The following is a 461,373-nucleotide window of genomic DNA, read 5'->3' on the forward strand; positions in this document are numbered from 1 at the left end:
AAAGTTCGGCCACGACGTGCCGCTCCTGGTCAACATGCAGCCGGCCGGCTTCTATCTCGGCGAGGAATTCCACCGCGCCGGCGGCGTGCCCGCCGTGGTGCGCGAGCTGATGAAGCACAAGCGCATCCATGAGGACGCGATCACGGTGAACGGCAAGGGCATCGGCGAGAACTGCAAGAATGCGCCTTCGCCCGACAACGACGTGATCTGGGCTTACGACAAGCCGCTGGTGAAGGATGCAGGCTTCCTGGTGCTGAGGGGCAATCTGTTCGAGTCCGCGATCATGAAGACCAGCGTGATCTCCAAGGAATTCCGCGACCGCTATCTGAACAATCCGAAGGACCTGAATGCCTTCGAGGGCCGTGCCATCGTATTCGAGGGTCCGGAGGACTATCACGCGCGGATCGACGATGCCTCGCTCGACATCGACGAGAATTGCGTGCTGTTCATCCGCGGCACCGGGCCGATCGGCTATCCCGGCGGCGCCGAGGTCGTGAACATGCAGCCGCCCGCCGCCCTGATCAAGCGCGGCATCCTGTCCCTGCCGTGCATCGGCGACGGCCGTCAGTCCGGCACCTCGGGCTCGCCGTCGATCCTGAACGCCTCGCCGGAAGCTGCCGCCAATGGTGGGCTCGCGGTCCTCAAGACCGGCGACAAGGTGCGCATCGACCTCAACAAGGGCAGCGCCAACATTCTGATCTCGGACGAGGAGCTGAAGAAGCGCCACGCCGAACTCAAGGCCGCCGGCGGCTTCAAGCATCCGCCGAACCAGACGCCTTGGCAGGAGATCTATCGCAACACCGTCGGCCAGCAGTCGACGGGCGGGTGCATAGAGCTTGCCACACGCTACCAGAACGTCGCTTCCGCGTTCGGCGTGCCGCGGGACAATCACTAGCACCGTCATTCCGGGGCGCGACGCAGTCGCGAGCCCGGAATCCATCAGGCCACCGACATCGCAGCACAATGGATTCCGGGCTCGCGCCAAGAGGCGCGCCCCGGAATGACCAATTCAAAAGGAGAACAAGAAAATGGCAGACCGCCTCAAGGGCAAGCGCGCCGTCATCACGGCTGCAGCGGCAGGCATCGGGCGCGCCTGCGCCCTCGCATTTGCGCGCGAAGGCGCGACCGTCATCGCGACCGACATCAACGAGACCGGCATCGCCGGGCTGACCAAGGAGGGCATTGCCGAGGTCGCAAAGCTCGACGTTCGCAACACCGCCGACGTCAATGCCTTTGCCAAGCGCATCGGCAAGATCGACATCCTGCTCAACGCGGCCGGCTTCGTGCATCACGGCACCATCCTGGAATGCTCGGAGGAGGATTTTGATTTCTCGTTCGACCTCAACGTGAAGTCGATGCACCGGACCATCAAGGCGTTCCTGCCCGACATGATCGCGGGCGGCGGCGGCAGCATCGTCAACATCTCGTCCTGTGCCGCGCTGCGGCCGCCGGCAAACCGCTACGTCTACAGCTCCTCGAAAGCTGCGGTGTCGCTGCTGAGCCGGGCCGTCGCCCTCGACTTCATCACCAAGGGCATCCGCTGCAACTCGATCTGCCCCGGCACCGTCGAGACTCCCTCGATGCTCGACCGCGCCGCCGCGCAGGGGCCGCAGGGCAAGGAGATGTTCATCTCCCGCCAGAAGATGGGCCGGCTCGGCACCGCGGACGAGATCGCGGCCATGGCGGTCTATCTCGGCAGCGACGAGAGTGCCTTCACCACCGGCGTCGACCTCGTCGTCGACGGCGGCTACATGCTCTGACGCCAAAGGCCACAGCATGAACCAGATCGATCTCAACGGCCGCGTTGCCGTCGTCACCGGCGGAGCGCAGGGCTTTGGCCGCGCCATCGCCGAGCGGTTCGTCGCCTCGGGCGCCAAGGTGGCGATCTTGGATTTCGACGCGGCGCTGGCCGAGAAGACCGTCAAGGAAATGGGCGACAACGCCAAGGTCTTCAAGGTCGACGTCACCGACAGCGCCGGCGTCGAGCAGGCGCGCGATGCGACCTTGGCCGCGTTCGGCAAGATCGACATCCTCGTCAACAATGCCGGCATCGCCGGCGTCAACAAGCCGGTCTGGGAAACCGATCTCGAGGAATGGCGTAAGGTGCTGCGCATCAACCTGGACGGCCCCTTCATCGTCTGCAAGGCGATCGTGCCTGTGATGCTCAAGCAGAAATACGGGCGCATCGTGAACATCGCCTCCATCGCCGGCAAGGAAGGCAATCCGAACGCCGCGCACTATTCGGCCTCCAAGGCCGGCCTGATCGCGCTGACGAAATCGCTCGGCAAGGAGCTCGCCGCGCACGACATTCTCGTCAATGCGGTGACCCCGGCAGCGGCAAGAACCGCGATCTTCGATCAGATGACACAGCAGCACATCGATTTCATGCTGTCGAAGATTCCCAAGGCGCGGTTCGTGCTGGTGGAAGAGCTCGCCGCGATGGTGGCGTGGCTCGCGTCCCAAGATTGTGCCTTCTCGACGGGCGCCGTGTTTGATATTTCTGGGGGACGGGCGACCTACTGAAGCATGGGCCGCCCCAAGGGGCGGGGCCATGCAGATCGGGCGACGAAATTTCGTGAAGCTCGCAGCGAGCGCGGGCGCGCTGCCGCTGCTTTCGCGACCATCTCGTGCTCAGCTCGCGCCCAATCCGTCGAGCGTCCGCCCGCCGTCCCCGGCCGAGCGCGCGGCCATGGCCCGGCTCGCGCAGGCCTTCATGGGCAAGTTCGACGTACCGGGGCTTTCCGTCGCGATCGGTTATGCCGGGGCGATCGTGCATCAGGCAGCCTACGGCCTCGCCGATCTCGAGCAGAATGAGGCCGCGACGCCGCACCATCTGTTTCGCATCGCCAGCATCAGCAAGATGATCACCTCGGTCACGCTGTTCCGGCTGATCGAGGAGAACCGCGTCAAGCTTACAGACCGCGTGTTCGGCCCCGGCGCGCTGCTCGGCACCGACTACGGCGGGCCACCGTACTCGCCCGGCATCGATCAGATCACGCTCGAGCATCTCCTGACGCACACGGGCGGAGGCTGGACCAACGACAACCGCGATCCCATGTTCTCGCATCCGCACATGGATCATGCGCAGCTGATCAGTTGGACGCTGGCCAACCGGCCGCTCGACCATCCGCCCGGCCAACACTACGCCTATTCCAATTTCGGCTATTGCGTCCTGGGCCGGGTGATCGAGAAGCTGACCGGACGCCGCTATGACGAGCACGTGCGCAGCGAGGTGCTCGCCCGGTGTGGCGTCACCGACATGACGATCGCCGGCAACACCCGCGAGCAGCGCCAGCCCGGCGAAGTCGCCTATTACAGCCGTGGCGAAAGCCCCTACGGCATAGACGTCCGCCGGATGGATTCGCATGGCGGCTGGATTGCGACGCCGACTGACCTCGTGCAGTTCCTGATGCATGTCGACGGTTATGCGCGGCCGACGAATATCCTACGGCCGCATACCATCCAGACGATGACCACGGCACCGAGCTACAGCCCGGACTATGCCAAGGGTTTCTGTATCAACAGATCAGATAATTGGTGGCACAATGGCAGTCTGCCCGGCACCAGCACCATTGCGGTCCGAACCCATGGAGGTTTCTGTTGGTCAGCCTTCACCAACACCAGACGACAGAATACCAGCATGGATAGTGAACTGGACCAACTCAACTGGACCATGGCGCGCCAGGTCGGCGAATGGCGAGTGGCCTGAGCCATGATCCGGGAAGGTGGATGCCTGTGCGGCGCGGTGCGGTTCAAGGCGGAAGGCGAGCCGCTGAACGTGCGGATCTGTCATTGCCGCATTTGTCAGAAGGCGATGGGCTCGCCCTACTTCGCCCGCGCCCAGTTCGACCAGAAGGCGCTGACCATCACGGGCGACACCGGCCGCTACGCGTCGTCAGAAAATATCGACCGCGTGTTCTGCAAGACCTGCGGCACGCGGCTGTTTGCCTGGCGGCGCAACGGCACCCTGGCCGGCGTGGCGCTCGCGACCTTCGACGACCGCAACGCCTTCGCGCCCACAGAGCACATCTGGGTCTCGGAAAAGCTCACCTGGGTGAAGCTCGACGACGGCTTGACGCAGTACGAGACGACGATTCCGGCGTGAGGTCACGGCCGGCTCGAAGCCGAGATGCCGGCAGCCCGAACGTGCTGTCCTGAGGTCGTGGCCAGCCAGATCCCGGCAAACACCGCGACGATGCCGGCCACCAGATTCCAGCGCAGCGGTTCGTGCAGCAGCCAGGCGCCGACCAGCGATGCCGTGATCGGATTGACCGTCACCGAGATCGCCACGCGCGTCGGCGTCGTTCGCTCCAGTGCGAAGGCCCAGAGATAGAAGGTCAGCGCCGCACCGAAGGCGCCCAGATAGAGTGCGGCCAGCCACTGCGGCGCGCCAAAGCCTGCGACGGGCGCAAAGCTGCCGCGGAAACATGAGAGCAGGATCAGGCAGACAGCTCCCGCCGCCATGCTCATGGTCGTGAAGGCGATCGGGCCGGAGCGCCGGATCAGCGGCTTCGACCAGATGCCATACAGCGCCATGCACAGCGCAGCCGCCATCATCAAGAGATCGCCGCGCCAGGCACCCGATGGCGCCGAGCTGAGATCGGTGCGCAACGCGACGGCAACGCCTGATGTGGCCACCACGACACCGATCGACATGCGCCAGGTCAGCGCTTCGCTGCCGAGCGCAGCGCCGATCACCAGCGTCAAGAGCGGCAGCGTCGATAGCGCGAGCGCACCGCGCGCCGCCGTCGTGAAGATCAGCGATGCGTTGAACAAGATCGGAAACAGCGCGAAAAAGAGGATGCCGAGCCCGATCGCGGCAGCCCAGTCGCCGCGCGCCGGCCAGCGGTCACCACGCAGCAACGCCAACGGCAGCAGCAGAAGAACGCCGATGCCGAACCGGAACGAGCCGATCGCCAGCGGATCGATGCTCGTCACGAGGTAGCGCGTGGCGCCGATCGAGGTGCCGCCCAGCGCGCTCGACAGCACCGCGGCCAGAACGCCAAGAACCTCGCCCACAATCCCTCCTCTCGAACGCCCGGACGAACAGCATACGGGCCGTGCCGAAACAGGGAATGGAATTTCCGTCATGCTGGGATAACGTTTGGTGATGACCACACCCGATCTCGATCCCGATCTGCTCAAGGCTTTTCTCGCCGTCGCCGAGCATCGCTCGTTCACGCGGGCGGCCAATCAGTTGAACCGGACCCAGTCGGCGGTGAGCGTGCAGGTCAGGCGGCTGGAGGAGCGGCTCGGCACAAGACTGTTTCAGCGCAATCGGGACGGCGTCGTGCCGACCGCCCCGGGCGATGAGCTGCGCACCTATGCCCAGCGAATCCTCGCCCTTCAAGCGGAAGCGGTCGGGGCGCTGCGCGCCCGCAAGCCGGAGACCGTCATCCGCCTCGGTGTGATGGACGATTACGGCACGATCGTCATTCCGCCACTGCTGGCGAGCTTCGCCGAAGATCATCCGGAGGTCCAAGTCGAGATCGAGACCGGCCTGACGGCAACCATGCCGGCCCAACTCGGCGAGGCCTATGATCTCGTCATCGCCATGCACCCGGAAGGACACGGCGACGGCGAACTGCTGCGGCATGAGCAGGCCGTCTGGGCGGCGGCGAAGTCATATACGGCCGGGTCGCAGGATACTTTGCCTGTCGCACTCTATCCGCCGGGATGCCTGTTTCGACAATGGGCCGCAGGCGCCCTCGATGCCGCGCGCCGGCCCTGGCGCCTCGCTTTTGTCAGCCGGACGCTTGCTGCGGTGGAGGCGATCGCGGCGCAGGGGCTTGCAGTCACGGTGGTCAAAGCCGGCACCTTGCCTGGCCGGCTCCGCCTCCTGTCGGATCGCGACGGCCTCCCGCCACTACCGGGAGCGGACATTCGCCTCCACCGCGCGCGCGATCTGTCGCGGCCGGCCGCGCTGCTCGCCGATCATTTGCAGCGTGGCATTTCGGAACCGGCCACCCTATGTTGACCTGAAGCGTTGCTGCACCGCCGGATTGGCCGGGTCGTCTGCAAGGCGACAGGCGAATCGGGACGGACACGACGTGAACATTTCCTTCTACGATCTTTCGGTCTGGGTGCTGCCGCTGGTGCTCGCCATCACTTTCCATGAGGCCGCACATGGCTTCGTCGCGCACCGGCTCGGCGACAACACCGCCTGGCAGCTCGGCCGCGTCAGCTTCAACCCCATCAGGCACATCGATCCGTTCGGCACCCTGATCCTGCCGGCGATGCTGCTGTTTGCGCATTCGCCGTTCCTGTTCGGCTACGCCAAGCCGGTGCCGGTGAATTTCCGCAACCTCAATCATCCGAAGCTGGACATGGTCTGGGTTGCCCTCGCGGGTCCAGTTACCAATATCATGCTGGCGCTGGTCGCGGGGCTCGCCCTCCACGCCTTGCCATGGGCGCCCGCCGGTTCGGCGCAATGGATCTTTGACAATCTCAAGAATGCGCTGCTGATCAATGCCGTGCTGGCTGTCTTCAACATGATGCCGATTCCGCCGCTTGACGGCGGGCGGGTCGCGGTCGGGCTGTTGCCGCGGCCTCTCGCCTTGCCCCTGGCGCGGCTCGAGCCGTTCGGCATGATGATCCTGATCGGCCTTCTGATCCTGCTACCGCTGGCGGGTTCCCAGTTCGGTCTAAATCTTGATGTTATTTCAGCAATACTGCGGACGTTGACCGGTTATGTGATTCAAGCTGTTCTCTTGGTAACCGGCAATGCGTAGTTGAAGGTACAGTCCCGACATCCGCTACTTTGAGATCCTGCACTTGAAGACAAAGCCGAAGGGCTAGAGGCCAACTTGGTCAAAGCTGCCGATATGCTGATCGCGCGACGCGCCGACACCCGTGCTCGCGCCGATTTCGCCACCTGGAAGATGATGGCCAAGCTGAATGGTTTGTCGGCGCTGCCTCCGGATGCCCAAGGCTTCCTCGACGGCTACAAAAAGCTGCTGGAGCGGATGAGCGAGGACGAGGCCTCCGAGGCCTCCATCGCCGAGGTCTACAAATCCTACTATCTGGAGATGGGCGGCGCCGGGAACCCGCCCGACGTCCGCAGCCGGCCGGCCGAACCGAAGACGGATAATGTTACCGCCTTCCGCCGCCCGGCGCCGAAGCCGAAGAAGACCGCCATGTTCGGCGCAACCCTGTTTGGTGGGACCCAGAAGCGTCCCCTGCCGGTGGCGCTGATCTTCGCCTGTCTGGTGGTCGTCTACGTCGGGATCAAATTCTACTGGCGCTGACGGGTGGGTGACTATTTCGGCTTCTTGAAATTCACCGGCAGGCTGAAGGCGAACTGATCGTCTGTCAGCTCGGCCGGCGGGACCGGCACCGGATCCGAGCGACGCACCATGGAGATCGCCTCATTGTCGAAGGCCGGATCCCCCGAGGTCTGCGCCACATCGACGGAAACGACATTGCCGCGTCGGTTGAGGACCAAGCTGAGCTTGACCGTCGTCGTCTTGCTCCTGTCCTTGGGATAGCGCTTGTGCAGCTCGAAATAGGCGCTGATGCGTTTGCCCCATTCAGCCGTCAGCTTGCGGACGTCCTTGCCGATGCCCTGATGCGGCGCAGCGGCCTTCTCGTCCTCGCGCGCGTTCTCGTCTAAGGCCTGCCGCGCCGATTCCTGCGCGTTCGGCATTTCCTCGACAGCCTGGGTTTCGACCTTGGCCACCTTCGTGGTGTCCTCGACCGGCTTCTTGGAGGCGTTCTCGGTGACGAGGCGGTCTGGGTCCTCGGCTTCCTGAGGTGTTTCCTTCGGCAGGTCGGTCTCTTTCACCTCAGCCTGCTGCTGCATCTGCTGCGGCTGGTACTGCGAGGCTTCGCTGTCCGGCCCGGGCGGCAGATCCGTTTCAGGCAGCTTTGGCGAGGTCATTTCCACGGCGTATTCGGCCCCGTTGGCGCCGAGGCCATCGTCTCCGTCATCGGCACGCAGGTTGGCGAGCGCCAGCGCAGCCCCGCCGAGATGCAGGCCGATTGCGGCAATAGCGGCCAAAATCCAGAGCCGCCGGGATGGTTTCGCGTCGATTACAGGGTCGGTCATCGCGCTGCCGTCAGGGTTGGACCGCTCCTTGCGCCGGGCCAGCCGCCGCAGGAGGTGCTTCGAGCGCCACCAGCTTGATATGAGAATAGCCGCCTGCGCGCAGAATTTCCATCACGCCCATCAACTCGCCGTAAGGGACCGCCTTGTCGGCGCGCAGGAACACGTATTTGTCCTTGCTCATGTCGGCGACGGCATCGAGCGAGCTGACAAGGTCGGTCCGCTTCACCGCGTTTTCGCCGATTGCCAGCGTCAAGTCGGGCTTGATGCTGACATAGGTCGGCTTGTCCGGCTTCTTCTGCGGCATCGCGCTCGACGTCGGCAAATCGATCGGAAGATCGACCGTCGACAATGGTGCTGCGACCATGAAGATGATCAGCAGCACCAGGATGACGTCGATGAACGGCGTGACGTTGATGTCATGCGTTTCCGAGAAATCGTCATCGTCATCATTGTCTGTGAGCGAGACGGCCATGGCCTACTCCGCCGCGCGCGAATGCGCGCTGCCATGGCTGCGATCGAGATCGCGCGACAACAATCGCGCCGCGGCGCCCGAAGCGCGGCTGACGAGCTCGAGATAGCCCTTCGTCACGCGCGAGAAGTGATTGTAGATGATGACGGCCGGGATCGCGGCGACGAGGCCGATCGCGGTGGCGAGCAGCGCCTCGGCGATGCCGGGCGCGACCACGGCAAGATTCGTCGTCTGCGACTTCGAGATGCCGATAAAACTGTTCATGATGCCCCACACGGTACCGAACAGGCCGACGAAGGGCGAAGTCGAGCCGATGGTCGCGAGGAAGCCCATGCCGATGCGGATGCGGCGCTGCTCGGCACGCACGATCTCGGCGAAGCTGGACGCCGCGCGCTCCTTGATACCGCTGTCGCTGGAGAGGCCAGCCGACATCCGCGCCTCGCGCAGCGCTGCGGTCAGGAAGGACGGCAGGATGCCCTCCTTGGTGCCGAGCGCCATCTGGGCTTCCGAGAGCGAGCGGACCTCCGCGATCTTCTTCAAGGCCGAGCGAAGCCTGGCGGACGCCAACGACAGCTCGATCGATTTCGCAATGAAGACCGTCCAGGTCACGAGCGAGGCGAAGGCAAGCCCGATCATCACCGCCTTTACGATGATGTCCGCCGACATGAACATCACCCAGGGCGACAATTCCTTCATGGCTGGTGCAATGCCGGCCTTCGGGGCAGTGCTGCCCGCCTCGACTACCGGGGCCACGGCAGCATCGGTCGCGGGTTTGCTGGGCGTCGCAGCCACGGGGACGGCCGCCGCAGGGGCCGCAGTCGCCGGCGCAGGTGCGGTCATCGCGCCCGGCTGGGTGGCGACGGCGGGGGCCGGCTGAGCCGGCACGGGCGCCGGTGCCGCAACAGGCCGAGCCGGCGGCGGCTGGGTTTGTGTCTGAGCCGAAACGGGACCCGCGAGCCAAGTGGCCGTGAGCAGCAGGGCGGCAGCGAGGCTTGCTTGGAAAGATGTCATCTTCATACTTCGGCCCAGGTGCGAATAAGGTTGTGATAGATACCCGTCAATTTGACCGTTTCGGGATCGTCACGCCCGAGACGTGCCGCCAGTGCCTGAATGGCGGTGTCGAGGTCGAAGATCATGCTGCGGGCTTGATCGTCACGTATCATGCTCTGGAGCCAGAAGAAAGAAGCAACCCGCGCCCCCCTCGTCACAGGGGTGACCAGATGCAGGCTGGTCGAGGGATAGAGCACGCAGTCCCCGGCTGGCAACTTGACTTCGTGCGAGCCGTAGGTGTCCTCGATCACAAGTTCGCCACCGTCGTAATCCTCGGGCTCACTGAGGAACAGCGTGACCGACAGGTCGGTGCGGATGCGAAGGCCGGTCAGCCGGTCGCCTCGGATCGCGTTGTCGACATGGAGGCCGAAATGATGCCCGGCGCTTGCGGCATATCGGTTGAACAGCGGCGGGAAGATCTGAAGCGGAATCGCCGCCGCCAGAAATCGCGGGTTCGCCGTCAGCGCCGAGATGATGCGGTTGCCGAGCTTGCGCGCGACCTCGCTGTCCGGCGGCAACTGCTCGTTGCGCTTGACCATTGCCGACTGCGCGCCTGCGGTGGAACGGCCGTCTTCCCATTCGGTGACGTCCATGATGCGGCGGAATTCCGCCACATCATCCTTGCTCAGGACGCCTTCTATGCATGTCAGCATGGCACCTCGTCACGTCTCCTTCAGTAGCGCGCGGACAGAACCAGATAGGCGGCACGACCTGGTGCTTCCAGCACGAAGGGGGCCGCGCTCTGGTACAGCGCGTCGTAGTAGCGCTTGTCGAAGATGTTGTTGACGAACAGCTTCAACTGCCAGTTCTTGTTGATCTTGGCTTCCGCGAATGCATCGAACCGCCAATAGCTCGGAATCGACGTGCCCTGGTTGGCCGCGAGCAAAGTGCCGCCGTAGATCTTCGAACGGTATACCGCCTGCCCGCCCAGCTCCCACGTGTCGTTGAGCTGGTATTTCGAAAGCAGGCTAAAGGACTGGTGCGCGATATTCGCCAGAGGCCGGCCCACGTTGGACGCGTAGAGCGTGCTGTTGGCCGGCGGCGCCAGCGACTTCGTCACCTCCGACTGCATCAGGACGAGGCCGCCGAAAACGCTCCACTTGTCCGTGATCTTGCCGCCGATGCCGAGATCGATGCCACGGACGCGGTAGGCTGCGCCAGCAGTAATACAAGAGACGGTCGTTGCCGGCGCCACGGGAGCATAGGTGCAGCCAAGCGCGGCAGCCGCAGCCGTACTGCCGACGTTCTGCGCCTCACGCGCGTTTTCCTTCGTCGTCTGGAACAGTGCTGCGGTCAGGAGCAGGTGACGATCGAACAACTCCCACTTGGTGCCGAGTTCGATTGCCTTGTTCTTCTCGGGACCGAATATCTGGTTGTTGCCGCCCGCAAGATTCGGGTTGATGCCGCCGTAGGCCGTGCTCGTGCCATCGAACTCCGAGCCAACCGGGTTCGCCGAGGTCGCGTAGGCGACATAAACGCTGCCGTTGGGCAGCGGCTTCAACGTCAGGCCGAGGTTGTAATCCGGAACCAGAAATTCCGCAGACTGCTGGCCGAAGGCGCCAGCCGCCGTGTAAGCCGACGTCTTGACGCTGTAATCGTCGTAGCGGAATCCGCCATTGAGGATGAGGACGTCGCGATAGTTCGCGCTGTCCATCACATAGCCACTGACGGTCTCAATTCCGATCCTCGTCGGCCTACCGGTCAGACCTGCCGGAATCGGGAAAGGATTGTCGGTGGCTTGCGGATAAAAGACGCTGACGCCGGACGTCGATCCAGATCCGGTGAAAGGCGTTGTCCCTGTCGTGATCTCCGAGCCAAGTCCTGTATAGCTGTCGATCGACGATCGCTCGTTGTCGTATTCAATACCAGCAAGCAGCGTGTGCTTGAAGCCGGCATAATCATCGAACTTGTAGGTCGCCTCCGTCTGATTGGCGAACACATCGGTGGCCTGATAGCGGCTCTGCGGGTTTGCGTTCACCGTATAAGCAGTGAACGGAGCGCCAGCGGCCAGCGTCGGCGATTCCGGCAGTGTGCCGATGTAGTTCTGCGTCGAGTGTGATTCCCTGATCTTGTTGGTGAGCAGCAGATCAGGCGTGACCTGAACCTCTGCATTGATCGTGCCGATGTCCTGTCCGGTCCTGTAGAAGTCGCGATTGACGAAGCCGTAGAAGTTGGTTCGGTTGACGCCGAAGTCCGGGAAAGGACCGCCTGACGTCGACGACGTGCTTGGCCGATAATACGGCACGCCGAAATCGGGAATACCCGTCAACTCGGTGTGGATATAATTCCCCGTGATCTTGATCGCATCGGTCGGCTTCCAGGTCGTGGCGACGAACGCGCCATCGCGATTGTCCTTGACCCGGGCTCGCCCTGCGACATCGGCATCCTGGAACAGACCGCCGGCCCGAACGGCGAGCGAAGGATTGATCACCTGGTTGACATCGAGCGTGACACGCTTGGTCTGGTCGGTGCCAAACGTCGTGTCCATGTTGTAGAAGCTCTTCTCCGTCGCTGCCTGCTTGGTGACAATATTGATGGCACCACCGGCCGTGCCGCGGCCCGCGAAAGATGATGCGGGACCGCGCAGGATCTCCACCTGCTCGGTGAAGAAGTTCTCGCGCACGCTGACGCCGGAATCGCGCACCCCGTCGATGAAGACGTCGTTGCGGGCGTCGAAACCGCGGATGAAGAAGCGGTCGCCGAAGGCGTTGCCCCCCTCGCCCGTGCCGAGCGTCACGCCGGCCGTGCTCAGGATCGCCTGCTTCAGCGTGGTGGCGTTCTTGTCCTCAAGCACTTCCTTGCTGAGCACCGTGATCGACTTCGGCGTGTCGACCAGCTTCTCAGGGAATTTGCCGCCGGCCTGGACGTGATCGACCTTGTAGGGCGCGGCCGGGTCCGCATAGGGATTGCGATCGGCCGCGGGCGCGCTGGCAGGCTCCACCGGCGTCTGCGCGGCCTGCTGACGTTGCTGCGCGGCCCGACGCAGCGCATTGCGGGCGCGGACCTGATCGGGCGTCGGTTTCGCAGCAGCGGAGCGCAGCCGCTCTTTCGGCGCGTCGACGTTCACGGCGGGCAGATTCGTTTGCTGGGCCTGTGCTCCGCTCGAAACGGACGCGACCGCGATCAAGCCCGCAACTGTGGAAACAGTCTTGCCCGTTGCGGCATCGAAACTGCCACCGACTGAAGTCCGTGCCGCGGTCGAACGCAACGACCGCGGAGCCCTCGCCATACCCATCCTACGCCCCATTCCGTTTCTGCAATGTGTCGCATTGTGACATTGCGACGCATTGGTCGTATCGAGCGCGGCAAAGAGGGTCAACGCAGTCACGGCATCTGCAATCTTGAATCGGTCCAGATCAAAACGATTCTAAGTACGAATTTGAAACGCTTCTAAACTCGAGTTTATAAGCGTTCTAATCTGGGGCCTTATTTGGTCCTTGCGATGCATTCTGTCCGCGCATCGTGAGCGGTCCTTGCAGATGGGACGCCTGCCATGGCAGGCATCCCGTTTTGAATCGACCCAATCAGAACTTGGCCGTGGTGGTCAGATAGAAGGCCCGCCCCGGCGCGACCGCAACGAACGGCACGGCGCTACGATAGAGCGTGTCGTAGTAGAGCTTGTTGGTGAGGTTCTGCGCGTAGAACTTCATGGTCCAGTTCTTGTCGATCTTCTTTTCGACGAACGCATCGAAGCGCCAGTAGCTCGGCAGCTCGTTGCCGGTGTTGGCCGCGAACGTGCCGCCGTAGACCTTGGAGCGGTACACCGCCTGCCCACCGACTTCCCAATCGCCGTCGAACTTGTACTTGGTCAACATGCTGAATGACTGGTGGACGACGTTGGCAAGCTGCAGACCGATATTGGAGGCGACGCCGCTCTGTGTGACCTTTGACTGCATCAGCACCAGGCCGCCGAAGATGCTCCAACGATCGGTGATCTTGCCCTCCGCCTCGATATCGATTCCCTGGATTCTGTAGGCCGCGCCCGAAGTCAGCACGTTGTTTACCGTCTCGCGCGCGTTGTCCTTGGTAGTCTGGAACAGCGCACCGCTGACCAGGAGGTGGCGATCCGCCAGCTCCCATTTGGTACCGAGTTCAACCGCCTTGTTGCGCTCCGGTCCGAGCAGGACCGCCGTGTTGGCGGGTACGCCGCCGTAATCGGTGCCGGTCGCGTCGAGCTCCGAGCCAAACGGATTGGCCGAGGTAGCATAGGCCGCGTAGAGGCTGCCGATCGAGATCGGCTTGTAGACCAGCCCGACATTGTAGTTGACCAGATCCGAATTCATTTTCAGATACGCGGAGTTGGTCGACGAGCTCATGTTGTAGCCGTCGTAACGGACGCCACCGTTCAGGATGATGGTGTCCTGCCAGTTCGCGGTGTCCATGACGTAGACGCTGCTGGTGTTGACGCCATAGCGGGTCGGATTGCCCGTCAGTGACGGCGTGCCGAAGCCACCAAGATAGGTATACTGGGGCGAGTAGAGATTGACGCCAGAGACCGCTCCACTGCTCGTGAAGGGCGAGCCGGCCAGCTCCGAAGTCAGGCCGGAGTAGCGGTCGATCGAAACGTTCTCGTTGGTGTACTCGACGCCGAACACCGCGGTGTGCTTGACCCCGCCCGTGTCCAGCTTGAACGTGGCCTCGTTCTGGTTGGCCCACACGTCCACGGTCTGGTAGCGGCTCTGCGCGCTCGCGGTCGTAGTCCAGAGCAGCGGATTGAGGCTGGTCGTTACCGGGTTCTGCGGCAGCGTACCGATATAGTTGAGGAGCGAATGCTCACCACGCACCTTGCTGCTCAACGTGATGGCCTCGTTGACCTTGTATTCCGCCGTGGCCGTGCCGAAATCCTGCCGCGCGGTCTGGAAATCGCGGTTGAGGAAGCCGTACCAGGTTCCACGCGGAATGCCGGCCGACGTCACCGGCACATTGCCCTGCTTGTAATAGGGCACGCCAAAATCCGGCAGGCCGCTGAGATCGGTGTGGACGTAGTTGGTCGTGATCTTGATGTCGTTGGTCGGGGTATACTTGGTCGACAGGAACGTGCCCCAGCGATCGTCGGTGACGTAGTTGCGGCCGGCGACATTGGCGTCCTGAAACAGGCCGCCGGTGCGCACCGAGAACGTGGGATCGATGACCTGGTTGACGTCGAGCGTCACGCGCTTGGTCCTGTCGGTGCCGAACTCGGTGTCCATTCGCTTGAAGTTGACGTCGCCGGCCTGCTTGGTGACGATGTTGATGGCGCCCCCGGCGGTGCCGCGTCCGGCATAGGATGATGCCGGCCCGCGCAGGATCTCGATCTGCTCTGTGAAGAAATTCTCACGTATCGACACGGCGGGATCGCGGATGCCGTCGATGAAGACGTCGTTGCGCGCATCGAAGCCGCGAATGAAGAAGCGGTCGCCGAAGGCGTTGCCGCCCTCGCCCGATCCCAGCGTCACGCCGGCGGTCGAGCGCCCGATCTCCTTCAGCGTCGTCGCGTTCTTGTCCTCGAGCACTTCCTTGCTGAGCACCGTGATCGTCTTCGGCGTGTTCAGCATCGGTTCGGGAAACTTGCCGGAGGCCTGGACGTGATCGACTTTGTAGGGCGCGGCCGGATCGGCATAGGGATTGCGGTCGACCGCGCCGGCCGGAGCCGGCGCGGCGGCGGCCTGCTGCTGCGCCTGCTGGCGCTGCGCAACGCGGCGAAGCGCGTTGCGTGCGCGGACCTGCTCCGGTGTCGGCTTCGAGGCAGATGGACGCGGGCGCTCGACCGGCGCATCGATATTCACCGGTGGCAGGGCCGACTGCTGCGCCTGCGCACCGCTCGACAGCGACGCCACCGCGATCAGGCCGGCAACGGCTGATACCGTCTTTCCGGAATTGCCGTCGAACTTGTCGTCAAATGAATTCCTTGCCGCGATCGTACGCAACGACCGCGGAGCCACCGCCAGCCCCATTCCGACACTCCCCATTCCAAATTCGCCGATGCGCAACATGCGCGACGAACGATGAGGCGGTGCTATCGAGCGTGAAAAATCCGGTCAATGCGAGGAGGCCCGCAAGCTCGCTTGAATCCATCTAGATCAAATCGATTCTAAGATTTCGAATCTGAAATTGCCGAAATGCTCCGCGACACATTGATGCAGTCAGACACAACAGCGCTTGCGCTCGCGCGTCATCTCGGACAGCTCAATCGCTGCTCGGCGGCTTCATCAGCGAGAACAATTCATCGACGGTGCGCTGCGCGGTCGCGCGCACGCGATCGGTGTTGTCCATACCGGCGATGTTGACGCCGCCAACGACGGCTTTGATCTCGTCGCGAAAGTCGGTGAGGAAGCGCAAGGGATCGCGTTGCTCATTGGCGACGCGCGCGATCAATCCCGTGATCAGAATCTGACACGCGATCAGCTTGCCGTTCAACTCGTCCATTCTGCACTCCTGATGTGGCGGCGCTGATATGGAGGAGGCTGATTTTGTTGACAACCGAAACGCCGCCCGGGCGGTTTAGAACCGTTCTGGCGACGGTGAATCTGCCCACTTCGGGTGCCGAGCCGCTCGTTCGCGCGCGGCCTCACCCACGTCGCCCGCGAGCGTTGCCCATCTTTTGCACGCTCCTCGCTCAGACCAGCAAAATGCAGTACTGCACACCGCCGCGTCACCCGCATGCCTACGGGGTGCAAAGCTTTCCAATTGTTTAGGATTCTCAACGGATAGTGCTGTTTACACTGGAACTTGGCGTGTATTATACAAGCCATGCTGGAACCCTTTGGTAGCCCCACAATTCGTTGTTTTGGGCATACAAGCCGATACGCTCGCATATGAAAAAGTCACGGCCGGTCCTCTGGATTGTCATCATCGCAGCCGTGGCCGGTGGCGGCTATTACGGCTGGCAGCGATTCCAGGCGTTCGAGGCCGCAAAAGCTCAAGCCGCACAGAAGGGTGCACCGCGCGTTGCCGCGGTGCCCGTCAGCATCTCGCCGGTCCAGAAGGCGGATTTTCCGGTCTACCTGACCGGCCTCGGCACGGTGCAGGGCTTCAACACCGTACAAGTCCGAACCCGGGTGGACGGCCAGATCGACAAGATTGCCTTCACCGAAGGCCAAATGGTCAAGCAGGGCGATCTCCTGGTCGAGATCGATCCGCGGCCGTTCCAGGCCGCGCTTGATCAAGCCAAGGCGAAGAAGGCGCAGGACGAGGCCAATCTCGCCAACGCCAATCTCGATCTTCAGCGCTACACCAAGCTTGGTGAATTCGCGACGCGTCAGCAGACCGACACGCAGCGCTCCACCGTTGCCCAGCTCACCGCGCAAATCGCCGCCGACGAAGCCGCGATCGCCAACGCCCAGACCCAGCTGGACTACACCCAAGTCAAATCGCCGATCACGGGTGTCGCCGGCCTGCGTCAGGTCGACATCGGCAACATCGTCAATGCGTCGAACCAAACCGGTATCGTCACGATTGCGCAGGTCGAGCCGATCACGGTGATCTTCACCGCGCCCGAGGATCAGTTGCCTTATATCAGCGAGGGTCAGAAGTCGGGCGAGCTCAAGGTGATCGCGTTCACCACCGACGGCAAGAAGACGCTGGCCGAAGGCAAGCTCGCCGTCATCAACAATCAGGTCGATACGACCAGCGGAACGATCCGGCTCAAGGCGGTGTTCGATAACCGGGAGCATACGCTTTGGCCCGGACAATCGGTGTCGACGCGCCTTCTGGTCCGGACGTTGAGGGACGCGACTATCGTTCCCGACGATGCGGTCCAGCATTCGACCGACGGCCTCTACGCTTATACCGTCAGTCAGGACAACAAGGCTGAGGTTCGGAAGATCAAGGTCAGCTACTCCATCGACGGCCGTTCGGTTGTCGACGAAGGATTGAGCCCCGGCCAGCAAGTCATCACCGGCGGCCAGTACAAGGTACAGCCCGGCAGTCTCGTTTCAACGACCGTCGCGAGTTCGGATCCGGCCCAGAAGAACAAGGTTCAGCAGGAATGACCGAAGGCGGGATTTCGGCACCTTTCATCCGTTATCCCATCGGCACATCGCTGCTGATGGCCGGCATTCTGTTTGTCGGCCTGGTCGCCTATCCCCTGCTGCCGGTCGCGCCGCTGCCGCAGGTGGACTTCCCGACCATCCAAGTCACGGCCAATCTGCCCGGCGGCAGCCCGGAGACCATGGCTTCGTCGGTGGCGCAGCCGCTGGAGCGGCAATTTGCGCAGATCCCCGGCATCGCGCAGATGACCTCGACGAGCTATCTCGGCACCGCGTCGGTCACCATCCAGTTCGACCTCAACCGCAGCATCGACGGCGCAGCGAACGACGTGCAGGGCGCGATCAACGCCGCCAGCGGCCAGTTGCCGAAAAACCTGCCCTCGCCGCCGACCTATCGCAAGGTCAATCCGGCGGACTCTCCGATCCTGCTTCTATCCGCCACCTCAGACACGCTGCCGCTGACCAGCGTCAGCGACGCGGTCGACGCGCAGCTTGCCCAGCAGATCAGTCAGATCTCCGGCGTCGCACAGGTCATCATTGGCGGTCAGCAGAAGCCGGCCATCCGCGTCCAGATCGATCCGGCCAAGCTCGTCGCCAAGGGCTTGTCACTGGAGGACGTGCGGAGCCAGATCGGGATCACGACGGTCGATAGCCCCAAGGGCAACATCGACGGCGAGAAGCGCGCTTATACGATCTACGCCAACGACCAGCTCACGCAGTCAAAGGACTGGAACGACGTCATCATCGCCTATCGCAACGGCGGTCCGCTGCGCATCCGCGACGTCGGCCAGGCCGTCACAGGCCCCGAGGACGCCAAACAGGCGGCCTGGGCGAATGGCAAACGCGGCGTCTTCCTGGTGGTGTTCAAGCAACCCGGCGCGAACGTCATCGAAACCGTCGACAAGATCAAGGCGACCCTGCCCCGCCTCGTGGCGGCGATCCCGCCGGCGATCAAGATCGAGCTGATGAGCGACCGAACCCAGACCATTCGGGCCGCGGTCGAGGACGTCCAGTTCACGCTGCTCCTGACCATCTTCCTGGTGGTCATGGTCATCTTCATCTTCCTGCGCAGCTTCTGGGCGACGGTCATTCCGACGATCACGGTGCCCCTGGCGCTGCTCGGCGCCTGCTCGCTGATGTGGGTGTTCGGCTACACCCTGGATAACCTCTCCCTGATGGCGCTGACGATCGCGGTCGGCTTCGTGGTCGACGACGCCATCGTCATGCTCGAGAACATCTCCCGCTACGTCGAGGAAGGTGAAGCGCCGATGGCCGCCGCCTTCAGAGGCGCCAAGGAAATCGGTTTCACCATCGTTTCGATCAGTATCTCGCTGGTCGCCGTGCTGATCCCGCTGCTGCTGATGGGCGGCATCATCGGCCGTCTGTTCCGCGAGTTCGCCGTCGTGCTGGCGATGACCATCTTCGTCTCGATGATCGTCTCGCTGACGCTGACTCCGATGATGGCGTCGCGATTCCTGCGCGCCCACGGAGAGGTCCAGCACGGCCGCTTCTATCAGTGGAGCGAGCGCGCCTTTGACGCGATGCTGCGCGGCTATGAGCACATCCTCGACATCGCCCTGAGCTGGAAGCGCACGACGCTCCTCATCTTCTTCGCGACCCTTGCGCTGTCGGTCTACCTCTTCGTCTTGATCCCCAAAGGCTTCTTCCCGCAGCAGGACAACGGCCTGATCACTGCGACCTCGGAAGCTTCGCAGGACATTTCCTTCGCGGCCATGAAGGAACGGCAGGAGGCGCTGGCCAAGATCATACAGGCAGATCCCGCCGTTGCGAGCGTCGCCATGGCCATCGGCGGCAGCGGAAGGGCCGGCAACAACGGCAATCTGTTCATCACGTTGAAGCCCCGCAATGACCGCGACGCTTCGGCGCAGCAGGTCATTGGACGCCTCCGTCCTCAACTCGAGAAGGTGCCCGGCGCCCGGCTTTACATGCAGGCGGCCCAGGACGTCCGGCTCGGCGGCCGGCCCACCCGCACGCAGTTCGAATTCACGCTGCAGGATGCCGATCTCTCCGAGCTCAATGAATGGGCGCCGAAGATTCTCGCCAAGATGCAGACGCTGCCGGAGCTGCGTGACGTCGCGACCGACCAGCAGACCCAGGGCACTACGGTCCAGCTCAAGATCAACCGCGACACCGCCTCGCGCTACGGCATCCAGCCGCAGCTGATCGACGACACGCTCTACGATGCCTTCGGCCAGCGGCAGGTGACGCAGTATTTTACTCAGCTCAACACCTACAAGGTGATCCTGGAAATCCTGCCGGAGATGCAAGGCAACCTGGATTCGCTGAACAAGCTCTATCTGAAATCGCCGCTGACCGGCGATCAGGTGCCGCTATCGACGTTTGCGACCTGGACCACCGATCCGGTCCGTCCGCTCTCGATCAGCCACCAGGGCCAGTTTCCGGCGATCACGATCAGCTTCAACCTTGCCCCGGACATCGCGCTCGGCCAAGCGACGCAGGCGGTGCAGAAGGCGATGGCTGATCTCGGCGCGCCGGCGACGCTGAACTCGAGCTTCCAGGGCACCGCGCAGGCGTTCCAGCAATCGCTCGGCACCGTGCCGCTCCTGATTCTCGCCGCGCTGGTCGTGGTGTATCTGATCCTCGGCATCCTCTACGAGAGCTACATCCATCCGATCACGATTCTGTCGACCTTGCCCTCGGCCGGCGTCGGCGCGCTCGCGATCCTGATGGCGGCCGGTTTCGATTTCAGCCTGATCGCGTTGATCGGCATCATCCTCTTGATCGGCATCGTGAAGAAGAACGGCATCATGATGGTCGACTTCGCCATCGCGGCCGAGCGCGACGAGCACAAGACGCCGGAGGAATCGATCCGTCAGGCTGCGCTGCTCCGCTTCCGCCCGATCATGATGACGACGATGGCGGCATTGCTCGGCGGCGTGCCACTGATGCTGGGCCACGGCACCGGCGCCGAGATCCGCCAGCCGCTGGGCTACGCCATGGTCGGCGGCCTGATCGTCAGCCAGGCGCTCACGCTGTTCACCACGCCGGTGGTCTATCTCTATCTCGACAAGTTCTCGAACCTGTTCAAAGGCAGCTCGACCGAGAACGAAGGGCACGACACAGCCGGGCACCGCACCGTCAAGGAGGCCGCCGAGTAAGCTTGCGTCGCCGCTTCCGCGACGCTACAGCGAGATTTCGGTTCACGCCAACGCGGTTTCGCCATGCCCATGCAATCCAGACTTGTCGCTCTTGCCGCCGCCGCTGTCCTGATGTCGACGGGTGCCGCCTCTGCCCAGCAGGGCGCCAAGAAAAATGCGACTCCTTCGGCCACGCAGCCCACGCCCGCACCGACCCAGCCACAAGCCGAGGGTGCTCCCGGGCAATCCGGCTGGATCGTCCGCTGCACCAGCGTCAGCCGCGACGCACCGCTCGAATGCGCGATGGAGCAGAACGCGGTGCTGACCAAAACCGGTCAGACCGTCGTCCTGATCAACATCCGCATCGCGCCCGACACCCGCACGCCGATCGCATTGCTGCAGCTGCCGCTCGGCCTCAACCTGCCGGTCGGCGCAAAGCTCCAGGTCGATGAGGGCAAGACGGTCGATCTCCAGATCCAGACCTGCGAGAACCGCGGCTGCTACGCCTCGACATCGCTCGCGCCGGACCTGCTTGCTGCCTTGCGCTCGGGCAAGCAGTTGAAGGTCTCGTTCCAGAATATGGCGAAGGAGACGATCGCGATCCCGATGCCGCTCGGCGATTTCGCGGCAGCTTACGACAAGATCAAGTAGCTCCGCAGACGCCGAAGGCTTGCACGAGCGGGTTTCCGAGCCGCGCGCGTCGGTCTATTCTGCAGCCGGCGGGACCAGACATCGGCGGTGAAGCATGACACGCGAGAAGTCAGGTCTGGATCGGCTCGGCCTCCTGGTCATCCTATTTGGGATGATGAGCGCCGCCGCGAGCGCGCAGACCCAGTTGCAGCCACCGACTGCACCTGTCGCCGAGCCCACGGTCCATGACGCGAGGGTACCTCGCAATGACCAGACCGACGGCAACTTTACGCGGACGCCCTCTGCCGGCCCGCCCTCGCCCATGCCGGACGTGAAACGCATTCGCACGACGGACGAACGCATCACGGATGACACCGCTCCTCCCGCGGTCGCGCCACTGCAGCCGCCTTCACCTAAGCCGTAGGTGCGCCACACGCCTACTGCCGCGCCATCTGGGCGTTGCCGACGGCCTCGCCGTCGAGCGACTGATCGTTGTGCATGGCGACGGTGACGCGGAGCAGTCGCCCCTCGAATTCGAACGGCGCCTCGTAATGCGACACCGGGCTGCCGCGGTCGCGGCCGATATCGAGGCCGGACCACGAGATCAGGGTGTGGAAGCCGAGCTGGGTCTGCAGCGAGCCGGCCGGCTCGCCGTCGATCAGCAGCGTGTATTCGGTGACGCCGGTGCGCGAGCCCTTGGCCGGCGGCTCCCTGCGGATCAGGCGCTCGACGTGAACGCCGAGCCGCCGCACGTCCGGTGGCACCTTGCGGTCGGAGCGCACGATGTGATGGCTGCCGCCGATGTTGAGGTCATGCACGAGGTGGCCGTCCCTGACGTAAAGGCTGTAGCCTGACGTCGCGTCCCCATGCGAGATCAGCACGCCGCTCGCACCCGCGTCGTCGATCTCGACATGCGCCTCGATCGTGTAGCTGCGGCTGCGAACGTCGGGCGCCACGTCGGTCGGAACGTGTCCCATGCCGGCGTGAAAGACGAAGTGGTGGCGAGCGCCGTGGAAGCGTGCCGCATTCTCGGCGAAGCGCGGCCCGAAGCGGTCGTCGAGCGGAAGCACATTGTGCTTCTCCGCCTCGTCCCACCATGTCGCGATCATCTGCGCGAGCCGCTCCGGCTCTTTCGCCGCGAGATCGTTGGTCTCGGAGAAATCCTTCTCGAGATGGAACAGCTCCCATTTGTCGTTGTCGAAGGGCGTGCCCGGCGGGTGATAGGCAACCGCCTTCCAGCCGCCCTGCCAGAGGCCGCGATGGCCGAACATCTCGAAATATTGCGGCGAGGCCTTTGAGGGCGCGGTCGCGTCCGTGATCGAGCGCGCAAAGCTCGCGCCTTCGAGCGGCATCTGCGGGCACCCGGCGATCGTGGTGGGCGCCTCGATGCCGATCAATTCCAGCAGGGTCGGCGTCAGATCGCTGGCGTGCACGAACTGGTGGCGCAGTTCGCCCTTGGCGGCAATGCGCTTCGGCCAGGTGATGACGAAGGGATCGCGAATGCCGCCGCCATGGGTGTTCTGCTTGTAGCGGCGCAGCGGCGTGTTGGAGGCCATGGCCCAGCCATGCGGGAAATTGCTGTGGGTGTCGGGCCCGCCGATGTCGTCGATGCGGGCGAGCTTCTCGGCGATCGGCTCCGGCTTGAAGTTGAATGGCCCCATCGCGTTGACGAAGCCGAGCGGTCCGCCCTCCTGGCTCGCACCATTGTCGGACATCACGATGATGACGGTGTCGTCGCGCATGCCAGCCGTCTCGAGGAATGAGACCAGACGCGCAAGGTGCCGGTCGGAATGTTCGAGCATGCCGGCAAAGGCCGCCTGCAACCGGGTGAATACCCGCCGCTCGTCGGCCGAATGATCGTCCCACGCCTTCACGCCGTCATTGCGCTCCGGCATTCGCGTCTCCTGCGGCACCAGCCCCAACGCCTTCTGACGCGCCAGCCGCCGTTCACGCTCGACATCCCAGCCGTGCGCGAATTGGGCATCGTAGCGTCGGATGATGTCGGCCGGCGCCTGGTGGGGCGCGTGGCAGGCGCCCAGCGCGATCCAGGTCAGCCAGGGAATATCGGGCCGATCGGCATGATGATCGCCGATGAAGCGGATGGCCTGATCGATCAGATCCTCGGTCAGATGATAGCCATCGGCGTAAGTGCCCGGAGGATCGATATGCGTGTTGTCGGAAACAAGCTCGGGCGCATATTGGTCGGTCTCGGCGTCGAGGAAGCCGTAAAAGCGATCGAAGCCGCGGCCGAGAGGCCAGCCGTCGAACGGGCCGGTGGCGCCGCTCTCGGTCAGCGGCGTGACGTGCCATTTGCCGACCATGTAGTTGCGATAGCCGTGGACCCGCAGCATTTCGGCGAGCGTCCCCGCCTCGCGAGCGATCTTGCCGCGATAGCCGGGGTAGCCGGAATCGAAATTGGCAAGGCACCCGACACCGACCGAATGGTGGTTGCGCCCGGTGAGCAATGCAGCGCGCGTCGTCGAGCACATCGCGGTGGTGTGGAAGCCGGAATAGCGCAAGCCTTCCGCGGCGAGCCGGTCGATGGTCGGCGTTTTGATCGAAGACCCATAGCAGCCGAAATCGGAGAAGCCGACGTCGTCGAACAGCACGATGAGAATGTTCGGCGCGCCCGCAGGCGGCTTCACGGCCTCGGGCCACCAGGGTTTTGACTCCGCAACCGTCCTGCCGACGGTCCCGCGGAACGGCGTGCCGCTGCCTGCGCTCATCTGTTGCTCCCTATGCCGGCCGTCACGGTTGACCCGCGGCTCGCCTTATTCTAAATTATAATCCGAATTATGATTATGTTTCTACGCTGATGCAAGCACGAACGCGGCCCTCGTCCGAGAAGCCCGGCTCTCGCGATTTCGACCTGCCGGGCGTGGCGCCGTCACGCCAGAAACGCAGCCGCGAGACGACGCTGGCGCTGCTGCGGGCCGGCGCCGACATGCTGCGGACACGAAGCCTTGGCGAGCTCTCGATCGAGGCGCTCTGCGCCGAAGTCGATGTCACCGTCGGCGCCTTCTACAGCCGCTTCGAGAGCAAGGAGGCCTATTTCAACGCGCTGATCGCCCTGGCCGCGCGCGACGGCGAGCAGCGGCTCGGCGAGATCAGGCGCCCCTCCGCCGACGCCGATCTCGACAAGCTCTGCGGCATCGTCGTCGACGGCATCATCGCCTGGATGCGCGAGCATGAAGGCGTGCTCCGCGCCGCCCTCCAGCATGATGACACCCGTCCGGACAAATGGACACCGTTCAAGGCGCTGGCCAAGACCACGACCGAACGTGCCACCCCTCTCCTGCTCCCGGCCATGGGCAAGGGCCGCACGGCCGCCAAGACCCGCGCGATCGCGTTCGGCCTGCAGGTCGTGCTCGGCACGCTGGTGAACGCGATCCTCAACGACCCCGGACCGCTGTCGCTCCGATCGAAAGAGATGGAGACGCGGCTCTCGGGCTGCCTGCTGCTGCTGCTTCAGGCGGAGCTCGGTCCAAGCGCTTGGCCGCCCCGATAAAGCGAGTGTTACAGTCCCGGTGATCTCGCCGCCCAGACCTTGGTGGCCGGGCAGTTCTCCATCGCTCGGGCATAGGCAGGGCGAGCCGTCGTGCGGACAAGATAGTCCCGCTCCGCAGGCCCGGGAACGTAGTTGCCGGTTCGCAGGCCGAGCAGCAGGGCATAGCTCACCGAGATATCGGCAGCGGTGAACCGGTCGCCGGCCAGATAGGGGCAATCCGCGAGGCGCCGGATCACCAAACCCAGCCGGCTCTGAAAGGTCTCGTCGGCCCAGCGGGTCACGCGGGCCTCTCGCTCGGCTTCAGGCGCGAATTGACGGCCGACCAAGACGGCGTTCATCGGCCCGGCGAGCCCGGCCTCGCCCAGATGGAGGAATTGCAAATAAGGGGCGAAGGCGGGATCATCAGGGGCGACGCTAAGCGAACACGAGCCGTAGCGGGCGAGCAGGTACTCGAGAATGGCGATGGATTCGACCATGATCGTCTCGCCATCCTGGAGCGCGGGAATGAATCCGGCGGGGTTGATCGCAAGGAAATCGCGATCTTCCTCGACGGCGAGCAGATCGATCGGGCGCAGCCGGTAAGCCAATCCCAACTCCTCCAGCAGCCAAACAACACGAAAGCCACGACCTTCGCCATAGACAGTCAGCATAGCGTTCCTCGATTGGGCTGGATGCAGCAACTCGGAGGTGAGCCAGTCGCGCAGGCGGACGAAGCGTGCACTCAGCGGACGATCTCATCCGCGCGCAGCAGCGCCGTGAAGCCGCCATAGATCATGCGCTTGCCGTCGAACGGCATGTCTGAGCCTTTGAGCCTCGCATCAGCCATCACCTTGGCATTGACGGCGTCGCGGCTCTGCCGGTCGCGATAGACGATCCAGGAGAACACCACGACCTCGTCCTCCGTGGCCATCACCGCGCGGGGAAAAGACGTGAGCTGGCCATAGGGAACGTCGTCGCCGATACACTCGACATAATCGAGCGCGCCATGCTCCATCCACACCGAACACGCCTTTCGTGCCAGCGCCTTGTAGGCCTCGATCTTGTCCTTCGGCACGGCGAGCACAAAACCATCGACATAGGGCATTGGGATCTCCTTGGGTTGAACGTCACAAGGACGATCGGATGCGGTCCGATCCGACTGATGATGGATGAGGCAAACCGTCGCGAGGAATGGCTGGTCAAATGCGCTGCAGGGGCGATGGCGCCCGGAAATGGCTGTAGCCGCTGGAGAGCGCCTGAAACTGGCTGGGGAACCTGGATTCGAACCAAGACAAACAGAGTCAGAGTCTGTTGTGCTACCGTTACACCATTCCCCAACGGAATAGCCGAACAAATTCAATATCTTACTGATCTGTCCGACTTTGGCCGGAAGCGCGGTCGGCGCAAATCACGGCTCAGGCGTGCAGCCTTCTACCTGCTCGTCCCCACGCTGGCAAGCACTGCCGTGGATGGATCACAGCCTGGTCCAACTCGTTATTGGCGGCCTCGAAGATCTTCTTCCACCGCTCCGTTTCGGAGGCGATGTGGGGCGAGAAGAGAGGCCACGCGGTCTCCGATGCCGGCCTGCGCACGCTGGCGACGCCGCCCCTCCGTGATCGCGGGACTGAGCGACACCGTGGATGCGATGCGCATGGACACGCCGACCTTTCGCGATCACGCGCTGCCCAGGCTGATGCGGCTGACAGGCACGGTGCAAGAGCTCGCGATCAAATCGGCCTAGTGAGCTGAGCGCGCCTTCCGCCGGCACGCTGCGTCTATTCCGGAACGAGCGTCGCAAGCCCGGCCTCGATGATGGTGATTTCCCCGTTGACCTGCGCGATGGCCTGCTGCGGGTCTACACCTGTCACGACCACGAGCTGCCGCAACAGGTCCTGCCGATGCGCCAGAATGTCTTCCAGCGCATCGCGATCGTTCAGCTTCACATAGCCTTGGACGATCAATTCAACGGAACGAGACATAGTACTCTCAATACAGGGCTGACTGCTGATGTTGCGAAAATATCGCGCCGATGCACGGCTGCGGGAATGAAGTCGCGTCAACCTTGACAGGTAAGATTAACGGCTGTGCAACGCGCTGCCTAAACATCGATACGATCGAAGTCGGCGGCGATCCTGACGTGCGGGAATATCTTTGCCGCCTCAGCCAGGATCTCGTCGTCCTCGTAGCGGCCCGACAGATGCGTCAGCACGAGTTGGCGGACGTTGTTCGCGGCCGCGAACCGGGCCGACTCAGCCGCGGTGAGATGGCCGTAATCGCGCGCGGTTGCGGCATCGCGATCCAGGAATGTCGCCTCGATCACCAGCAGATCGGAGTCCGCGACATGTTTGGAGAGACCGTCCGTCGTCTCTGTGTCGCCGATCACAACCAGCTTCTTGCCACCGCTCGGCGGACCCAGCACATCCTCCGGATTGATGGTCCGGCCGCCTTCAAGGGTAATGGTGCGCCCCCCGGCCAGCTCGCCGCGCATGGGTCCGTCAGGCACGCCAAGCGCGGACAGGCGATCAGACAAGAGATGGCGCCGCGCGGGACTCCGAAACGAGAATCCAAAACTGTCGGTGTCACGGTGGCGGACCGGAAAACAGTCGATGGTGAAGTCCCCGGTGTCGACCACCTGCCCCTCGGAGACCGGCGCGAACTGTACCGAGATCGGCGCCCTTCCCGGTCCCCACAGGCCTGCAAGGATGCGGATGACGATGTCGAGCGTGCCAGGACCACCATGGATGGTCATCGCGTCGGAAGTCTGCCGCAGCCCCAATGTCGAGAACAGGCCGGGGATGCCCAACACGTGATCGAGATGACCATGCGTCAGCAGGATGCGATCAAGCCGGCGAAAACCGGCGCCGCTCCGCAACAGCTGGCGCTGCGTGCCCTCGCCGCAATCGATCAGCATCCGCTGGCCGGCGACCTCCAGCAGCAACGCCGGATGGTTGCGCTCTGCGGAGGGGACGCTGGCCGAGGTTCCGAGAAATGTCAGGGCGAACATGGGTGTCACTTGTCCAGCGGGCAGGTCCGCCCCGAGCGCGTCTTACGCCCGCCTCGACTGCGCCTCGACCGCCTGCACGGCGACGCTCGCCACCTGCCGCAGCGCTTCACGATCCGCGCCGGACGATGCCATCACGCCCATGCCGACGGCGACCGCCGAGACGTAGCGCGCGAGCGCGGCGGGATCGGCGCTTGCCTTGAGATCACCTTCCGCCTTGGCGCGGACAAAACGGTCGCGGAGCTGGTCTTCGTTCTGGGCGCGGCGCGCGGCGAGCTCGAAGGGGACATTTTCGGAGCCGGTGCCGCAGGCGATGCCGCCCTGCACCAGCAGGCAGCCCGGTGGATTGGCGGGGTCGGTCTGCTTTTCGGCGATGCCCATCAGCATGCGGTCGGCGACATCACGGGCGGTCGGCGCCGCCACCACTTCGTCCATCCACACACCGCGCAGCTTGGTGTAGCGGTCGAGGGCAGCCTTGAGCAGGCCTTCCTTGTTGCCGAAGCACGCATAAAGGCTCGGCGGGTTGATGCCCATCGCCTCGGTGAGCTGGGCAATCGTGGCGCCCTCATAGCCATGGCGCCAAAACACTTCCATCGCCCGGTCCAACGCCGTCTCGGCGTCGAATTCGCGGGGGCGTCCAATGCCCATGTGCCTGTCTCCTCGGATTCACGTTCCGCCTCAGGCTTAACGTCGAATCCTATCTATTTGTTCTAGCTTTATATTTCCGGGCTCTTCCATTTCTTGCGGTATGCGGCTACAATTTTCTTAGTGAATGGTACATAAGTATCTTGCGCTGCGGTATCCAGCTCCACATCTGTAGTGAACACTACATATCTGGAGCGCGCAAATGCACCCCTCCCAAGAAACTTCCCCCGCCGGCCGTTTCCGCCGCCTGCTTGGCGGCGTCGCCATCATTGGCGCCCTCGCCGCGGCCGGCTCGATCGCGACCGGGCACTACTTCCATGCAGCCCAGGCGACCGCAACTGGCGCGGCAGCCGAGCAGGCCGTCCCCGTAACCGTCGCGCTGATCGAACCAAAGCAGACGGTGCTGTGGGACGATTTCTCCGGCCGGCTCGAGGCCATCCAACGCGTCGAGCTTCGCCCGCGCGTCGCTGGCGCGATCCTGTCCACCAACTTCACCGAAGGCGCGCTGGTGAAGGCCGGTGACGTCCTGTTCAAGATAGATCCCGCTCCTTATGAGGCCGAAGTCGACAAGGCAGCCGCGCAGCTCGAGGCCGCGAAGGCACGCGTGGTCTTCACCAAGAGTGAGCTCGATCGTGGCGCACAGCTGGTCGGCAACGCCGTGGTCACCCGCCGCGACTACGATCAGCGCGACAATGCCAATCGCGAAGCCATTGCCAACGTGAAGGCCGCCGAGGCGACGCTCCAAACCGCAAAGCTCAATCTCGACTACACCGAGGTGCGCGCGCCGGTGGACGGCCGCGTCGGCAAGATCGAGATCACCATCGGCAATCTCGTCGCCGCCGGCACCGCCTCCCCGGTGCTGACGTCGCTGGTCTCGGTCAATCCGATCTACGCTTCGTTCGACGCGGACGAAGAGGTCGTTCTGCGCGCGCTGAACTCGATCGCGGATAGCACCGGCAGACGCGGCAATCTCGACCAGATCCCGGTCGAGATGACGACATCGGGCGCCCTCTCGGCCAAGGGCCACATCCAGCTCATCGACAACCAGGTCAACGGCCAGAGTGGCACCATCCGTGTGCGAGCCGTATTCCCCAACGACGACGGACGTCTCATTCCCGGCCAGTTCGCCCGCGTGCGCATGGGCCAGCCGAAGCAGCAGACACTGGTGATGATCGACGAGCGTGCGATCGGCACCGACCAGGACAAGAAGTTCGTGATGGCGGTCGGCGACGACAGCCGCGCAGTCTATCGGCCGATCACGCTCGGCGGCGCCGTCGACGGCCTGCGGATCGTCACCGCAGGCCTGAAGCCCGGCGACCGCATCGTGGTCAACGGCCTTCAGCGCGTGCGTCCCGGCGCCCTCCTCAAGACCGAGGTCGCGGCGATGGGTGCGCGCGGCCAGCAGGCCTCCAACCACAGCAACCAGGACGTGGTGCAACGCTAGTTACCTCATTCCGGACGACGCGCGACACGCGTCCGGAATGATCCGGACATACCGACCAAGACATCGCATCTCGATTCCGGCCTTCGCAGGCACGACCTGCGTCCCGGAGTGCGGGAGAGCTGTCTCTCGCGCAGGGGCAAAGCCATGAATCTCTCAAAATTCTTCATTGACCGTCCGATCTTCGCCGGCGTGCTGTCGGTGCTGATTTTCCTCGCCGGCCTGATCTCGCTGTTCGCGATGCCGATCTCGGAATATCCCGATGTCGTGCCGCCCTCGGTGCTGGTGCGCGCGACCTATCCCGGCGCCAATCCCAAGGTGATCGCGGAGACGGTGGCGACCCCGATCGAGGAGCAGATCAACGGCGTCGAAGGCATGCTCTACATGTCGAGCCAGGCGACCACCGACGGCGCGATGACGCTGACGGTGACGTTCCGCCTCGGCACCGATCCCGACAAGGCGACGCAGCTGGTGCAGAACCGCGTGCAGCAGGCCGAGCCGCGCCTGCCCGCCGTGGTGCGCCAGCTCGGCATCATCACCAAGAAGTCCTCGCCCGACCTCACCATGGTCGTGCATCTGCTGTCGCCGAACGGCCGCTACGACATGACGTACTTGCGCAACTACGCAGTGCTCAACGTCAAGGACCGGCTGGCGCGGATCGATGGCGTCGGTGACGTCCAGCTCTATGGCGCGGGCGACTATTCCATGCGGGTCTGGGTCGATCCGCAGAAGGCGGCCGAGCACGGCCTGACCGCGAGCGACATCGTGAAGGCGATCCAGTCGCAGAACGTCGAGGCCGCCGCCGGCGTTGTCGGCTCGTCCCCGAACGTCAAGGGCATCGACCTGCAGCTCTCGGTCAATGCGGAAGGACGCCTCGCCAACGAGGAGCAGTTCGGCGATATCGTGGTCAAGACCGGCATGCGCGGCGAAGTGGTGCGGCTGCGCGACGTCGCGCGCATCGAGTTAGGGGCCTCCGAATACGGTCTGCGTTCGCTGCTCGACAACAAGCAGGCGGTGGCGATCCCGATCTTCCAGGCGCCCGGCTCCAATGCGCTCGAGATTTCCGATCACGTCCGCGCCACCATGGCCGAGATCAAGAAGAACATGCCGGACGGCGTGTCCTACCAGATCGTCTATGACCCCACCCAGTTCGTGCGCTCCTCGATCGAGGCCGTGATCCACACGCTGCTGGAGGCGATCGCCCTGGTGGTGCTGGTGGTGATCCTGTTCCTGCAGACCTGGCGCGCCTCGATCATCCCGCTCCTGGCCGTGCCGGTCTCCATCGTCGGCACGTTCGCGGTGATGCACGTGTTCGGCTTCTCCATCAACGCGCTCAGCCTGTTCGGTCTCGTGCTCGCCATCGGCATCGTCGTCGACGACGCCATCGTCGTGGTCGAGAATGTCGAGCGCAACATCGAAGGCGGCCTGTCGCCACGCGATGCCACCTACCAGGCGATGCGCGAGGTGTCGGGGCCGATCATCGCGATTGCGATGGTGCTGATCGCGGTGTTCGTGCCGCTCGCCTTCATCTCCGGCCTAACCGGACAGTTCTACAAGCAGTTCGCGCTGACCATCGCGATCTCGACCGTGATCTCGGCCGTCAACTCCCTGACGCTGTCGCCCGCTCTGTCGGCCCTGCTGCTCAAAGGGCATAACGAGCCAAAGGACCGGCTGACGCTTATCATGGAAAGCGGCTTCGGCTGGTTCTTCCGGCGTTTCAACCAGGCCTTCACTTTCTCCTCGAACAGCTACAGCGGCACTGTCACCAAGGTGATCTCGGGCAAGGCCTCCGTGATGGGCCTCTACGTGGTGCTGGTCGGCCTCACTGCCTTCTTGTTCCAGCAGGTGCCTGGTGGGTTCGTGCCGGGCCAGGACAAGCAATACCTGGTCGGCTTCGCCCGCCTGCCCGATGGGGCGACACTTGACCGCACCGAAGAGGTAATCCGCAAGATGAGCGACATCGCGCTGACCCAGCCCGGCGTCGAAAGCTCCGTGGCCTTTCCGGGCCTGTCGATCTCCGGCTTCACCAACTCCTCTAACGCCGGCATCGTATTCTCCACGTTGAAGCCATTCGACGAGCGCAAGGATCCATCGCTCAGCGGGAACGCCATCGCAGCCGAGCTGAACAAGAAATATGCCGGCATCCAGGAAGCCTTCATCGCCATGTTCCCGCCCCCGCCCGTCAACGGCCTCGGCACCATCGGCGGCTTCAAGCTGCAGATCGAGGACCGCGCGGGCCTCGGCTATGAGGCGCTGAACGAGGCCACCAAGGCATTCATGGCGGCGATGCAGAAGGCGCCGGAGATCGCCGGCGTGTTCTCGAGCTTCCAGGTCAACGTGCCCCAGCTGTTCACCGACATCGATCGCACCAAGGCGCTGCAGCTTGGCGTGCCGGTGACGGAGGTCTTCAACACGCTGCAGATCTACCTCGGCTCCTACTACGTCAACGACTTCAACAAGTTCGGCCGCACCTATTCAGTCTATGTCCAGGCGGATGCGCCGTTCCGCGCGCGTGCGGACGACATCAGGCAGTTGAAGGTACGCTCATCATCCGGCGACATGGTGCCCTTGTCGGCGCTGCTGAAGATTCGCCAGAGCGCAGGACCTGAGCGTGCGATCCGTTACAACGGCTTTCTGTCGTCCGACATCAACGCGGCCGCGGCGCCCGGCTTCTCGTCGGGCCAGGCACAGGAAGCGGCGACCCGAATCGCGGCGGAAGTGCTGCCGCCCGGCTTCGCCTTCGAATGGACCGACCTGACTTATCAGGAGTTCATCGCCGGCAATTCCGGCCTCTGGGTGTTCCCGCTGGCGATCCTGCTGGTGTTCCTCGTGCTGGCGGCGCTCTATGAGAGCCTCACCCTGCCGCTCTCGATCATCATGATCGTACCGATGGGCCTGTTGGCTGCGATGTTCGGCGTCTGGCTCTCGAAGGGTGACAACAACGTCTTTACGCAGATCGGCCTGATCGTGCTCGTTGGCCTCTCCGCCAAGAACGCGATCCTGATCGTCGAATTCGCGCGCGAGCTCGAATTCGCAGGCCGCACGCCGATCCGGGCCGCGATCGAGGCGAGCCGCCTGCGGCTGCGCCCGATCCTGATGACGTCGATGGCCTTCATCATGGGCGTGCTGCCGCTGGTGCTCTCCACCGGCGCGGGTTCGGAGATGCGGCGCGCGATGGGCGTCGCGGTGTTCTCCGGTATGATCGGCGTCACCGTGTTCGGCCTGTTCCTGACGCCCGTGTTCTATGTGCTGCTGCGGACCGTTACCGGCATGAAGCCGCTGGTGCATCATGGGAGCGACATCAGCGCGGCACCGGTTCAAGGCGCCGGGCACTAAAGCAGAGAGATTCCCGACACCAGCAAGAGAACGAGCACGGTCTTGCGAAAGACCGTCTCGTTTACCCGGTGAAAGGCGATAACGCCGAGCGCCGAGCCGGCAAACAAGGCCGGCAAGCTGACCGCGAGGTCGACGAAGACCTTTGACGACAGGTCCTGGTGCCCGACCAGTAGGACGATCGCAAACAGCTGCATCGCGGCGATGAACGGCTGCACCAAGCCGCGCTGCTCGCTCTTGGGCATGCCGCGCATGTCGCACCAGATCGTCGGGATCGCCCCGGGCATCGCGGTGAGCCCGCCGACAAGCCCTCCTCCGAAGCCGATCAGTGCGACCCAGGGGCGGCCGACGGCCTCGCCGGCGGTGACCAGCGTCGGCCTCAGCAGCATATAGCCGGCGTAGAGCGCAACGACGAGACCAAAGCCTCGCCGGAGCAGATGCGTGTCGGTGCTCTGCAACAACGAGACGGCAATCGGGACGCCGATGAGTCCGCCGATGATCAGGAGCAGACTTCCTTCCCAGCGGATATTGCGCCGGAGCGCCCACAGATTGGTCGCCTGCACGCCGATGCTGCACGCCATCATCAACGGCACCGCCTCGAGCGGCTGAAACACGCGCAGCAGGACGGCGCCGGCAACCGCGGAGAAAGCGAAGCCCGAGAGCCCCGAGACGAAGGCTCCGGCGAATACGGCGAGGCTGAGCAGCAGCAGTGTCGTGATGTCGGGCATAGTGACCCCCGCCTAGTCGTAGGGAATTGGTGATACCGATGCGGCGGCGCTGTCAGCGCAACTCGTCGCCTCGCGCGGAAACGACACCTGCATGGCATGCGCGTGCGACCGCTCCAGCATGACAAGACCAACGAGTTGAAGGGTAACGAGCGCTGCGGTGAGCGCCATGGCGACAATATTGAGGTTACGCGCGCTCGAGACTTGGACGCGGGGCCGAACGCTCGCGCGCAGCGGATTTGTGGGCATTTGCTGAAAATTCCTCTTCATTGCGGACGGAAATGCATTCGTTCAAAGGCGAGGATTCGCTCGGCGCGTGCAGCAAATGGTGGTAGCGCTGCAAGACGCGCCGCGCTTCGATTGCACGTTGTTGGTGCAGCGCTGCGACCATGTAATCGACAACGCCATGGAACTTCTCGGCAAAGCTACGGGACGCTGTTCGCATGACGGTCTCCTCATCAACCTGCAAGCGAGATTGATGAAATTGACTTCCGCTCGCTGTGAGTTGCTTCACAGAATGCCCGAACGCGACGAACAAGAAATCGTGTCTGCTCTCGTAGGAGAGAACGCACAAATCGCGTCAGCCAAACGAATGATGCGCGATAACATTCTGATGAAGAGATTGCGGATTTGGCGCTGACGTCCTCGTCAGCGCACGATGCGTCAGTGAACGAGCGGGTTGGAAAACCCTGCCGCGAGCTTGACGAGGTCGGCCTGGCGGCTCGTACCAGTCTTGGCAAACACGCGATGCAGATGCGTCTTCACGGTCGTCTCTGCGATTCCGAGCGCATCGGCCGTCTCCGGCACACCGCCGACCTCGACGATCGACTGCAGAACCCTGAGCTCCGCAGGCGTCAGTTCGAAAGTGCGGTCGATCGACCCGGCGCAGGCGCGAACATCGAGCTTCGCCATCCAGACGAACAGGGCGCCGATGGCGCCGCGGGTGCGCCCTGCATTCCCCTCTCGTAACAGCGAGGGCAGCGCGATCACTTGGGCGATGTAGTGGGATCCATCACGCGATGTCAGTTGAATCTTGCGGTCCGTTGCCACCGCAGCAGCCACCTCCGCCTCGCCGCGAAAGACGTCGCGCAGAGCTGCATTCGCTTCAGACGACCGCGCCAGCAGCCGGCCGTGAACGGATCGCAGGACATCTTCGGCATCCAGGATCGCATCGGCAGCCGGATTGCTGTGCACGATGTTGCAGGCGGAATCGAGCAGGATCACGCCGGCATTGAGACGATCGACGACATCGGCCAGCGCCATCGACTTCTGTCGCTTCTGCTCGATCGTCCGGTTGATCATGAAGGCGCGGCTTGCATGCGGGGCCACCAGCCGCATGCGCGCACGCATCTTCGCGTCCAGCATCTGCCTGCCCGGAATGACCGTCATCAGCATCGGACAGGACGAATTCGCCTGCTCCAGAACTACATTCGCGGCGTCGGCACATCCCTGGGGACGCAGCCATTCCTGATAAAAGCGACCGCGGCGGTATTCATCGAAGTTTACAAGATCAGGAATGTTGCGCTGGCGCCGCTAGCCAGCGCCGAGATCGTTCCGCGATTGTCGATCGAGGCGTTGCCATCAGCGGTGATGCCGACGCCATTTGCGCCGGTTGCCTTTACGCCTCCAGCGTTGGCCATGGCGGCGTCGGCCGTTACCGAAACGCCAAACCGGACACCGGCGATCGTGCCCGTGTTTGCCGTCACGTTCACCGTTGTTGCGTTAATTCCGATCGAGTTCGCACCAATGCCGATGATCGTTCCGGAACTGCTCACGGTGACGGCAGTCGCATCAATGGCGTGCCCTTGCAGGCCACTTGCGATCGCTCCGGCATTGTCGAGATTGAGCGTCGATGCCGTGATGCCGTTGAACCCGGAGATCGTGGCGCCACTGGCGTTAGACACCGTCACATCGCCTGCCGTGAGGCCGGCGCCGTTGGGTCCGTCGATAATGCCGAGATTTGTGAGAGTGCCACCGGAGCCGGTCCTGATGCCGAAGGAGGTCCCGTCGACCTGCGCCCCCGCTTCGACTCGATAGCTATTATTGTTGTCATTGAAAGTCCCATATCCCGTAACGCCGCCTTGCTGCGTGTCGACGTTTCCCGAGCAGACAATGGTTGCGTTGCTCACCGGCGCGACCGGCGTGCAGGCGGCCTCGGCCCGATTGGCGACCAGCAACGGCGCCAGCAGGACCGCCGACACCGGGACCCGCAGCAGACCGCGGTTGACGGTCGCAAGAAGCTTTCGTTTCATCTTCATTCCCCAAGCGATGCCTTCCGCCCGAGGGGCATGCAGGCTTGTTGCGTCAGCATCCTCCGATCGAAGGAGGCTGACGCTGCGAACTGTGAATCGCTAACGCTAAGGTAGAAGGAGGCCATCGTCCGACTTGGACAGAAGCGACCGGGTTTCCGCTCAGAACGAATTGCCGCCCTTTCAACTGCCAGTGGTGCAAAGTTGCGACACTGCCGCTTCAGACCTGGTCCCAACCCGCCTTCTCTGCACTCTCAGCCCAGACCGCGGCACGATAGATCTCCTGTCCGCCAGCGTCCCTGACGCGGATCCAGGCATTGCGGTCGCGCAGATCATCGCGCCAGACGAACAGATGCCGCGCCATCTCGTCGGCGACCACGAACGTCGCCTTGGCATGCTCGAAGACCATTCCGCCCGGATCGATCTTCACGACGTTATCGACCAGCAGATCGAAGAAGAAGCGGCGCATTCAAAACTCCAACGAGCGGCGCCGCATGCAACGCATCCGGCACAGCCAATGACTGCAGGATCAAACATCCCATGAAAAATTCCCCGCTCGACTGAACGGATGACCCGGCCGCTTCACGGGGACGCGATCAGTCCGCCGTGCCGCTCCTGACGTCTGTCGGCGTGGCACCATAGGCGCGCCGGAAACAGCGATTGAAATAAGAGAGATCGCCGAAGCCGACGTCATAGGCGATCGAAGAGACCGGACGTTCGACGAATTCCGGTTCCCGCAACATGCGATAGGCGCGCTTCAGGCGCTGCTCGATGAGGAAGGAGGAGAACGTCTTGCCGTCGGCTTCGAACAGGCGCTGGAGATAGCGCGGCGTGACGCCGAGTTCCTGCGCGACACCGCCGACCGACAAGTCCTGCCGCCAGCAATTGTCGGCGATCAGGAACTTTGCCCTACGCAGCCGAGCGGCTTTCGCACCGCGCCGGCCGGCAACTTCCTTGACGTCGTCGGTGGCGCCGAGCACGAGCGCGATGAGATCATGCAGGTGCTCGACGCCAAGCTGACGCAGAGCTGCCGTCGCAAGCGCATTCTCACGCACGAGCGACGTTGCGTAATCGACCAGCACTCTGATCTCGGTCTGGCGGTTCCCGATGAGGCGCATGACCGTATCGTCGACATCCATGAGCATCGGCACGAGAATGCGCCGGGGCACGCGCAGCGAAACGCACTCGCCGGTCGCAAAACGTTCGAAAGTCGACGCATCCTCGGCGCTGGCCAGCACAGCCTGTCCGGGGCCGACGAGCAGTTCGCGTCCCCGCGCCCTGATGCCGATGGTTCCGGATCGATTGCAGATCAGGGCAAGACTGTCGTCGCCGTCGACAACGAGCTGCTTGGTGCGGATGACCCGGGCGCCGAACAGCGTGCCCAGCATCAGCTGCACGTCTGGCAGCGAATGGGCCGTGAGGTTAGCCGCTAGGCGCTCACCGTCACGGATCTCGATCTCGGCCTTCACCCCGCGACAATAGAAATCGCGCAGCGTCGCCGCGCGCTCGCTTTCAAGAATATCGTTTGTGGAAACGTTCACAATGAACAATTCATCATTGCCGCTCACTGCAATCCTCCAATCGACGAGGAAGCTCGGCCACGTTCCGCTTCTTCTCCGGCCTCATATCCGGTCAAGCGTATTGTGGTGGCGTGCATCGCCCCTCTCATTTCAAAAAGACGCCTATACGAAAGTATCAAATGACAAGCGTCATGCGTTCGGAGGACGAACGCAGCCTGGTCTTCACAATGGATTGAGATGGCGCAATCTCACCGCGCACGATGTGAATTGGATCACACGGGCTTGTCGGGACCGCTCGGCAGCGCAAACGGCGCAGCAAAGCCCCCCGCGATCTTCACCAAATCAGCTTGTCTGCCGGCGCCGGTCTTCTCGAACAGGCGACCGAGATGCGTCTTCACCGTCGTCTCGGCAATTCCGAGCTTTGCCGCAATGTCGGAAACTCCACCGAGCTCGACGATCGCCATCAGTACCCGCAGTTCAGATGGCGTCAGCTTGAAAGCCGCGCTCATCGCCGCCGTTGCGAACTGCGGGGCCATCAATACTTTCTGCAGGAAAAGCGCCGTCGCTACGCCGTCGCGTTGCAGGTTGCGGGCGTGTGTGGTCGGAAAGGCGTGAGCCAGATAGTGCTGACCGCTTGTCGAAGTCATGAGGTCGATGTTGCGGCGGTCGGCCCAGCCGGTTCCGCCAGCCGCGACATCGAAGAGAGTGCGGAGTATTTTGTCAGCCTGGGTGTTACGCGCCACCACGCGATCGCCGACGGTGGCGAGCAGATCGCCGTCGGCGAACATTTGGCGGCAGGCCGCATTGGCATGAACGACTCGCCCGTCTGCGTCGAACAGGCAGATGGCCGTGCTCAGCCGGTCGAGCACTTCCGCGAGGTCAGCCACGGTGTACGAGCGGGCTCTGATCTGCCTGCTCATGGCGCGGGAGCGCTGGATGTGCGGCGCGATCAATCGCATGCGTTCGCGCATTGCGTCGTCTACGGTCCCGCGTGATCGGCTGCGCATGACCTGCATGACCGTCATGCGCGCGTTCGATCGTTCGAGCGCGGCGGTCGCGAGGTCGACGGCGCCCTGCGGTTCCACCCATTCCCGATAGAACCTGGTAGCCACGAAGTCCGGATAGGGCATCACATCGGCCACGCCGATGGTCTGTTCGACGGCAAGGTCGAGGTGGCGATCGAGCAACGGATCGAGTTCGACGTAGCGATCCCGGTAGAGATCGCGGAAGCGGGAGTCCATTCCATGATGCTGGTGGATTTCGATCGAGAGCCGGGCTGCGTCCCGCAAGAGAATGGTGACAGCCGAACCGCCGACGAAACCCGCAACCTGCTCGAGCACGGCGCTTCGCCGCGCGGGATCGACGGCCGCGTCGTAGATCTCGCCGACCAGCAAGGAGAATCTTTGCGCCTCGACGATCGTCATCGGGCGGGCAATGCAGTCTGCAGGCCGGCAACGAGGAAACGCCAACCACCTGTGATCGTCGACGAAAAGACGTCGGAGAGAGATGCTGGAATAGCGAACATCGTCCTTGCGTAACGTCTACCGCAGGGTGCGGCTTGGACGTTTTCGCCAAAGACTAGGATAAATGCGAACAGCGAGCGGGCTATGTGCCACGCATCACGCACCGTCTCGCGATCGCTATTGCCTCTTGCTCAAGTCCTGTCTGCCAATATCCGAGACATCGGCCGTTTATTTCAAAGCGCGAGCCGCTCTAGGCACGCCGCGGCACGATGGCGATCGGGGTGAAGGTGTAGACCTCCTCGCCGTTCTGATTGAACATCGTCCACTTCACCAGCGCGATGCCTTGCGGCTTCGACTTCGACGGGGTCAGGCTCATGACCTCGCCGACCAAATGCAGTCGGTCGTTCGGCCGCACCGGGATGGTCCAGCGCAGCCCGTCGACGCCGGCGCCGATCAGCGGGTGCGACCCGAACGGTCGGGTCTGGATCGCGAGGTTCATGGCAATCGCCGCTGTGTGCCAGCCCGAGGCAGCCAGGCCCTTGAACAGGGTCTGCTTGGCAGCCTCGTGGTCGAGATGCATCGGCTGTGGGTCGAACTCGGCGGCAAACCGCTTGATGTCGGCCTCTGTAATTTCGATCTCGGGGGATTTGAAACGCATGCCAACGGAGAGATCGTCGAACCAGGCGATCTGGGCCATGATTTTGCCTCGAAATGGAACGTGCCGCCGGCGCATTGCGCACGGCTGGAAGGGATGGGTCGGTGTCACGAGATGTAGCGGCTTCGCCGCCCGCAGACCAGCTCCGGTTCCCCGCGAAACCCCTTTCCGATCTCGACGAAACACGCCTGAAACAGAGGGCCGGTTAACTGGCCGTCAAAATCATACAGGGACGCGTGTCATGCAATTCATCCTCGACCTGATCTATGAATATGCCTGCTGCCAGCACCTCGTCGCCCAGCCTCTAGGGGAGGACGAACTATGATCGAGCTGGTGTCAGCCCTCCTCGCCCTTTGCAGCATCGGCGTTTTCGCGGCGCACGCGCTCGATGCCTATCGTGCGACGCACGACTAACCGGCGCCCGCGATCCTAGAACGGCCTCCGGTAAAAATGCTCCGAATGCGTTGCCGGCGGAAACCGGTTGGCGAGCGCCAAGGCCCCCTTTTCGTCCGTTTCGAGCGCGATCTTCTGCGCCAGCATCACGTCACCAGGCACGAGAAAGCCTGACGGCACGAAGCACCACCCCATCGTTGCGATTCCGGCCTCATCGATTTCGTGGACATTTGCGGCAGTGCCGTAATGAATGCGATAGCGCTTGCCGCTGTCACAACCGACGACGTCGAAATGCCGGTGCTGCTCGAACTGCGCGCGCTGCTCGGCCGATAGCCATTCAGACAATAACCGGCGTCCGCGCGCCTCGGGCGTATTCTCGCCGAAGAAGCGCCGATAGAGCTCGCGGAGCGCGTGCAGACGCGCTCGCGCGGGCGCGCGAAACCTGAAGACCGCGATCATCGGCCGTTCAGATCAGCCGCCGACCAGGCGGGGATAGAACAGCGTTTCCTGCGCGGTCGGATCGAACGATTTGATACGCGTGACTTCGCCGGGTCCGGTCCGGTACGCAGCGGTAAAGCCCGCGCCGGTCAATTCCCGAAAGCGCTGTTCGGCCTGCGCCAGCGCTTCGGCATTCTCGGGATCAAACTCGTGGCGCGTATCGCCCGTTTGGTCCATCACGATCTGGGTAGCCATGTTGAGTCTCCTCATGCCCAGCCCTGAACTCGATCAAAGCAAACGTCGTGCCGTCGGTTCCCGAAAGCAACAACTTTCTCGGCATGCGCGGTCACGCCTTGCGGAGCGCCTCAGCGCGCCGCCGCCCCGCCGCCCCCGTCGATCTGCCGACCCATCAGCGCGATGGCCTTCTGGTAGACACCTGCCGCATTCCACGCCTGGATGGCGGCGAAATTCGGCTCACCCGGCTGGTAACCGGCTCCCGCCCGCCAGCCATTGGCTTTCAGGAAGTTCGCCGTGGAGCTCAGCGCGTTGGCGGCGACATCGAGATTGCCGGTGCCGTAGGCCAGGATGTTCTTGGGCATGAACTGGGTCTGGCCGACCTCGCCATGCATGGAGCCGCGGGTCGAGCCCGACAGCACGCCCCGATCGACCAGCTTCAGCGCCGCATAGAGCTGCTCGGTGAAGAATTCGGGACGGCGGCAGTCATAGGCCAGTGTCGCGATCGACGAGAGCATGTTCTGATTGCCGCGCTGGCTGCCGAAACCGGTTTCCATGCCCCAGATTGCAATCAGCGGGCCCGGCGGCACGCCGTAGCGCTGCTCGATCGAGGCGAACATCGCCGCCTGCGACTGCTTCAGCGAGCGGCCGCGTGCCACGATGGTGGTGGCGCCGCGCTTGGCCAGGAACTGCTCGAGGGAGAGCGAAAAACTGTGCTGGCTGCGATCAGCATTGATGGTGGCACTGGCGTAATTGGTCTGCATCAGGGCCGCGATTGCGGTCTGACCGATGCCCTTGCCCTGCGCCTCCGCGCTGAACTCGCGTTTCCAGGCCTCAAAGCCGCCGGGCCCGTTGCCGCATTGCGCGGCATGGGCGGCGGGCATCAAGGCCAACAGGAACGCGGCCGCGCCGATCATCGCCGTCGCAACGGTCTTGCCCTCAGTCATTCCTGCGTTCCCTCCTCTTCATCGCGCGACAGGCGCGCGCCGGCATGATCCTACGTCAGCCCCGCGCACTCAAGCCAGTGCAATCAATGCAAGCAATGTGCTTGACATCAATCGAAGGCTTACCGCCCGCCGTCGGTCCCGAGCAGGAAATCCACCATTATGCTCTGGTGCTGCAGGTACATGTCGGTGCCGGTTGCGGTGATGCAACCGAGCTTACGGGCTTGTGCGATGAAAGGCGGAATTTCAGGCTTGGTGATGACGCAGCCGCAATAGGCCGCCGGCGTCAGCCGCGTGACGTCGACCGGCAGCGGATCGCCGTCCACCATCCCCGCGGGTGTGGCATTGGCGACAAAGTCGAAGCCTGCCGGATCGATCGTGCCGGCCCGCACCGGCACCTTGCCGAGACCGTTGAGGCGGTCGATCAGCGCGTCGCGGCGCTCGGACGCGCTGTCGTGAATCGCGAGTTCGCTCACACCGGCCTCGACCAAGGCAAGCGCGATGGCCGAGCCTGCCCCACCGGCGCCGACGAGAAGCGCCCGCCTGCCGCGGGGATCAATCCCCTTCGCCCGGGCCGCGCCCACGAAGCCGAGACCATCGACCATATCGCCATGCCACGATCCGTCAGAGCGTCGGCGCATCAAGTTGACCGTGCGCAGAAAGTGCGCGCGATCGGTCGCGCTGGTACATGCCTGGTAGCAGGCGAATTTGTGCGGGATGGTCACGACGATCCCGTCGAGATTCTTCAGCCGCACCGCTACGGAAAGAAAATTGGACAAATCGGCGGTCGCAACCTGCACCGGAACGAGAATGCCGTCATGACCCCGCGCAGCGAATTCCGCGGAAACGCCGGCGGGCGAACGCACTTGCGCGATGGGATCGCCGACGATGGCGTAGAGCCGCGTCGCCCCCGTGGGAGCCGGGATCATACCGCTCATGCCGGAACCGGGGAACCGCCGGCCTTCACGTCTGGTCCATAGGTCAATTCCAAACCATCCAGCCTGCCCTCCTTCCGCCACTTGGCAAGCAGTCGCAGGAACGCCATTGGTCCACGCCAATATTGGCTGTTTCGCGCTGCGACAGGATCGAACACGCCCTCATTGTTGTAGTAGCCGGGCGTGCACTCGGCGAGATAGGTCTGGCGGCCGACCGCGGCTTTGACGACCTCGTCGACCCAGGCGTTCTCGGCAGCGAGCGTCGGCTCCAAGGTCCTGGCGCCCCGCTTGCGCGCTTCTGCGATCACATAGGCGATGTGCTGCGACTGCTCGTCGATGATGTGCGGGAAGTTGGCACTCTGTCCGGCCTGCACCGTCACGATCAGGAAGCAGTTCGGAAAGCCGCGGCTGTAGAAGCCGTGCATTGTCTTGACACCATCGCGCCAGCGCTCGGACAGGCTGATGCCGTCACGGCCATAGACCTCAAATCCCATGCGGCGTGCATAGTCGGTTCCGACCTCGAAGCCGCTGGCGTAGATCAGGCAGTCAAGTTCGTAGTCCTTGCCGTCCACGACGACCGCACTCTCCGTGATGCGCTCGACGCCCCTGCCCTTGGTGTCGACGAGATGCACGTTGGACCGATTGAACGTGTCGAGATATTCGTCATGGAAGCACGGCCGCTTGCAGAACGCCTTGTACCAGGGCTTCAGTGCCGCTGCTGTCGCCGCATCCTTGACCACGGTGTCGACCCGCGCGCGGATCTCCTCCATCTTGCGATAGTCGGCCTGCTCAATCACCCTCAGTGCCTCGTCCATCGACGTCACCGGCTGCGGCTGACGGCGCGGCGCCAGCAGTATCTCGCCAAGCAGGCCGGTCCAGCCGTCCTGCACCAGATCCTGCTCGAACGGCTCGCCCGAAATCACCGCGGTGAAATTGTCCATCCGCTCGCGTTGCCAGCCGGGCTTCAGGCTTTCCGCCCAGGCATGGTCCGTCGGACGGTCGTCCCGCACGCCGATCGCCGACGGCGTACGCTGGAATACGTAGAGCTCTTTCGCTGACCGGCCGAGATGCGGCACGCATTGCACCGCGGTCGCGCCCGTGCCGATGATGCCGACGCGCTTGTCGGCCAGACCGTCGAGCCCCCCCTCCGCGCTGCCGCCGGTGTAGGCGTAGTCCCAGCGGCTGGTATGGAAGCTGTGGCCTTTGAAGGTCTCGATGCCGGGAATGCCCGGCAGCTTCGGCCGGCTGAGCGGTCCTCCAGCGAGGATGACGAAACGCGCGCGGATGCGATCTCCCCGATCGGTCTCGACCAGCCAGCGGCTCTCCTGCTCCTGCCAAGCCATGCGCGAGATGACGGTCTGAAACAGCGCGCACTCGTACAGGCCGAAGTGACGGCCAATGCGGCGCGAATGCTCATAGATCTCCGGCGCGCGCGCATATTTGCGCACCGGCATGTACCCGGTCTCTTCCAGCAGCGGCAGGTAGATGTAGCTCTCGGTATCGCAGGCAGCGCCCGGATAACGATTCCAGTACCAGGTGCCGCCGAAATCGGCCGCCCTTTCCACGATGCGGAAATCGGTAATGCCAGCCGTGCGCAGGCGTGCGCCACACAGCAAACCGCCGAAGCCACCGCCGACAATGACGACCTGCGTCTCTTCGCTGACGGGCTCGCGCGCAAATCCGGCATTGGCCCAGGGATCGTCGAGATAGCGAGCAAAACCGCCTGATACCTCGACATACTGCGCCTTGCCTTCCGCGCGCAGCCGCAAGTCGCGCTCGTCGCGATAGCGCGCACGCAAGGCGTCAACATCGATGCTAGGCGCGCCGGCTGCACCGATCTTGTGTCTTTCCGCTGACATCGATCTCCTCCACGGCGGTGCGCCGCTTCGGCGGCAGCCCGCGCCAGTTAGCCCTGAAAAAGCAACGCACGCAATCATATCGGGCGCTTTTTGCGTGGACGTGGCGCGGCTTTCCGCTACCTTCCACGCAAGCACGAACGCGGCATGCAACGACATGATAAGGCGCACGGCTTTTCGGAGGGGACGATGCAGGGATTGATGATGGACATGCCGCTCTTGATAAGCGGGCTGATCCAATATGCCGCCGACTATCACGGCGAAGCGCAGATCGTCGCGCGAGAGATTGAGGGCGACATCCATCGCTACACCTATGCCGAGGCCCATCAGCGCATCAAGCGCATGGCGCTGGCACTGAAGCGGCTCGGCATGACCCAGGGGGATCGCGTCGGTACGCTCGCCTGGAATACGCACCGCCATTTCGAGATGTTCTATGCAGCGCCAGGCATGGGTTATGTGCTGCACACCGTCAATCCACGGCTATTCCCCGAGCAACTCGTCTACATCATCAATCACGCCGAAGACCGCATCCTCTTCGTCGACCGCGCCACACTGCCGATCGTCGAGGCGATCGCGCCGCAGCTGACGACGGTCGAGGCTTACGTGATCATGTCATCGCGCGAACGCATGCCGGAGACGAAGCTTGCTAACGTGCATTGCTACGAGGAGCTGCTGGCTAGAGAGAGCGATGCGGGATTCGCTTGGCCGCAGTTCGACGAGAAATCCGCCTCCACCATCTGCTACACCTCGGGCACGACGGGCAATCCCAAGGGCGTGATCTATTCGCACCGCGCCGCGATCTTGCAGACCATGACCTGCTGCAGCGCCGACTTTATTCCCGGGCATCTCGAGGGGGTGCGCGAGGTGATGATGCCGATGGCGCCGCTGTTCCACGGCAACGGCTGGAATATGCCGTTCACCGCGCCATATACCGGCTCAAAGCTGGTGCTGCCCGGCCGCAATTACGAACCCGACAAGCTCTACGAACTGCTGGAGGGCGAGAAGGTGACGCTGTCGGCGGGCGTACCGAGCTTCTGGTTGATCCTACTCGACTGGCTCGGCCGCACCGGCAATAAGTTTTCACGGCTGCGTGCAACACTCTCGTCAGGTTCGGCACCGCCGCGCGCGATGGTCGAGAAGCTCAAGCGCGACTATGGCGTCGACTATATCCAGGCCTGGGGCATGACGGAGGCGCTGGGCTGCTCGATGCCAGGGCTGCGACCCGGCTCGGAGCATCTCAGCGAAACCGAGATCTTCGACCGCCGCCAGGTCTCGGGCCGTGCTTGCTTCGGCACGACGTTGCGCATCGTCGACGACAGCGGCAACGAGCTGCCGCGCGACGGCAAGACCGTCGGTCATTTGCGCGCCCGCGGGCCCTGGGTCGCCTCCGGCTACATGAAGCTCGACGAGGGACTCGACCGCGACGGTTGGCTGATCACCGGCGACATGGCCGTGATCGATCAGTACGGCCACGTGACGCTCACCGACCGCTCGAAGGACGTGATCAAATCGGGCGGTGAATGGATATCCTCGATCCAGCTCGAGGACATCGCGTTGTCCCATCCCGACGTACTGCAAGCCGCCGTGGTCGCGATTGCGCACGAGAAGTGGCAAGAGCGCCCTCTCCTCCTCGTTGTCCGCAAGAAGGGCGCGACCATCGACGGCAAGACCCTGCTCGACCATATGCGTCCGAAGATCGCAAGCTGGTGGATGCCGGACGCGGTCGAGTTCCTCGACGAATTCCCGATGACCGGTACCGGAAAGGTGCTCAAATCGGCGCTGCGCGAGAAGTTCAGGGAATATCGCGCCGGATAGGTTAGCCCATCTCATTGCGCGATGATCTTCACCTTTTGGTAGATTCGCCGGCGATATATCCGAGACATCGCTACTCCTTCTCGAGGATATCATGGCGTTTTCCGGATTGGGCCTGCATCTCGGCAATCTCTCGCGCCTGTCGAACGCGCAGACGCGTTCGATCAGCCCCGAGAACTTCACAGGCGAAAAGGGCAAGGGCGGCATGGCCGTCGACGGTCCCGCGGCACGGCAGGCCCGTGACCTCGGCCAAGGCTGGAAGGTGTCGCCCTATGTCGTGATCGAGCCCGGCGCGACGTTCACACTCGCCGACATCAAGGGCCAGGGCGCGATCCAGCAGATCTGGATGACGCTGGCGCGCGGCCGCCTGCGCCATTCGATCCTGCGCGTGTATTGGGACGATCAGGAGCATCCGAGCGTAGAATGTCCAGCCGGTGATTTCTTCGCCTGCGGATGGGAGGAGTTCGCGCAGGTGTCGTCGCTCGCGGTCTGCGTCAACCCGGGCCGCGCCTTCAACTGCTACTGGGAAATGCCGTTCCGCAAGCGCGCCCGCCTCACGATGGAGAACCGCAGCGAGGAAGCGCTCACGGTCTACTATCAGATCAACTACACCCTGACCGAGGTGCCCGAGGATTGCGCCTACTTCCATGCCCAATTCCGCCGCACCAATCCGCTTCCCTACAAGGAAGTCTACACCATCCTCGATGGCGTGAGCGGACGCGGCCACTATGTCGGCACCTACATGGCGTGGGGCGTCAACAACAACGGCTGGTGGGGCGAAGGCGAGATCAAGTTCTTCATCGACGGCGACGGCGAATTCCCGACCATCTGCGGCACCGGCACCGAGGATTATTTCTGCGGTGCCTACAATTTCGATCCCTGTGTCGCGCATGCGGGCCAGCTACAATCGCGCTATGTGGAGTTCACCACGCCCTACGCCGGTCTGCCGCAAGTGATCCGCCCTGACGGCGTCTACAAGTCGCAGCAACGCTTCGGCATGTATCGCTGGCACATCCCCGACCCCATCCGTTTCCAGAGCGACCTTCGCGTGACGATCCAGGCGCTGGGCTGGCTGCCCGGCGTCAAGGAAGCCAAATACCTGCCGCTGCAGGACGATATCGCCTCGGTCGCGTTCTGGTATCAGACGCTGCCGACCTCGTCGTTTCCAACGCTGCCTGGCCCGGACTATCTGGAAATTGGTTAGATCGCGGCCAGTCGTAACGGGACCTGAGACGCTCTACCCGATGTCGGCCCAAAATATTCGAATGCGTCAAACCGGCTAGTTCACGACCTCCACCGTCGCGGAACGCCCCGCGACCAGCGACATTCCTTCGGGCACCTTGTCCAGCGCGATGCGTACGGGCACGCGCTGGGCCAGCCGGACCCAGCTGAAGGTCGGGTTGACGTTCGCAAGCAGGCTTGCGCCCTCGGCGCGGTCGCGATCCTCGATGCCGGCGGCAATGCTTTCGACGTGGCCTGTGAGGGTACCCTTCTCACCCATCAGGCGAACCTGCGCCTTGTCGCCAATGCGGATGCGCGCGAGCTTCGTCTCCTCGAAATAACCCTCCACATGCAGCGTGTCGCTGTCGACCAGCGCCATCACGCCTTTCCCGGCGGTGACGTAAGCGCCGGGCCGCAGATCCATGTTGGTGATCACACCGTTCACGGAGGCCCGAACCTCGCTGCGATCGAGATTGAGCTGCGCGAGCGCGCGGTCGGCAACAGCCTGATCGAACGCAGCCTTGGCCTGAAGCTGGGTCGCGAGCACTTGCTCCTGCTTCTGCTGCGACACCGCATCCGTCGTCAGCGCGCTGTACCGCTTCAGATCGGCATTGGCCTGATCGAGCGTGGCCTGGTGCCCCGCGACCGACGCATCGGCCTGCCGCAGCGCCAGCGCGAACCGCTCGCGGTCGATCTTGAACAGCACCTCGCCGCGGCGGACGTTCTGATTGTCCCTGACCAGCACGTCGGTGACGAAGCCCGAGACATCGGGCGCAACCTGAACCACGTCGGCGCGGACACGGCCGTCGCGCGTCCAGGGCGATTCCATGTAGTAGACCCACAGCTCGCGGCCGACAGCGAGCGCCGCAACCACGGCAATAATCGTCACCGCAAGCCGGCCGAGCCGGGCAAAATTCCCTTTCATGAGAGATACTCCGAGAGATAGACGACGCCGCCGAGCAGGCAGACGAAGACAGCAAAATCGAACAGCGCGCGGTGCCAGACCAGGCGGTAGAGATCGAAGCGCTGCATGACCAGGCGGAGAAGCGCGCTCAGCGCATAGGCGACGATGATCCAGAGCAGCAGCGCCGGCACGAGCACGCCGTAGATGTCGATCACATATCTCATGCCGCCAGACTCTCGCCTGCGCGCGGCCGGTAGGCCGGCGCGTCCGGGAACAAGCCCCGCCTGATGCCGACAAGGCCGATCAGAGCGTCTTCGCGCGCGCGGTCATTGGGATCCTTCACGGCTTGGGCCAGGGCGCGATCGACGCTGGTCAGGAGGTCGTGGGGCATGCCACCGCCCGCATAGTTGCGGCACGCGGCGGCAAGCTGGTCGAGCATGTCGTCGATGACGGAGATGGTCGATACCGCAAGGCCGTAGCGCGCTCGGCGCAGATCAATGATGTTGATTCCGATGCGGAGCTGCACCAAGCTATCGGCGTCGCGCCGGTCGCTCTCCGAGAGAAAGGCGATGCGCTGAACCAGAAGCCCGAGTCGGTGCAGCATGAGGCCCGCGAACTCCGCGCGGTCGTGCTTGCCCCGCCTCTCGGCGGCGATTGCGATCGTGATCCAACCCGACAACACCAGACGGTTGGCGATCCACTCGGCCCCCACTCCGCGCGCGATCCGCGTCACCAGTTCGGCGATCACGACGCCGACGAAAAAGGCGACGGCGGAATTGGCGTAGGACGCGAAATCCGCGCTGTAGGTGGATTGCAGCGCCAGCAGCGTCGCCGTGTTGGCCGCGAGCGCCATGCCGGTGCCTGCCGTTGCCGGCCGCGCGATCAGGAATCCATAGAGCAGGAAAGCCGGCGCGAGCGCGAAGACGAGCACTTCCAGGTGCGAGATTGCAGGGACCAACGCGAACAGATAGATCGCGACCACCACGATGGAGACGAGGGACCACAGGCCGAAACTGCGGATGAAGCGCGCAGGCTCGTCCTGCGCGGCAAAAAAGGAACAGGCCACCGCCGCCATCATCGGCGCCGAGGCGCCGTCAGGCCAGCCTGTGCCGATCCAGAACCCGCAGCAGATCAGGATGGCCGTTGCCGCGCCGGCGGCCGACCACATCGCGAGTCCGCGGTCCCGATGGCGTACAGACGCGGCGCCAGCCTCGGAATGGAAGGTCAGGTCGAGGGTCGATACGCTTCGGCTCTCGGCAATCGCCTCGGTCAGTTCACGGCAATCGCCCGAGAGATCGACGAGCTCGCGCAACCGCAACAGCAGGCTCGTGATGATGATCCGCTCCCAGGACGTGCTGTCATCGAGCACGGCTTGCCGCTCGGCAATCATGTCGCGAATTCGTTCGGCCGGCTGCCGCGCGCCGACATCGCTGACGATCCACTGCGCCAGATCTTCCAGCAATCGCTTCAGTTCCGGTTGCCGACGCAGCGCCTGGTCGCCGAGGGCAGCGAGCCGGTCTTCGAGCGAGGCGATCACAGGCAGCAACATCAGCATCCGCAGCCGGATCTCGCCGAGACCGCTCACCACGTTACGATCGGTCAGGCGATCGTAGGCCAGATGGGTCGAGAGCGTGTCGATCTCGACGATGTCGGTCGCGAGCTTGATACGCCTGCCGCGGCGGCTTTCACTTGTGCCCTCATGCAGCAGAACGACCTGGCTGAGGTGGCGTGCATCGGAGAGCCAGCTATCGACTCGGGCCGCAACAGCAGGCGCCACGCTGCGCGGAAGCACGATGGTCGAGACCAGGCTGGCGCAGATGATGCCGAGCGAGATTTCCTCGAGCCTCGCGACCGCTGTATCGAAGATCGCGCCGGGCTCGGACACCGATGGAAAGCCGATCAGCGCCACCGTGTAACCGGCCAGCATGAAGACATAGCTGCGCGGCGTGCCGTCGAGCAGCGACAGATAAAGGCAGAACCCGACCCAGAGCGCGATGGCGAGGCACAGCAATTCCGGCGCGTCGATCAGGTTCGGCACCAGCGCCACCGTCATGATCGCCCCGACCAGCGTGCCCATGACGCGGAAAAGCGCCTTCGAGCTGGTGGCGCCGGCCAGCGGCTGCGAGGTGATGTAGACGGTCGCCATCGCCCAATAGGGCCGCGGCAGGTCCATGGCGAGCGCGATGACGAGCGCCAGCATCGACGCGGCAAACGTCTTCAAAGCAAAGATCAGGTCCGCATGGCGGACCAGAAACGGTTCATCTGTGCGCATCGCTACTTCGCCTCGGGGCCGGCCTTGGCGTCCTGCAGCCGGGCGGCTCGCTGTTCGATGCGCTGAAGAGTCCTGAAGGTGATGGCAAGTTCCTCGGATCGGATATCCTTCAGGAGGCTGGCCCGCACGCGGCGCAGCACCCGGTTGGTCTCCTCGACCTTGGTTTCGCCCGCTTTGGTCAGATGGAGCGTCTTGGCTCGGCGATCGGTCGGGTCTTCCCGCCGCTCCACCAGGCCTTCGGCCTGAAGCAGATCGACCAGCCGGACCAGCGACGGTCCCTCGATGCCGAGTTCGTCGGCGAGCACGCCCTGCCGCACGTTCTCGCCCTGGCGCGACAGCACCAGGAGTGGAATTGCAGTCGCGTAGGACAGGCCGTGGTCGGACAGCGCCTGATCCGACTCGCGCCGCCAAAGGCGGGCGAGGCGCGCGACGAGCCGGCCGATTTCGCTGTGGATATGAGGCTGGGAGGGAACCACGCCAAATAGATAGGAGACTAACTATTAGCTCGCAATCCTAAAGCCGATCACGAAATGGCGACCGGCTCGCGGCATCTCGCATGGGGTTCCCGAGCGCCGCGCACCGGCTGGGTTTACAGGCTGCGCCCCGGCTCACTTCACCAGGTATACGTCCGGATCAGCGCTAGAGCTCGGGTTCTTGAAGGCGTTGCGCAAAGCGGCCGACATCGGGACGTTGTAGTTGAGGCCGTTCGGCGGCGTCGGCGATTCCAGCCACTTCCTGTAGAGCACCTCGATCTCCGGGCTCGCATAGAGTTCGGCCGTGGCGCGATCGGCCAGCGCCTTGAACGGCGCATCGTCCCGACGCAGCATGATGCCGTAGGGTTCAGGCTTGGAGAAGGTCTCCTCGCTGATCATGAACTGGCCCGGCTCCTTGGAGCGCGCGATGGCAACCGCGAGCTGCACGTCATCGAGCGCATAGGCCTGCGCGCGGTCGGTCTCCAGCAACAGGAACGCTTCAGCCTGATCCACGGCCGGCATGATCTTGATGCCGAGGTTGCGCTCGGAATTGACCTTGGCCAGCTGGTTCAGGTTGACCGAACCTCCCACCGCCGTGACCGCCTTGCCCTTGAGGTCGTCGATAGTGTTGATCTTGGCGGCCTTCTTCGCTGCAAATCGCGTCGCGCTGAGGAAGTGCGTGTTGGTGAAGGCGACCTGCTTCTGGCGATCGGCGTTGTTGGTGGTCGCCGAGCAGTGCAGATCGAGCGTGCCGTTCACCATCAGCGGGATGCGGTTCGACGAGGTGACGGCGACATAGTCGACGGCGATGTCGGGCATGGCGAGCTGCTTCTTCACGGCATCGACGATCTTCAAACAGATGTCCATGGCAAAGCCGACCGGCTTCTGGTTGCCGTCGAGATAGCTGAAGGGCACGGAGGCTTCCTGATAGCCCAGGGTGATCTTCTTGGTCTCCTTGACCTTCTGAAGCGTCCCCGTGAGATCCTCGGCCGAGGCCGCGCCTGCAAGACATGTGACGGCCAGAACAACGGCGGGTAGACGCATCGGGGGGCTCCTGAATGGGCTGCGCCTCCATCTCGGGCGCAATCGAGATTCTGGTAGCCCAGGCGCGCGCCAATCACCAGATCAGCCCGCGTCTATCAGCTATCCCCGCCTTCGATAGGTGCGAGGACATCAGGGAGAACGCATATATTTTGATCAAATCCCGCGCTACATTGCTGCACGCCTGCCATCTCCCCGATTGCTATAAGTTCTCGATCAAGATTCCCTGCCATGATCACCCAGACAGCCTTCGACCTGATCTTCCGCAACGCTCGATTGCGCTCATCCCCGTTGCCCGTAGATATCGGCGTGAAAGTCGGGCGTATTGCCGCGATCGAACCCAGGCTGGCCTGCGAAGCCGTCGAAGTCGATCTCGAGGGCCGGCTGGCCCTGCCCGGCTTCGTCGACACCCACATCCATCTCGACAAGGCCTGCATCCTCGAGCGCTGCGGGCACATTCACGGCACGCTCGGCGATGCGATCCGTACCGTCTCGGCGATGAAGCGTGACTTCACCACCGACGACGTCTATGCGCGCGGCGCCAAAGTGCTCGAGCGCGCCATCGTGCACGGCACGACGCGGATGCGGACCCATGTCGAGATCGACCCGCGCATCGGCTTGCGGAGCTTCGAGGCAATCAAAGCGCTCAAGCGCGATTATGCCTGGGCGATAGATCTGTCGCTTTGCGTCTTCCCGCAGGAAGGCCTGACCAACGATCCCGGAGCCGACGAACTGCTGGTGGAGGCCTTGCGCGACGGCGCTGATGCGATCGGTGGTTGCCCGTATACGGACACCGACCCGAGCGCACATCTCGCACGCATTTTCGACCTCGCCCAGGAGTTCGACCTCGACGTCGACCTCCATCTCGATTTCGATCTCGATCCGTCCTGGTCGCATCTCGACGAGGTCATCAGGCAGACCGAGCGGCGCAACTACGGCGGCCGCGTCGCGATCGGGCATGCCACAAAACTATCCGCCATGCCGCCGGACCGGCTGAAGGCTACCACCGCGCAACTGGCGAAGGCCGGCGTTGCCGTCACGGTGCTGCCGGCGACCGATCTCTATTTGATGGGACGCGAGGCCACCCACAACGCGCCGCGCGGGCTGACGCTCGCGCACAAGCTCGCGGGCGACAGTGTCGTCTGCTCGGTCGCGACCAACAACGTGCTCAACCCGTTCACACCGTTCGGCGATGCCTCGCTGCTGCGGATGGCGAACTTTTACGCCAACACCGCCCACGCCTCCGTCAGCGATTTCGACACCTGCCTCGACCTTGTCACCGAGCTGCCGGCGCGGCTGATGAACCTCGGAGATTACGGGATCGCAGTCGGCAAGCTCGCCGATCTCGTCGTGCTCGACATCAAAGACAGCCGCTTCGCCGTGGCGGAGCTGCCGGATATCCTGATGGGCTTCAAGAATGGCCGACAGACCTTTGAGCGCGCGCCGGCCAAGCTGCTTCGTCCGCGAAACTGAGCGCGCGCGACATCAATCGATCAACGGAGCACCGGATGGCCTTCGACAAGATCTTCCTGAACGCCCGCTTCGACGACGGGACGCCGCATCACATCGCGGTCAAGGACGGTCGCATCGCCGCGCTCCTGCCGACTGATGCGCCCACAGACGGCGCCGCGACCATCGACCTCGGCAACGCGCTGGTCGCTCCAGGCTTCGTGGAAGGCCACATCCATCTCGACACCAGCTTCTATGGCGATGCCTGGCGTCCGCACAAGCCCTGCACCAACGGTTTCAACGTGCACGAACGCGTCGCCTTCCAGGCCCAGAACATGGCTGAGGCCGCACCGATGGACGTACGGGCGCGCAACCAGCTCGATCTCTGCATCGGTCACGGCACCACGCAAATGCGCAGCCACGTCATGGTCGACGGCTCGGTCGGCCTGAAGTCGCTGGAGACGATCTTGCGCGTGCGCGAGGACTATCGCGGCCTGATCGACATTCAGCTCGTCGCCTTTCCCCAGAGCGGCATCTTGACGAGCCCCGGCACACCGCAACTGCTCGACGAGGCCATCGGCCTCGGCGCAAACCTCGTCGGCGGGCTGGATCCCGCAAGCTTTGATCGCGATGTCGAGAAGCACCTCGACGTCGTGTTTGGCGTCGCCGACAAGCACGGCGTCGACGTCGACATTCACTTGCACGACATGGGTACGCTCGGCGCCTTCGAGATCGAGCAGATCGCGGCGCGGACGCGCGCGCTCGGCATGGAGGGCCACGTCGCCATCAGCCACGCTTATGGACTTGGCGACATCACGATGGACCAGCTCAAATCAGTCGCCGACACCCTCGCTCGTTCCGGCGTCGCGATCATGACGAATGCGCCCGGCACGCGGCCGTTCCCGCCAATTCTTGTCCTGCGCAATGCCGGCGTCACCGTATTCAGCGGCAATGACAACATCCGCGATTCCTGGTGGCCCTATGGCGACGGCGACATGCTGCGCCGGGCGACGACGCTCGGCTATCGCTCGGGCTTCAACACCGACGGGGAGTTGCGGGTCGCATTCGACCTGGTCACTGCGTCGGGCGCCAAGGCGCTGAGGCTCGAAGATTACGGCCTGCGGGTGGGTGCCAAAGCCGATTTCGTGACGTTGGACGCAGAGCATGTGCCGGAGGCCGTGGTCGCGGCGCCCCCGGGCCGCGCTGTCTACAAGGCAGGTATGCTTGTTGCGTCTAACGGTACGATTGTCGGGAGACAACGCTGATCATTGGGTCTTTTCGGCCCGATTTCTCGCGAATTCGCGGCCGAATCCCGAGTCCGGTAGAATCCCGGACCGTATCCCAACGCGTTGCGAGAAAGGTGGCACTAACCATAATACGACACGCGTCCTGACCGTCTGCGTTCTCTGAGGAAGTTATGGATCTGTTCAGCGCATTCAGCAGCATCGATTACCAATCTATTCGGGCCAACACGCCCGCCGAAATGGCCGTCAAGCGATTGAACGGCATCGGCGAAGCGCTCTCCAGCCTCGATATCTCGGCGATCCATTCGCGCGACGACATGGCCCGCGCGCTGTGGACGCTCGACACCGCCGACAAATGCATTCGCATGATCCTGACCGAATTCAGGAGCGTACGCACTAAGGACGTCGTCCGCCAAGCCAAGAGCCTGATCGACCTGATCGAGGCCGCCCGCGACGAAGTCTCGAGCTATCGTGGCATGGTCCTGAGCTGAACGTGGCGCTCGGCCTCAGCGTTTGATTTTCGCCAGGATCCGATCCGCCTCGGTGCGCCAGTCCGGACTGCGGGCAAACTCCTTCGTTCCCCTGGGTCCGAACAGACCCTCGTCGGCGAGATCGGCCACCCAGGCCTGACGTTCGGCCGTGCCCTGCGCCGACCACGGCGTCAGCCCCGCCTCGCGCACGGTCTCGGCGACCTCGCGCACCTCCTCGGCCCGGCGACGGCCGTGCTCGATGACGCGCTGGAAGAAATAGGCGCCCTGCTTCTCCCAATTGATCGCCGGAAAGGTCTCCGCGAGCGAGGCCAATACGGCATCTTCGACGCCATAGGCGCGCGCAGTGGTGAAGCTTTCGATCACCATGGCCTCGAGTCCCTTGATCATGATGCTGCGGCACATCTTCACGGCGGATGAGACGCCGAGCTTGTCGCTCGCGACCTTGGCCGCAAAGCCTATGGCGTTCAGCAGCGGTTCCAGCTCCTTCGCGCCGGGGCCACCCAGCAGGAGCGGCACCTTGATCCGGTAAGGCGGCACCGAGGTCATCACGGCACCTTCGACATAGCGGCCCGCGGCACCGTCGATCAGCGCCGCGGCCCTTTGCTTGGCGCCCGGAGAGGCCGAGTTGAAATCGAGGAACCAGGTGCCCTGGTTGATTGCGGCCGCGCAGGCTCTTGCCACCGGCACGGCCTGACTGGCCGTCACCGCCGAAACGATGAAATCCGACTTCGCCGTCAGTTCGGCGTGAGAGGCCGCGAGCGTCACGCCGAATTTCGCCGCATGCTCCGTGAGCGGCGCGCCCTGCTCGCCGCCGAGCTTGATGTCGTAGGCCGCGACCTTGATATCCTGCTGGCGCAGATCCTCGGCCAGGATCCGGCCGACCTCGCCATAACCGACAAGCCCGATCTGCCACCGCTTCGGATCCACCATCAGTTCAACCCTCGTGTCGTTTCGTCGAACAGCTCTTCAACCGCGTAGCGGCGCGGGATCAGCCCCTGCTGGAATGCGTAGTCGACGATCAGCTCCAACGGCTTTCTGTTGGCCTCGATCCCGAACGGAACGACGTCGGGCGTCGCCGCCGGTCCCGCCTGCTCCTTGTTCCGCTTGAGCAGATCATAGACGCCCGCGACCACGTCGGGACGCGCTTTCGCGAGCTGCTCAGTCACGACCACGAGATGATTGACCGGCACGACGCCGCGCCGGTCATACCATTTCGCGGCTTCCGCGGCCGGATCGGGAAACAGCGACTTCAGTTTGGGATTGTCAGTGGTCTCGCCTAGGACGGCATCGAGTTCGCCGTCGAGCAGCATCTGCAGAACCTTCTTGTCCTTCGGCGCGCGCTCGGTCGTGTCGACATATTCGGCGACATGCGGATCCTCGAAGGTCACCCATTTGATCTTCCCGAGATCGACGCCGTAATCGTTGGCCAAAATGCCCCTGATCCAGGCGCCGGTCGTCGTCGTGAAGGAGCGGATGCCGACGCGCCTGCCTTCGAGGTCGGATGGTCCGACCGTCCCGTGCGCCGGATTGTATAGCGCATAGGCATGCTGGAAGCGGCCGAGCACGGTGGCCGGCAGCAGCACCAGCGGCTTGCCGTGGGCTTTCGCCATCAGATAGGTGACGATCGCCATCTCGCAGACGTCGAAGGCCTGCTCGCGCACCATCGGCTTGAACGCGGTGTTGGTGGGCGTGTACTCGATAAAGTCGAGCTCGAACAGATCGGAGCGGAGCTCGCCGCTCTTCACCGCCTTGACGTGAGGGTGATTGCCGAGCACGGCCTTCAGCTTGAGACGATCCATCCACCCGCTCCGCTTTTCGCGAGCATGATCCGGAAAAGTGTGCAGCGGTTTTCCGAAGAGATCATGCTCAAAACAATCTTACACGTCCTCGGGATTATCGACATAGACGAGCCCGGCCTTCGCCAGCGCCTCGCGCATGCTGTACATGTCGAGGCCGAGTTCGCCCGAGGCCAGACGGGCGCGCTTGCCGCCCTCGTCGGCGTTGCGCTTCTTCGCCTTCCCGGCGACCTCAGCGACGTAACGCTTCGGCACCACGACGACGCCGTCATCATCGGCCACGATGATGTCTCCGGGATCGACGTTCACGCCGGCGCAGACCACGGGGATGTTGACCGAGCCGAGCGTTGCCTTGACCGTGCCCTTGGCCGAGACCGCGCGCGACCACACCGGAAACTTCATCTCGTGCAGCGCCTTGACGTCGCGGCAGCCCGCATCGATGATGAGGCCCTGCACGCCGCGCGCCTGCAGCGAGGTCGCCAGCAGTTCGCCGAACATCCCGTCGGTATTGTCGGTGGTGCAGCCGACGACGAGGATGTCGCCTTTCCTGCACTGCTCGACCGCGACATGAATCATCCAGTTGTCGCCGGGCTGCGCCAGCACGGTGACAGCGGGACCGGCGATCGATGCCCCGGCCCAGACCGGCCGCAAATACGGCTTCATCAAACCGAGGCGGCCATAGGCTTCGTGCACCGTCGAGACACCGTATTCGGCCATCCCGGCCGGATCGGCTCGCTTGATGTTACGGACGACGACCGGCTTCATGCCAATTCCTCCGCAACGGTCGGGAACAGGCGTTGATAGGCTTCGCCATAGGTCATGGGCACGCCGGTGTTGCGGCTGCCCTGGATGCCGCGGTTGAGCGCGACGCGCTCGTAATAGCCCCAGAGATGCTTTTGGGCGGCGAGGATCTGGAATGCCTCGTACTTCTCCTTCCAGACCTCGTCGATCTTGAGGATCATGTCCGGCTTGTAGTTGCACTGCTCGGGCTGGTGCGGCTCGAACAGGAACACCGGAGGCGCCGAATATTTGTACTGCGCACCGGGCTTGTGACCCATGGCTTGGGCGACCACACGGGTCTCCTGGGCGAAATGCGCCGCATTCGGATGATCGAAATTGTAGGGATCTTCCAGCGCGTGCGTCAGCACGAAGCTCGGGTTGAGCTCGCGGTAGATGTCGACCATGCGGTCGAAATGCGCTTCGGTCAGCTTGAGCGGATAATCGCCGCAGTCGAAGAACTCGATTTCGGCCCCGAGCAGCTTCGCCGCGCGCTCGGCCTCATCCTTGCGGCCGGCCTTGACCGATTCCAGCGTCGCGCCCTTCTCCTTCCAGGCGAACTGGCTCTCCCCGCGCTCGCCAAACGACAAGCAGACGATCTTCATGCGGTAGCCCTTCTTCGCATGCAGCGCGATCGCGCCGCCGGCGCGCCAGACGAAATCGCCGGGATGGGCGGTGATCACGAGACCTGCTTTCATGGGAGACCCCCCTCTTGCTTCGTCGACATTATAGGCTGCCTGCGTCTTGCCGGCAGCAATTCCACTAAATCGCGGCAGGCACGGGTTCCTCGCCGTCGAGCACGCGCTTCAGGCGCTCACCGTCGAGCGCGCCCTCCCATTTGGCGATCGCGATGGTCGCAACCGCGTTCCCGATCAGATTGGTCGGTGTCAATCCCTGCGACATCAGGCGATGAATGCCGAGCACCAGCGCCACGCTCGTCACCGGAATGGTGCCGGTAGCGGACAGCGTCGCCGCCAGCACGACAAAGGCAGCCCCCGCAATCCCCGCCGCGCCCTTTGACGTCACGAGCAGGATCAGCAGCAGCTCGATCTGTTCGGCGAGCCCCAACGGCGTGTTGGTCGCCTGCGCCAGGAATACCGAAGCGGCGGCAAGATAGAGACAGGTGCCGTCGAGATTGAAGGAATAGCCGGTCGGGATCACCAGCCCGACCACACTCTTTTCGCAGCCGGCCTTCTCCAGCTTGGTCAGCATCCGCGGCAGCACCGTCTCCGACGAGGTGGTGGCGATGCAGATCAGCAGCTCTTCCCAAATGTAGCGGATCAGCTTGAGCAGCGAAAAGCCGCAGAGCCGCGCGACAGGGCCGAGCGCCACGATGATGAAGACCAAGCAGGTCAGGTAGAACCCGCCCAGCAGCTTGCCGAGCGAGGCCAGCGAACCCACCCCGAATTTACCGACCGTGAAGGCGATCGCGCCGAACGCGCCGAGCGGCGCCGCCCACATCACCAAGCCCACGACGGCGAACACCATCTTCGCGGCAATGTCGATCAGATTGACCAGCGGCGCCGCGCGCTCGCCAAGCTGCACCAGCGCGAAGCCGCACAGCACGGCGATGAAGAGAACCTGGAGTATATTGCCCTCAGCAAAGGCGCCGATGAAGGTCACTGGGACGATGTTCATCAGGAACGGCACGAAGCCGATCACCGCGGTCTGCTTGACATAAGGCTCGACCGTGCTGGCATTGATGCTCGCCGGGTCGATGTTCATCCCGGCGCCTGGCCTGAGCAGGTTCACCGCGACCAGACCGATGACCAGCGCAATCGTGGTCATTACCTCGAAATAGATGATGGCTTTCACCGCGACGCGCCCGACGCGGGCCATATCGGCCATATGGGCGATGCCGTGGACGACGGTGCAGAAGATGATCGGCGCGATCAGCATCCGGATCGCCTTGATGAAGGCATCCCCGAGCGGCTGCATCTTGGCCCCAGCCTCAGGGTTGACGATGCCAAGCGCGATGCCGGCCGCCATGGCGATGAGCACCTGGATCCAGAGCTCCTTCCACCAGGCGCGCCCGCGCGGCTTGTCGATCGCCATCGCGGTCATCGGTCGAACTCGAACAGGCGTGCGGGATTGTCGACCAGGATCTTGTGCTGAAATTCCGGCTCCGGCGCGAACAATGGAATGAGGTCGACGAGATCGCCATCGTTCGGCATCACCTTGACGTTGGGATGCGGCCAGTCGGTGCCCCAGATGACGCGGTCCGGCGCCGTCTCGACGATCTTTCGCGCGAACGGCACCGCATCCGTGAATGGCGGGCCGGCCGAGGAGACGCGTTCGGAACCACAGATCTTGACCCAGCACTTCTCGTCGCGTTGCATCAGCTCGATCAAAATCCTGAACGGAAGCTGGTCGAGGCCCTCGTAGGCCTTCACCCGTCCCATATGGTCGATCGTGTAGCTCAGCGGCAGCTTTGTCAGCATATCGGCATATTCAGGCAGGTCGATGGCATCGAAATGCAGATCGATGTGCCAGCCGAGCGGCGCGACCATGGCGATGATACGGTTGAACACGCCCTTGTCAGGAACGCCGCCGAGATGACGGACGAAGTTGAAACGGCAGCCGCGGAAGCCACCCTCGTGCAGCACGCGAAGCTGGCGCTCGGTGATGGTGTCGTCGATATTGGCGACGGCGCGATAGGCGCCATTGCTTTGCGCGATCGCGTCGAGCGCGACCGTGTTGTCGGTGCCGTGCACGCTGGCATTGACGATGACCGCACGTTCCACGCCGAGCTTCGCATGCAGGACCTTGAAGTCCTTGAGCGGCGCGTCCGGCGGCGTGTAGGAACGGTCAGGCGCATAAGGGTACATCGCCCCGGGCCCGAAGATGTGGCAGTGCGCATCGCAGGACAGCGATGGCAGCTTGAACTTTGGCGTGCGCGTGTTCGGATCGGGCGGCGGAATGGTCGGCGTGTACATCATCGCTATCAGCTGAACTTGAACAGGCGCGCGGGATTGTCGACCAGCAGTTTCTGCTGAATCGCCTTGTCAGGTGCGTAGAGGGGAATCAAATCAACGATCTCACCGTCGTTCGGCATGATCTTGACATTCGGATGCGGCCAGTCGGTGCCCCAGATGACGCGGTCGGACGCATTGTCGATCAGCGCCTTCGCGAACGGCACGGCGTCGTGAAACGGCTTGCCAGCAGCAGAAGCCCGCTCCAGGCCGGTAATCTTGACCCAGCACTTCTCATCTCTTTTCTGCAGATCGAGAAGCGCGGTGAAACCGGGATCATCCAATCCCTTTCCCGCCTGCACGGTTCCCATGTGGTCGATCACGTAAGGCGTCGGCAGCGCGGTGAGAACCGGCGCGAACTCGGCAATCGTTCCGGGCTCGAAATAGACATCAATGTGCCAGCCGAGCTCGGCAACGCGGTGTACGATGCGCTGGAACTTGTTCATGTCGCCGACGCCACCGAGCCGCTTCAGAAACGCGAAGCGGCAGCCGCAGATACCGGCCTTGTCGAGCGCGGCGAGCTCCTTCTCGGTCATCTCGTCGCTGACATTGGCGATGCCCCTGTAGACGCCCTCGCTCTGCGCGATCGCGTCGGTGACGACACGGTTGTCGGTGCCGTGTACGGTGGCGTTCACGATCACGCAACGTTCGACCCCGATTCTCTCGTGGACGCTGCGGAACGTCTCCAGCGGCGCATCGGCGGTGTTGTACGGGCGCTTCTCCGAAAACGGATAGCGAGACGCCGGCCCAAAAATATGCGTGTGGCCGTCACAGGATTTTGGCGGCAGCTTGAACGATGGTGTCTTGGGATTGGGGTCGGGCGGTGCGATCGTCGGGATGGACCTCTCGGTTCCTTCCGCCCGCGCTTCACTCGCGAGCGTAGCGCCGGCCAGTCCGGTCAAGAGATGCAAGCACTCTCGCCTGTTCATGTCCTCATCACTCCGTCACATGTCCGCTTGCGAGCGGAAGCGCTGCTATGCGCTCCCCCGGGCGATTTCTTTCAGGTCTTATTACTTGCAGGGGCTCGCCGCCGGGCCGGTGCGGGCTGGTCCAGAGCGGGCGCCTGGAACGCGGCGACGGTGGCCTGCACCAATTGCTCGATGGCGCTCGCGGCATCACTGCCATCGGCCTGGCCGCGCGACAGGCGCGAGACGCGATCCGGCGTCACCAGCGAGTAATAGAGCGCGCCCAGCAGGAAGTGACTGCGCCAGACGATGTCGGTGCGGGGAATGTGCGGCAGGCTCTCGTGGATCGCGTCGATGAAGGCATGGCTGGTGTCGTCGAACGTCTGCGCGATGATCTTTCGCGCGACCTCGTTCCCTTCCGCGGACATCACCGCGCGCAGGCGCGTGAACCGCGCGCCACCACCGGCGAGATCGCTGCCCGAGGTGAAGGCCGGTACCACATAGGCCCGCACGATCGCCTCCAGCCGGTCCTGCAGATCACGCACGCGCCTGGCGGCGGCGAGCAGCTCTGAGCGCCGCAGGTTCATCGGCCCGCAATGGCGCCGGTAGATCTCCAGCAGCAAGCCGTCCTTGGTCTTGAAATGATAGGTCACGCTGCCGGGATTGGCCCCGGCGGCCTGCGCGATGTCGCGCACCGAGACGGCATTGAAGCCGTTGGTGGCGAACAGCTCCTCGGCCGCGGCGAGGATTGCCTCGCGCATGTTCGGCTTGCGGGCCGTTTCCTTGCTGGTGGGCTTGCGTACCATGGAATTTGTACTATCGTACAAAAGATCAGGTCTCGTCAACAAAAACGATGCAGCATGGGTAGCAGCTCGGACGGCGAGCCGCACGGACGCGAGTGCCCTCCGGGAGCGATGAATAATGCTGGGTTTGAACAAGACAATCGGCGGTCTGATGCTGAGCGCCGGCCTACTGCTGGGCGGTGCCGCGCAGGCCGGCGACACCTATCCGAGCAAGCCGGTCCACATCCTCGTGCCCTATGCGGCCGGCGGCGCGGTTGACGTCCTCGCGCGTACGCTCGGCCAGGCACTCGCAAAGACCTGGGGCCAGCAGCCCGTGATCGACAACCGCCCCGGCGCCGGCGGCATCGTCGCGTCGCAGGCGCTGACGCAGGCAGCCCCCGACGGCTACACGCTGATCCTGGTCGCGAGCGGCCATCCGCTCAATCAGTTCATCTATCCGAGCGTACCTTATGACACGTTCAAGGACTTTACCGCGATCACTGAAGTAGCCTCCTCCCCGCTGGCGATCGTCGTCGCCAAGGACAGCCCTTACAAAACGCTCGGCGATCTCCTGGCCGCCGCCAAGAAGGAGCCGGACAAGCTATCCTACGGCATGTCGGGCAACGGCACCTCGGCGCATCTCGCCGGAGAGCTGTTGAAGTACATGTCCGGCACCAAGATCGTCGCGATCCCCTATAAGGGCGGCGCCCCGGCGCTGACGGCCGTGATATCGGGCGAAATCCCGCTCAGCATCAATCCGCTCGCGGAAGCCATCGGCCAGCTCGACGGCGGTCCGGTGCGCGCGCTCGCGGTGACCTCGGCCGAGCGGTCCAAGGCGCTTCCCGATGTCCCGACCGTCGCCGAATCCGGCGTTCCCGGCTACGACGTCTCGGTGTGGTGGGGCGTGCTCGGCCCGGCAAAGATGCCGCCGGAGATCGTGGCGAAGCTCGAGGCCGATCTCAAGGCCGCCCTGCAGGATCCCAGCGTGCTGTCGACGCTCGGCAAGATCGGGGCAGCTCCGGTCGGCTCCTCTGCCAAGGATTTCGACGCCTACATGCACGCGGAGGCGACCAAATGGGAGCCCGTGTTGAGAGCCGCCGACATTCGCGCGCAGTAACTCTTCCGAAGCGGCCGACGCGCGAGGCTGCGAACGATTGGCGATCGCAGTTTCGCGGCGTGACTGGCTGCATTTGCTGCAGATCAACGTAACAACATGGATAAAGCGTCATTTGTCTTCGGGGGCGCGCTGGGCGAGCAAAGCTTGGCATCGCCGGAGACCGAGAATGAACAAGCCTTTCCTGTTGAAACTGCATCGCTGGATCACGCTGGTCTTTGCGCTTCCCCTGTTCGCGATCATCGCCACCGGGCTGATCCTGTCCTTCGAGCCTATGGTGCAAGTGAGCGGCATCGGCGGCGCGCCGATCGAAGCCGCGCATATCGTCGAGCTGGTGAAGCGATATGATCCAGATGGCAAGGCCCGCGGGCTCTCGATCAATGCCGGCGCACAGCGGATGACATTGCAGGGCACGGCAGGTCCAGCGATCGACCTCGCAACGGGCGAGCCCGCCGCCACCGGGTCAGGTCTTTCCGATCTTTTCCGTTTGGCGCGCATCACGCATGAACGACTGCTGGGCCAGGCTTGGCTCGTGACGAGTTCGACGATCGCCATGGTGTGTCTGATGTCGCTCGGCATCCTGATGGGGCTGCCGAGGCTGCGCAACACCATGTCCGGATGGCACAAGGGCACCGCCTGGTTCACCTTGCCGTTGATCCTCTTGAGCCCGCTCACAGGCCTGTTCATGGCCTTCGGCCTGACGTTGCAGAGCGGGTCTGCTCCCGCCTCCACAGGACGCCCAATCGCCCTGCCCGATGCGGTGCGATTGATCGCGGCCTCCCATGATCTCTCGCATGTGATCTCGATCGGCGCACGGGGCGGCCGCGTGATGGCGCGGATCTATGAGAGCGACGAATTGTGCGCCTATGCCGTGGATTCATCCGGTGTCACTCCGCTGCCGCGCAACTGGCCTCGCCTGATTCATGAGGGAAACTGGTCCGCCGGGATCGCCGCGCCGCTCAATGTGGTGACGTCGATCGCTCTGCTGACACTGCTGTCGACCGGCCTCCTGATCTGGGCACGGCGGAAATTGCGCAAGCCACGCGCTCGGCGTGACCGGCAAGCCGACGCCGCCGTGGTCAGCGCCCGCTGATCGCGATGATCAGTTATGCGCGCTCGCGCGCATCTTCTCCGGCGCGACGCGTTGCGGGAATTCGTCAGCATCGCCGCCCGAGGGGATCAGGATCGCGCGTTCGCGCGGCAGGGCTTCCGGCATTTCGTCGCGGATGAAAGCAATGAGCTTTTCCCTGATCTCGCAGCGCAGGTCCCAGGATTGCGGCGCATTGCGGGCGCTGACCAGCGCCCGCAGCTCGATGGTGCGGGAATCCGCGTCGATCACCTGGAGATTGACCACCGCGCCATCCCAGAGCTTGGACTCCTTCACCGCTCCCTCCAGCCAGCGCCGGATGCGCGGCACGTCGGCACGGTAGTCGACGTGCAGCGCGATCACGCCGATCAGGGACGCGGTGTCGCGGGTCCAGTTCTGGAATGGTTTTTCGATGAAATAGGACAGCGGCACCACCATGCGGCGCCAATCCCAGAGCCGGATCACCACATAAGTCGCGGCGATATCCTCGACCCATCCCCACTCGTTCTCGATGATGACGGCATCCTCGATCCGGATCGGTTGGGTGATCGCGATCTGCAAACCCGCGATCAAATTGCTGAGCAGCGGCCGCGCGGCAAGGCCGACGATGATACCGGCGGCGCCCGCCGAAGCGAACAGGCTGACGCCATATTGCCTGACAGAATCGAACGTCATCAACGCAGCGGATACCGTGATGATCACGATGATGGTGTCGGTGACGCGTTTGAACACGCGAATCTGCGTCACGTGCTTGCGCGCGACGAAGTTCTCGGTGACATCGCGGAAGTTCTGCAGATAGCGCGCGGCGCTCATGTCGACGATGCGAATCGAGATCCACCCGATCAGCGCGATGAAGGCGACCACGAACAGGCGCGTCAGGGGCGTGCGGAACGCATCGTCCAAGGGCGCGAGCGGGAGGACCAGCGCAACGGCAGCCAGACACAGCGCCAGCTGGGCCGGACCGGAGGTGCGCTCGATGAACACGCCTAGCAGTGGAAGCCGGGTTCCGAAGGCGCGATTGAGCAGCCATACGGCGAATCGGTAGAACGACAATGCGATCATCATCGCCCCGACGACCAGGCCGAGGCCGATGAACCATGATGGCACCCATCCGAACATCTTGTCGATGTCGGCCATGACAACCTGCCAATTCATTCACGTCCCCGGATTGCATTCGCTGCAGCGCCAACGCGTTCCAACGCGCTTCGCTCCCCCGCGCAGTGCAACGCAGCATTCCTCTGGTGCAACCGTGCCGAATTGCGCTAGTTTGGAGCGCACATGACCAGACGCACCGGCAGCGCCGATCTTCCTCTCCACACCGGACGGGTTCCGCCGTGGCTGGCAAGCCGCATGGCTTCGCTGGGCGCGATCGTCACGCAGGCGATCGTGCACCATTACGGCCGCGATGCGTTCATGCAACGGCTCTCGCACCCATTCTGGTTCCAGTCGTTCGGCGCCGTGATGGGAATGGACTGGCATTCCTCTGGTATCACGACCTCCGTGATCGGTGCGCTGAAGCGCGGGCTCGGACCGCTCCAGGACGAGCTTGGCATTTATGTCTGCGGCGGCCGCGGCCAGCATTCGCGCAAGACGCCGGATGAGCTGCTGCAGCTCGGGGAGCGCGTCGGCTTCGACAGCGCGAAACTCACGCGCGCGAGCCGCCTCGTGGCAAAGGTGGACAGTGCCGCCGTGCAGGACGGCTTCGATCTCTATCTGCACGGCTTCTTCGTTACCGCCGACGGCAAGTGGACTGTGGTGCAGCAGGGCATGAACGGCGACAAGCGCCAGGCGCGGCGCTATCACTGGCATTCGGAGGCACTGAAGAGCTTTGTCGATGCGCCGCACAGCGCGATCGACGGGCCGCAGCAGGGCGAGATCGTCAATCTGACCGACCATCGCGCCGGCGTCTCGCGCACCGCGCAGCTCGACCTGCTCAGCGATCTTGGTCCCGATCGCATCCTCGCCGAATTCGAGCGGCTTGCCGGCACCGCAGCCGAACCGGCGCAGGCCATGCTGCCGCATTTGATCATGCCTGATCATCACGATGTCAGGCCCAAGGATGTGTTCGCACGCCGCCTGCACGGCACACTCGCAGCCGCCGCCGAACGCGGGCCGGTCGACTTTCCAGACCTTTTGCTCACACCCGGTGTCGGCGCGCGCACCGTGCGCTCGCTCGCCATGGTCGCCGAAGTCGTGCACGGCGCGCCCTATCGTTTCAAGGACCCCGCCCGCTTCTCGCTCGCCCATGGCGGCAAGGATCGGCATCCTTATCCCGTTCCGATCAAGGTCTATGACGAGACCATCCGCGTGTTGAAGGGCGCGATCCAGGGCGCGAAGCTCGGGCGCGAGGAGGAGATGCAGGCGATCAAGCGCCTCGACGATCAGGCGCGGCGCCTTGAGCGCACGGTGAGTGGACCGTCGGTCGAGTCGTTCATTGCAGGTGAACGTACCGCATCACCGGACCTCGACGGCCGCTCCGTGTTCGGCTGGGAACGCGATCTGGCTTCCACAAAAAGGCGGACCGGCTGAACGCCAGTCCGCAAGTCAGGCGGGAGGACCGCCCTCTCAGGTCTCGTCGGTCTCATCGAGCCGGTTGGCCGAATGATCCTGATATTGCTCGGTCTGGATGGACTTGCCGTCCATGCCGCGAATGTCCGAGTGCTGCTTCTTGTCGCGGTTGGACAGCACCATGTTGTCGCCAATCATCTCCTTCGGTACGTCGGTCAATGCGCCGGTGCCGTCGCCCTTACCGTGCACGCCGGATCTGAAATGCGTCTTGCTGCCGTGACCACCTGGCATTGCTCTCTCCTCTTGCCGTGATCGCTTCTTGAAGGCTCAGTGCTTCTGTTGCGCCGGCACCTCTCGCTGTGCACGACGGCTGGTGTCGTCGGCATGGCGGTCCAAAGCCCAATCCAGCTCTCGCGCGTCCGGAACGTCCGGCTTGCGCTCGAGAATTCGTACCTGCTGCTCGTGAGTTTTTCTGCCTTGCATTGGGATCTCCGATCTTCACTTGCCTTTGCCTTTGCCGGCCGGATCGTGCGCGTGATGAGAGTCGTGCTCGCCTCCACCCCCCGAGACGCGGCTGTGGCTACGGCGTGAATCGTCCGCAGGCGGTTTGTTGACTTCAAGCCGCGCCCTCGCGTTCTCGTGCGAGGCGCCGGGTCCGCCCTGACGAATGCTGTTCGGAGTCTTGGTGGATGTCGACATGGATGTCGCCCTCCTCAGCGGTCTTGCTGATAGCCTTGATTGGTCGTGTTCTGCTTGATGTTGCCCTGCTGTCCCTGCTCGTTCGGGTTCTCCACCCGTTGCCGGCCGCGTGGTGCCTGGTTGGCCGACATCTGCTTGTCGTCACCAGTTCCCTTTCGGCTTTGATTGTCCGGAGGAACAGGTGGCATTTTGCTGGTCATGATGCTGCCTCCTGATGAATGTGAAGCCCTGCGGGCGGTTGGCGCGGAACTCGTAGGCCATCATCGCTGCAAGCTCTCGGTGACAACCGACGTCACCGAGCCTCGTTCCTGGCAGATCGCACACGGTGATAGTTTCGCAGAGGTGCGTCAGTTCACCTGAGCAAGGGAACGATCGATTGTCGCGAACGGCGCAGCCGCGTCAGATGTTCCGCCTGTCTCTGCCACCACGGGAAGTTTCGCGATCGCACGGATACCGGGCCTCTTGCGCCAGTGGATCTGCGACGGATCGACCGCAAGACCAAGCCGCGGCCAGCGCGTGAACAGCGCCTTGAGTGCGCACGCGCCTTCGATCCGCGCCAGCTGATGACCGAGGCAGAAATGGATTCCCGTGCCGAAAGAGATGTGGCGGTTCGGCTTGCGCTCGAGATCGAGCTGCCCGGGCCGGTCGTGCACCGACGGGTCCATGTTGGCGGCGGCGAGCATCACCATGACACGATCGCCCTTCTTCAGTTGCACCCCGTCGAGCTCGACATCCCGCCGCACATAGCGCGGTTTTGAAAATTGCACCGGCGAGACGAAACGCAGAAATTCCTCGACGGCGAGCCCGACGCGGTTCCAGTCTTCTTCCAGCCAGTCACGCAGACCCGGACTCCGGAGCAGTTCGTAAACCGACCCACTGATGAGATGCGTGGTGGTCTCCGAGCCCGCCGCAAGCAGCAGGAACACCATCGAGACCATTTCGTCCGGCCCGATTTCGCCGCCCTCGCGTTCGACCTGGACCAGTTCGGCAATCAGACCCTCGCCACCCCGCTCGCGCGCGATCTGCAGCTGCCCTGCCAGATAATTTCGCATCCTGCGGACCGCGAACAGCAGGCGGAAGAAGCTGACGACGTTCGTCAGCGAGGACATCGCATTGGCCCACGCGATGAAGCGCGGGCGATCGGCCATCGGCAGGCCGAGCAGCTCCGAAATCACCGACAGCGGCAGGATGCGCGCATAGCGCGCGACGAGATCGGCCGGGCTTCCGCTCGCGAACAACCCGGCGGCAAGATCGTCGGCAATGGCGTGGATGCGCGGCTCCATCGCGACGATGGCGCGGCGGCGGAAGGCTTCGTCGACGATGCTGCGCAGCCTGGTATGGTCAGGCTCGTCCATCGTCAGCATGTTGTTGGCGATGGTCCTGATCAGCCCCGGCATCCACCAGCGCAGGCCGGCCACGTCGCCATCTTCCTTGCGCAGCGTGAAGATCGTGCTGTCCTTCAGCACTTGCGCCGTCGCATCGTGGGTCGTGGTGATCCAGACATCGCCGACGAGCGGAAAGCGGGTCGCGACCACGGGTCCGGTCGCGCGCAGGGCCGCGATGGCCTTGGGCGGATCTCGAAAGAAGGTCTCGCTGGTGAAATCGAGGCGCGGTGCCATGGAATCACCGGGATGGTTGGTGGCGCCTCAACCAGATGGTGAGCGAGACCGCTGGCGCAAGGGCCGCAACCAGCCCTTCTCGCGCAGCGGAACTAACCGCGCCCCTGAGAGCGCGGACCGGCCTTGCGCTGCTGCTGATTGGTGTAGGCGTCCCAGTGACTCCAGCTGCCATTGCTCAGGCTTTGCAGATCTGTGCCGAGCGGCCGGCGCGTGCGCTTGTCGTGGTCGGCAATGGCGCGCTCGGACTGCGCGATCTTGCGCTTCAGTTCCGCGATCGCCTTCTGGGTTTGCCCGTCGCGCTTCGAGGACGCGATCTCGCCCATGGTGAAGCGCGCGGTCTCCAGCGCCTTCAACTCGGCGCGATTCTTCTTCAACTGAACCCGGTGCCAGGCGATGTTGCTGTCGCTGTCCGCAACCATGTGGGAACTCCGCTGATTCGGTCCCACAGTGTATCAAGCGCCGAATCGGCGGGGCAACGCCCGCCGGAAGGCGAAAATACGGTCTTCTTGGGCAGGAATTCTGGACTCAGCGCTCGGCGAAGGCCTTTTCGACCACGAACTGGGCCGGCTCGCCATGATTGCCCTCGGCGAAACCGCGCTCGCCCAAGAGCACGCGGGTGTCGGCGACCAGAGCCGGGCTGCCGCAGATCATGACGCGGTCGTGGGCAGCTTCCAGCACCGGAAGGCCGATGTCGGCGAACAGCTTGCCCGAGGTGATGAGATCGGTGATGCGGCCGCGGTTGCGGAATGGATCGCGTGTCACGGTGGGATAGTAGATCAACTGGTTCTGGATGTACTCGCCGAGCAGTTCGTCTTTCGGCAGGAGCTCGGTGATCATCTCGCCATAGGCGAGCTCCTTGACGTGACGGCAGCCGTGCAGCAGCACCACCTTCTCAAACCGCTCGTAGGTCTCGGGGTCCTTGATCACGCTCAGGAACGGGGCGAGGCCCGTGCCTGTGCCGATGAGGTAGAGGTTGCGCCCCTCCTCCAGATTGTCGATCACCAGCGTGCCGGTGGCCTTGCGGCTGACGATGATCTCGTCGCCTTCCTTCAAATGCTGGAGCCGCGAGGTCAGCGGTCCGTCCGGCACCTTGATCGAGAAGAATTCGAGGGTGTCCTCGTAATTGGCGCTGGCGACGCTGTAGGCGCGCAGCAGCGGCTTCTCGCCGACCTTGAGCCCGATCATGGTGAACTCGCCGTTGCGGAAGCGGAAGGTCGGGCTGCGGGTGGTCTTGAAGGAGAACAGCGTGTCGGTCCAGTGGTGGACGCTCAAAACGCTTTCCTGATTGAAATTGCTCATCTCACCTTCCCTGTCGCGTCATCTGCGGTCTTCGAGGCGGTCCAGCCATGCATCGTTTGTACACGATCATTCGTGTACTAATGAATAATCCTGCTTGATCCCGCGGTCAAGGCTGCCCAAGATCGCTAGCGTTGCAGTTAGGAATAAGGAGCCCCTTCCATGGCGCATGACGCACCCCAGGCCGCCGGACCCTCGAAGCTCGTGATCCGCAATATCGGCCTGATCCTCTCCGGCGCCCTGGAAAAGCCGATCCTGGACGGCGACACCATCGTCGCCGAGAACGGCAAGATCACCGCGATCGGCCGCTTCAAGGACTGCAACGTCGAAGGTGCCACGACCATCGTCGACGCCCACGGCACCACGGTCGCACCGGGCCTGATCGACAGTCACGTTCACCCCGTCGCCGGCGATTGGACGCCGCGGCAGAACCAGATCAACTGGATCGACAGCTACCTCCATGGCGGCGTCACCACCATGATCTCGGCGGGTGAAGTCCACATGCCCGGCCGCCCGCGCGACGTCGTCGGCCTCAAGGCGATGGCCGTGTTCGCCCAGCGCGCGTTCTGGACCTTGCGACCGGGCGGCGTGAAGGTTCACGCCGGCGCGCCCGTGATCGAATGCGAGATGGTCGAGGAAGACTTCAAGGAGATGGCCGCCAACGGCGTCAAGCTGCTCGGCGAAGTCGGCCTTGGCGGCGTCAAGGACGGTCCCACCGCACGCAAGATGGTCGGCTGGGCGCGCAAATACGGCATCCAGAGCACGATCCATACCGGCGGCCCCTCGATCCCCGGCTCCGGCCTGATCGACAAGGACGTGGTGCTGGAGGCCGATACCGACGTGGTCGGCCATATCAACGGCGGCCACACGGCGCTTCCCGACGATCAGATCCGTTGCATCTGCGAGGGCTGTAAACGCGGCCTCGAGCTGGTTCACAACGGCAACGAGCGCTCGGCCCTGTTCACGCTGCGCACCGCGCGCGAGATGGGCGACCTGCACCGCGTCATCCTCGGCACCGACGCGCCCGCCGGCTCAGGCGTGCAGCCGCTCGGCATCCTGCGCATGGTCTCGATGCTGTCCTCGCTCGGCGAGCTGCCGGCCGAGATCGCGTTCTGTCTGGCCACCGGCAATACCGCGCGGATGCGCGAGCTCGATTGCGGACTCATTGAAGTCGGCCGCTCCGCCGATTTCGTCATCATGGACAAGGCGCAGCACTCGCCCGGCAAGAACATTCTGGAGAGCGTCCAGCTCGGCGACCTCCCCGGCATCGGCATGACCATCATCGACGGCATCGTGCGGACTCAACGCAGCCGCAACACCCCGCCGGCCGGCAAGGTGCCGGAGGTGGTGGCGAAGTGAGCCAAAGCATAATGCGGTAGGGTGGGCAAAGCGAAGCGTGCCCACGTCTTTGCAAATGGACAAAGGAGGTGGGCACGGCGCGTTGCGCGTTTGCCCACCCTACAAGACCATCACCTTAGCTTATTCAGCAGCGCCATCAGCAACTCGCGCTCCTTGGCATCCAGCGGCGCCAGCGTCTCGCGGGTAATCGCAATGGCGTTCGGCGCCAGCTTTTCCGCAAGCTGCTGACCGGCGCGCGTCAGGCTCACCAGGAGCCGTCGCCCGTCCTCGGGATCCTGGCTGGTCTCGGTGAGACCGCGCGCCGTCAGGCGGTCGATGACGCCCTTGATGGTGGCGACATCCATCGCCGTCAGCCGGCCGAGCTGGTTCTGCGAGCACGGCCCGGTCTCGGCGAGCTTCGACAGCGCGGCCCACTGTGTCGGCGTCAGGTTGGTGCCGATATCGCGCGAGAAGATCGAGCTGTGGCGCTGCCAGACCTGGCGCAGGATGAAGCCGACCTGCTCGTCGAGCACGTAAGGCGGTTTTGCCGGTTTGACGTTCTTCTTCGCCGTGACGCTTCTCGCCATCCGTCCCCCGCCCTTACAACGACAGATGCGCGTCGCGGATATCCGGACGCGCGTCGAGCTCGGCCATGGTGCCGCCGAAGCAGATGCGGCCGCGCTCGATGATGTAGGCGCGATCGGAGATCAACCGCGCAAAGTGCAGATTCTGCTCGGAGACGACGATGCTGACGCCCTCCTTCTTCATGGTCAGGATGGCATCGACCATCTGCTCCACGATCTTTGGCGACAGGCCTTCCGACGGCTCATCCAACAGCACCAGCGACGGATTGCCCATCAGCGTGCGGGCGATGGTCAGCATCTGCTGCTCGCCGCCGCTCATCCGCCCGCCCGGGCGGTTCTTCATCTCGCCGAGATTGGGAAACAGCGTGAACAGCTTGTCGCGCGTCCAATAGGGAGCGTTCGGACGTTTCGGCTGGCGGCCGACTTCGAGGTTCTCTTCCACCGTGAGATCGGTGAAGATGCGGCGCTCTTCCGGCACATAGCCGAGCCCTTCGCGCACGATCTCGTGCGTCGGCTTTGCCGAGACGTCCTTGCCCTCGAAGGTGATCCGGCCGGTGCGCTGCGCGACGAGCCCGACGATCGAGCGGAACGTGGTCGACTTGCCGGCGCCGTTGCGGCCCAGCAACGCCACCACCTCGCCCTCGCCGACCTCGAATCCGATGTCGAACAGGATGTGCGCAGGGCCATAATGGCTGTTGAGGTCTTGCACCGAAAGCTTCATGCCGAGGCCCCCTCGCGATGCTGGGCATCGTAGAGAAGGCCCTCGCCGAGATAGATCGCCTGCACCTGCGGATTGCCGCGCACCTCGGAAGGCGAACCCTCGGCGATCAGCGTGCCGCGGTTGAGCACGATGATGCGATCGGCATGCTCGAACACCACGTCCATGTCGTGTTCGGTGAAGAGCACGCCGATCGACTTTTCCTTGGCAATTTGAGCCGTGAGCCGCATCAGCTCGACCCGCTCGCGCGGCGCCATACCGGCGGTGGGCTCGTCCATCAAGAGCAGCTTTGGATCGTTGGCGAGCGCGACCGCGAGCTCAAGCCGCTTGAGGTCACCATAGGCGAGCTCGCCGCAGGGGCGGTCCGCGTAGCCGCCCATGCCGACCAGTTCGAGCAGCCGGCCGGCCTCGGCGCGATCGATATCAGGCGCGGAGCCCCAGAGATTGTAGAGCTGTTTCCCATGCGAAATCAGCGCGACCTGAACGTTCTCGCGCACCGTCATGGTGGCGAAGGTCGCGGTGATCTGGAAGGTGCGGCCCACGCCCATGCGCCAGATGTCGCGCGGCTTCTTGCCGGTAGTCTCTTCGCCAAGCAGTCGGACGTGTCCGGAGTCAGGCTGGTTCTGGCCGTTGAGCATGTCGAAGCAGGTGCTCTTGCCCGCGCCATTCGGGCCGATCAGCGCCAGTATCTCGCCTGATTGAAGCGAGAACGAGACGCCGCGCACGGCATGAATGCCGCCATAGGATTTGGTCAGGCCTTCGACCGCGAGAAGTGGGGGTGCGACGCTCATTCGGCGGACTCGATCGGCTTGGCAAGCAGGGACGATCCCGGCGGCGATGACTTGCGACGTCGTTGCGCCAAAATCTCCAGCATGCCAACGATACCCTTGGGGAAGACGACGACGATCAGCACGATGAAGCCGCCGAGCACCAGTTTCGACAGATCGGTCTGGCTCACCAGCCAGATGTTCAGAGCCTTGTAGACGATCGCGCCGATCACTCCGCCCGACACCGTTTCGACGCCGCCGAGCAGCACCATGACCAGCGCATCGACCGAGAGCGAGATGCCGAGATTGTCGGGGAAGACGCTGCCTTTCAGATACGCGAACAGTGCACCACCGATGCCCGCGGTGGTGCCCGCGATCACGAAGGCCGTCCACTGGATGCGCTTGGCGTTGATCCCGACCGCCTCGCTGCGCAGCACCGAGTCCCGCGTGGCGCGCAGGGCGTAACCAAACGGTGAGAACACCGCGATCCGCAGCGCAATGGTGACCAACGCGGCTATCCCAAGCGCGAGCCAGTAGAAGTGCGACGGGCTTGCCGCCCAGCTCGCAGGCCAGACACTGAGAATGCCGTTGTCTCCGCCGGTGACACTCACCCACTGGAACGCGATCGACCACACGATCTGCGCGAAGGCCAACGTCAGCATCGCAAAGTAGACGCCGGAGAGCTGCACGGCGAAGAAGCCGAACACCGCCGCCCCCAGGCAGCCGAGCAGCGGCCCGAGCAACAGGCAGACGATCATCGGCAGCCCCGCCATCTTGGCAAGGAACGCCACGCCATAGGCGCCCAAACCGAAATAGGCGGCGTGACCGAACGAGGCGAGCCCGCCGACCGACATCAGGAAATGCAGGCTGACGGCGAAGATCACGAAGATCGCGATCTCCGAGCCGACGGTCAGCGCGTAATTGCCGGCGAACAGCGGCAGCATCGCCGCGACGACAAGTGCGGCAAGCGCCGCCAACCGCTCGTTCGACGTCAGCGGCCGCCACGGATTGACTGACAGCCCCGGCGTCTTGCGCGCGGCGGCCTCGGGCTTGCCGAACAGGCCCCAGGGACGGACGATCAGCACCACCGCCATCACCAGGAAGACCAGGATGATCGAGATTTTCGGGAAGATCAGGATTCCGAAGGCGTTGAGCTCCGACACCAGCACCGCCGCGACGAAGGCGCCGACAATGCTGCCGAGCCCGCCGATCACGACGACGACGAAGACTTCGACGATGATGCGCAGATCCATCGCATGATGCACGGCGTCGCGCGGGATCTGGAGCGCGCCGCCGAGGGCTGCGAGGAAAACACCGACGGCGAACACCGAGGTGAACAGCCATTTCTGGTTCACGCCGAGCGCCGCGACCATGTCGCGGTCCTGCGTCGCCGCGCGCACCAAGACGCCCCAGCGCGTGCGCTGGAACAGCAGCCAGAGAACACCGAGCACGACGGGGCCGAGCACGATCAGGAACAGATCGTAGCTCGGGATGTTCTGGCCGAAGAAATCGATCGCGCCCCTGAAGCCGGGCGCCCGGCGGCCGACGAGATCGTCGGGCCCCCAGATCAGCACGACGAGATCCTCGACCATCAGCGTGAGGCCGAAGGTGCCGAGCAGCTGGAACAGTTCGGGGGCGTGATAGATGCGCCGGAGCAGCACCATCTCGACGAAGACGCCGATCAACGCCACGGCCAGCGCCGCGACGACCACGCCGCCCCAGAAGCCGAAAGCGCCGGAGAAGCGCTCGGTCAGCGTGAAGGCGATATAGGCGCCGATCATGTAGAAGGCGCCATGCGCGAAATTCACGATCCGCGTCACGCCAAAAATGATCGACAGGCCCGAGGCCACCAGAAACAGCGACGCTGCGCTGGCGAGACCGGTCAGAAACTGTACGACGTAAAAGGCCATCGGCGGTCCGGGTTGGTCTGAATTTCACCTCTCCCCGCTCTTGCGGGGAGAGGTCGGATCGCCCTTGCGATCCGGGTGAGGGGCTCTCTCCACGAGCGCGGAGCGTGGAGAGAGACCCTCACCCCAACCCTCTCCTCGCAAGAGCGGGGCGAGGGAGAAGTGAGGAAGCATCAGTCCTTCGGCCGCAGCTTCTCGACTTCAGCGTCACCAGGCAGATAATCCGCGCCCTTCTTGTAGGACGCATCCACCATCACGCCCTTGCCGTCCTTCTGCGCGGTCTTGCCGACGAAGGCGCCGAGCGTGGACTGATGATCGATCTTGCGGAACGTGATCTCGCCGAACGGCGACGGCATGGAAATGCCCTCGGCCGCCGCGATCATCTTGTCGGTGTCGGTCGAGCCGGCCTTCGCGATGATCGCAGCGGCCGCCTTGATGGTCTGGTAGCCGACGATCGAGCCGAGGCGCGGATAGTCGTTGTACTTGGCCTGATACGCCTTCAGGAACGCATCGTGCTCGGGCGTCTTGATCGAGTACCAGGGATAGCCGGTGACGATCCAGCCCTCGGGCGTCTCGTCCTTGAGCGGATCGAGATATTCGGGCTCGCCGGTCAGGAACGACACGACCTCGCGTCCCTTGAACAGGCCGCGGGTATTGCCCTCACGGACGAGCTTGACGAGGTCGGGGCCGAAGGTGACGTTGAGGATGGCTTCCGGATTGGCCTGCGCCACGGCCTGCACCACCGGACCCGCGTCGATCTTGCCCTGCGGCGGCCACTGCTCGTCGACCCACTGGATGTCAGGACGCTTCTCCGACATCAGCTTCTTGAACACCGCGACGGCCGACTGGCCGTACTCATAGTTCGGCGCAATGGTCGCCCAGCGCTTGGCCGGCAGCTTGCTGGCAGCTTCCACCAGCATCGCAGCCTGCATGTAGTTCGAGGGACGCAGGCGGAAGGTGTACTTGTTGCCCTTGGCCCAGGTCACGGCGTCCGTCAGCGGCTCGGCCGCGAGGAAGAACACCTTCTTCTGGTTGGCGAAGTCGCTGACCGCGAGGCCAATGTTCGACAGGAACGTGCCCGTCAGCATCGCGACGCCCTCGCTGGAGACGAGCTCGTTGGCCGCGGTCTGCGCATCGGCCGGCTTGCCGCCGTCGTCCTTGGAGATCACGACGAGCTTCTTGCCGTTGATGCCGCCGGCTGCGTTGATCTCCTCGACCGCGAGCTGCCAGCCCTTGCGATAGGGCTCGGTGAAGGACGGCAACAGCGAATAGCTGTTGATCTCGCCGATCTTGATGTCCTCCGCCACAGCCGAATGGCCGATGCCCACAGCCAGAAGCGCGAAGGCCGCGCCGACAAAATAGTTTCGTGCTCGCATCCCTACCTCCAATTTTGAACTCTCTTGCGCCTTCTAACGCAAACCGTCTTCGCCCTTGATTTCGCCGATCGTCAATCCGCCGACGCGCGGCAGCGGACGGCCGCTGTCGGTGACGGCGACCGCGACCATGATCTCGTTGGCGCGCGGCGCGTCGTTGATCTGCACCTCCATGCCGTCGAAATGGCTGCGCACGAAAGCCGCATCCTTGTGGCCGAGCGGAATATCCAGCGTCGTGCCGGGGCCGCTGCGCTTCTTCGACGACGGGATCAGCGCCGCACCCTTGCTCAGCACCTTCCGCACCGGCGCGCCCATCTTGGGATGGAGGATCGCCGCGGCATGCTCCAGCTCGCCGTTCTCGCCGACGGCTGCGGCCTTGCCGTAGCTCTGGACCTTCGCGCCGTCGATGCCGAGCGCGGCTACCGCGCGCTTCGCCAGGAGCTCACCGAGCTCCTCGCCGATCGCGATCAACGGCGAAAGATCCTCGACGTATCTTCCGGCAAAGGGATTTTCGATCACGGCGATCGCAGCGGCGCGCCGGGTCGGTGGCGAGACCTGGCGGCCCATCTCCATCTGCGTCTCTTCGACGACGGTGACGATCTTGCGGATGATCGCGCTCATGCTTCGCTTCCCTGCTCAGGCATCGACCGCGTTCTCCAGCGCAAGCGGGCGCGATCGCTGCTCTCTTATATCCTTGGTTCCGACGACAAGCATATCACCACAAAGCCTGAGCACGGCACCCTCGATCAATCCGCGATCGAATAATTGCCGTGCACATTCCGCGCCAGATTCCAGCGCTGCGGCGATATCCCTCTGTGACAAATGACCGACGTTGCGGGTAACGAGACGCGCACCGAGATCGCTGTCGGGCTGGAGCTCGTTGGCGGGTTGCCTGATAATGCCGGGATGGCCCGGCAGGTCGACCGCGTTGGCGATGATCGTCGCCGCCGCATCGGCCTGCGATGCGGTGGCGGCCAGTACCGTCACCGCATCGGCAATGCCCAGGGAAAAGCTGCGGCCATGGCGTCCGCTGGTTGCGATGCCGCGCACGGGATCGTCCGCATCGACCCTCATCGTGCGGATCACGCCGTCACTGTCAGGGCGGTCCATCAGACCGACCGCAAAATGCTCGCCCCGCCCGAGATGCAGCGCGATGTCGCCGCCGTTGTTGACATAGACGCGGTCGAGCGACGCGGCGTCCAGCATCGCGCCGAGAATCTCCTCGGCCACGCTTCCCGCCACCGCGGCCATCGGCGTGATGAAGCAATCGGAGGCGTAAGGCGCAACAGCCGCATGCATTCGGCGCGCGACCATGCCCCTGAGCGACGTCCGCTCCCCTGCGGCCGCCCGCAACTCCGGCAGCTCCGCACAGAGCTCGTCGAGCAGCCCGGTCAATCGGCGCGCCGCGGCCTCATAGGCCGCCTGCACCTCGTGCGCGGGCCCCCTCGCCTCGATGATCAGATCAATCGGTCCATCCTGCAAATGCAGCCGCCGGCCATCGGACAGCATTGCGATTTGCGGGAGCCTTGTCATGGCCGCGGTCCCGGGATCGGATTCTGCCAGGGCAGCTGGCGGACATCGTCACCGTTCTGCACCTCGGACAGCGGCTTCACATAGTCCATGTGCCCGCCGAGCGCGGCGTAGTCCGACAGCTTCATCGTGAACTCGATCGGCGCCACCAGCGCCGGCGTCGGCACATAGCCGAACGCACCTGACGGCATCTGCGTCACGTCCACCATGTAGGTGATGCCGCCGCCCGGCCAGACATAGACGGGCGCGCCGCCGCTGGTGACGCGCGTCAGCGCATCCTTCACCGAACGCGTCAGCCTCACCGGATTATCGGTGACACCCGCTCGCAACGAGCCGCCGGCACCGGCCATGAACAGCACCGTGCACAGCGCCGGCTCGCAATTCTCCTGGATGCGCTCGACCGAGAACTTCAGATCATCAGGCATCTCGGTCTCGACCGGCTTCAAGGCGTCATCGAGCACATAGTAAGAAGAATGCTCGCCCGTCGTCGAGACCATCAGCATGGTGAGGCCCGGCCTGGCCTCCTTGGCATCGAATGGACCGAGGATCGACAGCGGATCGGAGATATTGGTGCCGCCCCAGCCGGTGCCAGGATCGGCGACCTGGAAATAGCGGCCGGGCGTCGAGCGCCGGCCCTTCATCTTGATGCCGGTGTCGGCGATGTCGAGGAGCTTGCCAGCCTGGTGCTCGCTCAGCACGCCGGTGATGTGGTCGTCGACCACCACCACCTCGTCGACCTTGCCTTGCCATTGCTTGGCGAACATGCCGATGGTCGCCGAGCCGCAGCCGACGCGCATGCGCTCTTCTTTCTCGCCGTTGACAACAGGAGGCTGGCCGGCCTGCACCACCACCGTAGCGCCGCCGTCGATGGTGAGCTCGACCGCCCTGCAATTGGCAAGATCCATCAGCGTGTCGCAGGTGACGCGCCCCTCCTTCTTGGAGCCGCCGGTGAGATGATGCACGCCGCCGAGCGACAGCATCTGCGAGCCGTATTCGCTGGTGGTGACGTGACCGACCGCCTCGCCCTGAGCGCGAACCGTTGCGGTCTCCGGCCCAAGGTAGCGGTCGGTGTCGATCTTCACCTTGACGCCGCAATAGGAGAAGATGCCCTCGGTGACCACCGTCACCATGTCGACGCCATCGACTTCCGCGGAGACGATGAACGGCGCCGGCTTGTAATCGGGATAGGTCGTGCCCGCGCCGATCGCCGTCACGAAGGTCGAAGGCTCGTGGACGATCTTGCCGTCCCAGTCTTCCGTGCGGCTGAACGGCACGAGCTTGCCGCCGTGCGAGACGGTGCGCTCCAGGATCACATGGGGATCGACGCGGACGAGCTTGCCGCCGTGGTTGGCATAGCGGTCGCAGGCGCCTGCTGCGCCCGGCTTGATGTAGCACATCACCGGACAGGCATCGCAGCGGATCTTGTCGGTGGCAGCGCTTGTTGTTTCCATCACCATGTGAGAGCCGGCAGACACTGCGGTTATCATTCGTATACGAACGATGTTGCGCGCGGTCCTGAAAGCTGTCAAGCGGCGCCGCGCGCGAAAAGATGCGCCTGCCGCATAAAACTGCATTTGCCTCCCGGCCTTGTCCACAAAGCGGGCAATTGCGCTGCACTGCGGCATGGCCGCTTGCACGTTTGTGTACAAACGGTATCGTCGCAACATCGACTTTTCGCGACTGCAGGTTTGGGAACGAGGATGACGCAGGCACCGATCCGCCTCACCGTGAACGGCAGCATCCACGACGTCACGGCAGAAAACCAGACGCCGCTGCTCTATGTGCTGCGCAATGATCTCGGCCTCAACGGCCCGAAATACGGTTGCGGCCTGGGTGAATGCGGCACCTGCACTGTCCTGATCGACGGCGTCGCCGCACGCTCCTGCGTGATTCCGATCAGCGGCTGCGCCGGACGCGACATCGTGACGCTCGAGGGGCTCGGCACGCGCGACAAGCCTGACGTGGTGCAGCAGGCCTTCATCGACGAGCAGGCCGCGCAATGCGGCTATTGCCTCAACGGCATGATCATGACCACCAAGGCGCTCCTCGCGATCAACCCGCAGCCATCAGAACAGGAGGTGCTGGCCGCGCTGCGCTACAATCTCTGCCGCTGCGGCACCCACGTCGAAATCCTGCGCGCCGTGATGCGCGCTTCTGGCCAGCTCGCAGAGGCGGCTGATTGATGGCCTCCCCTGTTTCGAACGGAGCCGGGCGGGGCTCGCTCGTCGTCGTCCGCACCGTGGACGAGGTCACGTCCGAGACCTTCGTGCGGATTACAGCCGACGGCTCGGTCACGGCCTATAACGGCCACGTCGATCTCGGCACTGGCATCCGCACCGCCCTCGGCCAGATCGTCGCCGAAGAACTCGACGTGTCCTTTGCGCGCGTTGTCGTCGTGCTCGGCGACACTGCCGTCGTGCCGAACCAGGGCGCGACGATTGCGAGCGAAACCATCCAGATCACTGCCGTGCCGCTGCGCAAGGCCGCGGCCCAGGCGCGACACTTCCTGATCGCGCGCGCGGCCGAGCGGTTGGAGCTGCCGGCCGAAGACCTGAAGATCGAGGACGGCCTCGTCCGAGGCCGTAATCGCAGCGTCAGCTATGGCGAGTTGATCGGCGGCGAGACCATCCGCCTCGAGCTTGCCAACGACGTTGCCGTCAAGGACGTCGGCAATTACGCCATCGTCGGCCAGTCGATGCCGCGGGTCGACCTTCCTGCCAAAGCCACGGGCGAGCTGACTTTCGTGCATGACGTTCGCCTGCCCGGCATGCTGCACGGCCGCGTGGTGCGTCCGCCCTATGCCGGCGTCGATGCCGGCCCGTTCGTCGGCACCAGCCTCATCGCGATCGACGAATCTTCCGTGCGCGACATCCCCGGGCTCGTCGCCGTCGTGCGCATCGGCGATTTCGTCGGCGTCGTCGCCGAGCGCGAAGAGAACGCGATCTGCGCGGCCGAGCAGCTCAAGGTGAGCTGGAAGCCCACGCCGGCGCTGACCGACCTCGCCGACGTCGAGACTGCGCTGCGTGCCAATCCGTCAACGCCCCGCACACTGATCGACAAGGGCGACGTCGATGCCGCGATATCAGGCGCGGCCAAGCCGATGCAGCGGACCTATGTCTGGCCGTATCAGATGCACGCCTCGATCGGCCCGTCCTGCGCCGTCGCCGACTTCCAGGACGGCAACGTCCGCGTCTGGTCCGGCACGCAGAATCCGCACGTGCTGCGCAGCGACCTCGCCCTGCTCATCGAGCGTCCCGAAAGCGAGGTTGACGTCATCCGTCTCGAGGCCGCCGGCTGCTACGGCCGCAATTGCGCCGATGACGTCAGCGCGGATGCGCTGCTGTTGTCGCGTGCGGTCGGCCGACCGGTGCGAGTGCAGTTGACGCGCGAGCAGGAGCACGCCTGGGAGCCTAAGGGCACCGCGCAGCTCATCGACGTCAATGGCGGCCTCGACGCCAATGGCGGCATCGCCGGTTACGATCTCGCCACCCGCTATCCCTCGAACGCCGCGCCGACGCTGGCGCTGCTGCTCACGGGCCGCATTTCACCCGAGCCCGCCGTGCTGCAGATGGGCGATCGCACCGCGATCCCGCCTTACGATTACGAGCACATGCGCGTCGTCGCCCACGACATGGCGCCGATCGTGCGCGCCTCCTGGTTTCGCGGCGTCTCGGCGCTGCCGAACACGTTTGCTCACGAATCCTATATCGACGAGGCAGCGACCGAGGCGGGCGTCGATCCGGTCGAATATCGCCTGCGCTATCTGAAGGACCAGCGCGCCGTCGATCTCGTCAATGCGGTGGCTGAACGCGCGGGCTGGACGCCGCGGCCGGTGCGTGAAGACAAGGACGGCGACATCGTGCACGGGCGCGGCTTTGCCTATGCGCTGTATGTCCACAGCAAGTTTCCAGGTTATGGCGCGGCGTGGTCGGCCTGGGTCGCCGACGTCTCCGTTAACAAGACCACCGGCGATGTCAGCGTCACGCGGGTGGTCGCCGGGCAAGATTCCGGCTTGATGATCAATCCCGACGGCGTGCGCCACCAGATCCAGGGCAATGTCATCCAGTCCACCAGCCGCGCGCTGATGGAGGAGGTTTCGTTCGAGCGCGGCGCGGTCGCAGCGCGCGAATGGGGCGCCTATCCCATCATCCCCTTTCCCGACGTGCCCAAGATCGACGTCCTGATGCTGCCGCGGCAAGATCACCCGCCGCTCGGCGTCGGCGAGTCCGCCTCGGTGCCGTCAGCGGCGGCCATCGCGAATGCGATCTTCGATGCCACCGGCGTGCGCTTTCGCGAGCCGCCGTTCACGCCCGAGCGCATTCTGAAGGGATTGCGCGGTGAAACATCCCCCGTGCCGCAGGCCCTGCCGGCGCCAACCGCCCCGCAGCCATCGCGGATCTGGGAAAATCCCTTTGCCAGACGCGCCGGCGTTTTCGCTGCGATTGCGGCCGTCTGCACCGCGGCGATCGGCATCGCCGCTGCGCTTCTGCCGGGCCGCGCGATCCTACCGATCGCCCGGCCCGATGCATCGGTCTATTCCGCCGCGACCATCGCGCGCGGCGCGCAGCTCGCAGCGCTCGGCAATTGCGCGGAGTGCCACACCACGATCGACGGCATGCTCAACGCCGGCGGCCGCGCGCTGGAAACGCCGTTCGGCACGATCTATTCGACCAACATCACACCTGACGTCGAGACCGGCATCGGCGCCTGGTCGTATCCCGCCTTCGAGCGCGCGATGCGCGACGGCCTGCATCGCGACGGACGGCAGCTCTATCCCGCCTTTCCCTACCCGCATTTTGCCAGGACCAGCGATGCCGACATGCAGGCGCTCTATGCCTACCTGATGGCGCAGCCCGCCGTGCGCGCAACGGCGCCCGCAAACTCGCTCACCTTCCCCTTCAATCTGCGCCCGCTCCTTGCGGGCTGGAACGCGTTCTTCCACCGGACCCAAGAGTTCAAGCCCGATCCCGCCAAATCCGAGCAATGGAATCGCGGTGCATATCTCGTCGAAGCGCTCGGCCATTGCAGCGGCTGCCACTCGCCGCGCAACGCGCTCGGCGCCGAACAGCGCCAGGCCTATCTCGCCGGCGGATTTGCCGAAGGCTGGGAAGCGCCGCCGCTGACATCGCACTCGCACGCGCCGATCCCGTGGAACGAGGACGAGCTGTTCGCCTATTTACGCACCGGCCATTCGCGTTATCACGGCGTCGCCGCCGGCCCGATGGCGCCTGTTGTCCACGACCTCAAGGCCTTGCCCGACGAGGACATCCGCGCAATGGCGGTCTATCTCGGCTCGTTTAACGACGCCGCAAAGGATGGACCCGCATTGGCCGCGAAACTCGAGAGCGCAACGCAAGTCACCGTCGCCTCGTCCACCGGCGCGCGGCTTTACGAGGGCGCCTGCGCCGTCTGTCACGAAGTCGGCGGCCTGCCGCTGTTCGGGAGCCGCCCCTCGCTCGCGCTCAACAGCAATCTGCACAGCGCAACAGCAGACAATCTCGTGCAGGTGATCCTGCACGGCATCACTGAGCCCGCATCGAGCGATCTCGGCTACATGCCCGCCTTTGGGAATAGCATGAGCGACGCGCACGTCGAGCAGCTCGCCAACTTCCTGCGCGGACAATTCGCGCCGGACAAGCCCGCCTGGACCGGCGTCCGCGAGACGATCGCGCGGGTGCGCGCCTCAGCACACTAAGCGTGCTTCTTCATCTCCACCGGCGGGGTGCCGTGGGTGTGGAATGACTCGATCGTCTTCAGGCCCCAGGCCTGGCCCTTCTTGCGCTCCTCTTCCGTCCACACGATCGGCTTCCAGTCCGGCGCGAGGATGAGACGCGCGCCGGCATTGGCGACTTCGACGCGGTTGCCGCCGGGCTCGTAGACATAGAGGAAGAAGGTCTGCTGGATCGCATGCTTGTGCGGGCCGGTCTCGATGTGCACGCCATTTTCCAGGAAGATATCGGCGGCGCGCAGGATCTCCTCGCGGCTGTCGAGCGCGTAGGTGACGTGATGGAAGCGGCCCGGTACGCCGGAATGATCGAGCGAGTAGGCGAAGTCGTAGCTCTTGTTCGACATGGTCAGCCACATCGCCGCTTCCCGCCCGTCGTTGAGCACGATCTGCTCGGTAAGACGGCAGCCGAGGTAATTCTCGAAGAACTCGCGGTTGGCCTTGATGTCGACGGCAAGGCAATTGAGATGATCGAGTCGGCGGACATTGACCCCGCGCGCGGGAAAGCGCTGCGCCTGGTTCTTCAGCGCCGGCTTCAGCTCCTGCGGCGCCTGATACCATTCGGTCTCGTAGTAGAGCTCGACGATGTGTCCGTCGGGGTCGCGGCAGCGAAACGTCGGCCCCTGCCCCATGTCGCCGTCGATCCAGCCGATGTCGAAGCCCGAGCCCTTCAGCGCAGCAACGCGGCGCTCCAGCGCCTGCTGGCTCCGCGCGCGCAGCGCCATATGCTCCATGCCCGATGTCTTCGACGCCGTCAGCTTGAGCGAATAGCGCTCGTAATCGTCCCAGCCGCGCAAATAGACCGACTCGCCCTTTTGGCCGCTCACCGTCATGCCCATGACATCGACGAAGAACTTCAGGCTCTCGTCCGGCTTCGGCGTCAGCAGCTCCATGTGGCCGAGATGGGCGAGATCGAGGATTGGTTCGGGCTGCATGGTCTTCTCCTGAAGCAACGATCGGGAAGGCGCGATCAGGCGTGGAGCGCATGGTTCCTGAACACGAGGCCTTAGATCTATTTGTACTAATGTACAAATGATTAGGTCCCGTCAACAAATCAACGCATGTCGGCCCGCCAAGAAGTCCGGGTCCGCAACACCAGCCTTCCCGCCGAATGCACCGCGGACTGCCCGGATGGTAAAATCTTCCTTAATGCGAATTTAGCGCCCGATGGCCTCAAGAATCGCATTTTCAAGCTGTTTCCGCACCCAAGTATGCATTGGGAACAAAGCTCATAACCGAATTGTCGCACATTTAACAAAGCGGCCGCCTCTGCGGTTTAACCGTTTGTGCAGCCACGGCCGCGCATAGTTGGAGAAACAGTCTGACTTTTCAGGTTCATCCATCGTGACATCTTTTGGACGCGTGATTTCGGTACGCGGATCGCTGGCTCGGGTCGGGCTTCTGGCGGAAAGCCGGATGCCGATCTCGGAAGTGCGGGCGACCGTCGGCCGTTTCGTCAGCATCCGCTGCGCCAGCTCGGTCATCGTCGCCATGATCACCGAGGTGTCTTGCGAGAATTTATCGAGCAGCGACAACTACATCGCGATCGCCTCGGTCGACCTGCTCGGTGAGATCCTCAATGCGGCCGACAAGGCCAAATTCCAGCGCGGCGTCACCAATTATCCGACCATCGGCGACGCCGTGGACCTGATCACCAGCCAGGAGCTGCGCACGATCTACGCACCGACCGGGTCGGATCAGATCAATGTCGGCTTCCTCCAGCAGGACCGCTCCGTCGTCGCCTATGTCGACGTCGAGGAGATGCTGTCCAAGCATTTTGCCGTGCTCGGATCGACCGGCGTCGGTAAATCGACCGGCGTCTCGCTGCTGCTCAACGAGATCCTGAAAGCGCGGCCGAACCTGCGCATCTTCCTGCTCGACGTGCACAACGAATACGGTCGCTGCTTCGGCGACCGCGCGCTGGTGCTCAACCCGCGAAACCTCAAGCTGCCGTTCTGGCTGTTCAATTTCGAGGAAATCGTCGACGTGCTGTTCGGCGGCCGCGCCGGCGTGCCCGAGGAGCTCGACATCCTTGCGGAAGTCATCCCGCTCGCCAAGGGCGTCTACACCCAGTACCAGAACGCCGACCGCCTCGGCCTGAAGCGCATCGATCCCAAGCAGATCGGTTTCACCGTAGACACGCCGGTTCCGTATCGTCTGGTCGACCTGATCTCGCTGATCGACGAGCGCATGGGCAAGCTGGAAAACCGCTCCTCGCGCATCATCTATCACAAGCTGATCTCGCGCATCGAGGCCGTGAAGAACGATCCTCGCTACGCCTTCATGTTCGACAACGCCAATGTCGGTGGCGACACCATGGCCGAGGTGATCAGCCATCTGTTCCGCCTGCCCGCCAACGGCAAGCCGATGACGGTGATGCAGCTCGCCGGCTTCCCGGCGGAAGTGATCGATTCCGTCGTCTCCGTGCTCTGCCGCATGGCCTTCGATTTCGGCCTGTGGAGCGACGGCGTCTCGCCGCTGCTGTTCGTCTGCGAAGAGGCGCACCGCTATGCCTCCGCCGACCGCAATATCGGCTTCGGTCCGACGCGCAAGGCGGTCTCGCGCATCGCCAAGGAGGGGCGCAAATACGGCGTCTATCTCGGCCTGATCACCCAGCGGCCGGCCGAGCTCGACGCCACCATCATCTCCCAGTGCAACACGCTGTTCACGATGCGTCTTGCCAACGACCGCGACCAGGCGCTGCTGCGCGCCGCGGTCTCGGATGCGGCCGCGAACTTGCTGTCCTTCGTGCCGTCGCTCGGCACCCGCGAGGTGCTGGCGTTCGGCGAAGGCGTCGCGCTGCCGACGCGCCTGCGCTTCAAGGAGGTGCCGCCACATCAATTGCCGCGCGGCGAAGCCACGATTTCGAGCGTGCCGTCAGTCAACGCCGGTCACGACATGCATTTCGTCAGCGCCGTGCTCGAGCGCTGGCGCGGCGCAACCTCGCAGCGCGACGTCCCTAACGACCCGGTGTTCTCCGCGCCTCCGGCGAAGACGCTTACCCCCGCCGAAACGCCGATGCTGCAGCCCTCGATGGGGCTCGATCCCGACCGTTTCTCGCTGCTGAAGAAGCCGCTGCGATAGCGGACGGAAGTTGCCTCCACAAATTCGCTGTCATGCCACGGCTTGACCGGGGCATCCAGTATGCTGCAGCGTCTCAATTCAATCACCTCGGCCTCTGGAATACTGGATCGCCCGATTAAATCGGGCGATGACACCGAGGGTGTGGCACACTCGCGAACTATCGCGGCACATTGAGACGCCTTGCCGCATCGACTATGGTTGCCGATCCCCGAAGCCGGAATCCATGCTCATGACAAAACCCGCGCAACGCTTTCAAGCCCCTTCAATCGACGCCCTCCCTGAGGACATCCGCACGCGCCTCCTCGCCGTGCAGGAGAAGAGCGGCTTCGTCCCCAACGTATTTCTGACGCTGGCCTACCGGCCCGACGAGTTCCGCGCCTTCTTCGCCTATCACGACGCGCTGATGGAGAAGGACAGCGGGCTGACCAAGGCCGAGCGCGAGATGATCGTGGTGGCGACCTCGGCGGCGAACCAGTGCCAGTATTGCGTGATCGCCCATGGCGCGATCCTGCGCATCCGCGCCAAGAACCCTTTGATCGCCGACCAGATCGCGGCCAACTATCGCAAGGCCGACATCACGCCGCGGCAGAAGGCGATGCTCGATTTCGCGATGAAGATCTCGTCGGATGCGCAGCGCAGCTCGGAGGAGGATTTCGCAGCCCTCGGCCCCCACGGCTTCAGCGACGACGACATCTGGGACATCGCCGCGATCTCGGCCTTCTTCGGACTCTCGAACCGGCTGGCGAATTTCACCGGCATGCGTCCGAATGACGAATTCTATCTGATGGGACGACTGCCAAAAGCATGATGGATATCGACTGGTCCGAAATCCTGCTGCGCCTTGGCGTTGCGATGCTTGCCGGAAGCGCGATCGGGCTGAACCGCGACCTGAACGGCAAGCCGATCGGGCTGAAGACGCTTGGCATTGTCGGCCTTTCCACCGCGACCGTGGTGCTGCTCGGCCTGCAACTCTCCGAGCCCGGCAAGGTCGTCGATGCCACCAGCCGGATCATTCAGGGCATCCTCACCGGCATCGGCTTTCTCGGTGCCGGCGTCATCGTTCACGAAAGCGAGCGATTCCGCGTCCGTGGTCTGACCAGCGCGGCGTGCACTTTCCTTGCTGCCTGCCTCGGGATCGTCTGCGGTGCGGGCCAATGGAAGATCGTCGTCGTCGCGCTGGCATTGGCCTTCGTGCTGCTCACGATCGGCCGCCGGCTCGAGCGACACGTGCACCGGATGCTCGGTGGCAAGGACGAGCCGCACCAGGAGAATAGGCCGACCTAGCGGCCTTTGCTCAAATCTTCCGCTCGATTATTGACCCGAAACACCAATAATTGCCGCTCGTCGGTTGCCGGCGAGCCGATGACCGTTCGGACCCGAAAGACATGATGAACAGCAGCGCTGATGAACCGGCCGACGTGACGTTCGATTTCCGCGAGATGTCGGCGCGCGACAAATACAAGCTGCTGATCGGTACGGTCGTGCCGCGGCCGATCGCGCTGGTGACGACGGTCGATCCCGCCGGGCGGATCAACGCCGCGCCGTTCAGCTTCTTCAATTGCCTCTCGGCTGATCCGCCGATCCTGGCGCTCGGCGTCGAAAATCATCCGGACATGCGGTTCAAGGACACCGGCCTCAACATCCGCCTGACCGAGGTCTTCACCGTCAACATCGTCTCGCATGCGATCGCCGAAGCCATGCATGTCTGCGCCGTGCCGTTCTCACCGGAGCACGACGAATTACGGGCTGCTGGCCTGACCGCGATGCCGGGCAAGACGGTGGCCTCGCCCTGGATCAAGGAGGCTCCCGCCGCGTTCGAATGCCGCCGTCACGTGACGCTCGAGCTCGGCAAGTCGCGCCAGATCATCATGGGCGAGATCCTGTTCGCGCACTACCACGCCGATGTCGTCGATGCCGAACGCCTGCACATCGACCCTGCCAGGCTCGATGCCATCGCAAGGCTTGGCGGCAGCACCTGCTCGACCATTCGCGACCGTTTCGACATGGAGACGCCGACGCTCGACGATTATTGGAGCCAGCGGCAATCGTAGACGCTGCTCCATCCTTCAGACACTCAGGACGTATGCCCGTCGAAATCGCCCTCGGCAGGCGTTTTCTTGGCACGCTGCGGCGTCATTCTGGGCGCATCCGGCTGACCGGGAACACCGCGTGGCCCGAGCTGCTCGCGCTGGAGGTCGTCTTCGGAAAACGCCGGCTCAACTCCATTGGGTTCGGTCCGCCGCGTGGTGTGAATATCGTCTCGTCTGCTCATTGCGACCTCCTGTCGTGGTTGGCGATGCCCGAGTGCGGGTGGAGCGACTTCAGCTCCGCTGCGGCGGCCTTGGCACGCGGACGATCCCGGCATTGACGCATAAGCGCCGGGACCGCCGCTGAAGCTGCGACCGGCAGCCGGGTGGTCGCCGGCCGCACAGGATCGACGCCGGCGCGATATCTACGTTCCAATATTCCGCCGGCGTTATCGACCGTCGTCGTTAGAAGGCGCGTGCAACCGGATGGACGGCTATTCGGCGGCAAGGCCGCGAACGTTCGGCGGAAATTCGATCGTCACGACCACCGGACTCGCGGGCGCATGCGCGAGCTCCAGCCATTTGATCGCTTCATCGACCCAATAGTCGTGATTGAGGGGATCGGCCACGGCCTGTTCGCGGCAGACGGCGGCCTGAACCAGGCACGCCGCTTTGCGATCCATGCTGTTTTCCCGGTTGTCCACCTCGCGCCACCTCAAATTGTCTTGCGTGGGTGCCGCCACGCTGCGCTCGGATGGCCCGCATGTCGCTAACTTACGTTATCAGCCATGCCGAAATAATTTCGCGATTCATAGGAACAATCGCGCATCGTCGCCCGCGGCTTACGCGGCGAAGTCGTTCTGATCATCCGCTGATCTTCTCGACCTCGAGCCTGATCGAGATCTTCAGGCAGGGCGCATGCTCGTCTTCGCGCACGTCGACCACGACATGACCGGCGCTGCCGGCCACGAACGCCTCGCGGGCGATGGAGGCACCGGTCAGCATGGCTTCCTTGCGGGCCCCCTCCACATCCGCAAAGTTCTGTCCGTCCTCGTCGGTGATGAGGCGGCTGTCCTCGTGGATATCGAAATGGAATCGTGGCATCGGGCGCCTCAAAGGGTTGGCGACTGATGCAGGTAACGGCCGTCGAAATCCGCTAGTTCCTGAAATTTCCGCTCGTCGAGCACCGTGACACGGCCGCGGTTGAACTCGACGATGCCTTCCTGCCGCACCTGCTTGATCACACGATTGGCGTGCACCGCGGTAATTCCCAGGGCTTCGCCGATCTGCTCCTGCGTCAGGGGCATCTCGAAGCTGTCGCCCTCCACGCGGCCGATGAGCCTGAGGCGTTCGCGCAGCTCGATCATGACGTGGGCGAGCCGCGCCGGCGCAGGACGCTGGCCGACATTGACGATCCATTCGCGGAACATCGCCGAGTCGATCAGCGTATCGCGCCAGAACATCTCGGCGACGCTGGGGCTGCGGCGGTGCAGCCTCCTCAGATTGTCGTGGCTGATGAAGCCCGCGTCGCGGGAGTCAGCGTGGTGAGGTCATGGTCCATCACGTGCAGGAACAGGCTCATCAAATCAGGAATTTCGCCGGGGATCTGGAGTGAAAGGATCTGCCGCCTGCCGCTCGCGATGGTCCTGGAGCGCACACAGAAACCATCCACGATCAGGCAACACTCGCTCGCGCGCTCGCCATCGCGCACCACCGCCGTCTCGGCGGGGTACTGCCGCACGGAGATCGGAAGGGCTTCGATCTCCTTGACGTCCTCGTCCGCGATCGCGGACGAGACGCGCAGCCGCCTGATGAGCGCCGCACGGATCGGATCGCTGGGCACCTCGATGAACTCCGATGGCGTGAAATGAACCTGATGGAATTTCCGGACGCCAAAGCGCCGTCACAATGAAACCCGCAATCGCCCTGCCCGGTTCCAACAAAAGTTAAGGACGGGGTTTGTCCGCACATGGTTGGCTTGGCGCCCGAAAGGCCACACCATGACCAAGAAGCGCAATCGCACGCGACCGGCCCTGTCCCTCCAGGAACGCCTGACCAGGTTCACGCAAGAGGCGCGCGCCGCCGCTCAAAACCTGCCGGCAGGCGCCGAGCGACACGCGCTGCTGCAAAGGGTCCGCGACGGCGAAGCCGCCGCGGACATGGAACGCTTGTTATCCGCGCCCGAGCCGCACGATCCAAAGTGATCTGCGCGCCCGGTTACGAGGTGCGAGATCGCTAGTGCCTGACCAGCAGCGGAAGCGCCGGGGCAAAGCGCTCGGCGAATGTCAGAGTCCTGGCCTTTTGAACCGCGGCAAACGAGGCCGAGATTCCGACCGAAGCGACCGCGAGCAAGGCAATGACGAAAACCAGACGGCGCATGTGAGCCTCCTGTGTGAGCTCGACGACCACGATTATGTGGGGTGGCTCTGTTTCAGGACGGTTTCGTCGGCGCAGAAAGTGATGTCGCTCAAGCGCCTGTGATCAGCTTGCGCGCGGGCGCGCCTCAATCGTCCGACGCCGGGCCGCACCAGCCGGGCAGATAGACCGCGTCCTTGCTCTTGGCCGCCGCCAAGGCCTTTTCCAGCGCCTTGTCGAAATTGGCGTCCACGGCCTTGCGCGTCAGCTTGCGGCGCAGAAAGTCGGCCCACAAAAATTCGGAGAACGGGGTGGTGTCCTTGGCGAAACCGCCCATGCGGCGAAGCTCGCCCGCGAGACTGCGGAAAGGATCGTCCTTGAGGTCGGCGACCGATTTCGGCAGGTCGCGGAACGGACGACGCTCGCCCTTGCTATCGTAAGGATAGACCCAGCGCTTGTTGTCCATCACGCCCCAGAACGCTTCGCGCTCGACCATCCGGAGATCGCCGACCACGGTGACCAGCACCTGCTTGATCCCCTCATCGTGCAGCGCACGGCCGAGATGGTGGTGGTCGATGACGTAATAGCGATCGTCCGGTCCGGCAACGACGGGGATCATATGGGTGCCGAGCAGGTCGGACTGCTTCTTCTTGCCATGCTCCCGCCAGCGCTTACGCTTCTCCTTGACCTCGCGCATGCCGACCGTCATTTGCGTCGGCCGGAGCGACAGGATCGACACCGGATGCACTCTCGGCTCGCGCGCGTTGGTGGTCATGATCGAACGGCCTTTCGTCAGGTGTTTGGGTCCGGGTTCCCGATTATGCCATGGACGTTGCGGCGGCAACATGGATGCGAGTTGGGAGTGCCTTGTCCGGCTGGTGTTGCAGCGCAACCCGCGCGCGCCCCGGCGTCGCAATCACAACCCGTTCCCAGAAGCATCCAGGGACGATGATGCGAACGCACAAGGAGAAGATTTTCTGCAACCGGTGTGTCGCTTATGCTATCTAAAAATCGCTGCTTCGGAGTAATCCCCGTCCCATGAAATCCCAGCGGCCCATAGCCTCTGATGACGAGCACCGGGTGCTCCAGTTCAGGCCGCGAACGACGCCCTCCCCCGTGATCCACCGGGGCGGCGGTATCGTACAGCCGCTGCGTGCCGCAGCGCCCGAGCCGCTCGATCTGTCGCGCTATGAACAGCCCCGCGATGAGCCGGACGACTTTCGCCATCGCATGCTCGCCAATATCGCCGCGCTCGCCTTCACCATCGCGCTGACCGCGATCGGGATCTGGCTCGCGGTCAGCATCGCCGATTTGCGCCGGACCCAGGATTGCGTGCTGATGGGCCGGCGGGACTGCGTCAAGATCACGACGCCGCACCTCTAGGCCAAGCGCGCCGCCGAGACCTCCTTGGGGGGCTGCTCTGCCCGGAGCCTTGGGCGGCATCCCCAACCCTGTCCCCGGGGCCCTGTCCGGCTCCATTGAACTCAGGGCGGCGCTCCGATATACGGGCTTCCGACCCGTCCAGAGGGGGGTTTGAGGGCGTCATCCGGGGCGCGACGCCCGCCCACCGTGCCACTCCTGGATATCTGACAAATACCTGCAATATATCAAAGGCTTAGTGATGTCCTCCACATTCGATCAGGTCGCTACGATCATCGCTGAAACCTGCGACATCCCGCGCGACACGATCACGCCGGATAGCCATGCCATCGATGACCTCGGCATCGACAGCCTCGATTTTCTGGACATCGCGTTTGCGATCGACAAGCAGTTCGGTATCAAGCTGCCGCTGGAAAAGTGGACTCAGGAAGTCAACGACGGCAAGGCGACCACCGAGCAGTATTTCGTCCTGAAGAACCTGTGCGCGCGTATCGACGAGCTGGTTGCCGCCAAGGGCGCGAGCGCCTAATCGGGCGGTCATGCAACTCGAATACTTCCACATGATCGATCGCATCGTCGACCTCAAGGTCGACGAGAAGACGATCGTTGTCGAGGCCCAGGTCCCCCAGGAGAGCACCGTCTTCGAGGGGCACTTCCCGGGCTATCCGCTGATGCCTGGCGTGCTCCTGATCGAATCGATGGCGCAGGCCTCGGGCTTTCTCCTGCTTGGCGTCTTGAAGTTCGAGCGCATGCCTATTCTCGCCGCCGTGAAGGAAGCCAAGGTGCGCGGCTCGGTGTTTCCGGGTGACCTGATGACCCTCGAGGCAAGCGTGGCCCATGAGGGCTCGGGCTATGCGATGACCGAGGCCAAGATCCGCGTCGGCGGCAAGCTGCGTGCGAACTCGCAGCTCACTTTCACGCTGATCCCCTTCCCCAATTCAGATATGCGCGGATACATGGACGCGGTCGCACAACGCGTCGGCTTTCCGCAACAGGCCGTATCGCCATGACTGACACCGCTTCGAAGCCCGGCCAGACGGAAGTCTGGATCACCGGCATTGGTCTTGCCACTTCGCTCGGCGAAGGTCTCGACGCCAACTGGGCCGCGCTTTCCGAGAAGCGCGTCAATGTCGACGAGAAAGGCTTTGCGCCTTACATCGTGCATCCGCTGCTGCCGGTGACTTTCGACAGCCAGATTCCGAAGAAGGGCGATCAGCGGCAGATGGAAGCCTGGCAGCGCATCGGCACCTATGCCGCGGGCCTTGCGCTCGACTCGGCCGGCATCAAGGGCAACAAGGACATCCTGTCGAAGATCGACATGGTCGTGGCCGCCGGTGGCGGCGAACGCGATCTCAACGTCGACACCGGCGTGCTCACCGCCGAAGCCAAGGGGGCCAACGCGCCCGGCTTCCTCAACGAGCGGCTGATGAGCGATCTGCGGCCCACCCTGTTCCTTGCCCAGCTCTCCAATCTGCTCGCCGGCAACATCGCCATCGTCCACGGCCTCGGCGGCACCTCGCGCACCTTCATGGGCGAAGAGGTCGCGGGCGCGGACGCGGCCCGCATTGCGCTTGCACGCATCGCTTCGGGCGAGAGCGATATTGCGCTGGTCGGCGGCTCGCATAATGGCGAGCGCAAGGACCTCATGGTCCTCTACGAATTCGGCGACTTCAACCTCAAGGACAAGTTCGCGCCCGTGTGGGCGCGCAAGGACCATTCCGGCTTCGCGCTCGGTTCGGCGGGCGCGTTCCTGGTGCTGGAATCGAAGGCGCATGCACAGGCGCGCGGCGCGAAGCCGTTTGCCAAGCTGTCGAGCGTGGTCGCCGACCTCGCCCGCCGCAAGCAGCCCGGCGACATGGCCGCGACGCTCGAGAAGCTCTGGGCCAAGCTCCCCAGGCGCGAAGGCAAGGGCGCGATCATCACGGGCGCGACCGGTGCCGAGCCCGCGACCAGCGAGGAGCGCGGCTTCCTGAAAAGCCATGCCGACTTCCCGGTGCGCGCGACCGGCACGATGTTCGGGCACACCATGGAAACGCAATTCCCGCTCGGCGTTGCGCTAGCCGCATTGGCAATCTCGCGCGGCGCGCTGTTCCCGCCGAACGATTCCACGGGGACCGAGATTGAAATGCAGGGCGCACCCACCCAGATTGTGGTGGTGGGCGCCGGACACTGGCGCGGCGAAGGCATGGCGCTGGTGGAAGCCGTAAGCTGAAGCGCGTCGCGCTCTGGCGAGTGATGCTCTAGCTCTATCGGGGGACACATGACTGCACCACGCGACAAACTCGGGCGTCCCGTTGTCGTCGTCACCGGCATGGGCATCATGACCTCGCTCGGTGCCGGCAAGGCTGACAATTGGGCGAAGCTCGTTGCCGGCGAATCCGGCATTCGCACCATCACGCGCTTTCCGGTCGACGGCCTGAAGACGACGATGGCTGGCACGGTCGATTTCGTCAGCGTCGATCCGTTCTCGTCCACCGGTCTGTCGGAGCGGATGGCCGAGCTGGTCACACAGGAAGCCCTGGAGCAGGCCGGCATCGGCGCCAAGGCCGATTTCCCGGGCCCGCTCTTCCTCGCGGTGGCGCCGGTCGAAGTCGAATGGCCGCAGCGCCGCGAGCTCGGCCGCGCCGTCGGCAAGCCCGACTTCACTTATGACGATCTCCTGCGCATCTCCGGCGGCGGCAAGTACAGCGCCTATCACCACCGCTTCATGTTCGGCTCGGTCGCAGCCCATCTTGCCGAGACCTTCGGCACCAAGGGCTCGCCGATCTCGCTGTCGACGGCCTGCGCGTCCGGCGCGACCTCGATCCAGCTCGGCGTCGAGGCAATCCGCCGCGGCGAGACCGATGCCGCTCTGTGCGTCGCGACCGACGGCACCGTGAATCCGGAAGCCCTGGTGCGCTTCTCGCTGCTGTCGGCGCTGTCGACCCAGAACGATCCGCCGCAGGCGGCCTCACGCCCCTTCTCCAAGAACCGCGACGGCTTCGTCATGGCCGAAGGCGCCGGCGCGCTGGTGCTGGAGAGCTATGAAGCCGCGACCGCGCGCGGCGCCAGGATCCTCGGCGTGATCGCCGGCTGCGGCGAGCTCACCGATTCCTTCCATCGCACCCGCTCCTCGCCCGACGGCAAGCCGATCATCGGCTGCATGAACAAGGCGCTGGCCGATGCCAGCATGACGCCGGACCAGATCGACCACATCAACGCGCACGGCACCTCGACGCCCGAAAACGACAAGATGGAGTACAATACGACATCGGCCGTGTTCGGCGATCTCGTCTCGAAGATCCCGGTCACCTCCAACAAGTCGATGGTCGGCCACACCATCTCGGCCGCCGGCGCGGTCGAGGCGATCTTCTCGTTGCTCACGCTCGAGCATCAGCGGATTCCGCCGACGATCAACTACGACATTCCGGACCCCACGATCCTGTTCAACGTCGTCGGCAACAAGGCGCGCGATGCCCGTGTCACTGCAGTGATGTCGAACTCGTTCGGCTTCGGCGGCCAGAATGCCTCGCTGATCCTGACGCGCGAACCGGCCTGACCGAACGCAGCATGGCGCTGATTCCCATCAGCACGAAGATTCGTGCGCGGAATGCAGCCAAGGAGGCTGCAAAGTCGATCAGCGGGGGCCTGATCGGTGCCGCCACTGTGGGCATGCTGCGCACCACGCGCTATTTCGATCCGGTCAAGACCTCGGATTTTTTTGCGCGCGTCACCAAGACGATCGGTCCGCGCCTGCGCGAGCATCGCATCGGCCGCGCCAATCTCACTGCCGCTTTTCCAGAGAAATCGCCGGCAGAGATCGAAGAGATCCTGATGGGCGTATGGGACAATCTCGGTCGCGTCGGCGCCGAGTTCGCCCACATGGATCACGTCTGGGATTACGACCGCGCGCATCCGGAACGCAGCCGGATCGAACTGCCGAGGCGCAGCATCGAGCTGTTCGATCAGATCAGGGACGACGGCAAGCCGGCACTGATCTTTGCGTCCCATCTCGCCAATTGGGAATTGCCGGCGCTCGCCGCCGTCGCGCACGGGCTCGACGCCGCGATCCTGTACCGCCGCCCGAACATCGCCTCCGCCGACCGCATCATCCAGGAGACGCGCCAGGTCAACATGGGCACGCTGATCCCTGCCGGCCGCGACGCGCCGTTGCGGCTTGCGCAGGCGCTGAAGGACGGCAAGCACGTCGCCATGCTGATCGACCAATATCTGACCGGCGGCGTCGAGGTCACCTTCTTCGGCCGCAAGACCCGCGCCAATCCGATGCTGGCGCGCCTGCTCCGTCAGGTCGAATGCCCGATCCACGGCGTCCGCATCATCCGCCTGCCCGGCTTCCGCTTCCGCGCCGAACTGACCGAAGAGATCCCGCCGGTGCGCAATGCCGACGGCAAGATCGACATCCAGGGCACCACGCAGGCGATCACCAACGTGGTCGAAGGCTGGGTGCGCGAGCATCCCGAGCAGTGGCTGTGGCTGCATCGGCGGTGGCGGTAGGGCTCACTGCTCCGGCAAGCCTGCCTCGATCTCGGCCTGAACGATGCGATCCCAGGCTGCGATACACACCGGGCTGGCATTCTTCATCGGCGGCGAGACAGTGAGCTTCGTCGTGCCGGGCCGCAGCCTCAGCCCTTCCTGCATCGCTACCCTCGCCTGCTCGGTGTGACCGAGTCTCTGGTAGGCGGCAGCGAGCAGCATCTGCGAGCGGCCGGTCGCCGGCGTGATGGCGATCGAACGCTGCAACCACGGCAGCGCCTCCTGGTCACGCCCCATCATAACATTCGCCAGGCCCGCGCCGAGCAGCCAGGTCCAGCGCGACGCCGCCGGCGTGTCGTAACGATCGGCTTGCCGGAATGTCGCGAGCGCATCGTCGAAGCGGCCGAGAAAAATCTGCCCGAGGCCGATCAGGTAGAGCGCAGACCCGTCCCACGGGTCGAAGCTCAAGGCCCTGGCGCAGGTGACGAGACTTTCCACGAAATGGTTGGTGGCGCTGAGGAAGCGGCAATGGGCCTCGAGCACCGGAATCGAATTGGGCTTCAGCCGCAGGGCCTGCTCGAGCGTCGCATTGGCGTTCGCTTCGACCGTCACAGCCTCCTCCGGGCTGAACCAGACCATCTGGATGCCGCGCAGCTGCAGCGAAGACAGCGCGACGGCGAGATCGACGTTGTCAGGGTCGTCGGTGATCGCCTTTTGAAGCATGGATTGCGCCACGCCGAAACGCTCGCGCGTCGTCTGGTTGATCGAGGCGAGCGCCTGCTCGACCGCTACCTTGTCGCCGCCAGCCGACGATTTGCGGCTGGGAACTGCCGAGGCGCTCGGCTCCAGGACTTCATTCAAGCGCCGCGCGAGCACATGGCCGACGCCGGCGGCGAGCCGGGACTGCGCAAGCTGCGCGTCTGCGTCGTCCGCGGCGAGGGACGCTGCGACGGACTGAACCTCGCCGGTGCCGGCCTTGATGAGGCGCGCCCGCAAGATCCAGGATTGATCGTTGAGCTGCAGCTCGCCGCGCAGTTCGTAATCGGATGCGGCAGCGGTCGCTGCGGCGCTCTCGTCGCCTGCGACCGTCAATCGTGGCGCAACCACGCTGACGTTCTGGATCTTGGCAAAGCCATCCAGGAGCCGGCCGGTGACCTCCGTCGCCATCGCCGCGCCGCGCGGATCATTGCTGGCGTCGACGATCGCCGCCACGGCGATGCGCGGCAGCGGTCGCCCGAACAGAAGGTCCGGCTTCAACGCCGGCGCGGCCACCGCAAGACCCACGACGATCACACCGAGCCCCGCGACAGCGGCGAGGATCGCACGCCGGCTGAAGCCAAACAGGGCGCGGTGCGGTCTTCCAGATACTGCGGCACGCTCGGCCAGCGACGGGGGTTCGGCCCTGCCGAGTGGCCCCGTCGCGTCTTGCATCCGGCTCGCGGTCGGCACGTCCACAACCTCCGCCGCCAACAGATAGCCGCCGCCGGAGGCGAGCTTGATCAGCTGCCGCCGCTCGTCGCCGAGCGCGGCGCGAAGCTCCCGGATGCACTGAAACAAGCTGTCCTCGCCGACATGGACGTTCGGCCAGACCGCCTCCATCAGCTCCTGCTTGCTCAGCACGCGGCCGCCGCTGGCGGCGAAAAGCCGGAGCATCTCGAAGGACTTGGGACGGAGCTTGATCGGCGTGCCATCGGCCCCGCGCAGCTCCGCGCGCGTCAGGTCCAGCTCGAAGCCGGCGAAACGAAGCAAGCTACCCCCCAACACGTCTCTCAAGGCGGCTCATATAGCCGAAGTCTGCCGGAAATGCCCGAAAATCGGGTCTGAAACGCAAATATCAGAAACTTTCAGAAACTCGCCAACCCCTTATCAGGACACCAATCCCGCCCGGTGCGAAGAATCCCCTCGAGGACTCGGGACCTGCGTGTTGGGGGAAGTGGTGAGGACGGGGAAACATTATTTCAGGGCGAACCGCCGCCTGCGGGCCGCGCTGCTGACGTCGTCGGCGCTGGCCCTGGCCTGGACCCTGCCGGCCGGGCCGGCGCGCGCCGCGTCGAACGGCACCTGGCTCACCTCTCCCGGCAGCAACGACTATGGCACCGGCTCCAACTGGGACGGTGGCTTCGTGCCGGTAGGCACCGCCTCGTTCGGCACCTCTTCGACCACCAGCCTGGTGATCTCGAGCGCCAGCGTCGGCGGCTGGACGTTCAACGCCGGCGCCTCGAACTACACGTTTGACGTCAGCAACCAGCTGGAGTTCACGGGTGCCGGAATCACCGTCAACGGCGGTAGCGCCACCATCAACAACTATAACATCCTGAGGTTCGACCAGGGCAGCACGGCCGGCAATGCCATCATCAACAATCACAATTTCTTATGGTTCTTCGATTCAAGCACCGCTGGCAGCGCCACCATCAACAACAATTCCGTCGTCCAATTCTTGCAAAACAGCACGGCCGGCAATGCCGCCATCAACAACAATAGCGGCGTGATCCAATTCTTGCAAAACAGCACAGCCGGCAATGCCGCCATCAACAACAACAACTATGGCGTGGTCGACTTCTCCTACACCACAGGATTAAACGGTGACAACAAGATCAGCGCCGGCTCGATCGCGGGCGCCGGCTCTTACAACCTCGGCGCCAATGAACTGACGGTCGGCTCTGACAATTCCTCGACCGAGGTGAGCGGCGTCATTTCGGGCGCCGGCGGCTCGCTGGTCAAGACCGGCACCGGCACGCTGACCCTGTCGGGCGCCAACACCTATACCGGCGGCACCACGATCAATGGCGGCACGTTACAGCTCGGCAGTGCCGGCGGCGTCGGCTCCATTGTGGGGACCGTCAACGTCGACAGCTCGGGCACATTCGATGTCTTCAACGCCGACACCAGCGGCATCACCACCATCACCAACGGCGGTCTTCTGAACTTCAGGAACAGCAGCACGGCCGGCAGCGCCACCATCACCAACAACTACTATCTGTACCTCTGGGACACCAGCACAGCCGGCAGCGCCATCATCACCAACAACCGGTACTTGGGGTTCCACAATCTCAGTTCGGCTGGCAGCGCCACCATCACCAACGGCAGCACGCTGAGTTTCTACGAAGCCAGCACGGCTGGCGGCGCAACCATCACCAACAACAGCGCCGGAGCCACTTCTTTTTACGACACCAGTACTGCTGGCAGCGCGACCATCGTCAACAACAGCGGCGGCTCCACGACGTTTTACGGCACCAGCACCGCCGGTAACGCGACGATCAACAACGATGGCTCAGTCAATTTCAACCAAACGAGCACAGCGGGAAGCGCCGGCATCACCAACAACGGCACCTTGAGCTTCGATCATGCGAGCACGGCCGCACGCGCAACCATCACCAACAACCTTTCGATGGCGTTCGCCGGCTTCAGCACGGCTGGCAGCGCGACAATCACCAATACCTATAATCTCATTTTCAGAGACAACAGCACCGCCGGCAGCGCGACGATTACCAACAATGCCGGCGGCACGACCTTTTTCCGGGACAATGCGACCGCCGGCAATGCGCAGCTGATCAACAACGCGGCCAATGCCGTCTTCGATTTCTCCGGCAGCTCCCGCCCGAACGGCGACCATAAGCTCAGCGCCGGCTCGATCGCCGGCAACGGCACCTTCTTACTCGGTGCCAACGAGCTCACGGTCGGCGGCAACAATCTGTCGACCGCCGTCAGCGGCGTGATCGCCGATGGCGGCTCCTTCGGCGGCACCGGCGGTTCGCTGGTCAAGACCGGTACCGGCACGCTGACGCTGTCGGGTGCCAACACCTACACCGGCGGCACCACCTTCGCCGACGGAACGGTCAGCGTCTCCTCGGACGCCAATCTCGGCGACCTCGCGGGCAGCCTGACCTTCAACGGCGGCACCTTGCAAGTTACTGGCACGGCATTTACCGCCACCGCGCGCACCATCAACTGGGGCGCAGCAGGCGGCACGTTCGACATTGCAGACGCCGCCAACGATTTCGTCGTCAGCCAGAGCATCAGCGGCAGTACGCTGACCAAGACCGGCGCCGGCACGCTGACCCTGACCGGCGCAGCAGGTTTTTCCGGCGCGACGGTGTCCGCCGGCACGCTGGCCTTCCTCAATAGCTCGGCCGGTAGCGCAGATATCACCAACAACGCGCAGTTGGCGTTCTACGGCCACTCTACGGCCGGCAGCGCGATCATCAATAACAGCGGCAACGTGCTGTTCGACGGCAGTTCCACGGCCGGCAACGCGCAGCTCATCCACACCACCTCCAGCGCCGTCATCGACTTCAACACCCCCGGCCCGGGTAGCGACGGCAAGATCAGCGCCGGCTCGATCGCCGGCGGAGGCCACTTCAACCTCAACGGCGAAGAGCTGACGGTCGGCGGCAACAATCTGTCGACCACCGTCACCGGCGTGCTCACCGGCAACGGAAGCATGACCGGGACCTCGCTGGTCAAGGTCGGCACCGGCACCCTGACGCTGGCAGGCATCAACACCTACACCGGCGCGACGATCGTGAACGACGGCACGCTGGCGGTGAACGGCTCGATCGCGTCCTCCAGCAGCCTCACCGTGAACAGCGGCGGCACGCTCGGCGGCACCGGCACCGTCGGCAACACGACGATCGCGAGCGGCGGCACGCTCGCGCCGGGCAATTCCGTGGGCACCCTCAGCGTCAGCGGCAACCTCGCCTTCAGTGCCGGCAGCTTCTACCGGATCGAGGTCTCCACCACCGCCGCCGACCGCACCAATGTCACGGGCGCCGCGACGCTCACCGGCGCCACCGTGCAGGCGGTGGCGATTCCCGGCAGCTTCCGCAGCCAGACCTACACCATCCTCAATGCGACCGGCGGCCTCGGCGGAACGCAGTTCGCCGGGCTGAGCGTGAGCGGCAGCTTCAGCCCCGCGCGCAATCCGCATCTCACCTACGACCTCAACAACGTCTACCTCGTGCTCGATCCCGGCACGATCGTGCTGCCGGCAGGCACCGGTGCCAACCAGAGCAACGTCGCCGGCGCCATCAACGGAGCCGTCGCAGGCGGCGGCACGCCGCCGGCCGGCTTCGATGCGCTGCTCAACATGGGCCAGCCTCAGCTCAACCACGGGCTCAGCCAGGTCTCGGGACAGCCAGGCGCCGCCGGCACGCAGGCTTCGTTCAACGCCATGCAGCAATTCGTCGGCATGCTTGATCCCTTCGGTGGCGGCTCGGACGGCGAGCGCGGCGGCACGGCCGGCGACGGCGGGACGCTGGGCTATGCGTCCACCGCACCAAACGACGCAAAAGTGCGCGGGGCTTACGCCGCGGTAACGCCGCGCGATGCCAGCGGCGAGGCCGTCGACCGCCGCTGGGGCGTGTGGGCCTCCGGCTATGGCGGCGCCAGCACGCTGAGCGGCAACGCCGCGGCAGGTTCGACCACCACAAGCAGCCGCATCTACGGCACCGTCGTGGGCGCCGACTATCGCGTCTCCCCGAACACGCTGATCGGGTTTGCGCTCGGCGGCGCCGGCTACAATTTTGCGCTGTGGGATGGCCTCGGCGGCGGCCGCGCCGATCTGTTCCAGGCCGGCTTCTACGGGCGCCACAATTTCGGGCCCGCCTATCTCTCGGCAGCGTTCGCCTATGGCTGGCAGGACGTCACCACGGATCGCACCGTGACCGTCGCGGGCACCGACCGGCTTACCGCGAACTTCAAGGCGAGCACCTATGCAGGCCGCCTCGAAAGCGGTTGGCGCTTCGTGCCGATCCTGGCCTCCAGCTTCGGCGTCACGCCTTACGCAGCGCTGCAGGCCACCATGGTGCATCTGCCAAGTTACGCCGAGACCGCACTGGTCGGCAGCAACCAGTTCGCGCTGTCCTACACCGCGCAGGACACCACCAATGTCCGCACCGAGCTCGGCGCCCGCACCGATCAACGCTTCCTGGTGAACGATGGCCTGCTCACTCTGCGCGGCCGCCTCGCCTGGGCGCACGACAGCAACACCAATCGTTTCGTCAACGCCGCCTTCCAGACCCTGCCCGGCGCCGCCTTCGCCGTCAGCGGCGCACAACCCGCGGCCGATTCCGCGCTGGTCGGTGGCCGCGCCGAAATGAAATGGCGTAACGGCGTCTCGCTCGCGGGCACGGTCGATGGCGAGTTCTCACGCAGCACGCAGACTTACACGGGCAAGGGCACGGTGCGCTATGAGTGGTAGGCGACAGATCTGGTTCGCCGCGATTGTCTTGATGGCGGGTCTGCTGGGCACCCCGGCACGCGCCCAAAACGGCGGCACCGGCGGCGAAGGTGACTATCAGTCGACCGGACAATCCGGCGGCGCAGGTGGCGTAACGGGTGTCAACAGCGGGGTTGGCGGCGATGGTGGCGCACCGAGCCGGGCGTGCCAATGCACCGGCGGCGGTGGCGGTGGCGGCGCTGTGGGGGCGGCCGGCGGGGCCGGTGGCCCCGGTGGCGAAAGCGGCCCACTTCCCAGCGGCGGCAGTGGTGCAAGCGTGGGACAGGATGGAACCGATGGAACGGCGAGTGTCTCTTCGGCCAGTGGAGGTGGTGGCGGTGGCGGCGCCGCTGCTGGGCCGAGTGGCGGGAGCCTGAATAATTCCACCACGGCTATTGGTGGAAACGGCGGCAAGGGCGGCAACGGCGGCTTCAATGGCGACGTCGCAGGCGGCGGTGGCGGTGCAGGTAGCAACGCCTATACCATCACCGGCGCCGGGATCGCTTCAAACAGCGGCAGCATCACCGGCGGCAATGGCGGCGCCGGCGGCGCCGGCGATGTGGGCGGCAGTGGTGGCGACGGCGGCAATGGCATCGCCGTGGCCGCGACGGGCGTCACGATCAACAATTCGGGCACCATCTCCGGTGGCGCCGGCGGCGCTGGAGGCGCGCAAATCTCCGACACCAGTGCGAACTACGGGGATCCGGCTTACGGCGGCACACGAGGACGGGCCGGAGCGACAGGCTATGGCGGCGCCGGCATCATCGGCGCCGGACTCACTGTCAACAACAGCGGTACGATCGCCGGCGGCACCGGATACGGCGCCGGGGGCAATGCCATCAACTTCACCGGCGGGGCCAACACGCTGACATCGGTCGACGGCACACTGACCGGCAATCTCGGCCTTGCCAACGGTGTCGGCGCCAGCCTGACCCTCGCGCAGACAAGTGCCGCCGGCGCCTCCGGCGACGTGACCATCTCCGGCATCACTGGTCTCACCGGAGCCGCCACCGACGCCTCGGTTGCCATCAGGCTTGACGGCGGCCGCTCGCTCAGCATCACCGGCGCCAGCACCTATAGCGGCGGTACCTCGGTGAGCGACGGATCGACGCTCATCATTGGCAACAGCAATGCGTTTGGCAGCGGCACGCTGACCCTGGGCGAGACGCTGGCGGGCGTCACCAAGCTGGTGTTGAACGGCGATGGCCTCACGCTCGCCAACACCATCGTCATCAACAGCGATCCCATCATCACCGTTGCAGCCGGCAACACCAACACGATGTCCGGGCCGATCAGCGGTGCCGGCGATATCGTACTCAATGGCGGCGGCACGCTGGCGCTGTCCGGCGCCAACACCTACACGGGCCGCACCACGATCTGCGGGACCGCCTGCGATGCGGCCGGCGGCAGCAGCGTATTGAGGGTCGGGATCGACACGGTCGGCACGCCGGGCGCAATCACCTCGTCGGCGATCGGCACGGGGCCGCTGACTTTCGACGGCGGCACGCTGCAGGCCGGCGGCAACTACACCATCGCCAATGCCGCGCAGGTCAAATCCACCGGCGCGACGATCGATTCCAACGGATACACCTTCACCTATTCCGGCACCATCGCCGACGCTGCAGGTCAAACGGGCAGCCTGCTGCTGAAAAACACCAACGGCACCGTGATCCTGTCCGGCACCAACACCTATTCCGGCGGCACCACGGTGGCCGGCGGCACGGTACGTGCAATGAACAACAGCGCGCTCGGCACCAGCACGGTCACCCTGCAAGACGCCCGGTTGCAGGCCGGCGGCACAAGCAATCTGACCCTCACGAACGACTTCAAGATCGATCAGTCGACCAACGGCAGCATCTTAGACGCCAATGGCAAGACGCTGACGATCGCCGGCAATATCACCGACGGCAGCGGCTCCGGCAAGCTGGCGACGTCAGACAGTTCGTACGGCCTCGGCAAGGTCGTGTTGCTCGGTACCAACACCTACACCGGCGGCACGACAATCGGCTCCGTTCTGATGCTTGGCGATGCCAACCACACCGCGTCCATCATAGGTAACGTCGTCAACAACAACCAGTTCTATATCCGGAATGCCGACACATCGGCGATAACGAATCTGACCAACAACAACACCACGACGTTCTCGGGAACGACGACTGCGGCTGCGATGACGATTACCAACAATCATGCCAACGTCTACTTTCTCGACGCGAGCAGCGCCGGCAACTCTACGATCAACAACGATTCCTACACCGCGCCAGGCTCCTACATCCCAGCCAACCTGCAGTTCGGCACGATGGGAGGTGCCGATACCAGCACCGCCGGTCATGCGACGATCAACAACAACGGGATCAGTTACTTTTACGCGGCGACCAATGCCGGGACCGCAACCATCATCAACCAAAGCCAGATAAACTTTCTGGATCAATCGTCGGCGGGCGGAGCGACGATTACGAACCGCAATGGTGGCACGACCTATTTCGGCGGGTCTGGCGCCAACGAGAACGTGACGGCCGGCAACGCCGTCATCACCAATAACGATCGCTCTGCTACCTATTTTTGGGGGACTGCGACCGCTGGCAGCGCCGTGATCACCACCAATTCCGGCGGCGTGACTGAATTAAGCGACAATTCAACCGGCGGCAACGCGCAATTCATCACCAACGGCACCGGCTACGTCGACTTCTCCTTCAGTCGCGGCACCAACGGCGACGGCCGCATTACGGCCGGCTCGATCGCCGGCTCAGGTTTCTACTCCATCGGCGGCGGCAACACGCTCGTGGTCGGCAGCAACAACCTCTCGACGACGGTCAGCGGCGTGATCTCCGATTTCAATACCGCCCCATGGTGCAGTTGCGGCACGACCGGTCCGGGCAATCTGGAGAAGGTCGGCACCGGCACGCTGGCCCTCTCGGGCACCAACACCTACACCGGCACCACCGTTGTCAACGGCGGCATGCTGCAAGTCGACGGCTCGATCGCATCCTCGAGCCTGACTACTGTGAATACGGGCGGCGCCCTTTCTGGCACCGGCACCGTCGGCAATACCATGATCGCCAGCGGCGGAATCCTGCTGGCCGGCAACGGCTCGCCGGGCTCGCCCTTGACCGTCGCAGGCAACCTCGCCTTCCAGTCGGGCGCGCTGTATCTGGTGTCGGTCAATGCGAGCGCGGCCTCATCGGTCAACGTCACCGGCACCGCCACACTCGGTGGCGGGATCGGCGTCAGCATCGCGCCCGGCAGCGCCGTCGCGAAGCAATACGCGCTGGTCTCCGCGGCCGGCGGCCGCAGCGGCACGTTCACCAGTTTCGCGATCACAGGCGTGCCGTCCGGCCTCGCTGCGAGCCTCGGCTATGATGCCAACCACGCCTACCTGAATTTCGCGCTCGATTACGGCACCCGAACCAACCTCAATACCAACCAGAAGACGGTCGCGGCCACGCTGCAGAACTTCTTCGACTCCAATGGCGGCATCAATGCCGGCTTTGTCGGGCGTTCCGGAAACGGCCTGACCCAGCTTTCGGGCGAGAGCGCGACCGGATCGCAACAGACGACGTTCGGCGCCATGAGCCAGTTCATGGGATTGCTGACCGATTCGTTCGCAGCCGGACGTGATGGCGCTACGGGCGGCGGCGCCAGCGCGATCCCGTTTGCCGAGGAAAGCGCTTCGCTCGCCGACATCGCGCGCAGCGGCGATGCACGCGACGCCCTGGCAAGCCTGCCGCGCAAGGCTCCGGAGCAGCTTGCCTTCGATCGGCGCTGGAACGTCTGGGCAGCGGCCTTTGGCGGCTCGCAGAGCACCGGTGGCAATGCAGTGCTGGGCTCGAACAACACGACGAGCAGCCTCTACGGCACCGCTGTCGGCGCCGACTACCGCATCTCGCCCAGCACGATCGCCGGCTTCGCGCTCGCCGGCGGCGGCACCAGCTTCAACGTGAGCGGGCTCGGCGGAGGACGCTCGGATCTGTTCCAGGCCGGCGCCTTCCTGCGCCATACCGTCGGCCCCGCCTACCTCACCGCGGCACTCGCCTACGGTTGGCAGGACGTCACCACCGATCGTACCGTGACGACCGCCGGCACCGATCGCCTGCGCGCCGAGTTCAACGCCAATGCGTGGAGCGGACGCATCGAAGGCGGCTATCGCGTCATTGCACCCTGGACCGGCGGCCTCGGGATTACGCCCTATGCTGCGGGCCAGTTCACGAGGTTCGACCTCCCCGCCTATGCGGAAACGGTCGTCTCCGGAAACAACACGTTCGCCCTCGCCTACACGGCCAAGAGCGTGACCGACACCCGCAGTGAGCTCGGCTTGCGCACTGACAGATCCTTCGCCATGGCGGACGGTGTCCTCACGCTGCGCGGCCGCGCCGCCTGGGCGCACGATTTCAATCCGGATCGCACCGTCGCCGCGACGTTCCAGACATTGCCCGGCGCCAGCTTCGTCGTCAGCGGTGCACGACAGGCTGCCGATTCCACCCTCACCACCGCCTCGGCCGAGATGAAGTGGCTGAACGGCTGGTCGGCGGCGGCCAGCTTCGAGGGCGAGGTCTCCAACGTGACCCGCTCATACGCCGGCAAAGGCGTGGTGCGCTACGCGTGGTAGGAAGCGCCTGCTCCCGCGACACAGGTCGCGGCCCTACTGTGCATGGGGTTGTTTTGCGGATTTGAAATGCCGGGTCGGTCTCGCAACCGACCGAGGCTCCTCACCGCCCCGTCTTCACCCTGGTCCAGAGCCGGTTGATGACCCGCTGGGTCGCCGGATCGCGCGCCGTGATCACGAACAGTTTTGAAAGCGTCGCCTCGTCCGGATAGATGTTCTTGTCGCCCAGGATTTTCGGATCGACCAGCTTCTGGCTGGCGAGGTTGCCATTGGCATAGGACAGGAAGTCCGAGTTCTTGGCGGCGACCTCAGGGCGGTAGAGATAGTTGATCAGCTCGTAGGCTTCGCTGACGTTCTTGGCATCCGCTGGGATCGCGAGATTGTCGAAGAACATCTGCGCGCCCTCCTTCGGGATGGCGTAGCCGATCTCGATGCCGCTCTTCGCCTCGGCCGCCCGCGCGCGCGCCTGCATGATGTCGCCGGACCAGCCGACCACGAAGCAGATCTCGCCGGTGGCGAGCGCGCTCAGATATTCGGACGAGTGGAACTTGCGCACGAAGGGACGGACCTTGGCGACAACGTCGGCGGCCTTCTCGAGGTCGGCCTGCTTGGTCGAGTTCGGATCGAGCCCGAGATAGTTCAGCGCCGCCGGGAAGATGTCGTCCGCGGAGTCCAGCATGTGCACGCCGCAGTCCTTGAACTTGGCGAGGTTCTCCGGCTTGAAGACGATGTCCCAGCTGTCGATCTTCGCGTCGGGTCCGAGGATCTGCTTCAGCTTGGCGACGTTGTAGCCGATGCCCGTCGTGCCCCACATGTAGTTCGCGGCATAGAGGTTGCCGGGATCGTAGGTGGCGAGATTCTTCGTTACCATCGGCCAGGCATTGGCGAGGTTCGGCAGCTTCGACTTGTCGAGCTTCTGGAAGATATTGGCCTTGATCTGGCGCTGCAGGAAATAGGCCGTGGGCACCACGACGTCGTAGCCGGACTTGCCGGCCATCAGCCGCGTCTCCAGCGTCTCGTTGGCATCGAACGTGTCGTAGACCACCTTGATGCCGGTTTCCTTGGTGAAGGCCTCCAGGACGTCGGGCGCCATGTAGTTCGACCAGTTGTAGAAGTTGACGACCCGCTCCTCGGCCGAGGCGGGAGCGATGAACAACGTCAGCGCGGCGGCGACGAGCTGGAGGCGGAACCCCGAGCGGCCGACGATCGTCATCCCTGTCTACCTCTTGCGTCCGCGTACCGCGTCCGACAACCGCTCCAGCGCGGTGTCGAGCGTCTCGTCCTTCTTGGCAAAGCAGAAGCGCACCACCGAGGTCACCGGGTCCTGCTCATAGAACGCCGACACCGGGATCGCCGCGACCTTGTAGTCTTTCACGATCCGCCAGCAGAACTCGGTGTCGCTCTCGTTGAGCCCGAGCGGCGACAGGTCCACGGTGAGGAAGTAGGTGCCCTGCGACTTCAGCACCGGGAAGCCGAGGCTCTCGAGGCCCCTGGTCAGGCGATCCCTGCTCCGCGTCAGATCCTTGCGCATCGACAGGAAGTAGTCGTCGGACTTGCCGAGGCCGTAAGCGACGGCGGCCTGCAGGTTCGGCGCGGTGGTGAAGGTCAGGAACTGGTGCACCTTGGCGGCGACACGGAGCAATGGCGGCGCGGCGCAGACGAAGCCGATCTTCCAACCGGTCAGGGAGAAGATCTTGCCGGCCGAGCCGACCTTGATGGTGCGCTCGCGCATGCCGGGGATGGTGATCAGCGGGATGTGCTTGTGCTCGTCGAAGGTGACGTGCTCCCAGACCTCGTCGCAGATCGCGATGACGTCGAACTCCTGGCAGTAGCGCGCCAGTAGCTCAAGGTCCTCGCGTGGATAGACCACCGCGCTGGGATTCAAGGGGTTGTTGAACAGCACCGCCTTGGTCTTTGAATTGAAGACGCTTTTCAGCATGTCCTCATTCAGTCGCCAGTGCGGCGGCTCGAGCCGGACGAGGCGCGGTATGCCGCCGGCCTGGCGGATGATTGGCAGGTAGGAATCATAGACCGGCTGGAAGCAGACCACCTCGTCGCCGGGCTGGACCACCGCGAGGATCGCCGAGGTCAGCGCCTCGGTGCCGCCCGAGGTCACCATCACCTCGCTCATCGGATCGAGCTTGAGGCCGTGCCAGTGGCCGTAATGGGTCGCAATCGCCTGGCGCAATTCCGGCAGGCCCATCATCGAGGGGTACTGGTTGTAGCCGTTCAGCGAGGCCTCGGCCGCGGCGCGGCGGATGTCCTCGGGGCCGGGATCGTCGGGAAAGCCCTGGCCGAGATTGATGGCGGCATTGTCGCGCGCGGCCTGCGACATCGCCTCGAAGATGGTGACGGGAAGGTCGGCGAAGACCTTGTTCAGGGACGAGCTTTTGGACATCGGGCCGATCAGCCGCCGACCTTGCTGGGAAGCCCCGCCGCCTTCCAACCGAGCATGCCGCCGGCCAGATGCTTGTCGTAAGGCAGGCCCGCGGCCTGGGCTGCGAGCGAGGCGGTCACCGAGCGCTTGCCGGAACGGCAGGCGAAAACGACTTCCTTGCCTTGGGGATCGGGGATCGCCTTGGGATCGAAGGTCGAGAGCGGCACGACGACGCCGTAAGGGTAAGCCTCGGCCTCGACCTCGTTCGGCTCACGGACGTCGACCAGCAGATAGCGCCCTTCCGCGACACCCTTGGAGACCTCGTCCGGGGTCAGATCCTGTACTTGATTTGCCACATCATCCTCCAACGTCGCGGGGCGCCTCCGGGCGATCCCGGCGGCCGGCAACCTCGCCTCTCAGCACGCGAAAATCAAGCGCGACAAAGGCTTGAGCTGCCGAGCGCAAGTTAAAGCTAAATCGCAGCGACTTGAAGTGCGGCTTTGGCTCGCCAGCCTAGATCGTGACTTGCGTGCCGACTTCGACCACGCGGCCGGAGGGGATCTGGAAATAGTCGGTGGCATCGTTGGCGGAGCGGCTGAGCGAGATGAACAGCCGGTCCTGCCAGCGCGGCATGCCGGAATGGGCGGCGGGCTTCAGCGCCCTGCGCGAGAGGAAGAACGAGGTCGACATGATGTCGAACTGCCAGCCGAGCTTGCGAGCGATGGCGAGCGCCTTCGGCACGTTGGGGGATTCCATGAAGCCGAACTTCAGCGTCACCTTGGAGAAGGTCGGGCTGACTTGTTCCAGCTTGACGCGCTCCGCCGGATCGATCCGCGGCGTCTGCGCGGTCTCGATGGTGAGAATAACATTCTTCTCGTGAAGCACTTTGTAGTGCTTCAGACTGTGCATCAGCGCGGTCGGCGCGCTGAGCGGATCCGAGGTCAGGAACACGGCCGTGCCGGGCACGCGCTGCGGCGGCCGCTTCTCCAGCATCGCCACGAGGTCGGCGAGCGGGAATTCGAGCTTGCGCGACTTCTCGAACAGGAGCCGGCTGCCGCGCCGCCACGTGTACATCATGATGATCATGAGCGAGCCGAGGGCAAGCGGCACCCAGCCACCCTCGAACACCTTGAGCAGATTTGCGGCCAGGAAGGTCAAGTCGAGGAACAGGAACGGCACGATCAGGGCTGCGGCGGCAATCGGCGACCACCGCCAGACCTTCCAGATCACGACAAAGCCCATCATCGCCGTGACCACCATGGTGCCGGTAACGGAGATGCCGTAAGCGGAGGCCAGCGCGCTGGAGGAGCGGAACAACAGCACCAGCAACACCACCGCGACCAGCAACAGCTGGTTGATGCGCGGGATGAAGATCTGGCCGGAATGGGCTTCCGACGTATGGCGAATTTCAAAGCGCGGCAGCAGCCCGAGTTGGATCGCCTGTCGCGTCAGCGAATAGGCGCCGGTAATGACGGCTTGGCTGGCGATTACGGTCGCCGCGGTCGCGAGCACGACCATGCCCCCGCGGAACCAGCCTTGCGGAAACAGCTGGAAGAACGGGCTCTCGATCGCGCCGGGATCGGCGAGCACGAGCGCTCCCTGCCCGAGATAGTTCAGCGCCAGCGACGGCAGCACGATGAACAGCCAGGCGGTCTGGATCGGCCGCTTGCCGAAATGGCCAAGGTCGGCATAGAGCGCCTCGGCCCCGGTGACCGCCAGGAACACCGCGCCCAAGGTCACGAAGCCGATAATGCCGTGGTGGAGCATGAACGACACGGCGTAGAGCGGGTTCAGCGCGAGCAGCACCTGCGGCTGCTGGATAATCGGATGGATCGCCGCCACTGCGAGGACGGCGAACCAGACGCACATGATCGGACCGAAGAAGGCCGCGACGCGGGCGGTGCCCCGCGACTGCACCGCGAACAGGCCGACCAGGATCACCACCGTCAGCGGCACGATGTAGGGCTCGAACGTCAGGGTGACGTCTTTCATGCCCTCGATGGCGGACAGCACGGAAAGCGCGGGGGTAATGACGGCGTCACCGTAGAACAGGGCTCCGGAAATGATGCCAAGAAGGACGATCGTCGCCCCTCTCGTACCGACGGCCCGCTGGGCCAGCGCCATCAGGGCGAGCGTGCCGCCTTCCCCGTTGTTGTCGGCGCGCAGCAGAATGACGACGTATTTCAGCGTCACCACGATGATGAGGGCCCACAGGATCAGGGAGAGCACGCCAAGAACGGCCGTCGGAGTCGCCACGCCCTCAACCCCCGAGGCCGCCATCACCGCCTCGCGGAACGCGTAGAGCGGACTGGTGCCGATGTCCCCATAGACCACGCCGATGCTGCCGAGCGTCAGCGCACCGAAACCGGCCGTGGTGTGGGCGTCGCCATGCCCATTGGCCGCCGCCGTTTCCGGGGCGGGAACTGCTACGTCGCTAGTCATGGGAGAGCCCAATGGCCTCTAAAAAAATGCTTCACTGCACAACGGCGGAAGAGCGCGGGCTTATAGTCCTGCGCTGGCGACATAGCCTAGCCCGATTCTGGGCCCTCACCATGCAAAATTCGCATAGGTTCGCCAATTGCGTTCAAATGGTGACTTGTGTGCCGACTTCAACTACCCGCCCGGTCGGAATCTGGAAATAGTCGGTGGCGTCGTTGGCCGAGCGGCTGAGCGCGATGAACAGATGGTCCTGCCAAAGCGGCATCCCCGACTGCGCCGATGCCTTCAGCGCGCGCCGGGACACGAAGAACGACGTCGACATGATGTCGAACTGCCAGCCCTGCTTGCGCGCGATCGCGAGCGCCTTGGGCACGTTCGGCTGCTCCATGAAGCCGAAGCGCAGGCGGACCTTGGAGAACTTGTCGCTGATCTTCTCCATTCGGAAGCGCTCGGACAGATCGACCCGCGGCGTGTGCGCGGTTTCGATGGTCAGGATCACGTTATGCTCGTGCAGCACCTTGTTGTGCTTGAGATTGTGCAGCAGCGCGGTGGGCACGAAGGCGGGATCGCTGGTCAAGAACACCGCTGTGCCCTTGACGACGTGCGGCGGCCGCTTCTCCAGGCTGCGGATCAGATCGTCCAGCGGCACCTCGATCCGGCGCGTCTTCTGGACCAGGATTCCCGAGCCGCGTCGCCAGGTCCAGATCGTCGCCGCCATGGTCGCGCCGAACAGCAGCGGCACCCAGGCGCCTTCCAGGAGCTTGAGCAGGTTGGCGCTGAAGAAGGTCATGTCGACCATGACGAAGGGCAGGATCACCACCGCCGCGGTCGCCGCGCGCCAATTCCACAATTTCCAGATCACCACGAAGCCCATGATGCCGTCGGCAACCATGGTTGTGGAGACCGCGATGCCATAGGCGGAAGCCAGGTTGCTGGGCGTATGGAACAGCAGCACCAGCAGCATCACGCCGATCAGGAGCAGCCGGTTGACGCGCGGCAGATAGATCTGGCCGGCGTGGGTCTCGGAGGTGTAGCGCACCTCGAAGCGCGGCAAGAGGCCGAGCTGCACGGCCTGATAGACCAGCGAATAGGCACCGGTGATGACGGCCTGGCTCGCGATCACGGTCGCGGCGGTCGCAAGCCCGACCAGCGGCAGCACCAGATGCTCGGGCACCATGCGATAGAACGAATGTTCGATCGCACCGGGATCGGACAGCACCAGCGCGCCTTGCCCGAAATAGTTGATCAGCAGCGAGGGCAGCACGAAGAACATCCAGGCCGACTGAATCGGCTTGCGGCCGAAATGGCCGAGATCGGCATAGAGCGCCTCGCCCCCCGTCACGGCCAGGAAGACGGCCCCTAACGTCACCAGGCCGATCGTGCCGTGCGACAGCAGGAATTGCAGCGCGTAATAGGGATTGATCGCAGCCAGCACCGAGGGGTCATCGGCGATGTGAATGACGCCCAACACGGCCAGACAGGTGAACCAGATCACCATCACCGGCCCGAAGGCCGAGGCCACCAGCGCGGTCCCCTTGCTCTGGACCGCAAACAGCAACACCAGGATCAGCACCGTGAGCGGCACGACATAGTGCTCGAACGCGGGCGTCGCCAGCTTGAGGCCGTCGACCGCCGACAGCACCGAGATCGCCGGCGTGATCATGGAATCGCCGATGAACATTGAGGCGCCGACCACGCCGAGCGCGAGCAGGAACCAGCTCCGGCGTCCCAGCGCGCGCTGGCCCAGCGCCATCAGAGAGAGCGTGCCTCCCTCCCCGTTGTTGTCGGCGCGCAAGAGCAGCAGGACGTACTTGGCAGTGACGACGATCAGCAGCGCCCACAGGATCAGCGACAGCACGCCGAGCACCATGATCCGCGTCACCGGCTCGCCGTGCGCTGCGCCTCTGACCGCCTCGTGGAATGCGTAAAGTGGCGAGGTGCCGATGTCGCCGAAGACGACGCCGATGCTCCCAAGCGTAAGGGACCAAAATCCCGAGGTGACCGGCCCTTCCTGGGTCTCGGCCTGTGTGATGCTCGCCGTCATGAGGGTGGAAAACGCTTCGTCCCTGGAATTGATCCGGCGCCTTGTGACGCTTCTGCCAAGCCTGTCAATCAGCCCGCCATCATAGCAGGCGCAGCGGCGGATGCTGTGACGGCCCGGCCACGTTCGTCGCCCTCGCGACTGATAGCCTCAGGTAAAATGGTAGCGCAAGAGATCTAGGGCTTCAAGTTCGGCGGCAGCGGCGGATCTTCCCGCATCAGGGTGATCGTGACGCGGCGGTTCGCGGCGAGCGAGGGATCATCCGGGAACAATGGCTGGGTGTCCGCCTTGCCGGAAATGGCAAAGATGTGCGACGGCGGAAGGCCCTCGCGCTCGAGGATCTGGCGGACTGCGTTGGCCCGGTCGGCCGAAAGATCGAAGGCGCCGTAATCACTGCGGGTCGGCACGAAACCAGCCGCAGTGTGGCCGGTGATGGAGACGCGCAAGGGGGTCGCCTTGAGCGGGACCGCAAGCTTCTCGATCAGCCGGCGGGTGCGGTCGTAAGGCACCTTGGAGCCATCCGCGAACATTGAACGGCCGTCCTGGTCGACGATCTCGAGGTTGAGGCCCTGCTTGGTCTCCTCGAACATGATGTGCTTGGACATCTCGGTCAGTTCCGGCATGTCCTGCAGCGCCTGACGCAGCGAGGCCGCAGCGAGCGCAAAATTCCGATCGATCTTCAGCTTCGCGCCCGAGGTACGGTCGCGATCTTCCTGGTCCGGCGTCGGCGTATTGGAGGCGTCCTCGGGGGCGATGTGATCGACGTTCTTCAGCCGCGGCCGGGTCGGCAGACCATCCGACTCGACGATGCCGGCATATCGCGCTTCGCTCTGGACGCCGAAGGCGTCGCGCATGGAGCCGGCGACGACCTTCAGCTTGTTGGCATCCTGGGTCGAGAACGCGACGAGCATCACGAAGAAGCTCATCATCAGTCCCATCAGGTCGGCGAAGGTCACGAACCAGCCGTGACCGCCTCCATGTGCATCGCCGCGTTTTTTCTTGGCCATGATCTAGCCCCGGCGCCCGGCTTCAGGCCGGCACCGGCTCGCCTTCAGCGTGACGATGCTTCTCCGGCAGATAGGCCAGCAGCATCTCACGCACGAGCGTCGGGCTCTTGGAGTCGCGGATCATCAGGATGCCGTCGATGATCAGGGTGCGGTTGGTCTCTTCATCGAGCAGCTTGCCGTGCAGCTTGTCGGCGATCGGCAGACAGAACAGGTTCGCGACGAGCGCGCCGTAGAGCGTGGCAAGCAGCGCGGTCGCCATGAACGGTCCGAGCTTGGAGGGGTCGGTCATATTGGCGAACATCTGCACCATGCCGATCAGGGTGCCGATCATGCCGAAGGCCGGGGCGCAGTCGCCGATGGCGCGGTAGATCTTGCTGCCCTCGTCGAGATGCATCAGGAAGTTGTCGCGGTCGCGCTCGAGATTGTCGCGGATGAAATCGAGGTCGTAGCCGTCGGCGACGTAGCGGATGCCCTTGGCGAGGAACGGCTCGTCCGTCTCGACCTTTTCGAGACCAACCGGACCCTGCTTGCGGGCGATCTCGGCGATCCGGGCGAGCTCGTCGACCAGATCGTGCGCCGACAGGCGGCTCATGGTGAACGCGAATTTGGCACCGAGCGGCAGGCCATGCAGCAGCGCGCTCAGGGGAAAGCGGATCATGGTGGCCGAGATCGAGCCGCCGAAGATGATGATCACAGCATGTTCGGAAACGAACATGTGCAGGTCGCCGCCCATGAGGACCATCGTCGTGATGACGATGATGCCCGCCGTGAGACCGACGCCCGTCATGATATCCATGGGAGACTCCAACGCGAACGCAACAACGGCCGTCCTGGCCGCTGGCGCGGCCCAACCCCGAACCGCATCGGAAACCCTAGAGCGCCGCCCTTAAAGCCGCGTAAAGGTTAAGTTCCGCCGGTGCGACGGAGCGGCGCGGTGCGTCGAAAGGAGGGCGGCCTTGCCGGCCCACGACACGAATCTCAACGCTTTGCTAACCATAAATGAGCTGTCAGGACGAAAGTCCTGTCAGCTCGAGGCTGAGCGCGCGCAGGCGCCTGCGCGCCTCGGGATCGTAGGCCTGCGGATTGGCGCGCGCCTCGTTCATGCCGTTGAAGAACAGGCCGCTTCGGCCCGCGACCTCCTCGCCCTCAACGAGATGCAGGATCGCCGCGCCACCCTGCTCCACGGTCGAGATCGGCGTGATGCCGCCGGCGCGGACCATCGTGGTGTTCATGTAGGTCGCCGGATGCAGCGCGTTCACGGTGACGCCGGCGCCCTTCAGTTGCTCCGCGAGATCGATGGTGAACATGATCTGCGACAGCTTGCTCTGCGCATAGGCGCGCGACCCGCTATAGCCTTTCGTGATCATGACATCGTCGAAGTCGATCGGATGCTGGCCGAGGGAAGCGACGTTGACGATGCGTGAGGGCGCGGCCGCCTTCAGTAGCGGCAGCAGCAGATGGGCAAGCAGGAAGCCCGAGAGGTAGTTCACGGCAAAGCGCAGCTCGTAACCGTCGCGGCTCTCCTGCCGTGCCGGCCCGTCGTTCTGCGAGCCGATGCCGGCATTGCTGACGAAGACATCGAGACGTTGATGATCGCGGATCACCGCGGCCGCAAGCTCGCGCGTACCCGCCATCGGCGACAGATCGGCTTGATAGAAGATCGGCGCTCGATGACCCGCCTCCACGATCTCGTCGATCAGCGCTTTCGCCCGCGCCGCGTCGCGGCCATGGATCAGGACGTGAGCGCCTTCGGCGGCAAGGCGGCCCGCGACATAGCGCCCGACGCCGTCGGTCGAGCCCGTGATCAGCACCGTCTTGCCGCGCATATCCATGGCTCTTACTCCACGTTCAATGAATCTCCGCCGAGCGCTTCAGCGCGGCCTTGAGCTTCTCCAGCGAGAAATCGGGGCTGCGCGCGATCTCGAGGATCGGCGTCTCGCGGCGGCCGCAGAGCTCGGCGGCCTCGGGGAGTTTTGCTGCGAGATCCAGCGGGATGACGATGGCGCCATGCCGGTCGGCGTGGATCAGATCGTCGGAATTCACCGTCATGCCGGCAACACGAACCTGACCGCCAAAGCTTTCCGCGTGCACCCAGGCATGCGACGGGCCGATCGAGCCGGCCAGCGCCTGGAAGCCGGGCGCCCATTGCGGGACGTCGCGGATCGAGCCATCGGTGACGACGCCGAGGCAGCCGAGCGCCTTGTGGACGTTGCTCTGCACCTCGCCCCAGAACGCGCCGTAGCCGATGTCAGGACCATCGACGTCCTGGATCACCGAAATGCGCGGGCCGTGACCGGTGCCGACATATTCGTAATATTCGATGCGGCGCTTGGCCTGCTCCGCGGCCGGTAGCGGAGACTTCTGCACTGCGCGGATCGTGACAGTGCGGGCATAGCCGACCATCGGCGGCAGCTCGGGGAACGGGCAAACCAGCTGCTTGGTGGTGAAGCCGATCAACCGCCGCTCCGGGGCGATGACTTCCATCGCGTTGCAAATCGTCGGCGTGTCGTAGCGGCCCAGCGCTTCGAGGACGGCAGCGGGCAGCGGCCCGGTCACGGTATCAGTCACGGCGTTCTCTCCCAGATTGGCGGCCGCTGTTGGCGCGGTGCCGCCGATACCGGGCGATATAGCCGAGATCGGGCCTCAGCCCAACTCGAGCGCTCTCATGGCAGATATCCGCGTGCGTTTCCTCAGTGCAGCCGTCCGGGCCGGTCGTCGTCGTCGTGAGGCGGCTCAGACAGGCTCGCCATTGTTGGCGCCGACGGCGGCGACGAGATCTCGCCACCCGCAGCCGCTGCGGCTTCCGCTGCACGCGCCTGATCGCGGTAGGATTTGTAGCCGAGCGGCAGGCCGAGCAGATACAGCACGGTCCCGATCGAGAGCACGTACCAGGGATAGCTGATCAGAAGCGCGATGAAGAAGATCACCGCGACGAACGCCGGCAACACCAACTCCGGAGGCACCCGCATCCGCATGCTCTTGCCGGAGAACACCGGCAAGCGCGACACCATCAAAAAGGCGATCAGCAGCGTGTAGCCGGCCGTCAGGGCCGCGGGCCAGCGTCCCAGGTCGAGGAACGCCGCATATATCGGCAACATCACGGTGATGGCACCGGCCGGCGCCGGCACACCGGTGAAGAAATTGGAGGCAAATGCCGGCTTGTTCGGATCATCAAGGGTGGCGTTGAAGCGCGCGAGCCGCAGGCACATGGAAATCGCAAACACCATGGCCGCGATCCACCCGGCGTTGCCGAGCTCGTGCAACTGCCAGAAATACAGCATCAAGCCTGGCGCCACACCGAAATTGACGAAGTCGGCGAGGCTGTCGAGCTCGGCGCCGAATTTGGACTGACCCTTGATCAGACGCGCAATGCGCCCGTCGATGCCGTCGAGCGCGGCTGCAAACACGATCGCGTAGACGGCGAGCGCCATCCGTCCCTCGATCGACAGCCGGATCGCCGTCAGCCCGGCGCAGATCGCCAGCAGCGTGATGACGTTCGGCACCAGCATGCGCACCGGAATCGGGCGGAACCGCCGGCGCCGGACGTCGGGATTTTTGAAGTCATAGGGCGTCATAGCTCGTCCTCACCTTCAGGCAGGATATAGCAAGCCATGCGTCCCTCCGCCATTGTGGCCGAAGGCCCCCCTCCCGACACCGGCTTCCTGGTTAACCGGTGCGATAAACGCGGCCGGGGTCGTCCCCGGTGAGGTCGGCTAGGATCGTCTCACCGGCGATTGCGGTCTGCCCTTCCGAGACCAGCGCCTTGGTGCCGACAGGCAGATAGACGTCGAGCCGCGAGCCGAAGCGGATCAGGCCGAACCGCTCGCCGGCGCCGACCGCCTGCCCCTCCCTGACGAAGCAGACGATGCGCTTGGCCACGAGGCCCGCGATCTGGATCACGCCGATGCGGCCCTGCGGCGTCGAGATGACAAGCGAATTGCGCTCATTGTCCTCGCTCGCCTTGTCGAGCTCGGCATTGATGAACAGTCCCGGCCGATAGGCGATGCGATCCACCCTGCCCGCGACCGGGCTCCGGTTCACATGGCAGTTGAACACGCTCATGAACACCGAGATGCGCGGCAGCGGCCGGTCGCCGAGCCCGAGCTCGGCCGGCGGCAGCGCCATGGTGATCATCGAGACGCGGCCGTCGGCGGGCGACACCACGAGGCCGTCGCGCACCGGCGTCACGCGCGCGGGATCGCGGAAGAACAGCGCGCACCAAACGGTCAGGATGGTGCCGATCCACCCGAGCGGCGACCAAAGCCAGAACAGGATCAGGCTTGCCAGCGCAAAGCCGCCGATGAAGGGATAGCCCTCCTTGTGGATCGGCGGGATCTGACGCTGGATCGAATCGAGAATGGACATCGCTCTCTGCCGCTGAAGGGGTTGATAGCGCGGGTCGTCCCGCGCACCGGGGTTGTTTAGGCCAGACTTGGGACCGGAGACAAGCTCACTCCGCGGCGGCCTGCGCCGTGAGAGCGTCCTGGACCGGCGGCGGCTCCCGATTGGGCGCCGCGCCCGAATCGGCCATCCGGGCCAGCTTCTCGCGTGCGGCCTCGGCCTCGCGCTGTCTGTTCCACATGCTGGCATAGAGACCGCCCTGCGCGAGCAAGCCGGCATGTGTGCCGCGTTCGGCGATGCGGCCTTGATCGAGCACGATGATCTCGTCGGCGCCGACGATGGTCGAGAGCCGGTGCGCGATCACCAGCGACGTGCGGTTTTTCGCGACACGGTCGAGCGCGCCCTGGATTTCGTGCTCGGTATGGGTGTCGAGCGCCGAGGTCGCCTCGTCCAGGACGAGGATCGGCGGCGCCTTCAACACCGTGCGCGCGATCGCGACGCGCTGCTTCTCGCCGCCCGACAGTTTCAGGCCGCGTTCGCCGACCTGAGTCTCGTAGCCGGCCGGCGCCATGCGAATGAAATGGTCGATCTGCGCCAGCCGCGCCGCTTCCTCGACCTCGGCATCGCTGGCGTCCCAGCGGCCGTAACGGATATTGTAACGGATGGTATCGTTGAACAGCACCGTGTCCTGCGGCACCATGCCGATCGAGGCGCGCAGACTCGCCTGCGTGACTTCGCGGATGTCCTGGCCGTCGATCAGAATCTTGCCGCCGGAGACGTCGTAGAGACGGAACAACAGCCTCGAGATGGTCGACTTGCCCGCGCCGGAGGGGCCGACGATCGCGACCGTCTTGCCGGCCGGCACCTCGAAGCTGATGCCCTTGAGGATCGGCCGCCTCGGTTCATAAGCGAAGCGAACGTCCTCGAACCGCACCGTGCCGGTGGAGACGGCCAGCGGCGCCGCGTTGGGGGCGTCCTTGATCTCGGCCTCACGGCCGATCACGGCAAACATCTTCTCGATGTCGATGATCGCCTGCTTGATCTCGCGATAGACCATGCCCATGAAATTCAGCGGCTGGTACAGCTGGATCATCATGGCGTTGACTAGCACGAAATCGCCGACCGTGTTGGTGCCGTTGCGCACCCCGATCGCGCACATCAGCATGGTCGCGGTCAGCCCGAGCGTGAAGATCACGGCCTGCCCGGTGTTGAGAACGGCAAGCGAGGTGTAAGTGTGGATGCTGGCTTCCTCGTAACGCGCGACCGATTTGTCGTAGCGTTGGGCTTCGCGGGCCTCGGCGCTAAAATATTTGACAGTCTCGTAATTGAGCAGCGAGTCGATGGCCTTCGTGTTCGCCTCGGTATCGGAATCGTTCATCTTGCGCCGGATGCCGATCCGCCACTCGGTCGCGATGTAGGTGTAGTACATGTAGAGCGTGACCGTGATCAGGGTCGCGACCACGTAGCGCCAGTCGAACTGCCAGAGCAGCACGGCCATCAGCAGCGAGACCTCGACGATGGTCGGGATCAGCTGCAGGATCACCATGCGCACGATGACCTCGATGCCCTCGCGGCCGCGCTCGAGAACGCGCGTCAGACCGCCGGTCTTGCGCTCCAGGTGAAAGCGCAGCGAGAGCTCGTGCATGTGAATGAACGTGATGGTGGCGAGCTTGCGCACCGCATGCATGGCGACGCGGGCGAAGATGCCGTCGCGCCATTGCGTCAGCACCGCCATGAGGATGCGCGTCACGCCATAACTGGCGGTCAGGAGCAGCGGCGAAGCCAGCACCCAGAGATGCCAATTGTCGGCGGCCACCGGTGCGGTGTGGGCGCCGGTCAGCGCATCGGTTGCCCATTTGAAGCTGAACGGCACCGTCAGCGTGATCAGCTTGGCGGCGAGCAGCAGCACCATCGACCAGACCACCCGCATCTTCAGGTCGAAGCGGTCGCTCGGCCAGATATAGGGCCATAGATGCGCCAGCGTACCCATCAGGGTGGCCCGCTCAGGCGGGCCGCCGGCGGAATTGGGAACGTCGGCGCCGTGAGGCGATTGAGGTTGGTCCATCAAGAAGCCTGAAGAGCCCGCCGGGTGCGGGCGTCACTGCGAATAAGGATTTTCGCTTGTCATATAGAGCCTTCACGACGTCGGCGCACCCCGCCAGATGGCGAATCTTCGATTGCTTGTCGCTATTTACCGGTAGATTTCCGGGAGTATCGAATCACCGTTTGGGCTTGACGCCTCTTCGCTGCAATGCATCATGGCACCAATGAGCACGATCAAAACCGTCTGTGTCTATTGCGGCTCCGGCCCAGGAACCAATCCCAACTTCATCGAAGCGGCGAAAGCGCTCGGCAAGGCGCTGGCGGACAATAAGATCCGCCTCGTTTATGGCGGCGGCTCGCTCGGCCTGATGGGAGCAGTCGCAACCTCGGTACTGGATCACGGCGGCACCGTCACCGGCATCATCCCCGACTTCCTGCGGATGCGCGAGAATGCGCTGACGCGCGTGCAGGAGATGGTCGTCACCCCCGACATGCACGAGCGCAAGCGGCTGATGTTCGAGCGCTCCGACGCTTTCGTCGCCTTGCCCGGAGGGCTCGGCACACTCGAGGAGCTGGTCGAGCAGCTGACCTGGCAGCAGCTCGGCCGTCACGCCAAGCCCGTGCTGCTCGCCAACATCGATAATTTCTGGGAGCCGCTGTTCTCCCTGGTGGCTCACATGCGGCAAACCGAGTTCATCCGCACGGGTCTTTCCGTCGACATCCTGAAGGCGGACAAGGTCGAGGAAATCGTGCCACGGCTGCGTGCCGCGGCTGCACAGATTCCCGACAGCCAGCGCGATCTCGCGCCGGACGTGGCGCGCAAGCTTTAGCTCGCAGGAAACGTCACCGCCTCGATGCGGTTGCCGTCGGGGTCGGTCACGAAAGCAGCGTAGTAGCGCACGCGATCGTGCGGGCGGATGCCCGGCGCGCCGTCGGATGCGCCGCCGGCGGACAAAGCAGCCGCATGAAACGCATCGACCTCGCCAGTCGTCTTCGCCCGCAGGCAGATGTGCACGCCGCTCTCCGGCGGGACAGACGGCATCGCCTCGCGCAGATTGATCCAGAACTCCGGATAAGCCTTGCCGAAGCCGATCGTACGCGGCCGCGTGACGAGGCGGGTGAGGCCGAGGGCAGCCAGCACAGCCTCGTAGAATCTTGCCGAGCGTTCGAGCTCACTGACGCCGACGGAGATGTGGTCGATCATGGCCTGCTCCCCCCTCACCCTCCGCTGTCATCGCCCGGCTTGACCGGGCGATCCAGTACTCCGAGGCGCCGCGGCGTTCCGGAGAAGCCCCGGCGTACTGGATACCCCGCTTCCGCGGGGTATGACAGCCGTCGTGGGGCTCACGCCGGCGCGCCTGATTTCACCAGCTTGTAGATCACCGAATCCATCAGCGCCTGGAACGAGGCGTCGATGATGTTCGGGGACACGCCGACCGTGGTCCAGCGGTCGCCGTTCTCGTCCTCGCTCTCGATCAGGACGCGCGTGACCGCGCCGGTGCCTCCATTGAGGATACGGACGCGGTAGTCGATCAGCGTCAGCCCCTCGATATATTTCTGGTATTTTCCGAGGTCCTTGCGCAAGGCAACGTCGAGTGCGTTGACGGGGCCGTTGCCTTCGGCGGCCGAGATCAGGTGCTCGCCGGCGACATCGACCTTGACCACGGCCAGCGCTACGGTGACCCGCTCGCCGAGCGCGTTGTAGCGCTGCTCGACATTGACGTCGAACTGCTCGACCTCGAAATAATGCGGCACCTTGCCGAGCGTGCGGCGCGCCAGCAGATCGAACGAGGCGTTGGCGGATTCATACGCGTAGCCTTGCGCCTCCCTCGCCTTCAGCTCCTCGACCAGCCGCGTCAGCTTGGGATCGCTCTTGTCGTAGGCGATGCCGGCGCGGTCGAGCTCGGCGATGACGTTGGAGCGGCCGGCCTGGTCGGACACCAGCACTTTGCGGTGATTGCCGACCAGCTCAGGCAGGATGTGCTCATAGGTTTGCGGATCCTTCATCACCGCGGAGGCGTGAATGCCCGTTTTGGTGACGAACGCGCTCTCGCCGACATAGGCCGCATGCCGGTTCGGCACGCGATTGAGCATGTCGTCCAGCGTGCGCGAGACCTTGACCAGCGTCGCCAGCCTCGAAGGCGTGACCGAGATCTCGAAAGCGTCCGAAAACTCCTTCTTCAATTTCAGCGTCGGGATCAGCGAGCAGAGATTGGCGTTGCCGCAGCGTTCGCCGAGGCCGTTGAGCGTGCCCTGGATCTGCCGCACACCGGCGCGCACCGCGGCGAGCGAATTCGCCACCGCCTGCTCGGTGTCGTTATGGGCGTGGATGCCGACGTGATCGCCGGGGATGTGTTTTGTCACCTCGGTGACGATGGTCTCGATCTCATCCGGCATGGTGCCGCCGTTGGTGTCGCACAACACCACCCAACGCGCGCCGGCGTCATAGGCGGCCTTGGCGCAGGCGAGCGCAAAATCCGCATCCTCCTTGTAGCCGTCGAAAAAATGTTCGCAATCGAGCATGACCTCGCGGCCGGCCACTTTTGCCGCCGCGACGCTGTCGCGGATCGAGGCGAGGTTCTCTTCCTTCGTCGTCTCGAGCGCCACGCGCACCTGATAGGCCGAGGATTTCGCCACGAAGCAGATCGCATCGGCCTTGGCTTCCAACAGCCCGGCGACACCAGGATCGTTGGAGACCGAGCGCCCTGCCCGCCGGGTCATGCCGAAGGCGGTGAAGCGCGCATGGTTGAGCTTTGGCTTGCTGCCGAAAAATTCGGTGTCGAGCGGGTTGGCGCCGGGATAGCCGCCCTCGACATAGTCGATGCCGAGATCGTCGAGCATGCCGGCGATGATCTGCTTGTCTGCAAGCGTGAAATCAACGCCATTGGTCTGCGCGCCGTCGCGCAGCGTGGTGTCGAACAGATAGAGGCGCTCCTTGCTCATTGCGCAGCTCCAAGCGTCTTCTTCATCGTGGTGTTGGCGAGCCATTCGTCATTCATGGTGACGCTGTTGCGCTGCTGGGCCGTATAGCCACGCCTGGCGAAGAAGCTCTGCGCGGTATCGCTGGCATCGACCGTGAGAGCCGTCGCACCGCGGCCGCCGGCGAGCTTCTCCAGCGCATCCACGAGCATGGTCGCGATGCCCTGCCGGCCGACGGCCGGATGCACATAGAGCATGCGGATGTGATCGGTGCCGCGCAGCGAGGCGAAGCCGACCGGCGAGCCGTCCAGCGTCGCGATCAGCGTCAGGTCGGACGCGAGCCGCTTGCCGAACTCCTCGGTCACGGCCGCCGCCATCCAGGCCTCCTGCTGTGCCTCGCTGTAATCGTCGCCGGTCAGTTCCTGGATGCTGGCGGCGAAGATCGCGGCGAGCATCGGAACGTCGACAGGCAGGAACGGCCGAAGTGCGGGCTTGGGGTGCGCTTGCGCCATCGCCTTCACCACATCCCGTAGAGTTTCAGCACAATCGCCACGGCAGCGCCGAGCAGCAGGATCTTCAGCGCGATGTAATAGAGCCAGTGCCGCGGAAACGGCGTGTCGGGCCGGGTCATCGCGCAACCTCCCATGTTGTCAATGGTTCGCCTTGCGTACCCTTACTGTCTTTTAGAACGAACCCCATCGCCAATGCTTCACCGCGCAGACGATCGGATTCTAGGAAATCCTTCCGAGAGCGCGCCGCCAAGCGCCTCTCGATTAGCTCGTTCAGCGTCCGAAAATCTTCCAGCGTTCGTTTGGTCGAAGAAAGATCGCCCAGCTTTACTCCAGGTCCGGCATACTTAGATCTCTCTTCATAATCGGCAGAGAGCTTTCTCATGTTTTCCGCATGCTTGCTTTGAAGGCTAGCGAACAAACCGATCGCCTTATCAAAGATTTCCGCCGATCGCGCAGGATCTGGGACAAGACCCATGAACACGAGATTGCCCAACAGTTCCGTACGCTTCACCTGAGAATCCGCACTCTTTGCAAGATGCGAGATCAATTGAATTGCTTCCGCCGAATTTAGATCGTCGGCTAAGGCTTCAATAAGTTGCGGTGAGGGAGGCGTGTGCAGGTCCGTTACCGGAAGGTCTGCAACCAATCGCATCCAGCTTGTTAGAAGGTCATCGGCGGCTTTCAGCCTAGCCACCGTCCAATCAATAGGTTGACGATAGTGCGTCATCAGCATCGCTAATCTAAGAACAGGACCGTCCCAAGAACGATTTCCAAATGAACGACCTTCGAGCAACTCGTGGATGGTGAAGAAATTGCCGAGGCTCTTCGACATCTTCTCGCCCTCGACCTGCAGGAAGCCATTGTGCATCCAGAAATTCGCCATGGCTCTAGTGCCATGCGCGCAGCGCGATTGCGCAATTTCGTTCTCATGATGCGGGAAGATGAGATCGAGTCCACCGCCGTGGATATCAAAAATCTCACCTAGGTAGGCCGCTGACATGGCCGAGCACTCAATATGCCAACCCGGCCTTCCATGAATGGCAACGACAGGTGAGTTTAGTTGAAGTCTGGCGGCGTTTTCGGGAGAGATCCTGAACTCAGTATAATAGCCACTCTTCGGGTTGGGCCTGAATTCGCCCTGCCAACCGGGATCTCTCGATCCAGACTCCTTCCAAAGGACAAAGTCCTCCGCATTCATTTTATGAGAATCTACGGCAACGCGAGCTCCAGGGATTTGCTCCTCCAGCTTACGCTTTGAAAGAGCGCCGTAGTCCGACATTGAGCTTACGTCGAACAGAATCTCCCTTCCTTCGTTGCCTAAAGTGAGATAGGCGTGGTCGCGGTCGAGAAGCTCTTGAACCAAGCTCTTCATGTCTGCCCGGCCATCGCTGCGCGGTAGCACGAACTCCGTTGCGCGGGGTTGATGAGTCGGGGCCAAGCAGCCAAGGGCCTCTGCATCGGCCTGAAACTGACTTGCGGTTGTCTCCGTTACCTTGCGTATCGCATCGTTGAGCGGCAGGTTCGGATAATCGTGCAACGCCCGCGCGTTGATCTTGTCATCCACGTCCGTGATGTTGCGAACATACGTGACGTGCTTCTCACCGTAGATGTGACGCAGCAGCCGAAACAGTACGTCGAATACGATCACCGGACGCGCGTTGCCGATATGCGCAAAATCGTAGACCGTAGGTCCGCAGACATACATGCGGACATTGGCTGGATCGATCGGCTCGAACCGCCGCTTCTCCCGGCTCAACGTATCGTAAAGGTGCAATTCCATGACAACCCATCCCTCTCGGCCGGGCGTCCAGTGCTCTCAATGTGTCTTGAGAAAAGACGGCTCCAGCCAGCGAATCGCTAGCTCGTAATCTCGCGGCAAATAATGCAGATGGCGAGGAGACCGTTCATGAGGCGACATATGGGCCATGAGGCTGGCTTCCGTCAAGGGAGCCGCGAAATCGCCGCTTTATGTCCGCAAAGCGCCGGCCGCCCGCGCAGATGGTTCATCATCGTTAACCATTTGAGCCCATTCTGGAACCGGCGGTTCCCGGTTTTTGCCCCAAGGTGTTTTCATGCGATCCTTGCTCGCGCTCATTTCCTGCGCCTCCATCCTCGCGGCCTCCAGCGCCTTCGCCGAGACCCGCGTCTTCATCATCGCCAACCAGGCCGAGGGCTACGGCGTCGACCAATGCCTGGCCAAAGGCGAGAAATGCGGCGCCCAGATCGCCCACACCTATTGCCAATCACGACAGTTTGCGCAGGCATCGAGCTACCGCCGGGTCGATCCCGACGAAATTACCGGCTCTGTCCCCAAATCCGGCGCAAACTGCTCCCATGGCCATTGCGACGAATATGTCGCAATCACCTGCCAGCGCTGAATTCGCTCGGAACTGGCGGACCTTAGGACCCACCTTCGGCCCCTGAAACGACGTGACGATGCCGCAGGAAGCGGCTAATGGAGGGCGCGCTTCGGCCCCCCAGATCACGCCCGGCCGTGACCTCGCTAGAATGGCGGATATGCCTGAATTTTTCTCTCTGTCCCGTCCACGCTCCCTGCTTGCCTGCACCGTGCTTCTCAGCGTCGTGCTCGCCGCCGACGCCTTGGCCCAGGCCGGCCCGCCCGGACCGCCTCCGCCCGTCCAGGGCGGGCTCGGGCCGAACCCGATGTGCGTGCGGCTGGAAGGACAGCTCGCCGCGCTCGACCGCGGCACGAACGGTGATCCCGCCCGCGAGGACCAGATCCGCCGCTACCAGGATTCCCAGAGCCGCCAGCAGGCCGAGCTCGACCGCGTCACCATGCAGGCCAAGCGCATGGGCTGCGATTCCACCGGCTTCTTCTCGCTGTTCAACGGCCAGTCGGCGCAATGCGGTCCGGTCAACACCCAGATCCAGCAGATGCGCGCCAATCTGGACCAGATCAACGGCAGCCTCGAACGCCTGCGCAGCGGCGGTCCCGGCGGCGGCAGCCCCGAACGCGACAGCCAGCGCCGCTCGGTGCTGATTGCGCTCGCGCAGAACAATTGCGGCCCGCAATACGCCAATGCCGTGCAGTCGCAGGGCGGCAACTTCCTGACCAACCTGTTCGGTGGCGGCAACAACCCGAACAACCCGCCGCCGGGCGCGCCACCTGCCGATTTCGGCGGCCCGCAATCCGGCACCTATCGCACCGTGTGCGTGCGCACCTGCGACGGCGCCTATTTCCCGATCTCGTTTGCGACCGTGCCGGCGCGCTTCCCTGATGACGAGAGAACCTGCAAGGCGCTGTGCCCGGCGGCCGAAGCCGTGCTCTACGCACACCGCAACCCCGGCGAGGACATGAACTCCGCGGTCTCCATCAGCGGCCAGCCCTATACGGCGCTGCCGACCGCGTTCAAATTCCGCAGCGAGTTCAACCCGTCCTGCTCCTGCAAGGCGGCGGGCCAGAGCTGGGCCGACGCGCTGAAATCGGCCGACGACAAGGCCGCCGTCGAGCAGCAGGGCGACATCATCGTCACCGAGGAGAGCGCCAAAAAAATGCAGCAGCGGCAGCTCACCAAGGGCGCGCCGGCGAATGGAAAGAAGGGTGCAGCTCCTGCGCCGGCCACCGCCGCAGCACCGACGGCGCCCCCTGCAGATGCCAGCCCCACCACCACATCCGAGAACAAGCCGATCCGCTCGGTCGGCCCGCAGTTCTTGCCGCAACAGAAGTAGCTCCGGCTGCACTGTGAGTTCGTGGTCCACCTCTCCCTTTGGGAGAGGTAAGCAACAACTCACCCCTCGAACGCGTCGATCGAGGCCTTGCTGCCGCGCGAGACCAGCGTCTCGTCGGGCGCGGGCAATGTCTCGCCGCGATCGCGGAAGCGGTTGGTGATGGGATAACGGCGATCGCGGCCGAAATTTTTCCGCGTCACCTTCACGCCGGGCGCGGCCTGGCGGCGCTTGTATTCGGCGACATTGAGGAGATGGTCGATGCGGGTCACGGTCTCGCGGTCGAAGCCGGCAGCAATGATCCGGTCGAGCGGCTCCTCGCGCTCGACCAGACGCGCCAGGATCGCATCCAGCACGTCGTAAGGCGGCAATGAATCCTGATCGGTCTGGTTGTCGCGTAATTCCGCCGACGGCGGACGCGTGATGATGTCGGGCGGGATCACCTCGCCCGCGGGTCCGAGCGCGCCGTCGGGCTTCCAGCTGTTGCGCAGCGCCGCCAGGCGGAACACCTGCGTCTTGTAGATGTCCTTGATCGGATTGAAGCCGCCGTTCATGTCGCCATAGAGCGTGGCATAGCCGACCGACATCTCCGACTTGTTGCCCGTCGTCACCACCATCAGCCCGATCTTGTTGGAGATCGCCATCAAGAGCGTGCCGCGGGTGCGCGCCTGGAGGTTCTCCTCGGTGATATCAGGCGGCAGGTTCTTGAAGAGGCCGGACAGGATGGTCTCGAAGCCGGTCACGGCTTCCGCGATCGGCAGCACCTCGTAGCGGATGCCGAGATGGCCGGCGAGCTCGCCGGCGTCGGCAATGGAATGCGCCGCGGTGTAGCGATACGGCAGCATCACGCCGTGCACCTGATCGGCGCCCAGCGCATCGACCGCGATCGCCGCGCACAGCGCCGAGTCGATGCCGCCGGAGATGCCGAGCAGCACGCCGGGAAAACCGTTCTTGCCGACATAGTCGCGCAAGCCCAGCACGCAAGCGGCGTAGTCGGCGCGGTCGCCTTCGGGCTGCTCCGCGATCGGACCGGTGCAGCGCCAATCGCCGCCGGTCCTCGTGAAGCGCAGCGTGGTGATGCTTTCCGCGAATGCCGGCAGTTGCGCCGCGAGCGAGAGATCGCCGTTGAGCGCGAACGAGGCACCGTCGAACACGAGTTCGTCCTGGCCGCAGACCTGGTTGAGATAGATCAGCGGCAGGCCGCTTTCGGTCACCCGCGCAACCGCCACCGACAGACGCACATCGTTCTTGTCGCGGGCATAGGGCGAGCCGTTCGGCACCAGAATGATCTCGGCGCCGGTCTCGGCCAGCGTCTCGACCACGTTCTCGTAGTCCTCGGACTCTTCCAGCCAGATGTCCTCGCAAATCGGCACGCCGATCCGCACGCCGCGCACGGTGACGGGACCCGCGGCAGGCCCGCGCGAGAACAGACGTTTCTCGTCGAACACGCCGTAGTTCGGCAGATTGCATTTGAAGCGAAGCGCGGCGATACGCCCGCCATCGAGCAGCGCGCAGGCATTGTAGAGCTTGCCGTCCTCGACCCAGGGCGTGCCGACCAGCATCGCCGGGCCGCCGTCGGCGGTCTCGCGCGCCAGCGCTTCGATGGCGGCGCGGCAGGCGGCCTGGAAGGCCGGCTTCTGCACCAGATCTTCGGGCGGATAGCCGGCGATGAACAATTCCGGAAATAGCACGAGATCGGCGCCATCGGCGATCGCACGCGCGCGCGCCGAGCGAACCTTGGCGGCATTGCCCTCGATGTCGCCCACGGTCGGATTGAGCTGGGCGAGCGTGACTGCAAATGCGTTGAGACGTTCGGTCATGGCGCTCTCGCTGTCACCTCTCCCGAAGGGAGAGGTCGGATTGCATCTGGCGATGCGAAGCATCGTCCAGAGCAATCCGGGTGAGGGGTTACGGTTTCGCGTGGGATCCACACCCCCTCACCCGCTTTGCGTTCGACGATGCTCCGCATCGCGAGACGCAAATCGACCTCTCCCCGTTGGGGAGAGGTGAAGGAACGTCGAACGCCCATGCGCAATGGATATTCTCCGCGCTTTAGAGAAATCCCAATCGCTCGGTGATGGCGATGATCCAGAACGCGCCGGCCATCAGCAGCGCAACGCCGACCGCGGCCGAGCCCATGTCCTTGACCCGGCCGATCTGCTTGTCGTGATCCATGGTGAGGCGGTCGGCGAGCTTCTCGATCGCGGTGTTGAGCAGCTCGACCACCAGCACGAAGGCGACCGCACAGACCAGCTCGACCGCGCGCATCGCGGTCGCCGCGACGAGCCACGCCACCGGCAGCGACAGGATCAGCGCAAATATCTCCTCGCGGACGGCCTGCTCCGAGCGGAACGCAAAGGCCAGACCGTTGCGGGAATTGATCGTGGCCTTCCAGATGCGCAGCAAGGTCTCAGAGCCCCGCTGCGGTCGGCATCGGCCGGACCTTGCCGGCGCGTTCCTGCTTCAGCAGTTCGGCGATCAGGAAGGCCATATCAATGGATTGCTCGGCGTTGAGGCGGGGATCGCAGACCGTGTGGTAGCGGTCGTTGAGATCCTCGTCCGTGATGGCGCGGGCGCCGCCGATGCATTCGGTGACGTCCTGGCCGGTCATCTCCAGATGCACGCCGCCGGCATGGGTGCCTTCCGCCGCATGGATCGTGAAGAACGACTTCACCTCCGACAGCACGCGGTCGAACGGCCGCGTCTTGTAGCCCGTGGTCGACGTAATGGTGTTGCCGTGCATCGGATCGCACGACCAGACCACCACCCTGCCCTCGCGCTTCACCGCGCGGATCAGGCCCGGCAGATGATCGGCAACCTTGTCGGAGCCGAAGCGGTTGATCAGCGTCAGCCGGCCCGGCTCATTGTCGGGATTGAGCACGTCGATCAGCTTCAACAGCTCGTCGGGTTTGAGCGACGGGCCGCACTTCAGGCCGATCGGGTTCTTGATGCCGCGGAAATATTCGACATGGCCGTGATCGAGCTGGCGGGTGCGGTCGCCGATCCAGATCATGTGGCCCGAGGTCGCGTACCAGTCGCCGGTAGTGGAATCGACGCGGGTCAGGGCCTGCTCGTAACCGAGCAGCAGCGCCTCATGGCTGGTGTAGAAATCGGTGGCGCGCAGCTCGGGATGGCTCTCCAGATCGAGGCCGCAGGCGCGCATGAAATTGAGCGCGTCCGAGATGCGATCGGCCAATTCCTTGTAGCGGCGGGACTGCGGACTATCATTCAGGAAGCCGAGCATCCACTGATGCACGCTGCCGAGATTGGCGAAACCGCCGGTCGCGAAGGCGCGGAGCAGGTTCAGCGTCGCAGCCGACTGGCGATAGGCCATCAGCTGGCGCTGCGGATCCGGCACGCGCGCTTCCTTGGTAAAGGCGATGTCGTTGACGATGTCGCCGCGATAGCTCGGCAGTTCGACGCCATTGACCTTCTCGGTCGGCGAGGACCGCGGCTTGGCGAACTGGCCGGCGATGCGGCCGACCTTCACCACCGGCACCGCGCCGGCATAGGTCAGCACCACCGCCATCTGCAGCAGCACGCGGAAGAAGTCGCGGATGTTGTTGGCGCCATGCTCGGCAAAGCTCTCGGCACAGTCGCCGCCCTGGAGCAGGAAGGCCTCGCCGGCCGCGACACGGGCCAGCGCCTTCTTCAGATTGCGCGCCTCGCCGGCAAACACCAGCGGCGGAAAGGTTGCCAGCTGCGCCTCGACGTCGGCCAAAGCCTTGGCGTCGGGATAGTCGGGCACCTGTAGCACCGGCTTGCTGCGCCAGGACTCGGGCGTCCACCGCTCGGACATCGCAATCTCTCCGTGAAGCAAAAAAGTGCAACCTGATCTGTGGGTTGCGAGGGCCGCCTTATACACAGGCTGGCACGACACCGCCAGTTGTAAATCCGTTTTGCATTGCAAACCCTTGCAGGAAAAGCTGAATTCGCATTTGCTAGAGGTCGCCTGAGGAAACCGGCAAGACAGCTTCCATCCATGGATGCGCCACTGGACGACGTTTTCATCGACGAGATCAGCTTGCCGGCGACCGACGGTTATGCGCTGGCCGGCACCCTGTTCCTGCCGCGCGGCACCAAGCGACATGCCGTGCTGATCAATTCGGCGACCGCCGTCCCACGAAAGATCTATCGCGGCTTCGCCTCCTACCTCGCCCATCGCGGCTGCGCGGTGCTCACTTACGATTATCGCGGCATCGGCGACTCCCGCTTGCCGGCCATGGTCGGCTACAACAGGCCGAAATCGCTGGTCGGCTTCAAGGCTTCGATGTCGGACTGGGCCGCGCAGGACGTCACCGCCGCGGTGCGCTGGATGCGCGAGCGCTACAGCACCCTGCCGCTGGCCTATGTCGGCCACTCCTATGGCGGCCAGGCGCTCGGGTTGATCGAAAACAACAGCGAGATCTCGCGCGCCGCGTTCGTCGCCTCGCAGGCCGCGACCTGGCGGCTGATGACGTCGCCGGAGAAATACCGCGTCTTCGCCTTCATGAACCTCATCGGCGTTCCGCTCACCCACGCGCTCGGTTACGCACCGGGCTGGGCCGGCATCGGCGAGGATCTGCCCAAGGGCGTGTTCCTGCAATGGGCGGATTGGGTCTCGAGCCCGCGCTATCTGTTCGATTCCAAACTGCCGGCGCTGGAGAATTTTGCAAAGTTCAAGGGCGAGCTGCGCGCGCTCTGCTTCTCCGACGATCCCTGGGCGACGCGGCCGGCTGTCGAGTTGCTGACATCAGGCTTCACGTCGATCAAGCCGGAGGTGCTCGACGTCAAACCGTCAGACGTCGGCGCCAAGGCGATCGGCCATTTCGGTTTCTTCCGCCCCGAGCACCGCGACACGCTGTGGCGCGGCGTGGCGGAATGGATCCAGGGGGAGTGAGCGTCACGCCTTGTTGAAGGAAGTCGCCTTCTTCACGTCACCGATCCCATGAAACTGATCTCAGCCGTTACCGTTTGCCAACTGCACACCGTCGGCAACGCGATTGATCGCGCGCGGCGAGGAGATCATGCAAGATTCCAGCGAGAGCGCCCTCTTCAGCGAAAGCAAGGTCCCCGAAGTCACGCTCGGCTTCTGGATCATCAAGATCGCCGGCACGACACTGGGCGAGACCGGCGGCGATACGGTCACGATGACGCTGAACTGGGGTTATCTCGCAGGCACATGCCTGTTCCTGGCGGCCATGGTCGTCCTTGTCGCCGCGCAAATCCGTGCGCGGAGATTCCACCCGGCGCTGTATTGGGCGACCATCGTGGCCTCGACCACCTTCGGCACGACGATGGCCGATTTCGCCGACCGCTCGCTCGGCATCGGCTATACCGGCGGATCCACGCTGCTCCTCACCTGCCTCGTGCTGGTGCTCGGCCTCTGGTATCGCACGGAAGGAACAATCTCGGTCAACAGCGTCAGCAGCCCGCGGGCCGAAGCGTTCTATTGGGGCGCGATCACGTTTTCACAGACGCTCGGCACCGCACTCGGCGACTGGATCGCTGACACCGGCGACCTGGGCTATCGTGGTGGCGCGCTGATCTTTGCAGCGGGGCTCGCCGTCGTCGCAGCGCTGTATGTCTGGACCCGCGTCTCACGCGTGACGCTGTTCTGGGCCGCGTTCATCCTGACGCGTCCGCTGGGCGCCACCGTCGGCGACTTCCTCGACAAGCCGCTCGACCAAGGCGGCCTGGCCTTGAGCCGGCCGCTGGCTTCCGCCGTGATCGCCGCGTTCATGGTGGCCTGCCTCTTGCTGATCCCGCAACGCGCGGGTCAACATCCCCGCGAACATGCGGCCGGGCGCGCTTAGCGGATGATCGTCGTCAGCGATGAATAGCGCTTGTTCGGCTTGGCCTCGGCCGCCGAGAACTGCGCGAAGGCGTCACTGACGCGCTTTGCGGGCGGCGTATCGCCAGCGAAGCGGAATTCCTGCGGCTTCGGTGCATAGAAGCTGGCGCTGTAATAGGAATCGTCGAAGCGCGCCTCGCCGACCCCGAACAATGCGTCGCAAACGAACAGGAGCGCGTAGACCCCCGCGACCGCTGCGATGACCTCCTTGAGAACTGACATGATGTTGCCCTGCCCTTTTGCGCGCAGGATGCAGGCCGGTTCCAAAGCTCTGGTTTAAGGGGCTCTCCTTCTTGTTTGCAGGGTTTGCCGCCGCTGAGCGAATTGCCGACAATTTTATCGATTGCAAAAAAAGAAGCCCGCCTGACCGGATCAGGCGGGCTCCAGGGTTGGCCGCTCGGGAGGTATCAGACGGCCAGATTCATCCAGACAGCCTTGGGCTCGGTGAAATTGTCGAGCGCGGCGGTGCCGTGCTCCCGGCCGAGGCCGGAATCGCGCTCGCCGCCCCAGGGCAGGCGCACGTCGGTATAGCCATAGGTGTTCATCCAGACTGTGCCGGCCCGCGCCCGCTTGGCGAAGCGCTGCAGCTTGCCGATGTCGCGGCTCCAGACCCCGGCAGCGAGGCTGTAGGCGGTGCCGTTGGCGATCCGTAAGGCATCAGCCTCATCCCTGAACTTGATGACGCTGACGACGGGACCGAATATCTCCTCCTGCGAGATGCGCATCTCGTGCGCGACATCTGCGAACACCGTCGGGCTGATGAAGTAGCCGCGCTCGCCGACGCGCTCACCGCCGGTGACGAGCCTCGCGCCTTCCTGCCGGCCGATGTCGACATAGTCGAGGATCGATTTCATCTGCTTCTCGGAGATGACAGGCCCGAGCGCCGTCTTGCGGTCGAGCGGATCGCCGATTCTGATCGACTTCGCGCGCGCCGCGAGGCGCTCCACGACCTCGTCATAGGCCCTCTCCTGCACCAGCACGCGGGAGCCGGCCGAGCAGACCTGTCCGGCGTTGAAGAAGATGCCTGAGGCCGCGGCCTTGCTCGCGGCTTCGAGATCGGCATCGTCGAAAATCACGTTGGCCGACTTGCCGCCGAGCTCGAGCGAGACGCGCTTGAAGTTGCTTGCGGCACCTTTCATGATTCCGCGGCCGACGCCCGGCGAGCCGGTGAAGGTGACCTTGTCCACATCAGGGTGATTGACCAGCGCATCGCCGACGATGCGACCAGGTCCGGTGACGACGTTGAAGACGCCCTTCGGCAGGCCGGCTTCGAGCGCGAGCTCGGCGATTCGCAGCGCCGACAGCGAGGTCAGCTCGGCCGGCTTCATCACGATGGTGCAGCCGCAGGCCAGCGCCGGCGCGAGCTTCCACATGCCGATCATCAGCGGGAAATTCCACGGCACGATGGCCGCGACCACGCCGACCGGCTCGCGCACCGTGTAGGTCAGGGCCTCGTCACGCACCGGCACGACATCGCCGCTGATCTTGTCGGCCCAGCCGGCGTAGTAGGTCAGCGTGTCCAGAGCGGCCGGAAAGTCCTGACGCGCGGTCGCTGCGATCGGCTTGCCGGCATCGATCGACTCCAGCTCGATGATCTCGTCGGCGTGCGCTCTCAGCAGGTCCGCCCAGCGCAGCAGGATCTGGCCGCGCTCGGAGGCGCGCATCGTACGCCACGGGCCTTCGAAGGCGCGGCGCGCGGCGGCGACCGCATGCGCGACATCGGCTTCGCCGCCTTCGGCGATGGTGGCAATGACCTGGCCGGTGGCGGGATTGAGGGATTTGAAGGTGCGGCCGGAGCTCGCCGGGACGCGGCGGCCGTCGATCAGGAGAGGCTGTGGCCGGGCCATGAACTCGGCGGCCGGCGAATGTGCAAAGTCATATGCAACAGACATCATATTTCCTCCAGATCTTCTGTACGAAGCTAGGCCAGATATCGTAGGAGTAAATATGATATGGCTTGCAATTGGACGGTCCACATATGAAGCGAATTTCATAAGGAAGGCCGATGCTTCAGATCGAAATCGAGGCCGTCTGGCGGTTTCGCCAGGAAGGCAGCCCGCGCACGGCCGTGGTCATGCTCGGTGTCCTCAATGAAATCCGGAAGACCGGAAAGATCACGAGCGCGGCGAGCGATGCGCACCTGTCGTACCGGCACGTCTGGAATCTGATCGAGCAATGGTCGGAGTTCTTCGGGACGCCGCTGGTCGAGACCCAGCGCGGCAAGGGCTCGAAACTGACCCCGTTCGGCGAGCGGCTGGTGTGGGCCGGCGAGCGCATGCAGGCGCGGCTCGGGCCGCAGCTGGAAAACCTCGCGCAGGAGCTCGCGAGCGAGATCAAGCCGTTTCTCGAACAGCGTCCCTCCGTGATCCGCGTCCATGCGAGCCACGGTTTTGCGGTGGCAAAGCTGCGCGAATTCCTCGACCGCGAGCCCGGCATCGGCGTCGATCTGCGCTACGTCAGCAACCAGCATTCGCTGGTTTCGCTGGCGCAGGGCGCCTGCGATCTCTCCGGCCTGCATCTGCCGCACGGCGCGTTGCGCGCGCAAGGCATCAAGGCGGCGCGCGAATGGCTCGATCCGCGCGAGGACCGCATCATCAGTTTCGTCACCCGCGAGATGGGCCTGATGGTCGCCCGCGGCAATCCGCGGCGCATTGCCTCGCTCGATGATCTCACCAGGCCAAACGTGCGCTTCGTCAACCGCGATCATGATTCCGGCACGCGGCTGTTGTTCGACCAATTGCTTGCCGCGCAGGGTGTCGACGAGAGCAAGATCAACGGTGCGCAGCAGATCGAGTTCACCCACGCCGCGGTCGCGGCCTATGTCGCCAGCGGCATGGCGGATGCGTGCTTCGGCGTCGAGGCGGCCGCCCGTCAGTTCGGCCTCGATTTCATCCGCCTCCTCACCGAGGATTATTTCTTCGTCTGCAAGCGCGCCTTCCTCGACACCGCGCCCATGCAGCGCATTCTCGAAATCATCCGCAGCGCCGATTTCCGTGCCGCCGTCGCGACGCTTCCCGGCTACGTACCGTCGGACACCGGCACCGTGACCGGCGTGAAGGCATTCCTGGAGATGCACGCTGTGCGATGACGCGGCGGCTCGCCTTCACTTGTCGTCGATGGGCAACAATGGCAATCTTGATCGAGAGCCATTCAAGAGAGCCCGTCATGTCGCGCGCGAGCGCCAAATCGCTGCCCCAGCTGAGCCTTCGCATCGACCTCGACGGCGAGGACCGGATCGGGCCCGGCAAGATCGAGCTTCTGGAGCAGATCCGCGAGCAAGGCTCGATCTCGGGCGCCGGGCGCGCCATGGACATGTCGTACAAGCGCGCCTGGGATCTCGTCGACGAGATCAACCGCATCTGCGGACAGGTGGCGGTCGAGCCGCAGGCCGGCGGCAAGAACGGCGGCGGCGCCATGCTGACGCCGTTCGGCGAAAAGCTCGTCGCGCGCTACCGCAAGATCGAGCGCGACGCCGCTCGCGCCGTGCAAAAGGAGCTGGAAGCGCTCAGGAGCGACATCGCCCGCTCGCGCAAATCGTGAGCGGAGGGACGCGCATGGACGAGGCGCTGGTCATTCGCTCCGCTTTACCCTCCGATCTGCCGCAGCTTCTCGCGCTCTACCGCCACCTCGATCCCCAGGATGAAACTCCGCCACTCGACCTAGCCGCACAGCGTCTCGACGAATTAGGGGCCTATCGCGGAAGCGCGGTCCTGATCGGGCTCAGGGCAAGTTCTGTTGTAGCATCCTGCACGCTCGTCGTGATCCCCAATCTGACGCGCGGCGGCCACTCCTACGGCCTGATCGAGAACGTCGTCACCGACGCCGCGTGCAGGGGCCGGGGCTATGGCAAGCAAATGCTGCAGGCAGCCGTCACCGCCGCATGGCAGGCCGACTGCTACAAGGTCATGTTGATGACCGGCTCCAGAAAGCCGTCGACCCTGGCCTTCTATGCCTCAGCCGGTTTCGAGCAGAGCAAGACCGGCTTCCAAATCCGGCGGCTGCAGGCGAGGATGGAGACTGCCGACTGATGCTGCATCAGTTCGGCCGCACCGTCATCCCGGGCATCGGCTGGGTCAACGCTTCGCCGAGCAGGCTCTGCTCGTCCTTGGGGATCGAGAAGCGGACCTTGAAACCCTCCTCGGTTTCCAGCGTGATGATGCGCTGGGTCGTGTCGGTGGATTGTTCCAGCATCCAGGATGCGAGCGGATAGGCGTAGCGCAGGCTCTGGTCGCCATAGCGAGCCTTCAGCGCCGCCTCGGGCAGGCCGGGCAGTGTCATGATCAGCGCGCCGATCTGACTGAGCGAGACGCTGACTGCGGCGGGATTGCCCGCCACATCCTCGAAGCCCAGCGAGATCGCGCCGCCATCGGCTGCCACCTCGCAGATCGTGAGCTGCCTCACCTTGATTTCCATCGCCAGTCTCGGGGATGCACTCGCTATATCCATTACGATATATCGATAAGTCGACCCTCGTCCAGCCCACTTTCTTTGGAATTCATCGAGCCGACCGCCATGGCCGCTCGAACCGATGCAATCTGAAACAGACCGGCCACTCGGGTCAGAACGCCGGTTCGTCCTTCAGCGCGGCGATCACCTGCTCGCCGGGCGCGGTGAGACGATAGGTCACCAGCGGACGGCTCGGCGGCGGCTTGCGGCCGATCTCGACGATGTAGCCACGCACCATCAGCGCTTCGAAGCTGCCATAATAGCCGTACATGCTGATTTCGTTCTGCTTGAGCAGCTTGAATTCGCGCAGCAGCCGGATCTCGTTGCCCGACAGCAGCGAACGGCGGACGCGTTGCACGAAGCTCGCGCGCTGCTCGAACCAGGCTGCATCGGGCAGCTCGCGCGAAGACGGCAGGGCGTCGCGATCACACGGGCGCATCTCGACATCGGCTCTCCGAGCCGACGGCGACGGCATGCTGCCACCGACTGCGTCCCTGGCCTCGTCGAGCAACGCGATCGGCCAGCGCCGCTTGTTGTCGACCATCACCGGCGGCGGCACGACATTGTCGCGCACCAGCTGCTCGAAACGGCCGGCCGTGACGCCGACATAGGCCGCCGCGCGGCGGCGGTCGACGAGACGGGCATCCCGCCCATGCTCCGGCTCGCATACGATCGTTTCGTTCACCCAAAATCCCCTGCCGCATCGTTGCGGGCGCGTCCTCGCGCGGGCCCGAGGGCCCGTCGGCCGTGACACTAGGGTGAAACGGGCGCTCTCAAAAGGCAGAGAAATTCGTACACATTGCTGCCGTTGCGGCAACGGCTATAGTGCGGTCCAGGGGTCCCATGCGCTTTCATTCACCTAGCATCCAATACTTCCATGCCGTCCGCCGCACCGGGTCGATCCGGGCCGCCGCGCGCCTCCTCAACGTCGCCTCGTCCGCCGTCAGCCGCCAAATTCTCAAGCTCGAACAAGAGGTTGGATCACCCTTATTCGAGCGCACCGCCCGCGGCCTGACGCTAACGACGGTCGGCGAGATGCTGGCCCGCCACGTCATGAACGTGCTCCAGGATCTCGACCGTTTCCGCTCGGACGTCGCGTCCCTCTCCGGCGCCTGGCACGGCACGATCAGCATCGCCTGCATCGAGTCCCTCACGGAATCGGTGTTGCCGGATTTGATCGCCGCGCACCGCAGCCGGGCCCGGCGCGTCAGCTTCACCACGATGGTAATGGGATCGTCCGACGTGCTTGAAGCGTTGCGGCGGGGCGAAGCCGATATCGGCATCGCCATGGCGCTCAGGCATCCACCTGACCTGCGGCAGGTCGCATTGAAGCGGTTTCGCCTCGGCGCACTGGTGGCGCGCGAGCATCCGTTGGCGCGCCGCAAGACGGTGACGCTGGAGCAATGCCTCGCCTTCCCGGTCATTCACGCGCTGCCGGAGCTGTCGATCTACCATTTGCTGCAGCCGCTGATCGCGCAGCTCTACGAGACGCCGGAGCCTGCGATCCAGGCCAACTCGATCGACCTCATGCGCGAGCTCGCCGCGCGCGGCGTCGGCGTCGCCTTCCAGACCCAGCTCGGCATCACTAGATTGTCGCGCGATGCGCAGCTCGTGTTCCTACCGCTCGACAATGCCGGCAGCCCGGTATGGTCGGATCTCGGCATCTACGTCCGCGCCGAGCGCACCCTGCCCGCCTTCACCGAGTCATTTCTGCAGGAGCTGGTCCGCGAACTGGGTGAGCGCGAGCGGCGAGAGAGTGCGGCGTATCCGCACATCCCGTGATCTGAACTGGCAGTATTTTCCCGGAATATAGCCGCTGGTCGGGCGTTGGTATCTTGTGGTTCCGCTCGCTGCCCCTCGCCTCTGGATCCCGAATGCCGCTCAACCGGTTGAAGCCATCGCGTGTCCTGACTATCGAGCGCTTCTCGGATTACGCCGAATTCCGCGCCAACGAGGTGCTCGGGCTCGGCACCAGCACCCCGCTTCGTCCGCGCGAGTTCTCGCTGACACGGGCCATCCTGCCGCTTCAGAGCGGGGTGTTCGTATTGCAGCGCGCCTTCGCCCGGCGCTTTGAAGCCGAGATGGGAACGGATACCGGCATCGGCCTCGTTGTCCCCCTCACCTTTCATTCCATCACCAATGGCGTCGAAATCGACAGTTCGACGATCGGCGTCGTGCGCGGCAAGGCGCCCGTCGTCTCGATCGAGCACCAGCCCAACACCTACTTCATGCTGCGCTTCAACTCGGACATGCGGCACCGCGGATGGACGGATTTCGATACCGGGCTCGCTACTGTCCGTCCGCAGCACGACCCGATGGCACGTCTCCGCGCCGCCTTTCTCGAAATGTTCTCGCTCGCTTCGGGATGCGACGATCCTCGGCAGTTCGAGGCGCTCCACCGCCCGATCCAGGAAACGCTGTTCGCTTGCCTCGATGCCGCACTGGTGCCTGCAGGGTCTCTCGCTACTCGCCCTGGGTCGTTCGACAGGCACCGCAAGCTGATTGCCCGGCTCGACGAGGTCGTCGAGCTGTTCGGCAGCCAGCCGCTCTACAGCGACGACCTCGCCACCGCGCTCGGCGTATCCGTGCGGACGCTCCAGACTGCGACGCAAGTGGTGCATGGCGTCAGCCTGCATCACTATCTGCGTCTCAAGCGGTTGTGGGCCGTTCGCGTCCTGCTCATGACCGGAGGCGGCGGATTGACCGTGAAGGCCGCGGCACTCGCCAACGGCTTCTGGCATCTCGGCGACTTCTCGGTCGGCTACAAGCGCGCCTTCGGCGAAATGCCGTCCGAGACATTGGCGCGCGGACGAGGTTCGTTTTATCGCAGCTGAGGAGCGGATTGCGCGCTCAGCCGTGGCCGTTCTCCTTGCGGTGCGCGGTGTCGCCGAGGCGGTCGACCCAGGCGATGCCGATCGCCGAGACGATGAAGGTCAGGTGGATCAGCACCTGCCACATCACGCCGCTCTCGGTGAAATTGCTGCGCGTGGTGCCGAGATTGCCGGCCTCGATGAAGGTCCTGAGCAGCGAGATCGACGAGATGCCGACGATCGCCATCGCAAGCTTGATCTTGAGCACGCTCGCATTGACGTGACTGAGCCATTCCGGCTCGTCGGGATGGCCGCGCAGGTTCAGGCGGGAGACGAAGGTCTCGTAGCCGCCGACGATCACCATCACGAGCAGGTTCGAGATCATCACGACGTCGATCAGGCCGAGCACGACCAGCATGATCTGCTGCTCGCTGGCGTCGAACGAGTGCGCGACCAGGTGCCACAGCTCCTTCAGGAACAGCAGCACATAGACCGCCTGCGCGACGATGAGGCCGACATAGAGCGGCAATTGCAGCCAGCGCGAGCCGAAGATCAGCCGCGGAAACAGGCCGATCGGCGGATTGGCCAAAGCTGCTTTGGGTTCGGACGACATCGATCACTCCAGGAAGACGAAGACGGGACTTAGAGACTTGCGATGACCGGAGCCAGCTCGAGCGAGCCGCGATAGATCATCTCGAAGGCGACGTAGACGATGATGGCGAGACCGACATAGCCGATCCAGCGCTGCTTCTGCAGCACGCGGCCGAGCAGATCTGCGGCAACTCCCATCAGTCCGATCGACAGCAGGAGCCCGAAGGCCAGGATGTAGGGATGCTCGCGCGCCGCGCCCGCGACCGCGAGCACGTTGTCGAGCGACATCGAGACGTCGGCGGCGACGATCTGCAACGCCGCCTGCCTGAAGGTCTTGCGCGGCGCCGGTGCGGCGCCTCCGCCGCCGCCATGGCTGAACGCGAGTTCGCTGGAATGCGCGGACTGCTCCCGCAGCTCGCGCCACATCTTCCAGCACACCCACAGCAGCAGCACGCCGCCCGCAAGCAGTAGCCCGATCACCTGCAGGAGCTGGGTCGCGACGCCGGCAAAGAGGATGCGCAAGCCGGTGGCCGCGATGATGCCGACGACGATGGCGCGGCGGCGCTGCCCCGCGGGAAGGCCCGCCGCGGCAAGACCGATGACGACGGCATTGTCGCCGGCGAGCACAAGATCGATCAGGACGACCTGGAGCAGCGCTGTCAGCGCCTCGGCCGTGATGAAGTCAGTCATGTCTCATCATTTTTCGAAACGGACGGATCCAGCCAGTGCGGCTTGCGGCGCTCGATCCAGTCGAACGCTTTTGAGCGCGAGGTCCGCAACGCCGGCACGTCCTCGGCGAGAAGCGCAAGGCCGAGCGGCAGCATCCAGATGCCGAGCACCGGCAGGAAGGACAGCACGCCACCGACGATGAGCAGCGCACCCGATGGAATTCGGACCCAGCGGCTGGACGGTTGCAGGAGATAGTCGACGGTGCCGGCGAGGCGCGGCGGCAGCCGGTGGACGAGCGCGTCGAGCCGCGCGTCGCCGCCGGCCGGCTGGCCGTGACCGGATCTCGTTGCCTGCTCGTCCGACGCTACGCTCATGCTCACTCCTTGGTCACCACGTTAACTGCGGCGGGCCCGACCGGTTTCGCGCGCGGCAGCACCAGCGTCAGCAGGCGCAACAGCTTGATCGCCTGCACCTCATGCGGATGCACGTCCTCGTCCGCGGCCGCAACGCGCTCCGACAGTTCGATGAGATGGGACGAGAGCGGCAGGTCGGAGACCGGGCGCAGCGTATTGGTCACCACATTGGCGAAATCGGGCTCCTCGAGCCGTTCGGCCAGTTCGTCGAACATCGCGAACAGGCGCTCATCGCCGATATGCGGCGCCAAGTCGCGCTCCCTGATGAATCGGATCACCTCGTCGCGCTCGACCGGGGACACGCGGCGGTCGGCCACGGCGACCAGCGCGCCTGCAATCACCAGCGCCGCGGCAGCCTGCTCGCTGATGCGACGCGGCTCGGTAATCTCGAGTTCGATCGGAGTGGAAGTGTTCACGTCAGACATCGATGCTCCCTTATTTGCGAAATGGCCGCGCGGAGCTGCGATCGAGACGATTGTGTCGGAGGGAACTTGAGAAGGCCCGACAATCGGCCGATCCATCGCATTCGCGCGGGGACAGGTTCATCCGACATCGCGAGGTTTGGCCGACTTCGTCGACGTCCTCGCCAGAGGGGCCCGGATTCTTGTTCGCACTGGAGATAAAGCCGCGCCATCCGGAATCAAGGCGACATGACTGCGACCAGCCGCCGCATCAATGGTCGGCCTGCGCGCGCTGCCGGTGGGCATATTCTGCGCCCCAGCCGAGGCCAAGCGTCACCGAGATGAGCGAGCCGAGCAGCACGCCGAATTTTGCGGCGTCCAGCAGCCGCTCATCGGTGAATGCGAGCATGGCGATGAAGATCGACATGGTGAAGCCGATTCCGGCCAACAATCCGATGAGGCAGACACCAGTCCACGTCACGTCCGGCGCCAGTCGGCATCGGCCGACACGCACGGCAAGCCAGGTCGCAGCGATCACGCCGATCGGCTTTCCCGCGCAAAGCGCAAGCCCGACGCCGAGCGTCACGAATTCAGCGCCGCCGCTGAGTTCGGCGCTCCGAAGATCGACGCCGGCATTGGCCAGCGCGAACAGCGGCATGATGGCGTAAGCGACCCAGGGATGCAGCGCCGCCTCGACGCGAATGACCGGCGGCACGATCTCCTCACGTGCGGAGCGCACCGGCGTGATCAAGCCGAGCACGACGCCTGCGAGCGTCGGATGGATTCCGGCCATGAGGAATCCCGCCCAAACGACGAGCGCCGGCAGGACATAGGCAAACGCGGAGTTCAGGCCGAGCCGCTGCAGCCCGAGCGCCAGCAGCACGCCGAGCGATCCGATGAGAAAGCCGTTGAGGTCGAGTCCGCTGCTGTAGAACAGCGCGATGATGAGAACGGCGATGATGTCGTCGATGATGGCGAGAGCCAGCAGAAAGACGCGGATATTCGCGGGGATCGATCGCCCAAGCAGAGCGAGCACGCCGACCGCGAAGGCGATATCGGTCGCGGTCGGTATCGCCCAGCCCTGACTGCGACCTGCGACGTTGTTGAAGCTCAGATAGATCAGCGCAGGCACGATCACGCCGCCGATGGCCGCCAGCACCGGCAGGATCGCCTGATCGAACCGGCTCAGCGCGCCCTCGTGGATTTCGCGACGGACCTCCATGCCGACGACGAGAAAGAAGACCGTCATCAATCCATCGTTGATCCAGAAATGCAGCGATCGCGTAAACGCGAATTCGCCTGACCGAAGCGGGACGGTCAGGTTCCAGAGATCGTGATAGGAATGGGCGAAGGGTGAGTTGGCCCACAGCAATGCCGCGGCTGCAGCCACGAGCAGCGCGCCACCGCTGACGGCCTCGATGTGCAGGAACTGCTGGAGCGCAACGAGCGCGCGTTCGACAAGAGGAAGGGATTTCGGCAATTGCCTGCCGGGCAGCTGATCGTTCATGGGCACACGCATCCTGCGTGGCGGCCCGACCATCGCTTGACCTGTCGCTGCCACGTGCAGCGAGCACCCGAGGCGCGTTCTACACTGCGAGGAAATTAACGCAACCCGATTCGAACTTAGGGAACTCAAGAGCGGGGCGGCCCGTTGGTGCACCTCACGATGCGCTCGCCGCGCGACAGGAAGCCGCATCTGCCGCTGGATCGCGACATCGAGGATTTCAGCAACGAGCGCGCGCGTCGCGCTGGAGCGCCCTCATAGCGCTCGCGCAAGCTTCACCAACGAAAAAATCATCCCTGAATTTGCTACGTCGTCGAGGAATGTATGACTGACATCACCTGCTGCGCCGGTTGCGGCCACAGCCTGATCCCGATCTTGTCCGAGAACGGGCGCGCACGGCCGAGCTGCTTCTGGTGCGAGAGCCTCGACGCACGAACCATGGAGATGGCCAAGTGGGCAGACAGCCCGGCCGGCAAGCCGGATCGGGCCGCGCCTCACGCCTTCGATTAAGGCGCCCCGCCTCAAACCCGCGCCACAAGCCGCGGACGGAACACGGACTCGGCGGTCGGCGCCGGTGTAGCAGCGAGCTTACGCGCGGACCGCCGCCGCGGGATGAAGAAGCTGCTCACGACGATCGGCTCGAAATCGCCGAGTGCGGCGCGCTCCTTCACAAGCAGGCTCATGACCGAGCGCATCTTGATGACTTCCTGCGCCACGAAGCTGCAGTCCTCGTCGCGATTGATCTGCTCATGCATGATCGCCTCAGCCTCGCGCATGCTGACGCGGAGCGCTCTGATGGTTCTTCTGATCTCGCTGATGCGGTTGTCCATGGCGGCCTCCATCTCGGTCACACGATAAGAACAAAACATGAACATATTGTCAATCGCCCTGCCCGGCCGCGCGGTCATCGCGCTAATCCCCAACGCGGCAGCGCGTCGGTCACCCGCGCCGCTGCACGCGCGCTGGCGATGCTTGCCGACAAATTAGACAAGTCGGTTCGTTGCTCAGGAAGCGCTGGCCCGCCGCTCAACATCGGAGGATGCAAGCCGGCGCGCGACCTAACGTCCCATGCAACCACCGGATTTTTCCCTGAACGGACTCGCCGCGTCGCAGCCCCCGGCTCGCCTGCCGCTTCGCAAACGAACTGGCCCGAAAATCGCAACGACACTTACCGAGCGAAGCAACGGCGCAGAGCGGAGAACGTCATGAACGTGCATGCTGCGGGCGATCTCAGGACGACTGGCCTCACCCGCCCGAACGGCGCGCCGCTCCGCCTCAATGCACAGGACTTCGTCGCGATCGACCGCGACAGGAATGCGAAGTTCGAAGCGACCTATCGCCCGCAAGCGCTCTACAACCGAGCGAACGAAGGCTTTCACGCGAATAACGAGACCTTCCTGCTCCACGAGGTCGCGACCAACCTGCCGATCTATCGCCCGGACACCGGCCCCACCGACTTCCATCTGCATCTGCCGCCGGGCGGCTTTCAGCTGGTGCTGGTCACCTCGGGCGCGTTCACGTTCGACTATGACGGGCGCTTCTACAATGTCGGCCCCGGCGCAGTGATGCTGCAAAGCGCGATCGTGCATCGCCAGCTATTCTACACCTGGTCGGGCCTCTCGACCGAAGAGAACCTGAAGACGCCGCAAACGGTGGTGCCGGATCCGATCTCGATGGGCTATTCCGGCAAATTCCTCGAAGCCTTCATCACCGACCCAACCACGTTTCCGAATCCGACGATCGTCGGACCTGACAAGATCGACGAAGCCGAGACGCCGCGCGTGGCCTGGAGCCACGAGCTGCATGATCGGCCTGCAAATGCCGGCTTCTGGCTTCAGGATCCCCTGGCGCTTGATGCGCTGTTCAAGCCGCTCAGTGACGGTTCGGTCAAATCGGCGCAGCCGGTTTACGTGCGCGATATCGGGATCGAAGCGCCGAGCGGCCAGCTCGTCACCGGACATATCATCGCGACCGATCCGCGGGGCCAGTCGCTGCTGCCGAAGAGCACATCGGCCTCGGCAGATGCCGCCTCCTTCGCCAAGGGCGAGGTCGTGATCTATCGCGTCATCCGTGGCACGGCCGAGTTCAAGAACAAGGCGGGCGAGATCTTCGAGCTCGCCGCCGGCGACGTCGTGACCGCAGGCAAGAATGCGATCAGCCTGATCGCCGTCGGCGAGAACACGCAGATGCTCCGGCTCGGCCTTCTCAAGGGGATCGACAACCTTCGCAGCTGGACACCGACCCAGCGCGACGAGATCGACGGTCTCGCCGGCCAGATCATCACGCGGAGGGACATCCGTCCCTTGCGCACCGAAGGCAAGCCGGTCGGATATCTGTACGCATAGGCGCGAGCGGGAACGCAGCTGCGGGTCTTGCTCGTTCCTGAAGGGTGCTGCTAGTCCATAGGCGATCGAGATGCGCCTGGAGCAGCGGTTTCGCCCGTGAGCGGCAACGTCACCAGAACCTGCGGAAGCTGCACGGCCTGCTGCGATGGCTGGCTGCAGATCGAAGTGCGCGGACACAAGGTGCGCAAAGGGCAAGCGTGCCCATTCAGCATTGCGCACCGATGCTCGATCTATCTCGAACGTCCGCAGCACCCCTGCCGCGAATTCGTCTGCGGCTGGCTGGTTGCTTCGAGCCCGCTGCCGGATTGGATGCGGCCCGATCAATCCAGCATGATCATGCTGGCCGCCAATTTCTTCTGGCAGGGTCTGCCCGTGGATGTCGTGGTGCCTGTCGGCGAGCAGCCGAAGAAGAAAGCGCTGGATTGGCTGACGCGATTTTGCGCCGAGAACAGGCGGCTGCTCGTCTACCAGATCAGAGATGAGTGGTTCGCGTTCGGGCCGCCGGCATTCCAGACCGACATCGCCGACCGCCTCGGACGCGGCGAGACGCCGTGGGGCGCTTAAGGCAAGTCACGGAAGTTACATTCTTTTCCGGACGGAACCAGTTCGACACACCGCAATGCGGCAGATCGCCGCGCGACACGCTTTGTCAGGAATAGTTGCACGTTAGACACATTCCGCTGGAAAGCGAAGTAGCAGCACACCAATCCATTTGTATATGGTATCTGGCATACATTACCTTCCTCTTTGTCCCGGGCCCATTGGAGAGCTCGCGGCGATAAAGGGGAAACGAGATGAGGAAGGCCTTTCTGCTCGGCACAGGCTTTGCGGCCCTTTGTGCAACCACAATGAGTCATCCCTTGCGAGCTGCAACCATCGACGACGTTGTTGCCCGCCTCGATGCACTCGAGCGCAGCAACGCCAAGCTCGCGAGGGAGAACGCGCAGCTTCGCGACCGCGTCAATCACATGGGTACACCCAGGGCCGCGGCGACGGCAGTCGTCCCGGCTTCGCCGAAGGGCAACCCGGTTCTCCACGCGGCGGTCGCACCGTCGCCGGCACCTGTGCCCGAGCACACCGTCGTCAGCATCGGCGGCGCTCCGCTCTACAGCAAGGCGCCGGGAAGCAATCCGTTCATCGACAACACCACCGTGACGCTCTACGGCCACGTCGACCTCTCCGGCGACATCTTCAATCCCGGCGTCTACGACCAGGGCACGAAGTTCGGCGTCTCCAGCAACCTCACCTATTTCGGCGTGCGCGCCCGGCACAATCTCGATCCCTATGGCTATCCCGGCTGGGCGGCCATCGCGCAATTCGAATCTCTCGTCGAAGTCGCAGCCGTTCCGACCGAACGCGCGGCCTTCGGCACGCGCGACAGCTTCCTCGGCATGGAAAGCCCGTGGGGCACGATCAAGGCCGGCAAGGCCGACACGCCCTACAAGAGAGCGACCTCGAAGTTCGATCCGTTCTCGGCCACGCTCGGCGACTACAACTCGATCATGGGCAACACCGGCGGCGATTTGCGCGCCGAGTTCGATTGGCGCGCGTCTCACGCGATCTGGTATGAATCGCCGATCTGGAACGGCTTCCAGGCCGCCGTCATGGTCTCGCCGGGACAGAATACGGCGCGGGACAACAGCGACTACGCGCTGGGCGACTTCAACTGCCCCGGCACTTCGTCGCGCGGCAGCGGTTCAGGCTTCCCGGCCACGTCGCCACCCCAAGGCTGCACCGACGGCTCGTACGGAAATCTCTACAGCGCGTCGCTGACCTACAACCAGGCAGGCTTCACGGGAATCGCCGCTTACGAGTTGCACGAAAGCACCAACCGGACCGGCGACGAAGGCGCAGTTCTGCTGACCAACGGCACGACATTCACCGTACCGGCTGGTGCAGTCGGGATTGCCAATGAATGGGCAGCCAAGGTGGGCGCGGGCTACAAGTTCAACGACATGATCGGCACGCTGCAGCTCTACGGCATCTACGAGGTGCTGCGCCGTGAGCATACGGTGGCCGCCTTCAACGAGCGTGCGCGCGACGGCTACTTCCTGAGTGCGACCCAGACCGTCGACAAGTGGGACGTGAGCGCGTCGTGGGCTCACGCCAATGCCTCGCCCGGCTCGCCCGGCACCGGCACCAACAACACCTACACGGTGGCGGCGCCCGCGCCCGCCGGCACCGCCGACTTCGCTCTCAACAGCGTGGACTCCAGTGCCGATCAATATGCGATCGGCGTGAAGTACCATTTCAGCCCGTTCGTGAGCTGGTACATGGTGGGCAGCTATCTGCGCAACGGACCGGGCGCGCATTACTGCCTCGGCGTCAGCGGACACGGCTACGGTGTGTGCGGACGCGACGCCAACAACAACGTCGTTGCGGGCAACAAGGCCGAAGCCGTCACGACCGGCATGACGTTCGACTTCTGACGCAGGAGGGAATGATGGGGAGCCTCACGGCTCCCCGTCGTTTGACGCCCTACTCCGCCGCCTGACGCACGTGGCGCGCGGTCGGCGTGCGCATCGTCACCAGCTCTTCGGCCGCCGTCGGATGCAGCGCGATGGTCGCGTCGAAATCGGCTTTCGTCGCCTTCATCTTCACCGCGACGGCGACGGCTTGCGTGATCTCGGCGGCGGCATCACCGACGATGTGGCAGCCGAGCACGCGGTCGGTCGCGCCGTCGACGACGAGCTTCATCAGCACGCGGGTGTCGCGGCCGGACATGGTCGCCTTGATGGGACGGAACGTGGTCTTGTAGATGTCGACGTGGCTGAACTGCGCGCGCGCCTCGGTTTCGGTCAGACCGACCGTGCCGACCTCCGGCTGCGAGAACACCGCGGTCGGGATGGTCGCATGATCGACCTGGACCACGCGTTTGCCGAACACGGTGTCGGCAAACGCGTGGCCTTCGCGGATCGCGACCGGCGTCAGGTTGAAGCGATGGGTGACGTCGCCGATCGCATAGATGCTGTCGACCGAGCTCCTGGAGAAATGATCGACCGCGATGCCGCCATTGTTCGGATTGATGGCGACGCCGGCCTTCTCCAGGCCGAGATTGGCAACGTTCGGGTGGCGGCCGATCGCAAACATCACCTGGTCGGAGGCGAGGCTCGAACCGTTCGACAGATGGGTGGTGAACTCCTCGCCGTGGCGATCGACCTTGGTCACCGTGCAGCCGGTGAGAACGGTGATGCCCTGCTTCTCCATCTCGGCCCGGACGTGGCTGCGCACATCCTCGTCGAAACCGCGCAGGATGTTGTCGCCGCGATAGATTACCGTGACGTCGGACCCGAAGCCGGCAAAGATCCCGGCGAACTCCAGCGCGATGTAGCCGCCGCCCTGGATCACGATCCGCTTCGGCAGCTTCTTCAGATGAAACGCCTCGTTGGAGGAAATCACGTGCTCGATGCCGGGGATCGCGGCGCCATGATTGGGCGCGCCACCGGTGGCGATCAGGATGTATTTGGCGGTGATCTTCCTGTCGTTCTCGAGCAGCCGGATTGTGTGCTTGTCCTCGATCACCGCGCGGCTCTTGACGACCTGCGCGCCTGACTTCTCGACATTGGTCGTGTAGGCCGCCTCCAGCCGCGCGATCTCCTTGTCCTTGTTGGCGATCAACGTCGCCCAGTCGAAGGTCGCGGGCGGAACGGTCCAGCCGAAGCCGGCAGCGTCCTCGAGCTCGTGGCGGACATGCGAGCCGATCACGAACAGCTTCTTCGGCACGCAGCCGCGGATCACGCAGGTGCCGCCCATGCGGTATTCTTCCGCGATCATCACGCGGGCGCCGTAACCGGCCGCGATGCGGGCGGCGCGCACGCCGCCCGAACCGCCACCGATGACAAAGAGGTCGACGTCGAATTCAGCCATTGTCCACTCCGACCTCGTTCAAGGATGATTTGGACAGATAGGTACTGTCAGATTTCCTTGCCACGCTTGCGCATCTCGGCGCGGAAGGCTCCCATCACGGTCTCGGAGAAGTTCTGGGCCCAGGAGTTCATGAAGGCCATGCTGAGACCGATCGCGCGCGGCTCCGCGGTGATCAGCTTCTGTCCGAGCGGCGACTTGTAGAAGACGACGAGATCCTTGAGCTCCTGCTCGGTGAACTCGCTGGCGTAGATCTGGGCCATGCCCTCGCCGATCTCGTTCTGCCGGCCCTCGAGCTGCTTGGCGACGATCGGGGCGACCTCGTTGAGATCCTTTTGATAGTTCAGGTTCTGCTGGATCAGCGCGACCTTGGTCTTCTCGACGAGGCCCGGCACGGCGCCCGCATACATCGCGCCGGCGTTCTTGATCTGGAGGATTTCCTTGGCGGCCGCAATCGCCGCCGGCGAAGCCTTCGGCGGGGCTGCCTGCTGCTGCGCCGCAGCCGGGACGGCGGAAAGGGCCAGTCCCACAGCGAGGGTCGCCGCCGGCAAGAATTTCAAAACGCTCTTCATTCCTAGTCTCCTTTCGGCTTTCGCCGTTCAATCACGCGAATTCCCTCGCCACCCGCCAAAACGGCCGAGCTGGCCAAGCCGATGAACAATCCATGCTCGACGACGCCGGGGATCGTGCTCAAAGCCCCGGCGAGGCCGGGCGGATCCGCGATACGTTCGAGCTGGGCATCGACGATCCAGTGGCCGCCATCGGTGACGAAAACGTGGCCGTCTTTGGCCTTGCGAACTGCCATTTGCCCGGAAACGCCGCATTGCGCAAATGCCTTCTCGATCGCCCGCCGTGTCGCGCCAAGCCCGAACGGAATGACCTCCACCGGCAGCGGAAAGCGGCCGAGCGTCTGCACCCATTTGCTCTCGTCGGCGATCACGATCATGCGATCCGAGGCCGCCGCCACGATCTTCTCGCGCAGCAATGCGCCGCCACCGCCCTTGATCAGATTGAGCTCGGGATCGATCTCGTCGGCACCGTCGACGGTGATGTCGAGATGGTCGATCTCATCCAGCGTGGTCAGCGGAACGCCGCAACGCGTCGCGTCGGCACGCGTCGCTTCGGAGGTCGGCACCCCGATCACCTTGAGGCCGGCGCGCACGCGCTCGCCCAGCAGCTCGACGAAATGCTTGGCGGTCGAACCGGTGCCGAGGCCGAGCTGCATGCCGTCACGCACCTCCTCCAGCGCGCGCGCCGCCGCCTGCCGCTTCAACTGGTCCATGTCCACGTTTGCGCCCGCTTTGGAGGTCAGGAATGCCGCCGGCCGTTTCGCTTGCGGCGGCCTATGTAGCCTCGTTTTCATCGGGAGAACAGGGTCTGGGAACAGGTCTATAAGGTGATCTTATGGGGCCGCCCCTTGCGCCGGCCCGGGCGGACCGATAGCGCTTTTTGGCATGAGCTCCCGCTACACCCTCGTTTTCGATCTCGACGGCACGCTTGTGGATACGGCGCCCGACCTGATCACCGCGCTGAATTACGTGCTCGACCGCGAAGGCCTGCCGCCGGTGCCGATGGCCTCGGCCCGCAACATGATCGGCGCCGGCGCCCGCAAGCTGATCGAGCGGGGCCTGGAGGCCGAAGGCCGTACGGTAACGCCCGCGGACATGGACCGGATGACGGCGGATTTCATCGCCTATTACGCCGATCATATCGCGGTCGAGTCGCGCCCGTTCGAGGGGCTGCTGGACGCGCTCGATCTGTTTGCGGCGCAGGGCCATCGGCTGGCGGTCTGCACCAACAAGCTGGAATGGCTGTCGAAGCGGCTCCTGGACCAGCTCGACCTCACCAGGCGATTCGGAGCGATCTGCGGCGCCGACACGTTCGGGGTCCAGAAGCCCGACCCGACCATTTTCCGCCAAACCGTGGCGCGGGCCGGCGGGGAGGTCAAAGCCAGCATCATGGTTGGCGACGCCGGAACCGATGTGGGCGTCGCCCGCCGCGCGGGGGTGCCCGTGATCGGGGTCAGCTTCGGCTACACGGATGTGCCGATTGCCGAGCTGAAACCGGACCGGCTGATCCATCATATGCGTGACCTGCCGGCTGCCGCGCACAGCCTGATGACGCCGTAGGCCGGACAAACCGCTGATTGAGCTGCATTATTCCGCGTAACCCTGCATTAACCATCTATTAACTATGCATGGCCCGCCGGTTGCGTGCCCGGAACGACGCTCCTAAGGTCCGGCCGGGGTCATGTGGCGGTTCGTCGCAGTAGAAGTGGATGGGTCATGCGTCGCGTCTTGGTAGTTGCCTTAATGGGGGCGAGCCTGGGTGGCTGCTCCTCGATGTCCTGGTTCAAATCGGCCCCGCCGCCCGTTCAGGTCAGGCTCGAATCCAACCCTCCGGGGGCTGACGCCACGACATCGCTCGGACCGGGCTGCAAGACCCCCTGCTCCGTCTCGGTTCCTGCCCCTGACGCCCCGTTCACGGTCGCTTTCGCGCTGCCCAAATACCAGCCGGCGAGCGTGCCGGTGAACGTGATCAAGACGCCCGGCGATTTCACCACCCCGGCCTCGGTCACAACAGATCCGAATCCGGTGTTCGCGGAGCTTGCGCCGGCGGTGCCTCCGAAGCCCGTGAAGAAGAAGCCGCACCGGCCGAGGAAGCCGAAACCGGCCGCAGCCGCACCTGAGGCCGCACCGGCGGATGCTGCACCGCCCGCAGCCGCCTCGCCGTTCCCCGATCCGAACGCAGGCAAGCGCTGACTTACGTATACCACCCGATTGTCTGAGCCGCGTCCGATGCTTAGATTGCGGGCAAGGCGCCGTTGAAGCAAAGGTGCCCCCGTCGCCGTAAGTGACAAGGCATTTTGTATGAACGGATCCACTGCGAGCCCCCGCACTGCGCTGTCGAGCGCGATGACCGATCCGTTCGGGCGGACGATCTCCTATTTGCGCGTCTCCGTCACCGACCGCTGCGATCTGCGCTGCTTCTACTGCATGTCGGAAGACATGACGTTCCTGCCGAAGGCCGACCTGCTGACCCTGGAGGAACTCGACCGGCTCTGCTCGGCGTTCATCGCCAAGGGCGTGAAGAAGCTGCGGCTCACCGGCGGCGAGCCGCTGGTCCGCCGCAACGTGATGACGCTGGTGCGCTCGCTGTCGCGGCATCTGTCGAGCGGCGCCTTGAACGAGCTGACGCTGACCACCAACGGCACCCAGCTCGCAAAGCATGCCAGGGAGCTGGCCGATTGCGGCGTCCGCCGCATCAATGTCTCGCTCGACACGCTCGACCCGAAGAAGTTTCGCGAGATCACCCGCTGGGGCGAGATCGACAAGGTGCTCGAAGGCATCGAGGCCGCGCGCGCCGCGGGGCTGGCCGTGAAGATCAACGCAGTGGCGCTGAAGAACCTCAACGAGGACGAGCTTCCCGACTTGATGCGCTGGGCCCACGGCAAGAACATGGGCCTCACCCTGATCGAGGTGATGCCGATGGGCGAGATCGGCGCGGGCCGCATTGATCAATATCTGCCGTTGTCCCTGGTGCGCGCGCGGCTCGCCCAGCAATTCACATTGACAGATCTCGCCGAGAGCACCGGGGGCCCGGCGCGCTATGTCAGCGTCGCCGAGACCGGCGGCAAGCTCGGCTTCATCACGCCGATGACCCACAATTTCTGCGAATCCTGCAACCGGGTGCGCATCACCTGCACCGGCACGCTGCACACCTGCCTCGGCCACGAGGATGCCTCGGACCTGCGCAAACCTCTGCGTGCATCCGATGACGATGTGCTGCTTGCGGATGCGATCGACCGCGCCATCGGCTTGAAGCCCAAGGGCCACGACTTCATCATCGACCGTCGTCACGACCGCCCGAGCGTCTCGAGGCATATGAGCGTCACCGGCGGCTGAGGAACGGCCGGCTGCGGCCCTATTCCCCTGAGATATCAACAAACTTCCGATTGACTGGCGGCACGCCCGCTGGTTTGGTGCGCCAGCCTCATGCCTGCGCGGCGAGACAAGCCACGCGCCTCGTCGGCGCAGTCAAGACGGCTGGGGCACCATCGGGGGAGGACCAATCTTTGCAAGCGCTCCTTAGGCTGAGCAGTGGGATCGACGCGTTCACGCGCTGGACGGGCAAGCGTCTGGCCTGGATGATCGTGTTGGCGGTCGTCGTCTCGGCGCTCAATGCGATCGTTCGGAAGGTGTTCGACACCTCCTCCAATTCCTGGCTCGAGCTGCAATGGGTGCTCTTCAGCATCGTGTTCCTGCTCTGCTCGCCGTGGACGTTGCTCGATAACGAACACATCCGCATCGACATCGTGAACAACACATTGCCGAAGAAGGTCCGCAGCATGATCGACGTGATCGGTCATGTGTTCTTCCTCATTCCGCTGTGCGTCGTCATGATCCTCACCGGCGTACCGTTCTTCGAGCGGTCGTTCCAGATCAACGAGCAGTCGGGCAATGCCGGCGGCCTGCCGCAATGGCCCGCCAAATCCCTGATCATGATCGGATTCGCGTTCCTGCTGGTTCAGGCCATCTCCGAATTGATCAAGCGGATCGCGGTGATGCGCGGATTGATTCCAGATCCTCACGAGTCCCAGGTCTCGGCGCTCGAGGCGGAAGTCGAGCATCTCGTCGAAGCGATCGAGAAGAAATAGCCGTTGGCGACGGTTCAGGGGGAATTATGACCGCATTCATCATCGCCAATCTGGCGCCCATCATGTTCGCGACGCTCGTCGTCGTGCTGCTGCTCGGCTATCCCGCGGCATTTTCGCTCGGCGCCGTCGGCCTCTTCTACGCCGTGATCGGCATCGAACTCGGCGAATTCCGCCCCGACTTCCTCAACGCGCTTCCCGAGCGCGTCTACGGCGTGATGAACAACGACACGCTGCTCGCCATCCCCTTCTTCACCTTCATGGGGCTGGTGCTGGAGCGGTCGGGCATGGCCGAGGACCTGCTCGACACCATCGGACAGCTGTTCGGCACCATCCGCGGCGGCCTCGCCTACGCGGTCGTGTTCGTCGGCGCCCTGCTTGCGGCAACGACCGGCGTGGTCGCCGCGTCCGTGATCTCGATGGGGCTGATCTCGCTGCCGATCATGCTGCGCTACGGTTACGACCGGCGCATGGCGACCGGCATCATCGCGGCGTCAGGCACGCTCGCGCAGATCATTCCGCCTTCGCTCGTCCTGATCGTGATGGCCGACCAGCTCGGCAAATCCGTCGGCGACATGTACGAGGGCGCCTTCATTCCGGGTCTGGTGCTCGCGGGCCTCTACGCGGGCTATGCCTTCCTCGTCAGCATCATCTTCCCGAAGGCCGCCCCCGGCCTGCCGAAGGAGGCCATCGGCTTCCGCGAAGACAATGGCAGCCGTGGCCTTATCTCCCTCGGCGTGCTCTTCATTGCGAGCTGCGTGTTCGGCTGGTTCATGATGCGCAACTCCGAGACGCACGGCGCCGACTTCGTCGTGCTCAGCATGTTCAACGGCATCATCTTCGCCTTCGCCGTCGCGGTGCTGAACTGGGTCATCGACAAGCTCACCGGCTTCCGCTTCCTGTCGAAGATGGCGCAGCAGACCACCTTCGTCATGGTGCCGCCGCTGTTCCTGATCTTCCTGGTGCTCGGCACCATCTTCATCGGCCTCGCGACGCCGACGGAAGGTGGCGCGATGGGCGCTGCCGGCGCCCTCATCCTCGGCGCGGCGAAACGGCGGCTGAGCTGGGACCTGATCCGGCAGGCGACGGAATCGACCGCCAAGCTGTCGGCGTTCGTGGTGTTCATCCTGGTCGGCGCCCGCGTGTTCTCGCTCACCTTCTACGGCGTCAGCGGACACGTCTGGGTCGAGCACCTGCTCACCTCGCTGCCCGGCGGCCAAGTCGGCTTCCTGATCTTCGTCAACGCCTTCGTGTTCGTGCTGGCCTTCTTCCTCGACTTCTTCGAGCTGGCCTTCATCGTGATCCCGCTGCTGGGGCCTGCCGCCGAGCACCTGGGCATCGATCTGATCTGGTTCGGCGTCATCCTCGGCGTCAACATGCAGACCTCGTTCATGCATCCGCCGTTCGGCTTCGCCCTGTTCTACCTCAGGTCGGTCGCGCCCAAGGAGCGATACACCGATCGCGTCACCGGCAAGAGGATGGACCCGGTCACCACGGGGCAGATCTATTGGGGCGCGGTGCCGTTCGTGGTGATCCAGATCATCATGGTCGGTCTGGTGATCGCGTTCCCGTCGATGGTCATGCACTACAAGGGCACCCAGTCGAACATCGACCCGAACTCCGTCAAGATCGAGGTGCCGCAGATCGAGCTGCCGCCGCTCGACTTCGGTCCGCCGCAGAAGTAGCTATCCTGCGCACGCCGTCATGTTCCGCTTTGGGGGCACGACGGCGTGACAGGCGCGCCGAACACGGGCATACCGGACGTTCCTTCAACTCTGGAATGCCCTGCATGCTCCGATCGTCCCCCGCTTCCTCGCTCGCCGGTTCGCTAATTGCCTGCCTGTGGCTCGCCTGTGCCGCAACCATCGTCCACGCCGAGCCAGTCGCCGACGTTCACGCGCTGGCGCAGAAAGAGCAGCAGCCGCTGCTCGACACGCTGCGCGATCTCGTCAGCATCGAATCCGGCAGCAAGGATATCGAAGGCCTGAACGTGATCGCCGGGCGCGTCGCCGACCAGCTCAAGCAGCTCGGCGGCACGGTGGAGATCCTGCAGCCTGCCGACATTGATCGTCTCGACGACACGCCCGAAAAGATCGGCCCGGCCGTGCACGCCACCTTCAAGGGCACCGGCACCAGGAAGATCATGCTGATCGCCCACATGGACACGGTGTACCTGAAGGGCATGCTGAAGGACCAGCCGTTCCGCATCGACGGCGACAGGGCCTACGGCCTCGGCATTGCCGACGACAAGCAGGGCGTCGCGCTCATTCTCCACACGGTGGCGATGCTGCAGAAGCTGAACTTCAGGGATTACGGCACCCTCACGGTGCTCACCAATGGCGACGAGGAGATCTCCTCGCCCGGCTGGCGCAGCACCATCACCAAATTCGCCTCTGATCAGGACGTGGTGTTCTCGTTCGAAGGCGGCGGTACCGATGGCACGCTGCGCCTCGCGACCAGCGGCATTGGCTCGGCCTATCTCAAGGTGATCGGCCGGTCCTCGCATGCCGGCGCAACGCCCGAGGGCGGCATCAATGCGCTCTACGAGCTCTCCCATCAGGTGCTGCAGATGAAGGATCTGTCCAAGCCCGAGCAGTGCCTGAAGCTGAACTGGACGGTGTCCAAGGCCGGCACCAACCGTAACGTGATTCCTGCCGAAGCCACGGCCCAGGCCGATGCGCGCGCCCTCAAGGTGTCCGATTTCGACGAGCTCGAGAAGGCGCTGCAGGAGAAGATCAAAAATCACCTGCTGCCGGAGTCCAAGGTCGAGCTGAAATTCGAGGTGCGCCGCCCTCCGCTCGAGGCCACCGACGCCTCGCGCCGCGTCGCCGCCTATGGCAAGACGATCTATCAGGAGCTCGGAATGTCCATGAACGTCGCCGAGAAGGCGACGGGCGGCGGCACCGACGCTGCCTTCGCCGCGCTCAAGACCAAGGGCGCCGTGGTCGAAGGCATGGGCCTGTCGGGCTTCGGCGCCCATTCCAACGATGCCGAATACGTCCAGATCAACAGCATCGTGCCGCGTCTTTACCTGACCACACGCATGATCATGGACCTGTCGACCGGCAAGCTGAAATAGCGATCAGCTCCGGCCAACGGCGGAGGCGCCCTCCTCCGCCAGCCTGAACCGCAGCGTGAACTCGGCGCCGCCGCCGGGGAGGTTGTCCACCGCGACCGTCGCGGCGTGGTCGTCGGCAACCCCGCGCACGATCGACAAGCCGAGGCCCGCGCCGTCGCTGCGCTGGCGATCCCTGCGCCAGAAGCGCTGGAAGATCAGCTCGCGTTCGGACTCCGCGACGCCGGGGCCGCAATCGCGCACGCGCACCGAGCCGTCGTCGCCGACCTCGATGTCGACCGAGGTCTCCTTCGCCGTGAACTTGATGGCGTTTTCGGCGAGGTTGAACACCGCGCGCTGAAGCATCTCGGAATTGCCGTGGATCATCACCGGGGCCTCGGCGCCCTTGAGTGCGATGTCCTTGTGCTGGGCGATCGCGAACGGCGCGATCGACCCGACCACTTCGGCGCAGACGGCGCGCAAGTCCGCGGTCTCGCCTGGATCGAGCACCAGCGTATCGAGCTCGGCGATCTCCAGCAGCTGGGCGACGATCCGGCTCATGGCTTCGATGTCGTCATGCAGCGCCTGCCGCGCGGCAGCATCGCCAAGCGTTTCGATCCGGGTCCGCAGGATCGCAAGTGGCGTGCGCAATTGATGGGCGGCGTCGGCCGTGAACTGGCGTTGCACGCGAAAGCCGTCCTCGAGCCGATCCAGCGCCTGGTTGACGGCCGTGACGAGCGGCACGATCTCGCGCGGAATCTGCTCCGTCGGCAGGCGAATGTCGGTGCGGGCAGGACCGATGGCGCTCGCCTTCTCCGAGGCCTTCCAGAGCGGTGCGATCGCGCGGCGGAAAATGATGATGTCGGTGGCGAGCAGGACCAGAAGAATCGGAATGGTGATCCACCCGACCCGGCGGAAGAAGTTCGATATGATGTCGTCGGTGATGACGTCGCGGTGGGAGAGGTCCTCCGCCACGTGAATGCGAACCATGGTGTCGCCGATCATCTGGGTCACGTCGGCACCGGAAATCGACTCTGACTCGACGTTCCCGGTCTTCTTGTGGGACGAGAACAGCAGGCGGCCACCGGCGTCACGGATGTCGTATTGATAGCGGCCATAGGCTTCCGAATAGAGACCGCGAAGGCTGTCGGGAAGATTGAACGTCACCTTGCCGTCCGGCCCAACGGCGATGCGCTCGGCCAGCGTCTCGGCCTGGGCTCGCATCGCGGCGCGATGCAGCTGGTCGATCTCGGAATTCAAAAGCCAGAACAGGACCAGCGGCAGGAAGATCGCAACCACCGCGACCGCGATGATGTGCAGGAACACGATGCGCGAGATCAGCGATTTGAACGATGGCGGCCTCACTCCTCGCCACCCCTGGGACCCGTTCTGGGATCCGGCCCCAGCCACGCTATTTCTCCTCGGCCATCATGTAGCCGACGCCGCGGATGGTGTGGATCACGACCTTGGCGCCATGTTCAGCGAGCTGCTTGCGCAAGCGCGAGACGTAGACCTCGACCGCATTGGAGGCGACCTCGCCCTCGAGCCCGAAGATGTGATCTTCGACGTTCTTTTTCGACACCACGCGGCCCTGCCGGCGCAGCAGGATTTCAAGCACCGAGGTCTCGCGCGAGGAGATGATCCGCGGCTTGTCGTCGACGAAGATCTGGCGGCTCTCGGTGTCGTAGACGAGATTGGCGAGGTGCAGCGAGCGGCCGAGCAACTGGCCCGGACGGCGCAGGATCGCCTCCAGGCGCGCCACCAGTTCCTCCATCGCGAAAGGCTTTGCGAGGTAGTCGTCAGCGCCGCTGCGCAAGCCGTTGACCCGGTCCTGCAGCCCGCCCCGCGCGGTCAGCACCAGCACCGGCAGCGGCTCCATCTGCCGCCGCAGCTCGCGCAGCACCGACAGCCCGTCGCCGTCGGGCAGACCGAGGTCGAGGATCATCGCGGCATAACCGACGCTGCTCACCGCCTGGCGCGCTTCGTCCGCCGTCCCGACGACATCGCTCTCGTAGCCCGCCCCCGCCAGTCCGCTGGCCACGAGCCGCGACAGTTCGGCATTGTCCTCGACGATCAGAAGGCGCATGGCATTCCCGGCCGGATGTTCCGGTGTCACCCTACGGCCTAGGCCGCATCTGCGCTTTCTTCCACCATTCGAAGCGTCCCGGCCAGCGAAAAAGCGCTTGGCCACGATCGCCCGCCGTTGTCAGGTTCATGTAAGTCAACCGGGCTGGGCCCGTCTCGCTTCCCTGCTGGCCGGTTCGCCTCCGAGGCATGGAGGCCGGAAAAGACGCAAACAGCCACGGTTCGTCGGCGTTGCGCGGAAGACCTCTCTAGCTCCGCCCCTCGAAGTAGGCGCAAAGCAAGGTCGTGTCCTTCGGGGTCAGGGACTTCCGAAACAACCGGCACTTGAAATGGCGGTCCTTCCCTTCTCCGCTCTCGACCAGGAACATGCATCTGCTGCAAACGTCGGCACGGTGACGGCGCTTGGCAACGTCGAGTCCCGTCAGGACGCGACCAAGCGTATCGTGCAGACGGGATCGCTCTCCGGCCTCGAGTGCCTCGACCTGGTCACGCAGCAGGTTGATCGGATCACGCTCGAGGAACTTCTCGCCCTCACCCGTGATACAGAGCACGATCGAGCGCTTGTCCTCCGCGGAGGGCTTGCGGACCACCAGCCCCTTGTTCTGGAGTGCGGCGGCAATCTGAGATGCGGCGCTGCGCGTCGCGCCCAGGAAGCTGGCGAGAGCGGTCGGCGTTCGCGAAAATCGGTTTGCACCGGCGAGAAAGCGCAACGCCATCCATTCCCGATCGCTCAGGCCGGAAAGGTTGCCTTCGAACAGCCAGGTGTCGGCCGATTGCACCAGCAGTTGTAAAATCTCGATCGCCATTCTCACGAGGAGTCCCCAAGGGAAACGCGCATTGGCGTCTCGATCGGGGATCGAGAATTGCCGTATTCGGTGAAAGCTGAATTCGCGTCGGGACTGGTTGAGTCCGGTATACCGTACCGTGAAGCCGGAGCGGCGGTGACGCCGCCGCGAACTTCAGCCCGATTGCCGAATCTCGATAGCCTGATCGTTCCGTAAAAGGAACACCGAAAAAATACGTACCTAATCGCGTTGAAATAGCGCGCATCTGCTTCCGCACGCAGAACAATATCGGCGCGTCCTCGAGCGGCAGGCTTGCGCCGGCTTTTGACTAGCCTGAGCTGGCTCGGAATCTTCCAAAGGCCATTCTGAGCGCAGCCCTTTGCGCACTCGTCACCCCCCGCTGCGCCTCGGCCCAGCTTGCAGGCAAGTCCGCGTAAGCGATCGGCTCATCGAATTGACTTGACGTGAAGTCGTATCGTCGCCCCTCGATCCGGTTGTAGAAATGATCGCCGGAGGGCAGCGGCGTCTTCAACAAATCGCCGCCGAAGAGTTCGTGAACGAGCAGCGCCGTGACGTTGCATTGTCCCTTCGCGGGATTGTCCACCGTCCATTGGCTGGCCGTCGACAACGACCATGCCTTGCGCAGTACGCTTTGAACCTCATCGGGATCGAAGCTCATCGTCACGTCCAGTCTTATGGGGTACCCACGACGAAGGCCCCGGAGCTCGCGTTCCGGGGCCAGCATCGAGACCGCAGCCCTCAGCCTTGCGAGCGCCGCGCCATGAAGACGTCGTAGCCGACCTCGGCGACCTGGAACCAGGCGTAGCCATCGCTCGAGAATTTCGCGAGGGACTCGTGGACCTTCTTGAAGTTGGCGTTGGTTGCGCCGACCTCGGCATGCAGCTCCTTGGCCGCCTTGAAGCAGGCCTCCATGATCGGCGGCGAGAAGGCGTGCAGCTTGGTGCCGCCCGCAAGCAGCTTCTTCAGCGCCAGCGGATTGGCCTGATCGTAGCGCGCCATCATGTAGTTGTTGGCGTAATGCCCGGCCTGCTCCAGCACGCTCTGGTAATATTTCGGCAGCGCATTCCATTTGTCGAGATTGACGAAGGCGAGCAGCATCGGCCCGCCTTCCCACCAGCCGGGATAGTAGTAGTGCGGCGCGATCTTGTAGAAGCCGAGCTTCTCGTCGTCATAGGGACCGACCCATTCGGCGGCGTCGATGGTGCCCTTCTCCAGCGCCGGATAGATGTCGCCGCCGGCGAGCTGCTGCGGCACCACGCCGAGCTTCTGCAGCACGCGGCCGGCGAAGCCGCCGATGCGGAATTTCACGCCGCCGAGATCCTCGGGCGTGTTGACCTCTTTCCTGAACCAGCCGCCCATCTGGCAGCCGGTGTTGCCCGCCAGCAGCGAGACGACGTTGTAGCTCTTGTAGAATTCGTTGAGGACCTCGCGCCCGCCGCCCTGCATGTACCAGGCCTGGTTGATGCGCATGTTGGGACCGAACGGCACCGACGAGCCGAAGGTGAAGGTCGGGTCCTTGCCGAAATAATAATACGAGGCGGTGTGGCCGATCTCGCAGGTGCCGTTCTGCACGGCGTCCAGCACCTGCAGGCCCGGCACGATCTCTCCGGCCGCGAAGGTCTGGATCTGGAATTTATTGTCGGTCGCCTCGGCAACCATCTTGCTCATCATCTCGGCGCCGCCGTAGAGGGTGTCGAGCGATTTCGGCCAGCTTGTCGGCATGCGCCATTTGATTTCCGGCATCGATTGCGCGATGGCCGGGGCCGCGAGCGTGGCGGCACCGGCCGCACCAAGTCCCGTGACCTTGATGAAGTCTCTTCTCTTCATGATGTCCTGCCCTGATGGATTGTGACTGTGAGCCTTCTTGCCGAGGCTTGGAGCGCAGCATGACCCAAGGTTCCAGCGATTTCCACCGTGATCGCACTGCGGCAAAGAAAAAGCCCGACCTCGCGAGAGCGGCCGGACCATTTCATCCTACGACTTAAGCCGCAGACGGTACGCGCCGAAGCTCATGGCTTCGTCAAATGCTCACACTCGCGTGGCAAAATTTCGGATTAATCGATTATTGATTTATGCCACTGTTTTGCCCGACGTGTCAACCGAGCTTGGGCTCGCCCTCTCCATCCCCACGTCGTTGCGAGCGCAGCGACGGTTGCCGCCTCTACTGTGCATGGGGTTGTTTTGCGGATTTTGAATGTGCCCGTCACAGCGCCAACGAAAAGGCCCGGCCTCGCGAACGGGGCCGGGCCTTTCAGCCTGACAGCGTGAGCTGCAGATCAGCCGCGGGTGCGCGAGCGGATCATGAAGCTGTCGTAGGTGTATTCGGCGACCTGCCACCACAGATATTCATCGGAGCGATAGGCCTGCATGGCGTCGATCGACTTCTTGAAGTCGGGGTTCTTGGCCGAGATCTCGCCCCACAGCTCGTTGGTCGCCTTGAGGCAGGCTTCCAGAACTTCGTTGGTGAAGGGACGAAGCTGGGTGCCGCCGGCGACCAGACGCTTCAGCGCCGCCGGGTTCTGCATGTCGTAGCGCGCGGCCATCCAGCTGTTGGCGTTGGCCATCGCGTTGGTGAGGATCGCCTGGTAGTTCTTCGGCAGCGAATTCCACTTCTCCAGATTGGTGAAGGCGTGAACGGTCGGACCGCCTTCCCAGAAGCCCGGATAGTAATAGTACTTCGCGACCTTGGCGAAGCCGAGCTTCTCGTCATCGTAGGGACCGACCCACTCGGCCGCATCGATGGTGCCCTTTTCCAGCGCCGGATAGATGTCGCCGCCGCCGAGCTGCTGCGGCACCACGCCGACCTTCTGAAGCACCTGGCCGGCGATGCCGCCGATGCGCATCTTGAGGCCCGAGAGGTCCGCGACGGTCTTGATCTCCTTGCGGAACCAGCCGCCCATCTGGGTGCCGGTATTGCCGCAAGGAAAGCCGATCACGTTCGACTTCTTGAAGAACTCGTTGCCGAGCTCCTGGCCGCCGCCCTGGTACCACCAGGAATTTTGCTGGCGCGCGTTGAGGCCGAACGGCACCGACGCGTAGATCGCGAAGGTCGGGTCCTTGCCGACGTAGTAGTAGGAGACGGTGTGGCACATCTCGACGGTGCCGTTCGAGGTCGCATCGAGCGCCTGCAGCGGCGGGACGATCTCGCCGCCGGCGAACACCTGGATCTGGAACTTGTTGTCGGTCATCTCGGCGACGTACTTCGCCACCTGCTCGCCACCACCGTAGATGGTGTCGAGCGACTTCGGGAAGCTCGACGTCATGCGCCACTTGATCTCGGGCGAGGACTGCGCAATCGCCGGCGAGGCCACCGCGGCTGATGCCGCCGCGCCCGCTGCCGACACTTTCAGGAAATCACGACGCTTCATCTTCAGGTCTCTCCTTGCTGGGGTGTTTCCCCTACTTCCTCTTCACGGCCGCTCGTTCCGGCGACGCGATCCTCATCGCGTCAAACCGAAGGGGCTTCGCTGCCGTGGGCGTTTAACACGGAAGCCACTCGCGCGGAACGCGACAATGGCATGACGGGGGTCGACGAAAGTCGCATGTCCCCAGACATTGGCTTCAGGCTGCCGCGATCACGCCCTTGAGCTGGTCGCGCACCTGCCCCGCTATGGCGCGATAGATCGCCGCATGGGGGCCATCAGGCTCGCTGTCCACGACGGGATTGCCGGCGTCCGAGGTGGCGCGAATCGCCATGTGCAGCGGGATTTCGCCCAGGAACGGTACTCCGAGCTTGTCGGCCTCATGGCGCGCGCCGCCATGGCCGAAGATGTCCGATTTCGTGCCGCAATGCGGGCACTGGAAATAGCTCATGTTCTCGACGATGCCGAGCACGGGCACGTTGACCTTCCTGAACATGGCGAGCCCCCGCCGGGCGTCGATCAGGGACAGGTCCTGCGGGGTCGAGACGATGACGGCGCCCTTCAGCGGCACGTTCTGCGCCAGCGTGAGCTGGGCATCGCCCGTGCCCGGCGGCATGTCGACGACGAGCACGTCGAGCGTGCCCCACGCGACATCGCGCAGCATCTGCGTCACCGCCGACATCACCATCGGGCCGCGCCAGATCATCGCGGTCTCTTCCTCGACCAGGAAGCCGATCGACATGATGGCGAGGCCGAAGCGCCGGAGCGGAATCATTTTTCGCTCGCCGTCCAGCTCCGGCTTCTCGTGCAGGCCGGTCAGCCGCGGCACCGAGGGGCCGTAGATGTCGGCGTCGAGCAGCCCGACCTTCAGACCGAGGTCCCGCAGACCCAATGCCAGATTGAGTGCGGTGGTCGACTTGCCGACCCCGCCCTTGCCCGAAGCCACCGCGATCACGGCGGCGACGCCAGGAATTTCAGACTGCCGCGCCATCGGCGACTGGGCGCCGCCCTGCGGCGGCGGCTTATGGGCATGGGCGGGCTGCACGCCGGGCGTGCCGCGACCAGATTGCGGGGGTGGCGGCGCGGAGCCCGGCTTGCGCTCGGCCGTCAGGGCCACCATCGCCGTGGTGACGCCAGGAATGGCGCGCACGGCGGCTTCAGCCTCGGCCCGAACGGATTCCCAAGCCCGCGCCTCGGCGGCATCGACATTGATCGAGAAGAAGACCTTGCCGTCGGCGGCGCTGATCGCGCTCAGCACATTGGCATTGGTGAGCGCAACCCCGCGGGGCGACTTGATTTTGGCGAGGCTGTCGAGAACCTGTTGCTGCGTCACGCTCAAAGCGCATCTCCTGGAGTAGAGCACGATCCGAAAAAAGCGTGGTGCGGTTTGCCGGTCAGATCATGCTCAAGGCTTGAGGATGCCCCATTAGAGCGGAAACGGCCAAAAGGCTACTGCCTGCCGATATCGCCAGCCATTTCCGCGGGCGCCGCCCCCTGCTCCTGGGCCGCCTCGTAATTGAGTTCGATCATGACCCCGTTGGGGTCGTGGACGAAGATCTGCCAGAGGTCGCCGCCAGGCACCTGGCGGGCGTCGAATGTCATGCCCTTGGACGCCAGCCTTTGCTTCATGCCTTCGAAGCCACGGCTGACGAAGGCGACGTGGTGGACAACGCCGGAATCCGGCTTTTGTGGCTCGGAGGTCGGCGAAATATCGACGAGATGCACCACGGGCTTGCCCTCGCTGTACATCCAGGCGCCCGGGAAGGCGAAATTCGGCCGGGCGCCTTTTTCCAGGCCCAGCACGTCTTCGTAGAAGCGGACCGTCTCGGCCAGTTTCCGGGTCCGGATGTTGAAATGATCGAGCACGCCGACGCTCACGCCGCCCATTGCCTTTGCTCCCTTGTTTTGAAGTCCTTGAGGTCGGCCATCCTAGCACAGGGGCCCGCCAAACGAAGCCGTTGCCCTCCGCTCTCAAGGGTTTATGGTGCGCCCGGTCCGCTCCCGGCGGAACCTTGTAGGATCCCGGCTGGGCGCCCCTCGCCCGGCTGCAACCGTAAAACTCAAGCTACGGACACACACATGGCTAAAGTCGCTTTCCTCGGTCTTGGCGTCATGGGCTTCCCCATGGCCGGGCACCTCGTGAAAAAAGGGGGCCATGAGGTCACCGTCTATAACCGCACCTCGGCCAAGGCGAAGGAATGGGCGGACAAGTTCGGCGGCAAGACAGCGGCGACCCCGAAAGCCGCCGCCGAAGGCCAGGATTTCGTGATGTGCTGCGTCGGCAATGACAACGATCTGCGCGCGGTCACGATCGGTCCCGACGGCGCCTTTGCCGGCATGAAGAAGGGCGCGACCTTCGTCGACCACACCACGGCTTCCGCCGAAGTCGCGCGCGAACTGGACGCGGCTGCCACGAAGGCCGGCTTCAAATTCGTCGACGCGCCCGTCTCCGGCGGCCAGGCCGGCGCCGAGAATGGCGTGCTGACGGTGATGTGCGGCGGCGCTCAGGACGCCTATGCCGGCGCCGAGCCGATCATCACGGGCGCCTATGCGCGGATGTGCAAATTGCTCGGGCCAGCCGGAAGCGGCCAGCTGACCAAGATGGTCAATCAGATCTGCATCGCCGGCCTCGTGCAGGGCCTCTCCGAGGGTATCCACTTCGCCCAGAAGAGCGGCCTCGACGTCGCCGCCGTGATCGAAACCATCTCCAAGGGCGCTGCGCAGTCCTGGCAGATGGAGAACCGCTACAAGACCATGAACGAGGGCAAGTACGATTTCGGCTTCGCCGTCGAATGGATGCGCAAGGACCTCTCGATCGCACTGGCCGAAGCCCGCCGCAACGGCGCCAACCTGCCGGTCACCGCGCTGGTCGATCAGTTCTATTCCGAGGTCGAGAAGATGGGCGGCAAGCGCTGGGATACGTCCAGCCTGCTCGCGCGCCTGTCGCGCTGACGCCTGACCAAGCCGCTGCCGCCGTGCTGATCGCGATCGCCGCAATCTTCGTCCTCGCCTACGCGGCGATCGCGCTCGAGCACCCCATCGGGGTCAACAAGAGCGCCTCTGCGCTGCTCGCTGCGGGCCTGCTCTGGACGGTCTATGCGGTCGCGACCGGCGACCACGCTCTCGTCGGGCGCCAGCTCGACGATTCCGTCGGCGCCACGGCGCAGATCGTGTTCTTCCTGATCGGCGCGATGACGATCGTCGAGGTGATCGACGCCCATGACGGCTTCGAGGTCATCACCTCGCTGATCCGCACGACGAGCCAGGTGGGGCTGATCTGGCTGATCGGCTTCGTGACGTTCTTCCTGAGCTCGATCCTGGACAATCTGACGACCACCATCGTCATGGTCGCACTGATCCAGAAGCTGATCGCCCGTCGCGAGGACCGGCTGCTGTTCGCCTCCCTCATCGTGATCGCCGCAAATGCGGGCGGCGCGTGGACGGTGATCGGCGACGTCACCACGACCATGCTCTGGATCGGCGGAAATATCTCCCCGGTGAAGATCATGGGCGCGGTGTTCCTGCCCTCGCTCCTCAATCTTCTCGTCCCGCTCGTCTTCGTCAGCTTCTCGCTCAAGGGCAAGACCATCGCAGCGCCGCCGAAGGACGATGGACTGCTGGCCGTCGACCGGTTCGAGCGCAATTTGATGTTCTATCTCGGCCTCGGCACGTTGATCGCGGTGCCCGCGTTCAAGGCGGTGACGCATCTGGCGCCCTTCATGGGGATCCTGTTCGGGCTCGGCGTGCTGTGGCTGGTCGGCGAGATCGTCCATCGCCACAAGGACGAGCACGTGCGCCAGCCGCTGACGCTGGTGCACGCGCTGACGCGGATCGACATGGGCTCGGTCGTATTCTTCGTCGGCATCCTGCTCGCGGTCGCCTGCCTCGAACATGCCGGCCTGCTCTCGATGCTGGCGCGCTGGCTGGATACCGTGATCGGCCGGCAGGACGTCATCGTCGTCGTGCTCGGCCTGCTCAGCGCCTTCATCGACAACGTGCCGCTGGTCGCCGCAACCATGGGCATGTACGACCTCGGGCATTATCCGCCGGACAGCTTCATCTGGGAATTCATTGCCTATTGCGCCGGCACCGGCGGTTCGATCCTGATCATCGGATCGGCCGCAGGCGTCGCCGCCATGGGGCTCGAGCGGATCGACTTCCTCTGGTACGCCCGCCGCATCGCGGTGCCGGCCCTCGCGGGGTATCTGGCGGGAGCCGTGGTCTACGTCGCGCAGCATGCGTGGCTGCACTGAGCACCCACCGGGCAGCTTCCGGATTAACGCCCGGTTAACGTAATTTTTTAGCTCCTTAAGTCACCTCTTAAGGATTTCTTGCCAGAGATAGACAATGCAGAAGGCCCGCGTCCGACGTGGGCAGGAATCGTTGTTGCTTGATGAGTAACCCCGCTGAAAAGCCTGAGGTAGTGCAGCTTCCGGCCGAGCCGGTCAGCGCTCCATCACCGAGCAGCCGACGGGCTGCCGCGCAGCGGGTGCGCGAGGCACGCGATAGGTTAACGTCGACCAGCGGAACCCGGCCGGCCTTCGACGCCGAGCTGCTGCGCCAATATGCCCAGACGCGGCTCTCCGCTTCCTATGTCGTGATGCTGCTGGTGGTCGCCACCGGTATGTTGTTCGGGTTGTGGATGCAGCCGATCCCGGCCGCGCTCTGGACCACCGGCATGCTCTGCATCCATGTCGCCATGACACGCAGCTGCCGCCGCTTCCTAGCCGAACCTGCTTCGCCCACCGCGACGCGCAGCTGGCGGACACGCTTCGTCGTGCTCGACCTGCTCTACGGGTTGTGCTGGATGGCGATTCTGATTCATCCCGTGCTCGATATGGTCACGGAAACGCTGATGATGTTCCTGATGCTGCTGGTGATCGCGGTGTCGAGCATGCTCGCGGCCAACCTGCCGATCGCAGCCCTCGCCGCGACGGCGCCCGTCGCTGTCGCGATGGCGCTGAGCTTTGCGATGACCGGTTCGCTCGACAATTACATCCTGGCAGCGCTCGCGCTCGCGGCCGAAGGCTATTTCGTGCTGCTGGCACATCGCCTGCATTCTTCGACCTTCGCGACGCTGGAGGCGCGCGCGGAGAAGGATGCGCTGATCGGCGAACTCGAACAGGCCAAGGCGATCTCCGACGAGGCGCGTCACCGCGCCGAATCCGCCAACGTGGCTAAATCGCGCTTCCTGGCCCAGATGAGCCATGAGCTGCGCACGCCGCTCAACGCCATCCTCGGCTTCTCGGAGGTGATGAAGAGCGAGATTTTCGGCGCGCATGCGGTGCCGGTCTACAAGGAATACTCGGCAGACATCCATAATTCGGGGGTGCACCTGCTCAACCTCATCAACGAGATCCTCGATCTGTCGCGGATCGAGGCCGGCCGCTACGAATTGAATGAGGAGGCGGTCTCGCTGGTCGGCATCGTCGCCGATTGCCATCATCTAATGAAGCTGCGCGCTTCGAGCCGCGGCATCACCATCCACGAAGTGTTCGAGCAATCGATGCCGCGGCTCTGGGCCGACGAGCGCGCGATCCGCCAGGTCGTGCTCAACCTGCTCTCCAACGCGATCAAGTTCACCCCGCAAGGCGGCGAGATCTGGCTCAAGGCCGGTTGGACCGCCTCGGGCGGACAGTACCTCTCGGTGAAGGATACCGGCTCAGGCATCCCCGAGGACGAGATCCCGGTCGTGCTCGCCTCCTTCGGGCAGGGCTCGAACTCGATCAAATCTGCTGAACAGGGGGCTGGCCTCGGCCTGCCCATCGCCAAGAACCTGATCGACCTGCATGGCGGCACGTTCACGCTGAAATCGAAGCTGCGCATCGGCACCGAGGTGATCGTCACCTTCCCGCCCGAGCGTGTGATGAGCGCGTTGGCGCCGCTGTCGGAGGATTCGCCGCCGCTGCAGCCGGATAGTTCCATGGTACCCGACGAGAAGCGCAGGCCGCGCCATAAGCCGATCATGAGCGCGGGTACCGGCTCTTAACGAGATGCTTGCAGATATGCCCGACGATCCCCCACTATGTCCGTATGAGCAAAGAAACGCCATGCGTCGCCGTCTGCATGATCGACCCCAAAACCAGGCTGTGCTTCGGCTGCGGCCGCACTTTGCCGGAGATCGCGCGCTGGCACGCCATGGAGAGCGCGGAACGGCTCTCCGTCATGGCGCAGCTCGCTGCGCGCATGGCGGACGCGGGCTTGCAGCCCATCGCTGGAACTCCGAAACGCCTCTGACCGCCCGGCGCACCATCGGAGGCGCGCAATGATGCGCTTCCTGCTCGTTCTCCTCATGCTCGCCGGCACGGCCGGCGCCGTGGTCGCCTATGGCGATCCCGACCAGATCGCGCGTGCCAGCCACAAGGTCTCGCACATGCTGCGTGGACCGGCTGCATCGCCTGCGCCGGCTCCCGCCGTGCAGATCCAGCGCGGCCAGGGTGGTGAGTTCGCGCTACGCGCCAAGATCAACGGCGTCACGGCGCCCATGGTGATCGACACCGGCGCCACCTCCGTCGTGCTGACGTGGGAAACCGCGAAGGCGATCGGGCTGCCGCTCGAGATGCTGGAATACGACGTCGACCTCGAAACCGCCGGCGGCCATACCAAGGCGGCGCGGCTCACACTCGATCGCCTCGCGGTCGGCCATCTCGTCGAGAAGTCGGTGCCGGCGCTCGTCGTCCAGCGTGGGCAGATGAAGACCAATCTGCTCGGCATGAGCTTCCTCGATCGCCTGGAGAGCTGGGGCGTCCGCTCGGACACCCTGATGCTCACCGGTTATCCCGAGCTCCAGAGCAGCCACCGCCGCTCGCGCACGGCGGTCGATTGAGGCGCGAGCGATTGGCGGTCCGCGCAAACAGCAGCATACCGCCAGTGCTATGAGTTTGCAGTGCCAGGCTCCGCCATCTTGCGGTGCTGCTTGGCCAGAATCTCGTTCGGCGTGACGTTGGCGACCGTGGTCTGGATCTTGTTCTTGAGGCCGGTGACGATATCAGCGTCCCCGCGCAGCATGGCATCGAAACCGGCTTTGGCGACGTCGTACGCGCCGTCCTTCTTCTCGGTACCGACCTTGGTATCCATCATCTCGGCGCGACGGAAGAACTCGGTCTCGGTGGCACCGGGCATCAGGCAGGTCACGGTAACGCCGCTGTCGCGCAGTTCCTCGCGGAGCGCGAAGGAGAACGAATCCAGGAACGCCTTGCTGGCGTTGTAGACCGCCTGAAAGCTGCCCGGTGTGAAGCCCGCGATCGAGCCCGTGATCAGGATGCGCCCGGAATTGCGGCGAAGCATCTCGTTGCCGGCGCGGTGGATCAGGTAGAGCGTGCCGGTGATGTTGGTGTCGATGATGCGCCTGACGCGCTGGAAGTCCTGATCGAGAAACGCCTTGCCGAGGCCGACGCCGGCGTTGGCCAGCAAGGCATCGATCGGCCGGTCCCCGACCCTGGCGCAGAGCTTGTCGACACCATCGATCGTGGCAAGATCGGCCTCGACCGGTTCGACGTTGACGCCGAGCCTGCGCAGATCGACGGCAACCCGCTCGATCGCGGGCTCGTCCGCCGCGATGACAAGGTTGTATCCGGCCTGGGCGCAGCATCTTGCGAGTTCCAGGCCGATCCCGGTGGAGGCGCCGGTGACGACGGCGAGTTGATTGGCGGGCATCGGACGTATCCTTGAGGTTGAGCTGATCACGCCTAATCGCTGCCCGACGCACTCGTTCCAATCTGCGCCATCCGGTGCAGTGCGAAGAATTTGCGCGCGGCGATAGCAACCATCGTTCATTCCTGGACTTAGATGCCAACTGGTTCAGCCCGGAGGATGGAAGATGAAGGCGCTGGTTTGGCACGGCAAGGAGGACATCAGGTGCGATACCGTCACCGACCCGGAGATCCAGGACCCGCGCGATGCCATCATCAAGGTCACGAGCTGCGCCATCTGCGGCTCCGACCTGCACCTGTTTCATAATTTCATCCCAGGCATGATGCCCGGCGACATCATGGGCCACGAGACCATGGGCGAAGTGGTCGAGGTCGGCTCCGGCGTCGACGGCAAGCTGAAGAAGGGCGACCGCATCGTCGTGCCCTTTACGATCATCTGCGGCGAATGCGACCAGTGCAAGCGCGGCAATTTCTCGGTCTGCGAGACCACCAACCGCAAACGCCACCTCGCCGACAAGGTGTTCGGACATACGACCGCGGGTCTGTTCGGCTATACCCACCTCACCGGCGGCTATCCCGGCGGCCAGGCCGAATATCTCCGCGTGCCCTTTGCCGACGCCACGCACATCAAGGTTCCCGCCGGCATCCCCGACGAGCAATTGCTGTTCCTCAGCGACATCTTCCCGACCGGCTGGCAGGCGGCCGTGCAATGCGACATCGAGCCGACCGACACGGTCGCGATCTGGGGCTGCGGTCCCGTCGGACAAATGGCAATCCGCAGCGCCATCCTGCTCGGCGCCAACCAGGTGATCGCGATCGACTGCCTGCCCGAGCGGCTCAGCATGGCGGAAGCCGGCGGCGCCACCACGATCAATTTCGAGACCGAGAGCGTGGTGGAGCGGCTGAACGAACTCACCGACGGCAAGGGCCCGGAGAAGTGCATCGATTGCGCCGGCATGGAAGCGCATGTGATGGCCTCGCAGCCGGACACACTGCTCGACCGCGCCAAGCAGATGGTGATGCTGGAAAGCGACCGGCCGCACGTACTGCGCGAGATGATCTATGTCTGCCGGCCCGGCGGCATCATCTCGGTTGCCGGTGTCTATAGCGGCTTCTCCGACAAGATCCCGATGGGCGCCTTCATGAACAAGGGCCTGACCATGCGGACCGGCCAGACCCACGTCAACCGCTGGACCGACGACCTGCTCCGCCGCATCGAGGAAGGCGAGATCGATCCGTCCTTCGTCATCACCCATACCGTCCCTCTCGAGCAGGGACCGGAGATGTATCAGGTGTTTCGCGACAAGCGCGAATCCTGCGTCAAAGTCGTGCTGAGGCCCTGAAGGAGCAAGCCATGTTTCATTTCTCCAACATCGTGCGCACCGAGGGTGACCCGAAGATCCTCGAGGGCGGGCCGAGCTTGAAGCAGCCGGCAGACCAGCTGGCCCGCGCGCTCGGCTGGTTCAGCATCGGTCTCGGTGTCGTCGAGCTGTTCGCCCCGCGGCGCGTCACGGAAACACTGGGCATGGAAGGTCGTGAGACGATGGTCCGTGCTTTCGGCCTGCGCGAGATCCTCGCTGGCATCATGTCGCTCTCTGTCGACAAGAACGCCGGCCTGTGGGCCCGTGTCGGTGGCGACGGCCTCGATGCCGCCGCGCTGCTGTCGGGCTTGACGGCTGACAATCCGAAGAAGGGCAACATCGCGCTGGCGCTGCTGATGGTCGGCGGCATCGCGATGCTCGACTATCGCGCCGCGCAGGACACCAAGCCGCGCCGTCCGCCGCGCGATGCGCGGCGCAAGCTCTATCCGAACCGCAGCGGTTTCCCGAAGGGGATCGAGAGCGCACGCACCGCGGCCAAACAGATCGCAGCCCACACCAAGGCCTAACGCAACAAACATGACGAGGTGAAGCAAGGCAATGAGCATCGAGTCCCGTGACGAGGCAGCGTGGTGGGAATCCGCCGTCATTTACGAGATCGCGCTGATCTCCTTCCAGGACTCCAACGGCGATGGCAAGGGTGATCTTGCCGGCCTTGTATCGCGCATCGACTACCTCAGATGGCTCGGCGTCGACGCCGTTTGGTTGACGCCGATCTACAAGAGCCCGTTCCGCGACCTCGGCTATGACATCTCCGACTATTGCGCGATCGACCCCGCATTCGGCAATCTTGAAGATTTCGATCGCCTCGTCAAAGCCCTGCACGCCGAAGGCATCCGGCTGATTCTCGACCTCGTTCCCAATCACACGGCCAATGACCATGAATGGTTCGTCGAGAGCTCCAGTTCGCGCAACAGCGCGAAAGCCGATTGGTACATCTGGGCCGATGCAGCCGAGAACGGCGGGCCCCCGAACAACTGGCTGAGCCGCTTCGGCGGCAGCGGCTGGGAATGGTGCGAAGCGCGCCGGCAATACTACTATCATTCTTTCCTGACCGAGCAGCCCGACCTCAACTGGCGCAACCCGCAGGTGCGCGGCGCCATCGCAGACGTCATGCGCTTCTGGCTCGATCGCGGCGTCGACGGCTTTCGCGTCGATGCCAGCGCGGTCCTGATCAAGGACGAGCTGTTGCGCGACAACCCGCCAAATCCAGAAGCGGAAGGCAAGCCGCCGCCGCAACGTCAGACGCCCGTCTTCACCGACGACCGGCCCGAGACGATGATCTGCATCGAGTTTATGCGAGAGGTGATCGACCACTATCCGGGGCGGCTGCTCTGCGGCGAAGTCCAGGGCAAGACCGACCGTATCGGGCACTTCTACGGCAACGACCGGCCGCGCCTGCATTTGCCGCTCAACTTCGCCCTGCTCGACTCGCGATGGGACGTCCTGTCGCTGCAAGCGACGATCGATGCCTACTTCAACGCCATTCCGGAGCATGCATGGCCCGTATGGGTCGTCGGCGGCCACGACAAGCAGCGGATCGCGAGCAAGATCGGCGAGCCACAGATGCGCGCGATGGCGATGCTGCTGATGACGCTGCGCGGAACACCGTTCCTCTATATGGGCGACGAGATCGGCCGCAAGCGCGTTCCCATTCCCGCCGACCGCGTCCGCGATCCCTTCGAAAAGCTCGTGCCGGGATACGATCTGTGCCGAGATCCCGAACGCGCGCCGATGCGGTGGGATGACAGTGCCCAGGGCGGCTTTACGACAGGCGAGCCCTGGCTGCCGCTGGAGCGCGCCGATGAAGCGGTCAATATCGCGGCACAGCAGCGCGACAAGCGTTCGCTGCTGGCGCTGTTCCGCGCGCTGATGGCGCTGCGGCGGGAGCATGCGTGCCTGCGTCAGGGCGACTACAAAGCGCTGCGATCTTGCAACGACGTTCTTGCATTCAGGCGCACCGACGGACGGAACGAAATTCTGGTCGCACTCAACATCGCAGCGGAGCCGCGCAAGTGGCACTGGCAGGGCCGCGGCCATCTGCTGATGTCAACGCATCTCGACCGCTCACCCGAACCGCTGCCGGATGCCTCTCTCCTGCTCCGCGGCAATGAAGGCGTGATCATCGCGGTGGAGGCTCGGTGAGACCAGCTGGAACCATCCGCGCATCAAGGAGTCTGATCAACGCCTCCGAGATCCCCCTGCCGGAGGCAGACCGGACGAAACCGCGGCCCCGGCGCGTGCCCCCTTAGGCGCCGGGGCGACGGCGTGGGATAGGAGGCAGGCCATGAGCAAGACGAAGGACCTCGCGCAACGCATCGTCGGCAGGACCAGGCAGGCTGTCGGCGAGATCATCGGCGACCAGACTCTGCACGACGATGGCAAGGCCCAAGCACAGCATGGCCGCGACGAACGGGAGAAGCCGAGCGAGCTCAATCCGTTGAAGAAGCTCAAACAGCTCACGTGAACGCGACCACGCATCCGGCCTTCCCCGCTCGACGCAGTAACGGGAGCCCGTCCACTCTCTCCACCGGCCGGCGCCCTTCACGTTGGATCGCCGCGGCCGAGCTTGGCCTGATCAGCAGCACCTTTTCGACCATCGTCAGCCAGCTGTTCGCAGCCCGCATCGGCCGCGATGCCGCGGTCGACTGGATGACGGTCGCCGCCATTCCAACGCGCGATTGGGCCATCAGCGCAGAACCGACGTGGAACGCGATCCTTGTCGGCATCGCCTTCCACCAATGGGCGGATTTTTCCTGGGCGCTGGTCTTCTTCGGCGTGCTCGGCCGCTGGACCGCCGACTTGCGTCCCCTGACGATCCTGCTGCTCGCGCTGCCCTGGGCCGTCTTCTCGTCAGGCATGGAATGGTTCGTGCTGGTGCCATTGCTTCCGTTCTGGCAGCCGCTTTTCACGCTGCAACAACCTTACTGGATCGGCCTGCTCGTCCACGCCTCCTCGGCCGTGATGTATCCGATGTTCGCCCGGCTGCGCTGGGCGCGCGGCCATGCCCCGGGGCGTGACGTACGTTTCACCAACATGTGGATGAGGGCCGCGCTGTCCACGATTGCCGTGCTTGGCACGATCGCGCTGTTCGGCAGCCATGGCTACGAGCTGCCGTGGACCGGCGACGACAGGGATGCAGACCAGGCTTATATCCGCCACATGTCGACGCATCACGCCCAGGGCATCGAGCTCGCGCGGCTCGCCGCGGAGCGCGCGCAGGATCCGCACCTGCGAAAGCTCGCTCAGCTGATGCTCGCGAGCCAGCTCGGCGAAATCCGTATCTTCGAGAACTGGTGGCTGAGCTGGTTCGACACCGAGATGCCCGATTGCAGCACGGAGGAACGAGCGGCCATGCCGGGATTCCTGACGCAAGCCGAGATGCTCCAGGTCAAGACCGCTCCATCGGAGCAGTTCGACACGGCCTTCGTGGAGGCGATGAGCAAGCACCACAGAGGCGCGGTCAAGATGGCCGATCAGATGTGGCACGGAAACGGCGATCTGCGCCTGCGCATCATGGCTCACGCCATCCGTCACGAGCAGCAGGGCGAGATCGCACTGATGCACGGCACGACCGGAGTCGCCGCCGTCACAATTGCTTTCCGCAACATGCTGCGGGACAACGTCAATTGAACGGGGGCCTGCTACTCTGCGTCAGGCGCGATCACGCCCTTGGAGAACAGGAAGCAGCCATAGAAGCGGCGCTCCCCGGTGGCGATCACGCAATAGGCCGTCCTGGCCCTTTCATAGAAAGCATGGCGCTCCACTCCGACAAGCGGCCAGGAGCGCCCCTCGGCGCGGTCGATCGCGGCCTGCACCTCGCGCTGCACCGGCGGCACCTCATGAGGCTGGCCGACGATCTCCATGCGGATCGCGGCATCCTCGACGAACGTGTCGAGCGGCATCACCGAGAGAATGGCTTCGATCGCCTGGGTCGTGCCGACATTGTCGATGCGCAGGAGCTCGCCGAATGCGGTCTGGCGCGCGATCGAGTCGGCCGGGAAATTGGTGTCGCAGACCACGAGGCGATCTCCGTGTCCCATTGCACGCAAGGCATAGAGCACATCGGCGTTGAGCAGTGGGTTGATGCCCTTGAGCATGTTGTGTCCTTCCCTGGTCTTCAAAATCGCTCGAACTTTGATGGTCCGGCACTCCATATCACAGGAAGTGACGCAGATCTGCGACAGGAAATTCGGCGCCCGCAGTTCTATCCCGACGGCAGCGCATCCAGATGGCAGGCCACCCATTGCCGCCCCTCGGTCGAGCGAAGCTCCGGCTCTTCCGATCGGCAGCGGTCGAAGACGAACGGGCAGCGGGTGTGGAAACGGCATCCGCTCGGCGGATTGATCGGGCTCGGCACGTCGCCCCCGAGAATGATGGGATTGCGCTTGGCTCCGGGCTCCGGCAGCGGGACGGCCGAGAGCAGCGCCTTGGTGTAGGGATGTCTTGGCGCGGCAAAGATCTCCCGGCGCGGCGCCACCTCGACGATCTTGCCGAGATACATCACCGCGACACGGTGAGTCATGTGCTCGACGATGGCGAGATCATGGCTGATGAACAGCAATGCCAGGCCGAACTCGCGCTGGAGATCCTGTAACAGGTTCACGATCTGCGCCTTGACCGAGACGTCGAGCGCCGAGACCGCCTCGTCGCAGACGATCAACTCGGGCTCGGCCGCGAGCGCCCGTGCGATGCCGATGCGCTGGCGCTGCCCGCCGGAGAATTCGTGTGGCCTGCGGTTCAGCGCCTCGCGCGGCAGGCGCACGGTGTCCATCAGCGCCGTCACCCGCGTCTCGAGCTCGATGGCGGATTTGGCGAGGCCGAAATTGCGGATCGGCTCGGCCAGGATGTCGCGCACGCGCATGCGCGGATTGAGGCTCGAGAACGGATCCTGGAACACCACCTGTACGCGGCGACGCACCTGACGCATCGTGCTCGGAGGCGCATCGTCGATACGCTGGCCATCGAGGATCACCTGGCCGGACGTCACGTCGAACAGCCGCAGGATCGCGCGGCCGACCGTCGACTTGCCGCAACCGGACTCGCCGACCAATGACAGCGTCTCGCCACGCGCGATCTCGAGCGACACGCCGTCGACGGCGTAGACCCATTCGGACTTGCCGCCGAACAAGCCGGTCTTGACCGGAAAATGCTTCTTGAGGTCGTTGACCTGCAGCAGCGGGGTGCTCATGCCGCGACGGCTCCCTTGGCGGCGTAGTGGCAGGCGGCGATGTGGCGCGGTCCCTTTTCTTCGAGACCGGGGGCATATTGCCGGCAGAGATCAGTCGCGATGGCGCAACGGCCCGCGAACACGCAACCGGCGATCGGCTTGCGCAAATCGGGCACCTGCCCTGGAATTTCGGCGAGCCGTGTCGCGGTGCCTGACAGCGATGAGCCCAGCTTCGGCACCGCACCGAGCAGCCCTTGCGTATAGGGGTGACGCGGCGAGCGGAACAGCTCGGCCACCGGCGCCTCCTCGACCTTGCGGCCGGCATACATCACCATGACGCGCTCGGCGATCTCGGCGACCACGCCGAGATCGTGCGTGATCAGGATGATCGCCGCCCCGACGCGGCGCTTGAGGTCGAGCATCAGCTTCAGGATCTGCGCCTGGATGGTGACGTCGAGCGCGGTGGTCGGCTCGTCCGCGATCAGGAGCTTTGGATTGCAGGCGAGCGCCATCGCGATCATGACGCGCTGGCGCATGCCGCCGGAGAGCTGGTGCGGATATTCTCGCACGCGCCGCTTCGGCTCGGGAATGCCAACCAATGTCAGCATCTCGATGGCGCGTGCCTCGGCGGCCTGCTTGTCGAGGCCCTGATGCAACATCAGCGTCTCGCGGATCTGCCGGCCGACGGTCAGGACCGGGTTGAGGCTCGTCATCGGCTCCTGAAAGATCATCGAGATGTCGTTGCCGCGGATCTCGCGCATCTCGCGGTCGGACAGCTGCAGGAGGTCCCTGCCGGCGAAGCGAATGGCGCCGGCGATTCGGCCTGGCGGCTCCGGGATCAGCCGCATCAGCGACATCGACGTCACCGATTTGCCGCAGCCGGATTCGCCGACAATGGCGAGCGTCTCGCCCTCGTTGACATGGAAGGACACCCCGTCCACCGCGCGATTGACACCGCTCGGCGTGCGGAAGTGGGTCTGGAGATTTTCGACTTCGAGCAACGCCATCGCGATCAGCCTCGGCTCGTCACAGGCGCTTTGCCATGCGCGGATCGAGCGCATCGCGAAGGCCGTCGCCGAGCAGGTTCACGGCAAGGACGGTGACGGAGAGGAATGCCGCCGGGAAGAACACGATATAGGGCTTGACCTGCCACAGCGCCCGGCCCTCGGCCATGATGTTGCCCCAGGACGGAATGGTCGGCGGCGTGCCGGCACCGATGAAGGACAGGATCGCCTCGGTGATCATGGCGCTGGCACAAATATAGGTCGCCTGCACCAGCATCGGCGCAATTGTGTTGGGCAGGATGTGCCGCAGGATGATCATCGGCGTGCGCGTGCCGCAGGCGACCGCCGCATCCACATAGGGCTGCTCGCGCAGCGATAGCACCACGCTGCGGACCAGGCGCGAGACGCGTGGGATTTCCGCGACGGTGATGGCAAGGATGACATTGCCGACGCTGCCGCGCGTCAGCGCCATCAGCGCAATCGCGAGCAGGATCGGCGGGATCGACATCAGTCCATCCATGAAACGCATCAAGATGCCGTCGGCCCAGCGGATGAAGCCGGAGACCATGCCGATGGCAAGACCTGCGGCGGATGCGAGGATGGCAACCGAGAGGCCGACCGTGAGCGAGACCCGCGCGCCGAACAGCACGCGGGAGTAGATGTCGCGGCCGAGCACGTCGGTGCCGAACCAGAACGCCGCCGACGGCGCCCTTGTACGCTTGGCAGGCGCCAGCGCGGTCGGGTCGACCGTCCAGAGATACGGCGCAAAGATCGCGATCAGGACCAGCGCCAGCAGCAACGCGCCGCCGATCGCAACGGTGGGATGGCCGCGCAAGAAACCGATGAAGCCGCGCCGGATCGTGACGGGCCGGAGGATTTCCGGCAGCTGCGGCGCCAGCACGAGGCCGGCGGGGAGCGCCTGCGGGTTGACGGTCGTGTCGGTCAATAGCGGATCCTCGGGTCAACGAGCGTATAGGTGACGTCGATCATCAGATTGACGAGGACGTAGACGAAGCTGAACAGCAGCACGATGCCCTGGATGACGGGATAATCGCGGCGCAGGATCGCATCGATCGTGAGACGGCCCAGACCGGGAATCGCGAACACGCTCTCCGTCACGACGGCACCGCCGATCAGAAGCGCGATGCCGATCCCGATCACGGTCACGATCGGCACCGCCGCGTTCTTCAGGGCATGAATGAACAGGATGCCGCCCTGCCCCAGGCCCTTGGCGCGCGCGGTGCGGATATAGTCCTGCTGCAATACTTCGAGCATGGCCGCGCGGGTGATGCGCGCGACCAGCGCGATGTAGACGCAGCCGAGCGCGATGGCCGGCAGGATCAGATTTTCCAGCCAGGGCCAGAAGCCCTGGGCAAGCGGCGTATAGCCCTGCACCGGAAGCCATTCGAGCTCGAGCGCGAAGATGTAGGCGAGCATGTAGCCGACGACGAAGACCGGCAGCGAGAAGCCGAACACAGCAAAGCCCATGATGGCCCGATCGATCAGGCTGCCGGCTTTCCACGCCGCCACGACGCCGAGCGGCACCGCGACCACGATCGTCAGCAGCAATGTGACCATCATCAGCGACAGCGTCGGCCCGAGCCGCTGGCCGATCAGCGTCGACACCGGCAGGTTGGTGAAGATCGAGGTGCCGAGATCGCCGTGCAGGATGCGCCAGACCCAGCTTCCGAACTGGATCAGGAACGGACGGTCGAGGCCAAGACTCTGGCGGATGCGCTCCACATCCTCCGGGCTTGCCTGATCGCCAGCGATCACCACGGCGGGATCCCCCGGCGCGATGTAGAGCAGGCTGAACACGAACAATGCAACAATCGCCATCACCGGCAAGGTGGCGACGATGCGCCGGAGGATATAGGAGAGCATCTGGCCTCAGCGCAGGATCATGCGGTCTTCGATACGCCCCAGAAGAACGGCAGCGGTCCCTTGGTGATGCCCGAAACGTTCTTGCGCCACGCGGTGTAGGTCAGGAAGAAGCCGGTCGGCGCGTAGACGACATCATCGAGCGCCGCCTTGTTGACCCGCCCGATCGCCGCCTTCTCTTCCTCGAGAGTCGTGGCGTCGAACCAGGCCGCGATCTCCTTCTCTGTGTTCGGGCTATTGGGCCAGCCGAACCAAGCCTTGTCGCCGTTGGCGCGGATGGCGGTGTAGGCGGCGGGCGTAATGCAGTCGGCACCGGCGTGCCAACTGTGGAACATGTTCCAGCCGCCCTGCCCCGGCGGCGTCTTTTGTGCGCGTCGCGAGCCGACCGTACCCCAATCGGTCGCGATGAAGTCGACATTCATCCCGAGCTTCTTGAGCAGATCGGCCGTGACGTCGCCCTGCGCCTTGGTGATCGGCTGATCCTGCGCCACGAGGCAGGTCACCGGCTGGCCGGAATAGCCGCTCTCGGCGAGCAGCTTCTTGGCTGCGTCGAGATCGCGCTTGCCCTTGAGGATCTCGCCGCCCATCTCGGTGTAGAGCGGCGTGTCGGGCGTGAAGAAGCCCGGCAGCGGTTTCCAAAGCGCATCGTCGTCGCCGACGATCGCGCGCATATAGTCCTCCTGGCTCAGCGCCATCAGCACCGCGCGTCGCGCCCGCACGTCGTTGAACGGCGCGAACAGATGGTTCATGCGGAACGAGCCGACATTGCCGAGGGGATCGCCGATGTCGACGCTGATGTTCTTGTTGCTCTTCAGCACGGGTACGAGATCGGCGATCGGATTCTCCCACCAGTCGACCTCGCCGTTCTGCAAGGCCGCGGCCGCCGTTGCCGGATCCGGCATCACCAGCCACTCGACGCGATCGACCAGGATCTGCTTGCCACCGGCAAGCCAGGACGCCTTTTCCTGCCGCGGCACGTAATCGGCAAATTTCTCGAATACCGATTTGGCGCCGGGGACCCATTCGCTCTTGACGAATTTCATCGGGCCGGAGCCGACGTAGTCGGTGATCTGCTTGAACGGATCGGTCTTGGCGATGCGCTCGGGCATGATAAAGGAGCACGGCGCGTTGTTCTTGGCCAGCGCATACAGCATTTTCGGGAAAGGCTGCTTCAGCACCCACTTGAAGGTGCGGTCGTCGACAGCGGTCAATTCCTGCTGGATCGCAAGGATCATCAGCCCCATCGGGTCGCGCGCGGCCCAGCGCGAAAGGCTCGCGACGACGTCCTTGCTCAGCACCGGCTCGCCATCGTGGAATTTAAGCCCCGAGCGCAGCTTGAACGTCCAGATCTTGCCGTCGTCCGACGTCTCCTCGGACTCGACCATCTGGCGCTGCGGCTGAAGCTTGGCATCGACGCCGTACAGCGTATCCCAGACCAGCGCCGCCGCGTTGCGCACGACATATTGGGTGCCCCAGATGGGATCGAAATTGGCAAGATTGGCCTGTGGCACGAAACGCAGGGTGCGCGCCGCTGCACCCTGCGCGATCGCCGGAGCCGATAGGCCGGTCAATGCCAGGCCGCCTGCACCAGCCAGTCCCTTCAATACGGTCCTGCGATCCATGAAATCCTCCCAGTAATGCCGTGATGCCGGCCGTTCATTGGCCAAGGGCAGGTGGAAACCGAGCCCATTAGCGTGCAAATGGTATGCCAGTAACCGACCCGTCGCCAGCGGGATCTCATCGACTTTTGGCGGTCATTGCGCGGCAACACGGACTTGACTGCGCCGCGGCACGCAATCCAGGGTCACAGCAATTTTGCCCCAAAATTCCGCTCCGGATCCATATCGGCCACGAGCCGCCCTGTCGGCTTCGCCGCCTCGCCGCCGCTGCGCGCCAGGAATTTTCCACTGCCGGGGCTGGCGAGGCATTTGTCGCCGTCGACGATCAGGCGGCCGCGCGACAGCACCGTCACCGGCCAGCCTTTCAGCCTGCGGCCGGCGAACGGCGTGTAGCCCGCGAGGTCATGCATCATCTCGTCCACGATCGTGGTCTCCCGATTGGGATCCCAGATCGCGATGTCGGCGTCGGCGCCGATCGCGATAGAGCCCTTGCGAGGATGCAGATTGTAGATCTTCGCGGGCGCCGTCGCGGTCAGCTCGACGAACTTTTGGAGACCCAGCTGCCCCTTCGACACCATCGCGTCGAACAGCAGGGGCAGCCGCAGCTCCAGTCCCGGCAGGCCGTTGGCGACCTGCTTGAAATTGGGATTGGCCCCGCCCTCAGCTTGCCGGTCTCGTCATAGCGATAGGGTGCGTGGTCCGACGAGATGGTCTGGAGATCGCCGAGCGACAGCGCCTGCCACAGCGCTTCCTGGTCGGCATGCGTACGCGGCGGCGGGCTGCACATCCACTTGGCGCCCTCGACGCCCGGCTTGTCGAGATCACGAGCCGTGAGGAACAGATATTGCGGGCAGGTCTCGGCGAAGACCTTGAGCCCCTGCCCGCGCGCATCGCGGATCACCTTGGCGCCCTCGGCCGTCGAGACGTGGAAGATCATGATCGGTTGGTCGATCAGCGCGGCCATGCCGATCAGCCGGGTGAAGGCTTCGGCCTCCGATACGCGGGCGTGACTGATGGCGTGGTATTTCGGCATGGTGTAACCGCGCGCGAGCAGCCGCTTCACCATCCAGGCGATGATGCCGTGATTTTCGGCATGGGCGCACAACATCGCGCCGGACTGGCGTGCGGCCAGGAGAATGTCGAGCAGCGGCTCGTCATCGACCTTGAGCCGGTCGTAGGTCATGAAGATCTTGATCGAGGCATGCCCCTGCTTCACGAGCGCCGGAATGTGCTCCTCGACCGTCTCTTTCGTCGCGTCCGCGATGATCATGTGAAAGGCGTAGTCGATCACCGCCCCCTTCCTGGCCAGCGCATGATAGTCTTCCACCACCTGCGGCAACTTCATACCGACATGCTGGGCCGCGAACGGAATGACCGTCGTGGTGCCGCCAAAAGCAGCGGACACCGTCGCGCTCTCGAACGTATCGGCGTTCATGATACCGGCGGCCGACAGCTGCTCGATATGCGCGTGACTGTCGACGCCGCCGGGCAGCACGAACTTGCCGCGCGCATCGATCTCACGCCTGGCCGACGGAAGCCCGCGACCGATGGCTGCAATGGTCTCGCCGGAGATCGCGACATCGGCTTCGAACACGTCGGTCGTGGTCGCGACGCGTCCGCCGCGGATGATCAGGTCGTAGTGAGGTTCAGTCATGAGGCACTCCGTGAAAGGCTTGAGCGAGATGATCGCCAATTTTCAGAAAGACCATCGGCATCACTTCTCCGGCGGCGGCACCGCGCCGGTGCGGCTGGTGATCAGGCCGTAATGCTCGATGCGGCGATGCGCTGCGAAATTGAAGATCGTGGTCTTGCCGAAGCGGGTGGCGTCGAGGTCGCAAGCGTGGACCAGCAGCTCGTCGTCCTCTGTGCGGGCTTCAGCCACGATCTCGCCGTTGGGATCGACGATCAGGCTGCCGCCGAACAGCGGATGGCCGTCCTCGACGCCGGCCTTGGCGACGGCCACGACCCAGGTCGCGTTTTGATAAGCGCCGGCCTGCACCGAGAGACGGTTGTGAAACACACGCCTCTCGAGGCCCTCCTCGCTTCGCTCCGCATTCACCGACGGCGTGTTGTAGCCGATCAACACCATCTCGACGCCTTGCAGGCCCATGACGCGATAGGTCTCCGGCCAGCGACGGTCGTTGCAGATGGCCATGCCGATGATGCCGCCGAGCTCACGCCAGACGTTGAAACCGAGATCACCGGGCTCGAAATAGCGCTTCTCCAGATGCTGGTGTGAGCGCTTGCGGTCGTACTCCACATGGCCCGGCAGATGGACCTTGCGATATTTGCCGACGATCTTCCCGGACTTGTCGGTCAGAACAGCGGTGTTGAAATGATGGCCGTCAGGCGTCAGCTCGGCATAGCCGAAATTCATCGCGATTCCGTGCTGTGCCGCCCGCTCGAACAGCGGCCTGGTCGCGGCGTTCGGCATTTCACGTTCGAACCAGACGTCGAATTCGGCGCGGTCCTCCACGTACCAGCGCGGAAAGAACGTCGTCAGCGTCAGCTCCGGATAGACGATGAGGTCGGCATCCTTTGCTTTCGCTTCGTCCATCAGCGCGATCATGCGCTTGACCACGGCCTCGCGGCTGTCGGCCTTCTGGATCGGCCCCATCTGGGCCGCGGCAACATTGACGATACGCATCAGCGAATTCCTGACGTTTTCCTGGCCAAGCTGGGATTGAAGCTTCAGGGCGTGTCGGCGCACGCAGCATAACTCAGCTTCGCGCCGTTTTTCCAGCCAAGCAGCTTTCATGCCGCGCATCGCCGCTCGACATCCTGTAAAAGCCGAACGGCTATGCAGGATCGTCAGACACGGGAGCAACGGGAAGACAGCATCGCTGTCCACTCCCAACGACAGCGCGAGGAACGACATCGTCATGATACAAATCGTCAACTCACTGCGACGCCGGAACTCTGGCCTTCGCTTCCGTTTGATGATCTAGATCCAACCCCTCGCCCACGATCGCGCGCATTCTCCTTCTGGAGTTTCATCGATGACCTCAGCCGACCGGCCGGCCACGCGGCTGGCCACGCGCCTCTCGTTCCTGGTCGCCGGCTTCGGAATCGCCTGCTGGGCGCCACTGGTGCCGTTCGCGAAGGAGCGGCTCGCGGTCGATGATGCCGTGCTCGGCCTGCTGCTGCTCAGCCTCGGCATCGGCTCGGTCGTTGCGATGCTCGCCACCGGCATCTTGAGCGCACGCCATGGCAGCAAGCCGATCATCATCGCGGGCGGCATCGGTCTTGCGCTGATTTTGCCCCTGCTCGTCATCGCCGGCACGCCGGTGACCTTGGCGCTGGCGCTTCTGGCATTCGGCGCCGCGCTCGGCTCCATCGACGTCGCCATGAACATCCACGCCGTCGAGGTCGAGCGCGCAGCAGGACAGCCGCTGATGTCGGGCTTTCATGCTCTCTTCAGCATCGGCGGATTCGCCGGATCTGCGGTGATGACGGCTCTGCTGTCGTTTCATCTCGGACCGCTCGCGAGCGCTTTGATCTGCTCCGTGCTGATGCTGACCGCGATGGGGCTCGCTTCGCCGCGCCTGCTGCGCAGGGCGCAAGTACAGGAGGGACCGTTGTTCGTGTTGCCGCACGGCATCGTGCTGCTGCTGGCGCTGCTCGCGGCCATCACCTTCCTGATCGAAGGCGCGATGCTCGACTGGGGCGCGCTGCTCGTCATCGGCAAGGGCCTTGTCAGCGAGGCGCGAGGCGGGTTCGGCTATATCGTGTTCTCGATTGCGATGACCGCCGGCCGGCTCGGCGGCGATGCCGTGGTGGCGCGTATCGGAGATCGCGCGACGCTGGTCGGGGGAAGCCTGCTGGCTATTGCGGGCCTTGCAGTGCTGTTGCTCGCGCCCAGCGCGACCGTCGCCATTGCCGGTTTCCTGCTGATCGGCCTCGGCGCTTCGAACCTCGTGCCGGTGCTGTTCCGCGGTGCCGCGAAACAGACTGCGATGCCCACCGGGCTTGCCGTGGCGTCGATCACCACTGCCGGCTATGCAGGCGTTCTGGTCGGTCCTGCCGGCATCGGTTTCGTCGCCCATGCAGTCGGGTTGCCGATGGCATTCTGGATGCTCGCTGCACTCATGGGTGTCGTCACGCTGTCAGCGCGTGCGGTGACCGCAAAATAAAGGCGCGCCACGGCTTCCCGTGACGCGCCCCGCAATGGACGTGATGCGTGCTTTACGCGCTCGCCTGGGTCACGAACTTGGTGTTGAGGTAACCCTCGATCGCCTCGAGGCCGCCTTCGGAACCGTAGCCGGACTCCTTGATTCCGCCGAACGGCACTTCCGGCAGCGCGAGGCCGTGATGGTTGATCGACACCATGCCGCTCTCGATGTCGGCGCCGATCGCCTGCATCGTCTTGGTCGAGGTGGTGTAGGCATAGGCCGCAAGGCCATAAGGCAGGCGGTTCGCCTCGGCCACGACCTCATCATAGCTGCGGAACGAGGTGATCGGCGCCAGCGGACCGAACGGCTCCTCGTTCATGATGCGGGCCTCGCGCGGCACGTCGGTGATGACGGTCGGCTCGAAGAAGAAGCCCTCGTTGCCGATGCGCTTGCCGCCGGCCTGGATCTTGGCGCCGCGCTGGACCGCGTCGGACACAAAGCCTTCCATGGCGTCGACCCGGCGCGGATTGGCCAGAGGGCCCATGCGGGTGTCCTTGTCCAGCCCATTGCCGACCTTGAGGCCCTTGGCGGCTGCGACGAACTTGTCGACGAAGGGCTGATACACGCTTTCATGCACCAGGAAGCGCGTCGGCGAGACGCAAACCTGGCCGGCATTGCGGAACTTGTTGGCCGAGAGAATCTTCGCGGCGTTGTCGAGGTCGGCATCCGCGAACACGATCGCCGGCGCATGGCCACCGAGCTCCATGGTGACGCGCTTCATGTGCAAGCCGGCGAGCGCGGCCAGATGCTTGCCGACCGCGGTCGAGCCCGTAAAACTGATCTTGCGGATGATCGGGTGCGGAATGAGATACTCCGACACTTCTGACGGAACGCCGAACACCAGCTGGACCACGCCAGGCGGGATGCCCGCGTCGGCATAAGCGCGCACCAGCTCCATGCAGCTCGCAGGCGTCTCTTCCGGACCCTTCACGATGATCGAGCAGCCGGCCGCGAGCGCGGCCGAGATTTTGCGCACCGCCTGGTTGATCGGAAAATTCCAGGGTGTGAACGCGGCAACCGGGCCCACCGGCTCCTTGGTCACGAGCTGGGAGACGTTGCCCATCCGCGGCGGCACGATGCGGCCATAGGCGCGGCGGGCCTCTTCCGAGAACCAGTCAATGAGGTCGCCGGCCAGCATGGTCTCGCCCTGGGCTTCCACGACCGGCTTGCCCTGCTCCATGGTCATCACGGGGGCGATCTCGGCGGCGCGCGAGCGGATGATATCGGCCGCTTTCCGCATCAGCTTGTAGCGGTCGAACGGCGAGGTCTTGCGCCAGACCTCGAAGCCGGCCCTGGCGGCCTCAAGCGCGCGGTCGAGGTCCGCCTTCGAGGCGTGCGGGGTCTTGCCGATGGGCTGGCCGGTTGCGGGATTGAGGATGTCCTCCGACTTGCCGGAAGTGCCGTCGGTCCACTCGCCGGCGATGAACATCTGAACTTTCGGATACATCCTGATTGCCTCCTCACATGATTTCGGCGGCCCGACTTTCGGCCGCCGCTTAGGTGGGTGCAGAGCTACACTGAAAGGCGGCCGGCGGAAAGGGACCAAAGCTGCCGCAGAAGCGCATCGCTGGTCTTCCCGCGGCTCAGATTGCAAACTTCGACTGCAGGCGCCGCCAGCCGATCACGATGCCCGTGATTGAGAACACCAGCCCGAGCGCGCAGAGCCCGACGATCAGGACATCGCGCAGGCGCGGATGCGCCGTCAGGGCGGGGAAGTCGAGCATATGCAGCGCGCTGTAGAACCACCGATAAGCACGACGGGAGGCATCAAGCCTTTGCAGGACGCTGCCGTCTGCGGCGTCAATGTCGTACCAGACGTCGTCGCAGCGGGAGCGGTAGACCGGCGCGCCGGGCACGCTGGAACGAGCGGGATAGTCATCGTTGTCGACGACAACGGATGCTGCGTTACAGCCGGCCCTCAGGCGCGCCGTCAGGCCGACGACGTCCTGCTCATCCAGGAACATCATCTGACGATCGCGTGCGGATTCGCCCGCCTTGGTCAAAGTCTGGCTGTCAACACCGGTACGGTCACGCCGGTAGACACTGCCACTGAAGGCAAGCCATTCAACTTCACGGGCTGCAATCGACAGCGACGGCTCGTTGAGCGGCGGAGCCCGGCGCCAGTCGGGCACAGCATTCGTCACGCCGGCCTCAGCTGGTGTCAGCTGCCCGCGCGAGAACAGTCGGCCGTGATCCATGGAGAGCCAGCCGCTGAAGATCCATGTCAGCACAAAGACAGTCGATCCGAGGCCAAGGATGTGATGAAGAGCATGCCAGCCACGATAGGGCGAGCCGATCAGCCCTCCTCTCTGCCTGATCCGCACAATCCCGAGCACGGCGCCCAGCACCGCTGCGATCAACGCCAGCAGCGAAACTGTCCAGACCACCCGGTCCCACAGTGCCCAGTCGCGTCTCAGGACCGTCGGATAGATCCAGTGCAGCACGCTGCCGGCGAGGTTCCAGCCTCGCTCAAACCGCGTCGTATCCAGCACGATTTCGCCGGTGCGCGACGACACATGGATTTCTGTCCGGACCGCATTGCCGAGAGCGATGCGGAACAGAGGCCGATGGCGATCAAAACTATTCGGCACGCTCCATTGATCATCGTCAGCACGTTCAAGGAACGCGGCGTGTGTTGCATCGAGCCCGCGTCGGCGGGCATGATCTTGCGCGATGGCGAGCGCAACTCCGGCCGATTGCACCGATGCGTCGGCGCCGTCCGACGCATGGATCGCCCGCATTCGCGACGGTCCCGACACGACATAGACCGGCCCGTCGCTGCGCTGGATCAAGCGAACGCGGGTGGCGTCGAGGATCCCGCTCGCGACCACGGCGTCGCCGACCGCGATGATCGCCTCTCCACGCTCCAAAGGCGCCAGCCCGGCAAAGCGCTCCGCTTCCGTCAGCGACGGAAACGGGACGAAATGCATCACCATTCCACTCGCGAACCACATCGCGAACAGGAGGCAGAACGCGATTCCGAGCCAGCGGTGCAGGAGGACGATCGCGCCCATCATGGCTTATGCCCTACCATTTGAACGCGGCCGAGATTTCGCAGGTCCGCGGCGAGCCCAAGAGGATCTGGTCGGGATAGAACGGATCGCCCCAGATCGCGTAGCGCTTGTCGGTAAAGTTGCGGATCCGAAGGGTCAGGCGGGCGTGATCGACCGTAGCGAACCCCGTCCTGGGGATGTCCACGAAGGCGTAGAGATCGCCCACCGTATAGGCGTTCATGGTCACGGTGTTGGCGTCACTGTTGTAGCGGTCGCCGACATGGCGGCCGGTGATGCCGATCTCGACCGGCCAGGGCGTGAAGAAACGCCAGGATGCGCCGCCATTGACGACGATACGCGGCACGTTCGGCGGCGTATTGCCCGAGAAGGAACCGCCGGCAAAATCAAAGTCAGCATAGCGCGCATCGACATAGACGATGTTGCCCCATAGCCGCAGCGGCCCGATCGGGCGGATCGATCCGGCGAGCTCGATGCCCTTCGATTCCTGCCGTCCCGCGATGTTGAGGGTCTGACCGCCGGCCGCGGCATAAACGTTTTTGCGCAGGATGTCGTAAGCAGAGAACGACCACTCCGCCCTGTTGTCCCACAACAGGTGCTTGACGCCGGTCTCGTAGGAGCGCGCGGTGGTCAGATCCAGGTTCTGCGCGGGGCCAAGCAGGAAGATGTTGTTGGCCGAGACGTCGGCGCCGGTGGCGTACTGGCTGAAGAAGGTCAAACCGGGCACGGCTTCCCAGGTGTAGCCGATCCGCCCAGTGACCGGCGCCCAGTCTTTCGTGAATGGGAAGTTCGCCTTCTCCAGACCGTTGACGTCGATCGAATTGCGGTCGAGCCCGATATGCTCGACGCGCAGCCCGCCGATCAGCGCAAAGGTACGCGTCAACTTCAACCGGTCCTCGAACGACAGCGCCTCGTTGTCGATGCGCGCGGTCTGCTGCTGCGTCGTCAACAGCCCGTAGTAGCCCCGGTTGGGATCGACCAGTGAAACGGAGTCGCCGGGAAAATTCGCAGCCCCCGGCCTGACGAAGTCGAGGTAGCTCGACGACAATGTCGTGACGAGACGATTTCCGAAGCCCGCGATATCGTCATCCCAAATCAGATCGGTGATGTTGCCGACCATGCGCTGGCTGTGCGCGACGTAGAAGCGGCTGCGATCAACCGTGTTCGTGGCCGTGTTGAACGCCTCGACCTCGTTGTTGAACCATGAGCGCTCCGCGCCGTAGCCATAAGCCTGGCTCTTCAGCATCAAATCAGGCGCCAACTTCAGCTCGAACCCGCCGCGCAGCCAGACTTCCTGCGCCACGTTCCTGTTATCGAGAACATTGTAGCTGGTGTTGAAGGTTCGATCGTCGATGGTCACACGCCCGAGATTGGCCCCGTTGAAGTTCGAGACGTGACTTCCGGAGACGATGCCCGCCGTCGCATGCGAGCCGCTGAACGCGACCGGAACCAGTGGTGCGCCCCAATAGGCCTTGCCGCGATCCTCGCGATATTCGACGGCGCCCCAGACCTTGAGGCTCTCGGAGACGCGGTAATTGAGCTGGCCGGAGACATCAAGCGTTTTGGTGTTGGTGTCATCGGCAAACCCGTTGAGGGTGGAACGGCTGACGTCGAGGCGGTAGTCCAGGCCCTGCACGTTGGTGCTGCCGCCCGAGCCGTAATGGACGCGAAACGAGCTCAGGGAGTCATACGATAAGTCCGCCTCGTTGCGGATCGCTCCGGTGTGCGGCTGCTTGGTGACGAAATTGATCGCGCCGCCGGCGGCGCCTTCGCCCGAGATCAGCGAGGCCGGGCCCTTCAGGATTTCCACGGCTTCGAGATTGGCGGTGTCCATGATCCGGGAAGTCATGTTCTGCGGGCCGATCTTGATGCCGTTGTAGAGCGTGTTGATCTGGCTGTTGGTGAAGCCGCGCATCGAGAACGCCGAGGGCTCGGCGGGATTGTCGCCGGCGGTGACGCCGACAGCGCCCTGGGCCACGTCGGAGACTGTGCGGTAGCCCTGCTCGCGCATGGTGTCGGCGGAGATCACCTCGACGGTCGCGGGTGTCTCGCGCACGGTCAGGCCGAGGCGCGAGGCGCTCTCGGCGACGGCGTTGCTGTTGAGAGGGGTCGGAGCATTCGGGATGACTGGCTTGGATGCGGCCGTCATCGCGGCCGGCCTGCGCGCTGCCGTACGTCGTGCGCTCGCCGCGTCCCGGCCGGCCGGCCTGTCCTGCTTGCGCGAGGGCGGCGCCGACACCTCCACCGGCGGCAGCGGCTCGCGAGCCTGCTGCGCCAACGCAGCCGGCATGTTGAGAACGACAAAAAATATGAGGGCGGAGGATACCAGCAGAAAGCGGCGTGATCGTACAATACGAGCGGAAGACAAGGTCTCGGACCTCGGCGTGACGTCAGTGGCACGTCACCGCGAACCAAGGTCCCATCTTCAGGCTGTCAGCCGTCCGATGAAGCCGAATGTCTGTACTCCCCGACCGACATCTTCGCGTGTGACCACGGCTGACGGCAGGTCTCCTGGCTCGCGGGTCGTGACCGCTTCGTCGCCTTCCCGGGACCGAGGACCCAGTGGCTCGTGACGAAGGATTCGCCGCTTACAGTTGCGGGGGCAGCTACGGCATTGGGGATAAATTCCCGGCACCGCATTCCCTTTTCATCCCCTCTCGGGGAAACCGTCACGAGCATCTAGGATTACGGCGAAGACGGAGTCAATGTGCCAGACGCGGCGATAAGCCACAGCGGCCAACTTCCCTGGGAGATCTGCATGGAAGGCGAGACCTTCCTCTGGCTGATACGTCATGCGCCGGTCGACGGTGCCGCTGGCACCATCCATGCGGCCGACGCGCCGGCCGATCTCGGCGATCACTCGCAACTAGAGGCGCTGCGCCGGTGCTTGCCGCGCGATGCAGCGAGTTATGCGAGCCCGGCGCGACGCACCGTCGAGACCGCACGCGCCCTGGGGCTCGAGCCTGAGCTGGTGCCCGCGTTCGGCGAGCAGGATTTTGGCGACTGGACCGGGCATCGCCATGACGAGCTCGCCGCAACCGGTGGCGCGGCTTACGCGCAATTCTGGAGCGATCCGGCGCGTGGACGACCGCCTGACGGAGAAAGTTTTGAAGATCAGGTCGCGCGCGTCCGGCAAGGCTTCGCGGAGATTGGCGCAGGCCCGGCAACGCTGGTCGTGCATTCCGGCACCATCCGCGCCGCGCTTTGCATCGCGCTTGACCTGACGCCGCAGGCGGCGTTGCGCTTCGTCGTCGATCCGTTGTCGTTGACCCGGATCGACCGCCTCGCAACCGGCTGGCGTGTCGTGTCGGTCAATCAGCAGGTCAGCTAGGTCTGTCAGGCACATTGGCCTGCGCAAACGTCGCCATCTCATTGTGAAGCGCGCAGGCCGCCCGCACCAGCGGCAGCGCGATTGCGGCGCCCGATCCCTCGCCCAGCCTGAGGTCGAGGCTGATCAGCGGCTGGACGTTCAGCGCGCGCAGCACCAGACGATGGCCCTGCTCCGCCGATTGATGCGACGGCAGCAGGAATGGCTGGCACGACGGATTCAGACGGACCGCCGCCAGCGCCGCAACCGACACGATGAACCCGTCGATCAGCACCGGAATGCGCGCCTGCGCAGCCGCGATGATCGCGCCTGAGATGGCTGCGATCTCGAGGCCGCCGACAGCGCCCAGGATCTTTTCGGGTGAAGCACCCGCCAAGCCGTGACGCCCAATCGCGGCGTCCACCACACGCGCTTTGTGTGCGCGGCCGGCCGCATCGACACCGGTGCCATGACCCGCAATTTCCTCCGCGCTGCTTCCCAGCAGGCTTGCGGCGATTGCCGCAGACGTCGTGGTGTTGCCGATGCCCATCTCGCCGAAGATCAAGAGATCGGGCTGGTTGGTCTTCGCCCGCGCCACCGCACGCTGTCCGGCTTCGAAGGCGAATGCCAGCTCTGCAGGCGTCAGGGCTGGCTCAATGCTAAAATCGCGCGTGCCGTGTCGCGGCTTGTCCGTGACGATGCCCGGCATCTCTTCCTGCGCCAGCGTTCCAGCGTCAACGACTTCGAGAGTCGAACCAAGCTGGCGCGCCAACACCGAGATCGCGGCACCGCCGGACGCAAAATTCGCCATCATGGCGATGGTCACCGCTTGCGGATACGCCGAAACGCCCTGCGCGACGATGCCGTGATCGCCGGCGAAGACGATGATCGGCACGCGGGCGGCGCGAGGTCGTTCGGTCGCCTGCAGGCCGGCAAGCTCGACCGCGAGCTGCTCGAGTCGGCCGAGCGCACCGGTCGGCTTCGTCAGTTGCGCCTGCCGCACGACTGCGGTTTCGCGATCAGCGGCGGAGATATCGGGGCATTTCTGAGTGATCCATTCAGGGAGCATGCTGCCTCGCCTCTGGCCTGCGCTTGAGAATGTAACTGTCCATGATCCAGCCGTGACGCTCGCGCGCGTCCTGCCGCGTAGCGACGATACGCGGGCCCATCTCGGCCAGAGCGCCGGAGATGATGATCTGGTCTGGCATGCCGAGATAGGCGCCCCACCAGATGTGAATTCCATCAGGATCGAGCGACTGGAACGCCGTGCCGCCATCGAGCATCACCACCACGGTATCGACACCTTCAGGCCAGCCGCCTTCGCGCAGGCGGCGTCCTGTGGTGACCAGGAAAGGCTCACCGATGTCGTTGAGCGGCAGCGCATGCGCCGCGCATAGCGCCTGGATCGAGGTGATGCCGGGCACGACCTCGATCTTTGGCAGCGGATTGAGCCGCCGCGCGATGCGCAGCGAGGAATCATAGAGCGAAGGATCACCCCAGATCAGCAACGCAACCCTGCCCTCAGTGCCGGTATGATCGGCGATCGTCTGCGACCAGGCCGCGGCCACGGCGTCATGCCAATCGTCCACGCCCTTGCGATAATCCGCTTCACCCGCGTCGCGCACGGGAAGATCGAATTCGGCGATGCGCGTCGTATCTTTGGTGAGCACATCGGCGCAGATCGTCCGCCTGAGATCGGCGAGATCGGATTTTGCCGTCCCCTTGCGCGGGATCAGGATGAGATCGGCCGCGTTGACTGCTTGAATCGCAGCACGCGTGAGCTGCCCGGGATCGCCGCAACCGATACCGATCAGGGAGAGCGTCATCATGACGGTCCGCCTTCCGCCAGCGCGCCGAACATGATGACAGCGGCCGTGGACGCAGCACCTCCTCGCGCAAGCTGCTCGGCGAGCTCGGCGAGCGTGGTGCGCACCAGCCGCTCGTCGTCGCGGCCAAGGGACTCCGCGAACAGCGCCGGCGTCGTGGGTGCAAGACCGTGCTCGACCAGTCTTGCAACCAGGGCCGGAAAGGTGCGCCGGCCCATATAGATCACCGTCGTCGCGTCAGGATCGGCCAGCGCCGCCCAGTTCAGATTCGGCGGCAGCTCGCCGGTGACATCGGCGCCGGTGACAAATTGCACCCGGCGCGAGGTGTGCCGGCGGGTCAGGGGAATGCCGGCCTGCGCGGCGGCGACGCAGGCCGAGGTCACGCCCGGAATGATCTCGTAGCCGATGCCGGCTTCACGCAAGGTCTCCAGCTCCTCCTCGAGCCGGCCGAAGATGCCGGCATCGCCCGACTTCAGCCGCACGACGCGCGCGCCGGTCGCGGCGTAGTCGATCAAGAGGCGGTTGACATGGTGCTGCTTTGTCGAGGGACGGCCTGCCCTTTTCCCGACCGCGACGAGATTGGCACCGGGCCGGGCCAGATCCAGGATGGCGCCTGAGGCCAGATCGTCATAGAGCACGACATCGGCTTCGCGCAGCCGCGCGGCACCCTTGAGCGTGAGCAGCTCGGGATCGCCGGGGCCGGCGGAGACGAAGGAGACAAATCCGCTCACCGGTCCTCCGCGATCAGATGGAAGAACGTGCCGCTGGCGCGGCCCCGCCGCGAGCCGGTCTCGGCGATGACCGCGCCGGTGGCGTCGTGCACGACGGCCAGCGGCGTATCGGGCTGCGCGGCGATCGTCGAATAGTGAAACTCGTGCCCGCGCAAGCGCGCGCCGATCTCATGTCCCGGCATCGGCGCAGCCAGCGTGGCGAGACGATAGCCCAGATGCATGCGGCGCTTGGCAAAGCTGGTCTCGAGCCCAAGCAAGCCCGTCATCTCGTGCCTGATACCGTCGGCATCGGTCAAAGCGGTGCCCAGCACCATGTATCCCCCGCATTCGCCGTGCACGGGCCGCGTCTCGGCGAAGGCCCGCAGGCCGCTGCGGAAGCGGGCGTTGGCGGCGATCCTGCCGGCATGAAGCTCGGGATAGCCGCCGGGCAGCCAGCAGACATCGGCACTCGCATCGGGCGTCTCGTCCGCAAGCGGCGAGAATGTGGAGATCTCCGCGCCTGCCGCACGCCAGGCTTCCAGCATATGTGGATAGACGAAGGAGAACGCGGCATCGCGGGCGAGCGCGATGCGCTGGCCGGGCGGCGTCACCTTGAGGCCGTTTGCCGCCGGTTGCGGCGACCATGTCGCGGCCGATCGCACCACCGCGTCGAGATCGACGTGCTCGGCGACGAAGCGCGCAGCCTCGTCGATCAGCTTGCCGATCTCGGCCTGCTCCTCGGCCTGCACCAGGCCGAGATGCCGCTTCGGCAGGCTGATCTCGGCATGGCGCGGCAGCGCGCCGAACACGGCAATGCCGGCATCGTTGACCGCGCGCCGCACAAGGTCCTCGTGGCGCGGGCTGGCGACGCGGTTGAGCACGATGCCCGCAAGGCGCACACCGTCGCGATAATCGCGCAGGCCCGCGGCAATCGCCGCCGCGGTCTGCGCCTGCCCGGAGGGATCGATCACCAGAACCACCGGCCAGCCCAGCATCTCGGCGATATCGGCGGTGGCACCGGTGCCGGAAACACCGCGCGCCGCGACACCGTCAAACAGGCCCATCGAGCCCTCCGCCAGCACGATGTCGGCATCAACGCCCCGGCTGACGAGATGCGAAATCATGGCGCGATCCATCGCCCAGCTATCGACATTGACCGAGGCGCGCCCCGTGGCCGCGGCATGGAAAGCAGGATCGATATAATCAGGGCCGCTCTTGAAACACTGCACGTTCAAGCCGCGAAGGCGCCAGGCACGCGCGAGCGCCAGCGTCAGCGTGGTCTTGCCGACGCCCGAAGCCGGCGCAGAAATCACAAAGCCTGCCGCCATCACGACACCTCCGGAAAGCGCGGCTCGGCACCAACAGGCCGATAGCGGCGATCGTAGTCGGCAGCGTAAAGGCGGCTCTCGTCGAAATCCGCGGCGCCAAGTGTCTTGCCGACCAGGATCAGCGCGGTGCGCTCCATCTCGGTGCCGACAGCCGCATCGACCGTTGCGAGCGTGGCACGAACGATGCGCTGGTCCGGCCAGCTCGCGCGCCAGACGATGGCAACCGGGCAATCCGCGCCGTAATGTGGCGTCAGCTCGGCGACGACTTGGTCGAGCATATGAATCGACAAATGGATGGCGAGCACCGCGCCGGTCGCGGCGAATGCGGCGAGCTTCTCGCCTTCAGGCATTGCACTGGCGCGGCCAGGCGTGCGCGTCAGCACGACAGTCTGGGCAAGTCCAGGCAACGTCAGCTCAGCCTCAAGCGCGGCCGCTGCGGCGGAGAACGAGGGAACGCCCGGGGTTACCGTGAAGGATATGCCGAGCGCGCCCAGGCGGCGAAGCTGCTCGCCCATCGCCGACCAGATCGAGACATCGCCGGAATGCAGTCGCGCGACATCTTTGCCCTCTGCGTGCGCGGCTGAGATCTCGGCGATGATTTCGTCGAGCGACAGCGGCGCGGTGTTGACGATGCGCGCGCCGGGCGGGCAATGCGCCAGCACGCCCTCGGGCACCAGCGATCCCGCATAGAGGCAGACCGGGCAGGCGGCGATCAAATCGCGCCCGCGCAGGGTCAGCAAGTCAGGTGCGCCCGGCCCGGCGCCGATGAAATGCACGGTCATGGGCCGTCTCCTTCGGCAATCGCGGCGGTCGCGGTGCGATCCTGCGAGACGACCCGCGTCGCGATAATCCGCGCGCGAGCGCCGGCTGCTGCGAGTGCCGCCGCCTCGGCAACGGAGCCGGTGCCGAACTTTTCGACGACGAGCTCCGACTGCGTAGGCGTGTCGATCCGCGCGAGTTCATCGGCCGGTACCGCCTTGATCGGCACGCCGCACTCGCGCGCGAGCTGCTTCAGGGCCTCTGCATCGGCCTTTTCGCTCACGGTCGCCACAGCCGTGAGGCCATTGGGACCGCCGGCTGCTGCTAGCGCTTCGCGCAACGAGGCGAGCGTCACGTCCTTTTTGAATCCGAGCCCGGCGACCTTCATCGCACCACACTCCACTGCGCCACCGGCCGCGCCGCCTCCCACGAGCGATAACGGCCGAGCGGAGCGGCATGCGCAAACTCGACACGCATCAACTCGCCGCCGTGTTGCTGATGCAGCTCCCCGAGCAGCGCCTCCGTCTCCAGCGTGACTGAATGGGCAACGACCCGTACGCCTGGCTTGAGCCGCGACCAGATGACATCGAACATGGCGCGGTCGAGACCACCGCCGATGAAGACGGCATCGGGTGCCTCGCACGCAGCCAGTGCTTCGGGAGCTTTTCCGGCGAGAATGGTGATGCGGTGCGCCAATCCGAACGCGGCCGCATTGTCGCGAATATTCGCGGCACGATCCTCGCGCAGTTCGATCGCTGTTGCCGTTCCACCGCACAGCGCCCACTCGACCGAGATCGAGCCCGAGCCGGCGCCGATGTCCCACAGCCGCTCGCGCGGACGCGGCGCCAGGGCCGAAAGCGCGAGCGCGCGCACCGGCCGCTTGGTGATCTGGCCGTCATGGGCGAACAGATCGTCCGACAATCCAGAGCTGCGGGGAAGACCCTGCCCTCCCCGCGCCTGGACCGCCACCGCCACCAGGTTTCCGGGAACATCTTCAGCAAACAGATCGGCGCGGTGCTGATCGATGGATTCTCGCGGACCGCCGAGTGCCCGGAGAGACCAGAGAAGCGAGGCGCCCCATCCGCGTCGGGTCAGCCATTTGGCGAGCTCACCGGCGGCCTTCCCGTCGCGCACGAGGCAAATGATGCGCGCATCTTGCGCCAGATGCGGAACAAGACGCTCGAAGGGTGCGGCGTGGAGACCCAGGCAGGCGGTTGCTTCGAGGCGCCAGCCCAGCCTCGCGGCAGCGAGCGAGAAGGTCGATGGCGCCGGATGCGCGATCCATTCGTCGTCCCGCAGCTTCTCGGCAAGACCTGCACCGGCGCCATGCCAGAACGGATCGCCGGAGGCGAGCACCGCCGTCGGTCGCCCGCGGCAGCTCAACACGATCTTCGCATCGAATGGCACCGACCACGCGCGGCCACGGCTTCCGGCATCTGCAAGTGCGAGGTGCCGCTCACCGCCAAACACAATTTCTGCGTCGGCGAGTGCCTTTCGACTTGCCTCGGACAGCCCGGCAAGGCCATCTTCGCCAATACCGATGATGGTCAGCCAGGGATCAGACATGACGCGCGCCCTTATTCTGGGCGGAATTGCCGATGCGAACGTGCTCGCCGCGGAGATCGCGCGCGCCGGCATCGATGCCGTCTATTCCTATGGCGGCCGCACCCGCGCCCCGGCGGATCAGCCCCTGCCGACGCGCATCGGCGGCTTCGGCGGCGCGAGCGGACTTGCCGATACCATCAAGCGCGAAGGCATCACGCATGTGATCGATGCGACTCATCCTTTTGCGGCCGAGATGAGTCGCAACGCCATCGAAGCCTGCGCGCAAACCGGCACGCCGCTCATCGCGCTGGAGCGCGCGCCCTGGAGCAAGGCGCCCGGCGATATCTGGATCGAGGTGGCTGATGTCGACGCAGCGGTCGCCGCGCTGCCCGAAGCGCCCTCGAACGTGTTCCTTGCCATCGGCCGCCAGCACATCGCGCCGTTCGCGCGCCGGCCGCAGCATGCCTACACGCTGCGCTTCGTCGATCCGCCCCAGGCGCCCCTGCCGTTGGCGGCCGAACTGATCGTGTCGCGCGGACCGTTCACAGTCGACCGCGAGCTGGAGATGCTGCGCGCGCGCAAGATCGCCTGGATCGTCGCCCGCAATTCCGGCGGCGACGGCGCGCGCGCCAAGGTCGACGCCGCGCGCCTGCTCGGCCTGCCCGTGATTATGATCTCCCGGCCGCAAGTGCCTGAAAGGCCTCGCGTGGAGAACGTCACTGAAGTGATGCGGTGGCTCGGTCATCGGACCTGCCTCGGCGCGTAGACCCAGCGGCCGACGCGGCGTGTCTGCGAACTGCCGACGATCACGAGCGTGCGCATGTCAGCCATCTCGGGCGTCGCCTCATCCAGCGTCACCGTCACGATTGTCTCATCGGGAGCGCTGATCGCGCGCGCGAAGATCATGAGGCGCTCGCCGCAGCCGGCTTCCTTGAGCACCGCGAGCGCGCTGCCAAATCCCCCCGGCCGGCTCGCCGAACGCGGATTGTACATCGCGATGGAAAAATCAGCTTCCGCAGCCAGGCGCAGGCGCTTCTCGATCACCGCCCAGGGCTTGAGATTGTCGGAGAGATTGATCGCGCAGAAATCATGACCGAGCGGTGCGCCGGCGCGCGCGGCGGCGGCTAGCATTGCGGTAATTCCCGGCAGCACGCGGATCGGCAGGTCCCGATATTGCGGCGCCTGTTCGAGTGCCTCAAACACGGCTGACGCCATCGCAAATACGCCGGGGTCACCCGAGGAGACGACCACCACCTGCCCGCCTTCGGCCGCAAGGCGCAACGCCTCACGCGCGCGCTGCAGCTCCTCGCGGTTGTCGGAGGGATGCAGCCTGAGCCCCGGCCGCGGTGGGACGCGTGCCACATAAGGCGCATAGCCCAGAATGTCGGTCGCGGCGGCCAGCGCAGCGGAGACCTCCGGCGTCACCAGCGCCTCGCTACCCGGGCCGAGGCCCGCGATGGTTAGCGTGCCCGTCATTCGGCAGCATCCGGGTGCCGGCCCGTGCCATGCACCAGCACGATCGCAAAATAGGGACAATCGGCGGCATCGATCTCGGCAAGCCGCACCACGCGCTCGCCCGGCATGGTGCCGCGCTCGACCAGCCAGGCATCGTCGAGCCGGCCTGCGGATGCGAGCGCGCGGCGCACTTTTGCGAGATTGCGGCCGGTCTTCATGACGACCAGCGCATCGGAATCGCGCATGCGGCGTTCGAGCTCGGCTTCGGGAAGCGTGCCCATCAGCACCGTCGTCACGTCGTCGCCGAGCGCGATCGGCTGGCCGACGCCGTTCCAGCAGCCGACCATGCCGGGAATGCCGGCGATCACTTCGATCTCGGAGCGGCCCAGCAGGCGCGTGTGCAGATGCATGAAGGAGCCGTAAAAATAGGGATCGCCCTCACAGAGCACGACGACGTCGACCGCGCGCGACAGCCGCGCCAGCCGCTCGGCCCATTCGTCGTAAAACCCCGCCAGCAGCTGGACGTATTCGGCACTGTCAAACGCGATCTCCGTGGTCACCGGATATTCCATCGGATACTCGGTGACGTCAGCCGCCAGCATGCCTTCGACGATGCGCCGCGCCTGGCCGGGCCGCCCCTTCTTGCGGAAATAGGCGACATGTTTCGCGGCACGCACGGTTCGATCGGCGCGCACGCTCATGAGATCGGGATCGCCGGGGCCGAGACCGCAGCAGATGATGCGTCCCATGACTATTCGCTCCGGCTCGCGAGCGCGTTCACGGCGGCCACCGTGATCGCGGAGCCACCGAGGCGGCCTTCGACCGTCAACGCGGGCACGGGCGGATCAGCCATCAGCGCGGCCTTGGATTCGGCCGCACCGACGAAGCCGACCGGGCAGCCGATGATCGCTGCCGGCCGCGGACAATTCTGGTCCTCCAGCATGTTGAGCAGGTGAAACAGTGCCGTCGGCGCATTGCCGATCGCAACGATCGCTCCATCGAGGTGCGGCCGCCACAGCTCCAGCGCTGCAGCCGATCGCGTATTGCGCATCGATTGCGCCAGCGCGGGCACGGTCTCGTCGCCGAGCGTGCAGATGACGGCATTGGCCGCGGGCAGTCTCGCGCGCGTGATTCCCTCCGACACCATGCGCGCATCGCACAGGATCGGCGCCCCCTTCTGCAAAGCGGCGCGTGCAGCGGCCACCATCCCAGGCGTGAACCGGATATGCGCCTCCAGGCCCACCATGCCGGCGGCATGGATCATCCGCACCACCACCTGCTCCTCGTCAGGTGTGAAGCGCGCAAGATCAGCCTCGGCGCGGATGGTCGCAAAGGATTGCCGATAGATCGCCGCGCCATCGGTCTCGTAAACGTGCGGCATCAGTTCCCTCCCATCAGGACGGAGGGATCGCTGATGATGTCGTCGCGATCGAGTCCGCGCAGGACGGGCTCGTCGCGCGTCGAGCCGCTACGCACGAGATCGAATCCTTGAGCGGTCGCGACCAGCGTGATCGCCGCCGTGCCGGAATGGGCACAACCCTTGACGCAGCCGGAGACGTGAAGCTGCGCAGCCGCGCCGATGTTGTGCGCCAGCGCCGCCGCCAGCGCGCGGGTATCGGCATGGGCCTCGCGACAGCGCGGCGCGCCGCTGCAGGCGATGACGCGCAGCGCCGGATCGTAGGGTTCGGTGATCAGGCCGGGCGCCGACGGCATCGTCCGCTTGCCCTCGCTCAAAACCATTCGCCACGGCGTCATCCGCAGCGCATGCCCGCAACCGGAGAGCTGATGAAGCGTCGCATGCGACAGCTGCCCGAAGGCGACGCCGACCATGGCGCCCTGCGGATAGAGACCGGGACGCGCGGCGGCCATGATCGGCGCAGGCTCCGTCTCGCCCCGCAGCGCCTCGGGCAATTTTGCGCCGGAGGCAAGATGCGTTGCCATCCGCCCTCGTCTGTTCTTGACGCCGGAGGCGACGAACCAGCGCGCAACGGCAAGCGCAGTCGCGACAGCTTCGCCGCGTGCGACGCTGCGGCCGAGTCTGGCGCCCTCCGCGCGCACGAGGAGACCGCCGGCAGCATCACGCTCGATCCGCACGTCGGCGGAATTACCGGCAAGCACGCGCGACTTGCCGTCATCGATGGCGAAGCCGAATTTCATAGGCAGCTCAAGCATGCTGTCCGCCAGCGCCTCCTCCAGCTCCGCTGCGAGCGCCTGGGTCTCGTCGCCGTCGCGCCAGAACGGCGTGACCAGGATATTGCGCCGGGATTCTGTGCCGACATCCGGATCGAGCAGGGTCAGTTGCGCAAGACCGTCGAGCAGCAGCCGGTGGCTGGTGTCACTGACGCCCCTGATCTGGAGATTGGCGCGGCTAGTCACGTCAATCAGCCCGTTGCCATGACGCTCGGCGAGGTCAGCAAGTCCGGCAGCCTGCGCCGCGTCGAGCCGCCCGCCGAACGGACGGACGCGGACCACGAGCCCGTCGCCCGATGGCATCGGCCTAATAGCGCCGGGGCACCAGCCCTTGACCGAAGCCGCGCTCACGACGCCTCCTTCAGCGCAGCCGCGATCGAATTACGGCGCGTTCGCCAGAGCGAGGCCTCGTGCAAGCGGGTGAAGCAGGTTTCCATCGCGGCGAGCGCCGCCTGATTTTCCCGGGCCATGAAGGCGCGAACATCATCATTGCCGAGCGTCGCGTCGTAATAGAGATCGAACAGATGCGGAGGCACGGCGCCGGCGAGATGCGCGAAGGCGGCCATGTGCTCGAGCGTGGCCGTGATCTCGGCGGCACCGCGAAAGCCGTGGCGCATCATGCCGGCGATCCAGGCCGGATTGGCCGCGCGCGCGCGCACGACGCGGGAGATTTCCTCGGTCAGCGTACGCGCGTGCGGCTCGTCGGGTCGCGTCGTGTCGAGATGATAGAGCGATGGCCCTGACACACCGAGATGGGCTGCCGCAGCCGCGACGCCGGCTTCGTGCGCAGCATAGTCGGCGGCGAGCAGCAGGTCTGTTTCCGGCAAATCCTGGGCGTGAACGAACGCAGCGGCCGATGCGAGCCGCTGTTCGATGCCGGCGCGATCCGGCTTGATTCCGCCATCAGCTGTGAATGCCCAGGACGAGGCCGACAGCCAGGCCTCGCCCGCCGCGTCGCGCGTCTCGGATGTGAAGGCATCCGGGATCGCCGAGAGGCCGACGCCATACTGTCCGGGCCGGGGTGCAAACACGCGGGAGACACGGTGGCGGTAGGGATTATCGTCGCCCTCCTCCTCGCGCGATGCGAGCGCTTCGGAAGCGGCTTCGAACAATTGCGCGAGGCCCGTGAAGACATCGCGGAACAGGCCCGACACGCGCAGTGTCACGTCGATGCGGGGACGGCCAAGCTCGGCCGGCGCAATGATGTCGTAGCCGGTGACGCGGCCGGAGGCATGGTCCCAGCGCGGCGCGAGACCTGCCAGATGCAGCGCCATCGCAAACTCCTCGCCCGCGGTGCGCATCGTCGCAGAGCCCCAGAGATCGACGACGAGGCCCTTCGGCCAGTCGCCGTGATCCTGAAGATGGCGGCGCAGCAGCTCTTCGGCGAGCTTGATGCCTTGCGCATGCGCCGAAGGCGACGGCACCGCGCGCGGATCGACGGCGAACAGATTGCGTCCCGTCGGCAGCACGTCGTGACGCCCGCGATAGGGCGAACCCGACGGGCCCGGTGCAACGCGCCGGCCTGCAAGCGCGGCCCGCAGAGCATCACGCTCGGCTTCGCCACAGGCGCCACGGCCGAACACATGGAGGCCGTCGCCGAATTGGCTTTCCTTGAGATCGCAGACGAAGCGATCGATGCGCGGAATGGCTTCGGCCGGCGCGGCCGATGCTTCGAGGCCGAGATCGTGTTCGAGACCGGCGGCCCGGGCCTCGTCGCGGATCGCGGCGATCAAGCGCTGGCGGCGGGCGGGATCGAGACCGTCGGCGGTCGAATATTCGTCGAGCAGCCGTTCGAGCCGGCGCAAGCCTTCCGGGACCGCAGCTGTTTCCAGCGGCGGCGGCAGATGGCCGATGGTGACGGCGCCGATACGCCGCTTGGCCTGCGCCGCTTCGCCGGGATCGTTGACAATGAAGGGATAGATCACGGGGAGATCGCCAATCAGCGCCTCAGGCCAGCAGCTTGAGGATAGCGCCACGGATTTTCCGGGCAGCCATTCCAGGGTGCCATGGGCGCCCATATGCACGACTGCATCGATCTCCTGCGCGCGGAGCCAGAGATAGAACGCGACATAGGCATGGCGCGGGGTGCGAGCGAGGTCGTGATAGTCGGTATCGCGCGTAGCCGCATCGCCGCGCTCGGGCTGAACGGCAATGATTGATCGGCCGCAAGAGATCGCAGCGAAGTGAAACGCACCGTCGCGGCAGCTCGGGTCACTCTCTGGCGCGCCCCAGGCCTGCGCGAGATCGTCCTGCAGTGATTGCAGGAGGCAGGAGAGTGCGGCACGGTATTCGGCGACACTCCACGTCAAAGCCCGCGTCTGCAATCTCTCGCCAAGACCTTGAACCGGCGCAATGCCGTAGCCTGTCTCAGCGAGATCGGAGACCAATGCTCCGACCGACGCCAGCGCATCGAGACCAACCGCATGCGCGATCTGATGCGGACGGCCCGGATAGCTGGAGAGCACGATGGCCAGCCGCTTTTCAAATGCCGGCTTCTGCGCGAGGCGATGCCACGCCGCCACGCGCGCGGCAACAGCCTTCACGCGCTCTTCATCCGGCCTGTGAGCCAGATGCGAAAATTGCAGATCGGGATCGCGCGTGTCCGCCGATTTGAAACTCACCACACCCGCGAACAGGCGGCCGTCGACCTCGGGCAGCACGACATGCATCGCGAGATCGCCGGGCGAAAGACCGCGCAGCGACTCCGCCCAGTCTTCGCGCCGCGCCGACGAGAGCGCGACCTGGAACACCGGACACGATGCCGCATCGAACGGCGTCGTGCCGTCGTCGCCCGCGGCCGAGAACGCCGTCGCGTTGACGATCGCCGCCGGAGGACGTTGGGCGAGATGGCCGCGCAGCCAATCCGCAACGCCCGCGGCTTTCAGCGAGGCCGCGAACACGCTGCAGGCATCGAACCCCTTCTCGCGCAGCGCCGCAATCAGCGCATCGACCGGACCGGTGTCCGCGGCAGTGAGATAGGAGCGATAGAACGTCACCAGCGCGCGTGGTTGACCCTCGCCTTCGGCCGGCGCGGCAATGACACCACGCGCCGGATCGTAAAAACCCATCTCGGGCACAGCCATCTCGCCGGTAACAGGACCGGCATAGAGGCCCGAGGCCAACGCGAGCTGCGCAATCGCCGCCTGCGCCGCGACCGGACCGCCGGTGTCGCAAAGCACCTTGAGCCGGCGCAGCGTCGAGACCGGCAAGGTCGAGTATGCATCGAGCCGCAAATCGTCGCGGCCGTCGGCCGGCAACACGGCCAGCACGATGTTGCGGTTCTTGGCGAGCTGCTGGAGCGCTGCGAGCCCGTACGCCCAATAGGACTCGCCCCCGATCAGACGCACCAAAATGCCGCGCGCCTGCGACAGCGTGCGCTCGATATAGGTGTCGACCGACAGCGGGTGACGCAGTTCCGCGAGATTCGCCAGCCGCAGCGATGGCAGGCTGTCGCGGCCGCGCCGCCAGCCGGCCGCGAACGCCGCGAGATCGGAATCCGAGAATGAGAGCACCACGAGATCGGCCGGATCCTGGCCGATATCCCTTGGCGTCGCGGTCTCTTCCAGACCACGGCTCTCGCGGAAGACGACGTGCATCAGACTCCCAATCCGGCTTTGATCGCGGCCTCGTCGATGTCACCGTGCTCGCCGATCACCACGAGCTTCGACTGCCTGGCGCCCGCCCCCCAGGGCTTGTCGAACTGATGGCGCACGCGCTCGCCGACGGCCTGCAGCAGCAGCCGCATCGGCTTGCCCGCAACCGCGATATAGCCCTTGGCGCGCAGCACATTCTGCTCGCGTGCCAGCTTCTGGACGGATGCGACCAGCGCGTCGACGTCGGCAACTTCAGGAAGATCGATCACGACGGAAGCGAAATCGTCGTGCTCGTGATCCTCCTCGCCGTCATGGTGCGAGGGACGCGCGGCAAGATCGTTCTCCGCGGCAGCACCGAGTCCGAGGATGACGCGCGCATCGATCGCACCATCCGTCACGGGCAGCATTGGCACGCGGCGTGGCATCTCGGCGGTGATCGCAGCCTTGGCGGCCTCGATACCCGCGGTGCCCGCAAGATCGGCCTTGGTCAACAGCACGATATCGGCGCAGGCGATCTGGTCCTCGAACACTTCGGACAGCGGCGTCTCGTGATCGAGATTCTCGTCCGCCGCGCGCTGCGCCTCCACTGCATCCGGATCCGGCGCGAAGCGGCCGGCGGCGACGGCCTCGGCGTCGGCCAGCGCGATCACGCCGTCAACCGTGATGCGCGAGCGGATCTCCGGCCAGTCGAATGCCTTGAGCAGCGGTTTCGGCAGCGCCAGCCCCGACGTCTCGATCAGGATGTGATCGGGGCGCACCGGGCGCGCCAGCAATTGCTCCATGGTCGGAATGAAATCGTCGGCAACGGTGCAGCAGATACAGCCATTCGCGAGCTCGACGATGTTCTCTTCCGGGCAATTGGCATCGGCGCAGGACTTCAGGATCTCGCCGTCGACGCCTTCGCTGCCGAACTCGTTGACGAGCACCGCGAGCTTCTTGCCGCCTGCATTGCTGAGCAAATGCTGGATCAGCGTGGTTTTGCCGGAGCCGAGAAAACCCGTGACAACAGTGACCGGGACTTTTGCGAGCGAGTTCATTCGGCGGCCTCCGGCAACGCGACAACGGGGGGAATGCGGGCAAGCGATTGCTTGCGGAAGATTTCCGGCCGGCTGCGCCAGGGCACCAGTCCATCGGGCGCCGCGGCATAGGCGGCGGCGCCAGCGACCACGTCCTGCGCATTCGCATCCGACAGCCGGCCATAGACATAGGACCAGCGGCCGGGTGCGCTGAGCGCGACCGAGCAGCCCTGGCTGCATGCAGAGAGGCATTCGACGGGAACCACGCTGACGCCCTCGGGCACGCCGGCTTCCAGGATTGCGCCATGCAGACGCTTGCCGGGCGTGAGCTCGCCCTCGCCCAGCGTCTGGCCGGCGCGGCAGGTGATGCAGACATGAAGTGTGACGGTCATCGCCTCTTCCAGAAAGTTCAGCGGGAGGCGAAGAGGCGCACGGACCCTGACTTGCGAGGCCGCTTCCCCGTCGCGGAACACCCCGTCCGCCGGTCCAAAACTCGTCCGCGCTGGCAGGTCTCCCGGCTTGCGGAGCAGGGTCTTTGCCCTTCGATCCCCGCCTTCCCGATCCCTGGGGGGATCAGTGGCTTCGGGCATCTCTCCGGTCACGGTCGCGGGGGCGGCTGCATTTTGGACCCAAATCCTGCCGATTCGGACCCTATCGCATTCCCTCTTCGCCTGTCATAGGACAGGAACCAACGCAGGGCCACCATTTGCCGGTGGCCGCCTCTTGTCAAGCCGAAGGACTGTCGTCCCATGACGCCTGAACCGGATACCCAGACCGCCGACGAAGTCGACGCCAAGACTGACGCAAAGCACGCCGCGAAAATGGCGAAGATCAAAGTCGCCCGCGACAAGATCATGGCGACCAAGAGCGGCGAAAAGGGCCTGATCATCGTCCACACCGGCGCCGGCAAGGGCAAATCCTCCTCGGCCTTCGGCATGATCGTGCGCTGCGTCGCCCATGGTTTCCCCTGCGCCGTCGTGCAGTTCATCAAGGGCGCCTGGGATACCGGCGAGCGGCGGCTGCTCACCGGCCATTTCGGCGAGCTCTGTCAGTTCCACGCCATGGGCGAAGGCTTTACCTGGGAGACCCAGGACCGCGCCCGCGATATCGCCGCCGCGCGCGCCGGCTGGGAGAAGGCCAAGGAGCTGATATCGGATTCCAATTTGCGCATGGTCGTGCTCGACGAGATCAACATCGCGCTGCGTTACGATTATCTCGATATCGCCGAGGTGGTCGATTTCCTGAGGACCTCGAAGCCGCCGATGACGCATGTCGTGCTCACCGGGCGCAACGCCAAGGACGAGCTGATCGAGATCGCCGATCTCGTCACCGAGATGACGCTGGTGAAACATCCGTTCCGCTCCGGCATCAAGGCGCAGGCCGGCGTCGAGTTCTGAAGACACGATGGCACGCGCGCTGATGATCCAGGGAGCCGGATCGGACGTGGGCAAATCGCTCATCGTCGCCGGCCTTGCGCGCGCCTTCACGCGGCGCGGCTTGCGCGTGCTCCCCTTCAAGCCGCAGAATATGTCGAACAATGCCGCCGTCACCGTCGATGGCGGCGAGATCGGCCGGGCGCAGGCGCTGCAGGCGCTCGCCGCCGGCGTCGAGCCGCACACCGACATGAACCCGGTGCTGCTCAAGCCCGAGACCGATGTCGGCGCGCAGATCATCGTGCAGGGCAAGCGCATCGCAACCGCGCGAGCGCGCGACTATGCGGCCATGAAGCCGTCGCTGATGGGCGCGGTGCTTGAGAGCTTCGGGCGGCTGAAGGCGCGCGCCGATCTGGTTCTGGTGGAAGGCGCCGGCAGCCCGGCCGAGGTGAATCTGCGCAAGGCCGACATCGCCAATATGGGCTTTGCGCGCAAGGCCGATGTGCCGGTCGTGCTGGTCGGCGACATCGATCGCGGCGGCGTCATCGCCCAGCTCGTCGGCATCAAGACGGTGATCGACCCTGACGATGCCGCGATGATCCAGGGCTTTGTCATCAACAAGTTCCGCGGCGATCCCACGTTGTTCGATGACGGCTACAAGCTCATCGAACAGAAGACGGAATGGCGCGGGTTCGGCGTGCTGCCCTGGTTTGCACGTGCTAGCGAGCTGCCGGCCGAGGACGCGCTGGGTCTGAGTGATGCGCGCAAGCCCGGCCGGACCAAGCTCGCCTGCCTCGCGCTGTCGCGGATCGCCAATTTCGACGATCTCGATCCGCTCAAGCTCGAGCCTTCAGTCGATCTCGTGATGGTGCGTCCGGGTGAAGCGATCCCGGGCGATGTCAGGCTCGTCATCATTCCCGGCTCAAAATCCACCTGCGGCGATCTTGCCTTCCTGCGCGCGCAGGGCTGGGACATCGACCTCTTGGCGCATCACCGCAGGGGCGGCCATGTACTCGGTCTCTGCGGCGGCTATCAGATGCTGGGCCGCAGCGTTGCCGACCCCGAGGGCATCGAAGGTCCCGCGGGCGAAACGCCGGGACTCGGCCTGCTGGATGTCACGACGCTGATGAGCCCGCAGAAGACGCTGACGCGCGTTGCGGCCGTGCATGCGGCGACGGATCAGCCGATCCAGGCTTATGAGATCCACATCGGCAGCACCGATGGTCCGGACCGCGCGCGCCCGTTCGCAAGACTGAACGGCGAACCGGAAGGCGCGATCTCGCCCGACGGCCGTGTGCAGGGCAGCTATCTGCACGGCCTGTTCACGTCGGATGATTTCCGCAAGGCGTATTTGGCCAAGCTCAACATTACCCCGGGCGAAGAGCCCTATCACGCCAGGGTCGAGAGCGCCCTCGACGCCCTCGCCGATCACATCGAACAGCATCTCGACGTGGAAGGCCTGCTCGCGCTAGCGCGCTAGGACGTCTGCGAGACGTGTCCATTCGGCCTCAGGACCCGGAAGCCCGAGGCGCAACCATGTTGGATGGTCGGCAAACACACGCGACCAGATATGGCCCCGAGCGAGCTTGTCCTGTGCGGCAAGCGGGTCCGGGGTTTCGTAAAGACGGAACAGCGGCGCGCCACCGACGAGCCGCCAGCCCTGCCCTTGCGCCATCTTATCGAGGCGGGCGCAATCCCGCACGAGCCGCGCTGACGTCGCCTTGGCCCAGACGTCATCGCACAACGCACGGCAGCCGATCGAGATCGCCGCCCCCGACACCGGCCATGGACCGGACATGGCTGCGAGCTTGCCCACGTCATCCGCATGGCCGATCGCGAAGCCGAGCCGCAGCCCGGCAAGACCATAGAACTTGCCGAACGAGCGCAGGATTGTCAGCCCCGATCGGTCCGCTTCTGCTGCGAGCGAGAGCTCGGGAACGGGATCGGCAAAACTCTCGTCGATGACGAGGCGACCGACGCGCGGCAACAGCGCGAGCAGATCTGCTGGGAGACAACGGCGGCCGTCCGGATTGTTGGGATTGACGACGATGGCAAGATTGGCCCCCGCCAGCGCATCGAGCTCCCTGACCTCTTCGACCTGCCATCCCGCGGCCGACAGAACCGGCGCATATTCATTATAGGTTGGCGCGAGGATACTCGCCTTTCCAGGCGGCGTGAGTTGTGGCAGCAACTGAATGACAGCCTGCGCTCCGCCCATCGCGACGATCGCAGCCTTCGTGCCATAAGCCTGCCGGGCGGCCTGGTGCAGCGCCTCGATCTCGGATCGCGACGGCAGCGCCCGCCAATGATGCGCGGCGATGTCGCCGATGGGATAAGGCAGCCGATTGATCCCGGTCGACAGATCGATCCAGTCTTCCGCGCGCCCGCCAAAACGCTGCTGGGCCAGATCGAGATTTCCACCGTGCTCACGCATGCCCCGTTCTTTCATGCGATGGCCAGGATCGCAAGGACACCTGCGAGTAGCAACATACCGCGTCGGTAGATCGCCAGCGCCTCGGAGATGTCTTCGGCATGCGGATCGCGCGCGCCTTCGTTGAGCCAGGGCTCGTCGGTCGCATTGCCGTGATAGATGCGCGGCCCGCTGAGCCGTACGCCGAGCGTGCCGGCCATCGCGGCTTCCGGCCAGCCGGCATTGGGCGAGCGATGGCGGCGCGCATCGCGCGTCATGCACGACAGCGCCTCCGTTCGCCGCGCTGCCAGCAGCACGAACAGGAATCCCGTCAGCCGCGCCGGGATGAAGTTTGCGACATCGTCGATGCGCGCAGCCGCCCAGCCAAACGCCTCGTGACGTTCGTTGCGATGGCCGATCATGGAATCCAGCGTGTTGATCGCCTTGTAGCCGAGGATGCCGGGCAAGCCGAACAGCGTGCCCCAGAACACTGGGGCGACGATTCCGTCCGAGGCATTCTCCGCGAGACTCTCGATCGCCGCACGCGCGATGCCGGACTCATCGAGCGCGGCGGGATCGCGGCCGACGATGCGCGAGACCGCTTCGCGCGCGCCGCCGATGTCGCCTGCCTGCAAAGGAGTTGCGACATCAGCGACATGATCGTGCAGCGAGCGCAGCGCGACCAGCGGCCACGCCAGGACGCTGACCAGCACGATCTGAATCCACCCCGAGGGAAGTAGGACCTGAAGCAGCCAACCGAGCCCAACCGCCAGCGCGATCACGGACAGCGCGCCAGCGACACCAGCCACTCGGCGAACCGCCGGCGGATCGGAGGCGCGATTCCAGCCGCGATCGATGACACCGATCAACCGGCCCAGCCAAGTCACGGGATGGCCGATCCGCGCGAACAGCGGTGACGGCCAGCCCGTGAAGGCATCCACCGCCATCGCCACCACCATCGCGCCCGCAAAACCCATGCCCGCCTCCTGCTCCGCCCCTGTTGCGCAAAGCAAGGGTTGAACGCAAGCCCCCGGATCCCTGATTTCGGCTTTGTCTTTGGCCGCGATTGGTGATTAGTCAGGCCCACAGGAGATTTTGATGGCCGTCATCTTGATCACGGGCGGAGCGCGATCGGGCAAGAGCGTCCGCGCGGAAGCGCTTGCGCGCAGCTTTCCGGACCAGCCGCCGATCTACATCGCTACGGCCGAGGCGCTCGATGTCGAGATGGAAGCACGCATAGCTGGGCATCGCGCGCGACGCGGAACCGGTTGGATCGAGCGCGAGGCGCCGCTCGACCTCGTGCCCGCGCTCGTCGCGAGCGATGGCGGCGGCGCAAGGCTGGTGGATTGTCTGACGCTGTGGCTCTCCAACCTCATGCATGCGGAGCGCGATTGGGAGCGCGAGGTGAGCGAGCTCGCCGCTGCCCTGCCCCGCCTCAAGAGCCCCGTCATCTTTGTCACCAACGAGGTCGGACTTGGCATCGTGCCGGACAACGCATTGGCGCGCAGCTATCGCGATGCCGCCGGCATCATGAACCAGACAATTGCTGATGTCGCCGATAAGGTCGAGTTCGTGGTCGCCGGCCTGCCGATGAAGCTGAAATGACGCCGCGCGCCGACATCCTGAAAGACGTCGTCGCTGATCTCAGGATCGCTGCGTCTTTCGTCACGATCATGCCGGTGGCCTCGTCGAAGCCATCAGGCGACGGCGCCATCGCACGCGCAACCTGGGCGCTGCCGGTTGCGGGACTGCTGGTGGGGCTTGCGGGCGCACTGGCCTACAAGATCGCGATCCGCCTTGGCCTCGCGCCCAATCTCGCCGCCTTGCTCACACTGGCAACGACAGCCCTCGTCACCGGCGCGCTGCATGAGGATGGGCTCGCCGACACCGCCGATGGTCTCGGCGGTGGATACACGCGCGAGCGCAAGCTGGAGATCATGCGCGACAGCCGGATCGGGACCTATGGCGTCTGCGCGCTGATCCTGTCGTTCGGCTTGCGCTGGAGCGCGCTGGTCGCGATCGCCAGTCCGTGGGGCGTGATGCTCGCATTGATCGCGGCACATGCCGCGTCACGCGCGGGCGTGCCGGCCTTCATGTCGCTGGTGCCCCCGGCGCGACGCGATGGACTTGCGGCCAGTGCTGGCACGCCGCCGGGCCGCAGTGTCGCCATCGCCTTCGCTGTTGGAACGCTCGCGCTTGCCCTTGCGCTCGGGCCTGCCAAGGCGCTGGTCGGCCTGGTCCTGCTGTCGATTGCGGGGTTGACGCTGGCGCGGCTCGCGATCCGTCAGATCGGCGGACAAACCGGCGATATCCTCGGCGCGTTCGAGCAGGCGTGCGAGATCCTGATTCTGCTGGTTGCCGCAGCCTTCCTTCATGCGGGAGGATGAGCCGTGGTCGAGTTCGACGATACCTTCCGCCGGCAATTGCGCGAGCTGTTCGTGTGGCGCCGCGACGTGCGCCACTTTCGTACCACAGCGCTGCCCGACGGCGCCGTGGAGCGGCTGATCGAGACGGCCTGCCTGTCGCCGTCGGTCGGCCTGAGTCAGCCGTGGCGCTTCGTCATGGTCGACGATGCCGCGCGGCGTCGGGCCGTGATCGACGATTTCAGGGCGTGCAACGCCGAGGCGCTGAATTGCTATTCCGGCGAGCGCGCCAGCCGCTATGCCGCGCTCAAGCTCTCAGGCCTCGAACAGGCTCCCTGCCACCTGGCCATCTTCGCCGACAAGGCGAGCGACATCGGCCATGGTCTCGGCCGCGCCACCATGCCGGAGACGACGGAATATTCCGTGGTCGCGGCCATCACCGCAATGTGGCTCGCCGCGCGCGCCGAAGGAATTGGGATTGGCTGGGTCTCGATCCTCAGTCCGGAACGCATCCATGCGGTGCTCGACGTGCCCGCCTCCTGGAAATTCATCGCCTATCTCTGCATCGGTTATCCCGAGGCGGAGTGCGACCAGCCCGAGCTCGAGCGGGCGAAGTGGGAAAGCCGCCGCAACCCGGACGAATTCACGCTAAAGCGGTAGTCGGTCGCCCGAGCTATCATCGTCATTGCGAGCGAAGCGAAGGAATCGAGTATCTTGCTGACGCAGCGCTTTGCGCGGCGTCGACGAGGGCGCTGGACAATATGCTCGCACCGGCCCAGGAACGTACGGCTACACACTGAAATCAGGAATCACAGGAGCCACCCGTGCGCGCAAGATGCCTCGCCATTCTCCTCATGCTGCTCGCGCCTGGCGCCCATGCCGAGGGGGCGTTCCCGTCAACCTTCCAGGTCAAGACCGTCCCGGCCAACGGCACGCAAATTCATGTGCGCGTCGGCGGCAAGGGACCCGCCGTGATCCTGATCCACGGATTTGGCGACACCGGCGACATGTGGGACAAGCTCGGCGCGGATCTTGTGCGCGACCACACCGTGGTCGTGCCGGACCTGCGCGGCATGGGCCTCTCGGCAAGGCCCGAGAGCGGCTATGACAAATGGACCCAGGCCGCCGACATGCGCGGCGTCTTGCAAGCGCTGGGCATCGAGAAGGCCGTCGTCATCGGACACGATATCGGGACCATGGTGGCCTATGCCTATGCGGCGCGATACCGCGACCTGACCGAAAAGCTGGTCGTCATGGATGCCCCGGTGCCCGGCGTGCCGCCGTGGGACGAGATCGTGCGCAGCCCGCAGCTCTGGCACTTCGATTTCGGCGGCCCCGACATGGAGCGGCTGGTCAGGGGGCGCGAGCGCATCTATCTCGACCGCTTCTGGAACGAGTTCGCAGGCACGGCGTCGAAAGTCACGGAAGCGACGCGCCGTCATTACGCGGAGCTCTATGCGCGGCCGGGCGCGATGCATGCCGCCTTCGCGCAATTCAGGGCGATCCGCACCGACGCCGAAGACAACAAGAAGGCGATCGCGACCAAGCTGACCATGCCCGTGCTCGCCATCGGCGGCGAGAAATCCTTCGGCAAGATGGAAGCTGTCGTGATGCGGAACGCGGCGACCGACGTCACCGAGGTGGTGATTCCCGGCGCCGGGCACTGGCTCATGGAGGAAGATCCGGCCGCGACCATCAAGGCGGTCCGCGCGTTCCTCGACGGCAAGAAATAAGCCGACAAGCCGGGCTGACGCACCTCAGCCCGGCTTTCCCCCTGGCGAGAACTCGCGTATCCACGGCGTGAAAGATTGCAGGGGGAGGAATTCACGTGACGATGGAGCTCAAGGGCGCGCGGGGCGAAGGCTTTGCGACGATTGCCGCGGACGGCCGCGTGCTGGATTCCTGGTTTCTTCAGCCGACCCTGGTTGCGGAGGACGGCAAGGCGGCAACGGTCCGGCTCACGAACGAGGAGATCGTCAAATCGTTGGGGTCGTCCGCCGACGGATATGCGCGCCACGACGACATCCGCAATGTCGACATCGTTGCCATCCGGACAGAGATTGGCTCCCTCGCATCCGCACCGACGGACGTGCACGACGCCTATTTGCGGCTTCATCTGCTGAGCCACCGGCTGGTCCAGCCGAATGGCCTGAACCTCGACGGCATATTCGGTCTGTTGCCCAACGTTGCCTGGACGACATCAGGTCCGTGTGACCCCGTCCGCGTCCCGGAAGCGCGCCTCCTGGCGCGAAAGCGTGCCCTCCCCTTCGAGGTGGCGGGAATCGATAAGTTTCCGCGCATGACCGATTATGTGACGCCTGCGGATGTGAGGATTGCTGATGCGGATCGGGTCAGGCTCGGCGCCCACCTGGCTGCGGGCACAACGGTCATGCATGAAGGCTTTTGCAATTTCAATGCGGGCACGCTCGGTCCCTGCATGGTCGAGGGGCGCATCAGCGCCGGCGTGGTGGTGGGAAGCGGCAGCGACATCGGCGGCGGCGCGTCGATCATGGGGACGCTTTCGGGAGGCGGGAAAGAGAAGATCACGGTCGGTGAGCGCTGCCTGATCGGAGCCAACGCCGGCATCGGCATTTCACTGGGCGACGATTGCATCGTCGAAGCCGGCTGTTACGTCACGGCAGGCGCGCGCATCCTGTTGGAAGATGGCCGGGTCGTGAAAGCCAAGGAGCTGTCCGGCGAAAGAGGCCTGCTCTTCCGTCGCAATTCGCAGAGCGGCGCTCTCGAGGCAACAAGACGCAAAGGCAATTGGGGCGGGCTCAACGCGCAGCTTCACGGCTAGCGTACAGCCCAAATGAACCTTGCTTGCGCTGTCCGCGTCAAATGAAAACCTCAGCCTCGGACCGCGCGAGGTATCACGCACCGGTGCCTTCCATGCGAGTAGGTCGTCGGAAAGCACCCATCGATGTTTCCGGCGGGACATTTTGCAACGACAGATCGCCATGCGCTGGCCTCTTCCTGCCCTCCAAATCGTCGTCGCGTTCGCGAGCGCGTTCAATGTCATCCGTTTCAGGTTGGACAACCTGCTCCTGGAGGGGGCCGCCGAGCTCGATCACCTGACGCTTGCTGCTCTCGTCACGATTGCCGTGCTCACGGCTGCCGTCCTCGCGCTCTGTTGGCGGGTTCCTGCCGCGACGACGCGGGGCACGACACTGGCGCTTGTCCTGGTCGCGTTGACGGCGCTGTCCGGATTTGTGCCGCAAACGGTTCAGAAGGAGCGCCGTACCGCCGAGCACGTTGCAAGCCAGGCGCAAGCAGAGCGCCGCGAGCAGACGTTTGCGCGCGAAATGCAGGGATGGGCCGATGATATCGACAAGCGCATCGCTGGACCGCATCCGCTTGAGCCAGACCAGGCCTGGGCCTTTCTCGATGCCGTCAGCAGTGCCGGCTACAGGGACGATGGCCCCAACCCTCTGAGCGCGCGAGCCCTGGAGCTGCTGCAAAAGGCGCTCGCCGCAGAACTCCTCGACGTCAATGCCGAAGTGCCCGGCCATCGGCTCAAGGATCCGACCGCCCGATCGCTGTTCCTGCAGTTCTATAAGGAACGCATCGAGCCGCTCCGATATTCGCTTGCGAAGCAGGATTGGGAGATCATGCGCCTGCTCGCGACCAGGGCCGAGCTTTTGCAGCCTGATGCTGCGCCCCTGGTCGCAGATCTCAAGAAAACAATGGTGCCGGGTCCATCGCGGTTCATCAGCCTGAAGTAGGGTTCGCCCGTCGGCGCGTAGGATTGTTTGCGAAAGCTACCGCAATTATTTCGCGTAGGTTCGTGCCATGACTGCGTATCGTCACGACGTTGGTCCCGCGCGGATGCTTCGCGCGACGTCTCCTGAAATGCATGGATACGACCGATGTCATCGACGAGCGGTGATCGAGAGAGAGGGTTTCGCAAGGGCTCGACTCGTCCCACGAGCTACGAGCTTATAGCCCAAGCAGTGCCTTGAAGCCGTATCCAAGCAGAACGCCCGAAGCAGTCACAGTCGCCGTGGCAGCATTTGCAACGATTCCATCCTTGACCTCAGTCAGATACTGAAAGACGATCGGCCTAATAAGCGCGGCAACCATCTCGGTGCGCACTTGGGGAGCCTTCAGGAACGTCGTGCGGCGGAAATTTCGGCCTCACGCTGGCCCCGTTCTCCACTGCTGTTTGGGATCCCGCGGACATCGACAGGGTGGCTGCACAACGATTCTACGCGGCAACTTCACCACCTCCGCACGCCCGCTTCATCCTCCCGCCCAAAGCGCTCGACCAGAAAATCGATGAACAGCCGCACCTTCACTGACAGATGCCGCGTCGGCGGATAGACCGCATAGAGCGCCAGCGGCGGCGCGGAATAATCGTCCAGAACGATCTGCAGTTCACCCTTCTTCAACGCATCCGCGGCGATGAACTCGGGCAGTAGCGCGAGGCCCCTGCCCTTGATCGCGGCATCGCGCAGCACCTCGGCATTGTTGACGCAGAGCGACCAGGACGGCTGGATCCAGTGATCGCCATCGCGGCCGGACAGCTTCCACTGATTGCCCGTCAGCAGGAAGCCGTAAGTGAGCGAGACATGCTCGCGCAGATCCTGCGGATGCCTTGGCGACCCGTGATACGCGAGATAACCGGGCGAGGCGCAGATCATGCGCGGCACCGGCATGATTTTTCGCGCGATCAAGCTCGACGATTCCAAATCCGCAATCCGCAGCGTCACATCAAAGCCGTCCTGTACGGGATCGAGCAAATCGTCGCTGAGCACGATCTGGAGCTGAAGCTCCGGATAGCGCGCCATGAAATCGGCGAGCACGGGCCCGAGCTGCATCGTGCCGAACGACATCGGCGCGTTGACGCGGAGCAGTCCACGCGGCGCCGACTGGGCCTGCGTCACCGCCTGGTCGGCGGCCTCGATCTCCGAGAGGATCACCACCGCGCGCTCGAAATAGCGCTGGCCGTTTTCGGTTGGGCTGGCGTGGCGGGTGGTCCGGTTCAGGAGCTGGACGCCCAGGCTCTCCTCGAGGTCGGCGATGTATTTGCTGATCGCCGAGCGCGACAGGCGCAGCTGCCGCCCGGCTTCGGCAAAGCTGCCGCTTTCGACCACCTTCACGAAGGCCCGGAGGCTGGCGACCTTATCCAAGGGCCCGCCCTGGCGATTGTTTCCAAATCGTAGACATAGCCGACATATTTGCACGGATTGTCTTCAATCCAAAGCGGAACAATATTTCCGCCAGAGCAAGACCGCTCCCCACGACCAGGAGGACGACAATGTCTGGACTGCACCATGTCACCGCGATTGCCGGCGACCCCATCCGCAATTTCGGCTTCTACACCAGGGATCTCGGCCTGCGCTTCGTCAAGAAGACGGTCAATTTCGACGATCCCGGCACCTATCACTTCTACTATGGCGACGAGACCGGCCGTCCCGGCACCATCCTGACCTTCTTCCCCTGGGCCGGCGTGTCCCCCGGGCGCCGCGGCGTCGGTGAGACCCATCAGACCGCCTTCCGCGTGCCGCAGCGCTCGCTCGGCTATTGGACCCAGCGCTTTACCGAGAAGGGCGTCGCCTACGAGGCGCTGGAAAAGCGCTTCGGCGAATCCGTGCTGCCGTTCACCGATCCTGACGGTATGGCGCTCGCGCTCGTCGGCATCCCCGGCGCCGAGAACGAGCCGGGCTGGAGCAATGGCGAGGTGCCGGCCGAGCACGCGATCCGAGGATTCCACGGCGTGACCCTGCTGCTCGACAGCGCCGCGAAGACGGCTTCCGTCCTCACCGACGTGCTCGGCTTCAAGGAGACCGGCCGCGAAGGCTCGGTGATCCGCTTCAAGGCGCCGGGCGATGCCGAAGGCAGCGTCGTCGACATCTACGAGGCCAAGGGCTTTCTGCGCGGCCATCAGGGCGGCGGCTCCGTCCATCACATCGCCTTTCGTGCGGCCGATGATGCCGAGCAGGGCAAGATGGCCGAGAGGCTCGTCAGCGATCACGGCCTGCACCCGACCGAGCAGCGGGATCGCAACTACTTCCGCTCGATCTACTTCCGCGAGCCCGGCGGCGTGCTGTTCGAGATCGCGACTGATATCCCCGGCTTCGCCGTCGACGAACCCGTCGCGACGCTCGGACGGGACCTGAAGCTGCCCAGCTTCCTCGAGCCGCATCGCAAGCAGATCGAGGGCGTTCTGCCGAGCCTCGAAGAGACCGCGTCATGACCGACTTCATCCATCGTTTCGAGCCCGCGCGCGACGCGGGCTCTCCTCCGCTATTGCTGCTCCACGGCACCGGCGGCGACGAGAACGACCTGCTCGGGCTCGGCAGGATGATCTCGCCAGGCTCGGCGCTGCTCTCGCCGCGCGGCCGCGTGCTCGAGCACGGCATGCCGCGCTTCTTCCGCCGACTCGCCGAAGGGGTATTCGACGAGGACGATGTCCGCCAGCGTGCGCTCGAGCTTGGCGAGTTCATCGCGGAGGCGCAGAAGCGCTACGGCATCGCTGCGCCCGTTGCGGTCGGCTTTTCCAACGGTGCCAACATCGCCGCCGCGCTGTTGCTGCTGAAGCCGGACATACTGTCAGGTGCGGTGCTGCTGCGTGCGATGGTGCCGCTGTCGGATCCGCCGAAAGCGGAGCTTGGCGGCAAGCACGTGCTGCTGCTGTCAGGGCAAGCCGATCCGATCGTGCCGGCAAGCAACTCGGCGCGTCTCGCAGCGCTGTTGTCGGAAGCAGGTGCGCATGTGGATCACAAGGTTCTGCCGGCAGGCCATCAGCTATCGCAGGCCGACGTGACGCTGGCGCGCAACTGGATCGGCGGCATCAACGCGAAGGCAGCCTGAACGAGCAAGCGGCGCATCGTTTTCGAACGGTGCGCCACCGCGCTCACGCCAGGCAGCCGCGCTGCCGGGCCATGGTTTCGGATTTACCGATCGTGCCATCATGCCAGTGTTTTGCCCGACGTGTCAAATCGAGCGCGAATTTGGGTGGGGACGCCGAGCTCTCCGGGCAAGTCTTGGAGGAACCAGGCTCGGCTACTGTGCATGGGGTTGTTTTGCAGATTTCGTTTGAATGGGCTCAAAACAAATGACCTCTCCGACGGGGAGAGGTCATAAGCACGACGTCCGATTGACTTGAGTGACGGGACCCTACTCCCAGGACCAAGCCGAGAAGTCGTTCTCGAACTGCGGGACTTCCTTCCAGACGCCCTTCAGCTTCTTGCTGATGACGGTCGGCCATTGCGGCTGGAACAGAAAGCCGGCCACCGCATCGGTCGCCAGCATCTTCTGGGCATCGCCGAGCAGTTTTGCACGGCCGGCCTCGTCGGGCGTCGCGACGATCTGCTTGTAGAGCGCGTTGAACGCTTCGTTGTTGTAGCCGAGATAGAAGTCCGGCTCGGTCAGCTTGACGAGGTCGAACGGCTCGACATGGGAGACGATGGTCAGGTCGTAATTGTGCGGCCCGTTGGGCGCGAACACCTGCGACAGCCACTGCGCCCACTCGACGTTCTCGATCTTGGCGACGATGCCGACCTTGGCGAGCTGGGCTGCGACGATCTCGCCGCCCTGCCGTGCGTAAGGCGGCGGCGGCAGCTTCAGGCTGAGCTCGAGGGGCGTGGTGATGCCGGCCTCAGCCAGCAGCTTCTTCGCCTTCTCGGGGTCGTAGGGATTGATGCCCGTGGTGTCGACATAGCCAAGCGAGCCCGGCGTGTAGAAGCTGCCGATCGGCGTGCCGAAACCTTCGGCTGCTCCGTCGATCAGTGCCTTCCGGTCGATGGCGGCGAGGATGGCGCGGCGTACCCTGACGTCGTCGAGCGGCTTCTTCTTTTCGTTGATGGCCACGATGGTCTTGGCCTTCGAACCGCCGATCAGCACGGTAAAGCGCGGGTCAGCCTTGAATTGAGCGACGACGCGGGTTGCGATGCGCGGAAACGCGTCCACGTCACCCGAGAGCAGCGCCGCGGCCTGCGCGGCTGGATCGGAGATGAAGCGGATCGTCACTTTCGACAGCTTGATCGCGGATGCGTTGCGATAGTCGGCCCATTTGTTCAGCGTGATCGACGAGCCCTTGGCCCAGGCCCCTAACTGATAGGGCCCGGTGCCGACCGGCTGCGTCACGTTGGTCGCCGCGCTTTTCGGCTCGACGATCGAGGCGCTCGCCTGCCCGAGCAGGAACGGCAGGTTCGGCTCGGAGTTCTTCAGGGTGATCACGACCGTGCCGGCGTCGGGCGCATCGACCTTCTCGAAAGCCTGGAACAGGCTCTTGTCCTTGTTGGTGCTGTTCGCGGCCGCGTTGCGCTCGTAGGAGAACTTCACGGCGGCGGAATCGAAGGCTTCGCCGTTCTGGAATTTGACGCCCTTGCGCAGCTTGAACGTATAGGTCTTCAGGTCGGGCGAGGCGGTCCAGCTCTCGGCCAGCAGCGGCGCGACCGAGCCGTCCTCGTTGATCTTGGTCAGGGTCTCGTAGATGTTGTAGAGCGTGACCTCAGCGATGGCGGCAGCCGCGGCGTTGGTGGGATCGAGCCCCGGCGGCTCCAGCGTCATGCCCACGACGACGCTATCCTTCTTGCCCTGCGCCAGCACCGGCAGCGGCGCCGCAGCCAATGCTGCGGCAAAAGCGACGATCGATAGCTTCTTCAACATGCCTGAACTCCCCGGCCTTCTTCTGTCTCTTAGGACTACGCCAATCCTGTCGCCGACATTAACCCTCCATGGCCGGCTGCGGCAATGCCATCACCGCCTCCGCCTTGTGGCAGGCGACAAGGTGTCCCTCGCCCACTCTGCGTAGCAGGGGCGGCACTTCCCGACAATGCTGGTCGGCGAGCGGACAGCGCGCCACATAGGGGCATCCGCTGGCTGCCGCCGATTGCGAAGCGATTACCTGGGCGCCGCGCCGGCGCCGGCCTCCACCGGCACGTGCCCGCGGCACGGCATCCAGCAGTGCCCGCGTATAGGGATGGGCGCAGCGCTCGAACAAATCCTCCGGCCGCCCCTGCTCCACGACCCGGCCGAGATACATCACCGCAACCTCGTCGCAGAGATAGTCGACCACGGCAAGGTCGTGGCTGATCAGGATGTAACTGAGGCCGAACTGCTCCTGGAGGTCCTGCATCAGGTTCAGGACCTGCGCCTGCACGGAGACGTCGAGCGCGGAGACCGGCTCGTCCGCGACGATCAGTTTTGGTTGGGTGATCAGCGCGCGCGCGATCGCGATGCGCTGGCGTTGGCCGCCGGAGAACTCATGCGGATACTTGTCCATGTCCGCGTCTCGCAGGCCGACCTGCTTCAACACCGCGGCGACCCGGGCGCGGAACGTCGTGCGGTCGGCATCGTCGAGCACGGTGAGCGGCTCGGCGACGATGCGCGCAATGGTCTGGCGCGGATCGAGCGATCCATAGGGATCCTGGAACACCATCTGGAAATCGCGCCGCGCGCGACGCAGTTCATCGGGCGAGATGCGGTTGAGATCGCGGCCGAGCAGCGTGACCTCTCCCGCCGTCGGCCGTTCCAGCGCCATCACGACGCGCGCAAAGGTCGACTTGCCCGAGCCGGATTCGCCGACGATGCCGAGGCTCTTGCCGGCCTGGACCTGCACACTGACGCCGTTGAGCGCGCGCACCTCGCCGGGCGGACGGAACAGGCTTTCGCGCGGCAACGTGTAGCGCTGCTCGAGATCTTTGACGTCAAGAAGAGGTGCTGCGCTCATGCGGATAACGCCCCGACATTCGCAGCCATGGAGACATCGGTCCTAATGCAACGCGCGCCGTGTCGGGGGCCGACCTCCACCATCGGCGGCAGCGCCGCCCGGCACGCATCGATCGCGAGCGGACATCGATCGGCGAAGGTGCACCCCACCGGCAGATCGGCGAGCTCCGGCACCGTGCCCGAGATCGTCCTCAGCCGCGTCCCCTTGCGCGCGCCGAGTTTCGGGCGGGCGCGAAACAGGCCTTGCGTATAGGGATGTCCCATGCGGCGGAACACTTCATCGGTAGGCCCGCTCTCGACCACGGTGCCGCCATACATCACCATCATGCGCTGCACGTTCTCGGCAATGACGCCGAGATCGTGCGAGATCAGGATCATCGACATGCCGCGCTCCTCGACGAGATCGGCGGTGAGATCGAGGATCTGGCCCTGGATGGTGACGTCGAGTGCGGTGGTCGGCTCGTCCGCGATCAACAGATCCGGCTCGCAGGCAAGCGCCATGGCAATGGTGACGCGCTGGCGCTGGCCGCCGGAGAACTGGTGCGGATAGGCGTCGACGCGCCTCGCCGGATCGGGCAGCCCGACGCGGTCGAGCAAGGCGATCGCTTCTTTTCGCGCCTGCGCGGCCGAATATCCCTTGTGCCGTCGCAGCGGCTCAGCGACCTGATGGCCGATCGTGTGCATCGGATTCAGCGCCGTCATCGGCTCCTGGAAGATCATGCTGATGCGGTTGCCGCGCAGCTTGCAGTAGTCGGCATCCGGAAGCCGCGCGAGCTCGCTGCCGTCAAGCTTGATGCTGCCGGTGATAACAGCGCTCTCAGGCAACAGCCCCATCAACGATAGCGCCGTGACCGACTTGCCGCAGCCGGATTCGCCGACGAGCCCGAGCGTCTCGCCACGCTTCAACGCAAAGCTGACGCCGCGCACGGCCTGCGCCGGGCCGCGGCTGGTGTTGAGACGGACGCCGAGATTGTCGACCTCGATCAGCGGCATGGTCGCGGGATCAGCCATCGTCACCGCTCCCGCGCCAACTTGGGATCCAGCAGATCACGCAAGCCGTCGCCGAGCAGATTGAGACCGAGCACCGCAATCGCAATCGCGGCACCGGGATAGACCGCAAGCATCGGCGACTGGAACAGCATGGTCTGCGCGTCGTTCAGCATGCGGCCCCAGGACGGCTGCGGCGGCTGGGTGCCGAGACCGAGATAGGACAGCGCGGCTTCAGCGAGGATCGCGAGCGCAAACTGGATCGTCGCCTGCACGATCAGGATCGACAGGATGTTCGGCAGCACATGCTCGATGGTGATGCGGAAGGCGCCCTTGCCCGAGGCGCGCGCCGCCAGCACGAATTCGCGCGCCCAGATCGCATTGGCCGAGCCGCGCGTCAGCCGGGTCAAGGTCGGGATCTGGAAAATGCCGATCGCAACGATCGAGGTAACCATGCCCGGCCCTGCGACCGCGGCGAGCATGATCGCCGAGAGCACGGCCGGAAAGGCGAAGGTGAAATCGGAAAAGCGCATGATGATCTCTTCGGTCCAGCCGCGCTTGGCCGAGGCGATCAGGCCGAGGCAGACGCCGAAGGTGAGACCGATGCTGACCGCGATGATGCCGACCAGGATGGTGGAACGCGCGCCGGCGAGCAGCAGCGAGACGATGTCGCGGCCAAAGGAATCGGTGCCGAGCCAGTGTGCCGCCGATGGCGGCCGCAGCTTCGAGGCGATGTCGATCTCGTAGGGCGACCAGGGCGTCCACACCAGCGAAAGCAGCGCCGAGGCAACCACCAGCAGGCTAAGCGCACCGCCCAGCACGAAGCTGCGATGGCGCAGGGCACGTCGCCAGAACGTTCGCGCCGGCAAGGGGCTTGTTGCGACCGGCGCGTCAACGGGCGTGGAAAGCTGCGCGCTCACAAGTCGTGCACCTTGATGCGGGGGTCGATGAAGGCATAGAGCACGTCGACCACGAAATTGACGATGACGACCATGGCTGCCAGCAACATGACGCAGTTGCGCACCACGATCAGGTCGCGGTTGGCAATCGACTGGAAGATCAGCCGGCCGAGACCGGGCAGATAGAACACGTTCTCGATCACGATGGTGCCGGCGAGCAGATTCGCGAATTGCAGGCCCATCACCGTCATCACGGGGATCATGGCGTTGCGCAGCACATGGCTCCACAACACCTCGCGCTTGCCGAGCCCTTTCGCGCGCGCGGTGCGGACGAAATCTTCGCGCAGAACGTCGAGCACGGCCGACCGCGTCACACGGGCGAGGATCGCGGCCTGCACCACCGCAAGCGAGATCGACGGCAGCAGCAGCGATTTGAGCCCTGGCCAGATGCCGTCATCCCAACCGGCAAAGCCCCCGGCGGAGAGCCATTGCAGCCGCACGGCGAACAGCAGGACCAGGAGAATGGCGAACCAGAAGTTCGGCAGCGCGATGCCGATTTGCGTCAGCGACATCACGCCGACGTCGGCGAGCTTGTTGTGGTTGGCGGCGGTGTAGATGCCGGCCGAGAGCGCCAGCACCACGGTGATCAGCATCGACATGATCGCGAGCGGAATGGTCAGCACCAGCCGCTCCGCGATCAGGCTAAAAACCGGCGTACCGTAGACGTAGGAATTGCCGAGATCGCCGACGAGGAGGCCCTTGATCCATTGCAGATAACGGACCGCCAGCGGCTGATCGAGCCCGAGCTTGACGGTGAGCGCACGCACTGCATCGGCAGAGGCATCGGCGCCCATCAGCATCTGCGCGGCATTGCCCGGCAGCGCATCCAGCACCAGGAAAATGATCACGGATGCGCCGACCAGCGTCGCCAGCAATGTCAGGACACGTCGAAGGACAAATACGCTCATGCGCGGTCGGGTTCAGAGCTCATCAGGGCACGATCTACATGTCCGGACGCCCGACGCAAGCCTTTTGCTGCCATCGCCGGCCCCCTAAGCCGGCCAGCGGGAGCGAAGGTCATTCGAGGCTTCGAACAGCGCACTGATGCGCAGCAATTCCGCGTCACGGCGAAAACGGCCGACGAGCTGGAGCCCGATCGGCAGGCCGTCGCGGCCAAACCCGCAGGGCAGACTGATCGCGGGATGGCCGGTCATGTTGAACGGCATGGTCCAGGGGAACCAGTGCGGCCGGACGCTGTCAAACTGCTGGCCATCGATCTCGATGCTGCCGAACAGGTCTTGGTCGATCGGGAGCGCGGTGCGGGTGATGGTCGGCATTGCCAGGAGGTGCCCGCGCGCCAGCAAGGATTGTACGCGACGGAACAACGCCGTGCGCGCGAACATCGCCTCCTGATAGTCGACGCCGCTGACATTGCTCGCCAGCGCGATCTGCTTGCAGAAGGCTTCGCTGAGGGCGTCGCCATGCTCGGCGACCAGCTTTGAAAAGCGCGAGCGCCAGACGGTGTGGTTGATGGCGCGCCAGATCGGCTCGACATCGTAACCCTCGCCGGAAAATTCCTCGAGCTCGGCGCCGAGATTCGCGAGCCGGTCGAGGCTCGCCTTGAAGGCAGTCGCGACATCCGACGACACAGGGCGCCCCGGAGGCGAGGCGCAGAACAGAATCTTATACCCACGCAGATCGCCGCGTGGCGCGGCGGTGCCGATGTAGTCAGGCACGGGCACGCCGATCGACCAGGGATCGCAGGCATCCTCGCCCGCCATAGCCTGCATCATTAAGGCGGTGTCGGCGACGGTGCGCGTGGTCGGCGTCACATAGGTCTGGTTGCCGAACGCGTCGAGCGCCTGGCTGTGCGCGATTACGCCGTTACTCTGCTTCAACCCCACGACGCCGTTGCAGGCGGCGGGGATGCGGGTCGAGCCGCCGCCATCGGTCGCGATCGCCAATGGCGCGATGCCGCTCGCCACCGCAACGGCCGCACCGCCGCTGGAGCCGCCGGAAGACCGCTCCGCACTCCAGGCGTTGCGGGTGCGGCCGAACAACGGTGAATCAGTCAAGCACTTGCTGCCGAATTCCGGCGTCGTCGTCTTGCCGATCAGGATCGCGCCTTCCGCGCGCAGCTTCGCCACCGCGACGGCGTCTTCAGTGGGCACATTGTCCTTGTAAGGAACGGCGCCGAAGGTGGTCCTCACACCCTTTGTATTGACGATGTCCTTGACCGTCACGGGAAGCCCATGCAGCAGGCCGAGCGGTTCGCCGGCCATCATTTTGCGCTCGGCCTCACGCGCCGCTGCCATCGCCTCGTCGCCGCAGAGCGTGATGAAGCAGTTCAGCTTCGGCTGGAGCGCCTCGGCGCGCGCGAGCACGGCGCCGGTGATTTCGACGGGAGAGATCTGCTTGTTCGCAATCAGGCCACGCAGTTCGGTTGCGGAGAGCAGGCAGGGATCGCCGTTCATCGTCAGATCATGCTCCGAAACGGGCCCTCGTCGGCCCAATGCATTGACAACGAGAATGACAGTTTTGTTAACTCGGCGTCCAATACGTTTTTGACGATTAGCCCATACGTTTTCGGTATGCCTATGGATCTTCGCCGTCTTCGCTATTTCGTCGCCGTGGCCGAGACGCGCAGCGTCGGCAAGGCGGCCGAACGGCTGCGGATGGCGCAGCCGCCACTCTCCGTCCAGATCCGCAAGCTCGAAGCCGAGGTCGGCGCGCCGCTGTTCCACCGCGGCACGCGCGGCATGGACCTGACGGACGCGGGCCAGGCCCTGCTGGCGCGTGCCGGCGAGGCGCTGGCGCTGGCTGCCGATGGCATCGAGGCAGCACGCGCGGTCGCGGCCGGTCGTCGCGGGCGGATCTCCGTCGGCTACATGTTCGTGCTGGCGAATGCCGTGCTGCCACGGCTGATCCCCGAGCTGCGGCGATCCATTCCCGGCGTCGACCTCGATTTCGTCGATCTCAGCGCATCGACACGCGAGGCGCGGCTGCTCGACCGCAGCGTCACGGTGGCGCTGTGCATGCCGGCAATCCACCATCCCGAGATTCAGGTCGCGCGGATCGGTGCGCAACGCTTGATGCTGGCGATGCCGAATCGCTCGCCGCTGGCGCGGCTCGGCGCCGTACCGATGGCGCGTTTGCAAGGCCGTCCGTTAATTGCGCTGCCGCCGCCGGAGCGGGACCCCGCGTCCTCCGCGGTGGCGGCCCTGCTGCGGCGGCATCAGATCGTGATGCCGATCGCAAGTAGGGTCGAGACAGCACATTCGGCGATGAGCCTTGTTCTCGCCGGCGAAGGCTTTGCGATCCTGCCGGCGTGCGCCAAGCTCGGCGCACCGCGCGGCATCGTATTCCGGCCGCTGCGCGATGCGACCGATTCCATCGACATCGCGGTGTGCTGGCGGCGGGACTCGGAGAGCCCGCTGATCCCCAGATTTGTAAAATGCGCCGAAAAAGTTGTGGCGCGGCTGTGACGAGACTACCAGCTCCAGCCGATCTCGTGGCTCCAGGGCGGATCGGCACCCGCGCGGGTGCAGGTCAGGCCGGCACAATTAGCGGCAAAGGACAGCGCGCGGCGGAGCTCCTCAGTACTGATGTCCTTCAGATGCTGCCGGGCAAGACGGCCCTGCTTGTGCAGGGCGAACAGCAGCGCGGCCTGAAAGCTGTCACCGGCGCCGATGGTGTCGGCCACTGTGACCTTCGGCGCCTCGACCGCGATCTGCCCGGCCTTCGCGTGCCAGGCGACGGCGCCATTGTTGCCGCGGGTAATGACGACGAGGCTCGGGCCGTGCCTCAGCAGTGCGTCCGCGCGCTGCTGATACGGCTCCTCGCCGAACAGATAGCCGAAGTCGACGTCCGACATCTTCATAAGATCGGCGTGGCCTGCGAATTCGGCCATGCGCGCGAGATAGGCCGGCTTGTCCTTGACGAGGTTGGGCCGGCAGTTCGGATCGAAGGAGATCGTCGACGACGCCCTCGCCTCCGCAATCAGGGCCCTCGTTTCGGCTGCCCCCTGGTCGTTGACCAGCGTGGTCGAGCCGACATGCACAGCTGCCACGGTATCGAAGGGAATGCTCCCGCGCCGAAAAGTCCAGTTCCGCGTCGCGGTGTCGGCGTCATAAAAGGCGTAATGCGACTCGCCGGCGACGATGCGGACGAAGGCGAGCGTGGTCTGGTGATCGCTGCGGGTGGCGAGATCAAGCGCGACGTTCGACGCAGCGGCGTGATCTGCGATCATGCGTCCGAACAGGTCGGTCGAGATGCCGCCGACGAAAGCGGTCGGCGCGCCGAGCCGCGCAATGCCGATCGCGACGTTGAGGCAGGAGCCGCCGACCGCCGGCATCACGGCTTCGCGGCCGTCGGCGCTCTTCGTCGGCACGAAATCGATCAACGCATCGCCGCAAGAAATCAGCATCTTGTTCAACTTATCCTTCTAACTCTTGGCGATGTCGCGCATCGCCGCGCGGCTGCCCCGATCCACTTCGCGCAACAGCTTGTACACCTCACGTTTCCTGGTGTGAAACGCGGCCATGTCGGGCGTGGTCGGCTCGCTCTTGCGTCCGAGCGCCGACATGTTTGCCATGGTCTCGCCGATCGAGGCATAGGCGCCGCCGGCGACGGCACCTAGCATCGCAGCGCCTAGCAACACGGGCTCTCTGGTTTGTGGCAGCGCGACCGTCAGCCCGGTCGTGTCAGCCATGATCTGCCGCACAAGGGGGCTGCGGCTCGCGCCGCCTCCCATGATCATGATGCCGGCATGCACGCCATGCGCTGCAAAGGCCTCGATCACCTCGGCGAGCCCGTAGGCGAGCCCGCAAAGACCTGCGACGAACAGCCGCTCCATCGAGCCGATGTCGGTGTCGAGATCGAGACCCGCGATCACCGCGCGGGTGTCAGGGTCGGCATAGGGCGAGCGATTGCCAATGAACTCAGGAAGCACGTGGACGTCGCGCGCGAGCAGCGCGGCGCGGCTGGCATCGCCGGCGCGCGCGATGATGCGGCGCTCGAGAAACTCGATGAGATCGACGCCCTCGCTGCGCGCAGCGGCGCCCGCATCGGTGTGGCCCGGATGCGACTTCAGGAGATGGTCGATCGCCGCGCCCGCGGCGGACTGGCCGCCCTCGTTGAGCCAGAAGTTCGGCACCATGCCGGAATAATAAGGTCCCCAGACGCCGGGCACGAAGCATGGCTCCTTCGTCGTCGCCATGATGCAGGCAGAAGTTCCCATGATGTAGGCGAGGCGATCGGTGACATCTGTCGTCCCGCGCGATCCGTCACGGCCGCCGATCGCACCGATGCCGCCGGCGTGGGCGTCGATCAAGGAGGCGCCGACCGGCGTACCGGCGGACAGGCCGAAATCAGCGGCGGCGGCGCGGATGAGACCGGCGCCGAGCCGCGTGCCCGGGGCAACGATTTCGGTGCCGATACGAGCATATTTTTCACTGACGAAATCAGACAGGCCGATGCGCTTGAAAAACGGCGCGCTCCAGCCACCGCCGTCATGGGCGAGATAGTTCCATTTGCAGGTGACGGTGCAGGTCGAGCGCTGCAGCGAGCCGGTGGCGCGCCAGGTCAGATAATCCGCCAGATCGAAGAAATGCCCGGCAGCGTCGAAGTTCGCGCGCAAGTGCCGCTTCAGCCACAACAGCTTCGGCATCTCCATCTCGGGCGAGATCGAACCGCCAACATAGCGCAGTACGTCGTCGGCGGTCTCGTTGATCAGCCGCGCTTCCGCAGTGGCACGATGATCCATCCAGACGATGACGTTGCGCTGTGCTTCGCCGGAGGTGCTGACCGTGAGCGGCTCGCCTTGCCTATCGAGGACAACCAGAGAACAGGTCGCATCGAAGCCGATGCCGGCGACCGTGTCGGGCGCAATCGCCGCTTCCGCTATCGCCGCGCGCACTGATCTGACACAGGCTTGCCAGATGTCCTCGGACGATTGTTCGACGATGTCGCCTGCCTCATGCCAGATCCGGATCGGATGCCTGGCGGTCGCAAGCAGCGTTCCCGCCTCGTCAAACACCCCTGCCCGCGTGCTCGTGGTCCCTACGTCGACGCCGATATACGCTCGCGGCATTGCCACTCCCGGTCACTTCCGTCAATTTTGACGGCAAGTCTACCAGCAAGTGTAGCCGCCATCCACCAGCACGATGCTGCCGGTCATCAGGCTCGCAGCCTCAGAGGCCAGGAACAGGACGACCGAGGCGATTTCCTCGACCTGCCCCATCCGCGCCATCGGAGTTCCACCGATCCAGGCGTCGTACATTTTCGGGTTGCTCTTCACGAAAGCGTTGAGCGGCGTCTCGATATAGGTCGGCGCCACCGCATTGACGCGGATGCCACGCGCGCCCCATTCGGCGGCCAGCGACTTGGTCAGATGATGCACGCCGGCCTTGGAGGCGTTGTAAAAGCACTGCTCCTGCGGCTTGTTGACGATGAAGCCCGACATCGAGCCGACATTGACGATGGCACCGCTACCAGCCTTGAGCATGTGCTTGCCGAACTCGCGGCAGCACCAGAAGGTGCCGTTGAGATTGACGTCGATGACGTTCAGCCAATGCTCGTCGGTCACGGTCTCCGCCGGCGTCTCGCTGCGGGCGATACCAGCGTTGTTGACCAGGATATCGACCTTGCCGTGACGGGCGACCAGATTGTTGGCAACCTCCGCGACGCGCTTGGTATCGGTGACGTCCATGATCGCGGTCTCGATGTCAAAACCCTTCGCCTTCATGCTGGTAGTGGCATCGCCGGCCACCTTGCTGTCGCGGTCGCCGATGATCACCTTTGCGCCGGCCTCCGCCAGAGCTTCGGCGCAGGCCAGCCCAATGCCCTGCCCGCCGCCGGTGACGAAGGCGGTCTTGCCGCTCAGCTTGAATTTTTCCAGGTACATGGTCGTGCTTCCGTTTCTTATCAGTTTCTGATCGCATTGCCGTTCGCGTCGAAGCGGTGAATGCGCGCGGGATCCGGCACCAGCGACACGCGGTCGCCGGCATGCAAGCTCAATTCGCCGATATAGCGTGCAGTCAACATCCCGAGCGGTCCGGCATCGACATAGAGGAAGGTGTCGCTGCCGAGATGCTCGGCCACCGAGATCGTGCCCTGCCAGCCGCCCGAGGCGTCGCGCTCGATCTTCAGGTGCTCTGGCCGAACGCCGATCGTCGCGGCGCCCTGCTGCGCGGCGCTATCGCCCGTCACGAAATTCATCTTGGGCGAACCGATGAAGCCGGCCACGAACAGGTTGTTGGGCCGCTCGTAGAGCTCCAGAGGCGAGCCGTATTGCTCAATCTTGCCCGCGTTGAGCACGACGATCTTGTCGGCCATAGTCATGGCCTCGACCTGATCGTGGGTGACGTAGATCGCGGTGGTGCCGAGCTGCTTCTGGAGCCGGGTCACCTCGATGCGCATCTGCACGCGCAGCGCGGCGTCGAGATTGGAGAGCGGCTCGTCAAACAGGAATGCCTTGGGCTCGCGCACGATGGCCCGCCCGATCGCGACGCGCTGGCGCTGGCCGCCGGAGAGTTCGCGCGGCTTGCGATCGAGATAGGGCGTGAGGTTCAGCGTCGCGGCGGCGGCCTCGACCTTGCGGTTGATCTCGTCCTTGGGCAATCCCGCCATCCTCAGGCCGAAGCCGATATTGCCGCGAACGCTCATATGCGGATAGAGCGCATAGGACTGGAACACCATCGACAGCCCGCGCTTTGCGGGCGACGTGTCGACCACGTTCTTGCCGTCGATCAGGATGGCGCCGCCGGTGACGTCCTCGAGCCCGGCGATCAACCGCAGCAGCGTGGTCTTGCCGCAGCCGGAGGGACCGACGAAGACGACAAAGGAGCCGTTGGCGATGTCGAGATCCGCGCCCTTGATGATGTGCACCGGGCCGAACGATTTCTGCACGCCTTGAAGTGTGATCTGACCCATGATCCCGCAGCCCCTTTACTTCACCGCGCCGAAGGTAAGCCCGCGCACGAGCTGCTTCTGGCTGAACCAACCGAGGACGAGAATGGGCGCGATCGCCAGCGTCGAAGCTGCCGACAGCTTGGCCCAGAACAGCCCTTCCGGGCTCGAATAGGAGGCGATGAACGTGGTGAGCGGCGCTGCGTTCGAGGTCGACAGGTTGAGCGTCCAGAACGCCTCGTTCCAGGCCAGGATCAGATTGAGCAGCAAGGTCGACGCCAGCCCGGGGATCGCCATCGGCGTCAGCACATAGACGAGCTCGCGGCCGATCGTAGCGCCGTCCATGCGCGCGGCTTCGAGGATGTCGCGCGGGATCTCCTTGAAATAGGTGAACAGCATCCAGATTACGATCGGCAAATTGCCGAGGCAGAGGATGAAGACGAGGCCGATACGGGAATCAAGCAGGCCGAAGCTCTTGTAGATCAGGTAGATCGGCACCAGCACGCCGACAGGCGGCATCATCTTGGTCGAGAGCATCCAGAGCAGGATGTCCTTGGTGCGCTTGGTCGGCGAGAACGCCATGGACCAGGCCGCCGGGATCGCGATCAGGAGCGCGATCAACGTCGAACCGCCCGCGATGATGATCGAGTTCATGGCATGGAGGAAATAGTCGCTGCGCTCCTGCACCGTGGCATAGTTCTCAGTGGTCCAGTGGAAGAACAGGAAGGACGGCGGAATGGCGAAAGCCTCGAGCTCGGTCTTGAAGCTCGCCAGCACCATCCATAGGATCGGGAAGAAGATCAGGAAGCCGAAGAACCAGGCCCCGATCGTCGAGATCACCACCCGCTGCGTCGTTGACTTGCGCGCCATGATGTCAGGCTTCCAGGTTGCGGCCGACGATGCGGACGAGGAAGAAAGCGACCACGTTGGCGATGACAACGGCGACGAGGCCGCCCGCCGAGGCGCTGCCGACGTCGAACTGGATCAGCGCCTGCGAATAGATCAGGAAAGCGATGTTGGTGGTTTGCAGGCCCGGCCCGCCGCCGGTGGTGACGAAGATCTCGGCGAACACCGTCAGCAGGAAGATCGTCTCAATCAGGATCACCACCGTGATCGGGCGAGCCAGATGCGGCAGCGTAATGTAGATGAAGGTCGAGACCGCGCTCGCTCCATCCATCTCGGCTGCCTCCTTCTGTTCCTCGTCGAGCGATTGCAGCGCGGTGAGCAGGATCAGCGTCGCGAACGGCAGCCATTGCCAGGCAACGATCAGGATCACCGAGAACAGCGGCACGTCGTTGAACCAGTCGACCGGCGTCAGCCCGACCAGCTTGGCGAGCCAGGCGAACAGGCCGGACACCGGGTGCATCAAGAGGTTCTTCCAGACCAGCGCGCTCACCGTCGGCATCACGAAAAACGGCGCGATCACCATCAGCCGCACGAAGTTGCGCCCTACCACGGGTTGATCCAGCAACAGCGCCAGGGGAATGCCGAGCAGGATCGTCAGCGCCAGCACCGAGCCGACCAGCACCAGCGTGTTCTGCAGCGAGGCAAGGAAAGCTGGGTCTGTCAGGAAGTAGCTGAAGTTTTCCAGCCCGACGAACGATTCCGAGCCGGGATCGAGCAGGCTGTAATGCAGCGTCGAGAAGTAGATCGTCAGTGCAAGCGGAACGATCATCCAGATGAACAGCAGGCCGACGGCCGGGGTCAGCAGCGACCGCGCAAGGAATTGCGTTTGCCGGGTTGCCATCCTCTCACTCTCCGCTTGGAGGAAGAAGGCGGCCATCCATCCAGATGAAAGGATGGCCGCAAGTTTGAGCTCAGGGAGAGCTCGGGTTCATTTGATGTAGCCGGCGCGCTTCATCTCGCGCTCCGTGGCGGATTGTGCCGCCGCGAGCGCCGCATCGACCGTCATCGATCCCGCAAGTGCGGCGGAGAATTGCTGCCCAACCTGGGTGCCAATGCCCTGGAACTCGGGGATGGCGGCATATTGCACGCCGACATAAGGCACCGGCTTCACCGTCGGCTTGTTCGGATCGGCGGCATCGATCGAGGCGAGAGTCATCTTGGCGAAGGGCGCGGCCTTCAGGTACTCAGGATTCGTGTAGAGCGACGTGCGCGTGCCCGGCGGCACGTTGGACCACCCCTCCTTCGAAGCGACAAGCTTGGTGTAGTCCTTGCTGGTCGCCCAGGCGATGAACTTCTCGGCGGCTTCGGTCTTCTTCGAGCCGGCGGGGATCGCGAGATTCCAGGCCCACAGCCAGTTGGCGTTCTTGCCGAGCCCGGTGTTCGGCGCAAGCGCAAAGCCGACCTTATCGGCGACCTTGGAATCCTTCGGGTTGGTGACGAAGGACGCCGCGACTGTCGCATCGATCCACATCGCGCATTTGCCGGCATTGAACAGCGCGAGGTTCTCGTTGAAGCCGTTCGAGCTCGCGCCCGGAGGGCCGGCCTCCTTCATCAAATTGACGTAGGTCGTGAGCGTCGTCTTCCATTCCGGCGTGTTGAACTGCGGCTCCCACTTCTCGTCGAACCAGCGTGCGCCGTAGGAATTGGACATGGCGGTGAGGAACGCCATGTTCTCGCCCCAGCCGGCCTTGCCGCGCAGGCAGATGCCGTAGACGCCGCCGTTCTTGTCGGTCAGCTTCTTGGCAGCGTCGACAACGAAATCCCAGGTGGGCTTTTCCGGCATCTTCAAGCCAGCCTTATCGAACAGGTCGGTGCGGTACATCACCATCGAGCTCTCGCCGTAGAACGGCGCGGCGTACAGCTTGCCGTCGACGGAGACGGCATCCCTGATCTTCGGCAGGAGGTCGGCGACGTCATAGTCGGCGCCGAGATTGGCGAGCGGCACCAGCCAGCCCTTCTTGGCCCAAATCGGCACTTCATAGGTGCCGATGGTCAGCACGTCGAACTGGCCGCCCTTGGTGGCGATGTCGGTGGTGACGCGCTGGCGCAGCACGTTCTCCTCCAGCGTAACCCATTTCACGGAAATGTCCGGGTTCGCCTTGGTGAATTCGCCGGTCAGCCCCTGCATGCGGATCATGTCGCCGTTGTTGACGGTCGCGATCGTCAGGGTCGTTTCGGCCATCGCGGGGACGGCAAGCAGTACGGACGCGCCGCAGACGGCGCCCAGAACGTGTTTCACGGTGACCTCCCTAGCTCGCGCTTTTGAGCATATGCCCACGCGTTGGGCGTATGTTCGGCCTGGCCACGCCAGAAGTCAAGCAGGCGCGCGGACGTTTCGGCAACTTATGAGTGCTGCGATGCGGGAGTGACGAGAGGTGCCCGTCAGGAGAAGTCATCACGCCCGGGCTTGTCCCGGGCATCCACGTTCTTCGCGCCGCTGGAAAGACGTGGATGGGTCAAGCCCGGCCACGACAATGGAGAAGCGGGCCAAACGCCACGTCTCGGGAGCACGAACTTGCCCTACCGCTCCAGGATCGCCCTTGCGGTGGCCTCGTCGGTGATCAGGCCGTTGATCAGCCGCCCGTTCAGTGCCGCCGCGATCGCCGGCACCTTGGCTGGACCGATTGCGGCGCCGATGGTCGTGGTCTTCGCCGGCACCTCGGGCGGAATGCTGGTGAGGCGCTTGTTGGCGCCGCCCTTGAGCAGGCGCCCCTTGGAATCATAGGCCCAGCCGGTGATCTCGCCGATGGCGCCCTGGCGCATCATCTCGAACAGTTCATCGCGCGTGACGAAGCCGTCGACATGGATCTGCGCTTTCTGGTCCATCTGTCCGATGCCGACGAGGCGCAGATCGGCCTTGGCCGCCACGGCCTTGACCCTGGCGATCGGCTCGATCCGTACCATCTTGTTGCGCTCGTCCTCCGACGACATCAAAAACGGCAGCGGCATCGGATAGTGCCGTGCGCCGGTGCGATCGGCGAGCCGGCCCACGGTGTCGTAAAAGCTCGCCGAGCCGTCGGCGGAAATGTTACCGACCAGCGAGACGATCTGATGGTTGGGGCGATCGATCGGCGTGACGCGCTCGACCGCGGCGCGCACCGCCCGCCCAGTGCCGAGCGCGACGATCACAGGCGTTTCCGAGCGCAGCGTCGCATCGAGCAGATTGGCGCAACGCTCGGCGATGCCGGCGGTGGCCTGCGGGGCCGCAGGATCTGTAGGCACCACCTCGCAATGGCGGAGATCAAACCTCTCTCTCAGCTGCGCCGCCAGTTCCATGCAGGCGGCGATCGGGTGCTCGAGCCGGAAAGTGATGAGACGCTCCGCAAGGCACAGCGACACCAGCCGCTGCGCCGAGGCGCGCGACACCTGGAGCATCTTGGCGATCTCGTCCTGGGTGTGGCCGGCAATAAAATAGAGCCAGCCGGCGCGGGCGGCATCGTCGAGCCTCGATTTTTCGTTCTCGACGGCCATGCCGGCTCACGCCTCCCAGAAATCGCTCATCCGCGCGAAGACCCGATCGGCTCCGGCGGCGGACAATATAGCGCGGCCGTCGCGGCTGAGATAATGGCCTCCGCCGACAAATCCCCAGACCATCATCCCTGCTGCCTTGGCAGCCTGCACGCCGCTGGCGCTGTCCTCGATCACCAGCGTGCGCGACGGTTGCACGTCCATCTTCTCAGCCGCGTAGAGAAAGAGATCCGGCGCCGGCTTGCCGTGCTGGACCATCTGCGCGGTGTAGAGCCGGTCGCCGAAATGCGAGGCAAGGCCGGTGACGTCGAGGGAGAGCAAGACACGGTCGAGGTCGCTCGACGATGCCACGCAGAATGGCATGGTTAACTCCGATACCACGGCAGCAACATCGGGAATTGGCCTGAGCGAGCTTGCGAACGTCGTCTGTACGCGAGCCTTCAGGCGCGGCAGAAAGCCGTCCGGCACAATCTGGCCGAGATCGCGGTAATGCTGCTCGATCGCCTTGGTGCTGCGTCCGAGGAACAGCTGAAGCGCCTGCTCCAGGCTCAGCGAGATGCCGAATTCCGTCAGCACTTCGGACAGGCAGCGACAACTGAGCAGCTCGCTGTCGACGAGCACACCGTCGCAATCGAAGATGATCAGATCGGGTTTTGGCCGGCTCAGGTCCATCCCGCCATTCGATCATATACCCAAATGCTGGGCAATAGCCCAGCAAAGAACACGACGTCGCGGCCGCCAGTTCAATGGGCCACCTGCCGGTAGATCGCCGGCAGCGCGGCCGGCAGCCGCTTGATGTTGCCGACGATGGCGTAGCCGCCGCGGCCGAACAGGGTCGGGAAGTAGGATTGCGCGGTGGCATCGACCGTCACGCCGAATGCGGCAATTCCGAGCCGACGCGCTTCCTGCACCGATTTGCGGGTGTCCTCGAGCGCAAAGCGCCCCTCGTAATGATCGACGTCATTCGGCTTGCCGTCGGTGAGGACGAGCAGCAGCTTCTTGCGCTGCGGCTGACGGGCGAGCTCGGCCGCGGCATGGCGCACCGCGGCGCCGATCCGGGTGTAATAGCCGGGCTTCAGCGCGCCGATGCGGCGCTCCACCGTCCCGCTCATCGGCTCGCCGAACGCCTTGACGGTCTCGAGCCGCACCCAGGAGCGCCGGCGCGAAGTGAAGGTCAGGATGCTGTGGTGATCCCCGCAGGCCGAAAGCCCGTGAGCAAGCACGAGCAGCGCCTCCTTCTCGACGTCGAGCACGCGATAGCCGTCCACCCAGGCATCCGTCGAGAGCGAGACGTCGACAAGCAGCATGACGGCAAGATCATGGCCTTGCGGCCGCATCGCCATGTGGATGCGATCCATCCCGCCATCGCTGCTGCCGGCGCGCAAGTCGCATCGCGCGCGCACGAGTGCGTCGAGGTCGAGATCATGTCCGTCGGCCTGGGCGCGCATCAATTCATGACGCGGCCGCAGCACCTCGAAGCGACGGCGCACATGGCGGATGTGTCGGCGCACGGCATCGTCGGACACCCAGCTCTCCCCCTGCTCGGAGGCCGCTCGCACGAGCACGCGGCAATGATCGGGTAGATAGGATCCGCTGCGATAATCCCATTCGGGATAGGTCAGATCCGCGTTCAATCGCGAGGCATCGAGCGCTTCCGGCGGCAGGTCGAGATCAAATTTGAAGCGGCTCGCCGGCTTGCCGCTGCGGCGGCTGAGCGTGATCTCCTCGAGATCATCTGCGGCCTTCTGCGCGTCCTCGTCGTCGCTGTCGTCGTCGGGGCGGTCGACGTTGACCATCTCCGCCATGGCCAGGATCTTTTCGAAGCGGTTGAGCACGAAAGGATCGCGGCGGCTGGCGCCGTCCTCGCGTTCGCGCACGGCAAAGCGCTTGCGATCGTCCTGGGCCGCAACGTCCGAATCCGCCGCACACTCATCGTCTCTGGAATGAACGGGCGAGAGTTCGCGCGTCCAGCAATCGCCCCAGAGCGGACATGGCAGGATCGAACAATAGCCCGGCGGCGCCTTCTCCGGTAGCGGGCTGGTTCCCATCATCGCCGACCACAGCGGCCCTGCGGGTGCCTTCCCAGCTCCGAGCAGGGCCAGGACGATCTGCTCGATCTCCTGCTCGACGCGCGGCAAGGGGCGTTTCGGTCTGGCCTCGGCGGTCGCCGCGGCCAGCTGCGCATAATCAGCGACGAGCCCGGGAAATTGCGTGAGCACCCAGACCGCCGTCTCGCTCGCCCGGCGCAGCAGCAGAAGATCCCGCCGCAGCGGATCGTGCTCCACGATCGCCTCGACAGGCGCGGCGGCGAACCATGCGGCGAGCCAGCGATAGAGCGCCGCATTCAGTACGCGGTTTGGGAAGATCGCGATGCGATCGGGCAGAAAGATGGTTGCGGCATCGCGGCCCGGCTGTTCAAGACGCTCGTCCCCGAGGCCGATGCGCTGCCGCCAACCCAGCCGGTGGCCCGACCTGCGTGCGCTGGCGCTCGCGATCTGCACGCCCGTCTCGCCGCCGAGCGCCCGGAACATCACCGCAATCCGCGCCTTCACATCGGTGAGCGAAACCGCATGATCATCGTGGACCGGATAGCTCGCGGTGCCACCGACCATCCGATGCCAGGCTCGGCCGACGGTTTCCTCCAGTTCGAGGAAGTCGAACATGGGTCACCCGATCACGGCGCCGGCGACATCCAGCAGCGCCGCCTTGACGTCGGCGTCATCGGTCAATGGCTCGATCATGCCGGCAAGCACCGCGTCGGCGAGCGGCGTGCCCGCGGCGATCAGGGTCGCGCAATAGACGACGAGACGGGTCGAGACCCCCTCCTCCAGATCGTGGCCCTTGAGCGCACGCAGCCGGCCGGCCAACATTACCAAGGGCCGCACGCGATCCAGCGGCAATCCGCTCTCGGCCGATACCACCGCAATCTCCTGCTCGGCCGGCAGGAAGCCGAACTCGACGGCGACGAAGCGCTGCCGCGTCGACGGCTTCAGCGCCTTGAGCAGGGTCTGGTAGCCGGGATTGTAGGAGACGACGAGCATGAAGCTCTTGGGTGCGGCGAGCTCCTCCCCGGTGCGCTCCAGCGGCAGGATGCGCCGGTCGTCGGTCAGCGGATGCAGCACAACCGTGACGTCCTTGCGCGCTTCGACGACTTCGTCGAGATAGCAGATGCCGCCCTCGCGCACCGCGCGCGTCAGCGGGCCGTCGGTCCACACCGTGTCACCGCCCCGCAAGAGATAGCGGCCAGTGAGATCGGCGGCGGTGAGATCGTCATGGCAGGCGACGGTGTGGAGCGGCAAGCCGAGCCGCGCTGCCATATGCGCGACGAAGCGCGTCTTGCCGCAGCCGGTCGGCCCCTTCAGCAGCACCGGAAGCCGATTCCGCCAGGCATGCTCGAACAGCGCGCATTCGTTACCGCTTGCGACATAGGCCGGGAGCGCGGGTGCCGAGGTCACGGTGTGGAGGGCGGGTTTCATGATGTCTCTCCGGACTTTCTAAAGCGCGATGAGATTTGGATGAATCGTCATCGCGCTTTGGCTTGTTGTTTGAGCATGATCTTTTCGGAAAACCGCTGCGCACTTTTCCGGATCATGCCCTAGGAAGCAGGCGGCCGCGGCGAACAGCGGCCGCCATTTCTCGTTTACTCAGCCAGCTGCAGCGCAGCCGGAATGATCGCCTGCTTCTCGCGGCCGGGCACCAGGACCGCCCAGACGAACATCAGCGCCGAGATGACGACGAACACACCGGAGCCGAGCCGAACCCAGTAGAACATCGCGAGCTGATCCTGCACGTCCATGTAGCTCTGGCCGAGCACGCGCTGCAAATGGACCTGGACCACGCCGGCGAAGGTGAGCGCAAAGGTCATCACCATCATGGCCGTGCACATGATCCAGAAGCTCGTCATGGACAGCCACTGGTTATACGGCGCACGTCCCTTGATCTGCGGGATCGCGTAGGCCATCACCGACAGATTCAGCATCACATAGGCGCCGAAGAAGGCGAGATGCCCGTGCGCGGCTGTCACCTGTGTGCCATGCGTGTAGTAATTCACCGACGACAGCGTGTGCAGGAAGCCCCAGACGCCGGCTCCCAGGAACGCCATCACCGAACAGCCGACCGACCATAGCAGCGCAGCACGGTTCGGATGCTTGCGGCCGGCCTTCCAGGTCATCTGCACGGTGAAGATCACCATGGTGAAGAACGGCGCGACCTCGAGCGTGGAGAACAGCGAGCCGATCCACTGCCAGTAGCCGGGGGCGCCGATCCAGTAGAAGTGGTGGCCGGTGCCGAGGATGCCGGAGAACAGCGCAAGGCCGATGATGACATAGAGCCACTTCTCCACGACCTCGCGATCGATGCCATTCAGCTTGATCATCAGATAGGCGAGCACGGAGGCCATGATCAGCTCCCAGACCCCTTCGACCCAGAGATGGACGACGTACCACCAGTACATCTTGTCGACCGCCAAATTCGCCGGGTTGTAGAACGCGAACAGGAAGAAGATCGCAACGCCCCACAGGCCGAACAGCAGGATGTTGGTGACCGTGGTCTTGCGTCCCTTCAATGCCGTCATGGTCACGTTGAACAGGAACATCAGGCAGACGACGACGATGCCGACCTTGATCGGGAACGGCTGCTCGAGGAATTCGCGACCCTCGTGGAAGTGGAAGAGATAGCCGACCACGGCTACGCCCGCGGCGCCGAAAAACATCCAGAACTGGATTTTCGCGAGCAGCGGGCTGTACAGCTCGGTCTCGGTCTCCTCCGGCAGCAGATAGTAAGTCGCGCCCATGAAGCCGATCAGCGACCACACGATCAGCGCGTTGGTATGGATCATCCTGACGATGTTGAACGGCAGCAGCACCGACAACGTGTTGGGCAGGACGTAGATGGTCCCGGCGAGCAGGCCGAACAGCACCTGGGCCATGAACAAGGTCAGCGCGCCGTAGAAATACAGCATCGCGACTTTCTGGGTCTGATATTTCATCTCGGGTTCTCTCTGTCTTGAAAGAAGAAAGCAGCGCACTCAGCCGGCCTGGTTCGGCGGCCAGTTCTGACGCTTGATTGTCGAGGTCCATTGCAGGAAGTCGGCGAGATCGTTGAGCTCCTGGTCGGTGAGGTTGAACTGCGGCATCTGCCGCCGGCCCGGCGCGCCCGAGGGCTGCGACTGCATCCAGGCCTTCAGCGTCTCGCGTGCAGCGGCCGGATCCTCCTTGCCGCCCCAACGATCCCAGACGTTGCCGACTTCCGGAGCGAAATAAGCTCCCTCACCCAGCAGCGTATGGCAATTGATGCAGGAATTGCGTTCCCAGACATGCTTGCCGCGCGCGACCGAGGCGGTCAGCGTCGCCGCGTCCGTGGAGGTCGTGGCCATGTAGTAATGGCTGTGCGCGGTCAGTCCGATGAAGATGGCGAAGAAGAAGGCCGAGCCGCCGTAGAAGATGTTTCGAGCGGCCGACTTGGTCAGGCGTTCAGCCATTGCCGATCCTTTCCGTTTGAGTCTTGAAGAAATGCGGTCGTGTGATTTGTTGCCGATCGGCGCGGGTCGCTCTTTGTCGAAGCGCAAGGATAGCGGCGATGCGGAGCGCTGCCGTCAGACCAGGGCGACGATCGCGGATGCGAGCCAGGCGAACAGCACGACGACGAGGACCCAGGCGCTGACGAAACCGCGCCACAGCGGCGGGGCTGCGCGAAGATCGAGGAAATCGAGCACGAGACGACGACCCTTGAGCCCGGCGAAGGCCAGTAGAAGAGCATTGCCGAGCAGCGGACGTGCGATGAGAGGTGGAATCAGAAGGCTCGCGAGCGCAAGACCGATCAGCATGATCCAGGTGATGTCGATGCGATCCGGAATCACTGCTGCACCAGATAGATGATCGGGAACATGACGATCCACAAGAGATCGACCATGTGCCAGAAGGCAGCCCCCGTCTCCACGCCGGTCACGCTGGCGCTCCGGGAAACCACGGCCAGAATCACGATGCCGAGGCCAACATGCAGGAGGTGAAAGCCGGTCAGGAGAAAATACAGCGTGAAAAACGGGCTGGTTTCCAGGCCGTTTCCCAGCGCGATCTCGCCGGCATATTCGAACAGCTTGATCCCGATGAAGAGGGTGCCGAGCGCCATGGCTCCGAACAGCCAGCCGCGCGCCGTCCACTTGTGGGAGCAGCGCGCCGCCGCCGTGCCGCGCGCCGCCGCCCAGCCGCTGCTCACCAGAACAAGGGTGTTGAGTCCGGCGAGATGCGAATCTAGGGTGGCCTGTCCCGCCGCAAACACCGCGGGATGGATGGCCCGGGCGACCATGAAGGCGCCGAGAAGCAGGCCGAAGGCGACGAGCTCGCTGAAGATCAGCACCCAGATCATGGGATCGCCGGGAAGATCTTCGAGAATTCCCCAGCCGGTTTCCTGTTGTTCGCAATCTGTCGCCGACATCTGATTTCCACATCAAAGCCGGCGCTGGGATACCTCACCGCTGCAGTTCCGACTTTGTCACCGCACAAATAGTGCAGCCAGCCGGAGCAGCGTTTGCGCTAACGCAACGTTCTGCGCGTCTCTCCACAATATCGTGGGCCGATATAATGGTTCCAGAGAGCGGCTGATGCTGATAGCGACATGAGTGAAGCACAACTCGGGCTAATGACCGCAACGCCGATCATCATCGTCTTCGCCATCGCGCTGCGGCGGATGGGGGTGCTGTCGACCGTTGCGACGGTCTCGGCGGTCAGCCTGTCCGTCGCGATCGCAGTGGTGTTGTTCACGACGCAGTAAAGCTGCAAAATGCTGGGCAACGCGAAGCTTGCCCACCACTTCTCTCGATCGGGGTGACGGTGGGCACGGTGCGATGCGCCTTTGCACAACCAGCGAGAGTTGTTAGCGGCGCTGGTTATAGACGTCGATGCACACTGCGCCCAGCAGCACCAGGCCCTTGATGACCTGCTGATAATCGATGCCGATGCCAAGAATGGACATGCCGTTGTTCATCACACCCATGATCATGGCGCCGACCACGGCGCCGCCGACGCGACCGACGCCGCCATAGGCCGAGGCGCCGCCGATGAAGCAGGCGGCGATGACGTCGAGCTCGAAGCCAAGGCCCGCCTTCGGCGTCGCGGTGTTGAGGCGCGCGGCGAAGACGAGACCCGCGAGCGCGGCGAGCACCCCCATGTTGACGAAGGTGAAGAAGGTCAGCCGCTCGGTCTTGATACCCGATAGGCCGGCCGCCTTGGCGTTGCCGCCGACGGCATAGATCTGCCGGCCAACGACCGTGCGGCGGGTAACGAAGCCATAGAGCGCAATCAGGGCGCTCATGATCACCAGCACGTTGGGCAGGCCGCGATAGGTCGCGATCAGATAGGTGAAATACAGCACGGCACAGGCGAGCACGACGCTCTTGCCGAGAAAGAACGCATACGGCTCCACCTCGATGCCGTGCGCCACCTCACGCGCGCGGCCCTTGGCGCTGGCGTAGACCAGCCCCAACGCCAGCAGCGCGCCGATCAGCATGGAGGTGGGATGCAGCGTACCGGATTCGGGCAACAGCTCCGGAATGAAGCCCGACGACAGCTTCTGGAACGTCGACGGGAATGGACCGAGCGACTGGCCCTGCAGCACCGCAAGTGCCAGGCCCTTGAACACCAGCATGCCGGCCAGCGTCACGATGAAGGACGGGATCTTGAAATAGGCGACCCAATAGCCCTGCGCGGCGCCGATGGCTGCGCCGACCACGAGGCAGGCGATGAAGGCGAGCGTGTAGTCGACCTTGTAGGTCACCATGAGAAGAGCCGCGACCGCGCCGACGAAGCCGGCGACCGAACCCACCGAAAGATCGATATGGCCGGTGACGATCACCAGCAGCATGCCCAGCGCCATGATGACGATGTAGCTGTTCTGGAGCACCAGGTTGGTCAGGTTGAGCGGCTGCAGCAGGGTGCCGCCGGTCATGACCTGGAAGAACAGCATGATCGCGATCAGCGACATCAGCATGCCGTAGTTGCGCAGATTGTTCTTGATGAAGCTGCCGTGACGGCGCTCCTCGGGCAGCGACACCGTCTTGTCGGTCATGGCTGCGATCCTCCCATCTCCGCGGCCTCGACCGCGCCGTTTCCATTGCTTCGTTCGTTGCGCATGATGGCGCGCATGATCTTTTCCTGTGTCGCCTCCGCGCCCGGGAACTCACCCACGAAGGCCCCGTCGTTCATGACGCAGATGCGGTCGCAGATGCCGAGCAGCTCGGGCATCTCCGAGGAGATCACCACGACGCCGCGCCCGGCTTCTGCCAGCTCGTTGATGATACAGTAAATCTCGTATTTGGCACCGACGTCGATGCCCCTGGTGGGCTCGTCCAGGATCAGGACCTTGGGATCCGTCATCAGCCATTTCGACAGCACGACCTTTTGCTGGTTCCCGCCGGAGAGCTGGCCGGCCTCCTGGTAGACGTCGGAGCAGCGGATGCGCATCCGGTTGCGGTAGTCGCTGGCGATCTTCAGCTCGGCGATGTCGTCGATCACCCGCCCCGGCGCGACCTGGTCGAGGCTTGCCAGCGTAATGTTCTTGCGAACGTCGTCGGCCAGGATCAGGCCAAGCTGCTTGCGGTCCTCGGTCACATAGGCAAGCCCGGTGTCGATGGCGGCAGCGACGCTTGGCAGAACGATGTCACGGCCCTCGAGGGCGATACGGCCGCTGATATTGGTACCCCAGGAGCGCCCGAACAGGCTCATGGCAAATTCGGTACGGCCGGCGCCCATCAGCCCCGCGATGCCGACGACCTCGCCGCGCCTGACGCCGAAATTGACGTTCTTGATCACCTGCCGCTCGGGATGGATGGGGTGATAGACCGACCAGTTCGAAACCTCCATCACCGGCTCGCCGATCTTCGCGCTGCGTTCCGGAAAACGATGGGCAAGATCACGGTTGACCATGCTGCGGATGATGCGGTCTTCCTGGATCGGCTCGGCGCGGCAGTCGATGCCGTCGACCGTCCGGCCATCGCGCAGCACCGTTATGTGATCGGCGACCTTCGCGACCTCGTTGAGCTTGTGCGAGATCAGGATCGAGCCGATGCCCTGCTCGCGGAATGCCATCAGGCGCTCCAGCAAGGCGGCGCTGTCGGCCTCGTTCAGGCTCGCGGTCGGCTCATCCAGGATCAGCATCCGCACCCGCTTGGACAGCGCCTTGGCGATCTCGACCAGCTGCTGCTTGCCGACCCCGAGGTCGGTGATCAGGGTGTCAGGCGATTCCTTCAGGCCGACCTGCCGGAGCAGCTCGCGGGTGCGGCGGTAAACCTCGTCGCGATCGATCACGCCGAACTTCGACGGCGGATGAGACAGGAAGATGTTTTCCGCGATCGACATCAGCGGGATCAGCGCCAGCTCCTGGTGGATGATGATGATGCCGAGCGCCTCGGAATCGTTGATGTCGCGGAAGCGGCGCTCCTCGCCCTCGAAGACGATGGTACCCTCATAGCTGCCTGCGGGGTAGACGCCGCTCAGCACCTTCATCAAGGTCGACTTGCCGGCACCGTTCTCGCCGACAAGGGCGTGAATCTGGCCGGCCTCGACCGAGAAGTTGACGTCGCGCAACGCCTGCACGCCAGCAAAGCTCTTGCTGACATTGCGCATCTCCAACATGGCCGTCATCGTCGTTACGTCCTTTAGTACTCGTGTGGCGAGCCCCCTCGCCCCGACCCTCTCCCCGCGAGAACGGGGAGAGGAGAGGATGGAGAGAGCCTTACTGGAACTGCGACTTCTTGTAGTAGCCGCTGTCGACAAGGACCTTCTCCCAATTGTCCTTGTACACCACGACCGGCTTCAGGAGGTAGGACGGCACGGTCTTGACTCCGTTCTCATAGGTCTTGGTATCGTTGACCGCGACCTGCTTGCCCGCGAGCGCCGCATCGACCATGTCGGCGGTCACCTTGGCAAGATCGCGGGTGTCCTTGAAGATGGTCGAGTATTGATCGCCGCGCAACATCGCCTTGATCGAGGGAACCTCGGCATCCTGGCCGGAGATGATCGGCATCGGCTGGTCGGCGCTGCCGTAACCGACGCCCTTCAGCGAAGAGATGATGCCGATCGAGATGCCGTCATAGGGCGACAGCACGGCATTGATCTTCTTGTTGCCGTAGTAGGCGCTGAGCAAGTTGTCCATGCGGGACTGCGCGGTGGCGCCGTCCCAGCGCAAGGTCGCGACCTTGTCCATGCCCATCTGGCCCGAAGCGACCACGAGCTTGCCGCTATCGATGTAGGGCTTCAGCACGCTCATCGCGCCGTTGTAGAAGAAGTAGGCGTTGTTGTCGTCGGGCGAGCCGCCGAACAGCTCGATGTTGAAGGGACCCTTGCCCTCCTTGAGCCCAAGGCCCTTTTCGATTGACTGCGCCTGTAGCACGCCGACCTGGAAATTGTCGAAGGTCGCGTAGTAGTCGACGTTCGGCGTGCCGCGGATCAGGCGGTCATAGGCGATCACGGTGGCGCCCTTCGACTTGGCCTGCTTGAGCACGTCGGACAACGTGGTGCCGTCGATCGCGGCGATCACCAGCACTTTGGCGCCCTTTGTCACCATGTTCTCGACCTGCGAGAGCTGGTTCGGAATGTCGTCCTCGGCATATTGCAGGTCGGTGTTGTAGCCGCGCTCCTTGAGCACCTTGACCATGTTATTGCCGTCGTCGATCCAGCGCGCCGAGGATTTCGTCGGCATCGCGATGCCCACGGTTGGTTTCTCCTGCGCCGAGACGCTGAGGCCCGAGGCCATCGTTGCGGCGCCGGCCAGCGCCATCGCAAGAAGTGTCGTCTTCAATTTCAACATGCTTCACTCCCTTTGGGTGTCAGACTGTTTCTTCGTTTCGTCGAGTACAGAGGTAGAGGTAGAGGTCGGCTTCGGATCTCCTATGCGAGCTTGACATCGGGCTCCGCACGCCCACGTGCGGATGCCTCCAACAGAAAGGTGCAGCCTCCTTGCGGATCGGCCGCGCGCGCCTCGGCGTCCATATCCTGCCAGGCAGAGGTGACGAGCAGGCGCGACAGATCCTGCCCGACGAAGGCCGGGCAACTCGCCTGCTTGGCCGGCACGCGCAGCGAGCGGAGGCGCTCGCCTTGCGGACTGTAGACATCGACCCGGCCGGCGCCCCAGCAGGCGTTCCATATCCGCCCGTCGGCATCGCACACCGAACCGTCGAGCCCGCCGATGCCGGTGTGGCGCAGCAACACCTCGGGCTCACCGCGCGGCAGCCCCGTGGCCGGATTGAGCGGGACCGCATAGAGCACGGCGCGGGCGGTGTCGGCGAAATAGCCTGTCGCGCCATCCGGTGAGAAGCAGATGGAGTTGGGAATGCTGATGCCGGGAAACAGCGTCGAGATCTTGCCGCGGTGGAGCGCGTAGATCGCCCCAAGCGCCCGCTCGGCGTTTCGTCCCATGGTGCCGATCCAGAACGTGCCGGACTGATGCACGCGGCAATCATTGGAGCGCGTGGCGGGATTATCGGCCTCGAGCGGGCAGAACAGCGTCATGGCGCCATCGGCGAGTGTGCGGATGTAACAGCCATCTTCCGCGACGACGAGCTGCCGCCCGGCATCGATCCGCCCGAGCGCGCTCGCCATCCGGCCAAGCGCATGAACGCGAACGCCGCCGCTGCCGAGATGCGCCTCGAACAGGCGCCCTTCACGAATGTCGAACCACCAGGCGGTGTCCGTGGTCGCGTCATAGGTCGGCCCCTCACCGAGGTGACAATGCTCGGCGGAGAGAACGGAGGTCGGCACCTCTTCCATCATGGCGCCCTCACTGCGAAGCGATAGACGGTGTGATGGCGATAGATTCCGCCCGGATCGAGGCGCGGACTCGGAAAGTCCGGCCGGTTCGGCGCGTCCGGCCAGATGTGCGGCTCCAGGCAGATGGCGTCCGACTGCCGGATCAGCTTGCCACCCTTGCCGGAGATCGTACCGTCGAGATAGTTGCCGGAATAGACCTGAACGCCGGGCTGGTCGGTGAACAGCTCCATGATGCGGCCCGAGCGCGGCGCCTCCAGCCGGGCGGCAAGCGCTAGCTTGCCGTCGCGCGCGAGACAGTACGTGTGGTCGTAGCCCCTGCCGTTGCGCAATTGCTGATCGCCCTCACGGATGCGCGCACCGACGGTGCGAGCCTCGCGAAAGTCGAATGGCGTGCCGGCCACGCTGCGCGGCGGCTCCGGCAGCGGAATGGCGGTCGGGTCGATGGCGAGGAAATGCTCAGCTCGAACCATCAGTTCGTGATCGAGCATCGATGCGCCCGACGTCGCACCTTCCAGATTGAAGAAGCTGTGGTTGGTGAGGTTGACGATGGTCGGCCGGTCGGTCCGCGCCTCCATCGTCAGCGACAGCTCAGCCGGGCCAGTGACGCGATAGGTCAGGCGTACGTCGAGTCTGCCAGGATAGTTCTCCTCGCCATGCGGGCTCGTGTAGGTCAGGGTGACCGCGGGGTCGGCGCCGTCATCGATCTCGGCAACGTCCCAGAGCTTGCGGTCAAAACCGTCGAGGCCGCCATGCAGCGCATTCGGCCCATTGTTGACGGCAAGCTGGAAGGTCTCGCCATCGAGCGAGAACCGCCCGTTGGCGATGCGGTTGGCGTAGCGGCCGACGGTCGCGCCAAAGAACTTTCGTTCGGCAAGATAGCCAGCAAAAGCGTCATGGCCGAGCACGACGTCATCGCAACGGCCGTTGGCATCCGGCGCAAGCAGCGCCTGGATCACCGCGCCATGGGTCATGATACGGACCTCAAAGCCGCCCTCCCCGCGCAGCACGATGCGCTCGACGTCGCGTCCGTCAGGCAGCGTTCCGAAGACGTCTTTTGTTATTGTTGCGCCAGCCATGCCTAATCCACGAACGGTTCGACGATGTTGCGCTTGCCGAGCAGGAAAGCATCGGCAACCAGACGAAGCGGCGCCAGGTCGACATCGCGCTCGCCGGTCGCGGCGAGCTTGACGAAGTGCCCGTACAGCTCGCGATATTCGTGATCGGGCGCCTCGGCAACAACCTTGCCGTCGATTTCCATGATCCTGCCGCCACGCGACAATGTCATCCGGCCTTGATCCGTTTCCGCAACGATATCCCAGCTCTGCGGTCCGGTCTGGCGGAAGTCGAACTCGGCCGTCACCGGCAGGCCGTCGATGTCGGTCAAGGTCAGGTTGGCGGCAATCGGCGACTGGCAATTGGCTGGAAAGGCGAGCTCAGCCGCGGTCACGAACACCGGCTTTGGCAGGATGCGCGTCAGGATCGAGAGCGCATTGATGCCGGGATCGAACACGCCGAGCCCGCCCGGTTCCCATATCCAGGCCTGGCCGGGATGCCAGACGCGGACGTCTTCCTGCCAGTTGATGTGCACCGCCTTGATCCGGCGCACAGCCAGCCACTCGCGGGCGGGCTCGACGGCGGGCGCATGGCGCGAATGCCAAGTCGCAAACAGGGTGCGCTTTGCTTCCGTCGCCATCGCGATCAGGGGATCGAGCTCGGCGACACCGATGCCGGGCGGCTTCTCCAGCATGACGTGCTTGCCCGCGGCAAGCGCTGCAGCAGCCTGTTCCCGCCGCACCTGCGGAGGCGTGCAGAGCGACACCGCATCGATCGGCGGCCCCCTCTCGAGCAGCTCCTCGATGGTTGCAAAATGCGGCAGGCCCGGCAGCGATGCGTTGCGGCTGGCAATTGCGGCGAGCATCGCACCCGAGGTGGCTGCGATCGCGCCGACATGCTGGTCGCGCGCGATCTTGCCGAAGCCGACGATGGCGATGCGTAATTCAGTCACGCTTTACTCTCCACTTTTCGCGGACGGCAGCGGCTCGGCGGGGACCGTCTCGATCACGCTGCCCTCGTGGCGGCTCATGCCGTTGTGAATGACGTAGACCATCGCCTCCGACGCCGCCCCGGCATCGCCGGCCGCGATCGCATCGACGATCTTCTGATGCCAGAGCAGCACGGTGTCGCGATCCTCCGGCTCGACCGGGGCGCTGAGCAGGAACGAGGCGCGCAAGGCGGCCTCGATCACATGCCCGATCGAGCGCATGAACAGATTACCTGATGCCCGCGCTACCGCAACATGGAGCGCGAGATCGGCATCGGCAAAGCCGACGGAATCGGAAGCTTCGAGCCGCATGCGTTCCATGCTGCGGCGAAGCTCGGCGACATCCTCCTCCGACCGCTGTGCCGCCGCGAGCGCCGCGGCTCGCGGCTCGACGGCGAGGCGGATCTCCGCGAGATCGTTGAGGAAGCGTTTGTCGATGCCGGCATCGAGATGCCAGGCCAGGACATCGGCGTCGAACATATTCCAGGCGGCGCGCTCCCGCACGACGGTGCCGACCCGCGCCTTGGTGGTGAGCAGCCCTTTGGCGACCAGCGTCTTCACGCTCTCACGCAAGACCGGCCGCGAGACGCCGAACATCGCGGTCAGCTCGGCATCGCCCGGCAGCCGCGCCCCCTCGGCATAGCGGCCCGCGATGATGTCGACGCCGATCGAACGGGCGACTTCCGCGTGGTTGGAATGGGCCCGGCGTGTCGGGATGACGACGATGCGCGAAGTCATGAGGCGGCTCCCGCACGCTTCGCCGCCGGCCGGCGCGCCAGCACGACGAGTCCTTGCTGCAAGGCGATGAAGGCGAACAGCAGGATTCCGGTCGCAATCTTGGTCCACCAGCTCGACAGCGTGCCATCGAAATTGATGTAGGTCTGGATCATGCCCTGGATCAGCACGCCGAGGAAGGTGCCGATCACAGAACCCTGCCCGCCCGTGAGCAGCGTTCCGCCGATCACAACGGCCGCGATACTGTCGAGCTCGACGCCGACGGCGGAGAGCGAATAGCCCGCGCTGGTGTAGAAGGAGAATACGATGCCCGCGAGCCCCGCGAGCAGGCTCGACAGCATGTAGATCTTCACGGTCATCCCGCCGACCGCGACCCCCATCAGGCTTGCGGTCGCCCGGCCGCCCCCAAGCGCATAGACATTGGCGCCGAACCGGGTGAGACGCAGCAGCAGGACGCCGCCGAGCACGATCGCGAGCATGATGATCGCGATCGCAGTCAGCCTTCCGCCACCAGGCATGTGTAACGCGAAGTCGGACACGGTCGAATAAACAGGCGCGGTGATCGGCACCGATTCCGTCGAGAGCAGGAAGCCCGCGCCGCGCGCGAGGAACATGCCAGCCAGCGTCACGATGAACGGTGGCAGATCGAAGATATGGATGATCGCGCCCATCGCAGCGCCAAAGGTTGCCGAGAGCACGAGAACGGCAACGAAGGCCACCAGCGGCGGCACGCCCCAACGCTCGATCGCGAGCGCGACGAACACCGTGGTGAAGCCGATTACCGAGCCGACCGACAGATCGATGCCGCCGGAGATGATGACAAAGGTCATGCCGGTCGCGACGATGCCGAGGAAAGCGTTGTCGGTGAGGAGGTTGCCCACCACGCGCGTGGAAGCGATGTTGGGAAACTGCACCGCGCATGCCGCAAAGCCCGCGACGAGGACGATGGCCGTGATCAGGACGGGCGGCAGGCCTTTCACGGTTTCGTCCTCCGCAGACGCGCCATGATGCCGGCAAAGCCGGATAGTTTCGGCGATTGCAGCAGCAACACGGCCAGCACAACGACAGCCTTGACCAGCAGGTTGAACTCCGGCGGATAGCCAGACAGCAAAATGCCGGTATTCATGGTCTGGATGATCAGCGCACCGAGCACGGCCAGGATAAGGCTGAAGCGACCACCAAAAAGCGAGGTGCCGCCGATCACCACCGCGAGGATGGCATCGAGCTCGAGCCAGAGGCCGGCATTGTTGGCATCCGCCCCCATGATATCGGCCGCGGCGATCACACCGGCGAGCGCAGCGCAGACGCCGCACCAGACATAGACTGCCAGGATCATCGCACGCGTGCCGACACCGGCCAGCTCGCTCGCCCGCGCATTGCCGCCGGTTGCCTCGATCAGGAGCCCGAGGGCCGAGCCGCGCACCACTGCGCCCGTCAGGAGCAGCATGCCGAGCGCAATCGCGACCGGCACCGGCACGCCGAGAATGGCGCCGTTGCCGAGCCAGACCAGATCGGGCGAGGTAAAGGTCACGATGCGCCCTTCGGTGATGAGCTGAGCGATGCCGCGCCCCGCCACCATCAGGATCAGCGTCGCCACGATCGGCTGCATGCCGAGCACGGCGACGAGAAAGCCGTTCCACAATCCGCAGACGAGGCCAGCGCCAAGCGCCGCCGCCAGCACCACCGGCAGGCCGTGGCTGTCGGCGAGGCTTGCGGCGATCGCGCCGCAGATCGCCATCACCGCGCCGACGGAGAGATCGATACCGCGTGTCGCGATCACCAGCACCATGCCAAGCGAGAGCAATGCCACCGGCGTGCCGCGGTTGAGCACGTCGATCATGCTGCCGAACAGCCGGCCGTCCTGCAGGCGCAGGTCGAAGAATTGCGGCGACACCAGGCGGTCGACCGCGAGGATAACGATCAAGGCCAGAATCTGGGCAAGGCCGCGGCGCGGCAACAGCGCTGTCATGCCCGGGCCTCTTGCATCGCGGCGCCATCGGCGGCGATGGCCGCGAGAATGTTGGTGACGTCGATCGCCTCGCCGGCGAGCTCCTCGACATGGGCGCGATCGCGCAGCACGATCACCCGATCGGAATAGGTCACGATCTCGTCCAGCTCGGAGGAGATCACGAGCAGCGCCAGCCCGTCGTCGCAGAGCTCGCGGATCAGGCGGATGATCTCGGAATGCGCGCCGACGTCGATGCCACGCGTGGGCTCATCCAGCACGAGGAGCCGCGGCGCAGTCGCAAGCCAGCGCGCCAGCAGCACCTTCTGCTGGTTACCGCCGGAGAGCAGGCCGACCGGGCGCTCGGGATCGGGCGGCCGGATATCGAGCATTTTGACATAACGGCCCGCAAGCTCGTCCTGCTCGCGGCGGGACAATGGCCTGTGCAGGCCGCGCTTGGCCTGAAGCGCGAGCACGATATTCTCGCGCACGGTGAGCTCGGCAACGATGCCGTCCGTCTTGCGCTCCTCGGGACAATAGCCAAAGCCGTGGCGCACGCCGTCGCGCGGCGACTGGAGCCGCACGGAAGCACCCTCCACCCTCGCCTGCCCTCCATCGGCACGCTCGGCGCCAAACACCAGCCGCGCCGTCTCGGTGCGGCCCGAGCCGAGCAGACCAGCGAGGCCAACGACCTCGCCATGACGGAGCTCGAGATTGAACGGGGCGACATAGCCGGCCTTGCCGTAATTCTCGAAACTGGCGCAGACCTCGCGCGACTTGGGCACGCTCGCCGCGGCTCGCGCGCTGGTGGTCTCGGCCAGCTCGCGGCCGAGCATCATCCGGATCAGTTCGAGCCGCGGCAGTGAAGCGGTCTCGCGCTCGCCGACCAGGCGGCCGTTGCGCAAGACGGTGATGCGGTCGGAGATTTCGTAGACCTGGTCGAGGAAATGGCTGACGAAGACGATGCCGATGCCGCGCTTGGCAAGCTGGCGCATGATGCCGAACAGAATCTCGACCTCGTGACGGTCGAGGCTCGCGGTCGGCTCGTCCAGGATCAGCACGCGTGCGGAGAGATCCACCGCGCGGGCGATCGCGGTGACGTGCTGAATCGCCACCGAATAATTGCCAAGCGGCGCGGCGACATCGATATCGAGACCGAACCCCGTGAGCAGCGCGTTGGCGCGGCGACGCATCTCGCCTTCGCGCACGATACCAAAGCGCATCGGCTGGCGATCGAGAAACAGGTTCTGTGCCACCGACAGGTTCGGCAGCAGATTGACCTCCTGGTAGACCGTTGCGATGCCGGCCTGGAGTGCCGCCTTGGCCGAACGAGGCGCGACCTCCTCGCCACCGAGCCTGACAACGCCGGCATCACGCGGGAACACGCCGGTGACGACCTTGATCAGCGTGGATTTGCCGGCCCCGTTCTCGCCGAGCAGCGCATGGATCTCGCCGGCGCGAAGCGTGAAGTCGACTTCCTGCAACGCGCGCACCGCACCGAAGCTCTTGCTGATCCCGCGCACCTCCAACAGGGAAGGAGCTGGATCAAGGCTGTTCTCCATGACGACGTCACTCCCACCGGGGTCCCATCATGCTGCGGACGCCCAGCCTATTCGTTCGCGCAACGGATTCGAAGGTGGATCGCCGGACCGCTGGAAGCGGTCCGGCGAGGCGCCCGCTTCAGTAACCGAGGCCTTTCTTGCTGTCGTAGATCTTCTGCGGATCGTCAGCGGCGGTGTAGAGCTTGGATTCGGTCTGGATCCACTTCGGCGGAACGGTGCCCTTCTCCTTGAACGCGGCAATGGCATCGAGCGCCGGGCCCGCCATGTTCGGTGTCAGTTCCACCGTGGCATTGGCTTCGCCCGCGGCCATCGCCTTGAAGATATCCGGAACCGCGTCGATCGAAACGGTGAGGATGTCCTTGCCCGGCTTGAGGCCGGCTTCCTTCATCGCCTGGATCGCACCGACCATCATGTCGTCGTTGTGGGCGTAGACCGCGCAGATCGTCTTGCCGCCGCCTTCGGCCTTGATGAAGCTCTCCATCACTTCCTTGCCCTTGGCGCGGGTGAAGTCGCCGGTCTGGCTGCGCACCACCTTCAAATTGGCGTGCTTGGCGATGGCCGTGTCAAAGCCCTTCTTGCGGTTGGCGGCGACGCTGGCGCCGACCGTGCCCTGCAATTCGACGATGTTGCAGGCCTTGTCGCCGACGGTCTTGGCCAGCCAGTCGCCGGCGACTTCGCCTTCATGCACGCTGTCCGACGTGACGGCGGTAAGATAGAGGTCCTTCCCCGACGGATCGATATCGCGATCGAGCAGCACGACCGGAATCTTGGCTTCCTTGGCTTCCTTCAGCACGGAATCCCAACCGGTCGAGACCACAGGCGCGAGGAAGATCGCGTCGACGTTCTGCGCGATGAAGGAGCGGATCGCCTTGATCTGGTTCTCCTGCTTCTGCTGCGCGTCGGCGATCTTGAGGTTGACCTTGCGCTTGGCGGCCTCCTGCTTGGAGACCGAGGTCTCGGCGGCGCGCCAGCCGGATTCCGATCCAATCTGCGAAAAGCCGATGGTGAGCTCGGCGGCACTGACCGGCAACGCAAACAGCAATGCGGCCGTGGCGCTGGCCGCAAAAAGGGCTTTAGGGGTCATCAGGCGTGTCTCCCAAGGTGTTATCCGGGGCACCTATCGGTAGCATGGCACCCTCAGACCGCCTCTTCGGCGGCGAATAGCACTATTTCACGGAAGAATGGTTCCGTATAGTCATATTATTTGACTATTTGGATGAATGATGGGGACCTGCACGCTAGGCGGCGAGACTACACGCCGTGCGCGATTTTGTTCCATAGATGCAACGCGAAGATGAAAGAGAATTTATCGGGTGGTCGCCGGCGCGAACGCGTGCATTCGTCGTGCCCGGCCTGTCCCGCCTGCGCGGCCGAAACCTTTTCGGTGAGGCGAAGTCCCGGCATCCACACTCTTGGTACTGGGGCAAAACGTGGATGGCCGGGACGAGTGTTTCGCCCCGCCATGAACACGAAGCGCGCGGAGAAGCCAAGAAGCTAAATCAGCTTCCGCTGGGCGAGGTTCTTCATCAGCGCACCGATCCCGAAGGTCCAGGGCTCGCACTCGTCGCTGCTGCGCATGCGGTTGACGAGCTTGCCGAGCTGAGGCGCGGCGATGGTGACGATGTCATCGCGCTTGTGAGTGAAGCCCTGCCCCGGCGCATCGCGATCCTTGACAGGTGCGAACATCGTGCCGAGGAACAGCACAAAGCCATCAGGATATTGATGGATCTTGCCGATGGTCTGCGCGACGAGATCGGTGGGATCACGGCTGATCTTGCTGATCGAGGAGTGGCCGTCGAGCACAAAGCCGTCCGTGCCCGTCACGTTAAGGCTGATGTCGAGCTTGCGCGCGTCGTCGAGCGTGAACGTGTCGTCGAACAGCCGCAGCAGCGGTCCGATCGCGCAGGAGGCGTTGTTGTCCTTGGCCTTCGACAGCAGCAGCGCCGAGCGGCCCTCGAAGTCGCGCAAATTGACGTCATTGCCGAGCGCGCCGCCGACGATCTTGCCGCGGCTCGAGACGAACAGCACCAGTTCCGGCTCGGGATTGTTCCAGGTTGACTTGGGGTGCAGCCCGGCATCCATGCCCGTGCCGACCGAAGACATGGTCGGCGCCTTGGTAAAGACTTCGGCGTCGGGCCCGATCCCGACCTCGAGATACTGGCTCCAGGCGTTCTGATCGATCAGCACTTGCTTCAGGTGCATCGCCTGGTCCGAGCCCGGCTTGAGCTTTGACAGATCGTCGCCGATCAGTCGCGTGACTTCTTTCCGGATCGCTTCGGCGGAGGCCGGATTGCCCTTGGCCCGCTCCTCGATGACGCGTTCCAGCATCGAGATCGCGAAAGTGACACCGGCGGCCTTCAGGGTCTGGAGATCGACGGGTGCGAGTAGCCAGGGCTTGTTCGGATCGCGCCCGTCGGGCGCCGTATTGGCGAGGATGGCTTCGAGATCGCCGATGCGTTCGCCTTTGACTGAACTAAGCGCCTTGGCCGGATTGTCCTCTTCGCAGAGCGCGCTGACGGTCGGAAACTGTGCAGTGACGTCGAACACGCCCTCGGCGCGTACGGCAACGACGGCGGGACCGTTCGCCTGCGGCAGCCAGACACGACCGACCAGCGTTCCCTTCGTTCCATCCTCGGGGAGAAGGTCTTTAACCATCAAAGTCGTCATGGCCGGCGTCCTCGCTGTTTCTCGGACCGGACGCTTTCGCAAGCCGCCGATCCCGTTGGCGAAGACCAATAAACGTCTGGCGGGGGAAGTCCAGAGCAGCAGGATGCGCTGGTGCTATGTCCCTGCCCGCGCCTTTCGCGCCGCGATCTGCTGCAACGCCCAGCGCGCGTTCTTGCGAACATCCGGATCGGCATCGTCGGCGATGACGGCCAGGAACGCCTCGCCGTCGGGATGGGCGATCTCGCCGAGGGCTGCGGCCGCCTCTTTTCTCAAATTGGCCTGGTCGTGATTGATGCAATTGCCGATCGGGCGCACCGCGCGCTCGACTTTCATCCGGCCGAGGCTACGGATCGCCTTCAGCCGCACCTGCCAGAATTCGTCGACAAGGCATGCGATGAGCTGGTCCGCCGCGATCATGCCGTTGACATTGAGGCTCAGCGTTTCCGCGGCCATCTCCCGCACCATCCAGTCGCTGTCCTTCAGCGCGCGTGTAATCGTCTCGGCTGCGGGCTTCATCTGCGAGAACGCCAGCGCGCTGACCGCGGCACGGCGCACATGGGCATCGGGATCGTTGATCAGTGCGGTCAGCGCGGGAATGGATTCCTCCAGCTTGAGGAAGCCGATGACGCCGATCGCCTGCACGCGCACGGCGGCATCCGGATCCTGCAGCGCTTCGAGCGCCGGCTTCAGCGTATCCTTGGACCGCAATTCCTTCAGCGCCCGCAGCGCCCCCATGCGGACGAAGGCGTGGGCATGCTTGACCAGCGGCAGGATGATTTCGGCGCAGGCGGGATCCTTGAACTCGGCCATGCTGTCGGCCGCGGCTGCAGCCACGATTCTCTCTGGGTCGACCAGCAGCTTCACCAGCGCGCTTGCGGCTTCCGCCCCGTCGAACTCGCCCAGCGCCATCGCGACCTGCTGGCGTACGCCGGCATGGGGGTCGGCGACCATGTTGGCGAGATGCGCGACCGCAGCAGGGTCGCCGGAATGGCCGAGCGCGATGATGGCGACGCGGCGCTCGGCGGGGTCGGCGGCCTGCAGCCGCTCGTCGGCGTCTTCGAGATCATCGTAGGATTCGAACGGACTCGACATTCTCACCTCAACAGATAGGGAATGTTGACGGTGACGGCGCCGGTCGGGCAATCGGCCTCGCAAGGCATGCAGTACCAGCACTCGTCATAGGCCATATAGGCCTTGCCGCTCATGTCGCTGATGCGGAGCACGTCGAGTGGGCAGACGTCGACGCAGACGGTGCAGCCTTTGTCGGCAATGCATTTGGCGTCGTCGACGACCACCGGAACCGATGTCTGATAGGACGCGAGAGGCATTTGATGTCTCCTGTTGCTGTGCTCTGGTGGATCAGGCGGTGGCGCGGATGCGCTGCTTGTCGTAGAGGTCCCTCTCGTCGTCTGCGATCGGCACGACGTAAGGCTCCACCGCGCGCTTCTCGCTGGTCATCTTGCCGTTCTGCTTGCTGAGCAGCGTGTGGCAGAACCAGTTCTCGTTGTCCTTCTCCGGGAAATCGGTACGCCAGTGATAGAGGCCCCAGCGGCTCTCCTCGCGATAGAGCGAGGCGTGCACCGCCATGTCGGCGCAGTCCATGATCGACTGCACCTCCAGAGCGCGGAGCAGCTCGTGGGCGTTGCGCGCGATCATGCGTTCCTGCATGTCCTCCCGTGCTTCGGCAAGACGCCGCATGCCGAGCTCGTACTTGCGCGTGACCTTCGGCGGCTGGAGATAGTCGTTCACGAGGCGGCGAGTCTTGTATTCGACCTGGTTCGGCGGGATGCCGTCCTCACGCTTGGTCGGCGCCATGACGCGATCACGCTCCATCGCGACGTCGGCGGCGTCGAACTCCGCAAAATCGTGGCTATCGGCGAATTCCATCGCGTCAATACCGGCGACTGAGCCGTTGGTGAAGGCTCCGAGCATATAATTGTGTGGCACGCTCGCCATGTCGCCGGCCGCGTAGAGGCCGGGCACGGTTGTGCGGGCATTGTCGTCGACGAACACGCCGGAAGCGCTGTGGCCGGAGCAGAAACCGATCTCGGAGATGTGCATCTCGATCGATTCGCTGCGATAGTCGACGCCGCGCCCCTGCTGGAACAGCCCGCGCGTGGGCCGCTCCACCTTATGCAGCGTAGATTCGATTTCGGAGATGGTGTCGGGATGGAGATGCTTGAGTTGCAGGAACACCGGACCTTTGCCTGACAGCAGCTCGTTGTAGAACTCCAGCATCATCTGGCCGGACCAGTAGTCGCATTCGATGAAGCGGGAGCCTTCGTTGTTGGCCGTGAAGGCGCCGAAGGGACCGGCGACATAGGCGCAGGCCGGACCGTTATAATCCTTGATCAGCGGATTGATTTGGTAGCATTCGAGGTTCGCGAGCGCCGCACCGGCGTGATAGGCCATCGCGTAGCCATCGCCGGAATTGGCCGCATTCTCGTAGGTGCCGAACATGTAGCCGGACGTCGGCAGACCCAGCCGGCCGGCGGCGCCCATGCAGAGGATCACGGCCTTGGCCTTGATCACCAGGATTTCGGCGGTGCGGGTGTTGACGGAGATGGCGCCGGCGATGCGGCCGTCCGACGATTTCAGCAGCCGCGTCGCCATGTAGCGGTTGGAGATCAGGATGCGGGCACGACGGAGCTGGCGATAGAGCGCCTTCTTCACGGTCTCGCCGTTCGGCATCGGCAGCACATAGGTGCCGATGTGGTGCACCTTCTTGACGGCGTAATCGCCGTTCTCGTTCTTCAGGAAGCGGATGCCGAAGCTGTCGAGCTCCTCGATGATTTTGTAGCAGTTCTGCGCGTATTTATAGACAGCCTTCTGATCGACGATGCCGTCATTGGCGATGGTAATTTCCTTGGTGTATTGCTCCGGCGTCGCATAGCCGGGAATGACGGCGTTGTTCAGCCCGTCCATGCCCATCGAGATCGCGCCGGAGCGCTTGACGTTGGCCTTTTCGAGCAGGACGACGTTGGCTTTGGGATTTTTCAGCTTCGCCTTCAGCGCCGCCATCGGGCCGGCCGTCCCGCCGCCGATCACAAGCACGTCGCAGGAAACCTCCGAAAGTCCGTCGACGATCTGATCTAGTGCCATCGCTTGCTCCTGGTTCGCCGAGTCTTCGGCGCCTTTGGGTCAGATTTGTTCAGGAGGCGAGCCGGCGATAGCAATTAGTTGTCGCCGGAACGCGATTTGCGGCTCAGCGCTCGACGAAAGCCTTCTCGATCACGAAATGGCCGGGCTGACTGTGACTGCCCTCGACGAAACCACGGGCCGAAAACATCGTGTGCAGTTCCTCGAGCATCGCCGGGCTGCCGCACAGCATGATGCGGTCGGTCTCGATATCGAGGCCGGATTGCCCGAGATCGTCGAACAGCTGGTTGGAGGCGATCAGGTCGGTGATGCGGCCGCGATTGCGGAACGGCTCGCGGGTGACGGTCGGGTAATAGACCAGCTTGTCGCGGATCAAGGGGCCAAAGAATTCGTGATTGCGCAGTCCCTCGACGACGTGCTCACCATAGGCAAGCTCGGAGACCTGGCGGCAGCCATGGGCGAGCACGATGGTTTCGTAGTTTTCATAGACGTCGGGATCCTTGATCAGGCTGGCGAAGGGCGCGAGGCCAGTGCCGGTCGAGAGCAGCAGCAGGCGTTTGCCCGGAGTGAGATTGCCGGTGATCAGCGTGCCCGTCGCCTTGCGGCCGACCAGGATGATGTCGCCTTCCCTGATCTTCTGCAGGCGCGAGGTCAGCGGGCCATCCTGCACCTTGATCGAGAAGAACTCGAGCGCCTCCTCGTGATTGGCGCTCGCCATGCTGTAGGCCCGCATCAACGGCTTGCCCTCCACTTCGAGGCCGATCATCGCGAACTGGCCGTTCTGGAAACGAAAGCCGGGATCACGCGTCGCGGTGAAGCTGAACAGGGACTGGGTCCAGTGCCGGACCGACAAAACCGTTTCCTTCTGAAATGCGCTCATCATCTCTCCTTCTCGATGACGTCAAGGTCACGGAGAGGGAAGAGTCCGGCAATTCGGAAGTGAAATTCCTGGTCGATTAGTTTCACATTTCGCCGGCAGCGATCGAAGTGAAGGCACGCCGTCATGCCCGCGCCGGCAATTAGTTGCTATTCGCGTACGTCCCGCCGCCATAGATAGAAGCCGGAGGTTCGTCATGACCATGACTGCATTGGTTGCACCGACCGTGGCCGACTACGAAGCGAGCGCCGATCTCGCCGCGCTCCTCGTCCGCACGACGCATGACGATGCGCTGAGCGTCCCCGCCGAGAGGCTTCGCCTCTCCTGCAAATGCGCCCACTGCACCCGCGCCCGCTTCGATGGCCGCTTCCCCGAAACGTTTCCCGGCATAGCCATCACCGAGATCGGCGATCTCGGCTACGGGCTGAACATCTCGTTTTCGGACGGACATAACCGGGGAATTTACCCAAAACCGTATCTGCTGAGCCTGGCGGGGCGGTAAGCACCCGTTTGCCCACGTATCTGGCACGGACATTGCTCCTCTTTAGAACGGTTTGAACGTTCCGGAGGCAGACGATGTTGCAGGCGGCGAGTGTGGTTCGCGGGACTCTCCCCCCGGTGGTCCGGCCTGCGGGCAGTTCCTCGCTGTTGCTCACCGAGAACCAGCAATGGATCGGCGGTCCACCGCCGCTGATGGACAAGCTTAACCCGCGCGAGCGGGAGCTCGTGCTCAAGCAGGGCCGGCGCAAGGTCCTCAACCGGGGCCAGACGCTGTTCAGCCAGGGCGGCAGGCACGACGGCATCTGGTTGATCGAAAGCGGCCGTATCCGCGTGTTCTACACTTCCCCGCAGGGACGCGAGATCACGCTCGCTTATTGGCATGTCGGCAACTTCGTCGGTGGGCCCGAAGTGTTCGAGGGCACCGTGCATCAATGGTCCGGCGTCGCATCCAGCAATTGCAGTGTCGTGCACCTGCCAGGAAAGGAGCTGCGGTCGCTTGCCGCGGAGATCCCGAATCTCGCGATCGGCCTGATTGAAGGCCTGACCTTCAAGGGCAAGTGCTATTCGGCACTGGCGCAAATGCTCGGAACGCGCTCGATCACGCAGCGCCTGGCGCATCTGCTCCTGCATCTCGTCGAGCTCTACGGCGTCCCGGACGCCGACGGCCGCGTCATCGCGGCGGCTTTCACTCATGCCGACATCGCCCACATGGTCGGCGCCACAAGGCAATGGGTCACGATCAGCCTGAAGCGCATGCAGGAAAAAGGAATCGTACTGACCAGGCGGTCGCAGATCGTGGTCTGCCGGACCGACGTGCTGGAGGAGATGCGCGGCCACGCATCCGACTGAGGAAGTTTGCGAGCAAGGTCGGTGCACAGGCAAGCGGCTTTATAGTGCAGGACTGCTCAAGGAGTATGCAATCAGCTTTTCCCGGCAACTAATCGACTACCGCGGTCATTCCGGATTTGCCCTGTCCGGGCCCTGCTCCAATCATGGCAACCACAGCACATCCAACCGAATGAGGATGAGAATGGCCCGCCATCTTCCCACGCTCTCGATCGCGATGTCGGTGACATCGCTGGCGCTAATCCTCGTGCAGCCGGCCTCGGCGGAAACCGTCACGCTCGGCATCGGGACGCAGGACACCACGACCAACACGGTGACCGCGGGCGTCGTCATCCGCCAGCTTCATCTGCTCGAGAAATATCTGCCGACGTCAGGCAAGTACGCCAACATCAAGTTCGAGCTCGAATGGCAGAACTTTACGTCGGGTCCGCCCGTCACCAACGCGATGATGGCGAACAAGCTGCAGATCGGCATGATGGGCGACTACCCGCTGATCGTGAACGGCTTCACCTTTGAGAGCAATCCCGAAAGCAAGAGCCGGCTGATCGGCATCGCTGCCTACAGCCTCGAAGGCTCCGGCAACGGCATCGTCGTTCACAAAGATTCGCCCTACTACGATCTTGCCGATCTCAAGGGCAAGCTCGTCAGCGTGCCGTTCGGCTCCGCCGCGCACGGCATGGTCCTCAAGGCCATGCAGGACCGCGGCTATGGGAGCGACTTCTTCCAGCTCGTCAGCCAGAGCCCTGAAGTCGGCTCGACCAATCTCCAGGAGAAGAAGATCGACGCACACGCCGACTTCGTGCCCTTCGCAGAGCTGCTGCCGTTCCGCGGTTTTGCGCGAAAGATCTTCGACGGCGTCGAGACCAATCTGCCGACCTTTCATGGCATCGTGGTCCGCACCGACTTCGCCGAGAAATACCCTGAAGTCGTCGTCGCCTACTTCAAGGCGCTGATCGCCGCCAACCAGTGGCTGCGCGAGGATCCCAAGCTCGCGGCCGAAAAGATCCAGGAATGGACCGGCATCAACAAGGAGGTCGTTTACATCTTCCTCGGGCCCGGTGGCAACATGACCACCGATCCGACCGTCAAGCCGGCGTTGGTCGATGCAGCGACCGCCGACGTCAAGGTGCTGCAGAATCTCGGCCGCATGAAGGAGTTCGATCCCAAGAAGTGGGTCGACGACAGCTATATCCGGAAGGCCTATTCCGAGATGAAGCTGGACTATGACGCGCAGCTTGGGAGCACCAAGAACTACGAAATCACAGGCCAAGACACCTTCTGCAAGAAGCCGATCACCGATCCGCGCAAGGCCGGCGAGGTCTGGATCGACGACACAGGCATCATGCCATTTTCCTCCGCCGCCTGCACGCTCGGCGCTTATGCCGACTACAAGGCCAAAGGCAAGAAGATCAACGTCGCCTATGTCTTCGACACTACGCGCGGCATTAAGCTGTTCGCCGACCAGGCCTTCTTCGCAGTCGGCAATGGCGACGTCGCGCCGTTCCTGCTCAAGAAGGACGCGGAGGCCTATGCCGCCAAGATCAGCGGCAAGGTGCTCGGCTTCGACGACGCGGTGAAGACGGCAGCCAGCGGAGGAAAGACGTGAGCAGCCCTGCCCTCGTCAGACATCCCGAGGACAACATGCCGGCCACAGCAGCACTTCCAGAGGCGGTCCCCCAGCCCGCGGTCACAGCGCCCGCAACACCCACTTCATTCGCCACGCTCGCGCTGCGCTGGTACCGGCTGAACCAGGGGCGGCTGCGCGCCACCGCGATCGGCGTGATCTCGCTGCTCGCTTTCCTCCTGGTCTGGCACCTGCTCACGACGTATCGTGTCGTGTTCTTCGTGCGCTTCACCAATGTGCCCTCGCCGCTCGCAGTCTACGCAAGCTTCACCAAGGCGATCCACGACCCGCACTTTCTGATGCACATCGTGCTGAGCTGCCGACGCATCTTCATCGGTTTCTCGCTTGCGGCGATCGTCGGCGTACCGCTCGGCCTGATCATGGGACGCTTCAAGCTGGTGCACGAGGTCGTCTTCCCGGTCGCTGAGGTGCTGCGGCCGATCCCGGCGATCGCCTGGGTGCCGATGGCGATCATGCTTTGGCCGACCAACGAGCAGAGCATCGTCTTCATTACCTTCCTCGGATCGTTCTTCCCGATCCTGGTCAACACGCTGCACGGCATGTCGCTGGTCGATCCCGTGCTGGTGCGCGCCGCGCAATGCCTTGGCGCGCGTGAGCGATCGATCTTCCGGGAGGTGTATTTTCCCGCCTCGCTGCCGCACATCTTCACCGGCCTCACCGTGGGCATGGGTGTCGCGTGGGTCTCGCTGATCGCCGCCGAGATGATCTCGGGCCAATACGGCATCGGCTACTTCACCTGGGAAGCCTATTCGCTGGTTCAATATGCCGACATCGCGCTCGGCATGATCGCGATCGGCGTGCTTGGCCTCGGATCGAGCCTGCTGATCCGAGGCGCGGGACATCTGGTGATGCCGTGGAGGTCGACGAGATGAGTGAGGTTCTGGCGAGCGAACCAAAGGGCCATATCCAGGTCAGGAACTTCTCCCTCAGCTATGACAGCATCGAGGGACCGGTGCAGGCCGTCACCGATACCCAGATCCACGTGAACCCCGGCGAGTTCGTCTCGATCGTCGGCCCTTCCGGCTGCGGGAAATCGACGCTGCTCAACGCAGTCGCGGGCTTCCTCGAGCCCACCACCGGCCTCGTCACCGTCGACGGCGAGCGTGTGAGCGGCCCCAGCGCCGAACGCGGCATGGTGTTCCAGCAATATTCGCTGTTTCCCTGGAAGACGGTGCGGGAGAACGTCGAGTTCGGCCTCAAGATGCGCGGAATGCCGCGCTCCCAGCGTGAGCGCGCCGCGCGCACATTGCTCGGACTCGCTGGGCTCGAAGCATTCGAGAAGCACTATCCGGAAAAGCTCTCAGGCGGCATGAAGCAGCGGGTCGGCATCGTCAGGGCGCTCGCCACTGGACCAAAGGTTCTGCTGCTCGACGAGCCATTCGGTGCGCTAGACGCGCAGACGCGGGTCATCATGCAGCAGATCCTCACCAACATGTGGCAGCGGCTGAAGATCTCGGTGCTGTTCGTCACCCATGATATCGATGAAGCGATCTTCCTCTCCGACCGCGTCTACTGCATGACCGCCCGCCCCGGCTCGATCAAGGCTGAGATTCCGATTCCCCTGGAGCGGCCACGGCAGCAATCGATGATGATGTCGTCGGAATTCCTGGCGCTGCGCCGCGGGCTGATGTCGCTGATCCGTGAGGAAAGCCTGAAGGCGATGGGCGGCGAGATCAACGACATGGGCATGCAGGGATTGAACATCGAGTTGCATGGCCATTCGCTGGCGGATGTGATCTGATCCTTACTTCCCTTCTCCCACAAGGGAAGAGGAAGAGGAGTCCGCATTTCTCACTTGAACCAGTGCACCAGCGCGATGCTGATGCCGAGCAGCAGCATCAGGGACAGCGTCACCGCCGCTGTCACCCTGCCCCCGACATTCGCAAGCACGCGCACGTCGACGCCGAGACCAAGCGCGGCCATCGACACCACCGTGAGGAAGGTCGTGATCTTCGTCACCGGCCCCACCACGGTCGCCGGCACAATCTCGAGGGAGCGCAGTGTCGCCAGCGCGAGAAAGCCGAGGATGAACCAGGGCACCAGGCGAAAGAAGCCAATATTGGTCTTCTTGGAATCGGCCTGCCAGCGTGCGGCGACAAGGGACAGGCCGACGACGACGGGCCCGAGCATCAAGACGCGCATCAGCTTCACGAGCGTGCCGATCTGCGTGGAAATCAGACCTGCCGGCACGGTCGCCGCCAGCACCTGAGGCACGGCATAAACGGTGAGGCCTGCGAGGATGCCGTATTGCGTCGCCGTCAGTTGCAGCAGCGGGATCAGCAGCGGCAGGCCCAGCACCATCATCACTCCGAGGATCGCAGTGAAGGAGATCGAGGAAGCGATCTCGTCGTTATTGGCGCCGATGATCGGCGCGACGGCCGCGATCGCCGAGTTGCCGCAGATCGAGTTGCCACAGGCAATCAGGATCGACAGCCGGGTCGAGAGCCCGAGCATCCGGCTGAGTCCGAAGGAGACGCAGAGCGCGATGACGACCACCGCCGCAATCGAAGCCAGCAGCGCGACGCCGGAGGCCGCGATGGCGGCAAAGCTGATCGAGGCGCCGAGCAGCATGACCGCAACTTCAAGGAGCTGCTTGGCGCTGAAGGCGATCCCGGCCTGCCAGCGCGGCGCCGGCCTCCAGAAACTACGCACGGCCATCCCAAGCAGGATCGCCATCACCAGCGCCTCGATATAAGGATGCTCAAAGACCCCGAGTTCGGCCCTTTCCAGCAGGGCCGAGACACCGGCGACCGCCATACAGAGGAGGATGCCGGGAATCAGCGCGACCACGCGGCTGACAGCGGTAGCGGGCTTGGCGTCGGCCGGGCTGGATGCTTGATTCTGCGACACAAATCTCTCCCTGAGGAGAAAGATTTATACGCAGCACTCTTCCATTGGGGAATAAGTTTTCGACATATCAGGGCCGAGGGAAGTTTGATCCTCGGCCTGGAATAATCCGGCTCAGACCGGCAGGTCGGTCTTAGAAGAGCAAGTTCTTGGCGAGCGAGGCCACGTGGCTGAAGCCGTCATAGACGCCCGGCTCAAAGAACGCGGCCCGCGCGAGCACGATGGCGGCGACGAGCGACCAGAACAGGCCGGTGCCGGCCCGCAGCAGGAGCTTGGACGCACGCGACCGCGGCTGGGTGTCCGTTGCGGACACCAACTGCTCGCCGAAAGGCTCAAATCCGGTGCGTTCCATAGCCGTCAATCCATCAAATCCTGACAGGAATGTCGTCGTTCCGCACCTAAACGGCAATGGAAACGATTGGCGTTTTTGCTCTTCGGAAGGGAAACTCCTTCCGTGAGACGATGCCGGGGCGATAGTTTTCTTCTTCGGCCCTATTGGAGCGCCGGAAACCCTGCATAGACGATCCGGGACTCCTCAACTACCTTGCCGAGCCGCACGTCCCTCGTTCGCCCACCTGGATCGAACGCTTGGGATCCCCGGAGATCAGAAGAAGACGATGAATATCGTATCTCCACACAAGCCCCTCGACCTCGCCTCGGCCATCGCAGAGGCCGACATCCGCTGCCTCCTCATGGTGCTGGTGCACATGACTGGCGAGGCGCGCTGGCTCGAGCCGCCCTATCTGCCCAAGCGCGACATCCGCCTCATCCCCGATCCCGAAGCCGGCGTGCCTCGCGAGATCCAGGACGAGATCCGCGCTGCGGTCGTCAGGCTGTTTGCCGACGGCACGCCGACGCCGGCGATCACTAATCCCGGCGAAGAGCTGCTCCTGAAGATGATGCGGGCCTGCCTCGGCGAAAACGTCGCGCCGGAATATGCGCCGCTGATGCGGGAGGAGATGGGCTTCGTGCCGCGCGAGGCGCGCTGGACCACGCGGCCGCCCGACGAGAAGCTCGCGGACCAACATGTTCTCATCGTCGGCGCCGGCGTATGCGCCATCGCGCTCGGTGTGGCGCTCGGCCATCTCGGCATCCCCTACACCATCGTCGAGAAGAACGCCGAGCTCGGCGGCACCTGGTGGATCAATCGCTATCCCGGTTGCGGCGTCGACACGCCGAACCATTCCTATTCCTACTCCTTTGGCTCGGGTCATGCATGGACGCGCTATTTCTGCCAGCGCGAGGAGCTGCTCGGCTATCTTCAGAAGGTCGCGGAGGAATACGGCATCCGCAAGCATCTGCGCGTGAATACCGAACTGACGTCCTCGCGCTGGGAAGAAGGCAAGCGGCGCTGGATATCGACGCTGAAGACGACGGACGGCGAAGAGACTTTCGAATCCACCGCGCTGGTCTCGGCCATCGGTCAACTCAACGATCCCTCACGCGCACGCTTCAAGGGTGAAGAGAACTTCCAAGGCACGATCCTGCACTCGGCGCTGTGGTCGGAGGACATCGAGCTCGACGGCAAACATGTCGCCGTGATCGGCACCGGCGCGACATCGATGCAGCTGGTGCCGTCGATTGCCGGCCGCGTCGCCTCGGTGACGGTCTATCAGCGCAGCGCGCAATGGGCGCGGCCGGTGAAAGGCTATGCCGATCCGATCAGCGACGGCGCGCGCTGGCTGCTCGCCCATCTGCCGTTCTATGTGCAGTGGTACCGTTTCAACATGTTCTGGCGTTACGGCGATGGTCTCTTGCCATTCCTCCGCAAGGATCCGGCCTGGCCGCATCCGGAGCGCGCGGTCAACAAGGGCAACGACCGGCACCGCCAGGAGCTGACCGACTTCATTCTGTCGGAGCTGCAGGGCCGGCCCGACCTGATCGAGAAATGCGTGCCGACCTATCCGCCCTATGGCAAGCGCATTCTGCTCGACAACGCCTGGTTCAAGACCTTGAGGCGGGACAATGTCGAACTGGTCACCGATGCGCTCGACCATGTCGACGAGAGCGGTATCGTCACAGCCGACGGCACGCACCGCCCCGCTGACATCATCGTGGTCGCCACCGGCTTCAAGGTCACCGAGATGGCGGCGCGCCTCAACATCAGCGGCTGCGATGGCAAGGATTTGCGCCAAGCCTGGGCCAACGACAATCCGACGGCGTTCCTCGGACTCACCGTGCCCGGTTTTCCGAACTTCTTCTGCATGCTCGGTCCGAACTCCGGGCCGGCGCACGGCGGCAGTGTCATCTTCCAGTCGGAATGCCAGAGCCGCTATATCTCGGCTTGCCTCGTCAGCATGATCGAGCAGGACATCGCTGCGATCGACGTTCGCCCTGATGTGCTCGACGACTACGTCCGCAGGGTCGATGCAGAGCACGAGGCCATGATCTGGACCCACAAGGGCATGAGCACCTATTACCGCAACCGCAGCGGCCGCGTGTTCTCGGCGATGCCGTGGCGGTTCGTGGACTATTGGCGCATGACGCACGACCCGGACATGCGGCAGTACAAGCTGACCAAGGCGTAAATCTCAGCGCATCCTCACTACGCCGCCAGCCCGCTCCCAACAGGCGCGAACTCCATACCGAGGCTCTCCGCCACCGCCTTGTTGGTGATGCGGCCGCGGTGGACGTTCAGACCGTTGCGCAGGTGCGGATTTTCCAGCACCGCGGAAAAACCCTTACCCGCGAGCATCAGGCCGAATGGCAGCGTCGCGTTGTTCAGCGCCTGGCTCGAGGTTACCGGCACCGCCCCCGGCATGTTGGCGACGCAATAATGCACGACGCCGTCGACCTCGTAGGTTGGCGCTGCATGCGTGGTCGCATGCGAGGTCTCGAAGCAGCCGCCCTGATCGATCGCGACGTCGACCAGCACCGCGCCCGGCCGGATCGATTTGAGCATCGCACGCGTGATCAGCTTCGGCGCACTGGCGCCCGGCACCAGTACGGCACCGATGACGACGTCGGCGGCGAACACCTCTTCCTCGACCGACTCGATCGTCGAGAAGCGCGTGCGCACGCGTCCGGTGAAAAGATCGTCCAGTTCGCGCAGGCGCGGAATCGAACGATCGATCACCGTGACCTCGGCGCCAAAGCCAGCGGCCATGCGTGCGGCCTGCGTTCCCACGACGCCACCGCCGAGAACGACGACGCGTGCCGGCTGCACGCCGGGTACGCCGCCGAGCAACAAGCCGCGACCGCCAGCCGATCGCTTGAGCGCGGCGCCGGCGGCCTCGATGGCGAGGCGGCCGGCGACTTCGCTCATCGGCGCTAGCAGGGGGAGGTGGCCGGCCGCGTCGGTGACGGTTTCATAGGCGATCGCAGTACAGCCTGACGCGAGCAGGCCCTTGGCCTGATCAGGGTCTGGCGCGAGATGGAGGTAGGTAAACAGAATCTGGCTTTCGCGGAGCTGCGCCCATTCACTCTGCTGCGGTTCCTTCACCTTCACGATCATGTCGGATTTAGCGAAGATGTCGCGCGCGCTAGCGGCGATGGAGGCTCCCGCCCGCTGGTACACCTCGTCGGAGGCGCCGATGCCATTGCCGGCGCCGGTCTCGACCGTCACCTGGTGCCCGGCTGCGACATATTCGCGAACAGCCCCCGGGGTGAGCCCGACGCGATATTCCTGGACCTTGATCTCCTTGGGCACACCGATGCGCATTCTTGGGCTCCTTTGATTCACCTGCGCGATGGTAGCGGTGCAGCCAGTTTGGTTTCGTGCAAATATCCGCTAGCTTTGGTCTTCCCGCGCCCGCTTCGGTCGCGGAATTGGCCTTTGACGCTGGAAACGAAACCTTGGCCCTCGACCGGAAAGATCTCGCGATTCTCGCGGAACTCACGACCAATGCGCGCGCCAGCCACACCGAGCTCGCCAACAAGGTCGGGCTATCAAGCACGGCACTGGCGCGGCGACAGAAGGCACTCGAGGATGACGGCTACATCGAGGCCTACCAAGCCGCGCTCTGCCTCGCGCAGTTCGGCCTCACCACCACCGTGCTGGTCCGCATCGCGCTGGAGAGCCAGAGCGACGAGGCGCTGAAGGCGTTCGAGGCCGAGGTGGTGAAGTGCCCCTCCGTCGTGCGCTGCTTCCTGATGTCCGGCACCGACGACTACATCCTGATCGTGCTCGCCCGCGACATCCAGGATTTCGAGCGCATCCATCGCACCGAGCTGTCACGCCTGCCGCGGGTGGCGCGGGTGCAATCGAGCTTTGCGTTGCGCGAGGTCGTCAACCGCGCGGTGCCGACCGTCGTGTTCGGCGAATCGAAGCGGTAGCTGGGTCGGCTCCGCCCCGAATCGTCAAGCGCATCGCCTCGCCGGCTGTGTCATTCCTTCATCAAAGAAATTTGAATTGTGGGTTCAACCATACGGTTGAGGCGCAACAGACCCGATCATCAGACCCAATTGATAGGGCGCGACGCGACCGCGTCCCACATCACGCAGCCATTTCATATCGGGGTCTTCCATGCTCAAATCCAGCCGCCGTCTTTTCATTCAATCCCTTGCATTCGGAGCCGGCGTTCTCGGCGCCGCCAAATCCGCGCTGGCAGCGCCCGATGGACATGCCGCCGGCTACGACGTTGCTCCCGCATCCGAATTCCTGAAGACGATCCCACGCAAATCGGGTGATCCCGTGGTGTTCACCGCATCGCTCGACAAGGGGCCGATCAAGGCCACCTCCGGCGGCTGGGCGCGCGAGGTCACGGCCCGCACCCTTCCGCTCGCGACCGGAATTGCCGGCGCGCACCTCTTCGTCAACGCCGGGGGTGCCCGCGAGATGCATTGGCATAATTCGGCCGAATGGGCCTATGTCGTCGACGGCCATTGCCAGGTGACGGTGGTCGATCCCGAGGGCCAGCTCGAAGTGGTCAATCTCGCTCCCGGTGATCTCTGGTTCTTTCCCAGAGGCCACAGCCATGCCATCCAGACGCTGGGATCCTCCCCCTGCCACGCCATCCTCGCCTTCGATGACGGCCTCTATTCCGAGCACGGCACGTTCGGCATCAGCGACTGGATGAGCCGTTACGACGCGCCGACCTTGTCACAGGCGCTTGGCGTATCCACGGAGACCTTCAGCCCGAACCCGAAAGCCGAGACCTACATCATGCAGGGCGAGGTGCTGGCACTCGACGGTCCGCAGGCAAAAGTCGCACGCGCGCTGGACCGCGACCGCACCCACCGTTTCCCGCTGATGGCGCAGAAGCCGCGCGTGAGCACCGCCGGCGGGCAGCTTTACGTCGCCTCCGCCAAGGAGTTTCCGGTTTCTAGCACCATGACCGGGACGGTGCTCAAGCTCAAACCCGGCGCGATGCACGAGCCGCATTGGCACACCAACGCCAATGAATGGCACTACGTGCTGAAGGGACGCACGCGCGTAACCCTGTTCGCATTCGACAAGAGGGTCGCGGTCGCGGAGCTCTCGGCGGGAGAATGCGCCTACATCCCCGCCAATTGCGGTCACTCGATCCAGAACATCGACAAGGACGACGCCGAGATGGTCGGCGTGCTCGACAGCGGCACCTACCACGAAAGCAGCCTCGGCGACTGGCTGGCGAAGGCGCCGCGGCACCTGCTCGCCAACAATTTCGGCGTCGCGGAGGCGGCGGTGGCGAATTTCGGCCGGAAACGGATGGTCATCGCCAGCGCGGCCTGAGCGCTCCGTCACGCCGGAGGCGCCGTCATCGAACTGTCACCGAATGTGCCGAGACGTGTCTGTCTCTGCACATTCGGGACCTGCCATGGATTATTTCAAGCGCTTCAACTTCCTGTTCGCCGCACCCGTGTTCGACGCCGACGACCTCGAGGGTCTCCGCTTCAACCAGATCATCGAGGAGATCCAGCGCTCCGGCTTCGAGGTGGTCCGGGCACGCAAGCTGGAGGACGCCGAGATCGCGGTGCAGACCGATGCCGCGATCGGCTGCATGGTGGTGGACTGGGGCAAGAAGGGGCTGGAGGGCAAGACCTCGGCCCTGATCAATCTGATGCGACGCCGCGGCCTCGATTTCCCGATCATCCTCCTGATCCGGCGCAAGCGCTTCGAGGATTTGCCGGTCGAGGTGCTCGACTTCATCGACGGCTATGTCTTCCTGTCCGAGGAGACGCCGACCTTCATCGCCAAGAATTTGATCAGCCGGCTCAAGCAATATGCCGAGACGCTGAAGACGCCGTTCTTCGGCGCGCTGGTCGACTACGCCGAGGAAGGCAACCAGCTCTGGACCTGCCCGGGTCACAATGGCGGCGTGTTCTACAACCGCAGCCCGATCGGCCGCGTCTTCGTCGAGCATCTCGGCGAATCCGTGTTCCGCGACGACCTCGACAATTCCGTGCTCGACCTCGGCGACCTCCTCACCCATGAAGGGCCGGCGCTGAAGGCGCAAAAGGAGGCGGCGGCGATTTTCGGCGCGGAAAAGACCTATTTCGTGCTCAACGGCACCTCGACCTCGAACAAGGTCGCGCTCGGTGCGCTGGTCACCGACGGCGATCTCGTGCTGTTCGACCGCAACAACCACAAGGCCGCCCATCACGGCGCGCTGATGATCGGCGGCGGCATCCCCGTCTACGTCCCGACCATCCGCAACGCCTGGGGCCTGATCGGCCCGATGCGCTGGGACGTGCTGGACGAGAACGCCTTGCGCGAGGCGATCCGCAATCATCCTCTGGTGACGGACAAGAATGCCTGGCGCAAGGAGCGGCCGTTCCGCGTCGCCGTGGTCGAGCAATGCACTTATGACGGCACGATCCACAATGCCGAAATGATCCTGAAACGGATCGGCCACCTCTGCGAATACATCCTGTTCGACGAAGCCTGGGCCGGCTTCATGAAATTCCACCTGCTCTATGCCGGCCGGTTCGCGATGGGCCTTGCCAACCTTCCGCCGGAGGCGCCAGGCATCATTGCAACCCAATCGACCCACAAGCAGCTCGCGAGCTTCTCGCAGGCATCGCAAATCCACATCAGGGACCGCCATATCCGCGGCCAGAAGCGGCGCGTCGAGCATCGCCGCTTCAACGAGAGCTTCATGCAGCACGCCTCGACCTCGCCGTTCTATCCGCTGTTCGCATCCCTCGACGTCGGCGCGCAGATGATGAAAGGGCGATCGGGCGAAGTGCTGTGGGACGACACGATCCGCCTCGGCATCGAGCTGCGCAAGAAGATCCGCGCGATGCGCCGGGAGTTCGAGGAGAAGGAGCAGAAGGAGGACCGCCGCTGGTTCTTCGAGCCCTTCGTCCCGGATCGTGTCGCCATTCCCGACGTCAGCCGCCCTGGCGCCGCGCACAATGTCGCCTGGGAGACGCTGTCAACCGACGAGCTCGCCACCAATCCGGCACTCTGGCAGCTCGCCCCCGACAGCAATTGGCACGGCTTCCCTGGCATGGCCGAGGGTTTCGCCATGACCGATCCCAACAAGCTGACGCTGCTCACCCCCGGCTTCGATCGCACCACCGGCGCCTATGCCGAGCACGGCATCCCCGCCCCTGTTGTCGCGCAGTATCTGCGCGAAAACCGCATCGTCCCCGAGAAGAACGACCTCAACTCCCTGCTCTTCCTGCTGACCCCCGGGGTCGAGGCGAGCAAGGCAGGCACGTTGATCTCCGGCCTCGTCGCCTTCAAGAAGCTGCACGACGACAATGCGCTGCTCGCCGATGCCATCCCGGAATTCTACCAGCGGCGGCAGACACGCTATGCCGGCGTGCGCTTACGCGATCTCTGCGGCGAGATGCACCGCTTCTTCCGCGCCGCCGATGTCAGCGGTCTCCAGGCGCGGCAATTCATGCCCGAGCACATGCCTGAGATCGCGATGTCGCCGCGCGATGCGGCGCGATACCTGGTCAAGAACGACGTCGACTATCTGCCGATCGAGGCGATCGCCGGCCGCATTGCCACCACGCCCTTCGTGGTCTATCCGCCCGGCATCGCTACCATCGTGCCCGGCGAACGGCTGACGCAACGGGCCAAGCCGATGATCGATTACCTCAAGATGTTCGAGACCTGCTTCAACACATTCCCGGGCTTCGATGTGGAAATCCAGGGCGTCTACAAGGAGATCGATGCGCGGGGTTGCATCGGGCTCTATACCTACGTCGTTTCCGAGTAGGTGCCGATGAACGAAACAGCTGTGCGCGCAAGCGATGAACCGGTGCTGGTCCGCACCTCACGCGAGAGCGATATCGAGGCGATGCTGGCGATCTACCGCCATCACGTCCGCAACGGCGTGCCACGTGATGTCGAGGGAACCGGCGCGCCGGAGCCCGATGATCTGCGCAACCGGCGCAAGAATCTGAAGCAGACCCGGCTGCCGCATCTGGTCGCGACATGGCGCGGCGAGGTCGTCGGCTACGCCTATGCGGTGCTGTTTCGCAAGCGACCGGCCTATCGCTACACGGCCAAACACTCGATCTATGTCCACCACGAGCATCTCGGCCGCGGTGTCGGGCGGCTGCTGCTCCAGGAGCTGATCGATGCCTGTGCAGCAGCCGGCTTCCGCCAGATGATCGGCTATATCGATGTCGACAACACGCCGTCGCTGGCGCTGCACGAGAAGTTTGGATTTGCGCGCGTCGGCCTGCTCAGCGGCGTAGCCTATCGGCATGGCCGCTGGTCGGATACCGCCATGGTGCAGCGTTCGCTCGGCGCCGGCGTCACCGCGCCGCCGCCTGTCACCGCACCGGGCCGATAAGTCTCACGAAGGAAAGTCAGCCGGTCTGACGTGGATGCGATCGGCATGCAGCGACCAGTGATGCAACGCCTGGTCCTCGCAGAATTTCGCTTTTGCCCGTTCCGTAGCCTCGTCCTCGTCGGCCGCGTCGATCTCAAGCGTGCCCTGGCAGACCTCGCACTGACGGCCGTACTCGCCAAGCACGTCCTTCATGAACCTGACGACATAAGTTGACATGGGACCTCCCTGCTGGACCGGCAGTACTCTAGTCCCATTTAGAGCGGCGAAGGGAGAGAGATTTTGACGCGGATCAAAGCCGGGCAAGGTTCCCGCAGCCCATTCAGGCGGCGGGCCCGCCTTCACGTGGTGATGTCGAGGAGCGACTTTTCGGTCTCGGAGTAGGCTTGAATGACCTTCGCATTGGCGATGAAGCTGTACTTTGCGGCCGTCAGCTGAACAAATTGGTCAGCGAGATCGACGTTCGGCGCCGCGATCAGGCCGTCCTGGTTTGCGAAGGGAGCGCTTGGGTCGGATTGTGCGGTATAGCTCGGCGAAACCGTCGACACGGTAGCGATCGTGCCGCCTGGCGTCGAGCTGCTCGATTGGTCGACCTGATCGACCCGTAATGGCACATAGGCCGGGGGAAACGTCGGAGCGATGCTCGGGCTGGCCGCACCAGCCGACGAGGCCGATCCGCCTGACGCGGGAAGCGGGCCGGTCGTGCTGACATTGGCGACGTTGCTCGCGGCCACGCTCACGCGCAAGCTCGCCGCAGAAAGTCCTGACGTCGCAATCGAATAGATGCTCATGCCCACTCGTCTACAGGACAAGTGATACGCGTTCACTCACGCCATCAGTCGAATTCGCCGCTTTCTGTTTTCATCCTCGTAACCAACGATCCGGGCGCGGTCGGAGTTCGCGCAGCCCTACCCGGGCGTGACGCCAAAGGCCTGCTTGAAGCGCTCGACGTAAACAGGCCAGACCTCGGGATTGATGATCCGCGGCGGCCGCTTGCCGTCGAGCGTCTCCAGCACCTGCTCGGCCGCGATGCGGCCCATGTTCTGGCGCGCCTCGATCGTCACGCCGGCGGTGTGCGGGCTCGCCAGCACGTTGTCGAACTGGAGCAGCGGATGCTCCGGCGGCGGCGGCTCCTTGGACCAGACGTCGAGGCCCGCGCCGGCAATGCGCTTGTCGCGCAAGGCCTGGAGCAGAGCGTCCTCGTCGTGGATGAAGCCGCGGGCGGTAGTGATGAAATAGGCATGCGGCTGCATCAGGCCGAATTCGCGCACGCTGATCATGTTGCGGCTGCCCTTGTTGAGCGGACAGGAAATCGAGACGAAATCGGCGCGGCGCAAGAGCTCATCGAGCTCGACCTTCTCGCCGCCCCGCTCGGCCATCACCTCGGCCGAGAGGTACGGGTCGTAAGCGAGCACCTTCATGCCGAGCAGGCCCTTGCACAGCGCGGCGATGCGGCGGCCGACATTGCCGAGACCGATGATGCCGACGGTCTTGTGCTCGACCTCGTTGCCGACCAGCTCGTTGCGATTGACGTTGGGTTCGCGGCGCAAGCGGCGATCGGACTGGATGATGCGCTTGGACAAGGTCAGCATCATCGCCAGCGCGTGCTCGGCGACGGAATGGGCATTGCCGCCGGACTGGTTCACGACCAGTACACCCGCATCGGTGCAGGCTTCGACGTCGACAGGATCGAAGCCTGCGCCGTTGCTGGAAACCAGCAGCAAGTTCGGCGTGCGCTTCAGGAAGGCGGCGTCGACATGGAAATGCGGCGCCAGCTCGTCGCGCGCGGCGCCGATCTGGTAGACATGCGCCGCGCTCAGGATGGGGGCGTAGAAATCCTCGGGGCTTTCGTTCTCGATGCGGTCGAGCCGGACGTCGGGCCGGGCTTTCAGGATGTCGATATAGACAGGGTTGGCCAGGTACTTGACGTAGAAGACGCGTTTGCTGTTGACCGACATCAGGACCCTTCCGACTCTCATGGAGAACCCGGTAGGTCAGCGCCACGCGCGCTCAACTCCTGGTGCCTCCCGATTTTTCATTATTTCGCTTATGACATGGCGGTGCCGGCCTCGGCAGGCCGTCTGGCGCAGATCACGGTGCCGGCCCGGACATGTTGACAATCCCGCCTGCTCCGTCAAGTTCTGCTGATAGCCGCGACGGACACAGAAGAAGCATGCGCGGCCGAAGGGAGAACGCAATGGCAATTGCGGAGCAGCAGCCTCCGGCGGGACAGGCCGCCGCCGACAGAAGCTGGCACAGCATCGTCCTGCAAACCCTGAAGCGGAACGAGGTCAGCCTGATCCCCTACGTGCCCGACCGCGTACTGACGCCGCTGATCAAGAACCTCCACGCCGATCCCTTCTTCACCACCTTTGCCACCGCGCGCGAGGAAGAGGCCGTCGGCATCGTCTCGGGCGCCTGGATGGGCGGGCGGCGCGGCGCGGTATTGATGCAGACTTCGGGTTTTGCCACGCTCGCCAACGTGCTCGCCTCGCTCGCCGTGCCCTACCAGATCCCGCTGATCATGTTCGTCTCCGAGCGCGGCACGCTCGGCGAATTCAACTATGGCCAGTCGCTGGTCTGCCGGACCATGCGTCCGGTGCTGGATTCGCTGGCGCTGGAGCACCACACCATCACCAGGCTCGACGAGCTCGAGTTCATCGCTGACCGCTCGATCAAGCAGGCCGTCACCACCCAGGCGCCGGTAGCGCTGATCCTCAATCCGCTGCTCACGGGCGGCAAGGTCTTCGACAAGTGAGCCGGCCATGACCACGCGCAACACCAAAGTGATGAACCGTTTCGATGTGACCTCGCGCCTGATCGCGAAGCTGAAGCACGAGGAAGCGGTGGTCGGTGGCATCGGCAACACCAATTTCGACCTCTGGGCCGCCGGCCACCGCCCGCAGAATTTCTACATGCTGGGCAGCATGGGGCTCGCCTTCCCGATCGCGCTAGGCGTCGCGCTGGCGCAGCCCGACCGCCGCGTCTTCGCGCTGGAGGGGGACGGCTCGCTGCTGATGCAGCTCGGCGCGCTCTCGACCATCGCGGCGTTGAAGCCAAAGAATCTGATCATGATCGTGATGGACAACGGCATCTACCAGATCACCGGCGCGCAGCCGACGCCGGCCGCCGGCGTCGCCGACCTCGTCGCGATCGCCTTGGGTTCGGGGCTCGCCAACAGTGCCTGGGCCGCGGACGAGGAGGATTTCGAACGACTGGTCGACGAAGCCATGTTGGCTGACGAACCCAGCCTGATCGCGCTGCGTATCGACGACAAGCCCGGCGTCGGCACCACCCGCCGCGATCCGGTGCAGATCCGCGAGCGCTTCATGCACGGCCTCGGCGTGCGCGAACCGCTCTGAGACCTTTTCATTGACGATAGAAGCCCCGCAGAGCGTCACTCCGCGGGGCCCTTATTCAATTCACCTTACGCGCCGATCAGTCGATGATCTTGATCACGCGGCGCGTGCGCGGCTCGACGATCACGCGGCGGTCGTTGACGACCGCATAGCGATATTCGGTATAGTTCGGCACCGGCCGCAGCACCACGGTCGGGGGCAGCGGCTCGCCGACGACGACGCGCTCGTGGACCACGACAGAATCATCACGCGGAATTCCGCCGAGTACCGCGTTCGGAATTTCGAGACCGGCGCCGACGGCCGCACCGACGGTCCCGCCAACCATGGCGCCGATCGGACCGCCGATATCACCGCCCGCGCGCGCGCCGTTCGCGGCGCCCTCGGCGGTCGTCGACTGGGCAAAGGCTGCGCTCGACGCCAGCAGCGACGCTGCGGCCAACGTAATCGCAAGACGGGTTTTCATGACCTGATGTCTCCAGTGATTGTTGTGGGTCATCAACAGCGGGGCCGGAGCATTGTTCCGGTTCCAGCGTGATGAAACACACGTCAAACTGGCGACTGTTACCGCGTAACAGTTCAGGCTGCAGCGATCTCGTGCCCCGCCATCAGTTCCAGCGCTCGCACCATCGCGGAATGATCCCAGCCCTTGCCGCCATGCGCGGTGCAGGAGGAGAACAATTGCTGCGCGACCGCGGTGCTTGGCAACGACAGACCGAGCGCACGCGCCCCCTCGAGCGCAAGGTTAAGATCCTTCTGGTGCAGCTCGATGCGGAAGCCGGGATCGAAATTGCGCTTCACCATGCGCTCGCCATGCACCTCGAGAATCCGCGACGAGGCAAAGCCGCCCATCAGCGCCTTGCGCACCAGCGCAGGGTTCGCACCCGCCTTGGATGCGAACAGCAACGCCTCGCTCACCGCCTCGATCGTCAGCGCGACGATGATCTGGTTGGCGACCTTCGTGGTCTGGCCATCGCCATTGGCACCGACATGCGTGACGTTCTTGCCCATCTTGTCGAAGACCGGCTTCATCGTGCCGAAGGCCCGCTCGGGACCGCCGACCATGATGGTGAGGCTCGCCGCCTTGGCGCCGAGTTCGCCGCCCGACACCGGTGCATCGAGATAATCCGCGCCCAGCGCCTCGATTTTCTTGGCAAACTCCTTGGTCGCGAGCGGTGAGATCGAACTCATGTCGATCACGATCTTGCCTTTGGAGATGCCTCCGGCGACCCCGTCCTTGCCGAACAGCACGGCTTCGACATGCGGCGTATCCGGCACCATGATGATGACCGCATCCGCGTTCTCGGCTACCTCCTTCGCGGATCTGCAGGCGATGCCACCAGCCGCAATCAGCTCCGGAGCGACCGGCGCAACGTCATGCAGGAGAACGCGATAGCCTGCGGCCAGGAGATGGCCGGCCATCGGCCGTCCCATGGTGCCAAGTCCGATGAAGCCGATGTCGATCATGTCATATGTCCTCAGGTGTCGAATGTCTGCGCGGCGTGCCAAGCCAGTCCTTCCAGCGTCGTGGTGCGCGGCTTGTATTCGCAGCCGATCCAGCCGCGATAACTGATCGCGTCGAGATGGCGGAACAGGAACGGATAGTTGATCTCGCCCGTATTCGGCTCATGCCGGCCGGGATTGTCGGCGAGCTGGATGTGCGCGATCTGCGGAAGATATTCCTGCATGGTGCGGGCGAGATCGCCCTCCATGATCTGCATGTGATAGATGTCGTATTGGACGAATAAATTGTTCGAACGGACTTCTGAGATCAGCTGGATCGCCTGCTCGGTGCCATTGAGGAAGAAACCGGGGATGTCGAGCGTGTTGATCGGCTCGACAAGCAGCTTGATGTTCTCACGCGCCAGCGTCGAGGCCGCGAAACGCAAGTTTCCAATCAGCGTTTCCTGAAGCTCACGCGGATCGGCATCCACGGGGGCGATGCCGACGAGGCAGTTGAGCTGCTCGCAATCGAGCGCCTTGGCGTAATCGATGGCGCGGAACACGCCGTCGCGGAATTCGGCGGTGCGATCGGGCATGATTGCGATGCCGCGCTCGCCGCCGGCCCAGTTGCCGGCAGGGAGATTGTGCAGCACCTGGGTCAATCCATGGGCATCGAGCTGCTCGCGGAGCTGCGCCTTGTCGAAATCGTAGGGGAAGAGATACTCGACCCCGGCAAAGCCGGCCGCTTTCGCCGCGGCAAAGCGCTCGATGAACGGCATCTCGGTGAAGAGCATGGTGAGGTTGGCGGCAAATTTCGGCATGATGCGGTCCCCTACTCTGCCGGCTGCAATACGCCGGGCCTGGTGGTCCCGACTTCGTCGAGCGGCAGGTCCAGCACCTCCTCGAACTCGACGATGTTGTCGATCTCCGTCCCCATCGCGATGTTGGTGACGCGTTCGAGGATGAACTCGACCACCACAGGCACGCGGTGCTTCTTCATCAGCTCGCGGGCAGTCACGAACGCGGCCTGCGTGTCCTTCGGGTCGGTGACGCGGATCGCCTTGCAGCCGAGGCCTTCCGCCACCGCGACATGGTCGACGCCGTAGGCGCCGATCTCGGGCGCGTTGATGTTCTCGAAGGAGAGCTGGACGTGATAGTCCATGTCGAAGCCGCGCTGGGCCTGGCGGATCAGCCCGAGATATGAATTGTTCACGACGACGTGGATGTAGGGCAGGTTGAACTGCGCGCCGACGGCGAGCTCCTCGATCAGGAACTGGAAGTCGTAGTCGCCCGATAGCGCGACGATGTCGCGATCCGGGCACGCCGCGCGCACGCCGAGCGCCGCCGGTAATGTCCAGCCGAGCGGGCCCGCCTGCCCCGCGTTGATCCAATTGCGTGGCTTGTAGACGCCGAGAAATTGCGCGCCGGCGATCTGCGACAGGCCGATCACGGTGACATAGGTGGTGTCGCGTCCGAAGGCTTTGTTCATCTCCTCGTAGACGCGTTGCGGCTTGATCGGGACGTTTTCGAAATGGCTCTTGCGCAGCATGGTCTTCTTGCGATCGCGGCAGGAAGCGGGCCAAGCCTGGCGCTCGCGGAGTCTGCCTGACCGCCGCCACTCCTTGGCGACGGAAACGAACAGCTCGAGCGCTGCCTTGGCGTCCGAGACGATGCCGAGATCGGGATTGAATACGCGGCCGATCTGGGTCGGCTCGATGTCGACATGCACGAAGGTGCGACCCTTGGTGTAGGTCTCGACCGAGCCGGTGTGACGGTTGGCCCAACGATTGCCGATGCCGAGCACGAAATCGGATTCCAGCATCGTGGCGTTGCCGTAGCGATGGCTGGTCTGGAGGCCAACCATGCCGGCCATCAGCACGTGATCGTCCGGGATCGCGCCCCACCCCATCAGCGTCGGCACCACGGGCACGTTGGCGATCTCGGCGAACTCGATCAGCAGGTCCGAGGCATCGGCATTGATGATGCCTCCGCCCGCAACGATCAGCGGCCGCTCGGCGGCGTTGAGCATCTCCAGCGCCTTCTCGATCTGCTTGCGCGTTGCGGCCGGCTTGTAGACCGGCAGCGGCTCATAGGTCTCGTCGTCGAATTCGATCTCGGCGAGCTGCACGTCGAGCGGCATGTCGATCAGCACCGGTCCGGGCCGGCCCGAGCGCATCACGTGAAAGGCCTGGCTGAACACGCGCGGCACCAGCGCCGGCTCGCGCACCGTCACGGCCCATTTGGTCACGGGCTTTGCGATCGACTCGATATCGACGGCCTGGAAGTCCTCTTTGTAAAGCCGTGCGCGCGGCGCTTGCCCGGTGATGCAGAGGATCGGAATGGAATCGGCTATCGCCGAATAGAGCCCGGTGATCATGTCGGTACCGGCCGGCCCCGAAGTGCCGATGCAGACACCGATATTGCCGGCCCTGGCCCGCGTGTAGCCTTCGGCCATGTGCGAGGCGCCCTCGACATGGCGCGCCAGGATGTGCCGGATCGAGCCACGCTTCTTCAGCGCCGAGTAAAGCGGATTGATCGCAGCCCCGGGAACACCGAAGGCCGTCGAGATGCCTTCCTTCTCCAGGATACGCACGGCTGCATCGACAGCTCGCATCTTCGCCATATCGGACCTCGCTCGGTTAAATCAGCGAGCGAGATCATCGGGTGCACCCGATGCGATCTCAACGAGATGGATTTTATTTTCCACGATGCGGCAACCGCGGAAAAACTTCGTTTGTCTCAAGCGGTTAAGTCGAGAAATACGTGAAAGCCGTTCACTCGAACAGCGGCGTCAGCTCCATCTGCGGCACCAGCACGAGGCCTTTGTCGGTGATACGAATTTCCGGAATGACCGATAGCGGAATCAGATTGAAGCCCATGTAGGGGATGGTGCAGCCGGCCTCGGCCCATTCCCTCTTCAAAGCCCTGACTTCTTCCGCCACCTCCGTGACGCGCTTGTCGGACAAGAGCCCCGCGATCGGCAGCGGCACCAGCGCCCTCACCTTGCCGTCGGCGACGACGCAGACGCCGCCCTGCTGCGTCTTGATCGCGGCGATCGCGATCTGCATGTCGTCCTCGTTGGTGCCGGCGACGATGATGTTGTGGCTGTCGTGGCCGACGCTCGAGGCCACCGCGCCGCGCTTCAGGCCGAAATCCTTGAGCAAGCCGTAGGCGACATTGCCAGCCGACTTGCCGTGGCGTTCGACCACCGTGACAAAGCATAGGCCATAACGCTGAAACAGCGAGGGCCAGTCCTTGGACGGTTCGATCGCGATCTTCTCATGGATCAGTGTGATGCCAGGCAGCGCGGTCTTGATGGCGTTGATAGTGCAGGCCTTCCCCGGCAGCTCCGGCGTCAGCTTCAGCTTCTCAGGCAGCTTGACAGTGGCATAAGCCGCTTTTGGATATTGGTACCGCTGCGACAGCGCTTGATCCAACCGAGGCGTGATTTTGCGGTTCTCCACCACCAGCTCGCCTCCATACCAGGTCGATTGCGGCTTGAGATTGTCGTCCATCAGCACGAGATCGGCGCGGCGACCGCCGCCGAGCCCACCGATATCGCCTTCCATATTGAACCGCGTGGCGCCATGTAGCGACCCCATCGACCAGGCCTGCTCCACCGACATTCCCGCCTTCACGGCTTCGCGCACCACCCAGTCGAGGCCGAAGAGAAGCAAATCATCAGCATCGCGATCGTCGGTGCAGACCGCCGTGCGCTTGTGCGAGGCCCCTAACTCGGTGATCGCCCGGATCGCCTGCGGCAGCGAATGCCAGGGCGTGGTCGGCGGACCGCCCCGCAAAAAGACCCAGACGCCCGCGTCGAGCAGATCGTCGGCGATGTCGCGGTCGATCGCTTCGTGCGTATCGGTGACGCCGCTCGCCGCATAGGCGGCGACGAATTCGCGGCCATAGACATGGCCTGACACCGGCCGCCCGCGCTTCAACGCCGCGGCGAGGATCGCGTGGCTGCGCTCGTCGCCCATGGTGACAGGCACGAAATCCATCTTCTCGCCGAGTGCAACGGCTTCGGGCCAGCGGTCGAACAGGCCTGCGATCTTGTCGGGCGTAAGGTCGCCGCCGGCGGTTTCCAGTTCCGCCGATGTGGCCGGCACGGTGCTCGGCACCGTCAAAAAGATCGACAGCGGCGCCTCCCGTGCGTCCTCCAGCATCGCTTCGACGCCGGCGACGTCCATGACGTTGCCGATCTCGTGGCTGTCGCAGAAGATCGTGGTGGTGCCGTTGAGCAGCGCGGCCTCGGCATAGGCGCACGCCGTCACCATCGAAGATTCGATGTGGATGTGCGGATCGACCAAGCCCGGCGCGATGATGCCGCCGGCGGCGTCATAAAGCGGAACGTCGCGCCACACCTTCTTCGCCGAACCTGCGGGCTTGATCGCGGCGATGCGGCCGCCGGTGATCCAGACCTCCCGTCCCGGATGGATGCGCTCGGAGTACGTCGAGAGCACGCGCGCGCCTGAAATGGCGAGATCGGGCGCGACACGCGCTGAGGCAACGTCGGCAAGGCGCCGCGTCATCTCATGCAGCGGCGCGACGGCGAAGCGGGTGAGTTTTCGCATTGGGGCTCTCGCTTGACGGGAGTTATCAGGCAATGGTTGCCGCCGTGAGCCAACAGGGCAACTCAAATAAAACGGCACTCATGCTTACGCATTGGGCAGCCGCGGAAGCATCGAACTCAGGCTTGGGGTGACGGCACGACACCGCCCAGCGCGGCCGTGAGTTCCGCGGCGACCTCACGCACGGTGCGGCCGATCTCCGGCAATCGCGTGTCGGTGACGCGGCTGGTCAAGCCGGAGACGGAAATCGCGGCCAGCGGCTCGCCGAGGCCGTTATAGACCACGGCGGCGACGCAGCGCAGGCCGATCTCGGCCTCCTCGTCGTCGATCGCATATCCCTGCCTACGGATGGCCGCGAGCTCCTTAAAGAGATCGCTGGGCCGCACGATGGATTTCTCCGTCAGCCGCGGCATGCCGTGATGACGAATGACGGCGCCGACATCCTCGTCGGAATAGGTCGCGAGCACGGCCTTGCCGACGCCCGACGTCACCATCGGGACTCGGCCCCCGACCTTGGTCAGCGAGCGCATGATCTCGCGACTCTCCATGCGGGTTAGCACGATGATGAATTCGTCGTCGACGACGGCGAGGTTGGCGGTCTCGCGAGTGAGATCGCGCAGCTTGCGGAGATACGGAATTGCTTGAGCGGTGAAATTGCGCCGCCGCGCAAAGCTCGCGCCGACGGTAAAGCTGCGCACACCGACATGCCATTTGGATTCGCCGCGGTCGAACTGCACGAAGCGGCGGCTTTCCAGCGTCGCCAGCAGACGGTGCACTGTTGAGGCTGAGAGACCGGTGCGGACGGCGAGATCGCTGAGGCGATAGCCCTCGTCGTCCTCGGCCAGCGTCTCGAGGATCGACAGCGCGCGGTCCACGGACTGCACGCCGCCGTCACGATCGGCCTCCGATGCCGACCGTGTTTCGAGCGATTTGCGCCGGATCACGTTCTTGCCCATCGCGACCTGACTCTTCTCCCTCGCCCCGCTTGCGGGGAGAGGGGAAGCCTCCGCAAGGATGGTGAAAGCAACACTCGTGGAGAGTCCCCCTCACCCGAATTCGAACTGCGATCGAATTCGGCCTCTCCCCGCAAGCGGGGAGAGGCGAACACAGTCTCAGAGCAGACCCGCGCCGCGGGCCCACTTGTACTTGGCACCGAGCACCTCGACCGGCAGCTCGGTCGAATAGGCATAGGCCGGGATGCCGTGCTGGTAGAGATATTCCGCGGCTTCCTCGACCTCGACGTCGCCGGCGAGCGAGGCGACCATCGGCTTCACGAAGCCCTTGGCCTCCATCTCCTTCTTCACCTCGACCATGTTGCGGGCGAACACCATCGGCGGCGTGACGATGGTGTGCCAATAGCCGAGGATCAGCGAATGGATGCGCTCATCCGACAGGCCGAGCTTCACGGTGTTGACGTAGGTGATCGGCGGCTCGCCGCCGGTGATATCCACAGGATTTCCGGCCGCGCCGAACGGCGGGATGAACTTTCGGAACGCCGCATCGAGGTCCGGCGGCATCGACATCAGCGACAGGCCGTTGTCGACGCAGGAGTCCGACAACAGCACCCCCGAGCCGCCCGCACCGGTGATGATCAGTACGTTCTCGCCCTTCGGCGTCGGCAGTACCGGCACGCCACGGGCAAACTCGAGCAACTGGCGCAAGCTGCGGGCACGGATCACGCCGGACTGTTTGAACACATCCTCATAGATGCGGTCGTTGCCGGCGAGCGCGCCGGTGTGCGACGAGGCCGCCTTGGCGCCGGCCGAGGTGCGGCCAGCCTTGAGCACGATGACCGGCTTCTTCTTGGAGACGCGCTTGGCGGCTTCCGCAAAGGCGCGGCCGTCCTTGAGGTCTTCGCAATGCTGCGCGATCAGGTTGGTATTCGGATCCTGCTCGAAGAAGGCGAGCAGATCGTCCTCGTCGATATCAGACTTGTTGCCGAGGCCGACAATGGCAGAGACGCCCATCTTTGCCGATCGCGAGAAGCCGATGATGGCCATGCCGATGCCCCCCGACTGCGACGACAGCGCTGCGTGGCCCTTGACATCATAAGCCGTGCAGAAGGTCGCACAGAGGTTCGCCGGCGTATAGTAGAAGCCGTAGATGTTCGGCCCCATCAGGCGAATGTCGTACTTCTTGCCGACCTCGACGATCTCGGCCTGGAGCTCCGGCGCGCCAGCTTCCGCGAAGCCAGACGGAATCAGCACCGCGCCCGGGATTTTCTTCTCGCCGCATTCGGTCAGCGCGCCCGCAACGAACTTCGCGGGGATCGCGAACACCGCAACGTCGATCACACCCGGCACGTCCTTGACGCTCTTGTAGGCCTTGTAGCCGAGGATCTCGGCGGCCTTGGGGTGGATCGGGATGATCTCGCCTTTGTAGCCGCCGTTGATGAGGTTCTTCATCACGGAGTTGCCGATCTTGCCGTCCTCCGCGGAGGCGCCGATTACGGCGACCGCCTTCGGCTGCATGATGCGGTTCATGGCAGCTACGATCTCTTCGGTCGGACGCGGCTTCGGCTTCGGCTTGTAGGCGAAGTCGACGACGATACGCACGTCGGCGGCAGTTGCGTCCTTCGGCGTCGCGAACACCGGGTTGAGGTCGAGCTCGACGATTTCGGGGAAATCGGTGACGAGCTGCGAGACCTTGACGATGACGTCGGCGAGCGCCGTGCGGTTGACCGGCTCGCTGCCGCGGACACCCTTCAAAATTTCGTGCGCCTGGATGCCGTCGAGCATCGAGAGCGCATCCTCCTTGGTCGCAGGCGCGAGGCGGAAGGTGATGTCCTTGAGCACCTCGACCAGCACGCCGCCGAGACCGAAGGCGACCAGCTTGCCGAACGAACCATCGGTGATCGAGCCGACGATGACTTCGGTGCCGCCGGCCAGCATCTGCTGCACCTGGATGCCCTCGATCTTGGCATCCGCCTTGTACTTCCTGGCGTTACCGAGAATGGTCTCGTAGGCCTTCTCGGCATCCTCAGCCGTCTTGACGCCGACGATGACGCCGCCGGCCTCAGTCTTGTGGAGAATGTCCGGCGAGACGATCTTCATCACGACAGGGAAGCCCATCGCGGAGGCCATCTTGCCGGCTTCGCCCGCCGACTTCGCCACACCCTCTTTCGGCACCGGAATGCCGTAGGCATCGCAGACCACCTTGCCTTCGGGGGCAGTCAAGCTGGTGCGGTTGTCGGCCTTGACCTGGTCAAGGACCTTGCGGACGACGTCTTTCGGATTGGACATAGGCTTCTCCCTTGACCTTCAGTTCTTGCTTTGCAAAGCGCGCGGAATGCGGCTGCCGTGACACTTGCCATCGCCGCGCTCTGTTCCACCCGGCGGAACGGAGCGGCGAAAGGCCTTGATTACTCCGCTAGCTTGGATCAAAAATGGCTAGCGATGGCATTTGGTATGCCAGAAGCCAACTTGTCAAGTCGGAGCACCACTTGGAACGCCGCAAAAAATAGCCAGCTTGACATTCTGGCATGTGGTATGCCAAAAACTTTCCGGTCAATATTCCTGTAAAAGACGACTCCCCACTGGAGGAGAATCGTCGTGTCACTGCGGAAACCAACCAAGGCGTTGCCGAACATGGCCGAGGCAGACATCGCAATCGTTCGTATTGCCCCGGAGAGCAGCTTCAAGAACAAGGCTTATGATGCCTTGAAGGAAGCCATCCTCAAGATGGACATCTATTCGACGCCCGAGCCGGTGATGCTGGACGAGCGTGCATTGTCAGAACGCCTGGGTGTCAGCCGCACGCCGATCCGCGAAGCCATCGCGATGCTCGAGCAGGACGGTTTCGTGAAGACCGTGCCGCGCCGCGGCATCATGGTGGTGCGCCGGACCAAGAGCGAAATCGTCGACATGATCCGCGCCTGGGCGGCGCTGGAGAGCATGGCGGCCCGGCTCATCACCACCACCGCGCGCAAGAAGGACATCTCGGCGCTGCGCGACTTCTTCAAGGATTTTGGCAAGGACCGCCTGCCCGAGGATCACGTCGAGGAATATTCGAAGGCCAACATCGCCTTCCACCAGGCGCTGATCTCGTTGTCGGAATCCCCCGTGCTGGTCGACCTCACCAACGACCTCTTGCTGCACGTGCGCGGCTATCGGCAGCTGACGATCGGACGCAAGGACCGCACCGCGACTTCCCTGCCCGAGCATCTCGCCATGATCGAGGCGCTCGAGGCGCGTGACACCGAGCTCGCCGAGAAGCGCGCTCGCGACCACACCCTTGGCCTTGCCGCTTACGTCGAAGCGCATGGCCAGGAGCTCTTTAGCTAGCAACCTTCACCAGAAGGGCGAACAATTCGCCCCACTACTTGAGACCAGGGAGACAAGGCCCATGCTGAACACCGCGACCAAGTCCGAGGCACCGGGCACCGAGCAGGAACTGACGGATGGTTTTCATCTCGTCATCGACGCGCTCAAGCTGAACGGCATCAATACGATCTATAATGTGCCGGGCATCCCGATCACGGATTTGGGCCGCATGGCGCAGGCCGCCGGTATTCGCGTGATCTCCTTCCGCCACGAGCAGAACGCCGGTTACGCCGCGGGCATCGCAGGCTATCTCACCAAGAAGCCCGGCGTGTGCCTCACGGTGTCCGCGCCCGGCTTTCTCAACGGTCTGACCGCGCTGGCGCACGCCACCACCAATTGCTACCCGATGATCCTGGTCTCGGGCTCCTCCGAGCGCGAGATCGTCGACCTGCAGCAGGGCGACTATGAGGAAATGGACCAACTCGCGATCGCAAAGCCGCTGTGCAAGGCGGCCTATCGCGTGCTGCACGCCCAGGACATCGGCATCGGCTTCGCCCGCGCCATCCGCGCCGCGGTGTCCGGCCGTCCGGGCGGCGTCTATCTCGACCTGCCGGCGAAGCTGTTCGGTCAGGTGATGAACGCCGAGTCCGGCCAGAAGTCGCTGGTCAAGGTGATCGACGCGGCGCCCGCGCAGATCCCCTCGCCCGCTTCGGTGAAACGCGCACTCGATGTGCTGAAGAGCGCAAAGCGCCCGCTCATCATCCTCGGCAAGGGCGCGGCCTACGCGCAGGCCGATGAGGAGATCAAGAGCTTCGTCGAGAAGAGCGGCGTTCCGTTCCTGCCGATGAGCATGGCCAAGGGCCTGCTCCCCGACACCCACCCGCAATGCGCCGGTGCGGCCCGCTCGACCGTGCTGAAAGAGTCCGACGTCGTCATGCTGATCGGCGCGCGTCTGAACTGGCTGCTCTCGCACGGCAAGGGCAAGAGCTGGGGCGATCAGCCGAAGAAGTTCATCCAGGTCGACATCGAGCCGAAGGAAATGGACTCCAACGTCGAGATCGTCGCCCCCGTCGTCGGCGACATCGGCTCCGTGGTCTCGGCCTTCAACCAGGCGATGGGAACGGGCTGGACCGCCCCGCCCGCGGAATGGACCAAGGCGATCTCGTCCAAGCGCGAAGAGAACGTCGCCAAGATGGCGCCGAAGCTCATGAACAACAAATCGCCGATGGATTATCACGGCGCGCTCGGCGTCTTGAAGAACGTCATCAAGGAGCACCCCGAGGCGATCCTCGTCAACGAGGGCGCCAACACGCTCGATCTCGCCCGCGGCGTCATCGACATGTACCGCCCCCGCAAGCGTCTCGACGTCGGCACCTGGGGCGTGATGGGTATCGGCATGGGCCAGGCGATCGCAGCCGCGCTCGAGACCGGTCACCCCGTGCTGGCGGTGGAAGGCGACTCGGCATTCGGCTTCTCCGGCATGGAGGTCGAGACGATCTGCCGCTACAATCTGCCGATCTGCGTCGTCATCTTCAACAATGACGGCATCTATCGCGGCACCGACGTCAACGGCGCAAACGCCGATCCCGCCACCACGGTGTTCGTCAAGGGCGCACGCTACGACAAGATGATGGAAGCCTTCGGCGGCGTCGGCGTGAATGCCACCTCGCCGGACGAGCTGAAGCGCGCGGTCAACGACGCCATGAAGTCGGGCAAGCCGACGCTCATCAACGCCGTGATCGATCCGGCTGCCGGCTCGGAGAGCGGCCGCATCGGCAACCTCAATCCGCAGAGCGTTCTGCAGAAGAAGAAGTAAGTCCACCCCTCAACCCTTTACTCCCTGTGGTTCGCAGGGGCAGACAGAGTACGGAGCAAGACCATGACTAAAGCGCTCGAGGGCGTTCGCATTCTCGACTTCACCCACGTCCAGTCAGGACCGACCTGCACGCAGCTGCTGGCCTGGTTCGGCGCCGACGTGATCAAGGTGGAACGCCCGGGCGTGGGTGACATCACCCGCGGCCAGCTGCAGGACATCCCGAACGTGGACAGCCTGTATTTCACCATGCTCAACCACAACAAGCGTTCGATCACGCTCGACACCAAGAACCCGAAGGGCAAGGAAGTCCTGACCGAGCTGATCAAGAAGTGCGACGTGCTGGTCGAGAATTTCGGCCCCGGCGTGCTCGACCGCATGGGCTTCCCCTGGGAGAAGATCCAGGCGATCAACCCGAAGATGATCGTCGCGTCGATCAAGGGCTTCGGCCCCGGACCGTACGAGGACTGCAAGGTCTATGAGAACGTCGCGCAGTGCACCGGCGGCGCCGCCTCCACCACCGGCTTCCGCGACGGCCTGCCGCTCGTCACCGGCGCGCAGATCGGCGATTCCGGCACCGGCCTGCACCTCGCGCTCGGCATCGTCACCGCGCTCTACCAGCGCACGCATTCGGGCAAGGGCCAGCGCGTCACCGCCGCGATGCAGGACGGCGTGCTCAACCTCTGCCGCGTCAAGCTGCGCGACCAGCAGCGCCTCGCCCACGGGCCGCTCAAGGAGTACAGCCAGTTCGGCGAAGGCGTGCCGTTCGGCGATGCCGTGCCGCGCGCCGGCAACGACTCGGGCGGCGGCCAGCCCGGTCGCATCCTGAAGTGCAAGGGCTGGGAGACCGATCCCAACGCCTACATCTACTTCATCACCCAGGCCCCGGTCTGGGAGAAGATCTGCGACGTGATCGGCGAGCCGACCTGGAAGACCGATCCGAACTACGCCAAGCCGGCGGCCCGCCTGCCGCGCCTCAACGAGATTTTTGCGCGCATCGAACAGTGGACGATGACCAAGACCAAGTTCGAGGCGATGGAGATCCTCAACAAGGACGACATCCCCTGCGGTCCGATCCTGTCGATGAAGGAGATCGCGGAAGACCAGTCACTGCGCGCGACCGGCACCGTGGTCGAAGTCGACCACCCCACCCGCGGCAAGTACGTCTCGGTCGGTAACCCGATCAAGCTCTCGGACTCGCCGGCCGAGGTCACCCGCTCGCCGCTGCTCGGCGAGCACACCGACGAGATCCTGCGCTCGGTGCTCGGCTTCAGCGATCACCAGGTCGCCGACATCCACAAGTCGGGCGCGCTCGACCCGCCGCAGAAGCAGGCGGCCGAGTAGGCCGAGCCACTTCGATCAAGACAAAGGGCCGCCCTCGGGGCGGCCCTTTTGCATGAGCGAGGCTATGCGGCTGCGGGCTCAAACCAAAAACTGAAAAACAACCCCATGCACAGTAGCCAACGCCTTGGCCGCCAAGCCAATTTCGTATTTTTCGAATTTTTGTTGACGCGTCGGGCAAAACAGGGGTAGGATGTCACGATCCGACAGAGCGAGCACCTGCACCCAACCATCCCGGATCGCGCAGCTCATCGCTCTCCGAGTTGCGCACGGAAACATGTCACGCTTCGTCGAACTCGCGGTGAAATCCCGGTGTCCGGAAGGTCTCACCCCGGATTCACCTGACGATTGCTGGCACGGCAATTTCGAATCAAGCCGGTACGGAGCGCGACGTTGCAGCACGCACGGGCGACTTGCCGGTTGACGATTGGCTGGCCGACCTGACGCGCATTGAAGACGCTGTCGCCAGAGCGAAGCCTACAAGCTGCGCGAACACATCGGCCTGGTACGCGACGCCGTCATTGCGCGGAACAAGACGTCTGCCGCTATGGAAGCAAAGAGCCGGCTCGGGTCGTGAGAATTGCTTATTGGAATACTGGCGGGCGGTCGGTGTCCGCTGGCTGCCCATGGCAGACAAACAGTGGTGCAGATGATCCCGCCGCCAGCGCCTGCCCCACTGCATAGAGCGAGCATTCCCTCCAGGCGGTCACGCATTGGCGCAATCGAAGACCTCTCAGTCAATGCCCCAAACCAATCCGGGTCGCGCGAAGAATATCATCCGACAGCTTGGGATCGTTCACGGCCCGGGCAAGCACGAGTGCCCCGACCAGCGAGGACAAAGTCGCGAGCGCCTGGTCTTCTCGCCGCTTCTGCTTCGAACCTTTTCCCACGCGGCTGCTCAACCACGCCACCACGCCTTTGACCCCGGCCGTGAAATGCTCGCGCGCGCCGTTGCTCTGGTATCGTATCTCGCAACACAAGGCCGCAAACGGACAGCCGCGTCCGGGATCATCACGGTGCTCTGCCGACAGGTATTGGGAAACATAGTCGCCCAGAGTAGTCCCCTCGCGCAGCTCCTGCACTTTGGACGCAATCGCGTCCGCCACGGCTTCCTCGACGAGCCGCTCCTTGGAGCCGAACTGGCTGTATAGGCTGCCGTGAGTCATGCCGGCGGCTTCGGTCAGGGCGTCCACGCCCACACCGGAAATGCCGCGTTCCCGCATCAGGCGGGATGCGGATTTGAGAATTCGGTCGCGGTTTTCGGCCGCTTTTTCCTTCGAAATGCGCATGCTGGAGAACCTTTGAGGAATCTTGGCCCGCGAAAACAGCAGGGCCTTGACATTTATAATTACGATCGTCATCTAATTCAATCATTGCGATCGTAATCTAAACGAAGGACCAGAACGAACCGATGCCGGCCCGTGTGCGATTCGATCGCCCTCCGCCGCCGACATCTTCAGGAGAAGCAGATGGCTCAGTCCCATGGGAAGATCGCACTCGTGACCGGCGCCTCGTCAGGCATCGGCGAAGCAACCGCCGAGCGGCTCGCGAAAGCCGGCTACAAGGTCTACGGCACCAGCCGTCGTGGGGCCGAGACCAGCAGACGATCGTTCGAGATGCTGTCGCTCGACGTGACCAGCGGGGAGTCCGTGGATGCTGCCGTCCGCGAGGTGATCGGGCGCTCAGGTCAAATCGATCTGCTCGTGAACAACGCGGGGTTCGGTGTCGCGCCGGCGGGCGCGGAGGAGAGCTCGCTCGACCAGGCAAGGTCGATCTTCGAAACCAATTTTTTCGGACTGGTGCGAATGACCCGCGCCGTCGTGCCCCACATGCGGCGCCAGAGACGCGGCCGCATCATCAACATCGGTTCCGTGCTGGGCTTCCTGCCGATGCCGTATGGCGCGCTCTACGCCGCGACCAAGCACGCCGTGGAGGGCTACTCGGAATCGCTCGACCACGAGCTTCGCATGTGGGGAATCCGCGTTTCGGTCATCGAGCCCGCCTACACAAAGACGCCGTTCGATGCGAATTTTGTCGAACCCGATGCCAAGCTCGATGAATATGGCGCCATTCGTGCCGAGGTCAGTAAGCGGGTGAACGAAGTGATGGCAACTGCCGAACCGCCGGGCGTCGTTGCCGACACCGTGCTGGAAGCGGCCAATGCGGCACGCCCGAAGGTCCGGTACACGGCCGGCCGCCTCGCAGGCCGCTTGCGCTTGCTTCGGCGCTTCGCACCAGCGGGCCTCGTGGATGCCGGAATTCGCAAGGACCTGCGGCTTGACGACGGTCGTGTCGCAGGCGCAGGCCGCGCACGCGCGTTCTGACGAAGGCGCCCGTGACAAGCGCGGACTGCCGTCGCCACACAATCAGGCGCCGAACAAACTCACGCGCAGGGGCACGTGAAGAGCGGGCTGGGATCAAGTCGCACTGGCCGAAATGCCTCGGCCGTCACTCGAGCCGAACGACATTCTGGTTGGGGTTCACGCCGCCGGCCTCAATCCCATGGACACCATGGTTCCGAAAGGGACAATAAACCCGCGGCGCCGCGTTGAGCGGCGTCGGCGCGGGAAGCGCCGCAGGTGGCGGCAGTTCCACCACCATTGACGTCGGCAGTTGCAATTGGCCCGGGAATTTCTCGGCCGCTCGGTGCTTACGGACCTCCGCCAGCGAGCTGCTCGCCAAAATACTTCACCACCGCCGCGTTGAACTCGCGGTGAAATCCCGCCCTGTCGAAGCCTGCCGGCGTGTCGGTGCAGATGCGCGGGACGGCCGCGGCAAGTTCGGCCGAGCACGGTGCGAGGAAGGCGAAGTGGCCGGCCGCTACAACATGGATGTCCGGCTTTCCGGGCAAGCCGTCCGCGACGCGCGCGGTGCCGGAGCCATCGCCGACCCCGGGGCCGCCGAACTGCGAGCGCCAGAACTGGAAAGGCACTTTGACCAAAGCGAGGTTCTCCCGCGTCAGGGTGCCCGGTGCGGGATCGACGATCACAGCCGCGCGGATACGCGCATCCTGGATCGGCTCCGGCGGGGTCGCGCCGCTGTGCAGTTCGGCGCAACTGCCGGTCGTCTCCTTGCAGAGGCCGGCAACCCTCGCGAAATCCGGCCTGGTCCCCATCAGCACGAAGCCGGTCGCCCCGCCGAGCGAGAACCCGAAGAAGCCGACCTTGGCAGGATCGATCACCGCCCTGTCCTTCCAGTCCTTCAGCATAAAATCGAGCAGTCGGACGATGTCCGCCGGACGCGATGCCCAGACCGAAAGCGTGTCGCGCCGCGAGGAATCGTTGGTGGTGTCACCGGGGTGATTGATGGCGGCGACGATGAAGCCGGCGTCGGCCAGCGCCTCCTCGGTGTCATGGTTCGCGCCGAACCACCCGCCCCTGCCATGCGAGAAGATCACGAGCGGCAGCCTTGCGCCCGTGACCGGACAATCCTTCACGCCCTTCAGGTCGAAATCGGCGCCGACCGCAAGATTGCCAAGCGCCACATGCGTCGGCTCCGCCGCGCACGGATACCAGATCGCGCCCGACAGCGCCGGATCGGCATCGAGAAGCTGAATGCCTGACGCCTTTGCAAATGAGCCAAGAGCAAATGAACCAAGACAGCAGAGTGCGACGGCGAAAGCCCGAATTGTCCTGCGCAAGGCAAGCCCCCCGATTTCGCGCCGGAGTTGAGCCGGCAACGGCAGCGGAATTGTGGCTTTGGAACTGGCTTTGCCGCGGGTGCAAGTTCGTTCGATCGTCGGGCCCTGAGGAGAGCGTTGCGGCAATCGACAGCTGCGCCCAGAACCAGATTCAGCAAAAAATGGGAATGCCGTGTCGGATCGACCCCACCTCCTTCGTCCTCGTGACGTGAATGGGCGAGATGCCGAATTCACGCCCAACAATGCAAGAGGAAGAACAATCATGCCCGGCACCGTACGCCTGCACCGCGTTCTCACGACCAGCCCGGACAAAGTCTATCGTGCCTTCGTCGAGGCGGACGCCTTGGCAAAATGGCTTCCGCCCAACGGTTTCACCTGCACCGTGCACCATCTGGAAGCCAAGGTCGGCGGCACCTTCAAGATGTCGTTCCGGAATTTCACGACGGGCAATGGCCATTCGTTCGGCGGCGAATATCTCGAGCTCGTTCCGGGTCAGCGCCTGCGCTACACGGACAAGTTCGACGATCCGAACCTGCCGGGCCTGATCGAGGTGACCGTGATCCTGAAGAAGGTCTCGGTCGGCACCGAAGTCGATATTACCCAGGCCGGACTTCCCGACGTCATTCCCGTGGAGGCCTGCTATCTCGGCTGGCAGGAATCGCTGCGCAATCTGGCAAAACTCGTCGAGCCGGAGATCAATCAATAGCGACGACGTTCGTCTCGCAGGGTGGGCAAAGGCGCACTTGCGCCGTGCCAGCCAACCTCTCGCGACGACGACGGACGCGTGGGCACGCTTCCGCCTTCGCTCTTCGAGCTACGGCGGACAAGCCGCTTTGCCCACCCTGCGGCACTGTTGGATCCGGTACGTAGCTCTCCCCACGTCATTGCGAGCGCAGCGAAGCAATCCAGAACTTTCCGGAGAAACAGCATGGATTGCTTCGCTGCGCTCGCAATTACGGAGAACGATCGTCACGGGCCCTTCTTCAGCCCGCCGTCCGCGGTCCAGCGGTCCGGCTCGGGACTGTGGCCGATCAGCGCGAGGCCGTAGGCGATCGACTCGAACTGGTCGCCCGACATCAGCCGCTCGTTGCCGAAGCGGTCGGCGAACAGTTTTCGCACCGCCGGCACGAACGAGGTGCCGCCGGTCAGGAACACCTTCTCCACCTCGCGCGCGGTGACGCCGGCTTCATTCAGCACTTTGTCGACGGTTGCTCCCAACCGCGCCACGTCATCGGTGATCCAGCGATCGAAGTTCTTCCTCGTGATGGCCGCGCCAATATCGACGCCGCCACCCTTGAAATGGAAGTCCACCTCGTCCCGCGACGACAGCGCGACCTTGGCGTCCGACACCGCGCGATAGAGCGAGAAGCCGAGGTCGAGGTCGACGATGGTGATGAAATCCTCGAGCAGTTCAGGCTTCAGCGCGGTGCGCGCGAGCTCACGCAGCTCGCGGAGATCGCCGTTGCTCTTCATCAGCGCGAGCTGATGCCAGCGCGCGAGGTTGGTGTAGTGGCTGTTGGGGATCGGGAGCACCTTGTCGAACGAACGGAAGCTCGAGCCCTTGCCGAGCCGCGGCGAGACGACGTGGTCGACGATGCGATAGTCGAACGTGTCGCCGGCAATCCCGATACCGGCGTGGCCGAGCGGCTCGGCGCGCAAATGCCCGCCGGCGCGCGAGAAACGCATCACCGAGAAGTCGCTGGTGCCGCCGCCGAAATCCGCAACGAGCACGGTGGCATCGCGTTCCAGCCTTCGGGCGAACGAGAACGCCGCGCCCACGGGCTCGTAGACGTAGCGGGCATGGCCGGCACCCAAGCGTTCGAACGCGGCGCGGTAGCGCTGCATGGCGAGGTCATCGTCGGGATTGCCGCCGGCAAAGCGCACCGGGCGACCGACGGTGATGTTCGCGGCCTCGAAGCCGAATTTCTCGCCGCCATGGCGCGCCAGCGTGCGCAGGAACGCGGCGAGGATGTCCTCGAACTTGAAGCGCTGCCGGAACACCTGGGTGGTGTTGAAGCTGGAGCTCGCCGCGAAGGTCTTGAACGACTGGAGGAAGCGGTAGACGTGGCGGCCTTCGAGGAACTGCTCGATCGCCCACGGGCCGCCCTCGGCCTGGGCTCCGGCGCCCGGCCGGTCCTCCCAGAAGCACAGCGCCGAGACATAGGTGCTGTGGCGCTGTCCACCGTGCTCGAACCTGACAGCCTCGACCCGGCGGTCGTCCGCCGCGAGCGCGACGACGGTATTGCTGGTCCCAAAATCGATGCCGATCGAGACGGCGGGCGAGGCGCTCGACATGAACCACTCAGATGGATTGATGGAAAGGGGGCGAACCACTATCCGTTTTGCAGTGCGGTGCCAAGAGCCCGGCTCCAGGGCGGATCCGTAGGTCCGGACCCCCAATTCAGCCTAAAACGGCAGTTTTTGAGCTCTACTGCGCTGCTTAGAGAACCGTTATGCTGCAATGCGGCAGATCGAATGCTGCTATGCAATGGCATGCATGGACATTGGCATCTGGTATACATAAAACAGCCTTCGAAATGAGACAGCAATACTGACTGTCCCACGAAAGGGAATTCCGATGTCCAAGACCGCTTCCGTCGCGCTCGCGCCCTCTGCCTCGCTGTTCGCCCGCTTCATGGCCGCCGTCGACCGCTTCCTGATGGCGAGCGCCGAGATCTCCAATCACAACGGCGATCTGCCGCGCTTCGGCCTGTAAGCTCAACGCCTGAAGCTGGCGCGTCCAATTGTCGCGCCGGTTGTAAAACCAGCGAACTCCTACTTTGGAAGAATGGCCCCGCGCGTCGGGGCCATTTCTATTTGAGATCAGGCACATTCGCGCAGCTTCGAACGAGGTTGCGTCATAAGCGCACAATGGGCCGGCGCGCGCTTGAAGCTTGGCATAATGAATACAAGAATGCCGCCAACGCGCGCTCAAAAAAACAGAAGCGCTATTGGAGGAAGCATGACGGACATGGTGCAAACATCTACGGCTCCTACGGCCGCACGCGTCAGCGACACGTATCGCTGGGCGCAATTGGCGATCGGCGTCGCGGCCATGGTGATGATCGCCAATTATCAATATGGCTGGACGTTCTTCGTCCCCGACATCCAGAAGACATTCGGTTGGGATCGCGCCTCGATCCAGTGGGCTTTTACTCTGTTCGTTTTGTTCGAGACCTGGCTGGTGCCGGTCGAAGGTTGGTTTGTCGATAAATACGGTCCGCGACTCGTCGTGCTCGTCGGCGGCGTGCTCTGCGCGATCGGCTGGGCGATCAACGCGCAGGCCACCACGCTCAACGGTTATTATCTCGGCATGATCATCGCGGGCATCGGCGCCGGCGGCGTCTACGGCACCTGCGTCGGCAATGCGCTGAAATGGTTTCCCGACAAGCGCGGTCTCGCCGCCGGCATCACCGCCGCCGGCTTCGGTGCGGGCTCGGCACTGACCGTCGCGCCGATCCAGGCCATGATCAAGGACAGCGGTTTCCAGACCACCTTCCTCTATTTCGGCCTCGGGCAAGGCATCGTCATCTGCGTTCTCGCCTTCTTCCTGCTGGCGCCGAAGGCAGGCCAGGTGCCGAACGTGGTGGCGAATGCGGCGCTGCTGCAGAGCCGGCGCAACTACCAGCCGACGGAAGTCTTGCGCCAGCCGATCTTCTGGCTGATGTACTTCATGTTCGTGATCGTCGGTGCCGGCGGCTTGATGGTGACGGCGAATCTGAAGCCGATCGCAGTCGACTGGAAAGTCGACGCCGTACCGGTCACGCTCATCGGCATGACCATGACCGCGGTGACGTTTGCTGCGACCATCGACCGCGTGCTCAACGGCCTGACGCGTCCGTTCTTCGGCTGGATCTCCGACATGATCGGCCGCGAGAACACGATGTTCATCGCCTTCGGCATGGAAGGCGTCGGCATCTGGATGCTCTATCTCTGGGGCCACGATCCGATCTGGTTCGTGATCCTGTCGGGCTTCGTGTTCTTCGCCTGGGGCGAGATCTACTCGCTATTCCCCTCGACCTGCACCGACACCTTCGGTGCGAAGTTCGCGACCACCAATGCCGGCCTGCTCTACACCGCCAAGGGCACCGCCGCGCTGCTGGTGCCGCTCGCCAACTACGTGCAGCAGACGTCAGGCCATTGGGACAACGTGTTCATCATGGCGGCCGGCGCCAACATCCTGGCCTCGCTGCTGGCGCTCATGGTGCTCAAGCCCTGGCGCAAGACGGTGGTGGCGCAATCGGCCATCTGACACGCCTCACCAGCACCACCTCGCTCACGACGCCCGGCCTCGCGCCGGGCGTTTTCGTTTTGCCGAAAACACCGCATCGGAAACCGGGAAGGAACCGATCATTTTGCTGCGTCGCGTCAGAAGATAGGACTTGCATTCTGGAATATGGTATACCAAGCTGCCCGGCACGCTTGCGACGATAAGCCACAATATTTGCGACACTCCGTCATATTGGCCGAGCCTGCCGCGACCAGACAAGCGCTTGGGAGGTTGTTGATGATTTCCAGCACGGATGGCGCCGTCACGGCCGCGCCTCTTCGCACAAGTTTCCGTTGGCTCCAGCTCGTGATGGGCATCGTCTGCATGGCGATGATCGCCAACCTGCAATACGGCTGGACGCTGTTCGTCGATCCGATCGATCACGCCCATCATTGGGGTCGCGCCGCGATCCAGCTCGCTTTCACCATCTTCGTCGTCACCGAAACGTGGCTGGTGCCGGTCGAGGCGTGGTTCGTCGACAAATACGGCCCGCGCATCGTCATCATGTTCGGCGCCGTGATGATCACGCTGTCCTGGGTGCTGAATTCCTACGCTGACTCGCTTCCCCTGCTCTACACGGCGGCCGTGCTGGGCGGCATGGGCGCGGGCGCGGTGTACGGCACCTGCGTCGGCAATGCGCTGAAATGGTTTCCCGATCGCCGCGGCCTCGCCGCCGGCGCGACGGCCGCGGGCTTCGGCGCGGGCGCAGCCCTCACCGTGGTGCCGATCGCGAAGATGATCGCGGCATCAGGCTATCAGAGCGCGTTCTTTTCGTTCGGCATCGGCCAGGGCCTGATCGTGCTCCTGCTCGCCTTCTTCATCCAGCCGCCGCGGATTTCCATCCCGCCGAAGAAGAAGCGGCTCAATCTGCCGCAGACCCACATCGACTTCACCCCGCCGCAAGTGCTGCGCGCCCCGATCTTCTGGGTGATGTACCTGGTGTTCGTCATGGTCGCCTCCGGCGGCCTGATGACCGCGGCGCAGATCGCCCCGATCGCGCACGACTTCAAGATCGCCGACACGCCGGTCTCTCTCGCCGGCTTCCAGATGGCGGCGCTGACGTTTGCGATCTCGCTCGACCGCATCTTCGACGGCTTCGGACGTCCGTTCTTCGGCTTCGTGTCCGACACGATCGGCCGTGAGAACACCATGTTCATCGCCTTCGGCACCGCGGCGCTCATGCTGTTGACGCTGTCGACCTATGGCCACGTCCCGCTCGTGTTCGTGCTGGCAACCGCGGTTTACTTCGGCGTGTTCGGCGAAATCTACTCGCTGTTCCCCGCGACCTGCGGCGACACCTTCGGCTCGAAGTTCGCGACCACCAACAACGGCATGCTCTACACCGCGAAGGGCACCGCCTCGCTGCTGGTCCCGCTCGCCAGCGTGATCTCGGCAGCCTATGGCTGGAAGGCCGTGTTCGTGGTGGCCGTGGCCCTGAACGCGACGGCCGCGCTGATGGCGCTGTTCGTGATCAAGCCGATGCGCCGCTCCTTCATCCTCGGCAACGAGGCCGAGAGCGCCAGCACCGCACCTGCACCTGCCGAGACCCGCGCCAAGACCGGGACAGCCTGAGCCGCCACAGACCGACAGAACGAACGAAAGGGGCGAGGGGCGCAGCGATGCGCCCCTTTTTCTTTGTCTGCTTCCCTTGCGCGCTTTCCGTGCTTCGCGATGACAAACGTCAGCACTACTGCCGCAAGATTTTTCGGATCAGCCAAATCCAGCGCTTGACGATTGGCATTATGTATACCACACTTGCCTCAACGTTCACCCAGGGAGGTTGCAATGCTGGTCGGAGACATTCTGCGCAAGAAGACGCCGCGCGTTGTCACGGTGCGTATGAACGAAACGGTAGGGATCGCCGCCAAGCTGATGCGGGCCAACAACATCAGCGCGCTGGTGGTCAAGGACGTGGTCCGCTCCGAAGGCAACACGGCCGTCGGCATGTTCACCGAGCGCGACGTGGTGCGCGCGGTCGCCGAGCACGGCGCGGGCGCCGTCAACGTCAAGGTCTCGCAGCTCGTCTCGGTGCAGCAGCTCGTCTCCTGCACCTCCGCCGATACGATCGAGCACGTCCGGCATCTGATGAACCGCAATCACATCCGGCACCTGCCCGTGATCGACGACTACAGCCTCGTCTCCGTCATCAGCATGCGCGACATCGCAGCTGCCGTCGACGAGGCGGCCAACTCGACGCCGCAAGCGGCCTGATCACCTAAAGCGGCAGCTCCTCTTCCCCCCGCGACGACCGGCCCCGGCTCGGACTTGATCCGAGCCGGACCGGATCATTCGTCCCAAATTCCGCTACCCCCCGCGAGGATTTCATGAAGATCTGCATCTACGGCGCCGGCGCGATCGGCGGATATCTCGGTGTGCAGCTGGCGCGCGCAGGCGCTGACGTCAGCCTGGTCGCGCGTGGCGCCCACCTCGCCGCGATGCGCGAGCGCGGCCTGACGCTGCTCGCAGGCGAGGAGACGCACACCGTCCATCCCCGCTGCACCGACGATGCGACCGAGCTCGGCGTGCAGGACTACGTCGTCGTCACGCTGAAGGCGCATTCGATCACCGGCGTGATCGAGAAGATGCAGCCGCTGCTCGGGCCTCATACCCGCATCGTCACCGCCGTCAACGGCATCCCCTATTGGTACTTCTACAAGCACGGCGGCGCGTACGAGAATTCGACGCTGGAGAGCATCGATCCCGGCGGAAGGCAATGGCGCGAGTTAGGCGCCGAACGCGCCATCGGCTGCATCGTCTATCCCGCCACCGCGATCGAGGCGCCCGGCGTGATCCGCCACGTCTACGGCAACAATTTCCCGCTCGGCGAGCCCTCCGGCGAGATCACCGCCGACGTGCAGCGTCTCGCCGACCTGTTCGTCGCGGCCGGGCTGAAGGCGCCCGTGCTCGACCGCATCCGCGACGAAATCTGGCTCAAGCTGTGGGGCAATGTCTGCTTCAACCCGATCAGCGCCCTCACCCATGCCACGCTCGACGTGATCTGCACCGATCCGTCGACGCGGGCGCTGTCGCGCGCGATCATGATGGAGACGCAGGCGATCGCCGAAAGCTTCGGCGTCAAATTCCGCGTCGACGTCGAGCGCCGCATCGAGGGCGCCCGCAAGGTCGGCGCGCACAAGACCTCGATGTTGCAGGATCTCGAGCGCGGCCGCCCGATGGAGATCGACCCGCTCGTCACCGTGGTGCAGGAGATGGGTCGCCTGACCAAGATCCCGACGCCGGCGCTCGACTCGGTGCTGGCGATGGTGACCCAGCGCGCCCGCGTCGCCGGCCTCTATGACGGCGTCTCCACGCCATCGGATCCTCGCGCGCTGGCGGTGGCGTGATGGCGAGCGAGATGAAACGGTGGCTCCGCTTCCGCCATGCCGGCACCACCGGCTTCGGCACGCTGGAATCTTCAGGCATCAGCGTGCACGAAGGCGAGATGTTCGGACGCAATGCGGCCAGCGGCAAGACACTGGCGCTGTCGGAGGTCGAGCTGCTCGCGCCCTGTGCGCCCAGCAAGATCGTCGCGCTCTGGAATAATTTTCACGCGCTGGCGGCCAAGCTCAACCAGCCCGAGCCGCCGGAGCCGCTTTATCTGCTCAAGGCCACCACCACAATCACGAGGCCGGGCGCCGTGATCCGTCGTCCGTCCTACTACGACGGCAAGACGACCTATGAAGGCGAGCTCGGTATCGTCATCGGCAAGACTTGCGCGCGCGTCTCGCCTGATGAGGCCGACGGCTTCATCTTCGGCTACACCTGCGTCAACGACATCACCGCCAACGACATCCTGACCAGCGATCCCACCTTCCCGCAATGGGCCCGCGCCAAGGGCATCGACGATTACGGCCCGTTCGGCCCCGTCATCGCGACCGGCCTCGACCCGGCCAAGCTCACCGTCCGCACCATTCTCAACGGCGCGGAGCGGCAGAACTATCCGATCTCCGACATGATTTTTTCCGCGCAAGCCCTGGTGAGCAAGATCTCCCACGACATGACGCTGCTCCCCGGCGACCTCATCGCCGTCGGCACCTCGGTCGGCGTCGGCGTCATGAAGGAGCCGGTGAACACCGTGACCGTGGCGATCGACGGTATCGGCGAGCTCACGAACGAGTTTCGACTGTAATTCCAGTCGTTCCAGGGCGCGCGGAGCGCGCCGCGCCGAAATGACGGCGAAGGTGTTGGCGCCACCGCCGGCCGAAGCGCCCAGCTGTGGATCACCAACCCGGCGCGACGCCCGCCGCTTGATCTGGGTTCCGCTCTCCAATAGCAATCATGGCGAAAATGTGCGCCGGCCGAGGACGTCACGATGTGGCTGTTTTTCCTGGTTGCCTGGTTTGTCCTGCTCGCCGCCATCGCGTTTCTCGCTCCGCAGGCGTTTGGTTACGACGTCGCCCATTTGCCCGCCCTGTTCGCGAGTCTGGCGATGCCGCAGCGCATCGCAACCGGCGCGATCCTGGTGCTCGCTCTGGCGCTGATCGGGGGCTCGGCCTGGCGGCTCTCGCGCCAGGACCGACGGCTCGACAGCTTGCGCGACCGCTTGAGGAAGACCCGCGAAGACGTCGTCGTCGCCCACGCCCTGCAAAACCACCTCGACACCACCGTCCAGCACCTGATCGAGAGCGATCCCCGCGAGGCCGTCTCGGCGCTGCACGACAAGCTGGGCGAGACCGAGCAGCGCGCACTCCTGCAGCAGAGCCGCAACCAGTCCACCGACATGCACGACCAGCTCGCCGAGATCCGCCGCCGCCAGCAGGCCTTGCGCGAGATGGTCGGCAAGGTCGCCGATCAGCGCCGCGCGGTCGAACCCGTCTTCACCGAGGTCCGCGACCGCCAGAACCAGCTCGAACGCGCGCTGCTCGACCTCGAGACCGACGACCGCAAGAACAATCTCGCCGACCGGTTGAAGGACATCGGGCGCGACGTATCGGCGCTGCTCGGCCGGGTGGGCGCGGTGCAGGCCACGTACGCGACGCTCAACCAATACAAGGACGATCTGGCGAAATCCCATGCCGAGCTGGCACCGCTGCGCTCATCCGATGCCGGCATCAACGCCCTGATCGGCGAGCTCAGCCTCAGCCATAACAGCCTCGCCAAGACCATCGACGAGCTCGAGACCGGCGGCGAAGCCCCGCTCAGCGCACGCGTGGAGACGCTGTCGAAGAACAGGAACGAGATCGAACAGCGCCTCGCCCGAATCGACGACAGCGCCAACATCCTCAAAAGCATCCGGCTCGATTTCGAGGAGCTCGCCCAGCGCCAGGCCCAGCTCGACCGCTCGCTCGCCGAGGTCGAGACCGATCCCGGCGGCAGGACGCTCACTGAGCGCCAGAACGCGCTGAACGATTTCATTCTCCAGTCGCGCCAGCGCCTCGGCGCCCTGCAGGAAACGCTGGCAACGCTGAACGTCTTCAAGGCGGAGCTGTCGAAATCGCAGGCCGACCTCGTTCCGCTGAAGGCACCGGTGTTCGGCATCGAGGCCATGATCGCCGATGTCAGCGCCACCCGCGATCTTCTCGCCAGGACCGTCGGCGAGATCGAGGCCAGTGGCGACGTCACGCTCGCCTCGCGCGTCGATGCATTGAGCAAGAGCAAGCGCGAGGTCGAAGACCGCCTCGCCCGCATCTTCGACAATTTCAACGCGCTCGACGCCTTGCGTAAGGACATCGGCGGCATCTTCTCGACCATCCGCAACAGCCTGAACCGGATCGGGTAGATTCGAACCGCCGGCCATCTACGCGCGACCAACAGCTCATGCGCCTCATCCTCGGCTTCCTCTCCGGTCTGCTCGGCGCGCTCGCCGGCTGGGCGGGCCTTGCCGCGCTGATCGTCCTGCTGGCTGGCCCGGACCGCGACGGCGGCATCGCGATGGGCGCCTTCTTCGACATCGGGCCGGTCGGCGGCGTGATCGGCCTGATCGCCGGCGTCTGGCTGTTCGTGCGCTTCGGCCTGGTCCGGGCCGAGCTGCCTGCGGAAACCTCCGATGCCGCGCCTCAACACGCTCCGCGGCTGTCCTTCCCTTTCGCCGCCACCGTTGCGCTCATCGTCGCCATCCTGGGCTGGTGGGGATGGTACGAATTCATCCGCTCGCCCAATCTCAGTCACGGCTTCATGACGCTCCAGGTCGAGTTTCGGCTTCCTGCCGGCATGAGCCTGCCGGACAAGGAAGAGGACGTGCGGATCGAGTTTGAGGAAGCGTCGGGCTATGCCAACGCGATGTTGCCTGCCAACTGGCGCGCGCATGACGGCGAGCGCCGGGCGATCATCGCCACGGCCTTGCTGATGTACAAGACACGCCATCGCGCCGTCAGCCTGACGCTGCCTGATGTGCCCACGCAGCGCTGGCTGATCGACCTTCCCTCCGATCCCGATCCCACGCCCGGCTTTTCCCCCTGGCGCGTCGCGAACGAGCCGTCGCAAGCAAAGATCGAGATGCATTTCCGGCTCAGCGCGGACCGCTGAACCGCGCCTGGCACACCCAAGACATTCCGACACAACATCACATCTGCGCGCGCCCATTCAATTGCCGCCAACATGTCCCGCGGGTGCCGCACTGTGGTCGCATTCCGTCGCCCTTTTGGAGGGCGTGTCTGGGGGCACGGCTCGGCCGTGTTTGGACCAAACCTGCTAGGGGTATGACTGTGAAGAAGATTGTATTTGTTCTGGGTGCGACGCTTGCTCTGGTGACGGCTGCGAACGCCGCGGACCTGCCGCGCCGCCAGCCCGTGCCGGTGTATCCGGCCGAACAGGCCCCCATCGGCAAGATGCCGATCGGCAAGAGCCCGGTTGGCAAGGCTCCGATCGGCAAGGCGCCCGGCCCGGTCGCCGCGCGCTACTGAGGCGCCGGCGGACGCCACGCAAGAATTTGCGTCAACGGCCGACAGTCGAGGGGCACACGTGACGAACAGACCTGATCGATCGGGATCCTGCATCCTTGCAGGGCTCGCGCTTGCGACCATGCTCGCATGCCTGATGTCCTCCGCCTCGGCCCAGGAGATCAGACACGAGTCGAACAAGCGCATGGCCGACGCCAGTGCGTCTGTCTCGACCGACGCAGCACCGCGCTCAGCGCCGCAAGTGATGCGGCGCGGATTAGCGCGGACGGAGAAAGGTCCCTATTACGTCGACTTCCGCGCCCGCACGGCGGCGAGCTGGGGCCATGCCTTCGTCTGGTACGGCAAGACCAGTGAAAAAGCCGTCGAGGTCGCCGGCCTCACGCCCGCCGGCGACACCTGGACCTACGTGCTCGGCTACTTCACCTGGGTGCCGTCCGAGACCGGTGCAAGCTATGGCGATCTCGATCCGGACTATCTGACCGCGAACTATCGCGTCTATCTCAACGAGGCCGACGCCAAGCGCGTGTTCGCCTACATCAAGAAGCTGCAGGCGAGCTCACCGGTCTGGAACGCCGAGACCACCAACTGCACGGGCTTCATCGGCGACATCGCCGAATACATGGGGCTGAAAGTCCCCAACCGCTGGCAGCGCCCGGAAAACTTCGTCAACAGTCTGAAAGAGATGAACGGCGGCCGCCAGGTGGTGCGGCTGTCGGCGGAGTAGCCGTTCCACACGCGGTGTCATTGCCCGCCTTGTGCGCGCTCGCGCACTGGATCGGGCAATTAGTATTCCAGAGGCAGCGAGGCTAGAACCGAGAAGGCGCGGGGTATGACGACCGAGTGCGAGGAACGAGCTTGCTCCAAAGAGCAACCGCTTAACTCAAATTATCCGTCTCACGGAATCACCTCCGCCGCCCGCATGACTCACCGCACGGCGGCGCAATAGACATTTCCCTAACCCGGCGGCATCCTCCTCCCCATCGACCGATAACAGGGCCTGCCACGCAGGCGGGGGAAACATCATGTTGCAGACACGCTTCACCAAACTCGTCGGTGTCGAGCACCCGATCGTCCAGGGCGGCATGCAATGGGTCGGACGGGCCGAGCTGGTCGCGGCCGTCGCCAACGCCGGCGCGCTCGGTTTCATCACGGCGCTGACCCAGCCGACGCCGGAGGACCTCACCAAGGAGATCGCGCGCTGCCGCGACCTCACCGACAAGCCGTTCGGCGTCAACCTCACCATCCTGCCGGCGATCAAGCCGCCGCCTTATGCCGAGTACCGCGCCGCCATCATCGAAGCCGGCATCAAGGTGGTCGAGACCGCCGGCAACAAGCCGCAGGAGCATGTCGACGAGTTCAAAAAGCACGGTGTCAAAGTCGTGCACAAATGCACCAGCGTCCGCCACGCGCTCTCCGCCGAGCGGATGGGCGTCGACGCCATCTCCATCGACGGCTTCGAATGCGCCGGCCATCCCGGCGAGGACGACACGCCCGGCCTGATCCTGATCCCAGCCGCCGCCAACAAGGTCAAGATCCCGATGATCGCCTCCGGCGGCTTTGCCGACGCCCGCGGCCTCGTCGCGGCGCTGGCGCTCGGAGCCGAGGGCATCAACATGGGCACCCGCTTCATGGCGACCAAGGAGAGCCCGATCCACCAGCTCATCAAGGAGAAGATCGTCGCCAATGACGAACGCGAGACCGAGCTGATCTTCCGCACCATGCGCAACACCTCCCGCGTCGCCAGGAACGCGGTCTCGACCAAGGTCGTCGCAATGGAGAAGGAAGGCGCCAAGTTCGAGGACATCCGCGAGCTCGTCGCGGGGGCGCGCGGCAAGATGGTCTACGCCACAGGCAACTCCGACGAGGGCATCTGGTCCGCCGGCCAGGTGCAGGGCCTGATCCAGGACATCCCGAGCTGCGGCGAGCTGATCTCGCGAATCGTACGTGAAGCCGAGGCGATCATTCGCAGCCGGCTCGAAGGCATGATCGTTCAACCAACCGCGCAAGCCGCGGAATAGTCACTGCAAGAAGCGAGAGCAATTCATGAAGGCTTACGTCTACGGCCCTGAAGGCGCTCGGATTTCCGACGTCGCTCAACCAAAGCCTAAAGGCACGCAAGTGCTGGTGCGCGTCCGCGCTTGCGGCCTCAATCGCGCCGACACCGGAATGCGCAAAGGCCACGCTCATGGCGCGGCCGGCGGCGTCGGCACCGTACTCGGGATGGAATGGGCCGGCGAAGTTGCCGAGCTTGGACCGGATGCGAAGGGGGTCAAAGTTGGCGATCGCATCATGGGCTCGGGCAGCGCGGCCTTCGCCGAGTACACGCTCGCCGACCACGGCCGGCTGTTCCGTGCGCCTTCGAACATGAACTTCGAGGAGGCAGCCACCCTCCCCGTCGCGCTTGCGACCATGCACAATGCCGTCGTTACCATTGGCGGCGTGCAGCCGGGGCAAGCCGTGCTGATCCAGGGCGCGAGCTCCGGCGTCGGCCTGATGGCGATGCAAATTGCAAGGCTCAAGGGCGCAAGGCTCGTGATCGGCTCCTCGACCGATGCCTATCGGCGCGGCCGGCTGAAGGAATATGGCGCGGACCTTGCGGTTGACTCCTCCGATCCCAAATGGGTCGACGAGGTGCTGAAGGCAACGAATGGCGAAGGCGTCGATCTCATCGTCGACCAGGTCTCCGGCAAGGTCGCCAACCAGAACCTCGCCGCCACCAAGGTTTTGGGCCGCATCGTCAATGTCGGCCGGCTCGGCGGCACCCATGCCGACTTCAACTTCGACCTGCATGCCGCCCGCCGCATCAGCTATATCGGCGTCACCTTCCGCACCCGCACGATCGAGGAGGTCCGCGCAATCTTCGAGGAGGTCAGGAAGGACATCTGGGGCGCCGTGGAATCGCGCAAGCTGCAACTGCCGATCGACAAGGTCTATCCGTTCGATCAGATCGACCAGGCGTTCGAGCACATGGAAGCGAACAAGCACCTGGGGAAGATCGTGGTGACGGTGCCGTAACCGCCGTTCCGATCCCGGTCTCGTTGGGTGGGCAAAGCGAAGCGTGCCCACGGTTCGTATCCATCTCGGAACAATGGTGGGCAAGGCGCCCTGCGCGTTTGCCCACCCTACGAAACCGAGCAAGACGTAGACTGCTCCTGCGACTCACTCGCGACTACGCCTGTGGATCGTCGCTTGATGTTCACCGCCGCCCTGCTAAATCCCCGGCCATGAGCGGACAACACGACAAGACATCGGTCGCGGCGATCTCGATCCTGGCCAGCGGCGGCATGGCGGCGGCCAAATTCGTGGTCGGCATCGCGATCGGCTCGCTGGCGCTGATCTCCGAAGCCCTGCACTCCTCGATCGACCTGGTCGCGACCATCATCACCTGGGCCGTGGTGCGGGTCTCGGACAAGCCGGCCGACGACGAGCATCATTACGGCCACGGCAAGCTGGAGAGCATCTCCGCGCTCGGCGTCACCGCGCTGCTTTATGTGCTGGCCGGCGGCATCCTGGTCGAATCCTACAGCCGGCTGCGCGAGGGAACCCCGCCCCCGACCATCTCGGCCGTGCCGTTCGTGGTGCTGGTGCTCGACATCGCCGTCAACCTCTGGCGTGCCCGTGCCCTGCACCGGGCCGCACGCGAGACCCACAGCCAGGCGCTCGCCGCCGACGCGCTGCATTTTGCATCCGACGTCATGGGCTCTTTCGCCGTCATCATCGGACTGATCCTGGCGGCCCTCGGCTTCTGGTGGGGCGACGCCGCGGCGGCCGCTGCGGTCGCCGTGATGATCGCGGCTCTCGGCCTGCGCATGGCGGGCTCGACGGTGCAGACGCTGGTCGACCGCGCCCCGGAAGGCGCACAGGAAAAGGCCAGCGCCGCGATCTGCAGCGTGCCCGGCGTGATCGACGTCGAGCGGCTGCGCGTGCGCATGGTCGGGGCGACCACGTTCATCGACAGCATCGTCAAGGTGCCCAGGACCTACCCGATCGATCGCGTCGAGAGCATCAAGCGGAACGCCGAGGCTGCCGTGATCAAGGCGTTCGGCGATGCCGACCTCTCGTTCACAGCCGTCCCCGTCGCCCGCGACAACGAGACCGTGCGCGACCGCATCATGGTGATCGCGCGCAATTCGGGCCTCGCCATCCACCATGTCACCGTGCATGACCTGGGCCCGGCGCAGAACTCAGGCACGCGGCTGATCGTCAGCATCGACCTCGAGGTCGACGCCCACATGCCGCTCGAGGCGGCTCATGACATCGCCAACACGCTGGAGCGGAACATCAAGGAAGAGTTCGGCGAGGACGTCGAGGTCGACGTCCATATCGAGCCGCTGGAACCGGAACTGCCGTTCGGCGTCGATGCGACACCGGAGCGGGTTCAAACCATCGCGGCGGCGCTGGCGGAATATGCCGACGGCAGCGAGATCCACGACATCCATAACGTGCGTGTCCGCAACACCGATGCAGGCGAGATCGTCAATTTCCATTGCCGCGCCACGCCATCCATGAGCGTGATCAAGGTGCACGATCATGTCGATGCGATCGAGCGGGCGCTGCGCCGCGCGTTCCCCAGCGTGAAGCGCGTCATCAGCCACGCCGAGCCGCCGCGCGCGTGACGCGGAATACGTCTGGAGTCCTGCGTTCTCGTTTCGGACTCATTGCACACGTGAGTTTGCGGGATCAGAGCGCGCGAACTCTCCCTTGGATAAGAATTATTTCACGTTAACGTTTCGTTGACTCTCGACAGCCTGCGCAAACTGGATTCAAATCGCTGTGATTCGAAAGCGATGTGGGGCTGCTTTCGAAACGAGTAGCAAGCAGGTTTTCAGGGGGCCGAAGGCATGGCGCGTGCAGACGCCGCGAACGCATGCGTCCAATCCGATTCGATCAAGGGATTGGCGCAATCGATCGCGAAACCTGCCTATCATCGGCTCCTGGTCGCGGAGCCCGCGCTTCGTCGCGCCGTACCGACGCTCATCATCGCCTTCCTCGTCACGATCTGCCTTGGCGCCTTCGTCCAGGTCGTCGACCAGACGCGCCAGAAGCGCCTGGTGATCCAGAACGACATCTCGATGCTGGCCGAACTGCTCGCCGAGCGCATCGACCGCGTCACCTCCGTGCGCGCGGAGCGGCTGAGGAACATCGAAAACCTGTCGACGCTGCTGCCCGACATGATCCCGACCAAGGCCAGGGTCTCGGGCCGCCACGTCGTCGTCACCTCGGCCGGCGTCGACCGCCGCATCCTCGCCCGCATTCCGATCGACAGCGATCCAGCCGGCAACGACCGCCTGCTCGATGCGATCACCACCGCACAGCTGCTTGCCGCGCCTCCGCGCGACAATGACGTCACCAGCATGACTCTTCCTGATGGTAACGCTGCGCTGGCGACGTCACGGCCGATCAAGTCGCTGCCCGGCCTCGTCACCGTGATCCAGGAGCGCAACGAGCCGATCTGGGGCTCGGACGCAGCGCTGTCGGTGACTCTGTCGGCGACCACGGGCTTCGTCGTCCTGATCCTCGGCTTCGCCTTCCACTGGCAGTCGACCCGCGCCCGCGAAGGCGACCTCATCAACGACGCCGTGCGCGGCCGGATCGACACCGCCCTTAACCGCGGCCGCTGTGGCCTGTGGGACTGGGACCTGTCGCGCGGCCGGATCTTCTGGTCGCAATCGATGTTCTCGATGCTGGGCCTCGACGGCCGCAACGAGCTCCTCACCTTCGGCGAGGTCAACGCGCTGGTGAAGTCCGACGACATCGACCTGTTCGCGATCGCCGACCAGCTCATCTCCGAGAAGATCGACCACATCGACCAGACCTTCCGCATGCAGCACGTCGACGGCCATTGGATCTGGCTGCGCGTGCGCTGCGAGCGGACCCGGGGCGCCAGCGATTCAGGCATGCACCTGATCGGGATCGCGGTCGACATCACCGAGCAGAAGAGCCTCGCCGAGCGCACCGTCGAAGCCGACCTTCGGCTGCGCGACGCGATCGAGACCATTCCTGAAGCCTTCGTGCTCTGGGACGCCAGTGACCGCCTGGTGCTCTGCAACTCGCACTTCCAGCGCCTGCACAAGCTGCCCGATACGGCGGTGATCCCCGGCACCTCCTACGAGACCGTGCTGGAAGTCGGCCGCATGCCGGAGGTGCGCACCCGCCACAACGAGACCGCGGCCCAAGGCCCGGGCGCCCGCACCTTCGAGGCCCAGCTCGACGACGGCAGCTGGCTGCACATCAGCGAGCGCCGCACCAAGGACGGCGGCTACGTCTCGGTCGGCACCGACATCACCCGGATCAAGGAACACGAGCAGAAGCTCGTCGACAACGATCTGCGCCTGCGCGCCACCGTCATCGACCTCAAGCGCTCGCAGGCGGCGCTGGAACGCCAGACCATCGAGCTCGCCGACCTCGCCGAGAAGTACCAGCGCGAGAAGACGCGGGCCGAGGAGGCCAACCAGACCAAGTCGAAATTCCTCGCCAATATGAGTCACGAGCTGCGCACGCCGCTCAACGCCATCATCGGCTTCTCCGAGATCATGGGCTCGGGCATGTTCGGCGAGCTCGGAAGCGAGAAGTACCAGGAATATTGCCACGACATCCTGACCAGCGGCCATTATCTGCTCGAGGTCATCAACGACATCCTCGACATGTCCAAGATCGAGGCCGGCCGCATGAAGCTCGACATGGAAGAGCTCGACCTGTCGCGGACGCTCGCCGAATCGCTGCGCGTCGTCTCAGGCCGGGCCCAGGACAAGCACCTGACGCTCGACGCCGACATCGAGAAATCGATCTCCGTCGTCGCCGACCGCCGCGCCACCAAGCAGATCGTCGTCAATTTGCTGTCCAACGCGGTGAAGTTCACGCCGGACGGCGGCCGCATCGTGGTGCGCAGCCGGCAGCTCGAGGACAGGATCGTGCTGATGATCGCCGACACCGGCATCGGCATCGCGCCGCACTCGCTGGCGCGGCTCGGGCGCCCCTTCGAGCAGGTCGAGAGCCAGCTCACCAAGACCTATCACGGCTCCGGCCTTGGGCTTGCGATCGCCCGCTCGCTGGCGCAGCTCCATGGCGGCTCGATGCGGCTGCGCTCCAGGCTCGAAGTCGGCACCGTCGTCCGCGTGACGCTGCCGCGCGACGCCATCAAGGCCGCGTCGGGGATTTCCGCGGCGGCCTAGAGCCGAATGAGCGTTTGCGAGCCGCAGGCGCACCTCTCCCCGATGGGGAGAGGTTATCCGAGCTCGTGGCTCGTACCGACTCAAACGAACAGCTTCGGATCTACGCTTGCAGCGTCGGCGCCACTTCGCGGGCGACATTGACCAGCGCCGCGATCAGCGGCGTCATCGGATCGCGCTGCGGGATCACGAGGCCAATGCTGTAATTGACTTCCGGCTCGACGATCGGAATCGAGCGGACCTTGTCGGACGACAGCCCGAGCGTCTCGGCGAGCTTGGCCGGCATCACACTGGCCCAGCGCCCGGTCTTGACGTGGGTGAACAGCACCAGCAGCGAGTTCGATGTGAGTGTCGGCGTCGCCTGGGCGCCGACCGAACGCAGCGCACGGTCGATGATCCGCCGGTTCTGCATGTCGGGAGTCAGCAGGCACAGCGGCACCTGCCCGACTTCCTTCCATGTCACCGTTTCGCGGTCTCCGAACATCCCGTCGGGCGCGGTCAGCAGACGATAGCTCTCGTTGTAGAGCGGAATGGTGCGCACCTTCCCGATCGGCTCGTTCTCGATATAGGTCAGGCCCGCATCGACTTCGAGATTTTCAAGCAAACCCAACACCTCCGACGAGGTCGTCGAGCGGATGCTGAAACGCACCTCGGGATGGCGGGCGCGAAACGGCGTCGTCAGCGAGGCGACCATGCCGAGCGCGGTCGGAATTGCCGCGATGCGAATCTCGCCGGAGAGCTGATGCTTTAGTCCGTTGATCTCGTCGCGCATCGCGCGGGCATCGCCGACGATGCGTCGCGCCCAATCGAGTGCCCGTTCGCCCTCGGGGGTAAAGCCCTGGAATCGCGACCCGCGCTGGACCAGCATCACGCCGAGGATCTCCTCGAGCTGCTTCAGCCCGGTCGACATGGTCGGCTGGGTGACGCCACATGCCTCTGCCGCCCGTCCAAAATGCCGCTCCTTGGCCAGCGCCAGCAATAATTCAAGTTTGTCGATCAACCGGTCGTCCCCTCAACTTCCATCGTGGCATGCAAGCTAGCATGCCGGGCCTGCACCAACACGCAAAAACCGGCAGCCGATACAACTTTCATTAGCGTTTCAGATCGATCGATTGCGGTTGCAAATCGATCCGAATTCGCAATCGCAGCACGGGACAGCTTTATTGATCTTCGAATGATTCCAACTAGTTTGCGCCAAGGAAACGCTCTGGTTGAGAATGAAGAATGACAGCGCATTTTGAGCCTTGTTACGAACCCTGGAACGAGATGCGCGGCGCCGAGATCATCGGCGAACATGCGGGCCAGGAGGGCGCGACGCTCGTCATCCTGCACGCGCTCCAGGAGGCGTTCGGCAACGTGCCGGAGGCCGCGATTCCCATGGTGGCGCAGGCGCTAAATCTGTCGCGCGCCGAGGTCCACGGCGTCTTCACCTTCTATCATGACTTCCGCCACAAGCCGGCCGGCCGCCATGTGCTGAAGCTGTGCCGCGCCGAGGCCTGCCAGGCCGCAGGCGGCGATGCGCTGGCGGCGCGCGCCGAAGCGAAGCTGGGCGTTTCGCTCGGCAACACCACGGCAGATGAGCGCGTCACGCTGGAGCCGATCTATTGCCTAGGGCTGTGCGCGACCGCGCCGTCCGCGATGCTCGACGGCCGTCTCATTGGCCGGCTCGACGAGAAGCGTATCGATGCGCTGGTTGCGGAGGCGCAGCGATGACCATGCGGATCTTCATTCCCCGCGATGCCGCCGCTGTCGCCGTTGGCGCCGATGTAGTTGCCACAGCGTTCGAGCAGGCCGCGGCCATCAGTGGCTTGCCCGTCGAGATCGTCAGGACCGGCTCGCGCGGACTGTGCTGGCTGGAGCCGATGGTCGAGGTCGCAACCGCCGCGGGCCGCCTTGCGTATGGGCCGGTCAGCGTGGAAGACGTGGCCTCCGTGCTCGAGTCGATGGCGAGCAATGGACCGCACGCCTTGCTCCTCGGCGTCGCCGACGAAATCCCCTGGCTGAGGCGCCAGACCCGCCTCACCTTCGCTCGCTGCGGCGTGATCGATCCGCGCTCGCTCGACGACTACCGCGCCCATGGCGGCTACAAGGGCCTGGAGCGCGCATTGCCGCTCGGCTCGGACGCGATCCTCAACGAAGTGACGGCCTCGGGCCTGCGCGGCCGCGGCGGCGCCGGCTTCCCGACCGGCATCAAGTGGAAGACCGTGGCGCAGGCCAAGGCCGACCGCAAATTCATCGTCTGCAACGCCGACGAAGGCGACAGCGGCACCTTCGCCGACCGCATGATCATGGAAGGCGACCCCTTCCTGGTGATCGAGGGCATGACCATCGCCGGCATCACCGTCGGCGCGACCAAGGGTTACATCTATATCCGCAGCGAATATCCGCATGCGGTCGAGGCGATGAACGCAGCCATCGAGGCGGCGAGGCGCGGCGGCTATCTGGGCGACAAGATCGGCGGCTCGACCTGCAGCTTCGACATGGAAGTCCGCGTCGGCGCCGGCGCTTACGTCTGCGGCGAGGAGACTTCGCTGCTGGAGAGCCTCGAAGGCCGCCGCGGCATCGTGCGCGCCAAGCCGCCGCTGCCGGCACATCATGGATTGTTCGGCAAGCCGACCGTCATCAATAACGTGCTGTCGTTTGCGGCCATCCCCTTCCTCCTCGCCGAAGGCGCCAAGGCCTATGCCGATTTCGGCATGGGACGCTCGCGCGGCACCATGCCGATCCAGCTTGCCGGCAATATCCGCCAGGGCGGACTGTTCGAGACGGCCTTCGGCGTCACGCTTGGCGAGCTCGTCGACGACATCGGCGGCGGCACATTCACGGGCCGTCCTGTCCGCGCGGTGCAGGTCGGCGGCCCGCTCGGCGCCTATTTCCCGCGCGCGCTGTTCGACACGCCGTTCGACTACGAGGCCTTCGCCGCCCGCGACGGCCTGATCGGCCATGGCGGCATCGTCGTGTTCGACGACAGCGTGGACATGCGCAAGCAGGCGCGTTTCGCCATGGAGTTCTGCGCCATCGAATCCTGCGGCAAGTGCACGCCGTGCCGCATCGGCTCGACCCGCGGGGTCGAAACCATCGAGAAGATCATGCGCGGCGAGCGGCTAACTGAAAACCTCACGCTGGTCGAAGACCTCTGCAACACCATGAAATTCGGCTCGCTCTGCGCGCTCGGCGGCTTCACGCCCTACCCCGTGCTCAGCGCATTGAAACATTTCCGCGAGGATTTCGCACCCGTGCCGACCACGCTTCAGGCCGCGGAATAGGAGAACGAGAATGTCTCTGATCAAAGAAATCGACTTCGGCACGCCGGCTTCCAAATCGACCACGATGGTCACGCTGACCATCGACGGCAACGAGGTCACGGTGCCCGAGGGCACCTCGATCATGCGGGCCGCGATGGACGCCGGCCACCAGATCCCGAAACTCTGCGCGACCGACATGGTCGACGCCTTCGGCTCCTGCCGGCTCTGCGTCGTCGAGATCGAGGGCCGCGCCGGCACGCCGGCCTCCTGTACCACGCCGGTCATGAACGGTCTCGTCGTGCACACCCAGAGCGAGCGGCTGAAGAAGCTGCGCAAGGGCGTGATGGAGCTGTACATCTCCGACCACCCGCTCGACTGCCTCACCTGCGGCGCCAACGGCGATTGCGAACTGCAGGACATGGCCGGCGCCGTGGGCCTGCGCGAGGTGCGCTACGGCTATGAGGGCGAGAACCACGTCTTCGCGAAGACCAGCGGCGAAATCAACGCCGCCTGGATGCCGAAGGACGAGTCCAACCCCTACTTCACCTACGATCCTTCCAAGTGCATCGTCTGCTCGCGCTGCGTCCGAGCCTGTGAGGAGGTGCAGGGCACCTTCGCGCTGACCATCTCCGGCCGCGGCTTCGACAGCCGTGTCTCGCCCGGCATGAGCGAGAGTTTTCTGGGCTCCGAATGCGTCTCCTGCGGCGCCTGCGTGCAGGCCTGCCCGACCGCGACGCTCACGGAAAAGTCCGTGATCGAGATCGGCCAGCCCGAACACTCCGTCGTCACCACCTGCGCCTATTGCGGCGTCGGCTGCGCCTTCAAGGCGGAGATGCGCGGCGAGGAAGTGGTGCGCATGGTGCCGTACAAGGACGGCAAGGCCAATCGCGGCCATTCCTGCGTCAAGGGCCGCTTCGCCTGGGGCTACACCAACCACAAGGAGCGTATCCTCAAGCCGATGATCCGCGAGCGGATCCAGGATCCCTGGCGCGAAGTGTCCTGGGACGAGGCGTTCTCGTTTGCCGCGGCGAAGATGCGCGGCATCCAGAAGAAATACGGGCGCGATGCCATCGGCGGCATCACCTCGTCCCGCTGCACCAACGAGGAAACCTATCTGGTGCAGAAGCTGATCCGCGCCGGCTTCGGCAACAACAATGTCGACACCTGCGCCCGAGTCTGCCATTCCCCGACCGGATACGGTCTCGCCACCACCTTCGGCACCTCCGCCGGCACGCAGGATTTCGACTCGGTGGAGGACACCGACGTCGTCGTCATCATCGGGGCAAATCCCGCTTCAGCGCATCCTGTGTTTGCTTCGCGCTTGAAGAAGCGGCTGCGCCAGGGTGCAAAACTGATCGTGATCGATCCTCGCCGGACCGAGATGGTGGATTCGCCGCACGTGAAGGCGCTGCATCTACCCCTGATGCCGGGCACCAACGTCGCTGTGATGACCGCGCTGGCGCATGTCATCGTCACCGAAGGTCTCGTCAACGAGGCCTTCGTGCGCGAACGCTGCGACTGGAGCGAGTTCGAGGAATGGGCGGCGTTCGTCGCCCGGCCGAACAACAGCCCCGAAGCGACCGCGATCCACACCGGGGTCGACCCGAAGGCGCTGCGCGAAGCCGCCCGCCTCTACGCCACCGGCGGCAACGGCGCGATCTACTACGGCCTCGGCGTCACCGAGCACAGCCAGGGTTCGACCACGGTGATCGCGATCGCCAACCTCGCGATGGCCACGGGCAATATCGGCCGTCCCGGCGTCGGCGTGAACCCGCTGCGCGGCCAGAACAACGTGCAGGGCTCCTGCGACATGGGCTCGTTCCCGCACGAGCTGCCCGGCTATCGCCACATCGCGGGCGATGCCGTGCGCGAGCAGTTCGAGGCGATGTGGGACGTCAAGCTCAACCCGGAGCCGGGCCTGCGCATTCCCAACATGTTCGACGCCGCGATCGAAGGCACGTTCATGGGGCTCTATGTGCAGGGCGAGGACATCCTGCAGTCGGACCCCAACACGACGCATGTGGTGGCGGCGCTGTCGGCGATGGAATGCGTCATCGTCCACGACCTTTTCCTGAACGAGACCGCGAACTATGCCCATGTCTTCCTGCCCGGCTCGAGCTTCCTCGAGAAGGACGGCACCTTCACCAATGCCGAGCGCCGCATTCAGCGCGTCCGCAAGGTGATGTCGCCGAAGAACGGCATGGCCGACTGGGAGGTCACCATCGCGCTCGCCAAGGCGATGGGCTTCGAGATGAACTACAGCCATCCCTCCGAGATCATGGACGAGATCGCTGCGCTGACGCCGACCTTCGCCGGCGTCTCCTATGCCAAGCTGGACGAGCTCGGCTCGGTGCAGTGGCCTTGCAACGACAAGGCGCCCGAGGGCACCCCGGTGATGCACATCGACGGCTTCGTCCGCGGCAAGGGCAAGTTCGTCGTCACCGAATATGTCGCGACCGACGAACGCACCGGCCCGCGCTTCCCGCTCCTGCTCACCACGGGCCGCATCCTCAGCCAGTACAATGTCGGCGCGCAAACACGGCGCACCGAGAACGTGGTCTGGCATGCCGAAGACCGCCTCGAGATTCATCCCCACGACGCCGAGCAGCGCGGCGTGCGCGATGGCGACTGGGTGCGGCTGACGAGCCGTGCCGGCGAAACCACCCTCCGCGCGGAGATCACCGACCGCGTATCGCCTGGTGTCGTCTACACCACCTTCCATCATCCGGACACGCAGGCCAACGTGATCACGACCGACTATTCGGACTGGGCGACCAACTGCCCCGAATACAAGGTCACGGCGGTGCAGATCTCGCCGTCGAACGGTCCGTCCGACTGGCAGAAGAGCTACGACGCACAGGCGCGGCAGTCCCGCCGGATCGTGCCGGCCGAGGCCGCGGAGTAACCGCATGCACGTGCCGGTTCAGGCCATCGACCGCGAAATCTGGCGCGACGGTGTCGCGTCGGAGGGAACGCGGTTGATCCCCGAGGAGACGCCGCTGGCGCTGACCTACAATGGCGGCACCTACGCCGTCATGATGGGAACGCCGCAGAACCTGGAGGATTTTGCCATCGGCTTCAGCCTCGACGAAGGCGTCATCAAATCGGTCGACGATATCAAGTCGCTCGATGTGGTTCGCCTCGATGAGGGCATCGAGCTGCGGATGTGGCTGGCGCCCGAGGACGCCGCCCGTATCAGCGGGCGCCGGCGCCACATTGCGGGTCCCACCGGCTGCGGGCTCTGCGGCGTCGATTCCATCGCCGAGGCGGTGCGGCCTGCTTCCATCGTGCCGCAGGGACAGAGCTTCACGCCGCAGCAGGTCATGGCGGCGATGCAGGCGATCGCGCCCCTGCAATCGATCAACATGCAGACCCGAGCGGTCCACGCCGCGGCCTTCTGGTCGCCCTCGAACGGCATCGTCGCCTTGCGCGAGGACGTCGGCCGCCATAACGCGCTCGACAAGCTCGCGGGCGCACTGGCCCGCAGCCGGACGAACGCAAGTGCCGGCATGGTGCTGCTGACGAGCCGCGTCTCGGTCGAGATGGTGCAGAAGACGGCCGCCATCGGCGCGCCCGTGCTGGTCGCGGTCTCCGCACCCACCGCGCTTGCAGTCCGCACCGCCAATGCGGCGGGCATCACGCTGATCGCGATTGCCCGCAGCGACGGGTTTGAAGTGTTCACGCACGAGGGCCGAATCTCGGCTCGTCGTGCTCAGGAGATCATCGATGTCGTCGCCTGACCGCCTCGTCTACATGGCCAACCAGATCGGTACGTTCTTTCGCAGCCAGGGCCACGACAAAGCCGTGCCTGGGATCGCCGACCACATCAAGAAGTTCTGGGATCCCCGGATGAAGCGCGCGATCTTCGCCCATCTGGAGGCCGGTGGCGCGGGGCTGGAGCCGAACGTGCTCGAAGCGCTCACCGCGCTCAAGCAGACGGCTTCCCTTCCAGAAGCGCACTGAACACCCGCCGCACCTCGCTCTGCGTCTCCTTGACCCGCGCCTCCAGCGAGGAAAAGTCCGGCGCATCGCCGGCGCGCGCCATCACGCGCTGAAGATCGGTGCCCGCCGTCTCCGGCTTGAAGCGGTCGCTGACGCAGAGCCTTAGGATCTGCGTGAGGTCGTGATAGAGCCGCGCCGCGGCCCGCAAGATCTCGGTCTCGGATTGGGCGAGCACGCCGAGCCGGCATGCATTTTCGAGCACCTGGATGGTGCCGACGTCGAGAATCTCCGGCTTGTCATGGGCATGCACGAGCTGGAGATATTGCGCGATGAAGTCGATGTCGACCATGCCGCCGGCGGCATATTTGAGATCCCAATAGTCGCTCTCGCCCTTCTCCTGCGCGATCGCGCGCCGCATGTCGGCGACATCGGTGGCGATGATCGCGGCATCGCGGCGTCGGGTCAGGACCTCGCGGATGACGCGCTGAATTCGCTCCCGGAATTGCGGCGACGCCGACACCACGCGCGCACGCGTCAGCGCCATGTGCTCCCAGGTCCAGGCCTCGTTGGCCTGGTAGTCCGCGAAGGAAACGAGGCTCGAAGCGACAGGACCGGCGCGCCCGGAGGGGCGCAGCCGCATGTCGATCTCATAAAGCACGCCATAATTGGTGCGGGTCGTGAAGGCGCTGATCAGGCGCTGGGTGAAGCGGGCGAAATAATGCGCGCCCTGAAGTGATTTCTCGCCGTCGGAATCCGGATGCTCGCTGTCGAAATCGTACAGCAGGATCAGATCGAGATCCGAGGATGCCGTCATCTCACGGCTGCCGAGCCGGCCCATCGCGATGATCGCGGTCTCCTGTTCCTTGATCCGGCCGTACTGGGCCGCAAAGCGATCGGCGACGAGGCCGTGCACGGTGTGAACGATGCCTTCGGCAACGTCGGCGAAGGCCGTGCTCGCCTGCTGCGCCGAGACGGTGCCGGAGAGGATGCGCGTGCCGATCAGGAACAGGCTTTCCTGCCCAAACAGCCGCAGGCGGTCCAGGAACTCCTCGTAGGAGCCGGCATCCTGCACCGTGGCCGCGAGCCGCGCCGACAATTCCTGACGATCGGGCATCGCACCGAAGAAGCGCGGGTCGATCAGGCCGTCCATCAGTTGCGGCTGCCGCGCCAGCATCTCGCCGAGCCGGGGCGCCGCGCCAAGCACGAGCGCCACGAGCGCGACGAGATCGCGGTTCTGGCCGAGCAACGTGATCAGCCGCCCACCGCGCTGGAGCGCCGCGAGGAACTGATCGAATGCCACGACGGCGCGGTCCGGCTCTTCGGCATGGGCGAGGCCGTCGATCAGGGCCGGCACGAACTCGACGAACGCGTTGCGCGTCGCCTCATTGCGGAACACGCGGTAGTCGCCGGTGATCCAGTCGCGAACCGTCTGCGCGACCGCAGCGGGCTTCTTGAAGCCGAGCGTAGCCAGATGCTGCAGCATGCGCGGATCTTCGGGACCTGTACTGTAGTCGAGGGCCGGCAGCTTTGCCGTCCCGGTCGGATCATCGCCCTCGAACAGCTTCTCGTAGTGTCCCTGGACGATCTCGAGCTGGCGCAACAGGTCACGCGCGAAAGTCTCGCGGTTGTCATAGCCGAAGAACCAGGCGAAGCGTTCGACCGCATCCTTATCTTCGGGCAGTGCGTGGGTCTGCTCGTCGCCGATCATCTGGAGACGATGCTCGACCCGGCGCAGGAACTCATAGGCCGCGGTCAGTTCGTCGCGCGCCGCCGACGTGATCCAATTGCTGGATGCCAGAATGTTCAGCGCAGCCAGCGTCGGCCGCACCCGCAATTCCGGGTGGCGGCCGCCGGCGATCAGCTGCTGGGTCTGGGCGAAGAATTCGATCTCGCGGATGCCGCCGCGGCCGACCTTGACGTTGTGACCTTCCACGGCGATCTCGCTCTGACCGCGATAGGTCTGCATCTGCCGCTTCATATCGTGCACGTCGGCCAGCGCTGCGAAATCGAGATGCTTGCGCCAGACGAAGGGCGCGATTTCGGCCAGCAGTGCCTCGCCCGCTTTGACATCGCCGGCGCAGGCGCGCGCCTTGATCATAGCGGCTCGCTCCCAGGTGCGCCCTTCCCGCTCGTAATAGTTCAGCGCGGCATCCCGCGAGATCGCGACCTGCGTCGAGGACGGATCGGGACGCAGCCGCAGATCGACGCGAAAGACGTAGCCGTCATAGGTGCGTTGCTGGAGGATACGCGCCAAGCCCTGCGTTACCCGGACGAAGAACGGCTGCGGCTCGATATCAGGGGCAAGCGTCGTCGCATCGGGATCGAAGAACACGATGAGATCGATGTCGCTGGAATAGTTCAGCTCACCCGCGCCCATCTTGCCCATGGCGAGCACGATCAGGCCGCAGCCGACTTCCGGTGCCTCGGGATCTTCAGGCACGAGCTTGCCGCGTGCGGCTTCCTGTCGCAGCAGATATTGAAGCGCCAGCTGCACCGAAGAGACGGCAAGGTCGGTCAGTGCCGCCGTCACCCGCATCACCGGCCAGACCCCGCCGATGTCACACAGCGCGATCAGCAGCGCCGCCTCGGCCTTCATGCGGCGAAGCAGCCGCATGACCTCAGCCTCGGCGGGGGCGGCGAGCACAGCGCCCCTCGCCTCCGCGATCAACGCAGCAAGATGTGTGTCCGGATCGCATTCGAGCAGCCGGATCAGGCGCGGCACATCGGCGCGCACAAGATCGAACAGATAGGGCGAGAATTCCGCGATGCCGGCCAGGATGTCCCGGGCGAAAGGATGGGCGAGCAGCGCTTCGAGACGGGCCTGATGTGCCGGCTCGATCTCGGCCAACCACGATTCAAGACGTCGTTCGAGGGTTGCGGAAGCGGCAATATGGGGAGCCTCCGCGAAGCGTACGGCCAGGCTCTTCCCAGTCTTGTCCGCGTTTCCCGGCGCGGAGTGGTTCATGCCACCTTCTGTGGCACATCCGGTATTGGCGGAGCAACCCTGTCGCCGGCGTCCGCGCGCGCCGGCAGCACCAGCGTGGCAACGAGGCCGGGCTGGGCGTCGCCCAGCCGCAATTCACCGCCATGGAGTGTCGCAACCGCGGAGGCAAGGCTGAGGCCGAGGCCCGAGCCCGGAAGCGTGCGGCTCGCCTCCAGCCGCACGAATCGTTCGACGGCGTGCTTGCGGTCCGCCTCCGGGATGCCGGGACCGTGATCGGTGACGCTGAGCAGCACCTGATCGCCTTCGCGCTTCGCCTCGATCGTGATCTGCCTGGAGTCCATGCTGACGACGGTTCCACCGGTCTGCGCGACCGGCTTGCCGTACTTGATCGCATTCTCGACGAGATTGGCCAGCGCCTGACTGATCAATTCGCGATTGGCGTGAACCGGCGCCGGCTCGGCTCTCACCTTCAAGGTCATACCGTCATCTTCGGCGAGCGGCTCGTAGAGTTCGTGGATGCCGCCCGCGACCTCGGCGGCGTCGAAATCATCCATGTTGCCGCGCGCCTGGCCGGACTCGGCGCGCGCGATCATCAGAAGTGCGTTGAAGGTGCGGATCAGGCCGTCGGATTCCTCGATGGTCCGCTCCAGCGCGGCGCGGTAATCCGCCTCGCAGCCTGATTTCGCCAGCGCCTCTTCGGCGCGGTTGCGCAGGCGGGTCAGCGGCGTCTTGAGGTCGTGGGCGATGTTGTCGGAGACCTCCTTCAGCCCCGCCATCAGCGCCTCGATCCGCTCCAACATGGCATTGAGGTTTTCGGCGAGACGATCGAGCTCGTCGCCACTGCGCCCCACAGGCAGGCGCTCGCTGAGATCGCCGGTCATGATGCGGTGGGCCGTGCCGCTCATGGCATCGATGCGCGTCAGCACCCTGCGGGCGACGAAGACGCCGCCGCCGAGGCCGAGCACGACCACGATCAGGATCGACCATTGCGCCGCCTTGGCGACGATGCCGAACAGGCGCCGCCGCTCGGCGAGGTCGCGGCCGATCAGGAGGCGGAAACCGTTCTCGAGCTCGGTGACGCGCACCAGCGCGCGATGGTCGCGGTCGTCTGCGTCCTCGAGCCGCCGATAGGCGGTCTCCGACCAGCCGCGCGTCGCCATCACGCCCGGCGCGAGCGAGCCGACATTGCCGGCAACCGCCTGCCCGGTCGGCGTGGTCACGAGGTAGAGGTTGGCGCCCGGCCGGAGCGCGCGGTATTCGATCGTTCGCACCAGGCCGACCAAGCCGCGGCGATCATAGATCACGTTGATCTCCGAGGTCTCGGCATTCACCGTCTGCGTGATTTCCTCGGTGATCAGCCGCCGCGTGTTCCAGGCGAAATAGCCGAGCAGCGAGGCCGCGAACATCGCGAACAGCAGCAGATAGACCAGCGTCAGCCGGAACGCCGTGGTGCGGACGAGTTTACCGAATGCCGTCACGGATCATGTACCCGGCGCCGCGGATCGTGTGCAGCAGCGGCCGCTCGAAGCCCTTGTCGATCTTGGAGCGCAGCCGCGAAATGTGCACGTCGATCACGTTGGTCTGGGGATCGAAATGATAGTCCCAGACGTTCTCCAGCAGCATGGTGCGCGTCACCACCTGGCCGGCATGCTTCATGAGATATTCGAGCAGGCGGAATTCGCGGGGCTGGAGCGTCAGCTCGTCCTTGCCGCGCGCGACGCGGTGAGAGAGCCGGTCGAGCTCGAGATCGCCGACGCGGTAGAGCGTATCCTCGGCAGGTCCCCCGCGGCGGCGCGACAGCACCTCGACGCGGGCGAGCAACTCGGCGAAGGAATAGGGCTTCGGTAGATAGTCGTCGCCACCGGCGCGCAGACCCTTGATGCGGTCGTCGACCTGACCGAGCGCGGAGAGAATCAGCACCGGCGTCGTGTCGCCCTTGTCGCGCAGCGCGCCGATCAGCGACAGGCCGTCCCGCTTGGGCAGCATGCGATCGATCACCAAGACGTCGTAATCGCCGTTCTCGGCCATGGCGAGGCCCTCCTCGCCGTCACCGGCGTGGTCGGCAATATGTCCGACTTCGCGAAACGCCTTCACGAGATAGTCGGCGGATTCGCGGTCGTCTTCGATGATGAGGAGGCGCATCGTGCGTTCGGCGGCGGTCAAGGAGGTCAACCTTCTCTAAACATGGCGCGAGCGGCAATCGCATGCAAGCCAGGTGAACGAGGCTTGGGTAAGCAAAAAGGCGGGCGGTGAAGCTGGGGGGACCTCACCGCCCTAGGCCTTCCGACGGAGGGGGGCGTGTTTCCACCGGAAGGTAGGCGTGGGGAGCGAGCGGGGCTCAACTCCCCGGAAGAGCGTCGGCGGCGGGGGCGACTGATGCCGGCGACACCCTTCATTTCGTAAGCCTCCTGAGGCTCAGCCCTTGATCAGCCCTTGATCAGCCCTTGGCGATGGGCACGGCCACGAAGCGCGACTGGCCGCCGCTCTTCACCCGCATCAGGACGCTGTTCTTGTTGTCGGAGCGCGCCGTGTTGATGGCGTCGCGGACATCGCCGGCGGTGCTCACGCTCTTGCCGCCGACTTCGAGAATCACGTCGCCTTCCTTGAAGCCGCGATCGGCCGCGGCGCTCTTCGGATCGACTTCGGTGACGACGACGCCTTCCTTGCCGGCGCCGGCCACCGAGTTCGCGGGGGCGACCGTCATGCCGAGCTTCGGCACGTCGGTGCCCTTGCTCGCGCCCTTGCCGCTGTCGTTATCGGTGTCGGCCTTGGCCTCCACCGTGTTCGGCAGCTGACCGAGGGTGAGGTTTACGGTCTTGTCCTGGCCCTTGTGCAGCACGTTGAGCTTCACGGAGGCGCCGGGCGCCATGCCGCCGATGGTGCGGGCCAGTTCGCGGGCGTCCTTGACGGATTCGCCGTTGACCGCGGTGATCACGTCGCCGGACTCAATGCCGGCCTTCGCCGCCGGACCGTTCGACTGCGGCTCCGCCACCAGCGCTCCTTCGGCCTTCTTCATGCCGAGACTGTCGGCGATGTCAGACGTCACGGGCTGGATCTGCACGCCGATCCAGCCGCGGCTGACCGAGCCCTTGTCCTTGAGCTGGGCGACCACGCTCTTGACGGTGCTGGCGGGAATCGAGAACGCGATGCCGACGCTGCCGCCCGACGGCGAATAGATCGCGGTGTTGACGCCCATCACCTCACCATCGGTGTTGAAGGCCGGACCACCGGAATTGCCCTTGTTCACGGGCGCGTCGATCTGGATGAAATCGTCATAGGGGCCGTTGCCGATGTCGCGGCCGCTGGCCGAGACGATGCCGGCGGTCACGGTGCCGCCGAGACCGAAGGGGTTGCCGACCGCGAGCACCCAGTCGCCGATCCGCGGCTTGCCGTCGGCAAGCTTGGCGAACGGGAAGTTGGAGCCGCCCTCGACCTTGATCAGGGCGAGGTCGGTACGCTGGTCGGTGCCGATCACCTTGGCGCTGTAGGTCTTGCCGTCATCGGTGGTCACCTCGACCTTGTCGGCGCCGTCGACCACGTGGTTGTTGGTCACGGCATAACCGTCAGCCGAGATGAAGAAGCCGGAGCCCTGGCCCTGCACGACGCGGCCACGGCCGCCCTTCAGACCCGGGATGCCGTCCGGACCGCCGAAGCGGCGGAAGAAGCGCTCCATCGGCGAGCCCGGCTGGAACGGCGAGGAATCATCACCGTCGTCGTTGCTGGCGGTCTTCTCCTTGATGTTGACCTTGACGGAGATCACCGAGGGCTTCACCCGCTCGACAATGTCGGCAAAGCCGATCGGACGCTCGACCTTCTTGACCTCGTTGTTGACCTGCGCGTGCGCCGGGCTGGAGAACAAATCGGCGGGCGACGTCGACGGGCTGAAGCCATGGACGGCGATGCCGAGACCGGCGACGACCGAGGCCATCAGCGCAATCCTGCGGACGGACAACACCGAGCGGCGGGGCTGCCGGTAGGACGGAAGGTTGGTGAGATCGGGACGGTCGGTCATGCAGAGGTCTCCAGGGCCTTGAAATCCTTTTGGTGCCCGATGGCGGCACCTTACGGACCTGAAGATGGGGACTTCCGCCTTACCGCGCGCTGGCTGCGGGGTTAAACTTTCGTAATGAAGCGGCCGCTCCGATGCGGCAGTTATCGCAACCCGAAAGTTACGCTTTTACAGGAACTTAATGGGGTTCCCCGGAACGGGCGGCGGCGCGCTCTTTCCGTCCCTCAGCTTGCCCTGACACTGACGATGAATTCGTCGACTTCGCGCTTCAGGGTCTCGGCCTGTTGCGACAGATCGACGGCCGAATCGCGGGCCTCGGCCGCCATCCGGCCGGTCTCTGCCGAGGTCGAGGTGATCTGGACGATGTGGTTGGAGACGTCGAGCGTGCCGCGCGCGGCGTCCTGGACGCTGCGGCTGATGTCCTGCGTGGCGTTGCGCTGCTGGGCGGTGTCGACCTCGATGCCGGACATGATCGACGAGATCTCCGACAGCGTCTTCGAGATCGCGTCGATCGCCCCGCGCGTCTCCGCGGTGATGCCCTGGATGCTGGCGACATGGGAGGTGATTTCCTCCGTCGCCTTGCTGGTTTGATGCGCCAGGCTCTTCACCTCGGAGGCGACCACGGCAAAGCCCTTGCCGGCCTCCCCCGCCCGCGCCGCCTCGATGGTGGCGTTGAGCGCCAGAAGATTGGTCTGCGATGCGATCGCCTGCACGAGCTGCACGACCTCGCCGATCTTGTCGGCGGCCTCCGAGAGCGTGTGGATGGTGTCGCGGCTCTTCTCGGCCTGCGTGGCCGCACCCTCGGCACGCTGGGTCGCGTCCGTGACACGGCGGCTGATCGTGCCGATCGAATTCGTCATCTCCTCGGCCGAGCCCGCGACCGTCTGCACGCTGGCGCTGGCCTGGCTCGCGGCGCTCGCCACGGCGTTGGCCTTGGTGCTGGTGTCGTTCGCGGTCTGCGACAGCGTCTCGGCGTTGCGCTTCAGATGCTCGGCCGACGACGCCACGCTGTCGACGACGCTGGCGACGAGATCGTTGAAGCTCTTGATCCGGGCATCGAGATATCTTGATCGCTCCGCCTGGTGCTGCACTTCGTGCAGCTGCTGCTCCGTCAGATGCCGCCGCTCGATGCCGCTGGTCTTGAAGACTTCCAGCGCGGCGGCGAGCAGGCCGATCTCGTTGGTGCCGCCGAGGCCCGGAACCGGCGTCTCGAACTTCTGATCGGCAACCTCGCGCATCGCATGCACGATCGCCGCCAGCGGACTGAGGATGCCGTTTCGTACTGCGAACCACGTGGTGAGGCAGATCGCTATGGCGACGATTGCGATCCCGCCGCAGGCGACCAGGAACCAGGAGAAGGCAGCCTGGGCCTGCTGGTAGATCTGCATCGCGTGGTCGCGTGCCGGACCGCTCAGTGCGGCGAAGTCGGACGACAGGCTGGTGATTTCGTTGTTGAGATAGAGCACGGCAATGAAGCCGGTGCCGCCGCCGATGCCCAGCAAGAACAATAATGCGGCGACGACCGCGCCGACCAGGAAGCGGATCGTCAGATTGCTGTTCGTGAACATGGGAGAACCCGGAGGCTGGAATCAAAGCTTGCGACAAGCTTCCAGACAAAGGTCAAAATAGCATGAAGTCGCCAGCAGGGCTGGCAATCCCGGTAACACTACGTAGACCGGAGCGACTTGGAAACGGCTAGGACTTCGCTTCGTCCGACATCAATGCGGCGAGCCGAGCCTCTTCGTCCGGCGTCAGCGGCGGCGCCGGTACATCTGCACCACTTCGCGAGCGGCGCCGATTCTGCCGCCAGAGTGCAAAGCCGCCACCGGCCAGCAGCAGCGGCGCGAGCAGCCACAACATGATGGTCTGCCGTTCGAAGCGAGGCTTCAGCAGCACGAACTCGCCGTAGCGTGCGACCAGGAAGTCGAGCACCTGCGAATTGCTGTCGCCGGCCGCGATCCGCTCGCGCACGAGGAGCCGCAGATCGCGCGCAAGCGGCGCGTCCGAATCGTCGATCGACTGGTTCTGACAGACCATGCAGCGCAGCTCGCGCGACAATTCCCGCGCGCGCGCCTCCTTCGCCGGGTCCGACATGATCTCGTCGGGCTGCACGGCGTGTACCGCAGGCACAGCCAGCAGCAGGAGCGCAACGATCGCGGCCATCATCCGACGCATCGGATCACTCCGCCGGCTGCAGGCGTTGCTTGGCTCGCGCCGGTTTGGGCGCGCCGACCCGCAGGCGCCGGTCGGACAGCGACAGCACGCCGCCGAACGCCATCAGCACCGGCCCCCACCAGATCAGGAGCACGAAGGGCTTGTGATAGATGCGCACGGCGATCGCACCTTCGGCGGTGACGTCGCCGAGCGAAATGTAGAGCTGGCTCGCGCCGCGGGTCAGAAGGGCGGCTTCCGTGGTCGAGGCGCCGCGCGTCGTGAAGCTGCGCTTTGACGGCGTCATGACGCTGAGCGCTTCGCCGCCCCGGCTGACCTGGAACTGGGCGACCATTTCGCGGTAGTTCGGCCCTTGGCGCTCAAGCAGGCCATTGAGCTTCAGATCATATCCGGCGACCTGCGCGACGTCGTTCGGCTTCATGGTCGCGATATATTCGCTGTTCCAGGTGGTCTCGCAGACGATCCCGATCAGCGCGATCCCGAGACCGGCATGGGCAAACGCGGTGCCCCAGGCCGAACGCGGCAGGCCGCGGGCGCGGTGCAGCGTGGTCGCGAACGGCAGGCGAAACAGGCCGGTTCGTTCAGCCACGTCCGTTACGGCACCCGCAATGACGAAGACGCCGAGCCCGATCGCCAACGGCGCCAGCGCGCTGCCGCCCCGCGTCCAGGCCCAGACGATGGCGATCACGACGAGGCCGGCGACGCCGGCGGCAAGCAGACGCTGGGTGACACCGAGCAGATCGCCCCTTTTCCAAGCCAGCATGGGCCCGAACGGCACCGCGAGCAGCAGCAACGTGAATAGAGGGACGAAGGTGAGGTTGTAGAAGGGAGCGCCGACCGACATCTTGAAGTCGGCCAGCACTTCCATGGCCAGCGGATAGAGCGTTCCGAACAGCACGACCGCACAGGCCACCGTGAGCAGCAGATTGTTCAGCACCAGCGCGCCCTCGCGCGAGATCGGCGCGAACAGGCCACCCTGCTTGAGCGAGGTCGCGCGTCCCGCGAACAGCGACAGGCTGCCGCCGATGAACAGGCAGAGGATCAAGAGGATGAACACGCCGCGGGTCGGATCGTTGGCGAAGGCGTGCACGGAGGTGATGACGCCCGAGCGAACCAGGAAGGTGCCGAGCAGCGACAGCGAGAAGGTCAGGATCGACAACAGAATGGTCCAGACCTTCAGCGCGTTGCGTTTCTCCATCACCAGCGCCGAATGCAACAGCGCGGTGCCCGCAAGCCACGGCATCAGCGAGGCATTCTCGACCGGATCCCAGAACCACCAGCCGCCCCAGCCAAGCTCGTAATAGGCCCAGTAGGAGCCCATCGCGATGCCCAGGGTCAGGAAGATCCAGGCGACCAGCGTCCACGGCCGCACCCAGCGCGCCCAGGCCGCGTCGATCCGTCCCTCGATCAGCGCCGCGATCGCAAAGGAGAACGAGATCGAGAAGCCGACATAGCCGAGATAGAGCATCGGCGGATGCACCGCGAGCCCGATGTCCTGCAGGACCGGATTGAGATCGCGCCCCTCGATCGGCGGGTTGGCGATGCGCAGGAACGGATTCGACGTAATCAGGATGAAGAGATAGAACGCACTCGCGATCCAGGCTTGCACGCTCAGCACATGCGCGCGCAGCGACAGTGGCAGATTGTTGCCGAAGGCAGCGACCAGCCCGCCGAACAGCGCCAGGATCGACACCCACAGCAGCATCGAGCCTTCATGGTTTCCCCACACGCCCGTGATCTTGTAGATCAGCGGCTTCATGGAGTGCGAATTTTCGTAGACGTTCGCGACGGAGAAGTCCGAGTTCACGTGCAGCGTCACCAGCGCAATGAAGGACGCGCCGACGAACAGCAGCTGCGCCAGCGCGGTGGAACGCGCCACGTTCATCAGCGCAGGGTCGCGCAGGCGCGCGCCGATGACAGGCACGAAGGACTGAATCAGCGCCAGCGCGAGCGCCAGCACCAGCGCGTAATGTCCGGCTTCCGCGATCACCGCACCGCTCCCTGCGAATTGCCCTGAGCCGTCGTGGCCGGCTTTGCATCCGCGGAAGGCTTTGCGCCACCAGACGCTTGAGCGCCGTAATCGTCCTTCCAATGCCCCTGCTTCTTGAGGGCGTCAGCAACGTCCTTGGGCATATAGGTCTCGTCATGCTTGGCAAGCACCGTGTCGGCCTTGAACACGCCGTTGGCATCGAGCGCGCCTTCGGCGACCACGCCCTGCCCTTCGCGGAACAGGTCTGGCAGAATGCCCTTGTATGCGACGGGCAGCTTGGCACTGCCGTCGGCAACTTCAAACGTCACGGCGAGATTGTCGCCGCGCTGGAGCGAGCCCGGCTGCACCAGGCCGCCAAGGCGAAAGCGCTTGCCGGGCTGAACGTGCTTCTCGGCCACCATGGACGGAGTGGAGAAGAACACGATGGAGTCGCGCAAGGCATTGAGCACAAGCGCGGCCGCGAGCGCGAGAACGGCGAGCGAGCCGCCGATGATGGTCATCCGTCGCTGCTTGCGCGTCATGGCGTATCCGTTCTCCGCTCGTCCCGTTCTGCGATTGTCATCCGTCGAGCCCGAGAGTCTTGAGGCCTTCGTTGAGCTGGCGCAGCCGCTCGGCGTTGTTCGCGACCGCCTGGCGTGCGTCGGTCGAGGCGCCAACCGCCTTGTCGCGATCGCCCATCACCAGATAGGCACGCACCAGGCGCAGCCAACCGTCGACGTCGTCGCCATTCTGCTTCAGCCGCGTGGCGAGTCGTTCGACCATGCCACGGATCATCGCGTTGCGATCGCCGTCGTTCATTTCCTTGGAGGCCGCGATCGTCTCGTCCGACAGGGCCGGCATCGTGCCGCCACCGCCAACCCGGGCGAGCGAGGTCTGCACCAGTGGCCGCCAAGGCGCGTCCGCCGGAGCCTTCGCCAGCAGCGCGCGCCAGATGTTGGCCGCCTCATCCTTGCGGCCGTCCTGCTCGGCGGCGAGCCCGAGGAAATAGTTCGCCTTGGGATCGTCGGCGTTGAGCGCGTGCGCGCGCTCGAACTCGGTCTTGGCGTCCGCCGTCACCACGCCGCCGGCAGCGGCCGCGATGGCCTCGCCGAGATCGGAGCGGCGCTCCGCGCTCTCGCCGTTGTAGGTGATCGAATTGCGGTAGGCGCGCACGGCCTCGTCGAAGCGGCCAAGCCGCTCCAACACCGGCGCAAGCACGTTCCAGCCGCGGCCATCGTTCGGATTTTTCTCCAGGTGCTGCTGAACCTGCGCGACGAGATTCTCGAGCGACTGCGCCATGCCGGGCCGCGCCGCCTCGCGTTCGCGCTGCGCCAGCGGAAAGTCGTGAAGTGCCGGCGAGCCGAGTGGAACATAGATCGCAGCCGCGACCAGCGGCAGGCCGACCAGCGCCAGCACGGCCGCCCCGCGGCGCCATTTCAGATTGGATGTCGGCACGAGCGCGGACTCGCTGCTATCAGCGGCGAGCAGCCTGCGGCTGATCTCGACGCGCGCCGCCTCGGCTTCAGGTCGCGCAATCAGTCCTGCCGCGAGATCATGCTCGATCTCGGCCAGCTGGTCCTTGTAGACCGTGACCTCGCTGCCTTGATTTTGGTCGCGCCCGCCACGGCCGAGCGGCCAGAGCACGGCGAATATCGCCGCGACCGTCATCAGCGCGAACACGAACCATAACGTCATCTGGCAAGCTTCCGGCGGCGCGTGAGCCGCGCCCATAGGTGCCTTTACACCACGGCCGGACGATGCGGCAATTGACAATTGTCAAATTGGCGCGAGCGCGCACAATCCCGAAACGGTGAAGATCCAACGGCTTAGCCGATCTCGAAGTCTACGCTTTGCGCGGCATCCTCGCCGCGCCCGTTGAGGGCCCTCAAGAAGTATGTTCCCGGCTCGATGGCCTCGGGCAATCTGATACGCAGGGCCCCGACGGGAACAGGCGATGCAACCCTGGTGACGGTCTCAGACAATTGGCGGCCGCTTGCCTTCTCAACCAGTACGACCTGCGCGCCCACCATCAGCCTTCGATATTTGGCAACAATGACGCGGTTTTCAATTTCAATGGAGTTGATGATGGGTTTCATGCGCCCACAAGTAGAAATTTCAAAAGCTTGCACGGGGACCGTAGAACCCACGACCGGCATGGTCAACTATAAATTGTGATCTCGAAAACTGCGCCCAATCAGCTCGCGCGCGTCGATTTGCGCTCGCCTGTCGCCGCGTTCTCCGCGGCGCGGCTCATCAGCGACGCATAATCGTCACCGAACAGCACCTGGCAGAAGCGGATCGCGGCCTGCACCTGCTGTTGCCGGTAGGTGCGCACCTTGTGATCGGCGGCCCGCAGCGACTGCACCAGCTGCTCGGTCGACCGTTCGACATATTGCTGCAGGTCGGAATAGGTGCGCAGCGTCACCTCGTTGATCGCGAGCTCGCTCGCGTAATTGCGGCAGGTTGCGACGAAGTCGATCAGCGCGACCGTTTCCTCGACCTCGGTGCTGTCGATCCGCGCTCCCGGCGGAATATCCTTTTCGGGTCGCTGACGCAGAATGCGGCGGACGCGGCCGGGAACACTATCGATCTCCGATTGCAGCGCGTTGGAGATGTCGGCCCGGATCGATGTCAGCTGCTTGCCCCAAGCGGAATCGTTGCGCAGGTCGAGTTCCGTGCGCAGGCCGCGAACACCGTCATGCAGCGCCTTGAGATTGTCGGCGAAGGTCTCGAAATGACCGCGCTTGATGTCCATTCGCAAAATGGCGGCAACGCGGGACAGATCGTGCAGGGCTATCGTGACGGCGACGCCGTAAGGTGTGGCTGCGACGCGGATCTCGTCGTCGGACGCGGCGATCTTGATGGCAAGCCGAATGATCTGCCACGGCGCGGTCATCCGCTGGACCACCACCGACAGTGCAAAGGGCAACATCTGCGGGGTCTGGAGTACCGGAATATTGAGCGCAGACGTCACGGAGGCGATCTGGGGATCGCCGAACGTGCGCAGGAAGCGCGGCAGCTTTTCATTGAGCGTGGCGAGGGCCTCGCGAACGGCGAGGACAGCGCCGATGGAATAGAGGTCCTCGATCACGTTGGGCGCACCGACGCGGGCGAGCGCGCGCGACTTGTCGCCGCCGCCAGGTCCCGTCAGCTCGGAGATCGCATCGGCGGCCACGGCCTGCAGCTTGAGCGCCAGCGCCTCGACCTGTCCTGTGCTGTCTGTTGCCGGCATGCGGGCCAGTGCGGCCTCGAATTCAGCGATCTTGTCCGGAGCACCATCGCGGCCGAGCCATTGCCAGATCGGATGCAGCGAAGAGCGACGGATCTGGCCGACCCGAATCGGGGCGCCCGCCTCGATCAGAAACGGTTCCACAACTTGGAACAGCAGCCGCGATAGATCGTCGGTGCGTGGCGGCGGGGCGTCGTCGGTCTCGCTCTTACGTACGATCTTGCGCAACTGCTCGAGCACGAGCGTTGCCACGGCCGTATCCTGGCCGCGCTCGAGCGCGCGCTCGAACTCCCGCATCAGCAGCGCCTGCGCCTGCGGCGGGAGCTGCGCGAGATATTCCCTCAGCCGCTCGATCGATGTCTGGCTCATGCGCCCGGGTAATGCATGGTAAAGTGGCGGACGTGGGATGCGTCCGTTCCGATCATAGGTGGGAGCGCCTTAAGAAGCCGTTGAGGACGTTGCGCCGAATTCCCCTGGTTTCACCCGGAAACCCAAATAATCGTGTTGGATCAGAGGATTATATTCCCGGCAACACCAGCTCGGCCCGCAGGCCCCCGATCGGCGCACGGCCAAGCGAGAGATTGCCGCCATAGAGAGCGGCGAGGTCGGTCACGATCGACAGGCCGAGGCCCGAGCCCGGCTTTGATTCGTCGAGCCGCTGGCCGCGCCGGGAAACCTGGGCGCGCTCGGCCTCCGAGAGGCCGCGCCCATCATCATCGACGATAAGCCGCAGCCGGGGGCCCGCGCCCGCCTGCTGCGGGGCCTCTACCAAGACTTCGATAAAGACCCGCGAAGCGGCCCATTTGCAGGCGTTGTCGACCAGATTGCCGACCATCTCCTCCAGATCCTGCCGCTCGCCCCGGAATTTCGCAGAGGGATCGGCCTTGGCTTCGACGGTAATGCCCCGGCCGCGGTGGATCTTCTCCATGGTCCGCCGCAGTCCTTCGATGGCGGGCGCAACCTCCGTCACCGTGCCGACGATCGAGACTCTTGCCGCAATGCGGGCGCGCTCCAGGTGGTGGGCGAGCTGATTGCGCATCACGTCGGCCTGCTCCATCACCTTGGCCGCGAACGGATCGTCGGCATGCGAGCCGGCCTCATTCACGATCACTGACAGCGGCGTCTTGATCGCATGGGCGAGGTTGCCGACATGGGTGCGGGCGCGCTCGACGATCTCCCTGTTGGCATCGATCAGCGCGTTGGTCTCACGCGCCAGCGGCGCGATTTCGACCGGAAACTCGCCCTCGAGCCGCTCCGCCCGCCCGGAGCGGATATCGGCGATGGATTCCGAGATGCGCTTGAGCGGCGCGAGACCGAAGCGGACCTGGAACACGGTCGTCAGCAGCAGCACGATGCCGAGCGCCGTGAACGTGCCGCCGAGATAATAGTCGAAGCTGCGGGTCTCATCGAAAATCTCGGTGTCGTCGCCAGCGACGCTGACCAGGTATTTGCCGTCGGCGCCGAGATCGACCGGACGCTCGACCATGCGCAGATTCTGCCCTTCCGGCCCATCGACATAGGCGAGGCGAATGCCGGCGGCGGTGAGCTCGGCGCCCTGGTCTTCCAGTTTCGGCAGCTTCTTGTCCCAGAGCGAGCGCGAGGAGCGCACCTCCGGCTTCTCGGTGTCGGTACGCGTGATCTGCCAATACCAGCCGGACAGCGGCAGCTCGAAGAGGGGCTCGCCGAGCGACTGGAATTGGCGGTCCGGCGGCTCGTCAGGGGTGGCCACCTCGGCGATCAGGGTGCGGAGATAGAGGTTGAGCCGGCGGTCGAAGGCGCGCTCGGTGGCGTTCTTGTAGACCGAGGACAGCACCACGCCCGTGATGGCCAGGATCACCACGAGCCAGGCGGTCGCCGATAGGAACAGGCGGTTCGCAAGCGAGCTGGCGGGCATCGGAATGATCCCGGGAGCGCGAGGGGGCGGCATGGCATCGGCAGTCATGACCCGACCAAGGCCCGTGTCGCGCCGTGCGTCAAGCCAAGATCCTTGGAGAGACCTCTCAGGCGCCGGCGGCCGGAGGGGTCAGGAGATAGCCGAGCCCGCGGACGGTCTGGATGATATCGACGTCGAGCTTCTTGCGGATGCGGCCGACGAAGACTTCAATCGTGTTGGAGTCGCGGTCAAAGTCCTGGTCGTAGAGATGCTCGACCAGCTCGGTGCGCGAGACGACGCGACCCGAATGGTGCATCAGGTAGGCCAGAAGCCGATATTCGTGCGAGGTCATCTTGACCGGGTTGCCCGAAACGCTGACCCGGCCGGTGCGGGTGTCGAGCGTGACAGGGCCACAGCTGAGTTCGCTCTGGGCATGACCGGTCGAGCGGCGCAGCAGCGCACGGATGCGCGCCAGCACCTCCTCCAGATGGAACGGCTTGGGCACGTAATCGTCGGCGCCGGCATCGAAACCCTGCACCTTGTCACTCCAGCGATCGCGGGCGGTGAGGATCAGCACAGGCATGGTGCGGCCGTTGCGGCGCCAGGCCTCCAGCACCGAGATGCCGTCCTTCTTCGGCAAGCCGATATCGAGCACCACGGCGTCGTAGGGCTCGTTGTCGCCGAGATAGTGTCCTTCTTCTCCGTCGAAGGCGCGGTCGACGACATAGCCTGCGTCGGTCAGCGCCTTGGTGAGCTGGCGATTGAGATCGGGGTCATCCTCAACAACGAGCAGGCGCACGCTTCTCTCCAGACATAGGCCGCATGAACACGGCACCAGATGAGCAATTCCGGCGTGAACTGAATATGAACACCGGGAACCGGGCGCGTTACTTTTTGGTCATATACGATGTGTTCGGGCCCGATGCGACTGCGCCCGCCACACCACCGGACCGGCCGGCAGCGTGACGGGCGCAATGTGCCGCGTTGTGCGGCGAAGAGGAAGGTCCGCCCTTCCCGTCGATTCGGCCGTCAGGTCCGGAAGAACACGAACCAGATGACGGCGAGGATCAAGATCGCAAGCCCGGTCGAGATGGCGAGCAGTGCGGCGACCGACGGTCCCGGTTCGCCCTGGCGCGCCTCGGTCGGAGTTTCGACGACCCGGTTCTGCTCTCGCGTGGTTGCCATAGTGTCCTCAATCTTTGGATGTCGTCTCCGGTGACTGCAACCTCCTTGCAGCCGTCTGTCCCGAGCCAACGCCCCATCCGATACGATGTTCCGGCCTTTTGCCGCGGGATCAGGCAGCGACCACAAGCCCAGCGACCGGTTAACGCAGTTGCCAGATTCAGCGTCCCGCCTCGCTATGATTCGCTGTTCCTCGATGGTATCCTTGTCTGCTGTCCCTGTTGCGTTTGGAGTAACCCATGGCCCCCCGTGCCAATTGGAAGGGTTTTTTGCGCCTCTCGCTCGTGACCTGTCCGGTCGCGCTGTATCCCGCCACATCGGATACCGAGAAGGTCTCGTTCAACCAGATCAACCGCAAGACCGGCCACCGGATCAAGTACCTCAAGGTCGACGCCGAGACCGGTGACGAGGTGACCTCCGAGGACATCGTCAAGGGCTACAAGGTCGACACCGACACCTACATCGAGGTCACCAAGGACGAGCTCGACGATATCGCGCTCGACTCCACCCATACGATCGAGATCGACGAGTTCGTGCCGAAGGCCGACATCGACAACCGCTATCTGATCCGCCCCTATTATCTCGTGCCCGACGGCAAGGTCGGCCACGACGCCTATGCGGTGATCCGCGAGACCATTCGCAGCATGGACAAGGTCGCGATCGGTCGCGTGGTGCTGACCAATCGCGAGCACATCATCGCGCTGGAGCCGCTCGAGAGCGGGCTGATGGGCACGCTGCTGCGCTATCCCTACGAAGTTCGCAGCGAGAAGGAATATTTCGACGACATCCAGGACGTGAAGCTGACGAAGGACATGCTCGACCTCGCCAAGCACATCGTCGAGAAGAAATCCGGCGCCTTCGAGCCCGAGCTGTTCGAGGACCATTACGAGACCGCGTTGATCGATCTCATCAACAAGAAGCGCGCGGGCACACCGATCGCGGCCAAGTCCACGCCGAAGACCGGCGGCAACGTCATCAACCTGATGGACGCGCTGAAGAAGAGCCTCGCGAGCGAGAAGGATGCAGCTCCTGCGGCGAAGGTCGCCAAGGAAGCCATCAAAACCAAGAAGTCCAAGAAGCGCGTCGAGGGCCAGCGCGAGATGCTGCTGCCGATCTCCGGCAAGGGCGGCAAGGAGGCCGCAGCCAAGGAGGCTGCGCCCAAGAAAGCCGACAAGCCGGTGCGCACCACAACGCGAGCCAAGAAAGCCGGCTGACGGCATCGCATCGCTGGTCGCACCGTGACGCCGCTCCTCACCGATCGGGCAGCCTGACATGCCCTGGTCGACGCCGTTCGACGATCCGATCGGCTTGCGCGGCGGGCGCAAGCTGCGCACGTTGCAAGAGGCGGCCGACTTCATCATGCAGCTGCCCGAGGCCGAGCAGCAGGAGGCTCGCTGGCAGACCGCGATCGAGATGCTGATCAACGCAGCGGAGACCGGCGGCGGCTGGCTGATGTTCGCCCGCATCGGCATGCTGCGCGCATTGAGCGCGAATACCCGGCGTCGATGAGCCGCGATCGGCATGCTTGCCGATCGATTGAGGAACAGCCTCAACAATCCCTTAAGCGGCATGGTCACTTTCGCCACCACGACTCCATCCTGCCGCCGCAGGCGCACACCACCACGCGGGGCGCGCTCGCTTCCGTTCATTTGAATTGGATAATGAAACCTTCGCTTAACGGCTGTTACCTTAAGACACATCAGGCCAGCTCGGCCGAGCACGCCCTTATTGATGGGCGCAAGTCTCGTCGATCACTTTACCACTTTGATAACGGCGCCCGCCTATACTGGACCGAATGAAGGAGTTGGCGATGATTTTGCTCAGGTCTTTTCTTGCCGACGAGAGTGCCGCCACCGCAATCGAGTATGGCCTGATCGCCGCCGGCATCGCACTCGCCATCGTGACCGTCGTCACCAACACGGGCAGCGTCCTGCTCAGCAACAAGTTCGTCTCGATCAGCGCGGCCGCGAAGTAACTCCCCCTGGCCCTTGCGAGGCACGCCACCGATCTCGCGCACCATGATCTGAGTCAAGCCTGTCGAACCGGCGGCGGCTAAGCATGACGGACCCAGCTCCTGCGGTCCGCGCCATGCTTCCAGATCCCTCACGCTCCCAGCTCAAGATACGCCGCGTCCATCTCGATACGGGCCGCGAGAACGTGGTCGTCGTCTCCAGGCGCTCGAAGGCGCTGCGTGCGGACATCTTTCGCGGCTTCAGCCGCGTCGAGCTGCGTCTCGACGACAAGACGCTGCTCGCGACGCTCCTGATCACCGACGACGACGCGTTGGCGGCCGAGGACGAGATCGGCCTTTCCGAGCCGGCATTCCACCGCTTCGCAAAGCCCGTCGGCACCCTGGTCACAGTCGCACCGGCCGCGCCTCCGGAAAGCCTCGAAGCGGTCCGCGCCAAGATTCGCGGCCAAACGCTCGACAAGGCCGAGATCGGCGCGATCATCAACGACCTCGCGCATTTTCGCTATTCCGACATGGAGATCGCCGCGTTCCTGATCGGCTCGGCGAGCTTCATCACCAGCGACGAGCTGCTGGCGCTTACCGGCGCCATGGCGCAGGCCGGTACGCAGCTGGTTTGGCCGGACCCGATCGTGGTCGACAAGCACTGCATCGGCGGCATTCCCGGCAACCGTACCTCGATGGTCGTGGTGCCGATCGTCGCCGCCCACGGCCTGCCGATCCCGAAGACCTCCTCCCGCGCCATCACCTCGCCGGCCGGAACGGCCGACACGATGGAGGTGCTGGCCCGGGTGAATGTCGGCGTCGAGGAGATGAAATCGATCGTCTCGTCCTGCAGCGGATGCCTGATCTGGGGCGGGCACGTGAACCTGTCGCCGGCCGACGACGTGCTGATCTCGGTCGAACGGCCGCTCAGCCTGGACACTCGCGAGCAGATGGTCGCCTCCATCATGTCCAAGAAGATCGCCGCGGGATCGACCCACCTGCTGATCGACATTCCGGTGGGGCCGACGGCGAAGGTCACCACCGCGACCGAGGCGATGCGCTTGCGAAAGCTGTTCGAATTCGTCGGCGACCGGTTCGGCCGAGCAGTCGAGGTGATCACGACCGACGGCCGCCAGCCGATCGGCAACGGCATTGGGCCGGTGCTCGAGGCCAACGACGTAATGGCGGTGCTCGGCAACGATAAGGATGCGCCGCGTGATTTGCGCGAGAAATCGCTGCGGCTCGCCGCTCACTTGCTGGAATATGATCCGAAGCTGCGCGGCGGTGCCGGCTATGCACGCGCGCGCGAGCTGCTCGAGAGCGGCGCCGCCCTGAAACAGATGCAGAAGATCATCGACGCTCAGGGGCCGTCGAAATGCAGCACCGAGCTCGGCCCCAGCAGCTTCGAGGTCAAAGCTGCCCATGACGGCGTGGTGTCCGGGATCGACTGCCTGCGCCTCAACCGCCTTGCCCGCACCGCCGGGGCGCCGCTCGACAAGGGCGCCGGCATCCGCCTCTTCAAGAAGATCGGCGATCGCGTCGAGCAAGGCGAGCCACTCTATCGGGTCTACACGTTCGACGGACCCGAACACGATCTCGCCGCCTCTGCCGCCCAGCAGGAGACCGGCTACATCCTCAACGGCCATGAGGCTCTCCAGGGCAGGACGCCGTCGTGAGAACGATCGCGCTTCAAACGCTGCCCTGCGCGACCGGCGCGGCGAAGCGCCTCGCGGGGCGGCTTGAACTTGGCTGCGACGAGATCGCCCTGCACCGCTTTCCCGACGGCGAGCTGCGCGTCACGGTCGCTCCTGCGGCAGAGACGACGATCCTCTATGCGCCGCTCGATCAACCCAACGACAAGCTGATCGCTCTGCTGTTCGCCGCGGAAGCGCTGCGGCGCGGTGGCGCCCGGCGGCTGGTGCTGGTGGCTCCCTATCTCTGCTACATGCGGCAGGACGCCGCGTTTCATCCGGGCGAAGCGATCAGCCAGCGCGCCATGGGCACACTGCTGGCAACGCTCGTGGATCGCATCGTCACGGTGGACGCCCACTTGCACCGCACCCCCAACATCAGGTCCGTCTTTCCAGGCATCGAGGCGCAGAATCTGTCCGCGATGCCGGCGATCGCGGATGCGCTTGGCGCCGATGGTCTCGATCCCGCCACCGTCGTGATCGGTCCCGACGCGGAGTCCGAGCCCTGGGTCAGGGATCTTGCGGCGCGCCTCGGCTTGCAGCACACCGTCGCGCGCAAGACGCGGCAGGGCGATCGCTCCGTGGATATCGATTTTGCCGATCCGGCGCTGCTTTGCGGGCGACCGGCGCTGATGGTCGACGACATCGTCTCGTCGGGAACGACGCTGATGGTCGCAGCGAGGGCACTGCGGGCGATCGGTGCAACGGCCGTCGATGCGGTTGTGACGCATGCGCTGTTTCCGGCCGCGCTGGTGGCCGCATTCGCCGACGCCGGCATCCGCTCGATCCGTTCGACTGACAGCGTGCCGCATCCGACCAACGCGATCACGCTCGATAAGACGCTCGCGGCTGCCCTGTCGTCCGAACTCGGCACGACACATTCCCTGGAGACGACAAGATGAGCATCACCGTTCGCTTCTGCGGGGCCGCCCGCACCGTGACCGGCTCCAGCTATCTGTTCCAGACCGCCGCCGGCACCTTCCTGGTCGATTGCGGCCTGTTCCAGGGGCCGAAAACGCTCAAAGAGCTCAATTACGGCGCCTTCCCTTTTCGTCCCGCGACCGTCCAAGCGGTCCTGCTCACGCACGCCCATATCGACCACAGCGGCTTGTTGCCCAAGCTCGTCCGTGAAGGATTTGCAGGACCGATCCTGGCGACGCGGGGCACGATCGACCTCTGCTCCTACATGCTGCCGGACGCCGGCAGCATCCAGGAGTCGGAGGTCGCGCAGCTCAACCGGCGCAACGCCTCGCGCGGGCGCAAGGAGGTGCAGCCGATCTACACGCAGGCCGACGCGATCGCATCGCTGCAATCGTTTCGCGCCGTCGACTATGAACACTGGACCGACGTGATCCCGGGCGTCCGCGCGCGCTATTGGAACGCCGGCCATCTGCTCGGCTCCGCCTCGATCGAGCTCGAGATCGCCGAACAGGGTTCGCAGCGTCCGTTGCGCGTGCTGCTCTCCGGCGACGTCGGCCCGGAGGCAAAGCTGCTCCAGCCCGATCCCGAAGCGCCAAGCGACCTCGACTATGTGATCTCCGAATCCACCTATGGCGATCGCGTACGCGCCGCCACGACGCCCGCGCTCCGCAGGCAGCACCTCGCCGCCGAGGTGCGCGAGGCGGCGGCGGCCGGAGGCGCGCTGCTGATACCGGCCTTCGCGGTCGAACGAACGCAGGAGCTGATCGTCGATCTCGTCGATCTGATGGAGCACGGCGCGATCCCGACCGCGCCGATCTTCCTCGACTCGCCGCTGGCGATCCGCGCCACCGAAGTGTTCCGCCGGCACGCCGCGAGCCTCGATCCGGCCGTCGACGCCGAACGCCTGCTCAACTCGCCGCACCTCAAATTCACCGAGACCGCCGATGAGAGCAAGGCGATCATGCGCCTCAGCGGATTTCACATCATCATCGCGGCCAGCGGCATGTGCGATGCCGGCCGCATCCGCCATCACCTGAAGCGCTGGCTCTGGAACGAGCGCGCGACCGTGCTGCTCGCCGGCTTCCAGGCCAACGGCACGCTCGGCCGCTTCCTGCAGAACGGCGCCAAGGCCGTGCGGATCCAGGGGGAGGAAATCCGGGTCGCGGCGCGGATCCGCATGATCGACGAATATTCCGGTCACGCCGACGGCGCCGGAATGGCGGGCTGGATCGCGGCGCGCCGTCCCATCGCCCGCGGACTGTTCCTGGTCCACGGCGAGGAAGGCGCCATCTCCGGGCTGGCGGACCGCGTCGCCGAACGCATCATTCCCGCCGCCAAGGTCTACCAGCCGATGCTGGACGACATCTATGAGCTTGCCGCTGCCGAACCGCGCGTGATGGATGCCGATCATCGCCGGCGCCTCGCGCCGGAGGCCGTGACCCATCTCGACTGGCACAACGAGATGTCGGAGCTGATGCTCGACATCAACGACAGGGTTGGGGCCGCTGCCGACGATCGTGCGCGCGGCGTGATCATCCGAAGACTGCGGCGGGCACTGCAGGACAACGGATAGAGCGACATTCGACGCGGTCGGAGCCACAAACTCCTGTTCGATCCGGTCGCGGGCCGCGTCTGAGAATGTTTTCCTCCGAGGCGAGACCCATCAATGCGACGTCCTGAGTTCCCTTGACCCAGGTCAATCCGGTGCCCCTCCTCCCGATGTAGTTTTTCCTGGTCTTCAATGGGCCAGCCGATGCGACGCAATTTCACGCTACCCGAGCTTGAGCAAGAGCTGTTCAATCTGCGTGAAGGCGCGGTCCACCGCATGCTGCGGTGCGACTACGAGCGGCTGTTCGGCGAGAATGATGCAGCTCTGGGGCGCTTGCGCAATTTTGCAAAAAGCCACGACTGCGTGGCAAACTTCGCCGACGACGCCATCTTGTTTCGCAGGCGTCTCCAGCATGACCAGAGCACGACCCCGCCCGGGTAGACGCTGTTTTTCGACGTCGCCCTTCAATTGTGGTAACATGCAGCTTCCTCCCGGGAGTAGCGGCATGAATCAGTTCGTCGCGCGCGCCAATATAGATCATTACCTTGGCCTGCTGGACGGCGGGCTTTTGCCGCAAAACCGTAGCACCATCACCAAATTGCTGATCGCCGAAGAGGACAAGCTCAGTCACGATCTCGAGCAACTCGAATTTGCCGAGAACAGGGCCGCAAACGGTCGCCTTCGCCTGAACCATGTCAGGACCCTTCTCGACTCGTTTGCCCTGGACACTCCGGAGCGCGAACAAGCGGGCCGTTTGCTGGTCAATCTCGAAAACCTGCAAACGCTCCTCGAGGATTTTTGTCATCGATTGAGGGCGCAAATCACCTCACGGGGTCCCTGAGGGGCGGCGCCAAACCACCTGACTCAAGCCGGCCCCGAGGTCCGCACCCTGCGGCGCAACGGGTATTTCGAGAGTTCCAGCAGCACCAGGGAGATCAACGCGACCACCGCCGTAGCGGCAAGATCATCCGCGTGCAGGGGACCAAAGCGGAACAGGCCCGCCGCGGCCGGCCACACCAGACTCAGGGCAAGCACCGACGTCACGAACACCACGATGATGGCCAGCGTCCGGTTCGGACGGGTAAAAGCTTCGACCAGCGACGTCGAGAACGACCGGTTGACGAAGATCAAGCTCACGATCACCAACATCAGCGAGAAGAATGTCAGTGCGCGCACCTCGCTCGCCGGCATGCCATATCGGTTTGCCGTCACCATTACCCCCCCGGTCAGGGCCAGCGCCAAGCCTCCCTGCAGCGCCGACCAGATCAGCAGAGGCCTCGGCAGCAAAGGCTCGTCCGGTGAACGCGGCGGCCGCTGCATCACGTCGCTCTCCTCGGTTTCCGCCTCGAAGACCAGAGAACAGACGGGATCGATGATCATCTCGAGAAACGCGATGTGAACCGGGCCGAACAGCAGCGGCATCCCTGTGAGCAGCGGCAACAGCGCAAGTCCGGCGATCGGAACGTGGACGGCAAGGATGAAGCTCATCGCCTTGCGTAGATTGTCGTAGATCCGGCGGCCGAGCCGGATGGCCTTCACGATCGAGCCGAAATCGTCGTCGAGCAGAACGATCGAGGACGCTTCGCGCGCCACGTCGGTGCCCCGCCCACCCATGGCGATGCCGATATGGGCGGACTTCAGCGACGGTGAATCATTGACGCCGTCGCCGGTCATGGCGACGATCTCGCCCGCGCGCTTGAGCGCATCGACGATGCGCAGTTTCTGGGCCGGCGCTATTCGCGCGAAGACGGCTCGTCCCCGTGCCGCGCCGGCGAGTTCGGCATCGGCCATGGCTTCGACATCCGTGCCGGTCAGGACGCGTTCGGGATCGAGGCCCGCCTGCAGCGCGATGGCCGACGCAGTCGCGGGATAGTCGCCCGTGATCATGACGACGTGGATGCCTGCGGAACGGCATTCGGCAATGGCATCCTCGACTTCAGGCCGCAGCGGATCGGCAAAACCGGTCAGGCCGCAAAAGTGAAAGGGAAAGCCGCGTTGAGTCTCGGGACAATCCGCCTCCGCCCAATTCGCCCGCGCCACACCGAGCACCCGGAGCCCTTCACGTGCGAGCGCGTCAACGCGCGCCCGCAATTCAGCCAACTCTTCCTCGCTCATTCCGCAAAGCATGCCAACTGTCTCGGGAGCGCCCTTCGCCGCCACAACGGACTCGTTATCGTTGCGGCGCCACACGTTCGACATGGCCAAGAGGCCGGGACGCAAGCCATAGCTCCGCACCAGCCGCAACTCGCCACCGGCATCCGGGCTGAGCGCGTGCAATGCCTTCTCCATCGGATCGAACGGCTCGCGGGCACAGGCCAGCACGCCGGTTTCGATCAACGGATTGAACGCGGGGGCAACGCGCGTTGCGGCGTCCGGCGTACATTGCGTCCCGTCGGGCAGCATCAGGCGCGCGACCGTCATGCGGTTTTCCGTCAGCGTGCCGGTCTTGTCTGTGCAGAGCACGGTCGCGGCGCCCAGCGATTCAATGGCCGAGGCGCGCCGCGTCAACACCCGCGCCTGCGAGATGCGCCAGGCGCCCATGGCGAGGAACACCGTCAGGACCACCGGAAACTCCTCCGGAAGCATCGACATGCCGAGCGCGATGCCGGCGAGCACGCCCTCCAGCCATCCGCCGCGATAGAGTCCGTACAGGAGAACGGCCAACGCGATTACGAAAGCGCTGACGACGGCGAATATCGCCACCAGCCGCGTCGTCTGCTGCTGCAGGCGGGGTGCTTCGGTCGCGAGCGAATGCAGGGACTGTCCGATCTTGCCGATCTCGCTCAAGACGCCGGTCGAGGTCACTTCGGCCAGACCGCTGCCGCGAACCACTAGCGTGCCGGAGAACACGAACGGCTGGTCGTCACCGCCGGCGCGCGGCGGGATCGATTGTTCGGACGCCGCTCGAGCTTGTTTTCGAACCGGAACCGATTCCCCCGTCAGCAGGGATTCATCCAGCAGGAGATCGACAGATCGCAGGACCACGGCGTCCGCGGCCACGCGATCCCCCTCGGAGAGGACGATCAGGTCGCCGCGAACGACCTCGCGACCGGGAATTCGGATGCGCTCGCCGCCACGGATCACCAGCGCGCGCGGGCTGGTCAGATCGCGTAAGGAATCGAGCACACGCTCGGTGCGCGCCTCCTGCACAATCGTGATGACGATAGAGAGCGTTGCGAACGCCAGAAGCAGCAGCGCCTCGCCGAGATCCCCCAGAACGAAATAGATCAGGCCGCCCGCCAGCAACAGCAGCAGCATGGGCTCGCGCAGCACCTCGATGACGAGGCGCATGATCGTCCGCCGGCCCGCGGGAGGCAGCTCGTTGAAGCCTTCGGCCTGCAGCCGGGCCTGTGCTTCGGATGCGGTCAGCCCCTGCATCGCCTGTGATTTCATGAAGTTTCCCAAGATTCCTTGGACGATGAGAGCGCGCCATCTCATCGTCGCCGTCATCATGCCATGCTGCAAGAGGCTGCCAGCTTGACCTGGGTCAAACGCCAACGCGACATGGCGCCATCCCGCTCGGCTCAATGCTATTTCCGTGGACTTCGACGGCCCTGTCAGTGATATCTTCCTGGCCGGGCTCGATGAGCCTTGCGGTCAACCAGCGAACCAAGGCTCCCGAAGTATGCCGATGAAACGCGCCACGCTGCTTGCGCTCGGCCTGCTGCTTGTCGGCGCATCGACCCAGGACAGCACGAGAGCACAGAATTCGGCCGCGCCGCCGGTTTCGCTCACTCCGCCCAACGCCTCTCCACCGCATACGGGCGCCAAAGCCGTCAAGCCCAGGAGGGAGCCGGCCTTGGTGACGAACGATCCTCGCGCCCCAGCGACGTCGGGCCGAGACCCGTCGCCGCCTGTGATCGGCGCGCCTCCGGCATCGCCGAACCCGGCGACCGATTACGACGGCTTCAGTGCCGGCACCGACGACAATGACGCACCCAGCCAGGTGACGCCGCCCGTGAGGTCACGCGCAGCGAAGGGCTCCGGTCGGAATGCAAACGGCCTCGACGCGCAGTCATCGATTGATCAGGAAGACGACGCGCTGAAGCGCAAGCTGACGATTTGCAGGAACTGCAAGTAGAGGCCGGCATCTCGCTGCATGGCTGACCTACCGCAGCGCGTGCCACCGCGGCTTTACCCTCCCCCAATTTCCTGATCCTCTCTCCCCAACAGCCGGATCAACCGGCTTTGCCAGGGAGAGAGAGACGCCATGAAGCTCGGCACCGCCATTGCGGAAATCATGCGGCGTGAGGGAATCGAGATCCTCTGCGGTTATCCCGTCAATCATCTGATCGAGCACGCGGCGAAGGCCGAGATCCGGCCCGTGATGGTGCGGCAGGAGCGCGTCGGCGTGCACATGGCGGATGCGATCTCGCGGGTGACGTCAGGGCGCACGATCGGCGCATTCTGTATGCAGCATGGGCCAGGCGCGGAGAACGCGATGGGCGGCGTCGCGCAATGCTTTGGCGAATCCGTTCCAGTGCTGGTGTTGCCGATGGGCTATCAGCGGCGGCTGGCGCATATCGGGCCGAACTTCAACTCCAGCGAGGCGATGAAGCCGTTTTCGAAATCCTCCGAACCGATCATCTTGGCGGCCGAGGTTACCAACATCTTCCGTCGCGCCTTCACCAAGCTGAAGAACGGACGCGGCGGGCCCGTGATCGTCGAAATCCCCGCCGACATGTGGAACGAGGAGGTGCCGGAACCGCTGAACTACACGCCGGTGCTGCGCACCCGCTACGGCGCCGATCCCGTGCATGTGAAGGAAGCAGCAAGCTTGCTTGTCAACGCCAAGCGCCCCGTGATCTATGCCGGCCAGGGCGTCCATTACGCGCAGGCATGGCCGCAGCTGAAACGGCTTGCGGAACGGCTGGCCATTCCTGTCACCACCAGCCTCGGCGGCAAATCGTCGTTTCCGGAGACGCATCCGCTCTCGCTCGGCTCCGGCGGCCTCGCCGTGCCGCGCGCGGTGCCGAAATTCCTCGGCGAAGCCGACGTCATCTTCGGCATCGGCTGCTCCTTCACCGAGACGAGTTTCGGCATTGCGATGCCGAAAGGCAAGGCCATCATCCACTCCACGCTCGATCCGAACCATCTCAATAAGGATGTCGAGGCAAAGATCGGCCTCGTCGGCGATGCCGGGCTCGTGCTTGATGCTCTGCTGGAGGAGGTCAATAAGACGGTCAGCACGGATCGAGATGCATCGGCCGTGGCGGCCGAGATCGCGGCCTCGCACGAGGAGTGGCTGGCGAAGTGGATGCCCAAGCTCACCAGCAACGATGCGCCGCTCAGCCCCTATCGCGTGCTGTGGGACCTGCAACACACCGTCGACATCGACAACACCATCATCACCCACGATGCCGGCAGCCCGCGCGATCAGCTCTCGCCGTTCTGGAAAGCTGTGACTCCCCTCTCCTATCTCGGCTGGGGCAAGACGACGCAGCTCGGCTACGGCCTTGGCCTTGCGATGGGCGCCAAGCTGGCAAAGCCCGACAAGCTCTGCATCAATGTCTGGGGCGATGCGGCGATCGGCTTTACCGGCATGGATTTCGAGACCGCAGTGCGCGAGCGCATCCCCATCATGTCGATCCTCTTGAATAATTTCTCGATGGCGATCGAGTTGAAGGTGATGCCGATCTCGACCGAGAAATATCGCTCGACCGACATTTCCGGCGACTACGCAGCGATGGCGCGCGCCTTCGGCGGCCATGGCGAGCGGGTGACGAGGCCAGAGGATATCATCCCGGCGATCAAACGCGGCATCCAGAAAACAAGGGAAGGCGTGCCGGTGCTGCTCGAGTTCATCACCACCAAGGAGACCGAGGTCTCGCGGCCGGGGACGTGAGGCGACCGCAGCGCCGAGGGCGCTGGCTCCAGCTGCAGGAGATGTGATAATCCGGCCCTCGTGCCGCGCGCGCCGCGGCACCAAGCCGGATTGCGAATGACAACCCCGTCCAAGGAACTCGAACAGCAATTGCGGATGGCGGCAGCCGAGACAGCGCGACTGCGCGATCGGCAAAGTGCCAGCGCCGAAATCCTGCGCACCATCGCGGCCTCCCCGTCTGATGCCCGGCCGGTCTTCGAGGCAATCGCATCGAGCTCAAAGCGTCTACTCGGCGGCTTCTCCGCGACCGTGCTGCAATTCATCGGCGACGAGCTGCATCTGGTAGCGTTTACGCCGACCAGTCCGGATGGCGACGAAGGGCTGAAGGCGTCGTTCCCGCGGCGGATCGAGGATTTTCCAACCTTCGCCCTGGTTCGCGGCGGGGAGACGATCCAGTTTCCGGATGCCGAGGCTGAGGACGTCCCGGAGCTGAACCGGGACCTTGCGCGGCTGCGCGGCTTTCGCAGCGTGCTGTTCATGCCGCTGATGAACCGCGGCACGGCGGTCGGCATGATCAGCGTCACGCGCATCGAACCCGGTGCGTTCACGCCCGACCTTGTGGAATTGCTTCAGACTTTTGCCGATCAGGCCGTGATCGCGATCGAGAACGCCCGGCTTTTCAACGAGACGCGCGAGACGCTGGAACGGCAGACTGCGACCGCCGACATTTTGAAGGTGATGGCGGCCTCGCCCTCCGACGTGCAGCCGGTGTTCGATGCCATCGCCACCAATGCCAACCGGCTGATCGGCGGCTTCTCCACTGCGGTGCTGCGCTATATCGATGGCGAAGCGCATCTGGCGGCCTTCACGCCGGGCGATCCCGAGGGCGACCGCGTGCTGCAAGCGTCGTTCCCGGTGCCGTTCGCGCAATTCCCGGCCTACCAGCTCACGGCCAATGGTCGTCAGGCGCAACTGCCCGATACCGAGCTCGAGCCGGCCGCACGCGACATCGCGCGCGCCCGTGGCTTTCGCAGCATGCTGTTCACGCCGCTGATGAGCGAAGGCGAGGCCAAAGGCGTCATCATCGCCACGCGGCGCACGGCCGGTGCGTTCGCCGAGCATCACGTGCGGCTGTTGCAAACCTTCGCCGACCAGGCGGTGATCGCGGTCAAGAATGTCAGCCTGTTCAACCAGGTTCAGGCCCGCACCATCGAGCTCGCCAGATCTCTCGACGACTTGCGAGCGGCGCAGGACCGGCTGATCCAGACCGAGAAGCTGGCCTCGCTCGGCCAGCTCACCGCCGGCATCGCACACGAGATCAAGAACCCGCTCAACTTCGTCAACAATTTCGCCGCGCTGTCGACTGAGCTGGCGGACGAACTGAACGAGGTGCTTGCGCCGGTTTCACTCGCCGCCGAGGTTCGCAGCGAGGTCGACGAACTGACGGGCATGCTGAAGGACAATCTGCAAAAGATCGTACAGCACGGCAAACGTGCCGATTCCATCGTCAAGAACATGCTGCTGCATTCCCGCGAGGGCGGCGGCGAGTATCGGTTGAGCGACATCAATGCGTTGGTCGAGGAGAGCCTCAACCTTGCCTATCACGGCGCGCGCGCCGAGCAGCCGCAGTTCGAAGTCACCTTGAAACGCGCGTTCGATCCGGCGGCAGGCTCCGCCGAACTGTTCCCGCAGGAGATCACGCGGGTGCTGCTGAACCTTGTCTCGAACGCGTTCTATGCGGCGGTAAAACGCAAGGTGGAAAGTGGCGCCGGCACGTTCGAGCCGACCATAACCGCCACGACGCGCGACCGGGGCGATGCCATCGAGATCCGCATCCGCGACAACGGCACCGGCATTCCGAACGATGTGAAAGCGAAGATATTCAACCCGTTCTTCACCACCAAGCCGGCCGGCGAAGGCACTGGCCTCGGGCTGTCGATGAGCCACGACATCGTCGTGAAGCAGCACGGCGGCACGATCGAGGTCGCGACGGAGCCCGGCAAGTTCACGGAATTTACGATTGTGCTGCCGCGAAAGAACAGCTTTGTGGACGGCAGCGGCTAACCGTCCCTACTCCGCCATCTCGACGGCCTGCGTGGTGGAGGGACCGGCCAGCGGCCGCTCCTCCATCATGATCAGGCAGAGCGAGGCGGTGGTCATCAGCGCGGTCGCGGCTGCGAAGACATAGCGGAAGGCATGCCGCATGTCCTCGACGGGGATCGCGGGGATGCCGCCGGCGGCATGATGTTCGCCCGCCAGCGGAATGTCGGCGCCCAGCGCGATCAGCAAGATGGCGGCGAACGCGGCGACTGTGAATGAGGACATCAGCGCGCGGAAGAAATTCATCGCGCCCGTGATGGTGCCGACTTGCGGACGGGCCACCGAGTTCTGCAGCGAGACCACACAGACTGGGAAGGTCGTGCCGAGCCCGAGCGCGAACGCGGCCATCAGCGTCAAGAGGCCCCAGAGCGGCAGCGTCGTGACGGTGAGCCCGAGGCCGCAGATCGCTGCCCACGAGGTGCCGATGATGGCGACCCGCTTGTAGTGCTTGGCACGTGCCATGGTGCGGCCGGCGATCGCGGCACCGCAGGTCGAGACCGCCGCGAGCGGAATCAACGCAAGCCCCGCCTCGCTGGCGCTGAGGTGGTAGACTGACTCGTAATAGAGCGGCAGCTGCACGGTGAGGCCGGTGATGGCGCCGAGGCCGCAGCCGCCGGCGGTGAGAGCAAAGGGCGCGACCGATCCGCCGAGCAGCGGCAACGGCAGGAACGGTTCATCAGCGCGGCGCGCGTGCCAGACGAACGTGAGCGCAAGCGCGACCGCGCCACCCACCATCGACAGCACGGTCGGCGAGAGCCAGGGATAGCGCGTGCCGCCCCAGGTCAGAACCAGCATGAAAACGACGGCGGAGGCCATCAGCAGCACGCCGCCGAGCCAGTCGACCTTGCGCTTGCGGTGGAACACCGGGATCTTCTTCATCTTCGGCAGCAGCAGCCCCAGCGCCGCTGCGGCGAGCGGCAGGTTGATCCAGAAGATCATCGACCAGTGCAGATGCTCGGCGAATACGCCACCGATGACGGGGCCGAGAATTCCGCCGACCATCCAGACGCTGGAGAAGTAGGCCTGATACTGGCCGCGCTCGCGCGGAGAGACGACGTCGGAGATCACGGTCTGCACGACCGGCATGATGCCGCCGCCGCCGAGACCCTGGAGGCCGCGCGCCAGGATCAGCATCGGCATGCTCGGCGCGATCGCGCACAGGATCGAGCCGGCAATGAAAAGGCTGAGCGAGGTGATGAGCATGGCCTTGCGGCCGTAGATGTCGCTCAGCGTCCCGAACACCGGCGCAACGGCGGTCGAGGCGAGCAGATAGGCGGTGATGACCCAGGACAGGTTTGAGACGTCCTGGAACTGGCGGCCGATCGTCGGCAGCGCGGTGGCGACGATGGTCTGGTCGAGGGCGGCCAGGAACATCGTGAGCATCAGGCTCATGACGATGGTGCGGACCTCGTCCTGTGACAGCGGCGCCGGCGGCGAGATTGACGGCGAGTCGCTGACGCTCATGACCTCGCCCGGAAGGCGGGTCAGTTCCTCGGCGATGTCGTCGGGCAATGTCTGGATGTCGGCAGACTGGCTGCTCTGCCGTGTGAACTGGTTCATCTCGGGCTGTCGGATCGAGCGTGTTGCGGTGCAAAGCCGCGAAGGATTCGTGCTATGAAGTCAATGTAGACAGCAAAGTCCTTCTCGGGCAGGCACCCCGGCGCATGGGTGCATCCCGCACTGCGGTCATCCCGAACAAGTGATCTGAAACGGCAGGCGGAGCAGGCCTTGATCAATCCTTGGGGCGTCGCTTCAGGCGTGCCCGTTTGGGGAGCTGCCCCGGCCATTGCACGAGGTTGTTCTCAAGTTCGTCGTCCGGGATCTCGTCTTCCGTACCGGCAACCCGGCCGCGCACGGAGACGCCGGCCTCATGCACCGTATTGGGATCGCCGGAGATCAGCGGGTGCCACCAATAGAGATCGCGCCCTTCCGCAACCAGCTTGTAGCCGCAGCTCGGCGGCAGCCATTTCAGGACGCGGACACTCTCGGGCGTCATGACAACGCAGTCCGGTACGTAGTCGAAGCGATTCGTGTAGTCCTTGCAGCCGGCCGTACAGGAATCGAGCATTTTGCAGCTGACATCGGTGAAATAGATCTCGCCGGTATCTTCATCTTCGAGCTTGCTCAGGCAGCAACGGCCGCAGCCGTCGCACAGGCTCTCCCATTCGGCCGTCGACATATCCTCCATCTTCTTGGTTTTCCAGAAGAATCCATCCTGGTCTGAAGGTCGTTTAGGAGCTGCGGTCATGCGTCTGATACTGATCCAAAGAGCTGCGGCCAGCGCCATCTAGGGGGCGCGGCGGCAAAGCTGCAAGCAACGGTCCCAAAAGACCCGTAATGAACCGGGGTTCAATTAGGCCTGTTGTTCAAAATTGCGAGCGTGACCATTGGTTTATAGGCCCTGCTCGGCTAGAAGAACAGCAAGTCCCCTGAGGTCCGCGACACGGGCGCCTTGGGTTTGCCGCAACAATCCCGCAAGACGTCTCGATGCCGCCCCGGCCGGGTGCTTGAACGCTTTCGAACCGAGCCTCAAGGGTTCTAGGTGGTCCAGAACACGCCATCCAACTGGAAGACCCGCGTCAGGAACTTCTTCCTGGACCTCGATGCACGCATCGACTCCTCATTGTTCTCCTCGGCCAAGGGCATCCGCGAGCTCTACGAGCGCTACTCGACCTTCATGGACCGTTTCTATGTCGGGCGGTGGAAGCGCTGGGTGTTCATCGAGCCGCTGTCGGAAGCCGCGACCATCGGCCTCGGCGGCATGGTCCTGATGCTGATCCTCGCCATCCCCGCCTTCCGCGAGACCGCGGACGAGGACTGGCTGAAGAAATCCGACCTCGCGGTGACGTTTCTCGACCGCTACGGCAATCCGATCGGAAGCCGTGGTATCAAGCACAACGACTCGATCCCGCTGGAAGATTTCCCCGATGTCCTGATCAAGGCGACGCTCGCGACCGAAGACCGCCGCTTCTACGACCATTTCGGCATCGACATCGCCGGCACCGCCCGCGCGCTCGTCACCAACGCCCAGGCCGGCGGCGTGCGCCAGGGCGGCTCCTCGATCACCCAGCAGCTCGCCAAGAACCTGTTCCTGAGCAACGAACGCACCATCGAGCGCAAGATCAACGAGGCCTTCCTCGCGGTCTGGCTGGAATGGCGCCTGACCAAGAACGAGATCCTCAAGCTCTATCTCGACCGCGCCTATATGGGCGGCGGCACCTTCGGCGTCGACGGCGCGGCGCATTTCTACTTCAACAAGTCGGCGCGCGACGTGAATCTCGCAGAAGCCGCGATGCTTGCCGGCCTGTTCAAGGCGCCGACGAAATACGCCCCGCACATCAACCTGCCCGCCGCGCGCGCCCGCGCCAACGTCGTGCTCGACAATCTCGTCGATGCCGGCTTCATGACCGAGGGCCAGGTGTTCGGCGCCCGTCGCAACCCGGCCTTCGCGGTCGACCGCCGCGACGAGGCCTCGCCGAACTATTATCTCGATTATGCCTTCGACGAGATGCGCAAGCTGGTCGACACCTTCCCGAAATCCTACACCGAGCGCGTCTTCGTCGTGCGCCTCGCGATCGACACCAATGTGCAGAAGGCGGCCGAAGACGCCATCGAGAACCAGCTGCGACAGTTCGGCCGCGACTATCACGCGACGCAGGCCGCAACCGTCGTCGCCGATCTCGACGGCGGCATCCGCGCCATGGTCGGCGGCCGCGATTACGGCGCGAGCCAGTTCAACCGCGCCACCGACGCCTATCGGCAGCCCGGCTCCTCGTTCAAGCCTTACGTCTACACCACGGCGCTCCTGAACGGCTTCACGCCGAACTCGGTCGTCGTCGACGGCCCGGTCTGCATCGGCAATTGGTGCCCGCAGAACTATGGCCATTCCTATTCCGGCGCGGTCACGCTGACGCAGGCGATCACGCGCTCGATCAACGTCGTGCCGGTGAAGCTGTCGATCGCGATCGGCCAGAAGGAGCAGCCGAAGGCGCCGAACCCGGCCAAGATCGGCCGCGCCAAGATCGTCGAGGTCGCGCGCCGCTTCGGCATCAAAGCCCCGCTGCCCGACACGCCATCGCTGCCGATCGGCTCGGATGAAGTCACCGTGCTCGAGCACGCGGTCGCCTATGCGACCTTCCCGAATCGCGGCAAGGCGGTGACGCCGCATGCGGTGCTCGAAGTGCGCACCGGCGCGGGCGATCTGGTCTGGCGCTGGGACCGCGACGGCGCGAAGCCGAGGCAGGCGATTCCGCCGAATATCGCCGCCGACATGGCCGGCATGATGAGCCACGTCGTCAGCGAGGGCACTGCTCGCCGCGCTGCGCTCGACGGCATTCCGACCGCGGGCAAGACCGGTACGACCAATGCATATCGCGACGCCTGGTTCGTCGGCTACACCGGCAATTTCACCTGCGCGGTCTGGTACGGCAACGACGACTACTCGCCGACCAACCGGATGACCGGTGGCTCGCTGCCGGCGCAGACCTGGCACGACATCATGGTCGCGGCGCATCAGGGCGTCGAGGTCCGGGAAATTCCCGGCGTCGGCATGGGCCAGAAGCTGCCGCGCGAGCAGATCGCGAACGCGCAGGCCAATGCGGCGCCTAAGGTGCTGGAGACCAAGCCCGGTCCGCCGCCGGTCCTGACCAAGCGCGGCGCCGACATCCTGGTCCGCGTCGAGAAGCTGCTCGACGACGCCGCCAAGACCGCGAACAAATCGGCTTCCGACGACAGCACGCCGGCCAAGCCCGCATCGTCGACGAGCGCGCTCGCCTTCCCGCAGAACTATGCGGAAGAGAATGCGAACGCATCCGCCCCGCGCAAGAACTGATCGAGACCCGTGCGGCTGATCCTGATCACATTGACGGCCCTCCTGCTCGCGACCGTGGTCGGCTTGGGCGCGACCTGGATGACGACGACGCGCGGCACCGAGATCGGCACGCTGACCATCGGCGCCTGGACCGCGCGCCCGCGCACCGGCACTGCCGACGTCGATCCCTATTCGCGCGCCACCATCGTACGCAACGGTGAGCTGCCGATCGGCACCGGCGACGGCGTCGCCTTCACCGCGACCACGGACGACAAGAAGAAGGCGCTCGACGGCCGCTGCGACGTCGTCGTGTCCGGCGTGACGCCGCCGGCGCGGTTCTGGACGCTGACGCTGTATGACCGCAAGGGCCATCTCGTCGCCAACTCGCTTGCCCGCTACGGCTTCACCAGCCAGGAGATCGTGCGCGCCTCCGACGGCTCGTTCGAGATCCACATCGCCGCGCGCTCGCGCGCCGGCAACTGGCTGCCGACCGGGGGCATCGAGCGCTATGCGCTGATGTTCCGCCTCTACGACACGCCGGTCGGGGTTGCGACGCGCACCAAGCGCGATGCGCCGATGCCCACCATCGCGACGGTGGGCTGCTCATGATCCGCCTCGCCTTCACCATCCTAGCCGGCGTGGTGCTGGGCCTCGTGGTCCATCTCGTCAGCGTCCTGGCGCTGCCGCGGATCGCGACCCAGGACGCCTATTCGCGGCTGACGCCGATGACCAAGCTCAACGCCGTGACGCAGCTGCCGCTGGCCGATCCGCAGACCTCGCCGATGCCGTTCATGGACCCGGCCTTCGCGCTGGCGATCTGCCGCTACGATCTCTCCGGCGGCCCGATCAAGCTCACCGTGCCGGTGAGCCAGGCCTACACCTCGGTGTCGTTCTACACCCGCAACGAGATCGCCTATTACGCCATCAACGACCGCTCGGCCGGCAAGAAGGTGATCGAGCTCGACCTAATGACCGAAGCGCAGCACAACGCGCTGCCCGAGGACGAAGAGGTCACCGCGGCCGACCGCCTGATCATCGACTCGCCCAGCACCACCGGCCTGATCGTGATGAAGGCGCTGGCCGCCGAGCCCGGCCTGATGCCGCAGGCGCAAGGCTCGCTTCAAGCCGCGACCTGCGCGCCGCAGACCGAAGCGCCGGCCAAGGCCGAGGCGCCGCGCGGGCGGCGCTGAAGCGCGGGCGTTGAGCCCCACGCGAAGCAAAAGCTGAAAACAACCCCATGCACAGTAGCGGGGTGTCGAAACTGCTGCTAATTCGAAAGGCCGATCAGCACCACCCCGATGCCGGAAGCGACACCGCTTCGGCCGCCTTTGACACGTCGGGCAAAACACTGGCAGAATGGCATCGTCAAAAGTTCGTCAGACCCGCGCGGAGCAATCCGGCGCGGGTTTTTCATGACGGAGCCGCGCCCTCACGATGGTTGCTTTTCCAAGCGAGCCTTCCGCGACCAGAGCAACGCCACCGGCCCCATCAAGATTCCAATCGCCAGAACGATGAACGCGAGCAGCCAGCCGCGCGCACTCTGCGGTCCGCCCGCGGCATCGAGCGCGACGCCCGTTCCCCAGGCGCCGAGGGCCGAGAGCCCGAAGCCGACGGTGGAATGCAGGGCCAGCGTTGCGCCACGATGCTCGGCGACGGCCGCAGTGGACATGCCTGAAGTCAACGCGCCGGAATCCGCCGGCACCGTCAGGCCATAGATCATCAGCAGCAACGCAAGCAGCCACGCCGGGGCGCTTGCGTTGAGACCGATGACGATCGCGACGCAGGCTGATGCCATCATCACGAACGTGATGGCGCGATGTCTTCCGAATTTCAATGCCGCCTCGTTGCCGAGGATGCTGGCCGGCATCGAGATCACCGCGAAGCAGAAGCTCATCAGCACCGGCGTCAACCAGGCGGGCGCGCCTTGATGCGCCACGACGAAAGTCCAGAATCCGACCAGCCAGGTCCTGACGCCATAGAGCTCGAAGCAATGCGCGCCATAACCAAAGATGTAACCGAGCGCTTCGCGGTTGGCGAAGACAGGCTTGAAGTTCAACAGCCGCCCGGCCTTCGGGGCCGGCCGGCGCCCTTCGATCAGAAGACATGCGATCACCATCGCGATCGGACCGATGCCGGTGACATAGAAAGCGGTCCGCCAGCCCCAGCGATCTGCGAGAACCTGCGCAACGAGGAACGAAAGCCCGACGCCCACCGAAAAGCTCGACGTGTACAGCGTGACCGCCCGCGACATGTCGCCGGCGGGCAATCGGTCCGTCAGAGCCTTGAGCCCGGGCATGTAGGCGCCGGCAAACCCCAAACCAGCAATCGACCAGATGATCGTTCCCGACCAGAAGCCTTCAGCCAAGACGCCAAATGCCACGGTCGCAAGGCCGCTGACGATCGAGCCGCACAGGAGCACGATCCGCGCATCGATGCGATCGGTCAATGTCGTCAGCACCGGCACGGCCAGCATGTAGCCGAACGCGTAGCCGCTCGCCATCAACCCGCCTTCGGCGGCGGAAAGTCCCCACGCGGGCATCAGATGCTGCGCCAGATTGGCCGACAGCGTCACGTGCGGCAGCAGATTGCCGACCTGTCCGATGCACATGATCGCGATCAGCGGCCAGCCGCTCGAGCTACGAATGTGCTCCTCCCGTCTCCAGTTCGGCTCGTGCGGGCTTGCTCATGAGCACCCACACCCCGCGCGGCCCGCCTTCTTGGCCGTTTCATCTGCGGCGCAGCAGGCTGACGGCTCCTGCTTCGCCGGCCCACCGCAACATCCCGCTGCAGCCGCGGGTTCGACCCCGCCGCGTGTGCAGACACCGGTCTCCGGCAGCACCAGCTCGACCCGCGCCGCGGCTTGCTTGTCGCCCGCGATGTCAGCGACGATCGAGCGGACTTGCTCGTAGCCAGTCATCATCAGGAAGGTCGGTGCGCGGCCGTAGGACTTCATGCCGGCAAGATAGAAGCCCGGTTCGTCATGGGCGAGTTCGCGCGCGCCGTGGGGACGGACCGTCCCGCAGCTATGCTCGTTGGGATCGATCAGCGGCGCGAGCGCTGCGGGTGCCTCGATCGCGGGATCGAGCCGAAGCCGCAGTTCGGAAAGGAAGGACAAATCGGGACGAAAACCGGTCGAAACGACCAGCTCATCCGCCATAACGCTCCGCGCTTCGCCTGCCGAAATGACGAGACGGCCCTCGGACTCCGACAGATGCGTGACGCCAAAGCCGGTCTCGACCCGGATCCTTCCGGCGGCCACCAGTGCGGCAAAAGCAGACCCGAGTTCGCCGCGCGCGGCCAGCTTGTCATTGCGGCCGCCGCCGAAAGTCTTTGCGGGGTCGGCGCCGCGCAGCAGCCAGATGGCTTGCGTGCCGGGCGCCTCGTCCGCGAGTCGCACCAGATCGATCAGTGTGCCCAGAGCGGAATGGCCGGCACCGACCACGGCAACCGTCTTGCCGGCGTATCGGGCGCGGTCGGCGCCGCGGACATCAGGCATGCCATAGGCGATGCGGTCGGCCCGTTCGCGCTCGCCGATCGCGGGCAAACCGTTGCTGCCGGCGGGATTGGGAGAGAACCACGTGCCCGACACGTCGATGACCGCATCGGCGCGCAGCACTTCGGGACCCCCGCCGTTCTGATAGCGGATTTCGAAAGGCGCCCGCTCCCGGCCCTTCGTCCTGGCCTTGTCGAAGCCGGCGCGGCTGATCGCCGTGACGCGACTGCAGGTGCGGATCGCCTCGCGAAGCGGCGTGCGCGTCGCGAGCGGCTCGAGGTATCGGTCGATCAATTCGCCGCCGGTCGGGTAGGACTGCGGGTCCGGCGAATTCCATCCCGTCGGCGCAAGCAGGCGCGCGGCCGCTTTGTCGACATTGTATTCCCATGGCGAGAACAGCTGGACGTGCTGCCACTGACGAATGGCGTGCGCGGCTTCCGGACCTGCTTCGAGCACGATCGGCGACATCCCGCGCTCGAGCACATGCGCTGCGGCGGCGAGGCCGACCGGCCCTGCTCCAATGATCGCTACCGTCTTGTCATGCACCGATCTTCTCCCATCATTCTAGAATCATCGAATTACTGAGGTCAAAAAAAATCACGCTGCGGTCTGTTTGTCCCTGCATCCGATTTCGTCCGCGCAGCACTCCGCCGCCAGGAAATCCACCAAGCCCCGCATCGCATCGAAATTGGCGTGGCAGATCAGGGTCGTGGATTCCCTGATCTGACTGACCAGCCCGACCGAGACCAGGGTCTTGATGTGATGAGACAGCGTCGAAGCCGGGATCTTGAGCTTCTCCTGCAAACGCCCGACCGGCATGCCCGGGCGCCCTGCCCGGACGAGCACCCGATAGATCTGGAGCCGTGTCCGGTTGCCCAGGGCTTCGAGGCGTGCTGCTGCGTCGTCGATCTTCATGCCGGGCAGAATGCGCGTCCCGGCTGCGGCTGTCAAACCATATTTCTAGAATATTCGAAATGTTAGGCACAGAGGATCGGATCCCGATTGACGCGCCTCCGTTAATTCCGTAAATCTGGATATATGGAAACCGAAGAAGCCGCTCTGGCACTCGCCGCCCTCTCCCAAACAACACGTCTGGAGGCATTCCGGACTTTGGTTCGGCACGAGCCTGACGGCCTTGCGGCCGGCGATCTCGCCCGCTTGCTGGAGGTGCCCCAGAACACGCTCTCGGCGCATCTTTCGGTTCTGAGCCGCTCGCGCCTGGTCTCCTCCGAACGGCAGAGCCGCTCGATCATCTACCGCGCCAACCTCGGCGCGTTTCGCGACGTCGCGGTTTTCCTGCTGCGCGATTGCTGCGGCGGACGTCCTGAAGTCTGCGATCCCGTCGTTCAAACCTTGCAGTCCTGCTGCGCGCCGAAGCGAAAGGAGCGAAGTCGTGCCTGATCGCGTTTATTGCGTCCTGTTCCTGTGTACGGGCAATTCGGCCCCATCGCTCACCGCCGAGTCGATTCTGCGCTCCGATGGCGCGGCGTCCGGCAGACATGATGTGGCGTGACGATGGGCATTTTCGAACGGTACCTCACCCTGTGGGTTGCGCTCTGCATCATCGTCGGCGTGGCGCTGGGGCACGTCATGCCGGGCTTCTTCGGCGCGGTCGCAGCCGCCGAGATCGCCAAGGTCAACCTGCCGGTCGCGGTGCTGATCTGGCTCATGATCGTGCCGATGTTGCTGAAGATCGACTTCGGTTCACTCAGTCAGGTCCGGGAGCATTGGCGCGGCGTCGGCGTGACCCTTTTCATCAACTGGGCGGTCAAGCCGTTCTCGATGGCGCTGTTGGGCTCCTTCTTCATTGGCCACCTCTTCGCTCCGCTGCTGCCGGCTGACCAGATCTCGTCCTATATCGCCGGGTTGATTCTGCTGGCTGCCGCGCCCTGCACCGCGATGGTGTTCGTGTGGTCCAATTTGTGCGAGGGAGAGCCGCATTACACCCTCAGTCAGGTCGCCCTGAACGACGTGATCATGGTGTTCCTGTTCGCGCCGCTGGTAGGGCTGCTGCTCGGTGTGGCCTCCATCAGCGTCCCCTGGGGCACGCTGCTGCTCTCCGTCCTGCTCTACATCGTCGTGCCGGTCCTCATCGCACAGCTGTGGCGCAAGGTGTTGCTGCAAAAAGGCGGCGACAGCTTCGGCCAAGTCATGCGAATGCTGCAGCCTTTGTCGCTGGTTGCACTGCTCGCAACCTTGGTGTTGCTGTTCGGCTTCCAGGGGGAGCAGATCGTCAGGCAGCCCGGCGTCATCGCCGTTCTTGCCGTTCCGATTCTCGTCCAAGTCTATCTCAATGCCGGTTTGGCGTACTGGCTGAGCCGACGATTCGGCGTGGCGTGGTGCGTTGCGGCTCCAGCCGCCCTCATTGGCGCGAGCAATTTCTTCGAGCTCGCGGTTGCCGCGGCGATCAGCCTGTTCGGCTTGGACTCCGGCGCGGCGCTCGCGACGGTCGTCGGCGTTCTCGTCGAAGTGCCTGTCATGCTGTCCGTCGTCCGCATCGTCAAGGCGACGCGGAACTGGTACGAAGCAGGTGCCGGCAAAGCTGCGACGGCCTTGGAAGCCCGGCAATGATGCCTGGAGACCCGGCCATGAACGTCACGATCTATCACAACCCCGACTGCGGCACCTCGCGCAACACGCTGGCGATGATCCGGCAAAGCGGTGTCGAGCCCGTCGTCATCGAATACCTCAAGACGCCGCCATCGCGCGAGACACTCAGGCAGTTGATCGCAGCGATGGGCATATCGGTCCGTGCCCTGCTGCGCGAGAAGGGGACGCCCTACAAGGATCTCGGCCTCGCCGATCCCAAATGGACGGACGAGGAGCTGATCGACCAGATGCTCGCGCATCCCATCCTGATCAACCGTCCGATCGTCGTGACGCCAAAGGGCACGCGACTGTGCCGGCCTTCGGAAGTCGTGCTCGACTTGCTGGAAAATCCCGTCGGCCGGTTCGTGAAGGAAGATGGCGAGGTGATCGAACCGCGTTAGCGCTGCCCAAGTCTAGCGCTCCTCGGTCGGATGCACCCATTTGTATGGCGTGATGCTGCGCGCTTCCGTCAGCTTGATCATGTGTACCGGCGGCGCGGAGCGCCCCTTGCGGCATGACCGGCACTTCAGCGAGGCCTCCAGCTTCCAGATCGGGGTGTCGCGCGGACGGCGGATCGCATCGAGCGGCAGGCTCGCGCGCGACTTGCACCTGGCGCACTCGACCTCGAGCCAGGCGAGGCCGCCGTTGAGACATTGCGCGATCGTCGGCGACGGCTGCGCGGGACCGCCGTAGCCTTCCATCCGCACCGACCATGCTTCGGCTTCCGCCCGGTCGGCCTCACGCACGGCCTTCTTCGCCTCTTCGCGGGCGTGCTTGGCGGAAATCTCCGCGCCCATGATGCGGCCGCTCCAGATGACCTCGCGCGATTTGGTGCCCATGCCGCCATCAAAGCGAGCCGGGATCACGTTGGCAAATTATCGATCGCTAGTAGGTCGGACCCGCCATCCGATACTGCGTGTCGTGGGTGTGGACAATCAGGGTTGCAGATCACACGGCAAAGCGACCGCGCTGGGGACCCGACGATTGACAGCCTCGGGCAAAAACACCGGCAGGCCGCACGATCGATAGTTGCAACATCCGCGCAGAGAAATCCGTCGCGGTTTTTTCATGTCCGGACGGAAGTTGCCGTGGCCAGGGAATCACTATTGTGTCCCACGACAGGAGACCCCTCCCGGCAAGCAAGTGACCTCGCAAATCTCACCACCAACACGGGTTATGCTACAATGTCAGGGGACCAGGCCGCTCGATCAACGCGCGCCTGAGCGCCAATTTCTGACCGGGCCAGATGCCACGCGGCGACGTATCCAACGACGCCGCGTGGCCTACCGGTCCCCCGCTGCCGCGGCAAACTCTATGAGGCCTTCCCCGCGTGATCGAACGGGCCGACTTCTCGGATAACCTTGCAGATCTGCAAAAAGCCGCTGACGTAGAATTCTGCGTGGCCTCGTTTCATCGTCCGGACATGTTCAGGATGGGTCCGCCAAGCCTCCAGCGCGCTCTCCGAGGAGAATCGGAAAATGGTCAATTCCTCCCCGTCTTCTGATTTGAACGATTTGACGGATATGAAGCCCGGCAACTGGCTCACAATGCCATACATGCGTTCTCCAAGCTCGTTATGCTCGTCGATGGACGCATCATGACGCAATTTCAGATCGCCGATAACGATCACGTCGTCGATCATGTTGTCCAAACCTCCTATGTTGCGTTGGTACCTGACCGGATCCCGGCCCGCGGCAGCGATGCGATGAGCAGCACGACGCATACGCCCAGCAGGACGATGTCCTTGAACAGGAACTCGCCCGCCAGATTCCAGGCCATCGGATCGGTCGAAAGGCTCCATCTCACGACTCCAGGGGTGGTGAAAAAGAACGACCAGGTGACGGCAAAGGTAACAACGCCCATGAACGATCCCAATGCCGACAGGATCGGACTGAAGGCACCGGCGGCCAGCAAGGCGGCGATCACGAATTCGGTGACACCGAGAAAGTAGGCCTCGCCCCTCAATCCGAAGATCGAAAGCCATGAAACAAACGGACTGTTGGTGATGAATTGGGCGATGCCCTGCGCCGACTGCAACGTGAATTTCTGCATGCCGAACGACACGAAGATCACAACCATGACCCAGCGCAGGATCGCGAGGGGCCGGTACGACCCTGTCCCACCTTCTGCAATGTTGAATGTACTTGCCAGCTCTTTCATATCGCCTTCCCCTTGCAATGGATGCCGGCTATACGGCCGCGCTTGTCGCTTCGTTACGCTGGCTTGCGGCGGCTCAATTCACGATTGTTTGCGCAAGTGCCAAGAAGAAAATGGGGGGCACGGGGAATAGTCTGCTTCTCGAAGGAAACGTCGAGGCTCGCCTCTATTTGCGAAGCTCACGGCAGAATGGTCATCATGTCGTAGACGGCAACCCCCGTTCCGAGGCAGCGCCGCCAGGGATTGACGCCCCGTACGATCTCATCGGCGGCCCAGACGAGAAGCCCGCCCTTGACGACAACCGTCAGTGCGACGCTGACTTGATCGGCGGTCGGCCAGCTCCACCGCAGAAGGGCTGCCACCATCACGACCCACAGAACGAGATTGGGCTTCTGAGCGATCGTGATGGCGCCTGTTTCACGATTGCGGAAAAACCAGTTCAGGAGCCTGCGCATGATGAAGGTCCGTCGGTCCCTCGCCATGACGAGCGCGACATGGTTATCTGGGGGTGAGATCGTTGGCGGCATTCGGGCCTCCGCGGATGAGGTCGGCCGTTGCGCGGTACGTCCGCCCGAAGGCACCCCCGTGCGCTCCCTCTTGCTGCGAGCTCACACAAAACCGCCCCCGGCATGAACCGAGGGCGGTTTCCAAATCAGACCGGATTAATGGCCGGTGCCCGGCTTGCTGGTTTTCGGCGGCTTGCCGTCTTCCATGCGGCCTTCGTTGCGAAGATCACGGCCCTCCTGGGCCTTGCGCTGGCTGGCGGCATCCTTGCCGTGCTCGTTCATCTCTTCCTTGATGTAGCCGGCGCCTTCCTTGATCTTGCCTTCAACGCTCATGATGTCCTCCTTGCATATGCGAGATAACGCACCGGCGCCCCGCTCGTTCCGGCGCCGGACATCGTGGCGCGTCAGGTGGAACCCACCGGCTGAACCCGCGTTACGGGACAAATGAGCCAAGTACGACCAAGGATCCGGCAGGAGAAAACGCTGAGCGAAAGGCTCGCTGAGGCCGCTCGTGAAGCGCGCGAACAGGCGCAGCTTCTGCCGGACGGACAATTGCGCAACGTTCTCCTGGAAAAGGCTCGCCAGTACGAAGCGCAAATCCCGCTCAATACTTTTTTGGGACAGCGATAGCCAATCCGAATTGCCGCCGGAAAAAGCAAAGAGGCCGCCAACCGGAGCGGCCTCTGATGTCGCGAACGAACTTGATGAGATCAGAGCGGCGGCACCCCGGGACCCGAGCCCGGACCGAACGGGCCGCGCAAATTGCCAGGGCCCTGCAAGCCGCCAAAGATCAGGCCGCCGACCCACTCGACGGCACCCTTGATGGCGCTGCCGATCGCGCGGAAGGCATCGCCGAGCCAGTTGCCGCCGACGATCATTTCAAGCTCCGCATCGGTCAGTTCGACGATATCAGACGTTCCATTTTTTGAGTTCAGCATGACGGTCGCTCCTGTTTCAGAATGTGTGTGTCAGACGTGTTGAGAGGTGTGGTGCTCAGCGGTGAAAGATGCCGCCGGGCAGCCAGGGGTTCGGGCCCATCGGCTGATGGGTGGTGATCTTTCCATTCACGATCCACGGGCCGATGCAGCCGCCGTCATCCATGAAGCCACCGCACACGGTCTCCAGTTCACGCTCATCCAGCTCTTTGCGCTTCCGATTGCTATGCTCAGTCATGTGTGTCTCCCGCTGTTCCCTAGGAGGGGCCGCCCCCTCTCATCTGGTGGTCGCAGGTGTATCGCAGGCGGTTTTTCCAGACTGTGAGACGCATCACGCAGGCAAACGAACGGCGCTCGGGCCCCCGTGCCAGCGAGGTCAGAGGGCAGTTCAGGCCGCCTCGGGAATGTCCGGCGAGGAGCGGCGCGCCACTGCACCGGCCTTCGCATCGCCGGCGGGAAGCCCCCACCCTTTCACCAGCCCGAAGATCGCCGGGATCACGATCAGCGTCAGCAGCGTCGACGAGATCATGCCGCCGATCATCGGCACGGCGATGCGCTGCATGATCTCCGAGCCTGTCCCGCTGCTCCACATGATCGGCAGCAGACCGGCCATGATGGCGACCACGGTCATCATCTTGGGCCGCACGCGCTCGACGGCGCCCACCATGATGGCCTCGTGCAGATCCCGGCGCGTGAGCGGCCTTGCCTCGGCACTGCGCCTGGCTTTCGCCTCTTCCAGCGCGTGCTCGAGATAAATCAGCATCACGACGCCGGTCTCGGCGGCGACGCCGGCGAGTGCGATGAAGCCCACGGCAACGGCAACGGACAGGTTGAAGCCGAGCCACCACATCATCCAGATGCCGCCGACCAGCGCGAACGGCAGCGACAACATCACGATCAAGGTCTCGGTCATCGCGCGAAAGTTCAGGTACAGCAGCAGGAAGATGATCGTGAGCGTCACCGGCACCACGATCTTCAGGCGCGCGGCGGCGCGCTGGAGATATTCATACTGGCCGCTCCAGACGACGTAGGTGCCCGCGGGAAACTGGATGTTTTCCGTGACCGCACGCTGCGCGTCGGCGACATAGCTGCCGATATCGCGATCCCTGATGTCGACATAGATGTAGGTCGCAAGCTGGCCGTTCTCGGTGCGGATCGAGGTCGGTCCGCGCGCCGGCTCGACCTTCGCCACCTCGCCGAGCGGCACCGCGCCGCCCGCAGGCATCGGCACCAGGATGTCGCTGGCGATCGCCTTGGGGTTGTCGCGGAGGTCACGTGGATAGCGCATGTTCACCGTGAAGCGCTGCCGGCCCTCCACGGTCGTCGTCACCGTCTGGCCGCCGAGTGCGGCCGCGATGGTGTCCTGAACGTCCTGGATCAGGATGCCGTAGCGGGCGAGCGCCTCGCGATCCGGCACTATCTCCAGATAGTAGCCGCCGATGCCGCGCTCGGCGTAGGCCGACGAGGTGCCGGGAACGGCCTTGAGGACGCGCTCGACCTGCTTGGCGAGGCGATCGATCTCGACCAGATCGGTGCCCATGACCTTGACGCCGACGGGGGTGCGGATTCCCGTCGAGAGCATGTCGATGCGCGCCTTGATCGGCATGGTCCAGGCGTTCGAGACGCCGGGAAACTGCAGCGCCTTGTCCATCTCGGCGATCAGGCCGTCGACGGTGAGCCCGGGGCGCCATTGCTCCTTTGGCTTGAGATTGACGATCGTCTCGAACATCTCGGTCGGCGCCGGGTCGGTCGCCGTGGCGGCCCTGCCCGCCTTGCCATAGACGGACGCGACTTCCGGAAACGACTTGATGATGCGGTCCTGCATCTGCATCAGCTCGGCGGCCTTGGTCACCGAAATGCCGGGCAGCGTGGTCGGCATGTAGAGCAAGGTGCCCTCGTTCAGCGCCGGCATGAACTCGGTGCCGAGCTGGCGCGCCGGCCAGATCGTCACGGCCAGGACGGCGATGGCCGCGACGATCACCAGCGTCTTGGCGCGCAGCACGCCCTTGATCACGGGCCGGTAAACCCAGATCAGGAAGCGATTGATGACGTTCCTGCTTTCCGGGACGATTTTGCCGCGGACGAAGATCACCATCAGCGCCGGCACCAGGGTGACGGACAGCAGGGCCGCAGCGGCCATCGAGAACGTCTTGGTGAAGGCGAGCGGGCTGAACAGCCGCCCCTCCTGCGACTCCAGCGTGAAGATCGGCATGAACGAGACGGTGATGATCAGCAGGCTGAAGAACAGCGCAGGGCCGACCTCGGATGCAGCATCGACCAGGATCTGCACGCGGGACTGGTCGGGCCTGGCGCGTTCGAGGTGCTTGTGGGCGTTCTCGATCATGACGATGGCAGCGTCGACCATGGCGCCGATGGCGATCGCGATCCCGCCAAGGCTCATGATGTTGGAGCCGAGCCCGAGCAGCTTCATGGCGCCGAACGCCATCAGCACGCCGACCGGCAGCATCAGGATCGCGACCAGCGCACTGCGGACATGCAGCAGGAACACGATGCACACGAAGGCGACGACGACGCTTTCCTCGAACAGCGTGTGCTTGAGCGTGTCGATCGCCGCGTAGATCAGGTTGGAGCGGTCGTAGACCGGGACGATCTCGACCGATTTCGGCAGGCTGCTCGCGATCTCCTTGAAGCGCCTCTTGACGTTCTCGATCACGTCGAGCGCGTTGACGCCGAAGCGCTGCAGCACGATGCCGCTGGCGACTTCGCCCTCGCCGTTCAGCTCGGCGATGCCTCGCCGCTCGTCCGGACCAAGCTCGACGCTGGCGACGTCGCGCAGCAGCACCGGCGTGCCGCCAGAGGTCTTCAGCACGATGTTGCCGAGATCGTTGATGCTCTTGAGGTAGCCCCTGCCGCGGATGACGTATTCGAACTCGGAGAGTTCGACGGTGCGCCCGCCGACATCGGCGTTGCTGGCACGGATCGCCTCGCGGATCTTTTGCATGCTGATGCCGCGGTCGCGCATCCGTTGCGGGTCGAGCACGACGTTGTACTGCTTGACGAAGCCGCCGATGCTGGCGACCTCGGCGACGCCTTCGGCCTTGGCCAGTGCGAACTTCAGGTTCCAGTCCTGGATCGTGCGGGTGTCCGCAAGATTCCACTCCCTGGACATGACGGCATATTGGTAGACCCAGCCGACGCCGGTCGCATCGGGCCCGATGGTCGGCGTGACGCCGGCCGGAAGCCTGGACGAGGCGCCGTTGAGAAATTCCAGTACGCGCGAGCGCGCCCAATAGATGTCGGTGCCGTCCTCGAAGATGACGTAGACGAACGACACGCCGAAGAAGGAGAAGCCGCGCACGACCTTCGATTTGGGAACCGTCAGCATCGCCGTCGTCAAGGGATAGGTGACCTGGTCTTCGATCACCTGCGGCGCCTGCCCGGGATATTCGGTGTAGACGATGACCTGCGTGTCCGAGAGATCCGGGATCGCGTCGAGCGGAAGGTGAATCAGCGCGTAGAGGCCGGCCGCGGCGGCAAAGCCGGTGCCGAACAACACCAGCAGCAGGTTGCGCGCCGACCAGGCGATGATGCGGGCGATCATTTGTGCTCTCCCATCGCGCCAGCGTCGGGCGCTCGCGGCGCGGCGTCGGCAAAGCCCTTGAGGGCCGCCTTCAAATTGCTTTCCGCATCGATCAGGAAGTTGGCGGAGGTGACCACCGCCTCGCCTTCCGCAAGTCCTTGCCGCACCTCGATATAGCCGCCGCCGCGGCGACCGAGCTGGACCTGGCGCGGCTCGAAACGCCCCTCCCCCTTGTCGACGAGGACGGCCTGCCGGGCGCCGGTGTCGAGCACGGAACTGTCGGGCACCGCCAGGACGGGCGCCGCGCCGGCCGTGTCGATGTCGGCATCGACATACATGTCGGGCAGCAGCATCGCGTCGGGATTGGCCAGCTCGATGCGGACACGAACGGTTCGGGTGTCGCGGTTCACCTGCGGATAGACGACTGCGATCTTGCCGGTGAAGCTCCGACCCGCAAAGCTGCGCGCGCGCACCGTCACGGGCTGTCCGACCGCGATATTGCCGAGATCGCGCTCGGCGACGTCGATCAGCGCCCAGACCATCGAAATGTCGGCGATGCGAAACAGCACATCGCCGGGATTGGCCCGCATGCCCTCGATCGCGTTGCGCTCCAGGACAATCCCGTCGCGCGGCGCCGACCAACTGATGGTGACGGGCGCAGCGCGCGTCTTCTCCATCTCCGCGATCACGGGCTCCGGCACGTCGAGATTGACCAGGCGCTGGCGCGAGCCGCGGCCGTACATCTCGACGCCGCCAACCACCTTGGAGGTGATCGTCGCCAGATATTCCGCCGCGGCGGATGCGACCGCCGAACTGTAGATCTCCATCAGCGGCTGGCCGGCCTTCACCCGCGTGCCGGTGGTGACGTCCGCGACCTTCTGCACGAAGCTCTCGGCGCGCATCGCGATGACGGAGACGCGGCGCTCATCGAGCTGGATCGTGCCCGGCGCCTTCACCGAAACGCGGATGGCGCGGCGCTCGACCGGCTCGGATTTCACGCCGGTGCGCTGGATCTTGCCCGGCGAAAGCTTCACCGTGCCGTCGTCGGTGTCCTCGCCTTCATAGACGGGGACATAGTCCATCCCCATCGAATCCTTCTTCGGCATGGGCGAGGTGTCGGGCAGCCCCATGGGATTGCGGTAGTACAATATCTTTCGAGAGGACTCCGCCTGCGGCTTCGGCTGCGGCGCGATCCCTTGATCCTCGTAGACCGGCAGGTAATCCCGCCCGCGCTCGTCCTGCTTCGGACCCGCCGACCAGAACGGCGCGCCGCTGGGATCACGGTAGTAGAGCGGCGGCCGGTCCGCCGCCGATGCCACCGAGCTGAACGCGGCGCCGGCAAGCAAGCGCGCACCGTTTGAAGACCAAGTGAAGCTCGCGACCAGGCTACCGCCCAGCGCAAGAACCGTCAGGAGACGCAGCGTTTTCATGGCGTGTATCCGCGCACCCTTCGTGCACGCGTCCGTGTGATTCAAAAAGGGAAATGTCGGGCGCCGCCAGGCAGCGCCCGAACGCTCACTTGGTCGCCGTGACGACCACCTTGCCGGTGACCGTCTCCGGTTCGCCCTGCACCTTTACAGACAGCGTCAGCTGGTAGCGGCCGGCCATCGGCAGGTCCGTCTTGAAGGCGTACACGCCCGGCTCCCTGGACGGTAGCGGCGCGACCGCCGATTCCATTTCGGCCATTCCGTCAGGGGCCATGTCGACGCGGGTCTTGAAGACGACCGCGTCCGCCACCGGCTTGCCGGTTTGCTTGTTGGTCAGGCGAACGGCGAGCGTGACGTCGTCGCCCTTCTTCATCTCCGCCTTGACCGGTTCGAAGGTGTAGTCGCCGGCGCCCGCCATGGCCGCGGTTGCGGCAAGCGAAAGGGTGGCGGCCAGAGCCGCAGTGCTGAATTTGGAAAACATAGTCCTGTCCTCATGATCTGATCTTCCGCCGTGGCGCATGGCTGCGCGCACGTCAGTCGTCGTCGCGAGCAGGCGTGCCGCTCGCGTCTTTAGGATTTGCGAGATCAGATTCGAGGAGGTCGGAAGGGAGGACTGCTGCCGTGCAAGGAGACGACCTGATCGGCCGGTATGGCGATCTTGCTCGCGGCAACGGTGAGATGCTGGAAAGCAATGGGCCTGACATCGCCCAGCGCGATCATCCCGCCGACGCAGCAGAAGCCCATCGCGCACTTGTAACCGGCGTGAGAGCCCGTCCCCTTCATGTCGAGACAACAATCGTCCATCGACATGTCGGCATCGCCGCCCATGTGCATGGTCGTCTGCATGTCGTCAGGCGACATGGCAAGCTGGGCTGCGGACGCGCCAACGGGAAGCATCGCCAAGGATATGGCGATTGCGAGAGCCAGAATGGTACGAACGAACCGCAAGAGCGACTTACCTTGTCAGGCCGGAACACGACCTCACTAACATATCCGCGCGCGGAAAACAGTCGTTGATCCCGGTCAACCATCCGTGACCGAAACCTATCCGACGCCGCCGACCAGTCGCGGACGGTTTACGCTTCGTTTCCCGGTCGCCTGGCTGCGCAGCCATTCGCGAAAACTGACGATCTCCGGGCAATCCGCGGTGCCCTCGGGCGCGATCAGCCAATCGCCCAGGCCGGATCCCTCACCAATGCGGTCGCAGCGATAGCCGGGATGACGGCCGAGGCCGCGGGCGATCAAGAGATCGACCTTGCCTTCGACCAGTTCATGCAAGCCGGCAGGCTGGAGCACGCGCAAGCCGATCTCGGCATGCGTCTCGCGAAACGCCGCCAGAGCGAGGCGGCGCAGATCGAGACTGGCATGGACGCCCAGTTGCAGCAGCACCGCGCCTGCCGGTCTCAACTGCGAGGTCGCATCAGCAATGCGGCGGAAGCCGTCGGAGACTCCAGGCAGATACGCCTGGCCGGCCGCGGTCAGGATGAGTTGCTTGTGCAGCCGCTCGAACAGCTGCACGCCGAGGCGCGCCTCGAGCGCTTTCACCTGCTGCCCGACAGCGGCGGGCGTCACGTGCAGTTCGTGCGCGGCCAGCTTGAAGCTGAGATGGCGCGCGGCGGCTTCGAAGGCGCGGAGTGCGTTGAGTGGCGGGAGGGTGTAGGTCATCGCGCCGCAGTTTGACACTGGCGGGCCGCGGTCTTGCAATAGATTTTCTAGTGCTGGAGCGAAGCAATGGTGCTTTGCACCGCGGGGATGCCGCCGGATACGGTCGGTTCGCAACATCCTGAAATCCCTGAGGTGCCCAGTGGCCGAGACCATCCATCCTTTCTACGAGCAGCATCGCGGCGCCATGGAGGCGGCGATGCGCCATCGCCTAGATCTCGCCGAGCCGATGTTGCGCGAACGCGCGCATCTGTCCGACATCGACGGCATCAAGCGGGAGGTCATGGACGAACTCGAGATCGTGCTGACCCAGATGCCCTATGTCGGCGGCGCGGCGAGCCGCATGAGCGAGGTCTTCATCCGTCTCACCGGCTTCATGGCGACGAGCCGCGTGCTGCGGCGCCACGGCGTGCCGCTGCCCGTGATCCGCGACATCGAGCAGCGGACTCACAAGGCGCAATTGCTCACCAAGCCCGAGGCCGAACGTCTCGCCGCGGGGCGTCAATTCATGTCGCCGGAAAACCAGGCCTTGCTGCGCGAGCAGGCGGCAAGAAGCACGACGGAGAGCCATCAGGCAGAATTCCCGGAAGATTTCGTCTACGATTTCGTCGCGCCTGGGCCGGACGATAGTTTTGAATTCGGCATCAACTACCGGGCCTGCGGCTTCTGCAAATTCGCAGGCCGCCATGGCGACAAGGACATCCTGCCGAACATTTGCGGGCTCGATTTCGACGCCTACGCGACGCGCGGCATTCTTCTGGAACGGACGCAGACGCTGGCGGGTGGCGCGAGCCATTGCAATTTCCGCTTCTCGCGGCTCCCATCGGAGCAGGGCGATTGACGCTCCGTGCCGGCCCGGCGGCAGCCCGGCGGGCAGGGAGATGCCGCGCAATATCTGTTTACATACGGAAACATTTCTTCTGCCGAAACGCCACGATCGACCGGCACCTGATCCGGGCCTCGCTTGCGCGCAGGCGGCCGGCTCGAGGGGACAAAGGCCCCCTTCCCCGGCCATATCCTTGGATTTTTGCCGATCTGATGTCGTTTCACTCGTTCGCCGTTGTCTGTGTGCCAGCCGCAAAAGAGACCGGTCCTCGCACGCCGCGATTGCGGCGCGAGCCGATGTCGGCACTCCGCTCCGTCGCTGCCGCGCTGATGCTGGGCGGCGCGCTGGCGGGCTGCGCGGTCGGTCCGGACTACGGCGGCCCGCCCAAACCCGAACTGCCGTCGCATTGGAGCAGCAAGACGACGTCGCGGCGCGAGAGCGGCACGCTCGATCGATGGTGGCTGCGCCTGCGCGATCCCCTGCTCAACCGGCTGATCGAACAAGCCGTCGCGGCCAATCCTGATGTCCTCAAAGCCAAGGCTGTGGTGCGCGAGGCGCGTGCAACGGTGCAGCAGACCGCCGCCGGCCTGTTTCCGTCCGTCAGCGGCACTGCCGAGGTGACCGACAACAAAACCAGCGCGGGCTCCGCCTCCACGCTAGTCGACACCGCGCCCTACGCGCTGCATCAGGCAAGCTTCGATTCGAGTTGGGAGCTCGATCTGTTCGGCGGCACGCAGCGGAGTATCGAGGCGGCGGTGCGCGGCGAGCAATCTGCCGGCGAAGATCTGCGCGACAGCCTCGTCACGCTGATCGGCGACGTCGCCTCCTACTATGTCGAGGCACGCGGCTACCAGGCGCGGATTGCGCTGGCAATTCGCACCTCGGTCTCGCAGCGCGACACCGAAAAGCTCACCCGCAGCAAATATGACGCCGGCAGCGGCAACGCCGTCGATCTTAGCAAAGCCACCGCACAGGCCGCGAGCACGGAGGCCAACGTTCCGACCTATCGGGCCGCGCTCGCCGCCGATGTCCACCGGCTCGGCATTTTGCTCGGCCGGCCGCCCGACGCCGTTGCCGGATTGATGGCCCGCTCGGCGCCCGTGCCGGCGCCGCGCATGCCGCTGCCGACGGGACTGCCCGCCGATCTCCTCACGACCCGTCCCGATGTTGCCAGCGCGGAGCGCAAGCTTGCGCAGGCAACCGCCAAGATCGGTGCGGCCGAGGCCGACCGCTATCCGGCGGTGTCGCTGACCGGCTCGGTCGGCACGTCGGCGTTGCGCGTCGGGGATCTCGCCAAATATTCCAGCGTGAGCTGGTCGGTCGGGCCCTCGGTGACGGTGCCGGTGTTCGATGCCGGCAAGCGCCTCGCCACCGTCAGGATTGCCGAAGCGCAACGCGACCAGGCCTTCGCGACCTTCCATTCGACCCTGCTCACCGCGCTGGAGGATGTCGAGAACGCGCTGGTCTCCCTGTCGCAGGAGCGCATCCGCGCGGTCAAGCTGACCGAAGCGGCGAACAACTACCGCGAGGCGGCAAAATTGTCGCGATCGCTGTTCGAGACCGGCAGCGCCAGCTTCATCGACGTCCTGGACGCCGAGCGCTCGCTCTATTCGGCCGAGGATTCCCTGATCCAGAGCAAGGTGTCGGCAGCCAAGGATTACATCGCGCTCGCCAAGGCGCTCGGCGGCGGCTGGGTCGAGCCGGTCGACACCTCGGCCCCGCTCATCGTCGATACCAATACCGGACCTCATTTGCGGGAGGCGCTGAAGTGACCGGGATCATCATCACACGGCGTGTGAAGATCGCCGCGGCCGTGGTCGCCGTCGTGGCGATGGGCGTGGTCGCGGCGACGCGCTTTCCGGGCAGCTCCAGCAAGACGCAGTCCTACATCACGGCGCCCGTCACCATCAGCGATCTGCGCGAGGAGGTGCTCGCCAGCGGCACGCTCAAGCCGGCGCGGCTGACCGCCGTCGGCGCGCAGGTGTCGGGCCGGATCACCGCGCTCAACGTTCGCGTCGGCGACACGGTCAAGTCCGGCGACGTGATCGCCCAGATCGATCCCGTCACCAAGCAGAACGATCTGCGCAACTCGGAAGCCTCGCTGAAGAACTATCGCGCGCAGAAGGCCGAGAAGGAGGCCGCGCTGGTGCTGGCCGAAGCCAACCTCGCGCGCCAGCAGGCCACGCTGGCCCAGCGCGCGACCTCGCGCAGCGACTTCGACAGCGCGGACTCGACCGTGCGACAGACCCGCGCCCAGATCGCGGCACTGGAGGCGCTGATCGTCGGCGCCGAGGCCAGCGTCGAAACAGCAAAGGTCAATCTCGACTACACCCGCATCACCGCGCCGATCGACGGCACGGTGCTTGCCACCGTGGTGCAGGAAGGTCAGACGGTCAACGCGGTGCAATCCGCGCCGACCATCGTCGTGCTCGGCCAGCTCGAGACGATGACGGTGCGGGCGGAGATTTCGGAGGCCGACATCGTCAAGGTCAAACCTGGGCAATCGCTCTACTTCACCATCCTCGGCGACCAGGACCATCGCTACGAGGCGCATCTGGAGCAGATCGAGCCGGCGCCGGAATCGATCAAGAACGATGCCAGCTTCTCCTCGACCACCACGTCGTCGTCCAGCTCCAGCACGAGCTCGTCGAGCTCGACTAGCACGGCCATCTACTACATCGGCGTCTTCACCGTCCCGAACAAGGATCTTGCGCTGCGGACCTACATGACCGCCGAGGTGCACATCATCACCGGCGAGGCGAGCCGCGTGAAAGTCATCCCGGCGCTGGCCGTGATGCGAAAATCCGACGGCCGCAGCACCGTGCGCACACTCGCCGCTTCCGGCGACGTCAGGGAGCGCGAGGTCAAGACCGGCCTCAACGATCGCACCATCGTGGAGATCAAGTCCGGACTCGACGAGGGCGAACGGGTCGTCACGGGCGAAGCGAACGAGCAGACCGCATCGCACGGCATGCCGGGCGGGCCGCCGGGAGGTCCCTGACATGACGGGCCCCATCATCGCGCTGGACAAGGTCCGCCGCGAGTTCACAGCCGGCGACACCAAGGTGGTCGCGCTCGATGATCTCTCATTGAGCATCGCGCCGGGCGAGATGGTCGCCATCATCGGCTCATCCGGCTCGGGCAAATCGACACTGCTCAACATCCTCGGCTGCCTCGACCGCCCGAGCTCCGGGAGCTATCGCGTCGCGGGCAAGAACGTCGCCGAGCTCGACGCCGACGCGCTGGCGGCGCTGCGTCGCGAGCATTTCGGCTTCATCTTCCAGCGCTACCATCTGCTCGGCGACCTCTCCGCCGCCGCGAATGTCGAGATCCCCGCCGTCTATGCCGGCATCGGCGCACGGGAGCGGCGGCTACGCGCAGAAGCGCTGCTGACCCGTCTCGGCGTCGGCGATCGAGGCGGCCATCGCCCGAACCAGCTCTCGGGCGGCCAGCAGCAGCGCGTCTCGATCGCCCGGGCCCTGATCAACGGCGCCGAGGTCTTCCTGGCCGACGAACCCACCGGCGCGCTCGACCGCCGCAGCGGTGAAGAGGTGCTGAAGATCCTCGAAGAGCTGCATCTCGAAGGGCGCACCATCATCATCGTGACCCACGACGACGATGTCGCCGCACGGGCCGGCCGCATCATCGAGCTCAGGGACGGCAGGATCGTCTCCGACCGTCGTGCGGAGACCGCGACGGTCTCGGAGCCGCCTCCGGTCACATCCCGCACGACGCAGCACGGCGACGCCGGCTGGGCGAGCGCATTGGGCCGGCTGCGGGAGGCCTCGCGCATGGCGCTGGTCGCGATGGCCGCGCACCGGCTGCGCGCTTTCCTGACCATGCTCGGAATCATCATCGGCATCGCCGCCGTGTCTTCCGTCGTTGCGCTCGGCAACGCCTCCCAGCGCAAGGTTCTGTCGGACATCTCGAGTCTCGGCACCAATACGATCGAGGTGTTTCCGGGCAAGGATTTCGGCGACGCGCGCGCCGGCAAGATCAAGACGCTCGTGCTCGGCGACGCCCGCGCGCTGGAGCGGCAGGCTTTCATTGCCGGCGTAACGCCGACGGTGTCGACCAGCACGACGGTGCGTTATCGCGGCAATGAATCCAACGTGCTGGTCAACGGCGTCGGCGAGAGCTATTTCCTGGTCAAGGGCGCAAAACTGGCAAAGGGCCGCCTGTTCGGCAGCGAGGCGGTCCACAACATCGAGCGCCAGGTCGTCATCGACGAGAACACGCGCAAGACCTTCTTCGCCGACGACCAGACCGCGGGGATCGGCCGCATCATCTGGCTCGGCAAGGTGCCGTGCCGGATCGTCGGCGTGATCGCTCAACAGCAGGGCGGGTTCGGCTCGAACCAGAACCTGTCGGTCTATCTCCCCTACACCACCGTGCAGGCGCAGTTCACCGGCGACTCGTCCTTGCGCAGCGTGCTGCTGCGGATCAGCGACGATGTCTCGACCAGCCTGGCGCAGGATGCGGTCACCACGCTGCTGACGCAACGCCACAGCACCAGGGATTTCGTCATCCTCAACACCGACGACATCCGCCGCACCATCACCAGCACGACCCAGACGCTGGCCTTCCTGGTGGCCGCCATCGCGGTGATCTCGCTGATCGTCGGCGGCATCGGCGTGATGAACATCATGCTGGTGTCGGTGTCCGAGCGGATCAGCGAGATCGGCGTCCGCATGGCGGTCGGCGCGAGGCGCAGCGACATCCTCCAGCAGTTTCTGGTGGAAGCGACGCTGATCTCCTCGATCGGCGGCATCGCCGGTATTCTGATCGCGGTGCTGCTCGGCACCGCCATCAACATCGCGATTCCCGGATTTGGCGTGAGCTATTCGCCGTTCTCGATCGGAGCGGCATTCCTGACCTCGACCGGGATCGGCATCGGCTTCGGCTTCTTTCCCGCCCGCCGCGCCGCCTTCCTCGATCCCGTGGTGGCGCTGAGCCGTGACTGACCCTAGGATTGCATCATGACCGTAGTTCTTCGGACGCGACAAGCGTCCGCAAATCGATCAACGATCGGGGCTCCCGATGCGATTTCAATCATGACCGGCGTCACTCAGAACATCCTGGTCGTCGAGGACGACCGGCCAACCCGCGAGCTCATCGCGCGCTATTTGCGCGAGCATGCGTTCGCCGTCGAGACCGTCACCAACGGCCGCGAGATGGACCGTTATCTTTCGCAGAACCGCGCCGACCTGATCGTGCTCGATCTGATGCTGCCGGGGGAGGACGGCCTCAGCCTGTGCCGGCGCCTGCGCATCGAGAGCCCGACGCCTGTGATCATCCTCACGGCGAAGGGCGAGGATGTCGATCGAATCCTCGGCCTCGAGATGGGCGCCGACGACTATCTGGCAAAACCGTTCAACCCGCGCGAACTGCTCGCCAGAATCAACGCGGTCCTGCGTCGCCGGAACAGCGCATCGTCTCCAGGGGCCGCGGTGACACGCCTGAAGTTTCAGAGCTGGACGATTGACCTCAGGCTCCGGGAGCTGCGCGATCCCGAGGGTGCACAGGTGCCGCTGACGAGCGCCGAGTTCGATCTGCTGCAGGCCTTCTGCGAACGGCCGGGCCGCATCCTGACCCGCGACAGCCTCCTCAACATCACGCGCGGACGTCCCGAAAACGGCTTTGGCCGCAGCATCGACGTGCTGGTCAGCCGGCTGCGCCGCAAGCTCGACCGGACGGAAGGCACCTCGGTCATCAGGACCGTCCGCATCGGCGGCTACATCTTCACGCCTGTCGTGGAGGAGGCATGATCCGCGCCGCCGACATCGTTTCGTTGTTCAGCTTCCGCCGCATCAGCGGCCAGATCGCGGCGCTGATCCTGGTCTCGCTGGTCTTCATCCATGTCTCGGTCGCAGCATATTTTCTGCTGGGCCGGCCCAAGCTGCTTTCGGACCGGCCGTTCGAGCAGTTCGAGTTGATCGCCCAGATCGTCGCCAACACGCCGCAGACCAGCCGCCCCGTCGTGCTCGACAGTATCAACCAAACCTTTCCGACCCTGAAAATCCAGTTACGCGACCGCGTATCCGCCAGTTCGGAGCCGTTGCCGAAGCTGACGCCCCTGAATGTCCCATCGGCGATCGAAGGTCGGGCCGATCTCATTCGCGGCGCGAGCCCGGACGGCGATCGCCTGTGGTTCTACCTGAGCAAGGACGAGGTGCTCGAGGCCACGATCGGATCATTCAAGATGCCGGCCTTCGTCAGCGGGCTCTGGACCAGCACGTTGCTGTTCCTGGTGGCGAGCGTGACGCTGCTCGGCGTCTGGGCCGGACGCGCCCTCTCCTCGCCGCTGTCGGCCTTTGCGCGCGAGGCGGAGAATTTCAGCCTGAACCGGTCGTCGGCGCCACTGCCCGAGAGCGGCCCGGAGGAGATCAGATCCGCCGCGCGCGCGCTCAACCGGATGCGCGAACGCATCACCACGCTGATGAACGACCGAACCCGCATGCTGGCGGCCATCAGCCACGATCTGCGCACCCCGATCACGCGCTTGCGGCTGCGCTCGGAATATATCGAGGATCAGACGCAGCGCGCGCAAACCGTGCGCGACCTGGACCAGATGCAATCGATGCTGGAATCCGTGCTGTCGCTGCTGCGCAGCGAAAGCCCGGCAAAGCCGACCCTGGTGGACGTTGCCGCCCTGCTCCAGACGGTCAGCGACCAGTTCTCCGATTGCGGTCATGCAGTGAGCTATCGCGGCCCCGCAAGGGCCACGCTGACCGTGCGTCCCGACGAGATCACCCGCGCGGTGACGAACCTGGTCGACAATGCGATCCGGCTTGCAGGCGACGTCAGCGTCGAACTGTCGATCACGAAAGGACAGATGCTGATCGATGTCGCCGATGACGGGCCCGGCATTCCCGACGAACGGAAAGCGGCGATGCTGGAGCCGTTCGTGCGCGGCGAGGATGCCCGCACCATGGACGAGACGGCCGGCTTCGGCCTGGGTCTTTCGATCGCGCAATCCATCGTCGCGGCCCATGGCGGGCGGCTCATCCTGCTCGACAACGCTCCCAGGGGCCTGCGTGTCCGCCTGCTGCTGCCCGATGCGAGCCTGGAGAGCCAGCCCTGAGCCGGGCAGATCGCGATCGGGTGGGTTACGGCGGCGACGATGGAAGGCGTACGCCCTCATGCGCCCCGCACCGGCAGTTCTCGTAGTCCACGGGATCATGGCTGTTGAAGATCGTCACGCGATCGCCGTGGCTGAGCTTCAGCTCACGCAGCCTTGCCTGGTTGGCGATGCGGGCGTTGCGATCCATGTCGGCACGACGCTGGAAATAACCGAGCACCAGCGGCGCGCGAGGTGATGCATCGAGCTGGGCGTGATGGAAATAGCTGTCCCCGGCATGCAGCAGCCACTTCTCGCCCGAGCGCACCGCGATGCCGCAATGGCCGAGCGTGTGCCCGGCGAGCGGGATCATCAGGATGTCGGCTTCCTTGTCGCCGAGCGCGCGCACGCCCTTGAAGCCGAACCAGTCCTCACCGGCCTCGCCATAGAATGCCCAATTCGGCCGGTGGCTCCATTGCCCCGTGACATAGCGCCCCTCGGGCGGCGCGGGCTTGCGCAGCACGGCCATGTCGTGTTCGGCGCGATGGACGTGGATCGCGGCGTGCGGAAAGTCGGGGACGCCACCGGCGTGGTCGCGGTCGAGATGCGTCAGCAGCACGTGGCGCACGTCGGCGGGCGAATAGCCGAGCGCCTTCACCTGTTGCACGGCCGTCTCGGCAGGATCGAGTTTTGGCGTGGTCTGGCGTAGCCATCGTTTTCCCAGCCTGTCCGGCGTGGCGATATCGCCGAGGCCGATGCCGGTATCGACCAGGGCGAGGCCGTCACGGGTCTCGATCAGCAGACAATGGCAGACCATGCGAGCCCGTTGGAACAGGCCGCCGGTGCCGTTCACGAGCCGTCGGCCCATCGGACACATCGTCCCGGTGTTGAGGTGGTGGATTTTCATGAGTGACGCTCGCCTGTTGTGAACAGGCCGTTCTTGTCATCCCCCTCTCCATAGGTACAATATTGAATATTGATAATATCTCTAGGTTTCTCCTATGGACATCCGCGAGCTTCGCTACTTCGCCGCCGTTTATCGAGAACGCAACCTCACGGCTGCGGCCCGCACCTGCTTCGTGTCGCAGCCGTCGATCTCGACCGCCATCACCAATCTGGAGGCCGAGCTCGGCACCACGCTGTTCATCCGCCACAAGAAGGGCGTCGCACCCACCGCCTCGGCCGAGCAGTTCCATGCGCTGGCCCGCCGCATCATCGACGAGGCCGACGCGGCGCGCAGCCTGTTCCGCAAGCCCAGCACGAAGATCACGCTGACCCTCGGCCTGATGCGCACGCTGGACGTGACCCGGACGATCGCCCTGCTGAAGCCGCTGACGGCACGCAGCGACATCGCGCTCCGGCTCGTCGGCAGCGAGGAGCGCGCGGATGCAAGGATCGTCTCGAAGAGCATGCTTGGGGATGACGAGCATTTCGTCCCGCTGTGGAGCGAGCGTTATGTCGCGGCGCTGCCGCCATCGCATCCGTTGACGCTGAAGGAGAAGCTTCGCGCCGCCGACCTCGCCGACGCAGCCATGATCGACCGCTGCCATTGCGAGCAGAGCGCGTTCTTCGGCCGCACGTCGGCGCGGCGTCCATCTGCGGCGATCGCGCAATCGGAGGATTGGGCGATGGCGCTGGTCGCGGCCGGCGTCGGCATCGCCATCGTCCCGGAGGGCGTGGCAAAGGGCTATCCTGACGTCGCCGTCAGGGAGATCGATGTGAGGGTCAAACGCGAGGTCGGGTTCGCCTACCGCGCGTCGATGCCTCTCGCGGATGCATTGAAGGACTTCGTCGGGAAGCTGCGGAAGCAGCGCCGCAAGCCCGAGCGGACCGGGCAGCGCCGCGTTGGCAAACGTCGTGATTGAGCATGATCGTGCCGGAAACCGGCTCGGACTTGTCCGGAGATCGTACTCAGCCCTTCGACACCACGGCGCGGCCATAGGCCGGAAGCGACTGGACCGGCGGATTGGCGGTCTGGGCCGCAAGCTCGCCGATCAGGCGGTCGGCATCGGCGGCCATGCCGTCGGGGGCCTGGATCACCAGCCGCTCCAATGCCCAGCGATACGACGAGACGCGCTGCTCGAGCGACAGCTGCACCCACTGGATGATCAGCGAGTTCTCGCGCATGCGTTCGACCGCATCGGTCCGCTCCTGCGGCGAGAGCGCGGAGACGCGCGCCATGCTGGCGTCGCGCTTCTTGTCGAGATCGATGACGCGGATCGCGCTGGCGAAGAACGGCTCGAAGCGGGTGATGTCGTTACGGACGTCCTCGATCAGCTGCGCATAGCGCGAGGCGTGCGAGCGGTGCGGCTCGTCGATCAGGGTGCGGCCGTACATGGTACGATCGAACACGATCTTCTGGTGCCACGGCGAGGGGATTGCCTTGTAGTCGCCGAACACGCTCTTCCAGGCCGGCCGCGACAGCGGCGGCTCGATCATGGGATAGGCGAGGTCGCGAAGCTGGCGCTCTTCGTCGGTGAGCTGGAATTGCGAGGGCTTCAGGCCGAGGCTGCCGGTCGCCTCGGCACCGAGCCAGCGATGCATGTCGTCGCTGCGCATGTCGGCGCGGGTGCGGCCGAAATCGCCGCCGCTGCAGCCGGCAAGCGACGCTCCGACCACTGCGAGCAGGATGGCCGATACGACACGGCGGATCTGGCGGATGACGTCCGGCATTGCAACAGCCGCAAAGCTAGCGGCGACGACGACGGCGCCCCGGCGCGGTGCCCTGCTCCGGTCCACGGTCGCCGCTGGTTTCGTCCGCGTCGCGCTCGATACGGATGACGGGAAGAATCAGGATCGTTCCCATGTCCGCGCGCGGTGTGACGTCCCCCGACGAGCCCACCCGGCGACCGGCCGGAAATTCGATGATGGTCCCCATGTCAGCTCTCTCAATTGCCGCGCGACCGAACGCGCCGCTGCAACATGGAGATCATTAGGATCAGTTTATGGTTAACGGGGTGTAAACACCGCCTTCCGACCGTAACCGCACGGGCCGATTGAAGCCGTCCCGCGGCGGGACGACGACGGTCGAAATGCGCGGGTTTGCTTCACACTTCGTTTTCCTTAAGGAGCCTTTAAAGGAACCCTTGATAGGCTTGCGGCAACAGTTCTTCCGAGTTGCGTACGCCTCCATGACCAAGTCGCTGTTTCCCGGATTCGATGGGCTGATGACGCTCTCCCGCCGCGAGGGCGTGGATGTTCGCCCCACCCTGCTGCGCGTGCTGACCGACCTCTATGTCCAGACCAGCACCCACAGCGAGGACGAGCAGCGGCAATTCATCGAGCTTGCGACGCGGCTGATCGACCAGGTCGACGACGGGACGCGCGCTTCCGTCAAGGCAAAGCTTGCGATCTATCCGCAGACGCCGGTTCCGGTGCTCCAGAAGCTCGGGCTGGTCGCGGCCCAGGAAGGCCGCAGGATTCCGCTCGCGCGCGAAATCCCGCGCCTTTCGCCCGCCCCCTCGCCTGCCCGTCCGCCGACCGAGGCCGAGCAGCGCATGGCCGCCAGCATGGCGATGCAGCCGAAGGAAGCGGCCGAGATCCACGACATGTTCTTCCGCGCCGATGCGAGCCAGCGCGCGCTGATCCTGCACAATCTGGCGCAGACGCCGCTGAAGGCCGCGCCGCGGATTCCGACCGTGCATGCCAAGCGCGCGATCCAGGTCCTGGAAATGGCGGCCATTGCGGGCGACGTCGAGAGCTTCACCTACGAGCTCGGCGACACCTTGATCCTGCCCGCCCGCGTCGCCACGCAGATCGTCGAGGACGCCGGCGGCGAGGCGCTTGCGGTCGCCGCACGCGCGCTCGACATGCCGAGCCCGAACTTCCAGCGCATCCTCTTGTTCTTCAAGCCCGCGATCGGCACGTCCGTGAACGAAGTCTACCGGCTGTCGCGGCTCTACGACCGCCTCAGCGACCGCTCCGCGCTGGTGATGCTCGCCGCCTGGCGCGGCTCGACCCTCGCCGTCACGCGCGCCAAGTATCAGCCCTCGCTGCATGACAACGACCGCCAGCGCGCCCGCGCGGGCGCCAGCCAGTCGCGGCCGAGCCTGCAGCCCGGCTCGAGCCCGGCGGTGCGCACCGGCAGCGGCGGATCAGAGCGCTAAAGCCAGCCTCTGCAGGCACCGACTTTGATACGTGCCGCGCTCTAGCCAGGTCATTGCGAGGAGCTCTCGCGACGAAGCAATCCAGAATCCCGCCGCGGAAAGATTCTGGATTGCTTCGCTCCGCTCGCAATGACGGCTACACCTTTGCCAGATCGAGAAAGTGCCTTCCCGCGCGGTCTTCGGTCTCGACGATCCAGGCATCCGGATCGAACCGAAGCTCCTTGGTCAGGCGCTCTTCCACCGCGGATTCCGGCATCGGCTGCGGCGCGGCCGGCACGAAGAAGCGATCGACGGGCCGACCGTCCTCGTAAGACGTCTGCGGCGCCGGCACGTAGAGCATCGCATTGCCGTCGAGCAGCGACACTTTGACGAACACCGCGCCCGCCTCCTCGGCGCCGCGATGGCGCACCGCGCCGAACACGCCCTCGGTCTGGCACCGGCGCAAATAGGCCGCGACCCATATGTTGGATTTCAAACGCATGAGTCGAACGATAAGCCAGCGCGACCTGCGCCGCCAGTGTCAGCTCGGGATTGTCATGCCTTGCTGACGCCTTGCCCGCCGCCGATCTGGCGCGCGACGAGGTATGACAGCGGCATTGCGAGGGCAAATCCCACGGCGACCGCGTACGGGATGTTCCTGATGGCATCGGCGGCAAAGCTCGGCACCATCAGCACCACGATCAGGCTGACGCCCGCCAGCACCGTGCCGAGCATGATCCACACGAGAATCGAGACCTTGAACATGACGACCTCTCTGCCTTGATGAGATGGACGATCATCTTCTCCGATGGTTCCAGCCGTCATTGATCCCAAGCAAATCATGCCGGCGCAATTGCGTACCAGCCGTGCCGGCGTGCGGGCCCGGGATTGACCGGTGTCAATGACGGGGCACGTTCGACTATTCGACGGGGTGGCCGATCGCGGCGGCAAGCTCGCGCAACAAACGGTCCGACACCTGGCCGGTGACGGGCATCTTGTGCTGGCGCTCGAAGGTCTGGATCGTCGACTGGGTCTCGCCGTTCATCGCGCCGGTGATCTTCAAATTGCCGTAGCCATATTCGGACAGCGCGCGCTGCACGCCGGCGATCCGGCGCGCCGCCGGGCTTAGCTGCGCCGGGATCAGCGCCGGCGGCCGAGCAACAGCCGCTGCCGACGGTGGCGGCGTCGGTGTGGTCGACTTGATGACCAGATTGGTCATGGGATCGCCCGAGCGCGGCGTAGAAGCGGTCGTCTCGGCGGGCTTCTCCGGCGGCTTCTCGGCCGGTTTGGGCTCGACGCGAAACTCGGTCGCCTTCGGCTCGAGCGGCGACGTATCGGCGCCGACCGGCCGCGGGCGCGGCATGGTATTCGTCAGCGACATGGAGGACGGCGCGGGAAGGTTGATCACGGTGCCGAACATCGGCGCCGGATGCCGGCCGGTCTGCAGGAACAGCGCGTTGGCAACGATGGCGCTGACGGCGGCGGCGGCGACGAGGCCGGCCACCGTATCCTTGGGGCTGTGCAGGAGCACGCGCATCACGAGATTGCGCTCGGTCTCGACATCCACGGCCGCGGCCTTAGCGCCACCCTTGGCACCATTCTTGGCGCCACGGCGGCGCGGAGCGGCTTCGTCGTTGGCGGACTTTCTAGGCACTTTTCTTCACCGGAGCAGGTTGGTCCTGAATTTCATGACGGGGCGCCTGCGTCAGCGTCGCGACCTTGCTCTCGGCCGGCTTGGCTTGCGGCGGCGTGTAGACGAGCGGCAGCTTGACGGTGACGGCGGTACCTTCGCCGAGCTTGCTTTGTACCGTCAATTCGCCGAGATGCAACGCCACGAGGCTCTTCACGATCGAAAGGCCAAGGCCGGTGCCTTCGTGCCGGCGTTCATAGGTCTTGCCGCACTGGAAGAACGGCGCGCCGATGCGCTTGAGATCCTCGGGCGCAATGCCGACGCCCGTGTCGCTGACACGCAGCGTCAGTCGCGAAGCGGATGCCGATGCAGACACGGTGACCTGCCCGCCGCGCTCGGTGAACTTGATCGCGTTGGCGACGAGATTGAGCACGATCTGCTTGAACGCCCTGGGATCGCCGGTCATCACGGGCAGGTCCTGCGGCGCGTCGGTGATGAGGTCGACGCCGTTCTCCCGCGCCTTCAGCGCCAACAGGTTGCAGCAATGCAGCAGTGAGGTGCGCGGCGCGAACGGCTCGGCCGAAATCTCGAAATTGCCCGATTCCATCTTCGACATGTCGAGGATGCCGTTGACGACCGACAGCAGATGCTGGCCGGAGGCGTTGATGAGCTCGGCATATTCCTTGCGCTGGCCGGCGGCCAGCATCAGGGTCTGCTCCTGCGCGATCATCTCCGAGAAGCCGATGATGGCGTTGAGCGGCGTGCGCAGCTCGTGGCTCATGGTGGCGAGGAAGCGCGTCTTGGCGGCGTCGGCGGCTTCCGCCGCGCTGCGCGCCTGGTCGAGCGCCTGCTCGGACAGCTTGCGATCGGTGACGTCGCGCATCACGGCGACGACTTCCGCCTCATGGGCGGGATCGCGGCCGAGCTCCTGATCGAGCGGCCGGCAGCGCATCTCCACCCAGATGAAGTCGACCTGACCGCGATCGGAACCGACGGGCTCGCGCCGCAGCCGGAATTCGACGCTGCGCACGTCGCCGCGCGCGGCGTCGGAGAGCGCGGTGAGATAGGCCGGACGATCGGCGACATGGACGCGATCGAACAGGCCGTGGCCGAGCAATTGAGCAACCGGCATGCCGAGCATGGCTTCGGCCGCCGGCGAGACGAACTGCACCGCGCCGTTGCGCTGATGGCGCGAGATCACGTCGCTCATGTTGCGCGCCAGGAGACGATAGCGCTCCTCCTCGCGCGACAGCAGCGTGACGCCGGTCCGCGCGAGCGACTCCGCGCCAAAGGCGAGACCCGCGGCATAGAGCGTCGCGGAGGCGACACCCAGGGCCATCATCGCGCCGCGCTCGGCAGCGCCGAGTCCGCCGCCCGGCAGCCAGCCGAACTGGCCGAGCAGGATCAGCAGGCCGATGCAGGACAGTGCGAGCAGCGACGCAAAGGCCGCGACGCGGCGCGAGGCCGAGAGAGCAGCTTCCAAGGGAACCACGACCAGCCAGATCGCGGCGAACGATTCAATGCCGCCGGTCGTGACCGCGATCGCCATGATCAGGCCGGCGAGCGCCAGCGAGGACAGCACATGGGCGCCTTCATAGCGGCCGGTGCGTGACAGGAACCAGGACAACAGGATCGGCGCGATCAGCCAGGCAAAGGCCGCGACCTCGATGGCGCTCGGCGCACCGCGCAGGACGAGATAGACCGGGAATGCGGCAAAGGCGGCCAGGCTTCCGAGAAGCCGGGGCGCCATGAAGGCCCGATGACGTGCACGCGTCAGCGCATCGTAACGCGCGGAGGGATGCAGCAGTGCATCGAGACAATCGCGGATGATACTCAAAACTGTCACGGGTCTCGCGCTTCGGCTCAATCGTCTCGAGAAGACGCGCCGGAACGCCTCCTTATCGTTGAGCCACCGTGTCAGAGCGACCTTAAACGAGTGCTAAGGCGGATCGGCCCGTCACCCGACACCGTGTCATCGCGGAGATTTTTAGGCGATTTGGCGATGTCATCATCGGATGATGGTGAACATAGGGTTTCGCCGCCCCGCTCATGGTTTCGAATTGGTGGATATGCAGGGCCGGACAACCACGGGCGCCGGCGTCAATCGAATATTTACGAGAACTCTATCCGCGAAGATTCTTGCGTAAATTTTCCGCGAATTAAGCTCAAGGCAATGACTTGCGATTTATCGAGAGTTGCTAGGTCGAAACGCACGCGGAAATCGCCGTCGCGGGATCTAACGTACAGGTCGATAAGATGCGCTTTCTGCTTCGCATCACATTCTGGCTCGGGCTGGTGCTGGTGCTCCTGCCGCGGGACAAGACGCCCGAATCGGAGAAGCTGCCGCAGATCGGCGCCGCCGATGCGGTGCAGGCTGCGACCGCGGCCGTCTCCGACATGACCCAGTTCTGCAAGCGCCAGCCGGCGGCCTGCGAAGTCGGCGGGCAGGCCGCGACTATCATCGGCCAGCGGGCCCAGGATGGTGCGCGCAAGATCTACCAGATCATCAACGAGAAAAAAGAGCAGCTCGGCAACGAGAAGGCTGAGAAAAACGAGAAGAAGGCGCCTGATCGCACCGGCTCGATCGCGGCCGCCGGCGAAGGCGATGCGGTTACGAGCGAGGCGCCGCGCGACACGCTCACGCAGGACGATCTCGCCCTGGAATGGCACGGGCCGGAGACGGCGAATTAGAGCGCGCGCTCATCGCCGCAAAGCTATTATCTCGATTGCCGCAAGCCGGTTGTATGACGTTTGTCGTATGGCGCTTCCGCAACTCCCGGACAGAAATGGAAAGCTACCCCCCCGCTGGCCTTGTTGAAGCGGCCAGGTCCCCGAATGATGCCGCGCGTCAGGACGTCACATCCTCCTCGAACGCAACCAGGCGGCTCTCGTGAAGAACTTCTCAACTGCTTTTTCGGCGTGGCAATGATTGCAGGCTGAAGCGCGGCCTCAGCCCAAGCAACATCCTCGTCCGAAGCGATTACTGATTTGAGGGAGCCCAAGTTTGGGCTCCAGGCCTATCGATTTCGTCCCGCCGCGCCCCTATATTGGCCCATAGAACGAACACGGGCCATCAATGACGACGATTGACGAGATCAGGGACAATTTCGAGCTTTTGGACGAGTGGGACGACCGCTACCGGTATGTCATCGAGCTTGGCCGCACCCTGGAACCGATGCCCGAGGACGAGCATTCGGCCGAGAACAAGGTGCAGGGCTGCGTCAGCCAGGTCTGGCTCCAGAAGCTGGTCGATCGCGACGGTGGCGCGGCGATCCTGAGATATCGCGGTGACAGCGACGCCCATATCGTGCGCGGCCTGGTCGCGATCGTGCTCGCGCTCTATTCCGGCCGCACGCCGCAAGAGATCCTCGATACCGACGCGATTGCCGTGTTCAACGAGTTCGGCTTCCGCGATCATCTGACGCCGCAGCGCTCCAACGGCCTGCGCTCGATGGTCGAGCGCATCAAGACGGATGCGAAAGAGGCGCTCGCCGAAGCGTCGTGAAGCTCCAAGCTGCACTGCCGTAGGGGGGCAAAGCGAAGCGTGACCACGGTCTGAGTGCGATCAATGAGAGATGGTGGGCACGGCGCAGGCGCGCCCTTGCCCACCCTACGAAATCGGCCTGCGCTTACTTCCCCTTCTTCCGCTGCTGCTGTCCCAGCCCCATCTTCTTGGCCAGCTGCGAGCGCGCCACCGCGTAGTTCGGCGCGACCATGGGATAGTCGGCGGGCAGGCCCCATTTCTCGCGGTATTGCTCCGGCGTCATGTTGTACTGGGTGCGCAGATGGCGCTTCAGCGACTTGAAGCGCTTGCCGTCTTCCAGGCACACCAGATAGTCGGGCGCGATCGACTTCTTCAGCGACACCGCCGGCTTTGCCGGCTCGAGCGGCGTCGTCTCGGTGCGGCCCAACGACACCCGCGTCAACGCGCCGTGCACCTGACTGATCAGGTTCGGAATCTCTGCGGCGGGCGTCGGGTTGTTGCCGACATAGGCCGACACGATGCTCGCCGTCAGCTCGATGAAATTCTTGGGCCCGGCATCCGACATGGGCGCGACCTCTCTCCAACCACGGTCCGTCGCGGCATTGGCGACGGCAAAGTAATTCGTGTCAACAATACGTTTGGCCGAAATAGGACAACTTGAGAATAGGGACCGATTACTGATCTCGCGAGAAGAATCGGGTTGTCTTACCTTGAACAGGCGAGGTCTTCAGCCACCGCGCTGGTCGAGATGGGCGCGCAGCTCGTCGATCGATGCAAAGCGCATCATGCCCTCCGGCATCTGCGCCTCGATCGAGCCGTCGGAATAGAGCGAATAGGCCATGCCGTCGACGATGCCGGATTTGAGCACCGTCACCGCCGGCTGCTCCGCCGCGGGCGGCTCGGGCGTCGGAGGTGGCGCGGCAGGCTGAGGCACAGCAGGTTCGAAGGTGGATGAGGCGCGCGGCGGCGGCCGACGCGCCGCGGGCGGCTCCGGCGGCCGCGCGCGGTCGGGCTTCGGCCAGGCATCCTCGAAACTCGCGTGCGGAGCAGCGGGCGGCGTGGGCTCTGCCTGCGCCTGCGGCGGCGCGCTTTCCGCCGTTTTGGTTTCGGCGCGCTCACGCTCCTTGCGGGAGCTCGAGGCGAACATCAGGTTGCGCCGGCGCGGCGCTTCCGGAGCTGCAGGCGGCGGCGGAGGTGCTTCCGCTTCCGCCGCTGCCTCGGCGCGCGGGCGCGCGGGTGTGGGCACCTCGGCCTGCCATGGCGGCGCGGCGGCTGGTGACGACGGCTCAGCCCGCATCGCGGGGAAGGGCTCCGGCGCCGGCGCACCCGATCCGGCAAGGCCCGGCAGCACCGGCCTGACGCGAACCTCCGGTGCCGCGGCGGTTGCGGCCAAACGGCGCGCGATGGCCTGCAACTCGAGCAGGACGACGTAGAGGCCGACCAGTAGCATTCCGGAGCAGACGCCAATCGTTCCGCTCGTTATGAGCGTGCTGCCGAGGCTGAAATCCCGGATCGAATAGCCGAACGCGACCGCAAGGAGGCCCGCCACGACGGCGAAAATCCCAGCGATCAACAAAGCCACGCTCATCGAACACACCCCCGGCCGCGCATCCACGCACGACACCCACTACGCCACGATACCGTCATCCTGCGTTCCACGCCAACGACCATTTGCCGCCACCGTTCCTAAGGGAAAGGATATCAGGGACTTATTCACATTCCCTTCAGCAACGATCCGCTAGCTGTCATGTACTCCCATGTTACCGGAAATTGCTGCGTCGCATCAGGAATTTAGCCATAATGCCCAATTACTTGGTAATGGAACTGCGCTATAGGGATTCCGGGGAACAGGCCCGCGAGCGCCAACAGGGCCAAGAGGGTATTCCGGGTCACCAATCGCCATGACATCCATCACGACCTCGGCGATCGACACGCCTCTCGGGCGCTCGGTTGAACGGACTTGCGACGATCTTGCCATGCTGGTGCTGGCTGCGGTCGCCGTCATCGCAGGCCTGACCTTTCGCGACTATGGGCTCGGCTGGGATGACTACACCCATGCCGAATATGCCGACCTTTTGCTGCGGATGTACGGCTCCGGCTTCAGGGACACGGGCGCCCTCTCCTTCGCCAACCTCTATATGTATGGCGGCGGCTTCGACATGGCCGCAGCGCTGCTGCACAAGGTCATTCCGCTCGAGCTGTTCGAGACGCGGCGCCTGGTCGGCGCGATCGTCGGCGTGATCGGACTTGCGGTGACATGGCGTCTCGGCCGCCGCGTCGGCGGGCCTCTTGCCGGACTTGGCGCGTTGTTGCTGCTCGCGCTCTGCCCGATCTTCTACGGCCACATGTTCATGAATCCAAAGGATGCGCCCTTCGCGGTGGCGATGGTCATCCTGATGCTCGGCCTGGTCCGCCTTGCCGAGGAATATCCAAATCCTTCGCCGCGCACGATCCTGATCGTCGGCCTGGGTGCCGGCCTGTCGATCGGCTCGCGCATCCTCGGCGGACTCGCGCTGGTCTATGCGATGATCGGCTTCGTCCCGCTGTTCCTGGAGGAACTGCGCACCGAGGGCGCGCGCGAAGCTGTCAGGCGTTTCGCCCATGTCGTTTACGTGCTGCTGCCCGGCCTCGTGCTCGGCTATCTCGTCATGGGTCTGATCTGGCCATGGTCGATCATGGAGCCCGGCAATCCCTTCGAGGCCTTGACCTATTTCTCGCACTTCTTCGAGAAACCCTGGAAGGAGATGTTCGACGGCGCGATCGTATCCGTCCCCGACATGCCCTGGTCCTATCTGCCGACGCTGTTCGCGCTGCAATTGCCCGAGGTGATGCTGGTGCTGATGGCAGGCAGCGTGGTCGGCACCTTCGCGTTATTGCCGCGCCGCGGGGTTCCAGCCCGCCGCAAGACCATCATGCTTATGCTGACGCTGGCGGCCACCCTGCCGCTCGTGATCGCGATGGTGAAGCGCCCGGCGCTCTACAACGGCATCCGCCATTTCGTCTTCGTGATCCCGCCGATGGCGGTGCTCGGCGGCGTTGCCCTCGCCTGGATCATGGAGCGCCTGCGCGCCAATCACCGCGCTTGGCAGCCGGCCGTGCTCGCCGTGTTCTGCTTCGGCCTCGCGCTCTCGCTCGCCGAGATGATCCGGCTGCATCCCTATCAGTACACCCACTTCAACCATATCGCCGGTACGGTGCGTGGCGCCGACGACCGCTTCATGCTGGATTATTGGGGCCTCGCGCTGAAGCAGGCCTCCGACGAGCTGCGCGAGCAGCTGGTCGAGCGCCAGGAGGTGCCGCCGCGCAATCGCAAATGGAAGGTCGCGGTGTGCGGTCCGCAGCGGCCGGCCCAGGTCGCGCTCGGCCCTGATTTCACCATCGGATGGGATTCCCACGCGGCCGATTTCGCGATGACGCTCGGCGAATTCTACTGCAAGGGCCTTACCGCGCCCGTGATGGTCGAGATCAAGCGCGACGACGTGGTGTTCGCCCGCGTTTACGACATCCGAGGCCGCAGCATTTCCAGTCTGCTGTCGATCCCGGCACCGTAAAGTTCGTCTCCCAGGTCGTACCGCTCTCCGCCTTCGCTCTTCGAGCTACGGCGGACAAGCATGCGGGCTACGCTGAACAGCCGCGCTTTAGGCGCCTTGCCGCCACTCCAGAGCACGACTAGGCTCGCTCCCCGCAACAACGAGGTTCGGAGAGAATTGCCATGTCGCCAGCGGAAGCGCGCCTGAAGGAAGTGCCGTCAAACATGACGGAGGCGGAGTGGCAGCAACGGGTCAATCTCGCCGCCTGCTATCGCCTCGTCGCGCTGTACGGCTGGGATGACCTGGTCGACACCCACATCTCCGCGCGCGTGCCCGGTCCCGACCATCATTTCCTCATCAATCCCTACGGGCTGATGTTCGACGAGATCACGGCCTCGAGCCTGGTCAAGGTCGATCTGCACGGCAACCAGCTCTCCGAGAGCGAGTACAGCATCAATCCGGCCGGCTTCACCATCCATTCGGCGATTCACGAGGTGCGCGAGGACGCGATCTGCGTGCTGCATCTCCACACGCTGGACGGCACTGCGGTGTCGAGCAGCGCCGAAGGCCTCTTGCCGCTGAACCAGACCGCGCAGCTCGTCACCCACGACCTCGCCTATCACGACTACGAAGGCATCGCGCTCGATCACGACGAGCGGCCGCGGCTGCAGAAGGATCTCGGTGACCACAATCACATGCTGCTGCGCAATCACGGCACGCTGACGGTCGGCCGCTCGGTCGCCTCGGCGTTCGAGCGCATGTACCACCTCGAGCGCGCCTGCTCGATGCAGGTGCGCACCCGCGCGCTGGGCACGCCGGTCTATCCGGTCGAGCCGATCGCGATCGAGAAGAACACCGAGTTGCTCGCCAACCGCGACCGCGCCGAGCTGCGCGCCACCAACCTCGTCTGGCCGCCGCTGCTGCGCAAGCTCGACCGCGAGCTGCCGGGCTATCGGTCTTGAGATTTTCGGGATTTCGTGTAGGATAGTTGCTACCTACCTCTACACATTCCGGAATGAAACGCCGTCCAATCCCGGGCGGCGTTTTTATTTTGCGTGATGCGCCCTCCACCGTCATTGCGAGGAGCTCGCGACGAAATTGCGAAGCAATTTTGCGCTGGTGCGACGAAGCAATCCAGACTGCTTCCGCGGCGAGATTCCTGGATTGCTTCGCGGAGCCTGTCATCGGGCCGCGCTTCGCGCGGACCCGGTGGCTCGCAATGACGTGGAGAGAGCTGCGCCCTATTTCACCTCCGCCAGCGCGGCGAGGATACGGGCCCAGGAGCGGATGCCCTTCTGGAAGCTGCGCAGATCGTATTTCTCGTTCGGCGAGTGGATGTTGTCGTCATCGAGGCCGAAGCCGACCAGCAGCGAGTCGAGCCCAAGCGTGCGCTTGAAATCGGCGACGATCGGAATCGAGGCGCCGGAGCCCATCAGCACGGTCTCCTTGCCCCATTCCTCGGTCAGCGCCTTTCTGGCGGCGGCAAGCGGCTTCATGTTCCAGTCGAGCGCGACAGCCGGCGCGGCGGAATGGTCGCCGAACTCGACCTTGCAGTCACCCGGGATGCGCGCAGTCACGTAATCGCGAAAGGCTAGGCGGATCTTCTGCGGATCCTGCCCCTGAACCAGGCGGAACGAGACCTTGGCCGAGGCATGCGACGGAATCACCGTCTTGGAGCCCTCGCCGATGTAGCCGCCCCAGATGCCGTTGACGTCGCAGGTCGGACGCGTGGAAGCCTGCTCGACCATCAGTCGTCCCTTCTCGCCGGCCGGGATCGACAGGCCAACCGGCTTGAGGAAGGAGTCCGGCGTGAATTCGAGCTTCTTCCACTGCTCCAGGATCTCAGGCGGCGTGTCCTTTACGCCGTCATAGAAGCCGGGAATGGTGATGCGGTTGTCATCGTCGAACAGTCCGCCGAGAACCCTGGTCAGCACCCGGATCGGGTTCATCGCCGTGCCGCCGAACACGCCGGAATGCAAATCGCGGCTCGCGGCAGTGATCTTCACCTCTTCATAGAGCAAGCCGCGCAGCGCCGTGGTGATCGCAGGCGTCTCCGGATCCCACATGCCGGTGTCGCAGACCAGCACGTAGTCTGCCTTGAACTCGTCCTTATTGGCCTCGACGAACGGCACGAAATTCTTCGAGCCGACCTCCTCCTCGCCCTCGATCAGGAAAGTGACGTCGATCGGCAGCGAGCCCGTCACCTTCTTCCAGGCGCGGCAGGCTTCGACGAAGGTCATCACCTGGCCTTTGTCATCCTCGGCGCCGCGCGCCACGATGATCTTGCGGCCGTCGGCGTGGTCGGCCACGACAGGCTCGAACGGCGGACGGTGCCAGAGGTCGAGCGGATCGACCGGCTGCACGTCGTAATGGCCGTAGAAGATCACATGCGGCCGTCCGCCGGCGCTGGTCTTGCCGACGACGGCGGGATGGCCGGCGGTCGGCCTCACTTCGGTCGCGACACCGATGCTGGCGATGTCCCTGGCCAGATGCTCGGCCGCGGCCCTGCAATCTCCGGCATAAGCCGGATCGGCGGAAATCGACTTGATCCGCAGCAGCGAGAACAGGCGCTCAAGGCTGTTGTCAAAGTCCTTGTCGATGTGGTCGAGCACGGATTGAAGCTGCGCGTTGGCCATAGTCGGATGTCCCACTTTTCGAGTCTCAAGATGGGTGTGGTTTTAGCCCTGCGGCGGCATCGGAGCTAGCCGCAACTGGCGGATGCCGCATATGCCAGGCGAGGCTGACGGCGAGGATCGCCGTGGCTGCGAGGTTGTTGCCCCAGGCCTGGAAGGCGTGGGGAAACGGCGGCAGCGACAGCAGCATGAGAATGCCGGCAGCGCCGAGCGAAAGCCAGGTTCCCAGCCGAACCTTCGGCCGCATGTCGAACGCGGCGCGATGCATCAGCACCGTGAACGGCAGGAACAACCACATGAAGTAATATTGTCGGGCCAGCGGCGAGGCCACCGTCATCAGGCAGAACAGGATGCCGAGCTCTTCGGCATCCGACCGCGGCGTTCGCCTGTTCGCCGATGGCATGACGGCGATGAAGCCGAGCCCGAGCAGCACCGATACCGCGAGCACGATCCAGTTCGCCGTCTTGTAGTCGACGTCGATGACATTCATCGTGCGCGGCGGCTTGCTGGGATCGTCGAGATTGTAGTTGATCGGCCGGACCAGCCGGTGCGTCACGGCGATGATGGACTGGTTGACCCATGACCAGTTCTGCTCGTCGCGCTGGCCGAAGCCCTTTTCCGAGCTCGAGCCGACCATGCCCTGGTACCAGGTGTCGAGCTCGGCGGCGTTGCGCTCGAAGCCGCGGATCGGTGCCGGCACCACGTAGAGCAGGATGCCGATGAAGGCGATCATGCTGACCATGGTCGCCCATTGCCTTCGCCAGGCGAGATAGGGCAGCACCGCGATCGGAAACACCTTGATGGCGGTGGCGAGCGCGAACATGAATCCTGCGAGCCAGAACCGCCGATATCGAAGGCTCCAGAAGCCGTAGAGCATCATCGCCAGCAGCACGAGGTTCGGCTGGCCGAGGTCGAACATGTCGAACACGAAGGTCACGGTGGCGAACGCCGGAAGCGCCTCGAGCCACGGACCCGGCCTGCGATCCGAGCCGGTCATGGCATTGGAGATGATGCCTGTGTACCACCAGGCGACCGCGTTCAACACCGACAGCACGAGGTAGAGCGGGATCTTGCCGAACCAGCTCGGAATCGCCAGCAGGATTGCCGGCAGCGGCGGATAGATGAACTCGAACTGCTGATGGATATCGCTGGGATAGAGCGGGCCGCCATGCAGCACCTGCTGCCCGGCCCAGTACCACAGCGCATAATCCTTGGTCTTGCCGTGGCCGAATATCTCGGGACCAAGGACGTCGATGGTGAGGATGACGCAGCAGGCCAGGAAAAGCAGATCGAGCGGCGCGCGCAGCGAGAGAAGCCGCAATGCACGAGGCTTATCGGATGCAATCGAGCGTGTCACATGATGTCCAATCGGAAACAAACTGCACGTAGCAGACCGATGGACTCTTGCAGAGTCCCCCCTCACCCGAATTTGTACCGCCGCACGCGACCTCCGTCCCGGCCTCGATGGTCCCGGCCCGGGGTTGGCGGACGAATCGCCTCAATTGCGGGCCAGCTGCCTACCTTCGCAGCAATCCGCCGAGCGCGCCGCGGACGAGCGCGCGGCCAACCGAGCCACCGAGCTGGCCGCCGACCGATTTGCCGAGATCGGCCACGACGCCACCGACCACCTTGTCGGTCACCGTACGCGTGACGTCGCGCGCGATACGCTGTCCCGTCGTCAGCCGGTTGCGTCCGGTATTGGTGCCGAAGATGGTGCCGACGATCGAGCCGATCTGGCCGATTATGCCGCCGCTTGCTCCCGCCTGGCCGTCGGCCGGCGCCGCGGTGCCGGCGATCCGCTTCTGGAGGATCTCATAGGCGGACTCGGCATCGACGGCCGTGTCGTATTTGCCCTTGACCGGGCTCGCATCCATGATCGCCTTGCGCTCCTCCGGCGTGATCGGACCGATGCGGGCTGACGGCGGGCGGATCATGACGCGCTCGACCATCGCTGGCGTGCCGTTGCCTTCCAGGAACGACACCAGCGCTTCACCCTTGCCGAGCTCCATGATCACTTTCGCGGTGTCGAGCTTCGGGTTGGGCCGGAAGGTCTGGGCGGCGGCGGCGACCGCCTTCTGGTCGCGCGGGGTGAAGGCGCGCAAGGCATGCTGCACCCGGTTGCCCATTTGCCCGAGAACGCGGTCGGGCACGTCGATCGGGTTCTGCGTGACGAAATAGACGCCGACGCCCTTGGAGCGGATCAGGCGAACCACCTGCTCGATCTTGTCCATCAACGCCTTCGGCGCGTCGTTGAACAGCAGATGCGCCTCGTCGAAGAAGAACACCAATTTGGGCTTGGGCAGGTCGCCGGCCTCGGGCAATTCCTCGAACAGCTCCGACAGCATCCACAGCAGGAATGTCGCGTAAAGCCGTGGGCTCTGCATCAGCTTATCGGCGACGAGGATGTTGACCATGCCGCGGCCATCGCGGTCGGTCTTCATGAAATCCTTCAAGCTCAGCGCCGGCTCACCGAAGAATTTGGTGCCTCCCTGGTTTTCCAGCACCAGGAGCTGGCGCTGGATGGTTCCGACGGTGGCCTTGGTGACGTTGCCGAAGCCCTGAGCTGCTTTGCGGATCGGCGCGAGCGGATCCTCCTCCGCGTCCGGCCCCTTCTTGCCGCTGTCGGGCACGATGGCGTCGAGCAACGCGCGCAGGTCCTTCATGTCGATCAGGGCAAGACCGTTCTCGTCCGCGACGCGGAACGCGACGTTGAGCACGCCCTCCTGCACGTCGTTGAGATCGAGCATGCGCGCCAGCAGCAGCGGGCCCATCTCGGTGATCGTGGCCCGCACCGGATGGCCCTGCTCGCCGAACACGTCCCAGAACACCGTCGAGAACTGGTCCGGCTGGAACGTCAGCCCCATCTCGCTCGCACGCTTGACGATGAAGTCTTTTGCCTCTCCGACCTCGGAAATACCGGATAGATCGCCCTTGATATCGGCAGCGAACACCGGAACACCGGCGCGAGCAAATCCTTCGGCCATCACCTGCAGCGTGACTGTCTTGCCCGTTCCAGTCGCGCCCGTGACGAGGCCGTGGCGATTGGCGAGCGCCAGCGTCAGCCAGGCCTGCTCGTCTCCCTTGCCGACGAAGATTTTGTCGTCGGTATCGCCGAGCTTGTTGTCCTGCGCCGTCATCACTCTCTCTATCGTTGATTTCGCGGATTGAAACTGAAGCCGCCAGTTCCGTAGTTTAACGCATGTCGCAAGCCGAATGAAACGGTTCAAGGCGCCGCCGACAGGCAACATCGTCAGAGAATGTGCGCGCCGCATCCGTCAAAAGTCGGAAGCGCGCATTCGCACCGCGGCAATTTTCTTCAATTTCCTCTCCGTTCTTGCATCACTGCAACACTTTCGCGTCTCGGAGAATGAATCGGAACGTTGCGTGCGTTCATCGCTTGAATTTCACATCACACCGGCTCAAGATCGTTTTTCGAAAGAATACTCCGGCGTGCAACCGGTTGAGGGGCGGGTCAATATGGACGAACTGATCGGAAGGCTGGCGACAAACGCCAGCATAGATAGTGCTGTCGCCGAAAAGACCGTCGGCATTATCCTGGGCTTTCTCCGCAGCGAAGGTCCGTCCGACAGCGTGCAGGCCCTGATCGACCACATCCCGGGTGCAGAAGGGGCGATCGAAGCGTCGAGGAGCGGCGGCGGCCTCTCGCGGCTGATGGGCGGCGGCCTGATGGCCGTCGGCACGCGCCTGATGGGCCTCGGGCTCGGCATGTCCGACATCCAGAACGTGGCCCGTGAACTTTTCCGCTACGGCCGAGACAAAATCGGAGCGGATCAGATGGGCAAGATCATCGCAGGGACACCGGGCCTCAGCCAGTTCGCCTGAAGCTGTTGCATTTCATACCGAGTATCATGACATATCCAATCTCCGAGATTGAGGGCTTGCCCGCCTTTGCCGCCAACAAGTTGAAGGCGCAGGGCATCCGCACCACCGACGCGCTGCTGGACGCCGCCAGCACCGCCAAGGGCCGCAAGGCTCTCTCGGCCAAGACCGGCATCAGCGAGCAGCAGCTCCTGGAGTGGGCCAACGTCTCCGACTACATGCGCATTCCCGGGATGGGCCGGGCCAAGGTCGGCCTCGTCCGTGCCGCCGGCGTCACCACGGTGCGCGAACTCGCCTATCGGAATCCGGCAAGACTGGCGCAGAGCATGCGCGAGGCCAACGACCGGAAGAAGCTCGTCCGCATCCTGCCTTCCGAGAAGTCGGTCGGCGACATCATCGCCAAGGCCAGGAAGCTGCCGCCGAAGATCACGTATTAGGGTGTCTCTCTCGCACGACCTTCAATCTTAGCCGTCGGCGTCATACCCCGCGACCCGGCCACGCCAAGGCTTCGCCGAGGTTTTAGTCTTGGCCGCGCCGAAGCCTTAACGCAGGCGGCAAGCGGGTATCCAGTACGCCGCGGCCCCTCCGCATCGCGGTACTGCCCGGAATACTGGATTGCCCGCGTTCGCGGGCAATGGCAGCGAGCGCGGTGGTCTTGACTCCCCCAGCCCGACCGCGCAAAGCGGGCCGCATGAACGCTTCGCCCTCCCCATCCGTCCCGCCGGCCGGCTCGGCCGGGCCAGATGCGCTACGAACCCTGCTGGAACGGGCTCTGCCGGCGGTGATGGGCGTCCTCAACGTGACGCCGGATTCCTTCTCTGACGGCGGCGATTTCATCGCGCCGGAACAGGCGCTGTCGCGAGCCCAGGCGATGATCGCTGATGGCGTCGACATCATCGATATCGGCGCCGAATCCACCCGGCCCTATAAGGGCGCGCAGCCGGTGACGGCGGCGGACGAGCTGGCCCGGCTGAAACCGGTGCTTGCCGAGATCGTCGCGCTCGGCGTGCCGGTCTCGATCGACAGCATGAAGGCGGAGGTCGTGGCCTTCGCGCTCGATCAGGGCGCGGCCATCGCAAACGACGTCTGGGGCCTGCAGCGCGACACCGGCATGGCGCCGCTGGTCGCAGCCAAAGGCGTTCCCGTCATCGTCATGCACAACCGCGACAGCGTCGATTCCGCCATCGACATCGTCGCGGACATGAAGGCGTTCTTCCTGCGCTCGCTCGACATCGCCGCCAAGGCCGGCATCGCGCGCGAGAAGATCGTGCTGGATCCCGGCATCGGCTTCGGCAAGACCGCCGAGCAGAGCATGATCGCACTGGCGCGCCTGCGCGAGCTCGACATGTTCGGCCTGCCGATCCTGGTCGGCGCCTCGCGCAAGCGTTTCATCGCCTCGGTGTCGCCATCGGAGCCCAAAGAGCGGCTCGCCGGCTCGATCGCCGCGCATCTGATCGCCGCGCAGAAGGGTGCCAGGATCATCCGGACCCATGACGTCGCAGAGACTGTGCAGGCCCTGCGGGTCGCCCACGCAATCGAGAGCAAGCAATGACCGATACGATTTTCGTCACCGGCCTATCGATCCACGCCCGCCACGGCGTGATGGATCACGAGACCGAAGTCGGCCAGCGCTTCGTGATCGATCTCGAACTCTACACCGATTTGTCGGAACCCTCGCGCAGCGACCGCCTCGCCGATACCGTCTCCTATGCCGACGTGGTGGCGACCACGACGGCGGCGTTCAAGAACACGAATTACAAGCTGCTGGAGCGTGCGGCCGGTGCGGTCGCGGATGCCATCCTTTCGCACTTCCCGCGCATCCGCGCCGTAAAGATCACCGTGCACAAGCCACACGCGCCGATCGCCGCCATCTTCGACGACGTCGGCATCATGCTGACGCGTTCGCGGCATCCCTGATGGCGAGCGTGCTGATCGCACTCGGCGGCAATGTCGGCGATGTCCGCGCGACATTCAAGAAGGCGATCGCCCATATCTGCGGCATGGCCCAGGCCGCAATGATCGCGCGCTCGTCGGATTATGCGACGCCGCCCTGGGGTGACGAGGACCAGGATCCCTTCATCAATGCCTGCATCGAGATCGAGACCGAGCTCGATCCGCACGCGCTGCTGTTCGTGCTGCAGAAGGTCGAGCAAAAATTCGGCCGCACGCGAAACAAGGAGCGGCGCTGGGGGCCGCGCACGCTCGATCTCGACATGATCGCCTATGACGACGTGTCGCTGCAAAAGCCCGATCTGACCTTGCCGCATCCGCGCCTGTTCGAGCGCGCTTTCGTGCTGGTGCCGTTGGCCGAAATCGCGCCGGACCGGGTGATCTCAGGCATTCGTGTGCGTGACGGGCTTGCCAGCGTCTCGACGCAAGGCATTGAGCGGCTTCCGGATACCGGTTAACCAAAAACAACCGTTTGCAGGGACGGTCCGCCGTGGCAATTTCGCCTGCGAATAACAAGCCGTTTGGGAGCCCTTGGCCGTATGACCTCCGTGACTGACGATCTGCCGCTGGCGGCCGATTTTCCCAAGGCGACCGTCGAGGACTGGCGCAAGCTGGTCGACGGCGTGCTGAAGGGCGCGCCGTTCGAGAAGCTGGTCGGCAAGACCTATGACGGCCTGAAGATCGAGCCGCTCTACCCGCGCGCCAAGGGCGTTGCGCCGGTGGCGGGACGGCCGGCCGCCGCACCATGGCAGATCATGCAGCGGATCGACCATCCCGATGCGGCTCTCGCGAACACGCAGGCATTGCAGGATCTGGAGAACGGGGCGACGGGACTCGCGCTGGTGTTCGCCGGCGCCAACGGCGCTCGCGGCTTCGGCCTGGAACCTTCGGCCGATGCGGTCGCAAAAGCATTGAAGGACATTCATCTCGATGCCGGCATCGGCATCGAGCTTGAGATCGGACCGCAATCACGGATGGCCGCGATCCATGTCGCGGAATATGTGAAGAGCAATGGTCTCGATCCCGCCGCCTGCAACATCCGCTTCGGCCTGGATCCGCTCGCGGCCGGCGCGGTGTGGGGTCATAGCCCCTACACTTGGGACGAGATCGTTCCTGCCGTCACCGGCGGTATCAAGGGCCTTGCCGCGCTCGGCTTCAAGGGGCCGTTCGCCTCCGCCGATGGACGGGTGATCCACGATGCCGGAGGTTCCGAGGTGCAGGAGCTTGCCTTCGTGCTCGCCTGCGGCGTTGCTTATCTCCGCGCGATCGAAGGCGCCGGCGTTCCGCTCGAGCAGGCGCAGGGCATGGTCTATGCGCGGCTTGCCGCGGATGCCGATCAATTCCTGACCATGGCAAAGTTCCGCGCACTGCGGCTGTTGTGGGCGCGCGTCGAGGCCGCATGCGGCCTGACGCCGAAGCAGTTGTTCATTGCCGCCGATACCGCCTGGCGCATGCTGACTCAGCGCGACCCCTACGTGAACATGCTGCGCGCGACCATTGCGACGTTCGCAGCCGGCCTTGCCGGCGCCAATGCGATCACGGTGTTGCCGCACACGCTGGCGCTCGGGCTGCCCGATCCGTTCGCGCGCCGCGTGGCACGCAACACGCAACTCGTGCTGCTCGAAGAGAGCAACCTCGCCAAGGTCAGCGATCCCGCAGCCGGCGCCGGCGGCATCGAAACCCTGACCGCACAGCTCTGCGAGGCGGCCTGGGCGCTGTTCCAGGAGAGCGAGAAAGCCGGCGGCGCGTTTGCCGCGCTTCAGCAGGGTGTGTTCCAGAGCAAGGTCGCCGCCACGCGCCAAGCACGTGAGACCAATATCGCCAAGCGCCGCGACGTCCTGACCGGCGCGAGCGAGTTTCCGAACCTGCATGAGAACGAGACGGCCGTACTGAAGGCGACGCCGATCGCACTCACCCCTTACGGCGAGCAGAAGTACAAGTTCGATCCGCTGCCGCCGATCCGGCTGGCGCAACCGTTCGAAGCATTGCGCAACAAATCCGATGCCGGGCTGAAGGCACGCGGCGCGCGTCCAAGCGTGTTCCTGGCCAATCTCGGTACGCCCGCCGATTTCACGGCGCGCGCGACCTTTGCCAAGAGCTTCTTCGAGGCCGGCGGCATCCAGGCGCTCGACAGTGATGGCTTTGCCGATCCCGCCGCGCTGGCTGCCGCTTTCAAGACCTCCGGTGCCGGCCTTGCCTGCCTTTGTTCCAGCGACAAGGTCTATGCGGAACACGCACAAGCCGCGGCAAAGGTCCTGCAAACGGCGGGCGCGCGACTTATCTATCTGGCAGGCCGCCCTGCGGAAGCCGAGGCGGCGCTGCGGGCCGCAGGTGTCACCGGCTTCGTCTTCGCCGGTGGCGATGCGCTTGCAACGCTGCAGGAAGCCTACCTTCGGATGGAGCAGGCATGACCGAGACGAGCAAACCCGTTCTCACCGGCGGCTGCCAATGCGGCGCGGTGCGCTTTGCGCTGACCGCGGCGCCAAACCGGGTTTCGATCTGCCATTGCCGGATGTGCCAAAAAGCGACCGGCGCGCCGTTCGCCTCTTTCGCCGACATCAACAAGACCGATTTCGCCTGGACCAAGGGCAAGCCCTCATTCTTTCGCTCCTCCACGATCGCCGACCGCGGCTATTGCGCCGCCTGCGGCACACCGCTGAGTTTTGGTCGCATTGACGGCGACCGGATCGAGATCATGACCGGGGCGTTCGACCGCCCCGACCGAGTTATCCCGACGCGACAATTCGGAACTGAATCCCGCCTCGGCTGGGTGGTCGGCATCTCCAATCTGCCGAGCCAGACCACGCAGCAGAATTACGGACCGGAGAAGATGGCGACGATCGTCAGCCATCAGCATCCGGATCACGATTGAGCGTTTATGATGGTTGAAGCCATGAGCCGCATTCCCAATTTCGCTGATGTTCCATTCGAGCGAACCGCAGGCGCCGCTCCGAGCGGCAGCGCCGAGCCGTGGCTGACACCCGAGGGCATTCTGGTGAAGCCCGTCTATGGCGAGGCTGATCTCGCCGGGCTGGATTTCCTCGAGACCTATCCGGGCATCGCACCGTTCATGCGCGGCCCCTACCCGACCATGTATGTCAACCAGCCCTGGACGGTCAGGCAATATGCCGGCTTCTCCACGGCCGAGGATTCCAACGCGTTCTACCGCCGCAACCTCGCGGCCGGACAAAAAGGTCTCTCGGTCGCGTTCGACCTCGCCACCCATCGCGGCTATGACAGCGACCATCCGCGCGTCGGCGGCGACGTCGGCATGGCCGGCGTCGCGATCGATTCAATTTATGACATGCGCACGCTGTTTGCGGGCATCCCGCTCGACCAGATGAGCGTGTCGATGACCATGAACGGCGCCGTGCTGCCGATCCTGGCGCTCTACGTCGCAGCAGCCGCGGAACAGGGCGTGCCGCCGGAGAAGCTGTCGGGCACCATTCAGAACGACATTCTGAAAGAGTTCATGGTGCGCAACACCTACATCTATCCGCCTGCGCCCTCGATGCGGATCATCTCGGATATCTTCGCCTACACCTCGCAAAAGATGCCGAAGTACAATTCGATCTCGATCTCCGGCTATCACATGCAGGAGGCCGGCGCGACGCAGGACCTCGAGCTCGCCTACACGCTCGCCGATGGCGTCGAATACTTACGTGCCGGCCTGGCCGCCGGGCTCGACGTCGACCGCTTCGCGCCGCGACTGTCGTTCTTCTGGGCGATCGGCATGAACTTCTTCATGGAAGTCGCCAAGCTGCGCGCCGCGCGCCTGCTCTGGGCGAAGCTGCTCAAGCCGTTCAATCCGAAAGACCCGCGCTCGCTCTCGCTGCGAACGCACAGCCAGACCTCGGGCTGGTCGCTGACCGCGCAGGACGTGTTCAACAACGTCATGCGCACGACCGTGGAAGCGATGGCGGCAACGCAAGGCCACACCCAGTCGCTGCACACCAACGCGCTCGACGAGGCGCTGGCGCTGCCGACCGATTTCTCCGCGCGCATCGCCCGCAACACCCAGCTGTTCCTGCAGCAGGAGAGCGGCACGACCCGCATCATCGATCCCTGGGGCGGCTCGTATTATGTCGAGCGGCTGACCCGCGATCTCGCCGCCAAGGCCTGGGGCCACATTCAGGAGGTCGAGGAGCTCGGCGGCATGGCCAAGGCGATCGAGGCCGGCGTGCCCAAGCTTCGCATCGAAGAGGCCTCGGCCAAGACCCAGGCCCGGATCGATGCCGGCAAGCAGGCCGTGATCGGTGTCAACAAGTACAGGCCGACGGATGAGGCGCCGATCGACATCCTGAAGGTCGACAATACCAATGTCCGCCGGCTTCAGATCGACAAGCTGAAGCGGCTGAAGGCGGAGCGTAACCAGAAGGACGTCGATGCCGCGCTCGCCGCGATCACGCGCTCGGCCGGCGAAGGTAATGGCAATTTGCTCGCGCTCGCGATCGATGCGGCGCGGGCCAAGGCCACCGTCGGCGAAATCTCGGACGCGATGGAGAAGGTGTTCGGCCGGCACCGCGCCGAGATCAAATCCATCACCGGCGTCTACAAGCGGGAAGCATCCAGCATGGGCAACCAGGTCGAGAAGGTTCAGGCGCTGATCGATGCCTTCGAGGAAGCCGAGGGAAGGCGCCCGCGTATCCTGGTTGCCAAGATCGGCCAGGACGGCCACGACCGCGGCCAAAAGGTGATCGCGTCGGCCTTTGCCGATATAGGCTTCGACGTCGACATCGGACCGCTGTTCGCCACCGCCGACGAAGCGGCGCGGCAGGCGGTCGAGAACGATGTGCACATTCTTGGCGTCTCCTCGCTCGCCGCGGCCCACCTCACCGCCGTGCCGGAGCTGAAGGCCGCGCTGAAGAAGCAGGGACGCGAGGACATCATGATCATCGTCGGTGGCGTGGTGCCGCCGCAGGATTACGATGCGCTCTACGCCGCCGGCGCCGAGGCCATCTTCCCGCCCGGCACCGTGATCGCGGACGCCGCCGAGGAGCTGATCCGCAAGCTGAATGCCCGGCTCGGACATAGCGAGGCGGCGGAGTAGATCCGCCGCCCCTCGGTCTGGCTGCATCAAACCGGTGGGCGGACAATCGCGACCAATCTTCACGACCGAGTTTTCGCACCGCGCGTTCTGCACTGGTTCATTTTGCGGTCGCTATGCTCATGCAGGCGTCCGAGCGCCGCGACGGCGGTCGGATACAAAATCAATGGATATTGAAGTGACATATCTTCGTGCAAATGTGCGGGCCGGCCTCCTCGCAATTCTTTCCGCTGTCGCGACGATCGCCCTCGCTTACCCTTCCCTCGCCGCCGACCCCAAGCCCGACGCCGTCATCAAGAACAGGAACATCGAAGCCCGTGTCTTCCTCGACGACAGGATCAAGGCAGATGCGCCGCTCGCCGCCGATTGCCTGGCCGAAGGCAAGAAGTGGCTCGACAAGAACGCCGCCGAAGCTGCCGCCGCGCGCAAGCAGGATCCGCAATTCTTCAAGGACGGCGGCTGGGATTTCGAGCGCAAATATTCGATCCGCTCGGTGGTTGCCGACCGCTATGTCAGCGTGTTGCGCGACGATTACATGGATACCCATGGCGCTCATCCCAATTCGGACGTGAACACGATCGTTTGGGACAAGTCCGAGACCAAACGGATCTCGATCCGCCCGTTCTTCACCGAAACCGCCGACAATGGTCCGACCATGAAGGCGATGGTGAAAGCCGTGATCGCCTCGTTGCAGATCGAGAAGAAGAAGCGCGACAGCAGCGAGACCGCGACCGAGGACTGGTTCAGGGATCTCGCACCCAGCCTGCTGAAGATCGGCGCCGTGACGCTCGCGCCATCGACGGAAACAGGCAAGAGTTCCGGCCTCACCTTTCACTACCCACCCTATGCGGTCGGCCCCTACGCCGAGGGCCAATATGTCGCCTTCGTCCCGTGGGAATCACTGAAGCCCTTTCTGACACCTGAGGGGGCACGCATTTTCGGCGGTGCGCGGCCGAAGGGCGACGCTGACGAACAACCATAGGCAGGGAACCCGTGCTTACGCCGCCCCGGAGCGGCCGCTTGCGACATCCGTGCAAGACCGCGTAACATGTCGCCTCGATACCAGCCCGATTCCTGCGGGCGCCGCCGGGATCATTGATGCCAGGAATCACCCGCCGCATTTTCGCGGCCTCGTCTGTGGCCGCCGCAACGTCTGCTCTCCTCGCACCTGCACGCGCGCAAGCCTATCCGGCGCGGCCGGTGAGTTTGATCGTGCCCTGGGGCGCGGGCGGCGGCACGGATGCAACGGCGCGCATCATCGCCACGCTGCTGGAGAAGGAGCTCGGCCAGCCGTTCAACGTCGTCAATCTCACCGGCGGGTCCGGCGTTGTTGGCCATGCCGAGATCGCAACCGCGCGACCGGACGGTTACACCATCGGCATGCTCACGGTCGAAATCGCCATGCTGCATTGGCAGGCCATGACGCATTTGACGCCGCGGAACTTTACCCCGCTGGCGCTGATGAACGAAGATCCGCCCGGCGTCCAGGTCTCCACCTCCTCGCCGTACAAGACCGCGAAAGAGCTGATGGATGCCATCAAGGCTTCGCCGCCGGGACGGTTCAGGGCGTCCGGCACGGGGCAAGGCGGTATCTGGCATCTCGCCCTGGTCGGCTGGATGCAGGCGATGGGATTGCCGGCAAACCAGGTCGCATGGTCGGCGTCGAACGGCGCAGCACCGGCCATGCAGGACCTCGCTGCGGGCAGCCTCGACCTCACCACCTGCTCGGTGCCGGAGGCACGCGCCACCATCGAGGCCGGTCAGGCGCGAAGCCTTGCGATCATGGCGCACGTGCGCAATCCGAGCTTCCCGGACGTCCCGACGCTGAAAGAGACGCTCGGCGTCGACTATTCCACCAGCTCGTGGCGCGGCATCGGCGCCCCCAGGGGCCTGCCCTCGGAGATCGCCACCAGGCTCACTGCAGCCTTGAAGAAGGTCTACGACTCCCCCGCATTCAAGGACTTCATGACCAGACGCGGTTTTGGCACCGTGTGGCGCGACGCCGGCCAGTTCGAGACCTTCATGGACCAGGCGGATCGCCAGATGGGCCAGGCCATGAAGGCCGCCGGTTTTGCCAAGGCTTGAACGACCAAGGGCCTGAGGGCCCCTCGCCTGCCTGCTCCCGCCGTTGTAAAGCAGGGCATGGTTGAGAAGAAGACTCCGCTTGATATCGCCACCCTCGCCCGCGACTTGCGCACCGGCCATCGCGCGGCGCTGGCGCGGGCCATCACGCTGGTCGAGAGCCGGCGCAGCGACCATCAGGCGCTGGCACGCGAGCTGCTGCAGATGCTGCTGCCCGACACCGGCAAGGCGGTTCGCGTCGGCATCACCGGTTCGCCCGGCGTCGGCAAATCCACCACCATCGACGCGCTGGGCACTTACCTGATCGCGCGAGGCAACAAGGTCGCCGTGCTCGCGGTCGATCCGTCCTCGGCACGCAGCGGCGGCTCGATTCTCGGCGACAAGACGCGGATGGCACGGTTGTCGGCGTCCGACGCGGCCTTCATTCGCCCCTCGCCGTCATCGGGCACGCTCGGCGGCGTCGCCGCCAAGACGCGCGAGGCGATGCTCTTGTGCGAGGCGGCCGGCTTCGACGTCGTTCTGGTGGAGACCGTCGGCATTGGCCAGTCGGAGACTGCGGTCTGCGACATGACCGATTTCTTCCTCGCTCTGATGCTGCCCGGCGGTGGCGACGAGCTGCAGGGCATCAAGAAGGGACTGGTCGAGCTCGCCGACATGATCGCGATCAATAAGGCCGACGGGGACAACCTCAAGCGTGCCAACATCACTGCTGCCGACTATCGCGGCGCGCTGCATATCCTCAGCCCCCGGTCCGAACATTGGCATCCGCCGGTCGTCACCTATTCGGCGCTGGCCGGCACCGGCATCGCCGAGCTCTGGCAGAAAGTCTTGGACCACCGCAAGGCGATGAACGCATGCGGCGAGTTCGCCGCGCGCCGGCGTTACCAGCAGGTCAAATGGATGTGGTCGATGCTGGAACAGCGCATGCTGGCGCGGCTGCGCAGCGAGGCCTCCGTCCGCGCCAGGGTGAAGAAGATCGAATCCGAGGTAGCCGACGGTCACCTCACGCCGGCTCTCGCCGCGGAGGCGATCATGAAGCTCCTGCATTGAGACCGCCTCACCTTTGCCCTTCGAAAGAGAGGTGAAGCGAAGCACGAGCCCCTACTGCTCAGCTGATCTGTCCGGCCAGCACCTTCGAGACGAAGCGGGCGGTCGCCTCGCCGACCTCCTGTGGCGCCTCCTCCTGCAGGAAGTGCGAGCCCTTCACAAGGACGGTCTGCTGATTGGGCCAGGCTCTGCAGAACTCGCGCTGTGCGCCGATCAGAAAACCTGCCGGCTCGGCATCGATGAACAGTTTCGGGATCCGGTTCTTCGACATCCAATCCGCATAGGCCTCGACGATCGCGACCACATCGGCGGGCTCGCCCTCGATCGGCAATTCGCGCGTCCAGGTCAGCATGGGCTGCCGGCTCGGACCGGGATTGCGGAAATAGCGGCGGTAGACGTCCATCGCCTCCGGCGCGATATGGCGCAGCGGCAGCAGGTACTCGATGAACAGGTTCTTCTGCAGGATCATGTCTTCGCCTTGCGGAGTCCGTTGCGCCTGGAAGAAGGCGCGCGTCGCCTCGGGCCATTCGGCCCAGGAACGGAACGGGCGCACGATGCCCTCCATGTAGACGATGGCTTTGACCCTCTCGGGATGACGATTGGCCCAGTGAAAACCAAGCGCCGAACCCCAGTCGTGCACGACAAGGATCACGTTCCTGCTCAGGCCCATCACGTCGAACCAGGCGTCGAGATAGCGCTGGTGATCGACGAAACGATATGACCCGTTCGGTGCAGGACCCGAATTGCCCATGCCGACATAGTCCGGCGCGAGGCAACGGCCGTACGGCAGCAGATGCGGGATGATGTTGCGCCAGAGATAAGACGGCGTCGGGTTGCCGTGCAGGAACACGATCGGGTCGCCGCATCCGACATCGACATAGGCCATCTGGGTATCCAGCACCTCGATGTACTTCCGGTAGGAGACTTCCTCGGTCGAGATTGGCGGATGATTGACGTGCAACATGATGAAACTCCGTTCTCTCGTTCGACACCAGTAAACTATTAATACCGGTGACTTGAGTCAACCGTCAAAAGTCATTAAGTGGTGTTCATGTCGAAGGAATCGCGCAAGTTCCAGGTGCCGGATGCATTGGCGAACATCTATGATTTCGCCAACACGCTGGATTTACGGCACTTCATCCATCACGGCGTGCAGCATCAGCAGGCGGAGGAACTGCCTGACGCCGCTGCGCTCGGCGATTGGATGCAACAGCGCCGGCTCGTCGATCGCGCAGTGCTGCCGTCTCAAAAAACCTTCGAAGCTGCTTTGCAATTGCGCGGCGCGCTGCGGGATTATCTCAAATGCGATCCTGCGGAACGTCATCGCAAGTCCGCCATCACCACGCGCCTCGACAAGGCGATGGAGCCGTTTGCGCTCCGGGTCGCCAGCATCGGCAAGGATGGATTTGGACTGATCCCGTTGCAGACGGACGCGCAGGCCGGCCTCTCCATGATCATCGCCGAATTGTACAATGCCGCTGCGGCCGGGACGCTCGACCGTTTGAAGATGTGCGCAGCGGACGAATGCCAACGCGTCTTTTTCGATCGCTCCAAGCCCGGCACGCGGCGGTGGTGCCAGTCCACGCTGTGCGGCAACCGGGAGAAGACCCGGACCTATCGCGAGCGGCACAGGCATGAAACCGGATCGGAGACCTAGCCGGCAGCTCGCCGGATCGGATATGCCGTGATAGACATGAGCGGGAGCCAATCCATTGTCCGACAAACTCCGCCTTCTCATCACCGGCTTCGGCCCATTTCCCGGAGCGCCGCATAATCCGACCCAGCCGCTGGTCACGCGACTGGCGCAACTGCGCCGTCCGGCGCTCGATGATGTCGCGATCTCGCGTCACATCTTTCCGGTGACCTACGCCGCGGTCGACCGGCAATTGCCGGAGCTGCTGGCAAAGGTGAAGCCGGATGCGCTGCTGATGTTCGGCCTCGCCGCGCGCACGCCTTACTTGCGCATCGAGAGCCGCGCGCGCAATGCCGTCACCATGCTCTGGCCCGATGCCGCCAATACCCGTTCGAGCAAGCGCGGCATCGCCGGTCATGCCGACGCGATGAATTTCGGCCCGCACACCGCAAGGCTGCTGCGCGCCGCCCGGCTGACCGGCATCGATGCGCGCCCCTCGCGCGATGCCGGCGCCTATCTCTGCAACTACTTGAGCTGGCGCGCGATCGAGAGCGTCAACGCTGGCGGGCCGCGGCTGGCGGCGTTCATTCACATTCCTCTCCTGACGCGCGACGGCGCCATGCGCCGCAAAGGCGCCCCTCGGATCACGCTGGATGAGCTGGTGGATGCCGGGGAAGCGATGCTGATGGAGATGGTGGGGTTGGCGCGGAAAGCGCGGAACACGCAGACCTTGCGGTAAACATTTAACCCTACCGCGAACAATCCCGGCGATCCCGCCCGCCCTGCGCTACCTAACCTTTCGCGGACTCTCCCGCGTCCGCCGGAGGACGCGTCATGGACCTCAATCGCCGTCATCTCATCGGAGCTTCGACCGCCGGCATCGCCGGCGCGCTCGCCATGCCTGTTGACGCTGCCCGCGGGGCGCCGCTGACGTCGCTGCTTGGCCGCGATGCGACCCAATATGGCGTACGGCCCGGCAGCAACGAGGATCAAACGCGAGCCCTCCAGCGTGCGATCGACGAGACGGCCCGCGCGCAGGTGCCGCTGGCACTTCCGCCTGGAGTCTACCGTACCGGACTATTACGATTGCCTGATGGTGCGCAGCTGATCGGCGTGCGCGGTGCGACGAAGCTTGTCTTCACTGGCGGAGCCTCCGCAATCCAGAGCGACGGCTCTGACTCGATCGGGCTGAGCGGCATCAGCTTCGACGGCGGAGGCATCCCGCTGCCGACCCGACGCGGGCTGATCCATGTGCTCGGCGGACGCGACATCCGCATCACCGATTGCGCGATCACCGCATCCGGCGGCAGCGGCATCTGGCTGGAGCAGGTCTCCGGCGATATCTCCGGCAACATCCTGACCAACATCGCCGTCACTGCTGTGGTCTCGTTCGATGCGAGGGGCCTCAGCGTGTCCCGCAACACCATTGTCGGCACCAGCGACAACGGCATCGAGATCCTGCGTACCGCCATAGGCGATGACGGCACGCTGGTCGCGGACAACCGCATCGAGGATATCAAGGCCGGTCCCGGCGGCTCCGGCCAGTACGGCAACGCCATCAACGCCTTTCGCGCCGGCAACGTCATCGTTCGCGGCAACCGCATCAAGAACTGCGACTATTCCGCCGTGCGCGGCAACTCGGCCTCCAACATCCACATATCGGGCAACAGCGTCAGCGACGTGCGCGAGGTCGCGCTCTATTCCGAGTTTGCGTTCGAGGCAGCGGTGATCGCCAACAACACCGTGGATGGCGCCGCCGTCGGCGTCTCCGTTTGCAATTTCAACGAAGGTGGCCGCATTGCGGTGGTCCAGGGCAACATCATCCGCAATTTGATCCCGAAGCGGCCGATCGGCACCGCTCCTGACGACGATGCAGGCGTCGGCATCTACATCGAGGCCGACACGTCGGTATCAGGCAATGTGATCGAGAATGCGCCGTCCTACGGCATCGTCGCCGGCTGGGGCAAATATCTGCGCGACGTGGCGATCACGGGCAATGTGATCCGCAAGGCGCTGGCCGGCGTTGGCGTTTCCATCGTACCCGGGGCCGGCACCGCGCTCGTCAACAACAACATGATCTCGGAAACCCCGCGCGGCGCCGTGGTCGGCCTCGACCACGCGCGTGCCGTGACGTCAGACCTGTCGGCGGACGGCGCGCAACGTTTTGCGCAGGTGGTGGTCGGCGGGAATGCTGTGCGGCAGTAGACAGGCGGCGATAGCTGGGCCGTTCATCCTTCGAGGCTCTCCATGGGACGCGTTGCGTCCCATGTCTCGCACTCAGGACGACGGGTTCGAGAAGCGTGAGTCATTCAGCAGCGTTTAGAACGTATTCCTCAGGAGCGGGTACTTCGCTTCGATGCCGTCGAGGCTGAAGGTGAATTCGACGACGCGCTCGGGGGCGGCGACGATTTCCTCGGCTGGCGGGGTGAATTGCGGCAGAAGCGTCGCCATTGCAGCCGGCGCTGGTCTCGCGGCGGCGGCCTTGAGCGGCGGCATCTCCGCGGGCGCGGTGAACGACGCCATCAGAGCGGCCACCTCGGCCGTTGGTGCGGCAAGCGGGGCGATCGGCGCCTCGACGATTTCGGCCAGCACGTCCGGCTTCGGCTCGAGCCTGACCGGAACGGCGCTCTCGGGCGCGATGTGCACGGCCTTCGGCTGCACCGTCTGAGCCTGCACTGTCTGGGCCTGCTCGCGCGGAAACACGCGCGGCATTGTCGCCGGCGACCAGCCGAATGCGGAGGACACGCTGGCGGCGGCCGCGGCGACATCCCCACCAGTCGCAAGGGCGCGCCAGGTCTCGACCGCGCGTTTGGCTTCCTGGATGTTTTCGAGGAATGCGAGCTCGGAGTGATAGCGGCGCCAGCGTCCGGTCTCGAACATTTCGGAGAGATGCTCCAGCCGCTGCTCGGCGAGAGCGCACCAGCGTGCAGCAATGTCGCGACCTGCAGCCGCGGCACGAACCGACTCTTGGCGATGTGTCATAAATCAGCCCGTTTGGAGAAAATACGGACGCGACGCAACGCACACGAATCAATTTAGAAGCGACATGAATATTTTGTGGAAAAGATTTGACTTGTCCAGCAACGACATGGCTCTCGTCACAAAACTCCGTAGTCGTGCGGAGTTTTCAGCGGTTTGCGAGTCAAGCTTCGCACAAGCATAGCGGGCTTGCTGCGCGCCGGCCCCGAGTCCCGGCGACGATCAACGCCCGGACTCAACCGCAAGCTGACCGCGCAAGACGCTTCAAGAAATCAGACGCTGAAAGGAAAAGACCCGTCCGGGGGGACAACCGGACGGGTCAAGCCATATGGGCGCTTGGGGTGGATGGGCGCTCGCGCCTGATATGACTGATGGGGAGGGATGACCGCTCCCACATAATTTGGTCGTGACAGCGGGCTGAACGTTCAAAAGCGGCGTTTGATTTTTTAACGTTTGGCCCGCGCGCAATGGTTTCGCAGGCGCTAGCGCGCCGCCGGTCTATCTGCCTGAGAAACCGTGGGTTTATCGTTTGCACTGGATAGCGAGGGCTGTTCGATCGCCCGGACGCCGGGATCCTCGCGACGCTTCTCGGCATCTTCACGTTTAGTTGTACCTGCTACAGATGCGACCGGTGTCGTGTTGTCGGCGGGAACGGCCGTCACCGCGGCAAACGCATCGACCTCGCCGTCGCCATAGAGATCGTCACGCCCGGGGGATCCGAGGTCACGCGCGCTCTTTGCCAGCGTCATGCGCAGCGCTTCGGGCTTCAGGGCGTAGTTGCGCTCGAGCAGCAGTGCTGCGACGCCGGAGACATAGGCCGCCGAGAACGAGGTGCCCGACGTCATCTGGTATTTGCCGTCGGGCGCCGGCAAGAAGATATCGACCCCGGGCGCAGCCAGGGCGATGTAGTTGCCGCGGTTTGAGGCGGTGAACAACCTGTCCTGCTGGTCGGTCGCGCTGACCGCGATCACGTTGGGATTGGCGGCGGGATAGAGCGGCGGCGATTTGGCGCCGGCATTGCCCGCGGCCGCGATCAGCACCAGTCCGCGCGCAGCGGTCTCGGCAATGGCGCGCTCGATCACCGCGTCCTTCGGACCGGCAAAGCTCATATTGACGATCTGGGCGCCGTGCTCGGCGGCATAGTTGAGCGAGCGCAGGATGATGTAGGACGAGCTCTCGGCGCTGCCGGTGGTGCCGCCGAAGGCCCTGATGGCGATGATGCGCGCCTCCGGCGCGCTGCCCATCAGCTTCGCATGCGCGACGATGGCGCCTGCAATGCCGGTCCCGTGAACATGGGCCCCCTCGCCACTGCCGAGGGCGTCGAAATTGTCGGCAATGGAATTGGCAAGTTCCGGGTGCCTGGCATCGATCCCGGAATCGATCACCGCAATGGTGACGTTGGTGCCGTGCGCCAGCGTGTGCGCCTGCGGCAGGCGCAGCTTCGACAGCGCGTATTGCGCCGGATCGCCTTCGGTCGGCACGGCCGGCTTCTGGTCCTGAAGCAGGTAGCGGAAGTTCGGCTGCAGCGAGCGAACGCTGCCATCGGCCGCGAATTCGCGCCGCACCGTCTCATAGGGCCGGCCGTCGACAATGCGGAACAGGCCCACCGTGGCCCCGATCAACGGGTAATTCTCCGACGAGACGCGGGTCAAGCCGTGACGTCGCGCGAGTTCGTCGGCTTCGGTCGGCGATAGCGCGCTGTCGATCTCGGCGACGAATTCGTTGGCGAAGCTTCGCGTGTCGACGGTGGCGGGCGTGTTGTTGCCTCGTCCCTTGCCGGCGCTCTTCTTGACCGATTTGCCGGAGCCACCCCCGCCCCCATTCGGCTGTCCGAGGCACTCGCCGTCGGCATCGCGATAGGGCGCGGAGCAGGCCGGATAGAGGTTCGGCGAGTAGTGCGCATAGGGCAGAACGGGGTTCGGCGCCATCCGCGCGGTGATATGAGGCACCGTCGTCACGCGCGGACCGCGATCGACGTTCATGGCGCGTGCTGCGACGTTCGGAGAGATCGTTGGCGTGCGCGAGGGAAGATTGATCGTAGGCGTACGCATGATCGCCTGGGCGTGCGCCACCTCGATGCCGAGGCAGGCGGCGAGCAGGAGCGCAGCTCCGACCGACGAAGCATGGGCCCCGGCTCGCAACTGACTCTCGGGCTTGCGCATCATGGGTGCGAAGGCGCCTTTAGGGCGCTGCCACGGCGAGGTTGACGAACTTCTCGCGCTGCATCCTGGCGAGCAGCGCGTTCAGCTCATCCTGGCTCATCGCCTTGTCGAACTGGAGGCGGAACATGCCGCCCTTGGCATCGCCGATGATCGAGGCCTGGTAGTTATCGAGCAGCGCGGTGATGTCGGCGACGCGCGCCTCGGGCGTGAAGCGCACCAGCGCCCGCGACGGCGCAGCCGCTCCGAGCTCGCGCGTGATCGGCGCGCCGGTCGAGAGCGATGCGGTCTGGAAGGTCGAGGTCTGGGTCTTCATCAGCACGGCGCCGATGATGCCGGCCTGCAGCACCAGCGCGATGGCGCCGAGGCTTGCCGACCACGCCAGCGTGCGCGGCGACAGGCTTGCAAAGAACGCGGCGACACGTGTCGACAGCGGCAGTGAACCCGTCGCCCGCGCCGGCTCGGCATCGATCGCGGCAAACAGCTTCTGCATCGCGCGGGCCGACGGAGCCCCCAGGCTCTCGTTCAGGTGGATGGTCTCTTCGTATTCGCCGCGGATCGCCGCATATTGTCTGGCAAGCTCCGGATCGCTGGCGAGCGCTTCCTCGACGCGGCGGGTATCACGTGTGTTCAGCGTGCCGGCGGCGTGCCAAGGCAGCAGCATCTCGATCTCACTGGGCTCTTGCTCCAGCATCTTCTTGCTCAATGCCATCATGGCCAGCCTCGCTCAATGCCGGCTGCCTTCAGCAGTTCGGCCAATTTCTTGCGCGCATAGAACAGGCGCGTCTTTACCGTGTTCTCCGGGATCCCGACGATTTCGGCCACCTCTTCTACTGACTTCTCGTGGTAGTAGACGAGGTCGACGATTTCCCGATGGTCCGGCGAGAGGCCCGTCAGACACTCCCGCAACGCTTCACTGGTATCCTTCTTCTGCACCACCGTTTCCGGATCGTCGGAGGAATCCTCGATCGCGTTGGCGGCTTCGTCGTCCAGCTCAAAATCCTTTCTACGCCTAAGCGCAGACAGGGCCTTGAATCGGGTGATGGCCAGGAGCCAGGTGGAAACAGCGGACCGACCCTCGAACTTGCCGGCCTGACGCCAGACGTCAAGAAACACCTCGCTGATGAGGTCTTCCGCCGTCTGCTCGTCCCGCACGAGCCTGAGCCCGAATCTGTAGACCCTGACATGGTGCCGCCCGTACAGCACCTGCATGGCGAGCCGGTCACCTTGGGCGATCCTGGCGATGAGGACCTCGTCCGTAGCCGCCTGTGTCACGCTCAAAGGCCGTCTCGCAAGGTTGGTCGGGTCGATGCGGAGGACGGTTCGACGGGAGGTGCAAAATTGTTCAACCTACCGCACTCATACGGGGACCTGTGTGATCTACCCCACATACGTGCGGTTTCCTTGTCCCACCTGCGGTCGTCCGCTTCTCTCTGGAACGGTAACATAATATGGAAACGCTCTCTTCGGACTTGCCGTGGGCCGGCACAGACGGCCCGATCGAGCCCGGTCCATAACACGCCCCATGCACCTTATGTCGCGCGGCGCCGGCTTTGGTCCGCGATATCGCCTGCGATGCCTAATTGGCTGCAAAATCCCGCACCGCCGAAGGCCCGTCACCGGCCAGTGGCCCGTTTGGATTCGGTTCGAAAAGGATACCAAACCTAAAGGCTTGCCACGTAGATTTTTTCGGCTGACATCCACCATTGGCGGGACCATGAGCACGGCCGCAACGTCCTTTCCGGAGCGGAATGCCGCTGAGGTTGCGGATCTCGTGCTTGCGTCCGATGCGACGTCCCCGGACGTGTGCGCGCGACGGATGCGGCAGCGCCGCCAGATGTATGTCGGCCAGGTCGCAAGCTATTCGCTCGGCGCCTCGGTGCTGCTGCTCTACGCCTTCGACGGCGCCGTCTCGACCAACGTTCCGACGCTGTTCTGGTTCGGGGGTCTGCTGATCATCGGCACCTTCACGGTGCTGTCGGAAGCCGGCGTCGGCGACAGGTTCGCCGACCACTATCTGACGGTCTTCCAGATCTCGGCGCATATGGCGCTGCAATTCGTGTTCCTGGTGTCGGTGCCGACCCTCGGGATCGCCTTTCTGGCGGTGCTGTTCCTGATCTTCGCATTCGGCACACTGCGCATGACCTCGCGGCAGGCGATGGTCACCTGGGGTCTTGCCACCTGCGGGCTCGCCTTCGTGTTCCTGGGCTCAGACCTGCCGATCGGGTTGCCGGTTGCGAGCCGCATCGAGCGCGCCGCTTCGATGCTGTGTTTCGCATTGGTGATCGGGCAGTGCGCCTTCCTCGGCCTGTTCGGCGCCACGTTGCGGAAGATCCTTTACCAGCGCAGCAACGAACTGAAGGCCGCCTATCGGCGCATCGAGGAGCTCGCCGAACTCGACGAACTGACCGGCTCCTATAACCGCCGCTGCATCATGCGGCTTCCCGACGCCGAGATAGAGAAATCGCGTCGGACCGGCAGCCCTTGCGCCATCGCGCTGATCGACCTCGACTGGTTCAAGCGCATCAACGATGCCTTTGGCCATCCCGTCGGCGACGAAGTACTGCGGACCTTCGCCCTCACCATCTTCGCCAACATCCGGCCCGAGGACCGTTTCGGCCGCTATGGCGGCGAGGAATTTCTGCTGCTGCTGCCCGGCGCCACGAGCGAGGCCGCCTCACGCATGCTCGATCGTCTGCGCCGCATCGTCGCCGAGCTCGACTGGAGCGCATTCTCGCCAGCCATGAGCGTGACGATTTCCGCCGGCGTCGTGACGCTGCGCGACGTTGATACTGCCGACACGTTCCTCGCGCGCGCGGACAGCGCGCTTTATTCTGCCAAGGCGCAAGGGCGCAACCGCATTGCCACGGGCTGACCACTTCAATTGCTGCCGGCGCGTGAGAAGACGCCGCCGGACTGAACGCTCCAGGACAGGGCTATGAGATCGAGATCCGTGAAGTCATCCGCAAATTTGCTCGAGGAATTGCAGACCGCGCTCGCGCACGGCACGGTCGCGCGCCGGGTCGAGACGCTGCGCCGCATCACCGATCTCTTTGTCGGCAACGCGGTGGATTACTCCGACGACCACATCCGCGTGTTCGACGACGTCTTCCAGTGCCTGATCGAGCAGATCGAAACATCGGCGAAGGTGCTGCTCGCCGACCGGCTCGCGCCGATCAACACCGCGCCGCCCCAGATCATCCGCACGCTCGCGCTCGACGACGTTATCGAAGTCGCCGGCCCCGTGCTTTCCAAGTCGGAGCGGTTGGACGAGACGACCCTGATCGAGATCGCGCGCAACAAAAGTCAGGCCCATCTCAAGGCGATCTCGCTACGGCGGGTGCTGTCGGAGGCGCTGACCGATGTGCTGGTGACTCGCGGCAATGAAGACGTGGTGCAGTCGACCGTCAGCAATCCGGGCGCGAGGCTCTCCGAGGACAGCCTCGCCGATCTCGTCACGCGCGCCGAGCGCGACGACGACCTTGCCGCCTGCATCGGCCTGCGGCCCGACCTGCCGCGCCATCATTATCTGAAGTTGGTCGCCAGGGCTTCCATGAGCGTGCGCAGGAAGCTGCAGGCCGCCCACCCCGAACTTGCCGACGAGGTGTCGAGCGTGGTCCGGGAGGCGGCGCTGCGGGTCCGTACCGCCGCCATGACCCGGCAGACCGAGATGGCACGTGCGCTCGTAAAGTCGCTCCATGACGACGGCCGTCTCAACGAGTTCCAGGTCACGACGTTCGCCGAGCAGGGCAAGTTCGACGAGACCAATGCAGGCCTCGCGGCGCTGGCCGGCGTCGCGGTCGAGACTGCCGAGACCATCATGATCGAGAGCCGCACCGAGGGCGTCATGATCCTCGCCAAGGTCGCCGGCATGCAATGGTCGAGCGTGCGCGCGATCATCGCCATGCGCGAAAAGCTCTCGGGCGGCTCGCAAACCGACATGCTGTCGCTGCGCGATACCTACGAGGCGCTGCGCAGCTCCACCGCCCAGCAGGTGCTGCGTTTCCATCGCATGCAGAACACGACGTCGGCGGCTTAATACCGCAACACCTTCGACCCGACCGCCGCGCCGATGGCCGTCACGACCGCGGTCGCGATCGTGTACCAGGTCGCGACGAACAACGGCGAGTCGTCGGTGCAGTGCGAAGCGTAGAGCGTGGCGGCAAGCCCGGCCGACAGCAGGCCGGCGAGTGCGCCGGCGAGCGCCGGCCGCGACGGCGCGCCGTGACGCAGGCCGAACAAGGCGCCGGCAAGAAGGGGCAGCGACATTGCGGGGATCGCCGACAGGCACGCCCGTGAGTTCTTGCCGACGAGCCGCATCGTCATCGGCATGGCCGGTGCCATCATCGCCTCGCTGCCGATGGCAACCGCAAGCAGTCCGACGGGCAGCAACAGGAGCCAACCCCAGCCGCGCATCAAGGCTTCGGGCCGCGACAGATGCAGGCTGATGATGATCGCGGGGATCGCGAGCGACAGCGTGACTGCGAACTTCATGTCGAAGAACGGATTGTGCATGGCGCTCATCACGTCCGAACGCACGCCCAGGAACGTCGCGAAGATCAGGATCGACAGCGGCGCCGCGACCAAAAGGCCCGTCGTCAGCAACGCACCGACGCGTGGAGCGCGGTGGGCGTTGTCGGCCGCGAGCGTGCGGATGAGTTGATCGGTGTCCATGATTAGTTGTCTCGTAATTTGGCCGTCAGGGCCGCAAGCCCGCGATGCAGCGCAACCCGCACCGCACCTTCGCTCATCGAGAATTTCGCCGCCGTATCCTTGATCGAGGCGCTATCGACTGCGATCGACTGCAACACGTCGCGCTGGCGCTGCGGCAGCGTGTCGAGCTGCGCGGCGACCTCGCCCGCCGAAGCCCTCTCCTGCGGCGCCTCGCCGGGCATCGTTTCGGCGAAATCGTCGATGTTGACGAAGACGCGCCGGCCGCGGCGCCTCAGCGCATCGATCAGCTTGTTGCGCGCGATCGCGAACAGCCAGGGGGCGAAGGGCGCTTCGCTGTCCCAGGTGTGCCGCTTCAGATGCACCGCCAACAAAATCTCCTGCACGATGTCCTCGGCCTGATCGGGAGGCTGCCCGGCCCTCGCCAGGCCGCGCCTCGCAGCAGCGCGCAGCACCGGCGTGACCGCTTTCAACAGCCGATGATACGCCGCATCATCGCCTGCCATGGCCGACCGCATCAGGCCGGTCCATTCGTCCTCACGTCCGCGCACGCGCGCCCCTCACCATTGCAATTCGGCCGCTCTTTCAATTTGTTACGCCGGAGCCCAACCGATCACGAAGTCGTGATCACTGGGCCTCGCCCCGAAGCAGCCGCAGATCGTCCGGTCAGGCTCATAACACCGATCGGCCCGTGCCGCACCCGGCCGGCCGGGGCGCCCAACCGCTTTGCCCCGGTTTTGCCCGGTGTGGCCCGAAGATTCCCACTTTTTGCCCCGCTGTCGTCATGCACCAGGGTCTCTGTTCGCCCCCGGGACGGGCGTATTGGGGAGATCGTCGACATGATGAAAGCCAGCGAATGCGCGGCATTGGTGGTTTTGGCCGGAGGATTGCTGCTGTCCGGCCTAACGGCGCAGGCCGCGCCGAGCTCTGCGGCCGGCACGAGCGCCAGCAAACAGGCCGATGAGAGCAAGCCAGCCAAGCCGCGAAGCCATTCGTCTCGCCGTCATACCGACAGCAAGACGGTGCAGAAATCCGACGACAAAGCCGACAAGCCCGACCAGACGGCTGCGACGGCGCAGGCCGACGGGGCCAAGACTGGGAACAAGGCTGGCACAGAGGCCAGCGCCGACGTGCTGGGCTCGAGCCAGATGCCGCCGGAAGTCGCCAATGCCAATGCGCAGCTGGCTCCTGCCGAAGCAACCCCGCCTGCGGCTGCGGCGACCGCAATGACAGGGCGCGCCAACGACAACGTTCAGGCGGCAGCGGATAACACCACGGCTCCCAATGCCGAGAGCCAGGTGGTCGCGTCCGACCAGCTCAACGACCTCGATCGCGCCCTGCAACAGGACAGCCCGCCCGCCCAGAAAGCAGTGATCGCCGCAACCGATGCGCAGCCGCGCCCGGCGCCGGTGATGGCGAGCAGCCAGCCCAACTCGGCCTGGGACCAGAGCTCCCTGATCGGCAAGATCTTCATCGGCGTCGGTACGCTGCTGACACTGGCCTCCGCCGCGCGCATGTTCATGGCCTGATCCGGGCTTAATTTTTGACCTGACGGATACTCCTCGGGGGCGCGCGGGTTGCGCGCGTCCCGGCGGCTCCTGGCCCCTTGAAGCCCACCCCGCCAGCGGGCACATTGCCGGCTCAATCAAAAGCGCGGGTGGAGCATGAGCACGTTCGAACACATCATCGTCGAAAGCAAAGGCGCGGTCGGCATCATCAAGCTGAACCGGCCGAAGATGCTCAACGCGCTCTCGTTCGGGGTTTTCCGCGAGATTGCAGCAGCCGTCGACGACCTCGAAGCCGACGACGCCATCGGCTGCATCGTCGTGACCGGCAGCGAAAAGGCTTTCGCAGCCGGAGCCGACATCAAGGAGATGCAGCCGAAGAGCTTCATCGACATGTTCTCCGAGGACTTTGCCGCGATCGGCGGTGACCGTATCGCACGCTGCCGCAAGCCGACCATCGCGGCGGTCGCCGGCTACGCGCTTGGCGGCGGCTGCGAGCTCGCCATGATGTGCGATTTCATCATCGCCGCCGACACCGCCAAATTCGGTCAGCCCGAGATCACGCTCGGGACCATCCCCGGCATCGGCGGCACCCAGCGCCTGACGCGTGCGATCGGCAAGTCCAAGGCCATGGATCTCTGCCTCACGGGGCGCATGATGGATGCGGTGGAAGCCGAGCGCAGTGGCCTCGTCAGCCGTATCGTACCGGCAGACAAGCTGATGGAAGAGACCATGGCAGCCGCGGAGAAGATCGCCGCAATGTCGCGGCCGGCGGTCGCGATGGCCAAAGAGGCGGTCAACCGCGCCTTCGAGACCACGCTCAGTGAAGGCATGAGCGTCGAGCGCAATCTGTTTCACGCGACCTTCGCGCTCGAAGACCGCTCCGAAGGCATGGCTGCCTTCATCGAGAAGCGCAAGCCGGTGAACAAGAACCGGTAAAGCCGACGGACGGTCAGGCTGGTGTAAGGCTGCGCCCCTTTCCGCAGAACCCCTGTGACGCGCCTGCAACAAGCACGGATTTCATGGGGGTTTCCTCCGCGGCAGTTTGCCTGCGCGACCGGCGCTGGGTAAACAGTTAAGAGAGCCGCCGTCGGCGGGGGCGGACAGCCGGGGTTTGCGGGATTACATGATTGGGCGTGCCGCCAGAATTGGTCGCGTGAGGACGCGGCGTCGATCGGGCGTGGGTCCTGTCCTGGCGACATGGACTACGCTGGCGCTCTGCTGCGCCCTGCCCGCTGCAGCCCACGCCGAGGCCCTGCCGGAAGCGCTGGTCAAGGCCTACCAGACCAATCCGCAACTCAATGCCGAGCGCGCAAGACAACGCGCCACTGACGAGAACGTGCCGCAGGCATTGGCCGGCTATCGGCCGCAGATCGTGGCGAGCCTCAGTGCCGGCTTGCAGGCGGTGCGCAACCTGCTTCCGGATAATACGATTCAGACCGCGTCGCTGAAGCCCTGGACCATCGGGGTCACGGTGTCGCAAACCTTGTTCAACGGCTTCCGCACTGCCAACAGCGTGCGGGTCGCCGAACTCCAGGTGCAGTCCGGCCGCGAGGCATTGCGCAATGTCGGTCAGGGCGTGCTGCTCGACGCGGTTACCGCCTACACCAACGTGCTGGCGAACCAGTCGCTGGTCGAAGCCCAGCGCTCCAACGTCGCCTTCCTGCGTGAGACGCTTTCCATCACCCAGCGCCGTCTCAACGCCGGCGACGTCACCCCGACCGATACCGCCCAGGCCGAGGCGCGGCTCAATCGCGGCCTTGCCGATCTCAATGCCGCCGAGGTCGCCCTCGCGGTAAGCCAGGCGACCTACGCCCAGGTGATCGGCAATGCGCCTACCGCGCTTCGCCCTGCCGAAGTGGTCGATCGCTATCTGCCGAAGAGCCGCGAGGATTCGATCGCGATGGCGATCCGCGAGCACCCGGCGGTCATGGCCGCGAGCTTCGACGTCGACGTCGCCTCGACCAATATCCGCGTCGCCGAGGGCGCGCTGCTGCCGAGCGCCAGCCTCCAGGGCAGCGTCAGCCGCAGCCGCGACAGCGACCAGACACTCGGCACCCGCGCCACCGACCAGGCCTCGATCGTCGCCAACGTCACCGCGCCGATCTATGACGGCGGCCAGGCCGCCTCGCAGACCCGGCAGGCCAAGGAAGTCACGGCGCAGAGCCGGCTGGTGCTCGACCAGGTGCGCAACCAGGCACGCACCGCCGCCGTCAGCGCCTGGGTCGCCAATGAAGGCGCCAAAATCGCGGTGTCGGCTTCGGAGTCCGAGGTGAAGGCCGCGACCGTGGCGCTCCAGGGCGTGCAGCGCGAGGCCGCCGGCGGACAACGCACCACGGTCGACGTGCTGAACTCGCAGGCCGATCTGATCCAGGCCAGGGCCCGCCTGATCGGCGCGCTGCGCGACCGCGTCATCGCCTCCTACACGCTGCTCAGCGCGGTCGGCCATCTCGACGTCAAGACGCTGAGCCTGAACACCCCGGACTATCTGCCCGAAGTGCACTACCATCAGGTCCGCGACGCCTGGCACGGCCTGCGCACGCCGTCGGGGCAGTAACTTTTCGGTCGACACCGATGAAGAGCCGCCGCATTCATCTGATGGGGGCTTCGGGCTCCGGCGTGACGACGCTCGGCCGCGCACTGGCGAGCCGGTTGGCGCTGCCGCATCACGACACCGACGATTATTTCTGGCTGCCGACCGCGCCGCCCTACCAGACGACGCGCCCTGCCGCCGATCGGCTGCGCCTGATGCGTGAGATGTTTCTGCCGCGTCTCGATTGGGTGCTCAGCGGCACCGTCACCGGCTGGGGCGACGAACTCGTCCGGTTCTTCGATCTCGTTGTCTTCGTGACCACACCGCGCGAGCTTCGTATGCAGCGTCTGCGCGCCCGGGAAGCGACGCACTTCGGTGCCGACGCTGTCGCGCCCGGGGGCTGGCGCGGCCAGGAGGTGGAGGCGTTCGTTGAATGGGCCTCGCACTACGACGCCGGTGATCGCAACGGACGCAGTCTCGTGAAAGACGAGGCATGGCTCGCCCGCCTGTCCTGCCCGGTCGTTCGCGTTGACGGGTCACGCCCCGTTGCCGAGCTGGTCGAGCTGCTATGCAGCGAAGCACAGCGACTACCCTGACCATGTGATATTGTTCTTCGCGACAAGGCATAAGGGAACGAAGCAGGAGTGAAGCCATGCTCAACCGACGCAGTGTCCTGCTTACCTCTCTCGCCGCCGGAGTAGCCATGAGCACCAGAGCCCACGCGCGTGCGTCGCAACCCGCAACGCCGGTCAATTTTGACGTCCCGCCGCACGCCTGCGACTGCCACACCCATATCCACGGTGATGTCGAGAAATTTCCGTTCTTCGCCGGCCGGGTCTACACGCCGGAGCCGGCCTCACCGGAAGAGATGGCCGCGTTGCACAAGGCGCTGCATATCGAGCGCGTCGTGATCGTCACCCCGAGCGTCTACGGCACCGACAATTCCTCCACCCTGTTCGGCATGAAGGCGCGCGGAGCGAATGCGCGCGGTGTCGCCGTGATCGACGACAAGACGACGGAGGGCCAGCTCGACACCATGCAGCAGGAGGGTTTTCGCGGCATCCGCATCAATCTCGCGACCGGCGGCATCAGCGATCCCGATGTCGGTCGCGCCCGCTTCACCGCCGCTGCCGAACGCATGAAGGCCCGCGCCTGGCACGTGCAGCTCTACACCACGCTGCCGATGATCTCCGCCATCAAGGATCTGGTGCTGGCTTCACCGGTCCCTGCCGTGTTCGACCATTTCGGCGGCCTCGAGGCCTCGCTCGGACTGGAGCAGCCCGGCTTTGCCGACCTCGTCGCGCTCGTCAAATCCGGCAAGGCCTATGTGAAGATCTCCGGCGCATACCGCTCGTCGAAGCTTGCACCCGATTACCAGGACATGGTGCCTTATGCCCGCGCGCTCATCACAGCGAATGCGGACCGCATCGTCTGGGGCACCGACTGGCCGCACCCCGATTCGAGTCACGTCGAGGGGCGGAAAGCCACCGACATCGCGCCGCTCTATCAGATCGACGATGGCCGCCTGCTCAACCAGCTTCCGGTGTGGGCGCCGGATGCGGATGTGCGCAGGAAGATCCTGGTCGATAATCCGGCGCGGCTGTACGGTTTCTGAGCCGCGGTGGCTGTCAGCGCGCGCGGCGCGAGAAGAAGGAGATCAGCACCGGCAACGTGACGAGGATCACCACCGGCGCCAGCATCATGCCGGTGACGACGACGACCGCGAGCGGCTTCTGCACTTGCGAACCGATGCCTTCCGACAATGCGGCCGGCAACAGGCCGACGCCTGCGACCACGCAGGTCATCAGCACGGGCCGGAGCTGCAACTCGCCGGTGCGGATTACCGCGCTCATGCGATCCATGCCCTCTTCGATCAACTGGTTGAATTGCGAGAGGATGATGATGCCGTCCATCACGGCGATGCCGAACAAGGCGATGAAGCCGATCGCCGCCGAGACGCTGAAGGCGGTGCCGGAGATCAAGAGGCCAAGCACGCCGCCGAAGATCGCCATCGGGATCACGCTCATGGCGAGCAGCGTGTCGGTCATCGAGCCGAAATTGAACCAGAGCAGGATGCCGATCAGAGCCAGCGAGATCGGCACCACGATCGACAACCGCCGAATCGCATCCTGGAGATTGCCGAACTCGCCGACCCATTCCATGTGCGAGCCGGGCGGCAGCTGGACCTGCTCGGCGATCTTCTGCTGCGCCTCGCGGATGGCGCTGCCGAGGTCGCGCTCGCGCACCGAGAACTTGATCGGCAGATAGCGTTCCTGCTGCTCGCGATAGATGTAGGCCGCACCGGAGACGAGGCTGATGGTGGCGACTTCGCTCAGGGGGATCTGGGTGATCGAGCCGTTCGGCCCGGGCGCACCGATCCGGATATTCTGGATCGCCTCGGCGCTGCGGCGATATTCCGGCGCAAGGCGAACGATGATCGGGAAGTGACGGTCGCTTCCCGGCTCGTAGAGGTCGCCCGCAGTGTCGCCGCCGATCGCGACCTTGATGGTGGCGTTGATGTCGCCGGGCGCGAGCCCGTAGCGCGCCGCCTTGGCGCGATCGATGTCGATCTGCACGGTCGGCTGCCCGAGCGAGGTGAAGACCGCGAGATCGGTAACACCCTGCACCGTCGACAGCACCTGTTTGATCTTGTTGGCGGTGTCGGTCAGTGCCTGCAGATCGCTGCCGAACAGCTTGATCGAGTTCTCGCCCTTCACACCGGAGACGGCTTCAGAGACGTTGTCCTGGAGATATTGCGAGAAGTTGAACTCGACGCCGGGGAAGCGGTCGTCGAGCTGCTTGAGCAGCTCCGCCGTCAGCACTTCCTTGTCGTGCGTGCCCGGCCACTCGCTCGCGGGCTTCAGCGGCGCGAAGAACTCGGCATTGAAGAAGCCGGCGGCGTCGGTACCGTCGTCAGGACGGCCATGTTGCGACACCACGGACTCGACCTCGGGCCGCGCACGGATCAACTTGCGCATCTCGTTGACGTAGGTGTTGCCTTCCTGGAGCGAGATGGTGGGCGGCAGCGTGGCGCGGATCCAGAGGTTGCCCTCTTCGAGCTTGGGCAGGAATTCGAGGCCGAGCAGCCGGCCGAACACGATCGTCATCACAACGAGGCCGGCTGCGCCGCCGAGCACGATGGTGCGGTTGGCGACGGCCCAGTTCAGCACCGGCATGTAGAGCCGGTGCAGAACCTGCATCACCCGCGTCTCGGTCTCCTCGACATGCGCCGGCAGGATGATCGCGGACAGCGCCGGCGTGACGGTGAAGGTCGCCAGCAGGCCGCCGGCGAGCGCATAGGCATAGGTGCGCGCCATCGGCCCGAAGATGTTGCCCTCGACGCCCGACAGCGTGAACAGCGGCAGGAAGGCCGCGATGATGATGGCGGCGGCAAAGAAGATCGAACGCGAAACGTCGGCCGCGGCACTGAGGATGGCGTGGCTCTTCATGCCGAACAGCGTCTCGGGAGACATCTGCTCGGATTCCGAGGTCGGCGTGGTCTGCGTCAGACGGCGGAAGATCGCCTCCACCATGATCACGGTAGCATCGACGATCAGGCCGAAATCGATCGCGCCGACCGAGAGCAAATTGGCCGATTCCCCGCGCAGCACCAGGATGATCACGGCGAAGAATAGCGCGAACGGAATGGTGGCACCGACGATCAGGGCACTGCGGAGGTCCCCGAGGAAGATCCACTGCAGCAGCACGATCAAGAGGATACCGACCACCATGTTGTGCAGCACGGTGTGGGTGGTGAGGTCGATCAGGTCCTTGCGGTCGTAGATGCGCTCGATGCGCACGCCCGGCGGCAGGATCGTCGAGCCGTTGATCTGCGCGACGAGCTGTTCGACGCGATTGATGGTCGGCGTGCTCTGCTCGCCGCGCCGCATCAGCACGATGCCCTGCACGATGTCGTCGGCATCGTCGAGGCCGGCGATACCGAGACGCGGCTTCTGGCCCACGGTGACGGTGGCGACGTCCTTCACCAGCACCGGGTTGCCGTTGGTCTGCGCCACCATGGTGTTGGCGAGGTCGTCGATCGACTTGATCAGGCCGACGCCGCGTACCACGGCGGATTGCTGGCCGATATTGACCGTGTTGCCGCCGACGTTGACGTTGGAATTGCTGACCGCCTGGAGCAGTTGCGGCAACGTCAGGCCGTTGGCGACCAGCTTGTTATTGTCGACTTGAAGCTCGTAGGTCTTGCTCTTGCCGCCCCAACCGGTGACATCGATCACGCCGGGCACGGCGCGGAAGCGGCGCTGGAGGATCCAGTCCTGGATGGTCTTGAGGTCGAGCACGCTGTAGTTCGGCGGACCGACCAGGCGATAGCGGAAGATTTCGCCGATCGGACTCAAGGGCGAGATCTGCGGCTGCACATTACCCGGCAGCGGCGCGAGTTGCGCCAGACGGTTCAAGACCTGCTGCAACGCCTCCTCATAGGTGTAGGCGAAGGAGAACTGCATTTTGACGTCGGAGAGACCGTACAGCGAGATGGTGCGGATGGTCGTGAGGTTCTTCAGGCCCGCGACCTGGGTCTCGATCGGGATGGTGATGTAGCGTTCGATTTCTTCCGCCGACAGGCCCGGGCTCTGGGTGACGATGTCGACCATCGGCGGGGTCGGGTCGGGATAGGCCTCGATGTTGAGCTGGTTGAATGCTATCAGGCCGCCGATGAATACGGCGACGAACATGCCGACCATCAGGAAGCGCCGGTTGACGGCAAGGGCGACGAGACGGTCCATTCAGGTTTTTCGCAGTTTCTTGGGGTCGTCGATTCAGCTACCGGACGCCGCGCGGTCGATGAACAGGCTGCCTTTGACGACGATCTGTTCGCCGGGCTTCAGGTTGCTGGTCACCTCGACGAGGTTGCCGTTGATGAGGCCGATCTTGATCTGGCGGAGCTCGACTGACTTGTCCTCACGCGCGACCCAGATGCGGACCTGGTTGCCTTCATAGATCAGCGCCTGCTTCGGCACCGCGGGCGCCCCGCGGTCGCCGGCTGAATAGATCGTGACATTGGCGAACATTTCCGGCTTGAGCAGGCCATCCTTGTTGTCGATGGTGGCCCGGACAAGCAGGCGGCGGGTGTTCGGATCGATCGCGGCAGCGACGTAGTTGATCTTCGCGGTCAAGGGACGGCCCGGCAGCGCCATCACGTTGACCAGGATGTCCTGCCCAACGCTGACCTGCGCAGCATCGCTCTCGCGCACGAAGGCGGTAAGCCAGACCGTGGAGAGGTCGCCGATCACGAACACCGGATCGCTGGCGCCGGCACTGACATATTGTCCGGGACCGATCTTGCGCTGCACGACCGTGCCGGAGAGCGGCGCGTAGATCGTGATTTCAGGATTGATGGTGCCCTTGTTCTGGAACGCCTTGATCGTTTCGTCCGTGAAACCGAGGATGCGCAGTTTGTTGTTTGCAGCCTCCAGCGCCGTCACCGCGGAGCGCATGTCATTCTGCGCCTGGACCTGGGTCGCTTCCGCCTGTTGATAATCCTTGAGGGGAATGGCGCGGCCCTCGTAGAGATCCTTGGCGCGTTTGTATTGGATGTCGGCGAGCTCAAGCGCCGACTTTGCCTTGTTCTGCGATGTCATCGCCGCGATGAAATCGTTCTGGGCCTGCACGGTATCGGCGGCCTCGATTGTAAACAGCGGTTGACCCTGCGTTACGCTCTCGCCGGGCTTGGCGAGCAGCCTGGTCACCCGGCCCGCATAAGGCGAGAACACCGGCGTCGAGTGGTCCTCGTCGACCGCGACCTTGCCTTCGGTGACATACTCGGCCCGAAACGTCTTGGCGTTGACCGGTTCGATCGTCAGCGTCGCCCATTCGGACGGAGTCGGCTTGAAATTCTGAGCGTTCTTGCGCGACTGGCTGGAGACTTCGGAGTGCTGCTTCTCTTTGGCACCCGCAAACATCAGGCCGTAAGCACCCGCCCCGGCAAGCGCCAGTAAAACTACGGATGTGATTACCCGTCGCTTTGTAAGCACCTGCAATCGTTTGGTATTTTCAGCTACCATGGGGCCCGGACATGTCTGCGACGATCTCGGCAGACGACTGCCTCATCGGTCGCGCTAATAGTGCCGAATTGAGATTTCAGACAACCTAAAAAACGCGGCTCGTCTTTCGGTTTGCGTTAAAATTTTGCGACACCGTCAGCTTCACGTCAGCTTCGGCGCGGCCATTGCGGCGGATGGCTGCCGAGCGGCATTGCCGGACGGCGCCATTGCGCCGGCGTCTTCGACAGCACGGCCGAATGGCGCACCGCCTTCAACGTGCCGAAGCCAGATGACACCGTTTCCATGAACGCAGCATGTACGGCCTCACCCGTAAGGTCGGGGGTGTTGAGGCCTCCATCGAGCCGGCCGAGATTCCACAGCCAGCGTCCGGTCTGCGCCAGCGACACGCGCACATGCCAGCTGCCGCCTTCGCTCGCCTGCCGCGCCTTGGCCATCATGGCGCCGAACGCCATCAGATAGCCGGTGGCGTGGTCGAGCATCTGCGCCGGCAATTCCTTCGGGCTATCGATGCCGGCGGCCTTCCCTTCCGCATCGTTGAAGCCGGTCGTGGTCTGTACCAGCGAATCGAAGCCACGCCGCTCGGCCCACGGGCCGGCATGGCCATAGGCCGACAACGTCACATACACGATGCCCGGATTGATCTCCGCGGCCTGCTCCGGCGAGAAGCCAAGAGCTGCGAGAGCGCGTGGGCGATAGCCTTGCGAAAAGACGTCAGCGTCTTTCAGCAGTTCGCGCATTTGCGCCCGACCTGTTTCGCTCTTCAACCCGATAAAGGTGGTGAGCTTGCCGCGGCCGGTATCGATGGTGAGCCAGGGAATGGCCGGCAGATCGGGCCCCGAGACGAGCAGCACATCCGCCCCATGCGCGGCGAGCGTGCGTCCGGCGACGGGCCCTGCGATGACGCGGGAGAGATCGAGCACGCGCAGACCCGCGAGCGGGCGTTCGCCTTCAGGCCAGGGCTTCGGCGGGGCATCGCCGATCTTCTCGATCGAGATCAGCGGCAGCTCGGCGAGTGCTTGTGCTTGCGGCAGCGCGGACCATTCGTCGTAAGAGCGCATCAGCGCAACGACGCCGCCGGCGGCATAGACCGCCGTTTCAAAATCCCCGCCCTTCCATTGCTTCAAGGCGGCCGCCACCTGCCCGCGCTCGGGCGCGCAGCCAAGCACCTTGCAGACGGCGTCGCGGTGGTGCGGGAAATTGGTGTGGCAGCGGACGAAACGGTCGTCGCCGGTCTTGTAGACGCCGGCAATGGCGTCCCAGGCCGGCGGTGGCGGCTTGTCGTCGAGGCGCAGATAACGCTCGGAACGGCATTCGGCAACGGCATGGCGCATGTCGACGGAGACATCCTGTGCCTCGCCGCTGCGCAGTCTCCAGATTTCGGCAGCGGCAAGGCCGGCGGCGGCGATCGTTGCCTGCCCTGCGACGGCAACACGGAAGGAGGATGGGATCTGGGGCTCCTCTCCGGTCAGGCGCACGCGTTCGAGCGCGGTCAGATCCCCGCCGGCGGAGGTCCAGATACCCTTGAGGATGTCAGCGGGGCTTTGCATGGCCTCTTTTCTCCCTTTAGCTTTGCCACGATCCCATGAGCACGGAAAGGATTGCAATGGCTGCCATCGATCCCCTCACCGCCGGCGCCGTGTTCGTCGCGACAGCGGCCACCGACGCGGTCTATGTGATGTTCACCTCAGCGGTCGTCGCGCGCAAGCGTGTGCCGGCGGCGAGCTGGAGCGCGATCTGGTATCTGCTCTCCTCCTACGCCGTGATCAGCTATACCGAAAATGCCGTCTATGTCGCTTTCGCGGCGGCCGGCTCCTGGGTCGGCGCCTATGCGTCGCTAACCTTCCTGCATCGCCCGCCCGGCGGTCCGCCGGTGGGGGCTGCGCCGGAGTGAGCCGGGGTCCTCCATCCGCGTCGTCATTGCGAGGAGCTCTTGCGACGAAGCAATCCTGGCTGTTTCCAGAGATGCATTTCTGGATTGCTTCGCGGCGCTCGCAATGACGAATTGGAGAGTTCTGGGGATCGATCGAAACAGCTACACTCTCTGCACCAACAACAAGGAAAACCCCACAATGGATCTCGGTCTCAAAGGCAAAAACGCCGTCGTGCTCGGCGGCACGCGCGGCATCGGTCGGGCGATTGCGGCGACGCTGGCCGGTGAAGGCGCCAATGTCGCGGTCTGCGCGCGCAATGCAGAGCAGGTCGCAGCGACCGTCAATGAACTGAAAGCGAGCGGCATCAATGCCACCGGCGGCACCGTCGACGTCACCGATGGTGTGGCGCTGAAGGCGTGGGTCGAGGGCGCAGCAAAGGAGCTCGGTGGCATTGACATGCTGTTTTCCAATGCCGGCGCCATGGCGCAAGGCCATGATCCCGCGTCATGGGAGCAGAACTTCCGGCTCGACGTGCTCGGCGCCGTGCACGCGTTCGATGCCGCGCGGCCGTTCCTCGAAGCCAGCGGCGCGCGCAACGGCGACGCCGCCTTCGTCATCATCTCTTCGATTTCGGCGGCGCAGGCCGATCTCGCCAGCTCCTACGGCCCGATCAAGGCTGCCCTGATCCATATGGCCAAGGGATTGGCGCGGCAATACGCCAAGAAGAAGATCCGCGTGAACGTGGTCTCGCCCGGCACCGTCTATTTCAAGGGCGGCGTCTGGAACATGATCGAGCAGAACATGCCCGAGCGTTACAATGATGCGATGAAGCGCAATCCGACCGGACGCATGGCAACGCCGCAGGAGATCGCGAGCGCCGCGGTGTTCCTGGCCAGCCCGGTGTCGGGATTCACCACGGGATCGAATCTGGTGGTGGACGGCGCGATCTCGAACCGGGTGAATTTTTGAATTTCACTCGGTCATGGCCGGGCTTGTCCCGACCATGAGGATGAGAATGTGTCGCGCGATCGCTTCAACAAACTCGTCATTGTGAGCGTAGCAACATCCTGCGCCATTCCCTCAATGAAAATCCCGCGACGGCGGCAGGATGCGGACGTTGCGGGGGTGGCGGATTTTTTGCGCGGGCATGTCCGCGAGGGCGCGGGGGTCTTCGTTGAGCGGCTCGACCAATGTGGCGCCTGCGGGTACCGGATGCTTGCGGCTCAGGGCATCGTTGGCGAGACCAACCAGATCGTGCGAGCGGTCGATCATCCGCTGGGCGATCAGATGCGTCACCTTCTCGGGGCTGCTCTGGATATAGCCCTGCACCTCGATGAGGCGCGCGCCCATCACCTCCTTGCGGTACTGCTCCATGACCTTGGGCCAGACCACGACATTGGCGATGCCGGTTTCGTCCTCCAGCGTCATGAACACGACGCCGCTGGCGCTGCCGGGCCGCTGCCGCACCAAGACCACGCCGGCGCAGCGGACACGGCGCCGCTCGTTCTGGTGGCTGATCTCCCTGCAGGCGACGATGCGCTCGCGCGTAAACATCTCGCGCAAGAATTCCATCGGATGGCCTTTGAGCGAGAGCCGGATGGTCTGGTAATCGGCAACAACCTGCTCTGGGCGCGGCATCTCAGGCAACGGCCTGGCGTGCTCGTCCGGCTGCTCGCGCGCGGTGGCCGCTTCGAACAGCGGCAGCGCGACGTCATCGGGCAGCCGCCGCACCTGCCACAGCGCCTCGCGGCGGTCGAGCCCGAGCGAGCGGAACGCATCGGCATCCGCCAGCAGGATCAGCGCGCGCTTGGGCAGGCCTGTGTCGCGGGCGAAGTCTTCGAGCGAGGTGAACGGACGGCGATTGCGCGCGGCGATGATGCGATAGGCCCAGTCTTCTTTCTTGTCATTCCGGGGCGACGCGTCAGCGTCGAGCCGGGAATCCATTCCTCTAGGCATATGCGGTCGGATGGATTCCGGGCTCGCGCTACGCGCGCCCGGGAATGACGACTGTGAGCGCTTCAGCCTCTCCTCGTCCTCGTCCAGCCAGTGAAAGCCGTCGATCTGACGAAAACCCAGACGCACTGCGCAGTATTTGCTGCTCCCCTCCTCCAGCGTGTTCTGCGCAAAGCTGTAGGACACATCGATCTCGCGCACCTCGACGCCGTTCTTGCGAGCATCGCCGACGATCTGCGCCGGCGCGTAGAAGCCCATCGGCTGCGAGTTCAACAGGCCGCAGCAGAAGGCGTCGGGATGATGATATTTCAGCCATGACGAGATGTAGACCAGCTGGGCAAAGCTCGCGGCATGGCTCTCCGGAAAACCATAGGAGCCAAAGCCCTTGATCTGGTCAAAGCAGCTTCGGGCGAAGTTTGCATCATAGCCGCGCGCGACCATGTTGCCGATCAGCTTCTCCTCGTATTGGCCGATGGTGCCGACATTGCGAAAAGTCGCCATCGAGCGGCGCAGGCCGTTGGCCTCCTCGGAGGTGAAATGTGCGGCCTCGATGGCGATGCGCATCGCCTGCTCCTGGAACAAGGGCACACCCAGCGTTTTGTGCAGCACATTGTAAAGTTCATTTTTGTCGCCGTGATCCGGCGACGGAGACGGATAGCTCACCTTCTCCAGACCATTCCGCCGCCGCAAATAGGGATGCACCATATCGCCCTGGATCGGCCCCGGTCGCACGATCGCGACCTCGATGACGAGATCGTAGAAGGTCCGCGGCTTCAGCCGTGGCAGCATGTTCATCTGGGCGCGGCTCTCGACCTGGAACACGCCGAGCGACTCGCCGGCACACAGCATGTCGTAAACCTTGGAGTCGTCCTGCGGGACGGTCGCCAAAACCCAACGCTTGCCCTTGTGCTGGTCGATCAGATCAAAACATTTCCTGATGCAGGTCAGCATGCCCAGCGCCAGCACGTCGACCTTCATCATGTTCAGCGCGTCGACGTCGTCCTTGTCCCATTCGATGAAAGTGCGGTCGTCCATTGCGGCATTGCCGATCGGCACATAGGTGTCGAGCCGGTCCTGGGTCAGGACATAGCCGCCGACATGCTGAGAGAGATGGCGCGGGAATTCGATCAGCTCGGTCGCCAGCTCGACCGCGAGGTTGATCATGGGATTTTTGGGATCGAGCCCGGCCTGCCGGACCTGCATGTCGTTGAGGCCCTTGCCCCAGCTGCCCCAGACGGTGTCGGCGAGCGCGGCGGTGACGTCCTCGGTCAGCCCCAGCGCCTTGCCGACGTCGCGGATGGCGCTGCGCGGACGATAATGGATGACAGTGGCGATGATCGCGGCGCGGTGGCGGCCATAGCGGCGATAGACATATTGCATCACCTCCTCGCGCCGAGAATGCTCGAAATCGACGTCGATGTCGGGCGGCTCCAGCCGCTCTTTGGAGATGAAACGCTCGAACAAGAGATCGACCTTGGTCGGGTCGACCGAGGTGATGCCGAGCACGTAGCAGACGGCCGAATTCGCCGCCGATCCCCGCCCCTGGCACAGAATGTTCTGGCTGCGTGCGTAGTGCACGATGTCGTGCACGGTGAGGAAGTAATGCGCGTATTTCAGCTCTGATATCAGCGCGAGCTCCTTGTTCAGCGTCGCGCGCAGCTTGTCGTCGATCTTGCCGCCGAAATATTTGTCGACGCCCGCCCAGGTCAGATCCTCCAGATGCCCCTGCGCGGTCTTGCCGGGCGGCACCGGCTCATCAGGATATTGGTATTTGAGCTGGTCGAGCGTGAAGTCGATCCTGTCGGCAAAGCGCATGGTCTCCGCGATCGCCCCCGGAAAATCGCGGAACAGTCGCGCCATCTCTCGGGGGGTCTTCAGGAAGCGTTCCGCGTTGGCTTCCAGCTTGCGTCCGACCGCCTCGATCGTGGTCTTTTCCCGGATGCAGGTCAGCACGTCCTGAAGCGGACGGCGGCCGGGATCGTGGTAGAGCACCTCGTTGGTCGCGAGCAGAGGCACTTTTGCCCTGGCGGCGAGATCGTCCAGCCGCGCCAAGCGGCGGCGGTCGTCGCCGCGATAGATCAGGCTCGCCGCCAGCCACACGCCGTCGGCGCGGCTTGCTTTCAGCTTTGCGAGAAGGTCCAGCGCTTGCGCCTGATCGAACCGATGCGGCAGCATCAGGATCAGAAGTTGCCCTTCGGAAAACTCGAGCAGATCGGCAAAGCTGAGGCAGCACTCGCCCTTCTCGATCCGCGTGATGTCGTCGCCGCGCTTGCCCCGGGTGAGAAGCTGGCACAGCCGGCCATAGGCGGCACGGTCGCGCGGATAGACGAAAATGTCGGGCGTGCCGTCGATGAAGACGATGCGCGCGCCGATCAGGAGCTTCGGCTTGTGCAGAACCTTGTCATTGTCGAGCTCATTCCAGGCGCGCACCACGCCGGCGAGCGTGTTGTGATCGGCGATGCCGATCACTGGAATGTTGAGCTTGCTGGCCTGATGCACATAAGCGCGCGGATCCGAGCCGCCGCGCAGGAAGGAAAAATTGGTGGTGATGCCGATCTCGGCATAAGCGGGCGTATTCATGCGAAGAGACCATGCACATACCAGTTGGGGGACGCGGGCTTGCCGTCGGCGTCGAACACCTCTCCCTCGTAAAGGCCGTCGCGAAAGATCCAGAAGCGCAGGCCCTCGGCATCCTCGATGCGGAAATAATCCCGCGTCAGCTGCTTGCCGTCCTGCCGCCACCATTCCATGGCGATGCGCTCGGGTCCTTCCACCCGCACCACCGCATGTTTCGCCCGTCGCCAGGTGAATTGGTGCGGCGGACCGTCAGGCACGGTCGCGAACGGCACGGTGACCGGCTCCGGCTGGTCGAACAGCCTTAAGGGGCGCAGCGGCGGCTCACCCTCGGCACGATCGGGCCACTTGGCCTGCATGGCAGTGGCGAGATGATGCTGGGCGGGCGCGGCCAGCACCGCCTGCTCGGGGATGTGCGTGTCTTGCGGCAAATGTACGACGACGCGTTTTCCGCCGATACGCGCAGCGATACGATCGATCAGCGCCGCAAGTTCGTCATTGTCGTGGACATGCGCGTCGAGATCGCGCTGCTCCTGCACCACGATCTCGGTGCGGCTTGCCGACAGCCGCACCATGTCGAAGCCGAAGCCGGGATCGATGGGATCGGCAAGCGCATCGAGACGTTCGCGGAACAGGCGGTCAATGACCGCGCTTCGCGTCACGGGACGTCCGGTTTCGACCGTGATCGCGCGCACCACGCCGTCGGTGCGGAAGAACGCGGCCTCCAGGCGGCGCGCGCCCTTGCCCTGCTTCTCCATGGAGGTAATCAACGTGTCGGCCAGCCGCGACAGCGTCATCGCGATCATGGTGTCCGTCGCGATCGGCTCGGCAAAACGTTTTTCCACGATGTAGTCAGGCAGCGGCTTTCGCGGATTGATCGGCGCATCGCCCTGTCCCAGCGCATGCGCAAGTAGCGTCGAGAACCGCGCACCGAACCGCGCTGTGATTTCGCTCGGAGCGCGCGAGGCGACATCGCCGATGGTCTTCAGGCCGGCGCGGCGCAGACCGGTGGTGATGGCCTCGTCCGCACCGAGCGCGGACACCGGAAACCTATCGATCGCCGCCGCCTCCCCGCCGTCGGCGACGATACTGCCCGTGGCTTGTCGCGTCAGCGTGCGCGCGCAGACCGAGGTGCCGGCAATGGCCGCGCTGACGGCAAAGCCCTGACGTCCCAGCGCATGAACCAGCATCTTTAGCAGCGCCGCTTCACCGCCGAACAGATGCGCGCAGCCGGTAATGTCGAGGAACAGACCGTGCGGCGGATCGAGCGCCACCAACGGCGTGAAGCGGTCGCACCAATCGGCGATGTCGCTGAGCGTCTTCGCATCGGCCACGACATCGGCGTCGAACACTTTCAGATCCGGGCACATCGCCCGCGCATTGGCCAGCGGCTGGCCGATATACAGGCCGAGCCGCTCGGCGGGCTCGTCCAGCGCGTGGATCACCAGCGCATTGTTGTTCTTGATAACAACGATGCTCGGCTCATTGGTATTCTTACCCAGCCCGGCGCTGTTGAAGAACCGCTGAATCCGGTCGATGGGCAGGCGCGGCAGCCACAGGCTGAGAATACGCCGACGGTTCACTGAACTGGCACTCATCACAATTCCATTCCATGATCCAGCGGCCGCACAGGCCATGACGATTGCGCAACAGCTCGGCATCGAAGCGCGGGGCGCCCCAGGCACTCCACGCAGATCCCGGCGGCGAATGCGCCGCGCGCAGCATCCATCGCGTCTCCGCGGTTGAGGGTAGCGGCTGCGCGGCCATGCGCAGCAACAGGCCGGTGACGCCGGAGCCTTGTGCAGCCAGCGTCAGCTTGCGGCTCGCCACGAGATCGAACTGTCTTGTCTCGCCCCAGAGCTCGAGCACGACGGCGCCAAGCGCATCGCAAGCGAGCGCATCGGCCGAGGTGCGCAGCGCGCTCTCGACATCGGCGGCGCGCACCATCACCACGCGGCGCGGATCGAGGCCGAGCTCGGCGAGCCCGCTCATCGACAACGCGCCGGTCTCGATTTCCGAGAAATCCTGCCGCACCCACAGCAGCGGCCGCTGTGCCGAGACGCGGCCCGCAAGCCCCATCACGAAGCCCGTCCCGGACGCGCCTTGCCGGCCCTCGCAAAACACCTCGTGGATCGCCGCACGTGCGAGCCCGCCCTTCAGCGCGCGGTCGGCCTCACTATGGCCGAGCGCGACGCGGTCGTGATGATGCACGACCTCCGCCGTCTCGATCCGTTCGATCTGGCTGCGCAAGGTCGCAAGCGCGCTCATGCGTGCGCCGCTCATGCTCGCCGCTCCTTCAGAGGTGATTGCCGTGGCCTTCAAAAGAAGAACCAACGGCTGGCTCATTTGTTCATGATATGTTCTAATATAAAGCTAACGGCGCGCAGAGAGTCAATCGAATTGGCGCGCAAATGGATTCATGAACTGAATCAAAGGGATTCCAGGATGGACGTACAACGCAAGCTGGCAATTCTCGCGGACGCCGCCAAGTACGATGCGTCCTGCGCATCCAGCGGCACCGAAAAGCGGGATTCCAGCGACGGCAAGGGCATGGGCTCGACCGCGCCCGGTATGGGCATCTGTCATTCCTACGCGCCGGACGGACGCTGCATCTCGCTGCTCAAGGTGCTGCTGACCAACGCGTGCAATTACGATTGCCTCTATTGCGTCAACCGCGCCTCCTCCAATGTGCCGCGCGCCCGCTTCACCATCGATGAAGTCGTCAAGCTGACGCTCGACTTCTACCGGCGCAATTACATCGAGGGGCTGTTTCTCTCCTCCGGCATCATCCGCAGCCCCGACTACACGATGGAGCAAGTGGTCAGCGTCGCGCGCAAGCTGCGCGAGGAGCATCACTTCCGCGGCTACATCCACCTCAAAACCATTCCCGAGGCCGACGACGCGCTGATCGCGGAAGCCGGCAAATATGCCGACCGCCTCTCCATCAACATCGAGATGCCACAGGAGACGAGCCTGCAGCAATTCGCACCCGAGAAGGACGTGCGCGCGATCCGCCGCACCATGGGCCGGCTGCGGCTGAAGCTGGACGAAGCCGAAGAAGATCGAAGCGTGAAAACAAAGGCGAAACCACAGCGCTTCGCGCCGGCCGGTCAAAGCACACAGATGATCGTCGGGGCCGACAGCGCGAACGACCACACCATTCTCCACACCAGCGCCAATCTCTACGGCTCGTACCGACTGCGGCGCGTCTACTACTCAGCCTTCAGCCCGATCCCCGATGCCAGCCGCGCACTGCCTCTGGTCCAGCCGCCCTTGCTGCGCGAGCACCGGCTCTACCAGGCCGACTGGCTGATGCGATTTTACGGCTTCGCCGTCGGCGAGATCGTCGACGACAGCGCCATGCTGCCGCTCGACATCGATCCAAAGCTTGCCTGGGCGCTGCGCCATCGCGACCGTTTTCCCCTCGACGTCAACCGCGCCAGCCGCGAGGAGCTGCTGCGCGTGCCGGGCTTCGGCACCAAGGCGGTCGAGCGCATCATCGCGACGCGGCGCACCACAACGATCCGCCTGTCCGATCTCGCACGGCTGCACGTGCCCAAGCACAAGGCGCTGCCGTTCATCGTCCTCAGCGACCACCGCCCCTCGCCGCATAGCCTCGACGAGGCGCGGCTGATCGAACGGTTCAAGCCGAAAGCAACACAATTGGGGTTTGGCTTCTGATGCAGTACATCACCCTCGACAGCGAAACCGATTTCGACGGCTGGCGCAAAACCGCGCGCGCCCTCGTGCTTCATCATGTTGCGCCTGACGATGTAACCTGGGCCGTGCGAGGCGGCGAAGCCGATCTGTTTGCACCGCCCGCGCCGTCGCCGATCCTCGAGGTGAACGACGGCACCTTCAGCGTATCAAGCAAATTTATCGACCTCGCCAAGGCTGCGATCCTGCATCGGGACGGCGAGCGCTTCGCGATCCTCTATCGCCTGCTGTTCCGCCTGAAAGACAATCACGATCTCATCGATGTCGCGACCGATCCTGATGTCGCGAAGATCACGGCGATGGCACGCGCGGTTCATCGCGACGAGCACAAGATGCATGCTTTCGTGCGGTTCCGCGAGATCGGTCGGGAACGCGAGCCGCATTACGTCGCCTGGTTCGAGCCCGAGCATCACATCGTCGAGCTCGCCGGGCCGTTCTTTGCAAAGCGCTTTGCCGACATGCCCTGGTCGATCCTGACGCCGGACCTCTGCGCGCATTGGGACGGCCACGCGCTCTCGTTCACGCCCGGCGTCAGCAAGAGCGAGGCACCGGGCGAAGACCGGCTGGAGGAAACTTGGCGGCGCTATTACGCCAGCATCTTCAATCCGGCACGGCTCAAGGTGAAGGCGATGCAGACGGAGATGCCGAAGAAATATTGGAGGAACCTGCCCGAGGCCTCGATCATTAAGCCCTTGATCGAAGATGCCGAACGCATGACCGGTGCTATGATCGCCAACGCCGCGACCGATCCGCACAAGCCTCAGAAGCGGCCGGAGGCTCCTATGAAACGCAAACCTGCCACCGACAGTCTCGAAACGCTTCGCGAGGAGGCCGCGCATTGTCGTGCCTGCCACCTCTACAAGGATGCGACCCAGACCGTGTTCGGCGAAGGCCCGAAGTCTGCCAATATCATGCTGGTCGGCGAGCAGCCCGGCGACAAGGAAGACCTCGCTGGCCATCCCTTCGTGGGCCCGGCCGGCCAAATGCTCGACCGGGCACTGGCGGAGGCCGGCGTCGACCGCAAGAAGGTCTATGTCACCAATGCGGTGAAGCATTTCAAATTCGTGCCGCGCGGAAAGATCCGCCTGCACCAGAAGCCGGCGACGCCGGAGATCAAAGCGTGCCGGCAATGGTATGAGCGGGAAGTATCGGCAATTCAGCCTGATCTCATCGTGGCGATGGGTGCGACCGCCGCGCAAAGCGTGTTCGGCAAGATCACGCCCATCGGCAAGACCCGCGGCCGGCTCATAGACCTCCCCGATGGACGCAAGGCTCTGGTGACCGTACATCCGTCCTATCTACTGCGGCTCCCCGATCCCGAGGCGAAGGTGGTGGAATATCAGCGCTTTGTCGCGGATTTGAAGATCGCCGCCTCCTTGCAACGGAGATCGTCGCGCGCCGCCTGACGTGAACCAACGCCAGGGCAACAAGCCCTGGATGACTCGCGTCGTTGCACTCGTCTGCCCGTCATTTCAACCGCCTGTCACATGCCACGCGCAAAATCGGGGCCTTGGGACAGGAGAATTTCCAATGAGTGACGTTGCATTGCCGGGCTCCATCGAGCCGGCCTTGAGTAGGGGGCCCGACCTCAATCGCGGATTCCATCCGCTCACCGGCGTGATCTACATGGGGGTGATCGCTGCCGCCCTGCTCTTTGTGGCCTACAGCATCTGGGTCGATGTCGATGCCACCGGCACGCAGGTCAAGGCCTTCGCTCCCTTCCTCCTGCTCTTCGTCGCGCTTCTGATCGCGCTCGGATTCGAGTTCGTGAACGGCTTCCACGACACCGCCAACGCGGTCGCGACCGTGATCTACACCCGCTCGCTGCCCGCCCACGTCGCCGTGGTCTGGTCCGGCATGTTCAACCTCTTCGGCGTGCTCTTGTCCTCGGGCGCGGTCGCGTTCGGCATTGTCTCGCTGCTGCCCGTCGAGCTGATCCTCCAGGTCGGCTCCAGCGCCGGCTTCGCCATGGTGTTCGCACTGTTGATCGCCGCCATCATCTGGAACGTCGGCACCTGGTATTTCGGCCTGCCGGCCTCGAGCTCGCACACCCTGATCGGCTCGATCATGGGCGTCGGCATCATGAACGCGGTGCTGCATGGCCGCAGCGGCACCTCCGGCGTCGACTGGATCCAGGCCACCAACATCGGAAAGGCGCTGCTGCTGTCGCCGCTGTTCGGCTTTGCGCTCGCCGCCGGCCTGCTGCTGGTCCTGCGCACCGTGCTGCTGCGCGCCACGCCCGCGCTGTTCGGCGAGCCGAAGGGCGACCAGCCGCCGCCGTGGTGGATCCGCGGCATCCTGATCCTCACCTGCACGCTGGTGAGCTTCTTCCACGGCTCCAACGACGGCCAGAAGGGCATGGGCCTGATCATGCTGATCCTGATCGGCACCGTGCCGACCGCCTACGCGCTCAACCGCGCCCTGCCGGAGAGCCAGATTGCTGCGTTCAGCCAGAACTCCGAGGCCGCCAGCAAGATCATCGAAGGCAAGGCCGCCGGCTACAGCGTGATCGGCAATCCGCGTCCTGCCGTGACCAACTATGTCGCGCAGCACGAGGTCAACGGCGGCACGTTCCCGTCACTGGCGGTGCTCGTGCGCGACATCTCCAAGCAGGTGACCACCTACGGCTCGCTCGCCAAAGTACCGGCCGAGCTCGTCGGCAACACCCGCAACGACATGTACCTCGCCTCGGAAGCGCTGCGCTTCCTGATGAAGGACAAGGAAGCCGAGCTCAGCGCCGCTGACGTCACCGTGCTCACCGCCTACAAAGGCTCGCTCGACAGCGCCACGAAATTCATCCCCGGCTGGGTGAAGATCGCGGTCGCCATCGCGCTCGGCCTTGGCACCATGGTGGGCTGGAAGCGCATTGTCGTCACTGTCGGCGAGAAGATCGGCAAGACCCACCTGACCTACGCGCAAGGCGCCTGCGCCGAGATCACCGCGGCCGCCACCATCGCCGCCGCGGACGTCTACGGCCTCCCGGTCTCGACCACCCACGTGCTGTCGTCAGGCATCGCCGGCACCATGGCGGCCAACGGCTCGGGCCTGCAATGGGCGACGATCCGCAACATCGCCATGGCCTGGGTTCTGACCCTGCCGGCCGCCATGATCATCTCGGGCGTGCTCTACTATCTGTTCTCGCACCTGTTCTGAGCGCAACACGGCACGTGAAACAAAGGGGCCCGTGCGAGGCACCGGCCCCTTTCATTCGTCCTTCGCTCAGCGGCTCATGACGCCGCGAGCTGTTCCTCGACCAGCTTGACCCAATAGGACGTGCCGAACACGATCGCCTCGTCGTTGAAATTATAGGCGGGGTGATGGAGACCGGCGCTGTCGCCATTGCCGCAGAAGATGAAGGCGCCGGGGCGCGCTTCCAGCATGTAGGCAAAATCCTCACCGCCCATCAGCGGCGGCATTTCGAGCACATTGGCCTCGCCCGCGACCTGCTTGGCGATACGCGTCGCCACATCGGTCTCCGCGGCGTGGTTGTTCACGACGGGGTAATTGCGCTTGTAGTGCAAGTCGATCTTGGCGCCGGTGATTTGCGCCACCCCCGCCACCACTTCGCGGACGCGCTTCTCGACCAGCTTGCGCACCTCCGGCGACAGCGTGCGGATGGTGCCCCTCAGCGTCGCCGTTTGCGGAACGACGTTGCGGGCGTTGCCGGCGTGGAATTCGCAAATCGAGATGACAGCCGATTCCAGGGGATCGACACTGCGCGCAACGATCGACTGCAGCGCCGTGATCACCTGGGCACCGACCAGCACGGAATCGATGCATTTGTGCGGACGGGCGGCGTGGCCGCCGAGGCCCTCGATCATAATGTCGACCTCGTCGGTCGCCGCCATGATCGGGCCCGGCCGGATTGCAAACGAGCCGATCGGAATGCCCGGACCATTGTGCATGCCGTAGACCTGCTCGATGCCGAAGCGCTCCATCATGCCGTCCTTCACCATGGCCGCGCCGCCGGCGCCGCCTTCCTCGGCCGGCTGGAAGATCACGACCGCGTCGCCGGCGAAGTTGCGGGTTTCGGCGAGGTAGCGTGCAGCACCGAGCAGCATCGCGGTGTGGCCGTCATGACCACAGGCGTGCATCTTGCCGGGAGTCTTCGAGGCGTAAGGCAGGTTGGTCTGCTCCTCGACGGGCAGCGCGTCCATGTCGGCGCGCAGGCCGATCACCTTGAGCCCCTCGCCGGCCGGCTTGCTGCCCTTGATCACTCCAACCACGCCAGTCTGGCCAATCCCGGTGACGACCTGGTCGCAGCCGAACTCGCGCAGGCGATCCGCGACGAATGCTGCGGTGCGGCGGACGTCATACAGCAATTCGGGATTCTGGTGGATGTCCCGCCGCCAGGCCTGGATATCGGGTTGAAGGTCGGCGACGCGGTTCACGATCGGCATGGAGCGGTCTCAAGTTTTGTTGAAAATACAGCGCTGTCTACCATGCAAGCGCCAGTCCACCTAACCCCCGCAGATCAAGGGTGGTCCTGTCCCTGCTCATGGCCGGGCTTGTCCCCGTGGTCGCCGTCTGCCTATTAGGACGGAACGTTTAGGGACCATCCGGGTGGAAGCAGAATGCCAAGACGGCTCGAAGGTGAGTTTGACTACATTGTCGTGGGCGCCGGCACGGCCGGCTGCATCCTTGCCAACAGGCTGTCGGCCGACCCCAGGAACCGGGTCCTCATTCTCGAGGCCGGCGGGGACGACAACTGGATCTGGTTCCACATTCCGGTCGGCTATCTCTTCGCGATCGGCAATCCACGCTCGGACTGGATGTTCAAGACCGAAGCCGAGCCGGGACTGAACGGCCGCGCGCTGGCCTATCCCAGAGGCAAGGTGATCGGTGGCTGCTCGGCGATCAATGCCATGATCTCGATGCGCGGCCAGGCTGCCGACTACGACCATTGGCGCCAGCTCGGCATGACCGGCTGGGGCTATGATGACGTGCTGCCGCTGTTCAAGCGGCTGGAAGATCATTTCCTTGGCGCGAGCGAGCATCACGGCGCCGGCGGCGGCTGGCGGATCGAGGCGCCACGGCTGTCCTGGGACGTGCTCGATGCGGTCGGCGACGCCGCCGAGGAGATGGGCATCAGGCGCATCCCTGACTTCAACACCGGCGACAACGAAGGCACCAGCTATTTCCACGTCAACCAGAAGCGCGGCCGGCGCTGGTCGTCGGCGCGCGGGTTCCTCAAGCCGGCCTTGAGGCGCCCCAATCTGCGGCTCGAGAAGCATGTGCTGGTTGACCGCCTCATCGTCGAGCAGGGCCGCGCCGTCGGTGTTCGCTTCATCCAGAACGGCGAAATCGTCGAGGCGCGCGCGAGGCGCGAGATGATCCTCGCGGCCGGCTCGATCGGCTCGGTGCAGGTGCTGCATCGCTCCGGCATCGGGCCTGCCGACTGGCTGTCGCCGCTCGGCATCGACATCGTGATGGACAAACCCGGTGTCGGGCGCAATCTCCAGGACCATCTCCAACAGCGCGCGATCTACAAGGTCGAGGGCGTGCGGACGCTGAACGAGACCTACTACAATCTGTTCCGCCGCGGCCTGATGGGCCTCGATTATGCATTCCGCCGCCGCGGTCCTCTGACCATGGCGCCCTCGCAGCTCGGCATCTTCACGCGTTCCGATGCGACACGCGCGCGCGCCAACATCCAATTCCACGTGCAGCCGCTGTCACTCGACAAGTTCGGCGATCCCCTGCACCGTTTTCCCGCGATCACCGTCAGCGCCTGCAATCTCCAGCCGAGTTCGCGCGGCACCGTACGCCTGCGCTCGGCAAGCCCGGACGAGAAGCCGATCATCGCGCCGAATTATCTGTCGACCGACGACGACCGCCAGGTCGCCGCCGACGCCATCCGCACCACCCGCCGCTTGATGCGGCAGAAGGCGCTCGCAAGATATCGTCCGAGTGAGTATCTGCCCGGCCCGACCGTCGGCGACGACGATGCCTCGCTCGCAAAAGCCGCCGGCGACATCGGCACCACGATCTTCCATCCCGTCGGCACCGCGAAGATGGGATCGGCGAACGATCCCCTGGCCGTGGTCGACGAACGGCTGCGCTTCTATGGCCTCGACGGTCTTCGCGTCGTCGACGCCTCGATCATGCCGACCATCACCTCGGGCAATACCAACACGCCCACCGCCATGATCGCCGAGAAGGGTGCCGCGATGATTTTGGAGGATGCGAAGTAGCATCCGATCATATGATCAGTCATCGCTTTTCAATCGGTACCGCCAGTGCAGAGATCGCCATGCTGCAATGGGGTGAGAGCGGCAAGCCGCCCGCCCTGCTCGTGCACGGCACCGGCTTCGTCGCTGATGTCTGGGACGAGGTCGCGCGTGATCTCGCGTCGACCTACACTGTCTATGCACTCGATCGCCGCGGCCATGGCGCGAGCCACAAACCCGGCGCCTATCACTTCGCGGACTATGCCGACGATATCTGCCGCGTGATTGACGCTCTGGACTTGCGCGACGTGTACGGCATCGGCCACAGCGCGGGCGCGACCGATCTGCTGCTGGCAGCGAAGCTGCGCCCCGGGTACTTCAGGCGCCTGTTTGTGATGGAGCCCACCGTGATGAATCCGCGGGCAGAGCGCAATCCATCGGCCGGATTAAGCGAACAATCGCTCTCCCGCGTGCAGAGCGCCCTGCGTCGGCAGGCGGAGTTCGACAGTCGCGACGCCGTCTTCGAACGTTACCGGGTCGCGCCCGCCTTTGCGGATTGGACGGACGCTTCGCTGTGGGCCTATGTGCGGCACGGCTTCACGCCGCTCGATAATGGCCGGGTGCGCCTCTGCTGCACCCCCGAGATCGAGTCGGCGATGCTGCATCCGATCTACGAGGCGATGGAGCAGGTCTATATCGGCGACGCGCGCGGCAATCCCTTTGCCTGGCTCCGCGAAATCGCGTGTCCCGTGATGGTGACGACAGCCGAGACGTCGTGGCCGATCTACAAGGAGATGGCCTCACGCGCTATGGCGCTCATCCCGCAGGCCCGCGCCCTCGCATTCGAAGGCGCCGGCCACTGTGTGGCGCAGGAAGCACCCGCCCGCGTGGTGCAGGCGATCCGGGAATTTTCCGCTTAGATCCGCGTTCACCTCGCTTGTTCCGGGCGCAGTGCACCAAACTGCGCGCAGCCGAGTTGGGGGCTCAACCCCTGCGGCTCCCGCTCTGCAATGTATCGCCAACAGGCGCTGCGTTGCTTCCACGTGTGATCCCACCTCACGAAAACGTCATCGCCATCCCACGAATAAATCCGCCCCTCCCCCGATCAGCTCCTCAACGCCCAATTCCGGGCAAAAGGAGACGTGCGATGAGCGGACACGATCACGGGGAAGACGGCGTCAGCCGCCGCAAGGTGCTGGAATGCATGACTTGGGCCGGCACCGGGGTGCTCTGGACCATCACGGGCGGCGTGCCGCGCTCGCTCGGCATCATCGACTCGGCTGAGGCCGCAACCGCCGCCGCGCCCGGCATGACCTTCCTCCAGATCAGCGACAGCCATGTCGGCTTCGACAAGCCTGCCAACCCCAATGCGCTGGGCACGCTGGAGGAAGCCGTCAACAAGATCAATGCGATGCCGGTCAAGCCGTCGTTCATGATCCACACCGGCGACATCACCCATCTCTCCAAGGCCTCCGAGTTCGACAACGCCGACCGCATCATCTCACAGTCCAAGCTGGACGTGCACTACGTCCCTGGCGAGCATGACTTCCTGGACGAGGAGGTGAAGTTCTATCGCGAGCGCTACGGCCGCGGCACCAAGGGCGCGGGCTGGTACTCGTTCGATGCCGGCGGCGTACATTTCATCGGCCTCGTCAACGTCGTCGATCTCAAGGCCGGCGGCCTCGGCAATCTCGGCACCGAGCAGCTCGCCTGGCTCGAGGACGATCTCCGCGGCAAATCGAAATCCACCCCTATTGTCTTGTTCGCGCATATTCCGCTCTGGACCGTCTATCCGGAATGGGGCTGGGGCACCGAGGACGGCGGTCGCGCGCTCGAATATGTCAAGGGTTTTGGCTCGGTCACCGTGCTGAACGGCCACATCCACCAGGTGATGCAGAAGGTCGAGGGCAACGTCACCTTCCACACCGCGCGGTCGACCGCTTTCCCGCAACCGGCGCCGGGCACAGCCCCCTCGCCGGGACCGATGAAGGTCGAGGACGCCAAGCTCCGCTCGATGCTGGGCGTCGCCAGCGTCAACTTCAAGCAGAACGAACAGCGGCTGGCGATCATCGACACGCCGCTCCAGGGTTAATCCAGGGCTGAAGAGAAGCTGACCATGAAGACACTCAATCGCCGCGACTTCTCAGTCGATTTCGGTCTCACTTTGGCCGCGGCCATCCTGCTTCCCGTCGCGACAGCCCGTGCCGACGACACCAACATGGAGGTCCATATCGACAATTTCGTCTTCCAGCCGCCGGAGCTCAAGATCAAGGTCGGCACGACCGTGACCTGGACCAACCGGGACGACATTCCCCACACCGTGGTGTCGGCCGGCAAATTCAGGTCCAAGACTCTGGACACAGACGACAAATTCTCTTTCACCTTCACCGATGCGGGCGACTACAAGTATTTTTGTTCGTTGCACCCGCACATGACAGGGATGATCAAGGTTGAGTAACGTCTCCAACCAAGGCATCTCTGTCTTGCCCGGCCGGTGGTCCCACGCCGGCCGGGCTCGCACGCCTTCGGTCAGACCCAAAGGCGCAACGAGTTACGAAACGCAGCGAGAGGCAAAGCGAGAGGCGATGCCGGCAAGCGACGATTTCCAGAAGGCGCAGCGCTTCCGCGAGGCGGCCCTGCCCTATCTCGACGACGTCTACACGCTCGCACGCTATCTGCTGCGCGATGCCTCCGACGCGGAGGACGCGGTGCAGGAATGCTATTTGCGTGCACTGAAGCACTTCGACAGCTATCGCGGCCCGGCCATGAAGCCGTGGCTGTTCGCGATCCTGCGCAATGTCTGCAATGCCGAATATGCCAGGCGTGCGCACTCGCACGCCGCGATCGAGGACACACCTGGCGCGGCCGACCAGACGCCGATGTGGCAGGAGAACGAGGCAAGTCCTGAGACCGAGGTGCTGCGCAGCCGCGATGCCGGCGCCGTCCGCAAGATGATCGACGCGTTGGCCGAGCCGTTCAAGGAAACCTTCGTGCTGCGGGAGATCAACAACCTGTCCTATCGCGAAATTGCAGAAGCCGTCGGCGCCCCCGTGGGCACCGTGATGTCCCGCCTCGCCCGCGCCCGCGCCATGTTGCGTGCGGCCTGGACGGCGGAAGAGGAGCACTCGAAATGACCTGCGACGAAGCAAAAATCCTGCTTCACGCGCTGCTCGACAACGAGCTCGATGCCGGCCATGCGCGCGAGGTCGAAGCCCACATCGCCTCCTGCCCGGCCTGCACGGCCGAGTTCGCGGCGCAGCGGGAGATGAAGCGCGTGCTGGCCGACACCAAGCTGCGCTATAGCGCGCCGGCGGCCTTGCGCGCCCGTATCGAGGCCTCGATACCGCAAGCGCGGCCGCAGCCGAGCCGTCGTTCCGTGCTGCGCGGGTTCGCCATGGGGTCGGCGGTTTCCGCCCTCGCCGCCACGGGCATCGTCGCCGTCGTGCTGCGCCAGGACGACCAGCAGCGCATCCTCTCCGAGGTCGTCTCCGCGCATCTGCGCTCGCTCCAGGCCGGCCACCTCATCGACGTCGTCTCGACCGACCAGCACACGGTCAAGCCCTGGTTCAACGGCAAACTCGACGTCGCTCCGCCGGTGATCGACCTCACCGCGCAAGGTTTTACTCTGGTCGGCGGCCGGCTCGACTATGTTGATGCGCGCGCCATCGGCGCCGTCGTCTACCGGCGTCGGCAGCACATCATCAACTTGTTCGTGGCGCAGACCGCAAGCACCGAGCACCGGCCGCCGAAGACGCAAACCATGCAGGGCTTCAATTGCCGTCGCTGGGGCGAGCGCGGCCTGAACTTCTGGGCCGTCAGCGACATCGGCGGCGACGAGCTCACCGAATTCGTCGACAAATTCGAGGCGGCGATGAAAGCGAATGTCGAGGGATAGCGGCGCTTCCTTCGGAAGACGAGATTACAACTTTCGATTGCGATGACGGGGGCGCACTGCTAATTCAGCGCCATGATGCGCTCCCTCTTTCTTGCAGCAGCCGTTGCCTGGACGATAGCGGCTTCCGGGCCCGTAGCAGCCCGCGATGGACTCGCCACCACGATGCGAGCCGTCCTCTACGAGGAAGACCTGAGCGATCCAAAGGGTCATCGCGCAGAGGGACAAATCACCTGGCGGGTTGAACCGACGGCCGATGCCTCCGCACCATCGGGCGACGTCACGATACGCGGAAGCGTCGAGGTGCCTTCGCGAAGCCTGCGAATGACGCTCTCCATCCGCCGCAATTTCGATCCCACATTGCCTGCCACTCATACAGTGCAGATCGATGTCGCTCCAGGCTTTGCCGCTGGCAAGATCAAACAGGTCATGGGCCTTCTCATGAAGGCCAACGAGCAGGCCAAGGGTGCACCCATTACCGCGCTCTCGGTGAGGGTCGACGACACGCAATTCCTGATCGGCCTGTCCGCGGTGCCGCAGGATGCGTCCAAAAATTCGCTGCTGATCCGAAACGAGGACTGGATAGACATCCCGATCCTCTATGCAACGCAACACCGCGCCATTCTCGCCGTCGAAAAGAACAGCGACGTCCTTCCGCTGTTCAATACGGTCTTTGCCCACTGAGGTGGATACGGCCTGAACCCGCCTGAACGGCCGGCCTTACGCCGAACGCCGCACCGCGTTGTCGACCAGCGTCTTGCCGAGCGACCAGATCGCGCCGGGGACCTTGTGGCTGCCGGCGATGACTTCGTCGAAGGCGCGCTCGATCCAGCTGCAGTCTTCTTCGGTGATGGTGAGCGGGGGCAGCAGCTTGATGGTATGGCTGCCGTGGCCCGCGACCTGCGTCAGGATCTTGTGATCCTTGAACAACGGGACGGTGATGAGCTGGCAGAACAGGCCCTTGTTGGCGGCCTCGAGCACGTTCCAGGAGGCCCGCAGCCGCAGCGATTTCGGCGGGCCGAACTCGATGCCGATCATCAGGCCCTTGCCGCGCACTTCCTTCAGAAGCTCGTAGCCGGGCACCATGCGCGTCAGCGCGAGGCGAAGCTCGGCGCCGCGCTTGGCCGCGGCATCGATCAGCTTCTCCGATTCCATCACGTCCAGCGTGGCGATGCCCGCAGCCATCGCGAGGTCGTTCTTGGAGAAAGTCGAACCGTGCACCACGGCGCGGTCCATCTGATTGAAGATCTTGTCGAAGATGCTCTTGCGCGTGAGCACGGCGCCAACAGGCACGTGGCCGCCCGACAGCGACTTCGACAGCAGCACCATGTCGGGCTCGACATTCCAGTGCTCGACCGCGAGGAAGCGGCCGGTGCGGCCCATTCCAGTCTGAATCTCGTCGGCGACGAACAGAGTGCCGTACTTCTTGCAGAGCGCGGCCGCGCCCGGCAGGAACTCGTCGGACGGCATGTTGACGCCCTTGCCCTGGATCGGCTCGACGACGAAGGCCGCGACCTCGCGCGAGGCCAGCGCCTTCTCGAGCGCCGCCAGATCGTTGAACGGAACCGGAGTGCAGCCCGGCAGCAACGGCTCGAAGCCGGTGCGGAAGTTCGAATCACCGGTCAGCGACAGCGCACCATAGGTCAGGCCATGATAGCCGTGGGCGCAATAGACGATGCCGGGGCGGCCGGTGGCGCCGCGAGCGAACTTGATCGCCGCCTCGACGCATTCGGCACCGGAATTGGCGAAGAACGCCTTGTCGAGATAAGGAACGTATTTCAGCAGCCGCTCAGCCAGGACGCCCGCCAATGTCGAGACGTCGAACTGGACGAGATTGGGCAAATCGGCGTCGAGCACGCTTTTCAGCGCCTCGCGCATCACGGGATGATTGCGCCCGATTGCGAACACGCCAAAGCCGGACAGGAGGTCGAGATAGCGCGCCCCCTCGCGATCGTAGAGGTACTGCCCCTGCCCCTTCTGGAAGCCGACGTCGTAACCGATGGTCTTGAGAACCCGGACGAACTGCTCGTTCAGGTACCGATTATGCAGGGCGCTGCGCTGGGCCTGACGGTCCGCGAACAAGTGGGACATGTCTGGATTTGGACTGTTCATCCGCTACATACTTCGGTTGAGGGCCGTTTCGTCAACTGAAAACGGTCAGCAAGCAGAAAAGGGTCTGTGCGGCCTTTTGCCCTTTTTCGGACCATCTTCGCAAGCACAGCTTTAGACCATGTTGCACTGCCGAGGAACACAGATGCGTTTGGCCATTTACACCGCAATAATACTGGCTGGCGGTTACGCCGGCCTGACACCGGCGCTCGCCGCCGATCCAACCGGCGACTGGCGGGTCGCCGATGGCGTCGCCAATATCCGCGTCGCCCAGTGCAATGGAAGCATCTGGGGCGCGGTTTCCTGGGAAAAGCAGCCCGGTGGCCGCGACGAGAACAACCCGGATGTCTCAAAAAAGAACAGGCCGACATTGGGCATGGCGACCCTGATCAACATGAAGAAGACCCCCGGCGCCGAGCAGTGGGAGGGTCAGGTCTACAACGCCAAGGATGGTCAGATGTATAGTGCGACCATCACGCCTGTCGGCACCGACCAGCTTGAGATCAAGGGCTGCGTGCTGGGCTTCCTGTGCGGCGGAGAGACCTGGACTCGCGTTGGTCCGCCGATTCCCGCGAGCACCGCCAATGCCATGGCCAAGGGTGGGCCCAAAACCACCGGAGCGGCGCCCAAGGCTTCGCCGGCCCCCGGTGCCGCAGCAGCGGCTCCGAAGAGCGCCGCCGCGGCCAAGCCCGGTCAGAAGGGCGTTCCCGATCCCGTCGGCGACATCTGCCTACTCCCTGAGATTGCGGGGTTTGCCCATTAGGGCCGGCTGAAACAGCAGCACTGCGGCAAGCGTCGTCACCAACGAGAGTGCGAGCAGCTTGCCCATGCTGGACGTACCAGGATGGCTCGACAGCCATAGGCTGCCGAATGCGGTTGCCGTGGTCAGCGCGCTGAAGAAGATCGCGCGCGTCAGGCTGGTTTGAAGCAGGTTTGTCCTGCCGGAGCGCCACGCCACGACATAATAGATCTTGAACGCGACACCGACGCCGAGCAGCAGCGGGAACGCGACGATATTGGCAAAGTTGAGCGGCAAGCCGATCAGGACGCAAATCTCGAGCGTCACTGCGCCCGCCACCAGCAACGGCACCAGCGTCATTGCAACGTCGACGAGGCGGCGCAGCGTGATCCAAAGCAGCAAACCGATCACCAGCAGCGCATAAATGCCGGCATGGATGAACGCCCTCACGACGGTGTCGCCGGATTTCAGGATCGAGACCGGGCCGCCGATGGCGGTCGGTTCGGCCGCGAGCACGGCTGCCGCGAACTTGCGCAGCGTATCGTTGTCGTTCGGATCGCCCTTGGGCTGGGCCTCGACGCGGATGATGCCGTCCTTGCTCTTCCAGGCGTTGACGAGATCGGGCGGCAATGACTTGAGCGTGACCGGTTCGGCCTGCATCGCGTTTCTGAGCTGGCTGAACACGATCTTCATCGGCGTCACGAACACGTCCTGCGCCTTGTTGCGAGTCGCCTCATCCGCGTTGGCCAGCTTTTCCAGCGCATCCGCGAGGCGGCGCGAGGCGATCGCGCCCGGGCCGGCGGCGTCAGCTGCGGTGCGGCGGAGATTGTCGACCGAGGATTTCAGCGACTCGACGTTCTCCTGATCCGACGGCGGCGCATCGATCTGGTCCGGGTTGAGTGCGGGGTTCAGGATCTTGGCGCCCTCTGCGATCAGCTTCAGCTTCGGCTGCTGGTCCTCCGGGACGAAACTGTCGAGCGACATCACCCGCAGCACCTCCGGCACCTTCTCGAGCTTCGCCTCGACCTGCTTGGCCTGCTCTTCCGA

General features: G+C 64.5%; 431 protein-coding genes, 1 tRNA gene, 2 pseudogenes and 2 riboswitches (2 of these 436 only partly in view). Of the genes and pseudogenes, 183 read left to right on the plus strand and 251 right to left on the minus strand.

The genetic code is table 11. The features are described 5' to 3' along the window. The 5 genes from X265_RS23700 to X265_RS23720 form a co-directional block, all read left to right on the plus strand. Positions 1-895 carry the 3' portion of an IlvD/Edd family dehydratase gene (locus X265_RS23700; RefSeq protein WP_128966987.1) on the plus strand. Its footprint begins 935 nt before the window's first position, so the window shows 895 of its 1,830 coding nt (coding positions 936-1,830); the start codon falls outside the window, past its left edge; its stop codon occupies positions 893-895. 133 nt (positions 896-1,028) lie between these two features. Next, the gene (locus X265_RS23705) at positions 1,029-1,760 is read left to right on the plus strand and encodes an SDR family oxidoreductase (RefSeq protein ID WP_128966988.1); all 732 of its coding nucleotides are present in this window, start codon (positions 1,029-1,031) and stop codon (positions 1,758-1,760) included. Between the two features lie 16 nt (positions 1,761-1,776). After that, positions 1,777-2,523 (plus strand): SDR family NAD(P)-dependent oxidoreductase, encoded by a 747-nt coding sequence (locus X265_RS23710; protein ID WP_128966989.1) that lies wholly within the window; start codon positions 1,777-1,779, stop codon positions 2,521-2,523. Positions 2,524-2,551: 28 nt separating this feature from the next. After that, positions 2,552-3,709: a serine hydrolase domain-containing protein gene (locus tag X265_RS23715; RefSeq protein WP_128966990.1), complete on the plus strand. Its 1,158-nt coding sequence runs from the start codon at positions 2,552-2,554 to the stop codon at positions 3,707-3,709. Positions 3,710-3,712: 3 nt separating this feature from the next. After that, positions 3,713-4,105, plus strand: a complete 393-nt coding sequence (locus tag X265_RS23720) for a GFA family protein (protein ID WP_128966991.1) — start codon at positions 3,713-3,715, stop codon at positions 4,103-4,105. Positions 4,106-4,107: 2 nt separating this feature from the next. Here the strand turns inward: X265_RS23720 and X265_RS23725 are convergent, their stop codons facing one another. Next, the gene (locus X265_RS23725; protein WP_128966992.1) at positions 4,108-5,019 is read right to left on the minus strand and encodes a DMT family transporter; all 912 of its coding nucleotides are present in this window, start codon (positions 5,017-5,019) and stop codon (positions 4,108-4,110) included. Between the two features lie 91 nt (positions 5,020-5,110). Here X265_RS23725 and X265_RS23730 point away from each other — a divergent pair, with 91 nt between their 5' ends. The 3 genes from X265_RS23730 (at position 5,111) to X265_RS23740 (ending at position 7,247) form a co-directional block, all read left to right on the plus strand. Then, positions 5,111-5,977, plus strand: a complete 867-nt coding sequence (locus X265_RS23730) for a LysR family transcriptional regulator (protein WP_128966993.1) — start codon at positions 5,111-5,113, stop codon at positions 5,975-5,977. Positions 5,978-6,050: 73 nt separating this feature from the next. Further along, the gene (locus tag X265_RS23735) at positions 6,051-6,731 is read left to right on the plus strand and encodes a site-2 protease family protein (RefSeq protein WP_128966994.1); all 681 of its coding nucleotides are present in this window, start codon (positions 6,051-6,053) and stop codon (positions 6,729-6,731) included. Between the two features lie 93 nt (positions 6,732-6,824). Continuing rightward, the gene (locus X265_RS23740; RefSeq protein ID WP_128969381.1) at positions 6,825-7,247 is read left to right on the plus strand and encodes a hypothetical protein; all 423 of its coding nucleotides are present in this window, start codon (positions 6,825-6,827) and stop codon (positions 7,245-7,247) included. 11 nt (positions 7,248-7,258) lie between these two features. On the opposite strand, the gene tolA is transcribed toward X265_RS23740, so the two are convergent. The 7 genes from tolA to X265_RS23775 all read right to left on the minus strand — a co-directional run bounded on the left by tolA (position 7,259) and on the right by X265_RS23775 (position 15,971). Continuing rightward, positions 7,259-8,047 (minus strand): cell envelope integrity protein TolA, encoded by a 789-nt coding sequence (gene tolA / locus X265_RS23745; protein WP_128966995.1) that lies wholly within the window; start codon positions 8,045-8,047, stop codon positions 7,259-7,261. 10 nt (positions 8,048-8,057) lie between these two features. After that, positions 8,058-8,519: a TonB system transport protein ExbD gene (gene exbD / locus X265_RS23750; RefSeq protein WP_128966996.1), complete on the minus strand. Its 462-nt coding sequence runs from the start codon at positions 8,517-8,519 to the stop codon at positions 8,058-8,060. Between the two features lie 3 nt (positions 8,520-8,522). Continuing rightward, positions 8,523-9,533 (minus strand): tonB-system energizer ExbB, encoded by a 1,011-nt coding sequence (gene exbB / locus X265_RS23755; protein WP_128966997.1) that lies wholly within the window; start codon positions 9,531-9,533, stop codon positions 8,523-8,525. Then, a complete protein-coding gene (locus X265_RS23760; protein ID WP_128966998.1) occupies positions 9,530-10,219 on the minus strand; it encodes a Fe2+-dependent dioxygenase in 690 nt (229 codons plus the stop codon). Before X265_RS23760 ends, exbB begins: the two co-directional genes overlap by 4 nt. Before the next feature lie 20 nt (positions 10,220-10,239). Beyond that, positions 10,240-12,801, minus strand: a complete 2,562-nt coding sequence (locus tag X265_RS23765) for a TonB-dependent receptor (protein ID WP_128966999.1) — start codon at positions 12,799-12,801, stop codon at positions 10,240-10,242. Between the two features lie 289 nt (positions 12,802-13,090). Then, positions 13,091-15,499, minus strand: coding sequence for a TonB-dependent receptor (locus X265_RS23770; RefSeq protein ID WP_128967000.1), 2,409 nt, complete (start codon positions 15,497-15,499; stop codon positions 13,091-13,093). A 232-nt stretch (positions 15,500-15,731) separates the two neighbouring features. Next, positions 15,732-15,971, minus strand: coding sequence for a hypothetical protein (locus tag X265_RS23775; protein ID WP_128960038.1), 240 nt, complete (start codon positions 15,969-15,971; stop codon positions 15,732-15,734). 389 nt (positions 15,972-16,360) lie between these two features. On the opposite strand from X265_RS23775, the gene X265_RS23780 reads away from it, so the two are divergent. The 3 genes from X265_RS23780 (at position 16,361) to X265_RS23790 (ending at position 21,303) form a co-directional block, all read left to right on the plus strand. Further along, positions 16,361-17,536 carry an efflux RND transporter periplasmic adaptor subunit gene (locus X265_RS23780; RefSeq protein WP_128967001.1) on the plus strand — a complete coding sequence of 392 codons (1,176 nt, stop codon included), beginning with the start codon at positions 16,361-16,363 and terminating at the stop codon, positions 17,534-17,536. Next, the gene (locus tag X265_RS23785) at positions 17,533-20,673 is read left to right on the plus strand and encodes a multidrug efflux RND transporter permease subunit (RefSeq protein ID WP_128967002.1); all 3,141 of its coding nucleotides are present in this window, start codon (positions 17,533-17,535) and stop codon (positions 20,671-20,673) included. The genes X265_RS23780 and X265_RS23785 overlap by 4 nt, the downstream gene beginning before the upstream one ends. A 63-nt stretch (positions 20,674-20,736) precedes the next feature. Further along, entirely contained in the window at positions 20,737-21,303 is a 567-nt protein-coding gene (locus X265_RS23790) for an invasion associated locus B family protein (protein ID WP_164938756.1), read from the plus strand. Between the two features lie 416 nt (positions 21,304-21,719). On the opposite strand, the gene X265_RS23795 is transcribed toward X265_RS23790, so the two are convergent. Continuing rightward, positions 21,720-24,008, minus strand: coding sequence for an arylsulfatase (locus tag X265_RS23795; RefSeq protein WP_128967004.1), 2,289 nt, complete (start codon positions 24,006-24,008; stop codon positions 21,720-21,722). An 89-nt stretch (positions 24,009-24,097) separates the two neighbouring features. Here X265_RS23795 and X265_RS23800 point away from each other — a divergent pair, with 89 nt between their 5' ends. Further along, positions 24,098-24,790 carry a TetR/AcrR family transcriptional regulator gene (locus tag X265_RS23800; RefSeq protein ID WP_128967005.1) on the plus strand — a complete coding sequence of 231 codons (693 nt, stop codon included), beginning with the start codon at positions 24,098-24,100 and terminating at the stop codon, positions 24,788-24,790. A gap of 8 nt (positions 24,791-24,798) precedes the next feature. Here X265_RS23800 and X265_RS23805 read toward each other — a convergent pair whose 3' ends face one another. The 3 genes from X265_RS23805 to X265_RS23815 all read right to left on the minus strand — a co-directional run bounded on the left by X265_RS23805 (position 24,799) and on the right by X265_RS23815 (position 26,106). After that, complete coding sequence (locus X265_RS23805) at positions 24,799-25,440, minus strand: glutathione S-transferase family protein (RefSeq protein WP_128967006.1); 642 nt, start codon at positions 25,438-25,440, stop codon at positions 24,799-24,801. Positions 25,441-25,511: 71 nt separating this feature from the next. Beyond that, positions 25,512-25,874, minus strand: coding sequence for a DUF1428 domain-containing protein (locus X265_RS23810; RefSeq protein WP_128967007.1), 363 nt, complete (start codon positions 25,872-25,874; stop codon positions 25,512-25,514). 158 nt (positions 25,875-26,032) lie between these two features. Next, positions 26,033-26,106 (minus strand) — tRNA-Gln (locus X265_RS23815). Between the two features lie 239 nt (positions 26,107-26,345). Between X265_RS23815 and X265_RS23820 the strand changes: the two genes are divergently transcribed. Beyond that, positions 26,346-26,510 carry a hypothetical protein gene (locus X265_RS23820; RefSeq protein WP_244659295.1) on the plus strand — a complete coding sequence of 55 codons (165 nt, stop codon included), beginning with the start codon at positions 26,346-26,348 and terminating at the stop codon, positions 26,508-26,510. 34 nt (positions 26,511-26,544) lie between these two features. Here X265_RS23820 and X265_RS23825 read toward each other — a convergent pair whose 3' ends face one another. From X265_RS23825 to X265_RS23835, 3 genes are all read right to left on the minus strand, one after another. Continuing rightward, positions 26,545-26,748 (minus strand): hypothetical protein, encoded by a 204-nt coding sequence (locus X265_RS23825; RefSeq protein WP_128967008.1) that lies wholly within the window; start codon positions 26,746-26,748, stop codon positions 26,545-26,547. A gap of 119 nt (positions 26,749-26,867) precedes the next feature. After that, positions 26,868-27,773, minus strand: coding sequence for a ribonuclease Z (gene rnz / locus X265_RS23830; protein ID WP_128967009.1), 906 nt, complete (start codon positions 27,771-27,773; stop codon positions 26,868-26,870). Between the two features lie 42 nt (positions 27,774-27,815). Next, positions 27,816-28,418, minus strand: coding sequence for a TetR/AcrR family transcriptional regulator (locus tag X265_RS23835; protein WP_128967010.1), 603 nt, complete (start codon positions 28,416-28,418; stop codon positions 27,816-27,818). A 199-nt stretch (positions 28,419-28,617) separates the two neighbouring features. Here X265_RS23835 and X265_RS23840 point away from each other — a divergent pair, with 199 nt between their 5' ends. Both X265_RS23840 and X265_RS23845 read left to right on the plus strand, forming a co-directional pair. After that, complete coding sequence (locus tag X265_RS23840) at positions 28,618-29,859, plus strand: efflux RND transporter periplasmic adaptor subunit (RefSeq protein WP_128967011.1); 1,242 nt, start codon at positions 28,618-28,620, stop codon at positions 29,857-29,859. A gap of 144 nt (positions 29,860-30,003) precedes the next feature. Further along, entirely contained in the window at positions 30,004-33,192 is a 3,189-nt protein-coding gene (locus tag X265_RS23845; protein WP_128967012.1) for an efflux RND transporter permease subunit, read from the plus strand. On the opposite strand, the gene X265_RS23850 is transcribed toward X265_RS23845, so the two are convergent. The 13 genes from X265_RS23850 to X265_RS23915 all read right to left on the minus strand — a co-directional run bounded on the left by X265_RS23850 (position 33,189) and on the right by X265_RS23915 (position 44,604). Then, complete coding sequence (locus X265_RS23850; protein ID WP_128967013.1) at positions 33,189-33,917, minus strand: sulfite exporter TauE/SafE family protein; 729 nt, start codon at positions 33,915-33,917, stop codon at positions 33,189-33,191. The two genes, X265_RS23845 and X265_RS23850, sit on opposite strands and share 4 nt — an antisense overlap. A gap of 184 nt (positions 33,918-34,101) precedes the next feature. Further along, the gene (locus tag X265_RS23860) at positions 34,102-34,452 is read right to left on the minus strand and encodes a hypothetical protein (RefSeq protein WP_244659294.1); all 351 of its coding nucleotides are present in this window, start codon (positions 34,450-34,452) and stop codon (positions 34,102-34,104) included. Positions 34,453-34,577: 125 nt separating this feature from the next. Beyond that, positions 34,578-35,303: a helix-turn-helix transcriptional regulator gene (locus X265_RS23865; RefSeq protein WP_244659293.1), complete on the minus strand. Its 726-nt coding sequence runs from the start codon at positions 35,301-35,303 to the stop codon at positions 34,578-34,580. A gap of 113 nt (positions 35,304-35,416) precedes the next feature. Beyond that, the gene (locus tag X265_RS23870; protein WP_128967016.1) at positions 35,417-36,115 is read right to left on the minus strand and encodes a hypothetical protein; all 699 of its coding nucleotides are present in this window, start codon (positions 36,113-36,115) and stop codon (positions 35,417-35,419) included. Positions 36,116-36,383: 268 nt separating this feature from the next. Continuing rightward, entirely contained in the window at positions 36,384-36,632 is a 249-nt protein-coding gene (locus X265_RS23875; RefSeq protein ID WP_128967017.1) for a DUF6894 family protein, read from the minus strand. Positions 36,633-36,759: 127 nt separating this feature from the next. Beyond that, on the minus strand, positions 36,760-37,731 hold the full coding sequence (locus tag X265_RS23880; protein WP_128967018.1) for an AraC family transcriptional regulator: 972 nt from the start codon (positions 37,729-37,731) through the stop codon (positions 36,760-36,762). A 224-nt stretch (positions 37,732-37,955) separates the two neighbouring features. Further along, complete coding sequence (locus X265_RS23885) at positions 37,956-39,107, minus strand: helix-turn-helix transcriptional regulator (RefSeq protein ID WP_128967019.1); 1,152 nt, start codon at positions 39,105-39,107, stop codon at positions 37,956-37,958. Positions 39,108-39,396: 289 nt separating this feature from the next. After that, on the minus strand, positions 39,397-39,843 hold the full coding sequence (locus tag X265_RS23890) for a MaoC family dehydratase (RefSeq protein ID WP_128967020.1): 447 nt from the start codon (positions 39,841-39,843) through the stop codon (positions 39,397-39,399). A 387-nt stretch (positions 39,844-40,230) separates the two neighbouring features. After that, a complete protein-coding gene (locus tag X265_RS23895) occupies positions 40,231-40,653 on the minus strand; it encodes a hypothetical protein (RefSeq protein WP_128967021.1) in 423 nt (140 codons plus the stop codon). Positions 40,654-40,665: 12 nt separating this feature from the next. Next, entirely contained in the window at positions 40,666-40,887 is a 222-nt protein-coding gene (locus X265_RS23900; protein ID WP_128967022.1) for a hypothetical protein, read from the minus strand. A 110-nt stretch (positions 40,888-40,997) separates the two neighbouring features. Further along, complete coding sequence (locus tag X265_RS23905) at positions 40,998-41,813, minus strand: lytic murein transglycosylase (protein ID WP_128967023.1); 816 nt, start codon at positions 41,811-41,813, stop codon at positions 40,998-41,000. Between the two features lie 119 nt (positions 41,814-41,932). Next, a complete protein-coding gene (locus tag X265_RS23910; RefSeq protein ID WP_128969383.1) occupies positions 41,933-42,739 on the minus strand; it encodes a shikimate dehydrogenase family protein in 807 nt (268 codons plus the stop codon). Between the two features lie 5 nt (positions 42,740-42,744). Then, positions 42,745-44,604 carry a flavin-containing monooxygenase gene (locus X265_RS23915; RefSeq protein WP_128967024.1) on the minus strand — a complete coding sequence of 620 codons (1,860 nt, stop codon included), beginning with the start codon at positions 44,602-44,604 and terminating at the stop codon, positions 42,745-42,747. 186 nt (positions 44,605-44,790) lie between these two features. Here X265_RS23915 and X265_RS23920 point away from each other — a divergent pair, with 186 nt between their 5' ends. Both X265_RS23920 and X265_RS23925 read left to right on the plus strand, forming a co-directional pair. Further along, on the plus strand, positions 44,791-46,416 hold the full coding sequence (locus X265_RS23920; RefSeq protein ID WP_128969384.1) for a long-chain fatty acid--CoA ligase: 1,626 nt from the start codon (positions 44,791-44,793) through the stop codon (positions 46,414-46,416). Positions 46,417-46,507: 91 nt separating this feature from the next. After that, the gene (locus X265_RS23925) at positions 46,508-47,617 is read left to right on the plus strand and encodes a glycoside hydrolase family 172 protein (RefSeq protein WP_128967025.1); all 1,110 of its coding nucleotides are present in this window, start codon (positions 46,508-46,510) and stop codon (positions 47,615-47,617) included. Positions 47,618-47,692: 75 nt separating this feature from the next. Here the strand turns inward: X265_RS23925 and X265_RS23930 are convergent, their stop codons facing one another. From X265_RS23930 to X265_RS23950, 5 genes are all read right to left on the minus strand, one after another. Further along, positions 47,693-48,559, minus strand: a complete 867-nt coding sequence (locus X265_RS23930; RefSeq protein ID WP_128967026.1) for an efflux RND transporter periplasmic adaptor subunit — start codon at positions 48,557-48,559, stop codon at positions 47,693-47,695. Then, entirely contained in the window at positions 48,556-48,762 is a 207-nt protein-coding gene (locus X265_RS23935; protein WP_128967027.1) for a DUF1656 domain-containing protein, read from the minus strand. Before X265_RS23935 ends, X265_RS23930 begins: the two co-directional genes overlap by 4 nt. Further along, positions 48,759-50,810: an FUSC family protein gene (locus tag X265_RS23940; protein WP_128967028.1), complete on the minus strand. Its 2,052-nt coding sequence runs from the start codon at positions 50,808-50,810 to the stop codon at positions 48,759-48,761. Before X265_RS23940 ends, X265_RS23935 begins: the two co-directional genes overlap by 4 nt. Before the next feature lie 2 nt (positions 50,811-50,812). Continuing rightward, a complete protein-coding gene (locus X265_RS23945; protein ID WP_128967029.1) occupies positions 50,813-51,286 on the minus strand; it encodes a MarR family winged helix-turn-helix transcriptional regulator in 474 nt (157 codons plus the stop codon). Between the two features lie 132 nt (positions 51,287-51,418). After that, entirely contained in the window at positions 51,419-52,327 is a 909-nt protein-coding gene (locus X265_RS23950) for an amino acid ABC transporter substrate-binding protein (RefSeq protein ID WP_128967030.1), read from the minus strand. A gap of 228 nt (positions 52,328-52,555) precedes the next feature. On the opposite strand from X265_RS23950, the gene X265_RS23955 reads away from it, so the two are divergent. The 3 genes from X265_RS23955 (at position 52,556) to X265_RS23965 (ending at position 55,508) form a co-directional block, all read left to right on the plus strand. Beyond that, positions 52,556-53,797 carry an amidohydrolase family protein gene (locus X265_RS23955; RefSeq protein ID WP_128967031.1) on the plus strand — a complete coding sequence of 414 codons (1,242 nt, stop codon included), beginning with the start codon at positions 52,556-52,558 and terminating at the stop codon, positions 53,795-53,797. 35 nt (positions 53,798-53,832) lie between these two features. Further along, positions 53,833-55,038, plus strand: coding sequence for an amidohydrolase family protein (locus tag X265_RS23960; protein WP_128967032.1), 1,206 nt, complete (start codon positions 53,833-53,835; stop codon positions 55,036-55,038). 158 nt (positions 55,039-55,196) lie between these two features. Beyond that, on the plus strand, positions 55,197-55,508 hold the full coding sequence (locus X265_RS23965; protein ID WP_128969385.1) for a hypothetical protein: 312 nt from the start codon (positions 55,197-55,199) through the stop codon (positions 55,506-55,508). 15 nt (positions 55,509-55,523) lie between these two features. Here X265_RS23965 and X265_RS23970 read toward each other — a convergent pair whose 3' ends face one another. From X265_RS23970 to X265_RS24005, 8 genes are all read right to left on the minus strand, one after another. Beyond that, complete coding sequence (locus X265_RS23970) at positions 55,524-56,438, minus strand: DUF1932 domain-containing protein (RefSeq protein WP_128967033.1); 915 nt, start codon at positions 56,436-56,438, stop codon at positions 55,524-55,526. Further along, the gene (locus tag X265_RS23975) at positions 56,438-57,307 is read right to left on the minus strand and encodes a substrate-binding domain-containing protein (protein WP_128967034.1); all 870 of its coding nucleotides are present in this window, start codon (positions 57,305-57,307) and stop codon (positions 56,438-56,440) included. The genes X265_RS23970 and X265_RS23975 overlap by 1 nt, the downstream gene beginning before the upstream one ends. Positions 57,308-57,385: 78 nt before the next feature. Continuing rightward, positions 57,386-58,069, minus strand: coding sequence for a 4-carboxy-4-hydroxy-2-oxoadipate aldolase/oxaloacetate decarboxylase (locus X265_RS23980; RefSeq protein ID WP_128967035.1), 684 nt, complete (start codon positions 58,067-58,069; stop codon positions 57,386-57,388). Then, positions 58,066-58,779, minus strand: coding sequence for a PIG-L deacetylase family protein (locus X265_RS23985; protein ID WP_128967036.1), 714 nt, complete (start codon positions 58,777-58,779; stop codon positions 58,066-58,068). Before X265_RS23985 ends, X265_RS23980 begins: the two co-directional genes overlap by 4 nt. Positions 58,780-58,843: 64 nt before the next feature. Next, positions 58,844-60,145, minus strand: a complete 1,302-nt coding sequence (gene dctA, locus X265_RS23990; RefSeq protein WP_128967037.1) for a C4-dicarboxylate transporter DctA — start codon at positions 60,143-60,145, stop codon at positions 58,844-58,846. Continuing rightward, positions 60,142-61,026, minus strand: coding sequence for an amidohydrolase family protein (locus tag X265_RS23995; RefSeq protein ID WP_128967038.1), 885 nt, complete (start codon positions 61,024-61,026; stop codon positions 60,142-60,144). The genes dctA and X265_RS23995 overlap by 4 nt, the downstream gene beginning before the upstream one ends. Then, positions 61,026-61,982 (minus strand): amidohydrolase family protein, encoded by a 957-nt coding sequence (locus X265_RS24000; RefSeq protein WP_128967039.1) that lies wholly within the window; start codon positions 61,980-61,982, stop codon positions 61,026-61,028. The genes X265_RS23995 and X265_RS24000 overlap by 1 nt, the downstream gene beginning before the upstream one ends. A 71-nt stretch (positions 61,983-62,053) precedes the next feature. Beyond that, positions 62,054-62,764, minus strand: a complete 711-nt coding sequence (locus X265_RS24005; RefSeq protein ID WP_128967040.1) for a TetR/AcrR family transcriptional regulator — start codon at positions 62,762-62,764, stop codon at positions 62,054-62,056. A gap of 115 nt (positions 62,765-62,879) precedes the next feature. On the opposite strand from X265_RS24005, the gene X265_RS24010 reads away from it, so the two are divergent. Both X265_RS24010 and X265_RS24015 read left to right on the plus strand, forming a co-directional pair. Continuing rightward, a complete protein-coding gene (locus X265_RS24010; protein WP_128967041.1) occupies positions 62,880-63,857 on the plus strand; it encodes a tripartite tricarboxylate transporter substrate binding protein in 978 nt (325 codons plus the stop codon). 166 nt (positions 63,858-64,023) lie between these two features. Beyond that, positions 64,024-64,947, plus strand: coding sequence for a PepSY-associated TM helix domain-containing protein (locus X265_RS24015; protein ID WP_128967042.1), 924 nt, complete (start codon positions 64,024-64,026; stop codon positions 64,945-64,947). A gap of 9 nt (positions 64,948-64,956) precedes the next feature. Here the strand turns inward: X265_RS24015 and X265_RS24020 are convergent, their stop codons facing one another. Next, a complete protein-coding gene (locus tag X265_RS24020) occupies positions 64,957-66,096 on the minus strand; it encodes a mechanosensitive ion channel family protein (protein WP_128967043.1) in 1,140 nt (379 codons plus the stop codon). Between the two features lie 123 nt (positions 66,097-66,219). On the opposite strand from X265_RS24020, the gene X265_RS24025 reads away from it, so the two are divergent. Further along, positions 66,220-67,470, plus strand: coding sequence for a DUF763 domain-containing protein (locus X265_RS24025; RefSeq protein WP_128967044.1), 1,251 nt, complete (start codon positions 66,220-66,222; stop codon positions 67,468-67,470). Between the two features lie 36 nt (positions 67,471-67,506). Here X265_RS24025 and X265_RS24030 read toward each other — a convergent pair whose 3' ends face one another. The 7 genes from X265_RS24030 to X265_RS24055 all read right to left on the minus strand — a co-directional run bounded on the left by X265_RS24030 (position 67,507) and on the right by X265_RS24055 (position 71,066). Then, complete coding sequence (locus tag X265_RS24030) at positions 67,507-67,740, minus strand: hypothetical protein (RefSeq protein WP_128967045.1); 234 nt, start codon at positions 67,738-67,740, stop codon at positions 67,507-67,509. Positions 67,741-67,776: 36 nt separating this feature from the next. Next, positions 67,777-67,932 carry a hypothetical protein gene (locus X265_RS40695; protein ID WP_164938341.1) on the minus strand — a complete coding sequence of 52 codons (156 nt, stop codon included), beginning with the start codon at positions 67,930-67,932 and terminating at the stop codon, positions 67,777-67,779. Positions 67,933-67,947: 15 nt separating this feature from the next. Next, on the minus strand, positions 67,948-68,148 hold the full coding sequence (locus tag X265_RS41480) for a hypothetical protein (RefSeq protein WP_128967046.1): 201 nt from the start codon (positions 68,146-68,148) through the stop codon (positions 67,948-67,950). Positions 68,149-68,162: 14 nt separating this feature from the next. Then, positions 68,163-68,348, minus strand: a complete 186-nt coding sequence (locus tag X265_RS24040; protein WP_128967047.1) for a hypothetical protein — start codon at positions 68,346-68,348, stop codon at positions 68,163-68,165. Between the two features lie 147 nt (positions 68,349-68,495). After that, complete coding sequence (locus X265_RS24045) at positions 68,496-69,767, minus strand: cytochrome P450 (RefSeq protein ID WP_128967048.1); 1,272 nt, start codon at positions 69,765-69,767, stop codon at positions 68,496-68,498. 92 nt (positions 69,768-69,859) lie between these two features. Beyond that, a complete protein-coding gene (locus X265_RS24050) occupies positions 69,860-70,186 on the minus strand; it encodes a hypothetical protein (protein WP_128967049.1) in 327 nt (108 codons plus the stop codon). Between the two features lie 106 nt (positions 70,187-70,292). Next, positions 70,293-71,066: a ferredoxin--NADP reductase gene (locus X265_RS24055; RefSeq protein WP_128967050.1), complete on the minus strand. Its 774-nt coding sequence runs from the start codon at positions 71,064-71,066 to the stop codon at positions 70,293-70,295. A 159-nt stretch (positions 71,067-71,225) separates the two neighbouring features. Here X265_RS24055 and X265_RS24060 point away from each other — a divergent pair, with 159 nt between their 5' ends. Next, positions 71,226-72,422, plus strand: a complete 1,197-nt coding sequence (locus X265_RS24060) for an amidohydrolase family protein (protein ID WP_128967051.1) — start codon at positions 71,226-71,228, stop codon at positions 72,420-72,422. Positions 72,423-72,532: 110 nt separating this feature from the next. Here X265_RS24060 and X265_RS24065 read toward each other — a convergent pair whose 3' ends face one another. From X265_RS24065 to X265_RS24100, 8 genes are all read right to left on the minus strand, one after another. Next, positions 72,533-72,988 carry a MarR family winged helix-turn-helix transcriptional regulator gene (locus X265_RS24065; RefSeq protein WP_128967052.1) on the minus strand — a complete coding sequence of 152 codons (456 nt, stop codon included), beginning with the start codon at positions 72,986-72,988 and terminating at the stop codon, positions 72,533-72,535. A gap of 13 nt (positions 72,989-73,001) precedes the next feature. Further along, on the minus strand, positions 73,002-73,706 hold the full coding sequence (locus tag X265_RS24070; RefSeq protein WP_128967053.1) for an ABC transporter ATP-binding protein: 705 nt from the start codon (positions 73,704-73,706) through the stop codon (positions 73,002-73,004). Then, complete coding sequence (locus X265_RS24075; protein ID WP_128967054.1) at positions 73,703-74,494, minus strand: ABC transporter ATP-binding protein; 792 nt, start codon at positions 74,492-74,494, stop codon at positions 73,703-73,705. Before X265_RS24075 ends, X265_RS24070 begins: the two co-directional genes overlap by 4 nt. After that, a complete protein-coding gene (locus X265_RS24080) occupies positions 74,491-76,380 on the minus strand; it encodes an ABC transporter permease (RefSeq protein WP_128967055.1) in 1,890 nt (629 codons plus the stop codon). Before X265_RS24080 ends, X265_RS24075 begins: the two co-directional genes overlap by 4 nt. A gap of 170 nt (positions 76,381-76,550) precedes the next feature. Then, positions 76,551-77,753 carry an ABC transporter substrate-binding protein gene (locus X265_RS24085; RefSeq protein WP_128967056.1) on the minus strand — a complete coding sequence of 401 codons (1,203 nt, stop codon included), beginning with the start codon at positions 77,751-77,753 and terminating at the stop codon, positions 76,551-76,553. 33 nt (positions 77,754-77,786) lie between these two features. Continuing rightward, positions 77,787-78,371 carry an amino acid synthesis family protein gene (locus tag X265_RS24090; RefSeq protein WP_128967057.1) on the minus strand — a complete coding sequence of 195 codons (585 nt, stop codon included), beginning with the start codon at positions 78,369-78,371 and terminating at the stop codon, positions 77,787-77,789. 15 nt (positions 78,372-78,386) lie between these two features. Then, positions 78,387-79,283, minus strand: a complete 897-nt coding sequence (locus X265_RS24095; protein WP_128967058.1) for a UPF0280 family protein — start codon at positions 79,281-79,283, stop codon at positions 78,387-78,389. After that, the gene (locus tag X265_RS24100) at positions 79,280-80,737 is read right to left on the minus strand and encodes a 6-hydroxynicotinate reductase (protein ID WP_188637370.1); all 1,458 of its coding nucleotides are present in this window, start codon (positions 80,735-80,737) and stop codon (positions 79,280-79,282) included. Before X265_RS24100 ends, X265_RS24095 begins: the two co-directional genes overlap by 4 nt. A 243-nt stretch (positions 80,738-80,980) precedes the next feature. Here X265_RS24100 and X265_RS24105 point away from each other — a divergent pair, with 243 nt between their 5' ends. Continuing rightward, a complete protein-coding gene (locus X265_RS24105) occupies positions 80,981-81,463 on the plus strand; it encodes a (2Fe-2S)-binding protein (protein ID WP_128967060.1) in 483 nt (160 codons plus the stop codon). Next, complete coding sequence (locus X265_RS24110; protein ID WP_128967061.1) at positions 81,463-84,975, plus strand: molybdopterin cofactor-binding domain-containing protein; 3,513 nt, start codon at positions 81,463-81,465, stop codon at positions 84,973-84,975. Before X265_RS24105 ends, X265_RS24110 begins: the two co-directional genes overlap by 1 nt. Here the strand turns inward: X265_RS24110 and X265_RS24115 are convergent. Continuing rightward, on the minus strand, positions 84,972-85,940 hold the full coding sequence (locus tag X265_RS24115; RefSeq protein WP_128967062.1) for a catechol 2,3-dioxygenase: 969 nt from the start codon (positions 85,938-85,940) through the stop codon (positions 84,972-84,974). The genes X265_RS24110 and X265_RS24115 overlap by 4 nt on opposite strands. Positions 85,941-86,349: 409 nt before the next feature. On the opposite strand from X265_RS24115, the gene X265_RS24120 reads away from it, so the two are divergent. The 4 genes from X265_RS24120 to X265_RS24135 all read left to right on the plus strand — a co-directional run bounded on the left by X265_RS24120 (position 86,350) and on the right by X265_RS24135 (position 90,140). Continuing rightward, positions 86,350-88,089: an ATP-binding protein gene (locus X265_RS24120; protein ID WP_128967063.1), complete on the plus strand. Its 1,740-nt coding sequence runs from the start codon at positions 86,350-86,352 to the stop codon at positions 88,087-88,089. 229 nt (positions 88,090-88,318) lie between these two features. Next, entirely contained in the window at positions 88,319-88,897 is a 579-nt protein-coding gene (locus X265_RS24125) for a peroxidase-related enzyme (RefSeq protein ID WP_128967064.1), read from the plus strand. Beyond that, positions 88,894-89,373, plus strand: a complete 480-nt coding sequence (locus tag X265_RS24130; protein WP_128967065.1) for an MgtC/SapB family protein — start codon at positions 88,894-88,896, stop codon at positions 89,371-89,373. Before X265_RS24125 ends, X265_RS24130 begins: the two co-directional genes overlap by 4 nt. A gap of 104 nt (positions 89,374-89,477) precedes the next feature. After that, positions 89,478-90,140 (plus strand): flavin reductase family protein, encoded by a 663-nt coding sequence (locus X265_RS24135; protein WP_128969386.1) that lies wholly within the window; start codon positions 89,478-89,480, stop codon positions 90,138-90,140. 23 nt (positions 90,141-90,163) lie between these two features. On the opposite strand, the gene X265_RS24140 is transcribed toward X265_RS24135, so the two are convergent. The 5 genes from X265_RS24140 to X265_RS41490 all read right to left on the minus strand — a co-directional run bounded on the left by X265_RS24140 (position 90,164) and on the right by X265_RS41490 (position 91,959). Beyond that, positions 90,164-90,361 (minus strand): hypothetical protein, encoded by a 198-nt coding sequence (locus tag X265_RS24140; protein ID WP_128967066.1) that lies wholly within the window; start codon positions 90,359-90,361, stop codon positions 90,164-90,166. 249 nt (positions 90,362-90,610) lie between these two features. Beyond that, the gene (locus tag X265_RS24145) at positions 90,611-90,799 is read right to left on the minus strand and encodes a hypothetical protein (protein WP_128967067.1); all 189 of its coding nucleotides are present in this window, start codon (positions 90,797-90,799) and stop codon (positions 90,611-90,613) included. A 181-nt stretch (positions 90,800-90,980) separates the two neighbouring features. Continuing rightward, on the minus strand, positions 90,981-91,220 hold the full coding sequence (locus X265_RS24150) for a DUF6894 family protein (protein WP_128967068.1): 240 nt from the start codon (positions 91,218-91,220) through the stop codon (positions 90,981-90,983). 8 nt (positions 91,221-91,228) lie between these two features. Next, positions 91,229-91,579 carry a Crp/Fnr family transcriptional regulator gene (locus tag X265_RS41485; RefSeq protein ID WP_244659292.1) on the minus strand — a complete coding sequence of 117 codons (351 nt, stop codon included), beginning with the start codon at positions 91,577-91,579 and terminating at the stop codon, positions 91,229-91,231. A 35-nt stretch (positions 91,580-91,614) separates the two neighbouring features. Next, positions 91,615-91,959 carry a cyclic nucleotide-binding domain-containing protein gene (locus tag X265_RS41490; protein WP_244659291.1) on the minus strand — a complete coding sequence of 115 codons (345 nt, stop codon included), beginning with the start codon at positions 91,957-91,959 and terminating at the stop codon, positions 91,615-91,617. A gap of 157 nt (positions 91,960-92,116) precedes the next feature. Between X265_RS41490 and X265_RS24160 the strand changes: the two genes are divergently transcribed. Then, a complete protein-coding gene (locus X265_RS24160; protein WP_128967069.1) occupies positions 92,117-92,320 on the plus strand; it encodes a hypothetical protein in 204 nt (67 codons plus the stop codon). A 31-nt stretch (positions 92,321-92,351) separates the two neighbouring features. Here X265_RS24160 and X265_RS40700 read toward each other — a convergent pair whose 3' ends face one another. Together X265_RS40700 and X265_RS24165 are read right to left on the minus strand one after the other, a co-directional pair. Then, positions 92,352-92,495 (minus strand): hypothetical protein, encoded by a 144-nt coding sequence (locus X265_RS40700; RefSeq protein WP_164938758.1) that lies wholly within the window; start codon positions 92,493-92,495, stop codon positions 92,352-92,354. A gap of 124 nt (positions 92,496-92,619) precedes the next feature. Beyond that, the gene (locus X265_RS24165; protein WP_128967070.1) at positions 92,620-93,246 is read right to left on the minus strand and encodes a ParB-like protein; all 627 of its coding nucleotides are present in this window, start codon (positions 93,244-93,246) and stop codon (positions 92,620-92,622) included. 263 nt (positions 93,247-93,509) lie between these two features. Here X265_RS24165 and X265_RS24170 point away from each other — a divergent pair, with 263 nt between their 5' ends. From X265_RS24170 to X265_RS24195, 6 genes are all read left to right on the plus strand, one after another. Further along, positions 93,510-93,854, plus strand: a complete 345-nt coding sequence (locus tag X265_RS24170; protein ID WP_128967071.1) for a hypothetical protein — start codon at positions 93,510-93,512, stop codon at positions 93,852-93,854. Positions 93,855-94,092: 238 nt separating this feature from the next. Then, positions 94,093-94,380, plus strand: coding sequence for an acyl carrier protein (locus tag X265_RS24175; protein WP_007592476.1), 288 nt, complete (start codon positions 94,093-94,095; stop codon positions 94,378-94,380). Between the two features lie 10 nt (positions 94,381-94,390). Further along, positions 94,391-94,861, plus strand: coding sequence for a 3-hydroxyacyl-ACP dehydratase FabZ family protein (locus X265_RS24180; RefSeq protein WP_128967072.1), 471 nt, complete (start codon positions 94,391-94,393; stop codon positions 94,859-94,861). Next, positions 94,858-96,063: a beta-ketoacyl-ACP synthase gene (locus X265_RS24185; RefSeq protein ID WP_128967073.1), complete on the plus strand. Its 1,206-nt coding sequence runs from the start codon at positions 94,858-94,860 to the stop codon at positions 96,061-96,063. The genes X265_RS24180 and X265_RS24185 overlap by 4 nt, the downstream gene beginning before the upstream one ends. A gap of 48 nt (positions 96,064-96,111) precedes the next feature. Further along, positions 96,112-97,389, plus strand: coding sequence for a beta-ketoacyl-ACP synthase (locus tag X265_RS24190; protein WP_128967074.1), 1,278 nt, complete (start codon positions 96,112-96,114; stop codon positions 97,387-97,389). Between the two features lie 11 nt (positions 97,390-97,400). Continuing rightward, positions 97,401-98,345 carry a lipid A biosynthesis lauroyl acyltransferase gene (locus X265_RS24195; protein ID WP_128967075.1) on the plus strand — a complete coding sequence of 315 codons (945 nt, stop codon included), beginning with the start codon at positions 97,401-97,403 and terminating at the stop codon, positions 98,343-98,345. A 3-nt stretch (positions 98,346-98,348) separates the two neighbouring features. Here the strand turns inward: X265_RS24195 and X265_RS24200 are convergent, their stop codons facing one another. Next, positions 98,349-100,073 (minus strand): winged helix-turn-helix domain-containing protein, encoded by a 1,725-nt coding sequence (locus X265_RS24200; protein ID WP_128967076.1) that lies wholly within the window; start codon positions 100,071-100,073, stop codon positions 98,349-98,351. A 187-nt stretch (positions 100,074-100,260) separates the two neighbouring features. On the opposite strand from X265_RS24200, the gene X265_RS41500 reads away from it, so the two are divergent. Further along, positions 100,261-104,523, plus strand: coding sequence for an autotransporter outer membrane beta-barrel domain-containing protein (locus X265_RS41500; RefSeq protein WP_164938759.1), 4,263 nt, complete (start codon positions 100,261-100,263; stop codon positions 104,521-104,523). Positions 104,524-104,554: 31 nt separating this feature from the next. Then, positions 104,555-109,144: an autotransporter domain-containing protein gene (locus X265_RS24215; RefSeq protein WP_164938760.1), complete on the plus strand. Its 4,590-nt coding sequence runs from the start codon at positions 104,555-104,557 to the stop codon at positions 109,142-109,144. A gap of 100 nt (positions 109,145-109,244) precedes the next feature. Here the strand turns inward: X265_RS24215 and X265_RS24220 are convergent, their stop codons facing one another. The 12 genes from X265_RS24220 to X265_RS24275 all read right to left on the minus strand — a co-directional run bounded on the left by X265_RS24220 (position 109,245) and on the right by X265_RS24275 (position 123,411). Next, on the minus strand, positions 109,245-110,354 hold the full coding sequence (locus X265_RS24220; RefSeq protein WP_128967080.1) for a polyamine ABC transporter substrate-binding protein: 1,110 nt from the start codon (positions 110,352-110,354) through the stop codon (positions 109,245-109,247). Between the two features lie 6 nt (positions 110,355-110,360). Next, positions 110,361-111,539, minus strand: a complete 1,179-nt coding sequence (locus X265_RS24225) for an aminotransferase (RefSeq protein ID WP_128967081.1) — start codon at positions 111,537-111,539, stop codon at positions 110,361-110,363. A gap of 8 nt (positions 111,540-111,547) precedes the next feature. Continuing rightward, complete coding sequence (locus X265_RS24230) at positions 111,548-111,874, minus strand: rhodanese-like domain-containing protein (protein WP_008139644.1); 327 nt, start codon at positions 111,872-111,874, stop codon at positions 111,548-111,550. 157 nt (positions 111,875-112,031) lie between these two features. Further along, positions 112,032-113,960 carry a potassium transporter Kup gene (locus X265_RS24235; protein WP_128967082.1) on the minus strand — a complete coding sequence of 643 codons (1,929 nt, stop codon included), beginning with the start codon at positions 113,958-113,960 and terminating at the stop codon, positions 112,032-112,034. Positions 113,961-114,102: 142 nt separating this feature from the next. Continuing rightward, positions 114,103-116,001, minus strand: coding sequence for a potassium transporter Kup (locus tag X265_RS24240; RefSeq protein WP_164938761.1), 1,899 nt, complete (start codon positions 115,999-116,001; stop codon positions 114,103-114,105). 173 nt (positions 116,002-116,174) lie between these two features. Continuing rightward, positions 116,175-117,005, minus strand: coding sequence for an OmpA/MotB family protein (locus X265_RS24245; RefSeq protein WP_128967084.1), 831 nt, complete (start codon positions 117,003-117,005; stop codon positions 116,175-116,177). Positions 117,006-117,027: 22 nt separating this feature from the next. Next, a complete protein-coding gene (locus tag X265_RS24250; RefSeq protein ID WP_092291629.1) occupies positions 117,028-117,801 on the minus strand; it encodes a motility protein A in 774 nt (257 codons plus the stop codon). 211 nt (positions 117,802-118,012) lie between these two features. Then, positions 118,013-118,837, minus strand: coding sequence for an SDR family NAD(P)-dependent oxidoreductase (locus tag X265_RS24255; RefSeq protein ID WP_128967085.1), 825 nt, complete (start codon positions 118,835-118,837; stop codon positions 118,013-118,015). A 16-nt stretch (positions 118,838-118,853) separates the two neighbouring features. Then, positions 118,854-119,573: an RraA family protein gene (locus tag X265_RS24260; protein WP_128967086.1), complete on the minus strand. Its 720-nt coding sequence runs from the start codon at positions 119,571-119,573 to the stop codon at positions 118,854-118,856. A 122-nt stretch (positions 119,574-119,695) separates the two neighbouring features. Further along, positions 119,696-120,580, minus strand: coding sequence for a CDP-alcohol phosphatidyltransferase family protein (locus X265_RS24265; RefSeq protein WP_128967087.1), 885 nt, complete (start codon positions 120,578-120,580; stop codon positions 119,696-119,698). A 91-nt stretch (positions 120,581-120,671) separates the two neighbouring features. Next, positions 120,672-121,370, minus strand: a complete 699-nt coding sequence (locus X265_RS24270; RefSeq protein ID WP_128967088.1) for a phosphatidylserine decarboxylase — start codon at positions 121,368-121,370, stop codon at positions 120,672-120,674. Positions 121,371-121,455: 85 nt separating this feature from the next. Then, positions 121,456-123,411, minus strand: coding sequence for an ABCB family ABC transporter ATP-binding protein/permease (locus tag X265_RS24275; RefSeq protein ID WP_128967089.1), 1,956 nt, complete (start codon positions 123,409-123,411; stop codon positions 121,456-121,458). 202 nt (positions 123,412-123,613) lie between these two features. Here X265_RS24275 and X265_RS24280 point away from each other — a divergent pair, with 202 nt between their 5' ends. Next, positions 123,614-124,219: an LOG family protein gene (locus tag X265_RS24280; protein ID WP_164938762.1), complete on the plus strand. Its 606-nt coding sequence runs from the start codon at positions 123,614-123,616 to the stop codon at positions 124,217-124,219. On the opposite strand, the gene X265_RS24285 is transcribed toward X265_RS24280, so the two are convergent. The 4 genes from X265_RS24285 to X265_RS24300 all read right to left on the minus strand — a co-directional run bounded on the left by X265_RS24285 (position 124,216) and on the right by X265_RS24300 (position 128,600). Further along, on the minus strand, positions 124,216-124,593 hold the full coding sequence (locus X265_RS24285; protein WP_128967091.1) for a VOC family protein: 378 nt from the start codon (positions 124,591-124,593) through the stop codon (positions 124,216-124,218). The genes X265_RS24280 and X265_RS24285 overlap by 4 nt on opposite strands. A gap of 140 nt (positions 124,594-124,733) precedes the next feature. Then, a complete protein-coding gene (cimA, locus tag X265_RS24290) occupies positions 124,734-126,332 on the minus strand; it encodes a citramalate synthase (protein ID WP_128967092.1) in 1,599 nt (532 codons plus the stop codon). Next, positions 126,329-126,820 carry a GNAT family N-acetyltransferase gene (locus X265_RS24295; RefSeq protein ID WP_164938763.1) on the minus strand — a complete coding sequence of 164 codons (492 nt, stop codon included), beginning with the start codon at positions 126,818-126,820 and terminating at the stop codon, positions 126,329-126,331. The genes cimA and X265_RS24295 overlap by 4 nt, the downstream gene beginning before the upstream one ends. 115 nt (positions 126,821-126,935) lie before the next feature. Further along, the gene (locus X265_RS24300) at positions 126,936-128,600 is read right to left on the minus strand and encodes a cysteine--tRNA ligase (RefSeq protein ID WP_244659290.1); all 1,665 of its coding nucleotides are present in this window, start codon (positions 128,598-128,600) and stop codon (positions 126,936-126,938) included. Positions 128,601-128,892: 292 nt separating this feature from the next. On the opposite strand from X265_RS24300, the gene X265_RS24305 reads away from it, so the two are divergent. Next, positions 128,893-129,198 carry a hypothetical protein gene (locus X265_RS24305; RefSeq protein WP_128967094.1) on the plus strand — a complete coding sequence of 102 codons (306 nt, stop codon included), beginning with the start codon at positions 128,893-128,895 and terminating at the stop codon, positions 129,196-129,198. Between the two features lie 130 nt (positions 129,199-129,328). Beyond that, a complete protein-coding gene (locus tag X265_RS24310) occupies positions 129,329-130,510 on the plus strand; it encodes a DUF2865 domain-containing protein (RefSeq protein WP_128967095.1) in 1,182 nt (393 codons plus the stop codon). Between the two features lie 59 nt (positions 130,511-130,569). Here X265_RS24310 and X265_RS24315 read toward each other — a convergent pair whose 3' ends face one another. The 3 genes from X265_RS24315 to X265_RS24325 form a co-directional block, all read right to left on the minus strand. After that, positions 130,570-132,327 carry an NAD+ synthase gene (locus X265_RS24315; RefSeq protein WP_128967096.1) on the minus strand — a complete coding sequence of 586 codons (1,758 nt, stop codon included), beginning with the start codon at positions 132,325-132,327 and terminating at the stop codon, positions 130,570-130,572. 232 nt (positions 132,328-132,559) lie between these two features. Beyond that, a complete protein-coding gene (locus X265_RS24320) occupies positions 132,560-132,913 on the minus strand; it encodes a diacylglycerol kinase (RefSeq protein WP_128967097.1) in 354 nt (117 codons plus the stop codon). A 4-nt stretch (positions 132,914-132,917) separates the two neighbouring features. Continuing rightward, positions 132,918-134,306, minus strand: coding sequence for a class II 3-deoxy-7-phosphoheptulonate synthase (locus X265_RS24325; RefSeq protein WP_128967099.1), 1,389 nt, complete (start codon positions 134,304-134,306; stop codon positions 132,918-132,920). 183 nt (positions 134,307-134,489) lie between these two features. On the opposite strand from X265_RS24325, the gene X265_RS24330 reads away from it, so the two are divergent. Both X265_RS24330 and X265_RS24335 read left to right on the plus strand, forming a co-directional pair. Beyond that, complete coding sequence (locus X265_RS24330; RefSeq protein WP_128967100.1) at positions 134,490-135,386, plus strand: alpha/beta hydrolase family protein; 897 nt, start codon at positions 134,490-134,492, stop codon at positions 135,384-135,386. A gap of 127 nt (positions 135,387-135,513) precedes the next feature. Continuing rightward, positions 135,514-136,302: a COG4705 family protein gene (locus X265_RS24335; RefSeq protein WP_128967101.1), complete on the plus strand. Its 789-nt coding sequence runs from the start codon at positions 135,514-135,516 to the stop codon at positions 136,300-136,302. Here the strand turns inward: X265_RS24335 and X265_RS24340 are convergent. Both X265_RS24340 and X265_RS24345 read right to left on the minus strand, forming a co-directional pair. Next, entirely contained in the window at positions 136,299-136,562 is a 264-nt protein-coding gene (locus X265_RS24340) for a hypothetical protein (RefSeq protein ID WP_128967102.1), read from the minus strand. The two genes, X265_RS24335 and X265_RS24340, sit on opposite strands and share 4 nt — an antisense overlap. 185 nt (positions 136,563-136,747) lie before the next feature. Further along, positions 136,748-138,232 carry an aldehyde dehydrogenase family protein gene (locus tag X265_RS24345; RefSeq protein ID WP_164939040.1) on the minus strand — a complete coding sequence of 495 codons (1,485 nt, stop codon included), beginning with the start codon at positions 138,230-138,232 and terminating at the stop codon, positions 136,748-136,750. Positions 138,233-138,345: 113 nt separating this feature from the next. Between X265_RS24345 and X265_RS24350 the strand changes: the two genes are divergently transcribed. The 3 genes from X265_RS24350 (at position 138,346) to X265_RS24360 (ending at position 140,368) form a co-directional block, all read left to right on the plus strand. Next, complete coding sequence (locus X265_RS24350) at positions 138,346-139,428, plus strand: substrate-binding domain-containing protein (RefSeq protein WP_128967106.1); 1,083 nt, start codon at positions 138,346-138,348, stop codon at positions 139,426-139,428. A 77-nt stretch (positions 139,429-139,505) separates the two neighbouring features. Further along, complete coding sequence (locus X265_RS24355; protein WP_128967107.1) at positions 139,506-139,880, plus strand: winged helix-turn-helix domain-containing protein; 375 nt, start codon at positions 139,506-139,508, stop codon at positions 139,878-139,880. A gap of 14 nt (positions 139,881-139,894) precedes the next feature. Then, on the plus strand, positions 139,895-140,368 hold the full coding sequence (locus X265_RS24360) for a GNAT family N-acetyltransferase (RefSeq protein ID WP_128967109.1): 474 nt from the start codon (positions 139,895-139,897) through the stop codon (positions 140,366-140,368). 7 nt (positions 140,369-140,375) lie between these two features. Here X265_RS24360 and X265_RS24365 read toward each other — a convergent pair whose 3' ends face one another. Further along, on the minus strand, positions 140,376-140,753 hold the full coding sequence (locus X265_RS24365) for a hypothetical protein (RefSeq protein ID WP_128967110.1): 378 nt from the start codon (positions 140,751-140,753) through the stop codon (positions 140,376-140,378). Between the two features lie 145 nt (positions 140,754-140,898). Continuing rightward, positions 140,899-141,471 carry a hypothetical protein gene (locus X265_RS24370; protein WP_244659289.1) on the minus strand — a complete coding sequence of 191 codons (573 nt, stop codon included), beginning with the start codon at positions 141,469-141,471 and terminating at the stop codon, positions 140,899-140,901. A 158-nt stretch (positions 141,472-141,629) separates the two neighbouring features. Between X265_RS24370 and X265_RS24375 the strand changes: the two genes are divergently transcribed. Beyond that, the gene (locus tag X265_RS24375; RefSeq protein ID WP_128967111.1) at positions 141,630-142,568 is read left to right on the plus strand and encodes a LysR family transcriptional regulator; all 939 of its coding nucleotides are present in this window, start codon (positions 141,630-141,632) and stop codon (positions 142,566-142,568) included. A 92-nt stretch (positions 142,569-142,660) separates the two neighbouring features. Continuing rightward, on the plus strand, positions 142,661-143,620 hold the full coding sequence (locus tag X265_RS24380) for a helix-turn-helix domain-containing protein (protein ID WP_128967112.1): 960 nt from the start codon (positions 142,661-142,663) through the stop codon (positions 143,618-143,620). A gap of 16 nt (positions 143,621-143,636) precedes the next feature. Here the strand turns inward: X265_RS24380 and X265_RS24385 are convergent, their stop codons facing one another. The 5 genes from X265_RS24385 to nhaA all read right to left on the minus strand — a co-directional run bounded on the left by X265_RS24385 (position 143,637) and on the right by nhaA (position 147,177). Beyond that, on the minus strand, positions 143,637-144,209 hold the full coding sequence (locus X265_RS24385) for a TIGR00645 family protein (protein WP_128967113.1): 573 nt from the start codon (positions 144,207-144,209) through the stop codon (positions 143,637-143,639). A 29-nt stretch (positions 144,210-144,238) separates the two neighbouring features. Then, positions 144,239-144,877, minus strand: coding sequence for a TerC family protein (locus X265_RS24390; protein ID WP_128967115.1), 639 nt, complete (start codon positions 144,875-144,877; stop codon positions 144,239-144,241). Next, the gene (locus X265_RS24395; RefSeq protein WP_164938764.1) at positions 144,874-145,230 is read right to left on the minus strand and encodes a hypothetical protein; all 357 of its coding nucleotides are present in this window, start codon (positions 145,228-145,230) and stop codon (positions 144,874-144,876) included. The genes X265_RS24390 and X265_RS24395 overlap by 4 nt, the downstream gene beginning before the upstream one ends. A gap of 2 nt (positions 145,231-145,232) precedes the next feature. Further along, a complete protein-coding gene (locus X265_RS24400) occupies positions 145,233-145,694 on the minus strand; it encodes a TerB family tellurite resistance protein (RefSeq protein ID WP_128967117.1) in 462 nt (153 codons plus the stop codon). 247 nt (positions 145,695-145,941) lie between these two features. Further along, on the minus strand, positions 145,942-147,177 hold the full coding sequence (gene nhaA, locus X265_RS24405) for a Na+/H+ antiporter NhaA (protein WP_128969388.1): 1,236 nt from the start codon (positions 147,175-147,177) through the stop codon (positions 145,942-145,944). Positions 147,178-147,498: 321 nt separating this feature from the next. On the opposite strand from nhaA, the gene X265_RS24410 reads away from it, so the two are divergent. Then, positions 147,499-147,684: a hypothetical protein gene (locus X265_RS24410; RefSeq protein ID WP_128967118.1), complete on the plus strand. Its 186-nt coding sequence runs from the start codon at positions 147,499-147,501 to the stop codon at positions 147,682-147,684. Between the two features lie 11 nt (positions 147,685-147,695). Here X265_RS24410 and X265_RS40705 read toward each other — a convergent pair whose 3' ends face one another. Further along, positions 147,696-148,004, minus strand: coding sequence for a hypothetical protein (locus X265_RS40705; protein ID WP_244659288.1), 309 nt, complete (start codon positions 148,002-148,004; stop codon positions 147,696-147,698). Positions 148,005-148,379: 375 nt separating this feature from the next. Between X265_RS40705 and X265_RS24420 the strand changes: the two genes are divergently transcribed. From X265_RS24420 to X265_RS24430, 3 genes are all read left to right on the plus strand, one after another. Beyond that, positions 148,380-149,519 carry a hypothetical protein gene (locus X265_RS24420; protein ID WP_128967119.1) on the plus strand — a complete coding sequence of 380 codons (1,140 nt, stop codon included), beginning with the start codon at positions 148,380-148,382 and terminating at the stop codon, positions 149,517-149,519. Between the two features lie 96 nt (positions 149,520-149,615). Next, positions 149,616-150,083 (plus strand): hypothetical protein, encoded by a 468-nt coding sequence (locus X265_RS24425; RefSeq protein WP_128967120.1) that lies wholly within the window; start codon positions 149,616-149,618, stop codon positions 150,081-150,083. A gap of 230 nt (positions 150,084-150,313) precedes the next feature. Next, positions 150,314-151,948 carry a porin gene (locus X265_RS24430; RefSeq protein ID WP_128967121.1) on the plus strand — a complete coding sequence of 545 codons (1,635 nt, stop codon included), beginning with the start codon at positions 150,314-150,316 and terminating at the stop codon, positions 151,946-151,948. 49 nt (positions 151,949-151,997) lie between these two features. On the opposite strand, the gene gor is transcribed toward X265_RS24430, so the two are convergent. Genes gor through rpiA form a run of 3 tightly spaced genes read right to left on the minus strand, consistent with a single transcriptional unit; the run spans position 151,998 to position 154,671 of the window. Further along, entirely contained in the window at positions 151,998-153,386 is a 1,389-nt protein-coding gene (gene gor, locus X265_RS24435) for a glutathione-disulfide reductase (RefSeq protein WP_128967122.1), read from the minus strand. 47 nt (positions 153,387-153,433) lie between these two features. Continuing rightward, positions 153,434-153,955: a DUF2059 domain-containing protein gene (locus X265_RS24440; RefSeq protein WP_128967123.1), complete on the minus strand. Its 522-nt coding sequence runs from the start codon at positions 153,953-153,955 to the stop codon at positions 153,434-153,436. 2 nt (positions 153,956-153,957) lie between these two features. After that, the gene (gene rpiA / locus X265_RS24445; protein ID WP_128967124.1) at positions 153,958-154,671 is read right to left on the minus strand and encodes a ribose-5-phosphate isomerase RpiA; all 714 of its coding nucleotides are present in this window, start codon (positions 154,669-154,671) and stop codon (positions 153,958-153,960) included. Positions 154,672-154,837: 166 nt separating this feature from the next. Here rpiA and X265_RS24450 point away from each other — a divergent pair, with 166 nt between their 5' ends. From X265_RS24450 to X265_RS24475, 6 genes are all read left to right on the plus strand, one after another. Continuing rightward, complete coding sequence (locus tag X265_RS24450; protein WP_128967125.1) at positions 154,838-155,512, plus strand: HAD-IA family hydrolase; 675 nt, start codon at positions 154,838-154,840, stop codon at positions 155,510-155,512. 156 nt (positions 155,513-155,668) lie between these two features. Next, positions 155,669-156,145 (plus strand): hypothetical protein, encoded by a 477-nt coding sequence (locus X265_RS24455; protein WP_164938766.1) that lies wholly within the window; start codon positions 155,669-155,671, stop codon positions 156,143-156,145. Positions 156,146-156,253: 108 nt separating this feature from the next. Next, the gene (gene moaA / locus X265_RS24460) at positions 156,254-157,288 is read left to right on the plus strand and encodes a GTP 3',8-cyclase MoaA (RefSeq protein WP_128967127.1); all 1,035 of its coding nucleotides are present in this window, start codon (positions 156,254-156,256) and stop codon (positions 157,286-157,288) included. 170 nt (positions 157,289-157,458) lie between these two features. Further along, positions 157,459-158,040: a TRAP transporter small permease subunit gene (locus X265_RS24465; RefSeq protein WP_128967128.1), complete on the plus strand. Its 582-nt coding sequence runs from the start codon at positions 157,459-157,461 to the stop codon at positions 158,038-158,040. Positions 158,041-158,066: 26 nt separating this feature from the next. Then, the gene (locus X265_RS24470; protein ID WP_128967129.1) at positions 158,067-159,722 is read left to right on the plus strand and encodes a TRAP transporter large permease; all 1,656 of its coding nucleotides are present in this window, start codon (positions 158,067-158,069) and stop codon (positions 159,720-159,722) included. Positions 159,723-159,826: 104 nt separating this feature from the next. Continuing rightward, a complete protein-coding gene (locus X265_RS24475) occupies positions 159,827-161,116 on the plus strand; it encodes a M20/M25/M40 family metallo-hydrolase (RefSeq protein ID WP_128967130.1) in 1,290 nt (429 codons plus the stop codon). Positions 161,117-161,119: 3 nt separating this feature from the next. On the opposite strand, the gene X265_RS24480 is transcribed toward X265_RS24475, so the two are convergent. The 8 genes from X265_RS24480 to X265_RS24515 all read right to left on the minus strand — a co-directional run bounded on the left by X265_RS24480 (position 161,120) and on the right by X265_RS24515 (position 169,232). Then, the gene (locus X265_RS24480; RefSeq protein ID WP_188637364.1) at positions 161,120-162,502 is read right to left on the minus strand and encodes a sensor histidine kinase; all 1,383 of its coding nucleotides are present in this window, start codon (positions 162,500-162,502) and stop codon (positions 161,120-161,122) included. A gap of 1 nt (position 162,503) precedes the next feature. Next, a complete protein-coding gene (locus tag X265_RS24485; RefSeq protein ID WP_128967132.1) occupies positions 162,504-163,178 on the minus strand; it encodes a response regulator in 675 nt (224 codons plus the stop codon). Positions 163,179-163,425: 247 nt separating this feature from the next. Continuing rightward, entirely contained in the window at positions 163,426-163,983 is a 558-nt protein-coding gene (locus X265_RS24490; RefSeq protein WP_128967133.1) for a MarR family winged helix-turn-helix transcriptional regulator, read from the minus strand. A gap of 307 nt (positions 163,984-164,290) precedes the next feature. Then, positions 164,291-164,641, minus strand: coding sequence for a YunG family protein (locus X265_RS24495; protein WP_128967134.1), 351 nt, complete (start codon positions 164,639-164,641; stop codon positions 164,291-164,293). 80 nt (positions 164,642-164,721) lie between these two features. Continuing rightward, positions 164,722-165,810: a TRAP transporter substrate-binding protein gene (locus X265_RS24500; RefSeq protein ID WP_128967135.1), complete on the minus strand. Its 1,089-nt coding sequence runs from the start codon at positions 165,808-165,810 to the stop codon at positions 164,722-164,724. Positions 165,811-166,259: 449 nt separating this feature from the next. Further along, the gene (locus tag X265_RS24505) at positions 166,260-167,351 is read right to left on the minus strand and encodes a TRAP transporter substrate-binding protein (protein ID WP_128967136.1); all 1,092 of its coding nucleotides are present in this window, start codon (positions 167,349-167,351) and stop codon (positions 166,260-166,262) included. Positions 167,352-167,544: 193 nt separating this feature from the next. Further along, positions 167,545-168,684, minus strand: a complete 1,140-nt coding sequence (locus X265_RS24510; RefSeq protein ID WP_128967137.1) for an Mrp/NBP35 family ATP-binding protein — start codon at positions 168,682-168,684, stop codon at positions 167,545-167,547. Between the two features lie 110 nt (positions 168,685-168,794). Next, complete coding sequence (locus X265_RS24515; RefSeq protein WP_128967138.1) at positions 168,795-169,232, minus strand: VOC family protein; 438 nt, start codon at positions 169,230-169,232, stop codon at positions 168,795-168,797. Between the two features lie 192 nt (positions 169,233-169,424). On the opposite strand from X265_RS24515, the gene X265_RS24520 reads away from it, so the two are divergent. From X265_RS24520 to X265_RS24540, 5 genes are all read left to right on the plus strand, one after another. Next, positions 169,425-170,297, plus strand: a complete 873-nt coding sequence (locus X265_RS24520; protein WP_128967139.1) for an NAD(P)-dependent oxidoreductase — start codon at positions 169,425-169,427, stop codon at positions 170,295-170,297. Between the two features lie 23 nt (positions 170,298-170,320). Beyond that, the gene (gene nhaD, locus X265_RS24525; RefSeq protein WP_128967140.1) at positions 170,321-171,598 is read left to right on the plus strand and encodes a sodium:proton antiporter NhaD; all 1,278 of its coding nucleotides are present in this window, start codon (positions 170,321-170,323) and stop codon (positions 171,596-171,598) included. Positions 171,599-171,738: 140 nt separating this feature from the next. After that, positions 171,739-173,334: a sensor histidine kinase gene (locus X265_RS24530; protein ID WP_128967141.1), complete on the plus strand. Its 1,596-nt coding sequence runs from the start codon at positions 171,739-171,741 to the stop codon at positions 173,332-173,334. 44 nt (positions 173,335-173,378) lie between these two features. After that, entirely contained in the window at positions 173,379-173,582 is a 204-nt protein-coding gene (locus tag X265_RS24535; protein ID WP_128967142.1) for a DUF1289 domain-containing protein, read from the plus strand. Positions 173,583-173,610: 28 nt separating this feature from the next. Further along, complete coding sequence (locus X265_RS24540; protein WP_128967143.1) at positions 173,611-174,171, plus strand: TIGR02281 family clan AA aspartic protease; 561 nt, start codon at positions 173,611-173,613, stop codon at positions 174,169-174,171. Between the two features lie 47 nt (positions 174,172-174,218). Here the strand turns inward: X265_RS24540 and X265_RS24545 are convergent, their stop codons facing one another. After that, entirely contained in the window at positions 174,219-175,001 is a 783-nt protein-coding gene (locus X265_RS24545; RefSeq protein ID WP_128967144.1) for an SDR family NAD(P)-dependent oxidoreductase, read from the minus strand. A 163-nt stretch (positions 175,002-175,164) separates the two neighbouring features. On the opposite strand from X265_RS24545, the gene X265_RS24550 reads away from it, so the two are divergent. The 5 genes from X265_RS24550 (at position 175,165) to X265_RS24570 (ending at position 180,009) form a co-directional block, all read left to right on the plus strand. Next, on the plus strand, positions 175,165-176,340 hold the full coding sequence (locus X265_RS24550) for a zinc-dependent alcohol dehydrogenase (RefSeq protein WP_128967145.1): 1,176 nt from the start codon (positions 175,165-175,167) through the stop codon (positions 176,338-176,340). Positions 176,341-176,351: 11 nt separating this feature from the next. Next, positions 176,352-176,885, plus strand: a complete 534-nt coding sequence (locus X265_RS24555) for a hypothetical protein (RefSeq protein WP_128967146.1) — start codon at positions 176,352-176,354, stop codon at positions 176,883-176,885. Between the two features lie 31 nt (positions 176,886-176,916). Beyond that, positions 176,917-178,521 carry an alpha-amylase family glycosyl hydrolase gene (locus X265_RS24560; RefSeq protein ID WP_128967147.1) on the plus strand — a complete coding sequence of 535 codons (1,605 nt, stop codon included), beginning with the start codon at positions 176,917-176,919 and terminating at the stop codon, positions 178,519-178,521. A gap of 142 nt (positions 178,522-178,663) precedes the next feature. After that, positions 178,664-178,843 (plus strand): CsbD family protein, encoded by a 180-nt coding sequence (locus X265_RS24565; protein WP_128967148.1) that lies wholly within the window; start codon positions 178,664-178,666, stop codon positions 178,841-178,843. Positions 178,844-178,929: 86 nt separating this feature from the next. Then, complete coding sequence (locus X265_RS24570; protein WP_308421657.1) at positions 178,930-180,009, plus strand: DUF305 domain-containing protein; 1,080 nt, start codon at positions 178,930-178,932, stop codon at positions 180,007-180,009. Positions 180,010-180,020: 11 nt separating this feature from the next. On the opposite strand, the gene X265_RS24575 is transcribed toward X265_RS24570, so the two are convergent. The 8 genes and pseudogenes from X265_RS24575 to X265_RS24610 all read right to left on the minus strand — a co-directional run bounded on the left by X265_RS24575 (position 180,021) and on the right by X265_RS24610 (position 188,697). After that, entirely contained in the window at positions 180,021-180,476 is a 456-nt protein-coding gene (locus X265_RS24575) for an RbsD/FucU family protein (protein WP_128967150.1), read from the minus strand. Positions 180,477-180,583: 107 nt separating this feature from the next. After that, positions 180,584-181,567 (minus strand): ABC transporter ATP-binding protein, encoded by a 984-nt coding sequence (locus tag X265_RS24580; protein ID WP_128967151.1) that lies wholly within the window; start codon positions 181,565-181,567, stop codon positions 180,584-180,586. Beyond that, positions 181,564-182,553: an ABC transporter ATP-binding protein gene (locus X265_RS24585; protein WP_164938767.1), complete on the minus strand. Its 990-nt coding sequence runs from the start codon at positions 182,551-182,553 to the stop codon at positions 181,564-181,566. Before X265_RS24585 ends, X265_RS24580 begins: the two co-directional genes overlap by 4 nt. Positions 182,554-182,572: 19 nt before the next feature. Continuing rightward, positions 182,573-183,496, minus strand: a complete 924-nt coding sequence (locus tag X265_RS24590) for an ABC transporter permease (RefSeq protein ID WP_128967153.1) — start codon at positions 183,494-183,496, stop codon at positions 182,573-182,575. After that, positions 183,493-184,434, minus strand: coding sequence for an ABC transporter permease (locus X265_RS24595; RefSeq protein WP_128967154.1), 942 nt, complete (start codon positions 184,432-184,434; stop codon positions 183,493-183,495). Before X265_RS24595 ends, X265_RS24590 begins: the two co-directional genes overlap by 4 nt. 17 nt (positions 184,435-184,451) lie before the next feature. After that, the gene (locus X265_RS24600; RefSeq protein ID WP_128967155.1) at positions 184,452-186,053 is read right to left on the minus strand and encodes an ABC transporter substrate-binding protein; all 1,602 of its coding nucleotides are present in this window, start codon (positions 186,051-186,053) and stop codon (positions 184,452-184,454) included. A gap of 182 nt (positions 186,054-186,235) precedes the next feature. Then, a pseudogene (gene hydA, locus X265_RS24605) lies at positions 186,236-187,704 on the minus strand (dihydropyrimidinase). Positions 187,705-187,764: 60 nt separating this feature from the next. Further along, complete coding sequence (locus X265_RS24610; RefSeq protein WP_128967156.1) at positions 187,765-188,697, minus strand: N-carbamoyl-D-amino-acid hydrolase; 933 nt, start codon at positions 188,695-188,697, stop codon at positions 187,765-187,767. A 352-nt stretch (positions 188,698-189,049) separates the two neighbouring features. On the opposite strand from X265_RS24610, the gene X265_RS24615 reads away from it, so the two are divergent. After that, positions 189,050-190,183, plus strand: a complete 1,134-nt coding sequence (locus X265_RS24615; protein WP_128967157.1) for an MFS transporter — start codon at positions 189,050-189,052, stop codon at positions 190,181-190,183. A gap of 52 nt (positions 190,184-190,235) precedes the next feature. On the opposite strand, the gene X265_RS24620 is transcribed toward X265_RS24615, so the two are convergent. From X265_RS24620 to X265_RS40710, 3 genes are all read right to left on the minus strand, one after another. Continuing rightward, positions 190,236-191,669, minus strand: a complete 1,434-nt coding sequence (locus X265_RS24620; protein ID WP_128967158.1) for an NAD-dependent succinate-semialdehyde dehydrogenase — start codon at positions 191,667-191,669, stop codon at positions 190,236-190,238. A gap of 136 nt (positions 191,670-191,805) precedes the next feature. Further along, on the minus strand, positions 191,806-193,239 hold the full coding sequence (locus X265_RS24625) for a PepSY domain-containing protein (protein ID WP_128967159.1): 1,434 nt from the start codon (positions 193,237-193,239) through the stop codon (positions 191,806-191,808). Positions 193,240-193,249: 10 nt separating this feature from the next. Continuing rightward, positions 193,250-195,601: a TonB-dependent receptor gene (locus X265_RS40710; RefSeq protein WP_164938768.1), complete on the minus strand. Its 2,352-nt coding sequence runs from the start codon at positions 195,599-195,601 to the stop codon at positions 193,250-193,252. A 116-nt stretch (positions 195,602-195,717) separates the two neighbouring features. After that, positions 195,718-195,919: riboswitch (cobalamin riboswitch) on the minus strand. Positions 195,920-195,991: 72 nt separating this feature from the next. Here X265_RS40710 and X265_RS24640 point away from each other — a divergent pair. After that, on the plus strand, positions 195,992-196,564 hold the full coding sequence (locus X265_RS24640; RefSeq protein WP_128967161.1) for a histidine phosphatase family protein: 573 nt from the start codon (positions 195,992-195,994) through the stop codon (positions 196,562-196,564). Here the strand turns inward: X265_RS24640 and cobT are convergent. The 7 genes from cobT to cbiE are packed head-to-tail and all read right to left on the minus strand — an operon-like array spanning position 196,557 to position 202,729. Next, a complete protein-coding gene (gene cobT, locus X265_RS24645) occupies positions 196,557-197,609 on the minus strand; it encodes a nicotinate-nucleotide--dimethylbenzimidazole phosphoribosyltransferase (protein ID WP_128967162.1) in 1,053 nt (350 codons plus the stop codon). The two genes, X265_RS24640 and cobT, sit on opposite strands and share 8 nt — an antisense overlap. After that, positions 197,599-198,369 carry a precorrin-6A synthase (deacetylating) gene (gene cobF, locus X265_RS24650; protein ID WP_128967163.1) on the minus strand — a complete coding sequence of 257 codons (771 nt, stop codon included), beginning with the start codon at positions 198,367-198,369 and terminating at the stop codon, positions 197,599-197,601. Before cobF ends, cobT begins: the two co-directional genes overlap by 11 nt. Continuing rightward, on the minus strand, positions 198,366-199,097 hold the full coding sequence (gene cobA, locus X265_RS24655; protein WP_128967164.1) for a uroporphyrinogen-III C-methyltransferase: 732 nt from the start codon (positions 199,095-199,097) through the stop codon (positions 198,366-198,368). Before cobA ends, cobF begins: the two co-directional genes overlap by 4 nt. Further along, positions 199,094-200,404: a cobyrinic acid a,c-diamide synthase CobB gene (locus X265_RS24660; RefSeq protein WP_128967165.1), complete on the minus strand. Its 1,311-nt coding sequence runs from the start codon at positions 200,402-200,404 to the stop codon at positions 199,094-199,096. The genes cobA and X265_RS24660 overlap by 4 nt, the downstream gene beginning before the upstream one ends. Further along, a complete protein-coding gene (gene cobM / locus X265_RS24665) occupies positions 200,404-201,186 on the minus strand; it encodes a precorrin-4 C(11)-methyltransferase (protein WP_128967166.1) in 783 nt (260 codons plus the stop codon). The genes X265_RS24660 and cobM overlap by 1 nt, the downstream gene beginning before the upstream one ends. Next, complete coding sequence (locus tag X265_RS24670) at positions 201,183-201,551, minus strand: cobalamin biosynthesis protein (protein ID WP_128967167.1); 369 nt, start codon at positions 201,549-201,551, stop codon at positions 201,183-201,185. Before X265_RS24670 ends, cobM begins: the two co-directional genes overlap by 4 nt. Beyond that, the gene (gene cbiE / locus X265_RS24675) at positions 201,548-202,729 is read right to left on the minus strand and encodes a precorrin-6y C5,15-methyltransferase (decarboxylating) subunit CbiE (RefSeq protein WP_128967168.1); all 1,182 of its coding nucleotides are present in this window, start codon (positions 202,727-202,729) and stop codon (positions 201,548-201,550) included. Before cbiE ends, X265_RS24670 begins: the two co-directional genes overlap by 4 nt. On the opposite strand from cbiE, the gene X265_RS24680 reads away from it, so the two are divergent. Continuing rightward, the gene (locus tag X265_RS24680; protein ID WP_128967169.1) at positions 202,728-203,474 is read left to right on the plus strand and encodes a cobalt-precorrin-6A reductase; all 747 of its coding nucleotides are present in this window, start codon (positions 202,728-202,730) and stop codon (positions 203,472-203,474) included. The genes cbiE and X265_RS24680 overlap by 2 nt on opposite strands. Here X265_RS24680 and cobJ read toward each other — a convergent pair. Genes cobJ through X265_RS24715 form a run of 7 tightly spaced genes read right to left on the minus strand, consistent with a single transcriptional unit; the run spans position 203,450 to position 211,354 of the window. Continuing rightward, on the minus strand, positions 203,450-204,184 hold the full coding sequence (cobJ, locus tag X265_RS24685) for a precorrin-3B C(17)-methyltransferase (protein WP_128967170.1): 735 nt from the start codon (positions 204,182-204,184) through the stop codon (positions 203,450-203,452). The genes X265_RS24680 and cobJ overlap by 25 nt on opposite strands. Continuing rightward, the gene (locus tag X265_RS24690) at positions 204,181-204,912 is read right to left on the minus strand and encodes a precorrin-2 C(20)-methyltransferase (RefSeq protein ID WP_128967171.1); all 732 of its coding nucleotides are present in this window, start codon (positions 204,910-204,912) and stop codon (positions 204,181-204,183) included. The genes cobJ and X265_RS24690 overlap by 4 nt, the downstream gene beginning before the upstream one ends. 2 nt (positions 204,913-204,914) lie before the next feature. Continuing rightward, complete coding sequence (locus tag X265_RS24695; protein WP_128967172.1) at positions 204,915-205,544, minus strand: precorrin-8X methylmutase; 630 nt, start codon at positions 205,542-205,544, stop codon at positions 204,915-204,917. Next, on the minus strand, positions 205,544-206,704 hold the full coding sequence (gene cobG / locus X265_RS24700; protein ID WP_128967173.1) for a precorrin-3B synthase: 1,161 nt from the start codon (positions 206,702-206,704) through the stop codon (positions 205,544-205,546). The genes X265_RS24695 and cobG overlap by 1 nt, the downstream gene beginning before the upstream one ends. Then, positions 206,701-209,949, minus strand: a complete 3,249-nt coding sequence (cobN, locus tag X265_RS24705) for a cobaltochelatase subunit CobN (protein WP_128967174.1) — start codon at positions 209,947-209,949, stop codon at positions 206,701-206,703. Before cobN ends, cobG begins: the two co-directional genes overlap by 4 nt. Next, a complete protein-coding gene (cobW, locus tag X265_RS24710) occupies positions 209,949-210,983 on the minus strand; it encodes a cobalamin biosynthesis protein CobW (RefSeq protein WP_128967175.1) in 1,035 nt (344 codons plus the stop codon). Before cobW ends, cobN begins: the two co-directional genes overlap by 1 nt. After that, the gene (locus X265_RS24715) at positions 210,980-211,354 is read right to left on the minus strand and encodes a DUF1636 family protein (protein ID WP_128967176.1); all 375 of its coding nucleotides are present in this window, start codon (positions 211,352-211,354) and stop codon (positions 210,980-210,982) included. The genes cobW and X265_RS24715 overlap by 4 nt, the downstream gene beginning before the upstream one ends. 95 nt (positions 211,355-211,449) lie before the next feature. Beyond that, a riboswitch (cobalamin riboswitch) is annotated at positions 211,450-211,670 on the minus strand. Positions 211,671-211,711: 41 nt separating this feature from the next. On the opposite strand from X265_RS24715, the gene cobO reads away from it, so the two are divergent. Further along, complete coding sequence (gene cobO, locus X265_RS24720; protein WP_128967177.1) at positions 211,712-212,359, plus strand: cob(I)yrinic acid a,c-diamide adenosyltransferase; 648 nt, start codon at positions 211,712-211,714, stop codon at positions 212,357-212,359. A gap of 7 nt (positions 212,360-212,366) precedes the next feature. Next, on the plus strand, positions 212,367-213,815 hold the full coding sequence (locus X265_RS24725) for a cobyric acid synthase (RefSeq protein ID WP_128967178.1): 1,449 nt from the start codon (positions 212,367-212,369) through the stop codon (positions 213,813-213,815). On the opposite strand, the gene cobD is transcribed toward X265_RS24725, so the two are convergent. Further along, positions 213,804-214,769, minus strand: a complete 966-nt coding sequence (gene cobD, locus X265_RS24730; RefSeq protein WP_164938769.1) for a threonine-phosphate decarboxylase CobD — start codon at positions 214,767-214,769, stop codon at positions 213,804-213,806. The two genes, X265_RS24725 and cobD, sit on opposite strands and share 12 nt — an antisense overlap. A gap of 11 nt (positions 214,770-214,780) precedes the next feature. Then, the gene (gene cbiB, locus X265_RS24735; protein ID WP_164938770.1) at positions 214,781-215,722 is read right to left on the minus strand and encodes an adenosylcobinamide-phosphate synthase CbiB; all 942 of its coding nucleotides are present in this window, start codon (positions 215,720-215,722) and stop codon (positions 214,781-214,783) included. 121 nt (positions 215,723-215,843) lie between these two features. On the opposite strand from cbiB, the gene cobU reads away from it, so the two are divergent. The 6 genes from cobU (at position 215,844) to X265_RS24765 (ending at position 220,833) form a co-directional block, all read left to right on the plus strand. Then, positions 215,844-216,350 (plus strand): bifunctional adenosylcobinamide kinase/adenosylcobinamide-phosphate guanylyltransferase, encoded by a 507-nt coding sequence (gene cobU / locus X265_RS24740; protein ID WP_128967180.1) that lies wholly within the window; start codon positions 215,844-215,846, stop codon positions 216,348-216,350. Then, positions 216,347-217,132 carry an adenosylcobinamide-GDP ribazoletransferase gene (gene cobS / locus X265_RS24745; protein ID WP_128967181.1) on the plus strand — a complete coding sequence of 262 codons (786 nt, stop codon included), beginning with the start codon at positions 216,347-216,349 and terminating at the stop codon, positions 217,130-217,132. Before cobU ends, cobS begins: the two co-directional genes overlap by 4 nt. Before the next feature lie 3 nt (positions 217,133-217,135). Further along, a complete protein-coding gene (gene bluB, locus X265_RS24750) occupies positions 217,136-217,768 on the plus strand; it encodes a 5,6-dimethylbenzimidazole synthase (RefSeq protein ID WP_128967182.1) in 633 nt (210 codons plus the stop codon). A 194-nt stretch (positions 217,769-217,962) separates the two neighbouring features. Continuing rightward, entirely contained in the window at positions 217,963-218,841 is an 879-nt protein-coding gene (locus X265_RS24755; RefSeq protein ID WP_128969390.1) for an alpha/beta fold hydrolase, read from the plus strand. Between the two features lie 101 nt (positions 218,842-218,942). After that, positions 218,943-219,908, plus strand: coding sequence for a 2,3,4,5-tetrahydropyridine-2,6-dicarboxylate N-succinyltransferase (gene dapD / locus X265_RS24760; RefSeq protein WP_128969391.1), 966 nt, complete (start codon positions 218,943-218,945; stop codon positions 219,906-219,908). 19 nt (positions 219,909-219,927) lie between these two features. Beyond that, entirely contained in the window at positions 219,928-220,833 is a 906-nt protein-coding gene (locus X265_RS24765) for a hypothetical protein (protein WP_128967183.1), read from the plus strand. Positions 220,834-221,328: 495 nt separating this feature from the next. Here X265_RS24765 and X265_RS24770 read toward each other — a convergent pair whose 3' ends face one another. Further along, entirely contained in the window at positions 221,329-222,240 is a 912-nt protein-coding gene (locus tag X265_RS24770; RefSeq protein WP_164938771.1) for a LysR family transcriptional regulator, read from the minus strand. A gap of 128 nt (positions 222,241-222,368) precedes the next feature. Between X265_RS24770 and X265_RS24775 the strand changes: the two genes are divergently transcribed. Together X265_RS24775 and X265_RS24780 are read left to right on the plus strand one after the other, a co-directional pair. Continuing rightward, positions 222,369-223,307, plus strand: a complete 939-nt coding sequence (locus X265_RS24775; protein WP_128967184.1) for a ring-cleaving dioxygenase — start codon at positions 222,369-222,371, stop codon at positions 223,305-223,307. Next, positions 223,304-223,924: an alpha/beta hydrolase gene (locus X265_RS24780; RefSeq protein WP_128967185.1), complete on the plus strand. Its 621-nt coding sequence runs from the start codon at positions 223,304-223,306 to the stop codon at positions 223,922-223,924. The genes X265_RS24775 and X265_RS24780 overlap by 4 nt, the downstream gene beginning before the upstream one ends. 306 nt (positions 223,925-224,230) lie before the next feature. Here the strand turns inward: X265_RS24780 and X265_RS24785 are convergent, their stop codons facing one another. From X265_RS24785 to X265_RS24810, 6 genes are all read right to left on the minus strand, one after another. Beyond that, positions 224,231-225,724, minus strand: coding sequence for an ABC transporter substrate-binding protein (locus tag X265_RS24785; RefSeq protein WP_128967186.1), 1,494 nt, complete (start codon positions 225,722-225,724; stop codon positions 224,231-224,233). Positions 225,725-225,782: 58 nt separating this feature from the next. Continuing rightward, positions 225,783-226,787, minus strand: a complete 1,005-nt coding sequence (locus X265_RS24790) for an ABC transporter ATP-binding protein (protein ID WP_128967187.1) — start codon at positions 226,785-226,787, stop codon at positions 225,783-225,785. Further along, entirely contained in the window at positions 226,784-227,797 is a 1,014-nt protein-coding gene (locus tag X265_RS24795; RefSeq protein WP_164938772.1) for an ABC transporter ATP-binding protein, read from the minus strand. Before X265_RS24795 ends, X265_RS24790 begins: the two co-directional genes overlap by 4 nt. 2 nt (positions 227,798-227,799) lie before the next feature. Beyond that, entirely contained in the window at positions 227,800-228,693 is an 894-nt protein-coding gene (locus X265_RS24800) for an ABC transporter permease (RefSeq protein WP_128967189.1), read from the minus strand. After that, positions 228,690-229,640, minus strand: a complete 951-nt coding sequence (locus X265_RS24805) for an ABC transporter permease (protein ID WP_128967190.1) — start codon at positions 229,638-229,640, stop codon at positions 228,690-228,692. The genes X265_RS24800 and X265_RS24805 overlap by 4 nt, the downstream gene beginning before the upstream one ends. A gap of 84 nt (positions 229,641-229,724) precedes the next feature. After that, positions 229,725-231,146 (minus strand): amidase, encoded by a 1,422-nt coding sequence (locus tag X265_RS24810; protein WP_164938773.1) that lies wholly within the window; start codon positions 231,144-231,146, stop codon positions 229,725-229,727. A gap of 123 nt (positions 231,147-231,269) precedes the next feature. Here X265_RS24810 and X265_RS24815 point away from each other — a divergent pair, with 123 nt between their 5' ends. Then, positions 231,270-232,157, plus strand: a complete 888-nt coding sequence (locus X265_RS24815) for a LysR family transcriptional regulator (protein WP_128967191.1) — start codon at positions 231,270-231,272, stop codon at positions 232,155-232,157. A gap of 5 nt (positions 232,158-232,162) precedes the next feature. On the opposite strand, the gene X265_RS24820 is transcribed toward X265_RS24815, so the two are convergent. The 15 genes from X265_RS24820 to X265_RS24890 form a co-directional block, all read right to left on the minus strand. Beyond that, complete coding sequence (locus X265_RS24820) at positions 232,163-233,098, minus strand: carbohydrate kinase family protein (RefSeq protein ID WP_128969394.1); 936 nt, start codon at positions 233,096-233,098, stop codon at positions 232,163-232,165. An 18-nt stretch (positions 233,099-233,116) separates the two neighbouring features. After that, positions 233,117-234,763: an FGGY-family carbohydrate kinase gene (locus tag X265_RS24825; RefSeq protein ID WP_128967192.1), complete on the minus strand. Its 1,647-nt coding sequence runs from the start codon at positions 234,761-234,763 to the stop codon at positions 233,117-233,119. Positions 234,764-234,802: 39 nt separating this feature from the next. Continuing rightward, on the minus strand, positions 234,803-235,576 hold the full coding sequence (locus X265_RS24830; RefSeq protein ID WP_128967193.1) for an SDR family NAD(P)-dependent oxidoreductase: 774 nt from the start codon (positions 235,574-235,576) through the stop codon (positions 234,803-234,805). A gap of 20 nt (positions 235,577-235,596) precedes the next feature. Beyond that, positions 235,597-236,604 (minus strand): ABC transporter ATP-binding protein, encoded by a 1,008-nt coding sequence (locus X265_RS24835; protein ID WP_128967194.1) that lies wholly within the window; start codon positions 236,602-236,604, stop codon positions 235,597-235,599. A 15-nt stretch (positions 236,605-236,619) separates the two neighbouring features. Further along, positions 236,620-237,450 carry a carbohydrate ABC transporter permease gene (locus tag X265_RS24840; RefSeq protein ID WP_128967195.1) on the minus strand — a complete coding sequence of 277 codons (831 nt, stop codon included), beginning with the start codon at positions 237,448-237,450 and terminating at the stop codon, positions 236,620-236,622. A gap of 4 nt (positions 237,451-237,454) precedes the next feature. Beyond that, on the minus strand, positions 237,455-238,327 hold the full coding sequence (locus tag X265_RS24845; RefSeq protein ID WP_164938774.1) for a carbohydrate ABC transporter permease: 873 nt from the start codon (positions 238,325-238,327) through the stop codon (positions 237,455-237,457). Between the two features lie 87 nt (positions 238,328-238,414). After that, positions 238,415-239,725, minus strand: a complete 1,311-nt coding sequence (locus X265_RS24850) for an ABC transporter substrate-binding protein (RefSeq protein WP_128967197.1) — start codon at positions 239,723-239,725, stop codon at positions 238,415-238,417. A 281-nt stretch (positions 239,726-240,006) separates the two neighbouring features. Then, entirely contained in the window at positions 240,007-240,957 is a 951-nt protein-coding gene (locus tag X265_RS24855) for a sugar-binding transcriptional regulator (RefSeq protein ID WP_128967198.1), read from the minus strand. A 6-nt stretch (positions 240,958-240,963) separates the two neighbouring features. Beyond that, positions 240,964-241,626, minus strand: coding sequence for an HAD family hydrolase (locus X265_RS24860; RefSeq protein ID WP_128967199.1), 663 nt, complete (start codon positions 241,624-241,626; stop codon positions 240,964-240,966). Between the two features lie 71 nt (positions 241,627-241,697). Then, complete coding sequence (locus X265_RS24865) at positions 241,698-243,617, minus strand: nitric oxide reductase activation protein NorD (protein ID WP_128967200.1); 1,920 nt, start codon at positions 243,615-243,617, stop codon at positions 241,698-241,700. A gap of 3 nt (positions 243,618-243,620) precedes the next feature. Then, complete coding sequence (locus X265_RS24870) at positions 243,621-244,430, minus strand: CbbQ/NirQ/NorQ/GpvN family protein (protein ID WP_128967201.1); 810 nt, start codon at positions 244,428-244,430, stop codon at positions 243,621-243,623. A 164-nt stretch (positions 244,431-244,594) separates the two neighbouring features. Next, entirely contained in the window at positions 244,595-245,941 is a 1,347-nt protein-coding gene (locus X265_RS24875; protein WP_128967202.1) for a cbb3-type cytochrome c oxidase subunit I, read from the minus strand. Between the two features lie 39 nt (positions 245,942-245,980). Further along, complete coding sequence (locus tag X265_RS24880; RefSeq protein ID WP_128967203.1) at positions 245,981-246,433, minus strand: c-type cytochrome; 453 nt, start codon at positions 246,431-246,433, stop codon at positions 245,981-245,983. A gap of 114 nt (positions 246,434-246,547) precedes the next feature. Continuing rightward, the gene (locus X265_RS24885; RefSeq protein ID WP_164939041.1) at positions 246,548-246,808 is read right to left on the minus strand and encodes a cytochrome C oxidase subunit IV family protein; all 261 of its coding nucleotides are present in this window, start codon (positions 246,806-246,808) and stop codon (positions 246,548-246,550) included. Then, positions 246,808-247,386 (minus strand): cytochrome c oxidase subunit 3 family protein, encoded by a 579-nt coding sequence (locus X265_RS24890; protein ID WP_128967205.1) that lies wholly within the window; start codon positions 247,384-247,386, stop codon positions 246,808-246,810. Before X265_RS24890 ends, X265_RS24885 begins: the two co-directional genes overlap by 1 nt. A 180-nt stretch (positions 247,387-247,566) precedes the next feature. Here X265_RS24890 and X265_RS40715 point away from each other — a divergent pair, with 180 nt between their 5' ends. Next, positions 247,567-247,722, plus strand: coding sequence for a hypothetical protein (locus X265_RS40715; RefSeq protein ID WP_164938775.1), 156 nt, complete (start codon positions 247,567-247,569; stop codon positions 247,720-247,722). Positions 247,723-247,824: 102 nt separating this feature from the next. Here the strand turns inward: X265_RS40715 and mmsB are convergent, their stop codons facing one another. From mmsB to X265_RS24970, 16 genes are all read right to left on the minus strand, one after another. After that, positions 247,825-249,015, minus strand: a complete 1,191-nt coding sequence (mmsB, locus tag X265_RS24895) for a multiple monosaccharide ABC transporter permease (RefSeq protein ID WP_128967206.1) — start codon at positions 249,013-249,015, stop codon at positions 247,825-247,827. Beyond that, complete coding sequence (mmsA, locus tag X265_RS24900) at positions 249,012-250,589, minus strand: multiple monosaccharide ABC transporter ATP-binding protein (RefSeq protein WP_128967207.1); 1,578 nt, start codon at positions 250,587-250,589, stop codon at positions 249,012-249,014. Before mmsA ends, mmsB begins: the two co-directional genes overlap by 4 nt. A 91-nt stretch (positions 250,590-250,680) precedes the next feature. Continuing rightward, positions 250,681-251,754 (minus strand): multiple monosaccharide ABC transporter substrate-binding protein, encoded by a 1,074-nt coding sequence (gene chvE, locus X265_RS24905; RefSeq protein WP_128967208.1) that lies wholly within the window; start codon positions 251,752-251,754, stop codon positions 250,681-250,683. An 80-nt stretch (positions 251,755-251,834) separates the two neighbouring features. After that, positions 251,835-252,713, minus strand: coding sequence for an SMP-30/gluconolactonase/LRE family protein (locus X265_RS24910; RefSeq protein ID WP_164939042.1), 879 nt, complete (start codon positions 252,711-252,713; stop codon positions 251,835-251,837). After that, positions 252,713-253,789, minus strand: a complete 1,077-nt coding sequence (locus X265_RS24915; protein ID WP_128967210.1) for an aldose epimerase family protein — start codon at positions 253,787-253,789, stop codon at positions 252,713-252,715. Before X265_RS24915 ends, X265_RS24910 begins: the two co-directional genes overlap by 1 nt. 2 nt (positions 253,790-253,791) lie before the next feature. Continuing rightward, the gene (locus X265_RS24920; RefSeq protein ID WP_128967211.1) at positions 253,792-254,718 is read right to left on the minus strand and encodes a Gfo/Idh/MocA family protein; all 927 of its coding nucleotides are present in this window, start codon (positions 254,716-254,718) and stop codon (positions 253,792-253,794) included. Between the two features lie 3 nt (positions 254,719-254,721). Then, positions 254,722-255,492 carry a FadR/GntR family transcriptional regulator gene (locus tag X265_RS24925; RefSeq protein ID WP_128967212.1) on the minus strand — a complete coding sequence of 257 codons (771 nt, stop codon included), beginning with the start codon at positions 255,490-255,492 and terminating at the stop codon, positions 254,722-254,724. Then, complete coding sequence (yjfF, locus tag X265_RS24930; RefSeq protein WP_128967213.1) at positions 255,489-256,469, minus strand: galactofuranose ABC transporter, permease protein YjfF; 981 nt, start codon at positions 256,467-256,469, stop codon at positions 255,489-255,491. Before yjfF ends, X265_RS24925 begins: the two co-directional genes overlap by 4 nt. Next, on the minus strand, positions 256,466-257,458 hold the full coding sequence (locus tag X265_RS24935) for an ABC transporter permease (RefSeq protein WP_128967214.1): 993 nt from the start codon (positions 257,456-257,458) through the stop codon (positions 256,466-256,468). The genes yjfF and X265_RS24935 overlap by 4 nt, the downstream gene beginning before the upstream one ends. After that, complete coding sequence (locus X265_RS24940) at positions 257,455-258,996, minus strand: sugar ABC transporter ATP-binding protein (protein WP_128967215.1); 1,542 nt, start codon at positions 258,994-258,996, stop codon at positions 257,455-257,457. Before X265_RS24940 ends, X265_RS24935 begins: the two co-directional genes overlap by 4 nt. Positions 258,997-259,114: 118 nt before the next feature. Continuing rightward, positions 259,115-260,080: a galactofuranose ABC transporter, galactofuranose-binding protein YtfQ gene (ytfQ, locus tag X265_RS24945; RefSeq protein ID WP_128967216.1), complete on the minus strand. Its 966-nt coding sequence runs from the start codon at positions 260,078-260,080 to the stop codon at positions 259,115-259,117. Positions 260,081-260,490: 410 nt separating this feature from the next. Continuing rightward, positions 260,491-261,663: a fumarylacetoacetate hydrolase family protein gene (locus X265_RS24950; protein WP_128967217.1), complete on the minus strand. Its 1,173-nt coding sequence runs from the start codon at positions 261,661-261,663 to the stop codon at positions 260,491-260,493. A gap of 114 nt (positions 261,664-261,777) precedes the next feature. After that, positions 261,778-262,755: a HEAT repeat domain-containing protein gene (locus X265_RS24955; protein ID WP_164938776.1), complete on the minus strand. Its 978-nt coding sequence runs from the start codon at positions 262,753-262,755 to the stop codon at positions 261,778-261,780. A gap of 2 nt (positions 262,756-262,757) precedes the next feature. Next, complete coding sequence (locus tag X265_RS24960) at positions 262,758-262,991, minus strand: 4Fe-4S dicluster domain-containing protein (RefSeq protein WP_045011595.1); 234 nt, start codon at positions 262,989-262,991, stop codon at positions 262,758-262,760. Between the two features lie 31 nt (positions 262,992-263,022). Next, positions 263,023-264,765 (minus strand): fumarate reductase/succinate dehydrogenase flavoprotein subunit, encoded by a 1,743-nt coding sequence (locus X265_RS24965; protein WP_128967219.1) that lies wholly within the window; start codon positions 264,763-264,765, stop codon positions 263,023-263,025. 103 nt (positions 264,766-264,868) lie between these two features. Continuing rightward, on the minus strand, positions 264,869-265,642 hold the full coding sequence (locus X265_RS24970) for a ferredoxin--NADP reductase (protein ID WP_128969395.1): 774 nt from the start codon (positions 265,640-265,642) through the stop codon (positions 264,869-264,871). Between the two features lie 193 nt (positions 265,643-265,835). Between X265_RS24970 and X265_RS24975 the strand changes: the two genes are divergently transcribed. The 5 genes from X265_RS24975 (at position 265,836) to X265_RS24995 (ending at position 270,372) form a co-directional block, all read left to right on the plus strand. Then, the gene (locus X265_RS24975) at positions 265,836-266,141 is read left to right on the plus strand and encodes a gamma-butyrobetaine hydroxylase-like domain-containing protein (RefSeq protein WP_128967220.1); all 306 of its coding nucleotides are present in this window, start codon (positions 265,836-265,838) and stop codon (positions 266,139-266,141) included. Between the two features lie 74 nt (positions 266,142-266,215). Continuing rightward, positions 266,216-266,989, plus strand: coding sequence for a Crp/Fnr family transcriptional regulator (locus X265_RS24980; RefSeq protein ID WP_128967221.1), 774 nt, complete (start codon positions 266,216-266,218; stop codon positions 266,987-266,989). A 181-nt stretch (positions 266,990-267,170) separates the two neighbouring features. Next, positions 267,171-268,592 carry an ABC transporter substrate-binding protein gene (locus tag X265_RS24985; protein WP_164938777.1) on the plus strand — a complete coding sequence of 474 codons (1,422 nt, stop codon included), beginning with the start codon at positions 267,171-267,173 and terminating at the stop codon, positions 268,590-268,592. Next, positions 268,589-269,503, plus strand: a complete 915-nt coding sequence (locus X265_RS24990; RefSeq protein WP_128967223.1) for an ABC transporter permease — start codon at positions 268,589-268,591, stop codon at positions 269,501-269,503. Before X265_RS24985 ends, X265_RS24990 begins: the two co-directional genes overlap by 4 nt. Further along, the gene (locus tag X265_RS24995; RefSeq protein WP_164938778.1) at positions 269,500-270,372 is read left to right on the plus strand and encodes an ABC transporter ATP-binding protein; all 873 of its coding nucleotides are present in this window, start codon (positions 269,500-269,502) and stop codon (positions 270,370-270,372) included. The genes X265_RS24990 and X265_RS24995 overlap by 4 nt, the downstream gene beginning before the upstream one ends. Before the next feature lie 50 nt (positions 270,373-270,422). Here X265_RS24995 and X265_RS25000 read toward each other — a convergent pair whose 3' ends face one another. Both X265_RS25000 and X265_RS25005 read right to left on the minus strand, forming a co-directional pair. Continuing rightward, complete coding sequence (locus X265_RS25000; protein ID WP_128967225.1) at positions 270,423-271,481, minus strand: YeiH family protein; 1,059 nt, start codon at positions 271,479-271,481, stop codon at positions 270,423-270,425. Between the two features lie 130 nt (positions 271,482-271,611). Then, positions 271,612-271,830 carry a hypothetical protein gene (locus X265_RS25005; RefSeq protein WP_128967226.1) on the minus strand — a complete coding sequence of 73 codons (219 nt, stop codon included), beginning with the start codon at positions 271,828-271,830 and terminating at the stop codon, positions 271,612-271,614. A 265-nt stretch (positions 271,831-272,095) separates the two neighbouring features. Here X265_RS25005 and X265_RS25010 point away from each other — a divergent pair, with 265 nt between their 5' ends. Beyond that, positions 272,096-274,006 (plus strand): flavin-containing monooxygenase, encoded by a 1,911-nt coding sequence (locus X265_RS25010; RefSeq protein WP_128967227.1) that lies wholly within the window; start codon positions 272,096-272,098, stop codon positions 274,004-274,006. A gap of 17 nt (positions 274,007-274,023) precedes the next feature. Here X265_RS25010 and ald read toward each other — a convergent pair whose 3' ends face one another. Then, positions 274,024-275,139: an alanine dehydrogenase gene (gene ald, locus X265_RS25015; RefSeq protein WP_128967228.1), complete on the minus strand. Its 1,116-nt coding sequence runs from the start codon at positions 275,137-275,139 to the stop codon at positions 274,024-274,026. A gap of 134 nt (positions 275,140-275,273) precedes the next feature. Here ald and X265_RS25020 point away from each other — a divergent pair, with 134 nt between their 5' ends. The 4 genes from X265_RS25020 (at position 275,274) to X265_RS25035 (ending at position 280,156) form a co-directional block, all read left to right on the plus strand. After that, positions 275,274-275,753, plus strand: a complete 480-nt coding sequence (locus X265_RS25020) for an Lrp/AsnC family transcriptional regulator (RefSeq protein WP_164938779.1) — start codon at positions 275,274-275,276, stop codon at positions 275,751-275,753. A 190-nt stretch (positions 275,754-275,943) separates the two neighbouring features. Further along, a complete protein-coding gene (locus tag X265_RS25025; protein WP_128967230.1) occupies positions 275,944-277,131 on the plus strand; it encodes a cupin domain-containing protein in 1,188 nt (395 codons plus the stop codon). Between the two features lie 85 nt (positions 277,132-277,216). Next, positions 277,217-279,574 carry an Orn/Lys/Arg family decarboxylase gene (locus X265_RS25030; RefSeq protein WP_128967231.1) on the plus strand — a complete coding sequence of 786 codons (2,358 nt, stop codon included), beginning with the start codon at positions 277,217-277,219 and terminating at the stop codon, positions 279,572-279,574. A gap of 6 nt (positions 279,575-279,580) precedes the next feature. After that, the gene (locus X265_RS25035) at positions 279,581-280,156 is read left to right on the plus strand and encodes a GNAT family N-acetyltransferase (protein ID WP_164938780.1); all 576 of its coding nucleotides are present in this window, start codon (positions 279,581-279,583) and stop codon (positions 280,154-280,156) included. Positions 280,157-280,159: 3 nt separating this feature from the next. Here the strand turns inward: X265_RS25035 and X265_RS25040 are convergent, their stop codons facing one another. The 3 genes from X265_RS25040 to X265_RS25050 form a co-directional block, all read right to left on the minus strand. After that, positions 280,160-280,372 (minus strand): hypothetical protein, encoded by a 213-nt coding sequence (locus X265_RS25040; protein ID WP_092296687.1) that lies wholly within the window; start codon positions 280,370-280,372, stop codon positions 280,160-280,162. A 122-nt stretch (positions 280,373-280,494) separates the two neighbouring features. Continuing rightward, positions 280,495-280,944 (minus strand): flagellar basal body rod protein FlgC, encoded by a 450-nt coding sequence (locus tag X265_RS25045; RefSeq protein WP_128967233.1) that lies wholly within the window; start codon positions 280,942-280,944, stop codon positions 280,495-280,497. A gap of 117 nt (positions 280,945-281,061) precedes the next feature. Next, on the minus strand, positions 281,062-282,111 hold the full coding sequence (locus X265_RS25050; RefSeq protein WP_128967234.1) for a hydroxyacid dehydrogenase: 1,050 nt from the start codon (positions 282,109-282,111) through the stop codon (positions 281,062-281,064). 239 nt (positions 282,112-282,350) lie between these two features. On the opposite strand from X265_RS25050, the gene X265_RS25055 reads away from it, so the two are divergent. Both X265_RS25055 and X265_RS25060 read left to right on the plus strand, forming a co-directional pair. Further along, positions 282,351-282,911: a thiamine pyrophosphate-binding protein gene (locus X265_RS25055; RefSeq protein ID WP_128967235.1), complete on the plus strand. Its 561-nt coding sequence runs from the start codon at positions 282,351-282,353 to the stop codon at positions 282,909-282,911. A gap of 7 nt (positions 282,912-282,918) precedes the next feature. Beyond that, on the plus strand, positions 282,919-283,515 hold the full coding sequence (locus X265_RS25060; RefSeq protein ID WP_128967236.1) for a thiamine pyrophosphate-dependent enzyme: 597 nt from the start codon (positions 282,919-282,921) through the stop codon (positions 283,513-283,515). Positions 283,516-283,591: 76 nt separating this feature from the next. Here the strand turns inward: X265_RS25060 and X265_RS25065 are convergent, their stop codons facing one another. From X265_RS25065 to X265_RS25095, 7 genes are all read right to left on the minus strand, one after another. Further along, on the minus strand, positions 283,592-283,975 hold the full coding sequence (locus X265_RS25065) for a DUF1236 domain-containing protein (RefSeq protein ID WP_128967237.1): 384 nt from the start codon (positions 283,973-283,975) through the stop codon (positions 283,592-283,594). Positions 283,976-284,088: 113 nt separating this feature from the next. Then, complete coding sequence (locus X265_RS25070; RefSeq protein ID WP_128967238.1) at positions 284,089-284,976, minus strand: 2-hydroxy-3-oxopropionate reductase; 888 nt, start codon at positions 284,974-284,976, stop codon at positions 284,089-284,091. Between the two features lie 11 nt (positions 284,977-284,987). Next, the gene (gene hyi / locus X265_RS25075) at positions 284,988-285,773 is read right to left on the minus strand and encodes a hydroxypyruvate isomerase (RefSeq protein WP_128967239.1); all 786 of its coding nucleotides are present in this window, start codon (positions 285,771-285,773) and stop codon (positions 284,988-284,990) included. A gap of 11 nt (positions 285,774-285,784) precedes the next feature. Continuing rightward, a complete protein-coding gene (gene gcl, locus X265_RS25080; protein WP_128967240.1) occupies positions 285,785-287,575 on the minus strand; it encodes a glyoxylate carboligase in 1,791 nt (596 codons plus the stop codon). Between the two features lie 151 nt (positions 287,576-287,726). Continuing rightward, the gene (locus X265_RS25085) at positions 287,727-289,529 is read right to left on the minus strand and encodes an adenine deaminase C-terminal domain-containing protein (RefSeq protein ID WP_128967241.1); all 1,803 of its coding nucleotides are present in this window, start codon (positions 289,527-289,529) and stop codon (positions 287,727-287,729) included. A gap of 116 nt (positions 289,530-289,645) precedes the next feature. Continuing rightward, positions 289,646-290,482: an IclR family transcriptional regulator gene (locus X265_RS25090; protein WP_128967242.1), complete on the minus strand. Its 837-nt coding sequence runs from the start codon at positions 290,480-290,482 to the stop codon at positions 289,646-289,648. Positions 290,483-290,638: 156 nt separating this feature from the next. Further along, complete coding sequence (locus tag X265_RS25095) at positions 290,639-292,768, minus strand: acetate--CoA ligase family protein (RefSeq protein ID WP_128967243.1); 2,130 nt, start codon at positions 292,766-292,768, stop codon at positions 290,639-290,641. 345 nt (positions 292,769-293,113) lie between these two features. On the opposite strand from X265_RS25095, the gene X265_RS25100 reads away from it, so the two are divergent. The 3 genes from X265_RS25100 (at position 293,114) to frc (ending at position 296,945) form a co-directional block, all read left to right on the plus strand. Then, entirely contained in the window at positions 293,114-293,809 is a 696-nt protein-coding gene (locus tag X265_RS25100) for a GntR family transcriptional regulator (RefSeq protein ID WP_164939044.1), read from the plus strand. Positions 293,810-293,870: 61 nt separating this feature from the next. Further along, on the plus strand, positions 293,871-295,604 hold the full coding sequence (oxc, locus tag X265_RS25105) for an oxalyl-CoA decarboxylase (protein ID WP_128967245.1): 1,734 nt from the start codon (positions 293,871-293,873) through the stop codon (positions 295,602-295,604). Positions 295,605-295,667: 63 nt separating this feature from the next. After that, the gene (frc, locus tag X265_RS25110; protein WP_128967246.1) at positions 295,668-296,945 is read left to right on the plus strand and encodes a formyl-CoA transferase; all 1,278 of its coding nucleotides are present in this window, start codon (positions 295,668-295,670) and stop codon (positions 296,943-296,945) included. 78 nt (positions 296,946-297,023) lie between these two features. Here frc and X265_RS40720 read toward each other — a convergent pair whose 3' ends face one another. Together X265_RS40720 and X265_RS25115 are read right to left on the minus strand one after the other, a co-directional pair. Next, complete coding sequence (locus X265_RS40720) at positions 297,024-297,194, minus strand: hypothetical protein (protein WP_164938781.1); 171 nt, start codon at positions 297,192-297,194, stop codon at positions 297,024-297,026. Between the two features lie 485 nt (positions 297,195-297,679). Beyond that, positions 297,680-298,303, minus strand: coding sequence for a TetR/AcrR family transcriptional regulator (locus tag X265_RS25115; RefSeq protein ID WP_244659287.1), 624 nt, complete (start codon positions 298,301-298,303; stop codon positions 297,680-297,682). Positions 298,304-298,411: 108 nt separating this feature from the next. Here X265_RS25115 and X265_RS25120 point away from each other — a divergent pair, with 108 nt between their 5' ends. Continuing rightward, positions 298,412-299,266, plus strand: coding sequence for an oxidoreductase (locus tag X265_RS25120; protein WP_128967247.1), 855 nt, complete (start codon positions 298,412-298,414; stop codon positions 299,264-299,266). A gap of 326 nt (positions 299,267-299,592) precedes the next feature. Here the strand turns inward: X265_RS25120 and X265_RS25125 are convergent, their stop codons facing one another. Next, on the minus strand, positions 299,593-300,582 hold the full coding sequence (locus tag X265_RS25125; RefSeq protein WP_244659286.1) for an alpha/beta hydrolase family protein: 990 nt from the start codon (positions 300,580-300,582) through the stop codon (positions 299,593-299,595). Between the two features lie 262 nt (positions 300,583-300,844). Between X265_RS25125 and X265_RS25130 the strand changes: the two genes are divergently transcribed. Then, positions 300,845-301,288, plus strand: a complete 444-nt coding sequence (locus X265_RS25130) for an SRPBCC family protein (RefSeq protein WP_128967248.1) — start codon at positions 300,845-300,847, stop codon at positions 301,286-301,288. A gap of 263 nt (positions 301,289-301,551) precedes the next feature. Here X265_RS25130 and X265_RS25135 read toward each other — a convergent pair whose 3' ends face one another. Then, complete coding sequence (locus X265_RS25135; protein WP_128967249.1) at positions 301,552-302,877, minus strand: Hsp70 family protein; 1,326 nt, start codon at positions 302,875-302,877, stop codon at positions 301,552-301,554. Positions 302,878-303,160: 283 nt separating this feature from the next. Between X265_RS25135 and X265_RS40725 the strand changes: the two genes are divergently transcribed. The 14 genes from X265_RS40725 to X265_RS25205 all read left to right on the plus strand — a co-directional run bounded on the left by X265_RS40725 (position 303,161) and on the right by X265_RS25205 (position 318,863). Then, positions 303,161-303,298: a hypothetical protein gene (locus X265_RS40725; protein ID WP_164938782.1), complete on the plus strand. Its 138-nt coding sequence runs from the start codon at positions 303,161-303,163 to the stop codon at positions 303,296-303,298. 246 nt (positions 303,299-303,544) lie between these two features. Next, a complete protein-coding gene (gene oxlT / locus X265_RS25145) occupies positions 303,545-304,834 on the plus strand; it encodes an oxalate/formate MFS antiporter (RefSeq protein ID WP_128967250.1) in 1,290 nt (429 codons plus the stop codon). A gap of 255 nt (positions 304,835-305,089) precedes the next feature. Beyond that, positions 305,090-306,424 (plus strand): oxalate/formate MFS antiporter, encoded by a 1,335-nt coding sequence (gene oxlT, locus X265_RS25150; protein ID WP_128967251.1) that lies wholly within the window; start codon positions 305,090-305,092, stop codon positions 306,422-306,424. A gap of 213 nt (positions 306,425-306,637) precedes the next feature. Then, a complete protein-coding gene (locus X265_RS25155) occupies positions 306,638-307,063 on the plus strand; it encodes a CBS domain-containing protein (RefSeq protein ID WP_128967252.1) in 426 nt (141 codons plus the stop codon). Between the two features lie 113 nt (positions 307,064-307,176). Further along, positions 307,177-308,196, plus strand: a complete 1,020-nt coding sequence (locus X265_RS25160) for a 2-dehydropantoate 2-reductase (protein WP_128967253.1) — start codon at positions 307,177-307,179, stop codon at positions 308,194-308,196. 11 nt (positions 308,197-308,207) lie between these two features. Then, positions 308,208-308,981: a fumarylacetoacetate hydrolase family protein gene (locus X265_RS25165; RefSeq protein ID WP_244659285.1), complete on the plus strand. Its 774-nt coding sequence runs from the start codon at positions 308,208-308,210 to the stop codon at positions 308,979-308,981. 183 nt (positions 308,982-309,164) lie between these two features. Then, positions 309,165-310,571 carry a hypothetical protein gene (locus tag X265_RS25170; RefSeq protein WP_128967255.1) on the plus strand — a complete coding sequence of 469 codons (1,407 nt, stop codon included), beginning with the start codon at positions 309,165-309,167 and terminating at the stop codon, positions 310,569-310,571. Positions 310,572-310,609: 38 nt separating this feature from the next. After that, positions 310,610-311,317: a hypothetical protein gene (locus X265_RS25175; protein WP_128967256.1), complete on the plus strand. Its 708-nt coding sequence runs from the start codon at positions 310,610-310,612 to the stop codon at positions 311,315-311,317. Positions 311,318-311,490: 173 nt separating this feature from the next. Further along, entirely contained in the window at positions 311,491-311,694 is a 204-nt protein-coding gene (locus X265_RS25180; protein ID WP_018647766.1) for a hypothetical protein, read from the plus strand. A gap of 58 nt (positions 311,695-311,752) precedes the next feature. Next, on the plus strand, positions 311,753-312,415 hold the full coding sequence (locus tag X265_RS25185; protein ID WP_128967257.1) for a hypothetical protein: 663 nt from the start codon (positions 311,753-311,755) through the stop codon (positions 312,413-312,415). 298 nt (positions 312,416-312,713) lie between these two features. Continuing rightward, positions 312,714-313,709, plus strand: a complete 996-nt coding sequence (locus X265_RS25190) for an NAD(P)H-dependent flavin oxidoreductase (protein ID WP_128967258.1) — start codon at positions 312,714-312,716, stop codon at positions 313,707-313,709. A gap of 25 nt (positions 313,710-313,734) precedes the next feature. Continuing rightward, complete coding sequence (locus tag X265_RS25195) at positions 313,735-314,706, plus strand: zinc-binding dehydrogenase (RefSeq protein WP_128967259.1); 972 nt, start codon at positions 313,735-313,737, stop codon at positions 314,704-314,706. A gap of 209 nt (positions 314,707-314,915) precedes the next feature. Continuing rightward, on the plus strand, positions 314,916-316,307 hold the full coding sequence (locus tag X265_RS25200) for a cation-efflux pump (RefSeq protein WP_128967260.1): 1,392 nt from the start codon (positions 314,916-314,918) through the stop codon (positions 316,305-316,307). Between the two features lie 225 nt (positions 316,308-316,532). Continuing rightward, the gene (locus X265_RS25205) at positions 316,533-318,863 is read left to right on the plus strand and encodes a PAS domain-containing sensor histidine kinase (RefSeq protein ID WP_128967261.1); all 2,331 of its coding nucleotides are present in this window, start codon (positions 316,533-316,535) and stop codon (positions 318,861-318,863) included. Positions 318,864-318,963: 100 nt separating this feature from the next. On the opposite strand, the gene X265_RS25210 is transcribed toward X265_RS25205, so the two are convergent. Continuing rightward, positions 318,964-319,860, minus strand: a complete 897-nt coding sequence (locus tag X265_RS25210) for a LysR family transcriptional regulator (protein WP_128967262.1) — start codon at positions 319,858-319,860, stop codon at positions 318,964-318,966. A gap of 224 nt (positions 319,861-320,084) precedes the next feature. On the opposite strand from X265_RS25210, the gene X265_RS25215 reads away from it, so the two are divergent. From X265_RS25215 to X265_RS25235, 5 genes are read left to right on the plus strand one after another with little or no spacing between them, the layout of a single operon-like run. Beyond that, positions 320,085-320,573 (plus strand): formate dehydrogenase subunit gamma, encoded by a 489-nt coding sequence (locus X265_RS25215; protein ID WP_128967263.1) that lies wholly within the window; start codon positions 320,085-320,087, stop codon positions 320,571-320,573. Then, complete coding sequence (locus X265_RS25220; RefSeq protein WP_128967264.1) at positions 320,570-322,126, plus strand: formate dehydrogenase beta subunit; 1,557 nt, start codon at positions 320,570-320,572, stop codon at positions 322,124-322,126. The genes X265_RS25215 and X265_RS25220 overlap by 4 nt, the downstream gene beginning before the upstream one ends. Before the next feature lie 10 nt (positions 322,127-322,136). Beyond that, positions 322,137-325,010: a formate dehydrogenase subunit alpha gene (gene fdhF, locus X265_RS25225; RefSeq protein WP_128967265.1), complete on the plus strand. Its 2,874-nt coding sequence runs from the start codon at positions 322,137-322,139 to the stop codon at positions 325,008-325,010. Positions 325,011-325,014: 4 nt separating this feature from the next. Next, complete coding sequence (fdhD, locus tag X265_RS25230) at positions 325,015-325,845, plus strand: formate dehydrogenase accessory sulfurtransferase FdhD (RefSeq protein ID WP_128967266.1); 831 nt, start codon at positions 325,015-325,017, stop codon at positions 325,843-325,845. Next, positions 325,832-326,068 (plus strand): formate dehydrogenase subunit delta, encoded by a 237-nt coding sequence (locus X265_RS25235; protein ID WP_128967267.1) that lies wholly within the window; start codon positions 325,832-325,834, stop codon positions 326,066-326,068. The genes fdhD and X265_RS25235 overlap by 14 nt, the downstream gene beginning before the upstream one ends. On the opposite strand, the gene X265_RS25240 is transcribed toward X265_RS25235, so the two are convergent. From X265_RS25240 to X265_RS40730, 14 genes are all read right to left on the minus strand, one after another. Then, positions 326,034-329,012: a bifunctional [glutamine synthetase] adenylyltransferase/[glutamine synthetase]-adenylyl-L-tyrosine phosphorylase gene (locus X265_RS25240; RefSeq protein WP_128967268.1), complete on the minus strand. Its 2,979-nt coding sequence runs from the start codon at positions 329,010-329,012 to the stop codon at positions 326,034-326,036. The two genes, X265_RS25235 and X265_RS25240, sit on opposite strands and share 35 nt — an antisense overlap. Continuing rightward, on the minus strand, positions 329,009-330,469 hold the full coding sequence (locus X265_RS25245) for a sensor histidine kinase (RefSeq protein WP_128967269.1): 1,461 nt from the start codon (positions 330,467-330,469) through the stop codon (positions 329,009-329,011). Before X265_RS25245 ends, X265_RS25240 begins: the two co-directional genes overlap by 4 nt. Next, positions 330,453-331,133 carry a response regulator transcription factor gene (locus X265_RS25250; RefSeq protein ID WP_128967270.1) on the minus strand — a complete coding sequence of 227 codons (681 nt, stop codon included), beginning with the start codon at positions 331,131-331,133 and terminating at the stop codon, positions 330,453-330,455. The genes X265_RS25245 and X265_RS25250 overlap by 17 nt, the downstream gene beginning before the upstream one ends. A 295-nt stretch (positions 331,134-331,428) precedes the next feature. After that, positions 331,429-333,003, minus strand: coding sequence for a Do family serine endopeptidase (locus tag X265_RS25255; protein ID WP_128967271.1), 1,575 nt, complete (start codon positions 333,001-333,003; stop codon positions 331,429-331,431). A 221-nt stretch (positions 333,004-333,224) separates the two neighbouring features. Further along, the gene (locus X265_RS25260; protein WP_128967272.1) at positions 333,225-334,568 is read right to left on the minus strand and encodes a methyl-accepting chemotaxis protein; all 1,344 of its coding nucleotides are present in this window, start codon (positions 334,566-334,568) and stop codon (positions 333,225-333,227) included. A 127-nt stretch (positions 334,569-334,695) separates the two neighbouring features. Next, on the minus strand, positions 334,696-335,175 hold the full coding sequence (locus X265_RS25265; RefSeq protein ID WP_128967273.1) for a cytochrome c-type biogenesis protein: 480 nt from the start codon (positions 335,173-335,175) through the stop codon (positions 334,696-334,698). Positions 335,176-335,179: 4 nt separating this feature from the next. Further along, the gene (locus X265_RS25270) at positions 335,180-337,162 is read right to left on the minus strand and encodes a heme lyase CcmF/NrfE family subunit (protein WP_128967274.1); all 1,983 of its coding nucleotides are present in this window, start codon (positions 337,160-337,162) and stop codon (positions 335,180-335,182) included. Next, a complete protein-coding gene (gene ccmE / locus X265_RS25275) occupies positions 337,159-337,683 on the minus strand; it encodes a cytochrome c maturation protein CcmE (RefSeq protein WP_128967275.1) in 525 nt (174 codons plus the stop codon). The genes X265_RS25270 and ccmE overlap by 4 nt, the downstream gene beginning before the upstream one ends. A gap of 37 nt (positions 337,684-337,720) precedes the next feature. After that, positions 337,721-338,836, minus strand: a complete 1,116-nt coding sequence (ccmI, locus tag X265_RS25280) for a c-type cytochrome biogenesis protein CcmI (RefSeq protein ID WP_128967276.1) — start codon at positions 338,834-338,836, stop codon at positions 337,721-337,723. A 131-nt stretch (positions 338,837-338,967) separates the two neighbouring features. Further along, the gene (locus tag X265_RS25285; RefSeq protein ID WP_128967277.1) at positions 338,968-339,237 is read right to left on the minus strand and encodes a hypothetical protein; all 270 of its coding nucleotides are present in this window, start codon (positions 339,235-339,237) and stop codon (positions 338,968-338,970) included. A 98-nt stretch (positions 339,238-339,335) separates the two neighbouring features. Beyond that, positions 339,336-340,739, minus strand: coding sequence for a hypothetical protein (locus X265_RS25290; protein ID WP_128967278.1), 1,404 nt, complete (start codon positions 340,737-340,739; stop codon positions 339,336-339,338). Positions 340,740-340,887: 148 nt separating this feature from the next. Next, positions 340,888-342,264 (minus strand): sensor histidine kinase, encoded by a 1,377-nt coding sequence (locus tag X265_RS25295; protein WP_128967279.1) that lies wholly within the window; start codon positions 342,262-342,264, stop codon positions 340,888-340,890. 106 nt (positions 342,265-342,370) lie between these two features. Continuing rightward, a complete protein-coding gene (locus tag X265_RS25300) occupies positions 342,371-343,042 on the minus strand; it encodes a response regulator transcription factor (RefSeq protein WP_128967280.1) in 672 nt (223 codons plus the stop codon). A 230-nt stretch (positions 343,043-343,272) separates the two neighbouring features. Next, on the minus strand, positions 343,273-343,428 hold the full coding sequence (locus X265_RS40730) for a hypothetical protein (RefSeq protein ID WP_164938784.1): 156 nt from the start codon (positions 343,426-343,428) through the stop codon (positions 343,273-343,275). A 236-nt stretch (positions 343,429-343,664) separates the two neighbouring features. Between X265_RS40730 and ku the strand changes: the two genes are divergently transcribed. The 6 genes from ku (at position 343,665) to X265_RS25330 (ending at position 349,564) form a co-directional block, all read left to right on the plus strand. Continuing rightward, on the plus strand, positions 343,665-344,639 hold the full coding sequence (gene ku, locus X265_RS25305) for a non-homologous end joining protein Ku (protein ID WP_128967281.1): 975 nt from the start codon (positions 343,665-343,667) through the stop codon (positions 344,637-344,639). Between the two features lie 58 nt (positions 344,640-344,697). Next, positions 344,698-344,934, plus strand: a complete 237-nt coding sequence (locus X265_RS25310; protein ID WP_128967282.1) for a hypothetical protein — start codon at positions 344,698-344,700, stop codon at positions 344,932-344,934. 301 nt (positions 344,935-345,235) lie between these two features. After that, positions 345,236-345,400, plus strand: a complete 165-nt coding sequence (locus X265_RS25315) for a Flp family type IVb pilin (protein ID WP_128967283.1) — start codon at positions 345,236-345,238, stop codon at positions 345,398-345,400. Between the two features lie 113 nt (positions 345,401-345,513). Further along, positions 345,514-347,055, plus strand: coding sequence for a thymidine phosphorylase family protein (locus X265_RS25320; RefSeq protein WP_128969398.1), 1,542 nt, complete (start codon positions 345,514-345,516; stop codon positions 347,053-347,055). Beyond that, positions 347,052-347,972, plus strand: a complete 921-nt coding sequence (locus tag X265_RS25325; RefSeq protein WP_128967284.1) for a ribose-phosphate pyrophosphokinase — start codon at positions 347,052-347,054, stop codon at positions 347,970-347,972. Before X265_RS25320 ends, X265_RS25325 begins: the two co-directional genes overlap by 4 nt. Beyond that, positions 347,969-349,564 carry an MBL fold metallo-hydrolase gene (locus X265_RS25330; RefSeq protein WP_128967285.1) on the plus strand — a complete coding sequence of 532 codons (1,596 nt, stop codon included), beginning with the start codon at positions 347,969-347,971 and terminating at the stop codon, positions 349,562-349,564. Before X265_RS25325 ends, X265_RS25330 begins: the two co-directional genes overlap by 4 nt. 198 nt (positions 349,565-349,762) lie before the next feature. Here the strand turns inward: X265_RS25330 and X265_RS25335 are convergent, their stop codons facing one another. Next, positions 349,763-350,020 (minus strand): hypothetical protein, encoded by a 258-nt coding sequence (locus X265_RS25335; RefSeq protein ID WP_128967286.1) that lies wholly within the window; start codon positions 350,018-350,020, stop codon positions 349,763-349,765. A 25-nt stretch (positions 350,021-350,045) separates the two neighbouring features. On the opposite strand from X265_RS25335, the gene X265_RS25340 reads away from it, so the two are divergent. Next, positions 350,046-350,381 carry a hypothetical protein gene (locus X265_RS25340; protein WP_128967287.1) on the plus strand — a complete coding sequence of 112 codons (336 nt, stop codon included), beginning with the start codon at positions 350,046-350,048 and terminating at the stop codon, positions 350,379-350,381. A 23-nt stretch (positions 350,382-350,404) separates the two neighbouring features. Here the strand turns inward: X265_RS25340 and X265_RS25345 are convergent, their stop codons facing one another. Beyond that, on the minus strand, positions 350,405-352,933 hold the full coding sequence (locus X265_RS25345; protein ID WP_244659284.1) for a cation-translocating P-type ATPase: 2,529 nt from the start codon (positions 352,931-352,933) through the stop codon (positions 350,405-350,407). Between the two features lie 238 nt (positions 352,934-353,171). Here X265_RS25345 and X265_RS25350 point away from each other — a divergent pair, with 238 nt between their 5' ends. The 3 genes from X265_RS25350 to X265_RS25360 all read left to right on the plus strand — a co-directional run bounded on the left by X265_RS25350 (position 353,172) and on the right by X265_RS25360 (position 357,428). After that, the gene (locus X265_RS25350) at positions 353,172-353,621 is read left to right on the plus strand and encodes a hypothetical protein (RefSeq protein ID WP_128967289.1); all 450 of its coding nucleotides are present in this window, start codon (positions 353,172-353,174) and stop codon (positions 353,619-353,621) included. A gap of 129 nt (positions 353,622-353,750) precedes the next feature. After that, positions 353,751-355,385: a thiamine pyrophosphate-requiring protein gene (locus X265_RS25355; RefSeq protein ID WP_128967290.1), complete on the plus strand. Its 1,635-nt coding sequence runs from the start codon at positions 353,751-353,753 to the stop codon at positions 355,383-355,385. 96 nt (positions 355,386-355,481) lie between these two features. Continuing rightward, positions 355,482-357,428, plus strand: coding sequence for a GAF domain-containing sensor histidine kinase (locus tag X265_RS25360; RefSeq protein ID WP_164938785.1), 1,947 nt, complete (start codon positions 355,482-355,484; stop codon positions 357,426-357,428). 6 nt (positions 357,429-357,434) lie between these two features. Here X265_RS25360 and X265_RS25365 read toward each other — a convergent pair whose 3' ends face one another. Continuing rightward, positions 357,435-359,024, minus strand: coding sequence for an MDR family MFS transporter (locus X265_RS25365; RefSeq protein WP_128967292.1), 1,590 nt, complete (start codon positions 359,022-359,024; stop codon positions 357,435-357,437). A gap of 172 nt (positions 359,025-359,196) precedes the next feature. Beyond that, positions 359,197-359,712 (minus strand): YcgN family cysteine cluster protein, encoded by a 516-nt coding sequence (locus tag X265_RS25370; protein ID WP_128969399.1) that lies wholly within the window; start codon positions 359,710-359,712, stop codon positions 359,197-359,199. A gap of 294 nt (positions 359,713-360,006) precedes the next feature. On the opposite strand from X265_RS25370, the gene X265_RS25375 reads away from it, so the two are divergent. The 3 genes from X265_RS25375 to X265_RS25385 are packed head-to-tail and all read left to right on the plus strand — an operon-like array spanning position 360,007 to position 363,464. Further along, the gene (locus X265_RS25375) at positions 360,007-362,295 is read left to right on the plus strand and encodes a transglycosylase domain-containing protein (protein ID WP_128967293.1); all 2,289 of its coding nucleotides are present in this window, start codon (positions 360,007-360,009) and stop codon (positions 362,293-362,295) included. A 9-nt stretch (positions 362,296-362,304) separates the two neighbouring features. Then, a complete protein-coding gene (locus tag X265_RS25380; protein ID WP_128967294.1) occupies positions 362,305-362,883 on the plus strand; it encodes a DUF1214 domain-containing protein in 579 nt (192 codons plus the stop codon). Then, positions 362,880-363,464: a DUF1254 domain-containing protein gene (locus X265_RS25385; protein ID WP_128967295.1), complete on the plus strand. Its 585-nt coding sequence runs from the start codon at positions 362,880-362,882 to the stop codon at positions 363,462-363,464. The genes X265_RS25380 and X265_RS25385 overlap by 4 nt, the downstream gene beginning before the upstream one ends. 239 nt (positions 363,465-363,703) lie before the next feature. Here X265_RS25385 and X265_RS25390 read toward each other — a convergent pair whose 3' ends face one another. The 3 genes from X265_RS25390 to X265_RS25400 form a co-directional block, all read right to left on the minus strand. Then, positions 363,704-364,882, minus strand: a complete 1,179-nt coding sequence (locus tag X265_RS25390) for an MFS transporter (protein WP_128967296.1) — start codon at positions 364,880-364,882, stop codon at positions 363,704-363,706. Between the two features lie 75 nt (positions 364,883-364,957). Further along, entirely contained in the window at positions 364,958-366,313 is a 1,356-nt protein-coding gene (locus X265_RS25395; RefSeq protein ID WP_128967297.1) for an NAD(P)-binding domain-containing protein, read from the minus strand. 51 nt (positions 366,314-366,364) lie between these two features. Further along, entirely contained in the window at positions 366,365-366,682 is a 318-nt protein-coding gene (locus X265_RS25400) for an ArsR/SmtB family transcription factor (protein WP_128967298.1), read from the minus strand. A 123-nt stretch (positions 366,683-366,805) separates the two neighbouring features. On the opposite strand from X265_RS25400, the gene X265_RS25405 reads away from it, so the two are divergent. The 4 genes and pseudogenes from X265_RS25405 (at position 366,806) to arsC (ending at position 368,757) form a co-directional block, all read left to right on the plus strand. After that, positions 366,806-367,168 (plus strand): ArsR/SmtB family transcription factor, encoded by a 363-nt coding sequence (locus X265_RS25405; RefSeq protein WP_128967299.1) that lies wholly within the window; start codon positions 366,806-366,808, stop codon positions 367,166-367,168. Beyond that, positions 367,161-367,265: pseudogene (locus X265_RS41505) on the plus strand (arsenate reductase ArsC); the annotation flags it as partial. The gene X265_RS25405 and the pseudogene X265_RS41505, both read left to right, overlap by 8 nt. A gap of 17 nt (positions 367,266-367,282) precedes the next feature. After that, a complete protein-coding gene (gene arsB / locus X265_RS25415; protein WP_128969400.1) occupies positions 367,283-368,338 on the plus strand; it encodes an ACR3 family arsenite efflux transporter in 1,056 nt (351 codons plus the stop codon). 17 nt (positions 368,339-368,355) lie between these two features. After that, a complete protein-coding gene (arsC, locus tag X265_RS25420; protein WP_128967300.1) occupies positions 368,356-368,757 on the plus strand; it encodes an arsenate reductase (glutaredoxin) in 402 nt (133 codons plus the stop codon). A gap of 12 nt (positions 368,758-368,769) precedes the next feature. Here arsC and X265_RS25425 read toward each other — a convergent pair whose 3' ends face one another. From X265_RS25425 to X265_RS25480, 12 genes are all read right to left on the minus strand, one after another. Further along, on the minus strand, positions 368,770-369,195 hold the full coding sequence (locus tag X265_RS25425) for a hypothetical protein (RefSeq protein WP_128967301.1): 426 nt from the start codon (positions 369,193-369,195) through the stop codon (positions 368,770-368,772). A gap of 473 nt (positions 369,196-369,668) precedes the next feature. Next, positions 369,669-369,998, minus strand: coding sequence for an antibiotic biosynthesis monooxygenase family protein (locus tag X265_RS25430; protein ID WP_128967302.1), 330 nt, complete (start codon positions 369,996-369,998; stop codon positions 369,669-369,671). 14 nt (positions 369,999-370,012) lie between these two features. Then, positions 370,013-370,516 carry a DUF417 family protein gene (locus X265_RS25435; RefSeq protein ID WP_128967303.1) on the minus strand — a complete coding sequence of 168 codons (504 nt, stop codon included), beginning with the start codon at positions 370,514-370,516 and terminating at the stop codon, positions 370,013-370,015. 176 nt (positions 370,517-370,692) lie between these two features. Beyond that, a complete protein-coding gene (locus X265_RS25440; protein ID WP_308421651.1) occupies positions 370,693-371,040 on the minus strand; it encodes a hypothetical protein in 348 nt (115 codons plus the stop codon). A 135-nt stretch (positions 371,041-371,175) separates the two neighbouring features. Further along, positions 371,176-371,616: a hypothetical protein gene (locus X265_RS40735; protein WP_164938342.1), complete on the minus strand. Its 441-nt coding sequence runs from the start codon at positions 371,614-371,616 to the stop codon at positions 371,176-371,178. Between the two features lie 113 nt (positions 371,617-371,729). Next, positions 371,730-371,957: a hypothetical protein gene (locus X265_RS25450; protein WP_128967305.1), complete on the minus strand. Its 228-nt coding sequence runs from the start codon at positions 371,955-371,957 to the stop codon at positions 371,730-371,732. Between the two features lie 55 nt (positions 371,958-372,012). Continuing rightward, on the minus strand, positions 372,013-372,192 hold the full coding sequence (locus X265_RS25455; protein WP_128967306.1) for a hypothetical protein: 180 nt from the start codon (positions 372,190-372,192) through the stop codon (positions 372,013-372,015). Positions 372,193-372,342: 150 nt separating this feature from the next. Continuing rightward, positions 372,343-375,516: an efflux RND transporter permease subunit gene (locus tag X265_RS25460; RefSeq protein WP_128967307.1), complete on the minus strand. Its 3,174-nt coding sequence runs from the start codon at positions 375,514-375,516 to the stop codon at positions 372,343-372,345. Continuing rightward, positions 375,513-376,925, minus strand: coding sequence for an efflux RND transporter periplasmic adaptor subunit (locus X265_RS25465; RefSeq protein ID WP_128967308.1), 1,413 nt, complete (start codon positions 376,923-376,925; stop codon positions 375,513-375,515). The genes X265_RS25460 and X265_RS25465 overlap by 4 nt, the downstream gene beginning before the upstream one ends. Positions 376,926-377,010: 85 nt before the next feature. After that, on the minus strand, positions 377,011-377,403 hold the full coding sequence (locus tag X265_RS25470; RefSeq protein ID WP_128967309.1) for a FixH family protein: 393 nt from the start codon (positions 377,401-377,403) through the stop codon (positions 377,011-377,013). 104 nt (positions 377,404-377,507) lie between these two features. After that, positions 377,508-377,870 carry a hypothetical protein gene (locus tag X265_RS25475; RefSeq protein WP_128967310.1) on the minus strand — a complete coding sequence of 121 codons (363 nt, stop codon included), beginning with the start codon at positions 377,868-377,870 and terminating at the stop codon, positions 377,508-377,510. Between the two features lie 96 nt (positions 377,871-377,966). Continuing rightward, positions 377,967-378,587 carry a LysR family transcriptional regulator gene (locus X265_RS25480; protein WP_128967311.1) on the minus strand — a complete coding sequence of 207 codons (621 nt, stop codon included), beginning with the start codon at positions 378,585-378,587 and terminating at the stop codon, positions 377,967-377,969. 139 nt (positions 378,588-378,726) lie between these two features. Between X265_RS25480 and X265_RS25485 the strand changes: the two genes are divergently transcribed. From X265_RS25485 to X265_RS25510, 6 genes are all read left to right on the plus strand, one after another. Continuing rightward, positions 378,727-379,425 (plus strand): L-2-amino-thiazoline-4-carboxylic acid hydrolase, encoded by a 699-nt coding sequence (locus X265_RS25485; RefSeq protein WP_164938786.1) that lies wholly within the window; start codon positions 378,727-378,729, stop codon positions 379,423-379,425. A gap of 281 nt (positions 379,426-379,706) precedes the next feature. Then, positions 379,707-381,182, plus strand: coding sequence for an efflux transporter outer membrane subunit (locus X265_RS25490; RefSeq protein WP_128967312.1), 1,476 nt, complete (start codon positions 379,707-379,709; stop codon positions 381,180-381,182). Continuing rightward, complete coding sequence (locus X265_RS25495; RefSeq protein ID WP_164938787.1) at positions 381,179-382,411, plus strand: efflux RND transporter periplasmic adaptor subunit; 1,233 nt, start codon at positions 381,179-381,181, stop codon at positions 382,409-382,411. Before X265_RS25490 ends, X265_RS25495 begins: the two co-directional genes overlap by 4 nt. Position 382,412: 1 nt before the next feature. Then, complete coding sequence (locus tag X265_RS25500) at positions 382,413-384,374, plus strand: MacB family efflux pump subunit (protein ID WP_128967313.1); 1,962 nt, start codon at positions 382,413-382,415, stop codon at positions 384,372-384,374. Positions 384,375-384,464: 90 nt separating this feature from the next. Beyond that, positions 384,465-385,178, plus strand: coding sequence for a response regulator (locus X265_RS25505; protein WP_164938788.1), 714 nt, complete (start codon positions 384,465-384,467; stop codon positions 385,176-385,178). Then, positions 385,175-386,494: an ATP-binding protein gene (locus X265_RS25510; protein ID WP_128967315.1), complete on the plus strand. Its 1,320-nt coding sequence runs from the start codon at positions 385,175-385,177 to the stop codon at positions 386,492-386,494. The genes X265_RS25505 and X265_RS25510 overlap by 4 nt, the downstream gene beginning before the upstream one ends. Before the next feature lie 25 nt (positions 386,495-386,519). Here X265_RS25510 and X265_RS25515 read toward each other — a convergent pair whose 3' ends face one another. Beyond that, positions 386,520-387,377: an MBL fold metallo-hydrolase gene (locus X265_RS25515; RefSeq protein WP_128967316.1), complete on the minus strand. Its 858-nt coding sequence runs from the start codon at positions 387,375-387,377 to the stop codon at positions 386,520-386,522. Between the two features lie 94 nt (positions 387,378-387,471). On the opposite strand from X265_RS25515, the gene X265_RS25520 reads away from it, so the two are divergent. Continuing rightward, a complete protein-coding gene (locus X265_RS25520; RefSeq protein ID WP_128967317.1) occupies positions 387,472-388,335 on the plus strand; it encodes a LysR family transcriptional regulator in 864 nt (287 codons plus the stop codon). Between the two features lie 46 nt (positions 388,336-388,381). On the opposite strand, the gene X265_RS25525 is transcribed toward X265_RS25520, so the two are convergent. After that, positions 388,382-389,143 carry a hypothetical protein gene (locus X265_RS25525; RefSeq protein ID WP_128967318.1) on the minus strand — a complete coding sequence of 254 codons (762 nt, stop codon included), beginning with the start codon at positions 389,141-389,143 and terminating at the stop codon, positions 388,382-388,384. Between the two features lie 16 nt (positions 389,144-389,159). Then, complete coding sequence (locus X265_RS25530) at positions 389,160-389,348, minus strand: hypothetical protein (protein WP_128967319.1); 189 nt, start codon at positions 389,346-389,348, stop codon at positions 389,160-389,162. A gap of 253 nt (positions 389,349-389,601) precedes the next feature. Between X265_RS25530 and X265_RS25535 the strand changes: the two genes are divergently transcribed. Further along, positions 389,602-390,576 carry a DUF2336 domain-containing protein gene (locus X265_RS25535; protein ID WP_128967320.1) on the plus strand — a complete coding sequence of 325 codons (975 nt, stop codon included), beginning with the start codon at positions 389,602-389,604 and terminating at the stop codon, positions 390,574-390,576. Between the two features lie 136 nt (positions 390,577-390,712). Here the strand turns inward: X265_RS25535 and X265_RS25540 are convergent, their stop codons facing one another. The 4 genes from X265_RS25540 to X265_RS25555 form a co-directional block, all read right to left on the minus strand. Then, positions 390,713-391,057 carry a DUF1491 family protein gene (locus X265_RS25540; RefSeq protein ID WP_128967321.1) on the minus strand — a complete coding sequence of 115 codons (345 nt, stop codon included), beginning with the start codon at positions 391,055-391,057 and terminating at the stop codon, positions 390,713-390,715. A gap of 53 nt (positions 391,058-391,110) precedes the next feature. Next, positions 391,111-391,320, minus strand: a complete 210-nt coding sequence (locus X265_RS25545) for a hypothetical protein (RefSeq protein WP_164938789.1) — start codon at positions 391,318-391,320, stop codon at positions 391,111-391,113. Between the two features lie 154 nt (positions 391,321-391,474). Beyond that, positions 391,475-392,209, minus strand: coding sequence for a peptidoglycan-binding domain-containing protein (locus X265_RS25550; RefSeq protein ID WP_128967323.1), 735 nt, complete (start codon positions 392,207-392,209; stop codon positions 391,475-391,477). Beyond that, positions 392,202-394,031: a PAS domain-containing sensor histidine kinase gene (locus X265_RS25555; protein WP_164938790.1), complete on the minus strand. Its 1,830-nt coding sequence runs from the start codon at positions 394,029-394,031 to the stop codon at positions 392,202-392,204. The genes X265_RS25550 and X265_RS25555 overlap by 8 nt, the downstream gene beginning before the upstream one ends. Before the next feature lie 410 nt (positions 394,032-394,441). Here X265_RS25555 and X265_RS25560 point away from each other — a divergent pair, with 410 nt between their 5' ends. Both X265_RS25560 and X265_RS25565 read left to right on the plus strand, forming a co-directional pair. Beyond that, the gene (locus X265_RS25560) at positions 394,442-394,876 is read left to right on the plus strand and encodes a DUF5330 domain-containing protein (RefSeq protein ID WP_128967325.1); all 435 of its coding nucleotides are present in this window, start codon (positions 394,442-394,444) and stop codon (positions 394,874-394,876) included. A gap of 385 nt (positions 394,877-395,261) precedes the next feature. Continuing rightward, entirely contained in the window at positions 395,262-395,690 is a 429-nt protein-coding gene (locus X265_RS25565) for a SufE family protein (protein ID WP_128967326.1), read from the plus strand. Positions 395,691-395,814: 124 nt separating this feature from the next. Here the strand turns inward: X265_RS25565 and X265_RS25570 are convergent, their stop codons facing one another. Then, positions 395,815-396,234, minus strand: a complete 420-nt coding sequence (locus tag X265_RS25570; protein WP_128967327.1) for a Ros/MucR family transcriptional regulator — start codon at positions 396,232-396,234, stop codon at positions 395,815-395,817. Between the two features lie 162 nt (positions 396,235-396,396). Next, positions 396,397-397,257, minus strand: coding sequence for a DUF308 domain-containing protein (locus X265_RS25575; protein ID WP_164938791.1), 861 nt, complete (start codon positions 397,255-397,257; stop codon positions 396,397-396,399). A gap of 313 nt (positions 397,258-397,570) precedes the next feature. Here X265_RS25575 and X265_RS25580 point away from each other — a divergent pair, with 313 nt between their 5' ends. Both X265_RS25580 and X265_RS25585 read left to right on the plus strand, forming a co-directional pair. Further along, on the plus strand, positions 397,571-399,220 hold the full coding sequence (locus tag X265_RS25580) for a glycosyltransferase family 39 protein (RefSeq protein ID WP_128967329.1): 1,650 nt from the start codon (positions 397,571-397,573) through the stop codon (positions 399,218-399,220). A 161-nt stretch (positions 399,221-399,381) separates the two neighbouring features. Beyond that, the gene (locus X265_RS25585; RefSeq protein WP_128967330.1) at positions 399,382-400,161 is read left to right on the plus strand and encodes a class II aldolase/adducin family protein; all 780 of its coding nucleotides are present in this window, start codon (positions 399,382-399,384) and stop codon (positions 400,159-400,161) included. Between the two features lie 279 nt (positions 400,162-400,440). Here X265_RS25585 and X265_RS25590 read toward each other — a convergent pair whose 3' ends face one another. From X265_RS25590 to X265_RS25600, 3 genes are all read right to left on the minus strand, one after another. Continuing rightward, positions 400,441-401,835 (minus strand): M20/M25/M40 family metallo-hydrolase, encoded by a 1,395-nt coding sequence (locus tag X265_RS25590; RefSeq protein WP_128967331.1) that lies wholly within the window; start codon positions 401,833-401,835, stop codon positions 400,441-400,443. A gap of 25 nt (positions 401,836-401,860) precedes the next feature. Further along, positions 401,861-403,153 (minus strand): glycosyltransferase family 87 protein, encoded by a 1,293-nt coding sequence (locus X265_RS25595; RefSeq protein ID WP_244659283.1) that lies wholly within the window; start codon positions 403,151-403,153, stop codon positions 401,861-401,863. Positions 403,154-403,349: 196 nt separating this feature from the next. Then, entirely contained in the window at positions 403,350-404,969 is a 1,620-nt protein-coding gene (locus X265_RS25600; RefSeq protein WP_128967333.1) for a helicase HerA-like domain-containing protein, read from the minus strand. Positions 404,970-405,309: 340 nt separating this feature from the next. Here X265_RS25600 and X265_RS25605 point away from each other — a divergent pair, with 340 nt between their 5' ends. From X265_RS25605 to meaB, 11 genes are all read left to right on the plus strand, one after another. After that, positions 405,310-405,675: a DUF2267 domain-containing protein gene (locus tag X265_RS25605; RefSeq protein ID WP_128969404.1), complete on the plus strand. Its 366-nt coding sequence runs from the start codon at positions 405,310-405,312 to the stop codon at positions 405,673-405,675. 26 nt (positions 405,676-405,701) lie between these two features. Further along, on the plus strand, positions 405,702-406,109 hold the full coding sequence (locus X265_RS25610; protein WP_128967334.1) for a DUF4332 domain-containing protein: 408 nt from the start codon (positions 405,702-405,704) through the stop codon (positions 406,107-406,109). 254 nt (positions 406,110-406,363) lie between these two features. Then, entirely contained in the window at positions 406,364-407,224 is an 861-nt protein-coding gene (folP, locus tag X265_RS25615) for a dihydropteroate synthase (protein WP_128967335.1), read from the plus strand. Further along, positions 407,221-407,589: a dihydroneopterin aldolase gene (gene folB, locus X265_RS25620; protein WP_027533885.1), complete on the plus strand. Its 369-nt coding sequence runs from the start codon at positions 407,221-407,223 to the stop codon at positions 407,587-407,589. Before folP ends, folB begins: the two co-directional genes overlap by 4 nt. Continuing rightward, positions 407,589-408,080 (plus strand): 2-amino-4-hydroxy-6-hydroxymethyldihydropteridine diphosphokinase, encoded by a 492-nt coding sequence (folK, locus tag X265_RS25625; protein ID WP_128967336.1) that lies wholly within the window; start codon positions 407,589-407,591, stop codon positions 408,078-408,080. Before folB ends, folK begins: the two co-directional genes overlap by 1 nt. Positions 408,081-408,161: 81 nt before the next feature. Beyond that, entirely contained in the window at positions 408,162-410,033 is a 1,872-nt protein-coding gene (locus X265_RS25630; RefSeq protein ID WP_128967337.1) for a methylmalonyl-CoA mutase subunit beta, read from the plus strand. Then, positions 410,030-410,494 (plus strand): GFA family protein, encoded by a 465-nt coding sequence (locus tag X265_RS25635; RefSeq protein ID WP_128967338.1) that lies wholly within the window; start codon positions 410,030-410,032, stop codon positions 410,492-410,494. Before X265_RS25630 ends, X265_RS25635 begins: the two co-directional genes overlap by 4 nt. Positions 410,495-410,515: 21 nt before the next feature. After that, on the plus strand, positions 410,516-412,672 hold the full coding sequence (gene scpA, locus X265_RS25640) for a methylmalonyl-CoA mutase (protein ID WP_128969405.1): 2,157 nt from the start codon (positions 410,516-410,518) through the stop codon (positions 412,670-412,672). A 217-nt stretch (positions 412,673-412,889) separates the two neighbouring features. After that, positions 412,890-413,651 carry an RsiV family protein gene (locus tag X265_RS25645; RefSeq protein ID WP_244659306.1) on the plus strand — a complete coding sequence of 254 codons (762 nt, stop codon included), beginning with the start codon at positions 412,890-412,892 and terminating at the stop codon, positions 413,649-413,651. A 116-nt stretch (positions 413,652-413,767) separates the two neighbouring features. Further along, on the plus strand, positions 413,768-414,754 hold the full coding sequence (locus X265_RS25650; protein ID WP_128967340.1) for a tripartite tricarboxylate transporter substrate binding protein: 987 nt from the start codon (positions 413,768-413,770) through the stop codon (positions 414,752-414,754). A 57-nt stretch (positions 414,755-414,811) separates the two neighbouring features. Next, on the plus strand, positions 414,812-415,801 hold the full coding sequence (meaB, locus tag X265_RS25655) for a methylmalonyl Co-A mutase-associated GTPase MeaB (protein WP_128967341.1): 990 nt from the start codon (positions 414,812-414,814) through the stop codon (positions 415,799-415,801). Positions 415,802-415,859: 58 nt separating this feature from the next. Here meaB and X265_RS25660 read toward each other — a convergent pair whose 3' ends face one another. After that, complete coding sequence (locus X265_RS25660; RefSeq protein WP_128967342.1) at positions 415,860-416,762, minus strand: haloalkane dehalogenase; 903 nt, start codon at positions 416,760-416,762, stop codon at positions 415,860-415,862. A gap of 87 nt (positions 416,763-416,849) precedes the next feature. Between X265_RS25660 and X265_RS25665 the strand changes: the two genes are divergently transcribed. The 3 genes from X265_RS25665 (at position 416,850) to X265_RS25675 (ending at position 419,636) form a co-directional block, all read left to right on the plus strand. Beyond that, on the plus strand, positions 416,850-417,455 hold the full coding sequence (locus X265_RS25665; RefSeq protein ID WP_128967343.1) for a CGNR zinc finger domain-containing protein: 606 nt from the start codon (positions 416,850-416,852) through the stop codon (positions 417,453-417,455). Positions 417,456-417,510: 55 nt separating this feature from the next. After that, the gene (locus X265_RS25670; protein WP_128967344.1) at positions 417,511-418,170 is read left to right on the plus strand and encodes a pyroglutamyl-peptidase I; all 660 of its coding nucleotides are present in this window, start codon (positions 417,511-417,513) and stop codon (positions 418,168-418,170) included. 95 nt (positions 418,171-418,265) lie between these two features. Beyond that, positions 418,266-419,636, plus strand: a complete 1,371-nt coding sequence (locus X265_RS25675) for a TIGR03808 family TAT-translocated repetitive protein (RefSeq protein ID WP_128967345.1) — start codon at positions 418,266-418,268, stop codon at positions 419,634-419,636. Positions 419,637-419,750: 114 nt separating this feature from the next. Here the strand turns inward: X265_RS25675 and X265_RS25680 are convergent, their stop codons facing one another. The 4 genes from X265_RS25680 to X265_RS25695 all read right to left on the minus strand — a co-directional run bounded on the left by X265_RS25680 (position 419,751) and on the right by X265_RS25695 (position 423,850). Further along, the gene (locus X265_RS25680) at positions 419,751-420,413 is read right to left on the minus strand and encodes a TIGR03809 family protein (RefSeq protein WP_128967346.1); all 663 of its coding nucleotides are present in this window, start codon (positions 420,411-420,413) and stop codon (positions 419,751-419,753) included. A 479-nt stretch (positions 420,414-420,892) separates the two neighbouring features. After that, positions 420,893-422,575: a S8 family serine peptidase gene (locus tag X265_RS25685; RefSeq protein WP_128967347.1), complete on the minus strand. Its 1,683-nt coding sequence runs from the start codon at positions 422,573-422,575 to the stop codon at positions 420,893-420,895. A gap of 16 nt (positions 422,576-422,591) precedes the next feature. Then, positions 422,592-423,284: a hypothetical protein gene (locus X265_RS25690; RefSeq protein ID WP_128967348.1), complete on the minus strand. Its 693-nt coding sequence runs from the start codon at positions 423,282-423,284 to the stop codon at positions 422,592-422,594. Continuing rightward, entirely contained in the window at positions 423,281-423,850 is a 570-nt protein-coding gene (locus tag X265_RS25695; RefSeq protein WP_164938793.1) for a sigma-70 family RNA polymerase sigma factor, read from the minus strand. Before X265_RS25695 ends, X265_RS25690 begins: the two co-directional genes overlap by 4 nt. A 436-nt stretch (positions 423,851-424,286) precedes the next feature. Here X265_RS25695 and X265_RS25700 point away from each other — a divergent pair, with 436 nt between their 5' ends. Further along, entirely contained in the window at positions 424,287-425,444 is a 1,158-nt protein-coding gene (locus X265_RS25700; protein ID WP_128967349.1) for a GGDEF domain-containing protein, read from the plus strand. Between the two features lie 63 nt (positions 425,445-425,507). Then, positions 425,508-426,608 carry a DUF2336 domain-containing protein gene (locus X265_RS25705; protein ID WP_128967350.1) on the plus strand — a complete coding sequence of 367 codons (1,101 nt, stop codon included), beginning with the start codon at positions 425,508-425,510 and terminating at the stop codon, positions 426,606-426,608. Here the strand turns inward: X265_RS25705 and X265_RS25710 are convergent. Together X265_RS25710 and X265_RS25715 are read right to left on the minus strand one after the other, a co-directional pair. Next, positions 426,605-427,243, minus strand: coding sequence for an NrsF family protein (locus tag X265_RS25710; RefSeq protein WP_128967351.1), 639 nt, complete (start codon positions 427,241-427,243; stop codon positions 426,605-426,607). The two genes, X265_RS25705 and X265_RS25710, sit on opposite strands and share 4 nt — an antisense overlap. A gap of 2 nt (positions 427,244-427,245) precedes the next feature. After that, positions 427,246-427,791 carry a sigma-70 family RNA polymerase sigma factor gene (locus X265_RS25715; RefSeq protein ID WP_128967352.1) on the minus strand — a complete coding sequence of 182 codons (546 nt, stop codon included), beginning with the start codon at positions 427,789-427,791 and terminating at the stop codon, positions 427,246-427,248. 288 nt (positions 427,792-428,079) lie between these two features. Between X265_RS25715 and X265_RS25720 the strand changes: the two genes are divergently transcribed. The 5 genes from X265_RS25720 to X265_RS25740 all read left to right on the plus strand — a co-directional run bounded on the left by X265_RS25720 (position 428,080) and on the right by X265_RS25740 (position 432,893). Continuing rightward, positions 428,080-428,769: a hypothetical protein gene (locus tag X265_RS25720; RefSeq protein WP_128967353.1), complete on the plus strand. Its 690-nt coding sequence runs from the start codon at positions 428,080-428,082 to the stop codon at positions 428,767-428,769. A gap of 135 nt (positions 428,770-428,904) precedes the next feature. Further along, positions 428,905-429,684 carry an enoyl-CoA hydratase gene (locus X265_RS25725; protein WP_128967354.1) on the plus strand — a complete coding sequence of 260 codons (780 nt, stop codon included), beginning with the start codon at positions 428,905-428,907 and terminating at the stop codon, positions 429,682-429,684. Positions 429,685-429,871: 187 nt separating this feature from the next. After that, positions 429,872-431,302: a TolC family outer membrane protein gene (locus X265_RS25730; RefSeq protein WP_128967355.1), complete on the plus strand. Its 1,431-nt coding sequence runs from the start codon at positions 429,872-429,874 to the stop codon at positions 431,300-431,302. Between the two features lie 17 nt (positions 431,303-431,319). Further along, entirely contained in the window at positions 431,320-431,874 is a 555-nt protein-coding gene (locus X265_RS25735) for a P-loop NTPase family protein (RefSeq protein ID WP_128967356.1), read from the plus strand. A gap of 56 nt (positions 431,875-431,930) precedes the next feature. Next, on the plus strand, positions 431,931-432,893 hold the full coding sequence (locus X265_RS25740) for an amidohydrolase family protein (protein ID WP_128967357.1): 963 nt from the start codon (positions 431,931-431,933) through the stop codon (positions 432,891-432,893). Between the two features lie 13 nt (positions 432,894-432,906). Here the strand turns inward: X265_RS25740 and X265_RS25745 are convergent, their stop codons facing one another. From X265_RS25745 to X265_RS25755, 3 genes are all read right to left on the minus strand, one after another. After that, on the minus strand, positions 432,907-436,023 hold the full coding sequence (locus X265_RS25745; protein ID WP_128967358.1) for an efflux RND transporter permease subunit: 3,117 nt from the start codon (positions 436,021-436,023) through the stop codon (positions 432,907-432,909). Positions 436,024-436,056: 33 nt separating this feature from the next. After that, a complete protein-coding gene (locus X265_RS25750; protein WP_128967359.1) occupies positions 436,057-437,301 on the minus strand; it encodes an efflux RND transporter periplasmic adaptor subunit in 1,245 nt (414 codons plus the stop codon). A gap of 146 nt (positions 437,302-437,447) precedes the next feature. Beyond that, positions 437,448-438,848: a CoA transferase gene (locus X265_RS25755; RefSeq protein ID WP_128967360.1), complete on the minus strand. Its 1,401-nt coding sequence runs from the start codon at positions 438,846-438,848 to the stop codon at positions 437,448-437,450. A 56-nt stretch (positions 438,849-438,904) separates the two neighbouring features. Here X265_RS25755 and X265_RS25760 point away from each other — a divergent pair, with 56 nt between their 5' ends. After that, entirely contained in the window at positions 438,905-439,192 is a 288-nt protein-coding gene (locus tag X265_RS25760) for a hypothetical protein (protein ID WP_128967361.1), read from the plus strand. Positions 439,193-439,370: 178 nt separating this feature from the next. Continuing rightward, positions 439,371-440,141 (plus strand): SDR family NAD(P)-dependent oxidoreductase, encoded by a 771-nt coding sequence (locus X265_RS25765; protein ID WP_128969407.1) that lies wholly within the window; start codon positions 439,371-439,373, stop codon positions 440,139-440,141. A gap of 111 nt (positions 440,142-440,252) precedes the next feature. On the opposite strand, the gene X265_RS25770 is transcribed toward X265_RS25765, so the two are convergent. From X265_RS25770 to X265_RS25780, 3 genes are read right to left on the minus strand one after another with little or no spacing between them, the layout of a single operon-like run. Further along, positions 440,253-443,705: an error-prone DNA polymerase gene (locus tag X265_RS25770; protein WP_128967362.1), complete on the minus strand. Its 3,453-nt coding sequence runs from the start codon at positions 443,703-443,705 to the stop codon at positions 440,253-440,255. Continuing rightward, positions 443,702-445,297 carry a Y-family DNA polymerase gene (locus tag X265_RS25775; RefSeq protein WP_164938794.1) on the minus strand — a complete coding sequence of 532 codons (1,596 nt, stop codon included), beginning with the start codon at positions 445,295-445,297 and terminating at the stop codon, positions 443,702-443,704. The genes X265_RS25770 and X265_RS25775 overlap by 4 nt, the downstream gene beginning before the upstream one ends. Beyond that, positions 445,194-445,982 carry an ImuA family protein gene (locus tag X265_RS25780; RefSeq protein ID WP_128967363.1) on the minus strand — a complete coding sequence of 263 codons (789 nt, stop codon included), beginning with the start codon at positions 445,980-445,982 and terminating at the stop codon, positions 445,194-445,196. The genes X265_RS25775 and X265_RS25780 overlap by 104 nt, the downstream gene beginning before the upstream one ends. Positions 445,983-446,144: 162 nt before the next feature. Between X265_RS25780 and X265_RS25785 the strand changes: the two genes are divergently transcribed. From X265_RS25785 to X265_RS25795, 3 genes are all read left to right on the plus strand, one after another. Next, complete coding sequence (locus X265_RS25785; RefSeq protein WP_128967364.1) at positions 446,145-447,380, plus strand: putative DNA modification/repair radical SAM protein; 1,236 nt, start codon at positions 446,145-446,147, stop codon at positions 447,378-447,380. Beyond that, a complete protein-coding gene (locus X265_RS25790; protein WP_128967365.1) occupies positions 447,380-448,822 on the plus strand; it encodes a UdgX family uracil-DNA binding protein in 1,443 nt (480 codons plus the stop codon). The genes X265_RS25785 and X265_RS25790 overlap by 1 nt, the downstream gene beginning before the upstream one ends. 124 nt (positions 448,823-448,946) lie before the next feature. After that, positions 448,947-450,569 carry an inorganic phosphate transporter gene (locus tag X265_RS25795; RefSeq protein WP_128967366.1) on the plus strand — a complete coding sequence of 541 codons (1,623 nt, stop codon included), beginning with the start codon at positions 448,947-448,949 and terminating at the stop codon, positions 450,567-450,569. A gap of 74 nt (positions 450,570-450,643) precedes the next feature. Here the strand turns inward: X265_RS25795 and X265_RS25800 are convergent, their stop codons facing one another. Next, on the minus strand, positions 450,644-451,816 hold the full coding sequence (locus tag X265_RS25800) for a M20 aminoacylase family protein (protein ID WP_128967367.1): 1,173 nt from the start codon (positions 451,814-451,816) through the stop codon (positions 450,644-450,646). A 174-nt stretch (positions 451,817-451,990) separates the two neighbouring features. Here X265_RS25800 and X265_RS25805 point away from each other — a divergent pair, with 174 nt between their 5' ends. From X265_RS25805 to X265_RS25835, 7 genes are all read left to right on the plus strand, one after another. Further along, positions 451,991-453,610 carry a GMC family oxidoreductase gene (locus tag X265_RS25805; RefSeq protein WP_128967368.1) on the plus strand — a complete coding sequence of 540 codons (1,620 nt, stop codon included), beginning with the start codon at positions 451,991-451,993 and terminating at the stop codon, positions 453,608-453,610. A gap of 59 nt (positions 453,611-453,669) precedes the next feature. Beyond that, a complete protein-coding gene (locus tag X265_RS25810) occupies positions 453,670-454,506 on the plus strand; it encodes an alpha/beta fold hydrolase (RefSeq protein ID WP_373291599.1) in 837 nt (278 codons plus the stop codon). A 227-nt stretch (positions 454,507-454,733) separates the two neighbouring features. Continuing rightward, complete coding sequence (locus tag X265_RS25815; protein WP_128967370.1) at positions 454,734-455,678, plus strand: metallophosphoesterase family protein; 945 nt, start codon at positions 454,734-454,736, stop codon at positions 455,676-455,678. Positions 455,679-455,702: 24 nt separating this feature from the next. Beyond that, on the plus strand, positions 455,703-456,044 hold the full coding sequence (locus X265_RS25820) for a cupredoxin domain-containing protein (RefSeq protein ID WP_128967371.1): 342 nt from the start codon (positions 455,703-455,705) through the stop codon (positions 456,042-456,044). A gap of 127 nt (positions 456,045-456,171) precedes the next feature. Then, a complete protein-coding gene (locus X265_RS25825; RefSeq protein ID WP_128967372.1) occupies positions 456,172-456,720 on the plus strand; it encodes a sigma-70 family RNA polymerase sigma factor in 549 nt (182 codons plus the stop codon). Further along, positions 456,717-457,481, plus strand: coding sequence for an anti-sigma factor family protein (locus X265_RS25830; RefSeq protein ID WP_128967373.1), 765 nt, complete (start codon positions 456,717-456,719; stop codon positions 457,479-457,481). The genes X265_RS25825 and X265_RS25830 overlap by 4 nt, the downstream gene beginning before the upstream one ends. Before the next feature lie 321 nt (positions 457,482-457,802). Next, positions 457,803-458,162, plus strand: a complete 360-nt coding sequence (locus X265_RS25835) for a hypothetical protein (protein ID WP_128967374.1) — start codon at positions 457,803-457,805, stop codon at positions 458,160-458,162. A 36-nt stretch (positions 458,163-458,198) separates the two neighbouring features. Here X265_RS25835 and hpnO read toward each other — a convergent pair whose 3' ends face one another. Further along, positions 458,199-459,590, minus strand: a complete 1,392-nt coding sequence (gene hpnO / locus X265_RS25840; protein WP_128967375.1) for an aminobacteriohopanetriol synthase HpnO — start codon at positions 459,588-459,590, stop codon at positions 458,199-458,201. A 142-nt stretch (positions 459,591-459,732) separates the two neighbouring features. Here hpnO and X265_RS25845 point away from each other — a divergent pair, with 142 nt between their 5' ends. Beyond that, on the plus strand, positions 459,733-460,350 hold the full coding sequence (locus X265_RS25845) for a DUF2147 domain-containing protein (RefSeq protein WP_164938795.1): 618 nt from the start codon (positions 459,733-459,735) through the stop codon (positions 460,348-460,350). Here the strand turns inward: X265_RS25845 and hpnN are convergent. Next, positions 460,318-461,373 carry the 3' portion of a hopanoid transporter HpnN gene (gene hpnN / locus X265_RS25850; RefSeq protein ID WP_128967377.1) on the minus strand. 1,533 nt of this gene lie beyond the right edge of the window, so only the last 1,056 of its 2,589 coding nucleotides appear in the window; its start codon lies beyond the right edge, outside the window — the gene reads right to left on this strand; the stop codon is at positions 460,318-460,320. The two genes, X265_RS25845 and hpnN, sit on opposite strands and share 33 nt — an antisense overlap.

It is taken from the genome of Bradyrhizobium guangdongense (genome assembly GCF_004114975.1).
Taxonomy (GTDB): domain Bacteria; phylum Pseudomonadota; class Alphaproteobacteria; order Rhizobiales; family Xanthobacteraceae; genus Bradyrhizobium; species Bradyrhizobium guangdongense.

Coding starts and splice junctions, on each gene's coding strand:
- X265_RS23705 (WP_128966988.1), top strand. CDS start 1,029: ATGGCAGACCGCCTCAAGGGCAAGCGCGCCGTCATCACGGCTGCAGCG.
- X265_RS23710 (WP_128966989.1), top strand. CDS start 1,777: ATGAACCAGATCGATCTCAACGGCCGCGTTGCCGTCGTCACCGGCGGA.
- X265_RS23715 (WP_128966990.1), top strand. CDS start 2,552: ATGCAGATCGGGCGACGAAATTTCGTGAAGCTCGCAGCGAGCGCGGGC.
- X265_RS23720 (WP_128966991.1), top strand. CDS start 3,713: ATGATCCGGGAAGGTGGATGCCTGTGCGGCGCGGTGCGGTTCAAGGCG.
- X265_RS23730 (WP_128966993.1), top strand. CDS start 5,111: ATGACCACACCCGATCTCGATCCCGATCTGCTCAAGGCTTTTCTCGCC.
- X265_RS23740 (WP_128969381.1), top strand. CDS start 6,825: ATGCTGATCGCGCGACGCGCCGACACCCGTGCTCGCGCCGATTTCGCC.
- tolA (WP_128966995.1), bottom strand. CDS start 8,047: ATGACCGACCCTGTAATCGACGCGAAACCATCCCGGCGGCTCTGGATT.
- exbD (WP_128966996.1), bottom strand. CDS start 8,519: ATGGCCGTCTCGCTCACAGACAATGATGACGATGACGATTTCTCGGAA.
- exbB (WP_128966997.1), bottom strand. CDS start 9,533: ATGAAGATGACATCTTTCCAAGCAAGCCTCGCTGCCGCCCTGCTGCTC.
- X265_RS23760 (WP_128966998.1), bottom strand. CDS start 10,219: ATGCTGACATGCATAGAAGGCGTCCTGAGCAAGGATGATGTGGCGGAA.
- X265_RS23765 (WP_128966999.1), bottom strand. CDS start 12,801: ATGGGTATGGCGAGGGCTCCGCGGTCGTTGCGTTCGACCGCGGCACGG.
- X265_RS23770 (WP_128967000.1), bottom strand. CDS start 15,499: ATGGGGCTGGCGGTGGCTCCGCGGTCGTTGCGTACGATCGCGGCAAGG.
- X265_RS23775 (WP_128960038.1), bottom strand. CDS start 15,971: ATGGACGAGTTGAACGGCAAGCTGATCGCGTGTCAGATTCTGATCACG.
- X265_RS23780 (WP_128967001.1), top strand. CDS start 16,361: ATGAAAAAGTCACGGCCGGTCCTCTGGATTGTCATCATCGCAGCCGTG.
- X265_RS23785 (WP_128967002.1), top strand. CDS start 17,533: ATGACCGAAGGCGGGATTTCGGCACCTTTCATCCGTTATCCCATCGGC.
- X265_RS23790 (WP_164938756.1), top strand. CDS start 20,737: ATGCCCATGCAATCCAGACTTGTCGCTCTTGCCGCCGCCGCTGTCCTG.
- X265_RS23795 (WP_128967004.1), bottom strand. CDS start 24,008: ATGAGCGCAGGCAGCGGCACGCCGTTCCGCGGGACCGTCGGCAGGACG.
- X265_RS23800 (WP_128967005.1), top strand. CDS start 24,098: ATGCAAGCACGAACGCGGCCCTCGTCCGAGAAGCCCGGCTCTCGCGAT.
- X265_RS23805 (WP_128967006.1), bottom strand. CDS start 25,440: ATGCTGACTGTCTATGGCGAAGGTCGTGGCTTTCGTGTTGTTTGGCTG.
- X265_RS23810 (WP_128967007.1), bottom strand. CDS start 25,874: ATGCCCTATGTCGATGGTTTTGTGCTCGCCGTGCCGAAGGACAAGATC.
- X265_RS23820 (WP_244659295.1), top strand. CDS start 26,346: ATGCCGGCCTGCGCACGCTGGCGACGCCGCCCCTCCGTGATCGCGGGA.
- X265_RS23825 (WP_128967008.1), bottom strand. CDS start 26,748: ATGTCTCGTTCCGTTGAATTGATCGTCCAAGGCTATGTGAAGCTGAAC.
- rnz (WP_128967009.1), bottom strand. CDS start 27,773: ATGTTCGCCCTGACATTTCTCGGAACCTCGGCCAGCGTCCCCTCCGCA.
- X265_RS23835 (WP_128967010.1), bottom strand. CDS start 28,418: ATGGGCATTGGACGCCCCCGCGAATTCGACGCCGAGACGGCGTTGGAC.
- X265_RS23840 (WP_128967011.1), top strand. CDS start 28,618: ATGCACCCCTCCCAAGAAACTTCCCCCGCCGGCCGTTTCCGCCGCCTG.
- X265_RS23845 (WP_128967012.1), top strand. CDS start 30,004: ATGAATCTCTCAAAATTCTTCATTGACCGTCCGATCTTCGCCGGCGTG.
- X265_RS23850 (WP_128967013.1), bottom strand. CDS start 33,917: ATGCCCGACATCACGACACTGCTGCTGCTCAGCCTCGCCGTATTCGCC.
- X265_RS23865 (WP_244659293.1), bottom strand. CDS start 35,303: ATGACGGTCATTCCGGGCAGGCAGATGCTGGACGCGAAGATGCGTGCG.
- X265_RS23875 (WP_128967017.1), bottom strand. CDS start 36,632: ATGCGCCGCTTCTTCTTCGATCTGCTGGTCGATAACGTCGTGAAGATC.
- X265_RS23885 (WP_128967019.1), bottom strand. CDS start 39,107: ATGACGATCGTCGAGGCGCAAAGATTCTCCTTGCTGGTCGGCGAGATC.
- X265_RS23890 (WP_128967020.1), bottom strand. CDS start 39,843: ATGGCCCAGATCGCCTGGTTCGACGATCTCTCCGTTGGCATGCGTTTC.
- X265_RS23895 (WP_128967021.1), bottom strand. CDS start 40,653: ATGATCGCGGTCTTCAGGTTTCGCGCGCCCGCGCGAGCGCGTCTGCAC.
- X265_RS23900 (WP_128967022.1), bottom strand. CDS start 40,887: ATGGCTACCCAGATCGTGATGGACCAAACGGGCGATACGCGCCACGAG.
- X265_RS23905 (WP_128967023.1), bottom strand. CDS start 41,813: ATGACTGAGGGCAAGACCGTTGCGACGGCGATGATCGGCGCGGCCGCG.
- X265_RS23910 (WP_128969383.1), bottom strand. CDS start 42,739: ATGATCCCGGCTCCCACGGGGGCGACGCGGCTCTACGCCATCGTCGGC.
- X265_RS23915 (WP_128967024.1), bottom strand. CDS start 44,604: ATGTCAGCGGAAAGACACAAGATCGGTGCAGCCGGCGCGCCTAGCATC.
- X265_RS23920 (WP_128969384.1), top strand. CDS start 44,791: ATGCAGGGATTGATGATGGACATGCCGCTCTTGATAAGCGGGCTGATC.
- X265_RS23925 (WP_128967025.1), top strand. CDS start 46,508: ATGGCGTTTTCCGGATTGGGCCTGCATCTCGGCAATCTCTCGCGCCTG.
- X265_RS23930 (WP_128967026.1), bottom strand. CDS start 48,559: ATGAAAGGGAATTTTGCCCGGCTCGGCCGGCTTGCGGTGACGATTATT.
- X265_RS23935 (WP_128967027.1), bottom strand. CDS start 48,762: ATGAGATATGTGATCGACATCTACGGCGTGCTCGTGCCGGCGCTGCTG.
- X265_RS23940 (WP_128967028.1), bottom strand. CDS start 50,810: ATGCGCACAGATGAACCGTTTCTGGTCCGCCATGCGGACCTGATCTTT.
- X265_RS23950 (WP_128967030.1), bottom strand. CDS start 52,327: ATGCGTCTACCCGCCGTTGTTCTGGCCGTCACATGTCTTGCAGGCGCG.
- X265_RS23955 (WP_128967031.1), top strand. CDS start 52,556: ATGATCACCCAGACAGCCTTCGACCTGATCTTCCGCAACGCTCGATTG.
- X265_RS23960 (WP_128967032.1), top strand. CDS start 53,833: ATGGCCTTCGACAAGATCTTCCTGAACGCCCGCTTCGACGACGGGACG.
- X265_RS23970 (WP_128967033.1), bottom strand. CDS start 56,438: ATGGTGGATCCGAAGCGGTGGCAGATCGGGCTTGTCGGTTATGGCGAG.
- X265_RS23975 (WP_128967034.1), bottom strand. CDS start 57,307: ATGGATCGTCTCAAGCTGAAGGCCGTGCTCGGCAATCACCCTCACGTC.
- X265_RS23980 (WP_128967035.1), bottom strand. CDS start 58,069: ATGAAGCCGGTCGTCGTCCGTAACATCAAGCGAGCCGATCCGGCCGGG.
- X265_RS23985 (WP_128967036.1), bottom strand. CDS start 58,779: ATGAAAGCAGGTCTCGTGATCACCGCCCATCCCGGCGATTTCGTCTGG.
- dctA (WP_128967037.1), bottom strand. CDS start 60,145: ATGACCGCGATGGCGATCGACAAGCCGCGCGGGCGCGCCTGGTGGAAG.
- X265_RS24000 (WP_128967039.1), bottom strand. CDS start 61,982: ATGAACAGGCGAGAGTGCTTGCATCTCTTGACCGGACTGGCCGGCGCT.
- X265_RS24005 (WP_128967040.1), bottom strand. CDS start 62,764: ATGGTACGCAAGCCCACCAGCAAGGAAACGGCCCGCAAGCCGAACATG.
- X265_RS24010 (WP_128967041.1), top strand. CDS start 62,880: ATGCTGGGTTTGAACAAGACAATCGGCGGTCTGATGCTGAGCGCCGGC.
- X265_RS24015 (WP_128967042.1), top strand. CDS start 64,024: ATGAACAAGCCTTTCCTGTTGAAACTGCATCGCTGGATCACGCTGGTC.
- X265_RS24020 (WP_128967043.1), bottom strand. CDS start 66,096: ATGAATTGGCAGGTTGTCATGGCCGACATCGACAAGATGTTCGGATGG.
- X265_RS24025 (WP_128967044.1), top strand. CDS start 66,220: ATGACCAGACGCACCGGCAGCGCCGATCTTCCTCTCCACACCGGACGG.
- X265_RS24030 (WP_128967045.1), bottom strand. CDS start 67,740: ATGCCAGGTGGTCACGGCAGCAAGACGCATTTCAGATCCGGCGTGCAC.
- X265_RS40695 (WP_164938341.1), bottom strand. CDS start 67,932: ATGCAAGGCAGAAAAACTCACGAGCAGCAGGTACGAATTCTCGAGCGC.
- X265_RS41480 (WP_128967046.1), bottom strand. CDS start 68,148: ATGTCGACATCCACCAAGACTCCGAACAGCATTCGTCAGGGCGGACCC.
- X265_RS24040 (WP_128967047.1), bottom strand. CDS start 68,348: ATGACCAGCAAAATGCCACCTGTTCCTCCGGACAATCAAAGCCGAAAG.
- X265_RS24045 (WP_128967048.1), bottom strand. CDS start 69,767: ATGGCACCGCGCCTCGATTTCACCAGCGAGACCTTCTTTCGAGATCCG.
- X265_RS24050 (WP_128967049.1), bottom strand. CDS start 70,186: ATGGTTGCGGACAGCGACAGCAACATCGCCTGGCACCGGGTTCAGTTG.
- X265_RS24055 (WP_128967050.1), bottom strand. CDS start 71,066: ATGAGCAATTTCAATCAGGAAAGCGTTTTGAGCGTCCACCACTGGACC.
- X265_RS24060 (WP_128967051.1), top strand. CDS start 71,226: ATGGCGCATGACGCACCCCAGGCCGCCGGACCCTCGAAGCTCGTGATC.
- X265_RS24065 (WP_128967052.1), bottom strand. CDS start 72,988: ATGGCGAGAAGCGTCACGGCGAAGAAGAACGTCAAACCGGCAAAACCG.
- X265_RS24070 (WP_128967053.1), bottom strand. CDS start 73,706: ATGAAGCTTTCGGTGCAAGACCTCAACAGCCATTATGGCCCTGCGCAC.
- X265_RS24075 (WP_128967054.1), bottom strand. CDS start 74,494: ATGAGCGTCGCACCCCCACTTCTCGCGGTCGAAGGCCTGACCAAATCC.
- X265_RS24080 (WP_128967055.1), bottom strand. CDS start 76,380: ATGGCCTTTTACGTCGTACAGTTTCTGACCGGTCTCGCCAGCGCAGCG.
- X265_RS24085 (WP_128967056.1), bottom strand. CDS start 77,753: ATGCGAGCACGAAACTATTTTGTCGGCGCGGCCTTCGCGCTTCTGGCT.
- X265_RS24090 (WP_128967057.1), bottom strand. CDS start 78,371: ATGAGCGCGATCATCCGCAAGATCGTCACCGTCGTCGAAGAGACGCAG.
- X265_RS24095 (WP_128967058.1), bottom strand. CDS start 79,283: ATGACAAGGCTCCCGCAAATCGCAATGCTGTCCGATGGCCGGCGGCTG.
- X265_RS24100 (WP_188637370.1), bottom strand. CDS start 80,737: ATGGTGATGGAAACAACAAGCGCTGCCACCGACAAGATCCGCTGCGAT.
- X265_RS24105 (WP_128967060.1), top strand. CDS start 80,981: ATGACGCAGGCACCGATCCGCCTCACCGTGAACGGCAGCATCCACGAC.
- X265_RS24110 (WP_128967061.1), top strand. CDS start 81,463: ATGGCCTCCCCTGTTTCGAACGGAGCCGGGCGGGGCTCGCTCGTCGTC.
- X265_RS24115 (WP_128967062.1), bottom strand. CDS start 85,940: ATGCAGCCCGAACCAATCCTCGATCTCGCCCATCTCGGCCACATGGAG.
- X265_RS24125 (WP_128967064.1), top strand. CDS start 88,319: ATGACAAAACCCGCGCAACGCTTTCAAGCCCCTTCAATCGACGCCCTC.
- X265_RS24130 (WP_128967065.1), top strand. CDS start 88,894: ATGATGGATATCGACTGGTCCGAAATCCTGCTGCGCCTTGGCGTTGCG.
- X265_RS24135 (WP_128969386.1), top strand. CDS start 89,478: ATGAACAGCAGCGCTGATGAACCGGCCGACGTGACGTTCGATTTCCGC.
- X265_RS24140 (WP_128967066.1), bottom strand. CDS start 90,361: ATGAGCAGACGAGACGATATTCACACCACGCGGCGGACCGAACCCAAT.
- X265_RS24145 (WP_128967067.1), bottom strand. CDS start 90,799: ATGGATCGCAAAGCGGCGTGCCTGGTTCAGGCCGCCGTCTGCCGCGAA.
- X265_RS24150 (WP_128967068.1), bottom strand. CDS start 91,220: ATGCCACGATTCCATTTCGATATCCACGAGGACAGCCGCCTCATCACC.
- X265_RS41485 (WP_244659292.1), bottom strand. CDS start 91,579: ATGTTCTGGCGCGATACGCTGATCGACTCGGCGATGTTCCGCGAATGG.
- X265_RS24160 (WP_128967069.1), top strand. CDS start 92,117: ATGACCAAGAAGCGCAATCGCACGCGACCGGCCCTGTCCCTCCAGGAA.
- X265_RS40700 (WP_164938758.1), bottom strand. CDS start 92,495: ATGCGCCGTCTGGTTTTCGTCATTGCCTTGCTCGCGGTCGCTTCGGTC.
- X265_RS24165 (WP_128967070.1), bottom strand. CDS start 93,246: ATGACCACCAACGCGCGCGAGCCGAGAGTGCATCCGGTGTCGATCCTG.
- X265_RS24170 (WP_128967071.1), top strand. CDS start 93,510: ATGAAATCCCAGCGGCCCATAGCCTCTGATGACGAGCACCGGGTGCTC.
- X265_RS24175 (WP_007592476.1), top strand. CDS start 94,093: ATGTCCTCCACATTCGATCAGGTCGCTACGATCATCGCTGAAACCTGC.
- X265_RS24180 (WP_128967072.1), top strand. CDS start 94,391: ATGCAACTCGAATACTTCCACATGATCGATCGCATCGTCGACCTCAAG.
- X265_RS24185 (WP_128967073.1), top strand. CDS start 94,858: ATGACTGACACCGCTTCGAAGCCCGGCCAGACGGAAGTCTGGATCACC.
- X265_RS24190 (WP_128967074.1), top strand. CDS start 96,112: ATGACTGCACCACGCGACAAACTCGGGCGTCCCGTTGTCGTCGTCACC.
- X265_RS24195 (WP_128967075.1), top strand. CDS start 97,401: ATGGCGCTGATTCCCATCAGCACGAAGATTCGTGCGCGGAATGCAGCC.
- X265_RS24215 (WP_164938760.1), top strand. CDS start 104,555: ATGGCGGGTCTGCTGGGCACCCCGGCACGCGCCCAAAACGGCGGCACC.
- X265_RS24220 (WP_128967080.1), bottom strand. CDS start 110,354: ATGACGATCGTCGGCCGCTCGGGGTTCCGCCTCCAGCTCGTCGCCGCC.
- X265_RS24225 (WP_128967081.1), bottom strand. CDS start 111,539: ATGTCCAAAAGCTCGTCCCTGAACAAGGTCTTCGCCGACCTTCCCGTC.
- X265_RS24235 (WP_128967082.1), bottom strand. CDS start 113,960: ATGACTAGCGACGTAGCAGTTCCCGCCCCGGAAACGGCGGCGGCCAAT.
- X265_RS24240 (WP_164938761.1), bottom strand. CDS start 116,001: ATGACGGCGAGCATCACACAGGCCGAGACCCAGGAAGGGCCGGTCACC.
- X265_RS24245 (WP_128967084.1), bottom strand. CDS start 117,005: ATGGCCAAGAAAAAACGCGGCGATGCACATGGAGGCGGTCACGGCTGG.
- X265_RS24250 (WP_092291629.1), bottom strand. CDS start 117,801: ATGGATATCATGACGGGCGTCGGTCTCACGGCGGGCATCATCGTCATC.
- X265_RS24255 (WP_128967085.1), bottom strand. CDS start 118,837: ATGGATATGCGCGGCAAGACGGTGCTGATCACGGGCTCGACCGACGGC.
- X265_RS24265 (WP_128967087.1), bottom strand. CDS start 120,580: ATGACGCCCTATGACTTCAAAAATCCCGACGTCCGGCGCCGGCGGTTC.
- X265_RS24270 (WP_128967088.1), bottom strand. CDS start 121,370: ATGTCCATTCTCGATTCGATCCAGCGTCAGATCCCGCCGATCCACAAG.
- X265_RS24275 (WP_128967089.1), bottom strand. CDS start 123,411: ATGGACCAACCTCAATCGCCTCACGGCGCCGACGTTCCCAATTCCGCC.
- X265_RS24280 (WP_164938762.1), top strand. CDS start 123,614: ATGAGCACGATCAAAACCGTCTGTGTCTATTGCGGCTCCGGCCCAGGA.
- X265_RS24285 (WP_128967091.1), bottom strand. CDS start 124,593: ATGATCGACCACATCTCCGTCGGCGTCAGTGAGCTCGAACGCTCGGCA.
- cimA (WP_128967092.1), bottom strand. CDS start 126,332: ATGAGCAAGGAGCGCCTCTATCTGTTCGACACCACGCTGCGCGACGGC.
- X265_RS24295 (WP_164938763.1), bottom strand. CDS start 126,820: ATGGCGCAAGCGCACCCCAAGCCCGCACTTCGGCCGTTCCTGCCTGTC.
- X265_RS24300 (WP_244659290.1), bottom strand. CDS start 128,600: ATGGAATTGCACCTTTACGATACGTTGAGCCGGGAGAAGCGGCGGTTC.
- X265_RS24305 (WP_128967094.1), top strand. CDS start 128,893: ATGCGATCCTTGCTCGCGCTCATTTCCTGCGCCTCCATCCTCGCGGCC.
- X265_RS24310 (WP_128967095.1), top strand. CDS start 129,329: ATGGCGGATATGCCTGAATTTTTCTCTCTGTCCCGTCCACGCTCCCTG.
- X265_RS24315 (WP_128967096.1), bottom strand. CDS start 132,327: ATGACCGAACGTCTCAACGCATTTGCAGTCACGCTCGCCCAGCTCAAT.
- X265_RS24325 (WP_128967099.1), bottom strand. CDS start 134,306: ATGTCCGAGCGGTGGACGCCCGAGTCCTGGCGCAGCAAGCCGGTGCTA.
- X265_RS24330 (WP_128967100.1), top strand. CDS start 134,490: ATGGATGCGCCACTGGACGACGTTTTCATCGACGAGATCAGCTTGCCG.
- X265_RS24335 (WP_128967101.1), top strand. CDS start 135,514: ATGCAAGATTCCAGCGAGAGCGCCCTCTTCAGCGAAAGCAAGGTCCCC.
- X265_RS24340 (WP_128967102.1), bottom strand. CDS start 136,562: ATGTCAGTTCTCAAGGAGGTCATCGCAGCGGTCGCGGGGGTCTACGCG.
- X265_RS24345 (WP_164939040.1), bottom strand. CDS start 138,232: ATGTCTGTTGCATATGACTTTGCACATTCGCCGGCCGCCGAGTTCATG.
- X265_RS24350 (WP_128967106.1), top strand. CDS start 138,346: ATGCTTCAGATCGAAATCGAGGCCGTCTGGCGGTTTCGCCAGGAAGGC.
- X265_RS24355 (WP_128967107.1), top strand. CDS start 139,506: ATGTCGCGCGCGAGCGCCAAATCGCTGCCCCAGCTGAGCCTTCGCATC.
- X265_RS24360 (WP_128967109.1), top strand. CDS start 139,895: ATGGACGAGGCGCTGGTCATTCGCTCCGCTTTACCCTCCGATCTGCCG.
- X265_RS24365 (WP_128967110.1), bottom strand. CDS start 140,753: ATGGAAATCAAGGTGAGGCAGCTCACGATCTGCGAGGTGGCAGCCGAT.
- X265_RS24375 (WP_128967111.1), top strand. CDS start 141,630: ATGCGCTTTCATTCACCTAGCATCCAATACTTCCATGCCGTCCGCCGC.
- X265_RS24380 (WP_128967112.1), top strand. CDS start 142,661: ATGCCGCTCAACCGGTTGAAGCCATCGCGTGTCCTGACTATCGAGCGC.
- X265_RS24385 (WP_128967113.1), bottom strand. CDS start 144,209: ATGTCGTCCGAACCCAAAGCAGCTTTGGCCAATCCGCCGATCGGCCTG.
- X265_RS24390 (WP_128967115.1), bottom strand. CDS start 144,877: ATGACTGACTTCATCACGGCCGAGGCGCTGACAGCGCTGCTCCAGGTC.
- X265_RS24395 (WP_164938764.1), bottom strand. CDS start 145,230: ATGAGCGTAGCGTCGGACGAGCAGGCAACGAGATCCGGTCACGGCCAG.
- X265_RS24400 (WP_128967117.1), bottom strand. CDS start 145,694: ATGTCTGACGTGAACACTTCCACTCCGATCGAACTCGAGATTACCGAG.
- nhaA (WP_128969388.1), bottom strand. CDS start 147,177: ATGAACGATCAGCTGCCCGGCAGGCAATTGCCGAAATCCCTTCCTCTT.
- X265_RS24410 (WP_128967118.1), top strand. CDS start 147,499: ATGACTGACATCACCTGCTGCGCCGGTTGCGGCCACAGCCTGATCCCG.
- X265_RS40705 (WP_244659288.1), bottom strand. CDS start 148,004: ATGGACAACCGCATCAGCGAGATCAGAAGAACCATCAGAGCGCTCCGC.
- X265_RS24420 (WP_128967119.1), top strand. CDS start 148,380: ATGAACGTGCATGCTGCGGGCGATCTCAGGACGACTGGCCTCACCCGC.
- X265_RS24430 (WP_128967121.1), top strand. CDS start 150,314: ATGAGGAAGGCCTTTCTGCTCGGCACAGGCTTTGCGGCCCTTTGTGCA.
- gor (WP_128967122.1), bottom strand. CDS start 153,386: ATGGCTGAATTCGACGTCGACCTCTTTGTCATCGGTGGCGGTTCGGGC.
- X265_RS24440 (WP_128967123.1), bottom strand. CDS start 153,955: ATGAAGAGCGTTTTGAAATTCTTGCCGGCGGCGACCCTCGCTGTGGGA.
- X265_RS24450 (WP_128967125.1), top strand. CDS start 154,838: ATGAGCTCCCGCTACACCCTCGTTTTCGATCTCGACGGCACGCTTGTG.
- X265_RS24455 (WP_164938766.1), top strand. CDS start 155,669: ATGCGTCGCGTCTTGGTAGTTGCCTTAATGGGGGCGAGCCTGGGTGGC.
- moaA (WP_128967127.1), top strand. CDS start 156,254: ATGAACGGATCCACTGCGAGCCCCCGCACTGCGCTGTCGAGCGCGATG.
- X265_RS24470 (WP_128967129.1), top strand. CDS start 158,067: ATGACCGCATTCATCATCGCCAATCTGGCGCCCATCATGTTCGCGACG.
- X265_RS24475 (WP_128967130.1), top strand. CDS start 159,827: ATGCTCCGATCGTCCCCCGCTTCCTCGCTCGCCGGTTCGCTAATTGCC.
- X265_RS24485 (WP_128967132.1), bottom strand. CDS start 163,178: ATGCGCCTTCTGATCGTCGAGGACAATGCCGAACTGTCGCGGCTCGTG.
- X265_RS24490 (WP_128967133.1), bottom strand. CDS start 163,983: ATGGCGATCGAGATTTTACAACTGCTGGTGCAATCGGCCGACACCTGG.
- X265_RS24495 (WP_128967134.1), bottom strand. CDS start 164,641: ATGAGCTTCGATCCCGATGAGGTTCAAAGCGTACTGCGCAAGGCATGG.
- X265_RS24500 (WP_128967135.1), bottom strand. CDS start 165,810: ATGAAGAGAAGAGACTTCATCAAGGTCACGGGACTTGGTGCGGCCGGT.
- X265_RS24505 (WP_128967136.1), bottom strand. CDS start 167,351: ATGAAGCGTCGTGATTTCCTGAAAGTGTCGGCAGCGGGCGCGGCGGCA.
- X265_RS24515 (WP_128967138.1), bottom strand. CDS start 169,232: ATGGGCGGCGTGAGCGTCGGCGTGCTCGATCATTTCAACATCCGGACC.
- X265_RS24520 (WP_128967139.1), top strand. CDS start 169,425: ATGGCTAAAGTCGCTTTCCTCGGTCTTGGCGTCATGGGCTTCCCCATG.
- X265_RS24530 (WP_128967141.1), top strand. CDS start 171,739: ATGAGTAACCCCGCTGAAAAGCCTGAGGTAGTGCAGCTTCCGGCCGAG.
- X265_RS24535 (WP_128967142.1), top strand. CDS start 173,379: ATGAGCAAAGAAACGCCATGCGTCGCCGTCTGCATGATCGACCCCAAA.
- X265_RS24540 (WP_128967143.1), top strand. CDS start 173,611: ATGATGCGCTTCCTGCTCGTTCTCCTCATGCTCGCCGGCACGGCCGGC.
- X265_RS24545 (WP_128967144.1), bottom strand. CDS start 175,001: ATGCCCGCCAATCAACTCGCCGTCGTCACCGGCGCCTCCACCGGGATC.
- X265_RS24550 (WP_128967145.1), top strand. CDS start 175,165: ATGAAGGCGCTGGTTTGGCACGGCAAGGAGGACATCAGGTGCGATACC.
- X265_RS24555 (WP_128967146.1), top strand. CDS start 176,352: ATGTTTCATTTCTCCAACATCGTGCGCACCGAGGGTGACCCGAAGATC.
- X265_RS24560 (WP_128967147.1), top strand. CDS start 176,917: ATGAGCATCGAGTCCCGTGACGAGGCAGCGTGGTGGGAATCCGCCGTC.
- X265_RS24565 (WP_128967148.1), top strand. CDS start 178,664: ATGAGCAAGACGAAGGACCTCGCGCAACGCATCGTCGGCAGGACCAGG.
- X265_RS24575 (WP_128967150.1), bottom strand. CDS start 180,476: ATGCTCAAGGGCATCAACCCACTGCTCAACGCCGATGTGCTCTATGCC.
- X265_RS24580 (WP_128967151.1), bottom strand. CDS start 181,567: ATGAGCACCCCGCTGCTGCAGGTCAACGACCTCAAGAAGCATTTTCCG.
- X265_RS24585 (WP_164938767.1), bottom strand. CDS start 182,553: ATGGCGTTGCTCGAAGTCGAAAATCTCCAGACCCACTTCCGCACGCCG.
- X265_RS24595 (WP_128967154.1), bottom strand. CDS start 184,434: ATGCTCTCCTATATCCTCCGGCGCATCGTCGCCACCTTGCCGGTGATG.
- X265_RS24600 (WP_128967155.1), bottom strand. CDS start 186,053: ATGGATCGCAGGACCGTATTGAAGGGACTGGCTGGTGCAGGCGGCCTG.
- X265_RS24610 (WP_128967156.1), bottom strand. CDS start 188,697: ATGCGTATCGTCAATGTTGCCGCGGCCCAGATGGGGCCGATCCAGAAG.
- X265_RS24615 (WP_128967157.1), top strand. CDS start 189,050: ATGACCTCAGCCGACCGGCCGGCCACGCGGCTGGCCACGCGCCTCTCG.
- X265_RS24620 (WP_128967158.1), bottom strand. CDS start 191,669: ATGTATCCGAAAGTTCAGATGTTCATCGCCGGCGAGTGGACCGACGGC.
- X265_RS24625 (WP_128967159.1), bottom strand. CDS start 193,239: ATGATGGGCGCGATCGTCCTCCTGCACCGCTGGCTCGGAATCGCGTTC.
- X265_RS24640 (WP_128967161.1), top strand. CDS start 195,992: ATGGAAGGCGAGACCTTCCTCTGGCTGATACGTCATGCGCCGGTCGAC.
- cobT (WP_128967162.1), bottom strand. CDS start 197,609: ATGCTCCCTGAATGGATCACTCAGAAATGCCCCGATATCTCCGCCGCT.
- cobF (WP_128967163.1), bottom strand. CDS start 198,369: ATGATGACGCTCTCCCTGATCGGTATCGGTTGCGGCGATCCCGGGCAG.
- X265_RS24660 (WP_128967165.1), bottom strand. CDS start 200,404: ATGGCGGCAGGCTTTGTGATTTCTGCGCCGGCTTCGGGCGTCGGCAAG.
- cobM (WP_128967166.1), bottom strand. CDS start 201,186: ATGACCGTGCATTTCATCGGCGCCGGGCCGGGCGCACCTGACTTGCTG.
- X265_RS24670 (WP_128967167.1), bottom strand. CDS start 201,551: ATGAAGGTCGCCGGGCTCGGATTCAAAAAGGACGTGACGCTCGCCTCG.
- X265_RS24680 (WP_128967169.1), top strand. CDS start 202,728: ATGACGCGCGCCCTTATTCTGGGCGGAATTGCCGATGCGAACGTGCTC.
- cbiE (WP_128967168.1), bottom strand. CDS start 202,729: ATGTCTGATCCCTGGCTGACCATCATCGGTATTGGCGAAGATGGCCTT.
- cobJ (WP_128967170.1), bottom strand. CDS start 204,184: ATGACGGGCACGCTAACCATCGCGGGCCTCGGCCCGGGTAGCGAGGCG.
- X265_RS24690 (WP_128967171.1), bottom strand. CDS start 204,912: ATGGGACGCATCATCTGCTGCGGTCTCGGCCCCGGCGATCCCGATCTC.
- X265_RS24695 (WP_128967172.1), bottom strand. CDS start 205,544: ATGCCGCACGTTTACGAGACCGATGGCGCGGCGATCTATCGGCAATCC.
- cobN (WP_128967174.1), bottom strand. CDS start 209,949: ATGCACGTCGTCTTCCGCGAGAGCCGTGGTCTGGAAGAGACCGCGACG.
- cobW (WP_128967175.1), bottom strand. CDS start 210,983: ATGAACTCGCTCGCAAAAGTCCCGGTCACTGTTGTCACGGGTTTTCTC.
- X265_RS24715 (WP_128967176.1), bottom strand. CDS start 211,354: ATGACCGTCACACTTCATGTCTGCATCACCTGCCGCGCCGGCCAGACG.
- cobO (WP_128967177.1), top strand. CDS start 211,712: ATGACGCCTGAACCGGATACCCAGACCGCCGACGAAGTCGACGCCAAG.
- X265_RS24725 (WP_128967178.1), top strand. CDS start 212,367: ATGGCACGCGCGCTGATGATCCAGGGAGCCGGATCGGACGTGGGCAAA.
- cobD (WP_164938769.1), bottom strand. CDS start 214,769: ATGCGTGAGCACGGTGGAAATCTCGATCTGGCCCAGCAGCGTTTTGGC.
- cbiB (WP_164938770.1), bottom strand. CDS start 215,722: ATGGGTTTTGCGGGCGCGATGGTGGTGGCGATGGCGGTGGATGCCTTC.
- cobU (WP_128967180.1), top strand. CDS start 215,844: ATGGCCGTCATCTTGATCACGGGCGGAGCGCGATCGGGCAAGAGCGTC.
- cobS (WP_128967181.1), top strand. CDS start 216,347: ATGACGCCGCGCGCCGACATCCTGAAAGACGTCGTCGCTGATCTCAGG.
- X265_RS24755 (WP_128969390.1), top strand. CDS start 217,963: ATGCTGCTCGCGCCTGGCGCCCATGCCGAGGGGGCGTTCCCGTCAACC.
- dapD (WP_128969391.1), top strand. CDS start 218,943: ATGGAGCTCAAGGGCGCGCGGGGCGAAGGCTTTGCGACGATTGCCGCG.
- X265_RS24775 (WP_128967184.1), top strand. CDS start 222,369: ATGTCTGGACTGCACCATGTCACCGCGATTGCCGGCGACCCCATCCGC.
- X265_RS24780 (WP_128967185.1), top strand. CDS start 223,304: ATGACCGACTTCATCCATCGTTTCGAGCCCGCGCGCGACGCGGGCTCT.
- X265_RS24785 (WP_128967186.1), bottom strand. CDS start 225,724: ATGTTGAAGAAGCTATCGATCGTCGCTTTTGCCGCAGCATTGGCTGCG.
- X265_RS24790 (WP_128967187.1), bottom strand. CDS start 226,787: ATGAGCGCAGCACCTCTTCTTGACGTCAAAGATCTCGAGCAGCGCTAC.
- X265_RS24795 (WP_164938772.1), bottom strand. CDS start 227,797: ATGGCTGATCCCGCGACCATGCCGCTGATCGAGGTCGACAATCTCGGC.
- X265_RS24805 (WP_128967190.1), bottom strand. CDS start 229,640: ATGAGCGTATTTGTCCTTCGACGTGTCCTGACATTGCTGGCGACGCTG.
- X265_RS24810 (WP_164938773.1), bottom strand. CDS start 231,146: ATGAACGGCGATCCCTGCCTGCTCTCCGCAACCGAACTGCGTGGCCTG.
- X265_RS24815 (WP_128967191.1), top strand. CDS start 231,270: ATGGATCTTCGCCGTCTTCGCTATTTCGTCGCCGTGGCCGAGACGCGC.
- X265_RS24820 (WP_128969394.1), bottom strand. CDS start 233,098: ATGCTGATTTCTTGCGGCGATGCGTTGATCGATTTCGTGCCGACGAAG.
- X265_RS24825 (WP_128967192.1), bottom strand. CDS start 234,763: ATGCCGCGAGCGTATATCGGCGTCGACGTAGGGACCACGAGCACGCGG.
- X265_RS24830 (WP_128967193.1), bottom strand. CDS start 235,576: ATGTACCTGGAAAAATTCAAGCTGAGCGGCAAGACCGCCTTCGTCACC.
- X265_RS24835 (WP_128967194.1), bottom strand. CDS start 236,604: ATGGGTCAGATCACACTTCAAGGCGTGCAGAAATCGTTCGGCCCGGTG.
- X265_RS24840 (WP_128967195.1), bottom strand. CDS start 237,450: ATGGCGCGCAAGTCAACGACGCAGCGGGTGGTGATCTCGACGATCGGG.
- X265_RS24845 (WP_164938774.1), bottom strand. CDS start 238,327: ATGGCAACCCGGCAAACGCAATTCCTTGCGCGGTCGCTGCTGACCCCG.
- X265_RS24855 (WP_128967198.1), bottom strand. CDS start 240,957: ATGGCCGTCGAGAACGAAAAATCGAGGCTCGACGATGCCGCCCGCGCC.
- X265_RS24860 (WP_128967199.1), bottom strand. CDS start 241,626: ATGGACCTGAGCCGGCCAAAACCCGATCTGATCATCTTCGATTGCGAC.
- X265_RS24865 (WP_128967200.1), bottom strand. CDS start 243,617: ATGTTCGACTTCCTCGAACTGGAGGAAACCGTCGGCCGAGCCTGGCAT.
- X265_RS24870 (WP_128967201.1), bottom strand. CDS start 244,430: ATGAAACCCGCCCTCCACACCGTGACCTCGGCACCCGCGCTCCCGGCC.
- X265_RS24875 (WP_128967202.1), bottom strand. CDS start 245,941: ATGAAATATCAGACCCAGAAAGTCGCGATGCTGTATTTCTACGGCGCG.
- X265_RS24880 (WP_128967203.1), bottom strand. CDS start 246,433: ATGGCTGAACGCCTGACCAAGTCGGCCGCTCGAAACATCTTCTACGGC.
- X265_RS24890 (WP_128967205.1), bottom strand. CDS start 247,386: ATGTCGGCGACAGATTGCGAACAACAGGAAACCGGCTGGGGAATTCTC.
- X265_RS40715 (WP_164938775.1), top strand. CDS start 247,567: ATGAGTGAAGCACAACTCGGGCTAATGACCGCAACGCCGATCATCATC.
- mmsB (WP_128967206.1), bottom strand. CDS start 249,015: ATGACCGACAAGACGGTGTCGCTGCCCGAGGAGCGCCGTCACGGCAGC.
- mmsA (WP_128967207.1), bottom strand. CDS start 250,589: ATGACGGCCATGTTGGAGATGCGCAATGTCAGCAAGAGCTTTGCTGGC.
- chvE (WP_128967208.1), bottom strand. CDS start 251,754: ATGTTGAAATTGAAGACGACACTTCTTGCGATGGCGCTGGCCGGCGCC.
- X265_RS24910 (WP_164939042.1), bottom strand. CDS start 252,713: ATGGAAGAGGTGCCGACCTCCGTTCTCTCCGCCGAGCATTGTCACCTC.
- X265_RS24915 (WP_128967210.1), bottom strand. CDS start 253,789: ATGGCTGGCGCAACAATAACAAAAGACGTCTTCGGAACGCTGCCTGAC.
- X265_RS24925 (WP_128967212.1), bottom strand. CDS start 255,492: ATGACTTCGCGCATCGTCGTCATCCCGACACGCCGGGCCCATTCCAAC.
- X265_RS24935 (WP_128967214.1), bottom strand. CDS start 257,458: ATGACAGCGCTGTTGCCGCGCCGCGGCCTTGCCCAGATTCTGGCCTTG.
- X265_RS24940 (WP_128967215.1), bottom strand. CDS start 258,996: ATGGAGAACAGCCTTGATCCAGCTCCTTCCCTGTTGGAGGTGCGCGGG.
- ytfQ (WP_128967216.1), bottom strand. CDS start 260,080: ATGACCCCTAAAGCCCTTTTTGCGGCCAGCGCCACGGCCGCATTGCTG.
- X265_RS24950 (WP_128967217.1), bottom strand. CDS start 261,663: ATGACGACTTTGATGGTTAAAGACCTTCTCCCCGAGGATGGAACGAAG.
- X265_RS24955 (WP_164938776.1), bottom strand. CDS start 262,755: ATGTCGAGTCCGTTCGAATCCTACGATGATCTCGAAGACGCCGACGAG.
- X265_RS24960 (WP_045011595.1), bottom strand. CDS start 262,991: ATGCCTCTCGCGTCCTATCAGACATCGGTTCCGGTGGTCGTCGACGAC.
- X265_RS24965 (WP_128967219.1), bottom strand. CDS start 264,765: ATGGCACTAGATCAGATCGTCGACGGACTTTCGGAGGTTTCCTGCGAC.
- X265_RS24970 (WP_128969395.1), bottom strand. CDS start 265,642: ATGAGCGCATTTCAGAAGGAAACGGTTTTGTCGGTCCGGCACTGGACC.
- X265_RS24975 (WP_128967220.1), top strand. CDS start 265,836: ATGACCATGACTGCATTGGTTGCACCGACCGTGGCCGACTACGAAGCG.
- X265_RS24980 (WP_128967221.1), top strand. CDS start 266,216: ATGTTGCAGGCGGCGAGTGTGGTTCGCGGGACTCTCCCCCCGGTGGTC.
- X265_RS24985 (WP_164938777.1), top strand. CDS start 267,171: ATGGCCCGCCATCTTCCCACGCTCTCGATCGCGATGTCGGTGACATCG.
- X265_RS24995 (WP_164938778.1), top strand. CDS start 269,500: ATGAGTGAGGTTCTGGCGAGCGAACCAAAGGGCCATATCCAGGTCAGG.
- X265_RS25005 (WP_128967226.1), bottom strand. CDS start 271,830: ATGGAACGCACCGGATTTGAGCCTTTCGGCGAGCAGTTGGTGTCCGCA.
- X265_RS25010 (WP_128967227.1), top strand. CDS start 272,096: ATGAATATCGTATCTCCACACAAGCCCCTCGACCTCGCCTCGGCCATC.
- ald (WP_128967228.1), bottom strand. CDS start 275,139: ATGCGCATCGGTGTGCCCAAGGAGATCAAGGTCCAGGAATATCGCGTC.
- X265_RS25025 (WP_128967230.1), top strand. CDS start 275,944: ATGCTCAAATCCAGCCGCCGTCTTTTCATTCAATCCCTTGCATTCGGA.
- X265_RS25030 (WP_128967231.1), top strand. CDS start 277,217: ATGGATTATTTCAAGCGCTTCAACTTCCTGTTCGCCGCACCCGTGTTC.
- X265_RS25035 (WP_164938780.1), top strand. CDS start 279,581: ATGAACGAAACAGCTGTGCGCGCAAGCGATGAACCGGTGCTGGTCCGC.
- X265_RS25040 (WP_092296687.1), bottom strand. CDS start 280,372: ATGTCAACTTATGTCGTCAGGTTCATGAAGGACGTGCTTGGCGAGTAC.
- X265_RS25045 (WP_128967233.1), bottom strand. CDS start 280,944: ATGAGCATCTATTCGATTGCGACGTCAGGACTTTCTGCGGCGAGCTTG.
- X265_RS25050 (WP_128967234.1), bottom strand. CDS start 282,111: ATGTCGGTCAACAGCAAACGCGTCTTCTACGTCAAGTACCTGGCCAAC.
- X265_RS25055 (WP_128967235.1), top strand. CDS start 282,351: ATGGCAATTGCGGAGCAGCAGCCTCCGGCGGGACAGGCCGCCGCCGAC.
- X265_RS25060 (WP_128967236.1), top strand. CDS start 282,919: ATGACCACGCGCAACACCAAAGTGATGAACCGTTTCGATGTGACCTCG.
- X265_RS25065 (WP_128967237.1), bottom strand. CDS start 283,975: ATGAAAACCCGTCTTGCGATTACGTTGGCCGCAGCGTCGCTGCTGGCG.
- X265_RS25070 (WP_128967238.1), bottom strand. CDS start 284,976: ATGATCGACATCGGCTTCATCGGACTTGGCACCATGGGACGGCCGATG.
- hyi (WP_128967239.1), bottom strand. CDS start 285,773: ATGCCGAAATTTGCCGCCAACCTCACCATGCTCTTCACCGAGATGCCG.
- gcl (WP_128967240.1), bottom strand. CDS start 287,575: ATGGCGAAGATGCGAGCTGTCGATGCAGCCGTGCGTATCCTGGAGAAG.
- X265_RS25085 (WP_128967241.1), bottom strand. CDS start 289,529: ATGCGAAAACTCACCCGCTTCGCCGTCGCGCCGCTGCATGAGATGACG.
- X265_RS25090 (WP_128967242.1), bottom strand. CDS start 290,482: ATGGGCAAGAACGTGATCCGGCGCAAATCGCTCGAAACACGGTCGGCA.
- X265_RS25095 (WP_128967243.1), bottom strand. CDS start 292,768: ATGTCCAATCCGAAAGACGTCGTCCGCAAGGTCCTTGACCAGGTCAAG.
- X265_RS25100 (WP_164939044.1), top strand. CDS start 293,114: ATGGCCGAGGCAGACATCGCAATCGTTCGTATTGCCCCGGAGAGCAGC.
- oxc (WP_128967245.1), top strand. CDS start 293,871: ATGCTGAACACCGCGACCAAGTCCGAGGCACCGGGCACCGAGCAGGAA.
- frc (WP_128967246.1), top strand. CDS start 295,668: ATGACTAAAGCGCTCGAGGGCGTTCGCATTCTCGACTTCACCCACGTC.
- X265_RS40720 (WP_164938781.1), bottom strand. CDS start 297,194: ATGAGCTGCGCGATCCGGGATGGTTGGGTGCAGGTGCTCGCTCTGTCG.
- X265_RS25115 (WP_244659287.1), bottom strand. CDS start 298,303: ATGACGATCGTAATTATAAATGTCAAGGCCCTGCTGTTTTCGCGGGCC.
- X265_RS25120 (WP_128967247.1), top strand. CDS start 298,412: ATGGCTCAGTCCCATGGGAAGATCGCACTCGTGACCGGCGCCTCGTCA.
- X265_RS25130 (WP_128967248.1), top strand. CDS start 300,845: ATGCCCGGCACCGTACGCCTGCACCGCGTTCTCACGACCAGCCCGGAC.
- X265_RS25135 (WP_128967249.1), bottom strand. CDS start 302,877: ATGTCGAGCGCCTCGCCCGCCGTCTCGATCGGCATCGATTTTGGGACC.
- X265_RS40725 (WP_164938782.1), top strand. CDS start 303,161: ATGTCCAAGACCGCTTCCGTCGCGCTCGCGCCCTCTGCCTCGCTGTTC.
- oxlT (WP_128967250.1), top strand. CDS start 303,545: ATGACGGACATGGTGCAAACATCTACGGCTCCTACGGCCGCACGCGTC.
- oxlT (WP_128967251.1), top strand. CDS start 305,090: ATGATTTCCAGCACGGATGGCGCCGTCACGGCCGCGCCTCTTCGCACA.
- X265_RS25155 (WP_128967252.1), top strand. CDS start 306,638: ATGCTGGTCGGAGACATTCTGCGCAAGAAGACGCCGCGCGTTGTCACG.
- X265_RS25160 (WP_128967253.1), top strand. CDS start 307,177: ATGAAGATCTGCATCTACGGCGCCGGCGCGATCGGCGGATATCTCGGT.
- X265_RS25165 (WP_244659285.1), top strand. CDS start 308,208: ATGAAACGGTGGCTCCGCTTCCGCCATGCCGGCACCACCGGCTTCGGC.
- X265_RS25170 (WP_128967255.1), top strand. CDS start 309,165: ATGTGGCTGTTTTTCCTGGTTGCCTGGTTTGTCCTGCTCGCCGCCATC.
- X265_RS25175 (WP_128967256.1), top strand. CDS start 310,610: ATGCGCCTCATCCTCGGCTTCCTCTCCGGTCTGCTCGGCGCGCTCGCC.
- X265_RS25180 (WP_018647766.1), top strand. CDS start 311,491: ATGACTGTGAAGAAGATTGTATTTGTTCTGGGTGCGACGCTTGCTCTG.
- X265_RS25190 (WP_128967258.1), top strand. CDS start 312,714: ATGTTGCAGACACGCTTCACCAAACTCGTCGGTGTCGAGCACCCGATC.
- X265_RS25195 (WP_128967259.1), top strand. CDS start 313,735: ATGAAGGCTTACGTCTACGGCCCTGAAGGCGCTCGGATTTCCGACGTC.
- X265_RS25200 (WP_128967260.1), top strand. CDS start 314,916: ATGAGCGGACAACACGACAAGACATCGGTCGCGGCGATCTCGATCCTG.
- X265_RS25205 (WP_128967261.1), top strand. CDS start 316,533: ATGGCGCGTGCAGACGCCGCGAACGCATGCGTCCAATCCGATTCGATC.
- X265_RS25215 (WP_128967263.1), top strand. CDS start 320,085: ATGACAGCGCATTTTGAGCCTTGTTACGAACCCTGGAACGAGATGCGC.
- X265_RS25220 (WP_128967264.1), top strand. CDS start 320,570: ATGACCATGCGGATCTTCATTCCCCGCGATGCCGCCGCTGTCGCCGTT.
- fdhF (WP_128967265.1), top strand. CDS start 322,137: ATGTCTCTGATCAAAGAAATCGACTTCGGCACGCCGGCTTCCAAATCG.
- fdhD (WP_128967266.1), top strand. CDS start 325,015: ATGCACGTGCCGGTTCAGGCCATCGACCGCGAAATCTGGCGCGACGGT.
- X265_RS25235 (WP_128967267.1), top strand. CDS start 325,832: ATGTCGTCGCCTGACCGCCTCGTCTACATGGCCAACCAGATCGGTACG.
- X265_RS25240 (WP_128967268.1), bottom strand. CDS start 329,012: ATGAACCACTCCGCGCCGGGAAACGCGGACAAGACTGGGAAGAGCCTG.
- X265_RS25250 (WP_128967270.1), bottom strand. CDS start 331,133: ATGCGCCTCCTCATCATCGAAGACGACCGCGAATCCGCCGACTATCTC.
- X265_RS25255 (WP_128967271.1), bottom strand. CDS start 333,003: ATGACCGACCGTCCCGATCTCACCAACCTTCCGTCCTACCGGCAGCCC.
- X265_RS25260 (WP_128967272.1), bottom strand. CDS start 334,568: ATGTTCACGAACAGCAATCTGACGATCCGCTTCCTGGTCGGCGCGGTC.
- X265_RS25265 (WP_128967273.1), bottom strand. CDS start 335,175: ATGCGTCGGATGATGGCCGCGATCGTTGCGCTCCTGCTGCTGGCTGTG.
- ccmE (WP_128967275.1), bottom strand. CDS start 337,683: ATGACGCGCAAGCAGCGACGGATGACCATCATCGGCGGCTCGCTCGCC.
- ccmI (WP_128967276.1), bottom strand. CDS start 338,836: ATGACGTTATGGTTCGTGTTCGCGCTGATGACGGTCGCGGCGATATTC.
- X265_RS25285 (WP_128967277.1), bottom strand. CDS start 339,237: ATGAAACCCATCATCAACTCCATTGAAATTGAAAACCGCGTCATTGTT.
- X265_RS25290 (WP_128967278.1), bottom strand. CDS start 340,739: ATGAGCCAGACATCGATCGAGCGGCTGAGGGAATATCTCGCGCAGCTC.
- X265_RS25295 (WP_128967279.1), bottom strand. CDS start 342,264: ATGCCCGCCAGCTCGCTTGCGAACCGCCTGTTCCTATCGGCGACCGCC.
- X265_RS40730 (WP_164938784.1), bottom strand. CDS start 343,428: ATGGCAACCACGCGAGAGCAGAACCGGGTCGTCGAAACTCCGACCGAG.
- ku (WP_128967281.1), top strand. CDS start 343,665: ATGGCCCCCCGTGCCAATTGGAAGGGTTTTTTGCGCCTCTCGCTCGTG.
- X265_RS25310 (WP_128967282.1), top strand. CDS start 344,698: ATGCCCTGGTCGACGCCGTTCGACGATCCGATCGGCTTGCGCGGCGGG.
- X265_RS25315 (WP_128967283.1), top strand. CDS start 345,236: ATGATTTTGCTCAGGTCTTTTCTTGCCGACGAGAGTGCCGCCACCGCA.
- X265_RS25320 (WP_128969398.1), top strand. CDS start 345,514: ATGCTTCCAGATCCCTCACGCTCCCAGCTCAAGATACGCCGCGTCCAT.
- X265_RS25330 (WP_128967285.1), top strand. CDS start 347,969: ATGAGCATCACCGTTCGCTTCTGCGGGGCCGCCCGCACCGTGACCGGC.
- X265_RS25335 (WP_128967286.1), bottom strand. CDS start 350,020: ATGTTACCACAATTGAAGGGCGACGTCGAAAAACAGCGTCTACCCGGG.
- X265_RS25340 (WP_128967287.1), top strand. CDS start 350,046: ATGAATCAGTTCGTCGCGCGCGCCAATATAGATCATTACCTTGGCCTG.
- X265_RS25345 (WP_244659284.1), bottom strand. CDS start 352,933: ATGAAATCACAGGCGATGCAGGGGCTGACCGCATCCGAAGCACAGGCC.
- X265_RS25350 (WP_128967289.1), top strand. CDS start 353,172: ATGAAACGCGCCACGCTGCTTGCGCTCGGCCTGCTGCTTGTCGGCGCA.
- X265_RS25355 (WP_128967290.1), top strand. CDS start 353,751: ATGAAGCTCGGCACCGCCATTGCGGAAATCATGCGGCGTGAGGGAATC.
- X265_RS25360 (WP_164938785.1), top strand. CDS start 355,482: ATGACAACCCCGTCCAAGGAACTCGAACAGCAATTGCGGATGGCGGCA.
- X265_RS25365 (WP_128967292.1), bottom strand. CDS start 359,024: ATGAACCAGTTCACACGGCAGAGCAGCCAGTCTGCCGACATCCAGACA.
- X265_RS25370 (WP_128969399.1), bottom strand. CDS start 359,712: ATGACCGCAGCTCCTAAACGACCTTCAGACCAGGATGGATTCTTCTGG.
- X265_RS25385 (WP_128967295.1), top strand. CDS start 362,880: ATGATCCGCCTCGCCTTCACCATCCTAGCCGGCGTGGTGCTGGGCCTC.
- X265_RS25390 (WP_128967296.1), bottom strand. CDS start 364,882: ATGTGCATCGGACAGGTCGGCAATCTGCTGCCGCACGTGACGCTGTCG.
- X265_RS25400 (WP_128967298.1), bottom strand. CDS start 366,682: ATGAAGATCGACGACGCAGCAGCACGCCTCGAAGCCCTGGGCAACCGG.
- X265_RS25405 (WP_128967299.1), top strand. CDS start 366,806: ATGGAAACCGAAGAAGCCGCTCTGGCACTCGCCGCCCTCTCCCAAACA.
- arsB (WP_128969400.1), top strand. CDS start 367,283: ATGGGCATTTTCGAACGGTACCTCACCCTGTGGGTTGCGCTCTGCATC.
- arsC (WP_128967300.1), top strand. CDS start 368,356: ATGAACGTCACGATCTATCACAACCCCGACTGCGGCACCTCGCGCAAC.
- X265_RS25425 (WP_128967301.1), bottom strand. CDS start 369,195: ATGGGCACCAAATCGCGCGAGGTCATCTGGAGCGGCCGCATCATGGGC.
- X265_RS25430 (WP_128967302.1), bottom strand. CDS start 369,998: ATGATCGACGACGTGATCGTTATCGGCGATCTGAAATTGCGTCATGAT.
- X265_RS25435 (WP_128967303.1), bottom strand. CDS start 370,516: ATGAAAGAGCTGGCAAGTACATTCAACATTGCAGAAGGTGGGACAGGG.
- X265_RS25440 (WP_308421651.1), bottom strand. CDS start 371,040: ATGCCGCCAACGATCTCACCCCCAGATAACCATGTCGCGCTCGTCATG.
- X265_RS25450 (WP_128967305.1), bottom strand. CDS start 371,957: ATGCTGAACTCAAAAAATGGAACGTCTGATATCGTCGAACTGACCGAT.
- X265_RS25455 (WP_128967306.1), bottom strand. CDS start 372,192: ATGACTGAGCATAGCAATCGGAAGCGCAAAGAGCTGGATGAGCGTGAA.
- X265_RS25460 (WP_128967307.1), bottom strand. CDS start 375,516: ATGATCGCCCGCATCATCGCCTGGTCGGCGCGCAACCTGCTGCTGGTG.
- X265_RS25465 (WP_128967308.1), bottom strand. CDS start 376,925: ATGAAAACGCTGCGTCTCCTGACGGTTCTTGCGCTGGGCGGTAGCCTG.
- X265_RS25470 (WP_128967309.1), bottom strand. CDS start 377,403: ATGTTTTCCAAATTCAGCACTGCGGCTCTGGCCGCCACCCTTTCGCTT.
- X265_RS25480 (WP_128967311.1), bottom strand. CDS start 378,587: ATGACCTACACCCTCCCGCCACTCAACGCACTCCGCGCCTTCGAAGCC.
- X265_RS25490 (WP_128967312.1), top strand. CDS start 379,707: ATGTCGGCACTCCGCTCCGTCGCTGCCGCGCTGATGCTGGGCGGCGCG.
- X265_RS25500 (WP_128967313.1), top strand. CDS start 382,413: ATGACGGGCCCCATCATCGCGCTGGACAAGGTCCGCCGCGAGTTCACA.
- X265_RS25505 (WP_164938788.1), top strand. CDS start 384,465: ATGACCGGCGTCACTCAGAACATCCTGGTCGTCGAGGACGACCGGCCA.
- X265_RS25510 (WP_128967315.1), top strand. CDS start 385,175: ATGATCCGCGCCGCCGACATCGTTTCGTTGTTCAGCTTCCGCCGCATC.
- X265_RS25515 (WP_128967316.1), bottom strand. CDS start 387,377: ATGAAAATCCACCACCTCAACACCGGGACGATGTGTCCGATGGGCCGA.
- X265_RS25520 (WP_128967317.1), top strand. CDS start 387,472: ATGGACATCCGCGAGCTTCGCTACTTCGCCGCCGTTTATCGAGAACGC.
- X265_RS25525 (WP_128967318.1), bottom strand. CDS start 389,143: ATGCCGGACGTCATCCGCCAGATCCGCCGTGTCGTATCGGCCATCCTG.
- X265_RS25530 (WP_128967319.1), bottom strand. CDS start 389,348: ATGGGGACCATCATCGAATTTCCGGCCGGTCGCCGGGTGGGCTCGTCG.
- X265_RS25535 (WP_128967320.1), top strand. CDS start 389,602: ATGACCAAGTCGCTGTTTCCCGGATTCGATGGGCTGATGACGCTCTCC.
- X265_RS25540 (WP_128967321.1), bottom strand. CDS start 391,057: ATGCGTTTGAAATCCAACATATGGGTCGCGGCCTATTTGCGCCGGTGC.
- X265_RS25545 (WP_164938789.1), bottom strand. CDS start 391,320: ATGTTCAAGGTCTCGATTCTCGTGTGGATCATGCTCGGCACGGTGCTG.
- X265_RS25560 (WP_128967325.1), top strand. CDS start 394,442: ATGCGCTTTCTGCTTCGCATCACATTCTGGCTCGGGCTGGTGCTGGTG.
- X265_RS25565 (WP_128967326.1), top strand. CDS start 395,262: ATGACGACGATTGACGAGATCAGGGACAATTTCGAGCTTTTGGACGAG.
- X265_RS25570 (WP_128967327.1), bottom strand. CDS start 396,234: ATGTCGGATGCCGGGCCCAAGAATTTCATCGAGCTGACGGCGAGCATC.
- X265_RS25575 (WP_164938791.1), bottom strand. CDS start 397,257: ATGAGCGTGGCTTTGTTGATCGCTGGGATTTTCGCCGTCGTGGCGGGC.
- X265_RS25580 (WP_128967329.1), top strand. CDS start 397,571: ATGACATCCATCACGACCTCGGCGATCGACACGCCTCTCGGGCGCTCG.
- X265_RS25585 (WP_128967330.1), top strand. CDS start 399,382: ATGTCGCCAGCGGAAGCGCGCCTGAAGGAAGTGCCGTCAAACATGACG.
- X265_RS25590 (WP_128967331.1), bottom strand. CDS start 401,835: ATGGCCAACGCGCAGCTTCAATCCGTGCTCGACCACATCGACAAGGAC.
- X265_RS25600 (WP_128967333.1), bottom strand. CDS start 404,969: ATGACGGCGCAGGACAACAAGCTCGGCGATACCGACGACAAAATCTTC.
- X265_RS25605 (WP_128969404.1), top strand. CDS start 405,310: ATGGACGAACTGATCGGAAGGCTGGCGACAAACGCCAGCATAGATAGT.
- X265_RS25610 (WP_128967334.1), top strand. CDS start 405,702: ATGACATATCCAATCTCCGAGATTGAGGGCTTGCCCGCCTTTGCCGCC.
- folP (WP_128967335.1), top strand. CDS start 406,364: ATGAACGCTTCGCCCTCCCCATCCGTCCCGCCGGCCGGCTCGGCCGGG.
- folB (WP_027533885.1), top strand. CDS start 407,221: ATGACCGATACGATTTTCGTCACCGGCCTATCGATCCACGCCCGCCAC.
- folK (WP_128967336.1), top strand. CDS start 407,589: ATGGCGAGCGTGCTGATCGCACTCGGCGGCAATGTCGGCGATGTCCGC.
- X265_RS25630 (WP_128967337.1), top strand. CDS start 408,162: ATGACCTCCGTGACTGACGATCTGCCGCTGGCGGCCGATTTTCCCAAG.
- X265_RS25635 (WP_128967338.1), top strand. CDS start 410,030: ATGACCGAGACGAGCAAACCCGTTCTCACCGGCGGCTGCCAATGCGGC.
- scpA (WP_128969405.1), top strand. CDS start 410,516: ATGAGCCGCATTCCCAATTTCGCTGATGTTCCATTCGAGCGAACCGCA.
- X265_RS25650 (WP_128967340.1), top strand. CDS start 413,768: ATGCCAGGAATCACCCGCCGCATTTTCGCGGCCTCGTCTGTGGCCGCC.
- meaB (WP_128967341.1), top strand. CDS start 414,812: ATGGTTGAGAAGAAGACTCCGCTTGATATCGCCACCCTCGCCCGCGAC.
- X265_RS25660 (WP_128967342.1), bottom strand. CDS start 416,762: ATGTTGCACGTCAATCATCCGCCAATCTCGACCGAGGAAGTCTCCTAC.
- X265_RS25665 (WP_128967343.1), top strand. CDS start 416,850: ATGTCGAAGGAATCGCGCAAGTTCCAGGTGCCGGATGCATTGGCGAAC.
- X265_RS25675 (WP_128967345.1), top strand. CDS start 418,266: ATGGACCTCAATCGCCGTCATCTCATCGGAGCTTCGACCGCCGGCATC.
- X265_RS25680 (WP_128967346.1), bottom strand. CDS start 420,413: ATGACACATCGCCAAGAGTCGGTTCGTGCCGCGGCTGCAGGTCGCGAC.
- X265_RS25685 (WP_128967347.1), bottom strand. CDS start 422,575: ATGATGCGCAAGCCCGAGAGTCAGTTGCGAGCCGGGGCCCATGCTTCG.
- X265_RS25690 (WP_128967348.1), bottom strand. CDS start 423,284: ATGATGGCATTGAGCAAGAAGATGCTGGAGCAAGAGCCCAGTGAGATC.
- X265_RS25700 (WP_128967349.1), top strand. CDS start 424,287: ATGAGCACGGCCGCAACGTCCTTTCCGGAGCGGAATGCCGCTGAGGTT.
- X265_RS25705 (WP_128967350.1), top strand. CDS start 425,508: ATGAGATCGAGATCCGTGAAGTCATCCGCAAATTTGCTCGAGGAATTG.
- X265_RS25710 (WP_128967351.1), bottom strand. CDS start 427,243: ATGGACACCGATCAACTCATCCGCACGCTCGCGGCCGACAACGCCCAC.
- X265_RS25720 (WP_128967353.1), top strand. CDS start 428,080: ATGATGAAAGCCAGCGAATGCGCGGCATTGGTGGTTTTGGCCGGAGGA.
- X265_RS25725 (WP_128967354.1), top strand. CDS start 428,905: ATGAGCACGTTCGAACACATCATCGTCGAAAGCAAAGGCGCGGTCGGC.
- X265_RS25730 (WP_128967355.1), top strand. CDS start 429,872: ATGATTGGGCGTGCCGCCAGAATTGGTCGCGTGAGGACGCGGCGTCGA.
- X265_RS25735 (WP_128967356.1), top strand. CDS start 431,320: ATGAAGAGCCGCCGCATTCATCTGATGGGGGCTTCGGGCTCCGGCGTG.
- X265_RS25740 (WP_128967357.1), top strand. CDS start 431,931: ATGCTCAACCGACGCAGTGTCCTGCTTACCTCTCTCGCCGCCGGAGTA.
- X265_RS25745 (WP_128967358.1), bottom strand. CDS start 436,023: ATGGACCGTCTCGTCGCCCTTGCCGTCAACCGGCGCTTCCTGATGGTC.
- X265_RS25750 (WP_128967359.1), bottom strand. CDS start 437,301: ATGGTAGCTGAAAATACCAAACGATTGCAGGTGCTTACAAAGCGACGG.
- X265_RS25755 (WP_128967360.1), bottom strand. CDS start 438,848: ATGCAAAGCCCCGCTGACATCCTCAAGGGTATCTGGACCTCCGCCGGC.
- X265_RS25760 (WP_128967361.1), top strand. CDS start 438,905: ATGGCTGCCATCGATCCCCTCACCGCCGGCGCCGTGTTCGTCGCGACA.
- X265_RS25765 (WP_128969407.1), top strand. CDS start 439,371: ATGGATCTCGGTCTCAAAGGCAAAAACGCCGTCGTGCTCGGCGGCACG.
- X265_RS25770 (WP_128967362.1), bottom strand. CDS start 443,705: ATGAATACGCCCGCTTATGCCGAGATCGGCATCACCACCAATTTTTCC.
- X265_RS25775 (WP_164938794.1), bottom strand. CDS start 445,297: ATGAGTGCCAGTTCAGTGAACCGTCGGCGTATTCTCAGCCTGTGGCTG.
- X265_RS25780 (WP_128967363.1), bottom strand. CDS start 445,982: ATGAGCGGCGCACGCATGAGCGCGCTTGCGACCTTGCGCAGCCAGATC.
- X265_RS25785 (WP_128967364.1), top strand. CDS start 446,145: ATGGACGTACAACGCAAGCTGGCAATTCTCGCGGACGCCGCCAAGTAC.
- X265_RS25790 (WP_128967365.1), top strand. CDS start 447,380: ATGCAGTACATCACCCTCGACAGCGAAACCGATTTCGACGGCTGGCGC.
- X265_RS25795 (WP_128967366.1), top strand. CDS start 448,947: ATGAGTGACGTTGCATTGCCGGGCTCCATCGAGCCGGCCTTGAGTAGG.
- X265_RS25800 (WP_128967367.1), bottom strand. CDS start 451,816: ATGCCGATCGTGAACCGCGTCGCCGACCTTCAACCCGATATCCAGGCC.
- X265_RS25805 (WP_128967368.1), top strand. CDS start 451,991: ATGCCAAGACGGCTCGAAGGTGAGTTTGACTACATTGTCGTGGGCGCC.
- X265_RS25810 (WP_373291599.1), top strand. CDS start 453,670: ATGCTGCAATGGGGTGAGAGCGGCAAGCCGCCCGCCCTGCTCGTGCAC.
- X265_RS25815 (WP_128967370.1), top strand. CDS start 454,734: ATGAGCGGACACGATCACGGGGAAGACGGCGTCAGCCGCCGCAAGGTG.
- X265_RS25820 (WP_128967371.1), top strand. CDS start 455,703: ATGAAGACACTCAATCGCCGCGACTTCTCAGTCGATTTCGGTCTCACT.
- X265_RS25825 (WP_128967372.1), top strand. CDS start 456,172: ATGCCGGCAAGCGACGATTTCCAGAAGGCGCAGCGCTTCCGCGAGGCG.
- X265_RS25830 (WP_128967373.1), top strand. CDS start 456,717: ATGACCTGCGACGAAGCAAAAATCCTGCTTCACGCGCTGCTCGACAAC.
- X265_RS25835 (WP_128967374.1), top strand. CDS start 457,803: ATGACGCTCTCCATCCGCCGCAATTTCGATCCCACATTGCCTGCCACT.
- hpnO (WP_128967375.1), bottom strand. CDS start 459,590: ATGAACAGTCCAAATCCAGACATGTCCCACTTGTTCGCGGACCGTCAG.
- X265_RS25845 (WP_164938795.1), top strand. CDS start 459,733: ATGCGTTTGGCCATTTACACCGCAATAATACTGGCTGGCGGTTACGCC.